The organism is Streptomyces boninensis, from assembly GCF_048572725.1.
Classification (GTDB): domain Bacteria; phylum Actinomycetota; class Actinomycetes; order Streptomycetales; family Streptomycetaceae; genus Streptomyces; species Streptomyces boninensis.
The window spans coordinates 4,332,570-4,782,211 of sequence record NZ_CP183837.1 but is presented as its reverse complement, the minus strand read 5'-3'; the positions used below and the strand labels follow the sequence as shown (position 1 = coordinate 4,782,211).

Below are 449,642 nucleotides of genomic sequence, written 5' to 3'. Positions count from 1 at the left end.
AGGGCGCGGAATGGGCGCGCTGGACCGGCATCTTCTTCGCCGCGCTCGGCCTGATCGCCCAGTTCATGTTCCTGCCGTACCAGCCGATCTGGTCCGTGATCATGATCGCCGTGTACGTCTTCGTGATCTGGGCGCTGGCCGCGTACCGGTCGCCGGACGGCCGCGCGGCAGCCTGAGCCGTACGCCTACGAGGGCTGGAACATCCGGGGGATGTTCCAGCCCTCTATTGCAGCCTGAGGGCGTCGACCGCGAGCCGGGCGGCGGTGCCGATGACGGCGTCGGCCTGGGGGAGGGTGGCGGCCGGGTTGGCGGCGCGGGTGAAGACCGCGACGGCGTAGCGGCCGCCGTCCGGGTATTCGACGACGCCGACCTCGCTGCGCGCGGTCGGCAGGGTGCCGGTCTTGCCGGCCACGTGCACGTCGTCGAAGGGGAAGCCGGAGGCCATGCGATGCGGCCAGACCTGCAGGCCGAGGAGGCGGCGGATGGCGGCGCAGTGCTCGGGGGTGCCGGCCTCGTCCCGCCAGATGGCGCGCAGCAGCCGGGTCAGGTCCCGGGGCGTGCTGTGGTTGGAGTGGCCGGGGTCCAGGGCCCGCAGCCGGGAGAGCACGTGCGGGTCGGTGAGTGCCTGGGCACCGAGCGGGCCCGTGTCCTCCTTCATCGTGGCGAGGAGGCCGGCGAAGGTGCGGGTCATGCGGGTGGCGGTGAGGCCGAGGCGGGCCGTGGTGGCGTTGACGGCGTCGAGGCCGACGCGGTCGAGGAGCAGGTCGGCGGCGGCGTTGTCGCTGACGGCGATCATCAGGTACGCCAGGTCCCGTACGGACATCCGGACCGGATCCAGCATGGCGGCCAGCCCCGTCGGGCCCGCGGTGCGACCCCCCGGCGGGCACTCCACCTGCTCGGTGAGGTCGAGCTGCCCGGCGGCGGCGCGCTCGTGCAGGGCGACGAGCAGGCACAGCTTGTGCACGCTGGCGGTGGCGACCACGCCCTTCCCGCCCGCGTCGAGCTCCGCGCCGGAGTCGATGTCGAGCGCGTGCAGCCGGCCGGTGACGCCGGCGTCCGTGAATGCCGCGCGGATGCGGCCGACGGCGCCCGTCACAGCCAGAACTCCGAGGCCGGACGCAGGTGCAGCGGCGGCGCCTCGGCGGCGGCCGGGGCGGCGTCCCGCAGCGCCCGCGCCGCCGCGTCCGCGAAGGCGCCGACGACGGTGTCGCCGCGGCCCTCCGGCCAGGCCACGGTGTGCCGCCGGGTCAGCGGCGCGCCGGCCAGCGGCCGCCAGACGACGGCGCCCTCCTCGTCCGTCGGCCGGGTGTCCTTCGGGCTGAAGGCGACGGCGTCGGCGGAGAGGATCAGCCCGCGGATGAAGCTGGCGCCCTGGCCGTGCCGGACGGTGGCCGGGGTGTAGCCGCCGCGGGCGCAGGTGGTCAGCACCTCGTCGTGCAGGGCGGGGGCGTCGGCGCGGGGGAAGAGGACCAGGCCGTGCCCGGCCAGCGCGGCCAGCGGCACCTCGTCGAGCGCGGCGGCCGCGGCTTTACGGGACAGCAGGACGCCCATCTCCCGGTGAAGTACGGGCCCGAGGCCGAGGCCGGTCACATCGCACGGGTGGTGGATCAGCCCCACGTCGAGATCGTGCGACGCGAACTCGGCGAGCTGCCGGGCGGTGGTCAGCTCGCGCAGCTCCAGCTCCACCCCGGCGCAGTGCCGCTGGAAGTCGGCCAGGATCGCGGCCACCGTCTCCCCGGCGATGTCCGGCGGCAGCGCGGCCCGCAGCAGCCCGCTCTCCCCGTCGCGGATCCGCCGGGCGGCCCCGCGCAGCGCCTCGGCGCGGGTCAGCAGCTCGCGGGCGTCGTCCAGGAGCAGCACACCTGCCTTGGTGATGGTGACCTGCCGGCTGGTCCGCTCGAAGAGCCGCACGCCGAGCTCGCTCTCCAGGCGCTTGATGCGCTGTGAGAGGGGCGGCTGGGCGATGCCAAGACGGGATGCGGCCCGACCGAAATGTGACTCTTCTGCAACAGCCACAAAGCACTCCAGGTGCCGGATCAGGTCCACAGCCAGCAATGATACTGGATCCTAATCAATTGACTATTGATAGTTAACTTGGACATGCCGGACTGGTCTGCTGTTCCCTCGCAGCCATGACCTCGATCTTCTTCGGCCCGAGCGGTACGTCGTGAACCGGCCCCTGCGGCGCATAGCCGTCTTCTGCGGGCTGCTGGTGCTGGCCCTCCTGGCGCGCGTCACCTGGGTGCAGTTCGCCCAGGGCGACGCCCTGGCGCGCGACCCCGACAACCGGCGGGTGAAGATCGCGGCGTTCGCCGAGCCGCGCGGCAACATCATCGTCGGCGGCGAGGCGATCACCGGCTCGGCGCCGACCCGCGGCTCCGACTTCACGTACAAGCGCACGTACCGGGACGGCCCCATGTACGCGCCGATAACCGGCTACTTCTCCCAGACCCAGGGCGCGACCCTGCTGGAGGGCGTATACGACGACCTGCTCGGCGGCACCGACGACCGGCTCACCACCAACCCGCTCAAGCTGCTGACCGGCGAGCGGCCGCGCGGCGGCGACGTCATCACCACCATCGACCCGGATGTGCAGCGGGCCGCGTACAAGGGCCTGACGGACCTGGACGCGAAGGGCGCCGTCGTCGCCCTCGACCCGCGCAACGGCAAGGTCCTGGCGATGGCGAGCACGCCCTCGTACGACCCGTCCGCCTTCGCGGGCGCCTCGATCGGCGAGGCGGAGAAGTTCACCGGACTGGACAAGGCCAAGAGCAAGCCGCTGAGCAACCGGGCGCTCCGCGAGGCCTATCCGCCCGGCTCCACGTTCAAGATCCTCACGGCGGCCGCCGCCCTGGAGCACGGCGTGGTCACCGACATCAACGCCCCCTCGAAGGCCCCGGCCCCGTACCGCCTGCCGCTCAGCAGGACCGAGATCGGCAACGTGGTCCCCAACTCCCTCTGCGACGACGCCTCCATGAAGACCGGCCTGCAGTGGTCCTGCAACAACGTCTTCCTCGACGCCGCCCTCAAGACCGGCAAGGACCGGATGCGGGAGACGGCGGAGAAGTTCGGCTTCAACGACGAGCAGTTCATCCCCGTACGGTCGGCGGCGAGCGGCTACCCGGAGAATCTGGACAAGCCGCAGACCGCGCTCACCGGCATGGGCCAGGGCAGCGTCACCACCACCCCGCTGCAGATGGCGATGGTGACGGCGGCCCTGGCGAACGACGGCACGATGATGCAGCCCCGCCTGGTGGACGAGCTGCGCGGCCCCGACCTGTCGACGATCGAGAAGACGGAACCCGAGGTCGCCGCCCGCCCCATCTCCTCCGGCACCGCGAAGAAGGTGCAGGAGATGATGGAGTACACGGTCACGGACGGCACCGGCGACAAGGTCCGCATCGACGGCGTCACGGTCGGCGGCAAGCCCGGCACCGCCCAGCACGGCGCGGACGTCCGCGACGAGCGCCCGTACGCCTGGTTCGTCGCGTACGCCAAGCAGCCGGACGGCTCTTCGCCCGTGGCCGTCGCCGTCTTCGTGGACCCCGAGGACATGAACATCTCCCGCGCCGACATCGCCGGCGGCCGCCTGGGCGCGCCGATCGCGAAGGCGGTCATCGAGGCGGTGCTGAAGCGGTGACGACCCGCGCCCTTCCCTGAGGGCCGGTCGCCCGGGAACTCCACGCCGATCCGCCCCGACTACCTGCCCGGGGGCCGGATTCCGCTCGGCGCCCGTGGATCCGGAAGGGCGGGAGTTGTTCGATGCGTGCTCGTGTGTGGTGCGGTGGGGCGGCCGTGCTGGCCCTGTTCGCGGCCGGCTGCGGTGGCGGTGATGGCGGCGAGGCGCGCGCCGCCGGGGGTTCGGAGGCCGGTGGCGGCTTTCCGGTGAAGGTCAGTGACTGCCGCGGCGACGAGACGACGTTCGACGCCGCGCCCAAGAAGATAGTCACCAGCAATGCCTCCAGCCTCGAACTGCTGCTGCGCCTCGGCGCCGGGGACAAGGTCATCGGCACCGGCTTCCCGCCCGGCAAGGGCACCCTGCCCGGCGCGCTCGGCACCCGGGCGCAGCAGGTCCCGGTGCTGAGCAAGGCCGTCATCCCCAAGGAGAAGCTGCTCGGCTCCGGCGCCGACCTGTACATCGACACCTTCGCGGCGATGAACATGGGCGGCATGGGCGATGCGCCCAAGGAGGAGGAGTTCAAGGCCGCCGGGATCAAGCACATCTACCTCAAGTCCACGGCCTGCGCGGCCATGAGCAAGAAGCCGCTGACCGACCTGTCCGCGGTGGAGGCGGACATCACCGCCCTGGGCGACGTCACCGGCACCGGCGACCGGGCGGCGGAACTCGTCGCCGGGATGCGTAAAAGGGTCGGCGCGGTGCACAAGGCCGTCGGCGGCACCGCGCAGAAGGACCGGCCCAGCTATTTCTTCTTCGACTACGACGCCGGCACCAAGCAGCCGATGGCCATCTGCAACAAGCAGATCGGCAACGCGGTGATCACCTCGGCCGGCGCCCGTAACGTCTTCGCGGGCTGCGACGGCGACTACCAGCCGGTCGGCTGGGAGGACGTGGTCGCGAAGAACCCCGACTGGATCCAGCTGGCCGTACGAAACCGGGGCAGTGCGGCCGAGACCCGCGCGGCGTACGACGAGGCGCAGCGCTGGCTGGAGCGCAATCCGGCGACGAAGGGCCTCGAGGCGGTGCGCAAGGGCCGCTTCCTGCGCATCGGTTCGGAGGCCACCACCATCGCGGGCGTGGCCAACGCCGACACCGTGCGGCGCATCGCGGCGACCCTGTACCCGGGCAAGGTCAAGGCGGGGCAGTAGATGCCGGTGCTTGCGGCGACCCGCGAGAGCCGGGCGGAGAAGCGCGCGACCGGTGGCGTACGGACCGTACGCCCGGCTCTCCTGGCCGCCGTCCTCGGCGCCGCGCTGCTGCTCGCGCTGACCGCCGCCGTGTCGTGGGGGTCCACGGCGATTCCGCCCGGTGAGGTGTGGACGGTCGTGGTGCGGCGGCTGTCCGGGGAGCCGCCGCGGCCCGGCACCGACGATCTGATCGTGTGGCAGCTGCGGGTGCCGCGGGCGCTGCTGGCGGCGGTCGTCGGCGCCGGGCTGGGGCTTGTCGGCACGGCGGTGCAGGCGCTGGTGCGCAATCCGCTGGCGGATCCGTATCTGCTGGGCATTTCCAGCGGGGCGTCGCTGGGTGCCGTGGCCGCGATCGTGCTGGGGGCCGGGGCGGGCGGGCTGCTCGGGCTCGGGCTGTCGGGGGCGGCGTTCGCGGGGGCGCTGGGGACGTTTGCGCTGGTGTGGGCCATTGCCCGGCGCGGGGGCGGGTTCTCGCCGCTGCGGCTGGTGCTGGCCGGGGTGGCGATCGGGCAGTTCCTGTCCGGGTTCACCAGCTATCTGGTGCTGCAGGCCGGGGACGAACAGCAGACGCAGAGCGTGCTGTTCTGGCTGATGGGCAGCCTGAGCGGGGCGACCTGGACGACGCTGGCGGTGCCCGCGGTCGCGGTGCCCGCCGGGCTGGCGCTGCTGCAGGCGCGGGCCCGGGCGCTGAACGCGGTGATGATGGGCGACGAGACCGCGGCCGGGTTGGGGGTGGATGCGGCGCGGCTGCGGCGGGAGCTGTTCGTGGTGGCGAGCGTGCTGACCGGGATTCTGGTGGCGGTGTCCGGGGCGATCGCCTTCGTCGGGCTGCTGGTGCCGCACCTGTGCCGACTGCTGCTGGGCGCCGACCACCGGCGGCTGCTGCCACTGTCGGCGCTCATGGGGGCGCTGCTGCTGGTGATCGTCGACACCGTGTGCCGGGTGGCGCTCAGCGAACAGGAGCTGCCGGTGGGCGTGGTGACCTCGCTGATCGGCGCGCCCGCGCTGCTGTATCTGCTCGACCGGCAGCTGAAGGACGGCAGATGAGAATCGACATCGAGGAGCTGCGGGTCGCGTACAGCGGCCGGACCGTGGTCGCCGGTGTGCGGCTGATCGCGGCCGAGGGCGAGATCGCGGGCCTGGTCGGGCCGAATGGGAGCGGCAAGTCGAGCGTGCTGCGCACCGCGTACCGGCATCTGCGGCCCGCGGCCGGGCGGGTGCTGGTCGGCGGCGACGACATCCGCGCGCTGTCGCCCGTACAGGCGGCGCGGCGGGTGGCCGCCCTGCCGCAGGAGCGGGGCGGGGATGTGGAGTTGTCGGTGTACGAGGTCGTCGCCATGGGCCGTACGCCGTACAAGCGGGCCTTCGCGGGCGAGGACGAGGCCGACCGGCAGATGGTGGCGCGGGCGCTGGCGCAGGTGGGGATGGCCGAGGCGGGCGGCCGGTCCTTCACGGCGCTCTCCGGCGGTGAGCGGCAGCGGGTGCTGCTGGCGCGGGCGCTCGCCCAGGAGCCCGATGTGCTGGTGCTGGACGAGCCGACCAATCACCTGGATGTGCTGCACCAGGTGGAGCTGCTCGCGCTGCTGCGGGCGCAGCGGCGCACCACGCTGGTGTCGCTGCACGACCTCAATGCGGCGGCCGCGGTGTGCGACCGGCTGCATGTGCTGCACGAGGGGCGGGTGGTGGCGTCGGGTACGCCGCGGGAGGTGCTGACGCCCGCGCTGCTGGCCGAGGTGTTCGGGGTGCGGGCGGCGGTCGTGGAACATCCGCTGACGGGCGACCCGTTGATCGCCTTCGACCACCGCGCTCCGGCCGACGCTCCGGCCGCGCTTCACCTGCCCGCGTCGTAGGCCTCGAAGTGGCTCGGCCGGCCATCCCGCAGCACGAGCCGCCCGAGCCGCTCGGCCTTGGCGCGCGGCATCAGCTCCCAGGCGCCGTCCGCGGAGCGCAGGGCCGCCGAGTGCCAGGGCGTCGTCCACACATCCCGGGCCGCCAGCAGCCGGATGCCGAATTTCGCCGCCCCTGCGGGCTGCGGGTGGATGGACAGCCGCAGCGCGCGCGGATGCCGTTCGGCGATCAGCTCGCCCCAGGCGCGGCTGCGCTGGATCACCCCGTACGCCCGCCGCCGGCACGCGCGCTGGAGGGCGGCGCGGCTGCCGGGGTATTCGGCGGCGTCCTCGACGAGGAAGCGGGTGATGCCGCGGTACAGCCGTAGCGCGTTGTCGTCGTGACGGAGCTCGGCGCGAAGGTCTTCGACGGTGGGTGCGTAGCGGTCGTGGACCAGGGTGCGCTTGGTGTCGTGCGGGCGGTCGCCGTAGACGTCGCGCAGGTCGTAGACGGTGAGCCGGTCCAGCCGTTGCCCGCGGATCATGGTGCGGAGGGCGTCGGCGTACGCGTCGATGTGCGCGTCAGGTACGTGGATGAGGTCGCCGAAGATGTGCCCGTCGGAGCAGATGACGAGCCGGGCGCCGGGGGCGTAGACCTCGGACACGCTGCGGCAGAGCTGGTCGAGGAAGCCGAGGGAGAGCCGTTCGCCCTGGTCGGGGAGGTGGCCGAGGACCTTGGCGGGGTTGGGCGACTTGCAGGGGAAGCCGGGGAGCGTGAGCTGGATGGGCTCGCCGTTCCGTACGAAGTCGGCCAGGCGCTGTAGTTGGCAGGGGAAGGCCGCGGCCGGTGGGGAGTCGGGGTCGGCGGCGCGGCGGTGCGGCAGCAGCAGGTTCAGGATGGCGACGCACGTGTCGGCGACAGGGCTCGTGGTGAGCGGCATCAGGTCTCCCGTCAGATCCGCCGGTCGTACGTCACCGGCAGCCGGCTCACGCCACGGGCCAGGACGGCGGGGATCCAGTCGAGGTCCGCGTCCGGCCCGGCGAGGCGCAGGCCGGGCAGCCGGGGCAGCAGCGTGCCGAGGGCGAGCTGGAGTTCGGCGCGGGCGAGGGCGGCGCCGGGGCAGAAGTGGATGCCGTGGCCGAAGGCCAGGTGCGGATTGGGGGTGCGGTCGAAGTCGAGGGTGTCGGGCGCGGGGAAGTGGGCGGGGTCGCGGTTGGCCGCGCACAGGGAGACGATCACGGAGTCGCCGGCCGGGATGCGGGTGCCGTGCAACTCGGTGTCCTCCGCGAAGAAGCGCCAGGTGGTGAGCTCGAAGGCGCTGTCGTAACGGAGGAGTTCCTCGACGGCCCGGGGCAGCAGCTGCGGCTCGGCGCGCAGCCGGTCGAGGTGGGCGGGGTGGCGGAGCAGGGCGATCAGGGCGGTGGTGAGCTGGTTGGTGACCGGCTCCTGTCCGGCGACCAGCAGCTGGAAGACGATGGAGTCGAGCTCGGCTTGGGTGAGTTCGCCGGTGTCGTACGCGGTGACGAGGCGGCTCAGCAGGTCGTCCTGCGCGTACCGCCGCTTGTGCGCGACGACGTCGGCGATATAGCCCTGCAGCCCGCGCAGCCGGGCCTCGTACCGCGGCCGCCCGGGGTCGGTGGGGCCGACCGGCTGGACGACCTTGCCCCAGTCGCGGTCGAAGCGGGCGGCGAGTTCGGCCGGGAGGCCGATGACCTCGGCGAGGACCTGGAAGGGGTAGTGGGCGGCGAAACCGGCGACGAGGTCGGCGGGGCCGTGCTCGGGGAGGGCGTCGATGAGGGTGTCGGCGAGCTTGCGGAGGCGCGGGCGGAGCTCCTCGACGCGGCGCGGGGCGAAGGCGTCGACGATGAGACGGCGCATCCGCGTGTGGTCCGGCGGGTCCTGGTGGAGGAGGTGGACCTGGAGCTGGGAGCGCTGCGGCTCGGGCATGATCGAGGCGCGGGCGCGCCAGCGGTCGTTGCCGCGGGCGTGGTTCTTGCCGAGGCGGTCGTCGTTGAGGGCGGCGTGGGCGGCCTCGTATCCGGTGATCAGCCAGGCGTGGACGCCGCTGGGGAAGACGACGGGGTGGACGGGGCCTGCGGTGCGCATGTGCTCGTACTGCGGGTAGGGGTCGCGTTTGTACGGGCAGCCGTACATGGGGACGGGGCCGGGCGCTGGCGTCGTCATAGGGAGATCTCCGGGCGGTAGTGGTCCAGCCACAGGGCGAGGTCGACGACGCGCTCCAGGCGCAGCCGGTGGCCCCACTCCAGGCGTTCGGGCGGGGTATCGAGGTGGGGCTTGATACGGGTCTCGTCGGCGAGGTCGCGCACCTGCGGGACGGCGAGGGCGTCGCGGGCCAGCGCCTGCAGGCCGCGGTTGTAGTCGGGGTGGTGGGTGGCCGGGTAGTGGTTCTTGGGCCGCCACAGCACGGACTCGGGGGCCAGGCCGGCGCCGGCCGCGCGCAGCAGGCTCTTCTCACGGCCGTCGAAACTCTTGTGCGCCCATGGGGTGTTGAAGGCGTACTCGACCAGGCGGTGATCGCAGTACGGCACCCGCACCTCCAGCCCCTGCGCCATGCTGAGCCGGTCCTTGCGGTGCAGCAGCTGCCGCAGCCAGCGGGTGAGCGACAGGTGCTGCAGCTCGCGCTGCCGGTGCTCGGCCGGGTCCTCGCCGTCGGCGTGCGGGACGGCGGCGAGCGCCGCGCGGTACGTGTCGTCGCGGAATTCGGCGATGCGCAGCACCGCCCCCAGCTCCGGATGCAGCGGCATCGCGGCCTCGTCGCCGGTGACCAGCAGCCACGGGAAGGTGGGCGCGGCCAGCGCCCTGGGGCTGTGGAACCAGGGGTAGCCGCCGAAGACCTCGTCGGCCGCCTCGCCCGACAGCGCGACGGTGGACTGCTTCCGTATCTCGCCGAAGAGCAGATAGAGCGAGGTGTCCATGTCGCCGACGCCGATCGGCGAGTCGCGGGCGGCGACGACGGCGCGGCGGTGGTCGAGGTCGAGGAGGGCGTGCGGGTCGAGGACGACGGTGTCGTGGTCGGTGCCGATGAAGGCGCCGGCTTCGGTGGCGTACGGGGTGTCGTGGCCGGTGCGCAGGACGTCGCCGGTGAAGGCGGCGGCCTGGTCGCTGTAGTCGACGGCGTAGGAGCGGATACGGGCCTCGGGGCCCTCGCGCAGCCGCAGTTCGTCGGCGAGGAGGGCGGTCAGGACGGTGGAGTCGATGCCGCCGGAGAGCAGGGAGCAGCGCGGCACGTCGGCTTCGAGCTGGGTGCGGGCGGCGTGGTCGAGGCGGGTGCGGATCTGCTCGACGGTGGTGGCCTGGTCGTCGTGGTGGGGGTGGGCGGCGAGCTGCCAGTAGCGGCTTTCGCGGATGCCGTGGTCGCGGTCGAGAAGGAGGGTGCCGCCAGGCTCGACCTCGCGGATGCCGGACCAGATGGTGGGGCCGGTGTTGAAGAGCAGGCTGTACGCCTCGCGGAGCCCGTCCGCGGTTACCCGGGGGCGGATCTCGGGGTGCGCGAAGAGCGCCTTGGGCTCGGAGGCGAAGGCCACGCCGCCGGTGATCCGCGCCCAGAAGAGCGGCTTGACGCCGAGCCGGTCCCGTACGAGAAGCAGCCGCTGCTCGCGCTCGTCCCAGACGGCGAAGGCGAACATGCCGTCGAGGCGCTCGGCGAGGCCGGTGCCCCACTCGGCGTAGGCGTGCAGCACGACTTCGGTGTCGCTGCGGGTGCGGAAGCGGTGGCCGTGGGCGCGGAGTTCGGCGCGGAGGTCGTGGTGGTTGTAGATCTCGCCGCTGAAGGTGAGGACGGTGCCGCGGTGTTCGTGGGCCATGGGCTGGACGCCGCCCTCGAGGTCGAGCACGGCCAGGCGGCGGTGGCCGACCGCGGCGTGGCGGGTGAGGTGGACGCCGGAGGCGTCGGGGCCGCGGGGGGTCAGGGCGGCGGTCATTGCTTCGAGGAGTGGGGCGTGGGGGCGGGCGTCTTGGGCGAAGGATGTCCAGCCGGTGATGCCGCACATTGGGGGCTCCTTGTCGGGTGGCGGAAGGGGGTCGGCGGTGGGCGGTCGGGGGCGGCCAGTCGGTGGTCGGCGGTCGGCGGTCGGCGGTCGGCGGTAGGCGGTCGGGGTCGGCGGAAGGCGGTCGGGGTCGGTGGTCGGGGTCGGGGTCGGCGGACGGGGGTAGGCGGTGGGCCGCGCGGGCAGCGGGCGGTGGGTCAGCCCTCGGCGGCGGGCGCCGCCGCGACCGTGGCGCCGGGTGACGTGCGTACGGGAGGCCGGTGGCGGGCCAGCAGGCCGACGGCGAGGGCGGCGGCCAGCGCGGCGAGCGCCAGCGCCCACCGGGCACCGGTGCCGTCACCGGCCCCCTCCGCGGCCCCTTCACCGGATCCGCCACCGGTGCCGTACGCAGCCAAGCCCCAGGTCGCCGCCGCGACAGCGGGCCCGAGGGCGAAGCCGAGGCTGCGGGCCGACTGCACCGCGGAGCCCGCGGTGGCGGCCGCCTCCGGCGGGGCGGCGCCCATCACCAGCGACTGGGTCGGACCGCCGTACAACCCCATCCCGCCGCCGGCCACCGCGAGCCGCCAGGCGACGTCGTACGCACCCCAGCCATCGCCGAACGGCACCAGCAGCCCAAGCCCGGCCGCCGTCATCGCGGCCCCGACGATGGCGGTGGGCCGCGCCCCCCAGCGGTCCGCCAGCCGCCCTCCCAGCGGCCCGGCAAGCCCCATGGCCAGCGGAAAGGCCAGCACGGTCAGCCCGGTTGCGGTGGCGCTGAACCCGTCGCCCTGCTGCAGCCGCAGCGCCACCGTGTACTGCATGGCAGCAAAGGCCGCGGCGAGCGCGAGCACCGCGGCGTGCACGCCGTACGTACCCGCCGCCCGCAGCACGCCGGTGACCTGCCGCCCGCCGGGCCCACGCAGCCACCACCACAGCGGCGGCAGCGCCGCGAGCCCCAGCAGCAGCCAGACGGGCGTATCCGGCGCGAGGGTCAGGGCCAGCAGCAGCGCCGTGAGCGCGGTCCCGGCGAGGGCGGCGTCGGCGACATGCCGCCGGTCGGGCGTGCGCAGCCGGCCGGCCAGGGGCAGGCAGCGGTACGCGACCGCCATCGCCGCCAGGCAGAAGGGAAGTTTCACGAGAAACACCGCATGCCAGCCGAACGCATCCAGCAGCACCCCGCCCACCGCGGGCCCGGTCACCGCCCCCAGCGGCCCGAGCGTCGCGGGCACGCTCATCGCCCGGCCACGCATCTCGGGCGGCACCGACCGGATGACCAGCACCGGCATCAGCACGAACAGCACCGCACCGAAGGCACCTTGGGCGATCCGCGCCACGACCAGCCACGCGACCCAGGGCGCGAGGGCGGCGAGGAGGCTGCACAGCGCGAATCCGCCGGTGGCGGCGAGCAGGGCAGGGCGCATGCCCCCGTACCCGACGCTGTCCAGCCAGCGCCCGGCGGGCAGCAGCAGAGCGACGACGGGGAGCTGATAGCCGAGCACGGCCCACTGGGCGGTGGCCGGGGCGACCTCGAAGCCGGCGGCGATATCGGCGAGGGCGACGTTGACGATGTTCATGTCGAGCATCGCGATGAACGACAGCGCTCCGGCCACGGCGACCAGCGCCCACCGCGGCCTGCCGTCGTCCGTATCCGGCACGGGTATTCGCCCCTGACCTGGGCCGACCTGCGGGCCGCGCGGCATCGCTGACTCCCCCTCACGGCCCTGGAGCGGCGGACGGGTTCCGCCAGGGGCCTCGCTTCAGTGGTCGGCCGCGGGCGGGAGGGAGTTCCCGCGGATACGGAAAGCCATGCCTCGGGGGAGGTGCCGACGGCGGCAGGAACCAGGGCCGGGCGGCGTCCGACTACCTGGTGGGCAGGTCGCTGCCCGGCACTCTTCCCGGAGGACTGGACGCATGACGACGGATGCATCGAGCGGCACGACGGCCGTACGGCGGTATGTGCCGCCGCCCGCGCTGGGCGGGTTTCTGGCGCTTCTCGTGGCGCTGTTCTGCGTCGCGTACGCCGTGGGGTCGGCGGCGGGGCCGGTCGCTCCGGGGCTCCATCCCGGGCGATCCGCGCCTACGGACGGCAGTGGCGGTGGCGGTGGCGGTGGCGAGATGGACGACATGGATGACATGGACGGAATGGAGGGCGGCCACTGATGACCACCGCGCCCCTGGCCGCCACCGTCACCACCGACCTCACCATCACCGGCATGACCTGCGCCGCCTGCGTGAACCGGGTCGAGAAGCGCCTCGCCCGGCTCGACGGCGTCACCGCGTCGGTGAACCTGGCCACCGGCCGCGCCCGCGTCACCCACCCGCCCGCGCTGAGCCCGGGGGAGCTCGTCGCGGCGGTGGAGCGGGCGGGGTACGGAGCGGATCCCGTACGGGAGGAGTCCTCGGCGCCGGCCGCCCGGGCCGCTGACGACCAGGCCGCTGACCACGAGGCCGCCGAACGCCACCGCCTGCTGGTCACCGCGCTCCTCGCCCTCCCGGTGCTGATCCTCTCCATGGCCCCGGCCCTGCAGTTCCGCAACTGGCAGTGGCTGTGCTTCGTGCTCGCCGCGCCGGTGGCGGTGTGGGGCGCCTGGCCGTTCCACACCCGGGCGCTGCGCGGGCTGCGGCACGCCACCGCGTCCATGGACACCCTTGTCTCGCTCGGCGTGACCGCGGCTTTCGGCTGGTCCGCGTACGCCCTCTTCCTCGGCGGCGCGGGTGAACCCGGGATGCGGATGCCGTTCAGCCTGCTGCCGACGGCCGAGGGCGGCACGGCACACGTCTATCTCGAAGCCGCCGTCGCCGTACCGCTGTTCGTCCTGGCGGGCCGCTATCTGGAGGCCCGCGCCCGGCACGGCACCGGCGCGGCGGTGCGTTCGCTGGCCGAGCTCGCGGCGAAGGATGTCGCGCTGTGGGAGGAGGCGGAGGGAGGTGAACGACGCATCCCCATCGAGCACTTGCGGCTCGGGCAGATCTTTGTCGTACGGCCGGGCGAGAAGGTCGCCACCGACGGCGAGGTGGTGGACGGCAGCTCGGCGCTCGACCTGTCGCTGGTCACCGGCGAGAGCGATCCGGCCGAGGTCGGTCCTGGCTCGAGCGCGGTGGGCGGCGCGGTGAATGCGGGCGGGCTGCTGCGCGTACGGGCCACGGCGGTCGGCGCCGACACGCAACTGGCCCGGATCACCCGCCTGGTCACCGAGGCGCAAGCGGGGAAGGCGCGGGCACAGCGGGTGGCGGACCGGGTGGCGGGGGTGTTCGTGCCCGTGGTGCTCGCCGTGGCGATCACTGTGCTCGGGTTCTGGCTGGGGGCGGGGGCGGATCCGCAGGTGGCGGTGACTGTGGCGGTGTCGGTCCTGGTGGTGGCCTGCCCGTGCGCACTGGGCTTGGCGACGCCTACGGCGCTGATGGCGGCTACGGGGAGGGGTGCTCAGTTGGGCGTGCTGATCACTGGTCCGGCGGCGTTGGAGGCACTGCGGGGCGTGGATACGGTCGTGCTCGACAAGACGGGGACTCTGACGACCGGGCATCCGCAGGTCACGCGGGTGACGGCGCTGCCGGGAGGGGGCAGTGGGACGGGCAGGGTCGACATTACGGACGGGACCGAAGCGACGGAGGGGACCGACACGACTGACGAGACCGCCGCCACCGCCCGCCTGCACGGCATCGGCGAGCAAGCCGCCCTGCGCCTCGCCGGCGCCGCCGAGCAGGGCTCCGAACATCCCCTCGGCCGCGCCATCGCCACCCACGCCCGCCGGGCCCTCCCCGAACGCCCCCTCCCCACCGCCACGGACTTCGCCGCCACCCCGGGCGTCGGCGTGACGGCCCGCGTCGACGGACACCGCGTGGAGGTACGCGCCCCGGGCGACGAGCCCCTGCCGGACACGCTGTCGGCCGCGATCACAGCCGCCGAAGCCGCCGCCCACACCCCCGTACTGCTCCTCATCGACGGCACCCCCCAAGCCATCCTCACCCTCGGCGACACCCTCCGCCCGGGCGCGTACCACGCCGTGGACCGCCTGCGCCGCCTAGGCCTCCGCCCCGTCCTGGCCACCGGCGACCGCGAGCCCACCGCCCGCGCCGTAGCCGCCGAACTCGGCCTCGCCCCCGCCGACGTCCACGCCCGCCGCACCCCGGAGGACAAGGCGGCACTCGTACGACAACTGCAGGCGGACGGCCGCCGGGTAGCCGTGATCGGCGACGGCGTGAACGACGCCGCCGCCCTCGCCACGGCCGACCTGGGCATCGCCATGGGCGGCGGCACCGATGCCGCGATCGGCGCGGCCGACGTGACGCTGGTACGGGAGGACATCGAGGCCGTCGCGGTGGCGGTACGGCTGGCCGGCCGCACCCTCGGCACGATCCGTACGAACCTCGTCTGGGCCTTCGGCTACAACGCCGTCACCGTGCCACTGGCCGCGACCGGCTGGCTGAACCCGATGATCGCAGCCGCCGCGATGTCGGCGAGCTCGGTGCTGGTCGTAGCCAACAGCCTCCGCCTGCGCGGCTGGCGCCCCGCACCCCCGGCCGCACGCCGCCGCCACCCGGCACGCCTCGCCGAGGCACCCGCATGAGCCGCCGCGATCCCGCTCCCGCGCCCGCTCCCGATCCCGCCCCCGCTGCGGTGACCTCACCGACAGGCCCCGTACGCCGCTGGGCCGACCGCGCCCTCCCGGCGCTCTGCGCCTGTGCCGCCGCCGCCCTGACCCTCGCCGGACTCACCGCATGGACAGCCACCGGAGCCGCAGGCCGACCCGCGCAACTGCACATCGAAAACGCCCGCTTGCTGCTGCCATTCGAGGGCAACCAGACCACCGCCGCCCTCTTCCACATCCGTAACACCGGCGACGCGGACGACCGCCTGACCGCCGTGACCTCACCGTCCACGGGCCGGGCGATGCTGGCCCGCGACTCCGGAACGGACGGCGGGGCGTCCGACGGGATGGAGATGGTGGCGTCGGCCGACGTGCCGGCCGGCGGCGAGCTGGTGATGTCGCCGTACGGTCTCGACGTGATGGTCGACCTCCGCTCAGGCCTCCGCTCCGGCCTCCGTGCCGGGCAAAGCATCCCGTTCGTCCTGCACTTCGAGGACAGCGGCCGGATCGAGACCGAGGCTGTCGTCGTACGCCCCGGTGCCTGGAGATCCGGCCGCTGAGCGGCGTCAGCCGGCGATGGCGAGAGGCCTCACCTCCTGCATCGCCTCTGCGGCCTCGGCCGCCTCGGCGGCGAGGAGAAGCGCGACGAGGCTCTCCCGAGCCCGCGCCACCCGGGACCGCACGGTCCCGATCGGACACCCGACCGCACTCGCAGCCTCCGCGTACGGCAAACCAAGTAGCTGGGTGAGCACAAAGGCCTCCCGCCGCGGCCCGTCCAGCGACCGCAGCAGGTCACCCAGCGCCACCCCCTCCTCGAATCCGGGCAGCCCACCCGGCTGGCTCCGCTCGGCCGCCGCCTGCCAGTCGGTCACCTCGGCGATCCGCGGCCGGGCGGCGGCCGCGCGATAGCGGTCGACAACCACCCGGCGGGCGATCGCCAGCAGCCAGGTGCGGGCGGACGACCGCCCCTCGAAGCGCGGCAGGGCGGTCAGTGTCCGCAGATACGTCTCCTGAGTGAGGTCGTCGGCGCCGTGCGCATCGGCGCAGAGATGGGTGACATAGCGCCAGACATCGGCGCGGGTAGCGCGGACGAAGCGCTCGTACGCCTCCCGGTCACCGTCGCGGGCGTCCAGCGCCCACCGGGTGACCTGCGCGTCATTGCGTACGGCGGGCCGCCGTTTCAGGGCATGGGTCATCGCAAACTGTCCTTCGCATGCGGACGGAACAGGCCGCACTGCAAGCGCGCACGCCATTCCGTCAGCGGGACTACGGGGTCATGGACCCGGCGCACGACGCAGGCGCGCGCATGCAGAAAGGCGCAGCCAACGGACGCCGGTAATCAGGCACTTCGATACGTCACCGGTCACCGGCTCAGGCCGGGACGGGTGGTGTCAGACGCAGCTCAGCCGTACCGGAGGACCCCGCCGGGACAGAACGTGCCGCAGCGGCCGACGGCGCAACCGCCGCAACTCGGGATCGGCCGCAGGCGCGGGCGCAACGGGCCGTTGCGCGCCCGCCGCCATGAACACCCGGCAGGCCAGCACCAACGGCGCAAAAAGAAATCCGGCCAACGCCCGCCCGAGCCGGAACGCGGCAACCTCCCCCCGCCCCAGCCAAAGCCCGCACAACAGCCCGGCCGCGACGTGCGCCAGCACCATGCCGACGGAGGCACCGTGCCCGGAGCCCGCATGCTGCATACCGGCCTGACTCCCCGCCGGCACCATGGCGCCCTGCTGCGCAGGCGCGTCAGCCAGCGCCTGAGCCGCACTGAAACCGGTATGCAACGCCAGCTGCGTAACCGCACTGGCCGCGGTCACAACGACCGCCCCCCGCTCCCGATCGGTCATCCACCAGGCAAGCGACATGACAAGCAAAAACCCATACCCAACAGCCCACCCAGGCGGCGACCCCCCAGCCATGAGCGCATGCCCAAGCCCGGTCATCGCCACGCACACCGCCGCAAACACCGCAGCCCGCGCAAGCCGAAACCCAGGCCCACTGGTCATGCACTCATCGTGCCACCACCCCCACACCGTCCCCGAGCACCCCACCCGGCAAGCCGGACGCCGGGACCACGACGAGGCCGCCGTCCGTGGACCAGACAGGAAACGTCGAAGGGCCCCACCGCGGACGGTGGGGCCCTTCGACGTTTAGTGCCCGGTGAGGCACTGGCGGAGGATACGAGATTCGAACTCGTGAGGGGTTGCCCCCAACACGCTTTCCAAGCGTGCGCCCTAGGCCACTAGGCGAATCCTCCGTGGAGAACATTACAAGACGCTGAGGGGTGCTCGCGAACTCGTTGCGAGCCCCGGGGATCAGGTACGCTGGGTCTTGCCTCTCACGCGGCGTTATCTCACTGAACTCCCCCAGGGCCGGAAGGCAGCAAGGGTAGGCGGGCTCTGGCGGGTGCGTGGGGGGCACCTTGCGTTCTGGGGGCCCCGCACGGGGGCGGTCAGGGGGCGGGTGCCCGGCCGCTGTGAGCGGGCGGTTTCTGTGGCCGAGCTCACTTGTCGGTGCGCACCGATATCGTCGGAGGCGTGTCGCAGCTCGCTCTTTACCGCCGTTATCGACCCGAGACCTTCGCCGAGGTCATCGGGCAGGACCACGTGACCGGTCCACTGCAGCAGGCGCTGCGGAACAACCGGGTCAATCACGCCTATCTCTTCAGTGGTCCGCGGGGGTGCGGCAAGACCACGAGCGCCCGCATCCTGGCCCGCTGTCTGAACTGCGAGCAGGGGCCCACCCCGACCCCCTGCGGCGAGTGCCAGTCGTGCCGGGACCTCGCCCGCGGCGGGCCCGGCTCGATCGACGTCATCGAGATCGACGCCGCCTCCCACGGTGGCGTGGACGATGCGCGGGACCTGCGCGAGAAGGCCTTCTTCGGCCCCGCCTCGAGTCGGTACAAGATCTACATCATCGACGAGGCCCACATGGTCACCTCGGCGGGCTTCAACGCCCTGCTGAAGGTCGTCGAAGAGCCGCCTGAGCACCTGAAGTTCATCTTCGCGACGACGGAGCCCGAGAAGGTCATCGGGACCATCCGCTCGCGTACGCATCACTACCCCTTCCGCCTCGTCCCGCCGGGCACCCTGCGCGACTATCTGGCCGAGGTCTGCGAGCGCGAGTCCATCCCCGTGGAGGACGGCGTGCTGCCCCTGGTCGTACGGGCCGGGGCCGGCTCTGTGCGTGACTCCATGTCCGTCATGGACCAGCTGCTCGCCGGAGCCGGCGAGCAGGGTGTGACATATGCCATGGCCACCGCCCTGCTCGGCTATACGGACGGCTCGCTGCTCGACGCCGTCGTGGACGCCTTCGCGGCGGGCGACGGCGCGGCCGCCTTCGGGGTCGTCGACCGCGTTATTGAGGGCGGGAATGACCCGCGCCGCTTCGTCGCCGACCTCCTGGAGCGGCTCCGTGACCTGGTCATCCTGGCCGCGGTCCCGGACGCGGGCGAGAAGGGCCTCATCGACGTCCCCGACGACGTCCTGGACCGCATGCGCACCCAGGCGTCGGTCTTCGGCGCCGCCGAACTGAGCCGCGCCGCCGACCTCGTCAACGAAGGCCTGACCGAGATGCGCGGCGCCACGTCCCCGCGCCTGCAGCTGGAGCTGATCTGCGCCCGCGTGCTGCTGCCCGCGGCGTACGGCGACGAGCGCTCGGTCGCGGCCAGGCTGGACCGCCTGGAGCGGACGGCGGGGGCGCCGGCACCGCTCGGGTACGTACCGGGGCCCGAGGGCCACACGCCGGGGCCCGCGGCGGCTCGGGCGGCGATCTCGTCGCGGGGCGGGCCGGTGCAGCCGCAGGGTGGGGCGCCGGGGGGCGGGGCGCCTGGCGGCGGTGCGGGTGCGCCTGGCGGCGCGGTGGCCGGCGGCGGGGCGGCCGGTGGCGCGGCTGGGCCGGCCGATGCGGCGGGCGGCGGCCCGAATGCGCCGGGAGCTGCCGAGGGCGGGGCCGCGGCGGCGGACGCTCCGCAGTACGGGACCGGCGCTGAGGCCGGGACAGCCCAGGGCGGCGGCTATGACGGAGGGCAAGGGCCCGCGCAGGGCGGCGGCACCTCACCCGCCGGGCCGCAGACCGGCACGGGCCAGGGCCCGCAGGCCGGACAGCGCCCCGGAGCCTGGCCCGCGGGCGCGTCGGCCGGCGGCGGGGTGACCGGCTCTCAGGCGGGCCCCGGCGAAGGCGGCCACTCCGCGATTCCCGGCACGGACGCCGGTGAGACCCAGGGTGGCCCCGGTGGCCCCGGTGGCCCCGGTGGCCCCGGTGGCGAGCCCGGCGGAGCCGGTGCGGCTGGGCGGCGGCCTGGTGCGTGGCCGACTGCCGTGGCGCCCGGTTCGCGGCCTGCGGGCGGCGGACCGGCTTCGGGGAGTACGGGCCCGGGCAACCCCGGTCCGCAGGGCGGCGGCCAGTCCGGCGGCCCCGGCGGTGCCCAGGGCGGCTCCGCACCTGCCGGGCCTGGCGGCCCCGCGCCTACTGGGCCGCAGGGCGGAGCGCCCGCGCCCGCGGGCGGCCACGCCGGCGATCCGCAGGCAGGCGGCTATGGCGGCAATCCCCAAGCCGGCGGCCAGCCGGGCAATCCCCAGGCGGGTGGCCCGGCCAGCGGCCCGCAAGCGGGCAGTGCTCCTGCTGGCGGTCAGGCGGGGAATCCTCAGGCGGGAGCCGCCTCCGTGCGGCAGATGTGGCCGGACATCCTTGAGGCCGTCAAGAACCGGCGCCGTTTCACGTGGATCCTGCTCAGCCAGAATGCCCAGGTCAGCGGCTTCGACGGCGGCACGCTCCAGCTCGGCTTCGCCAACCCCGGGGCCCGCGACAGCTTCGTGAACGGCGGCAGCGAGGACGTACTCCGCGAGGTGCTCGCGGAACGCTTCGGCGTGCAGTGGAAGGTCGAGTGCATCGTCGACCCGTCGGGCGGCGCAGGCGGGGCCGGTGGGCCCGGTGGCCCGGCGATGGGCGGCGGGCAGGGCTCCGGCCCCGGAGGCTTCGGTGGCGGCCAAGGTCCTGGCGGCTTCGGCGGTGGCCAAGGCCCCGGCTCCGGTGGATTCGGCGGCGGCCCGGCCGGCGGACCGGCGGCGAATGCGGGCGGCTTCTCCGGCCAGGGGACACCGGGCGGTCCGGGAGGCCCCGGCGGTCCGGGCGGACAGGGAGGCCCGGGTGGGCTGGGCGGCCCGGCCGGATCGTCCGGCTCCGGCCCGCTCGGATCGGCCGGCCCCGGAGGCCCCGGCGACCCGAGCGGCTACGGCGCAGGCCCAGGCGGTCCCGGCGGCTCCGGCGCCCCCGGCCGCCAAGGCGCCAACGCCGCCCGCCAGGCCATGCAGACGGCCCCGTCCCCCGTACCCCCGCAGCAGGCGTACGACCCCGACCCCGGCCCGCCACCCCCTCCCCTGGAGGAGGACATGCCGGCCGAGGACGACCCCGACCTGGTCGACTCCGCCCTCTCGGGCCACGACCTCATCGTTCGCGAACTCGGCGCCACGGTGATAGAGGAAATCCGCAACGAGCCCTAGCCCACCACCAGCACTCCGGCCCGGCAGGCCCCGAGTCCAGCCCCCACCGCGCGTACACCCCCCGGAGGGCCCGTGTCCTCCGTTCGGCGTAGAGCGCGCGGCCCGGGTAACACGTAGGCTCGCAGGAGCGAACCAGCGAAACAGCCAGACAGCGATATATGGCGCGTGCAGTCGACGAAGCAGGAGCAAGCAGTGATCCCCGGTGGTGGCCAGCCCGACATGCAGCAGCTGCTGCAGCAGGCCCAGAAGATGCAGCAGGATCTCGCCGCGGCGCAGCAGGAGCTGGCCGAGACCCCCGTCGAGGGCACGGCCGGCGGCGGCCTCGTCAAGGCCACGGTGACCGGCGGCGGTGAGCTCAAGGACCTCACCATCGACCCGAAGGCCGTAGACCCCGAAGACACCGAAACCCTCGCCGACTTGATCCTCGCGGCCGTACGCGACGCGAACGCCGCCGCTCAGCAGCTCCAGCAGGAGAAGCTCGGCCCGCTCGCCCAGGGCCTCGGCGGCATGCCGGGCATGCCTTTCTGAGCATGCTCTTCTAGGATCGAGAGCCCCACCGAAAGGCAATCCGCGTGTACGAAGGCGTAGTTCAGGATCTGATCGACGAGCTCGGGCGGCTGCCCGGCGTCGGTCCGAAGAGCGCGCAGCGGATCGCCTTCCACATCCTGCAGGCCGAGCCGGCCGACGTCCGCCGGCTCGCGCACGCCCTCACCGAGGTGAAGGCGAAGGTCCGGTTCTGCTCCGTGTGCGGCAATGTCGCGCAGGAGGAGCAGTGCCGGGTCTGCGTCGACCCGCGCCGCGACCCGTCGGTCATCTGCGTCGTCGAGGAGCCGAAGGACGTCGTGGCCATCGAGCGGACCCGCGAGTTCCGTGGCCGGTATCACGTCCTCGGCGGGGCGATCAGCCCGATCGAGGGGGTTGGCCCTGACGACTTGCGGATACGCGAACTGCTGGCCCGGCTCGCCGACGGCACCGTCACCGAGTTGATCCTGGCCACCGACCCGAATCTCGAAGGAGAGGCCACCGCCACCTACTTGGCCCGCATGGTCAAGGCCATGGGCCTGAAGGTGACGCGGCTGGCCAGCGGGCTCCCCGTCGGGGGAGACCTGGAATACGCGGACGAGGTCACGCTGGGGCGGGCCTTTGAAGGGAGGCGCTTGCTCGATGTCTGACGCCACACTCCACAACGCCACTCAGGACCCGGACAGCTTCGCGGTCCAGATCGCCGACCAGGTGGAGAGCTTCCTGGTCTCCGTCACCGAGCTGGCGAAGGGTGACGAGCCGGACAGCGCGGTGCCGTTCCTGCTGCTCGAGGTCTCGCAGCTGCTGCTGGCCGGCGGCCGGCTCGGCGCGCACGAGGACTTCGTGCCGGACGAGCGGTACGAGCCGGACACCGGCCCGGAGCCCGACGTGGACGAGCTGCGCCAGCGCTTCGCCACGATGCTCGACCCCGTCGACGTGTACTCCGAGGTTTTCGACCCGTACGAGCCGCGCAGCGCCCCCGTCGCCTGCCGGATCTCCGACGACATCGCCGACATCCTCACCGACCTCCGGCACGGCATGGCGCACTACAGCGCGGGCCGGGTCAGCGAGGCGCTGTGGTGGTGGCAGTTCTCGTACCTCTCCAACTGGGGCCCGACCGCCAGCGCCTGCCTGCGCGCGCTGCAGTCCCTCGTCGCGCACGTCCGCCTCGACAAGCCGCTGGACGAGCTGGACGGCCTGGACACCGACACGGACGCGGCGCTGGACGATGGCAGCCTCGAGGAGGAGGCCGGAAAGGTGATGGTCCAGGAGATCGCGGAGCCGCTGGGCCTGCGGTCGGTACGGACCTGAGCGCACCCCCGGCGCGCGCAACGTGCGCCGGGTCGTGCACCCACGCCGGGTGTGACCTGCCTTACGACCTCGCATGGACTGGCTCCTGCCGGGCAGGGTTCGCCGCTGAGCCGGTGAACCGGCTCGTTAGAATGAGCCGACCGAAATACCTTTGCGAGGAGCGCCAACCGTGGGCCTAGTCGTGCAGAAGTACGGCGGTTCGTCCGTAGCGGACGCCGACGGCATCAAGCGCGTCGCCAAGCGCATCGTCGAAGCCAAGAAGAGCGGCCACCAGGTGGTCGTCGTGGTCTCGGCGATGGGCGATACGACCGACGAGCTGATCGAGCTGGCCGAAGAGGTCTCGCCGATCCCGTCGGGCCGTGAGTTCGACATGCTGCTGACCGCCGGCGAGCGCATCTCCATGGCGCTGCTGGCCATGGCGATCAAGAAACTGGGCCACGAGGCGCTGTCCTTCACCGGCAGCCAGGCCGGCGTGATCACCGACTCCGTGCACAACAAGGCACGGATCATCGACGTCACCCCGGGCCGTATCCAGGAGGCCGTGAACAAGGGGGCGGTGGCGATCGTCGCCGGCTTCCAGGGCGTGTCCCAGTCCACGAAGGACATCACCACGCTCGGCCGCGGCGGCTCCGACACCACCGCGGTGGCGCTGGCCGTGGCGCTTGACGCCGAGGTGTGTGAGATCTACACCGATGTCGACGGGGTCTTCACGGCCGATCCGCGGGTGGTCAAGAAGGCCCGTAAGATCGACGAGATTCCGTACGAGGACATGCTCGAGCTGGCCACCAGCGGCTCGAAGGTGCTGCTGCACCGCTGTGTCGAGTACGCGCGTCGCTACAACATGCCCATCCATGTTCGTTCCTCGTTCTCGGGGCACACGGGTACGTGGGTGCGCACTCGGCCCGAGGGAGAACAAGGAGAAGGCATGGAGCAGGCGATCATCTCCGGGGTCGCTCACGACACGTCCGAGGCGAAGATCACAGTCGTCGGCGTGCCGGACAAGCCGGGCGAGGCTGCGATGATCTTCCGCTCGATCGCGGACGCGGAGATCAACATCGACATGGTGGTGCAGAACGTCTCCGCCGCCGCCACCGGCCTGACCGACATCTCCTTCACGCTGCCGAAGACCGACGGTCACCGCGCGATGGAGAAGCTGACCCGGGCGCAGCCGGACATCGGCTTCGAGTCGCTGCGCTACGACGACCAGATCGCCAAGATCTCGCTGGTCGGCGCGGGCATGCGCTCTAACCCCGGCGTGACCGCGACCTTCTTCGAGGCGCTGTCCAACGCCGGCGTGAACATCGAGCTGATCTCCACCTCGGAGATCCGGATCTCGGTGGTCACTCGTGAAGACGAGGTGAAGGACGCGGTGCGCGCGGTGCACACCGCCTTCGGGCTCGACAGCGAGACCGACGAGGCCGTGGTCTACGGGGGCACGGGGCGCTGACCTGCCCGCCGGGCCGGCTGCCGACGTGGCCGCTGACCTGCTGGCAGATGTGACCCAACCGTTGGTCCAGACTACTTGCTGTTGATCAGCAATCTGTTCGACTATTTCGTCCCCCGTCGGCTGCAACCGCAGCTCCGGCGGGGGACGTCTTGGTTTCGTGTGCCCGTGTCAAAGGCGACCGTCAAAATGGGGCATTCGTGGAAGAGTTGGGACGCATGGGTGCTAGGTGTGCAGATTCTGTAACACTGCCTCACGCGTACAACCCTGACGGGGGGCAGCGTGTCAAACAGACGTGGCAGAGGCACTCAGCATTGCGACCATCCCTTCCGTCGGTCCGTCGTTCCGCCCCAGCGGGCGGCCGGCGAGCGGCGGCATGCCGGTGATCGCCCCCTGGCCGGTTTCGCGGCCCTCCGGGGCGCCGTCCGCGACGGCGGACGCTGACGAAGCCATGGCTGAGGGCACCACCGTTGATCACCTCACCGAGACCTACCGGCTGCACTACCGGTCGCTGCTCGGCCTTGCCGCGCTGCTGCTGGACGACACCGCGTCGTGCGAGGACGTCGTCCAGGAGGCGTTCATCCGCGTGCACTCCGCGCGCAAGCGGGTCAAGGACCCGGAGAAGACGCTCGCCTATCTGCGCCAGACCGTAGTCAACCTGTCCCGCTCCGCGCTGCGCCGCCGCATCACCGGCATGAAGCTGCTGTCGAAGCCGATGCCGGACATGGCGAGCGCCGAGGAAGGCGCGTACGACCTGCTGGAGCGCGATCAGCTGATCAAGGCGATGCGCGGGCTGCAGCGGCGCCAGCGCGAGGTGCTCTCGCTGCGCTACTTCGCGGACATGACTGAGGCACAGGTGGCAGAGGTGCTGGGCATTTCACTCGGCTCCGTCAAGGCATACGGTTCGCGGGGCATCGCCGCATTGCGAACCGCCATGGGAGCGCCGGCATGAGCAACGACCACTTCGGAGCGGGGCTCCCGGGGCCGCGGGAGCCGCGGCGCCCCGATGACCCGCTGCATGGGCTCGGCGAGCAGCTGGGCGGCCTCGGTCTCGGCGAACCCGGTGGTGAGTCCGGCGGTGGGCCGGGCGGTGGGCCCGCGCCGACCGGCGAGGAGGCGGCGCTGCGCCGCATCCTGCACAGCGCGGTCGGCGAGCTGGAGCCGGCGCCTGATGCGCTGGAGCGGCTGCAGTACGCGGTGCCGGCCCGGCGGGCGCGGAAGCGGCAGCTCGCGGTCGGGGCGGTGGCCGTGGTGGTGCTGGCCGTCGCCGCGGTGCCGACGCTGATCGGCTCCGGGGTGATCGACGGCTCGTCCGGCGGCAAGCCGCAGGCGGGCGGCAGCCAGGATCCGGTCGGGAGCACGCCGGGACAGGGTGGCGGGAGCGAGCCGGGGGAACAGCCCGGCGGCGGGGGCGCGTCCAAGGGCGGGAGCGGCAAAGACGAGGAGTCGAAGAAGCCGGGGGAGCCCGGCGGCGGGAACGAGTCCGGTTCGTCGGGCGACACCACCGTGGCCGCGCCGTCGTGCGACGCCGGGCAGCTCGGGCAGCCCGCGGGGAACAGCGGGCAGCCGGACGCCAAGGGCCGGATAACCGGATCGTTCAAGATCAAAAACATCTCGCAGTCCTCCTGCGCGGTCAGCGACCCCGGCGCCGTCAACGTCGCCAGGACCAGCGACGTCAGCACCGCCAGCGTCATCGTCCAGGAGCACAGCCCCGGAGACGCCGCCGGCGACCTGCTGCCGCCGTCGTCCGGCGAGCCCGTGGTGCTGGCGGCCGGGGAGTCGTACGAGGTGCGCTTCGCCTTCGTCCCCGGCGGTGAACGCGACGCCGGCTGCTCGGCCAACTCCTCGCCCAGCCCCGCGGTGAGCGACGGGCCGAAGTCGACCTCCGAGGGTGCCCCGATGGCCGACCCGGACGGCGAGGGCGCCGCGGGCGAGACCGACGGCGGCTCGGACGGCTCGACCGGCTCCACGGGCGACGGCTCCACGGGCGGCAGCGGCGACGGTACGGAGGGCGGCGACCTGACGCTCACCAACACCCCGGAGCCGGGCGGCACCGCGACGGCCCAGACCACGGTGCCGGATGTGTGCGGCGGCACCGTGTACTACACGGGCGCGATGCCGGCGTCGTAGAGGGCTCCCGTACCGTAGAGGCGTGTACCGGTTCCTGCTGACCCCGCGCTGGTGGGGGATCAATGCCTTCCTGGCGCTCTCCATCCCGTTCTGCATCTTCATGGGCAGCTGGCAGCTCAGCCGCTTCGAGGACCGGATCGATACGCACGAGCAGCAGACCGAGCAGCGCGACGGCAAGTCGACAGGCGCCGACGCGGCACAGCCGCTCGCCGACCTGCTGCCCGTGGACAAGGCGACCTCGGGCAAGCCCGCCACCGCCACCGGGCGGTACGGCGACCAGCTCCTGGTCCCCGACCGGACCCTCGACGGCAAGGACGGCTTTTACGTCCTCACGATGCTGCGGCCGGCCGAGGGGGCGTCGGAGGCGAAGGGCGGTGGCGAGGCCGACCTCGGCGGCAAGGCGCTGCCGGTCGTCCGGGGCTGGCTGCCTGGGAAGGCCGACCCGGCGAAGGCGCCCGCCCCGCCGAAGGGCGAGGTGACCGTCACCGGCGACCTGCAGTCCTCCGAGTCGCAGGGCTCCCCGGGCGTGAACGCCGCCGGCGGCCTGCCCAAGGGACAGCTCGGCGTGATCAGCGCCGCCTCGCTGATCAACATGGTCGACTACCCCGTGCACAACGCCTGGATCACCCTGCCCAAGGCCGCCGACGGGATGACCCCGGTCCCGGCCACCGCCCCGCCGGACAGCGGCCTGGACCTCAAGGCCTTCCAGAACCTCGGCTACACCGGCGAGTGGTTCGTCTTCGCCGCCTTCGTGGTCTTCATGTGGTTCCGCCTCTTCCGCCGCGAGATCGAGCTCGCCCGGGATGCTGAGCTCGGCATCACCCCCGATGATCCGGAAGAGCCTGAAGACCCAGGTGCTTCAGCGCAAAGTCGAGCTCCAGCCTCAACTGCTTGATCCGCTCCTCCACCACCAGCGAGCCGTGCCCCGCGTCGTAGCGATACACCTCGTGCGGATGGCCGCGCTGCTGGAGCCGCTCCACATAGTTCTCCACCTGCCGGATCGGGCAGCGCGGGTCGTTCACCCCCGCGGAGATGTACACCGGCGCCTTGACCCGGTCCACGTACGTCAGCGGCGAGGAGGCCGCGAAGCGCTCCGGGACCTCTTCCGGGGTGCCCCCGAGCAGTGTGCGGTCCATGGCCTTCAGGGCTTCCATCTCGTCGTGGTACGCCGTGACATAGTCCGCGACCGGGACGGCGGCCAGGCCCAGCGTCCAGTCATCCGGCTGCACGCCGAGGCCCAGCAGCGTCAGATAGCCGCCCCAGGAGCCGCCGGACAGGACGAGCTTCTCCGGGTCGGCGAGCCCCGATTCGACGGCCCACTGCCGCACCGCCCCGATGTCCTCGAGCTCGATGAGGCCGACCCGGTGCTTCAGCGCATCCGTCCAATCGCGGCCGTATCCCGTGGAGCCGCGATAGTTGACCCGGACGACCGCGAAGCCGTGGTCCAGCCAGGCCGCGGGTCCGGCCGCGAAGGCGTCGCTGTCGTGCCAGGTGGGCCCGCCGTGGATCTCGAAGATCGTCGGGTAGGGGCCGTCGGCGGAGTCTCCGCCGGAGCCGTCTCCGGCTCCCGCGCTTGTGCCCGCGCTCGTCGGACGCTGCACCAGCGCGTGGATCTTGCCGCCGGGGCCGTCCACCCACACGTCCTCCACCGGCCGGGAGGCGGGCGGCTTCATGCCCGGCGGCTGCAGCACGACCTCCCCGCGGTCATTGCGCACCGCGGGCGGCTCGGCCGCCGACGACCAATGGAACTCCACCGAGCCGTCCGGCCGGGCCGTGGCCCCCGAGACCGTGCCCGGCGGGGTGTCGAGCCGGGTCAGGCCGCCGGAGGCGAGGTCATAGCGGTACAGCTCGCTACGGGCCTGGTAGGTGTGCGCGATCAGCAGCCCGGTGGCGTCCGGATACCACTGCGCGGACACGTCTCCCGGCAGGTCGAGGCGCAGGTCGGTGAACTCCCCTTCCACCGGATGCCAGATCGCCGGCTCCCAGCGCCCCCGCCGCTGGTGGCCGATGAGCAGCCTTGCGTCGCCGGCCGCGGGCGCGAAGCCCAGCACCTCGAGCCCCAGCTCCTTGGTGCCGCCCTCGGTGTCGTCGAGCTCGGCGACGACCTCGCCGGATGTGCCGCCCAGCACCGCGACCTTCAGGGCGGAGTGCATCGCGTCGCCGTGCTCGGTGTGCTCGATGGCGAGCAGGCCGCCGTCATACGAGACATCGCCGACGCCGGCGGACTCGCGATGCCGGTAGACCACCCACGGCTCGCCGCCGGGCGGGACGACATGAATGCTCGTGCCCTCGTCGTCCGTCGACCTGCCCACTACCGCCGTGCCGTCCCGGCCCAGGGCCAGACCCGCGGGATAGGAGGCCTCGAGGCCGGGTGTGGCCGGCTGGTCCTGCCCCGCCGTCGCGCCCGCGAACGGCTGCCGCAGCCACACGCCGAACTCGTCGCCGTCCGTGTCGGAGAACCACCAGATCCACTCGCCGTCGGGCGTGAGGGTGCCGTCCGTGGTGCCGTTCGGCCGGTCGGTGGCCTGCCGCTGCTCGCCCGTGGCACGGTCCCAGGCGTACAGCTCGAAGGTGCCCGTCACGTTCGACACGAAGAGGGACTTCTCCGGCGCGTCCTCCGCCCACTCGGGCAGTCCGACGCGCGGCGCCCGGAAGCGCTGCTCCCACTCGGGCATGCCGGTCTCGCCCGTCGGCGCCTCGCCGGTGGCTGCGTTGGTCTGTGCGTTCTCGTCCATGCCCCACATTCTGCTGGTCCCGTCCGACATCGTGCGAGCAGCGGCCCCCAGCCTGTGGATAACTCCATTGGAGTGGCCTCTGACCAGTCGAAAGCCGCAGCCGGAATGAAACCCCCGGCGGCCGCGCTGCACCGGGCATGAAGGCCATCGCACTGCAGCAGTTCGGCTCCGCCGACGACCTGACCACCGTTGAGCTCCCCGACCCGAAGGTCGCCCCCGGTGAGGTCCTGATCCAGGTCAGGGCGGCCGGGGTGAACCCGGTCGACTGGAAGCTCGCCGCCGGCGGGCTCGACCCCGTCATGGAGTCCGGCTTCCCCCTCATCCCCGGCTGGGACGTCTCCGGCGTCGTCGTCCGCACCGGCTTCGACGCCACCGAATACGCGCCCGGCGACGAGGTCGTCGGCTACGTACGAAAGGACTGGGCGCAGAACGGCACGTACGCCGAGCTCGTCTCCGCCCCCGTACGCACCCTCGCCCGCAAGCCCGCCGCGCTCAGCTGGGAGCAGGCGGCGGGGCTGCCGCTCGCCGGGCTGACCGCGTACCAGTCCCTGGACCGGGTCCGCGCGGCCGAAGGCGAGACCGTCCTCATCCACGCCGCCGCGGGCGGCGTCGGCTCCCTCGGTGTGCAGATCGCCGTGGCCAGGGGCGCGCGCGTCATCGGCACGGCGAGCGAGCGCAACCACGACTTCCTGCGCTCCCTCGGCGCCGAGCCGGTCGTCTACGGCGACGGTCTTGTCGACCGGGTACGCGCGCTCGCGCCCGAGGGCGTGGACGCGGCGCTCGACTTCGTCGGCGACGGGGCCGTCGACGTATCGAAGGAGCTGGTCAAGGACCCGTCCCGGATCGCCTCCATTGCCGACGGCGAGGCCGAGGCCAAGGGCGCGCACTACGTATGGGTGCGCCCGGTCGCGGCCGACCTGGCGGCGCTCTCGGAGCTCGCCGACGCCGGGAAGCTCACGGTCAATGTGGAGCACGCCCTCCCGCTCGACCAGGCCGCGGAGGCCTGGCGGCTCAACCAGGAGGGGCGGACCCGCGGGAAGATCGTGCTGACGGTGTAGGCACTCAGCGCGTCACCAGCTGCACCAGGGAGACAGCGCCGACCACCACGATCAGCACGCGCAGCGCCACCGGCGGCAGCCGGCGCCCGAAGGCGGCGCCGAGCTGCCCGCCGATCGCCGAGCCGGCGGCGAGCAGGGCGACGGCGGTCCAGTCGTATTCGGCGGCGAAGAGGAAGAAGCAGGCGGCGACGGCGTTGACGAGGGCGACCAGGACGTTCTTGACGGCGTTCAGGCGCAGCAGGCTGTCGTCCAGGGCGAGGCCCATCAGGGCTATGTAGATGATGCCTTGGGCGGCGGCGAAGTAGCCGCCGTAGACGCTGGCCAGCCCGATTCCCGCGATGAGCAGCGGGCCGCCGTCGGTGCGGGGCGCGGTGCCGTTCTCGTGGCGGCGGTCGCGGAGCCGGGCGCCGATCCAGGGCTGCAGCACGACCAGGACGAGGGCGAGGCCCACCAGTACGGGCACGATCCGCTCGAACGCCGACGCGGGGAGGGCGAGCAGCAGCATGGCGCCGGTGAAGCCGCCGACGGCCGCGCCGGCGCCGAGCTTCATGATCAGCCGGCCGCGTCCGCGCAGCTCCTTGCGATAGCCGATGGCACCGCTGATCGAACCGGGGATCAGGCCCAGGGAGTTGGAGACCGTCGCCGTGACCGGCGGCAGGCCGGTGGCGAGCAGCACGGGGAATGAGATCAGGGTGCCGGAGCCGACCACTGCGTTCACCGCGCCGGCCGCGATCCCCGCGCCGAACACGGCGAACAGGCTGTCCATGAGATCAGCCTAGAGAGCGGATGTTTCGGTGTTGAACGAACTGCTTGTTGTCCACAGGGGGTTGCGGAAACGGGTTGTCCACAAGCGCTTGTCGGCGCCTTCCGCGACTGCTTGACTCCCTGCGTCGCACGGAAATCCGACCCGGGGAGGCCGCAATGGAGATCACTCGCAGGCGCATGCTCTCGCTGCTCTCCGCCACCGGTCTGCTGGCGGTCCTGCCGTCGCTGCCCGCCGTGGCGGCAGGCAGCGCGGACTTCGCCAAGCTGATCGCCAACACCGTCGGGATCTTCGGTGGCACCGCGGAGTCCAACGCCCGCCCGGAGGCCGCCGCGAAGCTGAAGGCCATCGAGGACACCGCCCGCGCCAATCTCAAGGCGATGGCCGATGCGGCCGACGGCGAGCTCTTCAAGGGCCTCCCGCTGGGCACCAGCGATGTGAACCTCAATGCCTCCTACCTGAAGGTGTACGAGATCGCCCTTGCCACCCGCACCCCCGGCGGCGGCCTCGACGGCAGCGCCGAGACGCAGGCGAAGGCGGCCGATGCCCTGGAGTGGCTCCACGAGCGCTATTTGGGCGACCAGTCGAAGGGCTATTACGGAAACTGGCACAACTGGGAGATCGCCATCCCCGCCAGCGTCACCAAGACGTTCGCGCTGCTCTCGGGCCAGGGCGCGGCCGACCGCCCCGACCTGGTGCGCACGTACACCGCCTCCATGGACGCCTATCTCCGCTACGGCAAGGACGGCGACGTCGACCTCGACTCCCGCTTCCACACCGGCGCCAACCTCGCCGACATCACCACGAACCGCATCCTGCAGGGCGCCCTCCTCGGCGACGAGGCCCGCATCACCAAGGCCCTCGAAAACCAGCTGACGGTCTTCGCGACCATCGACCCGTACCAGCTGCAGCACAACGTCACGGACGGCTATTACGCCGACGGCTCCTTCATCCAGCACAGCTCGGTCGCCTACACCGGGTCGTACGGCAAGGTGCTGCTGACCCGCGTCGTCCAGACCCTGAAGATCCTCTACGGCACGCCCTTCGCCAATACGGACGAGCTGGCGCCCGTGGTGCAGGGCTGGGTGCGGAACGGCTTCGCCCCGTTGATCTTCGAGGGCTGGATGATGGAGGTGGTCAAGGGCCGCGCGGTCTCCCGGGCCACGGTCACGGGCTATGCGGACGTCGCGGTGGTCGTCGAGGCGGTCACCGACCTGTCGGACTACTCGGAGGGCGAGGCCGCCACTGCCCTCAAGGGCTATGTGAAGTACGTCGATTCGGCGTCCCCGATGCCGCTCGACCCGGCGAAGTTCGTCTCGCCGATGAGCGTGGTGCGCTATGCGGACATCCTCGCCGACGCCTCGGTCGAGCCGGCCGACCTGAACCCGCCGGCCCGCAGCGTCGCCTTCAATGCCATGGACAAGCACGTCCACCGCCGCCCCGGCTATGCCTTCGCGCTCGCCCGCAGCTCGGACCGGATCAGCAAGTACGAGTACATGAGCGGGGAAAACCTGCTGCCGTGGTTCCAGGGCGACGGCGCGCACTACCTCTATCTGGCGGGCCAGGACCAGACGCAGGCCTTCGGCGCGGATTACTACACGACCGTCTCCCCGTACGAACTCGCCGGGGTCACGGCGCCGGTCGAGGAGCGCAAGACCATCCCGCAGCTCTATGACGGCAAGCTCTGGTACGACAACCCCGGCCATCCGCTGAACTTCACCTCGTCGTCGGAGTCGCAGAACAAGTACGTCTACTTCCCGGTCGGCACGAACGACGTCTCCGGCGGCGCGGTCCTGGACACGTACGGTGCGGCCGCCATGACCCTCTCCAGCGACGTGGCGTACGCCGACCGCGCCAAGCTCCCCGACGACTTCGTGGTCTACCGCGCCGCCACGGCCACCAAGTCCTGGTTCATGCTCGACGACGAGATCGTGGTCCTGGCGGCGGGCATCGGCGACGAGGCGGGCCGCGCGGTGACCACCACCCTCGACGCCCGCACGGCGCTGCCGGCGGACGAGGTGACGGTGACGGGCGAGCTGAGCGACGGCTCGCGCCTGTCGGGCGCGGGGGAGGCGGAGGCCCGCTGGCTGCGCTGGTCGAACGCCACCAGAAAGGCGGCGGTCGGCTATGCCCTCCTGGACGCCCGCGCCCCGAAGCTGAAGATAGGCCTGGAGGAGGTCACGCGCAGCCGCCGCGCCGTGCGCCTCACCAACCCCGACACCTCTGCCAAGCTGCGCGTCTTCACGGCGGTCGCGGAGCAGCCGGCGGGGGCCAAGCCGGCCTCCCTGGCGTATGCGCTGGTCCCGGGCGCGAGCGAGGCGCAGTTGCGCTCGTACGGGAAGGGGAGCCCGCTGTCGGTGGTGGCCAACTCCCGGCGCCTGCAGGCGATACGTCACCGGGGCCTCGGCCTCACCGCCGCCAACTCCTTCACCCGCGGCAGGCACGAGGCCGCCGGGCTGAGCATCGACGGGCCGGCCTCCGTCCTGCTCCGCCGTACCCCGGACGGCCTGACGAAGATCGCCGCCTCGGATCCGACGATGGACCGGGACACGGTGCGGGTGCTGGTGCGGGGGCGCCGGCTGCGGAAGGTGTCGGCGGACGAGGGCGTCCGGGTGTCGCAGGTGGCGGGCGGCACGATAGTTGAATTCCGCACCCATCAGGCCTACGGCGACAGCCTGTCGGCGACGCTGCGCGGCTAGCGGCCTGAGCGCGCCGCCGTCGGGCGGATCAGGACGCGAGAATGCGGGCCTTCTCGGCGGCGAACTCTTCCTCGGTGAGCACCCCGCTCGCCCTGAGTTCGCCGAGCTCCCTGAGCTTGGCCATGCGGTCGTTCGCCGCCGGTGCCGCGGCAGGAGCGGCCTGGGCCGCTTGCGCCGCCTGCTGTGCCTGCTGCGCCGCCACCTGCGCCGCCGCCTGATCGGCCAGCGCCTGCTGCTGGGCCTGCGCTGCCGCATACTGATCGGCTTCGCGCTGCTCCGCGCCGCGCCGCATCCTTCCGGACACCGCGCTGGCGGTGCCCGTGATGACCGCGGTACGGGCCATGGCGCCCAGCAGCCCCGGACGTCCCACTCGTCGGCGGATCATGGCGGCTACTCCTCTTCGTCCAGTGCGGTGATGGCGCGTACGACATCGTCGTGCGGGACCCGCTCCATGAAGAGCACCCGCCCCTGCGAGTCGCGCACCCCCCGCGCCAGCCGGGCGGCCCAGGTGTTCTCCCAGGCCACCACCAGTGCCGACGACTCCAGTGGCAGCTGTTCGGCGGCGAGCTTGAGGTCCTCGTCGCTCAGCAGATCGAACTCGTCCTCGGTGACCTGCGCGAACGCCGCGGCAACCGCGGAGTCCGAGACCTCGACGGTCGACACGGCGCCTTCGCCGTCCTTGCTGACGAAGCTGAGGTCGAGGATCCGGACGGTGCCGTTGCCCTGCAGCTCGAGCAGAGCGGGCGCGATGTCACCGGTGAAGTGATTGCCCTCGAAGCCGATCACCGCGACGTCCACTGGGCCGACCGTGTCGGCCTGGAGCTTACTGGGCACGGAGCACCGCCTTTCAGATCACTTATCACCGTAAGACGGTCAAACGGAATGCGCCTCCCGGCGCCCCCGACCCCAAACCGACCCCAAACCGACCCCAAACCGACCCCAAACCGACCCCAAACCGACCCGACCCGAGCCCGAACCCTCCTCTACATGACCAAGACACAGCCCGCCCCTCCGCAGCCACGAAGGAGTGACCCGGATCCGCCGCCCGGCCGTATCTGACTGATGGCTCATCAGATCCGCGGCGTGGCCGCCCCTGCCGCCACAGCCGCCCGCCTACCTTCGCGGGGACCAGTTGCCTGAGAAATCCAGAAGGACCGTTCCCATGCTCAGACGTCGGTTCACCCGCATGCGCCTGCCGCTAGGAATCGTGGCGGCGCTCGCCCTGCTGTTAGGCGGTCAGGCAGCGGCCATGCAGGTGGCCGCGGCGCAGGATCCGATGAGCGCGGTCGGCATCACCAAGACCAATGACGCGGACGGTCCCCTGGAGCCCGGGGACACCTTCATCTACACGCTCCAGGGCCAGTGCTCGGGCCTCACCGTGGACTGCGTGGACTTCACCGTCACCGACACCCTCCCCGAGGGCCTCGACGTGACGGCCCTGCCGCAGGACACCAGCAACCGGGACGTGACCTACGACGAGTCCACCCGGCAGCTGACCGTCGTCTACAAGCAGCCGCTGCAGAACCCGGAGGGCAAGACCGGGCTCCGGGCGGGGCAGGCGGGCAGCATCGAGATCGGGATGCGCGTCCCGGCCGACACGCAGCTGGAGGACGGCGCCACCATCACGAACACGGCGCAGGTCGACGCCGAGAACGCCGACCCCAAGGACGCCGACTCCGACGTCACCGTGTCGATCCCCCGGGTGGTCAAGCCCGTCGCCACCAAGACCTGGGAGGACGGCTCGGCGATCGCGGGTACGGGCGAAGAGTCCACGATGACTCTCGGCGTGCGCAATAACTCCTCCTCATCAGCCGAGGTCACCGAGCTGTCGGTGTCCGACACCACCGAGGACACCTTCGAGAACTTCGACTACGAGAGCGCCACGGTCACCCGCTTCCCGGCCGGCGCCGACCGCGCACACCTCGTCGTCACCACCGCCGACGGCGACACCCACACCGGCGCCCCGATCAGCTCGCCCGGCGAACTCCCCCTCCCCAGAGGCGTATCCGCCGACGAGGTGACCGGCTTCGAAGTCGTCTTCACCAACAGCAGCGGCGATCCCCTCCCGTACGACGAGACCGGCGGCACCGTCGAGGTGAAGCTGACGCTGCGCGACACCAAGCGCTCCGACGGCTCCCCGCTGCGCCCCACCGACAAGGTGACGGTCAACAACTGCGCGACCCCGTCCGCCAAGGAGACCACCGACGGCGACGTCAACGGCGCCCAGGCCTGCGACACGTACGACATCATCCCGGACGTCCTCGTCCTCAACGGCACCAAGAGCTTCTTCCCCGACACCGACGGCGACTTCACCCAGGAGACCGGCGAGCACGCGGTGCTCGACGAGAACTCGCCGGTCAGCATGAAGGTCGACGTGAAGAACAACTCGCCGTTCCCGGTGAAGTCGGTGACGATCACCGAGCCCGACCCGGATACGACGAGCGAGTTCGACAAGGTCGACGTCGACCAGGTGCGGCTGCGCTTCCCGGACGGGGCGACCGAGGCGAAGCTCGTCGTCACCTACGACGACGGCACCAGCACCACGGATACGTACACCGAGAACACGACGGTCGACGTCGCCAAGCCGGGCGCCAAGGTAACCAAGGTCGAGGTCACCTACACCGGCGTCGACGGCGACGGGAACCCGGCCATCGCCGAGGGCTCCAGCGCCGGCCTCGACCTGCACGGCACCCTCACCGACGACGTCACCGCCGAGGACCTGCCGAGCGGCTCCAGCCCCGGCATCTCGAACTGCGCGGCGTTCAAGGGCGACGCGGGCCGCACCGACGGCAGCGGCACCGCCGCCGGCAGCGCCTGCAAGGACCTGGCCATCGAGGAGCCGAACACCTCGGGCGACGGCACCAAGACGGTCAGCCAGACCGACGTGCCGCCGGGCCAGCCGATCTCGATGACGCTGAAGCTCGTCAACAACGGCAACAAGCCCCTCATCGACCCCATCCTCACCGACCCGCCGGCCGGCCCCGACGGCAAGCCCACCGGGGAGAGCCCCTTCGACGTCCTCCAGATCGACTCGGCGTCCTTCTCGCCGGCCGACGCGCCCGCGGAGATCGAGCTGTGGGACCCGACGGCCGACGCCTGGGTTCCGTACGACGCGGACGACGCCGCGCTCCTGGAGCGCGCCAAGGGCATCCGCCTCGTCTACGACGGCGAGCTCGCCCCGCAGTCCACCGTCACCCTGAACCTCGTCACCGAGCGCCGCGAGGGCGTCGAGAACGACGTCAACTTCGCCAACTGCTACTCGATCAGCGCAGGGGGCGACTATGTAGAGGAAGACCCGGTCTGCGGGCCCGGCATGGACACCGGCCCCGCCGAGTCGTCCGCCTCCCTCAACAAGTCGATCAGCCCGGGTGAGCTCCCCGAGTACGTGCCGGGCCTGCCCAAGCAGTACGCAGACGCCACCCTCACCATCCGCAACACCGGCAACATGTCGGCCAAGTACCTCGAAATGACCGACCTGGACGAGGACTTCTTCGACGGCGTCGACCTGGTTTCGATCAAGTCCAACCAGATGCCGAAGGGCGCCAACCGCGTCCAGATCGACGCGTACGTGGACGGGGCCTGGGTCACCGGCACCCCGGCGTCCGACGCGGCCCTCCCCGCAGGGGTGAACGCCGCCGATGTCACCGGCCTGCGTGTCACGTACTCCTCCACCAGCACCACCAACGACGGCTACGTCATCTCGCCCTGCTCCGACACCAGCTGCTCGGGCGTGCTGACCTTCACCGTCAGCCCGCGGGAGAAGACGCGTAGCGGCGGCGACCCCGTGCCCGGCCACCTGGAGGACACGGTCAGCGGCGAGTTCCTCACCAAGGTCGAGGACGAGGACAAGCCCAAGAAGATCGACCCGGTCACGGCGACGCTGAACCTGGTCAAGGGCGACCCGGTCCTCGACGTCAGCAAGACCCCGGACACGGTGCTCGCGCCCGGCGAGGACGCCCCGTTCTACCTGAAGGTCACCAACACCGGCACCGCGAACATCCCGGATCTGGTGGTGAAGGACGCGCTGCCCGAGGGAATCCAGTTCGTCGACACCTTCCAGGGCGACGACGGCCAGCCCTTCAAGATCATCAACACCAAGGTGCCGGACGGCACCCCGCCGGTGCCCACGCCGGTCTTCGACCAGTCCACATCCGGTGGCCGGGTCGACCAGCTGAGCTGGAACTTCTCCAAGACCGCCGACGGCAAGGCGTGGAACTTCGCGCCCGGCGCCACCCTCACCATCGAGATCCACGTAAAGCTGGAGCCGGGCATCAACGCCGGTGACGTCGTCACCAACAAGATGGGCGCCACCTCCTCCGACCCCGACTTCGCCTGCGACGGCACCTCGGAGACGGACGACACCTTCGGCTCCGGCAAGTACTGCACCGCGACCGCGAAGCTGACCGCCAAGTCAGGGGCCGCCTTCACTGCCCGCAAGTGGGTGTCCGGCAATGACTCGCTCGGCTGGTACAACACCCGCACCGGCAAGACCGTCCCGGTCGGCGACTCCTCGTGCCTGTCGACGAAGGACGCCGCAGGCCGCAACTACACCGCCAACCCCTGCATCGCCCTGGTCAACCCGGGCGACCAGTACCACTACCTGATGCGCCTCCAGAACGCCGGCACCGAGGCCGGCACCGCGATGCGCATCGTCGACCGCTTCCCGGTCCAGGGCGACAAGGGCGTCATCCTCGACCAGGACCGCGGCACCGCCTGGGACCAGCGCCCGACGCTCGCCTCCGAGCCGAAGCTCGACGGCCCCGGCACCATGACCACGTCGTACGAGAACGACGAGCCGCTGTGCACCGACGACCTGGACATGGGCGGCGCGGGCTCCTCGGCCGACCAGTGCCCCTCCTCCGTCTGGGACGACGGGTACAGCGCCAAGGCGGTGGGCGCGCGGATGAACCTCGACTTCCCGACGCCGCTCGCCCCCGGCGGCACGGTCGACATCACGTACGCGATGGACACTCCGCTCAAGGTCACCAAGAACGGCGACCCGACCATCGCCTGGAACTCCTACGCCCACAACGAGACGACGGACCGGGCCGGCTCGCCGCGGGTCCTGCAGGCCAATGAGCCGATCCAGGTCGGGGTCGCCCTCGCCTACGGCGACCTGAAGCTGGTCAAGAAGATCGGCGACCACCCGGACGCGCTGGGCGGGGTGCTCGGCAAGCTGCCGTTCACGTACCACGTCAAGTGCGTCATCCACCCGCAGGGCGGCCGGCCGCGCACGGTCCTCGACAAGGACTACAAGGTCTCCGAGGACAAGCCGGTCACCGTCGAAGGCATCCCCGCGGGCGCCGAGTGCGAGGTGTGGGAGACCACGGGCCGCGGCGGCCAGGCCAACCACACCGAGGCCAACCCGGTCGAGGTCACCATCAAGCCGGGTGTGGGCACGCCGACCGTGGAGACGGCCCGGATCAGCAACACCTTCGCCTTCGGCGAGCTGACCCTCGCCAAGGAGCTGACCGGCGACGGCGCCGAGTACGCGGAGGACCGGGTCTTCGAGGTCGAGGTGTCCTGCGCGATGCCGAACGCCGCGGGCGACCCGACCGACCTGGTGCTGCACAAGACGTACGAGGTGAGCGCCGGCAACCCGGTGACCATCAAACCGCTGCCGGTCAACGCCCAGTGCTGGGCGGAGGAGGTCGACACGGGCGGTGCGTCGGAGGCGGTGGTCGACCACGGCTCGCCGGACAACCCGGCGGTGGTGACGGCCGACGGCTCGGCGTCCGCGTCCATCAAGGTCACCAACACCTTCCCGGCAGCCGAGCTCACGGTCAGGAAGACGGTCGTGAACGGCGGCCCCGGCCCGTACGACTTCACCGTCGCCTGCACCACGGACGAGGGCGACGTCCCCCTCGCCCCCGAGGACAGCTCCTTCAGCCTGAGCGGCGACGAGGAACGCACGATCACGGTCCCGGAGGGCGCGGACTGCACGGTGACGGAGGAGAACGTGCCGGCGGATGACACGGTCTCGTACGAGGACTCCGACGGCGGCACGGACGGTGAGGTCACGGTGGACGACGACACGTCGGTCGAGGTGACCAACACCTTCCCGGAGCCGCCCCCGGACCACCACGGCAAGCACCCCGGCCACCTGGCCGACACGGGGCCCTGGACCCGGACGGTGGTGGGCCTGCTGCTCACGGGCCTGGTCCTGGCGACGGGAGCGGCGGTGTACCTGTGGCGGAGAAGCCGCCTGAGCTGAGCCACAACCAGTAAGGGCCTGATCCGGCATCCGGATCAGGCCCTTACTCATGCCCTCAAGTCCCACCCCACCCATGCGCCCCGTATGCGGCGGCTGTGCGCGCCCGCATCTCCGCGCACCATCCCCGGTGAATTCCGCCGCAATTCCAGCTGTACGAACGCCCTGGAGGATATTTCCCAAGACGCAGCGAAGGAGGTGACACGAAATGGCCAAGGCTTACGAGGGGGATGTTCCGCTCATCGAGGAAATCGACGAGCAGGACTTCGACGGCATCGCTTACGGGGCGTGCACCACGAACACGTTCTCGCTCAGCGACTCGCTCGGCAACGACGGCGGCTGGTGCACGCTCACCAAGGAGTGCCAGAACAGCTGTAACTGACCAAATGACCGCAGCACAACACACGATTGAGGTCTGAAATGCACGACGAAACAGAGGACGTGCTGGCCCGCTACGACGAGCTCGAGCTGATCGAGCTGGGCGAGGCCGACGCGCACGGCGGCTCGACCTGGGCCTGCGCCATCGCCACCGCCGCGTCCGCGGTGGTGACCACGGAGCTGTGCCCGACCACGAAGTGCACCAGCAAGTGCTGAACCCGCGACCGCGGGTGAACGCGTAACACGGCAGGGCGGAATGGGGTCCAAGGGGCCGCTCTTTTGGATCCCATTCCGCCCGCATAAAAGCATCGGCAGTGACTCCATCCGCGCCGGCGCGGATGGACGGGGGGAATGGAGTACCGCGGCCGTGACGACTCAAGCGGCGTACTATCCGGAATTCGACAGCACCGAGGTGGCGCAGACGATCGCCCCGCTGGCGGCGTACGACCACGAGATCGCCGGGCTGCTGCGCGCGCCAGTCCACCGCATCCCCGGGCCCCGGCGCGACGGCCGCCGCACCGCGGTCGAGGCGTGGCTGGGCGCCCCCGAGAGCTATCCCTTTCAGCGCATCGTCAGGTCCGTCGCCGCTTCGGTGGCCGACGCCAATCCCTTCGCCGCGTACGGGGCGCGGTTCGGCGACCCCGAGGTGCTGCTGCCGCAGCTGCTCGACCACGTCGAGGCCCGGCTGCGCGAGATATACACCCGGCCGCTGGTCGCCGCCGTCAACCACGCCCGCGAGGCGGGGCTGCTCGCGGGGGACTCGCCGGCCGAGCGGTACACCGACTTCACCGACCGGTCGGCGGCCGCCTCCTTCGAGGAGGTGAGCGGCCTGGACTTCCCGGTGCTGCGCGAGCTCGCCCGGATCGTACGGGAGCACGCCACCGCCGCCGCCCGCGAACTGGCCGGCCGGCTGGCCGCCGACCGCGACGCCATCGAGGCCGCCTTCGGCATCGACGCCGCCGACCCGGTCGTCCACTGCGCCTTCTCCGAGGGCGACGCCCACCACCGGGGGCGCGGCGTGACGCTGCTCCGCTTCGCCTCCGGCCACCAGCTGGTCTACAAGCCGCGCGACGTCTCCTGCGAGGCCGCGTACGCCGCGCTGGCCGCCGAGCTCAACGACTGGCTCGGCACCTCCCTCGCCGCCACCGCCGTGCTCGACTGCGGCGGCTACGGCTACACCGCCTTCGTCGCGGCCGAGGACGTCTCCGCCACGGCGGCGGACTTCATGCACGCCAGCGGCGAACTCGCCGCGGTGTTCTACCTGCTCAACGCCCGCGACATGCACTTCGAGAACCTGGTGCCCACCCGCCGCGGCCCGGTCCCCGTCGACCTGGAGACCATCCTGCACCCCGCCCGGATCCACCGGGGCCCGGTGCCGGAGGCGGCCGACGGTGCGTACGAGGCGATGGGGCAGTCCGTCTACGGCATCGGCATCCTGCCGCTGGTGATGCAGGGCAAGGGCGCCGGGGCCGGGCATGTGGACCTCGGCTTTCTCGGCGGCAGCGGGCAGGGGAGCTCGCCGTTCAAGTCGCTGCGGTTCGCGGCTCCCTTCACCGACCGCATCCGGCTGCTGCTCGAACCGCCGCAGGCGCAGCCGCGGCAGACCGTGGTGCCCGCCCTCACCGAGGAAGAGACCCTGGCGCTCGGCGAGCGTATGGCCGCGGGATTCGCGCGTGTCTATCGCGCGGTGCTGGCCGAGCCCGACCGCTGGACCGCGCTGCTCGAAGCCGCCGTTGCGGGCGTGCGGGTGCGCTATGTGCACAACCCGACCGCCCTGTACGCCCAGACGCTGCGGATGGCCGCGAGCGCGGGCGCGCTGGCCGACGCCCCCACCTACCTGGCGCTGCTGAAGCGCATCGGCATCGCGAGCAAGACCTCCTCGCACCGCATCGCAGGCTCCGAGATGCGGCAGCTCGCGGTGCGCGACGTGCCGTACTTCACCGTGCCGGCCGACGGCGTCGCGCTGCACGACGGGGACGGTGCCGAGGTGGGGGCGTCATTCGACGTATCGCCGTTGGAGCGGGCACAGGCGAAGGCGGCCGGGCTCTCCGAGGCCGGGCTCGGGCAGCAGCTGGGGCTGATCCGCTCGGCCTTCGCCTCCCGCTTCCCCGACAATCACCTGCCGCCGGCCGCGCCCGCGTCGTCCGTAAAGCAGCGGACCACCGGCGGCTCCCTCACCGACCTGCTGCGCCGCCTGTGCGACGGCCTGGTCGCGACCTCGCTGCCGGACCGGTTCGCGCATCTGCCGCGGACCTGGATCGGCCCGCTCGCCTCGGCGCAGGCCGACCGGCCGTGGCCGCCGGGGGTGCTCGGGTACGACCTGTACACCGGGCGGGTCGGCCCGGCCCTCGCGCTGGCGGCCGCCGGGCGGGTGCTGGACGAGCCGGCCTACCGCGACCTGGCCGGGCAGGTCTTCACCGCCACCGCGGAGATCCTCGCGGACGAGAGGTACGAGCTGCGCAGCGTCCGCGCCGCCGGGTTCGCGGCGTACACCGGTCTGTCCGGCACCCTCTACGCACTCGCGGCGGCCGGGCGGCTGCTCGGGCGCGCGGACTGGGAGCGGGCCGCGCAGGGAGCGCTGCCGCTCGTCATCGACCAGGTGCGGGAGCTGCCCGCCGACGAGCTCCCGATGGATGTGATCGGCGGGGCCGCCGGGGTGCTGCCGTGCTCGGCCGCGATCGGCGGACCGCACGCGGACGCCGCCATCGCCCTGCTCACGTCGCGGATCACCGACGCCTGGGCCGCGGGTCAACTCGGTCCCGTACTCGGCCAGTCCGGGTTCGCGCACGGCATCAGCGGGCTCGTGCACGCGCTCGGCCGCGCCTACCCGCGGCTGCCGCGCGACCGCAAGGACACCGCCGCGGCCGTGCTCGCCGACCTGATCGGGCGCCTGGAGGACTTCTACGACCCGGCCGAGGCCGACTGGCGCTCCAACCTGGAAGGCCCGGCCTCCTTTGCCACCGGCTGGTGCCACGGCGCCACCGGCATCGCCCTGGCGCTCGCCGCCCACGCCCGCCTGGACCCCTCGGTGCTGCCGCTGCGGGACGGGGCGGTCGCCAACATCCTGCGCCGCGGCCTCGGCCGCAACCTCACCTGGTGCCACGGCGACCTCGGCAGCCACGACACCCTGACCACCGTCGCCGCGAAGGCCGAGCCCGCCCTGCGCGACGAACTGCGCGCACAACTCGCCGCCGTGGAACGCGACCGGCTCCCGGCCGACGTCCTCGCCGCCAAGATCACCGACCCGCGCAGCCGGTACGCGCACACCAACAGCCTCATGGTCGGCTCCGCCGGCCTCGCGCTGCACCTCGTCAACCGCATCGGGGACGGCGTCCGCGTCTCCCCGCTGACGTTCCACACGGAGGCCGACTGATGAGCATCCTCGGACGCCGCCGGGTGCCCGCCGTCACCCAGGTCACCCAGACCGAATGCGGCCTGTGCTGCTGTGTCGCCCTGCTCCGGCACTACGGGCGGGCGGAGGACGTGTCCTCCGTACGCACCGACCTGGACGCCGGCCGCGACGGCCTCGGCGCCGGGCAGCTGGCCCGCTTCCTGCGCACCCGCGGCATGAACGCCGAGCTGTACCGGGTGAAGAGCGTCGACGGGCTGCAGCAGTTCAGCGACCCAGTGATCATCTACTGGGAGGAGTACCACTTCGTCGTCCTTGAGCGGTTCGACGGCAACAGGGCGGTCGTCATGGACCCCGCCGTCGGCCGCCGCCGGCTGACCCGCGACGAGCTCGAGGCCGGCTTCAGCGGCATCGCACTGTCCGCGCGGCCGGGGCCCGACTTCAAGCGCTTCCGCCAGCGCCCGCTGCACGAGTGGCGCGGCACCCCGCTCTTCGCCAAGGGCGCCCGCTCCCGCATCGCCCTGGTGGCGCTGCTCTCACTCAGCGGATACGGGGCGGTGCTCGGCATCCCCATGCTCACCGAGTGGGCGGTCGACCGCTACGCCAAGTGGCAGGGCCTCGCCGACCTGGGAACGATCCTGGCGGTGATCTGTGCCGTGGCCGCTGGCCACTTCACGATCCAGCTGCTGCGCACCTATGTGCTCTCCACGGTGGTGGCGCTGCTCGGCAAGCATCTGATGACCTTCGTTTTCACGAAGCTGCTGTCGCTGCCGTACAAGTTCTTCACCACCCGCCAGCCCGGCGAGCTGCTGTTCCGGCTCAACAGCGTGAACGCCGTACGCGACCTGCTGTCCTCGCGCGTCGCCCAGGGGCTGCTCGACATCGGGACGCTGGTCTGCGTCACCGTGTACCTCTTCGTCGTCGAATGGCGCCTCGGCCTGGTCGCCTTCGTGCTGTTCGTGCTCAACGCGGCCTACCTCGGCAAGACCCGGCTGAAGGTGCTGGAGTCGGTCGACTCCGAGCTGAGCCAGCTCAGCAAGAGCCAGTCCACCCAGCTGGACGCGATCGTGTCGCTGCCCACCATCAGGATGGGCGGCTACGCGGACGAGTTCATCGCCAGCTGGGAGAAGGTGTACGGCTCCTCGCTGGAGGCGATGAAGCAGCGGATGCGGTTGCAGAACGGCTGGATAGCCGGCGTCACCGGCACCACCCAGATGTTCGGGCCCGTGGTGCTGCTGCTCTCCAGCCTGTACTTCGTCGGAAAGGGCGAGATCACCCTGGGCGCGGCCATCGCCGTGCAGGCCGTGACCGGCACCTACTTCGCGCTGTCGACCTCGGTGTTCCAGATGTACACCGAATTCACCGAGGCCTCCCGCTACATGTCGCGGCTGCACGACATCTCCTCCGTACCGGACGAGCCGCCGGGCGGCGGCCGGCAGCACCTGTCGTCCACCTCGATCCGGCTGAGCGCCGTCAGCTTCCGCTACACCAAGCACAGCGAGTACGCGCTCCGCGACATCTCGCTGGAGATCGAGCCGGGGCAGAAGGTCGCGATCGTCGGGGCGTCGGGCTCCGGCAAGTCCACCCTCGGCCGGATCATCTGCGGCCTGTACGAGCCCACCGCCGGGTGGGTGGAGTTCGGCGGCAACGACGTCTGCGCGTACGACCGCACCTGGCTGCGCCGGCAGATCGGCTACATCCCCCAGGAGGTGCACCTGCACAACCGCACCATCCTGGAGAACCTCACGCTCGGGCAGAACATCCCCGAGGAGCAGGTGCGCGAATACTGCGACAGCGTCGGCATCCTCGACTTCATCGACGACCTGCCGATGGGCCTGAAGACCCTGGTCTCGGAGATGGGCGGCAACTTCTCCGGCGGTCAGCGGCAGCGGCTCGCGATCGTACGGGCCCTGCTGCAGCGCCCGCCGATCCTGGTGCTCGACGAGGCCACCGCCTCGCTCGACACCGTCAACGAGCGCCGGGTCGCCAAGATCATGAAGGAGATCGGCTGCACTCAGGTGATCATCGCCCACCGCCTCGCGACCATCAAGGCGGCCGACCTCACCTACGTCCTCGACCACGGCCGCCTCGTCGAGGAGGGCCGCCACGACGAGCTGCTGAACGGCGGCTCCCACTACACCGAGCTCTACGCCGACGAGTCCGGCGGCCTGTACGTGGGCGGTGAGCCGGCATGAGCGCACCTGAGGTGTCGATCCCGGCCTTTCTGCCGTACTACCTGCATCTGGTGCCGCGGGCTCGTCTGGAAGCCGAACTGGCGCCGCTGATCCGGCCGGTGGCCGGGGAGGGGCGGGATGAGGCGCTGCTGGACACCGTGTGGACGGGCCTGACAGCCGTCGTGGAACTGCACTCCTTCCGCACGCTGATCGGCGCCTTTCACGCCTTTCGGGAGCGGCTGGGCCTGCCCGCGGCCAAGGACGGCGATGCCGCGCTGCTGAGCTTCACCGAGCACCTGGCGGAGCCCGCGCACTGCCGTGAACTCCTTGATCGCTACCCGGTGCTGCGCGACCGGCTGACGGTGCTTCTGGACAACTCCCTGGCCGCCTACGCCGACTTCTTCACCGCGTACGCCACCGACAGGGCCGAGCTGCGCGCCGCCGGACTGCTCCCGCAGGACGGCGGCGGGGACCTCCTCGACGGCTTCTTCCTGACCGGCTCCGACCTGCACAACGACAGCCGCCAGGTGATCGGCGTGCGGCTGTCGGGCGGTGGCCGGCTGGTCTTCAAGCCCCGCTCGCTGGCCACCGACGACTTCGTGCGCGACATCTACGCGGCGGCCGAGCCGTATCTCTGCCATCCGCTGCGCCGCTGTCTGCCCGCGTCGGTATCGCTCCGCTCGCACGGCTGGCAGCAGTTCACCGCGCCGGAGCCGATGACCGAGCCCGGGCAGGTGGACCGCTACTACTACCGGTTCGGCGCGCTGTGCGCCCTCTTCGGCGCCATCGGGGCGACCGACCTGCACGACGAGAACGTCCTCGCCTGCGGCGAGCACCCGTGCGTGATCGACACCGAGACGATGGTGCGTCCCGACCCCGGCCAGGACCCGGACGGGCTGCCCGGCGTGCTCACCGAGCACCTGAAGCACTCCATCGCCTCGACGATGCTCGTGCCGATGGTGAACCCCAAGTCGCCCATCGACGTGGTGATGGCCGGGGTCGGCGTGGCCGGCGACCAGCAGTCGAGCATGAACCGGCCGCGGGTACGGGACGCCGGTACGGACGCCATCGGCGTCGCCTGGGAGAAGGTCACGTATCGCCACGGCGGCAACGTGCCCCGCCTGGCCGACACCCCGCTGCACGCCGTCGACCACTTCCCCGCCGTCCGCGACGGCTACGCCGACGCGCTGCGCTGCATCCGCGACGGCCGCCTCGCGAAGGTCCTCGACGGCGCGCCGGACCTGCCGGTGCGGATCCTGCTGCGCTCGACGATGGTCTACGGCAAGTACGTCGACGCCTCGACCCACCCCGACTACCTGGCCCGGGCGGAGGAGGCCGAGCGGCTGCTGGGCCTCCTCGGCCGGCACTCCGAGCAGCTGACACCCGCGGCCGGGGACTTCGCCGTCGCGGCGGAGCGCCGGGCGATCAGCCGCGGCGACGTGCCGTACTTCCGCGCCAGGGCCGGCTCGACGGAGCTCGGCACGGCGCGCGAGGCGCACCCGGACGCGTACCGCATCAACGCCCTCGACTACGCGCGGCGGGGGATCGAGCTGAGCGCCGAACGCCCCGACGCCTACCACCACTTCCTGCTGGAGGAGTGCTTCGCGGAGCTGGCCGGCGAGGACCGGCCGGCGGGACTTTCGGCGGCCGGTCTGTTCGGCGGCACGCTCCGCGACGACCCGGGCTGGCCGGTCCAGCCCGGCGGCTGGTGGCCCGCGATCGCCCGGCTGATCGAGGACATCGGCGTGCCCTACGCCGGGCCGGGCGGGCGCGAGCTCGGCTGGGTGTGCGGTACGGGGCCCGGCAGTGAAGGCATGACCCTCACGCCAGGCGCCTACGTCGCCTTCCACGACAACGGCGGCATCGTGCCGTTCCTCCGCCGCGCGGCGGCGCTCGACCCGGCCGTGGGGCCCGCCCATGAGGCGGCCGATCGCGGGCTTTCCACGCTGCTCGTGGAGTACGACGAGGGGTTGCTGCGACACCCCGCGTCCATGTTCTCCGGGGCCGCCTCGGTGCTGCTCGTACGCCCGCAGGCCATCGGCGCCGAGCGGCTGCACGAACTGCTCGACCGCATCGAGGAGCAGGCGGCGGACGGCAGCCTCGATACGGACATGGCCAACGGGCCCGCGGGGCTGCTCATGGCGCTGTTGTCGGCGGACCTGGCGCCCGGGGCTCGGGACGGTATCGGCCGGCTGCACGACCTGGTGCTCGAGCACCTGCACGCCCCGCGGACCGCCCGCTGGTACGACCTCGCCCACGGCGAGCTGGGGCTGCGCTGGGCCTGCGCCCGCGTCGGCGCGCACACCGGCGACGCCCGGCTGGTGCGCGAGCAGGCCGACTGGCTGGCCGAACGGTACGAGGCCGAAGAGCAGCCGCCGTACGCAGGGTGGTGCAAGGGCTGGGCGGGCCTGCTGACGGCCGGGGCGGAGATCATGACCGCCGCCGGGCGCCCGGACTGGTTCGGCGGCGGGCGGCTCGACGAGCTGATCCGCAAGGCGACTTCACTGCCGCTCGACCGGTCCGTCGACCTGTCGGTGTGCCACGGCAGCAGCGGCGTCGTCCAGAGCCTGCTCGCCGCGGGGCGGCTGCTCGGCGAGGGGCGGCGGCTGACGGCGGCCGCCCGCGCGTATCAGGAGCGGGTCATCGCGACCGCCGGGGAGCACGGCTTCTGCACCGGCGCCCCGGGCCGCAGCTCGCTGCTCGGCTACATGCTCGGCTGGTCCGGCGTGGGCGACACCGACGCGCTGCTGCACGCCCATGAGGCCGACCCGGACGGGACCCCGGCCGCCTTTCCCGTGCCTGTCGCCCTGGACTGCGGCGGGCCGACTGCATCCGACGACCAAGGAGCGTAACCAAATGCAATACCGCAAGCAGCAGACCTTCGCCATCTCCTACGCGCCCGCCGCCCTGGTCGCCGCGGCCCTCTTCGCCACCGGCAACACCCCGGGCGCCCTCACCGTGGCCGCGTTCGGCCTGGTCTTCGCGGCGATCGCGGTCGGCACCACCGGCCGCCGCAGGAGTTGACGGGCATGCGCACCTCGATACTGCTGCCCATCGGGGCCACCCGCCCCGAACAGACCATCACCTTCGCAAACATGGTGAAGTGGACCGCCGCGGACCGGCTGTGGCAGGGGCAGGCCACGGTGCTCGACGGCCACCACCTGATCAGCTGGCTGGCCGGCGCCGGAATCCGGGTGCCGTGCGGCTTCGGCGTCTCGCTGATGCCGTTCCGCTCGCCGTTCCAGGCCGCGATGGAAGCCCGCTCGGTGGCGCTCGCCACCGGCGAGTCCGTCATCGCCGGCTTCGGTCCCGGGGCCACTTCGCTGCAGGCGGGCATGCTCGGCCGGCCGTACAAGAGTCAGCTCGGCGCCTGCCGCGAGTATCTGCGGGCCGTACGCGACCTGCTGAACGGCGACATGGCCGAGATCGACGGCGACGACTACTCCGTAACGGCGCGGCTGCCCGACTACCACCGCCCGCCGGTGTCCGTCGGCCTCGGCGTGCTGCGCGAGAAGGCCGCCGAACTCGCAGGGGAGCTTGCCGACGTGGCCATCACCTGGCTCGGCTCCGCCGAATACGTCGGCAAGACGCTGCTGCCCGCCATGCGCCGGGCGCCGCACCGGGTGCCCGACGAGCCGGTGCGGGTGACCGCCGTCGTGCCCGTAGCCCTGTCGGGTCCTGGCCGCGACGCACACGACCTGGCCACCGCGTCCTGCGGCATCCACCTCACCCAGCCGCACTACCAGGACACCCTGCGCGGCGCCGGGATCGAGCTGACCGGCGACGAGAAGAAGGACGCCGGGCTGCTGCTGGACGGCGGGGTGTTCCAGTACGGGACGCCTGCCGAGGTGGCCGCCGGGCTGCGGGAGTACGCGGCGATGGGGGTCGACGAGGTGGTGCTCAACACCACGGGCGTGGCCCGCCTGCTGGGCCCGCGGGCCGCGGCCCGCGACCTGCTCGCCGTACTGGAGGCGACCGAAAAGGAACAACAGGAGGACTCAGGATGATCGAGGTACAGCAACTCACCAAGCGCTACGGCGACACCCTCGCCGTCGACCAGCTGTCCTTCCGGGTCGAGCCGGGCCGGGTGACGGGCTTTCTCGGGCCGAATGGCGCCGGAAAGTCCACCACGCTGCGGGCGGTGCTGGGCCTGGACCGGCCCACCGCGGGACGAGCGCTGATCGACGGCCGCCCGTACCAGGACTGGCATTTTCCGCTGCGTAAAGCCGGCGCCGTCCTGGAGGCCGCGGCCCTGCACCCCGGCCGCACCGCCCGCGCCCACCTGCGCGGCCTGGCCCGCAGCAACCGCATCCCCGCGGAACGCGTCGACGACGTACTCCGCCAGGTCGGCCTCGAAGCCGCCGCGAACGGCCGCGCGAAGGCGTACTCCCTCGGCATGGCCCAGCGCCTCGGCATCGCCGCCGCGCTGCTCGGCGACCCCGAGGTGCTGCTCTTCGACGAGCCGCTCAACGGCCTCGACCCCGAGGGCATCCGCTGGATCCGCGACCTGCTGCGGCGGCTCGCCGCCGCGGGCCGCACGGTCTTCGTCTCCAGCCACCTGATGACCGAAATGGCGCAGACCGCCGACCACCTGATCGTGATCGGCCGCGGCCGGCTGCTCGCCGACGAGCCCACCGCGGACTTCATCGCCCGCAACTCCCGCTCGTACGTGGCCGTCCGCACCCCCGAGCCGGAGCGGCTGCTCGACCTGCTCGCCCGGTCCGGCATCCCGGCGGCGACCGGGCCCGACGGCACCATCGAGGCCGCCACGCCGAGCGCGGAGGACGTGGGGCGGATCGCCGCCGCGGGCCGGCTCCCGGTCTACGAGATCACTCCCAGGACGGCCTCGCTGGAGGAGGCCTTCATGCAGCTCACCGAGGACAAGGTGCAACACCGCGGCTTTCAGGAGGTGTACCGGTGATGGCGGACGTGACGGCGGCCACCGCCTTTGAATGGAGCAAACTCAGCTCACTGCGCTCCACCATGTGGAGCCTGGTGGCGTACGCGACGGTGAGCATCGCCGGGGCGGTAGCGCTCGGCGTGCTGATCGGGATGCGGTACGAGGAGATGACGGCCGCGGGCAAGGCGGACTTCGATCCGGTCTCGGCCGGGTTCAGCGCGCTGCGGCTCGGCATGATCGCGCTGGTCGTCTTCGGCGTACTCGCCGTGAGCAGCGAGTACGCGTCGGGCACGATCCGGTCCTCGCTGGCGGCGGTGCCGCGGCGCGGGGTCTTCTACGGCGCGAAGCTGCTGGCCGGCGGCGCGGCCGCCTTTGGCGTGTCGGCGGCCGTGGTGCTGGCGAGCTTCTTCGCCGCCCAGGCCGCGATGGGCTCGGGCGCGCCCAGCGTCTCGCTCACCGACGCGGGCGTGCCGCGGGCCGTGATCGGGGCGGTGCTGTACACGACACTGCTGTGCCTCTTCGCCATGGGACTGGCCGCACTGCTGCGCAGCGCGGCGCTGACGATGGGGATCCTGGTGCCGCTCTTCTTCGTGATCTCCGGCATCCTCAGCAGCGTGCCCGGGGTGCAGCAGGCGGCCCAGTTCCTGCCGGATGTGGCAGGCGGGTTGGTGCTGGTCCGTACGCCGCCGTCCGACACGGTGCTGAACGCGTGGACGGGCATGGGCGTGCTCGCCGGCTGGACCGCTTTGGCGTTGCTCGCCGGCTATACGGCCACGCGCAAGCGGGATGCCTGACACCATCGTGGGGATGGAACACCGCTCGTTGGGACACCGCTCGCTGGAACACCGCTCGCGCTCCTGGATCGGACGGCGGCTGAGGTCACTGGCGCTGCTGGAGCTGCTCAATATCCCGCTGCAGGCTGTCGTCTGGTTCGTGGTCCTGGACCTGCCGGTGACGGCGGCGAATGCCGTGGGCTTCGGGCTGTTCGCGCTGCTCCTGCTGGAGGGGGCGGCGTACTGGCGGGCGAAGAGATCCCAGCTCGAGGCCGCCGCCACCAGCACGGCCCGGCCCGGCAGCCCGCTGCCGGGCCTGCGCGGCTTCGCCGCCGCGCGGACGGGCAACGTGCCCGTCCTGCTCGGCGGCGTGGCCTTCACTGTGTGGTCGGTTGTGGACGACCCGGGCGCGGGGTCCGTACCCGGGCTGGCGTTTGCGCTGTTCTCCGTACTGGAGCACATCAACTACTTCCACTGGCAGCTGATGCACGACACGCGCGCGGACCTGGCGTACCTGCTGCGGAAGGGCTTCCGCCGCTCGCACCTGGCGCGGGATTTGGCGCAGGGACGAGCGCTCGAGCTCAGGCGGTCCGTCAGGCCGTCCGCTTCCGCTCAGCAAACCCCCCGGCCACCGCACCCACCGAACCAACGGCACGCGCCTCAACCAGACGCAACGCCTCATCGCGATCCCAATTGAGCGCGGCGTTACGCAGCTCCTCAATATTCGGCGGCAGATCGAGGCCGAGATCGCGGGAGAACATCCCCTGGCAGCGCTGTATGACGTCGAGCGCGCCGACGGCCTCACCCTCGACGCAGTGCACCGCCGCGAGCAGCTCCCAAAGCCGCTGCCGGTACGGCGCCTCGGCGAGCACGCTCTCGATGCGATACGAGAGCATGTCGGTGCGCCGCGCCAACAGATGGGCGGTAAATAGATCCTGGAAGGCATCGATGCGCGCGTCGTTGAGCCCGGCCGCATGCGCGTCGAACCACCGCGTCGGCGGCAGCTCACTCCCGAACGGCCCGCGCCACAGCTCCATAGCCTCCTCCAGCGCTCCGATAGCCGCCTCCAGCTCCCCGGCGAGCAGCAGACTGCGCCCGCGCCGGGCGGCACTGGTGAACCGCGTCAGATCCAGCTCGTCGGGCGCGACTTGGAGCCCGTACCCGCTCGGCACCCCGCGATAGGTGATGATCCGGCCGCTGAGCCCAGGCACAGCGGCATCGAGATCGCGCCGCAGCCCGGTGAGGTGACTGCGAATGTTGGCGGTGGCAGACGCAGGCGGCTCATCCCACAGCAACCCGGCAAGCTCCCCGGACGAGATCGGCCCGCGGGCCCGTAACAGAAACGCGATCAACATGGCCCGCCGCACGGGCGACCCAACACACTCCGCACCGCCTACCCGCAGAGGCCCGAGCATCTCAAAGATCATTCCCCCGACCCCTCGTCATATCGCCGTGCAGCCGACAAAGCGAACGCTGTGCATGTTTCCTCCTGCTCGGTCATGGCAGGGGGCGGACGTGCCGTCGTACCAGCGAAATATCCCCCGTAGATCCTTCACGCTCCCATTGCACCTGCAAGCCGTCAACGAACCCCCCGCTGCAACTCCGTTACGGATAACACGAGTTCGCAACACCCCCGGTCGCGGGGTCGCGCTCAACGAAGAGCGCCTCCCAATCCGCAAGTCAGGGCCTTGGCCTGGCATTCCTCGTCCGGTCGAGGAATGCCGCAGGATCCGCTGCGCCCTCGTCTTGTGAACACGCGGGCGATAAATTACTCATTCGAGTTAGTCTAATTTGACTTAGTCTAGCTCGGCTGCTGTCGTGGACCCATGACACGACCCGCGGACCTCTTCGACAGGATCACCGAGTGGGCCGACCTGGAGCGCTTCGTCGCCTCGCCCGCACCCGGCCTGCGTATCGGGATCCTCTACGGCCGCCGCCGCACCGGGAAGAGCTTTCTGCTGCGCCGCCTGTGCCGGGAGTACAAAGGGCAGTACCACATGGCCCAGGAGGAGGAGCCACTTCCGGCACTCCAACGATTCGCCGACGCGGTCGGGGCGGGGCGCGGACTCGCAGCGGGTCAGTTGCGCTTCCGGGACTGGGACGAGGGACTCCGCACCGCGCTGCGCCCACTCCCCACTGCCGGTGGCCAGGCCGCGACGCTCCTGGTACTCGATGAGCTTCCCTACCTGCTCGCGCATGCGCTCGGCGCCCAGATTCCTTCTGCACTCCAGGCCATGGTCGACGAGAGCAGAGACGCTCCGGAAGCGCGCCGCGGGCGGGTGATTCTGTGCGGATCCGCGCTCGCGGTGATGTCGGATCTGCTCTCCGGAGCCAGGGCCCTGCGAGGCCGTGCCGAACTCGATCTACTCCTCAAGCCCTTCGACTACCGCACCTCGGCCTCGTACTACGGGATCGAGGACACCGACACCGCTTTCCGTACGTACGCCTACTTCGGCGGCACCCCTGGCTACCGCGACCTGCTCGGCGGCGCCTCCCCGCAGACCCGTACCGAACTCGACGAACTGCTGCTCTCCACCGTCTTCAACCCCAGCCACGCGCTTTTCGGGGAGGCCGGGTACCTGCTGCGGGAGGACCCGCGGATCCAGGACCGGGCGCTGTACCTGTCGGTACTTGGTGCGGTCGCGGCCGGCGCGACCACCCCCTCCAAGGTCGCCGCCGCAATCGGCCGCGACCAGCGCAGCCTGCACCACGCGCTCGATGTCCTGATCACCTCGGGATTCCTGATCAAGGACGAGGACCTGCTGCTTCAGCGCCGCCCCGTACTGCGCCTCGCCGATCCGGTGGTACGCCTGCACCAACTGGTCACCGTGCCCCGTCTGGCCGCCTTCGAGGAACGCAAGGCAGCCCCGGCCTGGAAGGCCGCCGAGCACACTGTCAGCGCGCAGATCCTCGGCCCGTCCTTCGAACAACTGGCCCGAGAATGGACGGCCCGGCATGCCTCGGAGCATACGAGGGGAGGCCCGATCGGCGAGGTCGGCAGCACCGTGGTGAACGACAGCGCGGGCCGCGCACAGCACGAACTCGACGTTGTCGCCCTCGACGAGGGAGAGCGCCGACAGGCCGGTGCTCCCGTCGTCCGGGCGATTGGCGAGGCCAAGTCGTCGGACCGAGCTCGCACGCTGCCCGACCTCGAACGCCTCGACCGGATCAAGGGATTGCTGCTAGCCCGCGGCGTCCCGGCCGACGGGGCGAAACTCCTTCTCTTCGGCCGCTCAGGTTTCGACGTAAATCTGACCGAGACGGCGAGCCGACGTCCGGACGTGGAACTTGTGGATCTGGAGCGTGTCTGGCACGGGGAATGACGCGAGGGCCTGAGAGGAAGAACGACTCCGGAATCAAATCAGGCCCGGCACTGATCTCTCAGCGCCGGGCCTGACCTGCTATTTCACCGTCGGGGTGGCGGGATTTGAACCCACGACCTCTTCGTCCCGAACGAAGCGCGCTACCAAGCTGCGCCACACCCCGGTGGAACGAGGACTACTCTAGCCCACCTGCGGCCCTGGAAGAAAATCCGTTTCCGGGAGCGGGCTCCAGTGTGAGCAGCGTCGCTTCTGGGGGGCAGGCGAAGCGGACCGGGGTGTAGCGGTTGGTGCCGCAGCCTGCTGAGACGTGGAGCCAGGAGCGGTGGCCGCCTGCCTCGTGCTTGGAGACGCCCTTCACCCGGGCCGTGTCCAGGTCGCAGTTCGTGACCAGGGCGCCGTAGAAGGGGATGCAGAGCTGGCCGCCGTGGGTGTGGCCGGCGAGGATCAGGGGGTAGCCGTCCGCCGTGAAGGCGTCCAGGGCGCGTAGGTACGGGGCGTGGACCAAGCCGATCGAGAAGTCCGCCGAGCCGTCCGGGCCGCCCGCCACCTCCGGCGAGTCATAGCGGTCGCGCTTGATGTGCGGGTCGTCCAGGCCTGTGAGGCCCAGGGTCACCCCGCTGTGCGCCGGGCCCTCCAGCTTCAGTGCGCCGCGCGAGTTCGACAGGCCCACCCAGCCCGCCGCGTCGAAGGCGTCGCGCATGCCCTCCCACGGGTTGCGGGCGACGCCGATCGCCGGGTCGTTCTTGCCGTTCAGGCCGTGTACGCCGCGGATCTTCTCGCCCAGGTAGCGGCCGGGGTTGCGGAGCTTCGGGGCGTAGTAGTCGTTCGAGCCCATCACGTACGCGCCCTGGTACGCCATCAAAGGCCCCAGCGCGTCCAGGAGCTCCGGGACCGCCTCCGGGTCGGAGAGGTTGTCGCCCGTATTGATCACCAGGTCCGGGCGCAGGCCCGCCAGGGACTGCAGCCAGCGCTGCTTCTTCCGCTGGCCGCTGACCATGTGCACGTCCGAGATGTGCAGGATACGGAGCGGGGCCATGCCGGGCGGCAGCACCGGGACCGCCACCCGCCGCAGCCGGAAGGACCGCACCTCCACCCCCGCCGCATAGCCGACGCAGGCCGCGCCAAGGGCGGTGATGCCGAGAGGTACTCCGTATCGCGCTCGCATCTCTCCATCGTGGCAGACGCGGCAGAACCGCGGAATTCCGGTACGGCGGGCCCCCGCGACCGTGGCAGACTCAAGCCCATGACCACGCTGAAGGACAGGCTGCAGGACGACCTCACCGCCGCCATCAAGGGCCGCGACGAGCTGCGCTCGTCGACGCTCCGGATGACGCTCGCCGCGATCACGAAGGAGGAGGTCGCGGGCAAGGAGGCGCGGCAGCTCTCCGACGACGAGGTGCAGAAGGTGATCACCCGCGAGGCTAAGAAGCGGCGCGAGGCCGCCGAGGCCTTCGACAAGGGCGGTCGCGCCGAGTCCGCGGAGCGGGAGCGGGCGGAGCACGGCGTCCTCGACGAGTACCTGCCGAAGCAGCTCTCCGACGACGAGCTCAATGCCCTGGTGGCGGACGCCGTCGCCGAGGCCAAGGCCGCCGGGGCCGAGGGGCCCCGCGCCATGGGCCAGGTCATGAAGATCGTGAACCCGAAGGTCGCGGGCCGGGCCGAGGGCGGCCGGGTCGCCGCGGCGGTGAAGCGCGAGCTGGCGCAGTAGTAGGTAGTAGTACGCGAGCTGGCGCAGTAGTAGCAGTACCCAAACCGATGGGGGCGTCCTCGACCGAGAGGGCGCCCCCATTCGCGTTACAGCGGCAGCGGCACTGTCGGCCGGCTGCTGACTACCCGGCTAACCAGACTCCGGCCACCCCGTAGTCCCACCATCCATCGTCCCCCCGTCCACAGTCCCGCCATCCACCGTGCCCCCATCCACGGTCCCCCCGTTGTTCCCCCCACCGTTCCCGTTCCCGCCACCGTTGTTCCCGCCGATGATCCCGTCGGTGGTGCCGACATCCGCCCCGCCGATCGGCGACGGCAGCGTAGGCGTCGGACGCGGCTTGCCGTCGTCGCCGCCGCCCGTGTCCCACCAGCCGCCGTCGTCGTCGCCCTCGTCCTCATCCTCGTCGTGGTGCCGGTCCGGCGCCTTGGGGATCTTCACGGTGTTGAACTTCGGGGCTGGCTTGCCCTCCAGCGCGCCTGACATCGCTTCCCGCCAGATCGGGCCCGGGGTGTCCGCGCCGAAGACCTTCGCGTGGTACGTCGGGCCGATCTGGATGTTGACCATCGAGACCTTCTTGGCCGCCCCGCCGACCCACACCGCACCGGCGAGGTTCGGCGTGTAGCCGACGAACCAGGCGTTGGTCCGCTCATCCGTCGTACCGGTCTTGCCCGCGTTGTCCCGCCCGGTCAGCCCGGCCTGCTTGCCGGTGCCGTCCTCCACGACGCCCTTGAGCAGCGTGTTCATGCTGTCGGCGGTCTTCTCCGACATGACCCGCTTGCAGCTGCTCTTCGGTACGGGCAGCCGCTTGCCGTTCGCGTCGGTGATCGACTCGAGCGCGATCGGGGTGCAGTAGACGCCCCGGTTGGCGAAGGTGGCGTACGCATTCGCCATGGTCAGCGGCGCGATGGTGGCCGAGCCGAGGGTCACGGACGGGGTCTGCGGCAGCTCTCCGCCGTTGCCCATCTGGATGCCCATGTCCTTGGCCAGCGTGGTCACCGGGCAGATGCCGATGTCGCTGATCATCTGGACGAAGTAGGTGTTGACCGACTTCGCGAGCGCTTCCTTCAGGGCGTACGGGCCGACCTCTTCCTCGTTCTCGTTCTCGACCGGGACGCCCGACTCGTTCCAGTTGCCCTTGCAGGCCTTCACCGGGCTCGGGTAGTTCATCTTGTACGGGGCCGGGTAGCTCTTCCCGAGCGGCGTGCCCTGCTCCAGCGCCGCCGCCGCGGTGAACGGCTTGAAGGTGGAGCCGACCTGATAGCCGAAGTTCGACCCGCCCATGCTGTGCTCGGCGGAGAGGTTGATCTGGGTCTCGTTCTTCTTGACCGAGAAGCCGTACGGCCGCGACTGCCCCATCGCGCGGATCTTCCCCGTACCCGGCTCGACCATCGACACCGCGGTCGCCACCCGGTCCGACTGGTAGACGTGCTGGCGGATCGACTTGTTCGTCGCGTCCTGCGCCTGCGGGTCGAGGGTGGTCTTGATGGTCAGGCCGCCCTGCTTCCAGCGGGCCGCCCGTACCTTCTCGGTCTTGCCGAAGGCCTTGTCCTTGAGGAAGACCTCGCGGACGTAGTCGCAGAAGAAGCCGGCGCCCTTCACGGCGGTGATGCAGCCGTTGCGCGGCTGGCTGACCTTGAGGCCGAGGCCCTTCTTCTTGGCGGCGTCGGCCTCGTCCTGGCTGATGTACTTGTTGTTCGCCATCCGCTGCAGCACGAGGTTGCGGCGCTTCTTGGCCTCTTCCTCGTCGTTCACCGGGTCGTAGCGGCTCGGGGACTGCACGATGCCGGCGAGCATCGCGGACTCGGTCAGCGACAGCTCCTTGGCGGACTTGGAGTAGTAGCGCTGGGCGGCGGCCTCGACGCCGTAGGCCTGCTCGCCGAAGAAGGCGATGTTGAGGTAGTTCTTCAGGATCGTCTTCTTGCCAAGCTCTTCCTCGACCTGGATCGCGTACTTCAGCTCTTTGATCTTGCGCCCGATGGTCTGCCGGGTGGCCTCGGCGACCTTGGCCTTGCTGTCGCCGGCCTCCTCCACGAAGACGTTCTTCACGTACTGCTGGGTGAGGGTGGAGGCGCCCTCCTGGACGGTGCCGGCCTGGGCGTTGCTGTTGAGCGCGCGCAGGATGCCCTTGAGGTCGACGGCGCCGTGCTTGTAGAAGCGCTGGTCCTCGATGGCGACGATGGCCTGCTGCATCACCGGGGCGATGTCGTTCAGCTCGACGACCGTGCGGTTACGGGCGTACACGGACGCGATCTCATTGCCCTTGACGTCCAGGATGGTGGACTTCTGGCTCAGCGGCGGCTGCTTCATATTGACCGGCAGCTCGTCGAAGCCCTCGACCGTCTCCTTGGACATCAGACCCAGCGCACCGATGGCGGGCAGCGAGATGCCGGCCAGCACGGCTCCGGCCAGGACGCTCACACCTACGAACTTCGAGGCCTGCTGGAAGACCGTCAGGCCGCCTCCGGGGCGCTTGTATGCCATGCGGTCACCCTAACTTCAGAATCGCCGGACAGCCGCCCGTGTGTTCGCTTACTCTGTCCACGACTGCCTCACCGATGGGGTTCCGTCTCACCTCTTCCGTCACTCTAGTGAGTGATTAGACCTGCCCGAATTGCCGACCTCTGGTGGCAAGGGTCCGGATAGCGGCGGCGGAAGCTGGTCGGTTCTCAGCTGTTTTGCCTGGTTGGCCGGGCTTGCCCTCACCTCACTCCGGTGGGTGATCTGCCGCATACGCATAGTCCGTTCGGGCCATTCAAGATTGGGCCCGCAGGGGGTGTTGCGGCCTGCGCTCCTTCCGTAACGTCCTCAACTGGCAACGGTGAATATGCCGCTGCCGCCGTGGGGGAGCCTCAATTCGGGAGAGGACGGCGCCAGCATGGGCTGGGTTACCGACTGGAGTACACAGGCAGCGTGCCGCACCAGTGATCCGGACGAGCTGTTCGTCCAGGGGGCGGCGCAGAACAGGGCCAAGGCCGTATGCACCGGCTGTCCGGTGCGCACGGAGTGCCTGGCCGACGCCCTCGACAATCGTGTCGAGTTCGGTGTCTGGGGCGGTATGACCGAGCGGGAGCGGCGCGCGTTGCTGCGCCGCAGGCCGACGGTCACCTCTTGGCGCCGGCTGCTCGAGACGGCCAAGCATGAGTACGAGCGCAGTTCGGGCTTGCTGCCCGAGGAGGAGTACGCGGCAGCCGTCGGCTGACCCGGACCCCTCTCCGGCAAGGCGCGTAGCGCTCACTACGCGTCGGGCACGGACCGCGTACGTACAACGCCAGGTGTTACGCGGCCGAGCCGCCACCGGCACCTTCGCCGGTGGTGGATGCCGCGAGCCGCTCTGCGATGTCCCTGAGCCCTGCCAGGTCGTGGACATCGCCAGGGAGCGCTGCCACCTGCGCGACCGGCACCTCAGGGTGCAGCGCGGCGAAGCGATCACGCGTGCGCCGTTCGCGGGCCAGCAACTGCATCCGCTCGGCGTGCAGACGCAGCAGCGCGGCCGCGACCGGGGCTGAAGCGGCAGGCGGGTAGGCACGGTCACCTTCGGGGGAGGCGGTGCCACCGTGGTCCGTGGGGGCACGGTCTCCAGCCTGCCCGCCCGGCTGATCCACAATGCCCAGTTCGTCAAGATTTTCTGCGGCCGCCAGGGCCCGCTCGGCGCTCAGCTGATCGGCCCCGGAGCCGTGCACCCGATTGAGTACGAGCCCGGCCAGCGGCATCCCGTCGCCGGCCAGCCGCTCCACGAAGAACGCCGCCTCGCGCAGCGCGTCCCGCTCCGGGGCGGCGACCACCAGAAAGGCCGTGCCGGGCGCCTGCAGCAGCTTGTACGTGGCGTCGGCGCGGGTGCGGAAGCCGCCGAACATCGTGTCCATCGCGGCCACGAACGTCTGCACATCGCGCAGCAGTTGGGCGCCGAGTAGCTTCCCCAGCGTCCCGGTCATCATCGACATCCCGACGTTCAGGAACTTCATCCCAGCCCGGCCGCCGACCTTCGCCGGGGCCATCAGCATGCGGATGAACTTCCCGTCGAGGAAGGAGCCGAGCCGCTGCGGGGCGTCGAGGAAGTCGAGCGCGGAGCGGGACGGCGGCGTATCGACGATGATCAGGTCCCACTCGTCGCGGGCCCGCAGCTGCCCGAGCTTCTCCATCGCCATGTACTCCTGCGTGCCGGCGAAGCCCGCGGAGAGCGACTGGTAGAAGGGGTTGTCCAGGATGGCGCGGGCGCGGTCCCGGTCGGCGTGGGCCTCGACGATCTCGTCGAAGGTCCGCTTCATGTCGAGCATCATCGCGTGCAGCTCGCCATTGCCCGCCACGTCCTTGATACGGCGCGGGGTGTTGTCCAGCGAGGCGATGCCGAGGGACTGGGCGAGGCGCCTGGCCGGGTCGATGGTGAGCACGACGACGCGGCGGCCGCGCTCCGCCGCCCGTACGCCCAGAGCCGCGGCCGTGGTCGTCTTGCCGACGCCGCCGGAGCCGCAGCAGACCACGATGCGGGTCTGCGGGTCGTCCAGGAGGGCGTCGACGTCGAGGCGGGGCGCTTGGTCGAGGCTCATGCCTTCCACTGCTTCCTGAGCTCGGCGGCGAGGGTGTAGAGCCCGGCGAGGTCGACGCCTTCCGGGAGCAGTTCCAGCTCGTGGGTGGGCAGGTCCAGCGCCGCGATCTCCTCGCGCTCGGCCCGCTCCAGGCTCAGCCGGGCGGCGTGCTCGCGGGCCTGCTCCAGCAGCGGCCCGACGAGCCGCTCCGCCTTCGCGCCCCGGCTGGCGCCGCCGAGCCCGGCCTGGGACAGGGCGCGGGCGACGGCGGGCTTGTCGGCCTCGGCGCCGGCGAGGGCGGCCTCGCCGAGGAGGGCGGGGCGGACCATGTTGACGATGACGGCCCCGACCGGCAGCCCGGCGGCGCGCAGCTCGGCGACGCCGTCGACGGTTTCCTGTACGGGCATCTCCTCGAGCAGCGTGACCAGGTGCACGGCGGTCCAGGAGGACCGGAGCACGCGCATCACCGCCTGCGCCTGCTTGTGGATGGGCCCGACCTTGGCGAGCCCCGCGACCTCGGCATTGACCCCGAGGAACTTGGCGATCCGGCCGGTCGGCGGGGCATCCATGACGACGGCGTCGTACGCGGCGGTGCCGTCCTTGTTACGCCGCCGCACGGCCTCGCAGGCCTTGCCGGTGAGGAGTACGTCCCGTACCCCCGGGGCGATGGTGGTGGCGAAGTCGATCGCGCCGATCTTGCGCAGCGCCCGGCCCGCGCCGCCCAGCCGGTAGAACATCTGCAGATAGTCGAGGAGCGCCTGCTCGGCGTCGATGGCGAGGGCATGCACCTCGCCGCCCTGCCGGGAGACGGCGATCCGCCGCTCGTCGTACGGCAGCGCCTCGGTCTCGAAGAGCTGCGCGATGCCCTGCCGCCCCTCGACCTCCACCAGGAGGGTCTTCTTCCCCTCCTCGGCGAGGGCGAGCGCGAGGGCGGCGGCGACCGTGGTCTTCCCGGTCCCGCCCTTGCCGCTGACCACATGGAGCCTGCTCACGACCCCGAGGGTACTGCCGTAGGCTCGGGCCATGACGAAGTGGGAGTACGCGACGGTGCCGTTGTTGGTACACGCGACGAAGCAGATTCTGGACACCTGGGGCGAGGACGGCTGGGAGCTCGTCCAGGTCATTCCCGGTCCCGGTGGGGGCGAGCAGCTGGTGGCCTATCTGAAGCGGGAGAAGCCGTGAGCGGTCGGGTCGAGGCGCAGCTCGCGGAGCTGGGTCACACGCTGCCCGAGGTGGTGCCGCCGCTGGCGTCGTACCAGCCGGCGGTGCAGTCCGGGGTGTATGTGTACACCGCCGGGCAGCTGCCGATGGTCGAGGGCAAGCTGCCGGTGACCGGCAAGGTCGGCGCCGAGGTCACGCCGGAGGAGGCGACGGCGCTCGCGGAGCGGTGCGCGCTGAATGCGCTGGCCGCGGTGAAGTCGGTGGCCGGCGACCTGGACCGGGTCAAGCGGGTGGTCAAGGTCGTGGGCTTTGTCGCCTCGGCAACGGACTTCACCGGCCAGCCGTCCGTCCTGAACGGCGCCAGCGAGCTGCTGGGCGCGGCGCTGGGCGACCGCGGCGTGCACGCCCGCTCCGCGGTGGGTGTGGCGGTGCTGCCGATGGACTCGCCGGTCGAGGTCGAGATCCAGGTGGAGCTCGAGGGCTGAACGGCCGAAGGGCCCGGGGGTCTCCCGGGCCCTCAGCACTGCTCCGGCACCGCCGCCGGGCGGCGGCCCCGGCTCACTGAGCCGGGTCGAGCGCGGAGCCGGTGCCGTCGGCGGCGGGCGCTTCCTGCGCCGCCGCTGAGTCGTCCTTGTCGCGGCCCTTCATCAGCACCGTGGCCAGCGCCGCGGCCGCCAGCACACCCGCCGCGCCGGCCAGCATGCTCGTCGACATCGCGGAGGTGAAGGCGTCCCTGGCGGCGGCGATCAGGCCGCTCTCCTTGGTCTTCCCGGCCACCACGAGCGCATCTCCGAAGGACTTACGGGCCTGCTCGGGGGCGTCGTCCGGCATCTTCGAGGTGTACGTGGACGACAGCACCGCCCCCAGGATCGCGACGCCCAGCGCCGCGCCCGCCTGCTGGATGGTGTCGTTGAGGGCCGAGCCGACGCCCGCGTGCTCCTCCGGGACCGCGCCCATCAGGGCCGCGATCGCCGCGGGCATCGCGAGGCCCGCGCCGGCGCCCAGGACCACCATCGCGGTGGCCAGGGTGCCCCAGCCGTCGCCCTCGCCCATGCTGGCCAGGACGCCGAAGCCGGCGGCGATGACCAGGAGTCCGGTGGCGGTCACGGCGCGGGTGCCGACCTTGCCGATGAGGGCGGCGCCCATGGCCTGGAAGGCCAGCGAGGCCACGGCCAGCGGCGCGAAGGCGAGACCGGTCTCGGTGGGCGAGTAGCCGAGGACGAACTGCAGGTACTGGGTGAGGACCAGCATCAGGCCGCCGTTGGCGAAGGTCAGCAGCACGAGGGAGAAGCTGGCGCCGGTGAAGACCCTGTTGCGGAAGAGCGACAGCGGGACCATCGGGGCGTCGGACTTGACCTCCCAGATCGCGAAGACCGTCATCGTCACCAGGGCGATGCCCGCGCCGACCAGGGTGTTGGTGTGGGTCAGGCCCTTCGGGGCCTCGATGATCGCGTAGACGAGGGCGGTCATGCCGATGACCGACAGCACCATGCCGACCAGGTCGACCTTGCGCCAGGGGCCCTTGGACTCCGGCATCAGCACCAGCGCGGCGACGATGGCGAGCGCGGCGATCGGGATGTTGATGAGGAAGACCGCGCCCCACCAGAACTTCGAGATCAGCACGCCGCCCAGCACCGGCCCGCCGACCAGGCCGACCATCGCCACCGCGCTCCAGGCGGAGATCGCCTTCGGCCGCTCGGCGTCGTCGAAGACGGTGATCAGGATGGACAGCGTGGACGGCATCACCAGTGCACCGCCGATGCCCATCAGCACGCGGGCGAGGATGAGTTGCTCCGGGCTGCCGGCCCAGGTGGCGAGTATGGAGGCGCCGCCGAAGAGCACCAGCCCAATGATCATGGTGCGCCGGCGCCCGAACCGGTCGGAGAGGCTGCCCGCGGTGAGCAGCAGGCCGGCGAAGACCAGGATGTACGAGTCGATGATCCACTGAATGTCCTGGGCGCTCGCCCCCAGGTCCTCGGCGATCGGCGGCACCGCCACGGTGAGCACCATGTTGTCGATCACCAGGACCAGGGTGCTGAGGCACAGCACGATCAGGATCAGCCAGCGCTTCGGATTGCGCTTCTGCAGCGTCGTCGCATCCATCGTCTTCTTCCCTCTGCCGGAATCGCTGAGCGCACACTGTGCGCCTCGCCGCACACTGTACGGTCACCGCACAGTGTGCGCAAGCTCGTACGCCGTGCGGATTGTGGCTACGATGGGGACATGGCCACTGATCAGCCCGAACTCCCGACCGTCTGGGCCCGCCCGACCCGCAAGCGGCGCGAGCAGCCGTCGCTGAGCCGGGAGCAGATCGTGTCGGAGGCGATCCAGCTGCTGGACGCGGACGGCCTCGAGGCGCTGAGCATGCGCAAGCTGGGCGCGCGGCTGAACGCCGGCGCCACGTCGATGTACACGCATGTGCGCAACAAGGAGGAAATCGTCGAGCTGGTCGTCGACGAGATCTTCGGCGAGCTGGACATCCCCTCGGCCGCGGACGCCGCCGACTGGCGCGCCGCCGCCGCCCGCAGCACCCGCAGCGTGCGCGCGGCGATCCTGCGCCACCCCTGGTCCGCCCCGGTCCTCGGCGCGGCCGGGACGGCGTATCTGGGGCCGAACATGATGCGGCTCTCCGACGGCCTGCTCGCCCTCTTCGAGGCGGCCGGCTTCGCGGGCGAGGAGGCGGACCGCGCGATGGACACGCTCTTCGCGTACGCCATCGGCATGTCGATCAGCGAGGCGGCGATGGTGACGGCGATCGCCCGCAGCGGCATGAGCGAGCAGGAGTGGGCGGCGCAGCTGTGGCCGGCCGCGCGGCAGGCGGCGAAGGGCTATCCGCGTCTGGAGCGGCGGTACGCGGAGCAGTCCGCGCGGGGGCTCGGCGAGGGGACGGCGGACCAGTTCGACGCCGGGGTGGAGCGGATCCTGGACGGGCTCGAACGGCGGCTGTGATCAAGTGCGGCGCTTCGCGGGGTCGAACATGTCAGCGGCAGCGCATAGCATCCGGCCATGTCTGAGTCCGCGTCCGCGCCTGAGCCCGCGTCCCCCGGCAACGGCCAGTGGTATCCGCCCGAGTGGCCGGACCGCATCCGCGCCCTCGCCGCCGGCGAGCTGACGCCGACCGAGCCGCGGACCGCGGCCACCGTGCTGCTGCTACGGGACGGCCTCGATGTCTACATGCTCCGCCGCCGCGCCTCGATGGCCTTCGCCGGCGGCGCCTACGCCTACCCCGGCGGGTCGGTGGACCCGCGCGACGAGCGGCCGGTCGGATGGGCGGGCCCGCCCGTCGAGGAGTGGGCGGCGCGGCTCGGCGTGCCCGCACCCGCCGCGCAGGCCATCGTGTGCGCGGCCGTGCGCGAGACCTTCGAGGAGGCGGGCGTGCTGCTCGCCGGGCCGTCCCCTGACGAGGTGGTCGGGGACGTCTCCGGCGCCGACTGGGAGACGGACCGGGCCGCGCTGGTGGACCGGGAGCTGTCCTTCGCGGACTTCATGCAGCGGCGCGGGCTGGTGCTGCGCTCCGACCTTCTGCGGGCCTGGGCGCGCTGGATCACCCCGGAGTTCGAGAAGCGGCGTTACGACACGTGGTTCTTCGTCGCCGCCCTGCCGTCCGGGCAGCGGTCCCGTAACGCCTCCACCGAGGCCGACCGCACGGCCTGGGTCCGCCCGTCGGACGGGGCCGCGGGCTATGACCGCGGCGAGCTGCTGATGATGCCGCCGACCATCGCCACGCTGCGCGACCTGGTCGGGCTGCGTACCCCGGACGAGGCGCTGGCCGCCGCCGCGGAGCGGGATCTGACGCCGGTGCTGGCGCGGGCGCGGCTGGAGGAAGGGGAGCTCGTGCTGAGCTGGCCGGGACACGAAGAGTTCGAGAAGAGGATGCCCCGATGACGTACGCCGACGCCCTGCCCGGACAGCCGCGCGGCGGCGCCATCGCCGGTCCGGCGACGGAGCGCGCGGTGTGCGTGCTGGCTCCGAACGCCTCGCCGATGACGCTCGACGGCACGAATACGTGGATCGTCGCCGAGCCGGACTCCGACCTGGCGGTGGTCATCGACCCGGGCCCGCTGGACGACGTACATCTGCAGGCGGTCGTCGACCGCGCCGAGCAGATGGGCAAGCGGATCGCGCTGACGCTGCTCACGCACGGGCACCCGGACCACGCGGAGGGCGCGGGCCGCTTCGCCGAGCTGACCCGGACGAAGGTACGGGCGCTGGACCCGGCGCTCCGGCTGGGGGACGAGGGTCTCGGCGCCGGGGATGTGGTCACCACGGGCGGGATGGAGCTGCGGGTCGTGCCGACGCCGGGGCATACGGCGGACTCGCTGAGCTTCCACCTGCCGGCCGATGCGGCGGTGCTGACCGGCGATACGGTGCTCGGCCGCGGCACCACCGTGGTGGCGCACCCGGACGGGCGGCTCGGGGACTACCTGGACTCGCTGCGGCGGCTGCGGTCGCTGACCGTCGACGACGGGGTGTCGACCGTGCTGCCGGGGCATGGGCCGGTGCTGAATGACGCGCAGGGGGTCGTGGAGTTCTACCTGGCGCATCGGGCCAACCGGCTGGCGCAGGTGGAGACGGCCGTGGAGAACGGCTTCAAGACGGCGGCCGAGGTGGTCGCCCACGTCTACGCGGACGTGGACCGGTCGCTGTGGCCTGCGGCGGAGCTGTCCGTACGGGCGCAGCTCGAATATCTGGAGGAGCACGGGCTGATCTGATCAGCCCGTGCCCGTGTCAGCGGGTGCGGATCCGGGCCCGGGCCCGGATCAGCGCGAGCGCTTCGCCAGCCGCTCGACGTCGAGCAGGATCACCGCGCGGGCCTCCAGGCGGAGCCAGCCGCGGGAGGCGAAGTCGGCGAGGGCCTTGTTGACGGTTTCGCGGGAGGCGCCGACCAGCTGGGCCAGCTCCTCCTGGGTGAGGTCGTGGACCACGTGGATGCCTTCCTCCGCCTGCACGCCGAAGCGGCGGGAGAGGTCGAGCAGGGCGCGGGCGACGCGGCCCGGGACGTCCGAGAAGACCAGGTCGGACATCTGGTCGTTGGTGCGGCGCAGGCGGCGGGCGACGGCGCGCAGCAGGGCGGTGGCGACCTCGGGGCGGGCGTTCAGCCAGGGCTGCAGGTCGCCGTGGCCGAGGCCGAGCAGCTTGACCTCGGTCAGCGCGGAGGCCGTGGCCGTGCGCGGGCCCGGGTCGAAGAGCGACAGCTCGCCGATGAGCTCGCCGGGGCCGAGGACGGCGAGCATGTTCTCGCGGCCGTCGGGGGAGGTGCGGTGGAGCTTGACCTTGCCTTCGGTGACGACATACAGCCGGTCCCCGGGGTCGCCCTCGTGGAACAGCGAGTCACCGCGCGCAAGCGTCGTCTCCGTCATCGAAGCGCGCAGCTCGCTCGCCTGCTCGTCATCGAGCGCGGCGAAGAGGGGGGCGCGCCGCAGAACGTCGTCCACGAGTTCTCTCCTTGTCCACATGGGCTCCCGGCCAAAGCCGGACGTCTCCATGATGCCGGACGGTAAAACAGTGTGATCAGTCACAAGTTTGACGCATCCGCGGCGCGCTTCGTACGTCAGGGGGCCGATTGGGGGCAGGGGCCGCGCGCCGCTATGTCGCCAAAAGCCCGATGAGAGCGGAGAGTACGAGGGCCGAACGGGTGTCGGCGAGGGATGAGATTCTGCTGTGGGCGAACAGATTTCTTGGCTGCTCACCCATTCGGGGGAGTCAGGGGCTGTTGGGCCTCCGCTTCCGCGGGTGTCAGCGCTTCGCCCCGTTCGAAGGCCGTGGCGAAGGCTTCGGGGCCGAGTGCCCCACGGGCCGCGGCCGTAATCCGGTCGACGTCGCCGCGCTCCGCCGCGGGCAGGGGGGCGCCCGCACCGGCGCGGGCCGCGGCTGCGGCGCCCAGCAGGAGGGCCGCGTGCGCCGGGCGGCCGGCGAGGCGGTGGGCGCCCGCGAGGCCCTCGAGGGCGAGGGCTTGGGCGCGCGGGTCGCCGGTGGTGCGGGCGGTGTCGTAACCCTGTTTGTGCAGGTCAAGTGCTGTGTCGGCGGCGCCGCGCAGCTCCGCGGTGAAGCCGAGCTCGGCGAGGACGAAGGCGTTGGCGCCGTCGAGGCCGACGCGGCGGTGCCAGTCGAGGACGCCGTGCATGAGGCGCTCGGCCTCGTCCAGGCGGCCTTCGCGGCGGGCGATGAGGGCGAGGCCGAGCTCGGCGTTGACGGCGCCGGCCGCGAAGCCGTGCTCGACGGCGAGCTCGCGGGCCCGCTCGTGGAGCCTGCGGGCCTCGTTCATGTCGCGGGTGAGCAGGGCGATGCGGCCGATCCCGGCGAGCAGGTCGGCGGCCGAGATGGCCATGCCGAGCTTCTCCGCGGTGCCGAGGGCGTCGCGCTGCAGCCTTGCCGCCTCGTCGTAGTCGCCGCGGACCTCGGCGAGGGTGGCCAGGGGGTAGACGGTCCACAACCGCCCGTTGTCGTCCCCGAGCCGGGCGAAGAGCTCCGCGCCGCGGGTGCCGTAGCGGGCGGTGCCCGCGAGGTCGCCGGCGAGCAGCCGCTGCATCGAGCGATTGCTGAGCGCGGCGGCGGTGCCCCAGTCGTCACCGAGCGCGATGAAGTCGGCCAGCGCGGCTGTCGTCAGCGCCTCGCCCTCGGAGACGTCGCCGATGCCGCAGAGGCTGTGCGCCAGGAACCAGCGGGCGTGGGCCAGGCCGGGCGGGTCGTCGAGGGCGTCGTACGGGGCGAGGGCCCGGGCGATTGCGGCGGTTCGGTCGGCGCCGTCGCCGGTGAGGATGGTGATGCCGGTCCGCCAGACGGCTACGCGGGCGCGGAGGCGGGCGGCTTCGCCGGGGGAGTCGCCGGGTGCGGACGGGATGGGGGCGGAGGTGGGGCCGGAGGTGGGGCCGGAGGTGGGGCCGGAGGTGGGGACGGGGACGGGGATGGCCAGCGCCTCGTCGAGCGCCCGCAGGGCCTCCGCGAGGCGGCCGCGCAGCACCCAGAACCAGGCCAGGGCGTCGGCCATCCGCAGCGCCTGCCCCGCGAGCTCCGCGCGGGCGGCGGTGGCGAGAGCGGCGCGGAGGTTGGCCGCCTGTCGAGCCGGTCCAGCCACTCGGCCTGACCGGAGTCCCGAAGCCGCGGCGCGGCCCGCTCGGCGACCCCGGCGTAGTGATCGAGGTGCCGTTGGCGCACGAGCTCCAGCTCACCCGCGACCCGCAGCCGCTCGATGCCGTAGGCGGCGACGGACTCGAGGAGGCGATAGCGGGGCCCGTCGGGCGTGTGCGCGACGGCGACGAGGGAGCGATCGATGAGCCGGGCGAGGATCTCGGGGACATCTGCGGGGGTGGGGTCGGATCCCACGAGTCCGGACGCGCCGGCGTCCATTGCGCAGACCGCCTCCGCCGCCTCCAGCGAGCAGCCGTCCACATGCACCGCCAGCCGGCGCAGCACCGTCTGCTCGGCCGGGTCCAGGAGCTCCCAGCTCCAGTCGATCACCGCGCGCAGGGTCTGCTGCCGGGCGGGCGCTCCGCGGCGGGTCGCGGCCAGGAGGCGGAAGCGGTCGTCGAGGCCTTCGAGGACCCGGCGCACGCCCAGCGCGCGCACCCGGGTGGCCGCCAGCTCCAGCGCCAGGGGGACGCCGTCGAGACGGCGGCAGATGGCCCGTATCGCCTCCTCTGTGGCCGCGTCGCGGTCGAAGCCGGGGTCGGCGGCCGTCGCGCGCGCGGCGAAGAGTTCGGCGGCGGCGTCGGGCGCGAGCCCGGCCACCGGCCACAGCGTCTCGCCCGCCAGCGCCAGCGCCTGTTGGCTGGTCGCGAGGACCCGCAGCTCCGGGCAGGCGCGCAGCAGCACCTCCAGGAGGTCGGCGGCCTCGTCGGCGACGTGCTCGCAGTTGTCGAACACCAGTAGCAGGCCCCGCCCCCGGACCGCCGCGGCGAGCCGCTCCGCGGGCGCGGGCCGCTCCTCCTCCGGCAGCACGCCATACGCGCCGTCATCGCGGACCCCGAGCGCGGCGACGGCCGTCTCCGCGACCCCACCCCCCGTCGCACCCGCCAGCTCGACCAGCCACACCCCGCCGGGGAACTCCTCGGCGAGCCCACGCGCCGCCGCCACCGCCAGCCGGGTCTGCCGACCCCACCGGCCCCGGTGAGCGTCAGCAGCCGACGCGTACGTATCAGCGCGCGCACCTCCGCCACGGCGGCCTCGCGGCCGACCAGGTCGGTGAGGGGGGTGGGGAGGTTGCCGACAGCGGGGGCGGGCGCGGGTGGCGTACGGGAGGGGGACGGCTGCGCCGCGCCAGGACCCGGCCCCGCCTCCAACGCCGGATCCTGCGTCAGGATCTGCCGCTGCAGCGCGACCAGCTCAGGTCCCGGGTCCAGGCCCAGGTCATCGGCGAGTGCCGAGCGCAGCTCCTCGTACGCGGCGAGCGCCTCCGTCTGGCGCCCGGACCGGTACAGCGCCCGCAGCTGCACGGCCCGAAGCCGCTCGCGCAGCGGATTCCGGGCGACCAGGTCGCGCAACTCGGCGGTCAGCTCCCGGTGTTCGCCCAGCGCGAGCCGGACCTCGGCGAGCTCCTCGCGTACCGTCAGCCGCTCCTCCTCCAGCCGGTCGATCGCGGCCCGCGCGAACGGCTCCTTCTCGAAGCCGGCAAAGGCCGGTCCCCGCCACAGCCCGAGCGCCTCGGCAAAGAGCTCGGCCCGGACCCGTAGCTCCGCCGCGCCCCGCGCCCGGGCGGCCAGCGCGCCGAACACCCCGGCATCCACCGCCGTCTCGGCCGGCACGTCCAGCGCATACCCCGGATCCCGGGTGGCGACGAGATCCCGGCCACCGGGCTCGGCCTCGTCCAGGGCGCGGCGCAGCTGCGAGACCTTGGCCTGCAGCGCGCGGGAGGGCCGGCCGGGCGGCGCCTCGCCCCACAGGTCGTCGACGAGCCGATGCCCGGCGACCGGCCGCCCGGGGGCGACAAGCAGCGCGGCAAGCAACGTACGAACCTTGCGCTCGGGGACCACCACCGGCCGCCCTTCACCGGTCAGCACCTCCAGCTGGCCGAGCACCCCGAATCGCATTGGATCACGATAGCCCGGCCTTCGAACGCGACTTCGGGCTCCCGCCCACGGCGTCCCGCCGACCGCGTCCGGCCCACCGCCCGAGTCCGATCCGAACCGAACCCGAACCCGCCCTCGACATGCTCAAGTCCCCATATTTCAGGAGGAAGCATGTCGCACACCTTGCTCGTACTCGCCCACCACCGCCCCACCTCCCTCACCGCCCAGCTCGCCGCCGAGACGCGCCGCACGATCGAGGCCGCGGGCGGCACCGTCGACCTCCTCGACCTTTACGCCGAGGACTTCGACCCGCGCCTGTACGAGGCGGACGACCCCGACTGGGACGACCGCGAGAAGCGCTACTCGCCCGAGGTGCGGGCGCACATGCGGCGGATCGATGCCGCGGACGACATCGTCGTGGTGTTCCCGGTGTGGTGGTTCGGGCCGCCGGCGATCCTCAAGGGCTGGATCGACCGGGTGTGGAATTACGGCTTCGCGTACGGCCGCAGCACCCCGCGGCTGCGCGCCAAGCGGATGCTGTGGCTGGCACCGGCGGGCGGCACCAGGGCCGAGTTCGAGGCGAATGGCCTAGAGGCGTCGATGGACCGGCAATTGCGCGTCGGCATCTCCGAGTTCTGCGGCATCGGGGACGCGCGGGTGCGGCTGCTGTACGGAGCCGAGCTGTCCGGCGTCCCGGAGACGCTGCGCCAGGGGCGCGCCCGGGAGGTGCTCGCGGCGGGGGCGGCGGCGCTGGCGGAGTTCCGGGCGGCGCGACGGCGGCCGGGGGACGTAACCCTGGATACGGAGGGGGAGGCGGACGTCTCGGGGGAGACGGAGCCCGTGTCCGCCTGAGCCGGCTCACCGGGCCGCAGGGACAGCAGCCTCGCCTGCGGAAGCACCCTCAGCAGCCTCGCCGCCCTCAGCGACCATCTCTCCCTCCCCCGCCCCAATCGCCCCGATCCGCCGCAGGAGCACCACCGCGATCACCGCCGTAACCACCGCCAGCCCAGCACTCACCCAAGCCGTCGCATGGAATCCGGCCACAAACGCCTCCCGAGCCGAAGCCACCAGCCCCGCCCCCTGCCCCCCAGGCAGCTGCGCCGCCGCGGCCTCAGCCCCACCGACGCTGTCCCGTGCCGCGTGCGCCGCCTCCGCCGGGACACCGCCGACGTCGACCGAGCCGCGATAGACCGCCACCGCCACACTCCCCGTCACCGCAATACCGAGCGCCAGCCCCAGGTCGTACGCGGTCTGCCCGGTAGCCGCCGCGGCGCCCGCCTTCTCGGCGGGAGCCGCGCCCACCGCCAGCGTCGTGCCCAGCACACTGATCGGCGCCACCCCGAACATGATCACGGCGAGCCCGATCGCCGCCGCCCGCACGCCGCCGTCGCCCTGCCCGGCCGCCGCGGTGAGCACGAAGCCCGCCACCGATACGAGCACCCCGCCCGCGATCACATACGCGGGCCGGATCCGCTTGGAGAGCACCGGCGTCAGCTGCGAGCCCACGATCAGCCCGACCGCGCCCGGCAGCAGCCACAGCCCGGCGGCCAGCGGCGTCAGCCCGCCTACGGCGAGCAGATACTGCGGGACCAGGTACTCGACGCCGTTCAGCGCCATCATCCCCAGCAGCAGCGTCAGCAGCGCGCCCGTGAAGGCCCGCACCCGGAACAGCCGCATGTCGAGCAGCGGCGTCTCCAGCCGCCCCTGCCGCCGTACGAAGGCCACCGCGAAGAGGGCACCCGCCGCCATGACGCCGGCGTGCGTCAGCGGCGCCCCGCCCTCGGCGAGCTTCTTCACGCCGTACACGACCGGCAGCACGGCCAGCAGGAACAGCGCCACGCTCGCCGGGTCGAGCCGCCCGGCGGCCGGGTCGCGGTACTCGGGGAGCAGCACGGGGGTGGTGATCAGGGTGAGCAGCATGATCGGCACGCCCATCAGGAAGACCGAGCCCCACCAGAAGGAGTCCAGCAGCACGCCGCCGATCACCGGCCCGATCGCGATGCCGACGGAGAGCGCGGTGACCCACATGGCGATGGCGGTGGCGCGCTGCTTGGCGTCCTCGAACATGTTCCGGATCAGCGCCAGCGTCGAGGGCAGCACGGCGGCCCCGGCGAGGCCCAGCAGCGCGCGGGCGCCGATCAGCATCTCGGGACTGCTCGCGAAGGCGGCGATCACGGACGCGGCGGCGAAGCCGGCGGAGCCCGCCATCAGCAGCCGCCGCCGGCCGACCCGGTCGCCGAGGGTGCCCATGACGACGAGGAAGCCGGCGGTCATGAAGCCGTAGACGTCGGTGGTCCAGAGCAGCTCGCTGCTGGTGGGCCGGAGGTCGGCGGAGAGATACGGCGTGGCCAGCCACAGCACGCCGAGGTCGGCCGTCATGAGGGTGACGGGGAGTACGAGCATCGCCAGGCCGAGCCATTGCCTGGGGCCTGCCTTGTGGGGTGCGTTCAGTGGTGCGTTCAATGTCGTGGTCATGGCTGGACTGTGCGCCGCGGGGGTTCGGGTCCGGTTCGGAGTCGGTTACGGTCCCCGCCGCCACGGGAATCCCTGCTCGCTGTCGTACCGGGGTCGTACTCTTGCGGGCATGGCAGCGAAGAGTGGCGGGGCCGGCGAGCGGCCGGTGATCAGAAAGGCGAAGCCGGCGCCTACGCACACCGGCAAGGTGCGCCAGGCGCGGCGGATCTACCGCGAGCTGGAAGAGGTGTATCCGTACGCACATCCCGAGCTGGACTTCGAGAACCCCTTCCAGCTCCTGGTCGCCACCGTCCTCTCCGCGCAGACCACCGACCTGCGGGTGAATCAGACGACGCCCGCGCTCTTCGCGAAGTACCCGACGCCCGAGGACCTGGCGGCGGCGAATCCGGAGGAGGTCGAGGAGCTGATCCGGCCGACCGGATTCTTCCGCGCCAAGACCAAGTCGATCATGGGCCTCGCCAGGGGCCTCCGCGATGACTTCGGCGGCGAGGTGCCGGGCAAGCTGGCCGACATGGTCAAGCTCCCGGGCGTCGGCCGTAAGACCGCCAATGTGGTCCTCGGCAATGCCTTCGGCGTCCCGGGCATCACCGTCGACACCCACTTCCAGCGCCTCGTCCGCCGCTGGAAGTGGACCGAGCAGACCGATCCCGACAAGATCGAGGCGGAGGTCGGGTCCCTCTTCCCGAAGAAGGACTGGACGATGCTCTCCCACCTGGTGATCTTCCACGGCCGCCGCATCTGCCACGCCCGCAAGCCCGCCTGCGGCGCCTGCCCGATCGCCCCGCTCTGCCCGTCGTACGGCGAGGGCGAGCTGGATCCCGTAAAGGCGGAGAAGCTCCTGAAGTACGAAAAGGCCGGCCAGCCGGGCCAGCGCCTGAAGCCCCCCGCCGACTTCCCGGGGCCGCCGGCGCCGGCCTTGGAGGGCCGGTGACAGGGAATCAGCAGGCCGAGGGCGGCGCGCGAGTCGAAATCAAGCCTGCCCGGCGCTTGCGGGCGAGGGCCGCCAGGCCCGATAAAACCCGCACCGAGACCGCAGGGGGTGCCGTATGACGAGCGCCCGCGAAGCACGACCGGCGGTCGAGGTCACCGAGCGCGGGCTGCCCGAGTGGCTGCTCCCCGTCGCCGACGCGGCGCGCACCGTCGCGCCCGAGCAGCTCAGCAGCTTCCTGCCCCCCGACGAGGGCGGGCGGCCCTCCGCCGTGCTGGTGCTCCTCGGCGAAGGCGCCGACGGCCGGCCCGAGCTGCTGCTGATGGAGCGGGCCGGGCAGCTGCGGTCGCATGCCGGGCAGCCGTCCTTCCCGGGCGGCGCCCTGGACCCGGAGGACGGCGACCCGGCCGGCGACGGCCCGCTGCGCGCCGCACTGCGGGAGGCGGAGGAGGAGACCGGGCTCGACCCGGCGGGCGTGCAGATCTTCGCCACCCTCCCGCAGCTCTACATCCCGGTGAGCGGCTTCGTGGTCACTCCCGTCCTCGCCTGGTGGCGCCGGCCATCTCCCGTACGGGCCGTGGACGCCCGCGAGACCGCCCGGGTCTTCACGGTCCCGGTGGCGGATCTCACCGACCCGGCGAACCGCGCCATGGCGGTGCACCCCCGCGGCCACGCAGGCCCCGCCTTCACCGTGGGAGATGCCCTGGTCTGGGGTTTCACCGCCGGCGTCATTGACCGGATCCTGCACTATTCCGGCTGGGAAGAACCATGGGACCGTACCCGGCAGGTGCCCCTGGACTGGCACGCGTGAGACGGTGACCCGGTGAACGTGCTGGACATATTGCTAATCCTGGCGGCCGCGTGGTTCGCCGTCGTGGGCTACCGCCAGGGCTTCGTGGTCGGCATCCTCTCGGTCACGGGCTTCGTCGGCGGCGGCCTCGTCGCGATCTACCTGCTCCCGGTGATCTGGGACAAGGCGACGGACGGTGCCGCGCTCAGCCAGACGTCGGCGATCCTCGCCGTCGTCATCGTGATCATCTGCGCCTCGGTCGGCCAGGCGTTCACCACCCAGCTCGGCAACCGGCTGCGGCGCTACATCACCTGGTCCCCGGCCCGTTCGCTCGACGCCACCGGCGGCGCGCTGGTCAATGTCGCGGCGATGCTCCTGGTCGCCTGGCTGATCGGCTCCGCCCTCGGCGCCTCCACGCTGCCCACGCTGGGCAAGGAGGTCCGCGGCTCCAAGGTGCTCGGCGGCGTCGCCGAGGTGCTGCCGAAGAACGCCGACACCTGGTTCAGCGAGTTCAGCAATACGCTCTCGCAGAACGGCTTCCCGCAGGTCTTCTCGCCCTTCCAGGGCGAGAAGATCACCAATGTGCCCGCGCCCGACCCCAAGCTGGTGAACAGCCCGGTCGTGGCCCGCGCCAAGCAGTCGATCGTCAAGGTCGTCGGCCAGGCCCCGAGCTGCGGCAAGGTCCTGGAGGGCACCGGCTTCGTCATCGGCCCGCAGCGCGTGATGACCAACGCACACGTCGTCGGCGGCGTCGACGAGCCCACCGTGCAGATCGGCGGCGAGGGCCGGACGTACGACGCCGAGGTCGTGCTCTACGACTGGCGCCGCGACATCGCCGTCCTGGAGGTGCCCTCACTGCGCGCCCCGGCGCTGAAGTTCGCCGACGACGACGCCCGCACCTCCTCCGACGCGATCGTCGCCGGCTTCCCGGAGAACGGCGGCTTCGACGTCCGCGCCGCCCGCGTCCGCGACCGGATCAGCGCCAACGGCCCGGACATCTACCGCCGCGGCACGGTCAGCCGCGACGTCTACTCCCTCTACACCCTCGTCCGCCAGGGCAACTCCGGCGGCCCGCTGCTGACCCCGCAGGGCGAGGTCTACGGCGTGATCTTCGCCAAGTCCCTCGATGACAACGACACCGGCTACGCGCTCACCGCCGACGAGGTCCGCCCGGACGTGGAGCGGGGGCGTACGGCATCGCGGCAGGTGGACAGTCAGGGATGCGCGATGTGAGGTGCGGTCGCCGGGTCAGGCGCTGCGCGTGTGCCGCAGCCGTGCGCTGACCCAGCGCGCCCGGCGGCGCAAGATGTGCGGAATCCCGAGGCGCAGGTCACCCGCCGCGTGATCCGGGGCAAGCTGCTCGCGCGAGCTGCCGAGGTTTGCGGTGGCGCGGCGGTTGCGGCCTACGTCGTTGTAGTCATGCGTCCAGCCCATACCCACGAGACTGCCCCTGCCCCATGGTCGGTAATCGCCTCCGGTGCGGCCAATTGGCGTATGCGTCGAGCATGTGACTGAGGCTCGAACACAACCGCCCATCCGGAACTGTGCCTACCGGTCCGGTTCCGGATCCCGCAGCCAGTTGACCAGCTCCGCGGAGAACGCGGCGGGATCCTCCTCCTGCGGGAAGTGCCCGAGCCCTTCGAACAGCCGCCACCGGTACGGCGCTTCCACGAACTCCCCTGAGCCCGCCGCGGCGCGCGTATGCATCACCGGATCGAGTGAGCCGTGAAGGTGCAGCACGGGCACTCGCACGGGGCGCTTCATGCGCCGGTAGAACTGCACCCCGTCCGGCCGGGCAAGGGACCGGATCAGCCAGCGGTACGGCTCCACCGAGCAGTGCGCCGTGGACGGGATCAGCATCGCCTGCCGGTAGGTGTCCACGGTCTTGTCGTCCGGCTGGTGCGGCCCCGACCAGTCGCGGATCAGCTCGCCGACCTCGGCCGCGTCCTCGGCGACCAGCTGCCGCTCGGGCAGCCACGGCCGCTGCAGGCCCCATACGAACGAGTTCCCGCCGCCCTGCCGCAGATCCGCCAGCATCGCCGCCCGCCAGCGCCGCGGATGCGGCATCGATACGGGGACCAGGCGCCGTACCAGCTGCGGCCGCATCGCCGCCGCTGTCCAGGCCAGATAGCCGCCGAGGCCGTGCCCGACCAGGGCCGCGTCCGGCTCGCCGAGGGAGCGGATGACGCCGGTGACGTCGAGCGCCAGATTGCCGGGGTCGTAGCCCCGGGGCGTACGGTCGCTGCCGCCGATGCCGCGCAGGTCCATGGCGACGGCGCGGTAGCCGGCGTCGGCGAGCGCGGTCAGCTGCTCCCGCCAGGTCCACCAGAACTGCGGGAAGCCGTGCAGCATCAGCACCAGCGGGCCCTCACCGAGCTCCGCGATATGAAACCGGGCGCCGTTAGCGGCGACGTCCCGGTGCGTCCAGGGGCCCTCTAGGCGTACGGCCTGGGTATCGGCTGCGGGGAGCGTCATGAAGTCGAGCGTGCCACACCATCGGTGGGCTTACGTCCGCTCTGAGTCGTACGTCCCCCCGGACGCACCCCCGAGAAGACCTCGACGGTCTGGCGGGCGGAAGCGATGGTCTTTTCCGGCTTGTTGATGCGCTTCATCCAGGCGTAGCCGAAGGCGCCGATGATGGCGGCGAGCACGAAATGGACGCCGAAGACGATCAGGAAGGACCAGCCGAGGGCGAGGCCGAGGGCGTGCAGCCCGTACGCGGCGGCGAAGCTGAGCACCGGGATGCCGAAGAGGGCGAGCGCGGCGGCCACGATGAAGGAGCCGCTGCCGACGCCGGCCTTCTTGACGTCATTGCGCAGCTCGGCCTTGGCGAGCGCGATCTCGTCGTGCACCAGCGCGCTCATGTCGGCGGTCGCGGTGGCGACCAGCTGGCCGAGTGTGCGCTCCGTGTGCTGGTCCACGCCTGCGCTCATCGCGTCGCTCCCTCTCCCGTGGCATTGCTTGTGACCGGTCGGTCACATCATGCCGTGCCGCTGCCTGACTTGTTGCCGCGGGTGTGTGTTTCCACCCACCTGCGGTGCTCTTCGGCCTTCGCCTCGTAGATGGCGATCATGCGCTGGTGGTACTCGAGCTTGTCCTGCTCGTACATGTCGGGGATCCCGTCCCCGTCGTCGTCGCGGTTCTCCTCGGCGCTGATCCGCTTGTGTACGTGGTCGCGCCACTTCAGCAGCACGCAGGCGACGAGGGCGGCGCAGAGGGAGCCGATGAGCACGGCGGCCTTGGCCTCCTCGGTCAGCACGGGGTCGCTGCTGAAGGCCAGCTCGCTGATGAGCAGCGAGACGGTGAAGCCGATGCCGGCCAGTGAGGCGACGGCGAGGACGTCCGGCCACTCCAGGTCCTTGTTGAGCTCGGCCTTGGTGAAGCGGGCGGCGAGCCAGGCGCCGCCCGCGATGCCGACGATCTTGCCGAGGAAGAGGCCGAGGACGACGCCGAGCGGCTCCGGGCGGGTGAAGACGTCGGCGACGGCGCCGCCGGAGACGCTCACCCCCGCCGCGAAGAACGCGAAGGCGGGCACCGCCAGGCCTGCCGAGAGCGGCCGCACCTGGTGCTCGATGTGCTCGCCGGGGGAGTGCTCCTCGCCGGGGCGGGTGGTCACCCGCAGCATCAGGCCCATGGCGACGCCGGCGACGGTGGCGTGCACGCCGGACTCGTGCATCAGCGCCCAGATGACGACGGCCAGGGGGACGTAGATGTACCAGCCGCGTACGCCCTTGTGGTGCAGGAACCAGAAGACGACCAGGCCGAGCAGGGACAGCGCGAGGGCGCCGAAGTTGATGGTGGAGGTGTAGAAGACCGCGATGATCAGGATCGCGAAGAGGTCGTCGACGACGGCGAGGGTGAGGAGGAAGGCGCGCAGCGCGGACGGCAGCGAGCTGCCGATGACGGCGAGGACGGCGAGCGCGAAGGCGATGTCGGTGGCGGTGGGGATCGCCCAGCCCTTGAGGTTGCCGCCGGCGGAGGCGTTGACGATGACGTAGACGATCGCCGGGCACGCCATGCCGCAGATCGCGGCGACGACCGGGAGGGCGGCGGCCTTGGGGTCGCGCAGCTCGCCGGTGACCAGCTCACGCTTGAGCTCGACGCCGGCGACGAAGAAGAAGATGGCCAGCAGGCCGTCCTTGGCCCAGGTGGCCAGGGAGAGGTCGAGGTGCAGCGCCCCCGGGCCGATCTTGAAGTCCCTGGCGCTCTCGTACCAGCTCTGGGCGCCGGTGTTGGCGAGGATCAGAGCGACCACGGCGGCAAGGAGCAGCAGCACGCCGCCGACCGTTTCGGCACGGAGCGCGTCGGCTATGTACCGGCGCTCCTTCAGCGGCTGCGGTCCGAGAAATCCGGGCTGCTGCTCATGCGGCGGGGTCACAGGCTGGCCTCCAGGGCGCGATCGGCTGACGGCCGCACGCAATGCGTGCGTCTGTTGCCGACCAGACTTCCCGGCGCACCTATGGAGTACTGACTCCGTCTTTACGGATTCCGTACACCCTACAGGTCGCTCCGGTTGATCTTGCTGGCACCCACATTACGGACAGAAGGGGCACCCCCGCAGCGCGGGGGCGCCCCTTCAGGTGGTCCCGGAGACCTGAGCCGCTCAGTCCTCGGACGCGCCCGGCAGCTTGGCCTGGATCAGGTCCATGACCGTGGAGTCGGCGAGCGTCGTGACGTCACCCACCTGGCGGTTCTCCGCCACGTCCCGCAGCAGCCGCCGCATGATCTTGCCGGAGCGGGTCTTCGGCAGCTCCGCCACCGGCAGGATCCGCTTCGGCTTGGCGATCGGCCCGAGCGCCTTGGCCACGTGGTTACGGAGCTCCTCGACCAGACCGTCGTCTTCCGCCGCCCCGCCCCGCAGGATCACAAAGGCGCAGATCGCCTGCGTGGTCTGCGGGTCGGTGGCGCCGACGACCGCGGCCTCGGCGACCTTCGGGTGCGAGACCAGGGCGGACTCGACCTCGGTGGTCGAGATGTTGTGCCCCGACACGAGCATCACGTCGTCGACCCGGCCCAGCAGCCAGATGTCGCCGTCGTCGTCCTTCTTGGCGCCGTCACCCGCGAAGTACTTGCCCTCGAAGCGGGACCAGTACGTGTCCTTGTACCGCTGGTCGTCGCCCCAGATGGTGCGCAGCATCGACGGCCACGGCTCGGTCAGCACCAGATAACCGCCGCCGCCGTCCGGCACCTCCTGCGCCTCGTCGTCCACGACCGTGGCCGAGATGCCCGGCAGCGGGATCTGCGCCGAGCCCGGCTTGGTCTCCGTGACCCCGGGGAGCGGGCTGATCATGATGCCGCCGGTCTCGGTCTGCCACCACGTGTCGACGATGGGGGTGGTGTCCGCGCCGATGTGCTTCCGATACCACATCCAGGCCTCGGGGTTGATCGGCTCGCCCACCGAGCCGAGCACCCGCAGCGAGGACAGGTCGAACTTCGCCGGGATGTCGTCGCCCCACTTCATGCAGGCGCGGATCGCGGTCGGCGCGGTGTAGAAGATCGTCACGCCGTACTTCTGGATGACCTCCCACCACCGCCCCTGGTGCGGGGTGTCGGGCGTGCCCTCGTACAGCACCTGGGTCGCGCCATTGGAGAGCGGCCCGTACACGATGTACGAGTGGCCGGTCACCCAGCCGACGTCGGCCGTGCACCAGAAGACATCCGTCTCCGGCTTGAGGTCGAAGACGGCATGATGCGTGTACGACACCTGGGTCAGATAGCCGCCCGAGGTGTGCAGGATCCCCTTCGGCTTACCGGTGGTGCCCGACGTGTAGAGGATGAAGAGCGGGTGCTCGGCCTCATGCGCCTGCGGGGTGTGCGTCTCCGGCTGGCGGTCGACGACGTCGTGCCACCACACGTCGCGGCCCTCGGTCCATGCCACGTCCTGGCCCGTACGCCGCACGACCAGCACATTGCGCACGCTGTCCACCCGCGCCACCGCGTCGTCCACCGCGGGCTTCAGCGCACTCGGCTTGCCCCGCCGATAGCCGCCGTCGGAGGTGATGACCACCTTCGCGTCGGCGTCCTGGATGCGGGTGGCGAGGGCGTCGGCGGAGAAGCCGCCGAAGACCACCGAGTGCGGCGCGCCCAGCCGGGCGCAGGCCAGCATGGCGATCACGGTCTCCGGGATCATCGGCATGTAGATGGCGACCCGGTCGCCCTTCGCGACGCCCAGCTCGGTCAGCGCATTGGCCGCCTTGGAGACCTCGCGCTGCAGCTCGGCATAGGTGATCGAGCGGCTGTCGCCCGGCTCGCCCTCGAAGTGGATGGCGACGCGGTCGCCGAGGCCGGCCTCGACATGACGGTCGACGCAGTTGTACGCGACATTCAGCTCGCCGTCCTTGAACCACTTCGCGAACGGCGGGTTCGTCCAGTCCAGCGTTTCGGTGGGCTCCTTGGCCCAGCTGAGCCTCCGGGCCTGCGCCGCCCAGAAGCCCAGCCTGTCCGCCTTGGCCTGCTCGTACGCCGCCGCCGTCACGTTCGCATGGGCGGCGAGCTCGGCGGGCGGCGCGAACCGGCGCTCCTCCTTGAGCAGGTTGGCCAGGCTCTCGTTGCTCACGACATCTCCCAATCCAAGAGTGTCCGATGTGTCCCAGGGGCTAGCTCATCAGTCCCCGCGACCTGTGACAAGGGCCTGTGGAAAAAGTGGTTTAGACCTGTGCGGGCGCGCCGGGCCCCACGGCCGTGAAGTCACCGCCGTGACCGCTCAGCACATACGCCTGGGCCTCCCCCACATGGAAGTACATCCCGTGCAGGCTCAGCGAGCCCTCGTTCACCCGCCGCGCCACGCACTCGTGCGCCAGCAGGTGGTTCAGCTGCTGCGCCACGTTGGCGAGGCTCAGCAGCTCGGCGTCGTCCGCGTGCGTCCGCCCGGCGATCTTCGGCCCGGTCCGCCGTACGAGCTCCAGGCTCGGAGCACCGTGCCGCAGCCACCGTTGCAGCGGGGTTGCGGCGGGGCCCGCCAGCGCGGCCGGCTCGGAGTCGAGCAGCGCCTGCATCGCCCCACAGCCCGAGTGCCCGCATACGGTGATCGACTCAACTCGCAGCACCTCCACCGCGTACTCGATCGCCGCCGCCACCGAGTCGTCCGTGACCTCCCCGCCCGGGATGGGCACGAGATTGCCGACATTGCGGACGGTGAAGAGATCGCCGGGACCGCTGGACGTGATCATGCTGGTGACCAGCCGCGAGTCCGAGCAGGTCAGGAAGAGCTGGGTGGGCCGCTGCCCCTCCCTGGCGAGCCGGGCCAGCTCGTCCCGTACCAGCGGGGCGGTGGCGCGCTGGAAATTGCTGACGCCGCTGAGCAGCTGCTGCGTGGCCACAGGGGTGACGGCCGTCGGCTCGATCCCGTTGACGCACGCGTGGTTGTGCCACGGCGTCCACGGGCGGCAGTGGTGCGCGATGTCCGGCTCCGCGATCCGGCGGCCCAGCGACGAGGTCAGCCGGGCGCTGCCGCCGTGCCTGCCGTGCGCGGCCCGCCACTCCTTCAGCGTCTCGTACGCCGCGTGGTCCATGAACGAGCCGTCCAGCTCCACCACGGCGTCGGACCCCTGCGGCACCTGCGCGAGCGCCCGGCTCAGCCGCGGCACCGCGAGGAAGGTGAGCTGCCCGCGCACCTTCACCCGGTAGGTCCCGTCCGGCTCCTCCTCCTGCGTGATCCGGGTCCGGGCCAGCCGGTGCAGCGCGACCCCGATCGCCACCGCGATGCCGAACCCAACCCCTTCCAGCACCCCGAACAGCACCACCCCGGCCAGCGTCACCACGTACACCAGGCCCTCCCGGTGCCGCAGCACCGACCGGATGTGCGCGATCTTCACCAGCTGCACGCCGATCACCATCACCAGCGCCGCCAGTGCGGCCAGCGGGATCAGCTCCAGCGCCCCGCCGAGCAGCGCGGCGGCCGCCAGCATCCAGACCCCGTGCAGGACCGCCGAGTTACGGGAGACCGCCCCCGCCGCGACATTCGCGCCGCTGCGCACCGCGACGCCGGTCACCGGCAGCCCGCCGAGCAGGCCGGAGACCAGGTTCGACGTGCCCTGCCCGCGCAGCTCCTTGTCGAGGTTCGCGCGCGGCAGCCGGTGCCCGTCGGGCCTGGTGGCGGACAGCTTGTCCACCGCGACCGCGGACAGCAGCGACTCGACGCTCGCCACCAGGGTGATGGTCAGTACGGCGGTGAGCAGGCCGAGCACCGGGCCGTGCGGCACCTCGGGCAGCGCGTGGCTGCGCCAGGAGGGGATGTCCACCTTGGCCAGTGGCAGTTGCATGACCCAGGCGGCAAGGGACGCGAGGACGATCGCCACCAGCGCGGCGGGCGCCTTCTTCAGCACCGCCGCCCGCCCGTGCAGCCGCGGCCAGAGCAGCAGCACCAGCACGACGATGCCGCTGACCGAGAGCGCCGCCGGGTGCAGGTTCGCGAGCTGCTCGGGCAGGGCGAGGACATTGTCGACGGCAGAGGACTGAGGGCTGCCGCCGAGCACGATGTGCAGCTGGGCGACGGCGATGGTGACGCCGATGCCGGCCAGCATGCCGTGCACGATCGAGGGGCTGACGGCGAGCGCGTTGCGGGCGACCTTCAGCGAGGCGAGTGCGAGCTGGGCGAGCCCGGCGGCGGCGGTGATGGCGCAGGTCGTACGCCATCCGTAGACCTGAATGATGTCGGCGACGACCACGGTCAGGCCCGCGGCCGGACCGCTTACCTGAAGCGGAGAGCCACCCAATAAGCCGCCGACGATCCCGCCGACGGCGGCCGCGACGAGGCCCGCCTGGAGCGGGGCGCCGGTGGCCAGGGCGATGCCGAGCGACAGCGGCAGGGCGATGAGAAAGACGGTGACCGACGCGGAGAGATCGGCGGCGGCGATACGACGTGGGGCAAAGGCGGCGAAACGGCGTCCTGCAGACAAGGTGGCGTCTCCTCAGTTCGGCCCTGGGCTGGGTGAGGCGGCGTCGTGTCATCACTGTGAGTGACGGTCCGATGACCCTCAAGACACGGTAAATGAATCGTAATGCTTGGCAAAGTTTTGGGAATGCGGGCTCCGCTGCCCGGCGCAACTCAACCCTCCATCGAGTGATTGGAGCTCGTTTATCAGAATTTCTGGTTATCCCTCTTTCGTGTGCGAAGCCGGACTCCTCGCGCTCCTTTGGGCCATTTGAGTCGAACGTAAAGCGCGCCGTCGAAGACGACGCCGGAAAGAGGGTGGACCTTGATGAACACATGGCGGGCGGCAGTCGGTATGTGCGTAGTGGCGGCATTCGGGGCCACCGCGGTCGGCTGCTCGGCGGGCACCGCCCCTGACGTGAAGCACCCGGACGGCGACGCCAAGGCGGGCGCCGCGGGCAAGAACCGGCCGATGAAGCTCATCGGCGACGGCTCGACCGCCTACACGGGCGTGCAGCCGCACCAGCCCAAGGTCACCAAGCTCAAGCCGGGGCAGCGGCCACCGCAGTTCGTCGTCTACTCCTGGGACGGCGCCGGCGAGGACGGCAATGGACTCTTCTCCCACTTCAGGAAGCTGGGCAAGGAGTACGACGCCTCCATGACGTACTTCCTCAGCGGCCTGTACGTGCTGCCCGAGGGCAAGCGCAGCAAGTACGCCCCGCCGGGGCATCCGCGCGGCTCCTCGGACATCGAGTTCATGAATGACCAGCACGTGAAGGATACCCTCGACCAGGTGCGCGGCGCCTGGCTGGACGGCAACGAGATCGGCACCCACTACAACGGCCACTTCTGCGGCCCGACCGGCGTCGGCAGCTGGACCAAGAAGGAGTGGCTCAGCGAGACGGCGCAGGCCAAGCAGTTCGTCAAGGAGTGGAAGACGAACACCGGCGACAAGAAGTCCGACCCGCTGCCCTTCGACTACGAGCGCGAACTCATCGGCGGCCGCACCCCCTGCCTCGAGGGCCAGAAGAACGCCATGAAGGCGGCCAAGCAGCTCGGCTTCCGCTACGACTCGTCCGGCGTCAACAGCCAGGTCTGGCCGCGCAAGCGGCACGGCATCTGGGATCTGTCGCTGCAGAACCTGCCGTTCCCCGGGCGCGCCTTCGAAGTGCTCAGCATGGACTACAACTACATGGCCAACCAGTCGGGCACCTCGAACTCCCCGGGCGACCAGCACGAGGTCTTCGAGGACCAGATGCGGGAAAGCCTGCTGGCCGGCTTCCGGCGCGCGTACGACGGCAACCGGGCGCCGCTCATCATCGGCAACCACTTCGAGCAGTGGAACGGCGGCGCCTACATGCGGGCCGTCGAGGACTCCATCAAGGAGATCTGCCCGCAGAAGCAGGTCCGCTGCGTGTCCTTCCGGCAGCTCGTGGACTGGCTGGACGCCCAGGACCCGAAGACCCTGAAGAAGCTGCGCAAGCTCGACGTGGGCGAGAAGCCGGCGACCAGCTGGAACACGTATCTGACGTCGCCGCTCAAGGAGCCCAGGTCCTCGAAGTCCTCGAAGACGGACGCCAAGCCGGGCCGGCCTGCGGACAAGGCCAACCGCCGGCACGAGCACGCCGACCAGGAGGTGGGCAAGAACGGCGACGCACGGGACGCCGAACTCCCGCGCTCCGACGTACAGGCGAAGGCGCCGGTGGCCATGACGGCCGCGGCACACTCCTCCGCCTGGACGCACGACCAGGCGCTCAAGCAGGCTGCGCGCTGACTTCTTGCAACGTGAAGCCGGGGTCGATCTGGGAGACCAGGTCGGCCCCGGTCTTCGCATTGCCCCAACTCTCCGCGTTCTTGCGGTGGAAGTGCACCATCTGGCGCGTGTAGCGCTCCCAGTCGCGGTGGTCGTACGCGGCGTCGAGGACCTGCCGCATCGCCTCCAGGGCCGCGCGGTTGGCCGGCTCCAGCGACGCAAAGGGCGGCGGGGCGCCCTTCTCCAGGGCGCGCACCCAGTCGGAGTGGCCGACGGTGGTCAGCAGGTCGTCGCCGACCGCGGCGCGCAGGAAGCCGAGGTCGTCGGGGCCCTGCACCTTATTGCCGATCACGTGCAGCTTGATGTCGTAGTCACGGGCGTAGTTCTTGTACTGCCGGTAGACCGCGATGCCCTTGCGGGTGGGCTCGGCGACCAGGAAGGTCACGTCGAAGCGGGTGAACATCCCGGAGGCGAAGGAGTCGCTGCCGGCCGTCATGTCGACCACCGCGTACTCGTCGCGGCCGTCCACGAGGTGGTTCAGCAGCAGCTCCACCGCGCCGGTCTTGGAGTGATAGCACGCGACGCCCAGATCCGCCTCCGTGAACGGGCCCGTCACCATCAGCCGCGCCGAGGTGTCGGACCCGAGGTCTACGCTGCGGGCACAGGAGTCATAGACGCGATTGTCCTCCGCGATCCGCACCAGCCGGGAGCCGGCGCCGGGCGGCGTTGTCTTGATCATCTCCTCCGCGGACGGGATCCGCGGGTTCGTCCCCCGCAGATAGTCCTTGATCATCGGCAGCCTGGCGCCCATGGCGGGCAGCTCGGCGGCCACGTCCTCGTCGAGGCCGAGGGCGGCGCCGAGGTGCTGGTTGATGTCGGCGTCGATGGCCAGGACGGGGCGTCCGGTGGCGGCGAGATGGCGGATGAACAGGGAGGACAGCGTGGTCTTCCCGCTGCCGCCCTTCCCTACGAAAGCGATCTTCATGTTCACGAAGGGTAGTCGAGCGGTAGCGGTGCGTGCCCCACCCTGTGGATAACTTGACCGCTTTCGGGTTGCGTAGGCTCGTACGCATGAGTAACAGCACCGACCCTCTGGTCGCCCTTGCCGAGCTCGACGGTGTCCCCGACGCGGTCGCCGCCATGCGCAAGGCGGTGGACCGGGTCTACGGGCACCGGGTCATGCGGCGGCGCAGCGAGGCGGTCTCCGCCGAGGCCGCGCTGCGCGGCGCCCGCGGCTCCGCGGCGCTGGCCGGGGCGGACTGGGCGCTGGAGGAGCTGCGCCGGCGCAGCGACTTCGGCGGCGCGGGCGAGCCCCGTACGGTCGGCGCCGCGCTGCGGGTGAACGCGGAGGCCGGGCAGCTGCTCAGCGTCTGGCGGCAGTCGCCGCTGCGGGTGCTGGCGCGGCTGCACGTGGTCGCGGCCGGGGAGAACGACGAGCGGGTCGGGCGGCCGCGGCTGGCCGGGGAGCCGGTCGACGAGCCAGGGATCGCGCTGCCGCTGCCCGACGCGGACGAGATGGCGGGGCGGCTGGACGCGCTCGCCGGGCTCGTACTCGCGGAGAGCAGTGCGCCGGCGCTGGTGACAGCCGCCGTGGTGCACGGCGAGCTGCTGGCGCTGCGGCCGTTCGGCTCGTACAACGGCCTGGTGGCGCGGGCGGCGGAGCGGATCGTGCTGCTGGGCGGCGGGGTGGATCCGAAGGCGGTGTGCCCTGGTGAGGCCGGGCACGGTGAGCTCGGGGCGCGGGCCTACGGGGAGGCGCTGGCGGGGTATGCGACCGGGACGCCCGAGGGGGTCGCCGCGTGGATCGTGCACTGCGGGCGGGCCGTGGAGCTGGGGGCGCGGGAGTCGATGGCGGTGTGCGAGGCGCTGCAGCGCGGGGCCGCGTAAGCCTGGACCCTCTTGGAAAGGGTTGCGGCGGTACCCGGAGGCACCGCCGCTGTCATGTCCATCGGGGTACCAAGCGTGCCATCTATTACGCCCATCAGGTGGGAACTTCGTCCTGACCTGGTGCGGCAGGTCCCTAATCGAGGGATCAGCGTCGCGTGGGTTCCCGATTTTCATGTGTCGGTCCGTGTGGCCGTCTGACGGGAGATCCTTGCGGATGCCCTCCGGTCTCGCGGGCCGTAAATCCTTTGTACTCCTGTCCGGTGGGAAGCGGAACCCCGGAGCGCAGATCTTTACTTTCACGTGCAAATACGTATGAAACGGGCGGGGTGGCGGAACGTCTGGGGCGGCTGGGTCTGTGCAGGTCAGACGGTGCGCACTCGCCTCCGCTGCGCGTACCAGACAACGCCCGCGGCGGTGGCGGCGGCGACTCCCGCGGCGGCCGCCACGAGCACCGGGCGCGGCGGCATCGTCAGCGCGAACTGCGGCACCCGCTGCTTGAGCCGGACCGGGCGGGAGAAGGGCAGCACCGGCCAGTCGCGGGCGGCGGCCTCGCGGCGCAGGCCCTTGTCCGGGTTGACCGCGTGCGGGTGGCCGACTGCCTCCAGCATGGGGACGTCGGTGATCGAGTCGCTGTAGGCGTAGGACCTGGCCAGGTCATAGCCCTCGGCCTTGGCGAGCTCGCGGACCGCGTCGGCCTTGGCGGGGCCGTAGGCGTAATAGTCGATATCGCCCGTGTAGCGGCCGTCCTCGATCACCATGCGGGTGGCGATGCAGCGGTCCGCGCCCAGCAACTCGGCGATGGGTTCTACGACTTCCGCGCCCGAGGTGGACACGATGACGACGTCGCGGCCCGCGAGGTGGTGCTCCTCGATGAGGGAGGCGGCCTCGTCGTAGATGATCGGGTCGATCAGCTCGTGCAGGGTCTCGGCGACGAGCTCCTTGACCTGGGCGACGTCCCAGCCGCGGCACAGCGCGGAGAGGTACTCGCGCATGCGCTCCGTCTGTTCGTGGTCGGCGCCGCCGATGAGGTAGACGAACTGGGAGTAGGCGGTGCGCAGTACGGCCCGCCGGTTGATCAGCCCGCCGCGGTAGAACGACTTGCTGAAGGTCAGCGTGGACGACTTCGCAATGACCGTCTTGTCCAGGTCGAAGAAGGCGGCTGTCCGAGGCCCCGCAACTGGGAAGGAGTGGTTTTCCACGAGTGCGAGCATAGGGCGCCCACCAATTGGCGTACGCTGTGGCGCGTGGGTTTGCCTGAGAAGGCTCTCGGGTACACCATGGAAGTCACGGATCGTTCGCGACCGTGCTAACCCGGTCCGGCTCCTCCCCCCCCGAGTCGGCCGTGGGGACGACCCCCGCTCTCCCCCCCGGCGGGGGTCGTCGCATGTCCGGATGCATTCGTTTCGTTGTAGCACTGCGCATCGGACCCCACGTGCGCCGTATCGCCCCTTGCGCGGGCTTCTCGCGACCGTCGGCGCCTTCCTCGATGAGTCAGACGTGTCACCGTCCGTAATCGTTGCGCCGGAAGCCGGAACTCACTCGTGTGGGTGGCGGAGTTTTTCACAACTGACAAGTTCTCCACAGATTTGGGCCAAGATCCGCAGAATTTCCAGGATCCCTGGAGCGTGATTCCCGCCGCGTCACACCGCGGCACACCGAACGCCGGTGCCGGACGGCACGGGAGTGGCGTGCGAACGGGGAGGGATCACTGTGAGCGGATCGAGTACGGCCGCCGGGACCGCGGACGGAGGCGGGGGCGCGGCGTCGGTGGGGCCCGGCGAGCGGCTGCCGCTGATCGTCACCGAGGACGAGGGGCTGCTGGACGACCTGCTGCGGCTGTGCGCCGCGGCCGGCACCCGCGCGGAGGTCGCGCAGCGAGCGGTGCCCGGCGACTGGACGGCGGCGCCGCTGGTGCTGGTCGGCGACGACTGCGCGGGGCGGCTGCTGGAGGCGCCGCGGCGCGGCGGCGTGCTGCTCATCGGCGGGGATCTGGATGACGCGGCGGTGTGGCAGCGGGCGCTGACGCTCGGTGCGGAGCATGTGCTGTTCCTGCCCGACGCGGAGTCCTGGCTGGTGGACCGGATCGCCGACGCGGTGGAGGGTGCGGGCGCACAGGCGCTGACGGTGGGGGTGATCGGTGGCTGCGGCGGCGCCGGGGCGTCCACCCTGGCCTGCGCCCTGGCGGTGACCGCGGCGCGAACGGGGCGGCGGACCATGCTGGTTGACGGCGATCCGCTCGGCGGCGGCATCGATGTGCTGCTGGGCGGGGAGCGGGCCGGCGGGCTGCGCTGGCCGGCGTTCGCCGAGTCGCGGGGGCGGATCGGCGGCGGCGCCCTGGAGGAGGCGCTGCCGGAGCTCCATGAGCTGCGGGTGCTGAGCTGGGACCGGGGCGACGCGGTGGCGGTGCGGCCCGAGGCGATGCGGTCGGTGCTGGCCGCGGCGCGGCGCCGGGGCGGGGTGGTGGTCGTCGACCTGCCGCGGCGAGTGGACGAGACGGTGGTGGAGGCCCTCGCGCAGGTGGATGTGGGGCTGCTGGTGGTCCCGGCCCAGCTGCGGGCGGTTGCCGCCGCGCGGCGGGTGGCCGGAGCGGTGGGGATGGTGCTGGGCGATCTGCGGGTGGTGGTGCGCGGCCCCGGGGTGTCGGGCCTTGCGGACGAGGAGATCGCCGGCCTGCTGGGGTTGCCGCTCACCGGCGAACTCCTGGCGGAGCCCGGTCTGTTGCAGGAGCAGGACGCCGGCGTGCCGCCGGGCAGCAGGGCCGCGGGGCCGCTGGCGCGCTTCTGCGACGCCTTCTGGGCCCGGGCACTGCCGCCCGCGCCCGCAGGCGGCGGAGGTGTGGCCGCATGAAGGGCCCGGAGCTGCTGGAGGCGGTGCGGCTGCGGCTGGCCGAGAGCGGCGCGGAGCCGACCCCGGCGCGGGTGGCGGCGGCGCTGCGCGAGGAGGGGCGGCTGCTCGGGGACGCCGAAGTGCTGGGCGTGGTGGGCTCATTGCGCTCGGAGATGGTCGGCACGGGCCCGCTGGAGCCGCTGCTGGCGGAGCCGGAGGTCACGGATGTCCTGGTGACGGGCCCCGACGAGGTCTGGGTGGACAGGGGCCGGGGCGTAGAACGCACCGACATCCGCTTCCCGGACGCGGCCGCGATCCGCCGCCTGGCGCAGCGGCTCGCGGCAGTGGCGGGGCGCCGCCTGGACGACGCCCGCCCCTGGGTGGACGCGCGGCTCCCCGACGGCACGCGGCTGCACGCCGTGCTGCCCCCGGTCGCGGTCCGCTCGGCCTGCCTGTCGCTGCGGGTGGTGCGCCCGCGCGCCTTCAGCCTCGCGGAGCTGGCCGCGGCGGGCACGGTGCCGCCCGGCGGCGAGACGCTGCTGCGGCGCCTGGTGGCCGCCCGGCTCTCCTTCCTGATCAGCGGCGGCACGGGCACCGGCAAGACCACGCTGCTCAGCGCCCTCCTGAGCCTCGTCCCCGCGGACGAACGCATCGTGCTGGCCGAGGAATCCGCAGAGCTCCGCCCCGCCCACCCGCATGTCGTCGGCCTTGAGACGCGCCCCGCGAACCAGGAGGGCATCGGCCTGGTCACCCTCCAGGACCTGGTCAGACAGGCCCTGCGAATGCGCCCAGACCGCCTGGTGGTGGGAGAGGTCCGCGGCCCCGAGGTGCTGGACCTGCTGGCCGCCCTCAACACAGGCCATGAAGGCGGCTGCGGCACGGTCCACGCCAATGCCGCGGCGGACGTCCCGGCCCGGCTGGAGGCTCTGGGCGCGGTGGCAGGGCTCGGCCGGGCGGCGCTGCACAGCCAGTTGGCGGCGGCGCTGTCCGTGGTGCTGCATCTCGTACGGGACCGGGCCGGCCGGCGGCGGATCGCGGAGGTGCGGGTGCTCGACCGGACGGCGTCGGGGCTGGTGACGACGGAGCCGGCGGCGGTGTGGGGGCGCGGGGGCTGGGAGGCGGCGGCCGGGTGGGAGCGGCTGGGGGCGCTGTGTGCGCGGGATGGCGGGGTGGGGTCGTGAGGGGGCAGATGTCGGGAGCGTTGGCGGCCGGGGCGCCGTCGTGGCCTGCCGTTGGCGCTGTGGTGGCTCGGCTGCCGTCCTGGCCAGTCGCCGGGGTGGTGGCGTGCGCGCTGGCGGCGAGCTGGTTCGGCTGGCTCGGCTGGCGGGAGGGGCCGGCGGTGCGCAGGTGCCGGGAGATGTTCGGCGATGCCCGGGCGGCGGGTGCGGGGACGCCTGTCGCATGGGTGCTGCGTTGGGCGGGTGCGCTGCGGCGGCGGCCGGAGCTGTGGTGCCTGCCGGGTGGAGTGCTGCTGGGGCTGGCCGCCGATTCCTTGCTGCCGGTGATCGCGGCGGGGCCGGCGGCTTGGCTCGTAGGACGCCGGATCCGTGCGCGCCGCAGTGCGGCCGAGGAGGACCGGCGGGCGGCGGCGGTGATCGACCTGTGTGGGGCGGTGGTGGGCGGGCTGCGGGCCGGGCGGCAGCCGGGGGCGGCGTTGGTGGCGGCGGTGCGTGGAGATGTGGCCGGGGGTGGGCTTCGGACCGAGGTGCTGGCGGCGGCGCGTTTCGGGGGTGATGTGCCGGCGGCGTTGCGGCGGGCGGCTGCGGTGCCGGGTGCGGGCGGGCTGCGTGGCGTAGCGGCGTGCTGGCAGGTCGCGACCGACGGTGGTGCCGGACTGGCCGACGGGCTCGAGCGGGTGGCGGGGGCGCTGCGGGCCGAGCGGCGGCAACGGGATGAGTTGCGCGCGCAGTTAGCCGGACCGAGGTCTACGGCGGTGCTGCTGGCGCTGCTGCCGGTCTTCGGGCTGGTGCTGGGGAGCGCGATGGGCGCGGCGCCGCTGCGGGTGCTGCTGCATACGCCGTACGGGCTCGGGTGCCTCGCGGTGGGCGGGGCGCTGGAGTGGGCGGGGCTGGCGTGGACGGGGCGGATTGTGCGGGGTGGTGACCGCGATGTGGGGCGGGGGTGAGGGCGTGGTTGGAGTCGGGGGCATGGCCGGGGTTCAGGGCATGGCGGGAGTTCAGGGCATGGTCGGGGTAGAGGGCGTGGTCGGGGGCGGGATGGCGAGCGTGATCGCGAGTGTGGGATCGGGGGTCGGCGCGGCCGGAGCTTCGGTCGCGGGTGTCATGCCCGCCGCGATCAGTGTCCACAGCCTGTGGATGGCGATCACGTGCGCGGCGGCGGCGTACTGCACCGCGGACGCGGTGGCGGCTGCGTGGCGGGCGCGGCGGCTGCGGCGGAGGGCGGCGGTGCTGCTGGGCACGGCGGACGGGCCTGCTGGTGCGGCGGGCGAAGGGCGCGCGGGGCTGCGGGCGGCGAGCGGGCGGCTGGGGTTGCTGCGGCGGTGGCTCGGGGAGCCCGTGCGGTGGGCCCCGTATGTCTCGGGGGTTGCGGTGCTCATCCTGGCGGGTGGAGTCGCCGGTTGCGTGGCGGGACTCGCCGTGGCGTACGGAATACGGCGGTGGCTGCGGCGGCAGTTGGTGGCGGGAGCCGGGGGTGCGGGAGGAGCCGGTGGCGGTCGGGGCCGGGCCGGGGGAGCCGGGGCGGTCGGGGAGGGCGTCGCGGGCGGCCCGGTCTCGGGCGGAGTTGTGGTGGCGGAGTTGCCGTTGGCTGCGGAGTTGCTTGGGGCCTGTTTGGCGGCGGGGGCCGGGCCGCTGGAGGCCGCGGCTGCTGTGGGACGAAGCCTCGACGGTCCAGTGGCGGAGCGGCTGGCGCAGGGCGCCGGTGAGGTGCGGCTCGGGGGTGATCCCCGGGCGGCGTGGTCGCGGCTGGCGGCGATACCCGGGGCGGAGGGGCTCGCCGCGTGTCTGGAGCACGCGGGGGTCACCGGAGCACCGGTCGTGGACGCGGTCTCCCGCCTGGCCGCGGACGCCCGCGCCGAGCGGGGCCGGGCCGCCACCGCGCGGGCCCGGCGGGCGGCGGTGCTGGTGAGCGGGCCGTTGGGGCTGTGCTTTCTGCCGGCGTTCCTGGCGGTCGGGGTGGCGCCGGTGGTGATCGGGCTGACGGCGCGGTTGTTGCAGAGCACGTGAGTTGAGGATCGAGAGGGGATGCGAGATGTCGTTCAACGGGGGTGCGGGGGCCCGCGGAGCTGGCTGCGGCCGCGGATGGCGAGGGCTGGTGGCGAGAGCCACCGCGCTGGTGGGCGGGCGGACGTGCGTGCGTGGCGGGGACGCGGGGATGACCACGTCCGAGTACGCCGTCGGCACGATCGCGGCGGTGGGCTTCGCCGCCGTCTTGTACAAGGTGGTGACGTCCGGGGCGGTGAGTTCGGCGCTGCAGGGGATCGTGGAACGGGCGCTCCATGTCCCGTTCTGAGGTGGGGCAAGGCGAGTCCCGGCCGGACGCCGGGTTCGTGACGGCGGAGGCGGCGGTCGCGATTCCTGCGCTGGTGTTGGTCGCCATGGGGTTGCTGTGGGGGTTGGTGGCGGCCTGTGCGCAGATTCAATGTGTGGACGCCGCGCGGGCGGGTGCGCGGGCCGCCGCGCGGTCGGAGTCCGCCGGGGCGTCGACGGCTGCGGCGCGGGCGGCGGCGCCGCAGGGAGCGCGGGTGGAGCTGAGCCGGGAGGGCGAGCTGGTCCGGGTACGGGTGGCGGCCGCGGCGCCGGGGCCGTGGGGTCTCGGGCTGCGGCTGCGAGGGGAGGCGGTGGCTCTTGCGGAAGACACGGTGGGCTGACGGTGCCGCCTTGCGGCAGAGGGGCGTTGGCGGGACGGATCGGGGCTCCGCCACGGTGTGGACGGCGGTGGTGTGTGCTGCCCTGTGCGCGGTGTTTCTGGTGCTGCTCGGGGTGGGGCAGGCGGTGCTGGCGCGGCATCGGGCCGGGGCGGCAGCCGACTTGGCGGCGCTGGCAGCAGCGGACACCGCCCTGCGCGGCCCCGAGGCGGCGTGCACCGCGGCCAGGAGGGTGGCCGCCGCCCAGGGAGCCACGCTGGTGCGATGCGCCCTGACGGGCGAGGTGTCCGATGTGAGTGCCGCAGCACGAGCCGGCCCCTTCGAGCCGCAGGTCCGGTCCCGCGCGGGGCCCGCCAACGTCCAGCCAACCGGTCCGCGCTCGCCGCTGCCCTCACGGCAGCAGCGTGTCCAGCAGTCGCAAGGCGCCCGTCTTGCTCAAGGGGTCGTTGCCGTTGCCGCACTTCGGGGACTGGACGCAGGACGGGCAGCCTGAGTCGCATTCGCAGGCGCGGATGGCGTCGCGGGTGGCGCGGAGCCAGTCCCCGGCCACGTCGAAGGCGCGCTCCGCGAAGCCCGCGCCGCCGGCGTGGCCGTCGTAGACGAAAACCGTAGGAAGGAGGGTGTCGCCGTGGTGTGGCACCGAGACGCCGCCGACGTCCCAGCGGTCGCAGGTGGCGAAGAGCGGGAGCATGCCGATCGAGGCGTGTTCCGCGGCGTGCAGGGCGCCGGCCAGTTCCTCCTGCGGTATGCCCGCCGCGTCCAGTTGATCTTCCGTCACCGTCCACCACACGCCCCGGGTGCGCAGCGTGCGCGGCGGCAGGTCGAGCTTGGTCTCGCCCAGGATCTCGCCGGAGATCAGGCGGCGTTTCAGGTACGAGACGACCTGGTTGGTGACTTCCAGCGAGCCGAAGTGCAGCCGGGTGTCACCCCAGGCCATCTCGCGCTCGGTCTCCAGCACGGCCACGGACGTCGTGTCGCGGGCCGTCGTCGAGTACGGCGGGTCCGCGCGCTCGACGAGCGCCGCGTGGTCCTCCAGGTCCAGTTCGCGCACGCGGTAGGTGCGGCCCTGGTGCAGGTGCACCGCGCCCTCGTGCACGGTCGTGTGCGCCGAGGCCGCGTCCACCGTGCCCAGCAGCCGCCCCGTCTCCGCCTCCACCACATCGACCGGGCGGCCCCCGCCGCCGCGGATATCGGCGAGGTCCGCCGCGCGCTCCCGCCGGGTCCAGTGCCAGCCCGTGCTGCGCCGGCGCAGCATGCCGCGCCGCTCCAGTGCCGGGAGCAGTTCGGGGGCGGACGGGCCGAAGAGCGGCAAGTCCTCCTCCCGCAGGGGTATTTCCGCCGCGGCGGCGCACAGGTGCGGAGCGAGGACGTACGGGTTGTCCGGGTCCAGGACCGTCGACTCCACCGGCCGCCGGAAGATCGCCTCCGGGTGATGGACGAGGTACGTGTCCAGCGGATCGTCGCGGGCCACCAGCACCGCCACCGCCCCCTGCTGATCCCGGCCCGCCCGCCCGGCCTGCTGCCACAGCGACGCCCGGGTGCCCGGGTAGCCCGCGATCAGCACCGCGTCCAGGCCGGAGACGTCCACGCCCAGCTCCAGCGCCGTCGTCGCCGACAGGCCGAGCAGCTCGCCGGAGTGCAGGGCGCCCTCCAGCAGCCGCCGCTCCTCCGCGAGGTAGCCGCCGCGGTACGCCGCCACCCTCCCGGGAAGCGAGCGATCGACCTCTTCCAGGCGCTCCTGCGCGATCTTCGCGATCAGCTCCGCGCCGCGCCGGGACCGTACGAAGGCCACCGTCCTGACCCCGTCCACGGCCAGGTCCGTCAGCAGATCCGCCGTCTCCGCCACCGCCGTGCGCCGCACCGGCGCGCCGCGCTCGCCGTGCAGCTCCGTCAGCGGTGGCTCCCACAGCGCGAAGGCCAGCTCGCCCCGCGGCGAGCAGTCCTCCGTGATCTCGGCGACCTCCACCCCGGTCAGCCGCCCGGCGGCCTCCCCGGGCGCGGAAGCCGTCGCCGACGCCAGCAGGAAAACCGGCGAGGAGCCGTACTTCGCGCACAGCCGCCGCAGCCGCCGCACCACCTGCGCCACATGCGAGCCGAAGACCCCGCGATAGGTGTGGCACTCGTCGATGACCACGTACCGGAGCGTGCGCAGGAAGGACGACCAGCGCGGGTGGGCCGGGAGCAGGCCGCGGTGCAGCATGTCGGGGTTGGTCAGCACGACGTTCGCGTACAGCCGGACCCACTCGCGCTCCTCCACCGGCGTGTCGCCGTCGAAGACCGCGGCGCGCACCGACTTGCCCAGCGGCGCCGCCAGCTCCTTCACCGCCCGCAGCTGGTCCGCCGCGAGGGCCTTCGTGGGGGATACGTACAGGGCCGTGGCCCCCCGGCCGTTCGGCGCCTCGGAGCCCTCCAGCGCCGCGCTGAGCACCGGCGCCAGATAGGCCAGGGACTTCCCGGAGGCGGTGCCCGTGGACAGCACCACGGACTCGCCGGCGAGCGCCCGCTCGGCCGTACGGGCCTGGTGGGTCCACGGCGCCGCGATGCCCGCCGCCTCGATCGCGCCGACCACCTCGGGACGGATCCCTACCGGCCAGTCGGCATGGCTGCCGGTGCGCGGGGGCAAGTGCTCCGTATGAGTGATGCGCTTTGCGCGGTCCGCCCGGGCGGCGAGCCGCTCCAGGACCGTACGGGGGTCCCTGTGTCTGTCCATCGGCACCGAGTCTGTCACCGGAGTGACGGACAATGGCGTGAAGGCGTCGTGCTCGCCTGCCGGTAAGTGATTGAATGCCCTCGCGGATGCCGGTGAACTCCCCTGTCCCAGCGGCGGGGGCCCTGGATAGGCAGCCGCCCGCTGCAAGGTGCTGGAGGACCCGTGGATCTGTCCCTGTCGACTCGCAATGTGTCCGGCCCGTCAGGCGACCGCACGGTCGTCGAGGTCGGCGGCGAGATTGATGTGTACACCGCTCCCAAGCTGCGCGAGCAGCTGGTGGAGCTTGTCAACGACGGCAGTTACCACCTCGTGGTCGACATGGAGGGCGTCGACTTCCTCGACTCCACCGGCCTCGGGGTGCTCGTCGGCGGGCTGAAGCGGGTGCGCGCCCACGAGGGCTCGCTCCGCCTGGTCTGCAATCAGGAGCGCATTCTCAAGATCTTCCGGATTACCGGCCTGACCAAGGTGTTCCCGATTCACACCTCGGTCGAAGAGGCCGTCGCCGCCGAGGACTGAGAAGGCGGCGACAGCCGCACAGGACAGCGTCGGAGCGTGCCGGGCCTGCTGTGAAAGCAAGGGCCCGGCGCTCCCGACCGCCTGGCCTCGCCGCGCACCCGCCGAAATGGCCCGGTAGCGGCGGCCGGGCAGGCATGGACCCGAGGGGGATGGCATGGCCACCGTCGAATTGCGCTTCAGCGCCCTTCCCGAGCATGTGCGCACCGCGCGTCTGGTCGCGGCCGCCGTCGCCCGCCGGGCCGGCGTCGATGAGGCGGTGCTCGATGAGGTGCGCCTCGCCGTCGGCGAGGCCTGCTCGCGCGCCGTGGGGCTGCACCGCGCCGCCGGCATCGACTCCCCCGTGCGTGTGGTGCTGAACGAAGAGGAGAAGAAGTTCTCCATCGAGGTCGGCGACGAGGCACCCGAGACCCCGGCCGCCGGCGGCGTGCCCACGGCCCGTACCGGCGCCACGGCCCACCCCGACCCCGAGCGGCTGCCCGAAGAGCCCTCCGGCGAGGACGAGATGGGGCTCGCGGTGATCAGCGGGCTGGTCGATGACGTCGAGGTGACCAGCGACGATCAGGGTGGCGTGATCAGGATGAGCTGGCCCACCAATCCGGATATCGCGAGTTCTTGATCAATTCCCGCAAGTCCCCGGTAAGCCTCTGACGAGCCCCTTCCGAGATCATTTTCTGCTGACTCGTAGATCATTTCCGGTCATCACCGGTAGCTCGTTCGAGGGAATTGTGCTCGGCCTCCAGCCGCTCTGAAGACGGCGTAGTCCGAATTCCGCTTCACGCGCACTGTTTTGATCTAGTTCTCCTCCCTACAATCCGTCCACATCTTGCAGCTCAGGACGCCTGAGCGCTGCGGCCGCCCACCCCAGGTCAGAGCCGGGGATTGCCGCGCGCCCATGTGCCGTACGTCAAGGAGGACGAATGGCGGGGCTTTTCACCCCACTGCAACAGGACCTTCCCCTAGCCGCTGACCCGTCGCTGACCAGCGGCAACAGAGGGCTTGTGGTCGTCGTGGCCGTCGTGGCCCTGGCCGCGCTCGCACTTGCGGTGGTCCTGGTACGTCAAGTTCTCGCCGCGAGCGAGGGCACCGACAGCATGAAGAAGATCGCCGCTGCGGTGCAGGAAGGCGCGAACGCCTATCTGGCACGGCAGTTGCGGACCCTCGGCGTCTTCGCCGTGGCCGTCTTCTTCCTGCTCTTCCTGTTGCCCGCCGACGACTGGTCGGAGCGCATCGGGCGTTCGCTGTTCTTCCTGGTGGGCGCGGTCTTCTCGGCCGCCACCGGGTATATCGGCATGTGGCTCGCGGTGCGCAGCAATGTGCGCGTGGCCGCCGCCGCCCGGGAGGCGACTCCCGGCGAGGGCGAGTCCGCGAAGGACCTCACCGAGGTCTCGCACAAGGCGATGAAGATCGCGTTCCGTACGGGCGGCGTCGTCGGCATGTTCACCGTCGGCCTCGGCCTGTTCGGCGCCGCGGTGGTCGTGCTCGTGTACGCGGCCGACGCGCCCAAGGTGCTCGAGGGCTTCGGCCTCGGCGCCGCGCTGATCGCGATGTTCATGCGTGTCGGCGGCGGCATCTTCACCAAGGCCGCGGACGTCGGCGCCGACCTCGTAGGCAAGGTCGAGCAGGGCATCCCCGAGGACGACCCGCGCAATGCCGCGACCATCGCGGACAACGTCGGCGACAACGTCGGTGACTGCGCCGGCATGGCGGCCGACCTGTTCGAGTCGTACGCGGTGACCCTCGTCGCCGCGCTCATCCTCGGCAAGGTCGCCTTCGGCGACGCCGGGCTGGCCTTCCCGCTGATCGTTCCGGCGATCGGCGTCATCACTGCGATGGTCGGCATCTTCGCGGTCGCGCCGCGGCGGTCCGACCGGAGCGGGATGACGGCGATCAACCGCGGGTTCCTCATCTCCGCGGTGATCTCGCTGGTGCTGGTGGGCATCGCGGTCTTCACGTATCTGCCGTCGTCCTACAGCGACTTGGACGGCGTCGGCGACGCGATCGCCGGCCACGACGGCAACCCGCAGCTGCTCGCGCTCGTCGCCGTCGCCATCGGCATCGTGCTGGCGGCGCTCATCCAGCAGCTGACGGGCTACTTCACCGAGACCAACCGGCGCCCGGTCCGCGACATCGGCAAGACGTCGCTGACGGGCCCGGCCACGGTGGTCCTCTCCGGCATCTCCATCGGCCTGGAGTCCGCCGTCTACACGGCGCTGCTCATCGGCCTCGGCGTGTACGGCGCGTTCCTGCTCGGCGGTACGTCGATCATGCTGGCGCTCTTCGCGGTGGCCCTGGCCGGCACCGGCCTGCTGACCACCGTCGGCGTCATCGTCGCGATGGACACCTTCGGCCCGGTCTCCGACAACGCCCAGGGCATCGCCGAGATGTCCGGCGACGTCGAGGGCGAGGGCGCCCAGGTCCTCACCGACCTGGACGCGGTGGGCAACACCACCAAGGCCATCACCAAGGGCATCGCCATCGCCACGGCCGTGCTGGCCGCGGCGGCGCTCTTCGGCTCGTACCGCGATGCGATCGATACCGCGGCCACGAAGGCGGGCGAGGTGTTCGGCGAGAAGGACGGACCCATGGGGCTCGCGCTGGACATCTCCCAGCCGAACAACATGGTCGGCCTGATCCTCGGCGCGGCGGTCGTGTTCCTCTTCTCCGGGCTCGCGATCAACGCGGTCTCACGGTCGGCGGGCGCGGTCGTCTTCGAGGTCCGGCGGCAGTTCCGCGAGAAGCCCGGGATCATGGACTACACGGAGCAGCCGGAGTACGGCAAGGTCGTCGACATCTGCACGAAGGACGCGCTGCGCGAGCTGCGCACGCCCGGCCTGCTGGCTGTCATGGCACCGATCGCGGTCGGCTTCTCGCTCGGCGTGGGGGCGCTCGGTTCGTTCCTCGCCGGCGCGATCGGCTGCGGCACGCTGATGGCCGTCTTCCTGGCCAACTCGGGCGGCGCCTGGGACAACGCCAAGAAGCTCGTCGAGGACGGCCACCACGGCGGCAAGGGCAGCGAGGCCCACGCCGCGACGGTGATCGGCGACACGGTCGGCGACCCCTTCAAGGACACCGCAGGCCCGGCGATCAACCCGCTGCTCAAGGTGATGAACCTGGTGGCGCTGCTGATCGCGCCCGCGGTGGTGCAGTTCTCGTACGGGCCTGACGAGAGCGTCGGGGTGCGGGTCGCGATCGCCGCGGTGGCGATCGCGGTCGTCGTCGGCGCTGTGTACATGTCCAAGCGGCGCGGGATCGCCGTTTCCGACGAGGGAGAGGAGACCCCGGGTCGGGCTGCCACGTCCAAGACAGCCGACCCGGCTGTAAGCGCCGCCAACGGCTGAGTGACCCGATAACGGATCCGGGTGATCCGTAACACCCCGCGATGCCCCTTTTGCGCTGCAGGTTGGTGCGAAAGGGGCATCGTGCCGTGTGCGAGCTGCGGAATTCGTCATAAGAGGCGATGTCCGGTGTATCTTCCGGGGCTGATGAGCCATGGAAAGGACGCCCCGGTGCCGATCGGTAGATGTTTCAGCAAGAAGCTTTCCGCCCCGCTGGCCGCGGGAGCGGTCGTGGTCCTCGCGCTGACCGGCTGCGGCAAGGACAACGGCGACGACGCCAAGGCCAAGGACTGGGCCGGCACGGTCTGCGACAAGGTCCAGCCGCAGCTCAAGGCGATCCAGTCCGCCAACGCGGACATCACCAAGGCCGCGGAGGAGAAGGACCCGGCGAAGGTCCAGTCCGCCTACAAGACCTCCTTCGACAAGATCGCCAAGGCCTACGCGGCCATGGGCGACGCGGTCGAGGGGGCAGGCGCCCCGCCCATCGACGACGGCAAGAACACCCAGACCGGGGCGGTGAAGGAGCTCCGCGACACGGCGAAGGCGTACAACGCCGTCAAGACCACCGTCGAGAAGCTCGACACGAGCGACCAGGGCGACTTCGGCGAGGGCCTGAAGGACGTCGCGGGCGAGCTCGAGAAGCTCAACAAGACGGGCGACCACGCGCTGGGCAAGCTGCAGTCCGGGCGGCTCGGCCAGGCGATGTCGGAGCAGGCCGGGTGCCAGAAGCCGGAGTCCGTGCCTTCTAAGGCGGCGTAGACCGCTTCGGGCGGGGCGGCCCGTCACAATGGCGGCGTGAGTACGAACAGCGACGCCGCCGCCACCCCGCCCGTCCCCCTTCCCGCCCCCGAGCGGTGCGCCGCGCTGCGGGATGCGTTTCTTGCGCAGGGGTTCACCGCCGATGGGGTTCTGGAACTTCTCGGTGGCCCTGCCTACGCGGCGCTCGGCCGCGGCGAGACGGTGCCCGCGGAGCGCGCGACCCGGGAGCCGGGGCCGTTGGCCGCGCTCGTACGGCTCTTTCTGCTGCAGGGAGCCGTGCCACGGAGCGCCGTCGCGGACGTGCTGCCCGTCGAGGAGTGCCTGGCGGACGGATGGCTGCGCGCGGAGGGCGATCTCGTACGGGCCGCTGTGGATGTGCGGCCGTACGGCGGGCCAGACGGGCAGGACTGGTTTGTCGTATCCGACCTCGGGTGTGCGGTGGGGGGTGCCGCGGGGGCTCGGGGCGGGCCCGATGTTGTGCTCGGGGTCGGTGGGGCGTCCATGACGCTTGCCGGGATCACCGTGCGGGACAAGGGTGTGCGGGTGCTGGATCTGGGGGCCGGGTCCGGGATTCAGGCGTTGCACGCGGGGGTGCATGCTTCGTCGGTTACGGCCACGGACCTCAACCCGCGGGCGCTTGCCGCGACGCGGCTGACGCTTGGGCTGTCGGGGGCTGCGGAGGCGGAGCTGCACGAGGGGTCGCTCTTCGAGCCGGTGGCCGGGGAGAGCTTTGATCTCGTCGTTTCCAATCCACCCTTTGTGATCTCGCCCAGTCGACGGCTCACGTATCGGGATGGCGGGATGCGGGGGGACGAGCTGTGCCGGTCGTTGGTCGAGCAGGCGGGGGCGTACCTCTCTGAGGGCGGCTATTGCCAGCTGCTCGCCAATTGGGAGCACACCGGCGAGGGCGACTGGCGCGAGCGCGTCGCGCGGTGGGTGCCCGCCGGATGCGATGCGTGGATCGTGCAGCGGGAGGTGCAGGACGTCGCGGAGTACGCGGAGCTGTGGCTGCGGGATGCGGGGGATCGGCCGGGGGCCGACGCGTATGCGGAGCGGTACGACGCGTGGCTGGAGGAGTTCGCGTCGCGGGGAACGCGGGCCGTCGGGTTCGGGTGGATCACGTTGCGGAAGTCCGCGGCGGCGGTGGCCGGTGGTGCGTCGCTGACCGTGGAGGAGTGGCCGCATGCGGTCGAGCAGCCGCTGGGGGACGAGGTGCGGGGGCATTTCGCGCGGCAGGACTTCCTGCGGGGAGTGAGGGATGACTCGCTGCTGGCCACCAAGTTCGTGATGGCCGGGGACGTGGTGCAGGAGCAGGTGGGGAGGCCCGGCGAGGAGGACCCGGAACATGTCGTGTTGCGGCGCGGGCGAGGCATGCGCCGCGCCCTGCGGGCCGACACCGTCGGCGCCGGCTTCGTCGGCGCCTGTGACGGGTCGTTGAGTGCGGGGCGGATTCTCGATGCGATCGCCCAACTGGTGGGCGAGGACTCGGGTGCGCTGCGGGAGGCTACGCCCCGGGTGATCCGGGAGATGGTGGCCGAGGGGTTTCTCGAGCCGGTCGCGGCGGCTGAGCGTGGGGCGTCGATGAGGGCGCCTTCCCGGCGGCCGTAGCAACCCTCTCCCGCGCATCGCGGCTTGCCGATGGGCGTACGAGAAGAAGCACGGCCACTCCCGCCGCCAGGGCCACGGAGCCTGCCACCACATTGGCCGTATTCAGGCCCGCCGCGAAGGCGGACCGGAGGACCGGCTCCGGCAGGTGCAGGCCGGCTGCCCCGCCACCCGCCAGGGCGTGGGACGCCGCGTCCGGGTCGGGGGCCTTGCCCGTCAGGGCCGATGCCATCCGGTTCGTGGTCAGCGTGCCGAAGATCGCCACGCCGAAGGCATATCCCAGCTGACGGAAGGTGTTCACCGCTCCTGAGGCCATGCCGGCCTGTTGCGGGGGGACTGCTGCCAGGGCGGCACCGGCCACCGAGGGGTTGACCATTCCTACGCCTATGCCGGTGAGGATCAGGCCGGTCGTCAGGGCGGGCCACCCCGATGTGCCGGACAGGGTTGCCTGGGCCAGGGCGCCTGTGCCGATCAGCAGGAGGCCGCCGCCGATGACCCAGCGCTGGGGAAGCCGGTCCAGGGCCCGGGAGCCGGCGGCCGCGGTCACGAAGGCCGCGGCAGCCAGGGGGATCAGCACCAGGCCGCCGCGTACGGGGCTCAGGCCGAGAAGGGTCTGCAGCCAGATCGAGGTGTACGGGAGGACGCCGAAGGCCGCGGCATTGAGGGCCAGAGCGCCGAGCATGAAGCCCACGAAGGCAGGGCGACGGAAGAGGGCCAGGTCCAGCATGGGATGGGGCGCGCGGCGCTCGATCAGGATGAAGGCGAGCAGCGCAGCCGCCGCCAGCACGGCAGCCGTCCGCGGCTCCGCCGAGGTCCAGCCCAGGGCGCCGGCGCGCAGCACCGCATACGCCGTCGCCGAGGCGAAGACCGCGAAGGTGGCCGTGCCCGGCCAGTCGATGCGGCGGCCGGTGCCCTTGTTCTCGCGGACTGCCAGCAGGGTCAGGGCTATTGCCGCCGCGCTCAGGGGGAGGTTGACGTAGAAGATCCAGCGCCAGCCGATGCCCTGCGTCAGGAGGCCGCCGAGGATGGGGCCGAGGGCGGCCGCGGCGCCGCTTACCGCGCCCCAGGTGCCGAGGGCGATGGAGCGGTCGCGGCCGGAGTAGGTGGCGCCGAGGAGGGAGAGGGTCGTCGCGAACATCGCGCCGGCGCCGATGCCCTGGATGCCTCGGGCCGCCACCAGCATGGCGGGATTCGTGGCCAGGCCGCAGGCGAGTGAGGCGAGGGAGAAGAGGGCGGTGCCGAGGAGGTACATCTTGCGGCGGCCGACCACGTCGGCCATGGCGCCCGCGCCCATGAGGACCGCGGCCAGGGCCAGGGCGTAGATGTCGATGACCCACTGGAGGTCCGAGAGCGAGGCGCCCAGGGCGTGGCCCATGTCCGGCAGGGCGACCACGACGATCGTGATGTCCAGCAGGAGCATGAAGGTTCCGAGACAGACCGCGAGCAGCGGTCGCCATTTGGTCATGGTGGTTTCCCTTCGGGAGTTGGTTCGCTCCGAAGGCTGCGCGCGGGGTGGTGGATACTCGTACGCAGAAGACAGTTATCGGTGGAATCCGACACTAAGAGGGAAGTACACGGTGCAATTCGACGATGTCGATCGCAAGCTGCTGCATGCTCTCGAGGTCGACGGCCGGGTGCCGTTCCGTCGGGTCGGTGAGGTGATCGGGGTGTCCGATCAGACCGTGGCGCGGCGGTATCGGCGGCTCTGTGAGCGGGCCGGGCTGCGGGTGGTGGGGGTGCGGGACGGGGTTCGGCTGGGGCAGGACCAGTGGATGCTGTCGTTGCGGTGTGCGCCTGATGGGGCTGATGCGATTGCCCGGGCGTTGGCGCGGCGGGGGGATACGGCCTGGATCGGTCTTGCGTCCGGGGGGACCGAGGTGATTGTGAGCACGCGGGTGCGGTCCCGGGGAGAGCACGAGGAGCTGCTGCTCAGCAAGCTGCCGCGGACGCCGTCGATCGTCGAGATTCATGCGCATCAGATCCTGCACCGCTTTTACGGGGGGCCGGAGGGATGGCTGCACAAGTCCGATGCGCTGGGGGCCGAGGAGGTCGACGCGCTCAGTCCCGTCCGTGGGACGAATGGAGCCGCGGCGATCGGGGCTGAGGACGAGGCGCTGGTCGTTGCCCTGGAGGGGGACGGGCGGGCGACCCTTCCCGAATTGCGGCGGGCCACCGGGCAGTCCGAGTCGGCGGTGCGGCGGCGGCTGGAGCGGCTGCTGGGGACCGGCGCCGTCTATATCGATGTCGAGTACGACACGGAGCCCGTGGGCTATCGCCACCGTGCCGTGCTGTGGATCACGGCCTCGCCCGCGCTGCTCGACCAGGTCGGCGCCACCATGGCGACGCATCCCGAGGTCGCCTTTGCCGCCGCGGTCGCCGGCCGGTGCAATCTTGTCGCGGTCGTTGTCGTACGGGACGTACCCGATCTGTACCGGTATCTCAGCGGGCCGCTCGGCCGGCTCGAAGGGGTCGAGCGGATCGATACGTCCTCCGTCCTCCGGCAGATCAAGCAGCTCAGGTACGAGGAGGGGCGGCGGTGAGGTGATCCGCGACACGCCCGGGGGCGCTTGTCGACCTACCAGGTTTAAAGGGGTGTGCGGCAGGAAGACCGGTAGTCGGGTTACCGTTCGAGTGACGCCCTGGGCTTTTGCCGCTTGACACGGGGGCGGGATGTACCGTCACACTCCGCAGCAATGCCGCACGGCAGAGCCACCGGCCCAGGACCGCAGCAAAGACGACCGGAGAAGAGAGCGAAGTTGTCCGCCACCAGCCAGACCCGCCGACTCGTCATCGTGGAGTCGCCCGCCAAGGCGAAGACGATCAAGGGCTACCTTGGCCCCGGCTACGAGGTCGAATCGAGCGTCGGGCACATTCGCGATCTTCCGAACGGTGCCGCCGAGGTTCCGGCCAAATACAAGGGAGAGCCGTGGGCGCGGCTGGGCGTGAATGTCGACGCCGACTTCCAGCCCTTGTATGTCGTAAACAGTGACAAAAAACAGCAGGTCAGCAAGCTGAAGCAGCTCCTGGCCGAGTCCGATGAACTCTTTCTCGCGACGGATGAGGACCGCGAGGGCGAGGCCATTGCCTGGCACCTTCTCGAGGTGCTGAAGCCCAAGGTCCCGGTCAAGCGGATGGTCTTCCACGAGATCACCAAGGACGCCATCCAGCAGGCCGTCAATAATCCGCGCGATCTGAATCAGAAGCTTGTCGACGCCCAGGAGACGCGACGGATCCTCGACCGGCTGTACGGGTATGAGGTCTCGCCCGTGCTCTGGAAGAAGGTCATGCCGCGGCTGTCGGCCGGGCGTGTGCAGTCGGTGGCCACCCGGCTGGTCGTGGAGCGGGAACGGGAGCGGATTGCCTTCCGGTCCGCGGAGTACTGGGACCTGACGGGCACCTTCGCGACGGGCCGGGCCGGAGACGCGTCCGACCCGTCGTCCTTCGGCGCCCGGCTGAGCGCGGTCGACGGGAAGCGGATCGCACAGGGCCGCGACTTCGGCCCCGACGGCCAGCTGAAGACCGACTCCGTCCTGCACCTCAACGAGGAGAACGCCCGGGCGCTCGCCGCCGCCCTGGAGAACACCCACTTCTCCGTCCGCAGCGTCGAGTCCAAGCCGTACCGGCGCTCGCCCTACGCCCCGTTCCGTACGACCACGCTGCAGCAGGAGGCCTCGCGAAAGCTGGGCTTCGGCGCGAAGTCGACCATGCAGGTCGCCCAGCGGCTGTACGAGAACGGCTTCATCACTTACATGCGTACGGACTCCACCACGCTCTCCGACACGGCCGTGGCGGCCGCGCGGGCGCAGGTGACGCAGCTGTACGGCAGCGACTACCTGCCGGACAAGCCGCGGATGTACGCCTCGAAGGTCAAGAACGCCCAGGAGGCGCACGAGGCCATCCGCCCGTCGGGTGATCGTTTCCGCACGCCGGCCGAGACCGGCCTGAGCGGCGATCAGTTCCGCCTCTACGAGCTGATCTGGAAGCGCACAGTCGCATCGCAGATGAAGGATGCGACCGGGCAGTCGGTGACCGTGAAGGTGGCGGGAACGTCAGCTGACGGCCGGGACGCCGAGTTCACGGCCTCCGGCAAGATCATCACGTTCCACGGCTTCATGAAGGCGTACGTCGAGGGCGCCGACGACCCCAACGCCGAGCTGGACTCCGCCGAGCGCCGGCTCCCGCAGGTAGCCGAGGGCGACGGCCTGACGGCGGAGGAACTGGCCGTCGACGGCCACGCGACGAAGCCGCCGGCCCGCTACACCGAGGCGACGCTGGTCAAGGAGCTGGAAGAGCGGGAGATCGGGCGCCCTTCGACGTACGCCTCGATCATCGGGACGATCCTGGACCGGGGATATGTCTTCAAGAAGGGGACGGCGCTCGTGCCGTCGTTCCTTTCCTTCGCCGTGACCCGGCTGCTGGAGCAGCACTTCGGGCGGCTCGTCGACTACGACTTCACCGCGAAGATGGAGGGCGATCTCGACGCGATCGCCCGCGGCGAGGCACAGGCGGTGCCGTGGCTGCGGCGCTTCTACTTCGGCAGCGATGGCGTCGAGACGCCGGTGGATTCCCGTAACGGCTCCGGCGAGGACCACCTCGCCGGGCTGAAGGAGCTGGTGACCGACCTGGGCGCGATCGACGCCCGCGAGGTGTCGTCCTTCCCGGTCGGGAACGGAATCGTGCTGCGGGTCGGGCGCTACGGCCCGTACGTCGAGAAGCCCTCGGAGGTCGAGGGCGAGACCGGCCAGCGCGCCGATGTGCCGGACGACATGGCGCCGGACGAGCTGACGGTCGAGTACGCGGAAGAACTGCTCGCCAAGCCGAGCGGCGACTTCGAGCTGGGCGCGGACCCGGAGACCGGGCGCCAGATCGTGGCGAAGGACGGCCGTTACGGCCCGTACGTCACGGAGGTCCTCCCGGAGGGCACACCCAAGACGGGCAAGAACGCGGTGAAGCCGCGGACGGCTTCGCTGCTCAAGTCGATGTCGCTGGACACGGTCACGCTGGCGGACGCGCTGAAGCTGCTGTCGCTGCCGCGGGTGGTGGGCGCGGACGCCGAGGGCGTCGAGATCACCGCGCAGAACGGGCGCTTCGGCCCGTACCTGAAGAAGGGGACGGACTCGCGCTCGCTGCAGACCGAGGACCAGATCTTCGACATCACGCTGGAAGAGGCGCTGGCGATCTACGCCCAGCCGAAGCAGCGGGGCCGGGCCGCGGCCAAGCCGCCGCTGAAGGAGCTGGGCACGGACCCGGTGTCGGAGAAGCCGGTGGTCGTGAAGGACGGGCGGTTTGGGCCGTACGTCACTGATGGCGAGACGAATGCCACGCTGCGGCGGGATGACGACGTCGAGACGATCACGCCGGAGCGCGGGTATGAGCTGCTGGCGGAGAAGCGGGCCAAGGGGCCGGCGAAGAAGAAGGCAGTGAAGAAGGCGCCGGCTAAGAAGGCACCGGCGAAGAAGGCTGCCGCCAAGAAGACCGCTGCGAAGAAGACCACGGCCAAGAAGACGACGGCCAAGAAGACGGCGGCGGCTAAGAAGTCGACGGCTAAGAAGACGGCGTCGGCTCGTACGGACGACTGACCGGCTTACTGGCCCACCCACCCGCCCGTTGCTCTCGCTCCGCGAGGGTGGCGGGCGGGTTTGGTGTTGGTGGTGGGTGAGTTGGTGTCGATGGTGGATGGGTGAGTTGGTGTCGGTGGTGGATGGGTGGGTGGGTGTCGGCGGTGGGTGGGTTGGTATGGGCGGTGGGTGGGCTGATGTCGTTGGCGGGTGGGTTGGTATCGGATGGTGACGGGCGCGCTGCCGGGGTGCTTTGGGGTTCGGTGCGAGTGGGGTGGCTGGCTGCGGGGGAGTGGGGGCGGGGGCTGGGTTGGGGTGGCCGGGTAGCGGTTGGGGGGGCGGACGAGGGGGGAGCTGGGGTGGCCCAGTTGGTTGGGCGTGCTGGCGCTGGGCCTTGGGCTGGTGGACGTGGTGGCAGGGGCGCTGTGCCGGCGGAGGGAGGAGCCGAGGGGTTGCCGGGGCGCTGCGCCGGCGGCGGGAGGAGTCGGCGGCGGGAGGAGCCGGGGGCGTCGAGTGCGCGGGAGGAGTCGGCGGCGGGAGGAGTCGGGGGGCGTCGAGTGCGCGGGGGGGGGCGAGTACGCCGGGGGGTGTCGAGTACGCGGGGACGGCTCGGGTGTTTGTTGGGCTTGGGGTGGATTCGGTGGGCCTGCTCCGGGGACTTCTTCAGCAGGCCGCAGGTATCGCGCGGTGGGGGGTTGCGGTGCGGGGTTGGCCACGAGTGAGGGGCGGTGCCTGGGTCGACCTAACCTTGTCCGGGAGGAGGGTCGAGTGGAGCGACGCTGCCGAAGAAAACCCCGGAATCTGCCCAGGCCGGCCACAGAGGTTTTCTTCGGTAGTGTCGCGGAACTCGGCCCGGCCCACCCACTATGAGCCTGTCCGGCGTTTGAGGACTCCGTGGCGGAGCCACAGGATGCCCGCGCCGCCAGGCGCGAAGAGAAGAACCGGGCAACCGTTCGGACACGGCCGTGAAGCGGAGCCCCGCGCCCCGCTAGTCTTGGCGGAATGGTGACCGCAGCCGACGACCACAACGCCCTAGCCGCCGACTCGCGCGAACGCGCACTGCGCGCGCTCCTGCGCTACCCCCCGCTGCGCCGCCTCTGGGGCGCCCAGCTGGTCGGCGGCATCGGCGACGCGCTGTCCGTCCTGGTGCTCGTCCTGCTCGGCCTCCAGGCCGCCGTATCAGCCGAGAGCTTCGGCGGCGGATACCGAGGCGCCGCCATCGCCATCGCCGTCGTCTTCGGCGTACGCATCCTCGCCACCCTCCTCTTCGGCGCCGTCCTCCTCGGCCCCGTATCCGCCCTCCTCGCCGGAGGCGACCGCGACCGCGGCAGCGGCACCCGAGCCCCCCTCGACCGCCGCTGGACCATGATCACCACCGACGCCCTCCGAGCAGCCGCGCTGCTCATCGCGCCGCTGTGGATCGACTGGACCCCGGACAAGGCCCTCGGCTGGATCCTGGTCACCGCCTTCGTCACCGGCGTCGCCGAGCGCCTGTGGACCGTGGCCAAGGACAGCGCCGCCCCCGCCCTGCTCCCCGCCCCGCCCGCCGAAGGCGCCGCGATAAGGCCACTGCCCGACAGCCTCGACGCACTGCGCCGCCTCTCCCTCCGCACCGCCTACCTGAGCCTGCCGATCGCCGCCGCCGGCCTCGTCGTCGTCACCCTGATCAGCAATCTCCTCGGCTCCGGCTTCGACTGGTTCACCACCCACCAGGCCGCCTTCGGCAGCTATCTCGCCGCCGGCCTCTTCGCCGCCTCCATCTCGGTCCTCTACTTCGTAGAGCTCCCCGACAGCAGCGGCACCCGCCCCCGCTCCCCCCTGGAAGGCCTGCGCCGCCCGAAGCGCAACGGCGCGCCCGACAAGGGCCGTACGAGCGCCATCCCGCTGCTCGTCCTCGCCGGCGCCGCGGTCGCCGCGGCCATCGCCGCGTCCGTCTCGCTCGCCGTGCTGCAGGCCTACGACCTCGGCGGCGGCCCCGTCGCGTACGGGCTCCTCGTCCTCGCCTTCACCGGCGGCCCGGTGATCGGCATCCGGTACGCGAGCCGCATCCTGCCCGCACTCTCCCGCCGCCGGCTGCTGGCGACCGCGACCGCCGTCACCGGCATCGCGCTGCTCGCCGTCGGCCTCGTCGGCGACGCGACCACCGGGCTGCTCCTCGCCCTCCTCGCGGGCATCGCGGCCGGCACCACCGCCGCCACCGCCCACGACCTGCTCGACCAGGAGACCGAGGACCCGCGCCGCCAGCGGCTCACCGACCACCTGCACGCGGCGGTACGTATCGCCATCGCGCTCGCCGCCATCGGCGCCCCGCTGCTCGCCGCCGTGATCGGGCAGCACCGGGTGGAGAGCGGCGACTTCGTCTTCGCGCACGGGGGCGCGGCCTTCGCGTTCATGCTGATCGGCGCGCTGCTGCTGCCGGTCGCCGCCTTCGCGCTCGTACGGACCGACGACCGGCAGGGCGTCTCGCTCCGCCGCGACCTGCGCGACGCGCTCTTCCGCGGCGCGGAGCCGGCGCAGGCGCCGTCGGCGAAGGGCTTCTTCATCGCCCTGGAGGGCGGCGACGGCGCGGGCAAGTCCACGCAGGTGGAGGCGCTTGCGCAGTGGATCCGCGACAAGGGCCACGACGTCGTCGTGACCCGCGAGCCGGGCGCCACCTCGATCGGGCAGCGGCTGCGGTCAATCCTGCTCGACGTAAGCAGCGAAGGCATCTCCCACCGCGCCGAAGCACTGCTCTACGCCGCCGACCGCGCGGAGCACGTGGACAGCGTCGTACGGCCCGCACTCGAGCGCGGCGCCGTCGTCATCTCCGACCGCTACATCGACTCCTCCGTCGCCTACCAGGGCGCCGGCCGCGACCTGTCCCCCACCGAGGTCGCGCGGATCTCGCGGTGGGCGACGGACGGTCTCGTACCGCACCTCACCGTCCTCCTCGACATCGCGCCCGAGGCGGCGCGGGAGCGGTTCACCGAGGCGCCGGACCGGCTGGAGTCGGAGCCGGCGGAGTTCCATGAGCGGGTGCGGTCCGGGTTCCTGGCGCTGGCTGCCGCCGATCCGGCGCGCTATCTGGTGGTGGAGGCCGCGCAGGAGGCCGAGGCGATCACCACGGTCGTACGGCACCGGCTCGACCAGATGCTGCCGCTGTCCGACGCCGAGGTGCAGGCGCAGGAGGAGGCCCGTAAGCGCGCCGAGGAGGAGCGCAAGCGGCGGGAGGCCGAGGAGGCCGCCCGTAAGGCCGAGGAAGAGCGCCTCGAACAGGAGCGGCAGGCCACCCTCGCCCGGCTGCGCGCCGAGGAAGAGGAGCGCAAGCGCCGCGAGATCGAGGAGGCCAAGCAGCGCGAGGCCGAGCGCGAGGCGGAGATCGCCCGGCAGCGGGCGGAGGAAGCCCGGCTGATGGCCGAGGAGGAGCGCAAGCGGCGCGAGGCCGAGGAGGCTGCGCGCCGGCAGGAGGAGGAGCGGAAGCGCCGGCAGGCCGAGGAGGAGGCGCGGCTGCGCGCCGAGGCCGAGGAGCGGCGGCGCGAGAAGCAGCGGCGGGCGGAAGAGGCGCTGCTGCGGGCCGAGGAGGCGCGGCGGGCGGCGGAGGGAGCGGCGACAGCGGCCGGCGCTGCCGACGCCGCTGATTCCACCGGCGCGGAGAGCCCGGCCGAGGTGACGCAGGAGCTGCCGCAGGCAGCGCCCGCGGATGCCGCTCCGGAGGACGCGCCCTCGCAGGCCACCACGCAGCAGCTCCCGCAGCCCGGCGCCCCCGCCGACTCCGAGTCCGCGACCACGCAGAAGCTGCCGCAGTCGACCCCGGAACCGGACGCGGAGGAGACGCGGGTCATCCCGCAGGTCCCCGATCCGGACGCTGCGGAGACCCGGGTGATTCCGCAGGTCGAGGAGCCCGGGGCAGGCGAGCGCGCGCAGCGCGAGCGCCCCGACTGGGCGGTGGAAACGCCGCTCGACGACCTCCCCACGCTCGCGGACGAACTCCTCGGCCCGCACGATGAGGAAGAGGAGCAGCGGCGCCGCCGCTGACGCAGGACCTTGGGCCTGGCCCGGGCGAGGCGTTCACGGCATACGATCAGACGATGGCTGACATGACCGACACCTCGCCCGGCTGGCTTGCTCCCGAATCGCTGGAGCAGGCGCGTGCCCAGATGCCGATCCTCTACGTCGATGCCGTACCGGTCCGCGTGGACGACCGCGGCGAGGTCATCGCGGTCGGCCTGCTGCTGCGCATCGGCCCCGACGGGACCGTGAGCCGCGCCGTGGTCTCCGGGCGGGTGCTGCACCACGAGCGGGTGCGGGACGCGCTGCTGCGGCATCTGGAGAAGGATCTCGGGCCGATGGCGTTCCCGAAGATCCCGGCGTCGCCGCAGCCGTTCACCATCGCGGAGTACTTCCCGACGCAGGGCATCACGCCGTACCACGACCCGCGCCAGCACGCCGTCTCCCTCGCCTACGTCGTCCCCGTGACGGGCGAGGCGGCGCCGCGGCAGGATGCGCTGGACTTCGTCTGGTTCACGCCGCAGGAGGCCGCGTCGGACGCGGTGCAGCGGGAGACGACCGGTGGGCACGGGCTGCTGATCAAGCAGGCGCTGGCGCATCTGGGCTGCTCGTTCTGAGGCGTCGCGCTCGTCCTGAGGTGTAGTCCGCTCCACCTCGGCTTGCCTGCCTGCACCATCGCCCGGCGGGCGGGGGATTTCTAGCGTTGACGTCATGTTCAGACGGCAGCGCGGCGGTACGGCCGTACGCACTCAGGATCATCCCCTCGCCCTCAGCTTCGAGGGCGTCTCGCGTACGTACGGCGGCGACCGCCGCGCCCTGGACGACGTCACCCTGGCCGTCCGGCCGGGCCGCTTCGTGGCGGTGCTGGGGCGGTCCGGGTCCGGCAAGTCCACGCTGCTGCAGTGTGCTGCCGGTCTCGACCGGCCGACGTCCGGGGTGGTCCGCGTCGGCGGTACGGAGCTGGCGGCGCTGAACGAGTCCGCGCTGACCCGGCTCCGCCGGGAGCGGCTCGGCTTCGTCTTCCAGTCGCTGAATCTCGTCGAGTCGCTGACCGTCGCGGAGAACGTGGCCCTTCCGCTGATCCTGGGCGGCGTCGTCACGGACGCCGCTCGCGCGCTGCCCGCACTGGAGGCCGTGGGCCTCGCCGACCGGGCGGGTGACATGCCGGCCGACCTCTCGGGCGGCCAGCGGCAGCGGGTCGCGATCGCGCGGGCGCTGCTCACCGAGCCGGAACTCGTCTTCGCCGATGAGCCGACGGGGGCGCTCGATCCGGTGTCCGCGGGGGTGGTGCTGGGGCTGCTGCGCAAGGCCGTCGATGCCGACGGGCGGACGGTGGTGATGGTCACGCATGATCCGGTGGCGGCGGAGTGGGCGGATGAGGCGGTGTTCCTGGAGGACGGGAGGGTCGTCGGGCGGCTGGATGAGCCGGATGCGGCGGCCGTACGGGGCGCCTTCGGCGCGATTGCCGGGGGTGGGTGGTGAGGCGCGCGTGGGGGCGGCAATCGCCTGCGGCGAACGCGCCAACGGGCTCGGCGCAGGCGTCGCGTCCCGGGGACGGCGGGGCGCCGGCCCCGTCCCGTACGGGCACAACTGCTGCCCGGCTGCTCGCCGCTCGGTCGCTGCGGGTTCATCGGCGGGCCTGGGCCGCTGTCTTCGCCGCCCTCGTCCTTACCTCCTTCGTCCTCGGGGGCTTCGCCCTCGCCATCGGGTCCGCCGCGCTCGGGCATGCGCGGGTGGAGCGTTACGCGGCCGCGCCGCTCGTGGTCGCGGGCGACCAGAGCACGCGCTTTACGGCCAAGCCCTGGGGGAGCGAGCCGAATACGGAGGAGGTCGCGCTGACTGAGCGGGTTCGGCTGCCGCGGGCTGCGGTGGGTGTGGTCGCGGGGGTGGAGGGCGTACGGAAGGCGGTGCCCGACGACTCGGTCCCGGTCGGGGTCGCGGTCGCGGGCGGCGCGACCCGGGACGGCGGGGGCAGGGAGACTGTCGCCGCCACCGGGCGCCCCTGGCCTGCCGCTGCCCTCGCTCCGTACGAGCTACGCGAGGGGCGCGCGCCGCGGGCGGCGGGTGAGGTGGTTGTGGGCGGTGGGCTCGCGCGTGCGGCGGGAGAGTTGGCATCGGATGGTGACGGCAGCGTCGCCGTCCCGCGTTCGGGCTCGGTGCGGGAAACGGAAGGCTGGCTGCGGAAGGGGGGCGGGGCCCCCGCGCGTGCGAGCGGTACGGGCAGTCTGAGCCTCGCTGGTGAGGCATCCTCCGCTCGACGACCGGGCGCAAAGGTCACCGTGAGCGTCGACGGGCAGCGGCGGACCTACGACGTCGTCGGCATTGCGAGCGGGCCCGAGGCGGTCTACTTCACCGCCGCCCATGCCCGTACGCTCACCGGCCGCCCCGGCTCCGTAGCCACCATTGGTGTCCTGCCCGAGCCGGGTGTCGGCAGCGCTGTCCTCCACGACCGCATCCGCCGTGCCCTCGATGCCGCGGATGTACGGGACTCCGCCGCCTCCCATCGTGCCAAGGACGACCGCACCGCCCCGCGCATCCTCACCGGCGATGGCCGTGGTGCGGCTGAGCATCTCGATGCCGCACCCGCGCGCAGCGGGCTGCTCGAGCTGCTCGGGGCCGTGGCGGCCACGCTCGTCATGGTGAGCCTGCTTGTCGTCGGTTCGCTGATCGCACAGGCGCTGCACCAGCGCCGCCCTGAGCTCGCTCTCCTACGTGCCGTCGGCGCCACCCCGCGGCAGCTCCGCGCTGCCGTTGGCCGGGAGGTCGGGTACGTGGCCGCCCGCGCGGCTCTGCTCGGCAGCGTCGCCTCCGTGCCTGCCTTCCTGGCGGCCTGGCAGCCGCTCCCCACTCCCGAAGGGCTTCAACTCCCCACCCCACCCTGGCTCTTCGTCGCCCCCCTCCTCACCGCCGCCCTCACCCTCGGGCTCGCCCGCCTCGTCGCGCTCCTCGCCACCCCGCGCTCCGACCGCCACGACCGGCGGCCGTCCCGGGCCCGGCAGCGCGCCGGGGTCGGGCTGTTGCTCATCGGCACCGCCTCCGCGGGCACCGCGGCCGCGCAAAGCGGTGAGACGGCGGCGGCTGCCGCCGGGGCCGCCGCCGTGACGATGACCGCCGCCTGCGCGCTGCTCGGGCCTTGGATTGCGGCCGCCGCCATGCGGCTGCTCGACAAGCCGCTGCGGCGGCGCGGGCCAGGTGGCTTTCTCGCCGCCGCCGAGTGTGCCGCCAACTCCCGCCGCCTCGGCGCCGCGATCACCCCGATCGTGCTGGTCACCGCCTTCGCCACCGTCCAGCTCGGCGCCGACGCGACGCAGCGCCACGCGGGCGCCGAGCAGGCCGCCGCCGCTCTCCGCGCCGATACGGAGGTGGCCGCCCCCGGCGGCGTCGACCTCGACCGGCTCCGGGCCCGTACGGGCGTCAAAGCCGCGACCGAAGTGCTGCCCACCACCGTCGTCCTCGCCCGCCGCGAGGCCGGGGAGCCGCGCCTCGACCGGCTGCCCGCGCTGGGCGTCACCCCGTCGGCGCTGCCTGACACCCTCGACCCGAAGGTCAGCTCCGGCCACCTTGCCGGGCTGGACAAGCCCGGCACCGTGGCGGTCGGCCGCGACCGCGCGCGCTCGATGGGCCTCGACCCCGGCGATACGTTCACGCTCCGCCTCGGCGACGGCCAGGAGCGCAAGCTGCGGGTCGCCGCCGTCTACGAACGATCCCTCGCCCTCGGCGACTTCCTCTTCGCGGCCGATCAGCTGCGGCCGTACGTATCGGAGCCGCCGACCCGTGCGCTGCTGGCGACCGATACGCGACCGGCGAAGGCTCCCGCCCCCGTCCACCTCCGCCCACCCGACGCGTCCCTCACCACCGCCGTGGCTGGCACCGCCGTCGCCGCAATCGCCGCCCTCACCCTCATCTCCGTCCTCAGCACCCTCGCCCTCATCACCACCGGCCGCCGCCCCCAACTCGCCCTCCTCCACCGCGCCGGCGCCTCCCGCCACCACCTCCGCGCCCTCCTCCGCACCGAGGCGGCCCTCATCGCCGCCACCGGACTCGCCCTCGGCGCCGCCGTCGCCCTGCTCCCCCTGGCGGCGTTCAGCTTCGCCACCGCCCGCGCGCTGCCGTACGTATCGCCGGCACAGGCCGCGCTGACCGTGGCGGTCGTGGGGCTGGTCACGTACGCCGGGATCATGCCGCGGGCCCGCACCCATGGCTTGGGTGCGGGCCCGTAGGAGCGGTGGATCGGTCGAGCTCAGTCCTCGATCGTCCGCCGGCGGCGCATCCACCACGTCAGCCCGCCGCCGACGGCGGCAAGCGCGGCCGCGATGCCGGCGATCAGGCCGATCGGGGTGTTGGAGCCGGTGTCGCCGAGTTCGCCGTCAGCATCGCCGTCGCCGGGCTTGCCGGGCGGCTGGTGCGTGGCCGGGGGCGAGCTGTTCCCCCCGCCCGGCTGCGACGGGGAAGGCGTCGGGTCGCCCGGCGTGGGGTCGCCGGGGCCCGGGTCGTCGGCGCCGTCTCCCGGAGCGGCGCGGCCGGAGCCGCCGCCGCCCAGGTAGGCGGTGTCCGTGTTGCGGTAGGCCGTCTCCGACTTCACCGACGTCTTGGTGGTCTCGTCCAGGCGCGGCTTTTCCAGGTTGAACTGGACGCGGCTGACGTTCCTCCTCGGAGACTTGGAGAAGTCCACGCCGCCCACCGTGTAGGTGTAGATCTGGCCGCCGTTCTCCCACTCGTAGGTGTACTCGCCCTCGAGGAACGACTTCCGCGCCTGCTCCCACACCGTGCGCTTGTCCCAGTTCTGGTGCGGGGCGCGCAGCGGCCAGCGCTTCAGGTTGTTGCTGTTGATGATCTTCCGGAAGTCGGTGGCCTGCTGGGCGTCCTGGCGGCGTACGAACTCCGCCGCCACGCGCGACCGGTAGACCGTCCGCAGGTCCTTGTACTTCGGGTCGTTGTTGACCTTCTTCTTCACCTCGGGGGTGATCAGCCGCCGCATCAGGTCGACGGTGTACTGCTTCTGCTGCTCCGTCAGCTTCTTGCTGCAGTGGTCGGCGGGGACGGCGTCGAAGTCCATCTTCGCCGTGTTGACCTTCAGCGGGGCGTCCAGGATGTAGATCCCACCGTCCTGCTGGCGTACCTTCGCGCGCTCCGGGACGATCCAGTTGCGGATCGGGGAGAAACACGGCACGCCGTCGACCTTCGGCACGGCGTTCATGTACTCGCGGCCCGGGGACTGCTTCGGGTTCAGGGTGCGCGCCCAGTCCCGCTTCATCTCCATGTCCGCTTCCAGCAGGACGCGGCCGGCGTCGGTCTTGGCGAACTTCGCGTCCATGATCTTGTCCGGCTGGTCCGGGTTGAGGTTCACCCACATCCGGTCCGGGGTGAGCGCCAGCCAGGTGAAGAAGGCGTCCGAGGAGAGGCTGAGGGCCTTTTCGCCGCCGTAGCCGGGCGCGGTGTCCTCATTCGGTACGTAATCGGCCTTGAAGGAGTAGTCGATTCCCTTGCCCTTGACCGCATTTCCGACGTAATTCAGCTCCAGGGTGGAGAAGTCGACGCCGCCGGGGCGGCCGAAGCCGCCGCGGGTGTTCGCGCCCTGGTACATCTTCTGCAGTTCCTTGGCCATGGCCCGGTCCTGGCCCTGGCGGTACGCGGCCTCGGACAGCGGGCCGCCGGTGCCGACCCGGTTCACGGACGGATTGAAGTTCGGGTCGTACTTGGTGTACTGGTTCGGCTTCCACCGGGGGATCGCGTTCGAGCGCTGCTCGCGGATCGTCACTCCGTTGGAGCGGCCGGTCTCCCGCTGGATCTGCGCGTTGAGTTTCTTGTACGCCTCGCGGGTGTTCTGGGTGACCCGCTCGCCCATCACCATCCGCAGGCTGTGGTCACGGAAGCCGGGCGAACGCAGCACATGCCGGTCCCACTTCAGCTGCTTGGGAATGTGCTTGCCGTTGGACTTGAACTCGCCGAGCTCCTTCGTCTTCTTGTTGTAGAAGTCGTAGATGCGCACGGCCTGCTTCTTGGTCTTCGGGTCGATGACCGGCTTGCCGTTCTTGTCGGTCACCTTGACCCGGACCTCGCACAGCCAGTCGGGGCCGACCAGCTTGAACTTCTGCACCATGTGGCGGCCGAAGCCGTGGCCCTTGGTCCGGTTGAGCTCGTTGCCGGAGATCCGCACGTCCACGTAGCGGGTGAAGTCGCGGATCGTGTACCGGTTGTTCTTGCGGATGTTGTTCCCGTACCGGGCGTAGATCTCCAGCACCCGGTACTTGGTGTTCCCGGTCTGCTCGTACTTCTTCTTCCACTTCTGGATGGCCGCGTCGGTCCGCCCGGCCAGCTTCTGCTGGGCCGCGTTCGGGGCCTTGAGACCGTCGAAGGCGTGGGACGGATTGTCGGCGAAGTACGCGGTCCGGTCGCCCTCCGGGTTCGTACTGAACTGCTGGTTCTTCCCCTGGACCCCGGAACCGGCCACCGGTGCGCCGTAATTCCGGTTCAGGTACATCTGGTCGCATCGTTTGCCGGTCAGACCCGGCGCCGCGGCGGCGCTCCCGACAAGAGCCGGCAAGCCGGAGAAAAGCACGCCGATCAAGGTGAACAACGCCACCGCTGTACCCCTGCGGCGGCGAGCGCGCGCAGGTATGAGTTTCCTCACAGAAGGCATCCCTGGTCATGGGGGCGCGTGGAAACAGAGCACGGCGGCGCGCGCCCCCGTCTCGTGCGCCGCCCGGCCGACACACAATAGATCGGCTCAACGGGCGGGCCGGAATGCTTTATTGCGTAATCTTCACAGCAACAGCGCTTTCTTCACACGGAGTTGCCGGATGGCCCGATTCCCCGGTGCGCGGCTGCTCTAAGGTGAGGCGCTATGCACGAGTTTCCGCAGCCCACGCTCGCCCCCGATCTGCCCGCCTGGCTGGCGGAGCGCTCCCGGCAGTTCGACGGTTGGTGCCGGGCCACCGGGGCCCCCGAGGGCACCTGGGACTTCTCCCCCGCCTCGCTCGACGCTCTGGAGGAGCTCGTGCGCGCCCGCTATGGCAGCGAGGAGCAGATCGACGACGATCGCATGGGTCTCTTTCTGCAGGGTGCTTGCTGGTACGTGGGTGAGGTGGCCGTGCGGCAGCGGGGATATCGGTGGCACTTCTGGCCGTTCGCGGTCGCGGGGGCTGCGCTGCCCACCCCCTTCAGCTCCGGGGAGCCCGGCGTGATCGACTCGCCCAGCGTGGGCGCGGCCAGCGCGCGGGAGGGGCAGGGGACCGATCCGATGGGGCTGATCCTGACCCTGTTCTGGACGGTTGACGACGTCGATGAGCCGGTCGAGGCGCATCTGACCGACATCCTTGAGGGCTAGGGGCGTTACGCCGCCTCCAGATACGCCAGCACCGCCCGTACCCGCCGATGGCCCGCATCGCTCGCCGGCAGGTCCAGCTTCGCGAAGACGTTGCCGATGTGCTTGTGGACGGCGCGCTCCGTCACCACCAGGCGGGTCGCGATCGTCGTGTTGTCCAGGCCTTCGGCCATGAGCGCCAGCACCTCGCGCTCGCGCGGCGTCAGCGCGGATAGGGGGTCGTCCTTGCGGCGGGCCATCAGCTCCGTGACGACCTCGGGGTCGAGGGCCGTGCCGCCGCCCGCGACCCGCTCCAGCGCGTCCAGGAACTCGTCCACCCGGCCGACCCGGTCCTTCAGCAGATAGCCGACGCCGCGGGCCCCGGCGCCGAGCAGCTCCGTCGCGTACGTCTCCTCCACGTACTGCGACAGCACCAGCACCGGCAGCTCGGGCAGCTCCTTGCGCGCGGCCAGGGCGGCTCGCAGGCCCTCGTCGCGGAAGTCCGGCGGCAGCCGCACGTCGAGCACCGCCACATCCGGCCGCTCACCCAGCAGCAGCGGCAGCACCTCGGGGCCTGCGGCGGCCACGCCCGCGACCTCGTGTCCCGCGGAGGTGAGGAGGAGGACGAGGCCCTCGCGCAGCAGGGCGTTGTCCTCGGCGATCACCACGCGCACGGCAGCTCCACTTCGATCACGGTGGGCCCGCCCGCAGGGCTGTCGACCGCCACCCGCCCGTCCAGTGCGGCCACCCTACGGCGGATGCCGACCAGGCCGCTGCCGCCCGACTCGTCCACGCCGCCGCGCCCTTCGTCCCGTACGACGACGCGCAGCACTCCAGGCCCCCGGGCCAGCCGGACGTCCGCAGCGTCCGCGCCGCTGTGTTTGGCGGCGTTCGTCAGCGCCTCCGCGACGGCGAAGTACGCGGCCGCCTCCACGGCGGCGGGCGGCCTGGTGGCGTCCTCGACGCCGTCGTCCGCCACCGTCACGTCGAGTCCGCTGCCCGCCGCCAGGGCCCGTACGGCACCGGTGAGGCCGCGGTCGGTCAGCACCGGCGGGTGGATGCCGCGGACCACCTGGCGCAGCTCCGCGAGGGCCTCCTCGGCCTGGTCCTGCGCCTGGTCGAGGAGGTCGCGGCCGCGCTGGGGGTCGTTGGCGTACGCCCGCCGCGCCAGCCCGATCCGCATCGACAGCGACACCAGGTGCGCCTGGGTGCCGTCGTGCAAGTCGCGTTCGATGCGGCGCAGTTCGGCGCCGTGGGCGGCGACCGCGTCTGCGCGGGTCGTGGTCAGCCGCTCGATCCGGTCGGCCAGCTCCGCCGTCGCCGGGGACGGCAGCAGCAGGGCGCGGGCGATGGCCGCCTCGGTGTCGGCGAGGCGGGTGACCAGCGGGAGCAGCACGGGGCGGCGGCGCAGCAGGCCGTGCCAGAAGCCGTCGACCAGCAGCGCCAGGACGAAGACCAGCAGTGCGGCGTACATCAGCACCAGGCCGTAGATCAGATGCGCCACGTACCAGCGCAGATCGCGGTACGTGCCGGGGTCGGTGACGGCGATCTGCACGCGCTGCCGGAGCGGGCCGGTGAGCGGCAGATACGCCTCCGGGACCGGCTCCCCCGACCACGCGGCGGTGCGGCGGCGCTCGAAGCCGGTGAGGCGGCGCATCAGCACGACCGTCTCGGGGAGGACGCCGGCGCCGACGACGATCACGGTCATGACGGCGGTGAAGAGCAGCAGGCCGAACATCACGTAGCAGAGGAGGCTGAGAGCGGCGCCGACCAGCAGGTGGACCATGGCCTGGCCTGCCCGGCGGATGTCATCGCTCATGCAGGTCAGGCTATGTGAGGGGGTGGGGCGGCGGCGGTGTAGCGTGCTACACCATCGATCCGGCAGCGGGCTCCATGGGCGCGGGCGGCGTTCTCCGGGAGTGTGAACACGTACCCAGCAAGGGCCCGTCAGGGCCTCTCCGGAAAGGCTCCGCCATGAAGTCCCTCCTCTGGTTCGCCCTCTTCGCGTCCCTCGTCGTCAATGTCTTCGTCAGCCTCGCGATGCCGGACAGCGCGCTGCGGCTGCTGTGCAACATCGTCAGCGGTGTCGTGGTCATCGGCTCCGGCGTCGGGCTGTGGATGCTGCGCGGGTCGCGTACGGGACGGACCGCGTAATCGATGTCAGTGCCGTACCCCACAATGGGGGCATGACGGTGTGGGACGACCTCGTGGGGCAGGAGCGGGTCAGCGAGCAGCTGATCGCGGCCGCGCGCGACGGGGATGCGCAGGTCACCTCGGGCGAGGCTCCGGCCGGGTCCCGGATGACCCATGCCTGGCTGTTCACCGGGCCGCCCGGCTCCGGGCGCTCCACGGCCGCGCGCGCCTTCGCGGCCGCGCTGCAGTGCGTCAGCCCCGACCGGGCGCTGGAGTCCGGCGTCCCCGGCTGCGGGTTCTGCGACGGCTGCCACACCACGATGGTGGGCACCCATGCCGACATCACGATCCTCACCACCGAGCTGCTCTCCATCGGCGTCAAGGAGACCCGCGAGCTGGTCCGCAGCGCGGGCCTGGCGCCCGCGGTCGGCCGCTGGCAGGTGATCGTCGTCGAGGACGCCGACCGGCTGACCGAGGGCGCGGCGAATGTGCTGCTCAAGGCGATCGAGGAGCCCGCGCCCCGGACCGTATGGCTGCTGTGCGCGCCCTCGCTGGAGGATGTGCTGCCGACGATCCGCTCCCGCTGCCGGCACCTCACGTTGCGTACGCCCCCGATCGACGCCGTCGCCGACATCCTCGTCCGCCGCGATGGCATCGAGCCCGCGGCCGCCGCGGCCGCGGCGCGCGCCGCGCAGGGGCACATCGGCCGGGCGCGGCGCCTTGCCACGGACGAGCGGGCGCGTACGCGCAGGGCCACCGTCCTGAAGCTGCCGCTCGCCGTCGATGACATCGGCGGCTGTCTGCGCGGCGCGCAGGAGCTGGTCGACGCGGCCGCGGAGGCGGCGAAGGAGCAGGCCGAGGAGGTGGACGCGCAGGAGACCGAGGACCTGCGCACCGCGCTCGGCGCGGCTCCCGGCGGGGCCGGCCGGATGCCGCGGGGCACCGCGGGCGCGATGAAGGAGCTGCAGGACAAGCAGAAGCGCCGCTCGACCCGGACCCAGCGGGACAGCCTTGACCTGGCGCTGATCGACCTGGCGGGCTTCTATCGCGATGTGCTGGCGCTGCAGCTGGGCTCGGGGGGCGCGCTGTCCAATGACGACATGCGCGACGCCCTCGACCGCCTCGCGAGCTCCTCGCCCCCCGAGGCCACGCTCCGCCGCATCGAGGCGGTGCTCGCCTGCCGCGAGGCCCTGGACCGGAACGTGGCACCGCTGCTGGCGGTGGAGTCGATGACGATGGCGCTGCGGGCGGGGTGACGGCGGCGGGGTGACGGCCGCCCGCGCGTTGCCGTACACCTGACGCCCCCTCACTCATACGGGCCGCCCCCGCGGGGCACGCGAAGCGCCGACCGTGCCCACGCGGTTACTCTCGGTGCATGCACCCAAGCCGCCTCATCGGCACCGCCGCGGCCGTCCTCGCGTCCGCGCTGCTCGCCTCGGCCTGCTCGTCCGGCTCCGACACGCCCGCCGGGGCCGACCCCGGCTCCCGCCCCGACGCCGGGCATGTGAGCAAGACCCTGGCGGCGCTGCCCGCCGCCGTCCCGGCGGACCTGAAGCCGTACTACGACCAGAAGCTGCGCTGGAGCGCCTGCGAGACCGCCCCCGGCTTCGAGTGCTCGACGCTGCGCGTACCGCTGGACTATGCGAAGCCTGGCGAGGGCGACGACGTCAAGCTCTCCGTCGCCCGCCAGAAGGCCTCCGGGCCGGCGGACCGGCGCATCGGCTCGCTCCAGTTCAACCCGGGCGGCCCGGGCGCCTCCGCCGTCGACTTCCTCACCGACTACGTCGGCGCCGCCTACCCGGAGCGCATCCGGGCCCGCTACGACCTCGTCGCCGCCGACCCGCGCGGCGTCGGCCACAGCGAGCCGGTGCGCTGCCTGAGCGACAAGCAGATGGACCGGCACACGCAGACGGACGCGACGCCCGACGACGCGGCCGAGGTCAAGGAGCTGACCGCGGCCTTCGACATCTTCGCGCAGGGCTGCAAGAAGCGCGCCGGCGAGCTCCTCGGCCATGTCTCGACCACCGAGGCGGCCCGCGACATGGACGTGCTGCGGGCGGCGCTCGGCGACAAGAAGCTGCACTACGTGGGGGCGTCGTACGGCACCATGCTCGGCGCCACATACGCGGGCCTCTACCCCTCCCGTGCAGGCCGTCTGGTCCTGGACGGCGCCATGGACCCGTCCCTGACCTCGCTCCAGCTCAACCGCGAGCAGAACTCCGGCTTCACCATCGCCTTCGACGCCTTCGCGAAGGACTGCGTCGAGCGCAAGGACTGCCCGCTGGGCACGAAGAGCCCGGAGGAAGCGACCAAGCGCCTGAACACTTTCCTCGCGGGCCTCGACAAGAAGCCGCTGCCCACGGGCGAGCCGCGCAAGCTGAATGAGTCGCTGGCCACCATGGGCGTGCTGCAGTCGATGTACATGAAGGAGTCCTGGCCGCCGCTGCGGGACGCGCTCGCGGACGCCATGGGCAAGAAGAAGGACGGCAGCGCGCTGCTGGGCATGGCCGACACGTATTACGAGCGGGAGCCGGACGGCTCGTACGGCGACATGATGTACGCCTTCACGGCGGTCAGCTGCCTGGACCAGCCGGCGGCCTTCGACGACCCGGACGAGGTGGAGAAGAAGGAGAAGGCCTTCGAAAAGGACTCCCCGGTCTTCGGCCGCGACTTCGCCTGGGCGGCCCTGAACTGCGGCGACTGGCCGGTGAAGGCCACGGGCGAGGCCAACCGCATCGAGGCCAAGGGCGCCGGCCCGATCCTGGTCGTCGGCACGACGCGGGACCCGGCGACCCCGTACATCTGGGCAAAGTCCCTGGCGTCCCAGCTCTCCAGCGGCGTCCTGCTCACGTACGACGCGGACGGCCACACGGCGTACGGCCGCGGCAGCCGCTGCATCGACAGCGCGGTGGACCGCTACCTGCTGACGGGGAAGGCGCCGGAGGACGGGACGAGCTGCGACTGACCTGCCACTGACCTGCGGCTGACCTGCTGCGCAGCCCTCGTAACCACCCCGTTCTGAGCACCCTGCGAAACTGTGTAGACTTGTCGCCGTTGCGCCTGCCACGCTGGCAGCGCAGCATGCCGCCTTAGCTCAGTCGGCCAGAGCGATTCACTCGTAATGAATAGGTCAAGGGTTCGATTCCCTTAGGCGGCTCAACAGAAACCCCAGGTCAGGCACTCCCTGACCTGGGGTTTTGTCGTGGTGTCTGCCCTCTGTCAGCGGCTCAGTTGTGCTCCTCGTCGATGGTGTCGGCGGTGCCGTTGTCGAGCTTGACGATGACCCGTACGCCGCCCTTCTTGGCCGCGGCTTCGAGCTCACCTTCGGTGCAGCGCTTGTTGGGCTCGTCCCCGGCCTCGCCGCCGCAGATCCAGCCGTTGCCGTTGATGGTGGTGGCGGTGGCGCTGAAGAACGAGATCTCCTTGCCGTCGCTGCCCTTGAGCGTGTACTTGCCCGGGGCCAGGTAGCCGAGCTCGCCGGAGCGGGTGCCGGTCGGCTTGCCGGTGCCCGGGTTGTCGCCGCCGCCGCTGCTGGAGTGGTCCTCGACGATGCTGACCGCTATGCCATTCTTGATCTTGACGGTGGCGGAGACACCCTTCTTGGAGGCGGCCTCCAGCTGCGTCTCGGTGCACTTGGTCGCGGCCTGGCCCTCGGCGTCACCGCAGATCTCGCCGGCGCCCTGGATGTCGGTGTCGGCCGAGGTGAAGAACGCCTGCTCAACGCCCTTCATGTCGGAGACGGTGTACTTGCCGGGCGCCAGGTAGGAGACGTTGCCGAACCAGGTCCCCGACACGCCCTTGCCGCCCGACTTGCCCCCGCCCGAGCCACCCGAACCGCTGCCCGTCTTCGCCCCGGCACCGTCGGCGCCGCCCGAACCCCCGCCATCACCCTTGCCCTTCGCGTCAGAGCCCGAGTCCGAGGCCGACGACTCGGCGCCGCTCGCCTTGCCGCCGTCGTCCGAGTCCCCCTGACAGGACGTGAGCAGCGCGGTCGTGGCCATCAGAGCGGCGGCGGTGAGGACGGCCTTGCGGCGGTGGTTGCGGAGCATCATGTGGTTCCCCCCATAGCTGTACGGATGTGTCGGCCCGGCCGATCGGCCGGCAGCGCAGTGCGCTTGGTCGATCTTGAGCCTGCACGATCCGGAGCACTCAGGGGAAGATCAGTTACGAGGTGATGACGTACTCGGCGTGCCCCCGAGACGCACGGGCACCCACTCGGGCACGCCCCGCCGCAACGGGCACACTTCCCACCCGATCCCCGCCACTTCGGGCACGGCGTGCCCTGCCCGTACGCTTCAGACGCGTTGGATCACGTACATCCATGCCTGCCGGAGCGGGAAAATTTCGCCATGACGATTCGGGTGCTGGTCGCCGATGACCAGGAGATGGTGCGGCGAGGGCTGCGCCGGGTGCTGGAGAGCCAGGACGACTTCGAGGTCGTCGGGGAGGCGGCCGACGGGGTGGCGGCGGTGGCGCTGGCGCGGGAGCTGCGGCCGGATGTCGCGCTTGTCGACATCCGGATGCCGGGGCTTGACGGGCTTGAAGTCACGCGGCGGCTGGCGGGGGGTCCGGAAGGGGTGCGGGTCGTGGTCGTGACGACCTTTGACCTGGATGAGTATGTGTATCCGGCGCTGCGGCACGGGGCGTCGGGATTTCTGCTGAAGCGGTCGGGGCCTGCGCTGCTGGTCGAGGCGGTGCGGGCGGCGGTGGCGGGGGATCAGCTGGTGAGTCCGTCGATTACGGTGCGGCTGCTGAAGGAGGTCGGGGGCGGGCGGAGCCGGCCGGCGGTGGCGGCGCCTGCGGAGCCGTTGACCGAGCGGGAGCGGGAGATCGCCGGGCAGGTGGCGCTGGGGAAGACCAATGCGGATATCGGGCGGGAGCTGTTCATTTCGCCGGGGACGGTGAAGACCCATGTGGCCGCTATTCAGCGGAAGCTGGGGGCGCGTAATCGGGTGGGGGTGGCGGTCTACGCGTGGGACGCGGGGCTCGCGGCCGACGTCGATGACCGGGCCGGAGGCGCGAGGTGAGCTCGGGGACGGGCGGAGGGACCCCGGCCGAGGGATCGCGCGAGGTCGTCCCGCCCGGGGCCTCCCCGGGGGCGGTTCCGGCGGGCGTGGTCGCCCTGCCCGAGGTCTCCCCGGGGCCCTCGGGTGCGGCTGACGTCGCCGCACCCGAGGCCCGCCGCCTGGCCGTCGCCGCGGCGGTCGCCGCGCTGCTCCTGCTGCCTGCCGTCCTCGGCACCCCCGCCGCCCTCATCGTCGCCGTCCCGGCCGCCCTGGCCGCCTTCGTCCTGTGCCTGCGCCGCCCCTGGCGTACGACCCTCGGCATCCCCGCCGCACCGCTGACCGCTGCCTGCGCGGCCACCCTCGCCGCCGACTTCGCCTTCCGCGGGCCTCAGGGCTATGCCCTGCTCTGGGCGATGGCGGAGTACCCGCTGCTGCTGCTCCTGCTGCGGCGCACAGCCCGCCGGGCCCCCGAGCGCGTGGTGCTCGCGCTGGCCCCGCTGCTCGCCCTCGCCGCGGCGCTGCTGCCGCTGCGCTTCCTCTTCTCCGAGCCGGCAGCCAGCGGCCCGGCGGTCGCGTTCGCCTGCGTGGTGGCGGTCTTCCCGGCCGGGGCGGCCGCGGCGGTGGGGGTGTATTTCCGTACGGTCGAGAGCCGGGGCGCCCGCGCGCTCACCGTGGCGCTCGACCGGCAGCGGCTGCACGTGGCCGCCGACCTGCACGACTTCGTCGCGCACGAGCTGACCGGCATCGTGGTCGAGGCGCAGTCCGCGCAGTGGACGGGCGACCTCGGCGCCGAGGAGACGAAGGAGCTGCTGGCGCGGGTGGAGGCCGCCGGGGTGCGCGCCTTGGAGTCCATGGACCGTACGGTGCAGTCGCTGCGCGCCGACGCGCCGCCCACGCAGGCGTACGGGCTGGCGGACCTGCCCCGGCTCGTCGAGCAGTACGCGGCGCCAGGACCAGACGCGCGCGTCGAGCTGCGGCCGGCGCCGGGACTGGAAGGCACCCTGCCGCGCCTGACCGACGACGCCGCCTACCGGGTCGTGGTGGAGGCGCTGACGAACATCCGCCGGCACGCGACCGGCGTGACCCGGGTGACCGTCGATGTCGTACGGGCCGTGGGCCCCGGCGGCGCCCCGGCGATCGAGGTCACCGTCGCCAACGACGGCGCCCCCACGACCGCCCCTCGCCCCGGCGGCGGGACCGGCCTCCCGGGGCTGGGCCTGCGCGTACAGGCCCTCGGCGGCGAGCTGAGCTGGGGTCCGTACGGGAACGGCTGGCGCGTGCGGGCGCTGCTGCCCGCCTGACGACGTAACGCAGGATCTCTGCCGAACGGCAGATGTGCGCGCCCCGGCCCTGCCGGACCCTCGAGGGAGCCGATCACCGAACCCTCCAGGAGGACCGCGTGCGCTCCCTCGCCCTGGCCGCCGCGCTGCTCGCCGTCGGAGCGCTGAGCGCCTGCTCCGTCGACGCGAAGAACGCCGCGCCGCAGCACAAGACCTTCCCCTTGCCCGGCGAAGCCCTCGACGTGCAGGCGCACGGGACGCCCACCGACCTCGTCGCCGCCGACCGTAAAGACATCAAGGTCACCCGCTGGTTCGACGCCAAGGCGGGCAGCAAGAAGGAGCTGCGGTGGCGGCTCGACGGGCGCACCCTCGACCTGGAGGCGGGCTGCACCGGGCTCGCCCTGTGCGACGCGCGCTTCCGCGTCGAGGTGCCCCGCGAGCTGGCCGTGCTCCGCGACGGCCGCCGCACCGAGCTGCGCGGGGAGCGCTGATGCTGGAGCTCATCGACATCGCCAAGACCTACCGCGGCGGCAAGCGCGCCGTCGACGGCATCACCCTCCGCCTGGAGCCCGGCATGCTGGGCCTGCTCGGCCCCAACGGCGCCGGCAAGTCCTCGCTGATGCGCATCGCCGCCACGATCACCCGCCCCACCGCAGGGCAGGTCAGGTGGCACGGCACCGACGCCGTCGCCCGCCCGAATCCGCTGCGTACGCAACTCGGCTACCTCCCGCAGGACTTCGGCGTCTACCCGAACCTCTCCGCCCCCGAGTTCCTCCGCTACCTCGCCGCCGCCAAAGGCCTCTCCGCCCGCACCGCCCGCGCCCGCACCGAAGAACTGCTGCATCTGGTCAACCTGGCCGAGGCCGGGAGGCGCCCGCTCAAGGCCTACTCCGGCGGCATGCTCCGCCGCGTCGGCATCGCCCAGGCGCTGCTCGCCGACCCCGCGGTGCTCATCGTCGACGAACCCACCGCCGGGCTCGACCCGGAGGAACGGGTCCGCTTCCGCAACCTCCTCAGCGACCTCGCCGCCGACAAGATCGTGCTGCTGTCCACGCACATCGTCTCCGACGTGGAGTCCGTCGCCCGCGACATCGCGGTGGTCGCGGGCGGACGGCTGCTGTTCCGCGGCACGCCGGAGGAGCTGCTGCGGCGGACCGACGGCCAGGTGTGGGAGTTGGTCGTACGGCAGGAGGAGCTGGCGGCCGTACGGGCGCAGCATGCGGTGAGCCGGATGGTGCGCACCCCCGAGGACGTACGGGTCCGGCTGCTGTCCGTCGAGCCGCCCGCCCCGCACGCGCTGGCCGCCGAACCCGACCTGGAGGACGCCTACTTGGCGACCGTCGGCGCCACGGCCCGGCAGGCTGCCGCATGATGCCCGCGACCGCCGCCCGCCCGATGCCCGCGGCCGCACCTCGGCCGGGGCCCGCGGCCGCGCTGCGCCCGGTCCTCGGCGTCGCCCTGGCGGACGTCCGCGACCGCATCCGCCGCCCCGCCTACGCCGCCATCCTGCTCGCCGCGATCGCCCTCGGCTGGCTGGCCGTGCCGGCCGCCGGCGCCCATTGGGTGATCCTGCAGATCGGCGACCACCGCGGCACGTACAACAGCGCCTACGTCGGCCTGGCCACCGCGCTCGCGGGCGCGCTGTGGCTGGCGCTCGGCGGCTTCTACGTCGTCCGCGGGGTGGCGGCCAGGGACGAGGCGAGCGGGGTGGGGCGGCTGCTGGCGGCGACGCCGCTGCGTACCACCGCCTACTTCGCGGGGAAGTTCCTCAGCAACGTCCTGGTGCTGGCCTCGATGCTCGTGGCGCTGGCGGTGACCGCACTGGTGATGCAGCTGGTGCGCGGCGAGGACCGGGCGGTCGACCCGGTCGCGCTGCTGCTGCCCTTCGCGGTCGTCGCGCTGCCGCTGATGGTGGTGACCGCGGCTGCGGCCCTGCTGACCGATGCGGTGCCGGGGCTGCGGGGCGGGCTCGGGAATGTGGTGTGGTTCTTCGTGTGGCTGGCGCTCGCGATGGGCGGGCAGGGGGCGGGGGCGCCGCTGGGCGGCATCGGGGTCTACGACGCGGTGCGGTCCATGGACGAACAGCTGCGGGAGCAGGCGCCGGAGGCGCGCGGGGAGTTCAGCCTCGGGTTTACGTACACCGAGCATCCGCTGCACACCTTCACGTGGAGCGGATTCACGCCGGACGGCGGGTACGTGCTCAGCCGGGTCGCGGTCGTGCTGCTGGCGGTGGTGGTGGCGCTGCTGCCCGCGCTGTGGTTCGCGCGCTTCGACCCGGCGCGGGTCCGCGCCGCCAAGGCGGTCCCGGTGCCTGTGAAGCCCGTCGCCGCGGTGTGGACGGCTGCACGCCCCGGCCCTCTCACCCCGGCCAGGGGCGGCGGCTGGCCTTTCTTCCGCCTGTACGCAGCCGAGTTGCGCATCCTGCTGCAGGGCACCCGCTGGTGGTGGTGGGCCACCGTGGCGCTGCTCACCCTCACCGCTTTCGCGGCGACCGGCCAAGGCGCCACCCGCATCATCCTGCCCGCCCTGTGGATCTGGCCCGTACTCCTCTGGTCCCGCCTGGGCACCCAGGCGGCCGAGCAGCGCGTCGACACCCTCATCGGCGCCATCCCGCGCCCGGCCCGGCGGCTGGTGGCGGAGTGGGCCGCGGGTACGACGCTCACCGTTCTCACGGGGCTTGGCCCGGCGGCGGTGCTCGTACGGGATGGCGACCCGGGTGGCCTGGTCGCGTGGCTGGCCGCCGCGCTCATCATCCCCACCCTGGCGTTGGCCCTCGGCGCCGTCAGCCGCACCCACCGCCTCTTCCAGGCCGTCTACCTGCCCCTTTGGTACGCGGCGGCCAATGGCATGCCGCTCGTCAGCGCACCCTTCCTCGGCTGACTACGGCGTCAGCTCTTGCCGCGCAGCGCCGACCAGGTCAGCGGGCCCACCTGGCCGTCGTCGTCCAGGCCCTTGGCGTTCTGGAACTTCTTCACCGCGGCCACCGTGTCCTTGCCGAACTCGCCGTCGACGCCCGCGGAGCCGACGCTGTAGCCGCGCCTGGTGAGCATGCACTGGGCCTGGACGACGCGCTTGCCGGAGTCGCCGTAGTCGGTGAGTTCGGTGCCCGAGTAGTAGGTGCACTGGGAGATCCAGGGCGGGGTGGGGGGTTTGGTGGGGGAGGGTGTCGGGTCGCTGCCGTCGTCGCCGCCGCCGCTGCCCGAGCCCTCGCCGGTCGTGGTGCCCTCGCTGTCCTGGGCGCCGGAGGAGCCGTCGGAGCCGGCGGCAGCGCCAGAGGTGGCGTTCTTGTCGGCGTCGTCCTGGCTCGGGGATGGGCTGGCGGTGTCCTTGTTCTTGTCCTTGGGAGGGAGGCTGGGCAGGGGTTGTTCCGCGTCGCGGCCGGCGGAGGCGCCGGCGGATGTGGTCGGGGACTTGGACGCTGCGGCGTTGCCGCCCGTGTCCGTATCCGAGCGGGTCATGAAGAAGGCACCGGCCGCCACCGCGCACACGGCGACACCGGCGACGGCTGCGAGCCACGGGCCGCGACGCCGCTCGCGGGCGCGGCGGGTGCCGGTGTCCTCGGCTGCGGCTGCCTGAGGGGCGGCGGCGAAGGGCGGGACCGGGGCGCCGGCGCCGTATGGGCCGGGCACGGGCGAGGCCGGTCCGTACGATCCGGGCGGCGTCGAAGACGCCCCGTATCCACCGGGTGCCGCCGGACCGAAGCCCGCCTGTCGCTGCGTCGGCGCCCGTAAGTGCCCGGTCTGCTGGGCCGAGGCCCCCGCCAGCACCGCGCCACCCGTCCGCCGCTCTCGCAGCATCCCGGCCAGCGGCTCCTGCCACGGCTCCGCGCCGCGCTCTCCAGCGGCAGCCGCCGCCTCCCCCAGCCCGGCCGGAGTAGGCCGCACCTCCGGCGACTTGGCCAGGCACCCGGCCAGCAGCGCCGCCAAACCCGGATCCAGCGCCGCCAGCTCCGCCATCACCTCCGCTTTCGGCTCCTCGAAGGCGACCCGGTGCATGACATCCACGCCCGTACCGTCACCGAACGGCGCGTATCCGGTAGCCGCATAGATCACGGTCCCCGCAAGCGAGAAGACATCGGACCGCGTATCGCACCGCGCCTCGCGCAGATATTCCGGCGCCATATACGCGGGCGTCCCCACCCGCGACCCCGTCGTCGTCATCGCGCTGCTGTCGGCGGCCTGCGAGATGCCGAAGTCGATGACGTACGCGCCGTCCAGCGAAAGGATCACATTCGACGGCTTGAGATCCCGGTGCACCACCCCGGCGGCGGACAGGTCGCCCAACGCCCGCCCCAGCGCCCCCACCAGCCGCCACACCCCGGCCGCCGACAGCACGCCGCACTCCCGCACCGCCTGCGCGAGGTCGAGCCCCGCCACGTACTCGGTCGCCATCCACAGCAGCGAATCGTCGAAGCCGTTGCCGAGCAGCCGTGGTGCATGCGGCGTCGTCACCCGCGCGTGCACCGCCGCCTCGCGCTCGAAGCGGCGCCGGAAGTCCGGGTTCTCCGCGTACTCCGGCCTGATCACCTTCACCGCCGCGAGCCCCGGGCCGTCGTCGGCGGGCCGCGCCAGATACACCCGCCCCATGCCGCCGCTGCCCAGCACCCCCAGCGGGACGTACGGGCCGATGCGCGGCGGGTCGTCGCGCTGCAGCGGGGTCGCGCCCGTCTGCCGTAACGCGGTGTCGCCCGCCGCGGGCGTGTACGGGGCCGATGGGTCCGGCCGGTGATCCGTCATGTGCTCCCCCGAATGCTCCCTCGCCGCCGTGCCGCTCCCGCCTCAACCGCCCCCGGCGCCGCGTCACTTCGCGAGATCCTAGCGCGCGGAGGGAACCGTTTCGGGGTGGGGTGTGTCATTTTTGGGTGGGGTAATGGCCGCTGTTCGGCCCGATCTGGGGGGATCGTTTCTGGTGTGGGGGATTGCCGCGTCAACGCTCGCTGAGCTGCGCGAAAGCGAGCTCGGGGCGTGGCGCGAGATGCGGCGGGAGCACGCCGGGGCGGCGAATCCGTTCCTGGGCCCGGAGTTCGCGCTCGCCGTCGAGCGGCGGCGGCCGGGCGTACGGGTCGCGGTGCTGCGCGAGGCGGGCGGCGAGCCGGCCGGGTTTCTGCCCTATCAGCGGGGGCCGCTCGGCGCCGGGCTCGCGGTCGGGGCCGGAGTCTCCGACTGCCAGGGCCTGGTGCACCGGCCCGGGGTCGGCTGGGAGCCGGAGCGGCTGCTGCGCGCATGCGGGCTCTCGGTGCTGGAGTTCGACCACCTCGTGGAGGGCGGGCAGGAGCCCTTTGAGCCGTACGTGACCGAGCGGTTCGCCTCGCCCGTCATGGACGTGTCCAAGGGGTACGAGGCGTACGAGAACTGGCTGCGCGGCGAATCCCCGAAGTTCCTCAAGACCACCCTCGCCAAGGAGCGGCGGCTCGGGCGGCAGCGCGGCGGGGTGCGCTTCGTCTTCGACGAGCGGGACCCGCGGGCGCTGCGGGCGCTGATGGAGTGGAAGTCCGCGCAGTACCGGCGCACCGGGCGGCGCGACCGCTTCGCGCAGCCGTGGATCGCCGGGCTCGTGGACGATCTCGCGGCGACCAGGACCGACGGTCTCACCGGCACCCTCAGCGTCCTGTACGCGGACGACGACCGGCCCATCGCCGCGCACTTCGGGCTGCGGTCGGAGAGCGTGCTGGCCTGCTGGTTTCCCGCGTACGACGTGGAGTTCGCGAAGTACTCACCGGGGCTGATCCTGCATCTGCGGATGGCGGCGGCCGCGGCCGCCGAGGGGCTCGGCCTGCTCGATCTCGGGCGGGGCGACGCCGAGTACAAGGACGACCTCAAGACCGGCGAGCTGACGGTCTCCGAGGCGCGGGTGCTGCGGCCGAGCGTGGGCGCGGCGCTGCACCGGCTGCGGCACGATCCGGTGCGGCGGGCGCATGCGTTCGTACGGGAGCGGCCGGGGCTGGCCGCGTTCGCGCGGAAGGCGCTGAACCAGGCGGGGAGGCTGCGGCGCGCATGACGGAACGTACGACGGAACCCATCCGGGTGGGCGTGCTGGAGCTCGAACCCACCCCTGAACTGCACACCGCACCGCACGGACTCCCGGTCGGCGCCGGCGAGGTGCAGATCCTGCTGCGCCGCCACGGCGTCCCGGCCGGGCTGCTGCGGACCCGTATCCCCGAGGACGCCGACCCGCTCGGCCACCTCGCGGCCATGGCGCCCGACGCCCCCGCCCCGGCACCCGCCCCACCTGCAGACCCGGCGGCCCGCGTCAGCGTCATCGTCGCCACCCGCGACCGCGCCGACAAACTCGACCGCGCCCTCGCCTCCCTCCTCGAACTCGACCACCCCGACTACGAGATCGTGGTCGTCGACAACAACCCGGCGACCAGCGCCACTCAGGACCTGATCGCGAAAAAGTACGCCGAGGCGGGTGTCCGCCACGTCACCGAACCCGTCCCGGGCCTTGCCGCCGCGCACAACCGCGGCATCGCCGAGGCCAAGGGCGCCATCCTCGCCTTCACCGACGACGACGTGGTCGCCGACCCGCAGTGGCTGCGCGCCCTCACCGCCGCCTTCGCGGACGACCCGCACGTCGGCTGCGTGACCGGGCTCATCGTCCCGGCCCGCCTGGAGACGGACGCGCAGATCCAGCTCGAACGGCTCGGCGGCTTCGGCAAGGGCTTCGCCCGCAAGGTGTACGACATCCACCGGCCGCCCGCCGACGAGCCGCTGTTCCCGTTCACCGCGGGCAGCTACGGCTCCGGCGCCAACATGGCCTTCCGCGCCGAAGTCCTCCGCGAGATCGGCGGCTTCGACCCGGCTACCGGCACCGGCACCCTCGCCCGCGGCGGCGACGACCTGTACTCCTTCGTCCGTACCCTCGCCGCAGGCCACCGCCTCGTCTACGAGCCGCGGGCGCTGATCTGGCACTACCACCGCGAGCGGGTCGAGGACCTCACCTCGCAGGCCTTCAACTACGGCGCGGGCGTCACCGCGTACCTCACCGCGATCGTCGCCCGCCGGCCCGGGCTGCTGCCCGCGTTCCTCAAGCGCGTGCCGGGCGGCCTGCGGCACGCCCGCGCCTTGGCGAGCGCCCGCGACCGCCACGCCGCGGCGGCCGAGCTCGACGCCTGGCCGCGGCGGCTGGCGCGGATGGAGCGGCGCGGGATGTTGTACGGGCCCATCGGCTACGTGCGCGCCCGCAGAAGGGTGCGCGGGCTCGCGCGGCCCTGGGAGGTTGTGGATAACTGTGGGGGGTGTGGGCGGTGAGCGATAGCCTGGAAGGGGCGTGGCCCCCGGGAGGGCGGGGACTCTCTGTGGGGAAGGGCGCTCAGGAGGGTAAGCCGTGACCGCCGATGCCATCCCGGTGCTGCTGTACCACGCGGTGATGGCGGACCCGCCCGACTGGATCGCCGAATTCACCATGTCGCCGCGGCAGTTCGCCGAACACCTCGACGCCATCGCGGACAGCGGGCGCACCCCCATCACCGCGGCCCGGCTGATCGAGGGCGGCCCCGGGCTGCCCGCCCGGCCGGTGCTGATCACCTTCGACGACGGCTTCGCCGACCTGCCGGGCCCGACCGCGGAGGCGGTGGCCGGGCGCGGCATGACGGCCACCGCGTACCTGACCACCGGCGCGATCGGCGCCGCGCCCGGCGGCAGCCTGCTGCCGCCCGCGCCGATGATGAAACTCGGCGAGGCGGCGCGGCTGGAGGACGACTACGGATTCGAGGTCGGCAGCCACACCGTCACCCACGCCCAGCTCGACACGCTGCCGGCGGCCGCCATCCGGCACGAGCTGACCGAGTCCAAGTCCGTACTGGAGGACGCCCTCGGCCACGGCCTCGACGCCCTCGCGTACCCGCACGGCTACAACGACCGGCGGGTGCGGCGCATCGCGGAGGCGGCGGGCTATACGTCCGCCATGGCCGTACGGCATGCGCTCAGCCACTCCACGGATGAGCCGTACCGGCTGGCCCGGCTGATCGTGCGGCAGAGCCACACGGCGGCGGATGTGCGGGACTGGATGGCGGGCGAGGGGGCGCGGCAGGCGCCGTACCGGGATGGGGCGAAGACGGTCGGGTGGCGGTATTACCGGCGGGCGAGGCGGATGGTGAAGGGCCCGGAGTTCGCCGGCTGAGGTCCGCTGCGGCAGCGGCTGTTATGGCACCGGCTGTTACGGCACCGGCTGCCTGAAGTACGTATCCTGACCTGCCTTCTTGAGCGCCGCCACCGCCTCCCCGTTCTGCAGCGACAGGTCGCAATGCGGCCCCGGATCCCGCGAGTTCCACTGCAGCGCGGCCTTCACCTGAGGCATCCGCTTCATCACCTCGGGCACGTCCGCGTACCAGTCCGCCTGCCGCCCCGGATCCCGGGTGTCCTGCGCCGACCCGTACTCGGACAGCATCAGCGGCTTCTTGTCGGAGATGTTCTCCGTGATCCACCGGTACACCGGCAGCTGCAGGTCCGCGAAGGATTCCCAGCCGGTCTTGTGGCAGCGGTAGTAGTTGTACTTGTTGTAGCCGACCCAATCCACGAACTGGTGGCCCGGGTAGAGCTCCGTGAAGCGGTCGGCGTGCTCCAGATAGCCGGTGATGATCCAGGTCCAGATGACGTTGTCGGCGCCGGCCGCCTCGAAGCGCTGGTAGATGTGCTGCCAGGCGTCGCGGAATTCCTTCGCCGACCCGTTCTTCATCCGGGTGTCCATCTCCAGGTCGAAGGAGAGGAAGATCTTCTTGCCGGTGCGCTCGCCGTACTCGGCGACCCGCTTCGCCTGCGGATCGATCACCGTCCGGTCCAGCTTGCCCGCGGCGATGTCGCGCCACTTGATCCACTTGTGCTTCTTGCCGCCGTTGGCGCCCCAGTCCTTGCTCTCCCAGGACAGCAGCAGCATCCGGTCCTCGCCGACCTGCTGCTCCTGCTCGGTGAGCAGCTGTCCTTCGAGGTCACGGGTGGACATGTCGTGGTACGTGTACACGATGTCGAGGCGGCGCCCCATGTCCTTCTCGTACGCCGCCACCTTCTCCGCAAGGTCGGTCTTGGCATGCGGCACGAACGCGCCGAACCACGCCCCGCACGGCGGCGCGAGCAGCTTCGTCGGGCGGCACTCGGCGCTGGTGGGCTGCGGGCCGCGGTCGTCGTCGGAGCCGTCGTCGCCGCCGGCGAGGAGCGCCAGCAGGGCGGGCACCACGAGGAGGAGCACGGCGGCGATGAGCACCAGCCGCGTGCGCAGCGAGGGGAAAGTCAACGTGCTTCACCTTCCGGCTCGGTGAATTCGGCCTCGGGCTCGGGCTCGGCTTCACCGGGCGGTCGTACGGGCAGCGGCGGGAACAGCGCGGCCGACGAGGTCAGCGAGGCCAGTACGCCGATGATCTGCAGCGCGGCGAACTGATTGCCCAGCAGCAGGCCCGTACACACCAGCCCGTCCACGGCCAGGCTGAGCCCGACCGCGAGCAGCAGCCACTCGCACCAGTCGGAGACGGTGTGGTCGCGGGGCGTCGCCCCGGCCGGGGCCGCCGCCGGGCGGGCGCGGAGGGCAGGGCCGCAGATGCCGAGGATGGCCATGCCGGGGCCGAGCAGCAGATACGTGGCGACGAGGACGATCAGCACCGGGTGCCGGTCGGGCAGCAGCGCCACGGCCGCGAAGCTGAGCCAGCCGAGCACCGCGGCCGGGACGCGCTCGAAGAAGCGGAAGTCGGTCAACGGCCCGCTCCCTTCAGTTCGTACACCCGGGCGTGATCATTGCCCCAGCGCTTGGTGAACAGCTTCGAGTCGGCCACGCTCTTCTCGATCTTGCGCAGCCGCTTCTCGCTCATCTGGCCGTTCATGGCGGCGTTGGAGTACATGCCGTCGCTGAAGACGAGATAGGCCCGGGCCGGCTTCTCCACCTCGGAGAGGTCCCTGGCGAGCGTCTTGGCGGGCTGCGCCTCGATCTTGCGGACGTGCGTGAGGGGCTCGTCCAGGAACCAGTACCCCGGCTCGAACTTCCAGTAATTGTCGAAGGCGTACGGGAAGTTGCGGTTCGGCGCGGCGATCAGGGAGCCCTTGGGGGCGGTGTCGTAGACCTTCTTCACGAGGTCCGCTTCCGCGGGCGGGAAGTAGCTGAGCTTGTCCTTGCCCGCGTACGCCGGGACGAAGGTGCACGTCAGCGCCAGCACCACGCCGGCGGCGACGGCCCACCGCAGCCGGCCGAGGGCGACCGGCCAGCGGCGGGCGCGGGCCGGGTAGACGGGGGGCTCGGTGATGGCGGCGGGCAGCAGCGCGGCCGCCGCGAAGAACGCGGCCCAGGGCAGCATGAACAGCACGACCCGGAACAGCATTTCGCTGCCGTAGCCATTGGCCACCACCATCGGGGCCGGGGCGAGGCCGAGCAGCACCAGCGGCCAGGCCTGCTTGCGCAGGGCGGGTCTGCGCCACACTCCGTATGCGGCGAGGAGGAAGACGGCGGCGGTGAGGATTCTGGACATCCAGGAGACGAAGACCGGGCCGGTGCCGGTGGGGGTGGCGCCGACGCCGGTCTCGACGTTCCCCTTCACATTTCCGATGCCCTCGATGAGGGCGGGGATCTGCTCGCGGAGGAAGATCTGGGCGGCGGAGACGTTCCAGGCGCCGACCACCTCGATCACGAAGACGAGGATCATCCAGTTGCGGTAGCGGCGGGTGAGGCAGAGCGCCAGCAGGCCCGCCATCAGCATGGGTGGAGTGAGCTGGTGGGAGGCGGCGAGCAGCGCCACGAGCGGGAGCAGGGCGAGGGTCCACAGGACGCGCTGCGGTGTCGACCGCCGCTCGTCCGGATTCTCCGGGCGCTGGAAGCGGCGCAGCACGATGGCGAGGATCGCGAGCCAGAAGAGATACGCCACGGACTGCGGCGAGAAGTAGTCCTGGCCGACCCAGTTGGCGGCGGAGAAGACCCAGACGCCGGTCCAGACCAGCCGCTGGTCGCGGGTGAAGACGCGGAAGGCGAGCAGCAGCGCCGGGATGAGCAGCAGGTTGGAGATCAGCGGCCACCACGCCATGAACTGCAGCGTGTGCTCGACCCCGGTCATGCGCAGGAATCCGGCTTGGACGGCGAAGAATCCCGGCCATTCGTTGTACGCGTCCATCAGGCCGAGCTCGGGCCGTGGGCGGGCGACGTCGTGGGTCAGGAAGTAGTCGACGACGGCGTCGTGCTTCCACGCCCAGGCATAGAGCGGGGTGGGATAGAGGATCGCCTGGGTGGCACGCTCGACGACGACGAGCCCGACGACGTACACGGCGGGCCAGGGCCCCGGCCGCGGGCCGCCTCTGAGCGAGGCGAAGAAGCCGGCGGTGAGGAGGGCGAGCGCAATCCAGTAGGTGAAGTGCAACGCGCCTGCGAGGCCGAAGCCGCCGAGTGCCGAGACCTCGGTCTGGGCGAGGGAGAAGCGCCAGAGGCCGAGTGAGGTGAGGAGAGTGAGAGCGAGGGCGGCGGTGGCCTTCTTGCCGGGGCGGGCCCAGGTGGGTGGGCGGGTGTGGGCTTTGCCGGGGGGCGCGGCCTCGGTGGCGTGCGGTGGCGCGGGCGCCTGGGCGGCGGGCGGCAGCGGAGGCGCCTGGGGAGCGTGCGCGTTGCCGGTGGGTGCCTGGGCGGGCGTCTGGGCGGCGGGCGTCTGGGTCGCGTGCGGCAGCGCGGGTGCTCCAGCGGCGCTGGGCGCGCTCGCGGCGTTCGCCGCGTTCGCCGCGGGCGGCCTAAGGGGCGTCCGGGCGGGCGCCGGCGGCTGTTCCTCGCGCGGCCTGATGACACCGGGCGGCGCCGGACTCCGCACGTCTGCCTCCGGCCACGGGATGCGAGGCCAGGCGTCCTTGGGCTTGGGCGGCGGCTCGACACCGAGCGAGTCGAGCGCGGCGTCGAGATCGGCCGCGCGGCGCGCTGCGGCTGCGCCGGGCCGCTCCGAGGGTTCGGGGAACTGCAGATCCGCGTCCGGCTCCGTCGCCGGGTGCGGTCCGGCTCCCGGCGGGACGGCAGCCGCCCCTCGGGCGCCCCGCCCGCCCTCAGCCTCGGCGGCGTGGGCAGCGGCATCGGCGACTGCGTCGCCCGCGGCTCCGTCGGTGGTACCGGGCGGCGCGGCGTCGGTGACTGCGTCGCCTGCGGTCTGGTCAGCGATGTGGTGCGGCGTGGCGTCCGCGACTGCGTCGCCCGCGCCCTGGTCGGTGGTGCCGGGCGGGGCCTCCGCAGCGGCGTCTGTGGGGCTCGCGGCCGTGTCGGTGGTGCCGGGGGCGGCGTGCGGCGCGGCGTCGGCGACTGCGTCGCCTGGGGGCTCGTCGGTGGTGCGGTGCGGCGCGACATCCGCGACTGCGTCGCCCGCTGCCTCGTCGGTGGTGCCCGGCGCGGCCTGGGCCGCCGCGTCTGAGGGGCTCGCGGGTTCATGGCCGGTGCCGGGTGTTGCCTCGCCTGCGGTCTCTGCCGCGCTGCGGCCTGCCAGATCCGCGGGCTGGACGCCCCGTATCTTCTCCGTGGCAGCCTTGGACGGGGCCGGCCCCGGCCACTCCACCCGGGACAGTGCGGGCCACTCGATCCGAGGCGGTGTCCGGCGGGCGTCCTCGGGTTCCGGGGTGCTCGCCCCCGCGGGCTCCGCCGTCCGCTCGTGGTCCGGAGCCGCCGCCGGCCCGGTAATCTCCGCGCCCCGCGCATGGTCCGTAACCGGTCGGCCGGTCTCCGCGCCCGGCTCGTGATCTGCCGCCGGCTCGCCGGCCTCCGCGCCCCGCGCCTGGCCCGCCGGCTCGCCGACCTCCGCGCCCCGCGCCTGGCCCGCCGCCCCGGCGGCCTCCGCGGCCTCCGCGGCCTCCGCGGACGCCGCCGGCCCGCTGGCATCCGCATCGCCGGCCTCCTCCGGCACCGCCGCCGTGACCTGCACCCCCCGCGCCCCCTCCGCGGCAGCGACCCGCATCGCAGGCCGCTGTCCCGAGATCTCGCGTTCCTCCTCCTCGTCCTCCGCGATCGTCCGGTAGTACGCGGCCCGCCGCGCCCACCCCGTCCCGTAGTCATCCGCCGTCCCCGCCGCGACCTCGCTCCACGGGCTCCGCAGCGTCAGCGTCATCGTGGAGTCGTACGTCGGCTCAACAGGCTTGGGAGTGGGCGGTGCCTTGTGGGCCTCCCGTACGACCGCGATCATGCCCGGCGCGGCCAGCAGGGCCGAGATGACCTGGCCGATCAGCACTGCCCAGCCGGCGCCCGCAATGCCCACCATGGGCAGCAGCACCAACGAACCGCCCAGCGTCAGCGTGCACATGATGCCCTGCTGCACGGCGAGCTGAGTCGTCCGCCCCTGCACCCGCAGCACGCCGAAGTACAGCTCCACGATCACCCGCGGGAACGCCGCGATCGCGAACAGCCGCAGCACCGTCGCGCCGCCCTCGGCGTACCCGCTCCCGAAGACCGCCAGCAGCTTGTCGGCGCCGGCGACCAGCACCAGCCCGACCGGCATCAGCAGAATGCCCATCCGCACCAGCGACCCGCGGATGCCGTCCGCCAGCCGCCGCGGATCGTACGACGCCTCCGCCGTCAGCGACGACGCCATATTGATCGCGAGGAACTCGATCGTGCCGCCGATGGTCAGCGCCACGTAGAAGTACGCGTTCTGCTCCCCGTCGAACTGCATCGCCACGATCACCGGCAGCAGATTGATCATCGCGAGGCTGAACATCGACCCGGTGCAGTCACCGAGCAGGAACCGCCCGATCTCCCGCCGCTCCGGCGGCTTCCGGGCCCGCGTCCGGCGCATCTGCCGCGGCGCGAGCCGCGCGAGCACCAGCCACCCCAGCGGGATCACCGACAGCGTGATGGCGAGGCTCCACGAGGTGAAGATGCCGAGCACCGGCATGCTCGCGGCCAGCACCACCAGCAGGCCGAGCTTGCCGATGGAGAAGACGAGGTTGCCCAGCGGCACCCACACCGCCTCGCGCAGCCCGGTGAGCACGCCCTCCTGCAGCGACAGCACGGTCCACCCGAGGGTGGCGACCGTGAAGCCGATGCCGACCCAAAGGCCGGCGAGGGGAGCGAAGTTCGGCCCCCACAGGTCCAGCGTCAGCAGGAAGACCGCGCAGCCGAAGCCCACCACCAGGCAGCTGATCCCGTACGTCTGCAGGATCAGCCGCCGCGTCTGCAACCCGCCACGCGGGATGAAGCGCACCACTGCGCCGATCAGCGTCGTGGCCGCGAGCCCCGCGATGAAGCGCATCGCGGCGACGGCCGCCGAGCCCTCGCCGACCGCTTCCGTGGAGTAATAGCGGGCGGCGACCACCCAGTAGCCCATGCCGAGGACCGCGGAGACCACGGTGTTGAGCATCAGCATGTAGGCGTTACGGAACAGCGAGCCGGCGCCGTCCACGCCGATACGCAGCTGCATGGTGGGATGGTCGTGGCGCTGCTTGGCCTGGCGCCGCACGGGCGGCTTGCGGGGTGGTGCTGTCACGCCGCGCTCCCTATGGATCCGTTGGGACGCGGAAAGGCGGGCGCGGCCGCGGCGCCGCCCGCGGTGAGCAGCCGGTGCGCGGCGCGGGCGCCCAGGGGGTCGACGGGCAGCACGTGCCGCGCGAACCAGCGCGCGGGCTCCGGGTCGGGAGAGGGCTCCGCGAACTCCGGGCCCGCATAGTCGTCGAGGGGTGCGTCGTAGAGATAGCCGGTGGCGATGTCGTGCCGGTCGAGCACGTCCACCCAGCGGTCGCGGTCCGTCACCAGCAGGGGTACGCGGAAGAGCGCGGGCGGCCCGTCGGGGCCTTCGAGCGCTTCGCCTACGCCCTCGGCCGCGAGGCCCGTGCTCGCCAGCAACCGGGCGGCGGCGATGCGCTGTTCGCGCCGCTCGTCCACCCGGCGGACCCGGGCGTCCACGGCCCGCAGCCGCAGCCTCCCCTGCCGCCGCCGCCAGTCGTGCAGGTCGACGCGCAGCCAGGCGTCGAAGTGGTCGAGCCCCGGGCCGCGGGCGATGGCGGCCCGCAGCCGGTCGGGGTGCAGCTTCATCCGGTACGAGCCCGGGGGGCGCTCCGCGCGGCCGAGCGCGGCGTGCACCTGGCGGGCGGCGCGGGTCATGTGGATGCGGCGCAGGAGGCGTTCGGCGCGCGGCCGCAGCTGGTAGTCGAGCTCGGCGGCGAGGCGGCCGGGGGCCAGCAGCTCGTCCCGTAACGCCTCAAGAGCCAGCCGGTCGGCGCGCCCCGCACAGGCGAGCACGCCGCCGGTGCGGGCGCCGGCGTGCTTGGCGAGGCTGAAGACGGCCGCCTGCCCGAAGGTGCCGACCGGGCGGCCGCCGACGGTGATCCCCAGCGCGTGGGCGGCGTCCTCGATGAGCGGGATGCCGTGGCGGTCGCAGCGGGCCTTGAGCTGCTCGACGCGGTCGGGCAGCCCGTACAGATTGGTGGTCATGACGCCGGCGAGGCCGCGCCAGGTGGCCTCGGGCACGGCTTCGGGCGCGATATTGCCGTCCCGCGGGTCGACCGGGGCCATCACCGGGCGCAGCCCGGCGGCGTGCACGAGGAAGAGCAGCACATCGTCGTCGAGCGGCGACATCAGGAGGCGTCCGCCCGGCGGGCACCATTGCCGTAACGCCAGGTAGAGGCCGAAGCGTCCGGACGGCACGTAGACGCACTCCCGGTCGAGCCGCTGCTGCACTTGCGCGGCGATGCGGGCGCTCTGGACACGCCCGCGACCGCGGAAAGTCGATCGCACAATCCCCCCAAGACGGTGCCCCCGTCCGCCCCTCCCCAAGGCGGACAACCGTCGCTTCAAATGTGGTGCATTCGGGGCGCACCAGTCAACAGGACAAGAACGACATCCTCCGGTACGCGACCGGTACGCCCCCTGCACCCCTTCAGACCAGCAGGTGGCCAAGGAAGATGTACGCCAGTCCGAAGTAGATGAAGACGCCCAGCAGATCCATGATCGAGGTGATCATCGGGGCGCTGAGCGTGGCCGGGTCGGTGCCCAGCCGGCGGGCGAGGAAGGGCAGCAGGCCGCCGATGATGCCGCCGAGTGCGGTGCAGGCGAGCATGCTGAGGCCGACGACCGTGAGCACGGCGGGGTCGAGGCCGCTCTTGCTGAAGTGCGCGAGCACGACCTCGAGTACGGCTACGCACACGCCGAGCGCGAGCGCCACCCCGGCCTCCCGGCGGATGACGAACCAGACGTCCTTCCACTGCATCCGCAGCTGGCCGAGCGCCATCGAGCGGATGACCAGGGTGGCGGCCTGGCTGCCGGTGTTGCCGCCCATGTCGACGATGGGGGCGATGAACGCGGCCAGCACGATCACCTCGGCGAGCATGTCCTCCTGCTTCGCGACGAAGGTGGAGGTGATCATGCCGAAGACGGTGAGGATCACCAGCCACAGCAGCCGGGTGCCGAAGATCCGCTTGAGCGGCGACTGGCGCAGGTCGAGGTCGGGGCCGCCGCCGAGGGCCACGGTGCCGCCGTAGCGGGCCAGTTGGGTGGCGTCCTGCTCCTTCTCCAAGTCCATGGCGTCGTCGACGGTGACGATGCCGATCATGTGGTCCTCCTCGTTGACCACGGGGACGGCGAGGAGGTCGTAGCGGCGGATGCTCGCCACCGCCTTCTCGTCGGGGTCGTCGGCCAGGACCTTGACCGGCTTGTGCACCACCAGGGTGGTGAGCGCGGCCCGCTCGTCGGCCAGCACCAGGTCGCGGAGGGAGAGCGTGCCGGTCAGCTTGCCGTCACGGTCGATGACGTAGATGACATAGATCGTCTCCTTGTCCGGCGCGGTGCCGCGGATGACGCGGAGCGCCTCGCCCGCGGTCAGGCCGGCGTCGATGGTGGCGTACTGCGAGGTGGCGGCCGAACCGGCGGTGCCCTCGGGGTAGTTGGAAAGCCGCAGGATGTCGTCGCGCTCGGCCTGGGAGAGCGACGGCAGCAGGCGGCGCTGGGCGTCCCGGTCCAGCCGGTTGTAGAGGTCGGCGCGCTCGTCGGCGGGCATCGCGGAGACCAGCCCGGTGACGGTGGCAGGGCGCAGTTCGGCCAGGACGGCGTCCTGCTGCTCGTCCGGCAGCGCGGTGAACAGCTTGGCCTGATCCTTCGCCGGGGCCGGCTGCAGCAGGTCGGCGATGTGCTCCGGGGCGCTGTCGCGCAGCGTGTCCGCCACGTCGGCCACCCGCGCATGGGCGAGCAGCCGGGTCAGCGCGGCGCCGTCAGGAGTGGAGAGAAGGGTACGGGTGTGAAAGGTGATGTCCTCGCGGATCATGGCAATACCTGAATTCTGCAAATGGGCATGCCTGGGTAAGGCATGGAGAAAAGCGTGAACTTCGGGATTCGGCGGAACTGCCGGAACTGCCACTCATGAACATCACCTCCTGCGGTCCGGGGCGCACGGGGGCGCCAGGGCATCACATGCGCAGGAGCGGAAAAGGCACCTCTCTCGACAGAGCTTTGGCACTGCACGGCGTAACCGTCGAGGCGGCAGCCACTTGGGCTCAACCCTTAGTCCGGGAGGAGCTGTCCTGACCCGGGGCGTCTTTCGACGTTTGGGGTCAGTGGCCTGTGTCCGTGCAGACGCCTCACCTAGCGAGGTGCATGCGGTATCCGACTTTAAGTGGATATCGCGAAACCCGTCAAATGCGGACGGTATGAATTCAGGGCGTACGGCGGCGCGGCGCCGGTCAGCGGCGCCGCCACCGCCGCCGGGCGCGGCTGAAGAACCAGCCGGCCGGGGGCTCGTCGGCGCGCCACGGCTGCGGCTCGGGGGCGTCGCGGCGCCAGCGGGCGGCGAGCATGCGGCTGCGGGCGGAGGACTCGGTGGTGGCCGCGGAGCGGACGAAGTCCTCGTCGAGTACGAGCTGGGCGAAGGGGTCGTTGTCCTTGTCGGCCCCTTCGCCACGGGGTTCCTTGATCATGATGCCGGTACCTCCTGTTCGGGTTGAACGCCTGATATGCCCGAGTGCGTTCCCGGCCGGTGCGCGCTGAGCGGTTTTCTCAGGCGTTTCTCACCTACGGGAGCCCGGCTTCGGCAGCGGGCGGGGGCGGGGGAGCGAGCGCGGCATCGGGGCGCGCTGCGGACGGTTCCGGTGCTGGTGCGGTACTCGCATGCTGTTTCCTCCTGGCTGCGACTGATGTACTCTCGGTGCAGTGGTTAGAACGTAGTACTGCACTCGCAGTGGTGTCAACACCCTTCCTAGGAGAATCCGAAAGATGCGCCAGAACCCCGCCCGCCGCACCGCGCTGCTCGACGCCGCCATCGAGGTGCTCGCCCGCGACGGCTCCCGCGGCCTCACCCTGCGCGCCGTGGACAAGGAGGCCGGCGTCCCCATCGGCACCACCACCAACTACTTCGCCAACCGCGCCGACCTCCTCCGCCAGGTCATGACCCGCACCGGCGAACGCCTCGCCCCCGACCCCGAAGCGCTCGCCGAGACGATGAAGGCGCCGCCGACCAAGGAGCTGGTCGCCGTCCTGCTGCGCCAGCTGGTCGACCGGATGCGTACGGACAAGGCCAGCCACCTCGCCATGCTGGAACTGCGCCTGGAGGCCACCCGCCGCCCCGAGCTGCAGGCCGACCTCACCAAGATCTTCGCGGCGATGCTCGAGGACAACATCCGCTGGCACCTCGACGCGGGCGGTCTCCCCGGCGACCACGACACGGTGCTGCTCCTCTACACCGCCATGCTCGGCGTGATCGTCGACGACCTGACGGTGCCGGGCCTGCTGGAGCCGTACGGCATCGACAACATCATCAAGGTCCTGGTGGACCGCACCGCCCCGGAAGCCGGGCGCTAGGGACCGCTAGGCTCGGGCCACATGAGTACAGACGAGAATGTGGCCCAGCTGCTGGTGCGCTGCCTCGAAGCCGAGGGAGTCGAGTACGTCTTCGGCATCCCCGGCGAGGAGAACATCCGCTTCGTCGACGCCCTCCACGCCTCCGACTCCATCTCGTACGTGCTCACCCGGCACGAGCAAGGCGCCTCCTTCATGGCCGAGATGTACGGCCGGATCACCGGCCGCGCCGGCGTCTGCTCCGCCACCCTCGGCCCCGGCGCCATCAACCTCCTCCTCGGCACCGCTGACGCCCAGACCAACTCCACGCCGGTCGTCGCCCTCGCCGCGCAGGGCGGCCTCGACCGGATACACAAGGAGTCGCACCAGGTCATCGACCTGCCCGCGATGTTCGACCCGGTCACCCACTGGTCGCAGGAGGTGCGCAGCGCCGGCGCCGTACCGGAAATGGTCCGGCAGGCCTTCAAGACCGCGCAGCGCGAACGCCCCGGCGCCGTCTTCCTCGCCCTCCCCGAGGACATCGAGGGCCAGGTCCCCGAGCCGCCCCTGCAGCCGCTGCCGATCAGCCACGTCTACCCGGAGGCCCCGTCCCCGACGCAGCTGGAGCGCGCCGCGCAGGTGCTGGCCGCCGCGCAGCGCCCGGTGCTGCTCGCGGGCCACGGCGCCGCGCGCTCGCACGCGGGTGCCGCGCTGATCCGCTTCGCCGAGAAGCTCAACGTGCCGGTGGCGACCACCTTCAATGCCAAGGGCGTCTTCCCCGACGACCACCCCAAGGCGCTGGGTGCGGTCGGCTTCATGCGCCATGACTACGCCAACTTCGGCTTCGACGAGGCCGACGTGCTGATCTGCGTCGGTTACGAGCTGCAGGAGTTCGACCCGGTCAAGATCAACCCGAAAGCCGACAAGAAGATCCTGCACCTCCACCACTTCCCCGCCGAGGTCGACGCCCGCTACCCGGTCTCCGTCGGCGTCCTCGGCGACCCCTCCGCCTCCCTCGACGCCCTCGCCGCGGCGGTGGACCGCCCGTACGAAACCGACTGCGACGACATCGCCATCCGCGGCCTGCTCACCAAGGAGCTCGACCGCGGCCGCGCGGACGGCAGCTTCCCGCTGCTGCCGCAGCGCGTCGTCGCCGACGTCCGCGAGGCGCTGGGCCGCGAGGACCTGGCCCTGGTCGACACCGGGGCCGGGAAGATGTGGATGGCCCGGCTCTATCCGACGTACGAGCCCAACACCTGCCTGATCTCCAACGGCCTGTCCACGATGGGCTTCGCCGTGCCGGGCGCGATCGGCGCGCACCTGGCGGTGGGCGGGGAGCGCAAGGTGCTGGCCGTGACGGGCGACGGCGCCTTCCTCATGAACTCCCAGGAGATCGAGACAGCGGTGCGCGAGCGCATCCCGATGACGGTCCTGGTGCTGGTCGACGACGAATACGGCCTGATCACCTGGAAGATGGAGCTGGAGATGGGCCGCCACTCCCACACCCGCTTCGACAACCCCGACCTCGTCGCGTACGCGGAGAGCTTCGGCGCCCGCGGCCACGCGATCAAGTCCGCGGACCAGCTGCTGCCGACGCTGCGCGAGGCCCTCGACCACGACGGCGTGGACGTCATCGCCTGCCCGGTCGACTACGCGGAGAACCTCGCCCTCACCAAGCGCCTGGGCGAGCTCGAGGAGCCGATCTGACGTGACCGGCGCGCCTCCCGTGATCGACGTCGTACGCGTCTTCTGCGCCCCCGACGGCGGGCACGGCAACGCGCTCGGCGTCGTACGGGAGGGCGCTGCGGTCCCCGGCGAGGCGGCGCGTCAGACGCTGGCCGGGAAGCTCGGCTACAGCGAGACGGTCTTCGTCGACGACCCCGAGCGCGGCGAGATCGACATCTATACGCCGACGCTGCGGCTGCCCTTCGCCGGGCATCCGTGCGTCGGTGCAGGCTGGCTGCTGGACGTGCCGGAGCTGGTGACGGCCGCCGGGGTCGTCGGGGTGCGCGTGGACGGCGAGTTCACGTGGATCGAGGCGCGCGCCGACTGGGCGCCGCGGCGGACGCTGCGGCGGTACGGGTCCGTGGCGGAGGTCGAGGCCCTTGAGGTGCCGCCGCCCGGCGAGTGGATCTACGCCTGGGCGTGGGCGGACGAGGCCGCGGGCCGCGTGCGGGCGCGCGCCTTCCCGGGGCGCGACGACGGCATCGACGAGGACGAGGCGACGGGCGCCGCGGCGATCATGCTGGCGCATGAGCTGGGCCGGGCGCTGAACATCACCCAGGGCCGCGGCTCCCAGCTGGTGGCCGCTCCCGGCCCGGGCGGGCTGGTGGAGCTGGGCGGTCGGGTGCGGTTGTCCGGCCCGGCGGGCATCTGAGTCCGGGAGCCCGGTGGGCGCCCGGTCTTCTTGAGCCCGGTGGCCCGGTGGCCCGGTGGCCCGGTGGGCGCTTGAGCCCGGCGCCCGGCCGCCCGCCGCGTTTGCCTCCACCCCCGGCTCACCGGGCCGCAGGCCCGATTGCTCGCAGCTGTGCCCGGTCCGACTCCCGCGTACGGATCTCCACCGGCAGCACCTCGTGCCGCGGGGTGGCGTACGGATCTTCGCTGCCGATGCGGCCGATGAGCACCTCCGCCGCCCGCGCGCCTATCTCCCGCCACGGCGGCACCGCCGCCACCCCGGCGAGGGGCAGCAGCTCGAACGGGCCCGCGTCCTCGGCCCCGGCGAGGTCCACGTCGTCGGGGATCCGCTTGCCGAGGGCCAGCAGGTCGTGCGCCGCGGTCGCGAGCACCGGGCCGTTGGCGCAGAGCAGCACGGTCGGCGGCTCCGGGCGCTCCAGCATCGTGGCCAGGAACGACCGCCGTTCCGCGTCGTCCATGTCCAGGTACGCCCGCAGCGCCATCAGGTCGGGCCGCACCGGGATGCGGTGGTCGCGCAGCGCCTGCAGGCAGCCCACTGACCGCTCGTGCACGCTGGTGCAGTCGTACTCCCCGTAGAGCGTGGCGATGTGGCGGTGGCCCCGCTTGATCAGCTCCTCGGTGAGGCGGTAGCCGGTGTCGTAGTGGTCGGGGTGCACCAAGTCGGCGGGGAAGCCCGGCAGATACCGGTCGAGCAGCACCGCGGGCACCCGGTGCCGGCGCAGCTCGCCGAGCGCGGCCAGCGGCCCGGGGCCCTGCCGCGGGTAGAGCAGCACCCCGCCCGCCCCCGCCTGAAGCGCCTGCCGCAGCGCGCGGTCCTCGTGCCCGGGGGAGGCGGTGGTGTCGGAGACGAAGAGCCGGTAGCCGAGCTCGTCGCAGGCCGCCCCCGCGCCCTTGAGGGTCTCCGACTGGTGCGGCCCCTCGCCGTGCATGACCAGCGCGATCGTGCGGTCGTCCGCCGCCCGCGGCAGCGCCTGCGGCTCGGGGCGCTGCGCCGCCTCGGCGACGAATGTGCCGCGCCCCCGCTGCCGTACGAGCACGCCCTCCTGCACCAGCTCGTTCAGCGCGCGCACGGCCGTGCCCATGCTGACCTCGAACCGGTCGCAGATCTCCCGCTGGGTGGTGAAGGGCGTGTCATGCCGGTACTCGCCACGCGCGATCATCGCCCGCAGCTCCTGCATGATGCGCTGGTACGCGGGGGTGGACGGGTCCTGGTCCATGACCACCTGAGCTCCCTACTAATACGCCGCTAATAGCGGCAGCATGCCATCTGGATGACTGGTTAACCAGTCGCTCGGCTCACCCCTTCAGCGCTCCGCTCTGCCCGGCCGCCCGCAGGAACTGCCGCTGGAAGAGCAGGAACAGCACCATCGGAATGATCACCGACATGAACAGCCCGGCCATCAGCAGGCTCAGCTCCGCCGTCTCCGACAGCCGCGGCAGCGCCACCGACAGCGGCTGCTTCTCCGCGTCCGGCAGCACCAGCATCGGCCACAGGAACTCCTTCCACCCGGTGACGAACGTCAGCAGCGCCGCCACCCCGACCACCGGCTTCGACATGGGCAGCACAATGTGCCAGAGGATCCGGTACGGGCCCGCCCCGTCCACCTTCGCCACCTCGAAGAGCTCGCGCGGCAGCTGGTCGAAGAAGCGCTTGACGACCAGGACGATGAAGGAGTTCGCGGCGGCCGGCAGCCACACCGCCCAGTAGCTGTTCAGCAGGTTGGTGCCGAGCAGCGGCACGTCGAGGACGGTGAGGTAGAGCGGCACGAGCACGACCACCGTCGGCACGAACAGGGTGGCCAGCACGGCGGCGTTGAGCACAGCCGCGTACCGCGGGCGCAGCACCGACAGCGCGTAGGCGCCGGTCAGCGCCACGACGAGCGTCAGCAGGCTGGAACCGCCCGCCACCCAGAAGGTGTTGGCGAGATACTTCCCGATCCGTACCGTCGACCACGCCTCGCCGAGGTTCGACCACGCCACCCCGCTCGGCCACAGCGCGAACGGCTCCCGCAGCGTGTCCTTCGTCGTCGACACCGCCGCCTTGCCCAGCCACAGCACCGGCCCGACGCAGGCGGTGAGCAGGGCGAGCAGCACGATGACGCGGCCGGCGCCCAGCGTGCCGCGGACCCCGGGCCGGTTCAGGTCGTGGGTGGACAGCACGCCCCGCTCGGTGCGGTCGGTCGTCATGTCGTACTCCAGCTCTTCGTGACCCGCAGATAGCCCGCGGACAGCAGGGACAGGACGGCGGCCAGCAGCAGGCTGAGGGCGGCCGCCGCGCCGAAGTCCCCCGATCGGAAGGCGTAGTTGTAGATCAGCAGCAGCAGGGTGGTGGTCGAGTTCTCCGGACCGCCGCCCGTCATCAGGAACGGCTCCGTGAACAGCTGGAAGGTCCCCACGATCTGCAGGAGCAGCAGCACCAGGATGACCCCGCGCAGCTGCGGCAGCGTGATGTGCCACACCCGCCGCCACGCCGAAGCCCCGTCCAGCTCGGCCGCCTCGTAGAGCTCGGTGCGCACCGACGCCAGCGCCGCGAGATAGATGATCGTCGCCGTCCCGAACTGCGCCCACGTCACATGCAGCACGATGCTGGGCATCGCCCAGTCCTGGTCCTGCAGCCAGGGGTACGGGCCGAGACCGGCCCAGCCCGCCACGGTGTTTAAGAGGCCGTCGGCGCCGGGCCCGTAGAAGAGCCGCCACAGCAGGATCGCCACCACCGGCGGCAGGATCACCGGCAGATACGCGAGCATGCTGAAGAGCGTCCGGCCGCGCTTCAGCTCCCCGATGAAGACGGCGAGCAGCAGCGGCAGCGGAAAGCCGATGACCAGCGCGAGCAGCACGAACCACGCGGTGTTGCCCGCCGCCGTCCACAGCAGCGGGTCGTTCAGCACGCGGTCGAAGTTGTCGAGGCCGACCCACTGGGCGGCGCCGGTGAAGTTGGTCTTCTGGAAGCTGAGGATCAGGCCGCGGACCACCGGCCACCACGCGAAGACCCCGAAGACGATCAGCAGCGGCGCCAGCAGCACCAGCGCGGCCGGGCCCTCGCCGCCGCGCAGCCAGGCGGCGGCGCGGCGGCGGGGGGACAGTGCGGGAGCGCTCATCCTCAGCCCGCCTGCAGCAGCTGATCGATCTTCGACTGGGCGTCGCCGAGCAGGGCGTCGACGTCGGCGTCCTTGCGGGTCAGCACGGCCTGCACCACCGTGTCGAGGGCCGCGTAGGTCTCCTGCGCCTTGTCGGCCGGCTCGGGGAGTACGGGCAGCTTGTCGACGCGGGAGAGGTACGGCTTGAACTGCTCGCGTGGGGCGTTGGCGTACGGCGCGATCCAGGCCTGGTACGTCGCGTCCTGCGCGCTGTCCACGACCGGCAGCTTCGGGCCGCCGACCGCGAGGCCGTCCGCCTTCGCCGCCTTGGCCTCGGCGACGGCCCGGTCCTTGTCCAGCCACTTCTGGAAGTGGCGGTACTCGACCCACTTCAGCGCGGCCAGCCGCTGCTCGGGGCTGGCGTCAGGACGGGCCACCGCCACCGCGCCGCCGCCGAGGGTGCCGTGCTCGCCGCCGTCCTGGGGGAGCGAGGTGACGCCGAAGGTCTTCGGGTCGAGGTCGAGGTTGGCGAACATCGGGTTGTACGCGTCGCCGCCGTCCATGTACATCCCGACCCGGCCGGCCGCGAACTTCTCCTGAATCCCCGCCTGGTTGAGCAGCACATCGCCGCCCATGCTCTGGTCCTGCCAGCGCATCTTCCGCAGCAGTTGCAGCGCCTTCTTCGCGGGCGCACCGTCGACGGCCGCCTTCTTGTCCTTGCCGCGGCCCACCTGGACCTTGCCGCCGAAGGCGTACGTCATGCCGGAGAACATCCAGCCGCCGGTGTTGTCGTTCGTCATCTGCAGATAGCCCGCCGCGTCGGTCTTCTCGCCGATCGTCTTCGCGGCCGTACGGACCTCATCCCAGGTGCGCGGCGGCCGGTCCGGATCGAGCCCGGCCTCCTCGAACAGCTCCCGGTTGTAGATCAGGCCCAGGCTGTAGGCCTCGACCGGGATGCCGAAGGTGCGGCCCTCGTCGTTCTGGGCGTTCTTCAGCAGGTTGCCGCGGATCGACCGGAAGGTCTTGATCTTCTTGACCTCGGCGCTGAGGTCGGCGACCTGGCCGCGGGCGATGAGGCTCTGCGGCTCGGTGTACGGGACCTCCATCGTCGTCGGCATCGTGCCGCCGGCCAGCATCGCGCTGAAGGTCTCCTGCTGCCAGACGGTCTCCTTCGGCTGCACCTTGATGTTGGGGTTGGCCTTCTGGAACGACTTGACCTGCGTCAGGAACTCCTTGCGCTTCTCCTTCTGGTCGGTCGGCGGCAGGTTGCCGACCGTGATCGTCACCTTCGCGTCCGGGTCGGCGGTGCCGCCCGTGCCGCCGCCGTCGCTGCACGCGGCCGCGCTGGTGAGGGCGAGCGCGCACAGCAGGGGCACGGCTCTGGTACGGCGCGGGCGCCGGGGTCGGTTCATGGTCGTCGTTCTCCGTTCGGGCGGACGGGTTCGATGACGCCAGAACCTAGAAATGACTAGTTAGCAAGTCAATACATCGAACAAAAACTGCAGTTGGCCTTGCTCATCTCGCGACTCCACCTCTAGCTTAACCAGTCATTGTCGACGAGATGAGGGGCAACGCATGCACGACGACCGCGAGTTGACCGAGCAGCGACTGGCCCGGGTGCTGCGCGAACGGCTGCGGCCTGCCATCCACCCGCACGCGTTGCCGCTGACGGTCGCGGCCTGGCACCCGGCCGGCGAGCCGGTGCCGCCGTCCGCCGCCCTTGCCGCGGCGTACGAGCCCTTCGCGCCGGGTGCGGCCTGGGGTCCGCCGTGGGGCACCTCATGGTTCCGGATGTCCGCGACCGTCCCGGCGGAGTGGGCCGGCCGGCCCGTCGAGGCGGTCGTCGACCTCGGCTTCGGCGACACGGTGCCGGGCTTCTCCGCCGAGGGCCTGGTGCACCGCCCCGACGGCACCCCGGTCAAGGGCATCCACCCGCGCAACCGCTGGATACCGGTCGCCGATCCGGCGTCCGGCGGCGAGGAGTTCCTGGTCTACGTGGAGGCCGCGGCCAACCCGCTCATCGAGGGCCCGGTCACGGCGCTCGGCGACAGCGAAACGGCGGGCGACCGCCCCCTCTACCGCCTCCGCCAGGCCGAGCTGGCCGTACGGGACGCGACCGTCTGGGAGCTGGTCCAGGACCTCGAAGTCCTCGACGGCCTGATGCGCGAGCTGCCCCGCGAGGAGCCCCGCCGCTGGGAGCTGCTCCGCGCCATCGGCCGCGCGCTGGACGCACTCGACCTGAAGGACATCGGCGGCTCGGCGGCAGCCGCCCGTACCGAACTGGCCCCCGCCCTCGCCGCCCCCGCGCACCACTCCGCGCACCGCGTCACCGCCGTCGGCCACGCCCACATCGACTCGGCCTGGCTGTGGCCGCTGCGCGAGACCGTCCGCAAGGTCGCCCGTACCACCGCCAACACCCTGGCGCTGATGGACGACCACCCCGAATACGTCTTCGCCATGTCGCAGGCCCAGCAGTACGCCTGGCTCAAGGAGCACCGGCCGCAGCTGTACGAGCGGGTCAAGAAGAAGGTCGCGGCCGGGCAGTTCGTCCCCGTCGGCGGGATGTGGGTGGAGTCGGACGTCAATCTGCCGGGCGGCGAGGCGCTGGCCCGGCAGCTCATCCACGGCAAGCGCTTCTTCCTGGAGGAGTTCGGGGTGGAGTGCGAGGAGGTGTGGCTGCCGGACTCCTTCGGCTACTCGGCGGCGCTGCCGCAGCTGATCGCGCTCGCCGGCGCCCGCTGGTTCCTCACCCAGAAGATCTCCTGGAACCAGACCAACCCCTTCCCGCACCACACCTTCCGCTGGGAGGGCCTGGACGGCACCCGGATCTTCAGCCACTTCCCGAGCGTCGACACGTACAACAGCGAGCTCTCCGGCGCCGAAATGGCGCACGCCGTCCGCGTCTTCCGCGACAAGGGCCCGGCGAGCCGCTCCCTCGCCCCCTTCGGCTACGGCGACGGGGGCGGCGGCGCCACCCGCGAGATGCTGGCGCGGGCGGCGCGGCTGCGCGACCTGGAGGGCTCGCCGCGGGTGGCGGTCGAGCCGCCGGCCCGCTTCTTCGCGGCGGCCGAGCGGGAGTATCCGGACGCGCCGGTCTGGGTCGGCGAGCTGTACTTCGAGCTGCACCGCGGCACCTACACCTCGCAGGCGGCGATGAAGCAGGGCAACCGGCGCTGCGAGCACCTGCTCCGCGAGGCCGAGCTGTGGGCGGCGACGGCGGCGGTAAGGACCGGCCACCCGTATCCGTACGAGCAGCTGGAACGGCTGTGGCGCACGGTGCTGCTGCACCAGTTCCACGACATCCTGCCCGGCTCCTCCATCGCCTGGGTGCACCGCGAGGCCCGGCAGACCTACGCCGACACCGCCGCCGAACTGACCGCGCTGGCCGGCGCGGCGCGCCGCGCCCTGACCGGCGCCGGAGACCGGCGGGTGGTGTTCAACGCGGCGCCGCACGCCCGCGGCGGCATCCCCGCCGGCGGGGCCGAGGTCGCCGCCGCCCCTGACAGCGGCGGCGACCCGGTCACCGCGACGGCGGCCGACGGCGGCTGGGTCCTGGACAACGGCCTGCTGCGGGTGACGGTCGACGGCCGCGGCCTGGTCTCATCCGTACGGCACCTGGCAAGCGGCCGCGAGGCGGTGGCCCCGGGGGCGGCGGCGAACCTCCTCCAGAGCCACCCCGACCTCCCCAACCGCTGGGACGCCTGGGACGTCGACGCCTTCTACCGCAACACCCGCACGGACCTGACCGACTTGGAGGGCCTCGACCTCGACGCCGGCCCCGACGCCGCGACCGTGCGCGTCGAGCGCCGCTTCGGGGCGGCCTCCGCGGTCATCCAGACGATCACCCTCGCCGCGGGCTCCGCGGTCGTCGACTTCACCGCCGAGGTCGACTGGCACGAGTCCGAGACCTTCCTCAAGGCCGCGTTCCCGCTGGACATCCGGGCCGCCGACTCGGCGGCCGAGACCCAGTTCGGGCATGTACGGCGGGCCACGCACACCAACACCACCTGGGAGGCAGCCAAGTTCGAGATCTGCGCCCACCGCTTCCTGCACCTGAGCGAGCCGGGCTGGGGCGCCGCGCTCGTCAACGACTCCACGTACGGCCACGACGTCACCCGCACCGTCCGCGAGACGGACGGCGGCACGACCACCACGGCCCGGCTGTCGCTGCTGCGCGCACCCCGCTTCCCGGACCCGGCCACCGACCAGGGCCGGCACACCTTCCGCTACGCCCTCGCCCCCGGCGCCGAGATCACCGACGCCGTGCGCGAGGGCTACCGGATCAACCTCCCGGAGCGGCACCTCACCGGCGCCGGTCCGGTATCCCCCCTGGTCACATCCTCCAACGACCAGGTCGTCATCGAGGCCGTCAAGCTCGCCGAGGACCGCTCCGGCGACGTCGTCGTCCGCCTCTACGAGTCGGCCGGCGGCCGCGCCACCACCCGGCTGACGACGAGCTTCACTCCGGCCTCGGCCGCCCGTACGGACCTCCTGGAGCGCCCGCAGGGCCCCGCCGACCTGGCCGAACTGACCCTCCGCCCCTTCGAGATCGTCACCCTGCGCCTGGCACGTCCCTGACCTTTCCGCGAGCCGCTACGAGAAAGGCACATCCATGCAAAGGACGAGACGCACCACCCCAGCCCTGATCGCCTTGCTGGCGGTCCTGCTGACCCTCCTCACCGCGAGTCCGCCCGCCACCGCCGCGCCCCTGCTGTCCTCGACCTTCCCCGACTGGACCCGCCAGACGAGCGGCAGCGTCGACGCGGACTTCGCCGCGGACACCGGCACCAAGCACGACGGCGAGGCCGCGCTGAAGATCGTCAACAACACGGCCAGGAAGCCGGACACCTTCGCCTTCCTCGCCCAGAAGGTGCCGGTCAAGCCGGACACCACCTACGAGTTCAGCGCCTGGACCAAGTCCGAGGGGATGCCGGACCTGGGCCTCCAGATCACCCTCAGCCCCGACTGGTCGCAGCGCCACACCTTCCCCGCGGGCACGTACGACTGGACGAAACGCACCTGGACGTACACCACCAAGGCCGACCAGACGACCCTCGACTACCGGCTCCTCAGCCAGGACAAGACGACCGGCTTCTGGCTCGACGGCCTGACCATGGCGGAGCAGGGCACCACGGCCAACCTCCTGAAGAACCCCGGCTTCGAGCAGCACGCCCCGCCGAACCTGATCACCTCGCCGTCGCTGGTCTTCACCACGGGTCAGGCAAAGGTGCAGCTCAAGTCGGCCCCGGACATCGCGGGCCCGGCCACCTGGACCGTACGGGACGAGCAGCAGCGGTCGGTCGACACCGGCAGCGTCCGCTATACGAACGGCGCCGCCACCCTCGACCTAACGGACCTCGGCCCCGGCTACTACCACCTGGAGGTCAGCCTCGACGCCGGCTCGGAGCCTTCGGTCACCAGGACCGACTTCGCCGTCCTGGCCCCGGCCCCGTCCAGCACCATCAGCCCGTCCTCCCCCTTCGGCGTCGCCGTCCACCTCGGCGACGGCAACGCGATGAACGCCAAGCTCGCCGACCTCGCCCAGCAGGCGGGCATCTCGCACGCCCGCAGCGACGTCTACTGGGACAAGGTCGAGAAGACCAAGGGCCAGTACACCTTCCCGGCCGGCTGGGACACCGACTTCAAGCGCTTCAAGGACCGGGGCATCACCCCGCTCCCGATCTCCACCTACCGCAACCCGCTCTACGACAGCGGCAAGACGCCGTCGACCCCCGAGGGCCTGGCCGCGTACGCCGCGTACACCAGCGCGCTCGCCGACCACTACAAGGACCTGACGAAGTCGGTCGAGGTCTACAACGAGTTCAACATCAACTTCAACGACGGCGCCTGCGGCCGCACCCCCGCCTGCTACTACGACATGCTCCGCACCACCGCGGAGAAGGTGAAGGCCGCCAACCCGGACACCAAGGTCGCCGGACCCGCCACCGCGGGCCTCGCCCTCGACTGGGTGGACGAGCTGCTGCGCCTCGGCGGCACCAAGCACCTCGACGCGGTGTCGGTGCACCCGTACCGCTACCCGAACACCCCCGAGGGCATCGACGACGAGATGACGGCGCTGCGGAACGTGATCCGCAGCCACAACGACGGCAAGGACAAGCCGATCTGGCTCACCGAGCTCGGCTGGCCGACGAACGAGGGCGGCGGCACCTCCCGCCTCCAGCAGGCCGACTACCTGGTCCGCGCGCAGGCGCAGGCGCTGAGCCACGGCGCGGAGCGCTTCTTCTGGTACGAGCTGATGGAGAGCGGCACCGACCCGGCAGAGAAGGAGCACCACTTCGGTCTGCTGCAGTGGCCGGGCGGCGGCGTCACCGAGGCGCTGGCGCCGAAGGAGGCGTTTGTGACGCAGGCGGTCATGACGCGGCAGCTGGCGGGGAAGAAGTTCGCCGCCAAGGACGACATCGCCGAGCCCGCGTACTCGTACCGCTTCGGCGACGGCGCGGACGCGACCCGGGTGATGTGGGCCGCGCCCGACCGGCGCGCGGTCACGCTGCGCACCGACAGCCCGCTGAAGGTGACGGACGCGTACGGCCGCGCCAAGACGCTCACGCCGAACGCCGGCACCGTCCGCCTCGACCTGGACCAGCAGCCGGTCTTCGTCACCGGCCCGGTGCGGAGCGTCGGCGCGGCGGAGGCGCCCGCGCTGAAGCTCAGCGCCCCGAAGAAGGCCGCGACCGGCGACACCGTGCCGGTGAAGCTGACCGTGGACCGCACCGGGGCCGCGGGCGCCGGCCTGCCGCAAAGTCTCGATGTGCAGGTGGAAGGCGAGAAGAAGCGGGTGAAGGCGCCCAAGGGCAAGGTCACCACCGCCACTTTCGAGGCCCCGGCCGGCAGCAGGCTCCAGGACCGGCACTTCGTCGCCGACGTCGCCCGCGGCAAGCGCCCGCTGGCCCGGCTGACCGCGTCCACCACCGTCGCCCGCCCGGTCGAGCTCTCCGCCGACCCGGTGGTCACCGCGGCCGACCCGGCCGCCGGAAAGGTGGAGATCACCCTCGCCAACAACCATCTGGACAAGTCCCTCCCGGTCGACGACGTGGCGTGGAAGATCGGCGATACGGAGGGCGAGAAGGGCGACATCGCGGATATCCCGGCATCCTCGTCCCGTACGGTCACGGTGCCGCTCGCGTCGGTGCGGCCCTGGGATCCGTACGAGCAGAAGATCACCGCCCGGCTTCCGGGCCATGACCCGCTGACCGTCTCCGGCACCACCGGCTTCAACCCGGCGCAGCGCGAGGGTGCGAGCGGGGCGTCGGCGATCGATCTGGGGAAGCAGGGCGAGTGGTCGAAGTACACGGAAGACTGGGGCGGCGCCGATGATCTGTCGGGGCCGGTCAAGGTGGCGCACACGGACGACGAGCTGGTGCTGACCGCGGATGTCTCCGACGACGCCTTCGCGCAGGACAATCCGGCGTCGACGATGTACAACGGCGACTCGATCCAGTTCGCGCTGAGCCCGCAACTGCCCGGCCGCTCCGCGCAGATGACGGAGATCGGCCTGGCGAAGCTGAAGTCCGGCGCCACGGCGTACACCTACATGGCGGCCGGTGCGGCGCAGACGGGCCCGACCGAGGGTGCGAAGACGGAGGTCACGCGAGAAGGCACGGTCACCTCGTACAAGGTCCGCATCCCCTGGAAGTCGCTCGGCCTCGACGCCCGGCCGGACCGCCCGGTCGCGCTGTCGATGATCGTGAACGACAACGACGGGAAGGGGCGGCGCGGCTTCCTCGAGTGGGGTTCGGGGGTCGGCCGTACGAAGGACACGGCGCTGTTCCGGCCGCTGCAGTTCATGGAGTGACGGCGGGATGCCGGGGGCGGACGCGCGGGCCGGCGGGGCCCGCGCCTCCGCCGCGCCTGCAGGCCAGGTGCCGATAGGATCCCGCCGTGCCCCATTTCGTGGCGGTCCTGGCGCCCGACGGCGCCGGCGCCTTTGAACTCGGCGTCTCGCGCCGCGTCTTCGGCATGCGGCCGGTGGAGCGAATAGCGGGTTAGGGCCCGATGGCCTCGAGAGACCACGCAGGCCGCGCACGCCTATTGACCCCCGTTCAAACCCGCGAGTAACTTCACGACAGCGTCGCTGAAATGCCCCTGTCAACAACGCTGTTGTCCTTGGGAGTAACCAGATGCCGTTCCACACCCGCATGCGTGGCCGCCTCGTGGCGGTCGGCGCCACCCTCGCCGCCACCGCCGCTCTCGGCGCACCGGCGGCGCAAGCCGCCACCGCCTCCGACGACCTCGACTACGTCGCCCTCGGCGACAGCTACAGCGCCGGCTCCGCGATCCTGCCGCTGGACCCGACGGCCCCGCTGCTCTGCGCCCGCTCGCTGCTCAACTACCCCCACGTCATCGCCAAGAAGACCGGCGCCGACTTCAAGGACGTCACCTGCGGCGGCGCCCAGTCCCCGCACTTCACCACGGCCCAGTACCCGGGCGTGGCCCCGCAGGTCGACGCGCTCAGCGACGACACCGACCTGGTGACGATGACGATGGGCGGCAACGACAACGGCACCTTCATCGGCGCGATCACGGCCTGCGCGACGGCCGGCATCGGCTCCGGCGGCAAGGGCAGCCCGTGCAAGGACAAGAACGGCTCGACCTTCGCGGACGCCGTCGACCAGAAGACGTACCCGGCCCTGAAGGCAGGCTTCGCCGAGGTGGCGAAGAATGCCCCGAACGCAAAGTTCGCCGTCCTCGGCTACCCGTGGATCCTGCCCGCGGCCAAGGGCTGCTTCCCCACCCTCCCGGTCGCCGAAGGCGACGTCCCGTACCTCCGCGACCTCCAGACCCACCTCAACTCGGCGGTGGAGCGGGCCGCCAAGGATAACGGCATGACCTTCGTCGACTTCGCCAAGGTCTCCGAGGGCCACGACGCCTGCAAGCCCCTCGGCACCCGCTGGATCGACCCAGTCCTCTCCACCTCGCCGGTGCACCCGAACATGCTCGGCGAGGCAAAGATGGCCGAGCAGACCATGAAGGTCATGGGCCTGAGCTGATCAACTTCCCGCCGGCGGTGTGAGGTCCACCGCCGGCGGGTTGAGCCGGGCGAAGCCCTCCTGGCGCTGGTACGGGAAGTGGGGGTACGGGAGGTCGCGGGCGCTTGCGGCGTCCAGCTTTGCGGTCTGGTCTGCGGTCAGGGACCAGCCGACCGCGCCCAGGTTCTGGCGGAGTTGCTCCTCATTGCGGGCGCCGATGATGACCGAGGAGACGGTCGGGCGCTGGAGGAGCCAGTTCAGGGCGATTTGGGGGACCGTCTTGCCTGTCTCCTCCGCGATCTCGTCGAGGGCGTCCACCACCCGGTACAGCAGCTCGTCCGGTACGGGCGGGCCGAAGGACGCCGTGTCGTGCAGGCGGCTGGCGGACGGGAGGGGTGTGCCGCGGCGGATCTTGCCGGTCAGGCGGCCCCAGCCCAGCGGGGACCACACCACCGCGCCGACGCCCTCCTCCTGGGCGAGCGGCATCAGGTCCCACTCGTAGTCGCGGCCGACGAGGGAGTAGTAGACCTGGTGGGCGGCGTAGCGCGGCCAGCCGTGGGTGTCGGCCGCGGACAGGGACTTCATCAGCTGCCAGCCGGGGTAGTTGGAGACGCCCGGGTAGCGGATCTTCCCCGCCCTTACCAGCTGGTCGAGGGTCGACAGGACCTCCTCGGCCGGGGTCGAGGCGTCGTACGCGTGCAACTGGAAGAGGTCGATGCGGTCCGTGTCCAGGCGGCGCAGGGCGTCCTCGACGGACTTGATCAGGCGGGTGCGGGAGGTGCCCGCGTCGCCGGGGCCCTCGCCCATCGGCAGGCCCGCCTTGGTCGAGATGAGCACCTCGTCGCGGCGGCCCTTGATGGCCGCGCCCAGCACCTCCTCGGACGCGCCGTCGGAGTAGACGTCCGCGGTGTCGAACATCGTGATCCCCGCGTCCAGCGCGACATCCACCATGCGGCGGGCCTCGTCGACATCCGTCGTGCCCCACGCCCCGAAGAGCGGCCCGCGGCCGCCGAAGGTGCCGGTGCCGAAGCTGAGAGCGGGGACCTTGAGGCCGGAGCGGCCCAACTGGCGGTATTCCATGATGGCGGCCCTTCTAATGGGTTTGGGGTTCCGTTAGTGCAATCAAGCTAGCACGGCACTCTTGCGTAATGGAACCCCAGACCCTTTACGGGTCCGTGCCCCGCAACCCGTGGAGTAAGTTGCCCGCGTGGCCAACACGCGAGAAGCAGGGGCGAGTCGAAGATCGGCCGTCGCGTTCGCCGGGGTCGTCGGGGGGCTGGCAGGGGCCGCCCTCGCCGGGCACCGGGGGCGGCGCGCGGGGGTGTGCGGGGCGGTGGCCGGCGGCGTCGCCCTCGCGGCGGCGGAGGCCGTGGCGCGCAAGCGGCAGCGGCCCGGGGAGCTGCCCCCGCTGTGGCAGCGGATCGCGATGAGCGGCGCCCTCACGGCACCCGTGGCGTGGGTGGCCGGGCGGCTCACCGGCGCCCGCCCGGTCCCGGTCGGGACGGTCGCGGGAGCGGCCGCGGGCGCCATGGGCGTACGGCCGCACAAGGTGGCGCTCGGCCCGGTCGTGGGCGCGGCCGTCGGCGCCGCATACGCCAGGCGCGACCGCCCCGCCCCCGCCGCGCTCGTGGCGAGCAGCGCCGTCGTCGGCTTCCGGGTGCTGTCGGCGCTCGTGTTCCGCGATCCGCAGGTCAGCCTGCTCGCGGAGCGCGTGCCGCGGGAGCAGCTGCCCTTCGTGGTGCCGCTGGAGGCGCGCTCCCGGTACGTAGGCACGGGTTACGTGAAGGAGCTGGCCGCGGCCGTCGGCGGCGACTACCGGGCCGACACCCCCGACGTCGGCATTGTCCACTCCCTCGACGAGCTCGCCGGGCCCGGCTTCGACCCGGCCGCCGTCGACCCGCTGGTGCGGGAGTTCTACGAGCACACCGCCCGCTTCACGCTCGACATCACCCCGGAGTGGCGGCACTGGGTCCGCCCCGGCTACCTGCTCTACCGCCACCTCCTCGCCCGTCCGCTCGGCCAGGCGAACGTGCCCATGAACCAGCGCGAGACCCAGCGCGGGATGCGCAGCCGCATCGACACGATCACGGGCGGCGGCGAGGTCACGGTGCGCGGCTGGATCCGCTCGTACGCCGACACCGACGAGCCCATCTATGTCGGCATCTATACGACATACCGGCACGAGGGCCAGGGCTACGTCAGCGTCGGCTTCCCGCTCCCCGGCGCCGGGTTCACCGCCACGCTGCGGCCGGAGGCCCGCGACGGCGGCGGGCTCATACTCAGCAGCCAGAGCCGCGGCGAGGGCGATCACCCCGGGCACTACCTGACCTTCTCCGACCAGGAGACCGGCGAGCTCACCTCCCTCGCCGTGCACGGCTTCGGCGAGCGGCTCGACGTGTACGTGGGCGAGGACGGGCTGCGCGCCGAGCATGCCTTCTCGGTGTTCGGGCTGCCGTTCCTGGTACTGCACTACCGCATGACGCGCAAGCACGGCTGACGCACCACCGGATACTCCACCGGGAGTAGAACGCCCCACACCGCCTCCGACCTGGGAGGGCCGCTTCCGCTTGACCCGCGCCCGTAGGGTCGAGCGCATGGATCTGCGACTACCCCGGCGCGTCAGCGCCCTGCGCGGCCCGCGCCGATGGATCGCCGCCGCCGCGGCGCTCATCGTGCTCGCCGGGCTCGGCACCTGGACCGCGACCGCCGCCACCGGCGACGACGGCACCCGGGTGCAGCGCTCCGACCGGACGATGGCGATGCCGGGGGCGCGGATCGACACCTCGTACTTCACCGCGGGGGACCAGAGCGGCCGCCGCCCCGCCGTCCTGCTCGGGCACGGCTTCGGCGGCAGCAAGGACGACAACCGGGCGCAGGCCGAGAAGCTGGCCAAGCAGGGTTACGCCGTCCTGACCTGGTCCGCCCGCGGCTTCGGCGACTCCACCGGGAAGATCGGGCTGAACGACCCGAAGCACGAGGTCAAGGACGTCGGCCGGCTCATCGACTGGCTGGCGAAGCGACCCGAGGTGCAGCTCGACAAGGACGGCGACCCCCGGGTGGGCATGGCCGGGGCGTCGTACGGCGGCGCCATCTCGCTGCTCGCCGCCGGATACGACAACCGGGTCGACGCCATCGCCCCGCAGATCACGTACTGGAACCTGGCCGACGCCCTCTTCCCCAACGGCGTCTTCAAGAAGCTGTGGGCCGGGCTCTTCTTCACCACCGCCTCCGTCGACCTGACCGGCAGCCCGCAGCCCGGCGGTGGCGGCGGCAAGCCCGGCTGCGGGCGCTTCGCCGCGGACCTGTGCGAGATGTACGAGCGGGTCGCCGTCAGCGGCAAGCCCGACGACGCCGCCCGCAAGCTCCTGGAGCAGCGCAGCCCGTCCGCCGTCGGCGACCGCATCGACGTCCCCGCGCTGATCACCCAGGGCCAGTCCGACTCGCTCTTCCCGCTCGGCCACGCCGACGCCATGGCGAAGCAGATCAAGAAGAACGGCGCCCCGGTCGCCGTCGACTGGATCCCGGGCGGCCACGACGGCGGCGACACGGAGCTGGGCCGGATCCAGGCCCGTACCGCCGCCTGGTTCGACCGCTATCTCAAGGACGACAAGGGCGCCGACACCGGACCCGCCTTCCGCGTCACCCGCACCGGCGGCGTGGACTCAGCCGACGGCGCGGCCCAGACCCGCGGCGCCGACAGCGACCACTACCCGGGCCTGGAGGCGGGCGACCGCACCGTCTCCCTCTCCGGCCGCGAGCAGTCCTTCGCCAACCCGCCGGGCGCCAGCCCGCCCGGCATCTCCGCCCTCCCGGGCGCGGGCGCGCTCGGCCAGCTGCCGTCGTCGCTGGGCGTCGGCCTCTCGCTCGACGTGCCCGGGCAGCACGCCCGCTTCGACTCCGCACCGCTGCGCAAGCAGGCGCAGATCACGGGCGAGCCGACGGTACGGGTCAAGGTCAAGGCCGACGCGAAGGACGCCGTCCTCTTCGGCAAGCTCTACGACGTCAGCGCGAACGGGCAGCAGCAGGTGCTGCCCAGCCAGCTCGTCAGCCCGGTGCGGGTGTCCGGCGCCGACAAGGGCCGTACGGTCGAGCTGAAGCTCCCCGCCGTCGACCACAAGGTCGCCGCGGGCCACCGCCTGCGCCTGGTCCTGGCCGCCACCGACCTCGGCTATGCCTCGCCCAACGACCCCGCCACCTACACCGTCTCGCTCGCCGGCGGTGGCGTGCACGTCCCCACCGCCCCCGAGGTGGACACCCAGCCCGCCGGGGTCCCCGCCTGGGTGTGGGCGCTGCCGGTCGCGGGCCTGGCGATCGCGGGCGGCCTGGTCTTCAGCAGCCGCCGCCGCGCGTCGGCCGCCCCCGACCCGGAGCTGGCGGGCGTACCGCTGCAGATCACCGGCCTGACGAAGCGCTACGGCAAGTCCGGCGACCGCTACGCCGTCCGCGACCTGTCCTTCCGCGTCGAACAGGGCCAGGTCCTCGGCCTCCTCGGGCCGAACGGGGCCGGGAAGACGACGACTCTGCGGATGCTGATGGGCCTGATCACCCCGGACGCGGGCGAGATCCGCGTCTTCGGCCACCAGATCACCCCCGGCGCCCCGGTCCTCTCCCGTACGGGCTCCTTCGTCGAGGGCGCGGGCTTCCTGCCGCACCTCACCGGGCGGCAGAACCTGGAGCTCTACTGGCACGCCACCGGCCGCCCGGCGGAGGACGCACACCTGGAAGAGGCCCTGGAGATCGCGGGCTTGGGCGACGCGCTGGAGCGGGCGGTACGGACGTACTCGCAAGGCATGCGCCAGCGCCTCGCCATCGCCCAGGCCATGCTCGGCCTCCCGGACCTGCTCATCCTCGACGAGCCGACCAACGGCCTCGACCCGCCCCAGATCCGCGAGATGCGCGAGGTCATGATCCGTTACGCGGAGGGCGGCAGGACCGTGATCGTCTCCAGCCACCTCCTCGCCGAGGTCGAGCAGTCCTGCACCCACCTGGTCGTGATGGACCGCGGGCAGCTGGTGCAGGCGGGCCCGGTCGCGGAGATCACCGGCGACGGGGACGGGCTGCTGGTCGGCCACGAAGGTGGGCCGCTCAGCGACGCGCTCCTGGAGAAGGTGCGGGCGCTGCCCGGCGTCGCCGCGGCCGCCAACGGCCCCGACGGCCTGCTCCTCCGCCTCGACCCCGGCGCCACAACCCCCGCCCGGCTGCTCCCCGAGCTGCTCGAACTCGGCGTCGAGGTGTCGTCGTACGGGACGGAACACCGCCTGGAGGACGCCTTCCTGACCCTGATCGGAGGGGACCGATGACCGCCCCGACCCTCATCGAGACCGCCCCCGGCTACCGTCCCGGGAAGACCCTCCCGCTCCGCGTCGAGCTGGTGCGCCAGCTGCGCCGCCGCCGGACGATGCTGATGTTCGGGGTGCTCGCGGTCCTGCCGTTTGTGCTGGTGGCGGCCTTCGCGCTGGCCGGTGGCCCGCAGGGCCGCGGCAACGACGAGGCCTCGCTGATGGACGCCGCCACCGCCTCCGGCGGCAACTTCACCGCCATGGCGCTCTTCGCCTCCGCCGGCTTCCTGCTGGTCGTGCCGGTGGCGCTGTTCTGCGGCGACACGGTCGCCTCCGAGGCGGGCTGGTCCTCGCTGCGCTACCTGCTCGCGGCGCCCGTGCCCAGGGCCAGGCTGCTGGCGAGCAAGCTGCTGGTCGCGCTGGGGCTGAGCGCGGCGGCGTTCCTGCTGCTGCCGCTGGTCGCGCTCGCCGTGGGCACGGTGGCGTACGGATGGGGGCCGCTGGAGCTGCCGACGGGCGGCGCGCTGCCGGCCGGGGACGTGCTGCCGCGGCTCGCGATGGTGGTCGCGTACCTCTTCGTCTCCCAACTGGTCACCGCTGCCCTGGCCTTCTGGCTCTCCACCCGTACGGACGCGCCGCTGGGCGCGGTCGGCGGCGCGGTCGGGCTGACCATCCTCGGCAACGTCCTCGACGCCGTCACCGCGCTCGGCGGCTGGCGGGATGTGCTGCCCGCGCACTGGGCGTACGCGTGGGTCGACGCGCTGCAGCCGCAGCTGGAGTGGGGCGGGATGGTGAAGGGGGCGGCGGTGTCGGTGAGTTATGCGCTGGTGCTGTTCGGCTTCGCCTTCAGGGGCTTTGCGCGGAAGGACATCGTGTCGTAGCGGGGAGCCTTTACAACGTTGGAACCCACCTCTATGTTGTCGGCCCATGACGCGCCGACTCCCCACCGTCCTCGCCCTGTTGCTCGCGCTCGTGGCCGCTCTGCTCGCCGCGCAGGCAGTCACGACGCCCGAGGCCTCCGCCGCCACCGGCACCAAACTCCGCGACGGCACCGGCCTCTACCCCCGCGCCATCCGCCTGGAACACAGCGGCGGCGCCAACGGCCGCGTGCTGGCGTCGGTGGTCACCTTCGACGGCAACAACGGCCTGGGCGCGATCTACGAATCCACCGACGGCGGCGGCAGCTTCGGCCAGGTCGGCACGGTCGCCGACCCGGAGGCGGCGGGCGGCCAGGGCCTGTGCTGCGCGACGCTGTACGAGCTGCCTCGGCAGGTGGGCGACCTGCCCGCCGGGACGCTGCTGTGGGCGGCGTCGGTGGGCCAGGACGAGGCCAACCGCCGCATGACGCTACGCGTCTTCAAGAGCACGGACACCGGCCGCTCCTGGTCGTACCTCTCCACGATCGCCACCGCCCCGAACGACAAGGGCCTGTGGGAGCCGGAGTTCTCGGTCGACGCAACCGGCGCCCTGGTGGCCCACTACTCCGACGAGACGGACGGCACCCACAGCCAGAAGCTGGTCGCCGCCCGGACCACCGACGGCGTCAACTGGACCGGCCACCACGACACGATCGCCAGCACCCTCGGCTCCGACCGCCCCGGCATGGCGGTGGTGCGGAAGCTGCCGAACGGCACCTACTTCATGTCGTACGAGATCTGCGCGGCGGCCGGGCAGTACATCTGCGTCGTCCACTTCCGCACGTCCGCGGACGGCTGGGACTGGGGCGACCCGAAGCACCTGGGCTATCGCCCGGAGACGGCCGACGGCAAGTACTTCAAGCACGCCCCGAACCTGGCCTGGAGCCCGGAGCCGGGCAACCCCAACGGGCGGCTGTATCTCGTCGGCCAGGTGCTGAAGAACAAGGACGACTCGACGGCTGCGGGCAGCGGCCGCACCGTATGGACCAACCCCGACAACGGCAACGGGCCCTGGAAGGAGATCCCGGCCCCGGTCGCGGTCGAGTCGACGAAGGTCGACTTCTGCCCCAACTACAGCTCCGCGCTGCTGCCTTCGCCCGACGGCAGCAAACTGCTGGAGATCGCCACCGACTGGGACGGCGACACCTGCAAGCCGTACTACGCCACCGGCGCCGCGAGCTGAGTCAGCGGCCGGGCGCCGGTGGCAGCACTCATCGCACCGGCGCCCCCGGACCCAACGGGATCCCGAGCGCCCACCACGCCAGGAACAGCAGCGTCCACGCCACCGTCATCGCGACCGCGAGCGGCAGCGTGTACGAGGCGAGGGTGCCGATGCCCGCCGACTTGCGGTAGCGCTGCAGGAAGCCCAGGGCCATCACGAAGTACGGGCTCATCGGCGTGATCGCGGTCGAGCCCGAGTCGGCGATGCGGAAGAGCGCCTGGGTCGTCTCGGCGGGCACGTCGACCAGCATCAGCATCGGCACCAGCACCGGGGCGGCCAGGGCCCACATCGCCGAGCCGCTGGTCACCATGATGTTGACCAGCGTCAGCAGCAGCAGGATCAGCAGGAAGACCACCACGATCGGCAGCCCGCTGCCCTTCAGCGCCTCCGCCGCATTGACCGACAGCACCTCGCCGATCTTCGACCACTCGAAGTACGCCAGGAACTGCGCGATGGCGAAGAAGAGGACGAGAACCGGCGCCATCTGCTTCACGCCCTCGGCCATCAGCTTCGGCACGTCGGCGGCCTTCTTGATGGTCCCGGCTCGGGTCCCGTACACGACGCCGGTGAGCAGGAAGAGGAAGGCGACGAACGCCGCGATGCCGTCCATCAGCGGCGACTCGGCGATGGCCCCGCCGTCGCCCCGCAGCGGCGACGAGCCGGGCAGCACCACGGCGGTGAGCGCGACGAGGCCGGCGGCCAGGGCGGCGATGGCGCGGCGCAGCGCGGAGCGCTCGCGGTCGCTGAGCTGGAGGGCGCCGATGTCCTCCAGGTCCGCGTCGGGGTCAGGGTCGAGGTCGGTGCGCTTGCTCAGCACCAGCCGGGTGATCAGGGTGATCACGGCGGCGAGGAGGAGCGAGGAGGCGATGTTGAAGAACCAGTTGCTGAGCGGGGAGACGTACGCGTCGTCGCCCCCGGCGATCTTCGCGGCGGCCGTCGTAATGCCCGCGAAGATCGCGTCGTTGGGCGTCGGCACCGGGCTGGCGTCGTACCCGGAGGCGATCGACGTATACGCGACGACGATGCCGAGGATCGGCGACCGGCCCACGGCCCGGAAGGCGAGCCCGCCGAGCGGGACCAGGATGATGTACGCCGCGGCCGAGGCCACATGCGCGACCGTGCCCGCGAAGGCGACCGCGAAGACCACCCAGGAGGCGGGCACGCGGGAGACGCCGCGCTTCATCAAGGCGGCGAGGAAGCCGGAGCGTTCGGCGACCGCGACGCCCATGATGACCACGACGATGGTGGCCATCGGCGGGAAGGCCGCGAAGTTCTCGATCATCGTCGAGGCGGCCATGGCGAGGCCGTCGCCGCTGAGCAGGTTCTGCACGACGACCGTCTTGCCGTCCTCGGGGGAGACGACGGAGACGTCGAGGGCGGCGAGCAGGGCGCTGACGGCGGCGAGGACCGCGGAGAGGATCCAGAAGAGCCAGAAGGGGTGCGGGAGGGCGTTGCCGGCGCGTTCGATGACGGCCATGGCGCGGAGGATGCGGGGGAGCTTCTCGGGGGGAGCGGAGACAGCCATGTCAACTCCAGGACAGAGGCGCGGGGATCAGCGGGTTCGGCTGGAGAGTCGGTAGTCGCGGACGAAGTCCCACAGCACCTCATGGGCCTCGATCGACTGGGTCACGTAGCCGCCGCCGCTGTAGCTGTCGGCGCCCGGCCAGGTGTGCCCGCCGTCCGTCACCGCGACGTGCCGCACCTCGGCGCCACGGTCGCAGTCCGTCCAGCCGGCGACGGTGATGTCCGGCGCGGTCGTACGGTCCGGGATCCGGCTCTCGCACCCATTGCGCGCCGCCCAGCCCGCGGCCCAGTCGCGGACCGCGGGCAGCCCGCGGTCGGCATCGCCGCCGTACGGGATCGTGGCGTCGCCCGTGCCGTGGAACTCCAGGACCGGGACGGGTCGGGAGGGGGCGCAGTCCTGACCCGTCCCGGGGTAGAAGGCGCCGGCCACCGGCGCGATCGCGGTGATGCGGTCGGCCATGCGGCAGGCGAGGAGGCCGGTGAGGCCGGCCCCGTTGGACTTGCCGGTGGCGTAGACGCGGCGCTCGTCCGTGCACAGCGTGGCCTGCAGCGCGTCGAGGAGATCGCCGGTGAAGGCGACGTCGTCCACGCCCGGGACGGAGTACGGGGCGCCCTGCCAGGCCTGCTTGCCTTCGTCGTCCACGACGCCCTCGGGGTAGGCGACGATCGCGGGGAGGGTGGAGAGCTTGGAGAACTCCTCGGTGGTGGCGGCGGCGTTGCCGCGCCCGTGGAAGGCGAGGACGACCGGCCAGTCCTTCTTGGCGGCGTAGTCCGCCGGCAGGTGCAGCCGGTAGCCGCGCTCGCGGCCGCCGCTGGTGAGGGTGTGGTCGGCGCTGGTGCCGGGGGTTTGCGGCGGCTGGGTGGCGCAGGCCGACGAGGCTGGCGCGCCGGATCCGGCGGGCGCGGCCTGAGCGGGGGCCGCCGGCGCCGAGGCGGCGGTGCCCGCGAGGGCGAGCGCGGTGGCGGCGAGGACCGTACGCAGAGGTGCTGAAGTGACCTTCAAGGCAAGCTCCTTCCGCCCGACCGCGTCGTTGCGGCAGGCTGGGTCATCAGGGCAGGTCTGACCTACGCGCGGCCCGGCGGGCCACCCGGAATGCGGCGGTGCTTGGGGGCGGGGGGTGCGGGGCGGCGAAGCCCCCGGATTCATTTGTCGGCGGACCGCGGCGGAGCCGCTATGTGGCCAGCCACTCCTTCGCGAAGCCGGTGATACGGGTGACGACCGCGGCCACGATGGCCGCACCGTCCTCGGGTGTTGCCGTGCGCGGGTCGCCGAGCACGCCGTTGGCGGCGAGCCGGTCGTACGGGACGGTCAGCGACGGGTGTCCCGGCCGTCGCGCGACCTTGGCGAGCGGGTCGAGTTGGGCGGTGGCGGTGGTGCCCGCGGCGAGGCGATCGCGGTGGACGAGCCCGGGGGCGAGGTGCAGCATCTGCGCCGTCTCGGCCTCGCCGCTGTGCCCGTGCACCTCGCTGACGCCCATGTCCGCGACCACCTCGGACGCGAGCGCGGTGACCGGCGTCCAGGCGAACCCGACGTCCGGGTGCGAGGTCAGCAGGTCCTGGGCGACGGTGGTGAGGGTGGCGTTGTTGCCGCCGTGCCCGGTGATCACGAGAAACTTCCGCCAGCCGTGCCGCCGCAGGCTGCCGACGTACTCGCGGACGAGTGCGGCGAGCGTGCCGGTGGTGAGCGTGACCGTGCCGGCGAAGGCGAGGTGATGCGGCGAGACGCCGACCGGCAGGGACGGGCCGATCACCGCCGAGCCGCCCAACTCCGCGGCCACCCGCTCGGCGACGGCCTCTGCGCGCAGGGTGTCGGTGGCGATCGGCATGCCCGGGCCGTGCTGCTCGTACGCGCCGGCGGGGAGGATGACGAGTGGGCTGGTACGGACCGCGGCGGCGGCCTCGACGGTGGTCATCTCGGCGAGCTTGAAGGTCATCGCCCGGCCGCCTTCCCATCGGCGTCGCCGGCCTCCGCCCCGCCGAAGTCGGCCGCGGCGACGGCGTCGCGGATGGCCGCCAGATGGTCCCGCGTCAGCCGCTCCGCGGCGGCCGCGTCGCCGTCCCGTACCGCCTCGAAGATCTGCACATGCTCCGCATGGTCGCGGTCCCGGTCGTTGTACCGGAAGCGGATCTCCACCTGCTCGCGGGCGCGGACGTGCAGCAGCGCCTCGATCGTCTCGCGGAGCAGCGGGTTGCGGCTGGCGTCGGCGAGGGCGACGTGGAAGTGCACGGACTGGCGCAGCGACTCCTCGGGCGGGAGCAGCGCATTGCGGGAGGCGGTCTCAAGCTGCCGTACGGCCTCGGGCTCCCGCAGCCGCGCCGCCGCGGCGGCGATGGCGGGCTCGACGACGAGGCGCGCCTCGACCAGTTCGAGCACCGACTCGCGGCTGCTGCGCGGGAGATGCGGATTGGCGAGCAGGCGGCGGTGGAGGCCGGGTCCGACGTACGTGCCGGAGCCGTGCCGGAATTCCACGACCCCGGTGGCCTCCAGGCGGCGCAGCGCCTCGCGCACGGTCGGGGTGGTCACCTCGAACCGCTTGGCCAGCTCGCGGGAGGACGCGATCGCGTCCCCGGGCGCGAGCCGCTCGGCTCGGATGATCTCGACTATGTCGTCCGCCAGGCGGGCGGAGAGCGACTGCTCGCCGTAACTCATGAAGTGACTAAATCAATTGATGAGTTCGGGCGTCAATGGTCGTGCGCGGCCGGATTCCGGCGGGCTCAAAGGTGCTCGGACACCAGCACCGCCGAGGTGCCGGGCTCCAGGGCCTCGAAGATGTGCGGGGCGTCGCCCGGATACGACACGTAGTCGCCTGGCGACAGCTCCACGGGCTCGTCCATGGGGCCGACCAGGGCGCGGCCCGAGCCCAGGATCACGTGCTCGACGACGCCGGGGTTGTGCGGGTCGGAACGCCGGGCGCTGCCGGGCTCCGCGGCGATGTGGTACAGGTCCCGGCGGGTGCGCGGAGGGCTGACGGCGAGGATGGTGGCCACGTAGTCGGCGTGTTCCGAGGAGAAGGACGGGCCCTCGCCGGCGCGGATCACCTGGACGTGGGGGCGGGGCGGCTCCAGTAGCTGGGCGAAGGGGATCTCCAGGGTCGTGCTGAGCGCCCAGAGCGTCTCCACGCTCGGATTGCCGCCGCCCGACTCCAGCTGGGAGAGCGTCGACTTGGCGATGCCCGCGCGCCGGGCGACCTCGGCGAGGGAGAGGCCGGTGCGGGCGCGTTCGCGGCGGAGGGAGGCGGCGATGACGTCGAGCGGGGCGCCGGCGGGGGCTGGCCTTCCGGCTGATTTGTCCTGGTCAGCGGCCATGGGTTCGCTCCAGCGGTCGGATCGTTCGACTTGACGAACGGGACGGTGGTGTTCTACATATAGTGCCATGCGTTCGATATGGCGAACCCTGGGGCGGGATCTGGCCCGCGACATCGCGCTGGTCTGCGCGGCCGACGCGATAGTCGGCGCCTCCTTCGGGGCCATCGCGGTCAGTGCCGGGCTGCCGCTGTGGCTGCCGATGCTGCTGTCCGTGGTGGTCTTCGCCGGGGCGTCGCAGTTCATCTTCGTCGGCCTGCTGGCGGCGGGCGGCAACCCGATCGCGGCCGTGGCCGCCGGGCTGCTGGTCAACGCCCGCCACCTCCCGTTCGGCTTCACCGTCGGGGACGTGCTCGGGAAGGGCTGGATGCGGCGCCTCGTCGGCAGCCACATCATGATCGACGAGAACGTCGCCTTCACCCTCGCCCAGCGCGACCCGCAGCGCCGCCGGGCGGCGTACTGGGTCTGCGGCCTCGCCCTCTTCGTCTGCTGGAACGTCGGCGTGCTGCTCGGCGCCCTCGCCGGCACCGCCATCAGCGATACGGACGCCTTCGGCCTGGACGCCGCGTTCCCCGCGGTGCTGCTGGCCCTCGTGCTCCCGTCGCTGCGCGAGGCCGGGACGCGGAAGGCCGCGCTCGCGGGCGTCGTGATCGCCCTGGCCGCGTCGCCGTTCCTGCCCGCCGGGCTGCCGGTGCTGCTGGCGTTGGCCGGGGTGGCGCTGGCGGGGGTGGGGTCGTCCGGGACGTCCGGGACGTCCGGCACTTCCAGGCCCCAGGAGAAGGAGCCGGCCCAGTGAATACCTCGTCATTCGCCCTGCTCGTGGGCACATTGGTGCTCGGCGCCGGCACCTTCGCCTTCCGCTTCGCCGGGCCCGTACTGAAGTCGCGGATGTCGCTGTCGCCGCGGGTGGAGCGGCTCTTCGGCGTGGCCACGGTGGTGCTGCTCGCCGCGCTGGTGGCCACGAACACCTTCCTCGACAGCGAGGGCGCGTTCAGCGGCGTCGCCCGTACGGCCGGGGTGCTGGTCGCGGGCGTACTCGCCTGGAAGAAGGCGCCGTTCGTGGTCATCGTGGTGGTTGCTGCAGGAGTGGCCGCCGGGCTGCGGCTGGCGGGAGTGAGTTAACGTAACCGCCGTGACGAGCGGCGGACACGAGACACTCACGTACGAGCGGTTCGGCACAGCCGTCCGCGAACTGGCGCAGACCATCGCGGACGACGGCTTCGTACCGGACGTCATCCTCTCCATCGCCCGCGGCGGGGTCTTCCTCGCCGGCGGCCTGGGATACGCGCTGGACTGCAAGAACCTGCACCTGATGAACGTCGAGTTCTATACGGGCGAGGGCACCACGCTCGACATGCCGGTGATGCTCCCGCCGGTGCCGAACGCGGTGGACTTCTCCCGCAAGCGCATCCTCGTGGCGGACGACGTCGCCGATACGGGCCGCACCTTGAAGCTGGTCCACGACTTCGTCGCCGACCACGTGGCGGAGGTCCGCAGCGCGGTCATCTACGAGAAGCCGCAGTCGCTGGTGAAGTGCGAGTACGTGTGGAAGAGCACGGATCGGTGGATCGACTTTCCGTGGTCGTCGGAGGCGCCGGTGACGGCGGGGTAATCCGGGCTCAGCGGGGGGTGCGTCCCGTACGAGATCCTCGTCCGGCTCCCAGGCCGCGTCCACGGTGACGGCCACATCCCAGGCGTGCACGACGAGGTCCACCAGGTGCAGCTGATCGGGGCGGACGCCGGCGACGGCGGCGAGTTGCTGCGTCAGTCGTTGGGCGGGGTGGCGTCGAATGAGGCGAAGTAGCCGGCTGCCATGTCCTCGTCGCCGTGGCCCTGCCGGGAGGCGCGCTCGAAGCGTTCCTTCGCGGCGGCGGTGAGGTCGAGGCGTACGCCTGCGCGGGCGGCTGCTTCCAGGGCGAGGCGGGCGTCCTTTGCGGCGTTGTCGACCGAGAAGCTGGTGTCGTAGTTGTTGGAGAGGATCAGGGCGGACTTGGCCTGGAGATAGCCGCTGTCCAGCGGGCCGCCGGTGACCAGGTCGAGGAACTGGCGGGGGTCCAGGCCGAGCTTCTCGGTCAGGGCGATGGCCTCGCCGACGCCGTGGGTGAGGGTGATCACCCAGGTGTTCAGGGCCAGCTTCAGGCGGCTTGCCGCGCCGGGCTCCTCGGCGAGCCACACCGTGCGGGCGCCGATCACGTCGAAGAGCGGCTGCACGGCGGGGCGTACGGACTCCGCGGCGGCGGCGATGACGGTCAGCTTGCCCAGCTCGGCGGGCTGCTTGGTGCCCGCGACGGGGGCGTCGACGAAGGCGAGTCCGGCCTTGGCGGCGTGCGCGGCGAGCTCGTCGACGTACTCGCCGACCGTGCTGATCTGCACCCATACGGTGCCCGCCGCCGGGCTCGCGGCCTGGATGACCTCCAGGGCGTGCGGGCCGTCGCTGAGGATCGTCAGGACGATGTCGGCGCCCGCGGCGGCCTCGGCGGGGGTGGCAGCGGCCGTCACGCCGTCGGGGGTGAGCGCCTCGGCCTTGCTCGCCGTCCGGTTCCAGGCCCGGACGGGAAAGCCGGCGCGGGCGAGGTTGCGGGTGATGGGGGCGCCGATGGTGCCGGTGCCGAGGACGGCGATGACGGGCTGGGCCGTGGGGGTGGCGGTCGAGGGGGCCGAGGACATGGGGGCTCCTAGTACCAGAGCGAACGGTTCAGAGTTCAAATTCTACGTTCGCCAATGCGAGTGAAATTCCGTCGCCCGTTCGTGTCGGGCGCTGGGACGGTGCTTGCAACCCGGGCTTTCCTGGAGGGGAGCACCTGGGAGTACATATGGGCAAGCACCGCAGCACATGGGGCGTAACCCCTGCTTCGGCGCGCCCTTTTGCGGTGTATGCGACGTTACTGGTCGCGGTGGCGGCACTGCTGCACGCGATGCTCGCTCCCGCGCAGGCGGCGGCACTTCCCCTGCAGCCTGATTACGGGACGCATCAGGCGGAGTCGCCGGCTGGGGCCCGGTCGCCGGTCGCGTCGTCTGTCGCCCGGTCTGACGATGGTGCGTCCGGGCAGCATGGGCAGCACGGGCATGGCAAGGCGCACGCCGTGGTCACCGGCGCCTCGGGCAAGGCCCGCGCGGGTGGGCCCGCGCCGCTGCCGCCGGTGCTGGCTGTGGCGGCGCCGCAGCTTGCTCCCGTGCCCGGGCGGTGCGGGGTGCGGGCCGGTGCGGTGGCGGGGGTGCCCGACTGGTCGTCGCCGCGCACGGTTGTGTTGCGCTGCTGAGGTGTGCCGCCCGGCCCGGTCGTCTCTCTTCCCCCTTCCTCACGATCGCGCGTGTCGCGCTGCTTCGCGGACCCTCCCCGAGCGGGCTCCCCGGCAGTCCCACGCTGCCGCGTGACTGGGGGTCCGGGCCTGGCGCAGTGGGCTCCCGCACGCGCCTCCTCCTTCGGCGCCACCGGGCACGACTGCGCACGCAACGCACCCATCGCACACACGCACCGCGCCATCGCGGTTTCACGCGCAGGAGTTTCACCATGCCTGTAGACGTCTACGCAGCCTTGAACGCCATGGTCCGAGCAGAGGCGGAGGCGGCCGTCAGGGCGGCCGCCGCGCAGTCCGCCGTCCGGAAGCCGCCCGCGGAGGGTGAGGCAGAAGCCCACCCGGCCGACACGGAAGCGGAGGCCGCCCGCGAGCACCCGTCCCAGCTGGAGTCCTGAGCCGGGGCCGGCGGGCCCGGCGTCGTACGCTCATTCCCCACCCACCCGTTGCTCGGCTTCGCATCCTCCGGCAGGTGGCCTGCGAAGCTGGGCAACGGGTGGGCGGCTGGGAACAAGCCCGGAGCCGACCACCGCCGCACAGGACCCGCATGACGCCAAGCCCCGACCCCGCCCAAGCCGCGCCGCGAACTCGCACCATTGCCGAGCTCGATGACCGGCTCACCCACTGCCGTGCCTGTCCGCGCCTTGTCGAGTGGCGTGAGCACATCGCTGCGACCAAGCGCCGCGCCTTCGCGGACTGGGACTACTGGGGCCGCCCCGTCCCCGGCTTCGGCCCCGCCGACGCCGCGATCGCCGTCGTCGGCCTCGCCCCCGCCGCGCACGGCGCGAATCGCACCGGGCGGATGTTCACCGGCGACCGCTCCGGTGACGTCCTTTACGCCGCCCTCCACGCCGTAGGCCTCGCAAACCAGCCCGCCGCCACCAGCATCGACGACGGCCTCACCCTCCACGGCGTCCGCATCACCTCCCCCGTGCACTGCGCCCCGCCCGCCAACAAACCCACCCCCACCGAACGCGACACCTGCCGCCCCTGGCTGGCGCAGGAGCTGCGGCTACTCCAGCCCACCCTGCGCGCCGTCGTGGTGCTCGGCGGCTTCGGCTGGCAGGCGCTGCTGCCCGTGCTGGAGGCTGCCGGGTGGGCTGTGCCGCGACCGCGGCCCGCATTCGGGCACGGCGTGGATGTCACGCTCAAGCACCGGGAGGAGCAGGATGAGTTGCACCTCTTCGGCTGCTACCACGTCAGCCAGCAGAACACCTTCACCGGCCGACTCACCCCGGCGATGATCGAGGACGTCCTCGGTCGGGCCAAGGCCGCCGCCGGGATGGAGACCGGGTGACGTAACGACCGGAGGTCGGCCTCAGCCCGGTGCGTCCCTGGCCCGCAGCGCTATCGCCCCGAGTATCAGCGCCCCTCCTGCGTACGCCGCCAGCACTCCCACTCCCGGCCACGGCGCGATCGCCAGCCGGTCGAGATGCCGCGTCGACTGGATGGACAGGGCTGCGGGCATGGGAGCCCAGCGGTCCAGCCGGTGTATCCAGCGGTCGTCGGATATCAGCGTCCTGAAGACGGGTGCCAGGTAGAGCACGCCCAGGGTGGCCGTCAGCGCCCCGGCCGTGTCCCGGAGCAGAGCAGCAAGGCCGAGGCCCAGCAGCGCGGCCAGGATCAGCACCAGGACGGTCCCGGCCGCGGCCCGCAGGGTGGGGCCGTCGGCGAGCGAGGCAGGTGGATAGCCGGCCGCCGCGGTGAATCCCTTTCCGGGCAGGACGAGCCGTCCGATCAGCAGAGACGCCGACACCGCGACGGCGCCCGCGCCGGCCAGCATCCCCGTCAGCACCGCCGCCTTGGCGCCGAGCACCCCCCAGCGGCGCGGCGTCGCGGCGAAGGTGGCGAGGATGGTGCCCGTCCCGTACTCCGTGCTCAGCGCGAGCACGCCGAGCACCGCGGCCACCGCCAGGGTCGGCCAGATCCCGGTCAGGCTCAGCTTGACCGTGTCCTCTTGGCAGGCGGTGGCGGACTCGCACTGGTCCGTGGACACCGCTGACAGCGAGCCCGCACCCACGGCCACTATCAGCGTCACTGCTGTGCCGATCAGCCACCAGCTGCCGGGGACCGTACGGAACTTGGTCCACTCCGCGTGCAGCTGCCGGGCCGCCGCCGTGGCCAAGGTCGGCGTCGCAGGGCGTAGAACGGCCGGGGTCGGCCGCCCGACGGCTTGCGCTGTCATGCGTCCCTCCTGCGCAGTCGCCAGATGGCAAGCACCAGCACTATCGCCGCCCATGCCGCCAGCACCCCCAGGCCGCCGTACGACGGCAGGGGATAGCAGGAGTTCTCCGGCATGCAGGGGCGGGATAGTTGGTCGTAGTGCGGCAGGCCCTGCTGTACCGAGAACGCGGCCGTGGGAGTGAGCCGGAAGACCCACTGGATCAGGTCGAGCGGCAGGGCGCTGCCGAGGATCAGCGGGAGCAGCATCAGGACGATGACTCCGGTGATGGCGCCCGCGCTGTGCCGCAGCAGCGCTCCCGCCGCCATGGCCAGCACGGCGACGAGGGCCAGCAGGGCGGCGGTGCCCAGCACCGCCCGCAGGCCCGGCCCTTCGGTGAGCGAGAAGTGCGGATACACCGGTGGTGCCCAGCCCTTGTCGCGCATCCGCGACTGTGCCAAGGAGAAGCCGATCGCGGTGGCCGGCAGAGCGACGGCGAACGACACTCCGCCGACGACCGCCGCCTTGGCCAGCAGCACCCGCCCGCGGCGCGGACTGGCCGTCAGCGTGGTACGGATCATGCCCCGCCGGTACTCGCTGGTGACGAACAGCGCGCCCAGCGCGGCGAACGCCATCAGCGCCACCCATGAACCGGCCAGGCTCTGCCCGAGGTTGTCCCCGCCCCCGAACGTGTCGGGCGCGACATCGCCGGAGCCGGTGATGGTGATCCGGCCGCCGGACTGGCTGTTGCTGCCCGCGAGTTCCGTCATCTCCTTTGCGGCGGCCCGCTCCCGGTCGTCCGATCCGGGGCCGGTGGGCACCGGGGCGGTGGGGGGCTTGCCGACGAGGCCGCCCGACCAGCTGCCGGGTGACGGGGCCGCGCCGTTGACCGTGACCTGGTCGAAGACGCCGGTGGCCCGGCTCGGGCTCATGCCCTCGGAGACCGAGCCGAAGGCACGCTTCAGCGAGTAGCGATCGGGGGAGGCGACGAAGAGACCGAGCTGCGCCGTGCGCGGCAGGCCGGGCACGGTGATCTGCCCGACCCGCTGCCAGGACCGGCCGTCGGCCGACTCGTAGCCGGTCAGGGTGGTGCTCTTGCGCACCAGCTTGAGCCATCTACCGCCGGCGGCGGAGCTGCTGCCCGCCCGGTCCTCGGTGAAGTCCCACTGCAGTCGGACGCCGTGGTCGTGAGTGGCCATCAGCGCCGCATAGGAGGAGCCGGGCTTGGTGCCGTCTTTGATCATTACGCCGGCCTTGGCCCAGCTCACCGTGGTGGGTTCGTCCTCTTCCGGGCGCGAGGGACCCTTCCCCTTCAGCGACACCACGCGCGCGACGATCTCTCCGTCGCCGGTCAGCGGCTGATGCACAAAACGGAACCGGTCGACCACCGCGCCGCCGCGGGGGCCGGTCTCGGCGACGTCCGCGATGTTGTTGCCCGGGCCCGAGTTGGACACCAGCAGCGACAGCGCGACGGAGACCACGGCCGCCGCCAGCAGGACGATCAGCCAGCGCCGCACCGAGTGCAGCTTCGTGAACTCCGCGCGCAGCAGCCGGAAGAAGCTGTCCCGGCCGGGCGGCAGACTCGAACGATATGCAGGGGACCTGGAGGTCATGTCGATCGCCATCACGCCTCCTCGGCAGCTGCGGGCTCGGCCACGGACTCGGCGGCAGGTCCGGCAGCGGCCTCGGCGGCGGCGACCGCCTGGAACTCCACCGAATCCCTGGTCAGGTCCATATAGGCCTCCTCGAGCGTGGCCCGATGCGCCCGCACCTCCGAGAACGGGATCCCGGCCGCGCCCAGCAGCGCCGTGATCCGCTCGGCCTGCAGGCCCGTCACCGTCAGCGACTCCCGGCCGTCCGCCGCGACCTTCGCGCCCTCCTTTGCGAGCAGCGACATCGCCTGCGTACGGGAAGAGGTGCGCAACGCGACCCGGTCGCCGGAGGCGGCTGCCAGCAGCCGGGCCACGCTGGTGTCGGCGACCAGCCGGCCGCGGCCGATCACCACCAGATGGTCGGCGCTGTCCTCGAGCTCGCTCATGAGATGGCTGGAGACCAGCACCGCCCGGCCCTCCGCCGCGAGCGCGCGGAGAAAGCCGCGGATCCAGCGGATCCCCTCCGTATCAAGCCCGTTGACCGGTTCGTCGAACATCAGCACCGGTGGGTCGCCGAGCATCGCCGCGGCAATGCCGAGGCGCTGCCGCATGCCGAGCGAATAGCCACCCGCCCGGCGCCGCGCGGCGGGACCGAGACCGACCTGCTCGATCACCGCATCGACCCGGCGCCGCGGAATGCCATGCGAATGCGCCAGCCACAGCAGATGGTCCCGGCCGCGCCGGCCCGGATGCAGGGCGGCGGCGTCCAGCAGCGCGCCCACCTCGTACAACGGTGTGCGCAGCTCGGCATAGCGCCGGCCGCCGATCAGCGCCTCGCCCGCGTCCGGCGCGTCCAGCCCGAGGACGGCGCGCATGGTCGTGGACTTGCCCGCCCCATTGGGCCCCACGAAGCCGGTGACCTGCCCCGGCTCCACGGTGAACGTCAGCCCGTCCACCGCCACGGTCTGTCCGAACTGCTTGCGCAGCCCGCGCACTTCGATCGTTGCGTCCATGCGCCAGACATTAGGCAGCCGGACCCGCCCGGGTCGTCACGCTCCGGAGCCGTCTTCAGTACCCCTGACACGAGCTACGAACCGGCGCCGCCGTCCCTCGTACGAGCTACACACAGACTGCTGACCAGGGGGACGCGCCGGGCGGCTCCCGCCCGCGAGAATAAGCGCATGAACGAGCAGCGCAGCTTCGGGCCTTGGACGGCCCTTCGTCGGCTGGCCGCCCGCCCCGAGGGGCCGGCGGTCGGTGCGGCGCTGCTCGCGCTCGTCGCGATGGCCGAGTCCCTCCCGCGCAGCGAAAACCCGGATGACTCCCTTATCTATGCCGTGCTGCTGCGGCTGGGCACCACGCTGCCGGTGGCGCTGCTGCGCTCCCACCTCGCGATCGCGGCGCTGACTGTCACGGCCGCGGGCGTGCTCTCGCTGCAGGACCCGCTCGTGCTCTCGGCCGCCGGCACCGCCGCGCAGCTGCTGGTGCTGTACGAGCTGGGCAGACGCAGGTCGCGGCTGCTGTCCCCGCTGCTGGTGCTGCCGTATCTGGTCGTGGCCCTCGCCGGGCCCACCGAAGCGAGCCGGGCGTATGCCGTGCTGCTGGCGGTGGCCGGCGCCGCCCTCGCCGCCCACGGCAGCGCGCGCCGGGCCCGTACGGACGCGCTGGCGCTCACCGCCACGGAACGGGTCGTGGCCGAGTCGCTGATGGAGCATGCGGCGCGCGGCGAACGAGCCAAGATCGCACGGGAGTTGCACGACGTCGTCGCCCACCACATCTCGATGATCGCCGTGCAGGCCGAGACAGCCCGGCTTACCACCCCCGGCATGCCGGAGGCGGGCGCCAAGCGGCTCCTCGGCATCGGCGACACCGCCAGATCGGCGCTCACCGAGATGCGCCGCCTGCTCGGCGTGCTCAGGGAGGACTCCGGCACCATCGCGCCGCAGCGCAAGCCCCAGCCGGGCCTCACCCAGCTTAATCAGCTGCTCGACGAGGCCCGCGACGCCACCGGCGCCCACACCCGCCTGATCGTCAGCGGCCGGGTCAGGCCCCTCGACCCCGGCATCGAGCTCACCGCGTATCGCATCGTCCAGGAGGCCCTGACCAACGCCCGACGGCACGCCCCCGGCGCGGCGGTCGACGTAGAGCTGCACTACGCGGAGGACACCCTGGAGCTGCGAATCCGCGACAACGGCCCGGGGCCGACGACCGCCCCCGACGACCCCGGACATGGAGTGCTCGGCATGCAGGAGCGCGCGCTGACCGTCGGCGGCCGCCTGCATACGGGACCGGCCGCCGGAGGCGGCTATCTGGTCGAGGCATGGCTGCCGGTGAGCCAGGAGGCGGTCGCATGACCAGCACAGGGTCCGTCACAACGCCCGCCGCGGCGGCGCCCGTACGGATCGTCATCGCCGACGATCACGAGGTCGTACGGGCCGGCTTCGCCGGACTGCTGGACACCCAGCCGGACTTCACCGTCGTGGGGGTGGCATGCGATGGCGCCGAGGCGCTGCGAGTGTGCGCGCGGCAGCGGCCGGATGTGGTGCTGATGGACGTGCGGATGCCGGAGATGGACGGCATTGCGGCCACGGCGGAGTTGGTCGGCGCGGACGATGGCAGTCCGGGCGGTCCGAGCGGTCGCCCGCGCATCCTCATCCTCACCACCTTCGACCTGGACGAGCACGTCTACGACGCGCTTGCTGCGGGGGCGAGTGGCTTTCTGCTGAAGGACGTTACGGCGGAGAAGCTGTTCGAGGCGGTGCGGGTTGTGGCCGCCGGGCAGGCGTTGCTGGCGCCGACGGTGACGCAGCGGCTGGTTGCCGAGTTCGCCAGGCAGCGGCGGCGTGCCCACGCGCGGCAGCCGGCCGGGTTGCCCGTGCTGACCGCACGGGAGACGGAGGTCATCAAGCAGGTGGCGCAGGGTCTGTCCAATCCGGAGATCGCCACCCGGCTGTATGTGAGCGAGGAGACGGTGAAGACGCACATCAGCCGGATCCTCGCCAAGCTCGGACTGCGGGACCGGACCCAGGCGGTGGTGGCGGCGTACGAGTCGGGGCTGGTGGTACCGGGAGCGGGAGGCGGAGCGGGAGAGGGGGAAACCTGATGTCGTTTTTCTGCCAGCTTTGGGGGCGCTGATGGCGGACCGTTGAAGACATGAAGCTCTACACGACCATCGACAGCCCACTGGGCGAGCTGCTCCTGGTGGGGACCTCCGACAACGAGGGCGGCGTCGCGCTCACGGCGCTGTCCATGCCCGGGAAGCACACGCCCGTATCCGATGCGTGGCGCCGCGACGACGCCGCGTTCGCCGAGCCGGCGGCGCAGCTGCGCGCGTACTTCGCCGGTGACCGGCGCACCTTCGACCTGGCGCTCGCCCCGGAAGGGACGGACTTCCAGCAGAAGGTCTGGCGCGCGCTGGACACCATCCCGTACGGCACGACCACCACCTACGGCGAGCTGGCCACCAGCCTGGACGTGCCGCGCGAGGGCCTGCGCGGCCTGGGCGCGGCGATCGGCGCAAATCCGCTGCTGCTGATCCGCCCCTGCCATCGCGTCATCGGCGCCGACGGCGGGATGCGGGGATACGCCGCGGGCGTGGAGCAGAAGCAGGCGCTGCTCACGCACGAGGGCGCGCTCCAGCCCATGCTCGGATGATGGATACGGACGGCGGGACCATGGACTGGACGCAGGAGTTGGACACGTACGGCTGCGGCATGCTCCCCGAGCAGTTGCTGACGCCTGCCGAGTGCCGGGAGATCGCGAAGCTGTACGACGAGCCGGAGCTGTTCCGGTCGACGGTCGACATGGAGCGGCATCGCTTCGGCTCCGGGCAGTACCGGTACTTCGGCTATCCGTTGCCGGAGCCGCTGCAGCGGCTGCGGGAGGAGCTCTACCCGCGGCTGCTGCCGGTCGCCCGCGACTGGGCCGCTCGTCTGGGGCGCGAGGCGCCGTGGCCGGACTCGCTCGCCGAGTGGCTCGACATGTGCCACGCGGCGGGCCAGACCCGGCCGACGGCGATCCTGCTGCGCTACGGGGAGGGCGACTGGAACGCCCTCCACCGCGACCTGTACGGCGACCTGGTCTTCCCGCTGCAGGTGGTGATCGGCCTGGACACGTACGGGCAGGACTACACCGGCGGCGAGTTCCTGCTGGTCGAGCAGCGGCCGCGGGCGCAGTCGCGCGGCACGGCCACGGTGCTCGAGCAGGGCCGCGGGCTGGTCTTCACGACCCGGGACCGCCCGGTGCGTACGACCAGGGGCTGGTCGGCAGGTCCCGTACGACACGGGGTGAGCGCGGTGCGATCGGGACACCGCCACACCCTCGGCCTCGTCCTCCACGACGCGGCCTGAGCGGGGGCGGGGACGGGACCCTCACCGCCTGAGCGGGGGCGGGGACGGGACCCTCAGGGCCGGGACCCTCACCCCTGCTTCCGCAGGAACGCCTCAAGTCCCGCCAGGTCATCCGTATTCAAGAAGTCCACATCCGACTTCACCAACTGCCCCCACACGGCATCCCGCGCCGCCCCCGGCAGGTCGGGCGTGGCCCAGAAGCGGATCGTCTGGTCCTGAGCATGCGCCGTCCGCACGATCAGGTTGAGCCAGCCGAGCTCCTGCTCCGGCATCGGGCCGATGCCCTGCCAGGTGAAGCTGCTTGTCCAGTTTCCGCTGATCAGCGGGATGAAAGAGGCGGGGACACCCGTATTCAGATCCTCATGCCTCCCGTCGTAAAAGGCATAGCGCACCTTCTCCTGCTCCATCGGCGCCCGCGCGCCCCGGTCGCCCGAGATCACCGCCGTCACCGCGCGCCGGTGCACCCGGCCGCCGACGCCGCCCACCGCGTAGCTGAAGAGGCCCCGGTAGCGCCGCTGCCGCAGGACCTCCGACAGCGCCCGGTACGTCGCATCGCCCGGCGTCTTCAGGTCGATCAGCAGCTGCAGCGTCAGCGGCCAGCCCTTGTACACGCGCCCGCCATTGCGTCGCACCCGCGCCGCCAGCGGATCCAGGTACAGCTTCTGCAGTGTCCGCTGCGGGTCCAGCTGAGCCTCGTCGTGCGCGACCAGTAACTGCCCGTCGACCAGCCAGATGTCCGCCTCGACGCTGCCGAAGTGGTGGTCCAGGGCGTCAAGGAGCGGCCGCGGATGCAGATAGTCGTTGTGCGCGTGGGCGCGGCGCAGCGGGGACGGGCCGCGGCGTTTCGGGGCGGCCTGGGCGTAGGACGGCACGGCGAGTGAGGCGGCCACGGCGCCTGCTCCAAGGCCCAGGGCGCGGCGGCGGGTGACTGCGGGCATGTAAGGGCTCCCCTCCCGAACGGTGCTGCTGGCCCGTCGAGTATTGACGCCGCACCCCCGCTTGCACAGGGCGCACGCGCTTAACAGCCGGTGACAGGCGCGGAATTACGCCCGCGGGAGTACGGAAAGTGCCTTCCTGAGCCTGACGACCAGGCCCTACCTCTTTTGCGATGTTGGCAGGGTCCGAGCAATAGGTCCCAGGCAACAGGCCCCAGGCAACGGGCCCCAGCCCCACGGAGGAGCCCCCATGCGCATCAGCATCAGCGTCACGAGCTACTCATGGCCCGCCAAAGCCATCGCAGGCGAGCTCGACCGCATCGTACGCACCGCGGACGACGCCGGCGCCGACACCGTATGGGTCGCCGACCACCTCCTTCAGGCCGACCCCACCGCGACGCCCGAGGAGCCCATGCTCGAGGCGTACACGACACTCGGCTACCTCGCCGCGCGCACCGAGCGGGTGCGGCTCGGCACGATGGTCAGCGCCGTTACGTACCGCCCCGCCGCCCTCCTCATCAAGGCCGTGACCAGCCTCGACGTCCTGTCCGGAGGGCGCGCCTGGCTGGGCGTCGGGGCCGGTTACCAGGAGGTCGAGGCCGCCGCCATGGGCCTTGAACTGCCGCCCAACGCGGAGCGGTTCGAGCGGCTGGAGGAGACGTTGCGGCTGGCCGAGCACATGTGGGCGGGCGGCGACGGCCCCTTCCACGGCCGCCGGCTGCGCCTCGACCGCCCCCTCGGCAGCCCGCTGCCGCTGCACCGGCCGCCGGTGCTCATCGGTGGCGCGGGGGAGCGCAAGACGTTGCCGCTGGTGGCGCGGTACGCGGATGCCTGCAACCTCTTCGACGTACCCGACGGCGGCGCGACGATCCGGCGCAAGCTCGCCGTCCTCGCGCGGCACTGCGAGGCGGCGGGACGGCCGTACGAGGAGATCGCGAAGACGGCGAGCACCCGCCTGGAGCCGGGCGCGGACGGGGAGGAGCTCGCCGAGCGCTGCGAGGGCCTCGCGGAGCTGGGCATCGAGCACGCCGTACTGATCCACGCGGGCCCGTGGACCGACGAGTCGCTGGCCGCGGTCGCCGAGGCCGTGCCGGTGGTCGAGCGCATCAAGCCGAACCACGACGCAGCGCAGTAAGCCTCCACGAGCCCGCCGCCCCCGCCCGCAGCCCTCCCGCAACCCCCAGCAACCCTTGGCCTCCACCCCCCTCCGCAGTGCGATACCCCCACGCACCAGTAAAGGCGAGGAGGCCCCATGCACGACAAAGCGCTGCTCAGGGCATACCGCACCATGCGCACCATCCGCGAATTCGAGGAACGGCTGCACCGCGAGTTCGCCACCGGCGACATCCCCGGCTTCGTCCACCTCTACGCCGGCGAGGAAGCCTCCGCCACCGGCGTCTGCGCGCACCTCGACGACCACCGCGACACCATCGCCTCCACCCACCGCGGCCACGGCCACTGCATCGCCAAGAACGTCGACGTCAAAGCCATGATGGCGGAGATCTACGGCCGCACCACCGGCTCCTGCCACGGCAAGGGCGGCTCCATGCACATCGCCGATCTCTCCAAAGGCATGCTCGGCGCCAACGGCATCGTCGGCGGCGGCCCCCCGCTGATCTGCGGGGCAGCCCTCGCCGCCAAGCTGCGCGGCGAAGGCGGCGTCGCGGTCGCCTTCTTCGGCGACGGCGGCTCCAACCAGGGCACCACCCTCGAGTCGCTCAACCTCGCCACCGTCTGGCACCTCCCCGCGATCTTCATCGCCGAGAACAACGGCTACGCCGAGGCCACCGCCGCCACCTGGTCCGTGGGCGGCGGCTCCATCGCCGCCCGCGCGGCGGCCTTCGGGATGCCGGGCAGGACGGTCGACGGCTTCGACTTCTTCGCCGTCCACGAGGCCGCGGCCGAGGCCGTCGAGCGGGCCAGGAACGGCGGCGGCCCCACCCTCATCGAGGTCCAGCTCACCCGCTATTACGGCCACTTCGAGGGCGATCAGCAGACGTACCGGGCGAGCGAGGTGGACGTGGCCCGTAACGAACTCGACTGCCTCAAGCGCTTCCGCGCCCGCGTCACCGGCGACGGCACCCTCACCGCCGCCCAGCTCGACCAGATCGACGCCGAGGTGGCCCGGCTCATCGACGAGGCGGTGGCCGAGGCGAAGGCGGCGCCGCTCCCGACCAGGGCGGATCTCGAGACCGACGTCTACATCGACTACTGAGGAGAGCCGCTGACATGGCACGCACCATCAGCTATCGCGAGGCGATCAACGAGGCGCTGGCCCAGGAGATGGAGCGCGATCCCGCAGTCGTCGTCCTCGGCGAGGACAACGCGGGCGGCGCGGGCGCGCCCGGCGACGACGACGCGTGGGGCGGCGTCCTCGGCGTGACGAAGGGGCTCTACCACCGCTTCCCCGACCGGGTGCTGGACACCCCGATCTCGGAGTCGGCCTTCATCGGCGCGGCGATCGGGGCGGCGACGCGGGGGCTCAGGCCGGTAGCAGAGTTGATGTTCATCGACTTCATGGGCGTCTGCTTCGACCAGATCTTCAATCAGGCGGCGAAGTTCCGCTACATGTTCGGCGGCAAGGCGGTCACGCCGGTCGTCATCCGCGCCATGTACGGGGCCGGGCTGCGGGCCGCGGCGCAGCATTCGCAGGCGCTGTACCCGGTGTTCACGGCCGTGCCGGGCCTCAAGGTCGTCCTTCCCTCCTCCCCGTACGAGGCCAAAGGGCTGATGATCCAGGCGATCCGCGACGACGATCCCGTCATCTTCTGCGAGCACAAGGCGATGTACGACGTCACCGGCGAAGTCCCCCAGGAGAGCTACACCATCCCCTTCGGGGAGGCCAATGTCGTACGGGACGGCGGGGACGCGACGATCGTGGCGCTCGGCCGGATGGTGGCCGTCGCCCAGGAGGCGGCCGCGGAGCTGGCGCAGACGGGCGTGCAGTGCGAGATCGTCGACCCGCGGACGACCAGCCCGCTGGACGCGGACACGATCCTGGAGAGCGTGGAGCACACCGGGCGGCTGGTGGTCGTGGACGAGGCCGGACCGCGCTGCGGCCTGGCGGCGGACATCTCGGCGCTGGTCGCGCGCGAGGCCTTCGGGGCGCTGCAGGCGCCGATCGAGACGGTGACCGCGCCGCATACGCCGGTGCCGTTCAGCCCGACCCTGGAGGACCTGTACATACCGGACGCGCAGCAGGTGGTCACGGCGGTCAAGTCGGTCGTGGATTGGAAGCGTTGATGAGCGCGGAGGACCGCATCGGGCGGGTCGTGATGCCCAAGTGGGGCCTGTCCATGAAGACCGGCAAGATCACCGAGTGGATCGCGGCCGAGGGCGACGAGGTCGAGGAGGGCGACGACCTCGCGGAGATCGACACGGACAAGATCGCGGGGACCCTGGAGGCGGACGCGCCGGGGGTCCTGCGCCGTATCGTCGCGGCGGCGGGGACGGACGCGCCGGTCGGCTGCACCATCGCGGTCGTCGCGCCCGCCGAGGTCCCGGACGAGGCGATCGAGGCGGTGGCGGCCGAGGCGCGGGAGCAGCTCGCCCGCGGCGTACCGGCCGATGAGGAGGGGCCGCGCGCGGAGACGGCCGAGGTCGGTGGGAGAGCGATCTCGTACGTCTCCATGGGCGAGGAGGCGGCCGATTCCGGCGACGTCGTCGTCCTGGTGCACGGTTACGGCGGCGACAAGAACTCCTGGCTCTTCGTCCAGGAGCCGCTCGCGGCAGGCCGTACGGTGCACGCCCTGGACCTCCCCGGCCACGGCGACTCGGCCAAGGACGTGGGCGACGGAAGCCTGGAGACGCTCGCCGATACGGTGCTGGGCTTCCTCGACGCGGTCGGCGCCCGGCACGCCCACCTCGTCGGCCACTCCCTCGGCGGCGCGGTCGCCACGGCCGCCGCGGCGCGCGCGCCCGGGCGCATCCGCTCGATCACGCTCGTATCGCCCGCGGGTTACGGACCGTCGGTGGACGCCGCGTACCTGCGCGGCTTTGCGACGGCCGGGACCCGCCGCGAGCTCAAGCCGCACCTGCTGAAGCTCTTCGCGGACGAGAGCCAGGTGAACCGGCAGCTGGTGGACGACCTGCTGAAGTACAAGCGCCTGGACGGCGTCGATACGGCCCTGGCGGCGCTGCTGCGGACGCTGTTGGACGAGGACGACAGGCCGGCGCTGGACGTGACCGGACTGGCCGCCCACCTGGGGGAGATCCCCGTCGCCGCCGTATGGGGCGCCCAGGACCGGATCATCCCGCCGTCGAATGCCGCGTCGCTACGGGCCGCGGGGGCCGTGGTGCGCGTGGTCGACGGCGCGGGCCACATGGCGCACATGGAGGCGCCGGCCGCGGTGGTGGCAGTGGTGGAGGAGGTGCTGAAGGGGTCGTAGGGGAGCGGGAGTCGGCACGGCCGGGGTCGCCCGGCCGTGCTGACGCCTGGACTTCACAGGACCGTCCGGCGGACGGAAGATGAACGGACGGCCGCCGCCCCCCACGGCGGCACGCAAGAGCAACTCCCCAGAGCCGGACACCGGGAGCACGGCGTGCGCAGCAACCCTCCGCTCGACAGCGCCAGACCGCCCGCGGGCACCGACCCGCGCACCTATGCGCGCCTGCTCGCGGGCGTACACGACGCCGTGCTGGAAGGCGCGAAGCCGGCCGCCGATCCGCGGCCGGTGATCGCCGAATCCTGGCACCGGCTGATGAGCCACGGCCTCAACCCCGACGTGGGCGCGGCCGCCGGGCTGCTGCCGGTGGACGAGGTGGAGCGGGAGCGGCAGTCGTCCGGGCTCTCCGCCGTCCTCGACACGCTGCGCGAAGGCCTGCTCGGGATCGCTGACGCCGCCCTGCAGATCATGATCGTCACCGACCCGCACGGGCATGTGCTGTGGCGCGGCGGCAGCCGGGCGGTGCTCAACAAGGCGTACGGCCTCGGCTTTGTCGAGGGCGCCAACTGGTCGGAGGACCACGTCGGCACAAACGCCATAGGCACCACTCTGGTCACCGGCCGCCCCACACAGGTGCACTCGGCGGAGCACTTCGTGCGCACGCACCACTCCTGGACCTGCGCGGGCGCCCCCGTGCACGCCGCGCGCGACGGGCGGCTGCTCGGCGTGGTCGACGTCAGCGGCCCGGCCGCCACCGTGCACCCCAGCACCCTCGGCCTGGTCAGCGCGGTCGCCAAGCTCGCCGAGTCCGAGCTGCGCACGGAGCACGCGCAGGAGCTGGACCGGCTCCGCGCCATCGCGGCGCCGCTGCTCGCGCGGATCGCGGGCCGCGCGGTGGTGACGGATCCGTACGGCTGGGTGGCCGCGGTCTCCGGAATGCCGCCGGCGGACCGGATCCTGCTGCCCGCGAGGGTGGGCGAGCACGGCAACTGGCTGCCCGGCCTCGGCCAGTGCACCTTCGAACCGCTGCCCGGCGGCTGGCTGATCCGCCCGGCCGCGACGGAGACCTCGGGCCCGACCCGGGTCCTGCTGGACGTCCGCCGCCCGCGCAACGCCTCCGTGACGGTCACCGGCGCCAGCGGCACCTGGACCCACGAATTGAGCCCGCGGCACGCGGAACTGCTCCTCTTACTGGCCGCGCACCCGGACGGCCGCAGCGCGGCGGGCCTGGCCGCCGACCTCTTCGGCGACCGGGAGCGGACGGTGACGGTACGGGCCGAGGTCTCCCGGCTGCGGCGGCGGCTCGGCGGGGTGCTGCAGCACCGGCCGTACCGCTTCGCGGACGGCCTGGAGGTGGAGGTGGCGTGGCCGGAGGAGCCGGCGGAGCTGCTGCCGCATTCGTCCGCGCCGGCGGTGGTGCGGATGCGGTGGGGTTCGCGGTCGGGGTGAGTTGTCAGTGGCGGCTGCAAGACTCTGGGCATGGGTGACGAGAAGGTAGAACTGCGGGATGTGGTCGAGGCCGACCTGGAGATCTTCCTCCGGCATGAGCAGGACCCGGAGAATGTGAAGCGCTCCCATTTCCCGCCGCGGGACCGCGAGCGCTTCATGACGCATTGGCATACGAACGTGCTGGGCGGCCGCCCGGACAACTTCGTCCAGGCGGTGCTGGTCGACGGTGCGGTCGCGGGCAGCGTGGTGGCGTGGACGCAGGACGGCCGGCGCTTCCTCGGCTATGTCTTCGGCCGCGAATTCTGGGGCCGCGGGATCGGGTCGCGGGCGGTGCGACTTTTCCTGGGGCGGGAGAAGGAGCGGCCGCTGTACGCGGATCCGTACGTGGGCAATACGGGCTCGTGGAAGCTGCTGGAGAAGCTGGGCTTTGAGCGGGATGAGACGCAGGAGGTGCGCTACGGGGAGGACGGGCATGTGATGTACGTGCTGCGGTGAGGGGGCTGGAGGCCAGCGGGCTTCACAGGGCGATGCCGTAAGCCCGCATCTTCCGATAGATGGTGGTACGCGAAATCCCCAACTCCTGCGCGGCGAGAAGCTTGTTGCCGTTGGCCGCGCGCAGCGCCTGGACGAGGGTGTCCCGCTCGGCCGCCTCCCACCCGGTGAGGCTGCGGCGGCCGTCGGAGTGCGCCGCGGGCGGCAGATCGCGGGCCTCAATCCGATACGTACGCCTGCCGGCAGCAGCCGCCCGCAACACCGCTTCGAGCTCGGCGACATTCCCGGGCCAGGCCCGGCGCCGCAACATCGGCAGCACATCCGGGGCACAGTCGACGTCGGCACCGGTGCGCCGAAGGAGACAGGCGGTGACCGCGGGGAGATCGCCAAGCCGCTGCCGCAGCGGCGGCACACCGACGGCCTCGGTAAAGCACCGCAGGAGCGGGTCGGGCGCCTGGGCGCCTTGCGCGAGGGTGGCGACCACCCAGGTGCCGCGAAGGGCGGCGGCGTCGAGGGCGCGGGCCACGGAGGCGGCGTGCTCGCCTGACACGGCCTCCAGGTGCCGGAGCACGAGGGAGCGACCGGGGCCGGCGGGGGCGGAGCGGATGGCTTGGACCAGCCCGAATGCCTCCCGTGGGCCCGTGGCTTCGTCCGGGCCGGGGCCTGGGCCTGGGCCCGTGCCTTCGTCCGAGCCTGGGCCTGGGCCTGGGCCTGCGCCTTCGTCCGAGCCTGGGCCTGGGCCTGCGCCTTCGTCCGAGCCTGGGCCTGGGCCTGCGCCTTCGTCCGAGCCTGGGCCTGGGCCTGCGCCTTCGTCCGAGCCTGGGCCTGGGCCTGCGCCTTCGTCCGAGCCTGGGCCTGGGCCTGCGCCTTCGTCCGAGCCTGGGCCTGCGCACGTGCCCTCGCCGGCTCGCGGGCCTATGTCCGTGTCTGCTGGAGCCGCGTTCCTGCGGCGCGAGGGCCCACTTTCAAGCCCGTCCGGCGTTTGAGGACGAGCGCCGCCAGGCGCGATGGCCACGGCGGGACTGGCGGCGTCCAGGATTACTGGAGCCCACGCGGACCCGCCGAGCTCATGCGCCGCTCGCGCCAGCGCCGTCCGCCCGGTACCCGCCTCGCCCTCGACCAGGAGCGGCACCCGCTCCCCCGCACACCGCGAAGCGGTCCGCGCGGCGCGACTCCACGCCGGTTCCGTACCGGCAAGCCCGGGCAACGGCCACGGCCGGTCCACCGCCACGCCCGAGCCGCCGGCGACGCCACCCGCGCCGCCGCGGCGCATCTCGGCCGCCCACCTCCCGGACCCCACCGCGCGCAGCGCGCCACCCTCTGGCCCGGGGCCATCTGAAGTCTCACCGACCGCGCCCGCGCGCCCCGCACCCGCGCCGGTGCCCGCACCCGGACCCCCGCCCGCGCCGGTGCCCGCACCCGGACCCCCGCCCGCGTCGGTGCCCGCACCCGGACTCACGCCCGCGCCGGTGCCTGCCCCGGGACCCGCGCCCGCCTCGGCCCTCGCACCCGCTGCCGCACCCGCGGCCCCCGCGGCCCACGCACCCCCCACAGCCGCCGCCCCCGCACCCCCCACCGCATCAAAGCCCAACTCCAGCAGATACCCAGCAACATCCCCCGCCCCACGCACCGCGCGACAGCGCACCCGCACCGACCTCCCCCCGGTCAACCGCACCCGCCGCCCCCGCGGCCCGCGCGGCCCGCGCGCCCCCGCACCCCCCAACTCCACCGCCACCTCATACAACAACCCATGATCCTCACCAGAAAGCCACTGCGCAGCAGCAGAGTTGGCAAGCACCAGATCCTGCCCAACCCCCAGACACACCACCGGCCGATCCCCGTAATGCGTCGCCTGCCGAAACGCCTCCAGCAGCGCCCGCTCCGACGACGTCGACAGCTCGTACAGCACCCGCTCCACATCCCAGGCCGCCTGCTGAGCCAACGCCGCCATCAGCGCATTGGATGGACCGTTCCAGCAGGTGAGATTCATCGCGCCAGCGACCCGGCCCGTGATCGGATGCCGAATCGGAGACGCCGCACACGACACCCCCTGCAGCCGCTCGCTGAAGTGCTCCGTCGCCAGCACCACCGACGGCCGGCGCTCCTCCAGCGCCACCCCAATCCCATTCGTGCCGACGAACTGCTCCGCATAGCTGAAACCAGGCGCCAGATGCACCCGGTCCAGATGCGCCGACAACTTGTCCTCGCCGACCCGCCGATCGCGCACCCACCCCCGCCGATCGGTCACGATCAGGCACGCATCCGACCCGGCGAGGCTCTCCTCCAGCCGGTCCAGCACCGGCCCCGCCGCCCGCACCAGGCGGCTCTCGCGGTCGTAATCGGGCTGGTAGGGGGCCTGCACCTCGTCGATGCCGATGCCCAGGTGCAGGGAGCGCTGCCAGGAGTTGCGGATGCGCTCCGGCACCACGGCAGCAGCCGCCGCCTCACCTTCCAGGAACTTCAGCCGCGCCTGCGCGATGCTATGCGCGCGCGCCTCGCCGTCGATGAGCATGCCACCTCCGCCAGGCGGTGTTTCAGCCATATTACGAACGGCACGGCCACCCGGCCATGGCTGCGGCAGCCCCGTCCCCCGCCGTGTTCCACATTGAAAAACTCGACACCGCGCCCCGGCCCCACGCTGATGCCCAAGCAACCCCGAAGCCAGCCTCAGCAGGGAGCCGCAATGACCACCCAGCCAAGCGCCAGCGCCCCCCGCACCGCCATAGTCACCGGCGCCGCCCGCGGCATCGGCCGCGGCATCGCCGAGCGCCTCGCCGCCGACGGCCTCGACGTCGCCGTCTCCGACCTCCCCGCCATGCGCGCCGAGCTCGACGAGGTCGCCGCTGCCATCGAGAAGACCGGCCGCCGCGCCCTCGCCGTCACCGCCGATGTGACCAGCAAGGACGACACCGACGCCCTGATCCAGGCCGCCGCCGGACACTTCGGCAAGGTCGACGTCTACGTCGCCAACGCCGGCATCGCCCGCGTGACATCACTCCTCGACACCAGCCCCGAGGAGTTCGACCAGATCATGGACGTCAACCTGCGCGGCGTCTTCCTCTCCTACACGGCCGCCGCCCGCCAGATGATCGCCCAGGGCACCGGCGGCAAGATCATCGGCGCCGCGTCCATCGTCGCGTACCGCCCCTTCGCCCTCCTCGGCCCGTACTCCGCCTCCAAGTGGGGTGTCCGCGGCCTCACTCAGGCCGCCGCCATGGAGTGGGCGCAGCACGGCATCACCGTCAACGCCTACTGCCCGGGCATCGTCGGCACCGCCATGTGGGAGCTCATTGACGAGAAGCTCGCCCAGGCGGAAGGTCTGCACAAGGGCCAGGCCATCAAGAAGTACGCGGAGGGCATCGCCCTCGGCCGGGTCGAGGAGCCCGCGGACGTCGCCGCCTTCGTCTCCTACCTGGCCTCGCCCGACTCCGACTACATGACCGGGCAGTCGGTCATGATCGACGGCGGCATCCAGTTCTCCTGACCTGCCCGTATGCGAAGGAACAAGGAGGAGGGACCGCCCGCATGAAAGCCATCAGACTGCACGCATACGACCGCCACCCCACCGTCGAAGAGGTCCCCGAGCCCGTCCTCTCCAGCCCCCTCGACGTGATCGTCGAGATCGGCGGCGCCGGCCTCTGCCGCACCGACCTGCACATCATCGAGGGCCAGTGGGAGCAGAAGTCCGGCGTCAAACTGCCGTACACCCTCGGCCACGAGAACGCCGGCTGGGTACGGGAGACCGGCTCCGGCGTCACCCACGTCAGGCCCGGCGACCCGGTCATCCTGCACCCGCTCGCCACCTGCGGCCTGTGCCGCCCCTGCCGGTCGGGCGACGACGTGCACTGCGCCAACTCCGCGTTCCCCGGAATCGATTCGGATGGCGGCATGGCGGAGCTGCTGCTCACCAAGGCCCGCTCGGTGGTCAAGCTCGACCCCAGCCTGCAGCCCGCCGATGTGGCGGCGCTCGCGGATGCGGGCCTCACGGCGTACCACGCGGTCCGCAAGGCGGTGCCGCTGCTCTACCCCGGCACCGTCGCGGTGGTCATCGGCGCCGGCGGCCTCGGCCACATCGGCATCCAGTGCCTCAAGGCGCTCACCGCCGCGGAGGTCGTGGTGGTGGACCGCTCGGAGCAGGCCCTCGCCCTCGCCGCCGAGCTGGGCGCCGACCACACCATCCAGGCCGACGGCCGCCAGGTCGAGGCGGTCAAGGACCGCACCGACGGGCAAGGCGCCCACGTCGTCCTCGATTTCGTCGGCGAGCGCGGCACCGAGGCCGAGGGCGTGGCGATGGTGCGCCGGGCGGGCTCGTACTACGTCATCGGCTACGGGGGCGAGGTCCGGGTCCCGACCATCGACATCATCTCCAGCGAGATCAACGTCATCGGCAACCTCGTCGGCAGCTACAACGACCTCGACGAGCTGATGACCCTGGCGGCCCAGGACAAGGTCCGCCTGCACACCCGCACTTACCCCCTCGACGCGGTCGCCGACGCCATGGCCGACCTCGACGCGGGCCGGCTGCAGGGGCGGGGCATCCTCGTACCCGCGAAGGAGCGATGAGTCAGACATGTACGAGAAGGATGGCGAGCGGTACTTCGTGGTCGACGGCCACATCCACTTCTGGGACGGCAGCCCGGCCAACCAGGCGAACCGTTACGGCAAGGGCTTCATCGAGTGCTTCTACGACTACCACCGCAACCTCTCCCCGAAGGAGTGGCTGTGGCCGCTGGAGAAGTTCGCGAAGCCGACCGAGGACGACCTGCTGCACGACCTCTTCGAGACGGGGTACGTGGACAAGGCGATCTTCCAGCCCACCTATCTGACGGACTTCTACATCAACGGCTTCAACACCACCGAGCAGGACGGTGAGGTGGCCGAGCGGCACCCCGGCAAGTTCATCGTCAACGGCTCCTTCGACCCGCGCGACGAGAAAGCGGGCCTCGACCGGCTCGCCGAGCTGGCCGACCGCTGGCAGCTCCAGGGCGTCAAGCTCTACACCGCCGAGTGGCGCGGCGACTCCAAGGGCTGGAAGCTCTCCGACCCGTGGGCGTACCGCTACCTGGAGAAGTGCCAGGAGCTCGGCATCCGCAACATCCACGTCCACAAGGGCCCGACGATCTACCCGCTCAACCGCGACGCCTTCGACGTGGCGGACGTCGACGACGCGGCGACGGCCTTCCCCGACCTGCGCTTCATCGTGGAACATGTCGGCCTGCCCCGGCTGGAGGACTTCTGCTGGATCGCCACGCAGGAGCCGAACGTCTACGGCGGCCTGGCGGTGGCGATGCCCTTCATCCACACCCGCCCGCGCTACTTCGCGCAGATCATCGGCGAGCTGCTGTACTGGCTGGACGAGGACCGGCTCCTCTTCTCCAGCGACTATGCGATCTGGCAGCCGAAGTGGCTGGTGGAGCAGTTCGTGGACTTCCAGATCCCGGAGGATATGCAGGCGGAGTACGGGATCCTCACCCCCGACATCAAGCGCAAGATCCTCGGCCTCAACGCGGCGCGGCTGTACGACATCGAGGTGCCGGCCGAGGTGCCCGCGGCGCGGGCGGCGGCATGACCGGCGCGATGGGCGGGACGACGGGCGGCCTGACCGGCGCGACCCTGGCGGCGCTCAACACCGTCCACGACCCGGAGCTCGATGAACCCATCACCACCCTCGGATTCGTCACGGAGGTGGCCTGCACCGGCACCCACGTGCTGGTCAGGCTCCGCCTGCCGACGTACTTCTGCGCGCCGAACTTCGCGTACCTGATGGCGGCGGACGCGCACGACGCCGTACGACAGGTGCCGGGCGTCGCCTCGCTGGAGATTCGCCTCGAGGACCATTTCGCGGCGACGGAGATCAACGCCGGGGTGGCGGCGCAGTCCGGCTTCGCCGGCGCCTTCCCCGGCCTGGCGACCGACGAGCTGGCACAGCTCCGCGACACTTTCCGCCGCAAGGCCTACCTGGCCGCACTGGAACGCCTCTGCCGCACGCTCCCGCAAACGGCACCCGACCTGGCGACTCTCACCCTGGCGGACATACCCCCATCCCCCCAGCACACGGCCCTGCTCCACCGCCGCAAGGCACTGGGCCTCACGACAGCACCCCACTCACCCCTCCTCCTGGACGAGCACGGCGCCCCGCTGCCCCCTGACCGCCTCCGCTTCGCCCAGGCGGTCAGGGTCAGCATCGACGGCAACGCGGGCCTCTGCCGCGGCCTGCTGACCACCCGCTACGGCGTGGCGGAACCGGCGGCGACCGGCCCCTAGCCGAAGCCCCTAACTCGCCTTCTGCCCCTTCACGACCAGGTGGTCGAGCAGCTCATCCGTGGCCGCGGCGATCTGCTCGACCGCCTTGTCGAAGGCAGCCGCATTGTGTGGTGCGGGCTGCCGGAATCCGGAGATCTTGCGTACGTACTGCAGCGCGGCCGCGTGCGTGTCGTCCTCGGTGACGTCTTCGGCGTACGGCGGGCGCAGCGTCTTGATCGATCGGCACATGCGTACGACGGTACGCCCCGCCACTGACAACGCCCACCGCTGCCGCCGCCCCGAACCGGAAATTGCATATCTCTAGCCATATTCCAAGCCCGTTATGCCTACTCTTTTGAGCGATTGTCGGCCCATCTCCAAGGCTCTAGTTTCGCTGCCATGACGACCTCCCTGGAAGAAGCTCTGTCGCCCACCGCTGAGCAGAACTCCCAGCGCAGCCTCGCCACCGCGGCCGCCCGTAATCTCGCCACCACCACCAAAACGCCTCCGCAGATGCAGGGCATTTCCTCCCGCTGGCTGCTGAAGGTGCTGCCGTGGACCGAAGTGAAGGGCGGCGCGTACCGCGTCAACCGGCGGCTGACCCACACCCTCGGGGACGGCCACGTCGAATTCACGTCAACAGCAGGTGAAATCCGCGTCATCCCCCAGGAGCTCCGCGAGCTGCCCCCGCTGCGCACCGTCGAGGCAGAGCCGGAGGCGCTGGACGCCCTCGCCGGCCGCTTCCGCCAACGCGAGCTGGCCCGCGGCGACGTGCTGGTTACACAAGGCGCCCCCGCCGACCGCGTCGTCCTGATCGCGCACGGCCGCTTTGAGCAGCTCGGCACCGGCAAGTACGGCGACGAGACCGTGCTCGGCGTCCTCGCCGACGGCAGCCACCTCGGCAGCGAGCTCCTCTACGGCGCCGAGGCCGAGTGGCCGTACACGGTGCGCGCCCAGACCTCCGCCACCGTCCTGGAGCTCGACCGCGCCGACCTGCAGGCCTTCCTGGAGAACGCCCCTGCCCTCCGCGCCCATGTGGACGCCTTCCGCGCCATCCCGCAGCAGCGCCAGAACAAGTCGGGCGAGGCCGAGATCGCCCTGACCTCGGGCCACTCCGGCGAGACCGACCTGTCCGGCACCTTCGTCGACTACGAGCTGACGCCCCGGGAGTACGAGCTCAGCGTCGCCCAGACCGTCCTGCGCGTGCACAGCCGGGTCGCCGACCTCTACAACGACCCGATGAACCAGACCGAGGAGCAGCTGCGCCTGACGGTCGAGGCGCTGCGCGAGCGCCAGGAGCACGAGCTGGTCAACAACAAGGACTTCGGCCTCCTCCACAACGCCGACCTCAAGCAGCGCATCCACCCGCGCTCGGGCCCGCCCACCCCCGACGACCTCGACGAACTCATCTCCCGCCGCCGCTCCACCCGCCTCCTGCTCGCCCACCCGCGCACCATCGCCGCCATCGGCCGCGAGTGGAACAGCCGCGGCATCTACCCGGCGATGAGCGAGATCGACGGCCGTACGGTCCCCGCCTGGCGCGGAATCCCCATTCTCCCCTGCAACAAAATCCCGATTTCCCCGCAGCGCACCAGCTCCATCATTGCGATGCGTACGGGAGAGGCCGAACAAGGCGTCGTAGGACTGCACCAGACGGGAATTCCCGACGAAATTCAGCCAGGCTTGAACGCGCGCTTCATGGGCATTGACGAAAAGGCGATCATCTCGTATCTGGTAAGCGCCTACTTCTCCGTCGCGGTGCTCGTACCCGACGCCCTCGGAATTCTTGAGGACGTGGAGATCGGCCACTGATGACCGAGCCGGGCAAGCCGAAAGAGCAGCCCTTCACGCTCCCGGAGCCCTATCGTCCGTATCCCGCGCGGCTGAATCCGCACGTGGAATCGGCCCGGGCCCACTCCCGCGAGTGGGCCCGGTCGCTGGGCATGCTCGAGGGCTCCGGGGTGTGGACGACGGCCGACTTCGACGCGCACGACTATGCGCTGCTGTGCGCGTACACCCACCCCGACGCCACCGCCGACGACCTGGCGCTGGTGACGGACTGGTACGTGTGGGTCTTCTTCTTCGACGACCACTTCTGGGAGCGCTACAAGCGCACCCCGGACCGCGAGGCGGCGACGGCCCACCTGGAGCCGCTGCCGGCGTTCATGCCGGTGGCGGACGGCGCCGCCATCCCGGAGCCGTCGAACCCGGTCGAGGCAGGCCTGGCCGACCTGTGGACGCGCACCGTCCCGCGCATGTCCCCGTCCTGGCGCGCCCGCTTCGCCGCGTCCACCCGCAATCTCCTCAACGAGTCGCTGTGGGAGCTCGCCAACATCGGCGCGGGCCGGATCGCGAACCCGGTCGAGTACATCGAGATGCGCCGCAAGGTCGGCGGCGCACCCTGGTCGGCCGGCCTGGTGGAGGTCTCGGAGCAGGCGGAACTCCCGGCCGAGATCGCCTCGACCCGCCCGGTCCGCGTCCTCACCGACGCCTTCGCGGACGCCGTCCACCTCCGCAATGACCTCTTCTCGTACGTCCGGGAGGTCGAGGAGGAGGGCGAGCTGAGCAATGGCGTGCTGGTCCTGCAGACCTTCTTCGACTGCACGACCCAGGAGGCCGCGGACGCCGTCGGCGACCTGATCACATCCCGGCTGCACCAGTTCGACCACACGGCTCTCACTGAACTACCGGCGGTATGTGCGGAGTCGGGCCTGTCCCCGGAGCAATCGGCTGCGGCGGCGAAGTACGTCAAGGGCCTCCAGGACTGGCAGGCAGGCGGCCTGGAGTGGCACCTGCGCTCCAGCCGCTACAGCTACGAGCGGAGCAACGAGCCGGTCCTGGCGCTGCCGGGCCCCCTGAACGCGGCCACCACCCTGCGCGCGGAGAAGGCACGAGCGCGCAGTTTCAGCCATCTCCCGTACCGCCGCACAGGCCCGTACCAACTCCCGCCCATGGACATGCCCTTCCCGCTCACCCTGAGCCCGCACCTGGCCGGCGCCCGCCGCCGCCTCGTCGCCTGGGCCCACCGCATGGGCATCCTCAAGCCGCAGCCCGGCATCCCCCACTCCCACGTCTGGGACGAGGCCCGCCTCCGCGACACCGACCTGCCGCTCTGCGCCGCCGGCATCCACCCCGACGCCACCCCCGACGACCTCGACCTGACCGCGGGCTGGCTCGCCTGGGGCACGTACGCCGACGACTACTACCCCGCCGTCTACGGCCGCCCCCGCGACCTGGCGGGCGCGCGGGCCGCCACGGAGCGGCTGCCCGCCTTCATGCCACTCGACGACCCGGCGGCCACACCTCCGCCCCGCAGTGCGCTGGAGCGCGGCCTCGCGGACCTGTGGACCCGCACGGCGACGCCGCTGCCGCCGTCCGCCCGCGCCCTGCTGCGCACCTCCGTCGAGGACATGCTGCACAGCTGGCTCTGGGAGCTGGACAACCAGGCGGCGAACCGGGTCCCCGACCCGGTGGACTACCTGGAGATGCGCCGGGCCACCTTCGGCGCGGACCTCACCAAGGTGCTGTGCCGGCTGCGGCGGACGGAGGACATCCCCGGGGAGGTGTACGGGGCCGGGCCCGTGCAGTCGCTGGAGAACGCGGCCATCGACTACGCCTGCCTCCTCAACGACGTCTTCTCGTACCAGAAGGAGATCGAGTACGAGGGGGAGGTGCACAACTGTGTGCTGGTGGTGCAGGACTTCTTCGGCTGCGACTATCCGACGGGCGTGGCGATCACCGGGGATCTGATGCAGGGGCGGATGGACCAGTTCCGGCACGTGGCGGAGGCGGAGCTGCCGGTGCTCTGCGACGACCTGGGGCTGGACGAGGCGGCGCGGGGTGGGCTGGACGCGTACGTCCGTGACCTGCAGAACTGGATCGCGGGGATCCTGAACTGGCACCGGCATGTCCGCCGCTACGGGGAGGCCGACCTGCGGCGGCATGCGGGTGGGCCAGGTGCGGCGCTGCCGGTGCCGTCGGGGCGGGGGACGGCGGCGGCGCGGCTGGCGTCGGAGGTGGCGCTGAGCGGGCTGGGGCCCGCGGGTCCTTAGTTCGTACCCATATGGCGGACGGGTGCTTCCCCCGTCCGCCCCTATTCGCTGCGCGACACTGACGGCGTGTTGACGGCAAGTGCGATGGCGAACGGTGCGCAAGGGGCGCACGGCGATCCCATGGCGATCTCGATCTCGGTGGTGCTGCTGCTCCTGGTCCTCGCGATCGTCTTCCTCCGCAGCGGCTCCCTGAAGGTGACGCACGCGGTGGTGTGCGTGCTCCTCGGCTTCTACCTGGCGAGCACGGCCATGGCACCGACGATTCAGACGGGGCTGGATGCTACGGCGAATGTGGTGAGCAATATCCGGCCGTAGGGCCGGGCGTCCCGTCTCTCGGGGGCAGGCGTCCCGCTGGGCGGGACGGGTGGGCCCGGACGTTTCCGGCGCCCGCCGATGCGACGGGCACCGTTGTCAGACCCACGCGCTAGCGTTCGAGACATGCGGTGGGCACTGGCTGAGGAGGCTGACGGGAGGGTGCGCACCCGCCCGCTCGCGGCTGACGGCTCCCCCGCGGGCCCCGTGACCGACCACGCCGACCTGCCCTCGGCCGTACGGTCCGCGCCGGAGGCGATGCGCTGGGTCTGGCCGGCGACCGCGGCCGTCTACCCGCGGCTGCTCGCCGCAGGCGTCCGCGTCGACCGCTGCTATGACGCGGAGGCGGCGGAGACCCTGCTCCTCGCCCACGAGGGCATGAGCGGCCTCCCCCGCTCCCTCCCCGCCGCGTACGCACGGGTCCGCGGCCTGCCCGTACCGGAGGACCCGCCCCCACGCGACCCCTCCGCCCCACCCTCGCTCTTCGACCCGGCCCCACCCCCGCTGCCCCCGGCCACATCCGCCCTCGACGCCCTCCAGCAGGTCTACGCCGACCAGCTCACCCGCACGCAGGCCACCCCGCACCCCGACCGCATGACCCTCCTCATCGCGGCTGAGTCCGCCGGCTGGCTGGTGGCCGCCGAGATGCACCGCGCGGGCCTCCCCTGGCGCGCCGACATCCACGACGCCCTGCTCACGGAGCTGCTCGGCGGCCGCTACCCCGGCGGCCTCGAACCCCCGCGGCTGGCCGAGCTGGCGGCGGAGGTCTCGGCAGCGCTGGGCGTACGGATCCGCCCCGACCTGCCCGCGGACGTCCTCCGCGGCTTCGCGAAGGCGGGCGTGAAGCTCCGCTCCACCCGCAAGTGGGAGCTGATGGAGATCGACCATCCGGCGGTGGCTCCGCTGCTTGAGTACAAGCGGCTGTATCGCCTGCACACTGCGCATGGCTGGTCGTGGCTGCGGCAGTGGGTGGATCCGGATGGGCGTTTCCGGCCTGAGTACGTGCCTGGTGGGACGGTGTCGGGACGGTGGACGACCAATGGTGGTGGGGCGCTGCAGATTCCGAAGGTGATCCGGCGGGCGGTGGTTGCGGATCCGGGGTGGCGGTTGGTCGTCGCGGACGCCGCGCAGATGGAGCCGCGGGTGCTGGCGGCGATCTCCCGGGATCCGGGGCTGATGCAGGCGGCGTCCACGGACCGCGATCTGTACGGGCAGCTGCCCGGCGGCCGTGATGAGGCGAAGCTGGCGCTGCTGGGGGCGATTTACGGGCAGACGTCGGGGGATGCGCTGAAGCACATGGCGGTGCTGCGGCGGCGGTATCCGGCGGCGATCGCGTACGTCGACGATGCGGCGCGGGCAGGCGAGGAGGACCGGCTGGTCCGCACGCACCTCGGCCGCACGTGTCCGCCTTCGGCGGCGGCTGAGTCGGTGGCGGGGGAGGCGGGGCTTCCGCAGGAGCAGGCTGGGGAGGCGGCGGATGGAGGGCCTCCGCAGAGCAGTGCGACGGCGCGGGCTCGGGGGCGGTTCACGCGGAACTTTGTGGTGCAGGGGAGTGCGGCGGACTGGGCGGTGTGTGTGCTTGCTCAGCTGCGGGGGTTGTTGGCGGGGTGGGAGGCTGAGCTGGTGTTTTTCCAGCATGACGAGGTGATTGTGCACTGTCCGGTGGGGGAGGTGGGGGGTGTGGTGGAGGCGATTGGGGAGGCGGCGCGGGGGGCTGCGATGGTCGCCTTTGGCGATACGCCGGTGGCGTTTCCGTTTACGACGGTGGCTTGCGGTGCGTATGCGGAGGCTAAGTAGGGGGTTGTGCCCACCCGCCCGCCCGTTGCTGTGTGCGGCAGGGCGCGCCCTGGTTTGGGTGGGTGGGCCGGGGCCGGGGTTCCACGACACCACCGAAAAAACGTGGTGGTCGGTTCGCTGCTCGGTGCTGGGTTTTTTCGGCGGCGTCGTTCCACCCCGGCCCCTCCCTGGGTGGGGCGGCCTGCGGTCAGCCGGGTGGGTGGGGTGCGGGTGGCTTGGCATCGGATGGTGGCGGCGGCGTCGCCGGGTTGCGGTGGGGTGCGGTGCGAGTGGGGTTGGCGGGCCGCGGAGGGGTGGGGGCGGCTGGTCCCCCCGGGCGGCCGGGCGGCGGTGAGGGGGTGGGGAGGATGCGACCCGGGGGCGGGTGTGGGGGCGGGGCGGCCGGGCGGCCGGGCGGCGGTGCGGAGGATCCGCCCCGGAGGCGGGGGCAGGGGGTGCGACCCGCAGGGGTCGGGGTGAGGTTGGGGTGGTCCGGCGGTCGCCGGCGCTGCGGAGGGTGTGGCCCGGAGGGGCTGCGGGAGCGTGGCCCGGCACCGGGACTAGGGCAACCAACGTCTAGCGGAGCAGCCCCTCCGGGCCGCACCCGGAACCACAGACCCGACCACCGCGTAGCCCCCCGCGCCAGCCGCACCCGGAACCACCAAGCCGACCCCGCGCACCACCCCCCCAAACCGCACCAGGCCGCGCGGCAAGCACACACGCACAATCAAGCCCGCCCGGCGCTTGAGGGCGAGCGCCGCCAGGCGCGATTGCCCAGGGCGCAGCAACCGCCGTCCGCCGGGCCGGACCACGCGCAAATCAAGCCCGTCCGGCGTTTGAGGACTCCGTGCGGAGCACAGGATGCCCGCCGCAGGCGGATTGTGCATGCGAGCGGCTCCATTGCCGCCGTCGCGCCCCGGTGTCAACCGGTCTGGCATGATTTGGAGCATTAGTCCCAAGGAGTCGAGAGGAAGGCGCAAGCCATGCGCATTGCCCTGGCGCAGACCGATTGCATCCTCGGCGACGTCGAGGGCAACCTCGACGTCCATCGTGAGCAGATCGCCCAGGCTGCCGCCCAGAGTGCCGATCTCGTCGTCTTTCCCGAGCTCAGTCTGAATGGCTATCACCTCGGGGCGCTCCGCCAGGACACCTCCCTCGAGCTCAAGGATCCGCGCCTGCTCGAGCTCGGCGCGCAGGGGCCGGGCGTGCTGGCCGGGTTTCACGAGCACACGAGCCTGCGGGCGTACAACACCTCCGCCTATTACGCCGAAGGCGATGTCGTGCATGCGCACCGCAAGCTCTACCTGCCGAACTATCTCGCCTGGGAAGAGCGCAAGCACGTCAGCCCGGGCCAGAGCATGCGCGCCTTCGATCTGCCCACCGTCGCCGGCGGCCGCGCCGCCACGCTGATCTGCAATGACGCCTGGCAGCCCGTGATCCCCTGGACCGCTGTCCAGGACGGCGCCGAGGTGCTCTTCATCCCGGTGAACAGCGCCGCCAGCCTGGACCCGGAGTCCATGGACACCGAGCGCTACTGGGACACCCTGCTCTCGTACACCGCGATCATGCTCCAGTGCTGGGTCGTCATGGTGAATCGGGTGGGAAACGAGCACGGGGCGTCCTTCTGGGGCGGGTCCCGGGTCATCGATCCGCGCGGGAATGTCGTCGCGCAGGCGCCGAAGTGGGAGCCGGCGTTGGTGACCGTAGACATCGACGTGCATGAGGCACGACGGAACCGACGCAGCGTCCCGCTCGTCGCAGAGGCACGGCTCGGGCTGGTCGCACGTGAGGTACGCCGCCTGATTGACGAGGGCGGCGACAGCTGAGCAGCGGCTCAACTCGCCGGCCCGTTTAGTCACATTCGCACAATCGCAGCACTCCGGGAACACAGCGGAATCACACGTTCACCACGCGTGCACGTGCATTTGCCCGTGCAGACGCACGTCAACACGGCTATGATCCACGACAGTTGACCCCGGCAACGAGCTTGGAGAGACCGTGATCCACGCATACAACGGCATGGCGGCCAGGGATCTCCGGGGCGCCGTGTGGCAGAAGAGCAGGCACAGCAACTCCCAGGGCACCTGCGTGGAGTTCGCCAAGCTGCCGGGCGGCCAGGTGGCCGTGCGCAACTCCCGCTTCCCGGACAGCCCCGCCCTCGTCTACACCCCAGCGGAGATAGAGGCGATGCTGCTCGGCATCAAGGACGGCGAGTTCGACCACCTGATCGACAACTGAGCGGATTGCGGAGCGGACCGAAAAACGGCGGACCTACGCGGGCTCCGGCCCGCCAGGCAGCGAGAACAGCGCCCACACCACCTTCCCCCGCAGCGACCCGGCCAGCGGATGCCAGCCCCAGCTGTCGCTGAAGGAGTCCACGAGAAAGAGACCGCGCCCGGACTCGGCGGAGAAGTCCGCCTCCCCGGCCACCGGGCTGTCGGCGCTCGGGTCGCGCACAGCGCACACCAGCCGCGACGCCCAGCGCATCAGATGCAGGCGTACGGGTGGCGCGTCGGAGTCCGCGGGGGCCGCTTCCTCGGCGGAACGCGCCCCCTCGGGCGCATCGTGCGGCAGCGCGTGCCGCAGCGCGTTCGTCACCAGCTCGGACACCACCAGCGCGACATCGTCGCTCAGCCCGTCCAGCTCCCAAGTGTGCAGCGTGTCGCGCGTAAACTCGCGGGCGCCGCCCACCGCTTCGTACGCCGCAGGCAGGGCACAGGAAGCCGCGCCGGACACGGCGCCAGGGTCGATCGGCGGCAGACCCTGCCATAAGGGGTCGAGCATGATCGATGCTTCGGTCCCCATGGCCTTCATGCGAGGCACTCCCAGGTCGCGGCTGACGTCACCCTTCACATGCTGTGCGGTGGCCCATCGTTCCGAATGCGTACGACAGATGCAAGGGCAGATGCACGTGCACCCGACGTAATGCGTACCCCTGTCCACATCTGGGAGTCATGCCTGGCGCAAGGGAGTCCACTTGCGTAATCATTCGGGCACGCAATGGAGCGTAAACATGGCACACTTGGCCGATGGCTTCGGGGGAGCCAACTGGGAAGGGGCCTAGTCGACGAGGCAGTGGGAGGGCTCTGAGATGGCCATGGACTCATCGAGCGGTTCGGTGGTGCGCCGGATTCTGCTTGGGTCCCAGCTCAGACGGCTGCGCGAGGAGCGCGGGATTACGCGGGATGCCGCCGGCTATGCGATCCGGGCATCCGAATCCAAGATCAGCAGGATGGAGCTGGGGAGGGTGAGCTTCAAGACTCGCGACGTGGAGGACCTGCTGACGCTCTACGGAGTCACCAACGAGCGGGAGCGCGAGGCCCTGGTCGGCCTCGTCCGGCAGGCCAATGTCGCGGGCTGGTGGCACAGCTACAGCGACGTGCTGCCCGGCTGGTTCCCCACGTATGTGGGCCTGGAGTCGGCGGCCACGGGCATCGACGCCTATGAGGTGCAGTTCGTGCACGGCCTGCTGCAGACGGAGGAGTACGCGCACGCGGTGATCACCGCAGGCCAGCCCGACGCCCCGCGCGCCGAGCTCGAGCGCCGGGTGGGGGTCCGGCTCGAGCGGCAGAAGCGCCTGGTCGCCGAGGATGCGCCGGAGTTCACGGTGGTGCTCGACGAGGCCTCCATCGCCCGGCCGTACGGCGGCCGCGAGGTGATGCGGCGCCAGCTGAGGCACCTCATCGACCTGTCCCACATGCCCAATGTCACCGTGCTGCTGGTGCCGTTCTCGTACGGCGGCCATGCCGCGGAGTCGGGCGCCTTCACCGTGCTCGGCTTCTCCGAGAGCGACCTGCCGGATGTGGCGTACGTCGAGCATCTGACGAGCGCGCTCTATCTCGACAAGCCAGAAGATGTCGGAAAGTATCGCGCGGCGATCGGCCGACTGCAGCGAGTTGCTCAAAACCCGGAAGAAACAAGGCAGTTGCTGGCCGGAATCGCTCAACAGCTCTAGACCAGTCAGTAGCATGTCGTCTCATCGGGGGTCGTGATTCAACGACGAGCACGGAGATGGCATGTCGGGTGGGAATGGGGCCTACTTCGCGGAGCTGGCCTGCCAGTACATCGACGGCAAGTGGCGTCCCGGCGCCGGCTCCTGGGATCTCATCGACGTCAACCCCTACACCGGTGAGCAGCTCGCGGCGCTGACGGTGGCCACGGCCGCCGAGGTCGACCAGGCCTATCGCGCCGCCGAGCGCACCCAGCGCGAGTGGGCGGCGGCGTCCGCGTACGCCCGCAGGCAGGTGCTGGAGCGGGCGCTGAAGGTGGTCGAGGAGCGCGAGGCCGAGATCGCCGCGGCCATCACCGCCGAGCTCGGCGGCACCCAGCTGACCGCGGGCTTCGAGCTGGCGCTGACCAAGGACGCGCTCAGAGAATCGATCCGGCTGGCGCTGCGGCCGGAGGGCGAGGTGCTGCCGTCCCCGCAGGCCGGCAAGGAGAACCGGGTCTACCGCGTCCCGGTCGGCGTCGTAGGCGTCATCACCGCGCACAACTTCCCGCTCTTCCTCGCCATGAAGTCCGTCGCCCCGGCGCTCGCGCTCGGCAACGGCGTGGTCCTCAAGCCGCACCAGCAGGCCCCCATCACCGGCGGCACCCTGCTCGCCAAGATCTTCGACGAGGCCGGGCTGCCGCCCGGGCTGCTGAACGTCATCGTCTCCGACATCGCCGAGATCGGCGACGCCTTCCTCGAGCACCCGGTGCCGAAGGTGCTCTCCTTCACCGGCTCCGGCGAGGTCGGCAAGCATGTCGCGGGCGTCGCCGCGCAGCACTTCAAGCGCACCGTGCTGCAGCTCGGCGGCAACAGCGCGCTGATCGTCCTCGACGACGCGGACGTCGACTACGCCGTCGACGCCGCCGTCTTCAGCCGCTTCGCCCACCAGGGCCAGGTCTGCATGGCGGCGAACCGGCTGCTGGTGGACCGCACGGTCCAGGAGCAGTTCACGGAGAAGTTCGCCGCCAAGGTCCGCACCCTCACCGTCGGCGACCCCGCCGACCCGGCGACCCGGATCGGACCTCTGATCAGCACCCGGCAGGCGGGCGCACTGGCCGGCCAGGTCGAGCGGGCGCTCGCCGAGGGCGCGACCGCGGTGGTACGGGGCGCCACGACCGACGCGCTGGTCGAGCCGACCGTGCTCACGGACGTACCGAAGGATGCCGCGATCCGGCGGCGGGAGCTCTTCGGCCCGGTGGTGATGATCCTGCCGTTCGACGGCGAGGACGAGGCGGTGGCCGCGGCCAATGACAGCCCCTTCGGGCTCAGCGGCGCCGTGCACACCGCGGATGTCGAGCGCGGGGTGCGGGTGGCGCAGCGGATCGAGACCGGGATGTTCCACGTCAACGACGGCACGATCCACGACGAGGCCGTGGTGCCCTTCGGCGGGGAGAAGGCCTCCGGGCTCGGGCGGCTCGGCGGGGAGGCGACGGTGGACGCCTTTACGACGCTGAAGTGGATCTCGATCCAGCACGGCAGGACGCACTTCCCGTTCTGATCTTCACTCGCGCGGCGGCGGGCAGCTCGCCGCAGGCTGCCGGGGCGCTCAGCATGGCGAGGAAGGCTGCCCGACGCCCCGAGGGAGACCGCCGATGACCGCCCCGACCGCCACCACCGCCCGCGAGCTGATGAACCCGGGCGTCGAATGCGTCCAGGACACCGACTCCGTCGCCGACGCCGCCCGCCGGATGCGCGCGCTGGACGTCGGCTGCATGCCCGTCGCCGGACCGGACGGGCAGCTCACCGGCATCATCACGGACCGCGACATCGTGGTCCAGTGCGTCGCCGAGGGGAAGGACCTCACCACGGTCACGGCCGCCGACCTGGTCCAGGGCCCGCCGTTCCACGTGGATGTGAACGCCACCAAGGAAGAGGTGCTGTCCGTGATGGGCGAGCACCAGGTCCGCCGGCTGCCGGTGGTCGAGAACGGGCAGCTGGTCGGCATGATCAGCGAATGCGACTTGGTCCGCGGCCTCGGCCGGGACGACGTGGCCTCGTTCTGCAACGCGGTGTACGGCGTCTGACCCGATACGGCGAACGGCCGGGCCCCGTGACGGGTGCCCGGCCGTTCGCCGTAAGGGGCTGTGTCAGCCCTTGTCCTTGTCCGGCGGCGCCACCGGCACGTGTACCGGCGGCGTGCTGGTGTTGTTGTCCGGGTTCGGGTCCTTGGGCTTCTCGGCCTTTACGGTGACCTGGTTGCCGAGGTCGCTGCCGTCGCCCTTGTAGTCCGGGTCCAGGCGGACGATCATCGTCCAGGTCTTCTCCTTGCCCTTCCCCAGCCTGACCACCGTCCCGCAGGTGACGTCCTGGCCGTTGGCGCTGCAGCCGTCGCCGGACTGGAAGATCAGCCCGTCCGGGAGGGTGTCGGTCGCGGTGACGTTGGTGGCGAAGTCGGGGCCCTCGTTGGCCGCGGTCAGCCGGTACCGGAAGGCGCCGCCCGGGGACACCGGGCCGTCCGTGACGACCTCCTTGGCGGCGGTGATGTCCGCCTCCGGCTCGGTCGGCGGCGCCGGCTCGGCGGCGCAGCTCGGGTCGGTGCTGCCCTCGGCGCAGTTGACGACGTCGGCGATGTCCGGGTCCTCGACCAGCACGTTGTCGCGCAGCCGGTTGTCGCCGGTCGGCGGGTCGTTGACGGTCACCGAGTAGGTGACGGTGGCCTTCTCGCCCGCGCCCAGGTCGCCCTGCCAGCGCACCCGCGGCTCGTCGTACGTCACCGTGCCGGTGCTGGCGTCGGCGTCGGCGTTGTACTTCGCCTGGTCGAGGTTGTCCGACAGGTCGTCGCTGAACTGGGCGTTCGGGTACTCGGTGTCGCTGTCGTTCTGCACCTCGACCGTGTACGTGACCGTGTCGCCCGGCCGGACCGTCGTCGGCTCCGCCGTCTTCGTGTACTTCAGGTCCGGGATCGGCGTCGACAGCGCCACCTGGAACGGCACATAGGTGTCGCCCTTGGTGGAGAAGGTCAGGTCGGCGCAGGTGTCGCCCTGCTTGATGGCGCCGGCCGGGACCTCGAAGGCCTTGGCGTCCATGCCGAGCGAGTTGTCGTAGTCGGGGTCGAGGGCGTGGTCCACCGTGGAGTCGAAGAAGTTGTTCTTGTCTCCGCGGGAGTTGGCCACCGCCTCGCCGTTGACCAGGAACTTGTCGCCGCGCACCCCGCGGTCGCCCTCCAGGGCGGAGGTGGAGGCGTGCGGCGGCCGGCTGCCGGACTTGTAGAAGTCGCAGACCTGGACGGTGGTCGGCGCGTCCTTGGAGCCCTGCTTCACGTGTCCGTAGTAGAGGTCCACCGCGCGGCGCTGCGGGGCGTGCTCCGCGTTCGCCTCGTCGTAGGCGTAGACGATGGTCAGCGACCAGCCGCCGACACAGCCCTGGCCGTCGGGCGCCCAGACGTCGCCGACGTCGACGCGGAACGGCGACCCGTCGGGGGCGTCGCTGAAGAAGTCGGTGACGTCGCTGCGGGCCGAGTAGTAGTGCGGACCGTTCCCGGTGTCCCTGGTGAAGTCGTCGATCGAGACCGCGTTCTCGTCGCCGCCGTTCACGCGGAGGATCGGGGCCGCGCCGTCCGGGCCGGGGGCGGCCGGCAGCTCGGCGGTGTTGCCGCGGCCGATGTCGCACAGGATCCGGTTGTTGCTGCCGTACGTGCCGGCGTTGCCGCCCCACATCAGCTCGGCGTGCACGATCTTGGAGCCGGGCGGGATCTCGTACTGGCCGCTGCTGGAGTTGTAGGTGGCCGTCGCCAGGTCACCGCGCTCCAGACCCTTCATGTAGAGGGTGTTGTTGTTCGTGGTGTCCGAGCCGGTAGCGGCGTTGCACGCGGCCTCGTCCGGGGAGCCGTCGCAGCCGAGCACCGTGTTGCCGCCGGTGATGAAGTCACCGTAGACGGTGTCGTCGTAGACCCTTTCGAAGGGTTTGGTCACCTCGGCGGCGGCCGGGGGCGCCGAGAAGGTGAGCCCGGCGGCCGCCGCCGCCGTGGCGATCAGGGCCGTATGGGCAGCCCTGCGGAGGGTTGAAGGGAGTGCCATGGTCGAAAAAATACGGCAATTCCGGCATTTCGCTTCTGAATCGCTGGCCCGGGCGCGTGTCGGGGCCAGTCGGCTGACGTATGGTCAAAGTTGACTAGAGGGTGATCCTCGGATCCGTACGCAAGGAGGCGGAATGTCGGCCACACGGCTGCTGGTCCTGGGCGCGGTGCGGCTGCACGGGCGGGCGCATGGCTATCAGGTGCGCAATGACCTGCAGTACTGGGGCGCCGACGACTGGTCGAACGTCAAGCCGGGCTCGATCTACCACGCCCTGAAGCAGATGGCCAAGCAGGGCCTGCTGCTCGCCCACGACGTCGCCCCCTCCACCGCGGGCGGCCCGCCGCGCACCGAGTACGAGCTGACCGAGGCCGGCGAGGAGACGTACCTCGCGCTGCTGCGGGAAGCGCTGCGCAGCCGCGACCAGAAGATCGACTCGCTCGCCGCCGGGGTCGGCTTCATGGTCGACCTGCCCCGCGCCGAGGCCGTCGCGCTGCTCAAGGAGCGGCTCGCGGAGATGGAGGAGTGGCGGGCCGCCGTGCTGCAGCACTACTCGCCTCAGGAGGGTGAGGACTTCGGGCACATCGGGGAGATCATGCGGCTGTGGCTGCACACCGCCGAGTCCGGCATGGACTGGACCCGCGGCCTGGTGGAGCGGCTGGAGCAGGGGGCCTTTGTGATGGCGGGCGAGGGCGACCCGTGGGGGGCCGGCGGGTACATCGCCGAGGAGGATCCGCGGCAGGGTGCCGCGGACGACTGTTAATCAAGTTTGACTAATGGAGGGCCCGGGGGCTACCTTCGATCGAGTGGTCAAGTTTGACTACTGATCGAGAGGGAGGCACATGTCCGCCATCGTGGTCGAAGGACTGCGCAAGAACTACGGAGCCAAAGCGGCCCTCGACGGCCTCGACCTGACCGTCCCGCAGGGCGCCGTGCACGGCGTGCTCGGCCCGAACGGAGCCGGCAAGTCCACGCTCGTACGGATCCTGTCGACGCTGCTCCGCCCGGACGCGGGCCGCGCCGAGGTGGCCGGATACGACGTGACGGCCGCCCCTGATGAGGTCCGCTTCCGCATCGGCCTGCTCGGCCAGCACGCCGCGGTGGACGAGCAGCTCAGCGGCCGGCAGAACCTGGAGATGTTCGGCCGCCTCTACCACCTGGGCGGCAAGGCGGCCCGCGCCCGCGCGGCCGAGCTGCTGGAGCGGTTCGAGCTGGCGGAGACCGGAAACAAGGCCATCTCTCAGTACAGCGGCGGCATGCGGCGGCGCCTCGACCTCGCCGCCAGCCTGATCATGGCGCCGAAGATCCTCTTCCTGGACGAGCCGACGACCGGGCTCGACCCCCGCGGCCGTACGGAGGTGTGGCAGGCGGTCCGCTCGCTGGTCGACGGCGGCACGACGGTGCTGCTGACGACGCAGTACCTGGAGGAGGCCGACCAGCTCGCGGACCGTATCTCGGTCATCGACCACGGCCGGGTGATCGCCGACGGCACGGCGACCGAGCTCAAGGCGCGGCTGGGCGGGGACCGTATCGACGTGGTCGTGCACGACGCGGCGCGGCTCGACGCCGCGGCCGCGGTGGTGGGCAAGGCCGCGCGGGCTGCCGAGTACGAGATCGAGACCGACCTGGACGCGCGCCGGGTCGGCGCCCCGGTGGCCGACCGCATCGCGGCCCTCACGGAAACCGTGCAGGGGCTGGCCGCGGCCGGCATCGAGGCGGAGGACATCGCGCTGCGGCGGCCGACCCTCGACGAGGTCTTCCTCCACCTCACCGGCAAGAAGGACTCGGACCAGCAGCAGGAGGCCGCCGTATGACCACCACCGCACTCAAATGGGCCGTTGCCGACGGCTGGACCATGACCCGGCGCGGCTTTTCGCACTGGGCGCGGCAGCCGGGTGCGCAGATCGCCGGGCTGGCGTTCTCCGTCATGCTGCTGGTGGTCTTCTACTACCTTTTCGGCGGTGGCATGACCATCGAGGGCGGCGGGGACTACAAGGAGTTCCTGATCCCCGGGATGCTCGCGCTGACCATGGCCTTCGGCCTGGAGACGACCCTGACCGAGCTCACCCACGATCTCAACAAGGGCGTCATCGACCGCTTCCGCTCGATGCCGATGGCGCGTTCGGCGGTGCTGGTGGGCCGGTGTTTTACGGACATGGCGCAGTCGGTGGTGACGCTGCTCGTGCTGCTGGCCGCCGGGCTGGCCATGGGCTGGCGCTGGCACGGCTCGTTCGGCGCGGCCCTCGCGGCCGTCGGGCTGCTGCTCCTGCTGCGGTTCGCGATGCTGTGGATGGGGATCTACCTCGGCCTGGTCGCGGGTAAGCCGGAGATGGTGATGACCGTCCAGATCCTGGTGTGGCCGATCGGCTTCCTGTCGTCCGCGATCACCTCGCCCGCCTTCATGCCCGGCTGGCTCGGCGCCATCGCCGAGTGGAACCCGATGTCGGCGACGGCCACCGCCGCCCGCGACCTGTTCGGCAATGACGGCGGCGCGACCGGCGGCTCCTGGCCGGTCGAGCACGCGGTGCTGCTGGCCGGGGTCTGGCCGCTGCTGCTGACCGCGGTGTTCTTCACCCTCGCCGTACGGAAGTACCAGCGGCTCAGCCGGTGAAGTACCAGCGGCTCAGCCGCTGAGGCCCGCCTTCACCGCCTTGGTGACCTTCACGACCCGTGCCGCCTGCACCCGTGCGGCGGCGCGGGCCGTGTCGTCCACCGGGATCGAGCCCTGGCCGTCCACATGCGAGGTGCCGTACGGATTGCCGTCCTGGAACTTCTCCGGATCCGTATAACCGGGCGCCACAAGGATGCCGCCGAAGTGGTGCACCGTGTTGTACAGCGCCAGCAGCGTCGACTCCTGCCCGCCGTGCTTCGTGGCCGAGGACGTGAAGCCGCTGTAGACCTTGTCCGCCAGCAGCCCCTGCGCCCACAGCCCGCCCAGGGTGTCGATGAACTGCTTCAGCTGCGCGGTCACGTTCCCGAACCGGGTCGGCGACCCGAAGATCACCGCATCCGCCCACTCCATGTCCTCCGGCGAGGCCTCCTCGATATGCGCGGTGGCCTCCGCGTTCGCCTTCCAGGCGGGATTGGAGTCGATCGCCGCCTGCGGCGCCAGCTCGGCGGCGCGGCGCAGCCGGACCTCCGCGCCCTCGGCCTCGGCGGTCTTGGCGATCTCCTGGGCGACAGCGGCGTTGGTGCCGGTCGACGAGTAGTAGATGACGGCGACGCGTACGGACGTCTCAGCGGCTGTGCTCATACCCGCAGATTAAGGACGATCAGCCCGCACTGCTCATCGAGAGCTTCGCCGCGAAGCCCAGGAAGGCCGTCCCCGCGGCCGCCGACGCCCCCGCGGTCAGCCGCTTGCGGCGGCGGAAGATCGACGCGAGCCGGGTCCCGCTGAAGATCAGGATCGACAGGTACGTAATGGAGAACAGCTGCGCCCAGGCCGCCAGCACGCCGAACGAGACCGCCGGGTGGGCGTACGACGGATCCACGAACTGCACGAAGAAGGAGATGAAGAAGAGGATCGCCTTCGGGTTGAGCAGCGAGACCACGAAAGCGCGGCGGTACGGCCGCTCGGGTGCCCCCCGCGACTCCGCCGCATCCGCCTCCGCCTGCTCGGCGACGGCCTCCTGCGCCCCGCCCTTACGGCGCCACAGCGCCACCGCGCCGCGCAGCATCCCGACCGCCAGCCAGGTCAGATAGCCGGCCCCGGCGAACTTCACCACGGCGAAGGCGGCGGGCGACGCCTGCAGCAGCGAGGCGACGCCGCCCGCGGACAGCGCCATCAGCACCATGTCGCCGCACATCACGCCGCCGGCCGCCTTGTAGGCGGGCCGCACACCGCGGCGGGCGGCGACGGAAACGACGTACAGCGAATTGGGCCCGGGCAGCAGAATGATCAGGGCGAGCCCGGCGAGATACGTCGACAGATCGGTGACTCCAAACACCGGATCAGGTTCACACGGCGGCTCGGCCCGGGGCCAACGAGTTCCGCCCTGCGGACAGTGAGACTCCTCACCCCTGCTGCGCGGCCGCGACGCCCCAGTGACGGGAGCGGCTCGGTGGGCACAGAGTAGGAGGGGTGGCGACCTGCGGAAGAGGCGGTGTGATGACCGTCAACTTATGCTTCGCCTTGAGTGGACCCGTACCCGAGTGTTGGGGGTGAAGTGGGCGTGGCTTGGGAGGCCATACGGGCTGGTGCCGAGCCGGAGGACGGCGAGGACGGCAAGCCGGACTGGGAGGACGTGCACAGCGCGTTCACCCCGCCGCACGGCGTGCCGGTGCCGCCGCCGCCCGAGGACGAGCATCCGACCTCGGAGTTCGCGATCCCCGAGGGCCTGCGCGACCTTCCCGAGGCGGAGCCGGAGGCCTCGGCCTTCATGCCGCCGGGCGCGACCGCCGTCTCCGCCCTGTCCCAGTCGGATCCCGCCACCGGCCCGCTGGCGAAGGCGGCGCTGCCCTGGCAGGACCGGATGCGGGTGATGCTGCGCACCCCGACGGTGGAGCGGGTGACGCCGGAACGGGCGTACATCACCGACGAGGTGCCGCTGCCGGTGCCGCGGATCCTCGACCTCACGCTCCGCATCGGCGAGCTGCTGCTGGCCGGCGGCGAGGGCGCGGAGGACGTCGAGGCGGCGATGTACGCGGTGGCGCACGCCTTCGGCCTGGACCGGTGCGAGACGACGGTGACGTTCACCCTGCTGTCATGCACCTACCAGCCGTCGCTGGTCGACGACCCGGTTACGGTCAATCGCACCGTCCGCCGCCGCGGCACCGACTACACCCGGCTCTCCGCCGTCTACCGCCTGGTCGACGACATCGCGGAGCCGGACATCGACGTCACGCTGGAGGAGGCGTACCGGCGCCTCGCCGAGATACGCCGCAACCGGCACCCGTACCCCACCTGGGTCCTCACCGGCGCCAGCGGCCTGCTCGCCGGCTCCGCGTCCGTGCTGGTCGGTGGCAATGTCGCGGTCTTCTTCGCGGCGGCCATCGGCGCGATGCTCGGCGACCGGCTGGCGTGGCTGGCGTCGGGGCGGGGGATGCCGGAGTTCTACCAGTTCGTCTTCGCGGCGATGCCGCCGGCGGCGATCGGGGTGGTGCTGAACCTGGCGGACACGGAGCTGGGGGCGTCCGCGGTGATCACCGGTGGGCTCTTCGCGCTGATCCCCGGGCGGGCACTGGTGGCGTCCGTACACGACGGCCTGACCGGCTATTACATGACGGCCGCGGCCCGGCTGCTGGAGATGGTGTATCTCTTCGTCGGCATCGTCATCGGCGTGCTGCTGGTGCTGTACGCGGGCGAGGAGCTGGGGGCGAACCTCAACCCGGAGGGCGGCCTCAGCCGGGCCGAATACCCGGTGGTGGCGCTGCTCGCCTCGATGGGGATGACAGTGGCCTTCGCGCTGCTGCTGCAGCAGGAGCGGTCGACGGTGCTCGCGGTGACCCTGAACGGCGGGGTGGCCTGGCTGATCTTCGGCTCGATGAACCATGTGGGCGGCCTGTCGCCGGTCTTCTCGACGGCGGTCGCGGCGGGCCTGGTCGGCCTCTTCGGCCAGCTCTTCTCCCGCTACCGGTACGCCTCCGCGCTGCCGTACGTCACGGCGGCCATCGGCCCGCTGCTCCCCGGCTCAGCCACGTACTTCGGCCTCCTCGGCCTGACGAAGGGCCAGGTCACGCACGGCATCGGCTCACTGCTGACGGCGGTGGCGCTGGCCCTCGCGATCGCGGTGGGGGTCAACCTGGGCGGCGAGCTGGCCCGCCTCTTCATCAAGCGTCCGGGCCTGGAAACAGCGGCCCCGGAGCGGAAGGGCGCGAAGCGCACTCGCGGCTTCTGACGCGCTTCCGGCTCCAGGGCCGTACGGTCCGTATCGCTCAGTGCCCGCCGCCGGACGCCTGCAGGCGCTTGTACGAGGCCTCGACCTCGAGCTCGGCGTCGACGCGGCCGACCCAGTTGGCGCCCTCGACGGACTTGCCGGGCTCCAGGTCCTTGTAGACCTCGAATTGGTACCGGCTCCCGGGGCGCCAAGGCGCCCCGCTGTCTGCGCTGGAAACGCGACGGGTGAGAGGGCGGTCAATGGTGGTCGTTGGCGATCTGCGGCGGTGCCTTGACGGCCCAGAGACGGCCCGTACCCGGGGCTTCATGCCCGCGTACCGGATGGGGCGAAGACTAGCAATCCGACTCGCCACTGAGACGCCCAAAGAGATCATCCAAGTCACGATCAGAGTCGCGATCATGGGCATCAAGGGCGTCAAACAGACTGGCCTGTCGAGGCCCATCCTCCCGATATCTATCAGGGTCCCCTTGTCTGGTCTCCACAGCGTCATCGAGCTGATCCACAAGGTCGTCCAGCTGAAATTCTGCGGCCCAATACCGAAGCTCCTCCAGGTCAGACACGTAGTCGGGAATCTCGCCGCTGTCGATAGCCTCTTCGAATTCTCGGGCTAGCCGCCATTCCGTGGTCAAATCGACGTTGTCATCTCGCGTGAGGTGTGTAAGGAACTTATCCCAGTCGTCGGCGCCGTCTCGGTCTTCCTTGAGCCAGGTGTGGAGAGCGTCGTGCAATTCTTCAGCGAAGGCGCGTGTGAACGATGCTGCTTTCATCTTCTGATACAAGGACAAAGCGGCGCCCTTGTCGCCAACGTGATCCCACCAGTTAGTTGCAAGATCTTGCATTCTAGACTGGATGAAGGCGTCATCGATGCTCCATCTTTCTCCTGCTTGAATGTAGAAGCGCAGTCGGTCCTCGAAGACGCCCGGGGGGTCGCTGCTGTATACCGCCCCGTGCTCAAATATATACTGCTGTGTTGGTGATGCAGAGTTGAATACTCTCGGCATGGCCTGAACGAATGATTCGCTTTCGTCGTCCAGGGACTTCATTAGCTGCGGGTAGGCTTTGGATGCACCGCGAGGAGCGCTCATGGCGTAATCGAATAGCTTGGATAGTTGCTCGAAATGCTGCGCCGAGTCAATTATCGCTCTGAGTAGCACCCGGTCTTCGGCAATCCGATTCAATGAGAATTCAGTCACCGATGGGTTGAGGTGCTCGATGTGCAAGCGACTCTGCCGGTCCTTATTGATTGCGATAAACGTTCCTTCGAGCACCTTGAGACAGTGCCGGAAAGAGGCATCTGTGCTCAACACGCTGAACACGGAGCATAGGGATGAGTGAGCCCCACGGAGTAGGTCTATTCGAACCGTTCGAGGCAAACTGCATAGAATCAAGACGAGGAGCCGTTGCTCCAGCGTCAAATGCTCTTCAAATGCAACACGCCAGATCCTCTCGGGATTATCGAGGGCTTCTTTCACTCTGGCGGGATAGCCGGTCGTCGTCGTGTCGAATGATGGCCCAGTGCAATATTCTATTAGGCGCGGACTGTAGGAAGTGTGGCCAATGATCGATTTATAGCCCCCGCTAGCAATCTCGCGCAAGCAGGAAGGCGAAACACTTGAATGCCACAGGTGGTTGTACAGGATCTCGGCGCGTTCGAGCCTTGTGTAGTCGTCCAATTCAAGTACGAGCTGGAGGCGTTGATCCAGATCGTCGAGTCTCTCGTAGCTGCGTTTAGCATCCCTGAGAATGTACTCTCTCGTGGTCAGGATCAGCTTGGTCTGCGGGCTTTCTGAAATCCATTCAACGATCTCGGAGAGGCGTTTGTCTTCGTTTTTTGCGAGACGCTCAGAGAACGTGATCTGGCCAAGGAAGTCATCGTAAAGAAAGATCTGGGGGTTTGTGTGAGAAAGCGCGGACCACGCCTCGTTGATGTCGCGTGAGACCTCGACCGGCTCATAGCCTAGCGAGACGTATTCAGCAAGGAGCATCTGCGCAAGACTGGTTTTGCCAATCCCGGGAGGGCCGGAAATCAGGCATACGTTATGCGCATCGAGGATGTGACGAGCTTTGGTGTACCCGGAGCTCGCGATGACGTACTTTGGAAGGGTCTTCTCGATCCGCCGCCGTAGCGCCTCCGAGCGATTGGCGATGTCGGCGTGATGCGACCAAAACAACTGCATACCCGACGAGACCCATAGCTTGGGGTGTTGGCGTTCTATTTGAGAGTATTTATTCAGTAGTGCAGTGACCTCGCCGCCGCCCAGCACGTCATCTACATTTGTCATCCAGCGCTCAAATAGCTCGTATATGGCACGTTTCTGCCCAGTCGCCAGGTCAAAGGAAGTGATGAATTTGTAGCTGTCGAGATTTAGGGCCTCGACTTTTACTACTTCCTTCTTTGCGGCGCTCATAAGCTGCGAGAAGGTTGAACGCTGGTAGTGCTTGCATTGCGCGATTACAGTCTTGTTCGAAATCCTCCAACGGAGATCGATGCCGCCATCCCGTCCGGCTGCGAACCGTTCGACCAGCACTCCCGTCTGTGCGCCTATGAGGTCACCGACGAGCGCCTCGAACTCCACGTCGGACAGTACGGAGAAATCGCGCATGGGTAGCAGTATGCTACGGATCGTCGTCAGGCGGATTGGCATTGACAGGGTTCGTGCTATCGCCTGCAACTGCCGTGACCACCGCGATGACCATGCTCAGGTCGCTGACGGACGCCATCGGGCGCGCGTACCGTAGGACCGAGCGTTACCAAGTGCCGGAGGCGCGAACCGTGAGCGACCGTACGTGGACCATCGAATCCATCTGTGACGCGCTGGGCAACCCCGCGCTCAGCAAGAAGTTCCTCAGCGAGATCAACCGCGCACCCGCTCACGAGCTGCTGACGGTCTTCGCTAAGTGGCAGAGCATCGCTGCCGGCATGTCCGCTGCGGCGGAGCGAGGCCGCTCCCTGGCTGAGGCTGAGGCCGCCACGGGGGAGATCCCCGGTGAGTGGGTTGATGTGACCGACCGCGTCCGCGCGGAGGCCGCCGCCGCCCGCAGCCGCGGCGCGGCCTGATGGCCTACCGGCTCAAGTACGACCGTGCAGCGGAGGCCGTGCACGATGCACTGCCCCAGGGGGCGAGCGAGCAACTGTCCCTTGCCCTCGCTGCAGCTTGCGATGACCCGATCATTGCCACGCAGCCGTACGGCGAAGACGACGGCGTTGTACGGATGCTTGTCACCGAGCATGTGATCGCAGTGCTCATGGTCGGCAGCGCCACGAAGACCCTGACGGTTCTGCAACTGAACTTCATGGGCTGAGGGCCGGGACCGGCGGCCCTGGCGCCTCACGCGGGTTCGAGGAGGCGCTTCCCGTCGTGGGAGCGGACATGGGGCGTCCCCGGAGCGTCGAGCGCGTCCAGCACGCGGACGGCGTAGACCTCGCCCATGCGCTGCTTCACCTCGTCAGGACTCAGCCACTCCACTGCTGAGGATTCGTCAGAGGTGCGTTCCTCGCCATCGATCGGCCGGCAGCGAAAGACGAGGGCCACGATGCCCCGGGCCATGTTCTTGTAGACGCCGGTCAGGCACTCGACTGAGGCGCGGACGCCGGTCTCTTCGAGCACCTCGCGTACGGCGCCGTCCTCGGGGCGCTCGTCCAGTTCGAGCACGCCGCCTGGGGGCTCCCATGCGCCGTTGTCCGCGCGGCGGATCGCCAGAACCCGGCCATCATCACGTACGACCACACCAGCGACCGAGACGGAGTGAAGCGGCATGTCATGGCCTCCGGGTAGCGTTACTTATGTACAGGAGCTGAGGAGGAACAGAAGGACATGGTAGCTGCATCATCGCAGGACACCGGGAAGCCGAAGTATCTGCAGATGGCAGACGACCTGGCGCAGCAGATCGAGGAAGGAGTGCTGGAAGCCGGAGCGCAGGTGCCCAGTGAAGCGGATCTGCTGAAGCGGTACGCGCCCACGTCGCCAGGAACAATCCGCAAGGCTATGGCTGAGCTACGCGCTGCCGGCCTGATTGAGACCAGGCACGGCAAGGGCTCGTACGTGAAGCGGCGCCCGCCCGTGCGACGGAAGTCGTCCGACCGGTTCCGCCGCTCGCACCGGATGGCCGGCAAGGCCGCGTACCTCGCCGAGGCCGAGCAGGCGGGCAGCACGCCGAGCGTGAGCGTGCTGTACGTCGGGCCCACCGAGGCTCCCGCCGAGGTCGCCGAGCGGCTAGGAGTGCCAGTGGGGGAGAAGGTGCTTGCACGCCGTCGCCGCTACTTCAGCGACGGCATCCCCACGGAAGAGGCCACGTCCTACCTGCCATGGGACGTAGCGAAGGACATCCCCGAGCTGTTCGAGGAGAACCCGGGAGGCGGCGGCATCTATGCCCGCTTGGAGGAGCACGGGCACACGCTGAAGGAGCTGTCCGAGACGATCCGAGTCCGGCTGGCCACGAAGCAGGAGGTAGCAGCGCTGAGCCTGAGCCCCGGTTCGCCAATCATCCGCCTGACTCGCAACGCGGAGTCCGAGGCGGGGCGCGTGGTCGAGGTGTGCGACACGATCATGGCGGCTGACCAGTTCGTTCTCGACTACCGCATCCCAGCAAGCGACTAGCCAGCCCAACTCCTGGGCCACGTTCTTCGCGGGAATCTCACAGAAGGGCTTGACTCATGTATAGGAGTTGGGCACTCTTCTACCTGTAACTCATATACATGAGTGCATGTGTGTATGAGTGAGCGGTCGCCGGAAGGCGGCAAGGGGCCCGGGGCAGAGCGGGCCGAGGCGTCCCGGCGCCTGGTCATTAACCGGAGGGCTGAGACCGAAAGGTCATGTCTCCGCACGCCTTCGCCAGGACAAGGCGGCGCTACCTGATACGGGCGCCGTCGCTCCTGAAGGAGACACCTGCACGACTCGTCCGCCGCTCTGCGGCGGCCGGGTGCCTCCTCCGTCCGTCTCGTACGGGCGGGGCTGAGGGGAGCCGGAATCCGCCACCCCTTCTCGTCTGCCGGGAGTTCCCATGAGCGCTGCCGTTGAGATCGTTTCGTTCGGTTACCTGCACGCACAGCCGCCGCTGGCGGATCTGACTATCGACCTGCGTCACCACTTCCGCGACCCGCACATCAATCCGCGGCTGCGGCACATGACCGCGTACGACGCGGAGGCCCGCGACACGGTGCTGAACACGTCCGGCGTCGCCGACCTCATCGACGCCACCGCCAACGCGGTCGCCGCGTTCGCGTCCGGCCCGAGCGCCAAGACGGTGCGCGTCGCGGACGGCTGCGCGGGCGGGCGGCACCGTGCGCCGACCTTCGCCATGGCCCTCGCCGACCGGCTCACTGCCCGCGGCTTCGAGGTGCAGGTCGCGCACCGCGACCTCGGCAAGCCCGTCGTCAATCGCTGACCGGAAGGGCTTGCCATGAACTTCATCGAGTACGCCCGCCAGGCCGACGAACTGCTGCAAGAGGCACACCGGATCGGCCGGCAGTCCAGCGACTCCGCCCGACCCCGTGCCGCGCAGCTCATCGCGGCGGCCGAGGTCTACGCCCGGCTCGCCGACGCTGCCACCCGCAATGCCGCTCCCCGCCCGCGGGGAGTCCGAGTCCGCACCACCCGCCGCGTACGCGGCGTGATGCCGCGACGGCCGCTCTCTCGCCAGTGACCGAGGCCGCCCCGGTTCTTCCCTGCTCCAGCCAATTCCAGGAGAGATCACCATGCGTTCGTACGTCAACGGCCATCAGGCCGTCACCGAAGAGGACTTCGCCGAACTAGGCCTGGGCACCTCGCTGGCCCTGTGGCTCGGGGAGCCGGGCGAGAGCCCGGAGGAGCGCGCGGCTCGCGAGGATGCCGGTCGCGACATCCTCGCTGACGACCCCGAGTTGCCCGACCGGCTCGATCGCCTTGCTGTCGAGGTGATCGAGGCCCGCGCGCCGCAGCTGGCGGAGGTCATCGCTATGCCGCGCGTCGCCGCCGCCCGTTCGCGCTCCCGGAAGGGAGCGGCAGCATGAGCAACCAGACGACGCGCCGGTCGCTGACCGGCGCGCAGAAGCTCGTGATGGTCGCGGCGTTCGTGCCGATGTTGGCCACCGGCATTGCCGGGGGCGTGGGCACGTTCTCCAACATCTCCCGCACTTACGGGCAGGGGACCGCCTTGGGTGCGGTCGCCGCGGGTGAGGGTGCCACCGTGGTGCTCGCGCTGGTGCTGCTGGGGCTGACCATGCTGGGTCAGTCTTCACCGTGGCCGGTACGGGCCGGGCTATGGGCGCTGCCCGCGGCGGCGTCGGTGATGGCCGCGATGGCCGGCACCGACGCGGGCCGCACCGTCATCTACGCGGTGACGCCGATGGGCATGTGCGTGGCGGCGGAGGGCATGGCCTTCCTGGCTCGCCGGATCGTGGTGCACACCGACGGCCGCGACGCCGAGGCCGAGCGCCGCGCAGTGACGGTGGTGCAGGCCCTGGCCTATCACCAAGCCCGTGCCGCCAACCACCCCGAGGCCAAGGTGCGCGACGCCTCTGCCCGCAAGTCCTGGCGCCTGGCCCGCAAGGTCGGCATCGGCGATATCGCGCTGGGGGAGCGGCTGCTCGACATCCAGCGCGAGCGGATCACCGCGGGCGCGGATGCCGCGCTGGCCGGCCCCGGAGTCCTAGCCCGGACACCAGGGAGCAAGTAACCCGCCAGTAGGTCTCAGGGGAATCTGGTCACCCGCCGAGGGCGTTCACGCGGTTCGCGTACTCGCGGCGGGCCTTGCGCTGCGCCGGGATCGCTGCGGCGTTGCCGAGCGGCTGGCAGTGGTCGAGGAGCTGGCGGTGTACCGCCGGGATGGCGCTGACGCGCAAGGTGTAGCCCTGGCCGCGTCGTACGGTCACGCCCACGTCGAGCGCCGCCCGCTCAGCGGGCTCCAGGTCGGCCGCGCGGAGAAAGTCGGCGACCTTGCCCGGCATGTCGAGGAGGACCGGCAGCTCCGGAGCCGGGGCGTCCTGGTCAGCGACCGTGTATTCGGGCAGGAGATCGGCGACGGCGGTACGGATGGCGCCGCGGCTGACGTCGTGGTCGCGGGCCAGGGCGGCGATGGACCGACCCTCCAGGTACGCGGCACGCACGTCGTCCGTCTTGTCGGCAGGGACGGCGGGGCGGCGTCCGCCCTTGTTGCCCTTGGCCTCGGCGGCCCGCAGTCCGTCGTACGTCAGCTCGCGCTGGAGGTCGCGCTGGAGTTCGCCGGCGGCGGCGAGGGTCTGCACCATGAACTTCACGGTGGACAGCAGTTCTCCGGTGCGCGGGTGGCGTGCGGTGAGGTCCATGCCGGAGAACGCGCCGTCGTGGATACGCAGGGCGAGGCGGTCGCGGTGCAGGACGTCGAGCACGTCGAGGATGTGCCCGGTGCCGCGCACGAGGCGGAACATCTCAGAGATGTGCACCGTGTCGCCCGGCCGCGCGTACGTGAGCAGTTCGCTGAACTTTGGGCGCTGGAGCGGGTGGAGGCGGCTGGAGGTGCCAGCCTCCTCCTCGAAGACGACGGGGTCCTCGATCCCGGCCTCGTCCAGGACGAGGTTCTGCCGGGCGGTCGACTGCTGGTCGGTCGACACCCGCTTGTAGAGGAGATTGGCCACGCTGGTTCCCCGCTCCTGTCGGCGCATCGGACCTCGGGTGTCATCTAACCCTGTCGCTAACCGTCATCGGATCTCATTGGATCGGAGCCGTCGTCAGACCCCGGTAACTACTGGGTTCATTGGACGCGCGCCGCGCCTGTCGTCATTCGATTGTTTGACGACAGGGAGGATGTCCGGGGGCGGGTGTGGCTATTCGGGCAGCGGTCTGTCCTGGACCACATTCTTCATGACAAGGGTCGAAGTCAGGCGTTGGACGCCGGGGAGCCGGGCGAGCTGCTGGTCGTAGAGCTGCTGGAACGCGGCGAGGTCGGCGGTGGCGACCCGCAGGAGGTAGTCGGGCTCGCCGAACAGGCGCTGTGCCTGCAGCACGTGCGGGACGGCGGCCACGGCCTCTTCGAAGGCGGTGACGGTGTCGGGGGTCTCCCAGCGCAGCGTGGCGAAGACGAAGGCCTCAAAGTTCAGGCCGACGGCCGCCGGGTCGACCACGGCCCGGTAGCCGCGGATGGCGCCCTCGCGTTCGAGGTCGCGCAGGCGGCGGTGGCATGGCGAGACGCTGAGCTGCACGCGGGCGGCCAGCTCGGTGACCGTCAGGCGACCGTCAAGCTGCAGCTCGGTAAGAATCTTCCGGTCCATGGCATCCATGGAGAAGATTCTCCCCCACTTCTCGCGATCGTGGGGTAAAGAAGCAAACACTTTCGGGCATATCCGGCCTAGTCTTCCCTCCATAGCACGACATGTGAGAGGGAACGATCGATGGACACGACGACGCTGGCGGCCTTCCTGGCTGTGGACCTGCTGCTGGTGTTCACTCCGGGCGCGGACTGGGCCTACGCGATCTCCGCCGGAGTGCGGGGACGCTCGGTCGTCCCGGCCGTCACCGGGCTGATCGCCGGACATGCGGCCTATGCGCTCGTGGCCGTCGCGGGGCTGGCGGTGATCGTGGCGAGCTCCCCGGCCGCGCTCACCGCCCTGACCGTGGCGGGGGCCGGCTACCTGCTGTGGCTGGGCTGGGGCGTCCTGCGGAAGCCGGCCGTTCCGGCGGCCGCAGGACAGAGCGCGGACACCTCCCGGCTGCAGGTACTGCTCAAGGGGGCCGGGATCAGCGGCCTGAACCCCAAGGCACTGCTGCTGTACTTCTCGCTGTTCCCGCAGTTCATCGACCCGGCCACGGGCTGGCCGGTCGCCGCGCAGACCGGTCTGCTCAGCACGATGCACCTGACCGCGTGCGCCGTCGTCTACCTGGCCGTCGGCGTCCTGGCCCGCACGGTCCTGAGCACCCGGCCCTCGGCCGCCCGGGTCGTCACCCGCGTCAGCGGTGCCATGATGATCGCCATCGGCGCCTTCCTGCTGGTGGAACGCCTGGCCGGCTGAGGAAGCCGTCCCGCTCCACCCGACCCGCACCCGAAGGAGAGCACGCACGTGGAAGACCAGACGCGGCAGGAACAGGCGAGCCCCGCGGTGCAGAAGCGCATCCAGGACAGCTTCGACCTACAGGGCCTGATGTCGCACCTTGGCGCGCGAGTCGCTCGCATCGGGCCCGGCCGGGTCCACATCGTGCTCCCGGCCCGCCCCGAGGTGACCCAGCAGCACGGCTATGTCCACGCAGGCGCCACCAGCGCCATCGCCGACAGCGCCGGCGGCTATGCCGCGCTCACGCTGTTCGACGAGGACTCCGAGGTCCTCACCGTCGAGTACAAGATCAACCTCCTCGCGCCCGCCGCCGGCGACCACCTCGAAGCGATCGGCACCGTCCTTAAGCCCGGACGCACCCTGACCGTCTGCCAGCTGGAGGTCTACGGCGTCCAGGCCGACGGCGCCCGGAAGCTCGTCGCCAACGGCCAGCAGACCCTGATCCGCGTCAACAGGCCCGCCGAATGAGCCCCCAGCGGTCCGCTCCCGCCCTGCCGTCGTGGCTGACGTGGTGGCAGCGCCCCTTCCCCGACGCCAACACCCTCCTTCTGCCCGGACGGCACCCGGCCCTGATCGACACCGGCTTCGTCGGCCACGCCGACGAGACCGCCGCCTGGGCCCACGCACACGCCGGGAACGTCGAACTGGTCGTCAACACCCACTGGCACTCCGACCACGTCGGCGGCAACGCTCTCCTCCAGGCCCAAGGCGCCGCCATCGCCGGCGGAACCCCGGAGGCCGAGGCGATCACCCGCCGAGATCCCGGCTGCTGTGCGGCCGAGTACCTCGACCAGCCCGTCGCCCCGTACACAGTTGACATCCCGCTCGACGACGGGCAGATCCTCCGCCTCGGCGACGCCGACTGGGAGGTCGTCCGCACCCCCGGCCACACGCCCGGCCACCTGGCCCTGTGGCAGCCGGAGGAACAACTCCTCGTCGTCGGGGACGCGCTGTCGGACTACGACGTCGGCTGGGTCAACCTCGCCCTCGACGGCCTCGACGGCCTCGACGCGGCCGCCGCCGCGCTCGCCTCCCTCAAGCGGATGGCCGACCTCGCCCCGCGAGTGATCCTGCCCTCGCACGGGCCGGTCCCGGCCGACCCCGCCGCGGCGTTCGCCGCCGCCCTGCGCCGTGCCCAGCGGCTCGTAGACGACCCTGACGGGGCGGTCTGGTACGGCGCCCGCCGGATCTTCGCATTCGCCTTGATGATCCGTGGCGGCATCCCGGCTGACAAGGTCGAACCGTACCTCCACGCCCGGGCCTGGCTGACCGACGCCGCCCGGCTCCTGGACGTCACGCCCGAGGACCTCGCAGACGAGCTGGTCACGACGGTGGTCGCCGGCGGCGCCATAGTCCTACGCGACGGCCGCCTCCACGCTGCCGCGCCCCACACTCCGGTGGCGGCCGGGTCGTTGCGCGTTCCCTACCCGCGCGCCTGGCCCTCGGCGGAATCTGCGGGAACCGCTCACGCACACTGACGGAGCGGGCAGGGACAGGCGGAGCCGCCAGTGCGCTCACCGCCCGTCCCCACCCCGGCGGCTCGTTCTGAACAGGTCACAGGGTGATGGTGCCGCGGATACAGCTGGTGGCAGCGCCGCCGACCCAGACGGTACCGTCCTCGTCGGCGGTGATCTCGACGGTTCCGGCCCTGCCCACGCGCGCGCCCTGGGAGACCCGATAGGTGGAGGGCGCGGCACCGGTCGAGGTGAGCCACTGCCCCACGGAGGCGTTCATGCTGCCGCACACGGGGTCCTCGACCACACCGACGCCGGGGGCGAAGGTGCGCATCTCGAAGGCGTGCTCGGACCCCTCGGGGTAGGCGCCGATCGCTCCGACCATCGCGGTCGGGATGAGGGAGAGGTCGGGCTCGAGAGAGAGAACCTCCTCGGCTGTGGGCAGTTGGACCACGGCCCAGCCGGGTCCGTTGTCGACCCACTGGTGGGCGAGGACACGGTCACGCTTGATGCTGAAGGCGGCGACGATCTGGTCGAGGTACTCCTCGTCGAGGGCGCCGTCGCGGATGACCGGCGGGGCGGCGAAGGACAGGGTGCCATCACCGCGGCGCACGCTGACCAGGCCGGCGGCGCACTCCTGCACGACCCGGTCGGAGTGCTGCGGAGTGCCGCCGTTGTCCAGCCACGCGCGGGCGGACCCGAGAGTGGGGTGCCCGGCGAAGGGCAGTTCGCCTCCCGGGGTGAAGATCCGCAGCCGGTAGTCCGCCTCCGTAGTCGCGGGAGGAAGGACGAACGTGGTCTCGGACAGATTCGTCCAGCGCGCCAGACGCTGCATCTCCTCGTCGCTCAGCTCCGTCCCGTCCAGGACGACGGCGACAGGGTTGCCGAGATAGAGGCTGGTGGAGAAGACATCTACCTGCGCGAACGTGCGTGAGCGCGGCACAGTCATCAAGGGGCCTTTCGGTAGCGGTGGAAGCCGTTCTCGCACGCCCGTGGGGTGCGGAAACGTGTTCATCACAGTGGATGCACGTCCGGCGGAACATGGCCAATCGTGACAAAGTGGATCGATCCGCCTGGACCTGGAAAGCCGGCTAGAAGGCGCGCTCCGGCGCGGGGAACGTCCCCGCCGCCACATCGGCAGCGAAGTTCTCGGTCGCGCCCATCAGTACGCCGTGGACATCGGCGTACTGCTTCACAAAGCGCGGCAGCCGCCCCGTCCGCAGCCCGGCCATGTCCTGCCGGACCAGCACCTGCGCGTCACAGCCGCTGCCCGCTCCGATGCCGACGGTGGGCACCGCCACGCTCCGTGTGATCTCCGCGCCGACCTCCTCGGGCACCATCTCGATCAGCACGGCGAACGCGCCGGCCGTCTCCAGCGCCTTCGCCGCGGACACCAGCTGCTGCGCATCCTCACCCCGGCCCTGCACCCGGTAGCCGCCGAGGCCGTGTTCGGACTGCGGGGTGAACCCGATGTGCGCCATCGCGGGGATCCCGGACCGGGTCAGCAACTCCACCTGCCCCACCATCTCCGCGCCGCCCTCCAGCTTCACCGCGTGCGCGCCGGCCTCCTTCATGAATCGCACCGCTGTGTGGAAGCACTGCTCCGCGGACGCCTCGTACGAGCCGAACGGCAGGTCCGCGATCACCAGCGCCCGCCGGGCGGCCCCGGACACAGCCCGCACGAGCGGGATCAGCTCGTCCACGGTCACCGGCAACGACGTCTTGTTCCCGAAGACGTTGTTCGACGCCGAGTCGCCGACCAGCAGCACCGGGATGCCGGCCTCGTCGAAGGTCGCCGCAGTGTACATGTCGTACGCCGTCAGCATCGCCCACTTCTCCCCACGCTCCTTCATCTCACGCAGGTGGTGGACCCGTACCCGCTTCGGGGCCGGGGCGGTGGCGGTCGCTGTGCTGCCGCAGTACGGCGCGGGCTGCTCGCTCATGGAAGTCCTCCGGACGTGCTTCTCGAGGCTCCCTGCCGGAGTCCCCGGATTCACCAGGAGACGCTAGGCGACTTCGGCCCGAAGGTGTTGCTGGTCTGTGCCCGCCGACCCGTAAACCGGAGGAAATTCTTCTGCCGATGCCTCATCGACTGGAAGAATCTTGCCGAGCCTTCGTTGGGGAGGACTTGACGAAGGCGGCGGTGCCGGTGGCGCTGATCCAGCGTCCGTACTGTTCAGCGGGCATGGCGGGACTCCAGCACTGGTTGGCCGGCGGTGCTGGCTGGTGTCCGGGGATGGGGCACGGTGGGTAGGGCGAAGTTGAGCCGCTTGTCCATCTCCAGCCGGAACGTGCCGTACGGGTTGATGTTCGACCAGAAGAGCGCGGTCAGCCCGCGCCGGTCCTGGTCCGAGAGCTTCTTCGCCCACGGGGGTTCGGCAAGAACGCGTTGAAGCAGCAGGGTGTTGATGTGGACCAGGCTGGACTGGAGAAGGTGGAGCGCGAGCATGGAGGTCTCGGCGTGTTCCTTGTCCGGGCCGGTGAGTGCGCCGTCCTTGCCGTAGTGCAGCACGGTGTTCGCCGAGTTCCAGTTCTCCACGACCTGGAGCCCGCCGTGGATCTCGCGGCGCAGGTCCGGGCTGGCGAGATAGTCGCAGGCGAAGATGGTGCGCACCGCGCGGCCGAGTTCTTCGAGCGCGGCGTAGGTGGGGTGTTTGGGGCCGCCGCGGGTGAAGCGGCGCAGGACCTGTTCCGCCTCGGTGGTGCCCAGGCGCAGGGCGGTGGCGTACTTGACCATCTGGTCGTACTGCTGCTCGATCAGGTCCCAGCGGATCGGCCGGGTCAGCGAGCCGCCGAGCGCTGGCCAGCCGGGCGGGGTGTCGTCCGGGCGGTACAGGCGGATGCTGCCGATGTTCTTCAGCCTCGGCAGCAGGCGGAAGTTGAGCAGCTCGGTGAAAGCGAACCCGACCACGCTCGCACCATGAGTGTCGACGTAGTTCGACTCGATCTCGGTGTCCGTGCAGTGCCTCAGCAGGCCCTCGATCATCGCCGCGACCTCGGACGACGAACAGCTCTTGAGCTGGGAGTAGATGCAGACGTTCTTCCGCTCGACGTGCCAGTAGATCATCACGCCGTTGCCGCCGTAGCGGGCGTGGTATTCGGTCATGAAGTTCGAGGACCAGGACCCGAACTTCTTCGAGTCCGACGCGCACGCGGTGCCCTGGCCCCACCACGCGGTGTCCCGGGCGGCGAAGGTGGCGTTGACCAGCTTGCGTACGGAGGCCCGCAGGTTGTCGACGGTGATGAAGTGCCGGCGTACGTGCCGCAGCGCCGCCTCACTCTCGCCGTGCTCGCCGGTCGCCACGATGGCGCGGATGCCCATGTTCGTACCGAGGGCGAACAGGGCCAACAGGAGGCGTCGTTGGAGGGCGGCGCGGTCGATGCGCTCGTACGCGGCGACCGAGGCGAACTCGTCGGTGAAGCCGGTGTCGAAGTCGGCGTTCTTGAGCACGTCCAGGAGGTCGAGCACACCCCAGCGGCGTACCACCTCGTCCTTGAGCGCCTGGAGGCCGGTGGGCTCGTCCAGCTTCTCCAGCTTCGGCACGCTGATCCACGGCTCGCCGTGCCGGGTGGTCACCTTGACCCCGCCCGCCGAGTCGTCCGCGAGCGCGGCCGTGAGCCGGTCCAGACCGTTCGTCATCCGCTGCTTCAGATCCGTGATGAACTCCGCCGCGTCCAGCGGCTGGCGGATCGCGGCGTAGTGCACGGTGCGGGTGGCCTCGAAGTCGCCGGGCAGGTCGTCCTCCGGGTCGCCCCACCGCCTCCCGCCCTCGACGTAGATCTCCCGGCGCCGGATCGCGTCCCGCAGCGCGACCAGGACGCACAGCTCGTACGGGATGCGCTCGATCTTGCCCTTGTCGTCGACGACGGCCTCCCGCCAGTCCTTGCGTACGACGCCGTCCATCGGCACCGCGTCCGCGGCGTCGTAGAAGCGGGTCTTCCCGTCGACCCCGGCGTACTTCTCCAGCAGCGCGAGCGCGTCCATCACCGGCCGGTAGGCGGTGTTGTTGCACTTGAAGCCCAGCGTCCGCAGCAGCGGCGGCAGCATCTGCCGGTAGTACGAGCTGTACGAGGAGCGCAGCGTAGTGCGGACCTTGGCCTTGAAGACCTTCTCGTTCGCCTTCGCCTCGGCCACCAGGTCGCGCAGCGTCTTCTCCCCGACCACCGGATACAGGGCTGTGCGTACGGTCTTGTCGGGCTGGCCGATCGCCGCGTCGGCGAGCCGGAAGAGGATGCCCTCCTTGCCGCGGACCTTCTTCAACTCGGCCGTGAGCTGCCTCTCCACCCGCCGTTCGGCGCGAGCGTTGATCTTCTGCACCAGAGCGATCAGCAGGTCTCCCAGGGCGTCGGTGATCTCCGCCTGCCGGGAGGAGCACAGCGCCGCGAGCAGCGTGATCCGTACGCCCTCGGCGGTGTCGCGGAAGTCCGAGGGGTACATCTTGATCGCCCGCGCCCGCCATGCGGCCACCAGCTTCTCCGAGCAGTCCGCGAACAGCCCCTCGGGCAGCCCGAGGGCGCGCACGTCGTTCAGCTTGTTGACCTCGGTCAGCAGGGAGTCCAGGCCGACCGCGCCCGGGTCACGCTTGAGCAGTGCCAGCAGTGCGGCGCCATCCTCGTTGCCCTCCGCCACCAGCGCCAGCAGCCGGGCCACCCCGACCTCACCCAGGCGCTCGATGACCCGCGCGCAGAACACCCGCTCCCACCGGTTGCGGGCCGCGACCAGCACCTTCTCAATCCGGGTCCGGCCCTGCGGTTCGATACTGCGCGCCCGGCACTCGACCAGCAGGGCCTCCCGCTGCCGGTCCTCCACCAGCTCGACCGGGCACACCTCCGTGGCCAGCCACGCGGTGAGCTGTTCCTCGTCCTCCAGCGTCGCTGGCCGGAACCCCAGGGCCTCACGGATCTGCTTGCGGTGACGCTTCGCGCCCGCCAGGTCGTAATTGGCAAGCTCGGCAGCCGGTACCTTCACCAGACCCGCGACGTACTCCACGGCGGGCTGCGGGAACTCCTCGATGAACTCCGGGAACCGGGCCTCGATCTCGAAGAACTTCAGCATCAGGCAGAAGCCGAGCCTCGTCACCCCGGTCTTGTTGGCCACGAGCTTCCAGTCGCCTTCCACCAGCGTCCAGCTCGCCAACAGTTCTTCCGGCGACCACTCTTGTCGCACACCCGCCCCTTGTCGTCGGCCCTCCGGGCATTCACCCGGACAGCCCAACGAGGCGCCTCGGCACCGGGAAACGGCAGAGAAGCGACCCCCGCAACCTACTGACGGGTTACTTGTTCCCTGGTGTCCGGGCTAGGACTCCGGGGCCTGGCCGCGATGTTCTCCGGGCCGCTCCCCGCGAATGCGGAGGAATCTACCGAGAGCGTCGGAAACCGGTCTACGGCTGGCCTGCCGGAATCGATCCCGGAGCAGGTCACGCTTACGCGGCTGCGCGGACTCGATTCGGTCGGGGTCGACTGCGTGAAGTCGACCCCGACGCTCAAGCCGATGCCCTCGATCGCCCCGCCGGTCGAGTCGGCACCGACCGAGGCGCCCCAGCAGCGCACCGTAGCGGCCGAAGCGCGCCGTCCGCGGCGGGCAACCGGCCGGGTACCGGAGGCGGCCCGCTCCTCTCGCCCGAAGCGCACGCCGGAGCAGCTGCTCGAGCAGGCCCGTACGGCGACCGCTGACTGGCCGGACACGCACATCACCGCCGAAGGTATCCGCCGCACGGTACGCACCTCCCCGGCCAACGCCCGGATGCTGCGCGACACGTTGCTGGCCGAACGCGGCATCGAGGGTGGCCCGTCCGAGGGGGCGGCGTGATGTCGCCGACGTTCGGCAAGTGCTACGACCCGCACGGCGCCTGGTACGGGGTGCCCACCTACCCGTGGAAGTACGCCCCCGATGGGCTGGCCACGCGCCGGCAATTACGGGCCCACGGCCTACGGCCGGGCGGGCAGCAGATAGCGGCGCAGGTCATGCGCCGCAACCGGCATGCGGGTGGGGTGCAGGTCGCCTACCTCTACCGCGTCGATCGCGCCAAGCCGGTGCGGCCGATGACCTCACGCAAGTGGGGTGCCCTGGCGCTGGCGATGCTGGCCCGCCGCACCTGCCCTCAGTGCGGCCTGGATGCCGGGTATTGCATCCCCACTTCGCTCGGGGCGTGCCTTAGCTGCGCGTATGCCGAGGCTGCGGCCGCGTGATCCGGCGGTCAGCCGCCGAGGATGCCGCCGATGGTGACCGCGACGTTCGAGCCGTAGCTCTTCCAGCGGTGGGTCATCCGGCAGTACTTCCGCACCCGCTTCCGCCCGTGCTGCGGGATCAGCACGTCGCACCACTTGCACGGCAGGTCGCCGTAGTACCTGCCGTCTTCCCCCAGTCGAGCCCGCCCCATGAGTCAGCACCTTAGCGGGCCACCAGCGAATCCATCCCGGGCCCGGCCGCCCACCTTCCACAGCACGCGGCCGGGCCCTTCCTCGCGTCAGAACTCGACTCAAGGAGTCGCCAGAATGCCTGACAACGTCGTACAACTCTTCAAGCCCCCGCCCACGTCCCCGGAGACGCAGCCGGTTGCGGTAAAGCCGCAGGCCACCCTGGCGTGGTGGGCGCGCTCCGCGCAGTCCGTCCGGGCCTTCTTCGCCGACGACCGCACCCGCATCGTGGGCTGCCTGCTGGTCCGGCACGGCGCGTACGTGGTCGGCGGCATCCGGATCGCGGCCCGCCGGATGTGGGACGGGCGCACCGCCGCCCGCTACGAGCGGATGCTCCGCACCGCCGAAGCGGCCGGGAACCTGGATGAGATCAAGGAGTGGGAGCAGCGACTTGCGATCTACCGCAAGCAGCGCAGCAAGCGGCGCGTTGAGCTGGTCACCACCCTGATCAACCTGCCCAAAGCGACCGCCGCGACGGCCGGTACCGCCGTCGGTGTGCTGCTGGTCCTGGGCATCGTCCTGGCCTGGGCCAACTCCGACCCAGGGCAGATCATCGCCCCGATCAAGGCCACCATCGAACTGATCGGCCTGATCGTATTCATAGCCTCCGTGATCTGGGGGCCGCTGCTCGTGACGCTGCCCTTCCTCGCCTTGGCTTCCGCCTGGGGCCTCGGCAAGCGCCGGCAGGCCGCGCCGTATTGGGCGCTGCCGCACAAGTCGAGCGGTGAGGGTGAGCCGATCACCCCCTCGATCGTGGTGCGGTCGATGCGCGACCTGGGCATTGCCCCGCTGCGCAACGCCATCAAGGACATGGAAGACGGCGGGGCCTCGATGCTCGGCCCGATCACCATCGCGGGGTGCGGTGTCGAGGTCGACGTCACCTTGCCGTCCGGCGTCTCCACGGACGAGGTGCAGCGCCGTCGGCGCAAGCTCGCGGAGAACCTCACCCGGCATGAACACGAGCTGTTCATCACCATCCCGCCGGCCGCCCGCACGGTGCGGCTGTGGATCGCCGACTCCGGGGCGCTGGACGAGCCGATCGGCCCGTCCCCGCTGGTCACGGACGAGACCATCACAGCCAACTACAAGACCGGCAAGGCCCCCTGGGGGCAGGACCTGCGCGGCGACGCCGCGTGCCTGAGCGTCTACCAGCGCCACCTGCTCATTACCGGCCTGTCCAACCAGGGCAAGACCGCCGCGCTGCGGTCGCTCGCGCTGTGGCTGGCACTGGATCGCACCGTGGAGCTGCGCATCGCCGACCTCAAGGGCGTCGGGGACTGGGACATGTTCGACGGGCTTGCGTCCGTGCTCATCCAGGGGCCGACCGATGACCACGTCATCGAGGCGACCGAGATGGTTGAGGACCTGGTCGCGGAGATGCAGCGGCGCCTGCAGGCGCCCAGGGGCACCGAGTTCCCGCCGCTGGTCGGCATCGTCGATGAGGCGCAGAAGGCGTTCATGTGCCCGGCCATCGACGGCCAGAAGCGGCCGTACGGTGGCTCCAAGGCCACCTCGCGGTACTTCATGGCCGTGCGTGAGATCCACAACCAGGGCCGGGCGGTGAACGTGACCTTGTGGGAGGGCACCCAGGACCCGACAGACCAGAACCTTCCCAAGCTGGTCCGCGAGGGCGCCCACACCCGCGCCTCGCTGGTGCTGGGCACCGAGTCGCAGGCCCGCATGGCGCTGGGAGACAAGGCCGTCGACGGCGGCGCCGCCCCACACATGCTCCGCCAGGGCCTGGACAAGGGCACCCTGGTCGTCGCTAGCGACGGCATCGACATCCCCGCCGGCCAGGCCTCAATCACGGTGCGCACCCACTTCGTCGACGACGACGAGGCCGAGGTCATCGCCGGGCGAGCCAAGGCGCTGCGCGACGGCGTGACCACCCTGCACGCCATCGAGCGCGGCGAGGAGCGCGATGCGCTCGCCGACATCGCAGCCGTGGTCGGGGACACGGCGCGGGTGCTCACCCAGGACGTCCTCAAGCGGCTCGCCGCGCTCAGCGAGGACGCCTACGGCATCTGGTCGTTCATCGACCTCAAGCGGGTGCTGGAGGGCACCGGCGCGGAGCCGTACAAGTCGCACGGCCGCATGGTCGTCGACCGCGAGCGCCTCGCCCGCGCCCTCGCCAACCGCCCGGATGCGGATTCCGCTTCCGGCGACGAGTAGGGGGAGGCGGCACCCGTGCGGGCCGGGGAGGCGGGGAGAACTCCCCAACCGCCTCCCCGCCCCGCCTCCCCCGTGCTGATCAGCGCAGATACCGGTTCGGGGAGGCGGGGAGGCGCCCAGCTCAGCGGGCCTGAAACCCCCTCCACACGCACCCGGAGAGGGGGGTGCCTCTCCCTCCCCGCCTCACGTCATGAAGGGATTCCGCATGTTGCCCGATGAGCTCTCACGCGTGTCCGCAGAGCGGGCGCTGACCCTGTACGAGCCCACCCCGCCCGCCCCGTACGACGGCGGCCCGTCGGCGGCGGTGGAGCCGTCCGGGGAGCGGGTGGCGGTGGTGTGGGTGCCCGACGCCTACGGGCGGATGGTGCCCATGCCCAAGCACCTCGCCCCACCCCCCATGGAGCGCCAGCCGCCGCGGGACCTGGCCCCGCTGCCGCTGCTCGATCCCATCGCGCAGCGCTTCATCGGCGCCGGCATCGGCGGTGGCGCGCTGTCCGCCGGGGTCGGCTGGGGCGTCGGCGAAGTCGTCAACGCGATCGCCGGATTCAGCTCCGGAGCTGCCATGTGGATCGCCCTGGCGATCCTCGCCTGGCGCCTGCCTGCCCGCGCTCTGACCGGCGGGCGCGGCAGCACGGTCAACATCCGCAAGGCCGTGTTCAAGCACAGCCACTTCCACGCCTAGTTACGCCCGGGGCGGTCGCTCTCTCGCCAAAGACCGCGACCGCCCCGGCTCTACCTGCTCCAGCAGAACAGGAGAACTCCAGCATGACCGACCACCCTGCTATGCCGCCGGAGGGCGGCAACATCAGCCTGTGCACCGGCTCCGGCGCACTCGATCTCGCTGTGGAGGCTGTCACCGGCCTACCCACCCTCGCCGTGGGTGAGAAGGACCCGGCTGCCTCCCGGCTTCTCGCGGCCCGGCTGCCGCATGCCGCGAACCTCGGCGACATCACCGCCGTCGACTTCGCCGCGCTGGCCGCATCGTGGCCGCGTCCGGCGGCGCTGACGGCTGGCTTCCCGTGCCAGGACATCTCCAACGCCGGACCTCGGGGAGGAATCGCCGGTGACCGCTCAGGACTGTGGAAAACCATCGCCCAGGCTGTTCGCCACCTTCGACCCCGGCACGTGTTCCTGGAGAACGTCGCCGCCCTCCGATCCCGCGGCCTCGACGTCGTCGCCGGTGACCTGGCCGCGATCGGGTACGACGCGCGGTGGATGTGCCTACGCGCTGGAGATCCCGAGATCGGGGCCTGCCACCGCCGGGACCGCTGGTTCGCCGTCGCGTATCCCGCTGCTGAAGACCCCCACCTCGCAGTTGGGCCGCAACGGCGGCCCGCAGCACCCGGACAAGCGAAAGGCGGGTGGGCACGGGCCGACGCTGGAGGACGAAGTGGTGTTCTTGCTGCCCCCGACCGCTCGTTGAGGCTGCTGCCTACCCCCGCGGCGGCCGACGGCACCGGCGGCCCCGGGATCTCGCCCAAGCGCAAGGGCGGCATGAACCTGCGCACCGCCGTCACCCTGCTGCCCACGCCGACGGCCCAACGCTATGGGCGCAACCGGTCCGCCTCAGCGGGTGCGAGCTCGCGCCCCTCGCTCGAATATCTGGTCCGCGATCTGCTGCCCACCCCCAAGGCGTCGGACGGCCCGCACGGCGGACCGAACCAGCGCGATGCGGCGGGCAACTACTACCTGCCCGGACAGGCCGTACGCCTCATCGACGCGTGGGTGGCCACCAACGGCACCGACTATGGCCCAGCCATACACCGCTGGGAGCACGTCCTGGGGCGCATGGCTCCGGAGCCGACCGAACCCGGGGTCAAGGGCAACCGGCGGCTGTCGCCGGCGTTCGTGGAATGGATGATGGGCGCCGATCCCGGCTGGGTCACCGACCCCGAGCTGGGCCTGTCCCGCTCCGACCAGCTGAAGATCCTCGGCAACGGCGTCGTCATCCACCAGGCCGCTCTGGCCTACCGCACGCTGCTGGCCGCCCTCGCGGCCCACGTCGCAGAGCCCGCTGCCGCGCAGCTCGCCCTGGACATCGCCTAACGATGCGCCCGGGGCGGTCGCTCTCTCGCCAAAGACCGCGACCGCCCCGGCTCTACCTGCTCCAGCAGAACAGGAGAAGACCAGCATGCCCCAATCCACCGAGACCGACACCCGGCGAGAGAGCAGCGTGAGCGCGCATCTGCGCACCGCCGTGGACCTGGCCGCATCCAACGTCCCCGTGTTGCCTCTGCGGGCGGGGAAGGTGCCGTTCGGCAACTGCTACCGGTGCGCGGGCAACGCGTGCGGCGGCCGGCCGAACATGAAGACCGCCGGCCCCTGCCGCTGCCCGGCCCCGTGCCATGCATGGGCGGCCGCCACCTGCGACCTGGAAGTCATCACCTCGGACCTCTGGCGGCGCGCCTGGGCGCAGACTGCGGCCGTCGCCTACCACCCCGGCGGAGCCGGGCTGACGGTCGTCGACCTCGACGACACCGGCGCCGTGGCATGGGCGCGCGAGCACCTGCCCGCGACCCAGACCGTGCCCACTACCCGGGGTGAGCACTGGCTTTACCTGGGGGAGATGCGCTCAGTCAATGCCGTACGGCCTGGCGTGGACATCAAGTCCACGATGGCCTACGCCCGCTGGCTTGGCCCGGGCACCGGCACCCCCACGGCGCTCCCGGAGAGCGTGCGCGCACTCGCCGCGCAGGTATCCGAGGCACCCGCACCGGCAGCCGTGTCCGCCGCTGCACCGGCCGGGGGCGGGGAGTGCCGGCACCGCACGCCAGCGTTCCTGGAGCGGGGCATCGCGATGGCGGAGGAGCGCATCACCCAGGCCACCAGCGGCGTGCACGCCACGGTCTACGGCACCTTCCTGGCCGTGCTGGCCACGCACGGGCGGTGCGGCTGCCTGACCGAGGACCACATCGCGCGCCTGTTCACCGCGGCGCAGGCCAAGGGCGAATCGCCCCGGCACTGCACCGAGGCGTGGACCAACGCCCGCACCAGGTTGGGACTGTGACCATGGCAGAGGACGACAAGATCCCGGCCCGCGAAGTCATCGCCGACTACGCGCAAACCCACTTCCGCTACTTCCGCACCGCCGACGGCACCGTATACGCGCAGCGCAACGGCCACCCGGTGGCCCGTCCGATCCGCTCGCAGGGCACCACCGGCAGCCACCGCCAGGAACTCATGGTGGGGCTGTTTCGGGACGGCATCGGCGTGTTCAACGGCACCGCGCTCAAAGAGGCGTTGGACCTGATCGAGGCTCTGGCGCTGACGGAGGAGGTGCAGCCCGTGCACCTCCGGGTGGCTCCCGGGTTCGACGGTGCGACCTGGCTGGACCTGGGCCGCAACGACGGCCTGTCGGTCCGTATCCACGCGACCGGATGGGACGTCCTCACGCCGGATCCGGTAGAGGTGTGCTGGCGGCGCACGCAGCTCACTGGCGAGCTCCCCTTGCCCGTGCAGGACACCGACGGCAAGGGCGTGGACCTGCTGCTGAGGCTGTGCAACTTCGCGACCGCGGAGACCGAGTGCCTGGCCATCGCCTGGCTGATCGGCTGTTTGGGTCCGTCCGTGCCCGTCCCTGCGCCGTTCCTCACCGGGCCGCAGGGAGCGGGCAAGTCCACCGGCGGGCGCATGCTCGTGCGGGTCATCGAGGGCATGAGCGGCGACCTGCGCCGCGCCCCCAAGGACGAGGAGAACCTGACGGCCGCGGTGGCGGCCGGATGGGTCACCGCGCTGGACAACCTCTCCCATTTGACGCCGGATCTGTCCGATGCGATGTGCTGCATCGTCACCGGGGCGGAGAACGTCAAGCGGGCCCTGTACACCGACGGGGACGTAGTCCGCTCCCGCTATCGGCGCCCCATGCTCCTGACCGGCATCGACGTCGGCGTCATCCGGCCCGACCTGGCCGAACGGCTGCTGCCGCTGCGCTTGGAGAGGCCCGGGGTCCGGCGGACCGAGGCGGAGCTGTGGGCGGAGTACGAAGAGATCCTGCCCGTCGTGCTGGGCTCTCTGCTCGACCTCACGGTCAAGGTCCGTGCGGCCGATGCCGAGATCCCCACAGACCTGCGGATGGCGGACTTCGCGCACCTGTGCGCGCAGCTCGACGCGGCCACAGGCCTCGGAGCGCTTGCCGCGTACCGGCAGAGCCTGGACGATCTCAACGACGACGTCATTGAGGGTGACCTGCTCGCGCAGACCGTGTTGCAGCACGCGGGCGGCATGGAGCAGGGCAGCGAGCAGCGGATGGCCTCCGCCGAGTGGCTGCACTGCCTCACCCGCCTCTATGTCGGGGAGGACTGCCGTCCCCTGCCGAAGGGGTGGCCCACCACCGGAAAGGTGCTCTCCGACCGGCTCAAGCGCCTTCAGCCGACTCTTGCCGCACGCGGGGTGTTCATCGACTGGGGGCGCACCAGCGCGGCCCGTTACATCGAGCTGAGTCGCCCGCCGGCCCCGGTGCCTGAGCAGGAGCAGGCGTTTTGACCTGCGGCGATGAGCGGCCGTCCCTGGCGAGCAAGAAGAGCACGCCGCGCCGGATGTGCTCCTCTTGTTGTTCGGCGGCTTGCCGCCGCCCAAGGGTCGCGCCGCGAAGCGGCTCCTTCTCCGCTCTTCGCTCTTGAAAGGGCGCACCACAAACAGACACCCCCTCTTTTGTCTCAAGAGGAGAGACCCTGCGTCACCTGCGTCACCATGGGCCCTGAAACGGCCTCTGACCTGCTGCTACAGCGGTGACGCAGACGGCCGACCCCTGCGTCATCCTGCGTCACCCGCGTCACCGGTAGAGAGAGCCGCTGCGTCACCGGTGACGGAGCCCTACCCCTCTGCGTCACCCAAAACCAGCAGGTCAGGGCCCATAGGTGACGCAGGTGACGCGGTGACGCAGAAATCCCAACCTCGGACACACAACCCGCACCGCTCCAACCCCAGCACGCCTTCGCAGACTCAAATCTCTCGCCAGGAGGACCCAATGACCGCCGCGCCGATCCCCGAGGCCGTGAACACGCTGCGGGCCGGACTGCCGGACCGCTACCTGACGCCGGAGGACATCTCCGTCACCTTCGTTGTCCCCGTAGAGACCGTCTATTACTGGCGCAAGCGGCGCATCGGCCCGCCCGGGTTCCGGGTGGGCAAGCACCTCCGCTACGACCCCGTCGCCGTGCGGGCATGGGCGCGCGAGCAAGAGGGACGCGACATGGACGAAGCGGCCTGACCGCGGCGGGGGTGAGGTGACGCCTCACCCCCGCCCCTGAACCTCGACCGATTCCCCGTGGCGGGGCGACCTCGACGCCTCCGCCCCGCCACCCTGCGCGAAAGGCTTCAGACCCATGGCCGGGCACATCCAAGACCGCTGGTACAAGACCGTCACCGACGAAGACGGCAAGCCCCGTAAGACCAAGACCGACCGGTACGGGAAGGGCAGCCGCTACCGCGCTCGCTACATCGGGCCGGACGGCACCGAGAAGTCCAAGAGCTTCGCCGATGGGCAGAAGCGACTGGCAGAGAAGTGGCTCAACAAGATCGAGGCAGACATGGCCGACGGCACGTATATCGCCCCGTCAGCCAGCCGCGTCACGTTCGGGCAGTACGCGGAACAGTGGCTTGAATCACAGGGCGGCGAAGTGACGACACGTTCGTCCGCGGCCACCTGTGTGCGGCGGCACGCCGTCCCCTACCTGGGCTCAAGGCCGCTCACCTCATTTCGCCCGGAGCACATCCGTACGTGGCTCTCCGAGCTGGAACAGAACGTGGTCTCCGCCTCGTACCGGTCGGCCATCTTCCGGATCACTTCGACCGTGCTCAGCGCGGCCGTGGACGACGGCTACCTGAAGACCAACCCGTGCCGCGCCCGCAGCGTGCGCCCACCGAAGGCGATCAGCACTCGGGTACGCCCGTGGCTGCCGGAGACGGCCCGCGCCGTACGCGAGGCGCTGCCCGAGCGGTACCAGGCCATGGTGGACGCCGCAGGCGGCTGCGGCCTGCGGCAGGGGGAGGTGTTCGCCCTGGCGGTCGACAGCATCGACACCGAGGCCGGATGGCTGCACGTGACGTGCTCGGTGAAGCAGGTTGGGCGACACCTGATGTTCGGTCTGCCCAAGGGCGGCAAAGAGCGCGATGTGCCCCTGGCGCCGGCAGTCGCGGAACGGCTGGCCGCGCACATGGCGCAGTTCCCTCCCCAGTCGGTCACCCTGCCGTGGCAGACCCCGGACGGACCGCCGGTGACCCGGGAGCTGCTGTTCCTCCGGGAGGGCAAGGCCCTGGCCGTACACCGCAACGTCTTCAACAAGGACGTGTGGAAGCGGGCCCTCGCCAAGGCCGACGTCATCCCGAACGAGGTCAAGGAAGGCCGGTACGCCGCGGCGCGCGAGCACGGGATGCATGCGCTGCGCCACATGTACGCCTCGGTCCTGCTGGACGCGGGCGAGAACATCAAGGCGCTCAGCCAGTACCTCGGACACCACGATCCGGCGCTCACCCTGCGGGTGTACGCGCACCTGATGCCGAGCAGCGAAGGCCGCGTCCGCAAGGCCGTGGACCGCACTCTGTACGGCTCTGACGGCCCAGAGACGGCCCAAGCCGCCTGATCGGCCTACGCGGCCACGACAGGCATGGGCCCGCCGCCGTACCCGATCACGGGACGGCTGCGGGCCCAGCCTTCAGCGTGTCACCCCGAAATGGAGGCAAAACCGCAGGTCAGGGTCAGTGACCGCCCGACGCCTGGAGTCGCTTGTAGGACGCTTCCACCTCAAGTTCAGCGTCGACCCGGCCGACCCAGTTGGCGCCCTCGACGGACTTGCCGGGCTCCAGGTCCTTGTAGACCTCGAAGAAGTGCTGGATCTCCAGGCGGTCGAACTCGGAAACGTGGTGGATGTCCCGAAGGTGCTCCACCCGGGGGTCGGACGCCGGCACACAGAGCACCTTGTCGTCGCCGCCGGCCTCGTCGGTCATACGGAACATGCCGATCGCGCGGCACTTGATGAGGCATCCGGGGAAGGTGGGCTCGTCCAGAAGGACCAGCGCGTCCAGCGGGTCGCCGTCCTCGCCGAGCGTGTCCTCGATGAAGCCGTAGTCTGCCGGGTAGCTGGTTGATGTGAAGAGTCGACGGTCCAGGCGGATCCGACCGGTCTCGTGATCCACCTCGTATTTGTTCCGCGAACCCTTCGGGATCTCGATGGTGACGTCGAACTCCACGGGTGGCTCCTCCATGATCAGCACATACTTCGGGTGATTAAGTGTCCCCCACGAGAGTGTGTGGTGGCGAAAGGGGCTGGTCCGCGTTGATCGGCAGGCAGCGGCAGCGCCTCACGGCGTGGTGGGCGGCGCAGGACCGGCAGGGGCAGCGCACCTTGCAGGTCACAGCGGGCTCAGCCGCGCTCGGCCTCGTCATCGCGGCCGGGGCGGCCGCGATGGCCGGCCCGTGGGACAACGGCCAGCGTACGGCCGAGCGGGACCAGGCGTACGCCCGGGACCACACGGGTGACGGGCGTCACGGCCGTCCGGGTGTTCGTGATCTTCCCGACGCCCCGCAGGCCCCCGGCGTGCTGACGGCGCTCGGCCCCGGGTCAGGCGCCCCCGCGGGCGCCGCCGACGGCGCGCGGCACGGCGCCCCGGCGCCGACGGCCGGGGGACTTAAGAGCGCGCTGGAGCCGCTGCTGAAGGACAAGGCGCTGGGCCCGGTCCGTACCGCCGCGGTGTGGGACGTCACGACCGGCCGGGAGCTCTTCGGCCAGAAGGCCGGCAAGACGGCCGTCCCCGCCTCCACCGTGAAGCTGGCGACGGGTGCGGCGGCGCTGTCCGCGCTCGGGCCCGCGCACCGCATCGAGACCGAGGTGACGGGCACCGGCCGCGACGTGTGGCTGGTGGGCGGCGGCGACCCGGTGCTCAGCAAGGACCGGATCCGCGACCTGGCCGAGGACGCCGCGGGGGACCTCAAGGGCGAGAAGAAGCCGATCCGCGTCCGGTACGACACCGGCGCCTACTCGGGCCCCGACCTGCACCCCTCGCTCGGCCGCAATGACAACCTCGCCCCCGTCGTCCCCCTGATGATCAACGAGGGCCGCCTCGACGGCAGTGGCCACGGACCCGCCCCCCGCGCCATGGACCCGGCGAAGGACACCGCCGCGGCCTTCGCCGACGCGCTGCGCAAGGCGGGGGTGCGCGTCGAGGACGGCGCCCCAAAGGAGAAGGGCGCGCCCGACGACGCCGACCGGCTCGCGGTGACCAGCTCGCCGCGGATCTCCGACCTGGTCGAGCGGATGCTGGTGCACAGCGACAACGACATCGCCGAGCACCTGGCCCGCCAGGTCGCCCTGAAGGCGGGCAAGCCCGCGAGCTTCAAGGGCGGCGAGGACGCGGTCACGGCGGCGCTGAAGAAGCTGAAGCTGCCGGTCGGCGGCGCCCGCTTCGCCGACGGCAGCGGCATCGACCGCGCGGACAAGGTGTCGGCGGAGCTGCTGACGCAGCTGCTGGTGCTGGCCTCCTCACCGAAGGAAACCGAGCTGCGCCCGCTGCTGACCGGGCTGCCGGTGGCGGGCTTCAACGGCACGCTGAAGAACCGCTACGACGGCGCGGGCGCGAAGGCGGGGACCGGTCTGGTACGGGCCAAGACCGGCACGCTCACGGGGGTCAACTCCCTCGCCGGGACGGTGGTGGACGCCGACGGGCGGCTGCTGGCCTTTGCCTTCATGACCAACGGGACGAAGGACCGGGGCGGGGCGCAGTCGGCGCTGGACGCGATGGCGGCGGCGGTCGCCAACTGCGGGTGCCGGTAGCAGGTTTATCCAAAACCCCCGGGTTATCCACACGTACTGTAAATCGCTACCTCCGCGTGGCAGCATCCCCAACTGGAACGCAGTTACGGGATCTTTCGACCGGAGGTCACATGCGTGGGGGAAGCGTCGCCGTCAGTACCGCCCTGGTCATCGCGCTGGCCGGCGGGTGGGCCGTGCCCAGCGCGCTGGCCGAGCCGAGACCTGACCCGACGCCTGCGCAGCCGGCTTCCCTGGAGGAAGTCCACACCAAGGTCACCGAGTTGTACGAGAAGGCCGAGGCCGCCACCGAGGCGTACAACGCGGCGGAGGAGCAGGCCAAGAAGCAGTCGGCGGCGGTGGTGAAGCTGGCCAGGGCGGCGGCCAAGGCGCAGGGCAAGCTGGACCGGCTGCAGAAGAAGGCGGGCGCGGCGGCCCGCGCGCAGTATCGCGGCGGCGGCCTGCCCGCGGAGGCCCAGCTCCTGCTCAGCCGCAATCCGGAGAACTTCGTCAATGACCTCCAGCTGGCCCGCAAGGGCCAGGCAGGTGCGAGCCGCCTGATGAACGAACTGACCACGACAAAGAGCCAGTTGGAGGGCTATACGGCGGACGCCGCCGACCGCTGGGAGCGTTACGAGAGCAAGCGCAAGGCCAGGCAGAAGGCCAAAAAGGAGATCAAGTCGAAGCTGGCCGCCGCAAAGAAGCTGGAGCAGCGGCTGGCCGCCGAGGAGCGCGCCCGGCTGAAGCAGCTGGAGGAGGACAAGGCGCAGGCCGCGCAGGCCAAATGGCTGGACTCCGGGATATTGGACGAGATCAACGGCAAGGCCAGCAAGGCCGGGAAAAAGGCGGTGAAATACGCCACCGCCCAGCTCGGCAAGGACTATGTGTGGGGCGCCGAGGGCCCCGAGACCTTCGACTGCTCGGGCCTGACCCTGCGCGCCTGGCAGGCCGCGGGCCAGACGATCCCGCGCACCTCGCAGGAGCAGGACCGCCAGCTGCAGCACATCAACATCAAGGAAATGCGCCCCGGCGACCTCATCATCTACAAGGGTGACGCTTCTCACGTCGGCATATATGTGGGCAAGGGCGCCATGATCCACGCCCCCCGCCCGGGCCGCCAGGTCACGGTCGCGGGCGCCGGATCCCTGCCGATCAAGTCGGTGGTGCGACCAGACGCGTAGCGGCCATGGAATCAACCCCGAAGCCCCCGCTTGCGTCCGAAATGGCGTGAGGAATGTCATGGCCAGGGGCAAAACCCCGCCAGATACCGGCATATGACAATGGCGAATTGCCGTCAGGCGTTCCGTACCGGTGTGCGAAACCGCTAGGGTCCACCCTGGCGGTCTGCCGTACGGCGGCCGTCGGCCCTCGGGGGGAGGGAAGGAAGACCGCAATGCCCGTTACCGGGCGGCCCTCTGTGCTGCCGAGGCAGCGCACCGCGGCCGGTCGAGCGCAGCTCGCGACCGGGCCGCTCACCGTGCTGCTCATCGAGAACGACCCCGAAGGCGGCATCAGCGTCCCCCGGATGCTGGAGCAGGCCGGCGGGGTGCGCCGCGATGACAGCATCCGCATCCGTACCGCCCGCAACCTCACCGAGGCCGCGCGGCTGCTCACCCATGACGTGCACTGCATCCTGCTCGACCTGGACCTGACCGGCGTCGTGAGCGCTCCGGGGGAGGGGCAGCCGGGGGCCGGCGCTGGCGCCGGTGCCGCTGCCGCGCTGGCCGGCTCGGGAGCCGCTGCCGCTGCTGCCGCTGCCGGTTCCGCCACCGCGGGAGCCGCCGCCGACGGCGCTGCCGGGCGCGCCGCCGACGACGACCAGCTCGACACGCTCCGCGCCGTGCTGCGCATGGCCCCCGGGCACGCCGTGCTCGCCCTCACCGGCGAGACCGACGCCGAGCGCGGCGCCGAGGCGGTACGGGTCGGCGCCCAGGACTTCCTGTACCGCGACGAGCTCGACGGGCGCCTCCTCGGCCGCGCCATCCGGTACGCGGTCGAGCGCAAGCGCGCCGACCTCGCCCAGCGCCAGCTCACCGCCACCCGGCTGCGCGCCCAGGAGAACGCCCGCCTCGAGCGCGGCCTCCTCCCCACCCCGCTGCTGGACGGCTCCGGGCTGCGCTTCGCCGCCCGCTACCGCCCGGGCCGCAGCCGCGCCCTCCTCGGCGGCGACTTCTACGACACGGTGCGTACCGCCGACGGCTCGGTGCACGTGATGATCGGCGACGTCTGCGGCCACGGCCCCGACGAGGCGGCCCTCGGCGTCGAGCTGCGCATCGCCTGGCGGGCGCTCACCTTCGCCGGGCTCTGCGGCGACGAGCTGCTCTCCACCCTCCAGCAGGTGCTGGAGAACGAGCGCTCCGACGACGAGATCTTCGCCACCCTGTGCACCGTCGACATCGCCCCCGACGGCCGCCGCGCCGGGCTGTGCCTGGCCGGCCACCCGGCCCCGCTGCTCTCCCGCCCCGGCGGGCCCGCACAGCTGCTCCCGTACGACAAGGGCGGCCCGGCGCTCGGCCTGCTCCCGAACGCCCGCTGGCCGCGCCAGCAGGTGGAGCTCGGCGGCGCCTGGAGCCTGATGATGTACACCGACGGCCTGATCGAGGGCCGCATCGGCAAAGGCAAGCAGCGCCTCGGCCAGGAAGGCATGGTCGACATGATCGAGGCCCTCCGGGAGGAGGGCCTCGGTGGTGAAGCGCTGCTGGATGCGGCGGTACGTCAGGTGCGCGAGCTCAATGGCGGGGAGCTGACGGATGACCTCGCGGTCCTGCTGCTGGACCGGGAGAGCCGCTGAGTGGCCCCGGGCCGCTCGCCCCGCAGCACCACCAGGGCCACCAGGAAGGCCACGGCCATCAAACCCGCGCCCACCCCGAACGCCAGGTGATAGCCGCTGGTCAGCGCCGCGGCTTCGCTGCTCCCGGCCGCCGCCCGGCCCTCCGTACGCGACGCCGCCAGCGTCGTCAGCACCGCCACGCCCGCGGCGCTGCCGATCTGCTGCGTGGTGTTGAACAGGCCCGACGCCAGCCCGGCGTCGCGCTCCGAGGCGCCTGACATGCCCAGCGCCGTCAGCGCCGGGAGCGCAAGGCCGAAGCCGGCCGCCAGCAGCATGACCGGCAGCAGGTCGGTGGCGTAACTCGCCCGCACCGGCAGCCGGGTGAGCAGCCCGAGCAGCACGGTCAGCAGCGCAAGCCCGGTCAGGAGCACGGCCCGCTCCCCGAAGCGGCCGATCAGCCGCGCGGAGACGCCCAGCGACACCACGCCGATGATCACCGCGGCCGGCAGCATCGCGAGCCCGGTCTCGGCGGCCCCGTAACCGAGCACCTTCTGCAGATACAGCGCGACCAGCACCTGGAAGGAGAACAGCGCGGCGACCATGAGCGCCTGGACCGCGTTGGCGCCGGAGACATTCCGCGAGCGGAAGATGCGCAGCGGCATCAGCGGAGTCGCCGCGCGCGCCTGCCGCAGCACGAACCCGGCCAGCAGCACCGCCGCGAGACCGCCGAAGCCCAGCGTGTGCGCCGAAGTCCAGCCGTACGCCTCGACCTTGACGACGCTGTAGATGCCGGTCATCAGCCCGGCGGTGACCAGTACGGCACCGGCGACATCGGCTCCGGCGGCGAGGCCGAGCCCGCGGTCGGCGGGCAGGGCGCGGACGGCGAGGGCGAGGGCGGCGACGCCGATCGGGAGGTTGATGAAGAAGATCCAGTGCCAGCTCAGCGCGTCGGTGAGGACGCCGCCGAGGACCTGCCCTATGGAGGCCCCGGCCGCGCCGGTGAAGCTGAACACGGCGATGGCCTTGGCGCGTTCGGCGGGCTTGGTGAAGAGCGTGATCAGGATGCCGAGGCTGACCGCCGACGACATCGCGCTGCCGATCCCCTGCAGGAACCTCCCGGCGATCAGCACCGCCGGCGACGTGGCCGCGCCGGCCAGCAGCGAGGCGGCGGTGAACACCCCGACACCCGCCAGGAACATCCGCTTGCGGCCGATCAGATCGCCGAGCCGGCCGGCGAGCAACAGGGTGCTGCCGAAGGCGATCAGGTACGAGTTGACGACCCAGCTCAGCCCGGCGGGCGTGAAGCCGAGGTCGCTCTGCATGGCCGGCATGGCCACGGTGACGATGCTGCCATCGAGGATGGTCATCAGCATCCCGGTCGATAGGACAGCCAGTGCGAGCCAGCGAGACATGAGCGATCTCTCCTGTCGGGAGTGGAGCAAGCAGTAGCGAGGGCGACAGGAAAGACCGTAGCAGATAGTTCCGTTGCAGACTATCTATTTGGGCATTACTTCTCGCGCTGCCGTGCCCGGCGGGCCGGGCGAGGAGATTCGGCGGGTGCGGCGAGATGTCCGCCGACCAGCAGCTTCAGGCCGTCGAGCAGGGCATTGCGCGAACCCGCGGAGAGGGAGTCGAGCGCCTCCTGGTGCACCCGGTCGACGACGTCCTGGCTGCGCTCGGCCATCCGCGCACCGTCCTCGGTGACCGCGATGATGCGCGCGCGCCGGTCCGTACTGGACGGGCGCCGCTCGGCGAGGCCGGCCTTCTCCAGGGCGTCGACCGTGACCACCATCGTGGTCTTGTCCATGTCGCCGATCTCGGCGAGCTGGGCCTGGGTGCGTTCCTCACCGATGGCGTGGACCAGCACGCAGTGCATGCGCGCGGTCAGGCCGAGCTCGGCGAGCGCGGCGGACATGCGGGTGCGCAGGACGTGGCTGGTGTGGTCCAGCAGGAAGGAGAGGTCGGGCTGGGTGCGATTGGGCGCCATGGCGGTCATGGCGCCCAGTGTAGTTCCGTAACAGATAGTCCGGTACGGGCTATAAGCGTCGGCGGCGCTACCGCCCGCCGTTGTACGGCCCGTACGGCCCGTCCGAGCTGGAGCCGCGGCGCCCGCCGCCCTTGCCGGAGACCTGCCGCAGCGCCGGCCGCACATCGACCATGAAGACGATGGCCGCGATCACGGCGATGATCTGCAGGAACATCATCGGCACCAGCAGCATGATCGCAAAGGCGACGCCCAGGATGATCAGCCAGAACTGCTTGGTGTTCTTGCTCGCGGCCCGGTAGGCGTCCTCGCGGGCGATCGCCGCCATCACGAGCGCCACGCCCGAGAAAACGGTGAGGGCCAGGAAGATCCAGCCGATCACCGAGTAGAAGCCGTTCACCAGCACCCGAACCACCGCCAAAAAATTGAAGGCCTCAACTTAGGAAACCGTACCCGTACAACGGGCCGGACACAGGGTATGTGCCCGGCCCGCGTGGGGTACGGCGCTCAGCTTCTCGCTCAGCTCTCGTTCTTCTTCGCCGCCGTCGTCTTCTTGGCGGTCGTCTTCTTCGCCGCCGGAGCCGTCTTCTTCGCGGCGGTCTTCTTCGCCGCGGGCTTGGCGGCGGCCGCGGCCGGCTTCGGCTCGTCGGCGGCCTTGGGCTCGGCCTTCGGCTCAGCCTTGGCGTCGGCCTTCGGCTCCGGCTCCGCCGCGACCGCGGGCTCCGGCTCCGGACGCACGATCTCGGTGGTCACCTCGATCGCGTCGGCGGCCTCGCCGCGCCACTCCTTGACGGCCTTCTGCCCGCGCTCGGCCAGCTCGTCGTACGTCTCCCGCGCCTTGACCGCGTACTCGGCGGCCCGGCCGACACCCTGCAGCGCCAGGTCCTGGGCGGACTCGCGCAGCTTCTTGATGTCGGTGTCCAGGTTGCCGAGCGCCTCGGTCAGCTTGGTCTGCGCCTCCTTGGCCCGCTCGGTCGCGCGGTCCTGCACGGCCTTCGGGTCGGTCTCGCGCAGCTTCTCGATACGCTCCGGAGCCTGCTCGCGGAGCTTCTCGACGAGCGCGGGCACCTCCTGGAGCTTTTCCCGTACGAGGTCGGCGGTGCCGGCGACGGCGTAGAGCGGGGTGGGGTCGGTGAGCGTCTTGCGGACGTCGTCCTGGATGGTCATGAGGGTTCCCTCCCTGAGGATGGGCCAGAGGAGCCGGCGGGACCGGAATCGCCGGCCGGATCGGCTGCGTACTCGTTCTCCTTGCGGAAGGAGTCGTAGATCTGCAGCAGCGCCTGCTTCTGCCGCTCGCTGATCGACGGGTCGACGAGGACGGCGTGCCGCACGGCGGCGCCCGCGGCCGTCTCGCCCGCTCCCTCCCGCTCGGCCTCGAGGATCCCGGCCTGCACATACAGCGTCTCCGCCGAGATCCGCAGCGCCTTGGCGAGCTGCTGCAGAATCTCCGCGCTCGGCTTGCGCAGCCCGCGCTCGATCTGGCTGAGATACGGATTGGACACCCCGGCCGCATCGGCGAGCTGCCGCAGGCTCAGCCGCGCATTGCGCCGCTGCTCCCGCAGGAACTCTCCGATGCCACCGGGGTTGAGTGAAGCCATGCCTCCAGGCTGCCGCGCCGTGCTAACTATTGCAAGCACTCGCTAGCTACTGTGTCGCACGACACATATCGCGACTGTATCGCGTTACGCGTCGCCGCCGCGCTCGCTGAACAGCTGCACCAGCGCGTCCTTCTCGAACATCCTCGCCGTATCAACGGCCGACGGCGTCCCGGCGCCCGGATCAGCCCCATGCTCGACCAGAACCCGCACCACGTCATCCGCCCCCTTGAAGACGGCCCCCGCCAGCGGCGTCTGCCCCCGGTCATTCACCTGATCGGCATCCGCCCCGCGCTCCAGCAGCACCCGCACGGCATCGGCATGCCCGTGATAGGCGGCGAGCATCACGAGCGTGTCGCCCTTGTCATTGGTCAGCGTCGCCGGCACCCCGGCATCCACGTACGCCGCAAGGGTGTCCGCCTCCCCCTGCCGCGCCAGGTCGAACACCTTCCCGGCCAGCTCGAGCACCTCGGGATCATGCGCATGCTCGGTGTTGTCGGGCGACTCGGACTGGCTGCGGCCGGGCATTGCATCGCTCATGCCTTCACCTTAGACACCGGCTCCTACGCACGCAGCAAGGCCACCAGCACGGCGAGTTCGGCCACCACGTGGCGTACGCCCCGGACCGCCCCGAGCAGCCGGCGCTTGCCGGAGTCGTGGTGACAGCCGAGGAAGGGCATGCCGGCCGCGGCCGCGGCCTCGGCGTCCGCAAGCGAGTCGCCGATGAGCAGGCAGCGGCCGGGAGCGGCGCCCAGCCCCTCCAGCGCGCGCCGGACGGGCGCCGGGTCGGGCTTCATGAGGGCGGAGTCGTCGTCGCGCCCGATGACCGGGCCGGTGAAGTAGTGGGCCAGGTCCGCGCGGTCCAGGTAGGCGCGCACCGCGGCCTCGCAATTGTTGGACACGACCGCCAGCGGCTTCCTCAAACCGGACAGCAGCCGCAGCAGCTCAGCCGCCCCCGGGGCGGGCTCCGCGGTCCCGGCCGCCGCGATCTCCAGCTCGTCCAGGCGCTTGCGCATGCCCGTAACGCGGTGGTCCTCCGGCTGGCCGGGGCGGCGCAGCGCCCGGGACGTGCGGCGGTAGACCTCGTGCGGGTCGTCGATCGTCGCGACGCTGTCGAGCAGTTGGCCGGTCAGCGGCCGGCGCAGCTCGGCGGCGATGCCGGCGGCGCCCGGGGGCCCCGCGAACAGCCGGCACAGCGGCCCGTCGAAGTCGAAGAGAACGCAGTCGGCGTCGGTGAGCAGCCGTGCCGCGGCGTCGGCGGAGGTGGTGGACGGCATCGTTCCGGGGTGGCTCGGGGGCGGTTGGGTACGCGAGCAGGCCGGGGCTCACATCTCGCGGGCGGCCTGGAGCACGGGAGAGAGGCTGGAGGTCATCGTCTGCGTGCCCACGCTCTGCAGCTTTGCCGCGCCCTCCGGGCCGGTGGCAAAGCCGAGGAACGGCACGCCCGCGCTGTCGGCGGCGCGGAAGTCCTTCGTGGTGTCGCCTATGAGCAGGGCTTCCTTCGGCGGCACACCGGCGGTCTTCAGCGCCTGCTGCACGCAGAACGGATTGGGCTTCAGGGAGTCGGCGGCGGGGGTGCGGCCATGTATCCCCGCGTCGAAATAGTCGCGCAGGCCGCGTGAGGTCAGGTATTCGTGGACTGCGGTGGGCGAGTTGTTCGTGGTCACCGCAAGCTTCCTGTCCTTCCCGGCGAGAGTCTTTATCAGCTCGGCCGCGTCCCGGGTGTCGCGTGCTCCGCGCACCGCTTCGATCTCCTCCTCTTCGAGGAATCGCTCGGCCGCCGTCACCACCCGCTTCTCCATGACCCCTTTGTCACGGGCCGTACGCGCCAGATGGTCCAGGATCGCGTAGGCGTCGTGCGAGGTGCGCAACTGCTGCGTGAGCAGGTCGATGTGATCGGTCTCGAGCAGCCACCGGCGCAGCCGCACGGCCACCAGCACCGCGTCCGGGCCGGGAAAAAGCTGGCAGACCGGTCCGTCGAAGTCGAAGAGTATGCACTTGGCCGGTGCAAGCAGTTGATGGATGTTCGCCACACTGCTCCTACGCCATCCAGCCCAGCAGATCCGCCGCGAGTGTGCGACATGCGGAGGGTACCAGCGCGCGAGCTCCGCCAGCAGTTGCGCCCCGGCCGCCCGCGCTCGGCGTCACGCAGATCGCGGATCAGGCATTCGGCATAGCGGTGGTGCTGGTGTGCCAGTTGAGCAATGCGGCGGCCGCGTCTTCTTCGGTGGGCGGTGCCTGTTGACCGGTGGCGGGCGAACCGGAACGCAGCGCTCGGCACACGAGGCCGGCCGCCGTGGTCAGCGCCGGATCGTCGATGGCGTCGACCTCGCGCGGCAAAGTAAGCGCGGCCCGCATGGTGTCCGCATAGATGGACTGCGATCGCTCGAACGCGATATACGTTTTGAGATCCTCGTCGAAGCCGTTCAGCATCCGCGGATCCTGCTCCGCCATCCGGTCGTGCCACAACTCCGTCATCAGCTTGCGCTGGTCATCGTCGTAGCCCATACGGACCAGATGAGTTGCCAGCTCATGCAAGGGGTCGCCGAACAGCGCCAGCTCCCAGTCGAGGACCATGAGGTTGGGGGTGCCGTCGCCGTGCCGGAGCAGCACGAAATTGTCGCGGTGGAGATCGGTGTGTACCAGGCAGAGCGGTCGCGGCTTCAGCTGATCGGCGAGGCCCCGGAAGCGTGATACGGCATGACCCGTGATGCCCAGATCGCTGAAGAGGCCCGCAAAGTACGAGCGGTACCGCTCGTAGACCTGGATCTCGGAATGGTCGATCAGCCGCGACAGGAATCCCGTCGTGTCATCGTCCGACGGCCAGTGCGCCGGCCGGTCAGGCAGGTCTTCGGGCGGCACACCGGCAATGGCGGTGAGCGTATCGGCCAGGCAACTGATCACGTCTTCACTGACCGGTTCCCCGTGCGGGAACTCCTGCGAAAGCGTTTCGCCGTCCCGGAATTCGAGGAGGGAGCTGTTCCCGAACGACCGGAGGTGTCGCGGCACCTGTAGCCGCGGATTGTTCAGTATGGCCTGGAGGATCTGGCCCTCATTGCGCCAGAGCCGCGGCACCACGTGCAGGGTGTCAATGCGGGTACGGAACATTCCGAGCGTGCCGGGATCGACGCGCATCATCCAGGCAAGTGGATTGTGCAGCCGTAATACGTAGTTGTGGTTGTGGTACCCGCTCAGTAGCTGCCCACCCGGAAGGCGGCGGTACGACTCCAGGAGCAGGCGCATGAACCAGCCTTCATCAGGACGGCGGCTGGGGCGGGGAGCGAAGAGAATCATCGGCGAAGGATTGGTCGAAGGGTGGCTGCTGGGCGGACGGCTGCGCGGCTGGTCAGCGGGTGCACTGACAGTAGCGCAGCAGATGTCGGGGCTGAGGGCCGGTCGGGTCCCCATGCCCGTCTGGTAGCCGGGCGGCGGAAGGAGGTGGGCGTCCGCGCCTGGCATCAGATTAAACAGATGCGAGTGGGCTGCTCGCATGACGTGACCGGGTTTCGGTGTTCATTGGCCACTGGGGTCGTATTCCTGGGCGATGGTGTCCCACCACGAGTCGAACCATGATTGGGACTCCTGAACGAATGCGGGATCCTGACTGCCGGCCAGCAGCTCATCCGTTCGGGAACGGAAGAGCTTGGTGGTGTGGCCCATGAAGTCGTAGATCTCCATGTGGCTGCCAGGAGCTGTGTCGTCGGGCACCACGTTCTTGAATACGGGGTAGTACCCCATCAGTGCCTCGGTGCTGTTGAGCAGGTAGAGCTTGAAAGAGGGCGTTACCGGCACGGTCTTGATCGTGAAATCCACGTTTTCGGGCCGGGCGAGCGAGGTGACGTTGTGCTCGAAGAGGCTGAGCTGGGTGAGCATCAGCTTCTGCAGGCGGCGCAGCGGCCGGGGATCGTCGAGGTCGTCGACGAGCTTCGGCAGCGCGAGCCGGGTGTCCGGGGTGGGCACCATGAGCCGCACCTTGAGGGAGTCCGGCGGGTCGATCTCCCGCCTGATGATGGCGGAGTGCGTGGTCTGCAGCGCCGCGTTGAGGGTCTCGGTGGTGAGGGAGAAGGCGTCGAGGACCACATGCTGCTGCCGGAAGGCGCCGAGGATCCGGTCCAGCAGCGCGGTGATGGCGGGCTGCGGGTCGTCCGCCTCGGCAGCGGGCCGCTCGGCCACCTTCGGCGGTGAGCCCCGCCCCACGTTCGTCAGCAGGTTCTCCGCCTTGAGCCGCTCCAGCGCCTGGCGCACCGTGCCGCGCTCGACGCCGAACTGCTCGGCGAGCTTCTTCTGGGTGGGCAGGGTGGCGCCCGGCCGCAGCTCACCCGAGCGGATGCTGTCTCGGAGCGCGTCCGCGACGTCCTCGGGTGAAGCGGATCCGTTCACTGACCTGTTGGTGCCCACGCACCAACCTTATAACTACCAACCAAGTCTCGTCAGTTGAATGAAACTTGTTTGGACATAGCCGCCAACATGGCCGGAAGTTGGTTGTAGACGTACGCCAACAGCTACAGGCAAGGCCTGCCTGGCAGGGCGTTCGTGGGCCCCAGGTGGCTCGAACCGCGACTGGACACCCGCTGGATCGCGACTGGAACGCTGCCAACCCCACCGGTTCCAGCCAATCGGCCTGAGTTGTTGGGAAGTTGTTTTAAGGTCGTTACCAACTGGGCACGAATCTAGTGGAGTTGGTACCAACTTAACCATCTGAACCAGGTTGGGTAGGCGGACCGGCCGACTCCATGATCTCCCCGCCCGTTCAACGGCGCATGGGCGGCACCCGCAGTGCACGTGGCCAGACGGTGGAAGGGGGGGGAGCACCATGCCAGCTTATGCATTGGCCGTGGCGGCCCTCGTCGTCGGGTTCGAGTGGTTTGTTCAGACGTCGTTCGGTCCTGCTGGGGCGGTGGCGCTCGCGCTGCTCGCCGTGGGGGTGAAGGCGAAGCACGTCCCTTGCAGTTGCGTCGGCGCGGCCATGCTGGCCGTGCTGGTGTCGCAAGGGATCTGAGAGACGTGTCGAGAGGACAGGGATGAGGAGGCCGATCACATGCTCTTTGCCATCTTTCTGCTCGTCCTTGTCCTCCTGGTCCTCGATGAGGACTTCGGGGGCGGGTGTCTGATCCTGCTGATGGCGGGGGTGGTGGCGCTGGTGGTCGTCGGTTACGTCAGCTGAGAAGGGACCTAGAAGATGTCGGGACACCAAGGACGCAGCGACGTCCGCAGCAGCGCATCAGCCTGCGCCGCCGCTCCCGCGCGCTCCTCCGTGACCCGGCCGAGCGCGGCGAGCCGTACCGCGGACTCGTCGCCCAGGCTCAGCGCCGCCAACTCGGCGGCGCCGAGGGAGAGGTCGGCGGTCCTGGTGGTCGCGGTGCAGGTGGCCCGCGCCGCGCCCGCCGGGCCGTCGGCCTCCAGGAGAAAGCGGCCGTTCGCCAGGCCTGCCTTGTCGTGCAGGTCGAGGACGAGCGCGCCGGGGGTGCCGTAGGTACGGGACTCCAGCAGCCTCGGCACGTCCAGTGGACGCGTCCACAGGGTGTCGGCGTGCAGGGTCATCCGGGCCGCCCGGGGATCTCCCAGGTAGGAGGGGAGGAGATCGTCGGGCGCCCGGTGGCCCGTCACGACCTCGGTCACCCAGTCGACCGAGAAGAGATAGAGCCATAGGGCCCGGTCCGCCTCCGGCGTGGTGCCGAGGTGCATCAGCACCTCCGCCCTGCCGGTGGGCTGCAGCCCCGTCGTCTCCCACTTCACGTCCACCTTGTACGCCAGCAGGCCCTCCACCTCGCCGGAGGCGGTCCGGTAGACCGCGTAGAACGGCTCCGTCCACGGCCCCTGGCTCGCCCCCCACACCTCGCCGGTGTTCCAGCTCCACCAGTGCGGCTGCCGGGAGACCACGCCCGCCCGGCCGGCGCGGAAGCGCTCATGCAGACCCGGGCCCAACTCCCGTACGGCCGCCGCGTCCACCAGCTCGACCGAGCCTCCGGCGGGAGCCGCGGCGCGGCCGTCCAGGGCGGCGCGGGTGACGTCGATGGTCCACTCCGCGGCGTGCGTCGTCGGTCCGTAGCCGAAGCGGCCGTAGATCTGGTACTCGGCGGGGATCAGCGTGGAGACCACATCCCCCCGCTCCTTCGCCGCCGCCAGGTCCTCGGTGACCACCTGGCTGAGCAGCCCGCGGCGGCGGTGGGTGGCGGAGACGGTCACGGCCGAGACCGCGTTGGCGGAGACGAAGGCGCCGCCCGGCATCGTGAGCTCCTGGTCGAAGCTGCGGTACGTGCCGACACAGGCGGAGCCGTCGAACGCGCCGTACACCCGGTCCCGGCCGAATGCCTTCCGGCGCGAGGCGATCTCGTCCTCGTCGATCTTCGGCGGGCGCAGAAAGCCCACGGCCACGGCGCGCATCCACGCCGGGTACTCGTCGTCGGTGATCGGGCGGAAGACAGCAGCGTCTCGGCTCATGGTGCTCACGCTAGGCCGGGCCCGCTCAGAAAGTCGCGCGGATTTCCCCCACCCGCTCCCCGCCGCCCTGCAGCGGCGCCGCGCCGATCCGGTTCACGACGGGCCCGGACACGCCGAGCCGGTCCAGCGCCCGCGCCAGTACGGGCCCCAGCGCCCGCAGCCCGCCGTCGTCGACCTTGAAGGCCAGCGCCCGGCCGTCCGGCAGCGCCACCGCCTGCACCGCCTCCGCGCCCATCTTCGACAGTGCGCCCGGCACCCCCTGCATCAGCCATGTGTCCGCCCGCCGGGTCCCCGCCACGTACTCGGGATGCGCCCGCATCGCATCCGCCACCCGCCGCTCCGGCGTGCCCTCGCCGGCCAGCACGAAGGCGCGGAAGGCGCGGGCCAGGCCGGTCAGGGATATCGCCATCAGCGGTGCGCCGCAGCCGTCCGTGCCGACCGCAGCCACCTCCTCGCCGCTCGCCTCCTCCACCACGTCGTGGACGAGGCGCTGCAGCGGGTGCTCGGCGGCGAGATAGCTCTCCAGCGGCCAGCCGTTCAGCTTGCAGGCGGCCAGCATCGCGGCGTGCTTGCCGGAGCAGTTCATGGTGACGCGGGACCGGGAGCGGCCCGCGGCCAGGTAGGTCTCCTTCTCGGCGGGGTCGAGAGGGAGGTCAGGCGGGCACCGCAGGTCGGATTCGCTCAGCCCGTGCTCGGCGAGCATCTTCTGTACGAGGTCGAGGTGGAAGCCCTCCCCGGAGTGGCTCGCCGCGGCCAGCGCCAGCCGCTCGCCGGAGAGGTCGAGGCCGGCCCGTAGCACCGCGGCGGCCTGCATCGGCTTATTGGACGAGCGGGGAAATATCGGCGCCGTGACCTCGCCCAGCGACTCCAGCACGCTGCCGTCGGCGGCGAGCAGCACCAGCGAGCCCCGATGGCGCCCCTCGGTGAAGCCGGAGCGGACGACCTCGGCCAGAACGGGGGGCGCGGCTATCGGGGCGTTGTCGTGCATGGTGGCGGTGGCCTTTCCGGTACGTGCTAGGGCAGCAGGTCGTCGACCTGTGCTTCCCCTTCACGGTACCGGCGGGCGATCTCCGCGCTGCACTCGTCCGCCGTCCGCTGCAGCTGCTGGCGGCGGCGGGAGACCTGCTGCTCGTAGCGGGCGAGGCGGCGCAGACCCTCGTGCAGCTCCTCCTCCGTACGGGCGACGAGGTCCGAAAGACCCACCTCGTCGAGCATCCGCTCGGCCAGCTCCCGGTACTCCTCACGCAGGGGAGTGCCGAGCGTGACATGGCGGGCCGAGGACCGTACCGGCGAGGGGGCGTCGGTGAGGATCTCCGGCAGCCGGTCGAGCACGGGCGTCTGCGGGTCGGTGCGGCGGGCCAGCTCGGCGCGCAGGATGTCGATGCGGCCGTGCAGCAGCCGGCGGACGTAGGAGAGGTCGGCTTCCTCCTGCTGCGAGGTGCGGCGCAGCTCGCGCAGCTCCGGCAGGCTGAGGCCGCCCAGGCGGGGGGCCGGGGTGCCGCTCTGCGGCAGGCGCGGCGCGGGTGTGCGCAGGTGGTTCGCGGCGCCTTCGGCGCGGGCGGTGGGCACCGGCCCGCTGGGTGAACTCATGCGTACTTTCCGTCCCCTTCGTCCGGACGCGTATGCGCCATCGTGCCACTACGGAGCGTGCGGCCGCAGCCACCTGCGCCCGAATGGGCACGGCCCTGGCATGCCCAGGCATGATGGGCGGCATGCGAGCAGTAGTGCAGAGGGTGGACGGCGCGGCGGTCACGGTCGAGGGCGAGACGACCGGGGAGGTGGTCGGCGAGGGGCTGTGTGTGCTGGTGGGGGTCACGCACGACGACACCGCCGCCAAGGCGGCGCAGCTGGCGCGGAAGCTCTGGACGCTGCGGATTCTCCAGGGCGAGAAGTCCTGTTCGGATACGGGCGCACCTTTGCTCGTCGTCAGCCAGTTCACGCTTTACGGTGACGCGCGCAAGGGCCGCCGCCCCACGTGGAACGCCGCCGCGCCCGGGGAGGTGGCCGAGCCGCTGGTGGACGAGGTGGTCAGGCAGCTCCGCGAGCTGGGCGCGGAGGTGCACACCGGCCGCTTCGGCGCGTCAATGCGCGTGAGTCTGACGAACGACGGGCCGTTCACGGTGCTGCTGGAGGTGTAGGAGGCCTGGCGGCGGCTCCTACGGCTCGACCACGACCTCCTGCGCCGCCGGCGTGCCGGCCGCCAGCAGCGGGGCATCTGCCGGAACGTTCCGCTTCACCAGCGCCAGCGCGATCGGACCCAGCTCATGATGGCGCGCCGACGTCGTGATGAAGCCCAGCTGGCGGCCCTCCTCGCCGTCCGCGGCGAGCCGGACCGGGGCGCCGTGGCCCGGCAGGGTCACCTCGCTGCCGTCCAGGTGGAGGAAGACCAGGCGGCGCGGGGGCTTCCCCAGGTTGTGGACGCGGGCGACCGTCTCCTGGCCGCGATAGCAGCCCTTCTGCAGGTGCACCGCGGAGCCGATCCAGCCGACCTCGTGCGGAATCGTGCGGTGATCCGTCTCCCGGCCGAGCCGCGGCCGGTGCCCCTCGACGCGCAGCGCCTCGTACGCCAGCACGCCCGCCGGCGGGCCGGCCTCCGCGGCGAAGGACTTCAGCTCCGTACGGGGGAGGAAGACGTCGCGGCCGTACGACATCTCCCGTACCGCCGCATCCCCCGGGACCGGCGCGATCGAGCCCGCGGGCAGGTGCACCACCGCGTACTCATCGGTGCGGTCGGTGACCTCCACCCGGTAGAAGAACTTCATGCTCTCCAGATAGGCGATCAGCGCCTCCGCCGTGCCCGGCTCCACATGGGCCCACGTGGTGGTGCCGTCGTCGACCAGGTACAGCGCGTGCTCGATGTGGCCGTTGGCGGAGAGGATCAGCGACTCCGTGGCGACGCCGGGCTGGAGCTGCTCGACATGCTGGGTGAGCAGCAGGTGCAGCCAGGAGAGGCGGTCGTCGCCGGTGATCGTGACGACGCCGCGGTGCGAGAGGTCGACGAAGCCGTCGCCGGCCGCCAGCGCGCGCTGCTCACGGAAGAGGTCGCCGTAGTGCGCCGCGACGCCCTCGTCCGGGGCCTCGCCGGCCACGGCGCCGGGGAGGGACAGCAGCGGTGAGCCTGTCGATGTCGGAGTATCACCCATACGACCAGCCTACGACTCGGCTACGACTCCTTGGCAGCGCACTTCCCACACCGGCCGTAGATCGCGAAATGCTTCAGGTCCGTCTCGAAGCCGAACGTCTCCCGGAGCGTCGCCGCAAAGGGCGCGGCGATCCCGGCGTCGGCCTCCAGGACCTCGTCGCAGCCGCGGCAGACCAGGTGGAGGTGGTTGTGCCGGGAGGCGATGTGGTACGTCGGTGCGCCATGGCTGATGTGGGCGTGGCTGACCAGGCCGAGCTCCTGGAGCAGGTCCAGGGTGCGGTAGACCGTGGAGATATTGACCGAAGCCGCCGTCTTACGGACCTCGCCGAGGATGTCCTCGGGAGTCGCGTGCTCCAGCGCGTCGACGGCCTCCAGCACCAGCTGCCGCTGCGGCGTCAGCCGATAGCCCCGCTCACGCAGGTCGGTCTTCCAGTCCTTGGTCTCCACAGGGCCCAGTGTATGGACTGGCGGAAACTAGTGGCGACTAGCGGAAAAAGGCGATGCCGTCGTCCGGCAGGTCCTTGATGTCCTTCGCCCACTCGCTCGGGTCGACGACCTTCTTCAGATGCGCCGACATGTACGGCCGGAGCGGAACCTCGGGCGTCGCCTTCTCGCCGACCCACATCAGATCGCTCTTCACGTACCCGTAAAGCCGCTTCCCGCCCGTGTACGGCTCCGAAGCCGCCGTCCGCGCCACCGCGTCCGTCGCCAGGTCGATCTGCGGCTTGCCCTCCGCCATCTCACCGGCCCAGACCTCGGCCACGCCGCCGTCGCGGATCATCACGACATCGACCTTGCGGTCCTTGTCGATCCGCCAGTAGCCGGACTCGCTCTCCAGCGGCCTGACCTTCTTGCCCTCGTCGTCCAGGACCCAGGTGTGGGACGTGTACTCGAGGAAGTCGCGGCCGTCGTGGGTGAAGGTGACTTCCTGGCCGAAGTTGCACTTCTCGCCGCCGGGGAAGTCGGACACGCCCGCGCCTTCCCAGTTGCCGAGGAGGAAAGCGAGGGGGACCAGGTCGGGGTGCAGGTCTGAGGGGATCTCGATCATGTCAGCGCTGGCCCTGGTACAGCTTCTTCACCGTGAGTCCCGCGAATGCGAGTGTGGCCACGGCGACCAGTACGAGCAGGATTTCGAAGAAGAGGATCACGGACCTGTTCCCTCGGGCGTTGCGGTGGATGAACCGCCGCCGAGTCTAACCGGCTGGGGCCGTCCGCTCTCGCGGAGGTGGGCCGGGCGGGGGCTGCGCGGGACTCGGGCCGGTCAGCCAAGCAGTTGCTGCTGCAGCACCAGCGCCTGCCGGAACGGCAGCCGGGGAGCCTCCCCCTTCCGGGACTGGACGACGATGCCGATCGTGTCCCCGGCGTAGATGTACGCCTGCCGGACGTGCTCGGCGCCGCGTGGCTTGGCATCGTCGTAGACGTTCAGCTGGAGGTTGTCCAGCTCGTACGCGTCCCGCCAGCCGTCGTCGACCTCGGCCGTCGGCGCCCCGACCAGCCGGCTCGCCGGCTCCATGGTGCCGTTGAAGCACCGCCGGTCGAAGTGCACGGCGATCGGGCCCCTGTTGAACTGCAGCAGGTAGATGCGGGTGCGGGTGCCGTCCGGGGTGGTCCAGCCGGTGGCGGCGATGTGCCGGACGGCGTTGTCCGAGAGCTCTTGCAGCAGCTCGTCGCGGTCGTCCTTCGCGTACGCCTTCGCGTAGGCGGCGTTCGACAGCCAGCCGTCCTTGCCGGGCAGGCCGGGGTCCGGCTCGGCGCCCGCGGGGGCGGGGAGGAGCAGGTCCCTGAGGTCGGCGTGGTGGACATTGCCGGTGTTGGCCGCCGCGAAGGGGCCCGGGGTGCCCGCCGGGAGCGCGGGGAGCTTCAGCTCCGGGTAGTCCCAGCGGCCGTCGCCCTTCGTGGCCAGGGCCGGGAGGTCGCCGCGGTCGGCCTCGGTGGTGGCGTAGTAGCCGCCGCCGGCCGCGAGGGCGAAGGCGAGCAGGGCGGCGGCAGCACGGAGCCAGGGGCCCTTGCGGCGGCGGGGTGACGGGGCGGGGGCGGCCGGGGGCATGTATGCGGGCATGTACGGGGGCATGGCCGGCATGGGAGGCGGCAAGGGCGCATCCGGTGGGAAGGACGGGGACGCGGGCTGCTGACCCGCGGCGGACGAGGGCTCGCCCGTGCCGTACGCGGACTGCGGGTACTCGCTCACACCGGCTCACCCGGCCCCTCGACACGGTCGAGCTGCCGCCGCAGCAGAGTCACGGCCTCGGAGTGCAACTTTCCGTGCTTTCCGTACGCCGTCATGGTCACCAGCAGCTCCCCGTCCGTGGCCGTGCAGTACATGCTGTTGATCGGCGTGTCCATCGTCGTCGGCATGACGAAGCAGGAGGCGCTGCGGTGGCCATCGATCTTCGGGCCCTTGCGGAAGCCGCGCAGTGAGCGGCCGAGTTCCGCGCGGTAGGCGGCGATCCCGGCCGCGGCCTGCTTGTTCGCCATCTGCGCCAGCTGCACCTCGGCGACGAGCGTGGAGTCCTGGCCTGGGAAACCCTTGTCCTCGAGCATGTACGAACGCATGCCAAGGCCCTTGAGCCGCAGTTTCGCCACCGCCGCGCTGTGCGCCCTGCGCTGCGCGGGCGGCAGGTCGCGGCCGCCCTCCTTGAACACGGCGGTGGCCTGCCGGCTGGTGAGCACGGTGTCGTTGCCGTACTCCTGGATGTCCGGGCCGAGGCGGTAGTCGGCCGGCACCGGCAGCAGCTTCTTCGCCAGCGGGTGCACCGGCGCCGGCGCCTTGGGCGGGCGGTGCTCGGTGGTCCGCCACAGCTTCGTCGATACGGTCCGGTCCGCGTTCTTGACCTGCAGTGACGTGAAGCCGACCACGGCGGCCACGGCGGCGAGGACGAGAACGGCGCTGAGGGCGGTCACGAGCCGCCTGCGCGCGTTCACAGCCGCTCCAGCTGCTTCTTGGCGAGCCTCATCGCGTACGCGTCGCTGATCCGCCGGGAGTCGATGATGAGGATCTGCATCACGATGTCACCGCGCCGGGCGACGGAGATGGCCTGGTGGAGCGGTACCGGCCCGCTGTCGGTGACCGCCGGCAGATCGGAATAGACGCGGCCGTTGCCGGAACCGGGGATCGTGGCGCCCACGCCGCCTTCCTTCAGGGCCAGCCGCTCGTCCTGCAGGAAGTCGTCCGACCCGAGGTCCGCGTCATCGTGGAACTGATACAGCCGCACCAGAACCACCCGCCTCGCCGCGAGCGGGCCTTCCGCCCACGCGGCCTGCGCGGTGCGCCGGAAGCCCGTGGAGACAAGCCACTCGAAGCCGTTCATGGGCTTCTCGAAATCCGCCGCCAGTTCATCGACTGCCGCCCACCCGTCGGTCCCCGGGAAGGCGTCCTCGGCGGTCTCCCGGTCCGCGCCCGCGGGGGCGTCGATGAGCAGCTTCCGCAGATCCCCGTCCGTACGCACCCGCCGGTCGTCCTTGGCCGGCACGGGGTCCTCCGCGCCCGGGGCAAGCCGCTTCTCCGGGTAGCGCAGGTCGGGCTGTGAGAGCGGCGGCAGGGGCGTGGGCGGTGAGTCGGCCTGCTTTACGTATCCGGCGCAGACCCCACCGACGAGGCCGAGCAGCACGGCGCCGGCCAGGAGCAGGGCGGTGGCCCGGCGGCGTGGGCGTGCTCGCGGTGGCGCCGTATCATCACCATCTGCACTCGCACATCGCTCGAACGCCGTAAATCGTCCCCGCACTCCCGGCCTAGAGTGGTCCGCATGGCGAAGAAGCTCGTGATCAAGGTGACGGCCGGGGCGGACGCCCCCGAGCGGTGCTCGCAGGCGTTCACCGTGGCGTCCGTGGCGGTGGCCAGTGGGGTTGAGGTGTCGCTGTGGCTGACCGGGGAGGCGTCGTGGTTCGCGCTGCCGGGGCGGGCGGCGGAGTTCGAGCTGCCGCATGCGGCGCCGCTGCCGGATCTGATCGAGGCGATCGGGGCGGGCGGGCAGATCACGCTGTGTACGCAGTGTGCGGCGCGGCGGGAGATCACGGAGAAGGACGTGATCGAGGGGGTGCGGATCGCCGGGGCGCAGGTCTTCGTCAGCGAGGTGATGGGGGACGGCGTGCAGGCGCTCGTCTACTAGGGCGGGCGTAACGTGGAGGTATGAGGGGCTTCGACCTCGACCCGCGGGTGCCGCGCAGCCAGTACCGCCGGCGGCGGCGCTATTTCGTCATGATGGGGACGGCCGTGGGGCTGTTCGCCTTCGCGGGGTTCGTCGTGTACCGCTGGTCGCTCTGGCTCGCGGTCGCGATGTGTGTCGTGGCAGCACTGATCCCACCCCTTGCCGCCATCACCGGGAACCGGTGGGAGAAGGACGACAAGTGGTGGGATGAGCTCTGAGGCGCTCAGACTGCGATCGCGACCTCCGCCAGGCCGCCCTGCTGCGCGACCACCGTACGGTCAGCCGTGCCGCCCGGCACCAGCGCCCGCAGCGTCCACGTGCCCTCGGCCGCGTAGAAGCGGAACTGGCCGGTCGCCGAGGTCGGCACCTCGGCGGTGAACTCGCCGGTGGAGTCGAGGAGCCGGACGTAACCCGTGATGGGCTCGCCGTCCTTGGTCACCGATCCCTGGATCGTGGTCTCGCCGGGCTTGATGGTCGATGCGTCAGGGCCGCCTGCCTGGGCTCCACACATAAGTTGTCCGTCCTTTGGTCGTGAAGTCTTGAGGGGTGGGGAGTAGGGCTTACGTGCCTTACTTGCCGGTGCCGACCTCGATCGGCACGCCGACCAGCGAGCCGTACTCGGTCCACGAGCCGTCGTAGTTCTTGACGTTGGTCTGGCCGAGCAGCTCGTGCAGCACGAACCAGGTGTGCGCCGAGCGCTCGCCGATGCGGCAGTAGGCGATGGTGTCCTTGCTAAGGTCCACGCCCTCGCCCTCGTACAGGTCCTTCAGCTCGTCGTCGGAGCGGAAGGTGCCGTCGTCGTTGGCCGACTTCGACCACGGGATGTTCGCCGCGCTCGGCACGTGGCCCGGGCGCTGCGACTGCTCCTGCGGCAGGTGGGCCGGGGCGAGCAGCTTGCCGCTGAACTCGTCGGGGGACCGGACGTCGACCAGGTTCTTGACGCCGATGGCGTCGACGACCTCGTCGCGGAAGGCGCGGATCGAGGTGTCCTGGGCCTTCGCCGTGTACGTGGTCGCCGGGCGGGTCTTCACCTCGGTGACCAGGTCGCGGGAGTCCAGCTCCCACTTCTTGCGGCCGCCGTCGAGGAGCTTGACGGCGTCGTGGCCGTAGAGCTTGAAGTACCAGTAGGCGTACGCGGCGAACCAGTTGTTGTTGCCGCCGTACAGCACCACCGTGTCGTCATTGCCGATGCCGCGCTCGCTCAGCAGCGCCTCGAACTGCTCCTGATTGACGAAGTCGCGGCGGACCGGGTCCTGCAGGTCGCGCTTCCAGTCGATCCGGATCGCGTTCTTGATGTGGTTCTTCTCGTACGCGGCCGTGTCCTCGTCCACCTCGACGACGACGACGTTGGGGCTGTCGAGGTTGGCCTCGACCCAGTCGGCGTCTACCAGGACGTCGCTGCGGCTCATGATGTTTCTCCTCCGGGGCAGTTGCGGCGGTTCGGTGCGCAGGCGCGCGCAGCGCGCGATCCAGCGCGAATACGGGCGGGGGTGCCGGGACGGGCGGCGGGAGGGCGCGGCGCGAACTGCTGCGCCCGCAGGTCGCTGCGGCCGGCTCAGGCGGCGCGACAGAGCATGGCGGAAACGCGGCACAGGTCGACTGCCCGCCGCTTCGTGAGATCCGCCTGTCGCTGCTTCATGCGCCCGATCGTACGGAGGCGTGGGCGGCCGTGTCACCGGCGTGTCGTATTCTGAGATGAGATCGTCCGTAATGCGGGACGAGATGGTGGTGAATGGGGGCGGAGGCGGGTCTGCGGGGGCGCTTCGCGGCGGCTATCTACCTGCTGGACGCCCCGGTCTCACGCTTCGGTACGCCCGGCGGTACGGCTCCTGGTTCGGCTCTGTCAGCCCGCGAGCCGCACGTTCGTGCCGGTCAGCTTGACGCTGATGCCGTCCACCGTGGCCGTGACCGCGCCCAGCTTGATGCCCTCGGGCAGGCCGTCGACCTGCCGGGTCACGTCCACGGAGCGGCGCACCCGCTGCTCGCCGCCGGGCAGCCGGGCCGCCTCCGGCGGGACCTCGTCGGCGCGGACCCGTACGGTGTCGCCGCCGGTGGTGGTGACGGTGGACAGGACGGTGCCCTCGCGGCCGGTGCCGAGGGTGTCGCCATCCGCGGTGACCTTCACCTTGCCCCCGCCGCCGTACGAGATCTTGACGCCCTGCTTGCCGGTCGCGGCGGTCAGCGCGTCGTAGCCGATGAGCGCGGTGCCGTCGGTGCTCTCCGCGGTGGCGCTGGCGTAGTCGCTGCCGACCTCGACGCCGGTGAACTTCGCGTTCAGCTCGGAGATGGTGATCTGGTCACCGCTGCCGCCGGAGGCCGCCGCCTCCACGCCTGTCATGTGGACGTCGATGTGATCGAGGCGCTTCTGCACGACCTGGGTGAGGAAGGGGAAGCCCTTGATGAGCACATCGGTGTCCCCGGAGAGCCCGTGCAGCGACTGGATCTTCTCGGCCGCCTTGTCCTCGGCGATCTTCACCGTAATGCGGTCGGCGGCGACGAAGATCAGGCTGAAGACGGCGAAGAGGACGAGAAGTATTCGCAGTGCGCGCATGGTGGTGCAGGACCCCCCGGTCGAGTGGAACGGTGGCCTGGGAGCCTAGCGCGGCGTATCGGACAGGTCGACGTCGGTCCCGCCGCCGCTGATGTCGATGCCGTTCTTGTCGATGTTCACGGACTCCAGGGTGATGCCGGGTGGGAGGTCGGTGATCTGCCACTCCCAGTTGAGGTTCTTGCGTACGAACGCGGGCAGGCCGCTGGTGTTGGTGGCGCGCATCCGGATGGTGTCGCCGCCGTGCACGCTGATGGTGCCGGTCGCGGACTGCTCGCCCAGGATCGGGACCTCGACGCTGGCCTTGACCTGCTGGTTGCCCGCGGCGTCGGCGCCGCCGTAGCCGACCTGGACGACGCCGCCCGGTATGGCGGCGGAGACATCGTCGTAGTCGAGGTGGACGCGGCCCTCGGCGCGCTTGGCGCGGGCGCGGTCCCAGTTGTTGCCGATGACGCGGACGTCGCGGAGGTCCGCGACGGCCTTCGAGAGCTTCAGGGGGGCGCCGCCGCCGGTGCCGCTGGTGGCCTCTATGCCGCTCATGTCGATGGTGACCTCGCCGAATTCCTTCGCGAGGACCTGGGTGAGGAAGGGAAACCCCTTGATATCGATCTTGGGCTTCTCGGTGAGCCCGTACTCGCGCTGCACGTCCGAAGCGGCGCGGTCCTCGGCGCGGCCGAGGGCAATGCGGTCGCCGGCGACCGCCAGGGCGGCGAGGAGCACCAGGGCGATGAGGGCGTACCGGAGCGCGCGCATGCGGCCGAGCGTACGTGGTCGTCCGGTGCGACTGTGTGATGTGGGGGCGCTTCAGGGAGGCGCCCCGGAAGGCGCTTCCCGGGGGACGCTTCCCGCGCGTCGCGCGTTTCGCCCTGCCGCGGAGCGGCAAGCCGCCTGTCAATGGCTGCAACCACCGCTCATCGATACGCAACCCTCGATGGAATCCGCGTCTTCTACCGCGAGGCGGGTCCGCCCGACGCCCCCGTGGTGCTGCTCCCGCACGGCTACCCGAGCTCGTCCTTCCAGTACCGCGGCCTCATGCCCCAGCTGGCCGACCGCTGGCGACTGCTCGCCCCCGACTACCCGGGCTTCGGCTACAGCGACACCCCGGACCCGGCGGCTTTCCGCTACGACTTCGACGGTTACGCCGGCTTCCTCAAGCAGTTCACCCAGGCCCTCGGCGTCCGGCGCTACGCCCTCTACCTGCACGACTACGGATCGCAGATCGGGCTGCGGCTGGCCATGCGGGCCCCGGAGCGGGTGGCGGCGCTGATCATCCAGAACGGGGACATCTACGAGGACCAGCTAGGACCCAAGTACAAGACGCTCAGGGACTACTGGGACCGGCCCACCACCGAAGGGCGGCGCCAACTGCTGGACGCCGTCACGGAGGACGCCCTCCGCGCGGAGTTCATCGGCGAGGTCGACGACCGGCTCGTCGAACGGATCACCCCCGACCTGTGGAAGCTGTCCTGGCCACTGCTCTCCTCCCCCGAGCGGCGGGAGGTCATGGTCGGGCTGATGGAGGGCCTGCGGGAGAACCTGGAGTGGTTTCCGAGATATCAGGCGTATCTGCGGGAGCACCGGCCGCCGACCCTTATCGCCTGGGGCCCGCAGGACGGCTACATGCCGGAGGGCGCCGCCCGGGCGTATCTGCGGGACCTGCCCGACGCGGAGCTGCACCTGCTCGACGGCGGGCACTGGCTGCTGGAGACCCACCTGGCCGAGGTGACTGCCCTGGTGCGGGACTTCCTGGGGCGGGTGCACGTCTGACGGGTGTCGGCCTGCGCCCGGCGCAGCTCGCCTTTCGCTTACGCCAGTGCCCGGCCCAGCAGGTAGATCGCCGGGGTGGCCAGGGCCAGTGGGAGGGTGACACCCGCCGTCATGTGGACGAAGCGCGATGGGAAGTCGTAGCTGGCCGTACGCAGGCCGATCAGCGCCGAGCAGCCGGCCGCGAGGCCGAGCAGCGCGCCGCCGGAGCCCAGGTCCGTCAGCTCGCCCGCCGCGAAGCCCGCTGCCGCGGCGGCCAGTGCGGCGACGACCGGTCCCGCGACCGGGGGCAGCGGTATGGCCCGTACCAGCGCGGCGATCGCGACTGCGGTGGCGCCGGTGATCACGGCGTCGGGCTCGGCTGCCAGGTAGCCGGAGGCCAGTACGGCGAAGAGGGTGGCGCCGACGGTTGCGGTGAGGGAGTTCAGGCGGTCGTCGGACGGGGTGGTGTTGCGCAGCTGGACGATGATGATCACCAGGGACCAGGCGCCCAGCGCGCCGAGCGCGACCGCGGGGCCCTGCGCGCGCTCGAAGGCGAGCATGGCGGCAGTCGCGGTGATCCCGCCGGCGGCGGCGAGCGCGATGCCCTGGCGGGCAGGCCACATCCCGTTCAACCGGAACCACCCCGCGGCGGTGACGACCTGCAGCGCGGCTACGACCCCGGCCAGGCCTGGCCGGGTATCGAATGCGGCAGCGAGGAGCAGCAGCAGCCCGATACCCGCGGTGATCGCGGCGGGCTGCCCGCCTGGGGAGATGACGGGCGAGGAGCCTTCGGCGCGGAGCTCTGCGGGCGGGGGCGCGGGGCGGCGGCGGGTGGGGGCGCCGTGGAGGGTGGGTGGGCCCATCTCGTCGTTGGGGAGGGGGCCACCGGGGGCGCCGGGGGCGCCGGGGCTGCCGGGGCTGGCAGGGGCGGCAGGGTGGCCGGGTCGCGTGCCGGTTGGGGCGCCGGGATGGCCCGGTCCTGCGCCGGCTGGGGCGCCGGGGTGGCCGGGTCCTGCGCCGGTCGGGGCGCCGGGATGGCCGGGGGGCGGAGTCGCGGCTCGGCCGGGGGGCGGGGTGTCGTCGGTGATCGGCGGCAGATACGCGGTGGCGGCGACATCCGCCGCGGGTGCGTCGTCCGTGATCGGCGGGAGGTACGCGGTCTCTGCCATGTCCGGCGCGGCGGCCGGGTGGCTGTGGGGCGACGGGCCAGTTGGCGGCTGGTTGTGGCGTGGCTGGCCGAGGGGCGACTGGCCGTGGGGCGACTGGCCGTGGGGTGACTGGCCAGCTGGTGACTGGCCAGCTGGTGACTGGCCGTGGGATGGCTGGCCGTGGGGCGACTGGCCGTGGGGCGACTGACCGTGGGGCGGCTGGCCGTGAGGTGACGGGCCAGCTGGTGGCTGGCCGTGGGGTGACTGGCCGTGGGATGGCTGGCCGTGAGGTGACTGGCCGGTCGGCGACGGACCGGGGGCCGGTTGCCCGTCCGGCGACGGGCGCCTGCGGCGGCCGGTCGGGGCGGCGGCGGGGGCGTCGGCGGTGACCGGGGGCAAGTACGCGGTCTCGACCGCGTCCTCGGCAGCCTGCTCGCCGCCCGGCACCCGTCTGCGGCGCCCGGTCGGCGCCGAGCCGGGGGCATCCGGAAGCGAGGCACCGATCTCGGTCTGCGGCCCATCGCCCAACTGCGCGGGCCGCTCCCAGCCCGCGGGCCATGCGGGCGAGTCCGCGCCGAGCGAGTCCGCGCCGAGCTGGTCCCTGCCGGGTGAGTCCGCGCCGAGCGGGTCGGCGGGGAGTGGGTCCGCGCCGAGCTGGTCCCTGCCGGGTGAGTCTGTGCCGAGCGGGTCCCCGGCGAACGGGTCCGCGCCGAGCCGGTCCGTGCCGGGCTGGGCTGGGCCGAATAGGGCCGGGGCGGTCGGGCCCGTGGGCTGCTGGGCGGCGGCGCTGCTGTCCTGCGGCGGGAGCTGTGGCTGGTAGGGCGGCTCTGCCGAGGAGCTGCTGGCGTCCAAGCGCTGGTGCGGCTGTGCGGCCGCGGTGTCCTGTTGCGGCGGGTACGTCGATCCCGCGAAGGGGTCCGCGGCGACCGCGTCCGCCTGCTGGCGGTGCTGTGCGGCTGCATCGTCCGCCGACGCGGGCGGCAGGTACGCCGTCTCCGCGAAGCCCTCCGGCGCGTAGCCCGCGCTCTCGCTCGGCTGCGGGCCGCCCTGCTCGGGGACCGGCGACAGGTATGCCGTCTCCGGGGCGCCCGGTGCGACGTGCGCCTCCGGGCCCGCCGCCTCCGCCGCGCCCGGGGTCTGCGCCGAGCCCGTGTCCCAGCCCGGCTGGCCCTCCAGGCCGACGACGTACGACCCGGAGTCGGCATGCGGCTCCGGCGCCGCCGCGTACGGGTCCTGGCTGCCGCCCGCGGCGTAGCCGTCGCCCGGTGCCGCAGGCATCACGTGCGGGTGCAGATGCTGCTGCTCGTACGGGACCTGCTCCCCGTACGGTGCCTGCTCCCCGTACGGAAGCGGTGTCTCATATCCGTACTGCGGCTGCTGCTGCTCGCCGCCGTACGGCGGATCGTGGGGTTCGTTGCTCATCGCGCCCTAGCCTCCCGCGAAGGGCGGCAGAACCTCAACCGTCCCCCCGTCCACCAGCCGCACCGCGGCGTGGTCGCGGGTCCCGACGGGGTCGCCGTCGACTAGGAACGAGCAGCGCAGCAGCACGCGCGCGAACTCGGGCCGGTCCGCGTGCGCGGCGCGCGCAGCGGCGAGCGCGTCGGCGAGCGTGGCCGCGGCGTACGGCTCCTCACCCGTGCCGGCGGCGGATTTCGCTGCCGCCCAGTACCGGATCGTGCCGGTCGCTGTGGCCGTCATGGCGGGTCCTTCCTGGCGATGGGCCCCTGCGGGGCGCCCTCCATGATGCGCTATGCCGCTGCCACCGGTGCGTGCTGCCTCCCCCGCGCGCCATCACCCGGAAGGCCCATCGCCCCCACCCCGCCCAAAACCTGGTAAAGCCTCCGCCCAAAGCCCCCAAACCCCCGTACAACAACCGGAAAGCGGTTGTTACCCAGGGCAACCGCAGCCGTAGGCTGCAGCCGTGCTGGTCCGACTCTTTCGCGTGTTTCTGCGCCCTTATCGCCTCGACATAGCCAAGCTCGTCGCCCTGCAGCTCATCGCCACCATCGGCACGCTCTACCTGCCCACCCTCAACGCCGACATCATCGACGACGGCGTGATCAAGGGAGACACGGGCTACATCCTCCGCCTCGGCGGCGTCATGCTCGCCGTCACCGTCCTGCAGATCCTCTGCCAGGCCGCCGCCGTGTACTTCAGCGCCCGCACCGCGATGGCCCTCGGCCGTGACCTGCGCGCCGCCGTCTTCGACCGCGTGCAGTCCTTCTCCGCGCGCGAGGTCGGGCACTTCGGGGCGCCGTCGCTGATCACTCGGACCACCAACGATGTGCAGCAGGTGCAGATGCTGTGCCTGATGGCGTTCACGCTGGTCGTCGCCGCGCCGATCATGTGCGTCGGCGGCATCGTCATGGCGCTCAACCAGGATGTGCCGCTCTCCGGGCTGCTGCTGCTCGTCCTCCCGGCCCTCGCCATCGTCGTCACGCTGATCGTCCGCCGCATGCGCCCGCTCTTCCGCTCGATGCAGGAGCGCATCGACGGCGTCAACCGCATCCTTCGCGAGCAGATCACCGGCATCCGCGTCATCCGTGCCTTCGTACGGGACGAGCACGAGCGGCAGCGCTTCGGTGCCGCCAACGACGACCTCCGCGACGTCGCCATCAAGGCCGGGAAGCTGATGGCGCTGATGTTCCCGCTGGTCATGTTCGTCGTGAACATCTCCAGCGTCGCCGTCGTCTGGTTCGCAGCCCACCGCATCGACTCGGGCGACATGGAGATCGGCGCCCTCACCGCCTTTCTCGCCTATCTCATGTACATCCTCATGAGCGTCATGATGGCCACCTTCATGTTCATGATGATGCCGCGTGCCGAGGTCTGTGCCGAGCGGATCGATGAGGTGCTGAGCACCGAGACCTCGGTAGTTCCCCCCAAAGCCCCCGTCACCGAGCTGCGCGGCCGGGGGCACCTGCAGCTGCGCGACGTCGAGTTCCGCTATCCCGGCGCCGAGGAGCCCGTACTCCTCGACATCGACCTCGCCGCCGAGCCCGGCCGTACCACCGCCGTCATCGGCTCCACCGGCAGCGGCAAGTCCACCCTCCTCGGCCTGGTCCCGCGGCTCTTCGACGTCACCGGCGGGCAGGTCCTGGTCGACGGCGTCGATGTGCGCGAGCTCGACCCCGACACGCTGGCCGGGACCATTGGGTACGTACCCCAGAAGCCGTATCTCTTCGCCGGCACCGTCGCCTCCAACCTCCGCTACGGCGACCCCGACGCCACCGACGACGACCTCTGGCATGCACTCCATATCGCACAGGCCAAGGACTTCGTCGAGCAGATGGACGGCGGCCTGGAGGCGTCCATCGCCCAGGGCGGGTCCAATGTCTCCGGCGGGCAGCGGCAGCGGCTCGCCATTGCCCGCGCGCTGGTCCGCAGGCCCGAGATCTATCTCTTCGACGACTCCTTCTCGGCCCTCGATTACGCCACCGACGCCCGGCTGCGCGCCGCGCTGGCCCGCGAGACCGGCGAGTCGACCGTCCTGATCGTCGCCCAGCGCGTCTCCACCATCCGCGACGCCGACCGCATCGTCGTACTCGACGAGGGCCGGGTCGTCGGCGACGGCACCCACCACGAGCTGATGGATACGAACCCGACCTACCGCGAGATCGTCCTCTCCCAGCTCACCGCGGAGGAGGCCGCGTGAGCGACGAGAACACCACCAAGCCCGCACCCGCCCCCGAACGCCGCGGCCCCACCCCCGCCGTCGGCCCGGCGCGCTTCATGGGCGGGCAGCCGACCGAGAAGGCGATGGAGTTCCGGCGCTCCAGCGTGCGGCTGCTGCGCATGCTGCGGCCCGAGCGGTCGATCGCGTATCTGGCCGTCGTGCTGGTCACCGTGCAGATGGTGCTGGTCGTCATCGGTCCGAAGCTGCTCGGCAAGGCCACCGACCACATCGTGGCCGGTCTCGTCGGCCGCAGTCTGCCGGCCGGTGTCAGCGCCGCCGAGGCCGCCGAGGGGCTGCGCCGGCAGGGCAATGACACGCTCGCCGACATGATCGGCAAGCTCGACGTCGTGCCCGGCCAGGGCGTCGACTTCGGCGCGGTCGGCACGGTCCTGATGTGGGCGGCGCTCGCCTACTCCGTCGCCGCGCTGTGCGGCCTCGCGCAGGCCCGGCTCGCGACCGTGCTCGTGCAGCGCGCGGTGCACCGGATGCGCCGCGAGGTCGAGGAGAAGCTCGGCCGGCTGCCGCTGTCGTACTTCGACAAGCAGTCGCGCGGCGAGGTCCTCTCCCGTACGACCAACGACATCGACAACATCGGCCAGACCCTGCAGCAGACCCTCAGCCAGATCGCGATGTCGCTGCTGACGATCGTCGGCGTGCTGGCGATGATGTTCTGGATCTCGCCGCTGCTGGCGCTGGTCGCGCTGGTGACCGTGCCGCTGTCGATCGTGGTCGCCACCCGCATCGGGAAGCGCGCCCAGCCGCAGTTCATCGCCCAGTGGAAGACGACGGGCAAGCTCAACGCGCACATCGAGGAGATGTACACCGGCCACTCGCTGGTGAAGGTCTTCGGGCGGCAGCGCGAGTCCGCGGAGATCTTCCGCAAGGAGAATGAGGAGCTTTACGGGTCCTCGTTCAAGGCGCAGTTCATTTCCGGGCTGATCCAGCCCGCGATGATGTTCATCGGCAACCTCAACTATGTGATGGTCGCCGTCGTCGGCGGGCTGCGGGTGGCGAGCGGCGCGCTGTCGATCGGCGATGTGCAGGCGTTCATCCAGTACTCGCGGCAGTTCAGCCAGCCGCTCAGCCAGGTCGCCTCGATGGCGAATCTCGTGCAGAGCGGCGTCGCCTCGGCGGAGCGCGTCTTCGAGCTCCTCGACGCCGACGAGCAGACCCCCGACCCGCAGCACCCCGAGCGCCCGGAGCACGTCCGCGGCCAGGTCGACTTCGACGACGTCTCCTTCTCGTACGACCCGGAGAAGCCGCTCATCGAGAACCTGTCGCTGAGCGTGCGCCCCGGCGAGACGGTCGCGATCGTCGGCCCGACGGGTGCGGGCAAGACGACGCTGGTCAATCTGCTGATGCGCTTCTACGAGGTGGACCGCGGGCGCATCCTCCTCGACGGCGCCGAGATCGCGAGGATGGAGCGCGAGACGCTGCGCGCCAACATCGGCATGGTGCTGCAGGACACCTGGCTCTTCGGCGGCACGATCGCGGAGAACATCGCGTACGGGGCGCCGTCCGGCACCTCCATGGACAAGATCGTGGCGGCCGCGAAGGCCACCCACGTCGACCGTTTCGTACGGACCCTGCCCGACGGCTACGACACCGTGCTCGACGACGAGGGCACGGGCGTCTCGGCGGGCGAGAAGCAGCTGATCACCATCGCGCGTGCCTTCCTCGCGGAGCCGTCGATCATGGTGCTGGACGAGGCGACGTCCTCGGTGGACACGAGGACGGAGGTCCTGATCCAGCACGCGATGGCGGAGCTGCGTACGGGGCGGACGTCCTTCGTGATCGCCCACCGGCTGTCCACGATCCGCGACGCGGACGTGATCCTGGTGATGGAGCACGGCCAGATCGTGGAGCAGGGCAACCACGAGACGCTGCTGGCGGCTGGGGGCGCGTATGCGCGGCTGTACGAGGCCCAGTTCGCGGCACCGGTGGCGGAGGAGGCGTAACGCGGATTACGGCTGCTGCGCCGCCCACTCCGCGATCCGCTGCAGCAGCTCCTCCGAGGCGGCGTTCTCCGCATGCCCCATGCCCTCCTCGATCCACAGCTCCGCCTCCGGGGCCGCCTCGGCCAGGGAGCGGGGGTGGTCCAGGGGGAAGTAGCCGTCGCGGTCGCCGTGGACGATCAGGATCGGGGTCGGTGGGATCAGGGGCATCGACTGCACCGGGGAGAGCGGGATCGGGTCCCAGCGCTCCGGATGGATGCGGGTCTTCAGGCCCAGTCGCGAGACCACCCGGCCGAGGCGGCGCTCCACCACCCAGTGGAGGCGTCGCATCGGGGCCGTACCGCGATAGAACCACCGCGCCGGAGCGCTGACCGCCGCCATCACATCGGGTGATGCATCCGTGCGCCCTCTGCGCGCCTCCGCCGCGTGCCGGATCACCACCGAGCCGCCCATGGAGAAGCCGACGGTGGCTACGCGGGAGTGGCCCAGGGAGCGGGCCCATGCCACCGCCGCGTCGAGGTCGAGGACCTCTTTGTCGCCGACCGTCGACCGGCCACCGGACCCGCCATGCCCCCGGAACGAGAACGTGACCACGCCCGCACGCTGCGCGAACACCTCCGCCGTCCGCCGGATCGCGGGCCGCCCCAGCGACCCGGTGAAGCCGTGTGCCACGACGATCACGAGCTCGGATCCGGGCGGGCCCGGGTCGTAGGCGGCCTCGATCCGTACGCCGTCCGAGGCGTGCAGAGTCGCGGAGCGCGCCGCCTCCTGTGATGGTGATGTGACGCGCGGTACATAACTGTGATCGGAAGCGGCCTCCGGTACGGAACTCATGTGGGGTATTCTCGCTCGCTAAGGATCCGGGCAGAGTAGCCCCCGGGTCCTTTCGTGCTTTCAGGGACCTGGACAGGGCCCCTCGGGAGTCGCGAGCAGCAAGCCGTAAGAAGCAGTGCCGCAGACGTCCTCGCGGACAACGAGGAGGAGCCACCGCCATGGGCAAGCGCAGTGACCGACCGGACAGCACGGCCACCATCACGGTCGCGGGGGGTGGCCGGCGATGAGTTCTCTCCTGCTGCTGACCAATGCGCTCCAGCCGTCCACCGAGGTGCTCCCCGCTCTGGGGCTGCTGCTCCACAACGTGCGGGTGGCCCCCGCCGAGGGCCCGGCCCTCATCGATACGCCCGGCGCCGACGTCATCCTCATCGACGGCCGCCGCGACCTGCCGCAGGTGCGCAGCCTGTGTCAGCTGCTCCGCTCCACGGGCCCGGGCTGCCCGCTGGTCCTGGTCGTGACGGAGGGCGGGCTCGCCGCCGTCACCGCGGACTGGGGCATTGACGACGTGCTGCTGGACACCGCGGGCCCGGCCGAGGTCGAGGCGCGACTGCGGCTGGCGCTCGGCCGGCAGCAGATCCCTACGGACGACAGCCCGACCGAGATCAAGAACGGCGACCTGACGGTCGACGAGGCCACCTACAGCGCCAAGCTCAAGGGCCGGGTCCTGGACCTGACCTTCAAGGAGTTCGAGCTGCTCAAGTACCTCGCGCAGCACCCCGGCCGGGTCTTCACCCGGGCGCAGCTGCTGCAGGAGGTCTGGGGCTACGACTACTTCGGCGGCACGCGGACCGTGGACGTGCACGTACGACGGCTGCGGGCCAAGCTCGGGCCGGAGCACGAGTCGCTGATCGGGACCGTACGGAACGTGGGCTATCGCTTCGTCGCGCCGGAGAAGGTCGAGCGGGAGGCGGCGGAGTCAGCTGCCGCGGAGGCCGAGAAGGTGACGAAGAGCGCGGCCCAGGAGTCCGGCCGGAAGGCATAGCTCTTCCGTTATACACAGGCCAGGTCAGGATGGGTCATCCCGCGTAGACTGCCCTCGTGGCCAAGGTGACGCGAGACGATGTCGCACGGCTCGCGGGCACGTCCACCGCGGTCGTCAGCTATGTCATCAACAACGGACCTCGCCCGGTGGCGCCTGCCACCCGCGAGCGGGTGCTGGCGGCGATCGCGGAGCTGGGCTACCGCCCGGACCGCGTCGCGCAGGCGATGGCCTCGCGGCGTACGGACCTTATAGGCATGATCGTGCCGGACGCCCGCCAGCCGTTCTTCGCGGAGATGGCGCATGCGGTCGAGCAGGCCGCCAACGACCGCGGAAAGATGGTCCTGGTCGGCAATTCCGACTACCGGGATGACCGGGAAGTCCACTATCTGCGGGCCTTCCTCGGCATGCAGGTGTCCGGGCTGATCCTGGTCACGCAGGGGCCGAGCGATGTCGCGGCGGCCGAGATAGACGCCTGGGACGCGCGGGTCGTGCTGCTGCACGAGCGGCGCGAGTCGCCGGACGACTTCGTCGTTGTCACGGATGACGTGGGCGGCGCGCAGCTGGCCACCCGGCATCTGCTGGAGCACGGGCATCCGTATGTCGCCTGTCTGGGTGGCGTGGAGGGCACGCCGATCATCGGCGACCCGGTCACCGACCACATCGAGGGCTGGCGGCGGGCGATGGCCGAGGCCGGGATCGGCGCGGAGGGCCGGCTGTTCGAGGCGCCCTTCGACCGGTACGGGGCGTACGAGGTCGGGCTGCGGCTGCTCAGCGGACCGGACCGGCCGCCGGCCGTCTTCTGCTCGACGGACGACCAGGCGATCGGGCTGCTGCGGGCGGCGCGGGAGCTGCGCATCGACGTACCGGGCGAGCTGGCGGTCGCGGGCTTCGATGATGTGAAGGAAGCCGCGCTCACGGATCCGCCGCTGACGACGGTGGCCTCGGACCGCGAGGCCATGGCGCGGGCCGCGGTGGAGCTGGTGCTCGACGACGAGGAGCCGCGGGACGCGCCGCGGCGGTCGCGGATCAAGCAGTTCCCGTCGCGGCTGGTGGTGCGGCAGTCCTGCGGGTGTGGGTGACCTCACCCCGCGGCGGTCTTTATATCGGGCATACAGGTTTCTGTCGGACCTCTTAACCCGTCCTCAGGCGGCTCTCAGAAAGCGGCGGGATCGTCATTGTCATGAGCGATGACAGGTACCGCAGCAGTGACCAGCAGGAGCCTTACTCCGCCGGGGACGGCGTCACCGTGTGGCCCGGAGCCCCGCAGCCGCAGGCCGGCGGCGCCGGGATGGTGCCGCCCGCGCCTCCGGCGCCCCCCGCACCCCCGGTGCCGCCGCCCACGCAGCCCCCGTACGCCGGCTTCGGCGAGGGCGGCCTGCCCGCGGCCCCGGGCCCCGGACCCGAGGCCGCGCCCAAGGCGCGGCACCGCGCCCGCCGCCCCCTCGCCCTCTTCGCCGCCGTGGCGATCGTCGCCGGCGCCGTCGGCGGCGGCAGCGCCATCCTGGCGAACGAGCTCACCGGCAACTCCGCCTCCGCCAGCGGCAGCGGCATCGTGAACGGCTCCAACGTCTCCAGCGGCAGCAGCGGCGTCTCCGCCGTCGCCGCGGCCGTCAGCCCGAGCGTCGTAGAGATAGAGGCCGCCACCAGCGCCGGAAAGTCCATCGGCTCCGGCGTCGTCATCACCAAGGACGGCGAGATCCTCACCAACAACCACGTCATCTCCGGTGCCCAGAGCATCAAGGTGAAGTTCAGCGACGGCTCCAGCGCCAACGCCGAGGTCGTCGGGACCGACGCCGACCACGACATGGCGCTGATCAAGGCGCAGGGCAAGAGCGACCTGAAGCCCGCCACGCTCGGCGACTCCGACGACCTCAAGGTCGGCGACGAGGTCGTCGCCATCGGCTCCCCCGAGGGCCTGTCCGGCTCCGTGACCAGCGGCATCGTCTCCGCGCTCGACCGCGATGTGACCGTACAGAAGGACCAGGACCCGCAGCAGGAGCAGCAGGCCCCGCAGGGCCAGGGCCAGGAGTGGCCGTTCGGCTTCGGCGGCCAGGAGTACAACGGCAAGGTCGGCGGCGACACCACCACGTACAAGGCCATCCAGACCGACGCCTCCATCAACCACGGAAACTCCGGCGGCGCGCTGGTCAACATGAAGGGCGAGATCATCGGCATCAACTCCGCCATGTACTCGTCCTCGAATGCGAGCGGCGGCGACTCGGGCAGCATGGGACTCGGATTCTCGATCCCGATCAACGACGTGAAGAAGAACCTCGACGACCTGCGGAACAATTGACCCTGTGAGTGAAGCCACGCACCAGCCCCGGATCCTGGTCGTCGACGACGAGCCCGCCGTACGCGAAGCCCTTCAGCGCAGCCTGGGCTTCGAGGGATACGCGACGGAGCTGGCCGTCGACGGCCTCGATGCCGTGGAGAAGGCCGATGCGTACCGGCCCGACCTGATCGTCCTCGACGTGCTGATGCCGCGCATGGACGGCCTGACGGCCGCCCGGCGGCTGCGGGCGACCGGGGTCACGACGCCGATCCTGATGCTGACGGCGAGGGATACGGTCGGTGACCGGGTCACCGGCCTGGATGCCGGGGCCGACGACTATCTGGTCAAGCCCTTCGAGCTCGACGAGCTCTTCGCCCGGATCCGCGCGCTGCTGCGGCGCAGCTCGTACGCGCAGGAGAGCGGGGCGGTCGACGACGACTCGCAGGTGCTCGCCCTCGGCGACCTGCGGATGGACCTCGCGACGCGCGAGGTCACGCGGGGCGGGCGGGCGATCGAGCTGACGCGGACGGAGTTCACGCTGCTGGAGATGTTCCTGGCGCATCCGCGGCAGGTGCTGACGCGGGAGCAGATCCTGAAGGCGGTGTGGGGGTTCGACTTCGAGCCGAGCTCGAATTCGCTGGATGTGTATGTGATGTATCTGCGGCGGAAGACGGAGGCCGGGGGCGCGTCGCGGGTGGTTCATACGGTGCGGGGGGTCGGGTACGTGCTGCGCAACGACGCGGGCGGGCCTGGCGGGCCGGGGAGCGCCGAGCGTTGATCGCACGGCTCAACCGGTTGCCGCTGAGATCGCGGCTCGCCCTGCTGGTGGCGGCCGCGGTGGCGGTGGCGGTGGCTGTGGTGGCCATGGCGAGCTGGCTCATCACCCGGGATCAGCTGATGAATGAGCTGGACCGGTCGCTGCGGCATGCCGAGGTGCCCAACACGCTTAACGTGCTCGAAGAGATCGGCTGCCAGAAGGAGAAGCCGGAGCGACTCCGGCAAGTAGGGCTCAACCCGGAGGGCACGGCCGCGCAGCTGGTCACGCCTGACGGCAGCACCTGCTGGGTGAGCGGCGAGCACACCTTCCCGGCGACGGACGAGGACAAACAGACCGCCGCCGCGACGGAGACGCCGGGGCCGGGAAGGGGCCCGGCCGCCTACGCGCTGCACACCATCACGGTGGACGGCACTGATTGGCGGGTCTTCACCCGGCCTTACGGCGGGGCGACCTATAACGACCAGCCGACCGCCCTCTCCATCGCCAAACCCATGAGCGAAGTCACCGGCCCCCTCTCCACCCTCACCTGGGTTCTCGCCCTCGTCGCCGGCGCCGGCGTCATCGGCTCCGGCATCGCCGGCGTCACCCTCGCCCGCGCCGGGCTTCGCCCGGTGGAGCGCCTCACCGGCACCGTCGAGCACGTAGCCGCCACCGAGGACCTGAGCGTCCGCATCCCCGTCGAAGGCGACGACGAGATCGCCCGCCTCTCCCGCTCCTTCAACGCCATGACCGAGGCCCTGGCCTCGAGCCGCGAGCGCCAGCAGCAGCTCATCGCCGACGCCGGACACGAGCTGCGCACGCCCCTGACCTCGCTCCGTACGAACATCGAACTCCTCGCCCGCAGCGAAGAGTCCGGGCGCCCCCTCCCACCCGAGGACAAGAAGGAGCTCCTGACCTCCGTCAAGGCGCAGATGACCGAGCTCGGCGCGCTGATCGGGGATCTGCAGGAGCTGGCCCGCCCGGACACCGTGCCGGGGGCGCGGCCGCCGCAGGTCGTCGGGCTGCATGACATCGCGCAGAAGGCTGTCTCCCGCGCCCGGTTGCGGGCCGCCGACCGGGTCGGCGTCGTCGCCGAGCTGGCACCTTGGTACGTACGTGCCGAGCCGGCCGCTCTCGAACGGGCGGTGGTGAATCTCCTCGACAACGCCGTGAAGTTCTCCCCGGACGGCGCTGAGGTGGAGGTCCGGATCCACCCCGATACCGGCGAGCTGACCGTACGCGATCACGGTCCCGGCATTCCGCCGGACGACCTGCCGCATGTCTTCGAGCGCTTCTGGCGCTCGCCCGCCCACCGCGGGCTGCCCGGCAGCGGGCTCGGGCTGTCCATCGCGGCCCGTACGGTCCAGCAGGCCGGTGGCGCGATAGAGCTGAGCGAAGCCGACGGCGGCGGCACCCTCGCCTCCGTCCGCATCCCGGGCGCGCCCGAGGAGCCGCCCGCCCCGCCGCCCACCGATGCGCCTAACGGCATGCCTCGTACGGGTGAGGGTCCGGCGGAGGACTGACCGGATCGGCTTTCCTTGCGCGCATGAGTCTCTCCCGTCGCGGCATGCGCGCCGCGCTCGCCCTGTCCTTCGCCGCCGCTCTCGCCCAGGCCGCCCCCGCGGCCGTCGCGGCCGACCACGCCGGCGCCCAGCCGGACGCCGGCAGCCACCTGATTCTCGCGGTGCAGAGCGTCGCCGACCCGGACAAGACCCAGCTCGCCTACCTCACCTGCGACCCGGCGGGCGGCAACCACCCCGGCGCGGAGGCCGCCTGTGCGGCGATCGGCGAGGTGGACGGCGACTTCGGCGACCTGGAGGAGACGCAGGGGATGTGCACGATGGAGTACGCCCCGGTCACGGTCCGGGCGTACGGGCACTGGGACGACGACATCGTCCACTGGTCGTCCGAGGAGTACCCGAACGCCTGCGCCGCCGACCTCGCCACCGGCGGCCAGATCTTCAACTACACCGCCGCGGCCCCGGTCCTCCGCTGACCACCCTCACTTGACCGTGTCCAGATAGTGCATGCCGCCGTCGGCGAGGTTCTTCACCTGCGTCTCGACGTCCTTCGCCGACAGGCCGGCCTTGCCGTTGAAGTACATCCAGTCGACCTGCATGTCCCAGGCCCGCTCGCCCTGGAACGGCAGGTCGACGAACCACGTGTTGAGGTGGATGGACATGTCGGAGCGCGGGGCGTAGGCCTTGCCGTTGACGTAGACCTTGCGGCCGTCGACGCGGTACGTGACCGAGCTGTCCGTCACGGTCATGGTCATCGTGCGCCAGCCCGCCAGGCTCCGCTCCACCTTGCTGGTGACCCGGTCGCCCTTGTCCGCGTGCCGCCAGCTGGTGGTGTCGAGCTTGGGGCCCGGGGCGCCCCAGCCGCCGTTCGGCATGTACTCGTTGTCGAGCTCGCTGTAGGCGTCGCCCTTGCCGCCCAGGGTGTAGAAGCTCTGGTTGACGTGGTCGCCATTGCGGCCCGTGGTCGGCTTGTCGCTGAAGCGGACGCGGGCTGCGTACGTGCCGGTGCGGAACTTCTGCTTCAGGGTGCCGACGCTGGACTGCTTGGTGCCCGCCTTGGTGCCGTCGGTGCTGGCGCGCAGCTGGATCGCCTGGCCGCCGGTGTCGGCGGGGCCGGCCGGGAAGGAGACGTTGCCCGGCGTCCACGTGTTCTCGATGCCGGGTCCGCCCTTGCTCGTACGGACCAGCCAGCCGTGCTTGAAGAGCGCCCGGTCCTTCGGGCCGCGGTAGTTGAAGTCGTCGAAGAGGACGCCTGACGGGGTCTGCGGGGCCATCTCCGGCGCGGCTTCGGCGTCGTCGGGGGCCTTGCTGATGCCCTCCGGCTCCTTGCCCCAGGCGAGGTCGCCCTTCAGGTGCGCGGTGACCTGCTCGGACTCCTTGAAGCTGGTCTTGTCGGCGTCGAAGGAGCGGTCGTTGGACTGCTGCATCTTCTTCTGGTCGACGCGGTAGAGCTGCAGCTCGATGCCCTTGCTGTTCTCGCCGGGCCGCAGGCTGCCCGCGGCCTCGGTGAAGGCGAGCTCGAGGACGTGGTCGGCGGTGTCGTCCGAACTGCCCGACTCCCGGATCCGGCCGGATATGTTCGAGCAGCCGACCACCGCCTGGATGCAGTTGAACGAGTAGCCGGAGGCCGCGTCGTCCGCGGAGAAGTGGTAGCGGAGCCGCACGTCCGCGAGCTTCACCGGCTTGTCGGAGGTGTTGAAGACCTCCAGCCAGGGCTTGGCCGTGGCGGCCGTCGCCGGGGTGTCGGTCCGGTACCTGACCTTGAGGTCGGTCGGGTCCGGGTTCGCCTTCTTGTACAGCGGATACAGCGCGGTTCCGCCCGCCGCCAGGACGCCTACGAGCAGCAGCAGTCTGATCGTGGGCCACACGCGGCGACGTGGTTTGCGGCGCGAAGAAGTCGCCACGGGAGTTCCTCCTGATGTTCGGGGCTTGCATGGGCTGCGACGCATGAGGCGGACGGATGGTTGTACGCATCTTTGCGTGAGAAGCGGCACCTGGTAAACCAACGACGGGCGGTAAAGCGGTTGTTAGTATCTGGTCTCAATTTGATCGATTGGTGGGGGCCACGCGTTATGGATCTCGTTGTTGTCGGGCTTGGATACGTAGGGCTGCCGCTCGCGCGTTCCGCCGCGGGCGCCGGCCTGAAAGTCGTCGGGCTGGACAGAAACGCGCAGGTCGTCGCGGGCCTGAATTCCGGCAGGTCGCATGTCGATGACATCTCGGATCCCGAGATTCGTACCATGCTCGACCAGGGCTTCACGGCGGTGGACAACCCCGAGGTGATCGCCGGCGCGGGCGCGGTCGTCATCTGCGTACCGACGCCGCTCACCGGGCACGGGGCGCCCGACCTCGCCGCGGTGCACGCCGCGGTCGACGACGTCGCCGCCCACCTGACGCCCGGCACGCTGGTGGTGCTGGAGTCGACCACATACCCGGGCACCACCGACGAGGTCGTACGACCGCGCCTGGAGGCCGGCGGGCTGCGCGTCGGCGAGGACTTCCACCTGGCCTTCTCCCCTGAGCGCATCGACCCGGGCAACCCCGTCTACGGCCTGGAGAACACTCCCAAGGTGGTCGGCGGCGTCACCGCGGACTGCACCAAGGCCGCGCGCGGGCTGTACGAGCGGTTCGTCGGGCAGGTCGTGGAGGCGAAGGGCACCCGCGAGGCCGAGATGGCCAAGCTGCTGGAGAACACCTACCGGCATGTGAACATCGCGCTGGTCAACGAGATGTCGATGTTCTGCCGCGAGATCGGCGTCGACCTGTGGGACGCGATCAGCCTCGCCGCCACCAAGCCGTTCGGCTTCCAGGCCTTCTACCCGGGCCCGGGCGTCGGCGGGCACTGCATACCCATCGACCCCAACTACCTGTCCTTCAAGGTCCGCTCCCTCGGCATCCCCTTCCGCTTCGTCGAGCTGGCCCAGGAGATCAACAACCGGATGCCCGGATACGTGGTCAGCCGGGCGGCCGAGCTGCTCAACGAGCACGGCAAGGCGCTCCGCGGCTCCCGCGTGCTGCTGCTCGGCGTCACGTACAAGCCGGACATCTCCGACCAGCGGGAGAGCCCTGCTCTCACCGTCGCCGAGGACCTGCGCGCCCGCGGCGCCGTGCTGTCCTACTTCGACCCGCGGGTCGAGGACTGGACGGTCGGCGGCGAGCCGGTGGCCCGCGTCGACGACTACCTGGCAGAGGCCGAGACCGCCGACCTCACCGTGCTGCTGCAGCCGCACCGCGAGCTCGATCTGCCCGCGCTCGCCGACCGGGCGCAGGCCCTGTTCGACACCCGCGGCAAGACCGAGGACCATCCCCGGGTGGTCAAGCTGTGAGTCAGCAGGACCCGTACATACCCGGAGCCGCCGAGGCCGGCGGGCGGCGAGGGCATCGCAGACGCCGCCACCTGCGCGTCTCCTACCTCGTCTTCCTGGGCCTCGCGGCCCTCGTCGCCACCCGTCTCGACGCCGGTTCGCTGCACCTGTACGCGATCGGCGCCATGGGGCTGCTGTCGCTGAAGATGCTCGGCGCGCTCTTCTACCGGCCCGCGAAGGCGGGCCGGGACGAGCTGATGTACCTGGACAACTGCTGGGTCACCGCCGTCATCCCGATCTACAACGAGGACCCGGCGATGTTCGAGCAGGGGCTGCGCAGCCTCCTCGCGCAGAGCCGGCTGCCCGACGAGATCCACATCATCGACGACGCCAGCGCCGACCCCGGCGGCATCAAGGTCGCCAAGCGGATGGGCCGGGAATTCCGCGCGCACGGCGTGAAATACACGGTGAGCGTGCAGCCGAAGAACGCCGGAAAGCGCGAGGCGCTGGCCCGCGGATTCCAGGCGGCGCCGTACACCGATATTTTCCTGTGTGTGGACTCGGACACCATCCTTTCCCGGGATACGGTCCGTGAGTTGCTGATCCCGATGGCGGACGAGCGCATCATGGCGTCCACCGGCATGGTGCTGGCGCTGAATCACGACAGCAATCTCTTTACCCGGCTGCAGGATCTCCGCTACGGAAATTCCTTTCTCTTCGAGCGGGCCGCGTACTCCCGGCTGAAGTCGGTGCTCTGCTGCTGCGGCGCGCTGTCCGCGTACCGCGGCACCCTGGTCCGCCGCTATCTCCCGGACTTCCTCAACCAGCAGTTCCTCGGCAAGCCCGCCGTCTTCGGCGACGACCGCCGGATGACCAACTACGCCCTGATCGAGGGCCGGGTGGTCTTCCAGGAGACCGCCGTCGGCTACACCGCCGTCCCGGAGAAGCTCCCGCACTTCCTGCGCCAGCAGGTGCGCTGGAACAAGTCCTTCTTCCGCGAGTCCCAGTGGGCCTTCCGCAAGCAGCCGAAGTGGCGGCCGGCGTTCTGGCTGACCACCATGGAGCTGGCGCTGTGGCTGGTGTTCGGCTCGGCCATGTTCTACTCGATGGTCATCCTGCCGATACTGCGCCCCGAGCAGTTCCTCAACCACATCGGCGACTACCTCATCTTCATGGTGCTGATGGGCTACCTGCGCAATGTGCGCTATCTCGACTTCCCGCGCCGCGGGATGGGCTTCATCAAGCGCTTCGGCATGTTCCTGCTCGCCCCGCTGTACGGGGTCATCCAGCTGACGCTGCTCACGCCCCTGCGCTTCTACGCCCTGCTGACCCTGAGCAAGGGCAGCTGGGGCACCCGCCAGTCCGGCGTCGAGGTGACGGTCGGCGGCCACGAGGCGGAGGTCGCGGCGGTGTGGGAGGAGGAGGACCCGTACTCGGACCCGTCGGTCACGAGCACGCTCCAGACGATGCGCCTGGAGGGCGTGCAGCTGCGGCATACGCACACGGTGACGCCGATCCCGGCCGCGATGGCGGCGGAGCCGGGGCCCGCCCAGCAGCAGGCGGTGTCGTGGGGCACGCAGGCGGCTGCGCCGCAGCAGCAGCATTATCAGGACGCGTACTACCAGCCGTATTCGTACGAGCCGTACGCGTACGAGGGGCACCCGGCCCCGGCCTATGAGCAGGAGCAGGTCCCGCTCTGGCCGGGCGCCGAACAGCAGCCGCAACAAGAACAGGCGCGCAACGACTGGTTCTACCGGTAGTACGTCATCGCCTCTTCGACCGTCACCACCGGCATCCCCCGGTCGTCGATCTCCTTCATCAGCGCGGCAAGACCCTCCCGGCTGATCTCGGTGCTCGACTTCGGGGGGCCGTCGGTGATGCGGTGCAGGCACAGGATCAGCCAGTCGCCGTTCTTCGCGCACCGGTCCAGCCGCCCGCCGACGCCCGTCAGCTGGTCGAGCTGGGTGCCGCCGACGCCCTCGCCGTCGGTGATGCCGGTCAGCGACTTCAGCCGGTACGGCATCGCGGGCGCGAAGGACTCGATCGTCTCGGAGATGATCGAGCGCGCCGTGGTGAAGTGCCGGCTCGCAAGGAGGTCCACCGGCACGCCGTCGGTGGTCTTCTGGAAGGAGCCGTGCGGATACGCGAAGTGCTCGCTGGTGAAGCCGTTGGACACCAGCCACTCGCGCAGCTTCCGCAGGTCGTCGTCGACCTGCTCGGCGCTGAGCTTCTCGTAGCTCGCCGTGTGGGCGTCGTTGGCGTACGCGTGCCCGGCCATCTCCCAGCCGGAGAAGTTCTGCATCGACCGCATCTGGTCGATGGTGAGGAAGCCGTTCGTGCCGATGGCGTCGGCGATGTTGTAGATCGTCCCCGGGAAGCCGTAGGCGTCCATCGTGGGCCTGCCCAGGCCGTGCACCGAGTGGTGGGAGTCGTCGAAGGTGATCGACACGACGCCCTTCGGGAAGACGGCCGAGGTGTCCGGGACGGCCTCGATGGCCTGGAGGTTGTACGTGACCGGGCCGCCGCCGCTGTCGTACGCGGCGAACGACATGTCGGTGAAGCCGGTCGTCGTGGACGGCACCCCGTCCCGCGAGACCGAGAAGGCCCCGGCGGCGCCGCGCACGTCCGACCACTGCAGGTGCACGGTGACCCACTCGCCGGACTGCACGTAGTTCGCGGCCTTGGCCGAGTGGATGTGGTACTGCCACACGAAGTTGTTCGCGAGGCCCTGGCTGCCGAGGTAGAAGACCAGCTTGGACAGCTTCGCCGTGTCGTCGACGCGGAAGATCAGCCGGATCATCTTGCCCGTCAGGTTCTGCGGGTCGAGCCCGGTCTTCCTGACGTACGACTGCTTGCCGTTCCCGGCCGTCGTGACGCGCAGCGACTGCGTGCCGCGGATGAAGCGCTCGGTGTCGTACCGCTCGGAAGAGGCGGTGCCGGAGCCGCCGATCGACCAGCCGTGCTTGCCCTGGAACTGCTCGGACCAGGTCGCCCTGCGGTACTTCGGGCGGCGCCCGGAGGGCGGTATGGACGGCACCGTCAGGTCCGCGGCCGTCTTGCCGCCGGCGAAGTTGAGGTCGGCGACCGCGGCGGCGTTGGCCATGTCCCCGCCACCGCCGAAGGTCCGCTCGGCGTACGCCCCCAGCGCACCGCCGCCCGCGGCGAGCAGCCCGCCGGTGCCGGCGAGGCGCAGCGCGGAGCGCCGCCCGATCTTCCCGTCGTCCTTCTTCCTGGACGGGGTGGGCGCTCTGTGGCTGGCTATGGGCCTCTCGTAGCTCAAGGCGACTTCTCCTCAGGTAGTGCAACCGGACGCAGGACCTGTGCCAGGCCCTGCGTGCTCCGGCCGACGCTGTGGGGAACGCCGGGAATTGGTCGCGGACGAGTATACGAATCCGCCCCGACCCGGATGTGCCCGGGCGGGGCGGACGCGCTTGACCTGCTTGTTCCCGGCTTGCCCTACTTGATGACCTTGATCCGGTCGGCCTTCGGCGGGGCGATCGGCTCCGCCGCGGAGGACTTCGCGAGGAAGTCGCCGAGCGCGGCCAGGTCGTCGCCGCCGACGAGGGGGTTCTTGCCCTGGCCGAGGGTCTTGAAGCCGTCCCCGCCGCCGGCGAGGAAGGAGTTCATCGCGACCCGGTAGGTCTTGGCGGGGTCGATGGCGTCGCCGTTCAGCTTGATGCTGTCGGCGACCACCCGGGCCGCGCCCGCCTTGGTCATGTCCAGGGTGTACGTCAGCCCGTCGGAGATCTGCAGGATCTTCGGCGAGGCCTCATTCGCGCCGCTGACCTGCTCCTGCAGCGCCTTGACGAGCTGCTCGCCGGTGAGGTCGACGAGGTTGACCGTATTGCTGAAGGGCTGGACGGTGAACGCCTCCCCGAACGTCACGACCCCGTCGCCCTCGGACCCCGACGCCTTGTGCGTCAGATCGGCGCGGATGCCGCCGGGGTTCATCAGCGCGAGGACCGCCTTGTCGTCCTTCGTCTTGGCGTGCGCCAGCTGCGCGTCCGCGATGAGGTCGCCGAGCGGCGACTCGGGGGTGACCGAGCCGGGGATGTCGCCGGAGATGTAGCCGAGCGGCTTGCTGGCGATGGGGGCGGCCAGGTCGCCCCAGTACTTGATCAGCTTCGTCATGTCCGCGGCCTTGGGCTGCTCGCGGTCCACGACGTGGTTCGCCGACTTCACGCTGGTACGGACGATGTCGCCGCGGGCGCGGTCGTACGTCAGCGTGGTGTCGGTGTAGAGGCGGCCGAAGGAGGCCGCGGAGGTCACCATGCGCGGCTTGCCGGACGGGTCCGGGACGGTGCACACGTACGCCTGGTGGGTGTGGCCGGTGACCAGGCTGTCGACGCCCGCGTCGGTCTTCTTCGCGATGTCCGCGATCGGGCCCGAGATGCCGGAGCCCGGGCCGTCCGCGTCGCAGTCGTAGTTGTACGAGGTGGAGGCGGGCATGCCGCCCTCGTGGATCAGGGCGACGACCGCCTTCACGCCCTTCTTCCGCAGCTCCTTCGTGTACTTGTTGATCGTCTCGGCCTCGTCGAGGAACTTCAGGCCCTTCACGCCCTCGGCGGAGACGATGTCGGGCGTGCCCTCCAGGGTCACCCCGATGAAGCCGATCTTGACGCCCTTCTTCTTCCAGACGGTGTACGGCTTCAGGATCGGCTTGTTCGTCTTCTCGTCGACCACATTCGCCGCGAGATACGGGAAGTCGGCGCCCTCGAACTTCCGGCCGTCGTCGTAACAGCCGTCCTTCGGGTGGCAGCCGCCGTTCTGTATACGCTGCAGCTCGGTGCGGCCCTCGTCGAACTCGTGGTTGCCGACGCCGCCGACGTCGAGGCCGAGCTTGTTCATCGCCTCGATGGACGGCTCGTCGTGGAAGAGCCCGGAGACCAGCGGGCTGGCGCCGATGAGGTCGCCGGCCGCGGCGGTGACGGAGAGGTCGTTGCCTTTACGGGCGGTGCGCAGCGAGTTGGCGAGATACTCGACGCCGCCGGCCTTGATGGTCTTCTTCGTACCGTCCGGCTGGTCCTCGGTGACCTGCCCGGAGGAGCCGGCCGGCGGCTCCAGATTGCCGTGGAAGTCGTTGAACGACAGCAGCTGCACGTCGACCTTGCCGCCCTTGCCGCCCTTGGCGGCCGACGGTCCGTCGCCGCTGTCGGCCCCGGCCGGCACCGCGAACGCCGCTGCCGCGAGCGCGCCCGCCGCCAGCAGGACACCGGCCCTCCGGGCCCCCGCCCGGCTCATTGTCACCATGACGCTCCGCTTCCCATAGTTCTGGCCTGAGGAGCGCAGCCTAAGGTCAACGCGCGTAGCGCAACAGGGTCATGCGGTTAAGAAGAGGTTGCGCGTCGAGGTACCTTGGCCCGTACCCTCTGACCCATGAGTGACTCAGGGGCCGCAGTACCGCAGGGCGCGCAGGGCGTACATGAAGGCGCGGAAATCGCCGTGCCGACCGGGGCCGGACGCATCGTCGTCACCGACGAGCTGACCTCGCAGCAGGTCCACGACGTGCTCGGCATCCTGGACGCCGCGGCCGCCGCCGACGGCCGGCAAGCCGTATCGGAGCAGGGCCGGCTGCAGCTGCGCGGCGGCCGGCGCCCGGGTGTGCAGCACCTGCTGCTGTCCGCGGGCGGCGTGCTCGCCGGGTACGGGCAGCTGGAGGGCACGGATCCGGTGGAGGCTCCGGCGGCCGAGTTCGTCGTCCATCCGGAGCAGCGGCGCAATGGCTATGGGCGGGCCCTTGGCGACGCACTGCTCGCCGAGTCCGGGCATCGGCTGCGGGTGTGGGCGCATGGCGGGCATCCGGCGGCGCGGCATCTGGCGCGGCTGCTGGGGCTGGCGCTCTTCCGCGAGCTGCGCCAGCTGCGCATGCCCCTGACCGGGGCCGACCTCCCGAATCCGCAGCTCCCGGCCGGAGTCACCGTCCGCACCTTCCGGCCCGGCGAGGACGACGCCGCTTGGCTCGCGCTGAATGCCGCCGCCTTTGCGCACCACCCGGAGCAGGGCTCCCTCACTCAGCGTGATCTGGAGGATCGCAAGTCGGAGCCGTGGTTCGATCCGCACGGGTTCTTCCTCGCGGAGCGGGGTGGGGAGCTGGTCGGCTTTCACTGGACGAAGGTGCACAGCGCGGAGCAGGTGGGTGAGGTGTACGTGCTGGGCGTGGCGCCCAGTGAGCAGGGGGCGGGGCTGGGGAAGGCGTTGACTTCGCTGGGGCTGCGGTATCTGGCGTACGACCGGTCCATGCCGACGGCGATGTTGTACGTGGACGCGGACAATGTCGCGGCGGTGACGGTCTATGAGCGGCTGGGTTTCCGTACGCACGAGACGGATTTGATGTACCGGACCGAAGGCTGAAGCCGCTGCGGGCCGAGTGACGGCTGGGCCGCGGAGCGAGGGGACGCCTCCTGAGCGCCACCTCGCCGTTACCCTCGGTTCAACCACGCTTGCGAGCATCAGTGAATGCAGCGCACCCCCCAGTCCCTGGCCGTAGTGCCCGATGCCGCCCCGGCACGGGACAATGGGGGCATGGAAGAACCGACCGCCGCATCCGGTGTCTCACCTGCGCAGTCGCCGCCGCAGGCGGCTCCGCAGCCCTCCGTCGGCTCCCTCGCCGCCCACCGGCCGCACGCGGTCGCCACCCCGCGGACGAACGTCGACGGCTCCGACCTGGCCCCGGACCTCGACGCGGACCCCGATGACTACGTCGGCTCCCCCGAGGACGAAGAGCTGCCGCACGGCCGCTTCCTGGACCGCGAGCGCAGCTGGCTCGCCTTCAACGAGCGGGTGCTCGAACTGGCCGAGGACCCGGCCACGCCACTCCTCGAACGGGCGAACTTCCTCGCCATCTTCGCGTCGAACCTCGACGAGTTCTTCATGGTCCGGGTGGCCGGCCTCAAGCGCCGCATCGCCACCGGCGTCGCCACCCGTTCGGCCTCAGGGCTGCAGCCCCGCGAGGTCCTCGACCAGATCTGGACCCGCTCCCGCGAGCTGATGGCCCGGCACGCCGCCTGCTACCAGCAGGACGTCGCCCCCGAGCTCGCCGACGAGGACATCCACCTGATCCGCTGGGACGACCTCACGGAGAAGGAGCAGGCGCGCCTCTTCACCCTCTTCCGCCAGCAGATCTTCCCCGTGCTGACCCCGCTGGCCGTCGACCCGGCCCACCCCTTCCCGTACATATCCGGGCTCTCCCTCAACCTCGCCGTGGTCGTCCGCAACCCGGTCACCGGCCACCGCCACTTCGCCCGCGTCAAGGTGCCGCCGTCCCTCTCCCGCTTCCTGGAGGCCTCGCCGCGGCGCTTCGTGCCGCTGGAGGACGTCATCGCGGCGCATCTGGAGGAGCTCTTCCCGGGGATGGAGGTGCTGGCGCACCACATGTTCCGGGTGACGCGCAATGAGGACCTCGAGGTCGAGGAGGACGACGCCGAGAACCTCCTCCAGGCCCTGGAGAAGGAGCTCATGCGCCGCCGCTTCGGCCCGCCGGTGCGGCTCGAGGTCGAGGAGTCCATCGACCCGTACGTCCTCGACCTGCTGGTCCGCGAGCTGAAGATCTCCGACTCGGAGGTCTATCCGCTGCCGGGGCCGCTGGACCTGACCGGTCTCTTCGGCATCGCGCGGCAGGACCGGCCGGAGCTGAAGTACCCGAAGTTCGTGGCGGGCACGCACCGCGACCTGGCGGAGGTGGAGTCGGCGTCGCCGCCGGACATCTTCGCGGCGCTGCGCGACCGGGATGTGCTGCTGCACCACCCGTACGACTCCTTCTCCACGTCGGTGCAGGCCTTCCTGGAGCAGGCGGCGGGCGATCCGGACGTGCTGGCCATCAAGCAGACGCTGTACCGGACTTCGGGCGACTCACCGATCGTGGACGCGCTCATCGACGCCGCGGAGAGCGGCAAGCAGGTCCTGGTGCTGGTCGAGATCAAGGCGCGCTTCGACGAGCAGGCGAACATCAAGTGGGCGCGCAAGCTGGAGGAGGCGGGCTGCCATGTCGTGTACGGGCTGGTGGGCCTGAAGACGCACTGCAAGCTGTCGCTGGTGGTGCGGCAGGAGGGCGAGAACCTGCGCCGCTACAGCCACGTCGGCACGGGCAACTACCACCCGAAGACGGCGCGGCTGTACGAGGACTTGGGGCTGCTGACCGCCGACCCGCAGGTCGGCGCGGACCTGTCGGACCTCTTCAACCGGCTGTCCGGCTACTCGCGCCGGGAGACGTACCGCCGGCTGCTGGTCGCACCGACGTCGCTGCGCGACGGCCTCGTCCAGCGCATCCAGAAGGAGACGGCCGCGGCGCGGGCGGGGGAGCCGGCGTACGTGAAATTCAAGGTGAACTCGCTCGTCGACGAGACGGTGATCGACGCGTTGTACCGCGCCTCGCAAGCGGGCGTGCAGGTGGACATCTGGGTGCGCGGCATCTGCGCCGTACGCCCCGGGGTCCCCGGCCTGTCCGAGAACATCCGGGTCCGCTCGGTCCTCGGCCGCTTCCTGGAGCACTCCCGGATCTTCGCCTTCGCGGCAGGCGGCGAGGACGAGGTCTGGATCGGCAGCGCGGACATGATGCACCGCAATCTCGACCGCCGCATCGAGGCCTTGGTGCGGGTGACGGACCCCGCCCACCGAGCGGCGCTGACGCGCCTACTGGAGACCGGCATGTCCGACGCGGTCGCCTCCTGGCACCTGGGCCCGGACGGCGAGTGGACGAGGCACAGCCTGGACCCGGAAGGACAGCAACTGCCGAATGTCCAGGAGCTACTCATCGACGCCCGGAGGCGCAGGCGTGGGGGTGGGTGAGATCTCGCAAGTCCGGGGGCAGGCGTCCCGCACGGCGGGACGGGTGGGCCCGGACGTACCGCAGGGCGCGTGCGTGACCGGCGCCGGGGTCGACGGGTGCGAGGTGATCGCGTGACACCAGCCCCGAAGCCCTCACCCGCTGCCCCGGCGACCGGCGCCACCGCCGGCCTCGTGCTCGCCACGTACCTCAACGAGCAGGCCACCGCCGTCCTGCGCGGCCTCCGCCTCTACGAGGAAGGAGGCGCCGACGGCGCCAGCGGAACGGCCGACGCCACCCACCAGGTGGCCCGCGCCGCCGAGCGCATCCGCGCGGCCCTGCACGCCTTCCGCCCCCTCACCGACCCCGCCTGGTCCGACCACACCCGCGCCGAACTCGCCTGGCTCGCCGCCCTCCTGGCCGGCGAACACGCCTACGCCGCCCGCCTCGACCGCCTCCTAGGCGCATTGCACCGCCTCGCCGGCGCCGGCGCCCTCCCCGCCCAACCCGGCACCCCACCGGCCCGCGGCCTCGGCGCCGCCCGCGCCGCCGCGCTGCTGCAGCGCCGCCTCGGCCTCGCCCGCAGCAAGGCCCACACCGCCGCGCTGCAGGCCGTCGGCTCCGCCCGCTACCACGCCGTGGCCGACGCCGTCGCCGTACTCGCCTCGGAAACCCCGCTGTCGCCGGCCGCCGACGCCCCGGCGGAAGCGCTGCTCCCGCTCGCCGAGACCTCCCGTCGCCACCTTGTCGAGGCCACGGCGGCGCTGCCGCTGGCGCGGGCCAGCCGCCCGTACAACGCGGAGGCGCTGGCGCGCGGGCTGTCCGCTACGGCGCCTGGGCTGCAGGAGGGGGCGGGGGCCGCGGGGGCCGCGGGCGCGGCGGAGCAGGCGGTGAGTGAGTGGCAGGACGCGCCGTGGCGCCGGGTGCGAGGGCTGCTGCGCCAGGCCCGGTACGTACAGGAGGTCCTGCAGACCCGCCCACCGGGCGCGGAGGCGGAGCCGAACGGAGCGCGCCCGACATCGCAGAGCGGGTTGCGCCCCCCAGCCGCCGACGGCCCGCACTCGCCGGCCGGCGTCGGTCCGCATGCGTCGGCGGGCGACGGCCCGCACTCGCCGACCGGCAATGGCCCGCACTCGCCGACCGGCGTCGGCCCGCACCCGTCGGCGGGCAATGGCCCGCACTCGCCCGCGGTCAACGGACCCCACCAGCCGGCCGGCAACGGCCCGTACTCGCCGGCCCCCAGCCTCCCGCCCGCCTCCCTCCACCGTTCCGCCGCCCGCCTCCTCGACCGGCACCGCGACGCCGCCGAGGCGGCTGCCGCCGCTGCCGCCGCCGCGCAGACGCCGCGTATCGCCCCTGCCACCGCCTATGCCCTCGGCGTCCTCCACGCCGACCAGCGCCACGAAGTGGAGGCCGCACGTTTTGCCTTCGGCCGGCTCTGGACCCCGGGCGGTCCCGGGGAGGAAGAGCCCGAGAGGAGATGACCGACGTGGCAGACAGCATCGAGAACGCCCCCGGCAGGGGCCCGATCCGCGCGGCCGGCTGCGTCCTGTGGCGCTCTTCGCCGCGGGACGGGACGGTCGAGATCGCGCTCGTCCACCGCCCGAAGTACGACGACTGGTCGCACCCCAAGGGCAAACTCAAGCGCGGCGAGACCGCGCTCGCGGGGGCGGTCCGCGAGGTCGAGGAGGAGACGGGTTACGCCTGCTCGCCCGGCGTCCGGCTGCCGTCGCTGCGCTACGAGGTCGCGGGCCGCGAGAAGACGGTCGCGTACTGGGAGGCGGAGGCCCTCACGGGCACCTTCCAGCCGAACAGCGAGGTCGACCACCTCATCTGGCTACCGCCACCGATGGCCCGCCACCGGTTGTCGTACGCCCACGACCGCGAGGTCCTGGACGCGATGCTGAGCGCGGTGCAAGCGGCGTAGGGCAACTCCGGGGGAGGGCGTCCCGCAAGGCGGGACGGGCTGGCCCGGGACGTTTCGCGCAGCCGCCCTCCCAACCCGCACCGAGACCGAGCCTGTGCGTATCAGTGCCTAGGCGCGAGGGCGTTCCACTCCACGGTGACCTCCCCCTGCCGCCAGCGCCCGGGCCGGTCCACAACCGGCCACTCCGTGGCCATCGCGGCCACCGCCCGTACCCACCTCTGCCGCGCCCCCAGCGCCGCATACGGCGCGGCAGCCGCCCACGCCCGGTCGAAGTCGCGGAGGAAGGCATGCACGGGCTCACCCGGCACATTCCGGTGAATGAGCGCCTTAGGCAGCCGCTCAGCCAGATCGGACGGGGTCGCCAGCGACCCCAGGCGCGCCGCGAAGGTCACCGTGCGCGGGCCCTCGGGGCCCAGCGCGACCCACACCTGCCGCCGGCCCACCTCATCGCACGTCCCCTCCACCAGCAGCCCGCCCGGCGCCAGCCGCCCGCACAGCCGCGACCACGCCGCCGCGACCTGCTCCTCGTCGTACTGGCGCAGCACATTCGCGGCCCTGATCAGCCCGATCTCCCCGGCCACCGGGACCTCGAACCCGCCCCGTACGAACCGCAGCCCCTCCCGCGCATACTCCTGCGCCCCCGCCACCCGCTCCGGCTCGATCTCCACCCCGACGACCGACACCCGCGGCGCCGCCACCCGCAGCCGCTCCAGCAACTCGACCGCCGTCCAGGGCGCGGCCCCGTAACCGAGATCCACCGCCACCGGTGCCGCCATCCGCCGCAGCGCGGGCCCCTGCACCGCCGCGATCCAGCGGTCCATGCGCCGCAGCCGGTTCGGGTTGGTGGTGCCGCGCGTCACCGCTCCTACGGGACGCGAGGTGGGGGCCATGACATCAGAGCCTACGAGGCCCGCGCCGCCCCGGCGCCGAGGGCGGGCGCGAGGACGTCCGCGCACCACTGGCGGAAGGTGGTCGGGGACGGCGCCGCGGTCGCGGCGTAGCGCTCGCGGTCGTACAGGTCGCGCCCCACCACTTCCGTCATCATGTCGGCGAGGCCCTGCGCCGCCGCCTCGGAGGCGCCGTGCGCCAGCATCCCCGCCCGGTACGCCTCCACGGACACCGCCTCGGCCCGTATCTCCCGCCCCAGCACCTCGCTCATCACCGCCGCCATCTCCCGCGGCGACAGATCCTCGGGCCCGAGCACCGGCACGTCCTCCTGCCCGTTCCAGGAGCCGTCGAGCAGCAGCCGGGCCGCTACGGCGGCGATGTCGCGGGTGGCGCAGGTGGGCAGGCGGTGGTCGAGGGGGACCGGGGTGCGGAAGCAGCTCTCGGCGGTGATGGCGGGGGCCTGGGGGAGCAGGTTCTCCATGAAGCCGGGCATGCACAGGGCTCGGTAGGGGACGCCGGTGCGCTCGATCAGCTCGTCCATGGCGAGGGCTGCGGTGATGTGCCCGGCGCGCTTCGCGACCCCGCGGCCGAGGGTGGAGACGCCGACGACGCGGCCGACCGCGTGCCGCTCGATCGCGGCGCAGGTGGGGAGGGTGAAGTCGCGGAAGTGCGGCTCCAGTTCGGGGGCGGTGAGCGGCGGGGGTGTCAGCCAGAGCACGGCGTCGGCACCGTCGTATGCGGTGTCGAGGACGTCCGGGTCGGCGTGTGAGCCCTGCACCACTTCCACGCGTTCGCGTACGCGCGCGGGGAGCCGGGCCGGGTCGCGGGCGATGACGCGTACGGCCGGGGCGGCGCCGGGCTCGGCGAGGAGGCGGTCGAGGGTCTGGCTGCCGATCTGCCCGGTGGGGGTGGTGATAACTATCATGAATGCCTTCGCAGTTGAGTTCGAGGATGTTTCGAGGTGCTGAGGATGTTCAGCCCCTCGACCATGCGGCGCCCGGCTCCACCACGGAAGGATCGCTTCGCTCCGGGCTATTACCCTGTGGGTAATGGAATCCCGACCGCTGCGCTATTTCGTCGCCGTAGCCGAGGAACTCAACTTCGCCCGCGCCGCCGAACGCCTCGGCATCTCCGCCCCACCGCTCTCCCGCGCCATCCGCGCCCTGGAGGCGGACCTCGGCGCCACCCTCTTCGAGCGCACCACCCACCACGTGGCCCTCACCCCCGCCGGCGAGGTCCTCCTCGCCGAGGCCCGCATCGCCCTCGACGCGCTGCAGGCGGCGGGCCGTCGGGCTCAACGGGCGGCGAACACCGAGCCGAAGCTGGTCCTGGCCGCGAAAGCGGACGGCGACGCGGGTCTGCTGGAGCCGATCCTGGAGCGGTACGCGGCCGAGTCGGCGTCGGCGGCCCTCCCGATCGAGGTCCGCCTCTGCGGCATGGGCGAACAGCCGCTGCTGCTCCGCCGCGGCGAGGCGGACGCGGCGCTGGCCATCGAGCCGTACGACCGCACCGGCCTCGACGCCGAGCCGCTGCACACGGAGCCGCGCTTGGCGGCCCTCCCGGCTGCGGATCCGCGCGTTTCGCTTTCTGAACTCACCCTTGCCGACCTCGGCTTGCCCCCGCAATCGGCGGGCAAGCCGCCGGAGCCGGACGGCATCCGGGACCTGCCGCAGCTGCTCACCCGGGTCGCGCTCGGCGAGACGGTCGCGCTGCTGCCGCGCTCCGTGTGCCGGCGTTACGAGCGGCCGGGGCTCGCGTACCGGCCGGTCGCGGACGCGGCGCCCGCGGTCCTCACCATCGCGTGGCCGCAGCAGTCGCGGTCGATGGCGACGGCGGCGCTGGTACGGGCGGCGGTGGCGGCGGCTGCTGTGGCCTCCGGCCGGGGTCGCTAGAGCTGCTGCCCACCTCCCGCGAAGCACACCTGCACGCAGCACTCACCCGGTCGCGGGTCCAGCTCCGCGCTCAGCGTGATGATCCGCATCCCGTCGAGATAGCCGCTGAGAAAGGCCTTGTTGAGGCCGCAGACCAGCTCGGGTGCCCGCTCGGCGAAGGGATGGAAGGGGCAGTTGCGCTGCCGTATGCGATCCGGCCCCTCCCGTACGGGCTCGAAGCCATGCTCGTACAGCATCCGCTCGCAGATCGTCAGCGCCCGCTCGGGCCCGAGCCGCCCCGGCCGCCACGCCTCGCGCTGCGCCTCCCCCAACCGCCGCCCGCGCCGACGCGCGAGCCGCAGCGCCGCGGCGGCCGCGTCCTCGCCGCCCGGCCGGTCCTCGGCGACGGCGTCGAGCAGCAGGCTCGCGAGCAGCTCGTGGCGGCGCTCCGGAATGCTCACGTGCAGCCGCACGCTGGTCGGCCGATACGCCTTGGGCCGCCGCCCCACCCGCTTCACGGACCCCGGCGCCGCCGGGCCGACGTCCAACAGCCCCGCCGCGACCAGCTTGTCGAGATGAAAGGCCGCGAGCTTACGGGAGACCCCGACATGCTCGGCCGCCTCGTCACGGGTGACGGGCCGCCCGGCGCGCCGGATAAAGGTGTACATCCGGCGCCGCGACTCCTCTGCGAGGACGCTGACGGCTGCGAGGTCGGCATCGGCGGACATGCCAACCACCATATGTCCAACGTGAGTTGGCGGAAATCATCCGGTGTCAAGCAACTTCGGAGTTTTCTTGACGGTGATCAGTCATAACTCCAATACTTCTTGGTGAAACGGCACCTAGCCTCCCGGGGGACCCCACCCATGCAGATGGATGTAGCCGCGCTGATCTCCTGGTCAGCGACCGCCTTCGGCGGCCTCTACCTGCTGGGCGTGTGGCTGGCCCACGGCGGCATCCACCAGCAGGACCACCACCAGGGCCACAATGGCGGCAGCCACCTCCCGTCCCCGCTGATCTTCGGCCACATGGCCATGGCGGCGCTGGGGCTGCTGATCTGGGCGGTCTACGTTGCAACGGACAACCGCGTCCTCGCCTGGTCGGCAATCGGCGTCCTGGCGCCGGTCGTCCTGATGGGCTTCACGATGCTGGTCACGTGGATCCCGACGCGCAGGGCACGTCCCGTGCCATCGGAGGATCCGCCGGCGGAGCGTCATTTCCCGTTGGTGGTGGTGCTGTTGCATGGATTGCTGGCGGTGCTGACGCTGACGCTGGTGGTGCTGTCGACGCTTGAGGTGGGCACCTGAGGCGTGTTCGGGGTGACGCCTCCGATACGGACGGCTTGGCATCGGATGGTGACGGCCGCGATGCCGGGTCCGTATCGGAGCGGTGCGAGAAACGGATGGCCTCCTGGGTGGGGAGTGGGGAGGCGGGGCGCCTTTGGTCTGCCGGCGGCGGCAGGGCGGTCCTTCCCGGCCCGGGGGGGGGTGGGGGTCTTCTGGTCTGCCGGGCGGCGGCGGGGGCGTTGTCCCTGGCCACAGGGAGGGGGGCGACGGGGGGCGTGTTCGTACGGGCGCGGCGCGCGTGATGCTCTGCCGCGCGCCCTTTTTCATGTGGGTGTGTCGGGGGGGCGGGCGGCCCCCGATCGTGCCCTCACCGCCTCACCGCCTCACCGCCTCACCGCCTCACCGCCTAGCCGGAGGCTCGCCCGCCGCCCGCCGGAACGCCGCCCCCCGACACACCCACATGAAAAAGGGCGCACGCCAACCCCAAGGGCGCCCCATCCGAGCCAAAAGCGCCCCCTCCCGGACAGGCACATCCCCAGCCCAAGCCCCGGTCCCAGCCCAAGCCCCGGTCCCAGCCCAAGCCCCGGTCCCAGCCCAAGCCCCGGTCCCAGCCCAAGCCCCGGTCCCAGCCCAAGCCCCGGTCCCAGCCCAAGCCCCGGTCCCAGCCCAAGCCCGGCCCCACCTCCCGAACCGCCGCCCGGCAGCCCAAAGGCCCCCGCCTCCCCCTCCCTCCCGCAGGAGGCCATCCGTTTCCTGCACCGGGCCGGGCTGGACCCGGCATCGCGGCCGTCACCATCCGATGCCAAGCCATCCGCATCTCATCTCCTCCTCCGCACGACTCCCCCCTCCGCACGACTCCTCCTCCGCACGACCAACACACCCCCCTCACCACCCCCGGGAATGCCCGCCCCGCGCCAGCGGTTGCACCACGAGGGGAAATGAGCGATCACTGAGAGTGAGCATCGCAGACCGCGAGCGAGGAGGCCCCCAGAGTGAGCAGCCGCAAGCGCCTTCCGCTCAAGGCGCGGCTTCGCCGCAGGCCGGCGCGGGTGGCCATGTTGTCTGTGCACACCTCGCCGCTGCATCAGCCGGGGACCGGCGATGCAGGCGGCATGAATGTGTACATCGTCGAGCTGTCGCGCCGCCTCGCGGCGCAGGGCATTCGCGTAGAGATCTTTACGCGCGCGACCACCGCCACCCTCCCCCCGACCGTCGAGCTCACCCCCGGTGTCCTCGTACGGCACATCGACGCCGGCCCGTACGAAGGCCTCGCAAAGGAAGAGCTCCCAGCCCAGCTCTGTGCCTTCACCCATGGCGTGATGCAGGCGTGGGCCCAGCACCGCCCCGGCTATTACGACCTGGTGCACTCCCATTACTGGCTCTCAGGACACGTCGGCTGGCTGGCCGCCGAGCGCTGGGGCGTCCCCCTCGTACACGCCATGCACACCATGGCGAAGGTCAAGAACGCCGCTCTGGCTGAAGGCGACACCCCAGAGCCCGCCGCCCGCGTCATCGGCGAGACGCAGATCGTGCGCGCCGCCGACCGCCTCATCGCGAACACCGCCGACGAGGCAAACGACCTCATCCACCACTACGAGGCGGACCCGGCCAAGGTCGCGATAGTCCACCCGGGCGTGAACCTGGACCGCTTCCGCCCAGCCCCAACAGGCATCGACGCAGGCCGCCAGGCCGCCCGCGGTGCCCTCGGACTGCCGCCCAACGCCTTCGTCCCGCTCTTCGCCGGCCGCATCCAGCCCCTCAAGGCCCCGGACGTCCTCCTCCACGCCACCGCCCTCCTCCTGGAGCGCGACCCGAGTCTCCGCCACAACATGGTCGTTCCCATCGTCGGCGGCCCCAGCGGCAGCGGCCTCGCCAAGCCGGAGGCGCTGCAGAAGCTGGCCGCGCGGCTCGGCATCTCCGACGTCGTACGGTTCGTGCCGCCGGTCGGCCAGGACCGCCTCGCCGAGTGGTTCCGGGCCGCATCCGTCCTCGTCATGCCGTCGTACAGCGAGTCCTTCGGACTCGTCGCCGTGGAGGCGGAGGCGTGCGGCACGCCGGTCGTCGCGGCCGCGGTGGGCGGCCTGCCCGTGGCCGTACGGGACGGGGTCACCGGCTATCTGGTCGACGGACACGACCCCGCCGACTACGCCCGCGTCCTGCACCGCCTCGCCGCGGAGCCGGCTCGCGTCGCCGACCTCGGCAAGGCCGCCGCGCGGCACGCGCAGAGCTTCGGCTGGGACAGCGCCGCGGCGGCGACGGCCGATGTGTATGCGGGCGCGATGCTGGACCACCACCCCCGTCGCCTACGATCGGCCTATGTCTGACGCAAGGGCCGTCATCGAGAGCACGCTCTCCGAGTCCGGCATCGAGTGGGAGAACCCGAAGGACGGCACGTACGTCGTCACCCTCCCGGGCACCCGCAAGCTCGCCACTACCTGCTCGCTGGTCGTCGGCCGGCACTCCCTGTCGGTGAACGCCTTCGTCGTCCGCCACCCGGACGAGAACCAGGAGGGTGTCCACCGCTGGCTGCTGGAGCGCAACACGCGCCTGTACGGGGTCGCGTACGCGATCGACAAGCTCGGCGACATCTATCTGGTCGGTCGCCTTCCGCTGGCCGCGGTCACCCCGGACGAGCTCGACCGCATCCTCGGCACGGTCCTGGAGAACGCCGACGGCGCCTTCAACACGCTGCTGGAGATGGGCTTCGCGACCGCCATCCGGCGCGAGTACGCGTGGCGCACGTCGCGCGGGGAGTCCACGCGCAATCTCGAGGCCTTCAGCCACCTGACGCGCGACCAGGACTGAATTTCAGCCTGCGGCGGCAGGTGCCGACGCCGGAGCAGGCCCCTGCTCGGCCTCGATGTCGTCGTTGCCGGAAGGCAGGCCCCGCATGAGCGCCCAATAGCCAAGCGCGGCGATCGTCCCCACCACCCCACACGCCCCCCAAAGCCACTCCGCCCCGAACCGGTCGATGATCTGCCCGCCCGCCAGCGGCGCGATCAGCGCCGCCACCGCCCACGACATCGTGTACATCCCCTGATACCGCCCCCGGCCCGCGACCGGCGACAGCCGCACCACCAGCGACGTCTGCGTAGGCGCGTTCACGATCTCCGCCAGCGTCCACACCACCACCGTCAGCGCGTACACGAGCACCGATCCGGCAAAGGCCGTCAGCGCAAATCCCCACCCCGCCAGCAGCGACGACACGATGAGCAGCTGCCGCGGATCCCGCCGCTCGATGAACCGGGTCACCGGTATCTGCAGCGCCACGATCAGCACCCCGTTCACGGCGATCGCCACGCCGAAGTCGGAGCTGGAGAACCCGTCCGCGCCCATGGCCACCGGCAGCGACACGTACGCCTGCTGGAACAGCAGCGCGATCAAGAAGGACAGGCCGACGACACCCATGAAGCGCCCGTCCCGCGCCACCGTACGGAGGCTGACCGCACCGGAGGTCTCCCCCGAGCCGACGGCGCCCACAGCACCGACCACCTCCGGCCGCGACTCCGGCAGCTTCAGGAACACCAGCACCGCACACGCCATCGTCAGCACGGCCTCGATCAGGAACCCGGCCCGGTAGCTGTACTCGGCGATGAAGCCCGCCCCCGCCGTCGAGATGGCGAAGCCGAGGTTGATCGCCCAGTAGTTCAGGGCAAAGGCGCGGACCCGGTCCTTGGGCGGCACGATGTCCGCCATCATCGCCTGCACCGCAGGGCGCGAGGCATTGCTGGCCATGCCCACCAGGAAGGCCACCCCGGCGATCGCCACCGGATGCTCCATGAACCCGAGCACCGCGACCGAAACCGCCGTGGAGCTCTGCGCCAGCATCAGCGTCGGCCGCCGCCCGAGCCGGTCGGTGAGCACCCCGCCGCCGAGCGAGGAGACGACGCCGCCGAGGCCGTGGAGGGCGGCGACGAGACCGGCGTACGAGGCGGAGTAGCCGCGCTCCAGCGTCAGGTACAGCGCCATGAAGGTGGCGACGAAGGCGCCCAGCCGGTTGACCAGCGTGGACGTCCACAGCCACCAGAAGTCGCGGGGGAGCCCGGCGACCGACTCGCGGGCGGCGATTCTCAGGCGTGCGACAGACATGGCGGTGGCGTCCCCCGGGCGAAAGATGTAAGTGGCTCAGCAGGTATCCGTAACTTACGCACGGCCACTGACATCGCAGCAAGCGAATTGACGCCCACCGTCAATCGACGGCGACTGGACCCCTGCCCACACTCACGCCCGCACCCCCACCCACACCCCCGGCGGAGCCGCTGCGCGGGCCGATAGGCCACTAGGTAGGCTCAAAGACATGGCCGACGCACCGTACAAGCTGATCCTCCTCCGCCACGGCGAGAGCGAGTGGAACGCAAAGAACCTGTTCACCGGCTGGGTGGACGTGAACCTCACCGAGAAGGGCGAGAAGGAGGCGGTCCGCGGCGGCGAGCTGCTCAAGGACGCCGGGCTGCTCCCGGACGTCCTGCACACCTCCCTCCAGAAGCGCGCGATCCGCACCGCGAACCTCGCCCTCGACGCCGCCGACCGCGGCTGGATCCCGGTCCACCGCTCGTGGCGCCTGAACGAGCGCCACTACGGCGCCCTGCAGGGCAAGAACAAGGCGGAGACGCTCGCCGAGTTCGGCGAAGAGCAGTTCATGACCTGGCGCCGCTCGTACGACACCCCGCCGCCGGAGCTCGCGGACGGCAGCGAGTTCTCGCAGAGCGACGACCCGCGCTACGCGCACATCCCGAGCGAGCTGCGGCCGCGCACGGAGTGCCTGAAGGACGTCGTGCACCGGATGCTGCCGTACTGGTACGACTCGATTGTCCCGGACCTCGCCGAGGGCCACACCGTCCTGGTCGCCGCCCACGGCAACAGCCTGCGCGCCCTGGTCAAGCACCTCGACGGCATCTCCGACGCGGACATCACCGGCCTGAACATCCCCACCGGCATCCCGCTCTCCTACGAGCTCGACGCCGACTACAACCCGGTCACCAAGGGCGGCACCTACCTCGACCCGGAGGCCGCGAAGACGGCGATCCAGGCCGTGGCGAACCAGGGGAAGAAGTAGCCGCGCACTGCAGTTCGCCGGGCAATGCTTCTGCGCGCCGTTGATGCGCCCGATTTCGTGGGCATCAATGGTGGGGAAAGCCGAGCGCACCTCCGAGGAGGATGAACGATGGCCGACGCCCCCGCCCCCACCGCCCGCGAATCTCCCGCGCCCGACGACGCGCCCCGCCGCCTCCCGCTGCTGGGCGCCTGCGGCTGCGGCTCCGGCTGCGGCTGCGGCTGCCAGTCCGGCGGCTCCTGCCAGTGCGGCGGGAACTGCTGCCACTGACGACGACACACACACCAACGGGCCCGGCTCCACTCCAGGAGCCGGGCCCGTTGCGTATGCGTACGGCGCGTATGCCTACTGCGCGTATGCCTACTGCTGCGTGGCCTCCACCGAGGCCGTGTCGAGCTCGTCCGCATGCTCGCCGGTGACCAGGTACACCACGCGATTGGCGCAAGAGACCGCATGGTCCGCGAAGCGCTCGTAATAGCGGCCGCACAGCGTCACATCCACCGCCGTCTCGATGCCGTCCTGCCAGCGGTCGTCCATCAGCGACTGGAAGAGCTTGCGGTGCAGCGAATCCATCGCATCGTCGTCGGTGTCCAGCTCGAGGGCCAGGTCGACGTCCTTCGTGGAGATGACATCCGCGCACTTCGCCATCAGCCGCTGCGCCAGCTGCCCCATCTCAAGAATCGTGGCGTGCAGATGCCCCGGCACCGCCGACTGCGGATACCGCAGCCGGGCCAGCTTGGCCACATGCTTCGCAAGATCGCCGGACCGCTCCAGGTCGGCCGACATCCGCAGGCTGGTTACGACAATGCGCAGGTCCGTGGCGACCGGCTGCTGCCTGGCGAGCAGCTGGATCGCCCGGTTCTCCAGGTCGCGCTGCAGGTCGTCCACCTTCTCGTCGCCCTCGATCACGCTCTCCGCGAGCTTCAGATCGGCGTCGAGCAGCGCCGTCGTGGCGCGTCCCATGGCGGAGCCGACGAGCCGGGCCATCTCGACCAGGCTCTCGCCGATCGAGTCCAGCTCCTCGTGGTATGTGTCCCGCATCGCAGTCCTTCCATCCGATTTCTGCAGCATCCACCATGCCGTGGGGATCGCGCCACCGTAATGAACCCGAGCCGTCGCCAGGGTGAACTCTTGGCGACTCCTGTTCGAGGGGACACTCGGATGGCTGTGGATGGCCCCCGCCACCCGCTTAACCTGGAGCCATGGACGTGAACGCGGCGCTGGCCGCAGCGGCGGCGATCGGCGGTCTGTGCACCGGCGTCATCGCCATGCTGGCGTTCCGCTGGAGCGAGCGCGAGCAGACCAAGCCGACCCGCACGTCCCTGCACACGGAGGCGGTGCTGCCGCCCGGCGTCGACACCGTGCTGTCCGTGCTCCGCTCCTCGGCCGTGGTCCTCAATGAGGAAGACGCCGTGGTGAAGGCCAGCTCCGCCGCGTACGCCCTCGGCCTGGTCCGCGGCGGCCGGCTCGCCGTGGAGCCGATGCTCGCCATGGCCAGGCAGACCCGCCGGGACGGCGAGATCCGCCAGGTCGAGCTGGACCTGCCGCGGCGGTCCGGCCGCGGCGAGGCCCTCGCCGTCTCCGCCCGCGTGGCGCCGCTGGGCTCCCGGCTCGTACTGCTCCTGGTCGAGGACCTCACCGAGGCCCGCCGCATCGAGGCCGTCCGCCGCGACTTCGTCGCCAACGTCAGCCACGAGCTGAAGACCCCGGTCGGCGCCCTCTCCCTCCTCTCCGAGGCGGTCATGGACGCCTCCGACGACCCCGAGGCGGTGAATCGCTTCGCCGGCCGCATGCAGCTGGAGGCCACCCGCCTCACCAACCTGGTCCAGGAGCTCATCGACCTCTCCCGGGTGCAGAACGACGACCCGCTGGAGGACGCCGAGTCCGTACGGATCGACGAGCTGGTGGGGGAGGCCGTCGACCGCTGCCGGCACCAGGCGTCCACCAAGCAGATCACCATGGCCCCGGGCGGTACGGAAGGCCTCAAGGTGTGGGGCAACCGCGGCCAGCTCGCGGCCGCGCTCGGCAACCTCGTCGAGAACGCCGTGAACTACAGCCCCGCCCGCACCCGCGTCGGCATCGCCGCCCGTCGCATCACCGCCCCCGGCGGCCCGCTCATCGAGATCGCCGTGACCGACCAGGGCATCGGCATCTCGGAGAAGGACCGAGAGCGGATCTTCGAGCGCTTCTACCGCGTCGACCCGGCCCGCTCCCGGGCCACCGGTGGTACGGGCCTCGGCCTGGCCATCGTCAAGCACGTCGCCGCCTCGCACGGCGGCGAGGTCGGCGTCTGGAGCGCCGAGGGCCAGGGCTCCACCTTCACCCTCCGCCTCCCCGAGGCGGCCCGCAAAACCTCCCGAAGCGCCGACTCCCGCAGCGGCGCCCTGATCGAGCCGGACGACCTCAACGGCGAGGACCGACTGGCCGAAGACCAGCCAGAGAACAACCCTGCCCCGGAGGTCATCCCGTGACCCGAGTGTTGGTCGTTGAGGACGAGGAGTCCTTCAGCGACGCACTGTCGTACATGCTCCGCAAGGAGGGCTTCGAGGTCGCGATCGCGCCCACGGGTCCCGAGGCGCTGGACGACTTCGACCGCAACGGCGCCGACCTGGTGCTGCTCGACCTGATGCTGCCCGGCCTGCCGGGCACGGAGGTCTGCCGCCAGCTCCGCAACAAGTCCAATGTCCCCGTGATCATGGTGACCGCGAAGGACAGCGAGATCGACAAGGTCGTAGGCCTCGAAATAGGAGCCGACGACTACGTGACCAAGCCCTTCTCCTCGCGGGAGCTGGTCGCCCGCATCCGCGCGGTGCTCCGCCGCCGCGGCGAACCCGAGGAGCAGGCGCCGGCGGCCCTGGAGGTCGGCCCGGTGCGGATGGACGTGGACCGGCACGTGGTCACCGTCTCCGGCGACAAGGTGGACCTCCCGCTGAAGGAGTTCGACCTGCTGGAGATGCTGCTGCGCAACGCCGGCCGGGTGCTGACCCGGATGCAGCTCATCGACCGCGTGTGGGGCGCGGACTACGTGGGGGACACCAAGACCCTTGACGTCCACGTGAAGCGCCTGCGCGCGAAGATCGAGCCGGACCCGGGGGCTCCGCGGTTCCTGGTGACGGTGCGGGGCCTGGGCTACAAGTTCGAGCCGTAGGCCGGCTGCCGCCGCCGTACAACGCGAAAACCGCCCGTGATCATCACGGGCGGTTTTCGCGTTGTAGTCGTACGAGGGTCAGTGACCGGCCGCGTGCCCGCCGGCATCCTGCGATGCCCCGGTTCCGGTTCCGGTTCCGGTCGCGGGCGACTGGCTGCTGCTGTTCGACGGGGCCACGGAGCCCGCGCCCTGCTCGGCCGCGCCGGAGGGCGACTGCGACGGGTTCCCGGACTGCCCGGCGCCGGCGGACTCGTCCGCACCCGCGGACGGCGATCCGGAGGCGCGGCCGCCCCCGGGGTTACGGCCTTCGGCGGTGGCCGCGGCCGGGCTCGGCCCGAAGGTCTTGTACTGGCCCGTCGCCGGCACCACCAGCGTGCCGATCTTCACCGCGCCGGTCTTGCTGAGCTGGAAGACCAGCTGCTTCGCCTTGCCGTCGGTGACGTTCTTGCGGCCGCCCTCGATGGTCGCCGAGGCGTTGCCCTTGCCACCGATCATCAGCGAGCCCTCGGCCGGGATGGTGAGGGTGTCGCCGCCCTTCGGGCCGCTCAGCTTCACCGTGGTGTTGGTCTCGGGGATCGTCAGGCTGGTCAGCCGCTCCGGCGAGCTGCCGTTGTTGAAGATCCGCGCGGAGACGGAGGCGGCGCCTTCGCTCTCCCGCTCGGGGGTGATCACGACGGCGTTCTGGATCTCGATATCGCCCACGGCGGCCCGGGCGTTGTCCGGGTTGATCTGGCCGGTCTCGGCATTGTGGCCGGCACCGCAGGCGGTAAGGGCGGCAAACGAGATCACTACGGCGGTCGCGGCGAGGGCGCCGCGTCCGAGGCTGCGGCTCACGGGGGCGCAACTCCTTGGACGTTCGGGTCAGCCAGACAGGCGGACTGGGGGCGATCATCGATCAGGGAGAACAGTACCGACCGCCCCCGCACCACCCGCAGCCGACCCGCCCCTTGGGCCGCGACCGGCCCTCCTAATGGACCGTCAAGTCCCGGCAAAAGAAATTGCTGATTTCCGCTCATCGCCGGGAAAGATCAATTCCGGATTTCCCTGGTGGGCGATCGCGATCGGCCGAACGGAGCACGCGGGGTTCACCGTTCAGACTCCGGCAAATCGGGACGTTTGCCCCTTCGCAGGGGGTCTCCGCGGGCTGTAACGCCGACGTTTCAGCCCGTGTGCAGAACCGTCCCGACCTGCGGATATCCCCTTGACGGTCGCCCGTGAAGCACGATACGGCCGCGCTTGTCAAGCCCCGAGATGCGGCCTGACCTGCGAAAACGCCATTCAGAACGAGCCCTTCACGTGTTACTCTGGATAGCCACGGAAGGGGTACCTGTCACATGACGTTCAAGGTTGGCGACACCGTGGTCTATCCCCATCACGGGGCCGCGCTGATCGAGGCCATCGAAACTCGCCAGATCAAAGGTGTGGACAAGACCTACTTGGTGCTGAAGGTCGCTCAGGGCGATCTCACGGTGCGTGTTCCCGCAGACAATGCGGAGTTCGTGGGTGTGCGCGACGTAGTTGGCCAGGATGGGCTGGAGCGTGTGTTCGAGGTGCTGCGCGCCCCGTATGCCGAGGAGCCCACGAACTGGTCGCGGCGGTACAAGGCAAACCTGGAGAAGCTGGCCTCCGGCGATGTCATCAAGGTCGCGGAGGTTGTCCGGGACCTGTGGCGCCGCGAGCGGGAGCGTGGTCTGTCGGCGGGCGAGAAGCGGATGCTCGCCAAGGCCCGGCAGATCCTGGTCAGTGAGCTCGCGCTGTGCGAGTCCACCAATGAGGACAAGGCCGAGGCCCTGCTCGACGAGGTACTCGCGTCCTGAAAGCAACACCTCTGAAGATCGAATTCACGCGTCGATCAATCTGAGACGCGTGTGAATGCCGTGGTGCCCGAGCGGACCCGCCCAGTGCGGATTCGCGCCGGGCGCTGCGGCATTTTGCGGCGGCGTACCCGGACGGGAAACGCCGCCGAAACGGTGTGCCGGGGCCTGGCTGCCGCCGGAATGCAACGTCACGGAAGGGGTCCGGCGGCCTCGCGCTGCGCCCCCGGTAAGCGGAAGCGTGGCGCCCGGCACGCTGTGGCCATACCCAAGCCTTCGTAGGTCCAAAACCTGAAGTGGCCCGGAACTGACAATGTCTGCAACAAACACTGAGCCAGGCGGCCGCACCGCCGCCGTCATCCCCGCTGCCGGGCGGGGCGTGCGCCTCGGCCCCGGCGCCCCCAAGGCGCTCCGTGCGCTCGGCGGCACCCCGATGCTCGTCCATGCGGTACGGGCGATGGCGCAGGCCCGCGCCGTCTCGCTGGTCGTCGTCGTGGCCCCGCCCGACACCGCGGCCGTCGCCGAGGTGCAGCAGCTGCTGGCCGACTCCGACGCCATCGCCGAGGCCGCCGAGATCACCGTCGTCCCCGGCGGCGAGACCCGCCAGGAGTCCGTACGGGCCGGCCTGGACGCGCTGCCCGCCGACGTCGGCGTGGTCCTCGTCCACGACGCCGCCCGCCCGCTGGTGCCGGTCGACACCGTCGACGCGGTCGCCGCGGCGGTACGGGCCGGGGCCCCGGCCGTGGTGCCCGCGCTCCCGGTGACCGACACCGTCAAGGAGGTCGAGCCGGGCGGCGCCCCCGGGACGCCGGAGCCCGTCCTCGGCACCGTCGACCGCGCTCGGCTGCGCGCCGTACAGACCCCGCAGGGCTTCGACCGGGCCACGCTCATCGCCGCGCACGACAAGACCGCCCTGGAGGGCGACGGCGCCACCGACGACGCCGGGATGGTGGAGCGGCAGGGGCACACGGTCGTGCTGGTGCCCGGGCACGAGGAGGCGTTCAAGGTGACGCGGCCGCTGGACCTGGTCCTGGCCGAGGCCGTGCTGGCGCGGAGGAGGGCGAACAGTGGCTTCTGACGTATCGGCTGCCGGCGCAGCGCCGGGACCGGTCATCCCGCAGGTCGGCATCGGCACCGACATCCACGCCTTCGCCGCCGACACCGGCCGCGAGCTGTGGCTGGCGGGCCTGCGCTGGGACGGCGAGGGCCCCGGCCTCGACGGCCACTCCGACGCCGACGTGGTCTGCCACGCCGCCGCCAACGCCCTCTTCTCCGCCGCCGGCCTCGGCGACCTCGGCGCCCACTTCGGCACCGGGCGTCCCGAGTGGGCCGGCGCCCCCGGGCTGAAGCTGCTGGCGGAGGCGGCGCGGATCGTACGGGCCGCGGGCTTCGGGATCGGCAATGTGGCCGTGCAGGTTGTCGGCGTGCGGCCCAAGGTCGGCAAGCGGCGCGAAGAAGCGCAGCAGGTGCTCTCCGAGGCGGTGGGCGCCCCCGTGTCCGTATCGGCGGCGACGACGGACGGGCTCGGCTTCCCGGGGCGCGGGGAGGGACTCGCCGGGATCGCGACAGCGCTGGTTTACCGGCGCCCGGAATAGCCTTTTCCCCATGCTCACCGAAGAACTCAAGAAGCTCCTCGACTCCCCCGTCTTCGTCACCATCGCCACCGTGCAGCCCGACGGCAGCCCGCAGCTGTCGCCGGTGTGGGTGAAGCGGGACGGCGACGACCTGCTCATCTCCACCACCCGCGAGCGCCGCAAGGAGCTGAACCTCCGCCGCGACCCCCGCGTCTCGGTGATGCTGCAGCCCTTCGACGCCCCGTACACGTACGCGGAGATCCGCGGCACCGCGACGATGACCGAAGACGGAGGTCAGGAGCTCATCGACGAGCTCGCGGAGAAGTACACCGGGAAGTCGTACGTGGAGTGGAACCCCGGCTCCGTGGACGAGGCGCCGCGCGTCGTTGTCCGTATCACGCCGCGCAAGGTCGTCGGCCGTATCTGAACCGGGACAAGAGGCCCGCACGGGCAGTCCCGCAGCGCCGCTACCCTTGTCTGCGTGACTATTCGGCTGTACGACACCAGCGCCAGGCAGATCCGTGACTTCACCCCGGTCGTACCGGGTTGCGTCTCGATCTACCTGTGTGGGCTGACCGTGCAGGCCGCACCCCACATCGGCCATGTCAGGGGCGCGCTGAACTTCGACGTCATGCGCCGCTGGCTCGCCTACCGCGGCTACGAGGTCACCCTGGTCCGCAACGTCACCGACATCGACGACAAGATCATCGCCAAGCAGGGCGAGCTCGGCCGCCCCTGGTGGGCGATCGGGTACGAGAACGAGCGCAGCGTCAACGCCGGCTATGACGCGCTCGGCGTCATCCCGCCGACGTACGAGCCGCGCGCCACCGGCCACGTACCCGAGATGATCGAGATGATGCGGGCGCTGATCGAGCGCGGCCATGCGTACGAGTCCGAGGGCAACGTCTACTTCGACGTGCGCTCGTACCCGGACTATCTGTCGCTGTCGAACCAGGACCTGGACGACCTCCGCCAGCCCGAGGGCGAGGGCGAGACCGGCAAGCGGGACCCGCGGGACTTCGCCATGTGGAAGGCCGCCAAGCCCGGCGAGCCCTCCTGGGAGACGCCCTGGGGCCGCGGCCGCCCGGGCTGGCACCTGGAGTGCTCCGCCATGGCGCACAAGTACCTCGGCGAGGTCTTCGACATCCACGGCGGCGGCCGCGACCTGATCTTCCCGCACCATGAGAACGAGATCGCCCAGTCGAAGTGCTACGGCGACGAGTTCGCCCGCTACTGGCTGCACAACGGCTGGGTGACCATGAGCGGCGAGAAGATGAGCAAGTCGCTCGGCAATTCGGTGCTGGTCAGCGAGATGCTCCAGCGCTGGCGCCCGATCGTGCTGCGCTACTACCTCGCCGGGCCGCACTACCGCTCCACCATCGAGTACAGCGAGGACTCGCTGCGCGAGGCCGAGTCGGCGTTCGCGCGGATCGAGGGGTTCGTGCAGCGCGTCGTGGAAAAGGCGGGCGGGGTCGTCGACCCCGCCGAGACCGTCCCGCCGGCCTTCGCCGACGCGATGGACGACGACCTGGGCGTCCCGCAGGCGCTCGCCGTCGTGCACACGGCGGTGAAGCAGGGCAATTCCGCGCTGGCCGCCGACGACAAGGAGGCGGCGGTCGCCCGGCTCGCCGAGGTCCGCGCGATGCTCGGGGTGCTCGGACTCGACCCGCTGGACGCGCAGTGGTCGGGCGGTGGCAATGACCGCAGCGAGGAGCTGCACGGCGCCGTCGACACCTTGGTCCGCCTCGTCCTGGAGCAGCGGCAGGCGGCCCGGGCCCGTAAGGACTACGCCACCGCCGACGCCATCCGCGACCAGCTGCAGCAGTCGGGCCTGGTCATCGAGGACACCCCGGACGGGGCGCGCTGGACGCTGGGCTGATCCGGAAACCGCATACCGATGTGCCGCCCGGACCCCCGGGCGGCACACTCATGAATACGTACGCCACAAACGAGACAAGGTGACACCCCATGGCCGGCAAGAAGGGCCCGTCGAAGGGCACCGGCGGCAAGAACCGCCGCAGCCTGGAGGGCAAGGGTCCGACCCCGCCCGCCGAAGCGCGCAAGGGCCACGCCAAGCAGCGCGCCGCTCAGGCGCGCGCCCGGCAGGCGACCAAGCGCCCGGCGCCGCGCCGGGGCGGCGCCAAGGGCACCAGCGAGCTGGTGGTCGGCCGTAACTCGGTCTACGAGGCGCTGCGCGACGGCGTGCCGGCGAACACGCTGTATGTGCAGCAGTTCATCGACAACGACGACCGGGTGCGGGCCGCGCTGCAGCTCGCCACCGAGAGCGGCACCGTCAATCTGATGGAGGCGCCGCGCCCCGAGCTCGACCGGATGACGAACGGCCTGAACCACCAGGGCCTCGTCCTCCAGGTCCCGCCGTACGACTACGCGCACCCCGACGACCTGATCGCCGCCGCCCACGACGACGGCTCCGACCCGCTGATCGTCGCCCTCGACGGCGTGACGGACCCGCGCAACCTCGGCGCCGTCGTCCGCTCCGTCTCCGCCTTCGGCGGCCACGGCGTGGTGGTGCCCGAGCGGCGCGCGGCGGGCATGACGGCGGGCGCGTGGAAGACCTCGGCGGGCACCGCCGCCCGTACGCCGGTGGCGCGGGCGACGAACCTGACCCGGGCGCTGGAGCAGTACCAGAAGGCGGGCCTGATCGTCGTCGGCCTGGCCGCGGACGGCGACACCGAGGTGCAGGACCTCGAGGCGCTGGACGGGCCGGTCTGCATCGTCATCGGCTCGGAGGGCAAGGGCCTCTCCCGCCTGGTCGGCGAGACCTGCGATGTGCGCGTACGGATCCCGATGCCGGGCGGGGCGGAGTCGCTCAACGCGGGTGTCGCGGCGGGCATCGTGCTCTACGAGGCGGCGCGCAGGCGGTCGTAGTCCGTCCCTTGACGGGTCTCGGACAGATACCTGCGCGGGAGGCAGTGTCCAAAAGGCGCGTCACTCGGTTAGATGAGCGTGGACACCAGAACACCGCCCACTCCCAGGGGTGGCCGCGCGCAGGGCTACGACGAAACCGACGTGCTGAACTCGGTGAAGGTGCCGAGCGATCCGGCGCAGGTCTCCCTCAACAACGCCAGCTTCCGGGTGCAACTCGGCCCCAGCTCAGGCCACTTCGGCCCGCTGGGGCGCCGCCGCCCGGCGGGGCGGCGGCAGGTCACGGTCGCCGCCGGTGCGGCCACGGTGGCGATGCCCGCCGTATCGCTGGCCGGGCCGGATTCGGCGGCCGACGAGACCAGGGAGATGCCGGCCGTGCGCCGGCGTGCGCCGGTGGTGTGGAGCGGGCGGTCCACGCCGGGCGACCCGGCGGCGGGACAGCTGCTGCAGGCCGTACGGCAGTCGTCGCGCCCGGCCCCCGGCGACCCGGATGTGACCGAGACGCAGGTGCTGCCGCGGCTGGAGTCCACGGTGGTCGGGCAGCGCAGCTCCGGCGAGGACACGCAGCTGATGCCGCCGATCGACCCCAGCCAGTGGGGCGGCCGGGGGCACCCGGGCGACGACGGCCAGGACGGCTACGACGACGGCGAGTACGAGTCCGCCGCGGCCAAGCGCCGCCAGCGCTTCGGCGCCGACCCGGTGCGGCATGCGTACTACCCCGGCCGCCGCATGAACCTCGGGGTGGTGCTGCTCCCGTTGCGCATCTTCCTCGGCCTCATCTCGATCTACGCCGGCTTCGGCAAGCTCTCCGACCCGGCCTACTTCGACGGCGGCGAGCGCGGCTCGCTCACCAAGTGGCTGGGCACGCTGGAGCCGTGGGCCGTCGCCCGCCCGCTCTACGATCTGGCGCTGGTGCATCCCGTCGGCGCCGGGCTCACCGTGGCCTTCCTCCAGGTGATCGTCGGCGTGCTGACGATCTGCGGCCTCTGGCAGCGGATCGCCGCCGCCTTCGGCGTGCTGCTCTCGGCCGCCCTGATCGTGACGGTCAGCTGGGGCGCCGCGCCGGTCTACGACGCGCCGGACATCATCTACCTCGCCGCCTGGTCCCCGCTGGTCATCGCGGGCGCCCCGGTCTATTCGATGGACGCCCGCCTGGCCGGCCAGGCCTGGCGCCGCCTCGGCCCGCGCTCCGAGCTGTGGCAGCTGCGGCGGTACGTACTGCGCCGCGGCATCGTCCTCGCCACCTTCGTCATCGGCGCCACCCTGCTCCTCGGCGCGATGCTCGGCGGCGCGGTCCGCTCGTCCAGGACGGTCGACGTGCCGGAGCCCGGCGAGGCCCCCCGTAACGAGCTCCCCGGCTCCGCTCTCCCGGAGACCCCGGGCGGCGACGGCCGCGGCGGCCCCGCGGGCTCCACGCAGCCGTCCGAGCGCCCGTCGCGGCAGGCCTCGCCGTCGCCGTCGTCCTCCCCGTCCGCGGGCCGCGACGCCTCGCAGCCGGGCAATGTCGGCGGGCAGCCGTCGGCGCCGGCCGAACAGCAGCAGCAGCCGCCCGCGCAGCAGGAGCAGCCGTCGCAGGAGCAGCCGCCCGCGGAGGGCGGCGGCTCGACGGGTGGCGGTGGCGGGTCGCAGGACCCTGGTGACAAGGAGTCGCCGGGGCTGGTGGGTGGCTTGCTGGGGTGATGGGGGTCTGGGGTCCGGGGGCGATGCCCCCGGACCCTCCTTACTCCTCCTGCTTGCCGCCGAGCGCCAGCTCCTTCGCGGCCTCCGTCAGGTCCTTCGCCGTGTCGATGGCCCGCCAGTACGCTCCCTGCGGGATCTGCCAGCCCGCCAGCCGCCGCTCCCGCGCCAGCCGCGGGAAGGTGGTGCGCTCGTGGTCGCCGCGGTCCGGCAGCATCTTCGTAAAGGCGGCGGAGAAGACGTAGACGCCCGCGTTGATCAGATACGGGGACGGCGGCGCCTCGATGAAGTCCAGGACGTGGCCGAAGCGGTCCGTCTCCACGGCGCCCCAGGGGATCCGGGGCCGGGCCAGCGCGAGGGTGGCGTCCGCGTCCCGCTCGTGGTGGAAGTCGGCCATCTCGCGGAGGCTGAAGCGGGTCCAGATGTCTCCGTTGGTGGCGTACCAGGGCTCGTCGTCGCGGGGCAGCGACGCCGCCGCGTACTTGAGGCCGCCGCCGCGGCCCAGCGGCTCGGTCTCCACGACCGTGGTGACCGTCAGCGGCAGCTCGGTGGCGTCCAGCCACTCCTGCAGCACCTCGGCGAGATGGCCGCAGGACACCACGGCGTCCGTGACGCCCTCGGCGGCCAGCCAGGCCAGCTGATGGCCGATGATCGGGGTGCCGGTGCCGGGGATCTCGACCATCGGCTTCGGACGGTCGTCGGTGTACGGGCGGAGCCGCGAGCCCTGGCCGCCTGCCAGGACGACGGCCTGTGTCGGGCGCGCTGCGGGATGGGCGGTCATGGACGGCACCTTATCCGCGGAGCGTACGACTCCGCCCCGTCCGGTTTATGGCGTGCTTACCGGGCGGGGCGGGGGAGCAGATGTACGTGGGCTGGGAGAGGGCCCAGGCGGGCGCAGGGCGGGGCTTCAGTGCCCCGCTGCGACCCCGGAGGCGAAGGCCGTATCGCAGACCGGGCGGGAGAACTTCTGCGCCTGCACGGGCCCGTATTTCGCGACCGCGGCCCGGCCCAGCGAGCGGGCGATGCTCGCGCAGTGCTTCGCCAGTGAAGGCCGCGCGGTGGTGGCGCGCTGCAGCTCGGTGAGGGCCGCGGCCGGGTCCTGCTGCTGCAGCTCGGCGAGCAGCCGGTCGCGCAGGATGTCCTGCGGGGCGCGGGAGCCGGCCTTGCTGGAGGCCTTCTCCGCGGAGGCGAGAAGCTGTGAGTCGCTGTGTGACGACTCGGTCCACGGCACGGTGGCCACGGCCAGGGTCCCCGAGAGGACGAGGACGACGGGGAGTACGAACGCGAGAGTTCTGCCGATGCGGCGGGCTGCCTGATTCACGCAGGCGATCGTAGCGACCGGTAGTGATATGGCGACATTCGGTCACCCTGATGAGTGGCCATTTTCCGGGGTTTTCGAATTCGGTGTTGACGCTGTGCGACACCTACGGGGGATTTGTCGACAGAATGACGTTCCCGCCCACCCGGAAACGCGGGCGGCGCCGCACCCCCCGAGGGTGCGGCGCCGCCGTCTGCGGTTGCTGTGCCTCAGCCGAGGCGCTCGCCGGACGAGGTGGAGAAGACGTGCGTCTCGCCACCGCGCGGGACGACGTTCAGCGTCTCGCCCTTCATCGGCACGTTACGGCCGCTGACGCGGACCACCAGGTCCTTGTCCTCGCCGCCGACCTTGGCGGTGCCGTAGACGTACGCGTCGGCGCCGAGCTCCTCGACGACGTTCACGGACACGGGGAGACCGGCCGGCTCGTCCTTCGAGAGGGCGGCCCCGTCGCCGTTGGCGATGTCGAAGTGCTCGGGACGGACGCCCACGGTGACGGTGGTGTCGCCCTTGTCGGAGGCGGTGGAGAGGGCGTCGCGGTCGACGGGCACCACACTGTTGCCGAACTTGACGCCGCCGTCGGTGATCGGGACCTCGACCAGGTTCATGGCGGGGGAGCCGATGAAGCCGGCGACGAAGAGGTTGGCGGGGTGGTCGTACATGGCGCGCGGGGTGTCGACCTGCTGCAGCAGACCGTCCTTGAGCACGGCCACGCGGTCGCCCATGGTCATGGCCTCGACCTGGTCGTGGGTGACGTACACGGTGGTGATGCCGAGGCGGCGCTGCAGCCCGGCGATCTGCGTACGGGTCTGGACACGCAGCTTCGCGTCCAGGTTGGACAGCGGCTCGTCCATGAGGAAGACCTGCGGCTCACGGACGATGGCGCGACCCATGGCGACACGCTGCCGCTGACCGCCGGAGAGCGCCTTCGGCTTACGGGCGAGGTAGTCGGTGAGGTCCAGGATCTTGGCCGCGTCCTCGACCTTCTGCCGGATCTCCGCCTTCGGCACGCCGGCGATCTTGAGCGCGAAGCCCATGTTGTCGGCGACGGACATGTGCGGGTACAGCGCGTAGTTCTGGAACACCATCGCGATGTCCCGGTCCTTCGGCGGCAGGTGCGTCACGTCGCGGTCGCCGATCCGGATGGTGCCGCTGTTGACGTCCTCGAGCCCGGCGAGCATGCGCAGGGAGGTGGACTTTCCACAGCCGGAGGGGCCGACGAGGACGAGAAACTCGCCGTCCTCGATGTCGATGTCGAGCCCGTCGACGGCGGGGGTGTCGGACCCGGGGTATATGCGGGTCGCCTTTTCGAAGCTGACCGTAGCCATGCTGTTGTCTCCTTCACCGGCAGGAACGTGCCGGACGATCCGAGTAAAGGGTGATGTGGTGTAGTCCACTCCCGCGGACTCCCGTGACGGTAACCCGGCGGGTACGCGCTTGTCAGTACCCCGGAGGGAGAGAAATCCCCTGGCCCGGCCAACCACACCGCCCGTTAGACTGGCCCCACCCGCCTCGTTAGCTCAGCTGGCCAGAGCAACGCACTTGTAATGCGTAGGTCATCGGTTCGACTCCGATACGAGGCTCGTCAACCCCAGGTCAAGACCTTCCGACCTGGGGTTTTGCATATTCCGAGCCGGTGCGCGGCGGTGTGAAGGGCGGGCTCGCGGGGTCAGCTCTGCGGGGGCTTCGGTGGGGGGCGCGGCAGGCGCAGGTGGAAGCCGGCGTCCGGTCGTGTCCGGGGTTCGTACCAGGCGTCGCCGCCGCCCGCGCGGGCGAGGGCGCGGACGATCCACAGGCCCAGGCCGGTGCCCTGGCGTGCGGGCGACGCACCGGGGGTGCGGCTGAAGCGGGTGAAGAGGTGCGGCAGGAGGTCGTCCGGTACGCCGGGGCCGGCGTCCTGGACGCGGATGTCGATGTGGTGTGCGGACGTGGTGACGCGGATGCGGACCGGCGGGCTGCCGTGGGTGAAGGCGTTTTCGAGGTAGTTGAGCAGCATTTCCGACAGGTCGCCGCGGTCCGCGTACGCCACCACGTCCAGGGCGCAGGACACCTCCACCTCCGGGGCGTCCTCGTGCAGCGCACCGAGCTGTTCCAGGATGAACTCCAGGACGGGGACGGGCTGCGGGGTGGTGGCCGGTGTGGCCTCGGCGTCGATCCGGGCCGCCGTCAGGTGCCTGCGTACGAGGCTCTGCAGCCGCGCGGTGCAGTCGATGATGCGGTTCGTGAGGTCCAAGCGCCGTTCGTCGGTCAGGCTCCCGTCCGCGTCCCGCAGGGTGTGGGCGAGCACGCCGATCGTGGCCAGCGGGTGCCGCAGTTCGTGTGCGGTGACCGCGATCACCATGTCTTGCCGGGACAGGACTGTCTCCAGGTCCCGCTGCGCCCGGCGCCGCTCCGTGACGTCCCGCAGCGTCGCGATGTGGAGGCGTTCACCGGACGCGCGGGTGGCCGTGACCCGCATCTCGACCACGCGTCCCGAGCCCGACGGCACCACCAGGTCGATCTCGGCAGGACCGTCGGCCGTGACCGGGAAGCCGAAGGGCAGGCCGACGAGTTCGCCCGGCGTCCGGCCGAACAGTACGGCGGCGGCCGGGTTGCAGAGCCGGATGATCCCGTCCTCGCCGACCGCGACGATGCCGTCGGGCGCCGCCGCGACGACGGCCGCGCTCGGGTAGCCGGACGGCTCACTCGGCTCATTCAGCCCGTATCGCCCGGTCATCGTGGTCAGTCGTCTCGGCCGGCGTCGGGGTCCGGAACAGGCCACCGGCTCTGGGGTGCTTCGCCTGACGACGCGCCGCTGGACTCCGGGTAAGCGGAGCCGAGGATGCTGGAGAGGCTGCGCATCGGGTCGCCGATGTGCATGCCGGTGTCGTCGATCGCGTACTGGCGGATGGCGTGGTCGTGGGCGGAGCCGCGGGTCTGCAGGACGGCGATGCCGCGCTGGATCTCGCCCTGTGCCTCCACGTAGCGCAGCAGGATCGTCACATCCGTCAGGCTGGCGACCTCCATCGCGATGGCCGGTGTGACGGTGGGGGTGACTCGCCCGGTGGGCGCCGAGGTGAGCAGCGTCGTGATCTCGTGGTGGCGCAGCACTGCGCCCAGGGAGATGACGAAGTCCAGCAGCGCGCGTGGGCTCACCACGCGTTCGAGCGCGGAGAGCGTGTCGATCACCACGCGGGTGGGGTGGAATTCCTCGATGAGGCGCCGTACGCGCAGGAACTGCTCCTCGGGCGAGGCCACTTCGGGGTACTCGGACACGACGCGCAGCAGGCCGGAAGCCTCCATGGCGGCGAGGTCGAGTCCCCAGCCGGCGGCGTTGCGGCCGAGCTGTTCGCGGGTCTCGTCGAAGCTCTGCAGCAGACAGCGCTCACCGGCGGCCACCGCGTTGGCCGCGAAGAACAGGCTGGTCAGCGTCTTGCCGGTGCCGGTCGGGCCGGTGAGCAGCACGACCGAGTCCCGGAAGAAGCCGCCGCCGCACATCGCGTCCAGGCCGGGGTTGCCCGAGGAGACACGTTCGGTCGACGCGCGCTCGCGCGGCTGCAGGAAGGCGAGCGGCATGACGACGATGCCTTCGCTCGGGCCGATGGTGAAGAGCCATTCGCCGGTACGGTGCGTGGTGCCCCGGAACTTGACGATCTCGATGGTCCGGCGGCGCCGCTCCATGCGCAGGACGTTGCGCAGGATGATGACGTTGTCCAGGACGAACTCCTCGACGCCGAAGCGCGACACGCTGTTGTACTCCGCGCCGCGCTCCGCGGTGACCACGATGGTCACACCGAGCGGTTCCAGGACCGAGACGATCCGGTACAGCTCATGGCGTACGACCCCGATGCCGGTGAAGTGGGTGAGGACCGCGCCGATCGAGTCGAGTGCGACGCGCCGGGCGCCGACCTTCCGGACGGCGTGCGCGATCCGCGCGGCCAGGGCGCCCAGGTCGTAGTCCCCGACCGTCGGCGCGTCCTGGAGGATGCTCGCCGAGGCGTCGACGAACGCCCACCTGCTGCTCTCCTCCCACTCCGCGATCGGAAAGCCGAGGGAAGCGACGTTGGTCCGGATGTCCTCGGGGCGCTCCTCGAAGGTGACGAATACCCCGGGCTCGCCGTGGCTTTCCACTCCGCGCGCGAGGAACTCCATGGCGAACAGGGTCTTCCCGCTGCCGGTCGAGCCGGCCACCAGCGTGGCACGTCCGGCGGGCAGTCCGCCGATCGCGATCTGGTCGAATCCGCTGATACCGGTGGGGAGTCTTGGGATGCCGTCGATGGCAGTCATCGTCCCTGCCCCTTCTGCTGGGACTTCTCGCCCGGTTCCGGCAATCCCGGTTCCGGTAACCCGAGCGCGAGTGCGGCGCGGCGCTGGTCGGACAGGTCACCGATAACGCGCCGCGACGGGAGCGGAGCGCGCCTGATGACCGTGGGCGTCGCCAGGATGTGGTGGTCCTCGGCGAGTTCGGGCTGTTCCGTGACGTCGATTACGGTGATCTCGTAACCGCCCGGGAGGAGGGACGCGCACAGCGCTCTCAGGTTCGACCGCGCGGCGTCGGAGCGCTCCGTGGCCCCGGCCACGAAGAGGGTGAAGGCGTACGTGGCCGGTTCGCGGTGCGGATACGGGTGCGGGTCGTCGTCGGCGCTGTCCATCGCGAAGCCTCCGCCGTATGGCTGCCTCACGTCTCAGCTTACGGAGCGCCGGTGGCACCGGCCAGAGCCGGATGGGGCCCTCATGGGCGACAAGAGGCTACTCTCGGGCAAGAGGCCGCTGTTCGGGGCTTCGGCAGGGGTTTGCCATGATCCGGGTGCTTGTGGTCGAGGACGAGAGAACGCTGGCGGACGCGCTGGAGATCGCGATCGGGGCGCAGCCCGATCTCGAATGCGCCGGCGCGGTGGCGACCGTCGAGGAGGCCCTGCCGCTTGTCGCCGAGCGCAACCCCGATGTGGTGCTGATGGACATCCATCTGCCGGGCGCCGACGGCATCGAGGGCACCCGGCGGATCAGGGCAGCGCACTCCCCCCGCATCCGGGTACTCCTGCTCACCGCGGATACCGACCCCCGCCGGCTGGTGGCCGGGGCTGCGGCGGGGGCGGCCGGATTCCTCGCCAATGACAGCGCGTTTGCCACTGTGCTCGCGGCCATCCGGGCCCCCGCGGACGGGCCGATGTATATCGGGGAGTCGACGCTCGGCCTCCTTGTCGCGGCGCTCGGCCCGGCACCGGGCGAGGCGCCGCCGCGGCCGGGTTACGGCCGCGGCGAGCTCACCGCTCGGGAGCGGGAGGTCCTGCGGCTGATGGCCCGCGGGCTCGGCCCGCGGGCGATAGCCGGGCTGCTGGTGGTCAGCCCGCACACCGCGCGTGGCCATGTGAAGCGGGTCATGGCGAAGCTGGGCGCGCACAGCCAGTTGGAGGCGGTCGTCATCGCCGCCAGGTCCGGGCTGCTGCGGGCACCCGTCCCGTAACCACGGGGGGAATCAGCCCATTTGGAGCATGCGGGCGCCCAGGTCCCCGCCCTAGCCTTGCGGTGCGGCCGGCGTCCGCCTTCAACTCATCCCGCGCCGACAAGGACGCCGGCCGCCCGCCGGTCACCCACCTGGGAAGCGACCTGATGTCCGCCATGCCCCGCGAGGAGCGGCTTGCCGCCGCATTCATCGATCTCGCCGACACCCTGGTCGGTGACTTCGACGTCATCGCCTTTCTGCACTCCCTCACCGAGCACGTGACGGAGCTGCTCGACGTCTGCGCCGCCGGCGTGGTCCTCGCCGCCCCCGGTGGCGTACTGCTGGAAGCCGCCGCCTCCGACGAGCGCACCCACAGGCTGGAACTGGACTCCATCGACTGGGCCGAAGGCCCCTGCCGTGACTGCTACCGCTCCGGCAAGCCCGTCCCGGGCCGCGCTCTCGACGATCCGCGGGCGGACGTCAGCTGGCCCCGCTTCGCCCCGGACGCCCGCGCGCTGGGCTTCGCCTCCGTCGCCGCTACGCCGCTGCGGCTGCGCGCCGAGGTCATCGGCGCGCTCTCGCTCTTCCGCGACCGTCCCGAACCACTGGACGCCGCCCAACTGCGGCTGGCACAGGCCCTGGCCGACACCGCCACCATCGGCATCCTGCAGCAGCGCGCCGTCCACGAACAGACGGATGTCGCCACCCACCTGCAGGCCGCGTTGAACTCCCGGATCATCATCGAGCAGGCCAAGGGCGCCCTCGCGGCACGCCACCGGATCGGCATCGAGGAAGCCTTCCACCGCCTGCGCCGTTACGCCCGCCACCACCGGCGCCGGCTGGCCGACATCGCCCGCGCGGTCGTCCTCGACGGCCTCGACCCCGCCAGGGCGCCGGAAACCGGCTAGCGCCATGTCCATCAGCCCGCACATGGCCCACCACCTGCGCCGGCTCGCCGCACCCACCCGACCCAGCGGCCTCATCCCCGCCGGGACCCTGACCGCCTGCGCCACCGCCCGGCCTCGACGGTCTCGCGGTGTCCGTCAACCGCGGCAACGGCACCACCGAACTCCTCCGCCACACCACCGGCATCGCCGCCGAACTCGACGACCTGCAGTTCGCCCAGGGCCAGGGCCCCGCCCAGGACGCCGCCCGCACCCACCAGCCGGTCCTCGAGCCCGACCTCACCGTCTCGCCCGACGGCCGCTGGCCCGACCTGCTGCCGGGCCTGCATAAGCTCGGCGTCCGAGCCGTCTTCGCCTTCCCGCTCAGCCTCGGGCTGATCCACCTCGGCGCCGTCACCGGCCATCGCACCACCCCCGGCCTCCTCACCCCGCAGCAGACCACCGACGCCGTCGCCCTGAGCCTGACCCTCACCCACCTGCTCGCCGACCTGGCCACCCGGCCGGACGGCGCCGCCCCGCTCACCGACGTCAGCCATCTGCACCGCGCGGTGGTGCACCAGGCCACCGGCATGCTCGCCGTCCAACTCGACCTTCCACCCGCCGACGCCCTCATCCGAATCCGCGCCCACGCCTACCGCCACAGCAGGCCCATCCTCGACACCGCCCGCGACATCCTCACCGGCGACCTCACCCTGGGCGACGGCCGCTCCGGGATCAGCCGGCCCGGCAGCTGACCCGCGGCGCCGTACTCGGGAAGCACCCGGACCGCGGTGACAACGGGACGAGCATGCCGGCACCGCTCTTCCAGTAGCCTGTGGGCGATGGGTGTTCAGGCACGGGAGGCGGCATGTCACCGGAACCGCTCAATGCACCGGGTGACGGCCTCCCGGAGTTCCTGAGCTGGGAGGAACTCCAAAGATTCCCCGAGGGCATCGCGGCCGAGATCGAGCTCTGGGACCGGAGGGTGATCTGGAACCGGCGCGGCCCCGTGGAGCACCAGCGCTTTGCCCGGCGCATGTGCAACGCCCTTGAAGCCGGCGCCCGGCAGGCCATGCGGGGTGACGCGCCTGACGGCGGGCAGCGCTGCTGGCAGGTCGAGGTGGAGACCAACGTGTTCTTCAACCCCGACAAGTCCAGCTTCCTCACCCCGGACTTCCTCATCCGCCGCTGCCTGCCCCGCGGCGCTGACACGTTCGTGGGCGATGTCGTCCTGGCGGGAGAAGTCCTGTCGGGCTCGGACACTCCCAAGCGCCGCGCCTGGAAGATGGCTCGGTACGCTGACGGCGGCATCCCCTGGTACTGGGAGGTCGAACTCGATTCGTCCGGGACCTGGGACATCACCGCGGTACGTGCTTACGAGCTGGCGAAGGCACCCGTCGCCGGGCTTGCCGTCAAGCCGCTGCGTCCGGCCCTGTACATCCCGGTGGGGGAGTGGGAACCGGAAGGTCTGGGAATCGTCTTCCCCGAGCCCTTCAGCCTTGACATCACCTGGGCTGACCTCGCGTTCTGACGGTGGTACGGCGCCACCGCCCGCCGTCGGGCCCAGCACGCGACAGGCGGTGACATGGTCCGGCATGTGGGCGCCGGGTGCGCGGTCAGGCGGGTGGGCCTGGGATGCGGTCCAGTGCTGCCGTCAGGTTGGTGGTGGTGGGGAGTGTGCCGAAGGTCAGGCCCTGGTTGCCGGCGAGGCGGGAGGTGCAGAAGGCGTCGGCGAGGGGGTGGGGGGCGTGGCGTACGAGGAGGGAGGCCTGGAGGGTCAGGGCCATGCGTTCCACCAGGTGGCGGGCTCGTAGCTGGGCGTCTTCCGGGCGGGAGAGTTCGGTCAGGACCTCGCGCCATGCCGTGTCGAGGCGCGGGTCGGCGCCTGCGGCGGTCTCCACTTCGGTGCGGAAGGCGTCCAGGGACTCCGGCTCGCGGGTCAAGGCGCGCAGGACGTCGAGGGCGTTGACGTTGCCCGAGCCTTCCCAGATGCCGTTGAGCGGGGCCTCGCGGTAGCGGCGGGGCATGCCGGAGGCTTCGTCGTAGCCGTTGCCGCCGAGGCATTCGAGGGCTTCGGCGACGACGGCGGGCTGGCGCTTGCAGACCCAGTACTTGCCGACGGCGGTGGCCAGCCGCAGGAAGGCCCGCTCGCCCGCGTCGCCGCGGTGGGCGCGGTCGCCGGCGCCGGCGATGCGCAGCGCCAGGGTGGTGGCGGCCTCGGACTCGAGCGACAGGTCGGCGAGGACATTGCGCATCAGCGGCTGGTCGATGAGCTTGGCGCCGAAGACCGAGCGGTGCCGGGTGTGGTGGGCGGCATGGGTCAGCGCGGAGCGCATTCCGGCCGCAGAGCCCAGGATGCAGTCGTGCCGGGTCATCGTGACCATCTCGATGATCGTGCGTACGCCCTGGCCCTCCGCGCCGACCAGCCAGGCCACGGTGTCGTCGAACTCCGGCTCCGACGACGCATTGGAGCGGTTGCCGAGCTTGTCCTTCAGCCGCTGGATACGGAAGGTGTTGCGGCTGCCGTCGGGCAGGACCCGCGGGACCAGGAAGCAGGACAGCCCGCCGGGAGCCTGGGCCAGGACCAGGAAGAGGTCGTTCATCGGGGCGCTGGTGAACCACTTGTGGCCGCGCAGCCGGTACGTGCCGTCGGGCTGCTCGACCGCGGCCGTCGTGTTCGCGCGGACGTCGGTGCCGCCCTGCTTCTCCGTCATGCCCATCCCGGCCAGCAGGCCGCGCTTGCCGGCCGGCGCCGTCAGGCCGGGCTCGTACACCCGGCTGGTGAGCAGCGGCTCGTACACCTTCGCCAGCTCGGGCGCGGCGCGCAGCGCGGGCACGACGGCGTACGTCATCGAGACCGGGCAGCTGTGGCCCGCGTCGGTGGTGCTCCACACCATGAAGCCCGCCGCGCGGGCGACATGGGCGCCGGGGCGGTCGTCGGCCCAGGCGGCGCCGGCCAGGCCTTCGCTCACCGCCACGTCCAGGAGGTGGTGGTACGAGGGGTGGAAGTCGACCTCGTCGATGCGGTTGCCGTAGCGGTCGTGGGTGCGCAGCTCCGGCTCGTGGCGGTTGGCCTCGTCGCCCCAGCGCTGCGCCTCCTCGCTGCCCGCGCGGCGGCCTATGCGGTGCAGGTCGTCGAGGTGCCAGGCGGCGCCCTCCCGGCGTACGCCCTCCAGCAGCACGGCGTCGTCGGCGACGTCGTGGCCGGTCAGGGGCGGGGGCTGGTTGGTGACCTCGTGGGTACGGGAGGCGGGGTTGCTGCGGGGTGAGGTGTCTGCGGTGAGGGGCATCGGAGTCCTCCGGGTCAGCTGGTGGTGGCGCCTGCGCAGCGCAGGGCCAGCGCGGTGAGTTCGGTGAGGAGTTCGCCGGCGGAATCCGCCTCCGGCGCGGCCAGGGGGTCCACCAGGACCTCGCCGATGGCGCCGGTCAGGGCGGCGGCGGTGACCCCGGCGTCCTGTACGGGCAGTTGGCCGGCGGCCACGCCCTCGCGGACCACCTCGGCGAACAGCTCGCGGTAGCGGCGGCGGAACTCCAGCCGCTCGGCGCCGACGGCGGGTTCGGCGGGGGCGGCCAGCAGGGCGTACGCGAGGCCGCGGCGCTCCATGGCGCGGCGGGCGAAGACCTGCACGCCGCGGGCCAGCCGCTGCGCGGGGTCGCCCCCGTCCCCGAGCACCTCGGCGAGCACCTCGACCTCGCGGCCCGCGGCCCGCCGGAAGACCTCGACGGCGAGGGCGGACTTGGAGGCGAAGTGCTGGTACACGGACCCGGCGGACATCCCGGCGGCCCGCGCCACGGTGCTCACGGACGCCTGCGCCCAGCCGATGTCGGCGACGACGGTGGTGGCCTCGCGGATCAGCCGCTCGCGGGCGGATTGCAGGCGCTGCAGCTCGGCGGGGGTCTTGCGGTAGGCCATGCGAAGAAGTGAACCACTGTTCAGATCATCGCGCCAGGGTCGCCAGGGTCGCCAGCGTCGCCAGGGTCCCCGCCCGGCCGCAGGGCCCCGGGCCGTATGGTCAAGGGCATGCCGGAGCAGCAGGTGCGGAGTGGGGCCCGAGGGCCCGGGCGTCCTCGCGAGGAGCGGGTCACCCGCGCCGTGCTGGATGCCGTCGTCGCCATCGTCGCCGAGAGCGGCATGAGCGCCGTCACCATGGACGCCGTCGCCGCCCGCGCGGGCGTCAGCAAGCCGGCGATGTACCGGCGCTGGTCCACCAAGCAGGACCTCGTCATCGCCGCCGCCGAGTCCCGTATCGGCCCCCTTGAGGTCCCGGATCTCGGGGACTTCCGCGAAGAGCTGCGCACCGTGCTCACCGCCCGCATGGAGGCCTACCGGCAGCCCGGCATCGACCGGCTGCTGGCCGGCGTGATCGGCGTAGCGGCCGAGGCGGGGGCGCAGCGCGGGGCGTTCGGCGCGTATGCCGGGCGGGTCATGGCCGAGACCCGGCGGATTCTGGAACGCGGCGTGGACCGCGGCGAGTTGCGCCCGGACACCGACGTCGGCGCCGCGGCGACCCTCGTGGCGGCTGCGCTGGTGTTCCGGATGGTCGGTGAGCAGCGGCAGCCGGACGCGGCGCTGGTGGACGCCGTGGTCGATCTGGTGGGCCGGGCGGTGCTCGCGGCCCCCTGACGGAGCCACGCGTTCCGGCGGCAGAAATCTCGATGGCCTCACCCCCTTGCCCCGGCCTGCCTCAATATCGATACTGCCGGTAACGAATTTGGCAGAGCCGCCGGAGGAAGCCATGACCACCGCTGCACCTAAGCCGATCCTCGACAAGCCCCTGATGCACTACGGCACCCGCGTGCTGGACCGCACGGCGCCGGGCACCCCGCAGGCCACGTACAAGATCCTCGACGTCACCCCGCTCACCCCGCACATCGGCGCGGTGCTCAGCGGCGCCGACCTCACCCGGCCGATCGGCGCGGACCTCGCCGAGGAGCTGCGGCAGGCGCTGCTGGAGTGGAAGGTGGTCTTCTTCCGCGGCCAGACCGGCTTCACCGCCGAGCACCAGCTGGCCCTCGCCGGCGTCTGGGGCCCGCCGGAGGCCAACCCGTTCTTCCCGAAGACCGAGCACGCCGGCGTCTCCCGGCTGGCCAAGGACGCCAAGGCGTCCGGCAACAAGAACATCTGGCACAGCGACCACTCCTTCATGACCAACCCGGCCCTCGGCTCCGTGCTCCGGGCCGTCGAGGTGCCGGCCGCCGGCGGCGACACGATGTGGGTGGACATGGCCGCCGCCTACGACAACCTCCCCGACGACCTGAAGGAGCGGATCGCGGAGCTCGTCGCCGTCCACGACTGGGAGGCCAGCTGGGGCGCGCTGATGAACGACGAGCAGAAGGCCGCGTTCCGCAAGAACTGGCCGCAGGTCGAGCACCCGGTCGTGGTGCGCCACCCGCGCAGCGGCCGGAAGACGCTGTACGTCAACGAGCCCTTCACCCGCTACCTCAAGGGCCTGCCGGAGGCGGAGAACCGCGAGCTCCTCGACATCCTGGTGCTGCAGGCCCGGATCCCCGAGTACCAGGTCCGCTTCCACTGGGAGCCCGACTCGATCGCCATCTGGGACAACATCGCCACCCAGCACTACGCGATCAATGACTACTTCCCGCAGCGGCGCGTGATGGAGCGCATCGCCATCGCGGGCGTCCCGCTCGCATGACGACGGGCACTACCCTCCGCGAGTCGGCCGCGGGCGCGGTCCAGGCGACAGGCCGCGCCTGGACCGTGACCGCGCTGCTGGTCGTCTTCATGATGGTCAACTTCGCGGACAAGGCGGTCCTCGGCCTCTCCGCCGACGATATACGCGCCGATCTCGACGTGTCCGCCACCGAGTTCGGCCTCGCCAACAGCGCCTTCTTCCTGCTTTTCTCGGTCGCCGGGGCCGTCGTCGGGCTGCTGGCCGACCGGATCCGGCCGATGTGGCTGCTGCTGGTGATGGCCGGGCTCTGGTCCGTGGCCCAGGTGCCGGTGGCCGTCGGTGGCGGGCTCGCCGTCCTCGTCGCCTCGCGGGTGGTGCTCGGCGCGTCCGAGGGGCCCGCGTTCCCGGTCGCGCAGCAGGCGGCGCTGTCGTGGTTCCCCAACCACCGGCGGAACCTTCCCGGAGCCCTCATCACCCTCGGCGTCACCTTCGGCGTGATCACCGCGGCCCCCGCGCTGACCTGGGTCACCGACCATCACGGCTGGCGGGCCTCGCTGTGGGTGCTGGCCGCCGTCGGCCTGGTGTGGGCGGTGCTGTGGGCGCTGCTCGGCGGCGACGGCCCGTACCGCCTGGAGAAGCCGGCGGCGGACGCCACGGAGCAGGCGGCGGACACCGAGGCGAAGCCCGTCCCGTACCGCCGGATCTTCGGCACCCGCACCTGGATCGGCGTCACCGTCGCATACTTCACCAGCTACTGGACCGTGGCCCTGATGCTGGCCTGGCTGCCGTCCTATCTGCGCAACGGCCTCGGCTACACCTCGGCGGAGGCCGGCACCCTGGTCGTGCTCCCGTGGGCCGTCGGCGCCTTGGCGCTCATCGGCCAGGCGATGGTCACCGGCCGGCTGATGGACCGCGGCGTGCCCAGCCGGATCGCCCGCGGCCGGGTCGGCGCCGCGCTGCTGCTGACCGGCGCCGCCGGGTGCCTGGCCGTGCCGCTGGTCGACGGTTCCGGTACGAAGCTGGCGCTGCTGGTCGTCGGGTTCGGCTTCGGCGGCTCGTTCGCCACCGTGGCGGCCACCACCGTCGCCGAGCTGGCGCCCGGGCCCCGCCGCGGCGGGGCGCTCGGCACCATGAACGCCGCCGTCACCACCGCCGGGCTGCTCGCCCCTGCCGTCGTCGGCGCGCTGGTCGACCGCCAGGGGGACGGCGGCTATCAGAGCGCCGTCGTGCTGTCCGCCGTCCTGCTGCTGGCCGGAGCGCTGGCCGCGTACGCCCTGATCGACCCGGAGCGCGACGCGCTGCGGCTGCCGTCCTGAACCCCCGCCGATACACCCGCCCGTACAACCGAGGAGCAACCCTCATGCCCGCCGTGCCCGCCGCCCTCGACACCGAGCCCCTCGACCGGGCGCTCGACGACCTCTCCGCCCGCGCCGAGTCCTGGACGCAGACCCCGCTCTCCGAGCGGATCGCGCTGCTCGAAGGCCTGCTGCCGCGGATCGTGGCCGGCGCCGAGGCGATGGCCGCCGACGCCGCCCGCGCCAAGGGTTACGGCCCCGACTCGCCCTGGGCCGCGGAGGACTGGATCGGGGCGCCCTGGGCGCTCGCCCAGACCACCCGTGCCTATCTGCACGTCCTGCACCGTCTCGCCGCGGGCCGGGAGCCGGTCGACGCCGCCGCCGTACACGAGCGGGACGGGCGCGCCGTCGTCGACGTCTTCCCCGCCACCGGATGGGACGGCCTGCTCCTCAACGGCTTCCGGGCCGAGGTGTGGATGCGCCCGGGCAGCACCGCCGCGCAGGTGCGCGAGCGGGCGGCAGGCGAGTACCGCGGCCGGCCCGGCACCCCGGCCGTCGCCCTGGTGCTCGGCGCAGGGAACGTCGCCGCCATCACGCCGCTCGACATCCTGCACAAGCTGTACGTCGAGGGCCAGGTCGTCATCGCCAAGATGAACCCGGTCAACGCCTATCTGCGGCCGCACTTCGAGCGCGTCTTCCAGGAGTTCATCGACGGCGGCTGGGTGCGCTTCGTCGACGGCGGCGGCGCCGCGGGCGCGTACCTGACCACCCACGCGGCCGTCGACACCCTGCACATTACGGGCAGCGAGCGCACCCACGACGCCATCGTCTGGGGCACCGACGACCGGGCCGCCGAGCGCCGCCGCGCCGACACCCCGCTCGTCGACAAGCCGTTCAGCAGCGAGTTGGGCGGCATCAGCCCCTGCATCGTGACGCCGGGACCCTGGAGCGCCGCCGACTTCCGCTTCCAGGCCGAGCACATCGTCACCAGCAAGCTCAACAACTCCGGCCACAACTGCGTCGCCAGCCAGATCCTCGTCGTACCCGAGGCCTGGGACGGCACCAAGCGGCTGCTCGCCGAGATCCGCAAGGTGCTGCGCGAACTGCCCCCGCGCAGCGACTACTACCCCGGCGCGGAAGGCCGGCTGGCCGCCGTCGCCGAGGCCCACCCGAGCGCCGACGGGGAGGGCAGCTGCCGGATCCTCGTACCGGACATCGAGGGCCGGGAGGACATCCTGCTCTCCGACGAGGTCTTCGCCAGCGCCCTCGGCGTCGTCCGCCTCCCCGGCGACACCCCCGCCGAATTCCTGCGCCAGGCCGTGGACTTCGCCAACGACACCCTCCCCGGCACCCTCGGCGCCACCCTCCTCGTCCACCCGAAGACCGAGAAGGCGCACCGCGACGCCGTCGCCGCGGCCGTCGCCGGGCTGCGGTACGGCACCCTGGGCGTCAACTGCTGGTCCGCCATCGGCTTCCTGCTCGGCTACACCCCGTGGGGCGCCTACCCCGGGCACACCCGCCAGGACATCGGCAGCGGCACCGGCCTGGTGCACAACGCGTTCATGCTGGAGGACGTCGAGAAGACGGTGCTGCGCGCGCCCTTCGCGCCCACGCCCCGCGGCCTGTTCACCGGCTCGCCCTCGCTGTCGCCGCGCCCCCCGTACTTCGTCACCAACCGCACCGCCACGACGACCATCGCGCGCGTCACCCGCTTCACCGCCGCACCGGGACTCGCCAAGCTGCCGGGCATCTTCGCCTCAGCGCTGCGTGGCTGACCCCCGTACCCGCCCCCGTAGACACGAAAGAGGCTCAACGGTGAACCTCGCCGAACTGCTCCACCGCACCGCCACCACCCACGGCCCCCGCACCGCCGTCGAACTCGGCGACCAGGCCCTCACCTACACCGAACTCGACACCCTCGCCGGCCGGGTGGCGGCCCGGCTCACCGCCACCGGCGTACGCGCGGGCGACCGGGTCGGCCTGATGCTGCCGAACCTGCTGGAGTTCCCGGCCCTCTACTACGGCGTGGCCCGCGCCGGCGCCGTCGTCGTCCCCATGAACCCGCTGCTGAAGAAGCGCGAGATCGCGCACTACCTCAGCGACTCCGGCGCCGTGCTGCTCTTCGCGTACGAGCCGAGCGCCGCCGAGGCCGCCGCGGGCGCCGAAGGCACGGCCGCCACCGTCGTCCCCGTCGCGCCGGGCGCGCTCACCACCCTGCTGGCCGACCACCCGGACCCGGCCCCCGTACGGGAGCGCGCGGACGACGACACGGCGGTCATCCTCTACACGTCAGGCACCACAGGCGCGCCCAAGGGCGCCGAGCTGACCCACGCCAACCTCGCCCGGAACGCGGAGATCTGCGCCCAGTCGCTCTTCCACCTCACCCCCGACGACACCATCCTCGGCTGCCTGCCGCTGTTCCACGCCTTCGGCCAGACCTGCGGCCTGCACACCGCGGTCTCCGTGGGCGCCCGCCTCACCCTGGTGCCGCGCTTCGACCCGGAGGACGTGCTGCGCACCATCCAGGGGCGGGCGGCGACGGTCTTCCAGGGCGTGCCCACCATGTACGCGGCCCTGCTCGCCGCGCATGAGCGGCAGCCGGGCGCGTACGACACCGGCACCCTGCGGCTGTGCGCCTCCGGCGGCGCCTCGCTGCCCGTCGAAGTGCTGCACGGCTTCGAGAAGGCCTTCGACTGCGCGGTGCTGGAGGGTTACGGCCTGTCCGAGACCTCGCCCGTGGCGACCTTCAACCACCCCGGCCTGCCACGCAAGGCGGGCTCCATCGGCACCCCGGTCGAGGGCGTCGAGGTGCGGCTCGCGGACGTACGCGAGGGCGTGGGCGAGCTGTGCGTGCGCGGGCACAACGTCATGAAGGGCTACTGGGGCCGCCCGGACGCCACCGCCGCGGCGGTCCGCGACGGCTGGCTGCACACCGGCGACCTCGCCCGCGTCGACGAGGACGGCTACTACGCCATCGTCGACCGCAAGAAGGACCTGGTCATCCGCGGCGGCTACAACGTCTACCCGCGGGAGGTCGAGGAGGTGCTGTACGAGCACCCGGCCGTCGCCGAGGCCGCGGTCGTCGGCGTCCCGCACCCGGAGCTCGGCGAGGAGGTCGCGGCCGCTGTCGCCCTGCGGCCCGGGGTGGAGGCCACGGAAGCCGGGATCCGGGAGTTCGTGCGCGAGCGGGTGGCCGCGTACAAGTACCCGCGCATCGTCCGGCTCGTCGAGGCGCTGCCCAAGGGCGCCACGGGCAAGATCCTCAAGCGCGAGCTGGACCTCACGTGAGCCCCACCGGGCCCATCCCGCTGCCGCTGATTCCATGTGTGTGAAAATAGATACATGTCGAATGTGGAGCCGTGCTGTGCGCCGCTGACGGAGCGGCCGCTGACCGCCGATGAGTCGGAGCGGACCGCGGTGATGTTCAAGGCGCTCGGGGATCCGGTGCGGCTGCGGCTGTTTTCGCTGGTCGCCTCGCATGAGGGGGGCGAGGCGTGCGTGTGCGACATCTCTGATGTCGGGGTTTCGCAGCCGACCGTTTCCCATCATTTGAAAAAGCTCAAGGAGGCGGGGCTGCTCAGCTCCGAGCGGCGGGGGACGTGGGTGTATTACCGGGTCGAGCCCGGTGTGCTGGCCGCGATGGGGCGGACGCTTGCGGGAGTCGTCGGCTGACTGCCGTTCCACGAGGCGTACGGAACGACCGCGGGCCCGGCTGTGGCAGCCGGGCCCGCGGTCGTGTTCGTGCGGTGCGCTAGTACTGGCGGCGCATCAGGCGGAAGGCCGTCACCGCGCCTGCCAGGGCGAGGGCGAGGATGCCACCGCCGATGACGTACTCACGGGTGTCGAAGCCTGTGTCGGCCAGGTGGGGCGGGTCCTTGGGGGCGGGGGTGCTGCCGGGGTCGGAGGGAGTCTCGTCCTTGGGGGCGGGGGGTGCTGCCGGCTTGTCCTTCGGGGGGTTGTTGGGCTTGGGGTGCTCGGCGGGCGGGTTGCCCGGGGCGGGCTCGGCTGGCTCGTTGGGAGTGGGCTCGCCGGGGTCCTGCTGGCCGGGCTCGTCGGGCTCGGCCGGGGTGGGCTCGTCCGGGGTGTCCGGGCCCGGCGCGTCCGGCTCCTCCTGGCCCGGCTCCTCCTGGCCCGGCTCCTCCTGGCCCGGCTCGTCCGGGGTCGGCTCGTCCGGCGTCGGCTCCTCCGGCGTCGGCTCTTCCGGGACTTCCTGGGTCGGCGGGTCCTCTTCCTCCGGCGGGTTCGCCGGGCTGTCGATCTGGTCCCCCGTCCCGTTCCCCTCGTCGATCACCCGCACCGTCGCGTCCCCCGACTGCACCGGCAGCGCAAGGCCGCTCGCCCGCGCCCCGGTCCGGTTCGTGTAGACGTCGCCGTCCACATTGCCCTTCGGCTGCAGCACCAGGTCGTACATGTGCGTCTCATTCGGCGCCAGCGGCCCCGGGTCCGTGATCCTGAAGCCGGTCACCTCCGCCAGGCCGGCCGGGCAGCCCGAGGAGCCGAGCTGGGCCTTGGTGCACCAGCGCGTGTCGCCGCCGGATGCGTTGGACTCGTCGTCCGGGTCGAGGCTGATCGAGGCCGGGTCGGCGCTGGTGTAGAAGACCGTGCCGTCCTCGAGCGGGCCCGGCTCCTCGGCGAGGCCGACCGTGCCGCGGAAGTCCGTGGCCGGCCGGCGGTCGTCGCCGTTGTGCGGCAGGGCGTCGATGAGGTCGATGTTGGTCAGGGGGCGCGGACTGCGGTTGGCCAGCGTCATCGTGTACTTGAGGTTGTCGCCGACCTTCTCGACCGGCACCGGCGCCTCCTTCTCGATCGCCATCGCCGCGCCGTGTGCGATCTGCAGCGCGTGCGTCGCCTCGCGCTGCGACTCGGGGCTGCTGTCGGCCGGCGTGGAGACCTCGGCCTCGTTGACGGCCGTGGTCTCGGGCGCCAGCGAGCTCGCCCGTACGTCGAAGGTGATCGGGTCGATCGGCTGGTTGGGCGTGCGGTCCTTCAGGACCCAGGTGACCGTGGTCGTGCCGTCCTCGTTGGGCTCCACCTTCGCCGGCTCGACGGAGGCGTTGCCCGCGTACGACACCCACTTGGGCAGGGTGTCGACGACCGTCACGTCGTGGGTGCCGGTCCCGTTGGCCTTCGAGGTGAGGGTCGGGTAGAGGGCGTACGTGGCCGTGCGGCCCGCGGTGACCTGGTAGCTCGGCCGGTCCGGGGCGGTCTCCGGGGTCGAGCCCGGCGGCACCACGCGCTTGTTCACGCGGGTCAGCACCGAGGTCACGGTGAGCCGGTCGGCCGCGCGGCCCAGCGACTCGTCCGGGTCGCTGGTGTCGTGGACCCACTTCTGGCGGGCCCTGGTCATGCCGAAGTTGCGCAGCCTGGTGTCGTCGTCGACGCCGTCCGCGACCTGCAGGTTGGTGTAGTAGTAGCCCATCGTCAGGCCCTTCAGGGGGCCGACGAAGCGGACCTTGCCGACCGCCTTGATGCCGCCGGGGACCTTGGCCGGGTCGTCGTACCAGGGACCGTCCTCGTCGTTGCAGTCCGCCTGCTGCATCTCGCGCGGGCTGCCCCAGTCGGCGGCCGCGTACTCGATCTTCACGCCGCTGACGTTCTTGGTGAGCGCGTAGGCGCCGTCGGCGTCCGTGGTCAGCGTCTGGACCTTGTTGTCGAAGGTGTCGCAGGCGTACAGCGGGTCGTACGCCGCCACGCCGGAGTTGGTGACGCGGACGCGGCTGCGGAACTTGTCGCCGGGGGTGACATAGCCGTCGCCGGTCTCGTAGTCCGTGGCGGTGCCGGCGGGGGTGCCGTCCAGGTCCTCGTACCACTTGCGCAGCAGCAGCCGGCCGTTGACCACCAGGCTGGACTCGTTGCTGTTGTTGGCCAGCGGCTCCAGCCCGGAGCCGTAATTGTCCTGGCCGGACACCGACTTGGGGTCGAACCCGGTGAAGGTGTCCTTGATCTTCACGGCGCCGCCGGGGTTGCCCTCCGCCGCCTTGTTGATCTCGTCCTGCGGGATCCAGATCTTGATGTAGCCGGAGACCACCAGCGCCTCGTCGGCGGGCACCGCCTTGCCGCTGGTCGTCTGGGTCGGTACGTGGTCGGCGCTGGTGTCCGCGCCGGTGATGGTGACGTCGATGTTCGCGCCCGCGCCGGACTGCGCGCAGTCGAAGGTGCCGCTCTCGGTCACGCCCCTGGCGCCGCCGCCGCTGCCCGCCGGCTGGCTGCCCGCCTTGCTCGCCGGGTACGGGGCGCAGGCCGGCAGTGAGGTCCAGTCGAAGAGCCGGGCGCCGCCCGCGGACTTTCCGTCGAGGAGCTGCGAAATGTCGTCGGTGAAGGTGAACGGCGAGGCCAGCGGCTCGGAGCCCAGCTTCGGCGAGTGCTTCGGGTCGTCCTGCGGCTTCGCGCCCACCACGATCGGGAATTCGTAGACGACTCCCGCCTCGCCATTCGGGCCCGCGGCCTCTTGCTTGGCAATGCCGCCGTCCCGCTTGTTCAGGTCGAATTTCGGTGCCGCCGATACGGTGACGGGGTCGGCGTGCACCTCCTTGCCCGGTGCGTTGTCGGCGGTCACCCCGGCGGACACCGGCACGTTGTCGCCATTGTGCATATCGCCGGTCACGCGGAGCAGCACCGGGATGCTGCGGCTGGCATTGGTGAGATCGCCGAGATTGCAGATGAGTCGCTGCCCGTCGATTTTCGAACCGGGCCCGGTGCAGGTGCCAGGGAGCTGCTCCCATTCGGTGCCGACCGGGGCTTCGAGGGTGAAGGTCTCGTTGTTGGCGGTGCCGCCGGTGACATTGACATCCACCTTGTACTGGATGGTGTCGTGGGTTCGCACGATGCCGTTGCTGTCGCCGGAATCCAGCCCGGGGCCGTCCGCGGACGTGAAGTTCCCGCCGCCGTCCTTGGCCACCGAGACCGCGATGTCGATGACCGGGGCCGCCCCCGAGGATGACGCGCCCATGACCGCCGGTGCGGTGGTCGTCGCCAGAATTCCCGCTGTCAGCGCGACCCCTACCGGATGCCGCTTTCGCCAATTCATGGTATGACCTCCTTTTCGCTTCATCCCTTGTAGACGATTGCGGGTGGCGGCCTCTGGAAGCGGGTCGCGCCCTCTTTGCGGGTGACCGGGAACTTCACTCGACCGGCGGGGCGCGCGCAGGCTGATTTGCTTCAATTCCGAACACGCCATATTTGGTCCGTATGAACGGCCGGGCGCTGATGCATGCTCTTGCTCCGGCGAACTCAGGAAGTCAGGTGCTATGGCGGTGAGCCCTGAGCAGCAAACCCCTCGCGGCCGCCGCAGGGAGCTGCCGCTCCTCGGCGGGGTGCGTTTGCCCATCGCCCTGCTCGCGGTGCTGCTGCTCGGGGTATGCGGAATTACGGCGGCCACGGTCGGCGAGGCCGACGACGGGCCCGTATCCCAAGCGGTGCTGGATGCACAGCAGTTCATCGCCGAGGACGGGGCGGGGACGGTCGGCTCGGCGCTCGGGCAGCATCTGCAGGATCTGCCGCGGGCGGCGCGGTTGTACGGGGCGGGGCCGGGGCCGGTCGAGTCGCCGCGGCGGGCGGTCGAGGCGATCGCCGGGTCGTATCAGAAGTGGCGTGGGCTGGCGCTTGTCGAGCCGGCCACCGGGCGGCGGGTGGCTGTTGCGGGTGAGCGGGTGCCGGTGGGTGGGCCGCTGATGCCGGTGCCGCGGGCGCGGATCACGCCGCTGGCCGATGGGGAGGCGCGGCTTGTCACGTATGCGGCCTTCGGGCGGGCGGGGGAGCCGGCGCGGGTGCTGGTGGCGTCCGGGGCGCTGCGGCTGCCGCCGGACGGCAAGGGGCGGACGACGTTTGTGACCGGGCCCGGGGGGCGGGTGCTGGCGGCGTCGGGGGAGCGGTGGGCGGATCCGGGGCTGCGGAAGCTGGTGGCGGGGGCGGTGGCGGGGGCCGGGGTGGGGAAGCGGGCCGTGGCGCGGGTGGATGGGGCGGGGCGGCATGTGGTGCTGGGGAGCGCGCGGGTTGGGGAGGGCGCGGAGGGCGGGGAAGGCGGGGAAGGCGGGGAGGTGGCGGGCTTTGGGCTCACCGTGACTACTGCGGTGGATCTGCCACCTGGGACTGGTGCGGTGGGGCGGGTGCGGCTGGCCGTGATGGCTGCGCTGAGTCTGCTGGTCGTTGCGGTGGCCGTCACGCTGTTGCTGCTGTGGGGGGTGCAGTTGCCGGTGCTGCGGCTGCAGGCGGAGTCGCGGCGGCTGGTGCGGGGGGAGAGGGAAGCGCCGGTGCGGGTGCGGGGGTGGGGGGAGCCGGGGCGGATGGGGGTGGCGTTGGAGGGGGTGCGGAGGGAGTTGCGGGGGGAGGCGCGGGAGGAGGCGCGGGGCGAGGCGCGTGGTGGTGAACTCCCTGTGCATGGACGGCAGATGCGGCTCACCCGTATCAGCAGTGTGCGCGCTGCGGCCGTGCTCAGCGCGGCGCTCGTCGCCGGGTGGGCGGTGGCGCTGCCGCTGCTCAATCACGCCGACGCGGACGATCGGGTCCGCGAGCTGGCGGCGCGCGAGCAGCTCGCCCGCGATCAGGCGTATCGCACCCACACCACCGCGGAGCGGGTGCGGCGGCTGGTGCTGGAGGCGAGCGCCGATCTGTCGTCGCTGGCGCCGTCCGTGCGGACGTCCTCGTACGAGGCGGGCGAGCTGCTGGAGGAGGCTGTCGCGGGTGGGGGACCGTGGCGGTCGTTGTACGTGCTCGACCGTGGTGGGCGGGTGCTGGCGCGGGCGGGGCATGCGCCGACTGCGTATCGGTGGCCTGCGGTGCTGCCGAGGCAGGCCGCGGTGCTGCAGCTCAATCACTCGGGAAAGGTGCCTGCGACTGCGGCGGTGGCGCCGCTGGGTGGTGGGCCGGTGCTCGTTGGTGAGCTGCGGCCTTCCGTGCTGAGTGCGCCGCTGGAGCGGCAGGGCATTGGGCGGGCGTGGCTGGTCGATGCCCGGGAGCGGGTCATTGGGGGGAATCGCGGGTTTACGGCGTTTGAGCCGCTGCCGGGGCGGGGGCTGTTCAGTGCGTTTACGGAGTGGTCGACCGACAGCTCGCTGGGGGATCTGCTGCGGGGCGCGGATGCGCCGGTGCTTGCGGCTGACGGTCCGCTGACCGGGCCCGGGCCCGTGGCGGAGCTCGGGTGGCGGGTGGTGACGGAGAAGCCGCTGTCGTGGGCGGCGTTGGCCGCGTACGAGAGGGAGCGGGGGTGTCAGGTGGTGGGGCTGCTGGCGCTGACCGCGGCGCTGCTTTGTACGGGGTGGCTGCATCTGGTGGTGCTGCGGCCGCTGCGGGCGGCGGAGGCGGCGGCGAGTGCGCTGGCGGAGGGGGAGCGGGCGGAGGTTCTTTATCCCCGGCATGAAGATGAGGTGGGGGCGATCATGCGCAATCTGGAGCTGCTCCGGCGGGAGTTGAAGAACCCGCCCCTAGAACAGTCCCCGCCCTCCCGGGGGCCACGCCCCTTCCAGGCTATCGACTCCCCCCGCCAACCCCCCGACTTTTCCACAGCCAAGACCAACCCCCCAGGTCATCCCACCCAGCCACCCGAGCCCGCCCACCCCACCTCATAGCGGAACCCCCACCATGTACTTCCTCTACTGGACCCTCCTCCTATCCGCCCTAGCCCTAACCACCGCCGGCATCGTCGAACAACGCCGCCACTTCGCCAACCTCGACCGCATCAACCACCGCGTCCTCGTCAACGGCATCCGCGGCAAGTCCTCCATCACCCGCCTCTGCGCCGGCGCCCTCCGCGGTGGCGGCCTCGTCACCGTCGCCAAGACCACCGGCACCGCCGCCCGGTTCATCCACCCGGACGCCTCCGAGGAGCCCGTCTACCGCAAGTTCAACATCGCCAACATCATCGAGCAGATCGGCATCGTCCGCCGCGCAGCCGCATACGCCCCCGACGCCCTGGTCGTGGAATGCATGGCCGTCATGCCCGACCTCCAGGAGATCAACCAGGAGAAGCTGATCCGCTCCTCCATCGGCGTCCTCTGCAACGTACGCGAGGACCACCTCGAGGAAATGGGCCCCACCCTCGACGACGTAGCCCGCTCGCTCTCCCGCTCCATGCCGGTCGGCGGCGTCTGCGTTACGGCCGAGCGCGAGCGCCTCGACATCCTCCGCGAGGAGGCCGCCACCCGCGACTGCCGCCTCGTCGCCGTCGACGCGGAGTCGGTGACCGACGAGGAGATGCGCGGCTTCCAGTGGTTCACCTTCAAGGAAAACGTCGCCATCGCCATCGCCGTAGCCGAACTCCTCGGCATCAGCCGCGCCGACGCCCTCGCCGGCATGTACGCCGCGCCCCCCGACCCCGGCGTGATGACCGTGCAGAGCTTCCGTACCCCCAACGGCAACACCCTCCGCTTCGCCAACATCTTCGCCGCCAACGACCCCGAGTCGACGCTGCTCAACATCGACCAGCTCCTCGGCCTCGACGCCATCCGCCGCCCCCTCCACGTCCTGGTCAACTGCCGCCCCGACCGGGTCGAACGCAACGTCCAGATGGGCCGGCTGATCCCCGACATCGCCCCGGACGCCGTCTACTTGATCGGCCACCCCACCAAGAGCGCCCGCGACGGCCTCCCCCGCCAGTGGCAGGGCAAGGTCGTCGACCTCGGCGGCAACTCCCGCAGCCCCGCCGAGATCGTCGAGTCGGTGCTGACCCACGTGGACGAGGCAGCCGCGGCAGCCGAGGCCGGGGAGGCGGTCTCGCTCGTCGCCATCGGCAACATCCACGGCCAGGGCGAGCTGCTCCTGCACGACCTCGACCGGCTGCCCCGGCTGCCCCGCCCGTCCACAGCCGCCCTGCCCGCCGGACTCTGAGGAGGCCCCGCCCGATGCCCGTAGTCCTCGCGCCCGAAACCGCCGCCGTCGGCATCGCGGTCGGGCTGCTGCTGTCCCTCGTCTGCTACCTGGCCACGAACCTGTCCCCCGGCGGCATGATCACTCCGGGCTGGCTGGCCCTCACCATGGACCAGGACCTGCGGATGGCGCTGATGGTCGCCGGGGTGACGGTCCTGACGTACGGCACCTCCAAGGTGCTGCAGCAGCTCGCGATCCTTTACGGCAAGCGCCTGTTCGCGGCGGTGGTGCTGTGCGGCGTGGTGCTGCAGACGTCGCTCTATCTGCTGATGCGGCAGCAGTACCCGATGTTCTTCGCCGACCAGACGCTCGGCTACATCGTCCCCGGCCTCATCGCGTACCAGCTGATCAGGCAGCCGCCGAAGGCCACGCTGCTGACCACGGGGATCGTCACGTTCAGCGCGTACGGGGTGATCACGGTCGGCAGCCTCCTGGGCGCCCTGCCCAGCGCGTAGCGCCTCCGGCGCGGTGCGGCGGAAAAGAAATTCCGGGGGCTTCGCCCCCAGACCCCCAGACCCCCAGCCCCCCGGGTCCTGATCACCCCGGCGCATGCAGCGCCTCCCCCGCCGTCTCCGCCACCGCCTCCGCCACCCGCGCCAGCGCCGGCACGTCCAGCTTCCACTGCTGCCAGTAAAGGGGTACGTCCAGCCACTTCCCCGGCGCCAGATCGACCAGCTCCCCCGACCGCAGCAGCGGCTCCGCCTGCATATCCGGCACCAGCCCCCACCCCAGCCCGGCGACGATCGCCTGACAGAAGACCGTCGACGTCGGTACGTAATGCCGCAGCGCACTCGCCCCCGCCCTGCCGCGGGTCAGGGTCCGTACGAAACGGTCCTGCAGCTCATCCCGCCGGTCGAAGACGATCACCGGCGCCGCCGGCAGCAGCCGCGAGAGCGGCCCCGCGGGCAGGTGCCGCGCCTTGAACTCCGGGCTCGCCACCGGCAGATACCGCTCCCGCCCCAGCGGCCGCACCGTGCACCCTGCCACCGGCTCCGCCGACGACGTCACCGCCGCCATCACCCGCCCCTCGCGCAGCAGCGCCGCCGAGTGGCCCTCGTCCTCGCGGACCAGCTCGAAGCAGACCGGCGGGTCCTGCGGCACCCGGGTCAGGGCGGACAGGAACCAGGTGGAGAGGGAGTCCGCGTTCACCACGATGGGCAGCCGAGCCGCCGCCGCGCCGTCCGCGTCACCTGGAGCGATCCCCAGCTCCAGCTGCGCCTCCTGCTCCAGCGCGGCCAGCGCCCGCGCGAAGCGCACCACCACCTCGCCGGACTCGGTCGGCCGGACCGGCTTCGTACGCATCAGCAGCACCCGCCCGGTGCGCTGCTCCAGCGCCTTCACGCGCTGGCTGACCGCGGACGGGGTCAGGTGCAGGGCCGTCGCGGCGGCGTCGAAGGTGCCCTCGTCGACGGCGGCGAGGAGGGTGCGGACCAGTTCCGGAGGCAGATCTCTCATCACGAGCGCTAATGTTACGTAAGGAAGTTTAGCTGTACTGATGGCGCGGTGATCCATACGGTCGAAGGCATGAACAGCGCACTCCTCCCGGCGGCCGCCGCCGGCTTCGGCACCGGACTCTCCCTGATCGTCGCCATCGGCGCACAGAACGCCTTCGTCCTGCGCCAGGGCGTACGCAAGCAGGCCGTCCTCGCCGTCGTGGGCATCTGCGCGCTCTCCGACGCCGTCCTCATCGCGCTCGGGGTGGCCGGGCTCGGCGCCGTGGTCACGGCGTATCCATCCGCGATGACCGTGATCGGCCTGGCGGGCGGCGCCTTCCTGATCGGGTACGGGGCGCTGGCCGCGCGGCGGGCGTGGCGGCCCGCGGCCGGGCAGGGGCTGAAGGCGGAGGGCGCGGCTACGGGCTCCGTCCGCACCGCTGTGCTCACCTGCCTGGCGCTGACCTGGCTCAACCCGCACGTCTACCTCGACACGGTGCTGCTGCTCGGCTCGGTCGCCTCGGAGCGGGGCGACATGCGGTGGGTGTTCGGGGCCGGGGCGATGCTGGGCAGCCTGGTCTGGTTCGCGGCCATCGGCTACGGCGGGCGGATGCTCAGCGGGGTGCTGGCCCGACCGGTGGCCTGGCGGGTGATGGACCTCGCGGTCGCGGCGACGATGCTGACGCTCGGCGGGATGCTGCTGGCCCGCACCCTGTGAGGGCGCGGGCCGGTCCCGCCGGGGGCGGTCAGTCCTCGCGCGTCTCCGCCAGCACGTCGCCGGAGGCGGCGTCCACGACGACCTCGTACTCGGCGCCGCTCTCGCCCTGCAGCTCCAGGTCCCAGCTGAGCCGCTGCCTGTTGTTGTAGTCGTCGTCCAGGTCGGCGCCGGTCACGGCGGCGCCGCTGACCTTCTTCTCCGCGGCGTCGGCGGCCTCGACCAGCGTCACCTCGGCCTTTTTCGCCTGCTCGGCGTCCGCGGCGTCGTCGTCATCGGCGGACTTGGTGCGGGTACGGAGCACCTTGCCGCTGTTCGCGTCGACCACCACCTCGTGCCAGGTGTCGTCATCGGCCAGCACGTCGAAGTCCCAGACGTAGCCGTCCCGCCCGCTGTCCAGGTCGGCGGCGGTGGCGATCCCCGCCTGCTCCTTCAGCGCGGTCGCGACGGCGTCCTGCAGCCGTACGTCGGGGGCCTGGGCGGCCGCGGCCTGCCGGGGTGCGGCCTGGGACGCTGCCGGGCGCTCCGGGGCGGCCGCGGACCGCTCGCTCGCGGCGCCCGCCGCATAGCCGCCGAAGCCCGCCGCGCCGGTGAGGACCACGGCGCCCAGCACGGCGACGGTGACGCGGCCGGCGCCCGTACGACCTGAAGAAGTGTGTGAATTCATGGAATCCACGGTGCGGCCCTGCTGTCCGGACCGCGCGCCGGAGGCCCGGCTCAGTAGGCCGAACGGTGCCCGGGCCCATGCACCCGTACCGGATCGAGGACGACCAGCGCGGCGGTCGGCTCCAGCACGTCCTCGATGCTGTCGAGGAAGGCGCGCAGCCGCCGCTCGTCATCGACGATCAGGACGGCATACGGGCCTTTGCGACCGCCGCCCGGCTGTCCGTCGGCGCCGAAGCCGAGCGTTCCGTGCAGCACGGTGGCGCCCGCGAGGCCGTCGCGGTGGGCGCGGTGGACGATCTCGGCGTAGGCGGGGCGGTGGTGGTAGAGGGTGGTGCCGTCCAGGTAGAGGGTGAGGCGGGCGGCGGCTGGGCCTGGGTGGGGCATGCGGTCCGCTTCCCGGGAGGGGTGGGGGGTGGCGCCGGTCACCGTAGCGGTGCGAGGGCCGGGCCGCCAGGAGTGGGGCAGGGCTGCCCGCCAGGAGCGCCGCGGCAGGGTGGGCCGTAGCCTGCGGGCATGACGATCAGTGCCGTCCTGTGGGACGTGGATGACACGCTCTTCGACCACTCCGGCGCGGAGCGGCGGGGGGCGCTCGAATTCCTCGCCGGGGAGGGGCTGCTGGCGCGGTACGCCTCGCCGGAGGCCGCCGCCGCGCACTGGCATGCGGTGTCGGAGGAGTGGGTGGACCGCTATCTGGCCGGGGAGCTGGGCTTCCAGGCGCAGCGCAGGGAGCGGGCGCGGGTGCTGGCCGACCGGGCCGGGATGACGGACGCGGAGGCGGACGCCTGGTTCGCGGGGTACCTGGCCGCGTACCAGCGGCACTGGCGCGCCTTCCCCGACGTACGGCCCGCGCTGGACGTGCTGCGCGGCGGCTTCCGGCACGGCGTGCTGTCCAACAGCGCCGCGTTCCAGCAGGACCACAAGCTGCGCGTCGTCGGCCTCCGCGACCGTTTCGAGGTGCTGGCCTGCTCCGAGGAACTCGGCGTCGCCAAGCCCGCCGCGGGCGCCTTCCACGCGGCGTGCGCGGAGCTGGGGCTGCCGCCGGAGGAGGTGGCGTACGTCGGCGACCGGTGGGATGTGGACGCGGCGGGGGCGGACGCGGCCGGGCTGATGGGGGTGTGGCTGGACCGGGACGGCGTCTGGCTGGACCGGGACGGCGGGCAGCCGGAGCGGGAAGGGGCGGCCGAGCCGCGGGAGTTGCGGCGGATCGGCGGGCTGGAGGAGCTGGCGGGGCTGCTGCCGGGACCGCGCCCGCGGTAGCGGTGGCGGGGCGCGGTCCTGGCTGATCAAGTGGCAGCAGGTCAGGGGATCAGGACGACCTTCCCGATCGTCCCGCGGTTCACCAGCGCCTTGTGCGCGGCGGCCGCGTCCTTGAGCGGGAAGCGCTGCACCTGCGGTACGAGCCGGCCGGATGCAGCCTCCTCCAGGGACGCGGTCTCCATCCGGCGGAGCGGGTTCTCGCCGCCGATCTTGTCGAGCCAGCCGGGGCCGAGGACGTTGAGCGTGGTGATGCCGCGCTCGGCGAGCTCCGCCTCGGTGAACTCCAGCGGCGCGCCCGACGACCAGCCGAGCACCAGGTGCCGGCCGCCGCGGCCGAGGAGGTCCGCGGCGCTGCGGGCGGCGTCGCCGCCGACGGTGTCGAGGAGGACGGTGGCGGGGCTGCCGCCCAGCGCCTCGCGTACGTCGTCCGCCCACCCCTCGGCGCGGTAGTCGGCGGCGATGTCGGCGCCCAGCTCCCGTACCAGCGCGACCTTCTCCGGGCCGCCGGCCAGGCCGATGACCCGCGCGCCGAGGTTCTTCGCGTACTGCACGAGCAGCGCGCCGATGCCGCCCGCGGCCGCGGTGACGATGACCGTGTCGTCCGGCTTCAGGCCGGCGAAGTGCAGGAACGCCATCGCGGTGCGGCCGGTGCCGACCATCGCGACGGCCTCGGGCGCGCCGACGGAGTCGGGGATCTCGTGCAGCCGGTCGGCCTCGGTGGCGACGAGCTCGGCGTATCCGCCGGGCCGCATGCCGATGTGGGCGACGACGCGGCGGCCGAGCCAGTCGCTGTCCACGCCCTCGCCGACGGCGTCGACGGTGCCGGCGATCTCGCGGCCCGGGATGGTGGGCAGTTCGGGGAGCGGGTACGGGCTCTCCTTGCCGTCGCGGATCGCGGTGTCGAGGAGGTGCACGCCGGAGGCCTCGACCTTGATGAGCACCTGGCCGGGGGCGGGTGCCGGGTCCGCCGTCTCCTCGTAGACGAGGTTCTCGGCGGGGCCGAAGGCGTGCAGTTGGATCGCGTGCATGGTGGTCTCCTCCTCGGTTCGTACGGCCATCGTTGAACCTCAACCAAGGTGGAGGTCAAGGTGATGCCGGAGATCGAGGAGGGGAATTGTCAGACCCCTGGTCCAGGATGGGCGCATGGCTGCATCGAGGACGCGGAACGACCAGCTCAAGCCGCCGCGGCGGGCCCGGGTGACTTTGCCCGACCTGCGCGCTTTCACGGAATCCGGGCTGGAGCCCGACGGGGACTATGACGGGCTGCGGCTCGCGGACCTCGATCTGACGGGCTCCGACGGCGGCGGGGCGCGGTTCATGGACTGCGGGCTTTTCCGCTGCGGCCTCGATGAGGCGCGGCTGTCGTCGGCGCGCTTCATCGACAGCCTGCTGGAGGAGGTGCGCGGTGTCGGCACGGACTTCTCGGGCGCGACGCTGCGTGACTGCGAGGTGGTGGACGCGCGGCTCGGCGGGGTGCAGCTGCACGGGGCGGTGCTGGAGCGGGTGGTGGTGCGGGGCGGGAAGATCGACTTCCTCAACCTGCGGGCCGCGCAGCTCACGGATGTCCTCTTCGAGGACTGCGTGCTGGTGGAGCCCGACTTCCAGGGCGCGAAGCTGACCCGGGTGACCTTCGACGGCTGCACGATCTCCGGTGCGGACCTCTCCGCGGCGGCGCTCAAGGACGTCGACCTGCGGCGGGCGGCGGAGCTCGGCATCGCGCGCGGCGTGGACCGCCTGTCCGGCGCGGTGATCAGCCCCGAGCAACTGCTGTCGCTGGCGCCGGCCTTTGCGGCGCAGGTGGGGGTGGCGGTCAGGCCTGTGTGAAGCGGGTCTGGAGATCCCAGACGACGGGGTTATCGGCGAGCCCGTCGTGCAGGTCGGTGAGATCGGCGATGAGATCGTGCAGAAAGTCCCGCGCCTCGCGCCGCAGCTCCTCGTGCCGTACGAGCAGGGGCCTCTCGGTTACGTCCTGCCAGTCGGCGCTGATCTCCACGCTCCCGAAGCGGCGCTCGAAACGGAGCCGGTCGGTGGACTCGGTGAAGTCCAGCTCGGCCCGCTGCGGCTTCGCGGCGCGGCTGCCGAGTGGATCGCGGTCGAGCCGCTCGGCGATGTCGCACAGCGCCCACGCAAAGTCCAGCACGGGCACCCAGCCCCACCGGGGGGTCGCGATCTCGTCATCGGTGATGGTGTCGGCGAGATAGACATCCCCGCAGAAGAGGTCATGCCGCAGCGCCCGGACGTCCGCGGAGCGGTAGTCGGTCTGCGGCGGATCGGGATGCCGGCGGGAGAGGGAGTAGCCGATGTCGAGCACGCACCGATGGTGGCACATCGGGATCTGACCTGCAGAAACGCCTCTGCACACTCGTTCGGGTGAGCGATGGGCTGATCCGCGGCGGCGCTCGCGAATGCCCTGGAAGCGTCGCTTCCTGCGAAGGAGGTCACTCATGGCACTGGCAATCCCGGAGCGCGAGGTGCGCGTGGCAGCAAACGACCCGGTCGAGGACGCGGAACCGAAGGACCGTGTCATTCCTGACTTGGTGCTGGCCCCGCGCCGGAGTTTCCAGGACGAACTGGAGTGGCACGACCCCGCACCCGTGCTGCTCGCCGCCGAAGTGACCGCCAGAACGACTGTCCGTGTGGACCGGGTGAAGAAGCTCGCGGGATATGCCCGCGCCGCCATCCCTGTCTATCTCCTGATTGATCGCGAAGCCGGCGCCGTCTGGATCTACAGCGAGCCGGAGGGGGGCAAATACACCCGAGCTACCCGGGCGGAGTTGTCGAAGCCGATAGTCCTGCCGGAGCCTTTCGACTTCGAGCTGGACACCAGCGAGTTCTGATTGCGGTCAGGCTTGGTATCGGATGGTGACGGCCGCGTTGCCGTCTTTCGCCTCGGCCGGTGCCGTAAACGGAGGCTGGCTGCGGAGGAGTGGGGTGGCGGGGGGAGCTTGGCGCTGCCGGGTGGTGGTTTGGGGGTGGGGCGCAGGCGGTTAGAAGGGGGCGCATTCGTCTTCTCTGCGCGCCCTTTTTCGTGGGGGTGTGTTGGGGGGCTGGGCACCTTGGTACCGGGCGGCCAGACACCCTCACAAGAAAAAGAGCGCACGGATATCCTCCGCGCGCCCCCACCATGGGCAATGCGCCCTCGCCTCTGCCTCCCCCTCCGGCTCCTCCGCCTCTCCCAGAGCCGCACCCGGCAGACCGACCCGCCCCGCCTCCCCGCTCCCTCCGCAGCCAGCCTCCGTTTACGGCACCGAGCTAAGGCGGAAGACGGCGGTGCGGCCGTCACCATCCGATGCCAACCCGTCCGTCCCAGCTGCCAGCCCAGCCCAGCCGGGTCAGTCCCAGCCCAGCCGGGTCAGTCCCAGCCCCTCCCGCTCCGCCCCCGCTTCGTCTCGCTCCGCTGCTTCTTCTCCCGGAGCCGGCGCTCCTTCGCGCCCCGCGACACCCGCGTCTTCTTACGAGGCTTCGGCGGGGGTGATGTCGCCTCGCCCAGGAGCGCGGCCAGGCGGACCAGGGCCGTCTCCCGGTTGCGCCACTGCGAGCGGTGCTCGCTGGCTCGTACCGAGAGGACGCCGTCCGTCAAGCGCGGCGCGAGGCGTTCCAGTGCGCGCTCCTTCCACACTTCTGGGAGCGCCTGGGTGGCCGCTAGGTCGAAGCGGACTTCGGCGGCGGTGTCGGACGTGTTTACGTGCTGGCCGCCCGGGCCTGAGGATCTGGAGAAACGCCACGTCAGCTCGGCCTCCGGTACGGAGACCGAGCCGCGGATGACGTAGGGCCCGGACATGACATCTATGATCGCGCGCTTGCCCGTTTCCCGTCACCCGGGTTTCTCCATGCTCATGGAACCGGATGCCCCCATACCCGCGTTGGGCCGGGTGAGGGTAGCGTCTGCTGCTCAGTTCACACTTCAACCTGAGGGGGACCTCCCGATGGCCGTAAGCCTGCAAAAGGGCGGCAATGTCTCGCTGACCAAGGAGGCGCCGGGCCTGACCGCTGTCACCGTGGGCCTGGGCTGGGACGTGCGGACGACCACTGGTCAGGACTTCGACCTCGACGCGAGCGCCATTGCGGTGAACACGGCGGGCAAGGTCTACTCCGACCAGCACTTCGTCTTCTTCAACAACCGGCAGTCGCCGGACCAGGCGATCGTTCACACCGGCGACAACGTCACCGGCGCCGGCGAGGGCGACGACGAGCAGATCAACGTGAACCTGGCGGGCATGCCCGCCGACGTCGACAAGATCGTCTTCCCGGTGTCGATCTACGACGCCGAGAACCGCAGCCAGAACTTCGGCCAGGTCCGCAACGCCTTCATCCGCGTCGTGAACCAGGCCGGCGGCCAGGAGATCGCCCGCTACGACCTGAGCGAGGACGCCGCCACCGAGACCGCGATGGTCTTCGGCGAGCTGTACCGCAATGGCGCGGAGTGGAAGTTCCGCGCGGTCGGCCAGGGCTACGCGTCCGGCCTCGCGGGCATCGCGCAGGACTTCGGTGTGAATCTCTGACACCCACCGCGACAAGCAGCTCGCAGCTGAGGCGGGCGGTTCCCCCGGGAGCCGCCCGCCTCAGGCGTCTCCGACCAACTCCGCCGTCAGCGGCGCCGCGAAGCGGGCGACCAGCGCATGCTCCGCCAGCCACGCATTGAGCCGCGCGCCCTCGGCCTCCACCGCCGCCCGCGCCTCCGCGCCCCGGTCGGCGAGCAGCCGCCACACCACCTCGCCGTCGCGGCGCTGCGCCCAGGCGCCGATGATCTCGCCGCGCCACCAGACGGTGGGCCCGGCGTTGCCCGCCGTATCGAAGAGCAGCGGCTTCAGCGCGGGATCCAGGTAGAAGTCGCGGTGCTTCCACCCCATCGTGGCCGGGTCGAGGGAGGGCAGGAAGGCCGCCCACGGGCCGGGGTCGGGTTCCGCGGCCGCCGCGGCGCCGTCCGCAAGCAGCGCCGCGTCCTCCGCCAGCAGCCAGCCGTCCGCCCCCTCTACTGCCCCTTCCACGGCCTCGATACGGGCCAGCGCCCGACGCGTGTCCCCGAGCGACCAGCCGGTCCACCACTTGAGGTCGTCGGTACTCGCGGGTCCGTACGTCCGCAGCCACCGCCGCGCCACCTCCGCCTGCGCCTCGGCGGGGTCCAAGTCGGCCATCGGCGGCGCGATCTCGTAACGGAACTGCCCCGCCGCCCACCCGCCCAGCGGCCGCGCCCGCCGGATCCGCCCGTCCATGGCGAGCACCCGGAGCACGGAGCCGCCGACGCGCAGCTTCGCTTCGTACGGCTTGCCGGGGGAGGTCACGATCGTCTCCTGCAGCACCGGCACCCGCTCGATGACCTCCGCCGTCCCGGCGCCCCCGGCACCTGCCTCGCGTACGGCCGAGAGCGCGGCCTCCTCGGCGGCGGCCAGCCAGGCCGCGTCCCGGGCGGTGCCGGTGGCGGCGAGGTGCTTGAGCAGCGTGGCCCGTTCGCGGCGGGCGACGGTGCGGGTGGTGGAGTGGTGGAAGACGGGGACGAGATCGGCGGGTACGGCCCACAGCGTGCGCCGCATGGCGTGCATCCGTACCAGCGTGCGGTCCTCGTACAGCGCCCGGTCGACGTCCGCGGGCGTCGGCTCGCGCAGCCGCGCGCGGGCGGAGAGCATCACGGTCGCGGCCTCGGTGGCATGCAGCCCGACGAGCGCCTCGGCCACGTCCTCGGTGCGAGCGGCGCGGGCGGCCGGGGTCAGGAGCTGGCGGTGCGCCAGGCGAGCCCGGCGCTGAGCGGCGGCAATCACGCGCTCACCCTAAGCAAGGCGGCGCCGCCGCCGTCACCCCAGCGTCCGATACCTCCCCCGGAAATACATCAGCGGCCCACCCTCCGCACTAGGCACCCCCGCCGTAAGCACCCGCCCGATCACCAGCGTGTGATCCCCGGCCGGCACACGCTGCTCCGTACGGCACTCCAGCACCGCCAGCGCGCCCCGCACCAGCGGCGCGTCCGTGACCTCGCCCCGGGCGTACGGGATGTCCTCGAAGAGGAGGCGGTCGCTGATCCGGCCCTTCATCGCGAAGCGCCCCGCGATGTGCCGCTGCGACTCGGACAGGACCGACACCGCCCACTCGGGCTGTTCGGCCAGGAGGTCGTCCATCCGGGAGCCGTTGCGCAGGCTCACCATCACCAGGGGCGGGTCCAGGGATACGGACATGAAGGCCGTGGCCGTCATGCCCACGTCCTCAAGGTCATCCTCACGCGCGGTCACCAGCACCACGCCCCCCGCCAGCCGCGACATGGCGGCGCGGAACTCGTCCTCGCTCACCCCAACAGGATGGGTCACCTCAGCGGTCTTCTGCAGCACGTCATGAACGGTAATCCCGCCGGATCCGCCGCCACATCGGGCCTTCGGCGGAGGGAGGTCCTAGGACCCGTTGATCTCTGTGACTTGAGTCACAGACAGCTGTTATATGTTGACCCTGAGTACCGGGTGGGCAGCTCGCTGTGATTCAGTGGCCGTGGCACTTGCGACGGGGGCGTTGCACAGGGGGAGGGGAGATGGAGACGGACCAGGAGCCTTACGTCCGCCTGGCCAGCCTCAAACGACTGCACCAAGTGCTCGCGGATCTGAATACGGCGCGCAGCCTGGCCGACACGCTGCAGACCGTGTCCGACGGGCTGGTGGCCGCTCTCGGTTACGAGCAGGTCGCCGTCAATCTCGTCCGCCAGGACGGCGATCTCGTCGTCGCCGCCTGCTCCGGCAGCCCCGCCACCGAGGCCCTGATGGCCGGCCGGATCGGCTCCCGCGCCTCCTGGGAGCGGCGGCTGTCGATGGGTGAGCGGTGGGGCGAGCTGCGTTATATACCGCACACCGAGGGCTGGGTCCTCGACTCCGACGACGTACCGAAGGTGCACGCCGACCTCCCGCCGCCGGTCTCGCCGGGCGACTGGGCCACCGGCGACCGCCTCTTCGCCCCGATGTACGACTCCGGCAGCGAGCTGCTCGGCGTCCTGAGCGTCGACGCCCCGTCGAACGGCCGGATCCCGGGCCCGTGGGGCCGCGAGGCGCTGCAGCTGTTCGCCTCCCAGGCCGCCATCGCCATCTCCAATGCCCGGCTGCGCGCCAATATGCAGCGCGCCCTGGTCCGCCTGGAGCGCGAGCAGCAGGCGCTGCGGGCCAGCGAGGAGTCCTTCCGGCAGGCCTTCGAGTACGCGCCCAGCGGCATGGCCGTCGCCGAGCTCGGCGGCGACCAGCACGGCCGCCTGATCCGCGTCAACGACGCCCTGTGCCGGCTGCTGGGCCGCTCGCCCGCCCAGCTGCGCCGGCTGTCCTTCTCCGACCTGGTGCACCCCGAGGACGTCGGCCTGCTGCTGCGCACCTTCGCCGAGGGCGGCCGCGCCGAGCTGCGGCTGACCCGCCGCGACGCCACGTATCTCTGGGTCCACCTGCGCAATTCCGTCGTCGCCGACGCCGCCGACGGGCCGCAGTACCTGCTCACGCACGTCGAGGACATCGAGGAACGCAAGCGGCATGAGCAGCACCTCGCCCACCGCGCCTCCCACGACGCCCTGACCGGCCTGCCCAACGGCGCCGAGCTGCGCGCCCGCCTCGCCGCCCGGCTGTGCGAGGCCGCCCCGGAGCCCGAGATCTCCACCCGCCTGGTCACCCGCCCGCCGGCCGCCCGCGCCCGCGGCCTGGTCGGCTCGCCCGTCGAGGCCGACAGCAATGGCCACAGCCGCGGTCCCGACGGCGCCGAGATGGACGACTGGATGGGCTCGGGCCCGTACGACCACCCGGCCAATGGGATCGGCCACCATGCGCACGCCGTCGCCCCCGCGGGTGAGGGAGATCACCACACCAAGGGGCTCGCGGTGCTCTTCTGCGACCTCGACGGCTTCAAGTCGATCAACGACCGCTTCGGGCACAACACCGGCGACGCCGTCCTCATCGAGGTCGCCCGCCGCCTCACCGGTGTCGTACGGGACGGGGATACGGTCGCGCGGCTCGGCGGCGACGAGTTCGTGGTGCTCGCCGACGGGCTCGGGCACGCCGAGGCGGCGGACCTGTCCGTACGGCTGCGGAACGCCATCGTGCCGCCGATCCGGATCGACGGCCGGGCGGTGCGGGTGGGGGCCTCCATCGGCATCGGCTGGGCGGTCTGCGGGATGACGGGTGAGGAGATTCTCAGCTCCGCTGACCAGCGGATGTACCGGGAGAAGCGGTCCCGGTCGCGGTCCGCGCAGAAGGCCCAGCACCGCCGCGTCGGGTGACATCCCGGGCGCCAGGAGTTCACCTGCCGGCCGTCCACAGGTGTTCTCGGGTGTTGACCCGAAAGGGGTAGGCTGCGCCGTGGCCGGTGGACTGCCGGTCATTGCTTTAGGACAAAAGCACCCGCCCAGCAGGGAGTGAGAAGGAGATGACCGCCGGTCACGACGGCGCGAACACGCCGCCCGCAGACGACGACCCGTTCGCGCATCTGTACCGCCCGGAGGGCGGCGCGGCTGCGGCCCCGGGCGCCGGGCAGGTGGATGGTGCCGCGCCGCCCATGCCGACAGCCGGCGTCCCCCGCACCTCGTACACCCAGGTGCGCCCCGTGGGCGAGCGCACCTTCGGCGGCGGCATGCCGCAGCAGGGCTACGGCTACCCGAACGGCAACGCCCACTACGCCGCGCCCGAGACCTACGGCGGCCCCCCGCAGGGCCCCCCGCCCGGCTATGACGACTACGACGACCGGCCCCGCCGCGGCGGCCACGGCGGCGGGCGCAACGGCGTGGTGCTCGGCGCGATCGCCATCGTGGTGACGGTCGCGGTGGCGATCGGCGCCGCGATGTACTTCGGCGGCGACGACGACAAGGGCGACGACAAGGCGGGCGGCCAGTCGCCGTCGGCGCAGGAGTCCAAGGGTGGCGGCGGCAAGCCGAAGACGCCGGGCGCGCTGCCGAAGGCGGACGCCGAGAAGCTCCAGCTCGCGGGCTCCGCCGCGCTGGCGGGCGACGTCAAGGGCGCGCCGTCGAAGAGCGGCCAGTACGTCGCCGGGATCAACCAGGCCGGCTCCTCCGCCGGCTGGACGGTGCAGGTTCCCAAGGCCGGGCAGTACTACTTCTACGCCGACTACGGCGTGCCGGGTAAGGACCAGGAGCTCGCCCTGAGCGTCAACGGCGAGGCGCAGACCCGGCCGATGAACATGGAGAACTTCGCCGGCGGCCCGGAAGGCGACTGGGAGAAGGGCTGGACCTACACGTACTCCATGGTCCAGCTGAAGAAGGGCTCCAACGAGCTCAAGCTGTCCTGCGAGGACGCGAGCAAGTGCGAGGTCAACATCGCCGCGTACGAGATCAGGAAGAACAAGCGGCCGTAGGGGTCGTTGGGGCCTGACCGGGGTCTTGGCCGGAATCGGTTGTTCGTGCGGTCGATAGCTGGAATGATCTTCCCCGACCATGATCCATCGGGGAATCAGGAGCAAGACCCTTGAGGAAGAAGCTGATCGCACTCGGCGGCACCGCGCTCATCGCCACGCTGCCGCTGCTGGCCACCGAATCCGCCTCGGCCGCCGAGAAGTGCCGTGAGGGCTCGGTCTGTACGTGGTCGAAGAACAACTTCGGCGGCACGAAGAAGACCAGCGGAAAGAACCCCTCCGCGGGCTGCAAGACCTCGTGGGGCGGCAAGACCGTCTCCAACCAGACCAGTCGGACGATCAAGGTCTACAGCGGCAACTCGTGCAACGGCCAGATGGAAATACTCAAGCCGAACCACTGGGGCCAGACGGAGTCCGGGCAGACGATCCACTCCATCCGGGTCCTCTGACCGCCTGCGCCTAAGAGCTCAGCACCCGCAGAAAACGAGACACGGTCCCGGCCATCGCTTCACGGCCCGGGGCCGTGTACTTTCGCGGGTCCACCGCCGCCGGATTGGCGGCCAGCCACTCCCGTACGGCGCCGGTGAACGCGGTGTTGAGGGCCGTACCGACATTGATCTTCCGCATGCCGGCGGCGACGGCTCGCGCGATCTCCTCATCCGGGACCCCCGAGGAGCCGTGCAGGACGAGGGGGACCGGGACCGCGTCGCGGAGGCGGGCGATCAGGTCGTGGTCGAGCGCGGCGGTGCGCTCGGTCATCGCGTGCGAGGAGCCGACCGCCACGGCGAGGGCGTCGACGCCGGTCTCGGCGACGTACGCGGCGGCTTCCGAAGGGTCGGTACGGACGCCGGGCGCATGCGCGTCGAGGGGCTTCTCGCCCTCCTTGCCGCCGACCTTCCCGAGCTCCGCCTCGACGTATATGCCGCGCTCGTGGCCCCAGCGGACGGCGGCTGCCGTCGCCTTGACGTTGTCGCCGTAACTCAGCTTCGAGGCATCGAACATCACCGAGCTGAAGCCCTCCGGGTGCGCGGCGCGCAGCAGTTCCTCCGACACGACGTGGTCGAGGTGGAGGGCGAGCGATGCCGACGAGACGCGGGCGACGGCGGCCGCGGCGGCGGCGATGGGGGCGAGGCTGCCGCCGTGGAACTTCACGGCGTTCTCGGAGATCTGGAGAATCGCGGGCGCGCCGGCCTCCTCGGCTCCCGCGGCGATCGCCTCGGCGTGCTCCAGGGTGATCACGTTGAACGCGCCGACGGCCCGGCCGGAGGCCTGGGCATCGGATATCAGTTCGGCGGTGGTGACGAGGGGCATGGTGGCTCTTTCTCGTGTGCTTGCTGCTGACGCCTACGCCGCGTGTGGCTGCGGGGCTACCTCGACCCGGTCGAGCACGGAGGCGTACGTGGATGGGTCGAACTCGCCCGCCGCGGGGGCGGCGACCGTCGCCGCGGAGAGGGCTACGGCGCGGGAGAGGCGCTGCGGCCAGTCGAGGCCGTCTGCCAGTCCGGAGAGGAGGCCGGCCACGGCGGAGTCGCCGGCGCCGGTCGGGTTGCCGTCGATGGCCTGCGGCGGGGCGGCGCGCCAGGCGCCGTCGGCGGTGGCGGCCAGCAGGCCCTCGGCGCCGAGGGAGGCGACGACGGCGGCGGCCCCGCGGCGGCGGGCGTCGCGGGCGGCGCGCAGCGGGACGGTGACGCCGGTGAGCTGGGCGAGCTCCTCGCCGTTGGGCTTGACCAGGTCGGGGCGGGCGGCGATGCCACGGCGCAGCGCTTCGCCGCTGGTGTCGAGGAGCACGGGGACGCCTGCGGCGCGGGCCGTACGAACGAGGTCGGCGTAGGCGCCGACGGGGACGCCGGGCGGGAGGCTGCCGCACAGGGCGACTGCCGTCGCGCGGGGGAGCAGGTCGGCGTAGGCGGCGGTGAAGGCCTGCCATTCGGCCGGGGAGATGGCTGGGCCCGGCTCGTTGAGCTGGGTGGTGTCGCCGGTGGCGGCGTCGACTATGGCTACGGTGCGGCGGGTGGTGCCCGATATGGGCACGAAGGCGTCGGTGAGGCGCCGTGGGTCGGCCTCGGCGAGGAGCTCGCGCAGGGTGTTGCCGGTGGCGCCGCCGGAGAATCCGGTGACGGTCACGTCCTTGCCGAGGGCGGCGAGCACGCGGGCGACGTTGACGCCCTTGCCGCCGGGTCGCTCGTCGACGTCCTGCACGCGATGTGTCGCGTGGGCGCGCAGCCTTGGCACTCGGTAGGTGATGTCGAGTGCGGCGTTCAGGGTGACGGTGAGGAACATGGCGCTCGCGATCTTGCCATTCGGCGGGCGTGCTTGCTACCCCCCAAACCGCCATGATTTGCCCACCCGCCCGCCCGTTGCTCCGCTCGACTGGGCGGGGGCAGTGGTTCCGTTGGGCAGGGGTGCGATGTTGTTGCTGCGCCCTGGGCGATCGCGCCTGGCGGCGCTCGCCCTCAAGCGCCGGGCGGGCTTGAGCGGGTCGGCCGCCGCCGGGGGCCGGGTGCGGGGTGGGGGCACGTCCTCACGCGGCACCGACACCTTCGGCCGGCACGTGCTGCTCATCCCCGCGCTGCGGGCGCACCCCCACCCCGCACCCTCGTCGCGCTGCCGGGCGCCGGTCCCGTTGCCAGTGTGGCGCCTCGCGCCTGGTACGACCCCGGGATGCCCACCCCTGTCGCACACAGCAACGGGTGGGCGGGTGGGAATCAGCCGCGCGCAGCGCAACCGCATGCTCGTCGCGCTGCCGGGCGCCGGTCCCGTTGCCAGTGTGGCGCCTCGCGCCTGGTACGACCCCGGGATGCCCACCCCTGTCGCACACAGCAACGGGTGGGCGGGTGGGCACAGTCGCGCGGGGCGCGAAGGCGCGCTCGTGGTTACGGTGCCGCCACCCACTCGCCCTTCCGCATCACCGCGGTCACTGCAAAGTCCTCGCCCAGGACGACCAAGTCCGCGTCCTTCCCCTCCTCCAGCGAGCCCACGCGATCCTCGACCCCCAGCAGCCGCGCCGGGTTCGCCGACAGCGCCCGGACGGCGTCCGGCACCGTCACGCCGTCAATCGTCACCGCCCGCCGGAAGGCCGTGTCCAGCGTCAGCGTCGACCCGGCGATCGAACCCGCCGTCGGCCCTTCCGCGATACGCGCGACACCATCCGCGACCTCGACCGCCATCGGCCCGAGCATGTACCGGCCGTCACCCATCCCCGCCGCCCCCATCGCATCCGTGATGAAGGCGACCCGCCCAGCCCCCGCCGCCCCAAAGGCCAGCTCCAGCACGGCCGGATGCAGGTGCACCCCGTCGTTGATCAGCTCGACGGTCACCCGCTCGTCCTCGAGCAGCGCAGCCACCGGCCCAGGTGCGCGGTGGCCGAGCACCGGCATCGCGTTGAACAAGTGCGTGGCCACCGTCGCGCCGGCCTCGATGGCCTCCAGCGTCGCGTCGTAGGCGGCGTCCGTGTGGCCCACCGCCGCGATCACTCCCGCGTCCGCGAGGAGCCGCACCGAGTCGAGCCCGCCCGGCAGTTCGGGGGCGAGCGTCAGCATCTTTGCCGTGCCCTTGGCTGCGTCGAGCAGCTTGCGTACGTCCGCGGGCGCCGGGTCGCGGAGCAGTTCCGGCTGGTGGGCGCCGCAGCGGTGCGGGGAGATGAAGGGGCCCTCGAAGTGGACCCCCGCGAGCTCGCCGTCCTCGACCAGCTCCGCCAGCACCGACGCCTGGCGGGACAGGTCGTCGAGGTCGCCGGTGACGGTGGAGGCGAGCATCGTCGTGGTGCCGTGCGCGCGGTGCGCGCCCGCGACCGTCAGCGCCGCCTCGGCCGTACCGTCGGAGAAGGACGCGCCGCCGCCGCCGTGCACGTGCATGTCGACGAAGCCGGGGACGATCCAGTGGCCGCTGAAGTCGTGGCGCGCGGCCGGGGCGTCGGCAGGTGCGGGTGCCGCGATGCGGCCGTCCTCGACCGTGACGGTGCCGTTCTCGACGGTGCCCGTCGGCAGCACCACGCGGGCGCCGGTGAGCTGAATGCGGTCCCGCATCAGGCGGATGCCTCCTGTGTCTGGCTGTCTGGCTGGCTGGGTGTCTGGCTGGTGGCGAGCAGGTCCCAGGCGAGCAGCCCCGCGCCCAGGCAGCCGGCGGTGTCCCCGAGCTCCGCCGGAATGATCTGTGGGAGATTCTGGAAGGTCACCCGCTCCGCGAGGGCCTTCCGCAGCGGTACGAAGAGCGTGTCGCCGGCCTCGGCCAGGCCGCCGCCGAGCACGATCACCGCCGGGTCGAGCAGCCGCGTGCCGATCAGCAGCCCGGCCGCGAGCGCGTCGATCGCGTCCGCCCAGACCGCCTCCGCCGCCGGGTCCCCGCCCGCGACCGCCCGCGCGCAGTGCGCCGCCGTCGCCTCCGGATCGCCGGACGCCGCGGCCCACGCGGCGCCGACCGCCGACGCGGACGCGACCCGCTCCAGGCAGCCGCGCAGCCCGCAGCCGCACGGCGGGCCATCGGGGCGTACGACGATGTGGCCGAGCTCGCCGGCCGCGCCGTTCGCGCCGGGCTCGATCCGGCCCTCGATGCCGATGCCGGCGGCGATGCCCGTACCGAGGGCGATGAAGAGGAAGCGCTCGATGCCGCGGCCCGCGCCCAGCCGGCCTTCGGCGAGCGCGCCCGTGCGCATGTCGTGGCCGACCGATACCGGGATGCCCAGCTGGTCCGCCAGCAGCGTGCGGATCGGGATGTCCTGCCAGCCCGCGACGTTCGCCGCGAAGACCCCGATGCCGTCGCGCTCGTTGACCACCCCCAGCAGCGCCACGCCCGCGGCGGCCGGGGGCTCGCCGAAGCGGGTCTCGCCCTCGGCGTAGAGGTGCGCGGCGAAGTCGAGGATGGCGGCGATCACCGCCGCGGCGCCGTCGTCGCGCGGCGTGGGGCGACGGGACTCGTGGAGCAGCGTGCCGTCCGTCCCGACGAGGGCGGCCTTCATGCCGGTGCCGCCCACATCAAGGGCGATGACGTGTCTCACGGAGACAGTCTCGCGTGTAAAGCGCCGACAGGTCTAGTCCAGTGGGCCCGTCTGCCCGGTCCGCGGCGTGGAATCAGCCGTTCAGGATGACGCTGCGGGACAGGTTCTTGGGCCGGTCCGGGTCCAGGCCCTTTGCCTCCGCGATCGTCACGGCGAGCCGCTGGACCCGTACGAGATCGGCCATCGGGTCGAGGCCGACGGGCGTCGAGTCGGCGCGGAAGTGGCCCCCGACCTGCTCGACATCCGCCGCGAGCCCCTCCGGCAGCACGCCGAAGAGCCATGCCACCCGGCCGGGGCCGGTGATCGAGATCGGGCCGTGCCGGTATTCCATCGCGGGGTACGACTCGGTCCACGCCTGCGCCGCCTCGCGCATTTTCAGCGCGGCCTCCTGCGCGAGCCCGTACGTCCAGCCGCGGCCGAGGAAGGTCCACTGCATGGCGGCGAGCGCCTGCTGCGGCAGCGGCTGGGTGAGCGCCAGCTCGGCGTCGACGGCGGCGTCCGTGACGGATTTCACACCCTCGGGGAGCGGGCCCGCGGCCTCAAGACCCGCCCGCAGGAAGGCGAGCGCGGTCGTGGCGAAACGGGTCTGGACCACTGACTGCTCGTCGGCGAAGTCCAGCACCGTGACGGCGTCGGCGGCGTCCACGACGGGGGTCGACGGGTCGGCGGTGATGGCCGTCGTGGCCGTGCCCTGGCCGGCGGTACGTATCGCCGCCAGCAGCTCCAGCACCTCGGTCGTGGTGCCGGACCGGGTGATCGCCACCACCCGGTCGTACTCCCGCCCGGCCGGGAACTCCGAGGCGGCGAAGGCGTCGGTGAGCCCCTGGCCGGCGGCCTCGCGCAGCTGCGCGTACGCCTGCGCCATGAACCACGACGTGCCGCAGCCGGTCACCGCGACCCGCTCGCCGGGCCGCGGCAGCCCGTCCGCTCTCGCGGCCGTGACGGCGGCGCGGCGCCAGCAGTCAGGCTGGGTGGCGGTCTCGGCGGCGGTACGGGACTGATGGGCGGCGGCCATGGTGCGGATGGCTCCTCGGGGGTCCGGGCAGGAAAGCGCTTCGATACGAATCGCGCTACTGCTTAGCAGTCGCCCCCTGATCCGGGCAATGGTTGCCGGGGGTGACGAGGCTCCTTTGGCCATGGCCCTACCGGAGAGTTGGGGAGGCCGTTGCCGGGCCGTCACCCAAGTGGTGTAGACCTAGTGAGGCGGACGACTGTCTTCCGCGGGGCAATTCAGACTCTTTCATCACAAGGTGGGTACAGCAGTGGAGCGGCGACGGTTCCTCGGGATGGCAGCGACCGGAGTCGCTGCCGCGTCGACCATGTCCCTCGCGTCCTGCGGCAGCGGCGGCCCGGGGGGCGACGACGAGGTCACCCTCAAGCTGGTGGCCGCCGAATACGGCGCCCAGGGCAAGCCGAACAGCTCCAAGCACTACTGGGACAAGCTCGCCCGCGCCTTCGAGAAGAAGAACCCCGGCATCAAGATCGACGTCCAGACGTACCTGTGGGACCACGTCGACGCCAAGGTCGCCGAGATGGTCAAGCAGGGCGAGGCGCCCGACCTGGCGCAGATCGGCGCCTACGCCGTCTACGCCGCCCGCGACCAGCTCTACAGCGCCGACCAGCTGCTCACCATCTCCGCGCAGGCCAACTTCGTCCCCGCGATCGCCCAGCCCGGCGAGTACCGCAGGGTCCAGTACGGCCTGCCCTTCGTCTCCAGCTCCCGGCTGCTCTTCTACAACAAGGACCTCTTCGAGCAGGCGGGCCTCGACCCGGACGAGGCCCCCGGTTCGTGGGCCGAGATCAAGGCGGCCGCGAAGGCGCTCAAGGCGGCCGGCGTGAAGATCCCGTACGGCCTTCCGCTCGGCCGCGAGGAGCCGCAGGCCGAGGCGCTGCTGTGGATGCTCGGCAACGGCGGCGGCTACACCGACAAGGTCGGCTCGTACACGATCGACTCCGACCAGAACGTGGCGACCTTCGACTGGATACGCAAGAACCTCACCGGCGCGGGCCTCACCAACAACGCCCCCGGCGAGACCAACCGCCGCGAGATCGCGAAGGCCTTCAACGAGGGCAAGGCGGGCATGATCTTCGGCCACCCGACCTTCATGCGGGAGGCCCGCGAGAAGGGCATCGAGCTCGGCATCTCCAAGCGGCTGCCGGGCCGCTCGGGCCCGATGGAGGCGACGATGGGCGTCGTCGACTGGATGATGGCCTTCAAGCAGAACGGCCGCCGCAAGGAGATCGGCACCTTCCTCGACTTCGTCTTCGAGGACGACAACGTGCTGGAGTTCACCTCCCAGTACGACCTGCTGCCGACCACCACGTCCGCGGTGCAGAAGATGAACTCGCTGCCGCGGCACACCGAGCTGAAGCCCTTCCTCGACCAGCTGCAGTCCGCGGAGTTCTATCCGGCGGGCAAGACGTCGTGGGCGGCGGTCAACCAGGCCGTGAAGGAGAACATCGGCAAGGCGGCGGATCCGGGCGGCGACCCGGAGCAGGTCCTCGGCAAGATCCAGAATGAGGCGCAGAAGGCGTCGAGCATGGAGTGAGGCCGGGGCCGGGGCCCGGGAGACCGCAGTCGAGTCTCACCGCCGCTCCCTGCGGGCCTCCCGCAATCGGCGCAGGCGATTGACCGTGACCGGGTCCTGCGCGAGCGCGCGCGGGTCGTCGAGCAGCGCGTTGAGCAGCTGGTAGTAACGCGTGGGCGACATCCCCAGCTCCTCCCGTATCGCCCGCTCCTTCGTCCCGGGGCCGTCCCAGGGGCGCCGCTCCAGCGCCAGCACGGCGAGATCCCGCTCCGTCAGCGCCTCACTGCTCATGGCCGCGACGATACCGCTCGGGTACGACACCGATAGGCTCCAGGCATGGGCAGCCACCGACTCCCCGTACCCGCCACCGAGGCAGGCCGCGCCGGCCTCGACGCGCTTCTCACTCATCCCGAACAGGCCCTGCTCGCCCTCGACTTCGACGGCACGCTGGCCCCCATCGTCGCCGACCCGGACTCCGCCCGGGCGCACCCCGGCGCGGTCGCCGCGCTCGGCCGCCTCGCCCCCCGTCTCGGCTCGGTCGCCATCATCACCGGCCGCCCGGCCGCGGTCGCCGTCCGCTACGGCGCCTTCGCCGGGGCTCCCGGCCTCGACCGCCTTGTCGTCCTCGGCCACTACGGCGCGGAGCGCTGGGACGCCGCCACCGGACTGGTGCGCGCCCCCGCCCCGCATCCGGGGGTGGCGGCGGTACGGGCCGAGCTGCCCGGCGTGCTCGACAAGGCGGGGGCCTGGCGCGGCACCTGGATCGAGGACAAGGGCCGCGCCGTCGCCGTGCACACGCGGCGGGCCGAGGACCCGCAGGCCGCGGTGGAGCTGCTCCGCGAGCCGCTGACCGCGCTGGCCGCCGACCACGGGCTGGTGGTGGAGCCGGGCCGGTTCGTGCTGGAGCTGCGCTCACCCGGCATGGACAAGGGCGTAGCCCTAGCCGACTACGCCCGCGAGCGCGGCGCCCGAACCGCCGTCTACGGCGGCGACGACCTGGGCGACCTGGCCGCCTTCGACGCGGTGGACGCACTGCGCGGGGAGGGCCTGACCGGCCTCACGGTGTGCAGCGGCAGCGCGGAGGTGGTGGCGCTGGCCGAACGAGCGGATCTCGTCGTGGACGGTCCCGACGGGATGGTGGGGCTGTTGGACGCGCTGGCAGAGGCGATGGGCGCGGCTGAGCGGGGCGGCGGCGGATAACTCGGCGGCGCCGGGGTCAGTCCGGCTTCCCCGGCCCCTCCCGTAGCGCGTCCAGCTGCTCCATGAACCACGCCGCGGGCGGCAGCGTGGTCGCCGTCGCGGCCAGGCGCTTGGTGCGTTCCGCGCGCTCCTCGGGCTCCATGACGAGCCCCTCGTGCAGGGCGCGGGCGGTCTGCTCGACGTCGTACGGATTCACCGTCAGGGCGTCCTCGCCCAGCTCGGCGTACGCGCCCGCCTCCCGCGACAGCACCAGGGCGCAGCCGTCGTCGGAGACCACCGGGATCTCCTTGGCGACCAGGTTCATGCCGTCCCTGATGGGGTTCACCAGCGCCACGTCGGCGATCCGGTAGGCGGCGAGGGAGCGGGCGAAGTCGTCCTTGACGTGCAGTACGACCGGGCGCCAGCCCGGGGTCCCGTACCGGGAGTTGATCTCCTCGGCGACCCGCTCGACCTCGGCGGTGTAGTCCCGGTAGACGGCCAGGTCCTGCCGGGACGGATAGGCGAACGCCAGGTGCACCACCCGCTCGCGGTGCTCGGGGTGGTCGCGCAGCAGCGCCTCGTAGGCGCGCAGCCCGCGGACGATGTTCTTCGACAGCTCGGTCCTGTCCACCCGTACGACCGTCCTGCGGCCCTCGCCGCCGATCTCCGCCCGCAGCGCGGCCATCCGCTCGGCCACGTCGGCGCGCTGCGAACGGGCGCGCAGGAAGTCCGCGTCGGCTCCGAGCGCGTGCACGCCGAGCCACGTCCCCTGGGTGTCCCCGAACCGCTCCTCGCAGCAGCGGGCGAACGCCTCCGCCCACCGCTCGGTGAGGAAGGCGGCGCGGTCGGCGCCGAGGATGCCCTGCAGGAGCTGCTCGGCGATGTCGTCGGGGAGGATCCGGAAGTAGTCCGGCGGGGCCCACGGGGTGTGCGAGAAGTGCCCGATGCGCAGGTCGGGGCGGCGCTCGCGGAGCAGCCCGGGGACGAGGCACAGGTGGTAGTCCTGCACGACGACCGCGGCGCCCTCCGCCGCCTCCTCGGCGATGGCGGCGGCGAAGGCTTCGTTGTACGCCTCGTACGCCGCCCACTTCCGCCGGAAGGCGGCGTCGAAGACGGGTTCCAGCGGGGTCTGGTAGAGCTGGTGGTGGATGAACCACAGCACCGAGTTGGCGATGTCGTTGTAGGCCGCGTGGAAGGTCTCCGCCGGGATGTCCAGCATCCGCACGGCCTGCCCGCCGGTGTCCTCCTCGGCCAGCCGCGCCCCGCCGCGCCGCGCGGCCTCCCGGTCGTCGTCGCTCAGCGCCGCGCACACCCACAGTGCCCCGGCGTCCGGCCCGATGGCGCTCAGCCCGGACACCAGCCCGCCGCCGCCGCGCTTGGCCTCGCGGCCGGCGTACGAGACGGGCCCGCGGTTCGAGGCGACGACTACCTGCGCTCCGTGCGTAGCGACCATGCGACGAGCCTAGCCGGGCGGCGGATCGCGCAAACGTTCGCGCCTGCGGTGCGCGCGGTCCCGTGCAAGTTTCTTTGGATTATTTGCGCTGCTCAGCGCCATGATCTCGCGCGAATCATTGACGTAACGCTAAACGCTCTCTAGATTCGCGCCACTCTCTTCGACGTGAACAGGAGCGTTCATGCGCGCACTACGCCGCACCGTGCTTTCGGTGGTCGCGGTGGTGCTGGGCAGCACCCTGCTGGCGCCCGGGGCCGCGGAGGCCGGAACGCAGGCTTCCGCGAAGCCCTCCCCACCGGACTCCTCGTGCTTCTGGACCGGGCCCTTCACCCCGGACCAGGAGCGCTTCAACTTCGCCTACCTGGACACCAAGGCGCTGTACTGGTCCACCCACTACACCCTCCCCGAGGGCGCCCGGCTCACCCTGGACGGCCGCTACGCGCACGCCAGATACCAGTCGCTCAACAGCTACTCCGCGACCACCGCGGTACCGCTGACCGCGCTCAACGACCAGCAGATCGCCCCGGACCGCGGCTCCCGCAACCCCTTCCTGACCGGCGCCGACCGCACCTTCCCCAAGCGCGACTGGACCGTCGGCGTATCCCCGAAGACTCCGCCGTCCGACCCCGCGCAGGCCGCGCAGAACACCCTGTACGCCGGGCAGCCGGGCACCACCGCGCAGTCCCTCATCTACCGCGTGTACGTCCCGGACCGGGGCCGCGACGGCACCGGCGGCGTCGGGCTGCCGGAGCCGGTGCTCACGCTCGCCGACGGGGCGAAGCTGCGCGGCCGGGCGCTGTGCGACGCGGTCAGCCCGGACCACGATTCGCTCGGCCCGCGGGTCCGGCCGATCGAGGAGTACCGCGTCGACTACGAGCAGCCGGGCAAGCCGGCCGGCTTCCCCGCCGAGAAGCGGGTGGAGTGGCATTCCTCGTACACCCCGGAGTGGATCCGGCAGTGCGAGTACTACGACCGCTGCGCGCCGGCGCCGCCGCGGGGCGTCGGGCAGTACTCCAACCTCGACAACTCCTACGTGTCCGCGCGGCTGAACCGGAAGCTGGGCCCGGTTGTGGTGCTGCGCGGCAGGATGCCGAGCACCCCGGCCACGTACGACGGCGGGCACCGCATGACGGCCGGGCAGCTGCGCTACTGGTCGATGTGCACGTACGAGGCCTGGAGCACGAAGGTCGACGGCCCGCAGAGCTGCGCCTATGACGAGCAGATCCACCCGGACCGGCGCGGCCGGTTCACCGTCGTCGTATCGCGGCCCGAGGACCGGCCGCGCAATGCCAGGGCGGCGTGCGGCGTGAAGTGGCTCGCCTGGCCGGAGCGGGGCGACGGCGCGGGGCACCTGGATGACGCGTTCGTGATGATGCGCAACATGCTGCCGGCCGACGGCTTCACGCAGACCCCGGCGCAGACCCGCACCGGGGACGACGAAGCCGCGGTGATGGGGCCGTATCTGCCGCGCGGCGTGCACATGAGCACCCAGCGGGCCGAGGGGATGGGCTGCGGTTAGGGCCCGTCCGGCCCGTCCAGCGAGGTGCAGAGCTGCTCCAGCAGCCGCTCGAAGCGCGCGTCCAGCTCCCGTACCGGGATGTCGAATTCCTTGGCGAGCTGGGCGCGCGTGAGCACATAGCCGTAGTTCACCGACTTCAGGAAGGTGTGCAATGCGACCGGGTCGGCGTCCGGCACGACCCGGCCGCTCGCGATGTCCTCCCGCAGCCGCTCCTGGGTCAGGTCGCGGTGCGGCATCAGCTGCAGGCCGGGGTCCTTCTCCTGCAGCAGGAGCAGCTTCAGCCGGATCGACGGCAGGTGGCGCAGGCAGCCGCGCAGCGAGCGCACCACCCGGGCGCCGAAGCGGGCGGGGCCCTTCTTGATCAGCAGCTCGGCGTGGCGGTCGGCGGCGCCCCGAGTGAGCGCGGAGCGCAGCAGGTCACGCCGGGAGCCGAAGTAGTGGTAGACGAGGCCGCGGTTCACGCCGGCGCGGTCGGCGACCTCCCGCAGGTTCAGGCCCGCCAGCACGCCGTCGCGCTCGATCAGCTCCAGCGCGGCCTGCTCCAGCAGCCGGCTCGTGGCCTCGGCGTCCATCGCCGCCTTGCTCTGCCCGCCCACTCGTGTCTCCCGTTCGCCGCCGACGGCTGCCACGACCGTACGCGACCTGCGGCGGCGGGGGCACGGGCGCGGCCGCGGCGTCAGGCGGCCCGCCGCTCCGCGTACTCCGGGATCTCGGCCATCGGCGGGCGTTCCTCGGTGTCGACCGCGTGGGTACGGGGCACGAAGCCACCGTCGTCGCCGCGGTCGAATTGCGTCAGCCGGGGGCGTACGAGATGGCCGCGGGTCAGGCGGAGCTGGGCGGTGCGGTAGATGGCGGCGGCCATGCGGCCGAGGGCCTGGCTGTCCTGGTGGCGGTGGTGGCGGGTGCCTACGTCGACCTGGGCCAGGGCGTCCAGGCCCGCCAGGTGGAGGGCGTCGATCAGGAGGCCCAGCTCGACGCCGTAGCCGACCGGGAAGGGCAGGCGCTCCAGCAGCGACCGCCGCGCCGCGTATTCGCCGCCCAGCGGCTGGACGAAGCCCGCCAGCTGCGGCCAGTGGAGGTTCAGGAGGGGGCGGGCGACCAGCTCGGTCACCCGGCCGCCCTGACCGGGGGTGCCGTCCAGAGGGCGGTCGTACACCGCCTTCACGAAGGACACGTCCGGCTCCGTCAGGAGCGGGCCGACGATGCCCGACACGAACGTCGTATCGAAATCCCGCAGGTCAGCGTCCACGAAGCAGACGATTTCGCCCGTCGTCGCCAGCAGCGAGCGCCACAGCACCTCGCCCTTCCCCGGCACCGCCGGGATCCGCGGGAGCACCTCGTCCCGGTGCACCACCCGCGCCCCCGCCGCCTGAGCCACCTTCGCGGTGGCGTCCGCGGAGCCGGAGTCCAGCACCACCAGCTCGTCGACCAGCGGCACCGCCGTCATCAGCTCCGCGCGGATCGCCGCGACGATCGCGCCGACCGTCGCCTCCTCGTTCAGCGCGGGGAGGACCACGCTGACCGTGCCCGCCCGGCCCAGGGCCTGTTTCGCGGCCAGAAGCGTGGACAGCGGCCGGTCGGCCGCCGACCAGGAACGGCGGCCGATCCAGCGCTCCACCTCGGCAAGCACGTGCGAGCCTCCCCTTGTGTGATGCGTCTCGCGGTTCGGACGACTATCTCAACTGTCACTGGCTTCGGTTACAGTCTTGAACAGCGTGTGTGATCGCCGCATGTCGGGGTGGTCAGTCGCGCGGACACACTCTTGAATAACAACCGCATAGCGCTCATCCAGAGGGACAGAGGGAACGGCCCGTTGAAGTCCCGGCAACCCTCCGACCGGCCTCAATGCAGAGGTCCACGGCGGAGATGGTGCCAATTCCGTCCTGCGGCGAGGTCCGTCGCGGGGAAGATGAGGAGAGAGGCCTCTGCTTCATGGCTGTACAGACGTTTGCCCCCGCCACCGAGACCGACCTCGGCCCCGCCGCGGCCCTGTCCTGTCGCGAATGCGGCCACCGCGTGCCACTCGGCCCGGTTTTCGCCTGCGAGGAGTGTTTCGGCCCCCTCGAAATCGCCTACGACCTGCCGACCGGTGACCCGGAGGCGCTGCGCCAGCAGATCGCCGCGGGCCCGAAGAGCATCTGGCGGTACGCGCCCCTGCTCCCCGTCCCGGCCGATGTCGCGGACAAGCCGAATCTGAACCCGGGCTTCACCAAGCTGATCGAGGCCGACCGCCTCGCCGCCGAGCTGGGCGTCGAGGCCGGGAAGCTGTTCGTCAAGGACGACTCCGGCAATCCGACCCACTCCTTCAAGGACCGGGTTGTCGCGATCGCCGTCGAGGCCGCCCGCGCCTTCGGCTTCACCACGCTCTCCTGCTCCTCCACCGGCAATCTCGCCGGTGCCGTCGGCGCCGCCGCCGCCCGGGCGGGCCTGCGCTCCTGCGTCTTCATCCCGTACGACCTGGAGCAGGGCAAGGTCCTGATGGCCGCGGTCTACGGCGGCGAGGTCGTCGGCATCGAGGGCACGTACGACGACGTGAACCGCTTCTGCTCCGAGCTGATCGGCGACCCGATCGGCGAGGGCTGGGGCTTCACCAACGTCAACCTGCGGCCGTACTACGCGGAGGGGTCGAAGACCCTCGCGTACGAGATCTGCGAGCAGCTCGGCTGGCGCCTGCCGGACAACATCATCGTCCCCGTCGCCTCCGGCTCCCAGCTCACGAAGATCGAGAAGGGGCTCAAGGAGCTCATCAAGCTCGGCCTCGTCGAGGACAAGCCCTTCAAGATCTTCGGGGCCCAGGCCGAGGGCTGCTCGCCGGTGTCGCGGGCGTACAAGGACGGGCACGACGTGGTCCGCCCGGTCCGGCCCGACACCATCGCCAAGTCCCTGGCCATCGGCAACCCCGCCGACGGTCCTTACGTCCTCGACATCACCCGCCGTACGGGTGGCGCCGTGGAGGACGTGAATGACGACCAGGTCGTCGACGCCATCAAGCAGCTGGCCCGCACCGAGGGCGTCTTCGCGGAGACCGCCGGCGGCGTGACCTTCGGCGTACTGAAGAAGCTGGTCGAGGACGGCCGCATCAGCCCCTCCGAGACCACCGTCGCGATCAACACCGGCGACGGCCTCAAGACCCTCGACGCGGTCGCCCCCACCACCGGGCCGACCGCCACCATCCGCCCGAACCTCGACTCCTTCCGAGAGGCTGGTCTCGCCTAATGAGCGTGAACGTCCGAATCCCGACCATCCTGCGCACCTACACGGGCGGCCAGGCGGAGGTCGCCGCCGAGGGCGCGACCCTCGCCGACGTCCTCGCCGACCTGGAGAAGAACCACACCGGCATCGGCGCCCGGGTCCTCGACGACCAGGGCAAGTTGCGCCGCTTTGTGAACGTCTACGTCAACGATGATGATGTTCGCTTCGCCTCCGGCCTGGAGACTCCCACGCCTGATGGGGCCGGGGTTTCCATCATCCCGGCCGTCGCGGGCGGTTGCTGAGCCCGTACGCCCCGTCACAGCCCCGCCGCGCGGCCTCGCGCGGCGGGGCTTTGCTGTGATGTACGGGACACCGGCGCGCGTCCGGTGCGGTGCGTAACGGGTGCGGCGGCGCGATAGGGTTGAGTTGATCCCAGCGCAGACCATGCCCAACGCATATGAGAACGCGACAACTTATGCCCGCATCGGGTGTACGAATTGTCGCGATGGCGGGTTATGCCCGGCCCGAATTGCCCTGGAGCGCGGGGAGTTGAGCCGAAAAATACCGATCGGCTGTGCCCAGAATTCTCGTCCGATTGACCTGTTGCAGACGGCACTCGTGCAGATACATTCAGCCGCGGTCGACGCGTTCCGGCGCACGCCCCCGGCACGGGCGGGGGGTGAGGTCTGACCCGGGTCCGCGGAGCGCGGGCCTGTGTAGGGCCAGTAATAGGGGAGTTAGGAATGGCTCAGGGCACCGTCAAGTGGTTCAACGCGGAGAAGGGGTACGGCTTCATCGCGGTCGACGGTGGTGCGGATGTTTTCGTCCACTACAGCGCGATCCAGATGGACGGTTACCGCACCCTCGAGGAAGGCCAGCGGGTCGAGTTTGAGATCTCGCAGGGCCAGAAGGGGCCGCAGGCAGACATGGTCCGGGTCGCAGCCGGCTAGTCGTCCCGCACAAAGGCTTCTCCAGGGGCCGTCCCGCTGCTCAGGCAGCGGGGCGGCCCCTGGTCATGCCTGAGGCGTCATCCCCGCGGCGTCTTGTCGGCGGGCCCGCCCCGTACGAGCCGGCCGACCTCGGCCCGGAGCCGTACGAACTCGGGATCCTGGCGGGTCTTGATCTGGTCCCGGTCCGCTGGCAGGTCCACCGGAAGCTCGGCCAGCACCCGGCCCGGCGCCCCGGTGAGCACCACGACCCGGTCGCCCAAGTAGACGCTCTCGTCGATGTCATGGGTGACCAGCATGACCGTCACCGGCGTCCTGGCGCGCAGCGCGAGCAGCAGGTCCTCCAGGTCCTCCCGGGTCTGCGCGTCCACCGACCCGAAGGGCTCGTCCATCAGCAGCAGCTTCGGCCCGTACGCGAGGGCGCGGGCGATCGCCACCCGCTGCTGCATGCCGCCGGAGAGCTGCCCGGGGTGCTTGCCCGCGGCGTCGGCCAGGCCCACCTCGGCCAGCGCCTCCAGGGCCGCGGTCCGGCGCTCGCGGCGGGTGCCGTAGCGGTGGCGGAGGACCAGGGCGACGTTGTCCCGTACGGACAGCCAGGGCAGCAGTGAGCGGCCGTAGCTCTGGAAGACCATGGCGAGGCTGTCCGGGACGTCCCGGATCTCGCCGCCGCCCAGCAGCACCCGGCCGCCGGTGGGCCGCTGCAGGCCCGCGACGCAGCGCAGCAGCGTGGACTTGCCGCAGCCGGACGGGCCGACGACGGTGACGAGTTCGCCGGCCTCGACGGCCAAGGAGAGGTCCTCAAGCGCGGTGTGGCCGCCGGGGTAGGCGTGGGTGAGGGCGTCGATGGTGAGCATGCGGATCAGTTCTCCCGGTGCCATCGCAGCAGGCGGTTTTCCACGAGCAGGAAGGCCGCGTTGAGCAGCCAGCCGGTGAGGCCGAGCAGGGCGATGCCGGCCCACATCGAGGGGATGTCGAAGGTGCGCTGGGCGTTGACGAGGCGGGCGCCGATGCCCGAGGTGGTGCCGACGAGTTCGGAGAGCACCATCAGGATGAGCCCGAAGCCGAGCGCGATCCGCAGCCCGGCGGCGATCTGCGGCGCCGCCGAGGGCAGCACCACCCGCCACAGCCGCTCGGCCCGCCCGACCCCGTGCACCCGCGCCGAGTCGAGCAGCACCGGGTCCACGGCCCGTACGCCCGCGAGGGTGTTGAGGAGGACCGGCCAGACGGCGCCGAAGGCGATGGTGACCACGTACATCGACGTGTTCAGCTGGAAGACGACCACGAAGAAGGGGATCAGCGCGGGCGGCGGCACCGAGCGGCAGAGCTGCACCAGCGGCTGCGTGTAGTCGTACGCCCGCTGGGAGCGGCCCAGCAGCAGCCCCAGCGCGATGCCCGCGACCGCGGCGATCGCCCAGCCGCTGAGCAGATGCCCGAAGCTGACGGGGAAGTCGGCGCGGGCCTGTTCGGTGAGGAAGAGGTCGCTCGCCGGGCCCGAGAACCACACCCGGTGCAGGGCGCGGACGATCACCGACGGAGGCGGGAAGTAGCTGCCGGGCCCGTCGTCGGCCACCAGCTGCCAGATGCCGATGAGCAGCGCGGCGAGCCACAGCCGGGCGACGAGGCTCAGCGGCAGCCGCAGCGCCCGCGCGCCGCGTCCTTCGACTCGGGGCCCGCTCACGCCGCCCCCTCCCGCCCGCTCACCGGCCACCAGCGGGCCGCGCGGCGCTCGGCGGTGGTCAGCACGCCGTTGATGAGCAGCCCGAGCACGCCCGCCCACAGCGCCCCGGCGAGCATCTGGTCCGTCTGCCCGCCGGCGCTCTGGGTCTGCGCGAGATACGTGCCGATGCCGGTGTCGCCGACCGCGAGCAGTTCGGTGGAGATCGCCACGATGAGTGCGACCGAGGCCGAGACGCGTACGCCGGTGAGGATGAACGGCACCGACGACGGCAGTGATACGAACCAGGCCCTGGCCGCGGCCCCGAAGCCGAAGACCTTGAGGGTGTCCAGCTGCACCCGGTCCACCTGGCGCAGCGCGTAAAGGGTGTTGAGGAGGATCGGCCACACCGACGCGTAGACGACGAGAGAGGTCTTCATCCGGTCGGGCGCCGGGAAGACCAGGATGGCGAGCGGGATCAGCGCCACGGACGGGATCGGGCGGAGAAACTCGACCAGCGCCTGGCAGGCGGTCCCCAGCACCCGTATCGACGACAGCAGGAAGCCGGCCGGGACGGCGACGCCGACGGCGATCAGCATGCCGTACGCCCAGACGCGCAGCGTCGCGCCGACCGCGTCGGTGAACTCCCCGTCCGTCAGCTGGTCCGCGGCCGCCGCCATCACCTCAGTGGGCGGCGGCAGGGAGTCGCCGAAGCCGCCCGCGGCCCGTACCAGCGCCTCGGCGGCGGCCACGGCGGCGAGGGTGCCGAGCAGGCCGCGGAGGGCGGCGCGGCCGGTCATTCCTTGACCAGGAGGGGGTCGATGGCGAGGGGCTGCTTGAGGTAGCCCTGGCGCAGCATCATGTCGTTCATGGGCTTGAGGCGGGCCGCGTCCAGGTCCGTGGGGAAGACGCCGTAGGTCAGCTTGGGCACCATCGCGGCCGGGATCTCGGTGTACTTGGGGATGATGTCCTTGCGGACGGCCGGCTTCGCCAGGAGCTTCTGGGCTTTATTGATCGCGCGCTGGAAGGCGGCGACGGTCTTCGGGTTCTCGGCCGCGAAGCCGGCGGTGGCGGCATAGCCCGCGATCGGGGCGGTCGCGGTCGGGCCCTTGCCGAAGTCGACGACGGGGCGGGCGCCGATGTTCTTCGCGGCCTGGGAGATGAAGGGCTCCGGCATGAAGGCGGCGTCGACGCTGCCGTTCTTCAGCGCGGCCTCCATCTGCGGGTACGGCACCTCGACCGTGTTCTTCTCCTCGTTCACCTCGACGCCGTGCGGGGCGAGGGCGGTGCGGGTGAGGAGGCTGGCCAGGTTGCGCTTGACGTTGACCGCGATCTTCTTGCCCGCCAGGTCCTTGGGGCTCTTGACCGGGGAGTTCTTCGGTACGGCGAGGACGAGGACGCCGGGGCGCATGGAGTACGAGTCGGCGACGATCTTCAGGTCCATCACCTTCTGCGACTGCGCCGCGAACCAGGTGGTATAGCCGCCGAAGGACAGGTCGAGCGCGCCGCCCTTCAGCGCCGGGACGGCCTCGGCGCCGCCCTTCACCATCCGCGTCTTCACGGTGAGGCCCTCGGCCTTGAACAGGCCGCGGTCGATGGCGAGCTGCACTCCCGCGTCGTCGACGATCGGCATGGTGCCGACGTTGAGCGTGGTCTTCTCCAGCCCCTTGGCCGACTTGGGGTCGCCGGAGTCGTCGTCGCCGCAGCCGGCGGCGGTCAGCGCCAGCAGCAGAAGGGCGGCGGGCAAGGCGGTGGCATGGCGGAAGATGATGGCCCCCCGAGGGTGCGCGCATGCTTGATCGGACGCCTGTGACTGTCGTGCGCCCGCGGAGCGCACCACAAGATGATCCGGCTGTCCCGGACGGGTCCGGGACAGCCGTCCGGTCAGCTCTTGACCAGGAGCGGTTCGATGTCGAGCGGCTTCTTGAGGTAGCCGATGTCCCGCATGATGCGGGTGACCTTCTCCAGCTTCGCGACGTCCGGGGTGGCGGGATAGTCGCCGAACTTCAGCTCCGGGACGAGCGCGGGCGGGATCTTCGTGTACTTCGGGATGATCTCCTTGCGGACGGCCGGATCGGCCAGCAGCTTCTGCGCCTTGGCGATCGCGCGCTGGAAGGCGGCGACCGTCTTCGGGTTCTCGGCGGCGAACCCCGAGGTAGCGGCGTAACTGCCGATCGGCATGTCCGCGGTGGGGCCCTTGCCGCAGTCCAGGACGACCTTGGCGCCGATGTTCTTCGCCGTCTGGGTGGGGAAGGGCTCGGCGAAGATGGCGGCGTCCACGCTGCCGTTCTTCAGCGCGGCCTCCATCTGCGGGAAGGGCATCTCGACGGTGTTCTTCTCCTCGTCGAGCTTGACGCCGTGCGGCTTCAGCCCGGCGTGCAGCAGCAGCGTCACCATGTTGTGGCGGGCGTTGACGGCGATCTTCTTGCCGGCGAGGTCCTTCGCGCTCTTGATGTCCGAGCCCTTGGGCACGGAGACGGTGAGCGCGCCGGGGCGCATGCTGTACGCGTCCGAGACCACCTTCAGGTCGATGACCTTCTTCTCCTGGGCCTGGAACCAGGAGGGGTAGGCGCCGTACGAGATGTCCAGGCTGCCGCCCTTCAGGGCGGGGATGGCGTCGGCGCCGGTCTGGATCATCCGGGTCCGTACGGTGAGGCCTTCGGCCTTGAACAGCCCTCTGTCGATGGCGAGCTGGAGCTGGGCGTCGTCGATGATGGGCATCTGGCCCACGGTGATGGTGCTCTTCTCCAGCCCCTTGGCCTTGCCGGATGTCGCGCCGGAGTCGCTGTCTCCGCAGCCGGTGGCGATGAGGGCGGAGAGGGTGAGTAACGCCGCGAGCGCCGCGCGGCGGCGGGCGCGGATGCGTGGGTGGCGGATGATGGTGTCCCCCTGAGAACGGGCGGGCTTGATCGGTTGCCCATGACTGTCAGCAGCGTGCGGGCCCACCACAACCCGGGGCGAGTGTCCCGGACGCTTCCCGGACAGGCCCCCGCCCCTCCAGCGCTCAGGCCGGGGTGCGCGCCGGTAGCAGCACCGTGGGCGCCTGGTTGGCCGTGGTGAGCTCGCGGGCGTACAGGCGGACCAGGGGCGGCAGGCGGTAGTGCGGGCCGATGGCGGCCAGCAGGCGGGAGTCGGTGAGCTCCTCCAGCAGGTCCTCCGCCTCGTCCGTGTCGGCGACGAGCAGGGTGGCGGCCTGCCAGACGGTGAAGCGGGGCGGTGCCTTCAGGCCCAGGATGTGCAGCGCGGTTACGGCGGCGGCGCTGAGGCCGCGGCAGTCCTTGGCCAGGGCGTCGCGTACGGACAGGTCGCTGTAGGTCAGCCCGTCCAGCCGGTGCCGCTCGTCGGCGAGGTGGTCCAGCAGCCGCTCCACGCTCCAGTGCGGTCGCGTACGCAGCCGGGCCCCGGCAATCCGCAGCGCCAGCGGCAGCCGCCCGCACTGCTCCACGAGCCGCCGCGCGGCGGCGGGCGACGCGGCGACCGGGCCCGGCCCGGCGGTGGCGGCCAGCAGCCGCACTCCTGCCGCGAGCCCCAGCTCCCCGAGGTCGACGGCGTGCGCGCCCTCCAGCGCGAGCCGGCGGCGGCTGGTCACGAGGGCCGCGCAGCCGGGGCCGGCGGGGAGGAGGGGGCGCAGCCGGGCGGTGGCCTGCGCGATTGCCTGCGCGGCGGCGGAGGGGGCAGCGGCCACGGAGAGGGTGGTGGTGTTGGCGTGGGCGGTGGCACCCGCGTGGGCGGTGGCACTGGTGGGGGCGGTGGCGCCCACCCCGGCATCGGCGGCAGCGCCGACCCCGGGCCCGGCGGTGGCGCCCGCGCTCGCCTCCGCCCCACCCCCGTCCGCGGGTGCCGCGGCATCCGCGTTGTCGAGGACGACCAGCACCCGGCGGGTGGCCGTCAGGGTGCGGTAGAGCTCCAGGCGCTCGGACTCGTCCGGTGGGAGTTCGGTGCCCGTCACGCCGAGGCCGCGTAAGAGCCCGGCGAGGAGCGGGCCAGTGCCCGTGCCCGACCCGGCGCCGGACCCGCTCAGGTCGGCGTACAGCCGCCCGTCCGGGAAGGACGGGCCGAGCAGATGCGCGCAGTGCACCGCCAGCGCCGACTTCCCGGTCCCCGCAGGGCCGCTCACCGCGACCACCGCCGGGCCCGGCGACTGCGGGCCGCCCTCGGCCATGAGCTGCCGCCGGATGACGGTCACCTCGTCCTGCCGTCCGGTGAAGTCGGCTGTCGCGGGGGGCAGTTGGGTGCGCCCGGCCGAACCGAGCGCACCGGCGGCCGATCCCGGCAGCCCCGCGCGGCCCGCGCGCCCTGCCCGCCCCGCGAGCCGTTGATGGGCCCGTAACCAGGCCGCGACCTCCTCAGGACCGCCGCCGCAGGCCCGTACCAGCGCCGCCACCGGCTCCCCGCGCGGCAGCCGGGCGCTGCCCAGCAGCCCGGCGAGCGTGGAGCGCGGCAGCACGTCGCCCGCCCGCTCGGCGCGGGCCGCGAGCTCCCGGTAGGTCAGGCCCGAGAAGTCCTTCAGGTCTCTGAGCAGCGCCACGTACTCCTGTGCCGTCGTCACACGCCCCGGATCTGGCGCCCCTTCGCGCTTCGGCATGGGTTCAGTGCCCCCTTGTCCCGCGGCTGTCCCCGTAGCACCCCCGTGTCCCGGAGGTGTCCCGGACATCCCTTCCCACCTTGTCGCCGGGTACAGCCCGGTACAAGAGAGCCGCTTGCACTCGATGGGGTCGAGTGCTAATCATTGGCGTTAGCACTCTCCGAGTGAGAGTGACAACGTAGGACCGGTTCGGTGAGGTCCGTACAGGGGGCGGGGCAAGGAACCGCCAGCTGCACAGGCCGTCCGTCGCGGGCGCCGATGGTCCGGAGAAATCCACCCCAGTCCGGGAGGACCACTTCACATGGCCAAGATCATCGCGTTCGACGAGGAGGCGCGGCGCGGCCTCGAGCGCGGGATGAACCAGCTCGCAGACGCCGTCCGCGTGACCCTCGGCCCCAAGGGCCGCAACGTCGTGCTGGAGAAGAAGTGGGGCGCCCCCACGATCACCAACGACGGCGTCTCCATCGCCAAGGAGATCGAGCTCGAGGACTCCTACGAGAAGATCGGCGCCGAGCTGGTCAAGGAGGTCGCCAAGAAGACGGACGACGTCGCCGGTGACGGCACGACGACCGCGACCGTCCTGGCCCAGGCGCTCGTCAAGGAGGGCCTGCGCAACGTCGCCGCGGGCGCCAACCCGATGGCCCTCAAGCGCGGCATCGAGAAGGCCACCGAGGCCGTCTCCGCCGCCCTGCTCGAGCAGGCCAAGGACGTGGAGACCAAGGAGCAGATCGCCTCCACCGCCTCCATCTCCGCCTCCGACACCCAGATCGGCGAGCTCATCGCCGAGGCGATGGACAAGGTCGGCAAGGAAGGCGTCATCACCGTCGAGGAGTCGCAGACCTTCGGGCTTGAGCTTGAGCTCACCGAGGGCATGCGCTTCGACAAGGGCTACATCTCGGCGTACTTCGCGACCGACATGGAGCGCATGGAGGCCGAGCTCGAGGACCCGTACATCCTCATCGTCAACTCCAAGATCTCCGCGGTGAAGGACCTCCTTCCGCTGCTGGAGAAGGTCATGCAGTCGGGCAAGCCGCTGCTGATCATCGCGGAGGACGTCGAGGGCGAGGCCCTGTCCACCCTCGTGGTGAACAAGATCCGCGGCACCTTCAAGTCCGTCGCCGTCAAGGCCCCGGGCTTCGGCGACCGCCGCAAGGCCATGCTCGCCGACATCGCCATCCTCACCGGCGGCCAGGTCATCTCCGAGGAGGTCGGCCTCAAGCTCGAGAACGCGACCGTCGACCTGCTGGGCCGCGCCCGCAAGGTCGTCATCACCAAGGACGAGACCACCATCGTCGACGGTGCCGGCGAGTCCGAGCAGGTCCAGGGCCGGGTCAACCAGATCCGCGCCGAGATCGAGGCCTCCGACTCCGACTACGACCGCGAGAAGCTCCAGGAGCGCCTGGCGAAGCTCGCGGGCGGCGTCGCCGTCATCAAGGCCGGTGCCGCGACCGAGGTCGAGCTCAAGGAGCGCAAGCACCGCATCGAGGACGCCGTTCGCAACGCGAAGGCGGCCGTCGAGGAGGGCATCGTCGCCGGCGGCGGCGTGGCCCTGCTGCAGGCCGGCACGGTCTTCGAGAAGCTCGAGCTCCAGGGCGACGAGGCCACCGGCGCGGAGATCGTCCGCAAGGCCCTCGCGGCCCCGCTGACCCAGATCGCCGTCAACGCCGGCCTCGAGGGCGGCGTCGTCGTGGAGAAGGTCCGCAACCTCACCATCGGCCACGGCCTCAACGCCGCGACCGGTGAGTACGTGGACATGATCGCCGAGGGCATCCTCGACCCGGCGAAGGTCACGCGCTCCGCGCTGCAGAACGCCGCCTCCATCGCGGCGCTCTTCCTCACCACCGAGGCCGTCATCGCCGACAAGCCGGAGAAGGCCGCCGCGCCGGCCGGCGGCGGCATGCCGGGCGGTGACATGGACTTCTGAGCCTGACGGCTCGGTAAGACCAGTCTGGGAACACCCAGCGTACGGAGGCGGCTCCCCTGCCGGGGGGCCGCCTTCGGCGTTTTTGCCCTTATCTGACATAGCGTGACGTAATGGACTGGCTCGACTCCTTCGTCATCGATGTCAACGACGTCTTCTGGACCTGGCTCCTGATCCCCGTCGTCATCCTGGCGGGGCTGTACTTCACCGTCCGCTCGGGAGTCGTGCAGCTGCGGCTGCTGCCGGAGATGTTCCGGGTGCTCTTCGGCCGGGTCGAGCCGGCCGCGGACGGGAAGAAGCCGGTGTCGTCCTTCGGCGCCTTCACGATCTCGGCTGCCGCCCGTGTCGGTACGGGCAATATCGCGGGAGTCGCGACGGCGATCACCCTGGGCGGGCCCGGTGCCGTCTTCTGGATGTGGGTGATGGCGATCGTCGGGTCGGCGTCCGCCTTTGTGGAGTCGACGCTGGCGCAGCTGTACAAGGTGCGCGACCGGCAGCCCGGGACGTATCGCGGTGGGCCCGCGTACTACATGGAGCGGGGGCTGAAGCAGCGGTGGATGGGCGTGCTCTTCGCCGTCGTCATTACCGTGACCTTCGGCTTCGTCTTCAATGCCGTGCAGGCCAACACCATCATTTCCACCAGCCATGCCACGGTGAAGGGGAGTGAGGGCGGGTGGTTCGAGCCGGCGCTCGGGGTGCTGCTCGCGGTGCTGCTGGCGGCGGTCATCTTCGGTGGGGTGCGGCGGATTGCGCGGGTCACCGAGGTGCTGGTGCCGGCGATGGCGGTGCTTTATGTGCTGCTGGGCATTGCTGTGGTGCTGCTGAATCTCGGTGATCTGCCGCGGGTGCTCGCCGACATCTTCGGCGGCGCCTTCGGCTTCCGGGAGGTGGCAGGGGGCTCGTTGGGGGCGGCGCTGCAGCAGGGGATCCGGCGCGGGATGTTCTCCAACGAGGCGGGTCTCGGCTCCTCGCCGAACGCGGGCGCGACGGCCGAGGTCAGCCACCCGGTGAAGCAGGGGCTGGTGCAGGCGCTGGGCGTCTTCTTCGACACACTGCTGATCTGCTCGATCACCGCGTTCATCATCCTGACGGTGAACCCCGAGCTGAACGGGCGGCAGGGGGCGGATCTGACACAGAGCGCGCTGCAGTCGTCGCTGGGGAGTTGGGCCGGCCACGTACTGACGGTCGTGGTCTTCATGCTCGCCTTCAGCTCCATGATCGGGAACTACTACTACGGCGAGTCCAACATCGAGTTCCTGCAGGGCAGCAAGGCGGTGCTGAACGGCTATCGCGCGCTCGTGCTGCTGACCGTGTTCCTCGGCGCGATGGGCTCGGTGAGCCTGGTGTGGAATCTGGCGGATGTGTTCATGGGGATGATGGCGCTGGTGAATCTGGCGGCGATCATTCCGTTGGGGACGATTGCGTTTCGGCTGCTGGACGACTATCGGCGGCAGCGGAGGGCGGGGCGGGATCCTGAGTTCGTACGGGATTCGCTGCCGGATGCCAGTGGGGTGGAGTGCTGGGAGCCCACCCACCCACCCGTTGCTCCGCGGGGCGGCGTCGCTGCGCCCTAGGCGAGCGCGCCTGACGGGTCCGGCCGGGTAGGCCTTCGGTACGGCTGTGACGCTCGTCGCTCGTCGGCTGCGTATAGGGCAGGTTGCCCACCCGCCCGTTCCTGTCGGTGACAGCAACGGGCGGGTGGGTGGGGGTCAAAGTTGCAGTGCAGCCTGCAAGGCAAGCCGCAGATGTCCCTGGCTCTCCGCCAGCAGCCGCGCGGCAGCGCTCGCGTCCACACCCCCCGCGATCACCAGAATCGCGTCCTTCACCTCGCCACCCGTCGACGCCAGCGCCGCCTCGATCTCCGCGTCCGCGGCCCCCGTTGCCAGCGCGACGATGCGCCGCGAGCGCGCCCGCAGCTTGTCGTTCGAGGCGCGCACGTCGACCATCAGGTTGCCGTACGTCTTCCCCAGCCGGATCATCGTGATCGTCGAGATCATGTTGAGCACCAGCTTCTGCGCCGTGCCCGCCTTCAGCCGCGTGGAGCCCGCGATCAGCTCAGGCCCCACCACCACCTCGATCCCGTGGTCCGCGGCGGCCGCCAGCGCCGAGCCGCCGTTGCAGGACAGGCCCACCGTCAGCGCACCCCGCGCCCGCGCATGCTCGACCGCGGCGATCGCGTACGGAGTGCGGCCCGAGGCCGAAATCGCGACCACCGTGTCGTCGGGCGTCAGCCCGATCGCGTCGAGCTCCGCCGCCGCCCGCTCGCGGCTGTCCTCCGCGCCCTCGACGGACGTACGGATCGCGCCGTCGCCGCCCGCGATCACGCCGATGACCTGCCCGGGCGCGGTGTTGAACGTCGGCGGGCACTCGCTCGCGTCCACCACCCCGAGCCGCCCGGCCGTGCCGGCGCCGATGTAGATCAGCCGGCCGCCGCGCGCCATCCGCGCCGCGGCGGCGTCGATGGCCGCGGCGATCACCGGCAGCTGGGTGGCGACGGCGCCGGGCACCGTGGCGTCCTCGCCGTTCATGATCTGGGCGATCTCGACCGTCGGCAGGCGGTCGATCTCCGACAGCTCCGGCCGGAAGGCCTCGGTGGTCATGGACTCCAGCTGACGCCGGAGGTCGGCAGTTTCAGGCACCTTCGCCTCGCATGATCCGATCCGGGCACGCCGGCTGGCCTGTCTTTTCGGCTGAGGGCCCGGGAGTTACCCCCCGGGGGAACGCAGTTGCGGTCGAGGGCATGTTGGAGCGGCTCTTTCGATGCGGGTGCAGGGGAGGTCGGCGGTGGTGCAAGGCGAAAGGCCCTTGTCGGCTCGTGGTCCGCGGCGGCTCAGCCGCGCGTCGGGCGCGGGCTGTGCCGGTGGGCCAGGGCCTCGTACGAGGCGGAGAGCGCGGGCGCGGCCGTCTCGTAAGTGCGCTGGGCGACGCCTATGAAGAGACAGTCCACCACGAGCAATTGGCCCGTACGGGACGACATGGCCGCGGGCCGCAGCTCGCTCTCCCGGCCGGTGGAGGTGGTCAGCACGTGGTCGGCGTACTGCGAGATCGGGCCGTCGGGCCGGCCGGTGATGGCGATGGTGGTGGCGCCATGGTCGAAGGCGACGCGCAGCGGCTCGATGACGTCGACCGTGCGGCCCGAGTGGGTGATGGCGATGGCTACGTCGCCGGCGCGGAGCTGGACGGCGTTGGTGACGGCGAGGTGCGGGTCGACGGGGGCGTGCGCGAGGGCGCCGATGCGCAGCAGCTTCTGGACCAGATCCTGGCCGACGAGGTTGGAGGCGCCGATGCCGTACACATCGATGCGGCGGGCCGCGGCCATGGCCGCGACGGCGGCCTCCAGCTGCACCGGGTCGATGCCGGCGGCGGTGTCCGCGAGCGCCTGCTGCTCGTCTCTCGCCAGCTTGACGATCACGTCGGCGACCGGGTCGTCGACGGCGATGTCGGCGGTGACGGAGGGGGCCCGCCCCGCCTCCTGTTGGGCGGCGGCCGCGGCGAGTGCGAGCCGCAGGTCCCGGTACCCCGGATAGCCGAGCAGCCTGGCGGTCCGTACGACGGTCGCCTCACTGGTGCCCGTGCGCTCCGCGAGCCCCGTGACGGTGAGCGCGGCACATCCGGCCGGGTCGCCGGCGACGGCTTCTGCGACCCGCTGCATGGAGCGGGTCATGGAGGGCGCCACCGTGCGCACCTTGGCCGCGAGGGCGGCAGGGGCGGGCGGCGCGACGGCGCTGCCGCTGGAGGTGCCGCCAGAGGCAGAGGCAGTGAAAGTTTCCTTCACGCTGTAGCTCACAAGTGAAAGGTATTTTCACGTGCGTGCCATAGTCAACCCCATGGACAATGGAGGCATGGAGATCGAGCAGGCGCTGCACGTGGCCAGGGCGCTGGTCCTCGCGGATCTTACGTCCGGAGACATCGCAGGACCCGACGTCGTCTCCCTCCTGGAGGACTCCGTCAGCCACCGCCGCTGGTGGGCCGAGCAGTGGCCGGAGGGCGTCACCTTCGTGGCCGGGCTGGTGGCGCAGGACGTACAGGATTCGCTTCTGGAGCGGTACGGGCGCTGGCCGCTGTGCCCCGTATGCGCGGATACGGACGAGGGCGGGCCGCACGCGCTGGTCGTCGAGCCGGAGATGGGGCCCGATCCGCACTGGGTGTGCGGCACGACGGGCACCACGGTGGCGGCGGTGGGCCGACTGCCGATGATCAAGCCGGGCCCTGAGTGATCTACATTGACCCGCCCTCCTGGCCGGGGCACGGGCGGATGTGGTCCCACCTGGTCAGCGATGTGTCGTACGACGAGCTGCATGACTTCGCGGAGCGGCTGGGGGTGCCGCGGCGGGGGTTCGACGGTGATCACTACGACGTGCCGTCGCGGCTGTACGACGATGCGGTGGCGCTGGGCGCGCAGGCGGTGGGGAGCAAGGAGCTGGTGGCGCGGATTACGGAGGCGGGGCTGCGGAGGCGCAAGAGGGACCGTCGCTGACGCGCCGTCACGCACTGTCACGCGTCGACCAGCTGCCGCCACTCCCGTACCGCTGCCGCCGACACCGGCGCGCCCCACCCGTCCGGGCGGACTGCGCCGCCGATGTGGAAGGCGTCCACGCCCGCTGCCCGCAGCGGCGCCACGTGCTCCCGGGCCAGGCCGCCGCCGGCCAGGATGCGGGGAGCGTAGCCGGGGTCGCCGGCTGCGCGGTGGGCCGCTTCTGCCGCCAGAACCGGGAGGCCGGTCGCGACGCCGGCGGCGGACCCCGCGGTCAAGTACGTGTCCAGGCCGGGGAGTTCCGCCAGCTGCTTGCGCAGCACCTCGCGGTCCGCGGCGCGGTCGATCGCGCGGTGGAAGGTCCAGTGGCAGCCGTCGAGGGCGGCGGCCAGCTCGGTGACGGCACCCACGTCGGCGTGCCCGTCCGCATCCAGGAAACCCAGCACGAACTCGTCGGCCCCGGCCGCACGCAGCTCTTCCGCGGCCGCGGTCAGCGCGGACACGTCCCCCGCCGCAAAGCCGTCCTCCGCCCGGAGCATCACCCGTACCGGAATGTTCACGGCCGCCCGCACCGCCGTGAAGGTCGCCACCGACGGCGTCAGGCCGTCCGCGGCCATGTCGCTGACCAGCTCGAGGCGGTCGGCGCCGCCGGCCTCCGCGGCGGCCGCGTCCGCGGCATCCAGGGCGATGACTTCGAGCAGAATTGGTCTAGACATGGTGCTCAGAATGTCACATCCCGGAGAATGCCGTCCATGAGCGACGCCGCGCACACCCCCCTCCTCACCCGCTGGAGCGCACTCGGCCTCCCGTCCCCGTACGGCCAGAAGCTCCTGGACCGCTGGGCCGAGCCGCACCGCCGCTACCACGACACCGCACACCTCACCGCCGTCCTCGACCGCATCGACGAGCTGGCGGGGCATGCGGCGGACGCCGATGTCGTACGGCTGGCCGCCTGGTTCCACGACGCCGTCTACCGGCCGGACCGCAGCGAGAACGAGGAGCGCAGCGCGCGCCTGGCCGAGATCTCGCTGTCCGAAGCCGGCCTGTCCGCGGACGACGTCGCCGAGGTCGCCCGGCTGGTACGGCTGACCGTCACTCACGACCCGGCGCCCGGCGACCGCAACGGCGAGGTCCTCTGCGACGCCGACCTCGCGGTGCTCGCGGGGGCGCCCGAGCCGTACGCGGCTTACGCCGCTGCCGTCCGCGAGGAGTACGGCTTCGTACCGGACGACGCCTTCCGGGACGGACGGGCTGGGGTGCTGCGCCAACTGCTCGCGCTGCCGCGGCTGTTCCGCACGCCGTACGGCCAGCGGGAGTGGGAACAGCGCGCCCGCCACAACCTCACCACTGAGCTGAGGCTGCTCACGTCGGCATGAGTGGGGGGCTGGGCGGGTGAGGTTGGGGTGGGGTTCGGGTGGCTTGGCATCGGATGGTGACGGCCGCGCCGCCGGGTCCGTATCGGAGCGGTGCCGGAAACGGATGGCCTCCTGGAGGAGGAGCGGGGAGGCGGGGGCGCCTTGGGCCTGCCGGGCGGCGGTGGGGCTGGCTGCTTGGCCGCTGGCAGCGGTCCGTGCCTGATGGTCTGCTGGGCGGTGGTTCGGGGGTGAGGTCGGAGGGGCGTTCCTGGGCCTGGAAGGCGGCGTGCCTGGTCTGGAGGGCGGCGTGCTTTGGCTGGAGGTGGGGCGTGTTTGCTTTGGAGGGGGCGCGTTTGGGGTTGGTGTGCGCTCTTTTTCTTAGGGGTGTGTCGGGGGCGAGGTACCCAGGGGGCGGGCTGGCTGACGGCGGGTCGCTGTCGGCGAAGCGGCGAGACCGTCCCCGTGCCGCCCGCCGCCCGACACACCCCTACCGAAAAGGGCGCGCGGCCAGGGCGTGCCCGCCACCTGGGTACCTCGCCGCCCGACACACCCCTAAGAAAAAGAGCGCACGGAAGGGGAGCGCGCGCCCCCACCCATACGGACACGCCCCCTCACCTGCCAGACGACTCACTCGCCATCTCCTCGCCTCGCCGCTGCCAGAGGTCAAGCGGCCAGCCCCACCGCCGCCCGGCAGGCCCAAGGCGCCCCCGCCTCCCCGCTCCTCCTCCAGGAGGCCATCCGTTTCCGGCACCGCTCCGATACGGACCCGGCGGCGCGGCCGTCACCATCCGATGCCAAGCCACCCGAACTCCGGTCCGGTCGCAGGCGCACCACGCCCTCACTCCCCCAAGTAGGCCGCCACTCCATCCAGCGCGCGCTGGAGGCCGAAGGCGAAGTCGTCGAACTCTTCGGCCTCGCCCGCCAGGTCCTCGTCCATGTCGTCGAAGGTGCCGGCCGCCACCGCCGCACCCAGCGCCGGCAGCCGGCCGTCCCCGGTCACGCGGGCGAGGAACTTGCCGTATCCCGCGAGCCGCTGCGCCGTGCCGGCCGGGTCCTGCTGCATCAGCGCCACGAGTGACAGCTCGCTCCGCACCAGGCCGCTGACCAGCAGGGAGACCGCGACCTTTTCGCCGTAGTCGAGGCGGGTGTCCGCGAGCGACTGAAGGGACTGGTCCAGCCAGGCCAGCTGGTTCGGCGTGACCGGCGGGCCGTGCGCCGCCACCAGGTGGACCGCCCACAGGTGTGTGAGCAGCGACTCGCGCATCGCCGTCGCCCAGTGTTCAAGCCCCGCCCGCCAGCCGGTGGCGCCGTCCGGCAGCGGCAGGGGCGGGCCGATCGCGGCGTCCACCATCAGCACGACGAGCTCGTCCTTGGTCGCCACGTAGCGATACAGCGCCATCGTCGAGGCGCCGAGCTCCTTGGCCACCCGGCTCATGGACACCGCTTCGATGCCTTCGGCATCGGCCACCGCGATCGCCGCCGTGACGATGCCGTCGAGGGTGAGGCCGCGCTTGGGGCCCTTGTGCGGCCGGTCGCGCAGGCCCCAGACGACTTCGAGGCTGGCGGGGAAGGGGGCGGGGGGATCGCTCTCCATGGCGACAGTTTATGGCATACGCAGTACCGTGTATGCTCTACGCAGTAGCGCGTATGGCATACGCAGAAGGGGGTCCGTCGCTCATGACACCCACACCCACATCGACATCGACATCGACATCGACATCGACAGTCAAACCCACGCCCACACCTGCCATCGAGGCCAGTGGCCTCAACAAGGCCTACGGGGACGTCGCCGTCCTGCGCGGTATCGACCTCTCCGTCGCGCCGGGCACCGTCTTCGCTCTGCTCGGGCCGAACGGCGCCGGGAAGACCACCACCGTCCGCATCCTCGCCACGCTCCTCGACGCCGATGCCGGTACGGCCCGTATCGGCGGGCGCGATGTCGTCGGCGAGCGGTCGGCGGTGCGCCGGGCGATCAGTGTCACCGGGCAGTACGCCGCGCTGGACGAGGAGCTCACCGGCGCCGAGAACCTGCGCATGATGGGCCGCCTCGCAGGGCTCTCCCGCGCCGCCGCCCGGACCCGCGCCGACGAACTGCTGGCCCGCTTCCGGCTCTCCGACGCCGGGGGCCGGCGCGTGGGGACGTACTCCGGTGGCATGCGCCGCCGTCTCGACCTCGCCGCCTCGCTGGTCGGGGAGCCTGCTGTGATCTTCCTCGATGAGCCGACCACCGGGCTCGACCCGCGCAGCCGGCAGGAGGTGTGGGAGCTGGTGGCGGGGCTGGCGCAGGCCGGTGTGACGGTCTTCCTCACCACCCAGTATCTGGAGGAGGCCGATCGGCTGGCCGACCGGATCGCGCTCATCGACGGCGGGGTGCTCGTCGCCGAGGGGACCGCCGCGGAGCTGAAGCGGCGGGTGTCGGGGGAGCGGCTGGATCTGACGTGTGCCGGGCGGGCGGCGTATGAGGAGGTGGAGCGGCTGCTGGGGGATCTGGTCGTACGCCGCGAGCCGGACGAGCTGCGGCTCGGGGTGGCGACCAGCGGACGGGCGGAGCGCGTGCGCGAACTGCTCGACGCCGTCGACCCCGACCGCCGCCTCGTCGAGCGTTTCGCGGTCCACGAGGCGAGCCTCGATGACGTCTTCCTCGCTCTCACCGACAAGGAGCCCGTCCATGTCTGACGCCCTGACCATGACCGGGCGGTCCGTCCGGCTCAGCGCCCGCACGCCCGACGCGCTCATCACCGCGCTGGTGATGCCGATGATGCTGATGCTCGTCTTCGTCTATTTCTTCGGTGGGGCGATCGAGACCGGTGGGGAGTACGTGCAGTACGTGGTGCCTGGTGTGCTGGTGCTGTGCGCGGGCTTCGGTGCCGGGAACACCGCCATGAGCGTCGCCCACGACATGGAGAGTGGGATCATCGACCGCTTCCGGGCCATGGACGTCAGCGGCAGGTCGGTCCTCGCCGGGCATGTCGCGGCGTCGCTGGCCCGTAATCTCGCCGCCACGACGGTGGTGTTCGGTGTGGCGATGGCGATCGGCTTCCGGCCGCGGGCGTCGGCGGCCGGGTGGCTCGTGGCGATCGGGGTGCTGGTCTGCTACATCGTCGCGCTGTCGTGGCTGTCGGCGGCGGTGGGGCTGGTGGCGAAGTCGCCGGAGGCGGCCGGCGGTTTCACCTTCTTCATCGCCTTTCTGCCGTATCCGTCCAGCGGCTTCGTGCCGATCGACACCATGCCGTCCTGGCTGCGCGGCTTCGCCGAGCACCAGCCGCTGACGCCGGTGATCGAGTCGATGCGTGGGCTGTTGCTGGATCGGTCGGTGGGGGGTGATCCGTGGCTGGCGGTGGCGTGGTGCGCGGGGATCACGGCGGTGGCGGTGGCGGGGGCAGGGGTGCTGTTCCGGCGGCGGACGGGGTAGAGCGGGTGCGGCCGTCCTGTGCACGCGCGGCAGTCCCGACGACCGGGCGACGATCTCGGTCGAGGATCACCAACATCGTGCTGACCCAGAAATCGCCCGACGTCGTCCACAGCATCCGTCGCGGCTCCGACGGCTGGCGCGTCGCGCACCGCGTGGTGACCGAGCCCTCCGGAAAGCCGCAGCAGTGAGGCTCAGTCGCGCACCGTCGCCGCGGCGGCCTCCGCTGCCGGCTCCGACCGCGCCACCAGGCGCGTTTCGCTCCGTGCCGTGCGCGACGCCATCGCCACCGCGGCCACCGCGAGCGCAGCGAGCACCGCGCCCGTCCAGGCCGTGGCGCGGTAGCCGAGGCCCGCGTTGATCACCAGGCCGCCGAGCCACGGGCCGACCGTGTTGCCGACGTTGAAGGAGGACGTCGCCGTTGCGCCCGCCAGGGTCGGGGCGCCGTTGGCGATGTTGAAGACGCGGGCGTTGAGGGCGGGGGCGGTGGTGAAGGCGGCGAGGCCGAGGAGGCCGGAGAGGATCACCATCGCCGCCGGGTAGTCCGCTAGGAAGGTGGCCAGGATCAGCACCACGACCGTCGCCGACAGGCCCGTGTACAGCGTCCCGAAGAGGTGGTCGTCCGCGACCCGGCCGCCGATCGTCGTACCGATGAAGGCGCCGACGCCGAAGAGCGCGAGCACCATCGGCACCCAGCCCTCGCTCAGCCCGGAGACGTCCTCCAGCAGCGGCGCGAGGTAGGAGAAGAAGGAGAAGACGGCGGCCGCGAAGAGCGCCACCGTGCCCATCGCCAGCCACACCTGCGGGTCGCGGTAGACGCGGAGCTCGGCCTTGAGCCGGGGCGGCTCCTCGCCGGGCTTCCGGTCCGTCTTCGGTACGAGCGTGACCACGCCGACCAGCGCGACCAGCGTCATCACGGTCACCGCCCAGAACGCCGACCGCCAGCCGAGGTGCTGGCCGAGGAAGGCGCCGCCGGGGACGCCGGCCACGTTGGCGACGCTCAGGCCGCCGACGATGATGCCCATCGCGCGGGCGCGGGCGTCGAACGGGACCATGGAGATCGCCACCGCCGCGCCCACGGCCCAGAAGCCGGCGCAGGCGAGGGCGCTGATGACGCGGGTGGCGAAGAGCACGCCGTACGAGGTGGCCACGGCGCCGACCACATGCCCGGCCGCGAAGATGATCAGCAGCCCGATGAGGGTCGTACGCCGCGGCAGCCGTATCGTCCCGGCCGCCAGCAGCGGCGCCCCGACCACCATGCCGATCGCGAAGGCGGAGATCAGCAGCCCGGCGTCCGGGATGGACACCCCGAGGTCGTCCGCGATCGGCGGCAGCAGGCCGGAGAGCATGAACTCGGACGTGCCGAGCGCGAAGACGGCGAGGCCGAGGACGTAGACGGCGACGGGGAGGGTGCGCTTCGCGGACAGGGTCGCGTTTGCGGGCATGGCTGAGTCAGGCGCGGCGGCGGAGTCGGGCATGTCAGAGGAACAAGCACCCCCCGGCCGATCATTCCCGGCCGATCCCCGCCGATCATTCCCTGCCGTGCAGTCGCGCGTGCAGCCCGCGGATCTCGTCGGTGAGCTCGGGGCAGGGGCCTGCGGTCTCGATGCCCGGCGCGACGTCCTGGACGGGCAGCGGCGCGACGGGGCCGGGGGCGATGCCCCACTCGCTCAGCCACCCGACGAGCTGCTCGGTGCTCGCCGCGTACACAATCCGCCCGAGCCCGACCCAGCCATGCGCGGCACTGCACATCGGACAGTGCTCCCCGGACGTATACACGACACTCTCCCGCCGCTCCTCCGGCGCGAGATGCGCGGCGGCCCACCGGGCGATCTCGAACTCGGGGTGGCGAGTGGCATCCCCGCCCTTGACGCGATTGCGATCGCTGAAGCGGACCTCCCCCTGCGCGTCGACGAGCACCGACCCAAACGGCTCGTCCCCATCGTCAAGCGCTTCCCGCGCAAGCGCGACGCAGCGGCGGAGGTGGTGGATGTCGGTGGGAGCGAGGGGCATCGAGTGAGCGCTGTCCGGCATGCCGTGAGGTTATCCCCGGCGGCACCGTCAACGGCATGCGCCACCATCGTCGCCCTTTCGAGGGAGGACGACCGATTACGCGCCGCTCTGGCCTTCAGTACGTAAGTGTTCTAGAATGGCTAAGTACTGCAGGGTGGGGTGTCATGGTCTGGCACCTTGAAATGGCAGGAGAGGTTCGCGCCTGGCTCCATGCTCTTCGGAGGACGGACCGCAGCACGGCTCGGCTTGTGGGCGGAGCGGTGCAGGCGCTTGTCGAGGAAGGGCCTGACCTGGGGCGCCCCCTGGTCGATCGGATCAGAGGCGCTGCCGTGCACAACCTCAAAGAACTGAGACCTGGTTCGAGCGGGAGCAGTGAGATCCGCATTCTGTTCGCGTTCGACCCGGCGCGCAGCGTGGTGCTGCTTGTGGCGGGCGACAAGTCAGGTGAATGGAGCGCTTGGTACCGCCGGGCAATCCCTCTGGCAGAGTCGCGTTACGCGGAGTGGCTGGAAGAGCTCGAGCGGCGGCAGAAGGAGGACCTGCAATGACGGCCTTTCACTCATGGGACGAGGTCAAGTCCGAGGTCTTCGATGAAGAGGATCTCCAGGCGGTGAAGGCGGCCGCTCAGCGCATGGTGGCGGAGGCCCGCGCGCACCGGCTGGCGGAGATGCGCAAGCAGCTGGGGCTCACACAGAGCGATGTCGCTTCGCGCATGCATGTCCGCCAGGAGCGCGTATCCGCCATCGAGCGAGGCAAGACCACGTCCGCGGAGGTCGGAACCATCGCTGCTTACGTAGCCGCACTTGGCGGCAAACTGGAGATCGTTGCTGAGTTCAACGGCATCCGGGTGGTCGTGGCGTGAGGGCCGAGGGCACCGTCATCGTCGTCACCCGGACCCACGAGGATCTGGAGGACGCCCTCGCTATCGCGGAGTACGCACGGCGCCAGGCGGCGGGGACGCCCGGTGACGGCATGTCGCACGAGGAGGTGGGACGCATGCTGGGAATCCGGTGTGCCCACGCTGACGAAATGGCCGCGACGCGCGCGGAGAACAGCTAGAGCGCCGACCGCTGCCCCGGCCCCGAAGTCGACTCCCTGACCTGCAGTGCCGTCCGCAGGACCACCGTCTGGAGCGGCCTGTCCGTGCCCGCGATCCGGTCCTGGAGCAGGCCCGCGGCCGTCCAGCCCAGGTCGTACGACGGGAGCTGGACCGTCGACAGGGGTGGGCGGACCAGGGATGCCCAGGGGACGTCGCCGAAGGACAGGACGCCGAAGGCCGGGGGCTCCACCCCCGCCTCCCGCAGGGCCTGCAGTGCACCCACCGTCATCAGGTTGTTCGCGACGAAGACCGCGTCCGGCGGCTCCGGCAGCGCCAGCAGCTCCGCCATCGCCGTACGGCCGCCCTCGACCCGGAAGTCGCCGTGGCGTACGTACTCGCGCGGCGGCTCGCCGCCCACGCCCTCCTCGCGGAGGTGGTCGCGCATCACCGAGCGGTAGCCGGCCAGCCGCTCCTCCGACGTAGACGCGCCCTCGGGGCCGGCGATGCAGGCGATACGGCGGTAGCCGCTGCGCAGCAGATGCGCCGTCGCCTCCTCGCCGCCGTGCTGGTTGTCGACCATGACCGCGTCCACCGACGCGCCGCGCGGGCGGCGGTCCACCGCGACCACCGGCATCTTCCGGTTCGCCATCAGTGACAGGTCGGTGCGGTTGCGGGACGCGGCCGCGACGATGACGCCCGCCATCTGCTCGGCCGCCGCGATCTCCAGGTAGCGGCGCTCCTTGTCGACGTCCTCGTCGGAATTGCACAGCACCACCGACAGGTTGGTCTGCTGCGCCGCGTCCTCGACCCCGCGGGCGAGCGACGTGAAGAACGGGTTCTCGATGTCCGGGATGATCAGTCCTATGACGCTCGCCCGCTGCTTGCGCAGGGAGCGGGCCACCCGGTTCGGGGCGAAGCCCATTTCGGCCGCGGTTTTACGGACGCGCTCCGCGCGCTCCGCGGTGACCCGGCCGCCGTTGAAGACACGGGAGACCGTCGCAGGGGAGACCCCGGCCGCGCGGGCCACATCGTTGATCGTCGTCACGGTTTCCGTACCCGAACCCCTCCATCAGGCGCGGGTGACCGCGCGCTGGGTGTCGTCCGCCCATTCTCCGCCGAACCTCGCGGCGGCGGGGCAGGCGGGGCGGGTCATGCGGCGGGCCATCCCGACCCCTTGACACCGTCTGGCCTGAACTTTACGTTCACGTGAAATGGATTTCAAGGGATCCTCCGAGGGGCCGCCTCGCAGGGGGATTCCCGCCCCAGGTACCCCGCTCCACCTCACGTACTTCCTAGGCAGAGCCTTGTCGGCTGCGTAAAGAAATCGATTTCAGGAGACCCGGCGTATGAGCACCACCTTCGGCCTCGACGACCTCGCCCGCCGCAGCAGCGCGGTGACCCGCTCCATCAGCGCAGAAAACTTCACCGGTGCCAAGGGCGCGGGCGGAATGGCGACGGAGGGCACCGGCGCGCAGGCGGCGAGCCGGCTCGGCCGCGGCTGGAAGGTCTCGCCCAGCATCGACATCGCGGCGGGCGAGACGGTGGAGCTCGCGGCCATCGACGGGCCCGGCACCATCAAGCACATCTGGTGCACGACGGCCCCGCACGCCGCCTGGCGGCAGACCCTGCTGCGCTTCTACTGGGAGGGCGAGGAGACGCCGGCGGTCGAGGTGCCGCTCGGCGACTTCTTCTGCAACGGCTGGAATCGCTTCAGCCAGGTGTCGTCCATCCCGGTCGCGGCCAACCCCAACGGCGGCTTCAACTGCTACTGGCCGATGCCCTTCCGGCGCAAGGCCAGGATCACGCTCGAAAACCTCGCCGCCGAGCAGATGACGCTGTACTACCAGGTCGACTACGAACTCGGCGAAGTCGCCGACGACGCCTCGTACTTCCACGCCCAGTGGCGGCGCAGCAACCCCGTCGCGGACGGTATCCACACCCTTGTGGACGGGGTCGAGGGCGCCGGGCAGTACGTCGGCACGTACTTCGCGTGGGCCGTCAACAGCCCCGGCTGGTGGGGCGAGGGCGAGCTCAAGTTCTTCCTCGACGGCGACGACGAGTGGCCGACCATCTGCGGTACGGGGACTGAGGACTACTTCGGCGGGGCCTGGAACTTCGACGTGCCCGGGCAGGGCTACACCGCGTTTACGACCCCGTATCTCGGCATGAACCAGGTGCTCAAGCCGGACGGCCTCTACGACTCCCAGCAGCGTTTCGGGATGTACCGCTGGCACGTCGTCGACCCGATCCGCTTCGCCGAGGACCTGAAGGTCACCGTCCAGTGCCTCGGCATCGGCCGCGGCCAGGGCAACGGCCTGCAGCACCGCTACCGGATCAACCACGACGACATCGCGTCGACCTCGCTCTTCTATCTGGACCGGCCGTCCAGCGGCGCCTCCCTCCCGGCCACGCCGGGGCTGCTGGATCTTGAGGCCGATACGCACATGTGACACCAACTCACCTTCACTACACAGAGACGGGAGCAAGGCAATGCTCCAGCACGGCAAGGGCGCCGGCGTCGGTGTCGCCGCCGCGTCGTCGCCGCCGAGCCGCCGCCGCTTCATCGGGGGAGCGGCGGGGGTGGCGGCGGCGGCCGCGGCGGTCCCGCTGCTCAGCGGCTGCGGCGGGTCGGCGAATGCGAGTGGCAAGAAGCTGACCTTCTGGAACTTCTACGCGCCGCAGAAGTCGCCGGACCCGGCGGTCAACGCGCAGGCGAAGTGGGTCACCGACCTGGTCAAGGAGTGGAACGACACCCACGAGGTGAAGATCGAGCTGATCTTCGTCCCGGGCCAGGAGTACAACGCCGGCTACAAGCTGCCGTCGTCCTTCGCCGCCGGCAACGGCCCCGACATCTGGCTGCTGAGCCCCGGCGACTTCCTCCGCTACCACAACGGCGGCGTGCTGCAGGACCTCACCCCGCACCTGGACAAGGGCGTCATCGAGGACTACGGCGACAACCTCAACAGCCGCATGGTCGACGGCAAGGTCTACGCGCTCCCGATGGAGGTCGAGCCGCTGGCGATCTTCTTCGACGAGGCCGGCTGGGAGAAGGCGGGCTTGTCCGAGGGCGATATCCCCAAGACATGGGACGAGTTGCTCGACATCGGCGACAAGCTGACCACCAAGACGCGTGCGGGGCTGGCCTTCGAGACCGACCCCGGCTACTACCAGAACTTCACCTGGTACCCGTGGCTGTGGCAGGGCGGCGGCAATGTCATCGACGGTGACGGCAACGCCGCCTTCGACTCCAAGGCCGCCCGGCAGGCGCTTGCGCTGTGGCAGGACGCGGTACGGCACGGCATCGCCCCGCGGAACAACCCGGCGGCGGGCGATGTCATCAGCGCCTTCAAGGGCGGGAACGTCGGCATGTGGATGCACGGCATCTGGAATGTGTCGTCTTTCAAGGCGTACGCCCCGAAGTACAAGTACGGGTTCTTCAAGCTGCCCATTCCTCCCGGCGGCAAGTACACGACGGCCCTGGGTGGCTGGTCGTTCTGCGCCAACGCCAAGGGCAACAACCCCGAGCAGGCGGCCGAGTTCTGCGCCTGGGCGCTCGGGAAGATGGACGACAAGTGCATCGACCGGATGGTCAAGTGGTGCACCGGCGTGAAGTCCGACGTCGCCCCGCGGAAGACCGTCCTCGACCGGGCCACGCAAAAGGGCGGCTACGACTCCTGGGCCATGAAGAAGTTCAAGGACGAGATCGCCCCCGGCGCCCGGGCCGAGCCGCGCTATCCGCCGGTGGTCTACAAGGCCGTCTCCGATGCCATTCAGGGCACGATGCTCGCCGGCAAGGGCGTGGACAGCGAAGTGGAACGGGCGGCCCAGTCGCTCGAGGCGTACATGAAGAGCTACAAGGGGGCGAGTCTGATATGACCAGCGTCGCCGCACCGGGCCGTACGGCTGATTCCCAGGCCGCCACACCTGCGCAGCCGGCCAGGAAAGGCCTCAGCCGCAAGCACCGCGAATGGCTGGCCGCCGCACTGTTCATCCTCCCCGACGGGCTCGGGCTGCTGGTCTTCGTCGGCATTCCGATGGTGCTCTCGGTCGTGCTGAGCCTGTTCCAGGTCAGTGGGTTCGGTACGTACGAATGGGTCGGACTCGCCAACTACGAGCGGATGTTCCAGGACCCGATGTTCTGGGAATCCATGCGGATCACCGGCATTTACGTGGTGACCCTCGTCCCCGTGCTGTTCTGCGTGAGCCTCGGCCTCGGGCTGCTGATGAAGCAGAAGCTGCCCGGCACCGGCTTCTACCGCACGGCGCTCTTCATGCCGTACATGATCAGTCTTGCCGTCGTCGGCCTGCTCTGGAAATTCATGCTCGACGAGCAACTGGGCGTGGTGAACAAGACGCTGCGCACGGTCGGCATGGACGGCGAGGCGTGGCTGGGAAAGCCGGGGCTGGCCCTGATGACCGTGATCGGGATCATGGTCTGGGTCATGATGGGCTACTACATGATCATTTTCCTGGCGGGGCTCCAGGAAATCCCGAACGAGTACTACGAGGCCGCGAAGATCGACGGCGCCGGCCCGTGGATGCAGTTCCGGTCCATCACCTGGCCGCTGCTCAAGCCCACCAGCTTCTTCGTGCTGATCATGTCCACCGTGGCCGCCATCACCGGCGGCCTGGACCTGATCTTCACCATGACGCAGGGCGGTCCGGCGAACGGGACGTCGCTGGCCATCTACTACATCTACACGCAGGCCTTCGGATTCGGTGAGTACGGCTACGCGTCGGCCATGGGTTCGTTCCTCGTGCTGATCATGGTCCTTTTCGCCGGGCTGATCTTCAAGGTCACGAACAGCGGGAGGTTCGACGATGGCGGCCAGTGAGAATGTGACCGCGATACGCAAATACCGCGCGGGCCGCGGCGGCCTCATCGCCCTCGCGATCCTCATGTCGGTGATAACGCTCTTCCCGTTCCTGTGGATGATCTCCTCGTCGTTCAAGACGCGGGCCACGGTGAATGACGGCAAGCTGATTCCCACGGACTTCACCTGGGACAACTTCGTCTTCGTCTTCACCGAGGTGGATTTCGGCCGCTACCTGTGGAACAGCTTTATCGTATCCGCGCTGATCACGGTGATCGCGCTGTTCTTCCACTCGATGGCGGCGTACGCGCTCGCCCGGCTGAAATTCCCCGGCCGGGAGAAGATCTTCAGCCTGATCTTCGCGACGCTGCTCATCACCGCACCCGTCGTGCTGATCCCGCTGTTCATGGTCGTACGCGAACTGGGCATCCTGAACAGCTATGCGGGTCTGATCATCCCGGCCATCTTCAACGCCTTCGGCATCTTCCTGCTCCGCCAGTTCTACCTCGGCTTCCCGAGGGAGCTGGAGGAGGCGGCGATCGTCGATGGCTGCGGCCACTGGCGGGTCTACTGGAACATTGTGCTGCCGATGTCCCGGCCGGTCCTCTCGGCGCTCGCGATCTTCTTCTTCCTGGCCAACTGGAATGCCTTTGTCTGGCCACTGGTCGTCGCGACCGACCCAGATCTCCAGGTGATTCAGACGGCGCTCGCGTCCTTCGCCTCGCAGACCTCGTCGAACTACAACTACATCCTCGCCGGCACCATGATCGCCGCGATCCCCATGATCGCCATCTTCGTCACCTTCCAACGCCAGATCGTCGAATCCATCAAGACGTCCGGCATCAAGTAACACCCTCTCTCCCCTGGAGGAATGAAACATGGCACGCATCGGTCTGCTCTCCATCTCCGACGGCCGCGACTACGTGCAGCGCGATGTCCGCGAGCACGTCACCCGCGCCGGCCAGGAGCTGGCCGGGATGCTGGCCGAGGCCGGGCATGAGGTGATCATCGCGCCCGAGCACGTGGAGTCCAACGTGCTCGCGACCTCGCAGGCCCGCTTCCTCGCCGACCAGCACGTGGATCTGACGATCTTCCACCACTCGGTGTGGACCTTCCCGCACTTCACCATGCTCGCGGCCGAGGCCACGCCGGGCCCGATCCTGATGGTCTCCAACATCGACCCGCAGTACCCCGGCATGGTCGGCATGCTCGCCGGCGCCGGCGGCCTCGACCAGATAGGCCGCGTCCACGCCCGCGCCTGGGGCGATCTGAACGACCCGGACACCAAGGCGCGGATCCTCTCGAATGTACGGGCCGGGGCCGCCGTTCAGGGCCTGCGCGGCTCCACCTTCGGGCGGATCGGCGGGCGCCCGATGGGGATGTACACGGCCACCGCCAACACCGACCAGTGGATGAAGACCTTCGGCGTCGACGTCGAGGAGATCGACCAGTGGGAGATCGTCCGGCGCTCCGAGAACGCCGACGCGTCGCTGGTGAAGCAGGGTCGGCTGTGGCTGGAGAAGTACGCCGCCGGCGTGCACTACGACGGCGACCGGCTCACGCCTGAGCTGCTGGAGCGGCAGATCCGCTCGTACTACGCGATGAAGGAGCTCATCGCGGAGTGGAATCTGGACTTCTCCGGGATCAAGGGCCAGCCGGAGCTGACGGCGAACTTCGCGACGATGGATGTCGCCGAGGCCTTCCTCAACGACCCGTACGACTGGGAGGGGCCGAAGGAGACCCATGTGACCTCGACGGAGGCCGACATGGACGGCGCGCTGACGATGCAGATCTTCAAGCTGCTGAGCGGGAAGCCGGTGCTCTTCGCCGACATCCGGCATTACCACCAGGACAAGGACGTCTGGGATCTGTGCAACAGCGGGCAGCATGCGACGTGGTACGCGGCCAGGTCCGATGACCCTGCCGAGAACCTCGGCAAGGTGAACTTCTATCCGGAGGTCTTCTACTTCCCGGCGGGCGGGGCGAGCGTCCAGCACCTTGCGGCGCCCGGCGACCTCACCTTCGCGCGGCTGACGCGGGAGAGCGGGGAGTACCGGATGCATGTGATGCGCGGGTCGCTGGAGACGTACGACTCCGAGACGAATGAGCGGATGATGCGCGCCTCCACGTGGGAGTGGCCGCATGCCTTCGCGCGGCTCAACGCCTCTGCCGAGGAGTTCCTGTCGAAGTTCGGCAGCAACCACATTCACGCCGTGCCCGGCGACTATGTCGCGGATCTGCGGAATGTGTGCGCGCAGTTGGGGATCCGGTACGACGGCTTCGGCGACGCGGCTTGAGATTCGGCGTTTATCGCGCTGCGCGCTCGTCCTCAAGCGCCGGACGGGCTTGATAGCCCGTCCGGCGCGAGCCGGGCCGCATCAAGCTCGGCGCGAGCCGAGCCAAATCAAGCCCGTCCGGCGATTGAGGACACCGCGCGACAGCGCGGCCCACGAGACCAAACGCAAGGACAACGACCATGCCAAGCGAAGCGCCACCGCTGCTCGCGATGCGCGACATCGCCAAGTCCTTCCCCGGCGTACGCGCGCTCAAAGGCGTGCATCTCACCGTGCACGCCGGCGAAGTCGTCGCCCTGCTCGGCGAGAACGGGGCCGGCAAGTCCACGCTCATGAACGTCCTCGCCGGCGTGCACACCGACTACGAAGGGGTCATCGAGCGCGACGGCACCCCAGCCCGTATCCACTCACCCAAGGACGCCCAGCGCCACGGGATCGGGATGATCCACCAGGAGCTCTACCTGGTCCCCGAGCTCTCCGTAGCCGAGAACATCTTCCTGGGGCGCGAGCCCAAAACCCCGCGCGGCACCGTAGACCGCAAGGCCATGGACCGCCGCGCCCGCGAGCTCCTCGCCGGGCTCGGCCTCGACACCCCGCCCCGCCGTCTAGTCAAAGACTGCCGCATCGCCGAGCAGCAGCTCATCGAGGTCGCCAAGGCGCTCAACCTCAACGTGAAGCTGCTTGTCATGGACGAGCCGACCTCCGCCCTCGCCGACGCTGAAGTACGCCGTCTCTTCACCGTCATCCGCGACCTCACCTCCCAGGGCGTCGGCGTCGTCTACATCTCGCACCGGCTCGAAGAGCTGGAGGAGATCGCCGACACCGTCACCGTGCTACGGGACGGGGCGTACGTCGGACACCGGGCCATGGCCGAGACCACCCGCGCCGAACTGATCCAGCTGATGGTCGGCCGCCCGCTGGGCGAGCTCTTCCCGCGGCGGCCGGGCCAGCACAGCGGCGGCGAGGTGCGGCTGGAGGCGAAAGGCCTCACCTACGCCGACCCCGACGGCGGCCCCTCCCTCCGCGGCATCGACCTCACCGTCCGCGCCGGCGAGATCGTCGGCCTCGCCGGGCTGATGGGCGCGGGCCGCAGCGAAGTCCTCCAGGCGCTCTTCGGGCATTACGGGCCGCGGGCGTACGGGGAGATCAGCGTCGACGGCGAGCCGTACCGGCCCCGTACCCCCGGATACGCGATCCGCCGCGGCCTCGCGCTCGTCGCCGAGGACCGGAAGGCGCAGAGTCTCGTCCTCGCCAACACCGTCCGCTTCAACGGCTCCCTCGCCGCGCTCTCCCGCTACCGCAACCCCTGGCGGACCGTGAACAAGCGGCGCGAGCGCATCGCCGTAGCCGAGCAGGTCGAGTCGCTGAAGGTGAAGACACCCAGCCTCGAGGCGAACGTCGGGAACCTCTCCGGCGGCAACCAGCAGAAGGTCGTCCTCGCCAAGTGCCTGCTCACCAAGCCGTCCGTGCTCCTCATGGACGAGCCGACCCGCGGCATCGACGTCGGCGCGAAGGCCGAGATCCACGCGCTCATGGACGAGCTGGCCGCGCAGGGGACCGCCATCGTCGCGGTCTCATCCGAGCTGCCCGAGCTGATCGGGATGTGCGATCGGGTGCTGGTGCTCTGCGAGGGGCGGCTGACCGGTGAGTTCCACCGGGATCCGGCCCGCGGACCGCAGGCCGAGCAGGAAGCCATCCTCACCGCGGCAATGGAACGCGAAACCGTCACCGTCAACGGAACCCATGGGAACGACACATGACCGAGACCCTCCCCGACCTGGCGAAAGACGGCGGCAACGGGGCCGGCACCCTCACCCGCGCCAAAAGGATCCTGCCCTGGCTCGGCTCGCTGCAGAGCTATATCGGCCTCATCCTCATCGTCGCCATCGGCATCGCCACCAAGGGCGACACCTTCCTCGACCAGACCAACCTCACCAACGCCATCGGCGCCTTCGCCTCCCGCGGCATCCTCGCCGTCGGCGTCACGCTGGTGATCCTCACCGCCGGCATTGACCTGTCCGTCGGCTCGCTGATGGGCTTCGCGTCGATGGCGTCGGCGATGATGCTCGCCGACCACGACATGCCGGTGTGGCAGATCGTGCCGCTGTGCATGCTGATCGGCGCGGCATTCGGGCTGGTCAACGGCATCGGCACGTCCGTACTGAAAATTCAGTCATTCGTCATGACGCTGGCGATGCTGTCGATCGCCCGCGGCCTGGACAGACAGATGTCGGACAACCAGTCGGTCGGGACGACGGTCTCAGGCCCCGACGGCAAACTCACCGAGAACGCAGAGCAGTTCCAGTCCCTCGGTACACCAGGGCACAACGTCGGCGTCGGCATCCTCGGCCCCGACGGCATCTACTACCCCGTCCTCGCCTTCGTCGGCGTCTGCATCGTCTTCCACCTGATCCTGTCCCGTACGACCTTCGGGCGGCACATCTACGCGGTCGGCGGCAACCCGACGGCGGCCCGCCTGTCCGGCATCAACGTCACGCTCGTCATCATCGCCGTCTTCACGCTCTCCGGGATGCTGGCGGGCTTTGCGGGGCCCATCGACGCCGCGTACTCCGTCTCCGCCGACCCGCAGGCCGGCAATACGTACGAGCTCGACGCCATCGCCGCGGCCGTCATCGGCGGCGCCTCACTGGCGGGCGGCAAGGGCACCATCATCGGCACCTTCGTCGGCGCCCTGATCCTCACGCTCCTCGACAACGTCCTCGGCCTCAACGCCGTCAGCGACAACTGGCAGTTGGTCATCAAGGGCCTGATCGTGGTCATCGCGGTCGTCCTCCAGCGCCCGGACCTGCTGCGCAGCATCAAGAACCGCCTCACTCCGGCCCGTAAGGAGACACCCGCATGAGTACGTTCCGTACAAAGAGAGTCCTCGCGGCAGGCACGGCCGCGACCGCCGCGCTCGCCCTCGCCGCCGGCTGTGCCTCCAAGACCGAGGACGCCTCCGACGCGGGCGACAAGAACAAGAAGGTCTTCACGGTCGGCTACTCACAGGCCAACAACGCCGAGCCGTACCGCGCCCAGCTCAACAAGCAGCTGGAGTACTTCGCGAAGAAGTACGACAACCTCAAGCTGCTGCCCATCGCCGACGCCAAGCAGGACAACGCCCGGCAGGTCAGCCAGGTGCAGAACTTCATCACGCAGAAGGTCGACGTCCTGATCGTCTCGCCCAACGAGCCCGACCCGCTCACCCCGGCCGTCGAGCAGGCCTGCCAGGCCAAGATCCCGGTCATCATCCTCGACCGCGACGTCAAGACGAAGTGCTACAGCTCCTTCATCGGCGGCGACAACTACGAGATCGGCAAGAAGGCCGGCGAGGCCGCGGTCAAGGCGCTCCCCGACGGCGGCAGCATCGGCGAGATCCGCGGCCTGCTCTCCACCGACCCGCAGAAGCAGCGCCACCAGGGCTTCATGGACGCCCTGAAGGGCCACGACGACATCAAGGTCGTCGAGCAGCGCGAGGGCAAGTGGCTGCAGCCCGAGGGCACGAAGATCATGCAGCAGTGGCTGGCGCGCGGGACGAAGATCGACCTTGTGTACGCGCACAACGACCCGATGGCGATCGGCGCCCAGTCGGCGGCGGCGGGCGCGGGGGCGAAGGGCAAGGACATCAAGTTCATCGGGATCGACGGCCTCGCGATCCCCGACGGCGGCATCCGCGCGGTCCAGCAGGGCAAGCTGATCGGCACCTACCTCTACCCGACCGGCGCAGAGGAGGCCGCGAAGACGGCGTCCGAGCTGGCGGCCGGGAAGAAGGTGCAGAAGAAGCAGACCCTCGACACGGTGGAGATCACCAAGGACAACGCCGAGGACGTCTACAAGCAGTACGACATGAGCCAGAAGGTCGGGTAACGCCGTATGAGTCTTCTCCTGGGCATCGACATCGGGACGTCCTCGTCGAAGGGCGTCCTCACCCGCCCCGACGGCACGCTCGTCACCCAGTCCGTACGCGAACATGCCACCTCCACGCCGCGGCCCGGCTGGGTGGAGCATTCCGCTGAGGACGTCTGGTGGGCGGACTTCCTGGCCCTGGCCCGGGAGTTGACGGCGGCGGCCGCGGCGGCGGGCGAGACCGTCGCCGCGGTCGGCATCAGCGGCATCGGCCCGTGTCTGCTGCCGGTGGACGCGGCGGGGGAGCCGCTGCGGCCGGCGATCCTCTACGGCGTCGATACGAGGGCGGGCGACCAGATCGCCGCCCAGACGGCGCGCTACGGCGAGGACGCGATCATGCGGCGCTGCGGCTCGACGCTGACCAGCCAGGCGATCGGCCCGAAGCTGGAGTGGCTGCGGGAGACGGAGCCGGAGGTGTACGGGCGTACGCGCCGGTGGTACATGGCGAGTTCGTGGCTGGCGTACCGCCTCACGGGCGCTTACGTGCTGGACCACCACTCGGCGTCGCAGTGCACGCCGCTGTACGACCTGCGGCGCAACGCCTGGATCGAGGACTGGCGCGAGGAGATCGCCCCGGGGCTCGAGTGGCCGGAGCTGGTGTGGCCGTCGGACGTCGTCGGCGAGGTGACGTCGGACGCGGCCGAGCTGACCGGCATCCCGGCGGGCACGCCGGTGGTGGCGGGCACGGTCGACGCGTGGGCGGAGGCGACGGCGGTCGGCGCGATGGCGCCGGGCGATCTGATGCTGATGTACGGCACGACGATGTTCCTGGTCAACTTCGTGGGTGCGCCGGTGGCGAGCAAGAAGCTGTGGGGCACGGCGGGCGCCTTCTCGGGCACGTACTGCCTGGCCGGCGGCATGGCGACGTCGGGTGCGGTGACGGGCTGGCTGCGGGACCTGACGGGCTCCGACTACGGCACGCTGGTGGCGGAGGCGGCGCAAGTGCCCCCGGGCGCCGAGGGCTTGCTGATGCTCCCGTACTTCGCGGGCGAACGCTCCCCGATCTTCGACCCGGACGCGCGAGGGCTGGTGCACGGGCTGACGCTGCGGCACGGCCGGGGACACCTGTATCGCGCGGCGCTGGAGGGCACGGCTTTCGGCGTACGGCACAACCTGGCGGCGATGACCTCGGCGGGCGGCGACGTGCGCCGGCTGATCGCGGTCGGCGGCGGCGCGCGCGAGCTGTGGACACAGATCGTCTCGGACGTCACCGGCAAGCCACAGGAGATCCCGCGCCACACGATCGGGGCGGCATACGGCGACACCTTCCTGGCGGCGGTGGGCGCGGGGATCGCTCGTCCGGGCGACATCGGATCGTGGAATCCGGTGGAGTCGGTGGTCGAGCCGGACCCGGCGCGCGGGAAGGTCTACGAGGAGCTGTACGACCTGTACCTGGGCCTCTACCCGGCGACGCGTAAGGCCGCGCACGCGCTGGCGGCACGCCAGCACGCGGACGCCGGCTGACCCGCAGGGACCGCACCCGCGGCGCTACCAGGGGAGGTCGGCGTCGCGGGTGCTCCTGCGTCTCACGGGCGTGCAGGTCTGTGACCCTGTGGTTACTCAGTCCGCATCGACCCCGTCAGGTCACTCCGGTACCGTCGTTCGGGCACGACGGGGGTTGCGTGCGAGCGCGCCTCCGGAACACGACGGAGGGACTTTTCGCACCATGATGGGGCGTATCGCAACGGTGGCCGCGGTGGCTGCTGCCGCTGGTCTGCTGCTGGCCGGCTGTGGTGGTGACGACGGTGGCGATGGCAAGGCGTCCGGCGAGATCAAGGGTGCCGGTAAGTCCTCCACTCCGTCGAAGAGCGAGTCGGTGGCGCCCGGGGCGCCGGAATTCGATCTCCCGTCGGACGTGAAGGTCGAGGTCTCGGCGGACGAGACGGGCGACAAGGCGAAGGACGCGGTCCTCAAGGACCACGAGTATGCGCTGATGGCCTCCCAGGAGTCCTTCGCCAAGGCCGAGCCGACGGCCAACTTCAAGCGGTTCTGGACCGGCCAGGCGGCCGCCCAGTACGAGGCCAGCTTCAAGGCGTACAAAAAGGACGGAGCCACCGTCACCGGCAGCGATCGCTTCTACTTCCGCGAGGTCACGTCCCTGAAGGGCAAGCGGGCCACGGTCGCGTTCTGCGAGGACCAGAGCAAGTTCTTCGACAAGATCGTCAAGAGCGGCAAGGTCGAGCGCAACAAGCCGAGCCTGAAGAGCTTCGTGGACCGGCGAGTGGTGCTCGAGAAGTCGGGTGACGGACACTGGCGGGTCGTCGAGGCCCAGGGATCCCGGGGGAGCAAGGAATGCCAGCAGAAGGCCTGACGCGGGGTACGGCGGCCGTGGCCGCGGCGCTGCTCCTGACCAGTGGGCTCGGCCTGGTGACGGCCGGCCCGGCCGCGGCCGATACGGGCGACAGGGACGGCACCGCGGACTCCACCCCGACCCCGGACAGCGGCGGCGACACGGTCAGCACGCAGATCAAGTACGAGGTCAGCGACACCGGCAGCAGCGGCACACCCATGACCTCCGCCAAGGTCGACTGGTCCCCACCGCCGTGCTGGTTCGAGCCCAAGTACACCAACAAGACCCTCGACGAGCACAACGAGAAGCTGCACGAGGACCCGATGTCCGGGGTCAACGGCGAGGTGCTGGAGCGGCGCAAGCAGGAGACCGCCGCGCACAAGGGCGAGAAGGGCTACTGGTACGAGCGCACGCCCGTGATGTCGCCGCGCTCATGCGAGATCGGCGAGCTGTGGGTCTGGGTGCCGGAGGGCGACCCTGACCCGCCGGCGGACGTCGTCGACCCGGAGATCCTCGCCGGCCTCGCGTACAAGCAGATCAAGCTGCCCAAGCCGCCCGTCGAGCTGAGCCCGAGCGGCGACAAGCAGAAGGTCAACCTCGAGACGCAGGTGAAGTTCGGCAAGAACCTCGACCGGGCCTGGGCGACGGCGACGCTCGACAACGACGACGCCAATGTGCACATCGCCGCCACCACGGTCGCGGAGCCGTACCAGCTGAAGATCGACGCCGGTACGGACAGCGCCGCGCCGCGCACCTGCACGTACAAGCTGGACAAGGGCGACGGCGGGTACAAGGTCAACTCCGCGAACGAGGACTGCAATGTGACCTACCAGCGCTCCTCCCGCGGCGGCACGTACCCGCTGTCCGCGCAGCTCGTCTGGAAGGTCACCTGGAACCAGACGGACGGTCCGGACGGGCCGGCCGAGGCGGCGCCGGAGCTGCCGAACGGCGTCTCCGTCTACGAGCAGGACGTCACGGTGAAGGAAGTCCAGACCGTCACGCGGTGAGGACCTACGCGGCGGCCAGCTGCTCCGGCAGCGCCGCCGCGTGCACCACCGCGAGTCCCGACACCGCTCGCGTCAGGCACACGTACAGCCGCCGCAGGCCCGTCCGCTCGTCCGGCTCGCCGTCCACGATCGCCGACGGGTCGTCCAGGACGACGTAGTCGTACTCCAGGCCCTTCGCCAGCGACGCCGGGACCAGGGTGAGGCGCGAGTCCTGCGTGGTCTCCTCCCCGGGGGAGAGGTACGGGAGGCCCGCCGACTCCAAGGCCTTCGCGATGGCCGGCAGCCGCGCGTCCGCCGCGATCAGGCCGATCGAGCCCTCCTTCTCCAGCGCCGCCCCACCGCGCGGTACTGCATCGGCGACAGGTCCTGCGCCTCGTCGAGGACGACGTGACCGAGGGACGGCGTCCGCTGGACGAGGTCCGTGGCCTCGTCGATCAGGACGGCGTCCGCGGCCGACCACTTCGCCGACTTCACGCTCCGGGCCGGCTTCTGCCAGAGCAGCAGCTTCTGCTCCTCGGGGGTGAGGATCCCGTCCGCCTGCGCGGCCAGAAAGTCCGCGTCCGACAGCAGCCGCAGCACCAGCTTTGCCGGGTCGACGGCCGGCCAGCACGCCTTGACCGCGGCTTTCACGGCGGCGTTACGGGCCACCGAGCGCTCCTTGCTTATCCGCTGTACGAACCCCTCAGGACTCAGCCCCGAAGTCCCCCAGCCCGGCGATGAGCCGCCCACGAGCAGCCTCCAGCTCATCCCCGTAAGAAGCGCTGAAGATCGCCGCCAACTTGGTCTCCAGAGTGCCGCTGATCGTCAGCAGCGGCGACCAGACCGCCCGGTCGTCGACGACGTCGCTGAACTCCTTGCGGTGCATCACCCGATCCAGCCAGTCGGACAGCACAAGCGCCTCGTCATCACTCAGTTCGATCTGCATTTCCGCTCCTCGGAGTGCTCACAGGACGCCGCGTTCCAGGCGTCCAGTCGACTGATCATCTCTGGGCTACCACCCGGCGTAATCACCCAAGGCTCCGCTTATGGATTCCTGTCCAGGATTTTCTCAAGCGCCTGGTCGCCGGTCTCCGCCAGAAGATGCGCCTCGTCCATTCCTTCGTATACGCTGCCGGTCGGCGTCATGCCAAGATAGGAATTACGGTTGTAGATCATCCCCAGTGGGTAAAGTGCGGCTCCCGCTTGCCTGCTCAGCGTATCGAAGATTTCCTGATCCCATTGGGCCAGCGTGGGGTCTATACTGACCTCGGACCGAATTGGCTTGATGCTGTCTGTGAGTACCAGCGTCACGCTTAGCCCGCCGAATTCCTCCAAGAAATGCTGCGCGGCAGGATTGATCTCAAACTCATCGTGTTCCTGCAGTGCGCGTTGCCACTCCGCTGTGGGCACCGATCGTCCCGGGTACCAGCCCATCTCACGTAGCCGTCGCTCGGTCTCTGCCGACCATCTCTGCCCGGGTCCACTCTTTTGCATCATGGAATATCGCCCAGTAGTCCTGTCGGCCATGCACTGCTCGGTTCTAGCCAGTATGTCCAGCGCCGAGCTTCCCGCGAAGGGATTCGCTCACCGGATACGCTGTCTCGACCGGCAACATCTGCATTGCCAGATCCACTTGGCCGTGCGTTTCCGCATCATGGACTCGGTACGCGAGGGAAGTGACATCCTCGATGGATACGATCCACTCGCCAACGTATTTATCCACAGCTTCGCCACTGAGGCCGATTTGAATGGCCCTGTTGGGTTGCGGCTCCAAGTGGATGTCTCGCTCCGGATCCCATTGGATACGTACTGGGCTCTGTTTAAGGAGCGACTGCCATTCGTCCCGGCTCGCGTATACCGAAGAATCGAAGCTGCTCAAGCAAGAGTGCGCAAGGGCCCATTCGAATCCTTGTCGTGTAATGGTGATGGCGAGGATGCGCTCTTGGTTTACCTTCGTTGCCCAACCGGATCGATACATCATCCACAGGAAAGATGGTTTGATCCAGGTCATCCTGCCCATTCGGAACGGCGGTACGAACGTGCCTGCACGGAGCGCGGGGTCCGCGATCTCGGCCGGGTATGCCTGGTAGACGACGACCGAGTCCTGGGTGTACTGGGCCCTGATCTCGCGGCTCAACTGGGTGCCTGTTCCGACGGAATGGTCGACTGGTCCAGCCAGCCATCGGATTTCACCAGGGCATACTCGGAAACCGAACGCGCACCAGCCGTGCACAATAGCCAGCGAATATCCTGACTCCCGATGAATGATTCACCCCAGGTGTCAACCCAGACGCACACCTGGTCAGCGGAAGTCTGCGTCATGTCCCACCACGCCCAGCCTCGCGCGGACTCTTCGGGCTCGAACTGGTAGAGCCAGCCCTGCAAGCTCCAGACGGCGTCGCCGTGATCCCTGAGGTAGACATCGCGACCTTGTGCGGCAAAAGGTGGGACGGCCTCAGAGCCGTCCTGGCTGACCTGCGCGAACCAGGATGGGATCCCAGTCGTCGGTAGTGGGCTCTCATCGAAATCTGTCGTTTCGGCGATCTTGTATGCGGCATCCAGGACACTCCTCGCCCTGGCGCCGTACACGGCAGGGTTGGTGTCGACCTGCACGATGAAGGTGCCCAGTACCGGGGGCACCTGGTCGACAGCCGGACGGGCGTGGAGCCGGCGTCGTTCTGCGATGATGTCCTGAACCTCATGAAACATTTCTTATTCTCCGCTAGCCGCTTTCGACAACTCTACCGGACCCTGGGATGATTGCATCGCGCAGCTCGGGGAGCATGCTCCTCGGGATGCCGTACAGGTCGTCACCCTTTGTGGGGTCCGATATTTCGGGGCTTATTTTCTTCATCTGCCGCCACTCGTCATCGGTGAACCCGAGCCCTGGCGGGTTCTGTTGCGGGACGGCGGTGCGCCTGATCTGATCCACATACGATTTGGGCACGTCGAATGCCACGATCTCCTGATATCCCTCTTCTGCAGAGCGGAAATCGCGGGTGTGGCGGATGTCGCCGCTCATGTTCACATACAGGTGGCCTTTGCCTGTGATGGAAACCTCTCCGTTCGGACCGATCTTTACCCGCTGGCTGAGCGGATGGTCGCTTTGCTTTCTGTACACCGTGACAGTACAGGGCGCCAGGCCGAGCGGATCCGCCCACAGGTGCGGATTGTGCACGTAGGCCATTGGGTTAAGGGCCGGCTCCAGCCCGAGAGGGTCCGGCGACGCATATCGCCCTGTAGCAGGGTCGTAGTGACGGTGCAGGTTGTAGTGGAGGCCGGTTTCCGGGTCGTTGTACTGCCCCGGGAAGCGGAGCGGGGTGTATGCGGTGCTGTGCCGTGACCACGTGGTCGAGCCCCACAGGGTGGCGCGGGTGTGCCAGGCGAGCTCCCCGCTCTCGTCGATCAGCTCGGTAGGAGTACCGGCCAGGTCGGTGGCTATCGCGAAGAACCGGGCATCGATCTCCTCCTGTGTCGCCACGTCAAGGCGACGCTCCGTCTGTGCGATCGGGTGGAGATCGGCGTATTCCCAGGTGGTGATGACCGGGTGGGGGAGGACTCCGGGCGCGGTGGTGGTCTGCTCGATGAGGGTCGAGCCGTCCCAGGTGAAGGTGGTCTGCTCGGCGACCGTGGTGCCGTCCGCCGCCATCCGGAGCTTTGCTGTGCGGCGGCCCATCGGGTCGTAGGTGTAGCGCCAGTGGGTGCCGTCGGGAGTCGTGACCTGGGTGAGCCGGTCTTCCGCATCCCAGGTATAGCGCCAGGTGTCCGGCTTGCTGGAGAGGCGGGTCTTCTGCCGCAAGGCGAGACGACCTGCCGCGTCGTGCTCATAGCGGATGCTGCCGGCGGAGGTGATTCGGGTGCCGTTGTAGGTCCGCTCGCCGCGTGCTTCGGCCTCGGGGTGGGCGTCCGGCCAGGTCGCGGCCGTCTGATTGCCGGCGGAGTCATACGCGTAGGTCTCCGACCAGTCGCGAGCGGTGACAGCGGTGACTCGGCCGGCTGGATCCAGGCGGTAGCGGCGGGGGCCATCGCGGCTGTCCTCCTGAGCCGCGAGGTACCCGTCGTCGCGGTACACGAAGGCGCGGGTGCGCAGAGCGGCATCGCGGTTCGCCAAGGCTGTTTCGGTGAGCCGCCCGGCTTCGTCCCAGGCGTACGCGAGAGTGAGGGCGCCGCTGTCCAGTGTCCGCAGGAGCTCGCGGCCGATGCCGTCGTGGGCGGAAGTGAGGGTGTGCCCGCCGGTGGTGACCGTAGTGCGGTTTCCGGCTGCGTCGTAGGCGTATGCCGTCGTCGTGCCCGTCGGGGTGACGCGCTTGGTGCGTCGGCCCAGGGCGTCGTAGTCGTGCCGGACTGTGCGGCCGTCGGTTGTCTCTTGCACCAAGCGGCCTGCTTGGTCGTAAGCCATTGTCAGCTCGTGGTCGCTGCCGGCGGCACGGCGCAGTCGCCCTGCGGAGTCGTATGCGTAACGGGTGATGAGACCCGCGGACTCCTTCTCAGTTATCCGGCCCAGCGGGTCGTGGGTGAACCGGATGGTGTCGCCGAGGGGCGTGGTGCGCGTGATGGTACGACCGGCGTCGTCCCGACCGTAGGCGATGGTGCGGTCGTCGAAGTCGGTCTCCGCTGCCAATCGGCCGGCCGGGTCATAAACGTAGTCCCAGGTCAGCCCCTGCGGGTTGGTGACCTTGGTGAGACGCAGTTCGCGGTCGTGGCTGAAGGTGTGGCGGGTGCCGTCGGGGTCGGTGCGGGCAGTGAGCAGGTCGAAGTGGAGGTATTCGAAGCTGGTCGTCTGGCCAAGGGCATCGGTATGGGCCGTGCAGTTGCCCTCGCCGTCGTACGTCCATGACTCCACCGCCCCGTCCGGCCGCTGCTGCCTCGCGGGCCGTCCTTCGACCGTCCACTCAAGACTCGTCACCCCTTCGTTGGGGTCGATAACGCTTCTTGGGCGACCGAAGGCGTCGCGGGCATAGCGCGTGGTTGCGCCCAGGGGGTCGGTGACCTGCACCGGAAGGCCGGCTGGACTGCATTCCACGTGAGTGGTGTTACCCAGCGCGTCGGTGACTGCGCTCAGGTGGCCGCCAGATGTGTAGGTGTAGCCGGTGGTGGCGCCGGCGGGGTCGGTAAGGGCGGTCAGGTTGCCGTGGCTGTCGTATTCGCGGCTCCAGACCGCACCGTTCGCATCGACGGTCCGGCGGGGCAGGCCGTGGTCGTCGTAGGCGACCTCGGTGGCGCTGCCGTCTGCGCGGGTGATGCGCGAGATGTTGCCGCCGGTGTCATAGGTGTAGCTGGTCGTGTGGCCGAGGGCGTCGCTGTGGGACAGCAGACGGTTGTCGCTGTCCCATTCATTGGTGACCGACTTGCCGAGTGCGTTGGTGGTGGAAACCAGCTGAAGCAGCTCGTTGTACCGGTACGTGACTGTGCTACCGAGGGAGTTCGTGTAGCGGGTGGTGTTGCTGTCGGTGTCGTATCTGATGGTGCAGCTGAGGATACCGTCGCTGCCTTCACCGGCGATGCAGCGGTCTTCGGCGTCGTAGGTGAAGCGATACCAGGAGCCGTTGCGGTCGGTCCAGGAGGTTATGCGGCTGTCGTCGTCGTAGGTGAGCTGGAGAGGGCGGCCCGAGGAGTTGTAGATCTCGGCGAGACTTTCGCCGTCGTAGGAGTAGCGCAGAAGCTGGGTGCCGTCGGGGCCATCATCAGTGTTGAGCAGGCGTAGTCCGGTGACGCGGTTGTCAGTGGTGTCGACAGCGATCCGGTAGCCGCCGCTGTGCTGTACGGCGGCGGGCATGCCGGCCTCGTCGTACGCGAAGGTGATCTCATTGCCGTTGCGATCGGTAATCGACTGAAGGAGCAGAGTCACCTGTCCCTCCGCATCGAAATGACCGTCTTCTTCGGCTACGGCCGGGGGCGCTGCGAAGCGGCGGGTGAGGCCAGAGCCGGGATCGAGAATGGTGACCGCGTCACCCGGGGTGCCGTCCCATTCCAGCGGCCAGCGTGGGCCGGCCACGGGCATGACCGGACGACCGGGTTCGGGGGTGGGATAAGACAGCAGCATGCCGTCCTCGGTGGCGAAGACGGCGCCCTCGGCATCTAGTTCAACACGCTGATCAAGGGTAGATGCCCAGGACGGGCCGAAGCTGCGACCCCATCGGTAGCTGGAGATGTGGATGCGCTCGATGACCAGCGGCAGCACACCCGGCAATGCGACGTCGGTGCCCTCCATGATCATTTCGCCGGACACCATGTCGATCGGGTCGCCGTTCTTGCATCGGCCCAGCGCCGGCTTGGACTTCTTCAGCAGATTCATGCCCCCGCGCAGGGCGCCGCGGAGCCCGCCGGAACGCAGAGCTGCCGCTGCGCCTTTGAGGCCTTTGGCGGCGCCGGCGAGGGTGGTGAGGCCTTTGAGGCCGGGGATGCAGTCGAGGGCGGCGAAGCCGACGTCCCAGAGGGTGGCCTGTCCGTTGGCGTATTTGGTGAGGGTGTCGGCGAGGACGATGATGGCGGCGACGACGACGATGGCGGCGAGGATGGGGCCGCCGACGATCATGGCGATGATGCCGACGACGGCGACGATGACTTTGCAGACGGTGACGATGGCGTCCCAGTTGTCGGAGACGAAGTCGAGGCCTTCCTCCCACCAGGAGCGGTTTTGGATGCCGGCGTCGGAGGCGTCCTCCAGTTTGTCCTTGCAGATCCTCGCTGCTTCTTCGCGGATCTCTTTGGCCTCTTGGGCCATGGCTTTGGCGGCGTCGAGGGCGTTTTGTGCGGTGTCGACGGCGCCTTGGGCGTTGTTGCGGGCGGTGGTGGCGTCGTGGGCCTTGCGGGTGGCGGCCCGGACCTGGGCCTCGTCGGGTTTGTCGGCGCCCTTGGCGGTGTCGTACTTCTCGGTTTTGGCGGTGGCGGTCTTCACCCAGTCCTGGGCGGTGTCGAGGCGGCCCTGGGCGGCGGTCAGGTCCTGCCTCGCCTCGCGGCCCTTGGCCAGGGCCTTGTTGGACAGGGTCTGGGCGCGTTCGAGTTTCGGCCAGTAGGCGGCGATGGCGTCGCCGGCCAGGTCGTAGGAGGTGCGCAGTTTTTTGAGGTTGCCGGGGACGCCGTCGAACTGTTCCTTGAACTTCTTCGCCGACTTCCCGGACCATTTTTGCACCGCGTCCTCGGACGCCATGTTCTTGATCTGGCGCAGTGCGGTGCCGACGTCCTCTGCGAAGTCGTGCAGTTCCCGGGCGAGTTTCTTCACCCGCTCCGGGTCACCCGGCACCGGGTCCTTGTCGAGATCCAGCACATGCCAGTCCGTCGGCCGATGGCCCGCCACGTCAACCCCCCGAAACGCACTCGACGATCGTCACCCTCAAGCCCAGGAGAAACAGTAGCCGCCGTAGCTCAAGGGAGTGAAGGCAGTCTTGTGGTGACCACCCGGTGGTCACAGGGAGGCATGGTTCCTGCCGGTTTGACCCGGTGCCGCAGGCCGTACCGGCTTGTGACTCTGTGGTTACTCAGTCCGCATCGACCCCGTCAGGTCACTCCGGTACCGTCGTTCGGGCACGACGGGGGTTGCGTGCGAGCGCGCCTCCGGACGACGACGGAGGGACACCTCGCACCATGATGGGGCGTATCGCTACGACTGCGGCGGCGACGGCCGCGGCGGCTCTGCTGTTGGCCGGGTGTGGCGGCGGTGGGGACGACGGCAAAGCGTCGGACGAGATCAAAGGCACGGACAAGAGCCCGTCCCCTTCGAAGAGTGCGTCGGCTGAGGCCGGAGCGCCGAAGTTCGATCTGCCGTCGGATGTCAAGGTCGAGGTGTCGGACGACGTGACCGGGGACAAGACGAAGGACGCGATCCTTCGGGATCACGGGTTCGCGCTGATGGCAATGCAGGAGTCACTGGCCAAGGCAGAGGCGACCGAGAATTTCAAGCAGTACTGGTCGTCGCAGGCCAATGCGAAGCTGAACCAGTCCTTCAAGGAATACAAGAAGGCAGGGGACACCATTACGGGCGTCGATCGCTTCTACGCGCGCAAGGTCACCTCCGTCAAGGGGAACCGTGCTGCGGTGGCGTATTGCGAGGATCAGAGCAAGGCGTTCGACAAGCATGTGAGCACGGGCAAGGTGTACCGGAACGCGCCCAGCCTGAAGGGCTTCATCGAAGTGCTGACGACGATGGAGAAGGCGGGTGGCCAGTGGAAGGTCGTCGAGTACGTGGGGCGTGAAGGGAGCAAGGAATGCCAGCAGCTCGCCTGAGGCGCCGCGCCGCTTCCATCGCACTGGTGCTGACGGTTTCCGTTGCCTTGCCCCTCGCCGCGGGTGGCGGCGCTGAGGCCGTGCGGAACAAGGACAAGGAAGGGCCGAATGATTCGGAGCCGAGCAGCGGCGGCGACGGCATCGGCTCAAAGGTTTCAAAGATCAAGTACTCGGTGAGCTCGACCGGGACCAGCGGCACCTCCATGGCCAGTGCCGACGCCAACTGGGACCCGCCGAAGTGCTGGTTTGAGCCCCGGTACACCAACGAGGAGCTCGAAAAGCAGAACAAGAAATGGGAGGAAGACGGCGAGTTCTGGGGCGATGATTCGGTTGCAGAGAATCGCAAGAATATGACGGACGCGCGCAAGGGCAAGAAGGGCATGTGGTACGAGCGGACTCCCATGATGGAGACCGACTGCCCCCACACCGCGACGCTGTGGGTCTGGGTGGCCGAGGGTGACCCCGACCCACCCGAGGGCACCGTCGACCCGGAGATCCTCGCCGGACTCGCGTACAAGCACATCAAGCTGCCCAAGCCGCCCGTGCGGCTCAGCCCTTCCGGCGACAAGCAGAAGGTGAACCTTCCGACGCAAGTGAAGTTCGGCAAGGAGCTGGACCGGGCCTGGGCGACTGCGTCGCTCAACATCCCCGAGGCCGGGATCGATATGGCCGCCACCACCGTCGCCGAGCCGTACCAGCTGAAGATCGATGCCGGCACCGACAGCGCCGCGCCGCGCAGCTGCACGTACGACCTTGAGAAGGGCGGCGGCGGTTACCAGGTCAACTCCGCCGACGAGGAGTGCAACGTCACCTACCAGCGCTCCTCCAGAGATGGCACCTACCCGCTGTCCGCGCAGCTCATCTGGAAGGTGACCTGGAACCAGACGGACGGCCCGGACGGCCCGCCCGAGGACGACCCCGCCCTGCCGAATGGCACCACTGTCTACGAGCAGGACGTCACGGTGAAGGAAGTCCAGACCGTCACGCGGTGAGGACCTACGCGGCGGCCAGCCGCTCCGGCAGCCCCGCCGCGTGCACCACCGCGAGTCCCGACACCGCTCGCGTCAGGCACACGTACAGCCGCCGCAGGCCCGTCCGCTCGTCCGGCTCGCCGTCCACGATCGCCGACGGGTCGTCCAGGACGACGTAGTCGTACTCCAGGCCCTTCGCCAGCGACGCCGGGACCAGGGTGAGCCGCGACTCCTGCGTGGTCTCCTCGCCGGGCGAGAGGTACGGGAGGCCCGCCGCCTCCAGGGACTTCGCGATCGCGGGCAGCCGCGCGTCCGCCGCGATCAGGCCGATCGAGCCCTCCTTCTCCAGCGCCGCCAGGCACGCCAGTGCCAGGGCCTCGTCCAGCTCGCCCGGCGCCACCCGCTCGATCGTCAGGTCGCCCGCCGACTCCCGGATGGATGTGGCCTCGGCCAGCCCGGGCGCGATCGTGGGCAGCAGCCTTGATGCGTACGCGATGACCTGGCGCGGGACGCGGAAGCCCTGGGTGAGCTCCTCGACCTGGGAGCCGGGCTTGCCCAGGTGGGCGAGGGCCTCGTCCCAGCTGGCCGTGGCCCACGGGGTGGTGCCCTGCGCGATGTCGCCGAGCACGGTCGCGGAGCCGGTGGAGCAGCGCCGCCCCACCGCGCGGTACTGCATCGGCGACAGGTCCTGCGCCTCGTCGAGGACGACGTGACCGAGGGACGGCGTCCGCTGGACGAGGTCCGTGGCCTCGTCGATCAGGACGGCGTCCGCGGCCGACCACTTCGCCGACTTCACGCTCCGCGCCGGCTTCTGCCAGAGCAGCAGCTTCTGCTCCTCGGGCGTGAGGATCCCGTCCGCCTGCGCGGCCAGAAAGTCCGCGTCCGACAGCAGCCGCAGCACCAGCTTCGCCGGGTCGACGGCCGGCCAGCACGCCTTGACCGCGGCCTTCACGGCGGCGTTACGGGCCACCGAGTCCTGCACGCGGTCGTCCGGGGCCTCGCCGGCCTGCTCCATCCGTACGAGCACGGCGTGCGCGATGCGCTGCGGCAGCGCGTCGCGGGCGGCGCCGTAACGGATGTCGCGGTCGAGGAGCTCCTGCACCAGCTCCTCGAGCTCGTACGCCGGGATCCGCCAGCGCCGCGAGCCGCGGACGACCACGACCGGCTCGGTGGGCATGGCCACGCCCGAGCGGACGGCGCGGCGCAGCACCTCGGCCATCCGCGCGTCGCCCTTGAGGGCGGCGGTGGCGGCGAAGTCGGTGCCGCGGAGCTCGACCTGGGCGGCCTTCTCCATGAGGCCGCCGACCGTGGCCTGCTTGACCGCCAGCTCGCCGAGGGCCGGGAGGACCTGCTCGATGTAGCGGAGGAAGGAGTCGTTCGGGCCGATGACGAGGGTGCCGGTGCGGGCGAGGCGGTCGCGGTGGGCGTAGAGGAGAAACGCGACGCGGTGCAGACCGACGGCGGTCTTGCCGGTGCCGGGCGCGCCCTGCACGCAGACCGTGCCGCCGATGTCCTGGCGGACGAGGGCGTCCTGCTCGGGCTGGATGGTGGCGACGATGTCGCGCATGGGGCCGACGCGCGGCTTCTCGATCTCGCGCTGGAGCAGCTGGGAGGACTTGGCGGCCTCGGTGGGGTCGGAGAGGTGCTCGTCCTCGTACGCCGTGATCTCGCCGCGGTCGTAGCCGAAGCGGCGGCGGAGGGCTACGTCGAGGGGGTCGGTCTTGGAGGCGCGATAGAAGGGCTGCGATACGGGCGCACGCCAGTCGATCACCATCGGGTCGCCGTCGGCGTCGTGGACGTGGCGGCGCCCGATGTAGAAGCTCTCGCCCGCCGTGCCCTCCGCCTGCTCGGCGCCGACGGTGTGGAGATAGTCGAGGCGGCCGAAGAAGAGCGGGGTGTCGGACAGGTCGGCGAGGGCCTTGATGCGCTCGTCGATCTGCGACTGCAGGACCTCGGCGTTGACCCAGTTCGCGGTGACGTCGGCGATGTCGAGCGCCTCGACGTCGGCGCGCATGGCGCGCAGGGCGGTGCGGGATTGCGCGAGGTGGGCGCGCTCGCGTTCGAGGGGATCAGCGGGGTCGGCGGCGGGTCTGGACATGCGTGAGTGCCTCCGGCGGTGGGAGAAGGGGGGGTCTTGTGGTTCTCTCCCGACCGGTTTCCGTCCGGCCGGCGGCACCCCCGGCTACGGCGACCGGGGAGCGGGGCAGACGCGCGATCTTACGGGGCGGCGGGGGTGGGGTCCAACGAATTAGCGGTGAGTACCTGTGTGGTCCATGACTGAGTACCCGCACCCATGGCAGCGGCCGCCCACCGCGCTTGGCTGGGGCCATGACGACGACCTCGTACGCCACGCAGACCGCGCCCACCGCGCCCACCGGCACCGCCGCTTCCGTCGACCTGCCGCACGAGCGCTGGTGGGTCGGGCCGCTCGCGACGACGATCGGCTGCGCTCCTTTCCTGCTGTACATCAGCCAGATCTTCGGAAGCATCGGGCTGCTGCTGCCGGTCGCCCTGCTGCTCCTCGCCTGGGTGCTGCCGCCTCGCCGCAGCCACCGGCCGGTGCGGATCGGGCTGTGTGCGGCGGCGGCTGCCCTGGTCGTGGCGCAGGTGGGGTACGTCGCGCTGATCATGGTGATATGGATGTCCGCGACGTGATGTGGATGTCCGCGACGTGACGTGGATGTCCGCGGACCCGAGTCGGCCGCGCCGCCGTCGTGCTGGTCTCAGGGGTGGCCCCCTCCTCCCGTAGGGGGTCCGGTGCGCCCTGGGTCGTAGGCCGGGGACCGGGCGATTCCGCCCCGGGACCGACGTTTTCAGCCCAGCTCAGACGCACTCTTGAAGCATGAGTACAGCGACAGTCACCCAGCCCGCGGCGGCCGTCTCCGACAGCCCGCCGATCACCACCGTCGCCGCCCGCGCGACCCGCCACCACACCGCCGTCGCCTTCCGCGCCATCCGCGTCTTCGCGGGTGCGGCGGTGAGTGTGGTGCTGCTCGGCGAGTACGGGGAACACGAGGGCAATCACGCCAGGCGGGTCTGAGTACCCGTACCAGCCCGAGGTGAGCGCGCGGACGCTGTCCGCGCCGCCCCGGCCCGCGGTGTGCTGGAGGCATGAAGAGGACCGGCATATCTGAGGACTCGGTACCTGACGACGACGCCCTCGACGACGACGAGCTCGACGCCCTCTACGACGGCCCCCCACCGCCCATCCAGCCCTGGTTCGCCCCGCTGATGGGCACCCTCGTCTTCCTACCGCTGTGGTGCGTCGCCTTCTACCTCGCCGCACTGACCGTCTTCGCCACAGACCCGTGCAACCCGGCCCCCTGCACCGAGCTCTACGCCGCCATCGACCGCCTGTGGTGGGCCTGGCGGCTCGCACCGGCGCCGCTCGTCCTGGCCTGGCTCCTGACCCCCTGGCGCCGCGCCCACGCCGTCCGGATCCTGCTGTCCTTCCTTGCCCCGGCGGCCCTCGTCACCGCCTACGCCCTGCTGATCGACCTGCCTCCGGCGGTGTGAGCGGCGTCAGCGGGTGGCATTCAGGTCGATATCGATGTCGTACGGGACGCTGAGCTTGAGGCGGTCGTGGTGGACGCCCGTGGTCACGTAGGTCTTCGTGGCCGGGTCCAGTTCGAAGACGAAGACCGCGGGCTTGCCACGCACGTTCTCCACCCGCCAGAAGTGCTGAATCCCCGCCTTTGCGTACTTCAACGGCTTGGTTTCCCTGTCCCTGTCCTCGGAGTCCGCAGAGACAACCTCGACGGCCAGCACAACGCCATCGGCCGGGTACTTGGTCACCTCGGGCCCGGTGACTGTATCGGCGCGGATCACGATCAGATCCGGCTCTGGTCGCTGTTTGGGGTCGATCAGGATGGTCATTTCCCGGCGAACATCGAGATCGTCAGGGATGGTGCGCAGCAGTCCGCGCTCCAGAATGCGCATCGCCAGCTGGTGAAACTCGGTCTGCGGGCTCACGAAGACGAGACTCCCGTCGATTAGCTCCGTATGCGGAGGCAAGTCGGGGAGCGTGTCCAGGTCGTCGGCCGTCCAACCCTCTGGGGGTGGAGTCGGCCAGATCCGCTTTGGCTGCGGAGGCTCTGCGTGCTCCGGGGCAACGCTCATTGCTAGTGCTCCCATACGACGGAGTCTCGCCAATAGGGCAAGGCTACCCAGAGTGAACGCCCAATTCGCCACTCGAACCGGCGACCGAGCCGTTCGCGTTGACGCCTGCGCCTGCGCCTACGCCTCCTCCCCCGCCAGCAAGTCATCCGCATCCACGATCCGATACGCATACCCCTGCTCCGCCAGGAACCGCTGCCGATGCGCCGCAAAATCCTGGTCGATCGTGTCGCGCGCCACCACCGAGTAGAAGCGTGCCTCGTGGCCGTCCTCCTTCGGCCGCAGCACCCGGCCGAGGCGCTGGGCTTCCTCCTGGCGGGAGCCGAAGGTGCCGGAGACCTGGATGGCGACCGTGGCTTCTGGGAGGTCGATGGAGAAGTTGGCGACCTTGGACACCACCAGGACGCTGATCTCGCCTTCCCGGAAGGCGTTGAAGAGCTTTTCGCGGACGGCGTTGGTCGTCTCGCCCTTGATCACCGGGGCGTCCAGGTGCTCGCCCAGCTCGTCGAGCTGGTCGATGTACTGGCCGATGACGAGGGTCTGCTCGCCCTTGTGCTTGGCGACCAGGGCCTCGGCGACCTTCTGCTTCGTCGCCGTCGTCGCGCAGAAGCGGTACTTCTCCTCGGTCTCCGCCGTCGCGTACGCCAGCCGCTCCGAGTCCGTCAGATTGACCCGTACCTCCACGCAGTCCGCCGGCGCGATATACCCCTGCGCCTCGATCTCCTTCCACGGCGCGTCGAAGCGCTTGGGGCCGATCAGCGAGAAGACGTCCGACTCGCGGCCGTCCTCCCGGACCAGCGTCGCCGTCAGGCCGAGGCGCCGGCGCGCCTGCAGGTCCGCCGTGAACTTGAACACCGGGGCCGGGAGCAGGTGCACCTCGTCGTAGACGATCAGGCCCCAGTCGCGGGAGTCGAAGAGCTCCAGGTGCGGGAAGATGCCCTTCCGCTTCGTCGTCACCACCTGGTACGTGGCGATGGTGACCGGGCGGATCTCCTTCTTCTGCCCGCTGTACTCGCCGATCTCGTCCGCGGTGAGCGACGTCCGCTTGATCAGCTCGCTCTTCCACTGGCGGGCGGAGACGGTGTTGGTGACGAGGATGAGGGTGGTGGCCTTGGCCTCCGCCATCGCCCCGGCGCCGACCAGCGTCTTGCCCGCGCCGCAGGGCAGGACCACGACGCCGGAGCCGCCGTGCCAGAAGCCCTCGACCGCCTGCTTCTGGTACGGGCGCAGCGACCAGGTGCTCTCGTCCAGCTCGATCGGGTGCGCCTCGCCGTCCACGTAACCGGCGAGGTCCTCGGCCGGCCAGCCCAGCTTCAGCAGCGTCTGCTTGATCTGGCCGCGCTCGGACGGGTGCACGGCGACGGTGTCGGGGTCGAGGCGGGCGCCGACCAGCGGCTGGATGCGCTTGGAGCGGAGGATCTCCTCGAGGACCGGACGGTCGGTGGTGCTGAGGACAAGACCGTGGGTCGGGTGCTTGGTGAGGGTCAGGCGGCCGTAGCGCGCCATCGTCTCGGCCACGTCGATGAGGAGGGCGTGCGGGACGGGATAGCGGCTGTACTGGACGAGGGCGTCCACCACCTGCTCGGCGTCGTGCCCGGCGGCGCGGGCGTTCCACAGACCGAGCGGCGTGACGCGATACGTGTGGATGTGCTCGGGCGCGCGCTCCAGCTCGGCGAAGGGCGCGATGGCGCGACGGCAGTCGTCGGCGAGCTCATGGTCGACTTCGAGCAGGAGCGTCTTGTCGCTCTGGACGATGAGTGGTCCGTTCACACTGCACCCTTCCCTGACGGGCGGCCGGACCCTCCCCTGGCGGAGCCGGTCATCACGGCCAAACGTCCAGTGTGCCGCATGCGCGGTGGCGCGGGCGGGTGATCAGGCCTCGTCCAGCTCTGCCACGCCGGTGATCCGGTGCAGCGGATACGTCCGGACCTCGTCCGCCGTGTGGTCGTACGCCGTGACGAAGCCGCCCTCGACCTTTATGGGGGCGATGACGCGTTGGCTGGCGGCGCCGTCGGCGTTGACGTAGCCGATCCATAGGGCCTCGCCTGAGAGGACCGCGGACTGCATGGTGGCGAGGGTGTCGGCTGCGGTGCCGCGGGGGAGGGAGCCGTTCGCGGACGCCGATGCCGAGGCTGATGACGATGCCGGTACGGGCTCCGGCTTGCGGTGTGGCGCCGTGGCCGCGTGGTCGCCTGCGCGGATGGCGCGGACTGCCGCTGTGAGGAGGGTGCCGTCCGGGGGTGGGGGGCCGTCCGGGACCGGGGACGGGGCGGTGCGGGGTGGGGTGCGGTGGGCGGTGGTGCGGGCGATCAGGACGTCGCCTTCCGCGGACTCGGCGGCGGGGGCGTAACCCATCTCGCGCAGGCGCTCCAGGAGGATGTCCGGGGCTGTTTGCGAGACCAGGATCGCCGGGGCCAGGCGGCGCAGGCGGAGGCCTGATGAGCGGCGGTCGGCGAGGATCTCGGACAGGAGGGTGTCGTCGTCGCAGCGGACGTATGAGGAGGCCGCGCCGATGCGCAGCTGGCCGTGTTTGCGGGCCACGTCGTCGATCAGGTACGTGAGGGGCTGCGGGACCGGGGTGCGGGAGTGGGCCGCGAGGAAATCGTGCAGCTCCGCGGCCGCCTTGCCCGCGTCCAGGGCGCGGCGGACCGAGGCGGGGGTGAAGCGGTAGACCGTGGCGCCGCCCTTGGACTCGATGTCCGCCAGGACGCCGAGCGTCTCGGCGAGGGGGCGCTGGAGGGGGCCGGGGGCCACGGCGGTCAGGTCTGCCTGGAGGAGGACGTGGTCGAGGGGCTCGGGGAGGAGAGGGGCGAGGGTGCGGGCCGCCGCCTCGGTGGCGGTGGCCAGCTCGGTGGAGGTGAGGGTGGGGCTCGGCGTACCCGGCCCGCCCAGGACGGCGCGGCCCGGTGACGAGAGGGCGCCGCGGGCCGTAACGCCGAGCAACTCCGCCTCGGTCAGCGCCCATTGGGCCAGCCTCGTACGAAGGTCTTGGTGGTCGTCGTCCGTCGGGTCGCCATGGCGGAGGGGGCGCTCCCAGCGGAGGCGGGCCAGCAGCGCCGTGTGGTCCGCGGCCGTGCCCTCGGGGAGGTCGGTGAGGAGGGTGAGGACGCGGCGGCGGACCTCCGGTGCGGCGCCGCGGTCGAGGCCGTCGCCGAGGGCCGACAGGGCGCGGCCCTTCGTGTCGCGGCCGCCGATCAGGCCGGGGACGCGGGTGGCGGTCAGCCAGGCGGCGGCGAGCGAGGCCCAGCGGCGCTCGGCGGGGAGGCGCTGCCAGTCGTCGTACGCGGGGGTGGGCGCATAGCGCTCGTCGGCCTCGCCGTCGGAGGCCACCAGGCCCGCGGCGAAGGCGAGTTCGACCCAGAAGGCGGCGGTCGGCTCGGCGCAGTCCAGCGAGACCGCGGTGCGCTTCAGGTCGCGTACGGCCAGGCCGCCGGCGCGGAGTACGGATGGGGGCTGGGACGCCCAGGTGGTGAGCAGGTCGTTTATGGCGTCCAGGGCCAGGAGGGCCTGGCCCGCGGCCGTGGCGTCGACTGTGGCCGGCTTGTGTTCGTACGCGGCCGTGACCTGGGGCGGGAGCGGGTCCACCGTGCGGTGGGCGCGGCCGCCGCGGAGGTGGAGGGCTGCCTCGCGGGGCAGTACGACGTGGCCGGGGGCGGTGGGGAGGAGCAGGCCCCGGTCGAGGAGCCAGCGGACCGGGTGGGCGGGCGAGGCGGAGACGGTGCCGTACGGCGGGCCCCAGACGAGGCGGTCGAGGAGCTCTGCCGATTCGGGCGGGGCGGAGGCGAGCAGGGCCTCCATGCGGGGGCGGTCGCTGAAGAGGGCGGCCAGGGCGGTGGCTGCCGAGACGCCGTCGTGGGTGGGCGGGAGGCCGGTGGACTCCAGGAGCTGCTGGAGGCGGATGGGGGACATGCCGGCGGCTGCGTCGGTGACTGGAGGGCCCAGGCCGGTGGGGGGTGGAGGGCCGCCTGAGGGTGGGGAGAGGAGTTCGCGGGCGGTGCGGACCAGGTGCAGTACGCCGGACTCTTCCGGGCCCCAGACGAGGGCGCGAGCGCGGAGGCGCCTTACGGCGCCGGGGAGCGCGTCCGACACGTCGGGCGCCTTGTCCTCGCCTGCCATGAGGGCGTCGAGGGTTTCGTACGGGCAGGGGTCCTGGGCCACCGCCAGGGCCTCGGCGGTCTGGAGGGCGAAGCGGTCGAGGCGTTCGACGGCGCGGAGGACGGAGGCGCGGGTTCCTGCGCGGGTGGCGAGCTGGGTGATGTCGTTCGGGACCGGGGAGAGCAGGTCGGGGCGCAGGTGGAGGAGGTCCGCGAGGGCGTCGTCGGGGCGAGCGCGGAGGTCCTCGGCGAGGGTTCGGGGGGCGCCGGTGGTCATTCTGCCTACCGTACCGGGGCGCGGCGTGGTGGCCGCGGGCATCCTGTGGCTTCGCCACGGATGTCCTCAAGCGCCGGACGGGCTTGATTGGTGGGTGGGCCGGGCAGAGTTCCTCCTCCCGGGGGGATGGATCAAGCTTGGTGGGCTCTCGCTCCGGTACGGTCGACGCGTAAGCCAACAGCGTGCTGCTGCAGGGGTATCGGGTGGGTATCGAGAGCGATCAGCTCGTTTACGACTATCTGAGCAAGGTGGGTGACATCGCGCAGCAGCGCGCGCTGTCGTCGGCGCAGCGGATGCGGCTGGTGACGGAGTTGCGGGCGAATATTGATCGGGTGCGGGCCGCGGAGGGGGCGCAGAGCGCGGATCAGGTCAAGCGGATCCTGAAGCGGTTCGGCAGTCCTGGGTCGGTGGTGGATGCCATTGCCGAGGATCCGTCCGTCGGTGTGCCGGATGTGGCGGCTCAGCCGCAGCCCTCGGGGCGCGGCTTCTCCGTGAAGATGCCCAAGGTGCCTCGGCCGTGCAGGTCCGACGCGCGGCCCGCGGAGCCGCCCCGTAGCACCGCCGCCTCGCCGCCTCATCTGGCCGGGGAGGACGAACTCGACCACGGGGACGCCGGGCCCGACTGGTGGCGGGTCGAGGCCGGGCCGCTGGATGCGATGCCGGGGCAGGGGGTCGGCGATACGGTCCCGGGGTTCACCGGTGGCATCACGGTGCCCGAGATTCTGCGGCCGCCGCCGAAGGAGGGTGACGAGCCCGTCAAGCTGCGGAAGCAGCGGGCCGCGGAGGAGGACGACGACGAAGAGGGCGACGAGGAAGAGGAATACGAGGAGGCGGAGGACTACGGGGGGCGTGCTCGTCCTGTCGTACAGATTCTCCGGAGTGTCGGGCCGCTCGAACTCCTTGCCATCCTCTGCCTGCTGGCCGGCACCGTCACCGGGGTGTGGGTGGTGTTGGTGATCGGCTGGCTGCTGGTTTACGCGTCGCGGCGGTTGTCGCGGGGCGAGGTGAAGGTCGTTGTCTTCGGGGTGCCGGGGACGGTTGCCGTGGGGATGCTGGTGTGGCTGTGGGGGCGGGCCGATGGGCGGTGGGGGGAGCCGTTGGCCGAGGAGCGGTTCAATGCCGCGCTGATGGACTCGCTGCCGTGGGCGGTGCGGGTGGCGGCTGTCGCCTCGGCCGCGTTGTTGTTCTGGCGGGCGAGGCGACAGCTGCGGTGATTACGCCAGGTCCTTCTGCATTTCGTCGAGGATCTTGGCGGCGGCGGTGTAGCCGATGCCCTGCATCCAGAGTTCGTCGTTGACGTGGAAGGCCTTGTTGTCCTTGACGGCCTTCATGTTCTTCCAGAGCGGGCTTTTGAGGGCCTTGGCCTCGCCGGACTTCGCGGTGGAGCCGTACGAGGTGTAGAAGATGGCGTCCGCGTCGGCCTTGTCGAGCTGTTCGGGGCTGACCTCGACGGTGAAGCCGGGGCGTTCGCCCTTGTCGGCCTCCTTGATGATGGCGGCCGGGCGGCCTACGCCGACGTCCTGGAGGATGGTGCCGATGTAGTTCTTGTCGGCGTAGATCCGGGTGTCCATGCCCTCCATGAAGCGGAGGACGTTGACCGTGGTGTCCTTGGCCTTGGCCGGGCCGCCGAGGGCCTTGGTGACCTGGCCCACGTGCTTGTCGTAGTCGGCTACGACCGTCTTGGCCTCGTCCTCCTTGCCGAGCGCCTTGGCGTGCAGGTCGAAGTTCTCCTTCCACGGGGCGCCGACCTCCTCGGCGAACACCGTGGGGGCGATCTCCTTGAGCTGGTCGTAGCGCTGGCCGTCGCGGAACTTGCTCGACAGGATCAGGTCGGGCTTGAGCCCGGCGATGGTCTCCAGGTTGGGGTTGCCGATGGTGCCGACGTCCTTGATGCCCTCGACCTGGTCCTTCGGCAGGTAGTTGAGGAACTTCGACTCGACGTCGGCGCGGACGGCGCCCACCGGCTTCACGCCGAGGGTGATGGCCGAGTCCAGCTCCGGGGTGTCGAGGACGACTACGCGCTGCGGGTCGGTGGGGACCTTCACGTCGCCCATCGCGGTCTTGATGGTGTGGGTGGCGGAGTCCGCCTTCTCGGAACCGGAGTCCGAGTCGGAGCCGCAGGCCGCGAGGGTGACGGCGGCGGTGGTGGCGAGGGCGGCCGCGGTAAGGCTGCGGCGGCGGGCGGGGGTGCGGAGCATCGGGTGCGGGCCTTTCCGAGGGGACGGGGAATTACTGGGCGTGCCAGGGGCGGCCGGGGACGACCAGCGGGCCGCCGGTGACGGGGTCGTCCACGATGACGGCGTCGAGGCCGAAGACCTCGCGCATCAGGTCGGGCGTGACGACCTTGCTGGGCGGGCCCTCGGCGACGATCCGGCCGGACTTCATCGCAACAAGGTGATCGGCATAGCGGGCGGCCTGGTTGAGGTCGTGGAGGACGGCGACGACCGTACGGCCGTGCGGGCGGCGCTCGCCGGGGACGGCGAGCTGCCGGACCAGGTCGAGGACCTCGACCTGGTGGGAGATGTCGAGATAGGTCGTCGGCTCGTCGAGCAGGAGCAGGTCGGTGTCCTGGGCGAGGGCCATGGCGATCCAGACGCGCTGGCGCTGGCCGCCGGAGAGCTCGTCCACGGGGCGCTCGGCGAGGTCGGTGATGTCCGTATGCGCCATGGCCTCCCCGACCGCGCGCTCGTCCGCCTCCGACCACTGCTGCCACCAGCTCTGGTGCGGCTGGCGGCCGCGGGCCACCAGGTCGGCGACGGTGATGGCCTCGGGGGCGGTCGGGGACTGCGGGAGGAGGCCGACGGTGCGGGCGATCTGCTTGGTGGGGAGGGCGGCAAGCTCGCGGCCGTCGAGGAGCACGGAGCCGCCGCGCGGCTTCAGGAGGCGACCGAGGGCGCGCAGCAGGGTGGACTTGCCGCAGCCGTTCGGGCCGACGACCACGGTGACCCTGCCGTCCGGGATGTCGAGGTCCAGGTCCTCGACCACGACCCGTTCGTCGTACGCGAGGGTGAGGCCGCGGGCGGCCAGGCGGGTGTCGGTCGCAGAAGAGGGCGTCATGCCTTGCCTCCGGTACGGCTCCTGACGATGAGCCACATCAGGTACGGCGCCCCGATCGCCGCCGTCAGCACGCCGACGGGCAGTTCTGTGGGGGCGAAGAGCTTGCGCGCGAGGATGTCGGCCGGCGTGACGATCAGCGCCCCCATCAGCGCCGATGACAGCAGCGGGATCTGCGCGGTGCGGGTGAGGCGGCGGGCGATCTGGGGTGCTAGGAGCGCGACGAAGTCCACCGGGCCGGCGGCGCCGGTGGCGACCGAAGCGAGCACGACGCCGAGCAGGATGAGGCCGAGGCGGGTGCGGTTCAGGCGGACGCCGAGGGCGGTCGCGGTGTCGTCGTCGAGCGTGACCGTGCGCTGTGCGCGGGCCGCCCAGAGGAGGAAGGGGAGCGCGATCAGCAGCGTCCAGAGGAGCGGGCGGGAGGCGTCCCAGCCGCGGCCGTTGAGCGAGCCGGTCAGCCACACCTTGGCCTGCTGGGCCATCAGTGCGTCGCCCTTGGTGAGGAAGAGCTGGGTGACGGACTTCAGCGCGACGGCGAAGCCGATGCCGATGAGCACGAAGCGGGCGGCGTGCAGGCCGCCGCGCCAGGCGAAGACGTACACGAGCGCGGCGGCGACCAGGCCGCCGGTGACGGAGAGCCAGGGGAGGACGGCGTACGAGCCGATGCCGTACGTCATCGCGCCCACGGTGAGGGCGCTCGCGCCCTGGGAGACGCCGATGATGTCCGGGCTGGCGAGGGGGTTGCGGGCGACGGTCTGGATGAGCGCGCCGGCGAGGCCGAAGGCCAGGCCGACGAGGAGGCCGGTGACCAGGCGGGGGAGGCGGAGGGTGCCGACGACGAGTTCGTTGGGGTTGTCCTGGCCGAGGACGACCTGGAGGACGTCGCCCGGGGCGACCCAGGTCTCGCCGACGGAGAGGGAGATGACGGCGGCGGTGGCGGTGAGGAGGGCGAGGGCGAGCGCGACTGCCGTGGCGCGGCGGTGGATGAGGAACGAGGCGCGGTTGCGGCGGAGCAGGCCGTAGCCGGCGGGGCGGGTGGCCGGCCGCGCGGCGGCGGCGACGGGGGCACCGGTCACGACGACGACCCCCTCACCTGTGCGCGAAGACAGCAACGGGCGGGCGGGTGGGAAGAGCTGCCGGTCATGCGGCCACCGCCTTCCGCCGTACCAGGGCCACCAGGAACGGGACGCCGATCAGGGCCGTCATGACGCCGGCCGGGACCTCCGAGGGCGGGAAGAGGATGCGGCCGATGACGTCGGAGATCAGGAGGACCACGGGGCCGAGGAGCGCGGCCATGGGCAGCAGCCAGCGGTGGGCCGTGCCCACCATCGCGCGGGCGAGGTGCGGCACCGCCAAGCCCACGAAGGCGATCGGCCCAGCGGCAGCGACCCCCGCGCCCACCAGCACCGTCGCGCCCAGGCCGCCGATGATCCGGATCGCGGGCACGTTCTGGCCGAGGCCCGTCGCCACGTCGTCGCCCAGGGCCAGCGCGTCCAGGCCGCGGGCCACCGCCAGCACCATCACGAGGCCGACGACCAGGAACGGCCAGACCTGCCCGGCGATCTCCGCATCCCGGCCCTGCAGCGAGCCGACCTGCCAGAAGCGGAACTCGTCCAGCGCCGCCGACTTCGTCGTCAGCACGGCCGCGACCACCGCCGTCAGCAGCGCGTTGATCGCCGCACCGCCCAGTGCGAGCTTCACCGGCGACGCCCCGTCGCGCCCGCTCGCCGCGATCGCGTACGCCGCCACCGACGCCGCCGCGGCGCCCACGAAGGCGAACCACACGTACCCGGAGAGGGAGTGCACATCGGCGTACGCGATCGCCATCACCACGCCCACGGACGCGCCCTGGCTGACGCCGAGGATGCCCGGCTCGGCGATCGGGTTACGGGTGAGGCCCTGCAGCACGCAGCCGGCCAGGCCGAGCGCCGCGCCGACCATGATCCCGACCAGCGTCCGCGGCAGCCGCATCGTCCGTACGATCTGCGCCGCCTCACTCCCGCCCCCGTGCAGCAGCGCGTCCCACACCGCGCTCGGCGCGATCGCCCGGCTGCCCACCGCGAGGCTCAGCAGCGCCGCGAAGACGACGGCCGCGGTGCCGGCGAGGAGCCAGCCGATGCGGCGGGCGCGCAGGGTGCGCATTCCGTACGTCCTTCACGAACTGGGCTGATGAGGCGGGTGGGCGGGCTAGGTAAGGCTTGGCTAAGCAGTCTAAGCGCTCTTGGTTGGCACAATGGCCGGGTGGCGATACACCCCCTGACGGTCGGCTTCGACCTCGACATGACCCTGATCGACTCCCGGCCCGGCATCAAAGCCGCCTACGAGGCGCTGTCCGCGGCGACCGGCACGTACATCGACGCGGACCTGGCGATCACCCGCCTCGGGCCGCCGCTCGACGAGGAGCTCGCGCACTGGTTCCCGCAGGAGCTGATCCCGGAGATGGGAGAGCGCTACCGGGAGATCTATCCCACGTACGCCATCGAGCCGACGCTCGCCATGCCGGGCGCCCCCGAGGCGATCACCGCCGTGCAGCAAGCGGGCGGCCGGGCCATCGTCGTCACGGCGAAGCACCAGCCGAACGCGAAGCTGCACCTGAGCCACCTCGGCATCGCCCCCGACGCCGTCATCGGCTGGCTGTGGGCCGAGGCGAAGGGGGAGGCGCTGCGTGAGCACGGGGCCTCCGTCTACGTCGGCGACCACCTGGGCGACGTCCGCGGGGCCCGTACGGCCGGCGCGCTGTCCGTCGCCGTGCCGACCGGGCCGTGTTCGGCGGTGGAGCTGGCGGCCGAGGGCGCGGACGTCGTGCTCGACGACCTGACCGCGTTCCCGGGGTGGCTGGACGGCTACCTGGCCGAGCGCGCCTGACGCCGTCCCGCCGCGGCCTGCCGGAGCAGCCCGGCGAGGGCGAGCGCAAAGCCGACGCCCATGAGCATCGATACCAGGTAAGCCGCGGTGGGCAGCGGCTTCTCGTCGAGGAAGAAGGGCACGAAAGTGCCCACCGTGGCCAGCGCGCCGATCAGGAAGACGATCGCGCCCGCGCGCACCAGTCCGTCGCCGGCCCGGGAAATCTCATTGCTCACGCCACCAGGGTAGAGGCAGGGTGTGGCGGGGATAGGAGCAGTGTGACGGAGACCGTATCGGAGACGGTCAGGAAGCGCCCGGCGACATCTTGTCACCGGCCAACAGGCCGTTAGCCTTGAGGTGGCGGGTCCAGCGGCCCGCCGTACTGCTCTTCACGCACCCCCGTACGAGGACGAGGAAGGCGACACGTGCCCACCGGCAAGGTCAAGTGGTTCAACAGCGAGAAGGGCTTCGGCTTCCTCTCCCGCGACGATGGCGGTGACGTCTTCGTGCACTCGTCCGTTCTGCCTGCCGGAGTGGAGACGCTCAAGCCCGGCCAGCGCGTGGAGTTCGGCGTCGTCGCCGGTCAGCGCGGTGACCAGGCGCTTTCCGTCACCGTCCTCGACCCCGCCCCCTCGGTCGCGGCCGCGCAGCGGCGCAAGCCGGACGAGCTGGCGTCGATCGTGCAGGATCTGACGACGCTGCTGGACGGCGTCTCGCAGCAGCTGGAGCGCGGGCGGTATCCGGACAAGGCGAATGGGCGGAAGATCGCCGGGATGCTGCGGGCGGTGGCCGATCAGCTGGACGTCTAGCGGACGGCCGGCGGACGTCTGCCTCTACGCCGGGTCGAGGGCGTGCGGGCCGATGGGCGGCACCAGACCCTCGGCCGCGGCGCGGGTGAGCAGGCCGCGGATGGCGGCATAGCCGTCTTCGCCCAGGTCAGCGGTGAACTCATTCACGTAAAGCCCGATGTGCTGGTCGGCCACGGCCGGGTCCATCTCCTGCGCGTGCTCCATCACGTACGCGCGCGAGGCCTCCGGGTCGTCCCACGCCATGCGCACGGACGCGCGCGCGGCCTCGGCCAGCTGCCGCAGCCGCTCCGCGCCGAGCGAGCGCTTCGCGATGATCGCGCCGAGCGGGATGGGGAGGCCGGTGGTGGCCTCCCAGTGCTCACCCATATCAGCGAGGCAGTGCAGCCCGTAATCCTGATAGGTGAAGCGCGCTTCGTGGATGACGAGCCCCGCGTCGACCTTGCCGTCGCGGACGGCGGGCATGATCTCGTGGAAGGGCAGGACCTTGACCTCGCCGATGCCGCCGGGCACCTCGGCGGCTGCCCAGAGGCGGAAGAGCAGGTAGGCGGTCGAGCGCTCGCTGGGCACGGCGATCACCTTGCCGGTGAGGTCCTTCGGCTGCTGCTCGGTCTGCGTCAGTACGAGCGGGCCGCAGCCGCGGCCGAGGGCGCCGCCGGCGGGGAGCAGGGCGTAGTCGTCGAGGACCCAGGGGAGGACCGCGTACGACACCTTCATGATGTCGAGGTCTTCGGTGCGCTGCTCCGCGAGGCCGTTGGTGACGTCGATGTCCGCGAAGGTGACGTCGAGGGGCGGGGCGTCGGGGACGCGGCCGTGGGCCCAGGCGTGGAAGACGAAGGTGTCGTTGGGGCAGGGGGAGTACGCAATCCGCATACTGCGAGGTTACGTCGGTGGGGGTCGGCCGTTCCGCGGTGGGTCGCGGGTTTGAATGTGGTGCCGCTAGGCGCGGAGAGCCGCCGGCAGCGCTTCGAAGGCGCTCGTCAGTGCTGTCAGCGCGTCCTTGATGCGCCACGCCTCGCGGTCTCTCGGGCCGACCGGGTTCGAGATCGCGCGGAGTTCCAGGACCGGGACGCCTGCGCGGGCCGCGGCCTCTGCCACGCCGAAACCCTCCATCGCCTCCGCGGCGGCCCGCGGATGGGCCTCCCGCAGCGCCTCCGCCCGGGCCGCGGTGCCCGTGACCGTCGAGACGGTCAGGATCGTGCCGAGGGTGCCGTCCGTCGCCCGCGCCACCCCGGCCGCCAGCTGACGCGGCGGCTCATGGCGTACGGTCCCGAAGCCCAGCTCGGTCACCGGGACGAAGCCGTCCGGGGTTTCCGCGCCGAGGTCGGCGGCCACGATCTCGTCGGCCACGACGAGCGAGCCGACCGGCGCGATCCCGGCGAAGCCGCCGCCGATGCCGGCGGAGATGATCAGGTCGTACGGGCCGGAGGCGAGGGCAGCCGCCGTGGCCGCGGCAGCAGCCGCCGGGCCGACGCCGCCGGCGAGCACGTGCAATGCACCGTCGCCGGCCCCGAGGCGTACCGCCTCAGCCTCCGCCTCAACGGCCGTGACGACCAGCGTGCGCGGCAGCGCGACCGCCTCCGCCACCGCTGCTACTTCTTCTTCAGATCGAAGCTCCACACGCCCTTGGAGCTGCCCTCGTCGACCTCGACGATGGCGACCTTGGCCTGCTTCACCTGCTGGGGCTGGCCGTTGGCGCCCTGGGCGCCCTGGAAGAAGGCGTCGCCCTGGAAGGAGATGTACGTGCGGTCGCTGGGCTCGGTGATGGCGGGCTGGCCGTTGACGAACATGACCCAGCCGGTCTCGGCGATCTTCGGGTCGACGCCGATGCGCAGCTTGTCGCCGGCGCCGAGTGAGACCGACTTGCCGCCGCTCTTCTCCAGGCACTTGGCCAGCTCGTTCTGGGGGATGACCTCGCCCTTCTTGTAGCACTCCGCCTCGGTGGTCACCGTGTCGGAGCCGACCGTGAGGGTGGCCAGAGGCGTCGGCTTCTCGCAGGCGGCGAGGGCGGCGATGGAGACGGCGGCGGCACCGATTGCGGCGGCGGCGCGCCGGCGCCGGCCCGGAGAGAACGCGATGGTCATGCGTCGCAGGCTACCTGTCGGCCGAAGTCAGGCCACGCGCGGGTGCGGCGTGCCGCGCCGGGCCGCGCCGAGCAGCCCCCGGACAGCGGTCAGCGCGCCGATCAGCACCAGCGCGGCGGCGGTCGCCATGCCGAGGACGGGGTTGAGCGGGAGCAGGATGCCGATGGCGCCGCCGAGCACCCACGACATCTGCATGGCCGTCTCGGAGCGGGCGAAGGCGGAGGTGCGTACCTCCTCGGGCACGTCCCGCTGGATCAGCGCGTCCAGCGACAGCTTGGCGAGAGAGAGGGAGATGCCGGCCGTCGCGGCGACCGCGGCCGCGAGCGGGAAGACGTAGAAGACGGCCGCCACCACGTCCACGGCCAGCGCGATGGCCAGCACCACGACGATGATCCGCTCCGGGCCGCGGGTGCGCAGCCAGGAGCCGATGATCGAGCCGCAGGCGTTGCCGACGCCTGCCGCCACCGCCACGATGCCGAGGGCCAGCTCGGGGCGGATGCCGGCGGGCGCGTGATCGCGGAGCAGGAAGGCGAGGAAGAAGGTGAGGAAGCCGGAGACGGCGCGGAGTGCGGCGTTCGCCTGCAGCGCGTGCAGTACGGAGGGGCCGACGCTGCGCAGGCCCTGGCGGCGGCGTGGGCGCAGCAGCGCGGCCTTGTCCTCGCTCCGGTCGGAGTCGACGGCGGGCGGCAGCGAGAAGCTGAGGAACAGGCCGGCGATGAAGATGACGAAGGCGCCGTAGAGCGGCCAGGCCGGGCCGATCAGGTGCAGCGCGCCGCCGATGGGCGCGGCGAGACCGGTGGCCAGGAGGCCGGCGAGGGTGACGCGCGAGTTGGCCTTGACCAGCGAGATCCGTCTGGGCAGCAGCCGCGGCACGACCGCCGAGCGCACCACCCCGTACGCCTTCGACGCCACCAGCACACCGAGCGCCGCCGGATAGAGCTCCAGATCCCCGCTGGCGACCGCCCCCGCGATGATCAGCGCCAGCAGCGCCCGCGCCAGCATCGTGGCCGCCATCGCCGCCCGGCGGCCATGCGGTATCCGGTCGAGGAGCGGGCCGATCACCGGCGCGAGCAGCGCGAAGGGCGCCATGGTGATGAGCAGATAGAGCGCGACCCGCCCGCGGGCCTGGTCGGTCGGCACGGAAAAGAACACGGTGGAGGCGAGCGCGATAGTGACCATCATGTCGCCCGCGCCGTTCACCGCATGCAGCTCGATCAGCCTGCCGAGCCCCGTCTCACCCGCACCTTCCGCATGCGTGGCCTTACGGATCCGGCGCGCGGTGCCGAAGATCGGCCGCCCTGCGGCGTGCCCGATGGAGCGGCCCACCTGGCGCAGGGGGCCGACATCCGCAGACTTATCGGCTACCACCCCGCCATAGTGCCGCACCTCCGGGGGCCCGCGGAGCGCCCGCGACGTCAGGAACGGGGCGCGGGGCTGCCACGAGCGCGCCGGTCGCCCGGTAGGGTGAAAGATGCGCCCCGGCTTCCGGCGGCGCGGCGACGTCGACGCGGTCCCTGGCTTCCGCTCCGTTGCTGCGTCATCGGGAGCCTGGCCCCTCCCGTACGAGAGAATCGATTCTTGTGAGTGCTGCGATGCGAAGCCGTACCCCTGACCGCCAGTGCGCCGACGCGCTGGAGCTGGCGCGGGCCGCGGCCGAGGAGACCGCGGGTGCCGACCTGGTCGGCGACCACCTCGGAGTGGTGGCCGACGGCGACCGGGTCGTGACCCACCTCTTCGACTGCAAGCTGGCCGGCTATCGCGGCTGGCGCTGGGCGGTGACCGTCGCCCGCGCCTCCCGCGCCCGCACGGTCACCCTCGACGAGACCGTCCTCCTCCCCGGCCCCGACGCGGTGCTCCCCCCGGAGTGGGTGCCGTGGAGCGAGCGGCTGCGCCCCGGCGACCTCGGCCCCGGCGACCTGCTGCCCACGGAGGCCGAGGACCTGCGCCTGGAGCAGGGCTACGAGCCCGAGCCCGACGAGGCCGAAGAGCTCACCCAGCCCGACGAGCCGCGCCCCGCGGAGATCGGCGCGGTAGCCGACGAGATCGGCATGCGCCGCGCCCGGGTGCTGTCGCGCTACGGCCTGCACAGCGCGGCGGACCGCTGGGAAGAGCACTACGGCGCCAAGGCCCCCATGGCCCAGTCCGCCCCAGCGTCCTGCATGAGCTGCGGCTTCCTGGTGCCGATCGCGGGCTCGCTGCGGCAGGCCTTCGGGGTGTGCGCGAACGAGTTCTCCCCGGCGGACGGTCGCATGGTCTCGCTCTCGTACGGCTGCGGCGGCCACTCGGAGGCGGCCGTCATGCCCAAGCCGGCCCGCCCGGCCCCACCGGTGCTCGACGAGATGGGCGCGGATTCGGTCGAGGTAGAGCCGGAGGGCTCTGCCAACTAGCTGTACCGACCACATTTCGAGACGGCCTTGCAAGAGGCCATCCACAGAGCGTTGCATCGCCCGGTGCAGACCGAACAGACGCTCGTACCTGAGCCCGCCCAGAGCCGCGCCGCCAAGCGCGCGGTGACGGTCTTCCCGATCCTCGTGCTCGCCGCCGGCGCCCTGGGCCTGGCCACCCCGTCCACGTTCTCCGGCTGGTCGGAGAGCGTGCCGTACCTCCTCGGCGTGGTCATGTTCTGCATGGGCCTGACCATGACCCCGCTCGACTTCAAGGGCGTCGCACAACGCCCCTGGGCAGTGGCCCTAGGCCTGGTGGCGCACTACGTGATCATGCCGGGCCTCGGCTGGCTCATCGCCCACGCCCTCGACCTCCCCCCACAGCTCGCGGCCGGCGTCATCCTGGTCGGCTGCGCCCCGAGCGGCACGGCGTCGAACGTCGTGACCTACCTGGCCCGCGGCGACGTAGCCCTCTCCGTCTCGGTGGCGACGGTATCCACGGTCCTGGCCCCCCTGATCACGCCACCCCTGACCCTCCTCCTGGCGGGCGAGTACCTGCCGGTGGAGGCCGGCTCCATGGTCTGGGACATCGTGAAGACGGTCCTCCTCCCGGTGGCCGCAGGCCTGGCCGTACGCCTGGCCTTCGGCCGCTGGGTGGACCGCGCCCAACCCGCGCTGCCCTGGCTGTCGGCGGCGACAATCGCGGTGATCGTGGCTGTGGTGGTCGCGGCGAGCGCAGACGCGATCAAGTCAGCAGCTGCGCTGGTCTTCCTGGCGGTCGTGCTGCACAACGGCCTGGGCCTGGCCCTCGGCTACGGCGCCGGCCGCCTGGCCCGCCTGGGCCAACCCGGCTCACGAGCAATGGCCTTCGAGGTCGGCATGCAGAACTCAGGCCTGGCAGCCTCCCTGGCCTCCGCCCACTTCAGCCCGCTGGCCGCCCTACCGGCGGCGGTCTTCTCGGTCTGGCACAACGTGTCGGGCGCGCTCGTGGCGGCGTGGATGGCCCGGGGCAACGAGCGACAGGCGGCGCTCAAGTCGACCTAACCCCTCCGGGAGGAGGGCCGAGTGGAGCGACGCTGCCGAAGAAAACCCCGGAACGTACCCAGGCCGACCACAGAGGTTTTCTTCGGTAGTGTCGCGGAACTCGGCCCGGCCCACCCACTATCAGCCCGTCCGGCGCTTGAGGACTCCGTGGCGAAGCCACAGGATGCCCGCGGCCGCAGGCCGCGACGCACCAGCGAGGTACCGTAGCGGGCCGCCAGCAACCGAAGGAGCCCCGGTGGACGACCTCCGCACGGAGTCATTGCGTCGCACCACCCTCACCGCCTGGGCAGCAGCCCCAGCGCGATTCCGGGAAGACGCCAACGCCGAGGAGGACCTCGCCCTCGGGGGCTACCGCGACCGCCTGGTCGTCGAACTCGCACAGAACGCCGCGGACGCCGCCGCCCGCGCCGGCGCCCCAGGGCGCATCCTCTTCCGCCTGAGCGACGAGGACGACGACGGCGGCGAAGGCACCCTCACCGCCGCCAACACCGGCACCCCCCTCGACAACGCCGGCGTCGAGTCCCTCTCCACCCTCCGCGCCTCCGCTAAGCGCGACGAGGCCGACCAGTCCGCCGTAGGCCGCTTCGGCGTCGGCTTCTCGGCGGTACGGGCCGTCAGCGACGCGCCCGCCGTCATCCGCGCCGACGGCACGGGCGTGCGCTGGTCCCTGATGGAGACCCGCCGCCTCACCGAAGAGGCCGCGGCCCAGAGCCCGGGCCTCGCCGACGAAATGGCCCGCCGCGACGGCCACCTCCCGGTGCTGCGACTCCCGCTGCCCGCACAGGGCGCCGTCCCGGAGGGCTACGACACCGCGGTAGTCCTGCCGTTCCGCGACACCACCGCCCGCGACCTCGCGGTCCGTCTGCTGGACGGCATCGACGACGCACTGCTACTCGCGCTCCCCGGCGTATCCGAGGTCGTCGTCGAGTCACCACGCGGCCGCAGGGTCCTGACCAGGACAGAGGACAGGGTGGGCCTCGAAGGCGCGGAGGGCACCGAGGCCGCCCCGTACATCGTGATCCACGACACCACCGCCCCCACCCCCACCCGCTGGCGCACCGCCACCGCCTCCGGCCACCTCGCCCCCGCGCTGCTCGCCGACCGCCCGATAGAGGAACGCCTCCGCCCCACCTGGTCCGTGACCTGGGCCGTCCCCGTAGACGACCACGGCGCCCCCGCGGCGCCCCGCACAGCCCCGGTCGTGCACGCCCCCACCCCCACCGACGAACCGCTCGGCCTGCCCGCCCTGCTCATCGCCTCATTCCCGCTGGAACCCACCCGGCGGCACGCGGCGCCGGGCCCGCTCGCGGACTTCGTCGTACGGCAGGCCGCGGAGGCGTACGCCCGGCTGCTCCGCGACTGGCGCCCGCTGGACCCCGCCGTCCTCGACCTCGTCCCCGGCCCGCTGGGCCAGAGCGAACTGGACGCCGCGCTCCGCACCCAGATCCTGGACCTCCTCCCGGAGACCCCGTTCCTGCCGCCCGCCGCGCCCGGCCCCACCGCGCCGGACCTCGCCGCGCCCGGCCCCGCCCCGTCCGAGCAGGCCGCGCCCGCCCCCGCGGCGCCGCAGGCGCTACGCCCCCGCGACGCGATCCTCCTCGAAGGCGCCTCCGCAGCCACCGTCGCCGCCCTGGCCGACGTCTACCCGAACCTCCTCCCCGCCGGCCAGGAGCGCCGCCAGGCGCTGCGCACGCTTGCCGTCCAGCGCCTCCCGCTCGCCGAGGCGATCGAGTCGCTGGCCGGCACCGAGCGGCCACCTGCGTGGTGGCACCGGCTCTACGACTCGCTCGCGGGCACCGACCCCGAGGCCCTCGGCGGCCTCCCCGTGCCGCTCGCGGACGGCCGTACGGTCACGGGCCCCCGCCAAGTCCTGCTCCCCCTCCCGGACTCCGACTCCGCCCGCATCGCCCGCCTAGGGCTCCGCGTCGCGCACCCGGAAGCCGCCCACCCGCTGCTGGAAAAGCTCGGCGCCACCCCCGCGACCCCGCGCGCTGTCCTCACCACGCCACAGGTGCGCGCCGCCGTCGCCGCCTCCCTCGACGAGGACGAGGCCTGGCACGAGGACGAGGACCAGCAGACGCTCACCCCGGACGAGCTCGCCGACACCGTCCTGGCCCTGGCCCGCGACGCCCACCTCGCCCCCGGCGACGAGCCCTGGCTCGCCGCCCTCGCCCTCCCCGACGAGGACGGCGAACTCGCCCCCGCAGGCGAACTCGTCTACCCCGGCAGCCCCTTCGAGCAGGTCATCCGCGAGGGCGAACTGGCCGCCTGCGACGCGGAGCTCGCAAACCGCTGGGGCGAGCAGCCGCTCACCGCCGTCGGCGTGCAGGCGACCTTCGCGCTGGTACGCGCGGCCGACGTGGTCCTCGACCCCGACGAGCTGGAGCCGCGCGACAGCGACTACCCCGAGCCCGACGACCCCGGCCTCCTCGACGCCGTCGACGTCTGGTGCGAGGACGTCCTCGACCGCCTCGACGAGGAGCCCCCCGTCCCGCCGGTGATCACCGAGCTGATCGGCGTACGGGACCTCGACCTGGTCGCGGACGACGCCTGGCCGCAGGCCCTCGCCATGCTCGCCCAGCCCCCGCTGCGCGACGCGCTGACCCAGCCCGCCCGGATCCTGCTGCCCGACGGCGGCACCCAGCAGGTCCGTCCGTACACGGCCTGGTGGCTGCGCGGCAATCCCGTCCTCGACGGCCGCCGCCCGGCAGGGCTGCGCGCGGCCGGCGGCGACCCGCTGCTGGCCGGGCTCTACGAGCCCGCCGACACTGCGACCGTCCAGGACGACCAGGTGCTGCGAGCGCTGGGCGTACGCACCTCGGCCGCCGCACTTCTCGACGAGCCGGGCGGCGCCGCGGAGCTGCTGAGCCGCCTCGCCGACCCGGACCTCCCGGTCACCGCACCCCAACTCCACGCCCTCTACGGCCTGCTGGCCGCCCTCGACCCGGAACAGGTCACCCTCCCCGACGACCTCCGCGCGGTCGTGGACGGCGACGTACGCGTGGTGGACGCCGGCGAGGCGCTCGTCGCCGACGCCCCCGACCTCGTCCCGTTGGCCGCCGGCCGCCCCCTGCTGCCCGTACGCCCGGCCGCCGCCGCGGACCTCGCGGAGCTGCTGCAGGTGTCGCGGCTCAGCGAGGCGTACGAGGCACCGGTCAGCGGCCCGTCCGGTGAGCGTCGCGACGTCCCGGAGCCCGTCCGTACCCTCCTCGGCCCGGCAACCCCGGTGTCGTACGAGGAACACGACGAGCTGATCGTGAACGGCGTCGAACTCGACTGGCGCCGCACCCCCGACGGCACCCTGCACGCCGCCACCCTTGAAGGCGTCGCCGCAGGTCTCGCCTGGGCGGCGGGCCAGTGGCCCCGCCGCTTCGAGGCCGCGGCGCTGCTGGAGGATCTTTCCCGGGCGGAGGAGCTGGCGCAGGACCGCTGGTTCGACTGACGGGCGGCTCGGCTCGGCTCGGCCGACGGGATTCGCCATCTCTTTGCCATCGGCCGTACAACCTTTTCGCGTTGTGTCGAACATCACTGGACGTCTCGGGTTTCTGGGCCAAGTGTCCGGATTTTTCCGATGTGAATTCACGGTAGGGACGCTTAATATCCCCTCACCATTCACACCCTGCCGGGGGGGACGTTCGGCAGGTTTCCATTCAGTGGGGACTTCATGCGTAAATTCGCTATTGGTGCCGGTATGGCCGCAGTCCTGGCCGCGGGCGCCCTTGCGCTCCCGGCGGCGCAGGCCGAGCCGGACGACAGCCTGCAGCACAAGCAGAACAGCGCCGGCTTCCACCCCGGCAAGGCGGGTGCCAAGACGCTCGCCGCGGAGGACAGCGACACCCAGATCACCGATGTTTCCGTCAACGGCGGCAAGTACATCCCGGTCGGCACCACCAAGACCGTCACCGTGACGGCCAGCGTCACGGCCACGAACCCGAACGGCATCGCCGACGGCATCGTCTACCTCTGGCACGGCTCGGACTTCGACAACGACCTGGATCAGTCGTTCGGCCCGACCACGGAGCACGGCACCTGCACCGCGGTGAACGCGACCACCTCGACCTGCAAGGTCTCGATCAAGATCACGCCGCACGACGACACGTACGCGTACCTGTGGAACGAGCTCGCGGGCACCTGGCACGTGGGGGCCGTCGCGGTGGGCAACGGCGAAGAGGGCGGTGTGTACGACGACTTCCTCGGCACCACCCGCGTCCAGCGCTACTCGAAGATGACGGTCAACGCCGCCCCCGAGCCGGTCAAGAAGGGCAAGACCGTCACCATCACGGGCAAGCTGACCCGGGCCAACTGGGACTACTTCGACTACCGCGGCTACACGAAGCAGCCGGTGGCGCTCCAGTTCAAGCCGAAGACCAGCAGCAGCTACAGCACGCTCAAGACCCCCAGCACCAGCTCCACCGGGTCGCTGAAGACCACCTCCACCGCCAAGGTGGACGGCTACTGGCGCTGGAACTTCACCCCGAAGGCGACGACCACCCCCGCGGTGAAGACGTACGGCGACTTCGTCGACGTCAAGTAGCACCCGCTCCACGGCACAGCGCTCCACGGCACAGCAGTGAGCAGTACGGGCCGCCGGTCACCGCGACCGGCGGCCCGTACGACTGAGACGCGGCTATTCGGCGGGCGAAAAGCCGGCCGTGTCCAGGTCGCAGTCGAAGGGCGCCGGCACCCGCAGCTTCTCGCCGAACGGCACCGTCAGCCGGGCGGCATACCCCTCGTCCGTCGGCTGCCAGAAAAGTGTGGTCGCCGACTCCTGCATGTCGAGCAGCAGATACACCGGGACACCGGCCCGCCCGTACGCGGGCACCTTGTCGCCCCAGTCCGCGTCTCGCGTGGACGAGGAGGTCAGCTCGGCGACCAGGGAGAGTGCCTCGCCGTCGAGATGCCGCCGCTCGGTCCGGAACGCCGCCGCGTCGGCGACCCACACGTCCGGGCCGTATGCGCGCTCGACGCCCGGGAATGTGAAGAGAAACGGCGAGGAGTCGACGATCTGTCCCTCGGGCAGGTGTGGCTCGAGCTGGTTGCGCAGGGAGTGCATAGCGAGCCCGTAATAGCCCTTTGACCATGGCGACATGACGACGTTCCCCCCGATGATCTCCGTCCGATAGCCATCGGGCACGTGCTCATCCAGCTCCAGGAGCGCGCTCAGCAGCGCCCGGAACCGCGGCGTGCCCTCGGGGGCCTCTATCGTCATCGGATGCTCAACCATCACTGCCATCATGCGCCTCCCCGGGCCGGGTGAACCAGCCAACACACACAGCGTAACCGGGGTCACTGACAGTCGTCAGGCGCGCGGATCAGTCCGGGAAGCGGCGGCCCACCACGCGCCACACCCACTCCAGCACCGCCGCCGATGCCGCGGCGATCGCCACCGCCGTCCACGGCATCGTGGCGCCCACCAGCTTCAGGGCGAAGAAGTCCTGCAGCCACGGGGTGACCATGACGATCACGAAGCCGAGCGCCATCGCCGCCACCAGCCCGATCCGCCACCACGAGTACGGCCGGGCGATGATCGCCAGCACCCACATCGCGATCAGGAAGAGGCACAGCGTCGCCGAGGACGTCTCCGCGGCCAGTGCGCCAGGCCCGCTGTAGTAGCTGCGGGCGATCATGTACGTCACGAAGGTGGCGGCCCCGGCGATGACGCCCGCCGGGATCGAGTACTTCATCACCCGGTGCACGAAGTGCGGCTTCGCCCGCTCCTTGTTGGGCGCGAGGGCGAGGAAGAAGGCCGGGACGCCGATCGTCAGGGTCGACAGCAGGGTCAGGTGCCGGGGGAGGAAGGGGTACGGGACCTGGCTGATGACCACCAGCAGGGCCAGCAGCACCGAGTAGACCGTCTTCGTAAGGAAGAGGGTCGCCACCCGCTCGATGTTGCCGATGACCCGGCGGCCCTCCGCGACCACCGAAGGCAGCGTCGCGAAGCTGTTGTTGAGCAGGACGATCTGGGCAACCGCCTTTGTCGCCTCCGAGCCAGAGCCCATCGAGACGCCGATGTCCGCGTCCTTGAGGGCGAGGACGTCGTTCACGCCGTCGCCCGTCATCGCCACGTCGTGGCCGTGCGACTGCAGGGCCGCCACCATGTCGCGCTTCTGCTGCGGGGAGACCCGGCCGAAGACGGTGTTCTCGTCGAGGACCTTCGCCATCGCCTCTTTGTCGGTGGGGAGCTCGCGGGCGTCGATGGTGCGGTCCGCGCCCTGCAGGCCGAGCTTGGCGGCTACGGCGCCCACCGAGACGGCGTTGTCGCCGGAGATGATCTTTGTCTGGACGTTCTCGCGGGCGAAGTACTTGAGGGTCTCGGCGGCATCCGGGCGCAGCCGCTGCTCGATCGAGACGAGGGCGACCGCGGTGACGTTCTGGGTGACCTCGGGGTCGTCCAGTTCGACGGCCGCCTTGGCCAGGAGCAGCACCCGCAGGCCCTGCGCGTTGAGCTCGTCGACCTCGCCGAGCACCGGATGGCCGGCCGGCAGCAGCACGTCGGGGGCGCCCAGCAGCCAGGTGGAGGACTCGCCGTCGGCGTCGTTGAAGGAGGCACCGCTGTATTTACGGGCCGAGGAGAAGGGCAGCGACTCGGTGCAGCGCAGCTCCTCCGTGTCGGGGTAGGCCTCGATGATCGCCTTGAGGCTGGCGTTGGGGCGCGGATCGGACTCGCCCAGCGCGCCGAGGACCTTCTTCACCTCGGCCTCGTCGCAGTCCGTATCGGCGAGGGTCTTGAGCCCGGTGACGTCCATGCCGCCCTCGGTGAGGGTGCCGGTCTTGTCGAGGCAGACGACGTCGACGCGGGCCAGGCCCTCGATGGCGGGCAGTTCCTGGACGAGGCACTGCTTGCGGCCGAGGCGGATGACGCCGATCGCGAAGGCGACGGAGGTGAGGAGGACGAGGCCCTCGGGGACCATCGGGACGATGCCGGCGACGGTGCGGCGGATCGCCTCGGAGGAGTCGCGCTCCTCGCGGAGGAGGGAGGAGAGGATCAGGCCGATCGCGGCCGGGACCATCATCCATGTGACGTACTTGAGGATCGTGCTGATGCCGCTGCGCAGCTCCGAGTGGACGAGCGTGAAGCGCGAGGCCTCCTCGGCGAGCTGGGCGGCGTAGGCCTCGCGGCCGACCTTGGTGGCGGTGAAGGCGCCGCCGCCGGCGACGACGAAGGAGCCGGAGAGAATGCGGTCGCCCGGGTGCTTCAGCACCGGGTCGGCCTCGCCGGTGAGGAGCGACTCGTCGACCTCCAGGTTGTCGGCCTCGACCACCTCGCCGTCGACGACGGCCTTGTCGCCGGAGCCGAGCTCCACGAGGTCGCCGAGGACGATTTCGGAGGTCGGGATCTCGGCGGACTCGCCATTGCGGCGCACCTTGGGCTTCGCCTCGCCGACCACGGCCAGGCTGTCCAGGGTCTTCTTCGCGCGCAGCTCCTGGATGATGCCGATCGCCGTGTTGGCCAGGATGACGAAGCCGAAGAGGCCGTCCTGGATCGGGCCGACGACGAGGATGACCAGGAAGAGGACGCCGATGATGGCGTTGAAGCGGGTGAAGACGTTGGCGCGGACGATGTCGGAGGTGGAGCGGCTGCTGCGTACGGGGACGTCGTTGATCTCGCCGCGGGCGATCCGCTCCGCCACCTCGGCCGAGGTCAGGCCGTCATGGCGGGTGTCTCTTGGGCGTGTGCCGCCCCCCGCTTCGCCGATCGCCGCCGCCCCGTCGTCGGTGTCCACCCGCTGCTCCGCCATGGCATTGAGGTTATGCGGTCGGGTTCGCGTTTGCGCGCGCGGCATCCTGCTGGGCGTGGGGCGGAAAAACCTCGCAGGTAAGGTGGGCCGCATGCAGAAGTGGACGCCCCGGCACGAGGCCCCCGAGCCGCTCGAGGGGAATGTCGTCGCCGTCACGGTCGGCGGGACGATCATCTGGGCCGTTCTCTTCCTCGTCCAGCTGCCGTTCTACGGCTGGTTCGACGACCACGGGCACACCTGGTGGGTGTGGACCTGCCTCGCCGGGGCCGGGCTCGGGCTGTTCGGGATCTGGTTCGTACGGCGGCGCGAGGCCGCCATCGCGCGGGACCGGGCGGCGAAGGCCGCGGCGCACGACGGCGACGCCTGAGGCCGGGGTCGTCTCAGCCGGGGTCGCGCGCGCCGTCCTGCTACCGGGCGGTTAACCTGACGGGGCCCTCCCATTGCTCCCGTAAGGCCCCGTATGTCTGCCCCTGTCGATGTGAAGCCGCCGCGCACCGCGCTTGACCGCCATTTCAAGATCTCCGAGCGGGGATCCTCCGTCGTCCAGGAGGTGCGGGGCGGGCTGGCGACCTTCTTCGCCATGGCGTACATCCTGGTGCTCAACCCGATCATTCTCGGGTCCGGCACCGACAAGTTCGGGCATCAGCTGGACGGCGGGCAGCTCGTCACCGCCACCGCGCTGGTCGCCGGGCTGACCACGCTGCTGATGGGCGTCATCGGCAATGTGCCCATCGCCATGGCCGCGGGCCTCGGCATCAACGCCGTCGTATCGCTGCAGCTCGCGCCCAAGATGAGCTGGGCCGACGCCATGGGCATGGTGGTGCTGGCCGGCATCATCATCATGATCCTGGTGGCGACCGGGCTGCGGGAGCGGGTCATGAACGCCATCCCGGGCGGGCTGCGCAAGGCCATCGCGATCGGCATCGGCCTGTTCATCGCGCTCATCGGGCTCGTCGACTCGGGCTTCATCACCCGTAATCCCGACGCCGCGCACACCACCGTGCCGCTCGGGCTCGGGACCGGGGGGCACCTCGCGGGCTGGCCGGTGCTGATCTTCGTGGTGGGTCTGGCGCTGACCTTTGCCCTGGTCGTACGGCGCACGCCCGGGGCGATCCTGATCAGCATCGTCGTGATGACGCTGGTGGCGATCCTCATCAACACGCTGGCCGACATCCCGGACGCCAAGTGGGGTCTGACGGTGCCGGAGTTCCCGGGCTCGTTCGTGTCCACGCCGGACTTCGGGCTCGTCGGGCACTTCTCTCTCTTCGGCGGCTTCCGGGAGGCGGGGCTGCTGACCGGGTGTCTGTTCGTCTTCACCGTGCTGCTGTCGGGCTTCTTCGACGCGATGGGCACGATCATGGGCGTCAGCGAGGAGGCCGGGCTCACCGACGAGAACGGCAAGCTGCCGAACATGGGCCAGGTGCTGATGGTGGACGGCTTCTCGGTCGCCGCGGGCGGCGCCGGGTCGGCGTCTGCGTCGACCGCCTTCGTGGAGTCCACGGCGGGCGTCGGCGAGGGGGCCCGTACCGGATTCGCCAACCTGGTCACCGGCGGGCTCTTCCTGCTCGCGCTCTTCCTCACACCGCTGGCCACGATCGTGCCGTCGCAGGCGGCGACGCCGGCGCTGATCGTCGTGGGCTTCCTGATCATGGCCTCGAACATCACGGACATCGACTGGAAGGACCTGACGATCGCGGTCCCGGCCTTCCTGACGATGGTGATGATGCCGTTCACCTACAGCATCACGAACGGGATCGGGTTCGGTGTGCTCGCGTACATGCTGCTGAAGGCGGTCACGGGACGCTTCCGGGAGGTCCCGTGGCCGCTCGCGATCGTCGGTGCGTTCTTCCTGGTGTACTTCCTGCTGGACCCGATCGAGCAGCTCACTGGGACCAAGTAGCACTCAGTCGTTCGGTCTCGTCGATCGACACCTTGAAGCGCTCGTCGAAGTCCTCCCGTATGAGCGTCTGCACGATGTAGTCCTGCACGTTCATGCCGCGTCGGTCCGCATGCCTGCGCAGGCTCTCGTACAGCTCCGTGTCTATGCGCAGGCTCAGCACGTGTGTCCCCATGTCCGCCAGGCTGGCCGGTGGGCCGCGGGGTGTGCGTCAGTTTCCCGGACAGGCTCACCCGTTCGGGTGGAATCCGGCGGCTGCCCGTTGCCTCGCCGGCAGGGCGTTCATTTCAAGTTTACTTAGCTTGGGTAATGAGCTACCCTAATTAAATGCCCGATCTGACCTCAGGCGCCGCTGAGTCCTCGAACGATGCCGCCGCCGTGAACGCGCTGCGCTCCGCCATCATGCGGCTCTCCCGCAGGATGCGGCACCAGCGAGCTCCCTCGGTGAGCGGCGAGTCGCTCAGCCCGACCGAGATGTCGGTGCTCGGCACCCTGGCCCGCTGCGGCGCGGCCACGCCCAGCGAGCTCGCCCGCAAGGAGCATGTGCAGCCGCCGTCGATGACCCGCATCGTCGCGATGCTGCAGGACAAGGGGCTCGTACGGCTGCAGCCGCACCCGGACGACCGGCGCCAGAAGGTCGTCGAGCAGACCGAGCAGGCAGTGGCGATGCTGGAAGACGCGCGCCGCAAGCGCAACGCGTATCTCGCGGAGCTCACCGGCCAGCTCACCGACGAGGAGTGGGCCACGCTGCGCGCTGCCGCGCCGGTGCTGGAGAAGCTCGCGCATTTGTAAGCCACAGGAGAAGGAGGGGGACACCCTTTGAGTACGGGACACGGAGCAGACTCCGCACCCGCACCGACCGCCACTACTACATCCACCAAGAAAGCGGGCACCTTCAGCTCGCTGAAGATCCGTAACTACCGCCTCTTCGCCACCGGCCAGATGGTGTCGAACACCGGCACCTGGATGCAGCGCATCGCCCAGGACTGGCTGGTGCTGAGCCTGACCGGCTCGTCCACGGCGGTGGGCATCACGACCGCGCTGCAGTTCCTGCCGATGCTGCTCTTCGGTCTCTACGGCGGCGTCATCGCCGACCGCTACAACAAGCGCAAGCTGCTGCTGATCACCCAGTCCGGCATGGGCCTGACCGGCCTCGCGCTGGCCGCGCTGACGCTGGGCGGGGTCGTCCAGGTCTGGCACGTATATCTGATGGCCTTCCTGCTCGGCATGGTGACGGTGGTGGACAACCCCACCCGCCAGGTCTTCGTCTCGGAGATGGTCGGCAAGGACCAGATGCGCAATGCGGTGTCCCTGAACGCCGCCAACTTCCAGTCCGCCCGGCTGATCGGCCCCGCGGTGGCGGGCGTGCTGATCACTGCCGTGGGCAGCGGCTGGGCGTTCCTGCTGAACGGGCTGTCCTTTGTCGCCCCGCTGGCGGGGCTGCTGATGATGCGCACGTCCGAGCTGCACCCGGTGGAGCGGGCGCCGCGCGGTAAGGGCCAGCTGCGGGAGGGGCTGCGGTACGTGGCCGGCCGCCCGGATCTGATCTGGCCGATCGTGCTGGTGGGCTTCATCGGTACGTTCGGCTTCAACTTCCCGATCTGGCTGACGGCCTTCGTCGACGACGTCTTCGAGGGCGGCGCCGGTACGTACGGCATGCTCAACACGCTCATGGCGGTCGGTTCGCTGATCGGCGCGCTGCTGGCGGCGCGGCGCGGGGCCAGCCGGATGCGGCTGACGGTCTTCGCGGCGCTGGCCTTCGGGCTGCTGGAGATCACGGCTGCGCTGTCGCCGTCGCTGTGGGTCTTCGCGGCGCTGATGGTGCCGCTGGGGATCTTCGGGCTGAGCTTCAACGTGACCGCGAATGCCAATGTGCAGACGGCGGTGGACGAGACGATGCGCGGGCGGGTGATGAGCCTCTTCGTGATGGTCTTCGTCGGCGGCACGCCGATCGGCGGCCCGCTGGTCGGCTGGGTCACGGACACCTTCGGTGCGCGGATCGGCTTCCTGAGCTGCGGTGTGATCTCGGCGGCGGCTGCGATTGCGGTGGGCCTGATCTTGGCGCGGGTGGGGAATCTGCGCCTGCGGGTCGACTTGCGTCGCGGCCACCAGCACGTGGTCTTCGTCCCGCGCGAACGCCTGGCCACCGCCGCATAGCGGGCCCACCCGCTGCTGTGTGCGGCAGAGGGCTGGGGTCCAGCGGCGTGGGAAGCTCGGGGGGTGAGGCTCTTTGCTGCGGTTGTGCCGCCCGGTGGGGTGGTGGGGGAGATTCGCGACACCGTCGCTGAGTTGCGTGCGTTGCCCGGGGCCGGGGAGCTGCGGTGGGCGGAGGCTGCGTCTTGGCACTTCACCGTGGCTTTTTACGGGGAGGTTGATGAGCAGCGCGTCGCCGGGCTGCGGGAGCGGCTTGAGCGGGCTGCTGGGCGGCGGGACGCCTTTGCGTTGTGCGTCCACGGTGGTGGGCGGTTCGGGGATCGTGTGCTCTGGGCCGGGGTCGACG

At 71.3% G+C, this 449,642-nt stretch carries 404 protein-coding genes, 4 tRNA genes, 1 other RNA gene, 4 pseudogenes and 2 riboswitches (2 of these 415 cut by a window edge); of the genes and pseudogenes, 241 read left to right on the top strand and 172 right to left on the bottom strand.

The features are described 5' to 3' along the window. A protein-coding gene (locus tag ACNNMR_RS21655) for a DUF7144 family membrane protein (protein ID WP_419996311.1) crosses the window boundary here: on the top strand, positions 1-176 show its end. The gene continues 349 nt to the left of window position 1, outside the view; 176 of the gene's 525 nt are visible here — the last part of the coding sequence; its start codon lies beyond the left edge, outside the window; the stop codon is at positions 174-176. Positions 177-223: 47 nt separating this feature from the next. Here the strand turns inward: ACNNMR_RS21655 and ACNNMR_RS21650 are convergent, their stop codons facing one another. Both ACNNMR_RS21650 and ACNNMR_RS21645 read right to left on the bottom strand, forming a co-directional pair. Further along, positions 224-1,096, bottom strand: a complete 873-nt coding sequence (locus tag ACNNMR_RS21650; RefSeq protein WP_419996310.1) for a serine hydrolase — start codon at positions 1,094-1,096, stop codon at positions 224-226. Beyond that, positions 1,093-2,016: a LysR family transcriptional regulator gene (locus ACNNMR_RS21645; protein ID WP_419996309.1), complete on the bottom strand. Its 924-nt coding sequence runs from the start codon at positions 2,014-2,016 to the stop codon at positions 1,093-1,095. Before ACNNMR_RS21645 ends, ACNNMR_RS21650 begins: the two co-directional genes overlap by 4 nt. 151 nt (positions 2,017-2,167) lie before the next feature. Between ACNNMR_RS21645 and ACNNMR_RS21640 the strand changes: the two genes are divergently transcribed. The 4 genes from ACNNMR_RS21640 to ACNNMR_RS21625 all read left to right on the top strand — a co-directional run bounded on the left by ACNNMR_RS21640 (position 2,168) and on the right by ACNNMR_RS21625 (position 6,716). Beyond that, positions 2,168-3,640: a peptidoglycan D,D-transpeptidase FtsI family protein gene (locus ACNNMR_RS21640; RefSeq protein ID WP_419996308.1), complete on the top strand. Its 1,473-nt coding sequence runs from the start codon at positions 2,168-2,170 to the stop codon at positions 3,638-3,640. 122 nt (positions 3,641-3,762) lie between these two features. Further along, a complete protein-coding gene (locus ACNNMR_RS21635) occupies positions 3,763-4,827 on the top strand; it encodes an ABC transporter substrate-binding protein (protein ID WP_419996307.1) in 1,065 nt (354 codons plus the stop codon). After that, the gene (locus tag ACNNMR_RS21630; protein WP_419996306.1) at positions 4,828-5,913 is read left to right on the top strand and encodes a FecCD family ABC transporter permease; all 1,086 of its coding nucleotides are present in this window, start codon (positions 4,828-4,830) and stop codon (positions 5,911-5,913) included. Further along, a complete protein-coding gene (locus tag ACNNMR_RS21625; RefSeq protein ID WP_419996305.1) occupies positions 5,910-6,716 on the top strand; it encodes an ABC transporter ATP-binding protein in 807 nt (268 codons plus the stop codon). The genes ACNNMR_RS21630 and ACNNMR_RS21625 overlap by 4 nt, the downstream gene beginning before the upstream one ends. Here ACNNMR_RS21625 and ACNNMR_RS21620 read toward each other — a convergent pair. The 4 genes from ACNNMR_RS21620 to ACNNMR_RS21605 all read right to left on the bottom strand — a co-directional run bounded on the left by ACNNMR_RS21620 (position 6,698) and on the right by ACNNMR_RS21605 (position 12,379). Next, the gene (locus ACNNMR_RS21620; RefSeq protein WP_419996304.1) at positions 6,698-7,633 is read right to left on the bottom strand and encodes an L-tyrosine/L-tryptophan isonitrile synthase family protein; all 936 of its coding nucleotides are present in this window, start codon (positions 7,631-7,633) and stop codon (positions 6,698-6,700) included. The genes ACNNMR_RS21625 and ACNNMR_RS21620 overlap by 19 nt on opposite strands. Positions 7,634-7,644: 11 nt before the next feature. After that, positions 7,645-8,877 carry a cytochrome P450 family protein gene (locus ACNNMR_RS21615; protein WP_419996303.1) on the bottom strand — a complete coding sequence of 411 codons (1,233 nt, stop codon included), beginning with the start codon at positions 8,875-8,877 and terminating at the stop codon, positions 7,645-7,647. Then, the gene (gene asnB / locus ACNNMR_RS21610) at positions 8,874-10,703 is read right to left on the bottom strand and encodes an asparagine synthase (glutamine-hydrolyzing) (protein WP_419996302.1); all 1,830 of its coding nucleotides are present in this window, start codon (positions 10,701-10,703) and stop codon (positions 8,874-8,876) included. Before asnB ends, ACNNMR_RS21615 begins: the two co-directional genes overlap by 4 nt. Before the next feature lie 194 nt (positions 10,704-10,897). Further along, the gene (locus ACNNMR_RS21605) at positions 10,898-12,379 is read right to left on the bottom strand and encodes an MFS transporter (protein ID WP_419996301.1); all 1,482 of its coding nucleotides are present in this window, start codon (positions 12,377-12,379) and stop codon (positions 10,898-10,900) included. Between the two features lie 211 nt (positions 12,380-12,590). Here ACNNMR_RS21605 and ACNNMR_RS21600 point away from each other — a divergent pair, with 211 nt between their 5' ends. Genes ACNNMR_RS21600 through ACNNMR_RS21590 form a run of 3 tightly spaced genes read left to right on the top strand, consistent with a single transcriptional unit; the run spans position 12,591 to position 15,828 of the window. Continuing rightward, positions 12,591-12,839: a hypothetical protein gene (locus tag ACNNMR_RS21600; RefSeq protein ID WP_419996300.1), complete on the top strand. Its 249-nt coding sequence runs from the start codon at positions 12,591-12,593 to the stop codon at positions 12,837-12,839. Then, complete coding sequence (locus tag ACNNMR_RS21595) at positions 12,839-15,247, top strand: heavy metal translocating P-type ATPase (protein WP_419996299.1); 2,409 nt, start codon at positions 12,839-12,841, stop codon at positions 15,245-15,247. Before ACNNMR_RS21600 ends, ACNNMR_RS21595 begins: the two co-directional genes overlap by 1 nt. Positions 15,248-15,297: 50 nt before the next feature. Further along, positions 15,298-15,828: a copper chaperone PCu(A)C gene (locus ACNNMR_RS21590; protein ID WP_419996298.1), complete on the top strand. Its 531-nt coding sequence runs from the start codon at positions 15,298-15,300 to the stop codon at positions 15,826-15,828. Positions 15,829-15,834: 6 nt separating this feature from the next. Here ACNNMR_RS21590 and ACNNMR_RS21585 read toward each other — a convergent pair whose 3' ends face one another. From ACNNMR_RS21585 to ACNNMR_RS21575, 3 genes are all read right to left on the bottom strand, one after another. Then, positions 15,835-16,464, bottom strand: a complete 630-nt coding sequence (locus ACNNMR_RS21585) for a sigma-70 family RNA polymerase sigma factor (RefSeq protein ID WP_419996297.1) — start codon at positions 16,462-16,464, stop codon at positions 15,835-15,837. A 195-nt stretch (positions 16,465-16,659) separates the two neighbouring features. After that, positions 16,660-17,133 carry a hypothetical protein gene (locus tag ACNNMR_RS21580; RefSeq protein WP_419996296.1) on the bottom strand — a complete coding sequence of 158 codons (474 nt, stop codon included), beginning with the start codon at positions 17,131-17,133 and terminating at the stop codon, positions 16,660-16,662. Between the two features lie 304 nt (positions 17,134-17,437). Next, positions 17,438-17,525, bottom strand: a tRNA-Ser gene (locus tag ACNNMR_RS21575). Positions 17,526-17,597: 72 nt separating this feature from the next. Here ACNNMR_RS21575 and ffs point away from each other — a divergent pair. From ffs to ACNNMR_RS21530, 9 genes are all read left to right on the top strand, one after another. Continuing rightward, positions 17,598-17,694: signal recognition particle sRNA small type (gene ffs / locus ACNNMR_RS21570), an RNA gene on the top strand. A gap of 111 nt (positions 17,695-17,805) precedes the next feature. After that, positions 17,806-20,769, top strand: a complete 2,964-nt coding sequence (locus ACNNMR_RS21565; protein WP_419996295.1) for a DNA polymerase III subunit gamma and tau — start codon at positions 17,806-17,808, stop codon at positions 20,767-20,769. A gap of 192 nt (positions 20,770-20,961) precedes the next feature. Then, on the top strand, positions 20,962-21,297 hold the full coding sequence (locus ACNNMR_RS21560; protein WP_420000432.1) for a YbaB/EbfC family nucleoid-associated protein: 336 nt from the start codon (positions 20,962-20,964) through the stop codon (positions 21,295-21,297). A 44-nt stretch (positions 21,298-21,341) separates the two neighbouring features. Beyond that, a complete protein-coding gene (gene recR, locus ACNNMR_RS21555; RefSeq protein ID WP_165240535.1) occupies positions 21,342-21,941 on the top strand; it encodes a recombination mediator RecR in 600 nt (199 codons plus the stop codon). After that, positions 21,934-22,602, top strand: a complete 669-nt coding sequence (locus ACNNMR_RS21550; RefSeq protein ID WP_419996294.1) for a DUF5063 domain-containing protein — start codon at positions 21,934-21,936, stop codon at positions 22,600-22,602. Before recR ends, ACNNMR_RS21550 begins: the two co-directional genes overlap by 8 nt. Positions 22,603-22,771: 169 nt before the next feature. After that, a complete protein-coding gene (locus tag ACNNMR_RS21545; protein WP_419996293.1) occupies positions 22,772-24,049 on the top strand; it encodes an aspartate kinase in 1,278 nt (425 codons plus the stop codon). 292 nt (positions 24,050-24,341) lie between these two features. Next, complete coding sequence (locus tag ACNNMR_RS21540; RefSeq protein WP_419996292.1) at positions 24,342-24,998, top strand: SigE family RNA polymerase sigma factor; 657 nt, start codon at positions 24,342-24,344, stop codon at positions 24,996-24,998. Next, on the top strand, positions 24,995-26,176 hold the full coding sequence (locus ACNNMR_RS21535) for a hypothetical protein (RefSeq protein ID WP_419996291.1): 1,182 nt from the start codon (positions 24,995-24,997) through the stop codon (positions 26,174-26,176). The genes ACNNMR_RS21540 and ACNNMR_RS21535 overlap by 4 nt, the downstream gene beginning before the upstream one ends. A 22-nt stretch (positions 26,177-26,198) precedes the next feature. Further along, positions 26,199-27,071: an SURF1 family protein gene (locus tag ACNNMR_RS21530; protein WP_419996290.1), complete on the top strand. Its 873-nt coding sequence runs from the start codon at positions 26,199-26,201 to the stop codon at positions 27,069-27,071. Here ACNNMR_RS21530 and ACNNMR_RS21525 read toward each other — a convergent pair. Beyond that, entirely contained in the window at positions 26,995-28,911 is a 1,917-nt protein-coding gene (locus tag ACNNMR_RS21525; RefSeq protein WP_419996289.1) for a S9 family peptidase, read from the bottom strand. The two genes, ACNNMR_RS21530 and ACNNMR_RS21525, sit on opposite strands and share 77 nt — an antisense overlap. Positions 28,912-29,048: 137 nt before the next feature. On the opposite strand from ACNNMR_RS21525, the gene ACNNMR_RS21520 reads away from it, so the two are divergent. Next, positions 29,049-29,969: an NADP-dependent oxidoreductase gene (locus ACNNMR_RS21520; protein WP_419996288.1), complete on the top strand. Its 921-nt coding sequence runs from the start codon at positions 29,049-29,051 to the stop codon at positions 29,967-29,969. A 4-nt stretch (positions 29,970-29,973) separates the two neighbouring features. Here the strand turns inward: ACNNMR_RS21520 and ACNNMR_RS21515 are convergent, their stop codons facing one another. After that, positions 29,974-30,735 carry a sulfite exporter TauE/SafE family protein gene (locus ACNNMR_RS21515; protein WP_419996287.1) on the bottom strand — a complete coding sequence of 254 codons (762 nt, stop codon included), beginning with the start codon at positions 30,733-30,735 and terminating at the stop codon, positions 29,974-29,976. Positions 30,736-30,890: 155 nt separating this feature from the next. Here ACNNMR_RS21515 and ACNNMR_RS21510 point away from each other — a divergent pair, with 155 nt between their 5' ends. Then, entirely contained in the window at positions 30,891-33,431 is a 2,541-nt protein-coding gene (locus tag ACNNMR_RS21510; RefSeq protein ID WP_419996286.1) for a polysaccharide lyase family 8 super-sandwich domain-containing protein, read from the top strand. 28 nt (positions 33,432-33,459) lie between these two features. Here ACNNMR_RS21510 and ACNNMR_RS21505 read toward each other — a convergent pair whose 3' ends face one another. Continuing rightward, a complete protein-coding gene (locus ACNNMR_RS21505; RefSeq protein ID WP_419996285.1) occupies positions 33,460-33,816 on the bottom strand; it encodes an SHOCT domain-containing protein in 357 nt (118 codons plus the stop codon). Positions 33,817-33,821: 5 nt separating this feature from the next. Then, positions 33,822-34,265 (bottom strand): DUF6325 family protein, encoded by a 444-nt coding sequence (locus ACNNMR_RS21500; protein ID WP_419996284.1) that lies wholly within the window; start codon positions 34,263-34,265, stop codon positions 33,822-33,824. 328 nt (positions 34,266-34,593) lie between these two features. On the opposite strand from ACNNMR_RS21500, the gene ACNNMR_RS21495 reads away from it, so the two are divergent. From ACNNMR_RS21495 to ACNNMR_RS21445, 11 genes are all read left to right on the top strand, one after another. Further along, positions 34,594-39,645 (top strand): DUF5979 domain-containing protein, encoded by a 5,052-nt coding sequence (locus ACNNMR_RS21495; RefSeq protein ID WP_419996283.1) that lies wholly within the window; start codon positions 34,594-34,596, stop codon positions 39,643-39,645. A 205-nt stretch (positions 39,646-39,850) separates the two neighbouring features. Beyond that, complete coding sequence (locus tag ACNNMR_RS21490) at positions 39,851-40,024, top strand: plantaricin C family lantibiotic (protein WP_419996282.1); 174 nt, start codon at positions 39,851-39,853, stop codon at positions 40,022-40,024. A gap of 38 nt (positions 40,025-40,062) precedes the next feature. Next, complete coding sequence (locus ACNNMR_RS21485; protein ID WP_419996281.1) at positions 40,063-40,236, top strand: class II lanthipeptide, LchA2/BrtA2 family; 174 nt, start codon at positions 40,063-40,065, stop codon at positions 40,234-40,236. Between the two features lie 151 nt (positions 40,237-40,387). Next, positions 40,388-43,393: a type 2 lanthipeptide synthetase LanM family protein gene (locus tag ACNNMR_RS21480; RefSeq protein ID WP_419996280.1), complete on the top strand. Its 3,006-nt coding sequence runs from the start codon at positions 40,388-40,390 to the stop codon at positions 43,391-43,393. Then, positions 43,393-45,564, top strand: coding sequence for a peptidase domain-containing ABC transporter (locus ACNNMR_RS21475; RefSeq protein WP_419996279.1), 2,172 nt, complete (start codon positions 43,393-43,395; stop codon positions 45,562-45,564). The genes ACNNMR_RS21480 and ACNNMR_RS21475 overlap by 1 nt, the downstream gene beginning before the upstream one ends. Next, positions 45,561-48,395 carry a DUF4135 domain-containing protein gene (locus tag ACNNMR_RS21470; protein WP_419996278.1) on the top strand — a complete coding sequence of 945 codons (2,835 nt, stop codon included), beginning with the start codon at positions 45,561-45,563 and terminating at the stop codon, positions 48,393-48,395. The genes ACNNMR_RS21475 and ACNNMR_RS21470 overlap by 4 nt, the downstream gene beginning before the upstream one ends. 4 nt (positions 48,396-48,399) lie before the next feature. Further along, entirely contained in the window at positions 48,400-48,567 is a 168-nt protein-coding gene (locus ACNNMR_RS21465) for a hypothetical protein (protein ID WP_419996277.1), read from the top strand. Between the two features lie 5 nt (positions 48,568-48,572). Further along, positions 48,573-49,550, top strand: a complete 978-nt coding sequence (locus tag ACNNMR_RS21460; RefSeq protein ID WP_419996276.1) for an LLM class flavin-dependent oxidoreductase — start codon at positions 48,573-48,575, stop codon at positions 49,548-49,550. Further along, on the top strand, positions 49,547-50,464 hold the full coding sequence (locus tag ACNNMR_RS21455) for an ABC transporter ATP-binding protein (protein WP_419996275.1): 918 nt from the start codon (positions 49,547-49,549) through the stop codon (positions 50,462-50,464). The genes ACNNMR_RS21460 and ACNNMR_RS21455 overlap by 4 nt, the downstream gene beginning before the upstream one ends. Further along, positions 50,464-51,237: an ABC transporter permease subunit gene (locus ACNNMR_RS21450; protein WP_419996274.1), complete on the top strand. Its 774-nt coding sequence runs from the start codon at positions 50,464-50,466 to the stop codon at positions 51,235-51,237. The genes ACNNMR_RS21455 and ACNNMR_RS21450 overlap by 1 nt, the downstream gene beginning before the upstream one ends. A gap of 13 nt (positions 51,238-51,250) precedes the next feature. Beyond that, positions 51,251-51,913 carry a multidrug transporter gene (locus ACNNMR_RS21445; protein WP_419996273.1) on the top strand — a complete coding sequence of 221 codons (663 nt, stop codon included), beginning with the start codon at positions 51,251-51,253 and terminating at the stop codon, positions 51,911-51,913. On the opposite strand, the gene ACNNMR_RS21440 is transcribed toward ACNNMR_RS21445, so the two are convergent. After that, on the bottom strand, positions 51,810-52,643 hold the full coding sequence (locus ACNNMR_RS21440; RefSeq protein WP_419996272.1) for an AfsR/SARP family transcriptional regulator: 834 nt from the start codon (positions 52,641-52,643) through the stop codon (positions 51,810-51,812). The two genes, ACNNMR_RS21445 and ACNNMR_RS21440, sit on opposite strands and share 104 nt — an antisense overlap. 399 nt (positions 52,644-53,042) lie before the next feature. Between ACNNMR_RS21440 and ACNNMR_RS21435 the strand changes: the two genes are divergently transcribed. Then, positions 53,043-54,539, top strand: coding sequence for an AAA family ATPase (locus ACNNMR_RS21435; RefSeq protein WP_419996271.1), 1,497 nt, complete (start codon positions 53,043-53,045; stop codon positions 54,537-54,539). Between the two features lie 89 nt (positions 54,540-54,628). Here ACNNMR_RS21435 and ACNNMR_RS21430 read toward each other — a convergent pair. Beyond that, a tRNA-Pro gene (locus ACNNMR_RS21430) sits at positions 54,629-54,702 on the bottom strand. Positions 54,703-54,714: 12 nt separating this feature from the next. Continuing rightward, positions 54,715-55,704 (bottom strand): metallophosphoesterase, encoded by a 990-nt coding sequence (locus tag ACNNMR_RS21425; protein ID WP_419996270.1) that lies wholly within the window; start codon positions 55,702-55,704, stop codon positions 54,715-54,717. Between the two features lie 78 nt (positions 55,705-55,782). Between ACNNMR_RS21425 and ACNNMR_RS21420 the strand changes: the two genes are divergently transcribed. Continuing rightward, positions 55,783-56,247: a GatB/YqeY domain-containing protein gene (locus ACNNMR_RS21420; protein WP_419996269.1), complete on the top strand. Its 465-nt coding sequence runs from the start codon at positions 55,783-55,785 to the stop codon at positions 56,245-56,247. A 129-nt stretch (positions 56,248-56,376) separates the two neighbouring features. Here the strand turns inward: ACNNMR_RS21420 and ACNNMR_RS21415 are convergent, their stop codons facing one another. Continuing rightward, entirely contained in the window at positions 56,377-58,728 is a 2,352-nt protein-coding gene (locus ACNNMR_RS21415) for a transglycosylase domain-containing protein (RefSeq protein ID WP_419996268.1), read from the bottom strand. Between the two features lie 394 nt (positions 58,729-59,122). Between ACNNMR_RS21415 and ACNNMR_RS21410 the strand changes: the two genes are divergently transcribed. Next, entirely contained in the window at positions 59,123-59,446 is a 324-nt protein-coding gene (locus ACNNMR_RS21410) for a WhiB family transcriptional regulator (protein WP_420000431.1), read from the top strand. Between the two features lie 76 nt (positions 59,447-59,522). On the opposite strand, the gene ACNNMR_RS21405 is transcribed toward ACNNMR_RS21410, so the two are convergent. Both ACNNMR_RS21405 and ACNNMR_RS21400 read right to left on the bottom strand, forming a co-directional pair. Next, entirely contained in the window at positions 59,523-60,791 is a 1,269-nt protein-coding gene (locus ACNNMR_RS21405; protein WP_419996267.1) for an ArsA family ATPase, read from the bottom strand. Then, complete coding sequence (locus tag ACNNMR_RS21400; RefSeq protein WP_419996266.1) at positions 60,788-61,762, bottom strand: ArsA family ATPase; 975 nt, start codon at positions 61,760-61,762, stop codon at positions 60,788-60,790. Before ACNNMR_RS21400 ends, ACNNMR_RS21405 begins: the two co-directional genes overlap by 4 nt. 31 nt (positions 61,763-61,793) lie before the next feature. On the opposite strand from ACNNMR_RS21400, the gene ACNNMR_RS21395 reads away from it, so the two are divergent. Together ACNNMR_RS21395 and ACNNMR_RS21390 are read left to right on the top strand one after the other, a co-directional pair. After that, positions 61,794-61,952, top strand: coding sequence for a DUF4177 domain-containing protein (locus ACNNMR_RS21395; RefSeq protein ID WP_419996265.1), 159 nt, complete (start codon positions 61,794-61,796; stop codon positions 61,950-61,952). Beyond that, positions 61,949-62,416 (top strand): RidA family protein, encoded by a 468-nt coding sequence (locus tag ACNNMR_RS21390; protein WP_419996264.1) that lies wholly within the window; start codon positions 61,949-61,951, stop codon positions 62,414-62,416. Before ACNNMR_RS21395 ends, ACNNMR_RS21390 begins: the two co-directional genes overlap by 4 nt. Before the next feature lie 73 nt (positions 62,417-62,489). Here the strand turns inward: ACNNMR_RS21390 and ACNNMR_RS21385 are convergent, their stop codons facing one another. Continuing rightward, positions 62,490-64,034: an MFS transporter gene (locus tag ACNNMR_RS21385; protein WP_419996263.1), complete on the bottom strand. Its 1,545-nt coding sequence runs from the start codon at positions 64,032-64,034 to the stop codon at positions 62,490-62,492. Between the two features lie 120 nt (positions 64,035-64,154). On the opposite strand from ACNNMR_RS21385, the gene ACNNMR_RS21380 reads away from it, so the two are divergent. Genes ACNNMR_RS21380 through ACNNMR_RS21370 form a run of 3 tightly spaced genes read left to right on the top strand, consistent with a single transcriptional unit; the run spans position 64,155 to position 66,643 of the window. Beyond that, positions 64,155-64,880, top strand: coding sequence for a TetR/AcrR family transcriptional regulator (locus ACNNMR_RS21380; RefSeq protein WP_419996262.1), 726 nt, complete (start codon positions 64,155-64,157; stop codon positions 64,878-64,880). A 57-nt stretch (positions 64,881-64,937) separates the two neighbouring features. Continuing rightward, positions 64,938-65,816: an NUDIX hydrolase gene (locus tag ACNNMR_RS21375; protein ID WP_419996261.1), complete on the top strand. Its 879-nt coding sequence runs from the start codon at positions 64,938-64,940 to the stop codon at positions 65,814-65,816. Continuing rightward, the gene (locus ACNNMR_RS21370) at positions 65,813-66,643 is read left to right on the top strand and encodes an MBL fold metallo-hydrolase (protein WP_419996260.1); all 831 of its coding nucleotides are present in this window, start codon (positions 65,813-65,815) and stop codon (positions 66,641-66,643) included. Before ACNNMR_RS21375 ends, ACNNMR_RS21370 begins: the two co-directional genes overlap by 4 nt. Before the next feature lie 48 nt (positions 66,644-66,691). On the opposite strand, the gene ACNNMR_RS21365 is transcribed toward ACNNMR_RS21370, so the two are convergent. Together ACNNMR_RS21365 and ACNNMR_RS21360 are read right to left on the bottom strand one after the other, a co-directional pair. Beyond that, positions 66,692-67,366 (bottom strand): cyclic nucleotide-binding domain-containing protein, encoded by a 675-nt coding sequence (locus tag ACNNMR_RS21365; protein WP_165240854.1) that lies wholly within the window; start codon positions 67,364-67,366, stop codon positions 66,692-66,694. Positions 67,367-67,617: 251 nt separating this feature from the next. Next, positions 67,618-70,957: pseudogene (locus ACNNMR_RS21360) on the bottom strand (AfsR/SARP family transcriptional regulator). A gap of 150 nt (positions 70,958-71,107) precedes the next feature. On the opposite strand from ACNNMR_RS21360, the gene ACNNMR_RS21355 reads away from it, so the two are divergent. Further along, positions 71,108-71,788 carry an NAD(P)H oxidoreductase gene (locus tag ACNNMR_RS21355; RefSeq protein WP_419996259.1) on the top strand — a complete coding sequence of 227 codons (681 nt, stop codon included), beginning with the start codon at positions 71,108-71,110 and terminating at the stop codon, positions 71,786-71,788. A gap of 6 nt (positions 71,789-71,794) precedes the next feature. Here the strand turns inward: ACNNMR_RS21355 and ACNNMR_RS21350 are convergent, their stop codons facing one another. Further along, positions 71,795-73,411, bottom strand: coding sequence for an MFS transporter (locus ACNNMR_RS21350; protein WP_419996258.1), 1,617 nt, complete (start codon positions 73,409-73,411; stop codon positions 71,795-71,797). 109 nt (positions 73,412-73,520) lie between these two features. On the opposite strand from ACNNMR_RS21350, the gene nth reads away from it, so the two are divergent. The 3 genes from nth to ACNNMR_RS21335 all read left to right on the top strand — a co-directional run bounded on the left by nth (position 73,521) and on the right by ACNNMR_RS21335 (position 76,362). After that, positions 73,521-74,342 carry an endonuclease III gene (gene nth / locus ACNNMR_RS21345; protein WP_419996257.1) on the top strand — a complete coding sequence of 274 codons (822 nt, stop codon included), beginning with the start codon at positions 73,521-73,523 and terminating at the stop codon, positions 74,340-74,342. 115 nt (positions 74,343-74,457) lie between these two features. Further along, positions 74,458-75,150 (top strand): NUDIX hydrolase, encoded by a 693-nt coding sequence (locus tag ACNNMR_RS21340; RefSeq protein ID WP_419996256.1) that lies wholly within the window; start codon positions 74,458-74,460, stop codon positions 75,148-75,150. Positions 75,151-75,162: 12 nt separating this feature from the next. After that, positions 75,163-76,362 (top strand): MarP family serine protease, encoded by a 1,200-nt coding sequence (locus tag ACNNMR_RS21335; protein ID WP_419996255.1) that lies wholly within the window; start codon positions 75,163-75,165, stop codon positions 76,360-76,362. A gap of 15 nt (positions 76,363-76,377) precedes the next feature. On the opposite strand, the gene ACNNMR_RS21330 is transcribed toward ACNNMR_RS21335, so the two are convergent. The 6 genes from ACNNMR_RS21330 to ACNNMR_RS21305 form a co-directional block, all read right to left on the bottom strand. Further along, entirely contained in the window at positions 76,378-76,563 is a 186-nt protein-coding gene (locus ACNNMR_RS21330) for a hypothetical protein (RefSeq protein WP_419996254.1), read from the bottom strand. 114 nt (positions 76,564-76,677) lie between these two features. Beyond that, complete coding sequence (locus tag ACNNMR_RS21325; RefSeq protein WP_419996253.1) at positions 76,678-77,604, bottom strand: alpha/beta fold hydrolase; 927 nt, start codon at positions 77,602-77,604, stop codon at positions 76,678-76,680. Beyond that, a complete protein-coding gene (locus ACNNMR_RS21320) occupies positions 77,601-78,062 on the bottom strand; it encodes a phage holin family protein (protein ID WP_419996252.1) in 462 nt (153 codons plus the stop codon). The genes ACNNMR_RS21325 and ACNNMR_RS21320 overlap by 4 nt, the downstream gene beginning before the upstream one ends. Before the next feature lie 47 nt (positions 78,063-78,109). Beyond that, entirely contained in the window at positions 78,110-79,507 is a 1,398-nt protein-coding gene (nhaA, locus tag ACNNMR_RS21315; protein WP_419996251.1) for a Na+/H+ antiporter NhaA, read from the bottom strand. A 225-nt stretch (positions 79,508-79,732) separates the two neighbouring features. Then, positions 79,733-81,685: an acetate--CoA ligase gene (gene acs / locus ACNNMR_RS21310; protein ID WP_419996250.1), complete on the bottom strand. Its 1,953-nt coding sequence runs from the start codon at positions 81,683-81,685 to the stop codon at positions 79,733-79,735. Between the two features lie 91 nt (positions 81,686-81,776). Then, positions 81,777-84,026, bottom strand: a complete 2,250-nt coding sequence (locus tag ACNNMR_RS21305; protein WP_419996249.1) for a solute carrier family 23 protein — start codon at positions 84,024-84,026, stop codon at positions 81,777-81,779. Between the two features lie 300 nt (positions 84,027-84,326). Here ACNNMR_RS21305 and ACNNMR_RS21300 point away from each other — a divergent pair, with 300 nt between their 5' ends. Continuing rightward, positions 84,327-85,775 carry a hypothetical protein gene (locus tag ACNNMR_RS21300; protein WP_419996248.1) on the top strand — a complete coding sequence of 483 codons (1,449 nt, stop codon included), beginning with the start codon at positions 84,327-84,329 and terminating at the stop codon, positions 85,773-85,775. Here ACNNMR_RS21300 and ACNNMR_RS21295 read toward each other — a convergent pair. Next, positions 85,756-86,739, bottom strand: coding sequence for an ATP-binding protein (locus ACNNMR_RS21295; RefSeq protein WP_419996247.1), 984 nt, complete (start codon positions 86,737-86,739; stop codon positions 85,756-85,758). The genes ACNNMR_RS21300 and ACNNMR_RS21295 overlap by 20 nt on opposite strands. 86 nt (positions 86,740-86,825) lie before the next feature. Between ACNNMR_RS21295 and ACNNMR_RS21290 the strand changes: the two genes are divergently transcribed. Beyond that, positions 86,826-87,641, top strand: a complete 816-nt coding sequence (locus tag ACNNMR_RS21290) for an oxidoreductase (RefSeq protein ID WP_419996246.1) — start codon at positions 86,826-86,828, stop codon at positions 87,639-87,641. 362 nt (positions 87,642-88,003) lie between these two features. Here ACNNMR_RS21290 and ACNNMR_RS21285 read toward each other — a convergent pair whose 3' ends face one another. After that, positions 88,004-88,852, bottom strand: a complete 849-nt coding sequence (locus tag ACNNMR_RS21285; RefSeq protein WP_419996245.1) for an HAD family hydrolase — start codon at positions 88,850-88,852, stop codon at positions 88,004-88,006. Between the two features lie 556 nt (positions 88,853-89,408). On the opposite strand from ACNNMR_RS21285, the gene ssd reads away from it, so the two are divergent. The 7 genes from ssd (at position 89,409) to ACNNMR_RS21250 (ending at position 94,786) form a co-directional block, all read left to right on the top strand. Then, positions 89,409-90,488: a septum site-determining protein Ssd gene (ssd, locus tag ACNNMR_RS21280; protein ID WP_420000430.1), complete on the top strand. Its 1,080-nt coding sequence runs from the start codon at positions 89,409-89,411 to the stop codon at positions 90,486-90,488. Then, positions 90,485-91,648 (top strand): TadA family conjugal transfer-associated ATPase, encoded by a 1,164-nt coding sequence (locus ACNNMR_RS21275; RefSeq protein ID WP_419996244.1) that lies wholly within the window; start codon positions 90,485-90,487, stop codon positions 91,646-91,648. The genes ssd and ACNNMR_RS21275 overlap by 4 nt, the downstream gene beginning before the upstream one ends. A 59-nt stretch (positions 91,649-91,707) precedes the next feature. Next, the gene (locus tag ACNNMR_RS21270) at positions 91,708-92,592 is read left to right on the top strand and encodes a type II secretion system F family protein (protein WP_419996243.1); all 885 of its coding nucleotides are present in this window, start codon (positions 91,708-91,710) and stop codon (positions 92,590-92,592) included. Between the two features lie 190 nt (positions 92,593-92,782). Then, complete coding sequence (locus ACNNMR_RS21265; protein ID WP_420000429.1) at positions 92,783-93,652, top strand: type II secretion system F family protein; 870 nt, start codon at positions 92,783-92,785, stop codon at positions 93,650-93,652. Between the two features lie 25 nt (positions 93,653-93,677). After that, complete coding sequence (locus tag ACNNMR_RS21260; protein WP_419996242.1) at positions 93,678-93,938, top strand: DUF4244 domain-containing protein; 261 nt, start codon at positions 93,678-93,680, stop codon at positions 93,936-93,938. Beyond that, positions 93,925-94,296 carry a TadE family type IV pilus minor pilin gene (locus tag ACNNMR_RS21255; RefSeq protein WP_419996241.1) on the top strand — a complete coding sequence of 124 codons (372 nt, stop codon included), beginning with the start codon at positions 93,925-93,927 and terminating at the stop codon, positions 94,294-94,296. The genes ACNNMR_RS21260 and ACNNMR_RS21255 overlap by 14 nt, the downstream gene beginning before the upstream one ends. Beyond that, entirely contained in the window at positions 94,274-94,786 is a 513-nt protein-coding gene (locus ACNNMR_RS21250) for an Rv3654c family TadE-like protein (RefSeq protein WP_419996240.1), read from the top strand. Before ACNNMR_RS21255 ends, ACNNMR_RS21250 begins: the two co-directional genes overlap by 23 nt. Here the strand turns inward: ACNNMR_RS21250 and ACNNMR_RS21245 are convergent. Further along, entirely contained in the window at positions 94,685-97,003 is a 2,319-nt protein-coding gene (locus ACNNMR_RS21245; protein WP_419996239.1) for a DEAD/DEAH box helicase, read from the bottom strand. The genes ACNNMR_RS21250 and ACNNMR_RS21245 overlap by 102 nt on opposite strands. 162 nt (positions 97,004-97,165) lie before the next feature. On the opposite strand from ACNNMR_RS21245, the gene bldG reads away from it, so the two are divergent. From bldG to ACNNMR_RS21220, 5 genes are all read left to right on the top strand, one after another. Continuing rightward, positions 97,166-97,519, top strand: a complete 354-nt coding sequence (gene bldG, locus ACNNMR_RS21240; RefSeq protein WP_165243852.1) for an anti-sigma factor antagonist BldG — start codon at positions 97,166-97,168, stop codon at positions 97,517-97,519. A 154-nt stretch (positions 97,520-97,673) separates the two neighbouring features. Beyond that, a complete protein-coding gene (locus ACNNMR_RS21235; RefSeq protein WP_419996238.1) occupies positions 97,674-98,135 on the top strand; it encodes an ATP-binding protein in 462 nt (153 codons plus the stop codon). A 301-nt stretch (positions 98,136-98,436) separates the two neighbouring features. Then, positions 98,437-100,857 (top strand): sodium-translocating pyrophosphatase, encoded by a 2,421-nt coding sequence (locus ACNNMR_RS21230; protein WP_419996237.1) that lies wholly within the window; start codon positions 98,437-98,439, stop codon positions 100,855-100,857. A gap of 144 nt (positions 100,858-101,001) precedes the next feature. Then, positions 101,002-101,613: a small secreted protein gene (locus ACNNMR_RS21225; RefSeq protein WP_419996236.1), complete on the top strand. Its 612-nt coding sequence runs from the start codon at positions 101,002-101,004 to the stop codon at positions 101,611-101,613. 36 nt (positions 101,614-101,649) lie between these two features. Beyond that, on the top strand, positions 101,650-103,221 hold the full coding sequence (locus tag ACNNMR_RS21220) for a DUF7059 domain-containing protein (RefSeq protein WP_419996235.1): 1,572 nt from the start codon (positions 101,650-101,652) through the stop codon (positions 103,219-103,221). Here the strand turns inward: ACNNMR_RS21220 and ACNNMR_RS21215 are convergent. After that, positions 103,118-104,683 carry an MFS transporter gene (locus tag ACNNMR_RS21215; protein ID WP_419996234.1) on the bottom strand — a complete coding sequence of 522 codons (1,566 nt, stop codon included), beginning with the start codon at positions 104,681-104,683 and terminating at the stop codon, positions 103,118-103,120. The genes ACNNMR_RS21220 and ACNNMR_RS21215 overlap by 104 nt on opposite strands. A 112-nt stretch (positions 104,684-104,795) precedes the next feature. On the opposite strand from ACNNMR_RS21215, the gene ACNNMR_RS21210 reads away from it, so the two are divergent. From ACNNMR_RS21210 to ACNNMR_RS21185, 6 genes are all read left to right on the top strand, one after another. Continuing rightward, positions 104,796-105,758, top strand: a complete 963-nt coding sequence (locus ACNNMR_RS21210; RefSeq protein ID WP_419996233.1) for an Lrp/AsnC family transcriptional regulator — start codon at positions 104,796-104,798, stop codon at positions 105,756-105,758. Between the two features lie 216 nt (positions 105,759-105,974). Continuing rightward, a complete protein-coding gene (gene topA / locus ACNNMR_RS21205; RefSeq protein WP_419996232.1) occupies positions 105,975-108,797 on the top strand; it encodes a type I DNA topoisomerase in 2,823 nt (940 codons plus the stop codon). Between the two features lie 981 nt (positions 108,798-109,778). Beyond that, complete coding sequence (tmk, locus tag ACNNMR_RS21200; RefSeq protein WP_419996231.1) at positions 109,779-112,790, top strand: dTMP kinase; 3,012 nt, start codon at positions 109,779-109,781, stop codon at positions 112,788-112,790. 62 nt (positions 112,791-112,852) lie between these two features. After that, entirely contained in the window at positions 112,853-113,380 is a 528-nt protein-coding gene (locus ACNNMR_RS21195; protein WP_420000428.1) for an NUDIX hydrolase family protein, read from the top strand. 94 nt (positions 113,381-113,474) lie between these two features. Further along, positions 113,475-114,245: an ABC transporter ATP-binding protein gene (locus ACNNMR_RS21190; RefSeq protein WP_419996230.1), complete on the top strand. Its 771-nt coding sequence runs from the start codon at positions 113,475-113,477 to the stop codon at positions 114,243-114,245. Continuing rightward, positions 114,242-116,983, top strand: a complete 2,742-nt coding sequence (locus ACNNMR_RS21185; RefSeq protein WP_419996229.1) for an FtsX-like permease family protein — start codon at positions 114,242-114,244, stop codon at positions 116,981-116,983. The genes ACNNMR_RS21190 and ACNNMR_RS21185 overlap by 4 nt, the downstream gene beginning before the upstream one ends. 20 nt (positions 116,984-117,003) lie before the next feature. Here the strand turns inward: ACNNMR_RS21185 and ACNNMR_RS21180 are convergent, their stop codons facing one another. Beyond that, the gene (locus ACNNMR_RS21180) at positions 117,004-119,244 is read right to left on the bottom strand and encodes a hypothetical protein (RefSeq protein WP_419996228.1); all 2,241 of its coding nucleotides are present in this window, start codon (positions 119,242-119,244) and stop codon (positions 117,004-117,006) included. Between the two features lie 363 nt (positions 119,245-119,607). Between ACNNMR_RS21180 and ACNNMR_RS21175 the strand changes: the two genes are divergently transcribed. Beyond that, complete coding sequence (locus ACNNMR_RS21175; RefSeq protein WP_419996227.1) at positions 119,608-120,090, top strand: hypothetical protein; 483 nt, start codon at positions 119,608-119,610, stop codon at positions 120,088-120,090. A gap of 5 nt (positions 120,091-120,095) precedes the next feature. Here the strand turns inward: ACNNMR_RS21175 and ACNNMR_RS21170 are convergent, their stop codons facing one another. Together ACNNMR_RS21170 and ACNNMR_RS21165 are read right to left on the bottom strand one after the other, a co-directional pair. Then, positions 120,096-120,740 carry a LuxR C-terminal-related transcriptional regulator gene (locus tag ACNNMR_RS21170; protein ID WP_419996226.1) on the bottom strand — a complete coding sequence of 215 codons (645 nt, stop codon included), beginning with the start codon at positions 120,738-120,740 and terminating at the stop codon, positions 120,096-120,098. Then, a complete protein-coding gene (locus ACNNMR_RS21165; RefSeq protein WP_419996225.1) occupies positions 120,728-121,885 on the bottom strand; it encodes a sensor histidine kinase in 1,158 nt (385 codons plus the stop codon). Before ACNNMR_RS21165 ends, ACNNMR_RS21170 begins: the two co-directional genes overlap by 13 nt. A 155-nt stretch (positions 121,886-122,040) precedes the next feature. On the opposite strand from ACNNMR_RS21165, the gene ACNNMR_RS21160 reads away from it, so the two are divergent. The 4 genes from ACNNMR_RS21160 to ACNNMR_RS21145 all read left to right on the top strand — a co-directional run bounded on the left by ACNNMR_RS21160 (position 122,041) and on the right by ACNNMR_RS21145 (position 125,356). Next, a complete protein-coding gene (locus tag ACNNMR_RS21160; protein WP_419996224.1) occupies positions 122,041-122,220 on the top strand; it encodes a hypothetical protein in 180 nt (59 codons plus the stop codon). Positions 122,221-122,252: 32 nt separating this feature from the next. Continuing rightward, entirely contained in the window at positions 122,253-123,455 is a 1,203-nt protein-coding gene (locus ACNNMR_RS21155; RefSeq protein WP_419996223.1) for a DNA polymerase III subunit delta', read from the top strand. A gap of 119 nt (positions 123,456-123,574) precedes the next feature. Next, positions 123,575-125,164 carry an alpha/beta hydrolase gene (locus ACNNMR_RS21150; protein ID WP_419996222.1) on the top strand — a complete coding sequence of 530 codons (1,590 nt, stop codon included), beginning with the start codon at positions 123,575-123,577 and terminating at the stop codon, positions 125,162-125,164. A 118-nt stretch (positions 125,165-125,282) separates the two neighbouring features. Beyond that, a tRNA-Thr gene (locus ACNNMR_RS21145) sits at positions 125,283-125,356 on the top strand. Between the two features lie 70 nt (positions 125,357-125,426). Here the strand turns inward: ACNNMR_RS21145 and ACNNMR_RS21140 are convergent. Then, positions 125,427-126,251: a hypothetical protein gene (locus tag ACNNMR_RS21140; RefSeq protein WP_419996221.1), complete on the bottom strand. Its 825-nt coding sequence runs from the start codon at positions 126,249-126,251 to the stop codon at positions 125,427-125,429. 297 nt (positions 126,252-126,548) lie between these two features. Between ACNNMR_RS21140 and ACNNMR_RS21135 the strand changes: the two genes are divergently transcribed. The 5 genes from ACNNMR_RS21135 to ACNNMR_RS21115 all read left to right on the top strand — a co-directional run bounded on the left by ACNNMR_RS21135 (position 126,549) and on the right by ACNNMR_RS21115 (position 131,365). Then, complete coding sequence (locus tag ACNNMR_RS21135; RefSeq protein ID WP_419996220.1) at positions 126,549-127,226, top strand: response regulator; 678 nt, start codon at positions 126,549-126,551, stop codon at positions 127,224-127,226. After that, on the top strand, positions 127,223-128,506 hold the full coding sequence (locus ACNNMR_RS21130; protein ID WP_419996219.1) for a sensor histidine kinase: 1,284 nt from the start codon (positions 127,223-127,225) through the stop codon (positions 128,504-128,506). Before ACNNMR_RS21135 ends, ACNNMR_RS21130 begins: the two co-directional genes overlap by 4 nt. Positions 128,507-128,604: 98 nt before the next feature. Beyond that, on the top strand, positions 128,605-128,976 hold the full coding sequence (locus ACNNMR_RS21125) for a hypothetical protein (RefSeq protein WP_419996218.1): 372 nt from the start codon (positions 128,605-128,607) through the stop codon (positions 128,974-128,976). Continuing rightward, positions 128,976-129,857, top strand: coding sequence for an ABC transporter ATP-binding protein (locus tag ACNNMR_RS21120; protein WP_419996217.1), 882 nt, complete (start codon positions 128,976-128,978; stop codon positions 129,855-129,857). The genes ACNNMR_RS21125 and ACNNMR_RS21120 overlap by 1 nt, the downstream gene beginning before the upstream one ends. Then, complete coding sequence (locus ACNNMR_RS21115; RefSeq protein WP_419996216.1) at positions 129,854-131,365, top strand: hypothetical protein; 1,512 nt, start codon at positions 129,854-129,856, stop codon at positions 131,363-131,365. Before ACNNMR_RS21120 ends, ACNNMR_RS21115 begins: the two co-directional genes overlap by 4 nt. A gap of 8 nt (positions 131,366-131,373) precedes the next feature. Here the strand turns inward: ACNNMR_RS21115 and ACNNMR_RS21110 are convergent, their stop codons facing one another. After that, positions 131,374-133,221: a protein kinase domain-containing protein gene (locus tag ACNNMR_RS21110; RefSeq protein WP_419996215.1), complete on the bottom strand. Its 1,848-nt coding sequence runs from the start codon at positions 133,219-133,221 to the stop codon at positions 131,374-131,376. A 238-nt stretch (positions 133,222-133,459) separates the two neighbouring features. Here ACNNMR_RS21110 and ACNNMR_RS21105 point away from each other — a divergent pair, with 238 nt between their 5' ends. From ACNNMR_RS21105 to ACNNMR_RS21095, 3 genes are all read left to right on the top strand, one after another. Continuing rightward, on the top strand, positions 133,460-134,482 hold the full coding sequence (locus ACNNMR_RS21105) for a GNAT family N-acetyltransferase (protein WP_420000427.1): 1,023 nt from the start codon (positions 133,460-133,462) through the stop codon (positions 134,480-134,482). Next, positions 134,479-135,735, top strand: a complete 1,257-nt coding sequence (locus ACNNMR_RS21100) for a glycosyltransferase (RefSeq protein WP_419996214.1) — start codon at positions 134,479-134,481, stop codon at positions 135,733-135,735. The genes ACNNMR_RS21105 and ACNNMR_RS21100 overlap by 4 nt, the downstream gene beginning before the upstream one ends. A gap of 118 nt (positions 135,736-135,853) precedes the next feature. Then, positions 135,854-136,606 carry a polysaccharide deacetylase family protein gene (locus tag ACNNMR_RS21095; protein WP_420000426.1) on the top strand — a complete coding sequence of 251 codons (753 nt, stop codon included), beginning with the start codon at positions 135,854-135,856 and terminating at the stop codon, positions 136,604-136,606. Between the two features lie 36 nt (positions 136,607-136,642). Here ACNNMR_RS21095 and ACNNMR_RS21090 read toward each other — a convergent pair whose 3' ends face one another. The 6 genes from ACNNMR_RS21090 to ACNNMR_RS21065 form a co-directional block, all read right to left on the bottom strand. Next, complete coding sequence (locus ACNNMR_RS21090; protein ID WP_419996213.1) at positions 136,643-137,713, bottom strand: glycosyl hydrolase; 1,071 nt, start codon at positions 137,711-137,713, stop codon at positions 136,643-136,645. After that, entirely contained in the window at positions 137,710-138,168 is a 459-nt protein-coding gene (locus ACNNMR_RS21085) for a hypothetical protein (protein WP_419996212.1), read from the bottom strand. Before ACNNMR_RS21085 ends, ACNNMR_RS21090 begins: the two co-directional genes overlap by 4 nt. Next, positions 138,165-142,892 (bottom strand): hypothetical protein, encoded by a 4,728-nt coding sequence (locus ACNNMR_RS21080; protein ID WP_419996211.1) that lies wholly within the window; start codon positions 142,890-142,892, stop codon positions 138,165-138,167. Before ACNNMR_RS21080 ends, ACNNMR_RS21085 begins: the two co-directional genes overlap by 4 nt. Beyond that, a complete protein-coding gene (locus ACNNMR_RS21075) occupies positions 142,889-144,082 on the bottom strand; it encodes a DegT/DnrJ/EryC1/StrS family aminotransferase (protein WP_419996210.1) in 1,194 nt (397 codons plus the stop codon). The genes ACNNMR_RS21080 and ACNNMR_RS21075 overlap by 4 nt, the downstream gene beginning before the upstream one ends. Before the next feature lie 199 nt (positions 144,083-144,281). Further along, positions 144,282-145,661, bottom strand: a complete 1,380-nt coding sequence (mgtE, locus tag ACNNMR_RS21070; RefSeq protein WP_419996209.1) for a magnesium transporter — start codon at positions 145,659-145,661, stop codon at positions 144,282-144,284. Between the two features lie 162 nt (positions 145,662-145,823). Continuing rightward, positions 145,824-145,993: riboswitch (M-box (ykoK) riboswitch) on the bottom strand. 83 nt (positions 145,994-146,076) lie between these two features. Continuing rightward, positions 146,077-146,310, bottom strand: a complete 234-nt coding sequence (locus ACNNMR_RS21065) for a hypothetical protein (RefSeq protein WP_419996208.1) — start codon at positions 146,308-146,310, stop codon at positions 146,077-146,079. Positions 146,311-146,605: 295 nt separating this feature from the next. Between ACNNMR_RS21065 and ACNNMR_RS21060 the strand changes: the two genes are divergently transcribed. Genes ACNNMR_RS21060 through ACNNMR_RS21050 form a run of 3 tightly spaced genes read left to right on the top strand, consistent with a single transcriptional unit; the run spans position 146,606 to position 149,543 of the window. Next, a complete protein-coding gene (locus tag ACNNMR_RS21060; protein ID WP_419996207.1) occupies positions 146,606-147,190 on the top strand; it encodes a TetR/AcrR family transcriptional regulator in 585 nt (194 codons plus the stop codon). A gap of 21 nt (positions 147,191-147,211) precedes the next feature. Next, the gene (locus ACNNMR_RS21055; protein ID WP_419996206.1) at positions 147,212-148,873 is read left to right on the top strand and encodes an acetolactate synthase large subunit; all 1,662 of its coding nucleotides are present in this window, start codon (positions 147,212-147,214) and stop codon (positions 148,871-148,873) included. A gap of 1 nt (position 148,874) precedes the next feature. Next, complete coding sequence (locus tag ACNNMR_RS21050; protein WP_419996205.1) at positions 148,875-149,543, top strand: PhzF family phenazine biosynthesis protein; 669 nt, start codon at positions 148,875-148,877, stop codon at positions 149,541-149,543. Positions 149,544-149,661: 118 nt separating this feature from the next. Here the strand turns inward: ACNNMR_RS21050 and ACNNMR_RS21045 are convergent, their stop codons facing one another. From ACNNMR_RS21045 to ACNNMR_RS21030, 4 genes are all read right to left on the bottom strand, one after another. Beyond that, entirely contained in the window at positions 149,662-150,798 is a 1,137-nt protein-coding gene (locus ACNNMR_RS21045; protein ID WP_419996204.1) for a LacI family DNA-binding transcriptional regulator, read from the bottom strand. Positions 150,799-150,877: 79 nt separating this feature from the next. Beyond that, positions 150,878-151,768, bottom strand: coding sequence for a carbohydrate ABC transporter permease (locus ACNNMR_RS21040; protein ID WP_419996203.1), 891 nt, complete (start codon positions 151,766-151,768; stop codon positions 150,878-150,880). Continuing rightward, positions 151,765-152,679, bottom strand: a complete 915-nt coding sequence (locus tag ACNNMR_RS21035) for a carbohydrate ABC transporter permease (RefSeq protein WP_419996202.1) — start codon at positions 152,677-152,679, stop codon at positions 151,765-151,767. Before ACNNMR_RS21035 ends, ACNNMR_RS21040 begins: the two co-directional genes overlap by 4 nt. A 2-nt stretch (positions 152,680-152,681) precedes the next feature. Next, the gene (locus tag ACNNMR_RS21030) at positions 152,682-154,070 is read right to left on the bottom strand and encodes an ABC transporter substrate-binding protein (protein WP_419996201.1); all 1,389 of its coding nucleotides are present in this window, start codon (positions 154,068-154,070) and stop codon (positions 152,682-152,684) included. A 163-nt stretch (positions 154,071-154,233) separates the two neighbouring features. Here ACNNMR_RS21030 and ACNNMR_RS21025 point away from each other — a divergent pair, with 163 nt between their 5' ends. The 3 genes from ACNNMR_RS21025 to ACNNMR_RS21015 all read left to right on the top strand — a co-directional run bounded on the left by ACNNMR_RS21025 (position 154,234) and on the right by ACNNMR_RS21015 (position 161,666). Continuing rightward, positions 154,234-157,236, top strand: a complete 3,003-nt coding sequence (locus ACNNMR_RS21025) for an alpha-mannosidase (protein ID WP_419996200.1) — start codon at positions 154,234-154,236, stop codon at positions 157,234-157,236. A 34-nt stretch (positions 157,237-157,270) separates the two neighbouring features. Next, positions 157,271-160,471 (top strand): sugar-binding protein, encoded by a 3,201-nt coding sequence (locus tag ACNNMR_RS21020; RefSeq protein ID WP_419996199.1) that lies wholly within the window; start codon positions 157,271-157,273, stop codon positions 160,469-160,471. A gap of 325 nt (positions 160,472-160,796) precedes the next feature. After that, complete coding sequence (locus ACNNMR_RS21015; RefSeq protein ID WP_419996198.1) at positions 160,797-161,666, top strand: SGNH/GDSL hydrolase family protein; 870 nt, start codon at positions 160,797-160,799, stop codon at positions 161,664-161,666. Here ACNNMR_RS21015 and ACNNMR_RS21010 read toward each other — a convergent pair whose 3' ends face one another. Next, positions 161,667-162,725 carry an aldo/keto reductase gene (locus ACNNMR_RS21010; RefSeq protein ID WP_419996197.1) on the bottom strand — a complete coding sequence of 353 codons (1,059 nt, stop codon included), beginning with the start codon at positions 162,723-162,725 and terminating at the stop codon, positions 161,667-161,669. A 127-nt stretch (positions 162,726-162,852) separates the two neighbouring features. Between ACNNMR_RS21010 and ACNNMR_RS21005 the strand changes: the two genes are divergently transcribed. The 4 genes from ACNNMR_RS21005 (at position 162,853) to ACNNMR_RS20990 (ending at position 169,024) form a co-directional block, all read left to right on the top strand. Continuing rightward, positions 162,853-164,142, top strand: coding sequence for a hypothetical protein (locus ACNNMR_RS21005; protein ID WP_419996196.1), 1,290 nt, complete (start codon positions 162,853-162,855; stop codon positions 164,140-164,142). 97 nt (positions 164,143-164,239) lie between these two features. Then, on the top strand, positions 164,240-166,945 hold the full coding sequence (locus ACNNMR_RS21000; RefSeq protein WP_419996195.1) for an alpha/beta fold hydrolase: 2,706 nt from the start codon (positions 164,240-164,242) through the stop codon (positions 166,943-166,945). Further along, entirely contained in the window at positions 166,942-167,805 is an 864-nt protein-coding gene (locus ACNNMR_RS20995; RefSeq protein ID WP_419996194.1) for an ABC transporter permease, read from the top strand. Before ACNNMR_RS21000 ends, ACNNMR_RS20995 begins: the two co-directional genes overlap by 4 nt. Before the next feature lie 46 nt (positions 167,806-167,851). Then, a complete protein-coding gene (locus ACNNMR_RS20990; RefSeq protein ID WP_419996193.1) occupies positions 167,852-169,024 on the top strand; it encodes a sialidase family protein in 1,173 nt (390 codons plus the stop codon). A gap of 28 nt (positions 169,025-169,052) precedes the next feature. On the opposite strand, the gene ACNNMR_RS20985 is transcribed toward ACNNMR_RS20990, so the two are convergent. The 5 genes from ACNNMR_RS20985 to ACNNMR_RS20965 all read right to left on the bottom strand — a co-directional run bounded on the left by ACNNMR_RS20985 (position 169,053) and on the right by ACNNMR_RS20965 (position 173,893). Next, the gene (locus ACNNMR_RS20985) at positions 169,053-170,588 is read right to left on the bottom strand and encodes an AbgT family transporter (protein WP_419996192.1); all 1,536 of its coding nucleotides are present in this window, start codon (positions 170,586-170,588) and stop codon (positions 169,053-169,055) included. A 27-nt stretch (positions 170,589-170,615) separates the two neighbouring features. Then, entirely contained in the window at positions 170,616-171,590 is a 975-nt protein-coding gene (locus ACNNMR_RS20980; protein WP_419996191.1) for an alpha/beta hydrolase family esterase, read from the bottom strand. A 169-nt stretch (positions 171,591-171,759) separates the two neighbouring features. Continuing rightward, a complete protein-coding gene (locus ACNNMR_RS20975; RefSeq protein ID WP_419996190.1) occupies positions 171,760-172,521 on the bottom strand; it encodes a creatininase family protein in 762 nt (253 codons plus the stop codon). Beyond that, positions 172,518-173,237, bottom strand: a complete 720-nt coding sequence (locus ACNNMR_RS20970; RefSeq protein ID WP_419996189.1) for a FadR/GntR family transcriptional regulator — start codon at positions 173,235-173,237, stop codon at positions 172,518-172,520. The genes ACNNMR_RS20975 and ACNNMR_RS20970 overlap by 4 nt, the downstream gene beginning before the upstream one ends. 65 nt (positions 173,238-173,302) lie before the next feature. Then, the gene (locus ACNNMR_RS20965; protein WP_419996188.1) at positions 173,303-173,893 is read right to left on the bottom strand and encodes a helix-turn-helix domain-containing protein; all 591 of its coding nucleotides are present in this window, start codon (positions 173,891-173,893) and stop codon (positions 173,303-173,305) included. A gap of 67 nt (positions 173,894-173,960) precedes the next feature. Here ACNNMR_RS20965 and ACNNMR_RS20960 point away from each other — a divergent pair, with 67 nt between their 5' ends. Genes ACNNMR_RS20960 through ACNNMR_RS20950 form a run of 3 tightly spaced genes read left to right on the top strand, consistent with a single transcriptional unit; the run spans position 173,961 to position 175,502 of the window. Continuing rightward, positions 173,961-174,686, top strand: a complete 726-nt coding sequence (locus ACNNMR_RS20960; RefSeq protein ID WP_419996187.1) for an AzlC family ABC transporter permease — start codon at positions 173,961-173,963, stop codon at positions 174,684-174,686. Next, positions 174,683-175,012 (top strand): AzlD domain-containing protein, encoded by a 330-nt coding sequence (locus ACNNMR_RS20955; RefSeq protein ID WP_419996186.1) that lies wholly within the window; start codon positions 174,683-174,685, stop codon positions 175,010-175,012. Before ACNNMR_RS20960 ends, ACNNMR_RS20955 begins: the two co-directional genes overlap by 4 nt. A 10-nt stretch (positions 175,013-175,022) precedes the next feature. Beyond that, positions 175,023-175,502 (top strand): phosphoribosyltransferase, encoded by a 480-nt coding sequence (locus ACNNMR_RS20950; RefSeq protein WP_419996185.1) that lies wholly within the window; start codon positions 175,023-175,025, stop codon positions 175,500-175,502. 152 nt (positions 175,503-175,654) lie between these two features. Here ACNNMR_RS20950 and ACNNMR_RS20945 read toward each other — a convergent pair whose 3' ends face one another. Further along, on the bottom strand, positions 175,655-176,557 hold the full coding sequence (locus tag ACNNMR_RS20945; protein ID WP_419996184.1) for an NAD(P)-dependent oxidoreductase: 903 nt from the start codon (positions 176,555-176,557) through the stop codon (positions 175,655-175,657). Positions 176,558-176,760: 203 nt separating this feature from the next. Between ACNNMR_RS20945 and ACNNMR_RS20940 the strand changes: the two genes are divergently transcribed. The 3 genes from ACNNMR_RS20940 (at position 176,761) to ACNNMR_RS20930 (ending at position 178,483) form a co-directional block, all read left to right on the top strand. Further along, positions 176,761-177,150 (top strand): hypothetical protein, encoded by a 390-nt coding sequence (locus ACNNMR_RS20940; RefSeq protein WP_419996183.1) that lies wholly within the window; start codon positions 176,761-176,763, stop codon positions 177,148-177,150. Positions 177,151-177,401: 251 nt separating this feature from the next. Continuing rightward, positions 177,402-177,584, top strand: a complete 183-nt coding sequence (locus ACNNMR_RS20935; protein WP_419996182.1) for a hypothetical protein — start codon at positions 177,402-177,404, stop codon at positions 177,582-177,584. 149 nt (positions 177,585-177,733) lie between these two features. Beyond that, positions 177,734-178,483, top strand: coding sequence for a uracil-DNA glycosylase (locus ACNNMR_RS20930; RefSeq protein ID WP_419996181.1), 750 nt, complete (start codon positions 177,734-177,736; stop codon positions 178,481-178,483). A 21-nt stretch (positions 178,484-178,504) separates the two neighbouring features. Here the strand turns inward: ACNNMR_RS20930 and ACNNMR_RS20925 are convergent, their stop codons facing one another. From ACNNMR_RS20925 to ACNNMR_RS20915, 3 genes are read right to left on the bottom strand one after another with little or no spacing between them, the layout of a single operon-like run. Continuing rightward, positions 178,505-179,371: an ABC transporter permease subunit gene (locus ACNNMR_RS20925; RefSeq protein WP_419996180.1), complete on the bottom strand. Its 867-nt coding sequence runs from the start codon at positions 179,369-179,371 to the stop codon at positions 178,505-178,507. Continuing rightward, a complete protein-coding gene (locus ACNNMR_RS20920; RefSeq protein WP_419996179.1) occupies positions 179,368-180,972 on the bottom strand; it encodes an ABC transporter permease in 1,605 nt (534 codons plus the stop codon). Before ACNNMR_RS20920 ends, ACNNMR_RS20925 begins: the two co-directional genes overlap by 4 nt. Continuing rightward, on the bottom strand, positions 180,972-181,952 hold the full coding sequence (locus tag ACNNMR_RS20915; protein WP_419996178.1) for an ABC transporter ATP-binding protein: 981 nt from the start codon (positions 181,950-181,952) through the stop codon (positions 180,972-180,974). Before ACNNMR_RS20915 ends, ACNNMR_RS20920 begins: the two co-directional genes overlap by 1 nt. 168 nt (positions 181,953-182,120) lie before the next feature. Here ACNNMR_RS20915 and ACNNMR_RS20910 point away from each other — a divergent pair, with 168 nt between their 5' ends. The 4 genes from ACNNMR_RS20910 to ACNNMR_RS20895 are packed head-to-tail and all read left to right on the top strand — an operon-like array spanning position 182,121 to position 185,288. Continuing rightward, on the top strand, positions 182,121-183,293 hold the full coding sequence (locus tag ACNNMR_RS20910; RefSeq protein ID WP_419996177.1) for a sensor histidine kinase: 1,173 nt from the start codon (positions 182,121-182,123) through the stop codon (positions 183,291-183,293). Then, entirely contained in the window at positions 183,290-184,042 is a 753-nt protein-coding gene (locus ACNNMR_RS20905) for a response regulator (RefSeq protein ID WP_419996176.1), read from the top strand. Before ACNNMR_RS20910 ends, ACNNMR_RS20905 begins: the two co-directional genes overlap by 4 nt. Before the next feature lie 50 nt (positions 184,043-184,092). Then, positions 184,093-184,593, top strand: coding sequence for a methylated-DNA--[protein]-cysteine S-methyltransferase (locus ACNNMR_RS20900; protein ID WP_419996175.1), 501 nt, complete (start codon positions 184,093-184,095; stop codon positions 184,591-184,593). Continuing rightward, positions 184,593-185,288 carry a 2OG-Fe(II) oxygenase gene (locus ACNNMR_RS20895; protein WP_419996174.1) on the top strand — a complete coding sequence of 232 codons (696 nt, stop codon included), beginning with the start codon at positions 184,593-184,595 and terminating at the stop codon, positions 185,286-185,288. Before ACNNMR_RS20900 ends, ACNNMR_RS20895 begins: the two co-directional genes overlap by 1 nt. 68 nt (positions 185,289-185,356) lie before the next feature. Here the strand turns inward: ACNNMR_RS20895 and ACNNMR_RS20890 are convergent, their stop codons facing one another. Beyond that, positions 185,357-186,226, bottom strand: a complete 870-nt coding sequence (locus ACNNMR_RS20890) for a phosphatidylinositol-specific phospholipase C/glycerophosphodiester phosphodiesterase family protein (RefSeq protein WP_419996173.1) — start codon at positions 186,224-186,226, stop codon at positions 185,357-185,359. 247 nt (positions 186,227-186,473) lie between these two features. Between ACNNMR_RS20890 and ACNNMR_RS20885 the strand changes: the two genes are divergently transcribed. From ACNNMR_RS20885 to ACNNMR_RS20860, 6 genes are all read left to right on the top strand, one after another. Next, the gene (locus ACNNMR_RS20885; protein WP_419996172.1) at positions 186,474-187,358 is read left to right on the top strand and encodes a TIGR03560 family F420-dependent LLM class oxidoreductase; all 885 of its coding nucleotides are present in this window, start codon (positions 186,474-186,476) and stop codon (positions 187,356-187,358) included. A 117-nt stretch (positions 187,359-187,475) separates the two neighbouring features. Then, positions 187,476-188,438, top strand: coding sequence for a thiamine pyrophosphate-dependent dehydrogenase E1 component subunit alpha (locus ACNNMR_RS20880; RefSeq protein ID WP_419996171.1), 963 nt, complete (start codon positions 187,476-187,478; stop codon positions 188,436-188,438). 14 nt (positions 188,439-188,452) lie between these two features. Continuing rightward, complete coding sequence (locus ACNNMR_RS20875; RefSeq protein WP_419996170.1) at positions 188,453-189,466, top strand: alpha-ketoacid dehydrogenase subunit beta; 1,014 nt, start codon at positions 188,453-188,455, stop codon at positions 189,464-189,466. Then, entirely contained in the window at positions 189,466-190,611 is a 1,146-nt protein-coding gene (locus tag ACNNMR_RS20870) for an acetoin dehydrogenase dihydrolipoyllysine-residue acetyltransferase subunit (RefSeq protein ID WP_419996169.1), read from the top strand. Before ACNNMR_RS20875 ends, ACNNMR_RS20870 begins: the two co-directional genes overlap by 1 nt. 153 nt (positions 190,612-190,764) lie before the next feature. Beyond that, positions 190,765-192,057: a GAF domain-containing protein gene (locus tag ACNNMR_RS20865; RefSeq protein WP_419996168.1), complete on the top strand. Its 1,293-nt coding sequence runs from the start codon at positions 190,765-190,767 to the stop codon at positions 192,055-192,057. 30 nt (positions 192,058-192,087) lie between these two features. Continuing rightward, positions 192,088-192,552, top strand: a complete 465-nt coding sequence (locus ACNNMR_RS20860) for a GNAT family N-acetyltransferase (RefSeq protein WP_419996167.1) — start codon at positions 192,088-192,090, stop codon at positions 192,550-192,552. 22 nt (positions 192,553-192,574) lie between these two features. Here ACNNMR_RS20860 and ACNNMR_RS20855 read toward each other — a convergent pair whose 3' ends face one another. Further along, entirely contained in the window at positions 192,575-195,061 is a 2,487-nt protein-coding gene (locus tag ACNNMR_RS20855) for a helix-turn-helix domain-containing protein (RefSeq protein ID WP_419996166.1), read from the bottom strand. 171 nt (positions 195,062-195,232) lie between these two features. On the opposite strand from ACNNMR_RS20855, the gene ACNNMR_RS20850 reads away from it, so the two are divergent. From ACNNMR_RS20850 to ACNNMR_RS20835, 4 genes are read left to right on the top strand one after another with little or no spacing between them, the layout of a single operon-like run. Then, positions 195,233-196,033: an acetoin reductase gene (locus ACNNMR_RS20850; RefSeq protein ID WP_419996165.1), complete on the top strand. Its 801-nt coding sequence runs from the start codon at positions 195,233-195,235 to the stop codon at positions 196,031-196,033. A 41-nt stretch (positions 196,034-196,074) separates the two neighbouring features. Then, the gene (locus ACNNMR_RS20845; protein WP_419996164.1) at positions 196,075-197,112 is read left to right on the top strand and encodes an NAD(P)-dependent alcohol dehydrogenase; all 1,038 of its coding nucleotides are present in this window, start codon (positions 196,075-196,077) and stop codon (positions 197,110-197,112) included. Positions 197,113-197,119: 7 nt separating this feature from the next. Beyond that, on the top strand, positions 197,120-198,118 hold the full coding sequence (locus ACNNMR_RS20840) for an amidohydrolase family protein (RefSeq protein WP_419996163.1): 999 nt from the start codon (positions 197,120-197,122) through the stop codon (positions 198,116-198,118). Then, positions 198,115-198,813: an iron-sulfur cluster assembly protein gene (locus tag ACNNMR_RS20835; RefSeq protein WP_419996162.1), complete on the top strand. Its 699-nt coding sequence runs from the start codon at positions 198,115-198,117 to the stop codon at positions 198,811-198,813. Before ACNNMR_RS20840 ends, ACNNMR_RS20835 begins: the two co-directional genes overlap by 4 nt. A gap of 9 nt (positions 198,814-198,822) precedes the next feature. Here the strand turns inward: ACNNMR_RS20835 and ACNNMR_RS20830 are convergent, their stop codons facing one another. Beyond that, positions 198,823-199,041, bottom strand: a complete 219-nt coding sequence (locus ACNNMR_RS20830) for a DUF2277 domain-containing protein (protein WP_419996161.1) — start codon at positions 199,039-199,041, stop codon at positions 198,823-198,825. Positions 199,042-199,191: 150 nt separating this feature from the next. Here ACNNMR_RS20830 and ACNNMR_RS20825 point away from each other — a divergent pair, with 150 nt between their 5' ends. The 6 genes from ACNNMR_RS20825 (at position 199,192) to ACNNMR_RS20800 (ending at position 207,170) form a co-directional block, all read left to right on the top strand. Then, positions 199,192-200,604 (top strand): family 2B encapsulin nanocompartment shell protein, encoded by a 1,413-nt coding sequence (locus tag ACNNMR_RS20825; RefSeq protein WP_419996160.1) that lies wholly within the window; start codon positions 199,192-199,194, stop codon positions 200,602-200,604. Then, positions 200,604-202,844 carry a terpene synthase family protein gene (locus ACNNMR_RS20820; RefSeq protein ID WP_419996159.1) on the top strand — a complete coding sequence of 747 codons (2,241 nt, stop codon included), beginning with the start codon at positions 200,604-200,606 and terminating at the stop codon, positions 202,842-202,844. Before ACNNMR_RS20825 ends, ACNNMR_RS20820 begins: the two co-directional genes overlap by 1 nt. Before the next feature lie 120 nt (positions 202,845-202,964). Next, positions 202,965-203,159: a hypothetical protein gene (locus tag ACNNMR_RS20815; RefSeq protein ID WP_419996158.1), complete on the top strand. Its 195-nt coding sequence runs from the start codon at positions 202,965-202,967 to the stop codon at positions 203,157-203,159. 123 nt (positions 203,160-203,282) lie between these two features. Beyond that, positions 203,283-204,953 carry a bifunctional 3'-5' exonuclease/DNA polymerase gene (locus tag ACNNMR_RS20810; protein WP_419996157.1) on the top strand — a complete coding sequence of 557 codons (1,671 nt, stop codon included), beginning with the start codon at positions 203,283-203,285 and terminating at the stop codon, positions 204,951-204,953. A 962-nt stretch (positions 204,954-205,915) separates the two neighbouring features. Beyond that, on the top strand, positions 205,916-206,758 hold the full coding sequence (locus tag ACNNMR_RS20805) for a nitrilase-related carbon-nitrogen hydrolase (RefSeq protein ID WP_419996156.1): 843 nt from the start codon (positions 205,916-205,918) through the stop codon (positions 206,756-206,758). 172 nt (positions 206,759-206,930) lie between these two features. Next, on the top strand, positions 206,931-207,170 hold the full coding sequence (locus tag ACNNMR_RS20800; protein ID WP_419996155.1) for a DUF397 domain-containing protein: 240 nt from the start codon (positions 206,931-206,933) through the stop codon (positions 207,168-207,170). A 33-nt stretch (positions 207,171-207,203) separates the two neighbouring features. On the opposite strand, the gene ACNNMR_RS20795 is transcribed toward ACNNMR_RS20800, so the two are convergent. Beyond that, positions 207,204-207,737 (bottom strand): ATP-binding protein, encoded by a 534-nt coding sequence (locus ACNNMR_RS20795; RefSeq protein WP_419996154.1) that lies wholly within the window; start codon positions 207,735-207,737, stop codon positions 207,204-207,206. Between the two features lie 286 nt (positions 207,738-208,023). On the opposite strand from ACNNMR_RS20795, the gene ACNNMR_RS20790 reads away from it, so the two are divergent. The 3 genes from ACNNMR_RS20790 (at position 208,024) to ACNNMR_RS20780 (ending at position 210,947) form a co-directional block, all read left to right on the top strand. Continuing rightward, complete coding sequence (locus ACNNMR_RS20790; RefSeq protein WP_419996153.1) at positions 208,024-208,887, top strand: Scr1 family TA system antitoxin-like transcriptional regulator; 864 nt, start codon at positions 208,024-208,026, stop codon at positions 208,885-208,887. 61 nt (positions 208,888-208,948) lie between these two features. After that, on the top strand, positions 208,949-210,421 hold the full coding sequence (locus ACNNMR_RS20785) for an aldehyde dehydrogenase family protein (protein ID WP_419996152.1): 1,473 nt from the start codon (positions 208,949-208,951) through the stop codon (positions 210,419-210,421). 94 nt (positions 210,422-210,515) lie between these two features. Continuing rightward, positions 210,516-210,947, top strand: a complete 432-nt coding sequence (locus ACNNMR_RS20780) for a CBS domain-containing protein (protein ID WP_419996151.1) — start codon at positions 210,516-210,518, stop codon at positions 210,945-210,947. A gap of 63 nt (positions 210,948-211,010) precedes the next feature. Here the strand turns inward: ACNNMR_RS20780 and ACNNMR_RS20775 are convergent, their stop codons facing one another. Further along, complete coding sequence (locus ACNNMR_RS20775; protein WP_419996150.1) at positions 211,011-212,939, bottom strand: hypothetical protein; 1,929 nt, start codon at positions 212,937-212,939, stop codon at positions 211,011-211,013. Positions 212,940-213,072: 133 nt separating this feature from the next. Between ACNNMR_RS20775 and ACNNMR_RS20770 the strand changes: the two genes are divergently transcribed. The 3 genes from ACNNMR_RS20770 (at position 213,073) to ACNNMR_RS20760 (ending at position 215,547) form a co-directional block, all read left to right on the top strand. Next, positions 213,073-213,699: a PadR family transcriptional regulator gene (locus ACNNMR_RS20770; protein ID WP_419996149.1), complete on the top strand. Its 627-nt coding sequence runs from the start codon at positions 213,073-213,075 to the stop codon at positions 213,697-213,699. A 79-nt stretch (positions 213,700-213,778) separates the two neighbouring features. Continuing rightward, positions 213,779-214,750, top strand: a complete 972-nt coding sequence (locus ACNNMR_RS20765) for an ATP-binding cassette domain-containing protein (protein ID WP_419996148.1) — start codon at positions 213,779-213,781, stop codon at positions 214,748-214,750. Next, positions 214,747-215,547, top strand: a complete 801-nt coding sequence (locus tag ACNNMR_RS20760) for an ABC transporter permease (protein ID WP_419996147.1) — start codon at positions 214,747-214,749, stop codon at positions 215,545-215,547. Before ACNNMR_RS20765 ends, ACNNMR_RS20760 begins: the two co-directional genes overlap by 4 nt. 12 nt (positions 215,548-215,559) lie before the next feature. Here ACNNMR_RS20760 and wrbA read toward each other — a convergent pair whose 3' ends face one another. After that, the gene (wrbA, locus tag ACNNMR_RS20755; RefSeq protein ID WP_419996146.1) at positions 215,560-216,189 is read right to left on the bottom strand and encodes an NAD(P)H:quinone oxidoreductase; all 630 of its coding nucleotides are present in this window, start codon (positions 216,187-216,189) and stop codon (positions 215,560-215,562) included. A gap of 19 nt (positions 216,190-216,208) precedes the next feature. After that, a complete protein-coding gene (leuE, locus tag ACNNMR_RS20750; RefSeq protein WP_419996145.1) occupies positions 216,209-216,883 on the bottom strand; it encodes a leucine efflux protein LeuE in 675 nt (224 codons plus the stop codon). Positions 216,884-217,108: 225 nt separating this feature from the next. On the opposite strand from leuE, the gene ACNNMR_RS20745 reads away from it, so the two are divergent. After that, positions 217,109-218,773 carry a threonine/serine ThrE exporter family protein gene (locus ACNNMR_RS20745; protein WP_419996144.1) on the top strand — a complete coding sequence of 555 codons (1,665 nt, stop codon included), beginning with the start codon at positions 217,109-217,111 and terminating at the stop codon, positions 218,771-218,773. A 37-nt stretch (positions 218,774-218,810) separates the two neighbouring features. Here the strand turns inward: ACNNMR_RS20745 and ACNNMR_RS20740 are convergent. Both ACNNMR_RS20740 and ACNNMR_RS20735 read right to left on the bottom strand, forming a co-directional pair. Beyond that, positions 218,811-218,939, bottom strand: a pseudogene (locus tag ACNNMR_RS20740) (inorganic pyrophosphatase); the annotation flags it as partial. Between the two features lie 166 nt (positions 218,940-219,105). Then, a complete protein-coding gene (locus tag ACNNMR_RS20735) occupies positions 219,106-221,376 on the bottom strand; it encodes a restriction endonuclease (protein ID WP_419996143.1) in 2,271 nt (756 codons plus the stop codon). 170 nt (positions 221,377-221,546) lie between these two features. Here ACNNMR_RS20735 and ACNNMR_RS20730 point away from each other — a divergent pair, with 170 nt between their 5' ends. Continuing rightward, the gene (locus ACNNMR_RS20730) at positions 221,547-221,831 is read left to right on the top strand and encodes a hypothetical protein (RefSeq protein ID WP_419996142.1); all 285 of its coding nucleotides are present in this window, start codon (positions 221,547-221,549) and stop codon (positions 221,829-221,831) included. After that, positions 221,831-222,076, top strand: coding sequence for a hypothetical protein (locus ACNNMR_RS20725; protein ID WP_419996141.1), 246 nt, complete (start codon positions 221,831-221,833; stop codon positions 222,074-222,076). Before ACNNMR_RS20730 ends, ACNNMR_RS20725 begins: the two co-directional genes overlap by 1 nt. A gap of 26 nt (positions 222,077-222,102) precedes the next feature. Here the strand turns inward: ACNNMR_RS20725 and ACNNMR_RS20720 are convergent, their stop codons facing one another. Further along, positions 222,103-222,531: an NUDIX domain-containing protein gene (locus tag ACNNMR_RS20720; protein ID WP_419996140.1), complete on the bottom strand. Its 429-nt coding sequence runs from the start codon at positions 222,529-222,531 to the stop codon at positions 222,103-222,105. A 57-nt stretch (positions 222,532-222,588) separates the two neighbouring features. On the opposite strand from ACNNMR_RS20720, the gene ACNNMR_RS20715 reads away from it, so the two are divergent. From ACNNMR_RS20715 to ACNNMR_RS20695, 5 genes and pseudogenes are all read left to right on the top strand, one after another. Next, positions 222,589-223,371, top strand: coding sequence for a GntR family transcriptional regulator (locus ACNNMR_RS20715; RefSeq protein WP_419996139.1), 783 nt, complete (start codon positions 222,589-222,591; stop codon positions 223,369-223,371). A 403-nt stretch (positions 223,372-223,774) separates the two neighbouring features. Next, entirely contained in the window at positions 223,775-224,158 is a 384-nt protein-coding gene (locus ACNNMR_RS20710; protein WP_419996138.1) for a RapZ C-terminal domain-containing protein, read from the top strand. 15 nt (positions 224,159-224,173) lie between these two features. Further along, entirely contained in the window at positions 224,174-224,416 is a 243-nt protein-coding gene (locus ACNNMR_RS20705) for a hypothetical protein (protein ID WP_419996137.1), read from the top strand. Positions 224,417-224,468: 52 nt separating this feature from the next. Beyond that, positions 224,469-224,762, top strand: a complete 294-nt coding sequence (locus ACNNMR_RS20700; RefSeq protein WP_419996136.1) for a hypothetical protein — start codon at positions 224,469-224,471, stop codon at positions 224,760-224,762. Further along, positions 224,759-225,388, top strand: a pseudogene (locus ACNNMR_RS20695) (conjugal transfer protein); the annotation flags it as partial. The gene ACNNMR_RS20700 and the pseudogene ACNNMR_RS20695, both read left to right, overlap by 4 nt. Positions 225,389-225,455: 67 nt before the next feature. On the opposite strand, the gene ACNNMR_RS20690 reads toward ACNNMR_RS20695, so the two are convergent. Continuing rightward, a complete protein-coding gene (locus ACNNMR_RS20690; RefSeq protein ID WP_419996135.1) occupies positions 225,456-226,364 on the bottom strand; it encodes a recombinase family protein in 909 nt (302 codons plus the stop codon). Positions 226,365-226,553: 189 nt separating this feature from the next. Continuing rightward, on the bottom strand, positions 226,554-227,006 hold the full coding sequence (locus ACNNMR_RS20685) for an Lrp/AsnC family transcriptional regulator (RefSeq protein WP_419996134.1): 453 nt from the start codon (positions 227,004-227,006) through the stop codon (positions 226,554-226,556). A gap of 111 nt (positions 227,007-227,117) precedes the next feature. Here ACNNMR_RS20685 and ACNNMR_RS20680 point away from each other — a divergent pair, with 111 nt between their 5' ends. Genes ACNNMR_RS20680 through ACNNMR_RS20670 form a run of 3 tightly spaced genes read left to right on the top strand, consistent with a single transcriptional unit; the run spans position 227,118 to position 229,252 of the window. Beyond that, complete coding sequence (locus ACNNMR_RS20680; RefSeq protein ID WP_419996133.1) at positions 227,118-227,735, top strand: LysE family translocator; 618 nt, start codon at positions 227,118-227,120, stop codon at positions 227,733-227,735. Between the two features lie 48 nt (positions 227,736-227,783). Continuing rightward, complete coding sequence (locus tag ACNNMR_RS20675; protein WP_419996132.1) at positions 227,784-228,242, top strand: PaaI family thioesterase; 459 nt, start codon at positions 227,784-227,786, stop codon at positions 228,240-228,242. Beyond that, positions 228,239-229,252 carry an MBL fold metallo-hydrolase gene (locus tag ACNNMR_RS20670; protein WP_419996131.1) on the top strand — a complete coding sequence of 338 codons (1,014 nt, stop codon included), beginning with the start codon at positions 228,239-228,241 and terminating at the stop codon, positions 229,250-229,252. The genes ACNNMR_RS20675 and ACNNMR_RS20670 overlap by 4 nt, the downstream gene beginning before the upstream one ends. Positions 229,253-229,328: 76 nt before the next feature. Here ACNNMR_RS20670 and ACNNMR_RS20665 read toward each other — a convergent pair whose 3' ends face one another. The 3 genes from ACNNMR_RS20665 to ACNNMR_RS20655 form a co-directional block, all read right to left on the bottom strand. Continuing rightward, positions 229,329-230,177 carry a PhzF family phenazine biosynthesis protein gene (locus ACNNMR_RS20665; RefSeq protein ID WP_419996130.1) on the bottom strand — a complete coding sequence of 283 codons (849 nt, stop codon included), beginning with the start codon at positions 230,175-230,177 and terminating at the stop codon, positions 229,329-229,331. A 142-nt stretch (positions 230,178-230,319) separates the two neighbouring features. After that, positions 230,320-231,171, bottom strand: a complete 852-nt coding sequence (panB, locus tag ACNNMR_RS20660) for a 3-methyl-2-oxobutanoate hydroxymethyltransferase (RefSeq protein ID WP_419996129.1) — start codon at positions 231,169-231,171, stop codon at positions 230,320-230,322. Between the two features lie 233 nt (positions 231,172-231,404). After that, positions 231,405-234,395, bottom strand: a complete 2,991-nt coding sequence (locus tag ACNNMR_RS20655; protein ID WP_419996128.1) for a Tn3 family transposase — start codon at positions 234,393-234,395, stop codon at positions 231,405-231,407. Between the two features lie 297 nt (positions 234,396-234,692). Here ACNNMR_RS20655 and ACNNMR_RS20650 point away from each other — a divergent pair, with 297 nt between their 5' ends. Further along, positions 234,693-235,037 carry a hypothetical protein gene (locus ACNNMR_RS20650; RefSeq protein ID WP_419996127.1) on the top strand — a complete coding sequence of 115 codons (345 nt, stop codon included), beginning with the start codon at positions 234,693-234,695 and terminating at the stop codon, positions 235,035-235,037. Then, positions 235,037-235,417 (top strand): RRQRL motif-containing zinc-binding protein, encoded by a 381-nt coding sequence (locus tag ACNNMR_RS20645; protein WP_419996126.1) that lies wholly within the window; start codon positions 235,037-235,039, stop codon positions 235,415-235,417. Before ACNNMR_RS20650 ends, ACNNMR_RS20645 begins: the two co-directional genes overlap by 1 nt. Positions 235,418-235,425: 8 nt before the next feature. Here the strand turns inward: ACNNMR_RS20645 and ACNNMR_RS20640 are convergent, their stop codons facing one another. After that, positions 235,426-235,608 (bottom strand): hypothetical protein, encoded by a 183-nt coding sequence (locus ACNNMR_RS20640; RefSeq protein ID WP_419996125.1) that lies wholly within the window; start codon positions 235,606-235,608, stop codon positions 235,426-235,428. A gap of 115 nt (positions 235,609-235,723) precedes the next feature. Here ACNNMR_RS20640 and ACNNMR_RS20635 point away from each other — a divergent pair, with 115 nt between their 5' ends. From ACNNMR_RS20635 to ACNNMR_RS20605, 7 genes are all read left to right on the top strand, one after another. Next, positions 235,724-237,817 (top strand): FtsK/SpoIIIE domain-containing protein, encoded by a 2,094-nt coding sequence (locus ACNNMR_RS20635; protein ID WP_419996124.1) that lies wholly within the window; start codon positions 235,724-235,726, stop codon positions 237,815-237,817. A gap of 229 nt (positions 237,818-238,046) precedes the next feature. After that, complete coding sequence (locus ACNNMR_RS20630; RefSeq protein ID WP_419996123.1) at positions 238,047-238,499, top strand: hypothetical protein; 453 nt, start codon at positions 238,047-238,049, stop codon at positions 238,497-238,499. Between the two features lie 83 nt (positions 238,500-238,582). Next, positions 238,583-239,863 (top strand): DNA cytosine methyltransferase, encoded by a 1,281-nt coding sequence (locus ACNNMR_RS20625; RefSeq protein ID WP_419996122.1) that lies wholly within the window; start codon positions 238,583-238,585, stop codon positions 239,861-239,863. 85 nt (positions 239,864-239,948) lie between these two features. Further along, positions 239,949-240,824 carry a bifunctional DNA primase/polymerase gene (locus ACNNMR_RS20620; RefSeq protein ID WP_419996121.1) on the top strand — a complete coding sequence of 292 codons (876 nt, stop codon included), beginning with the start codon at positions 239,949-239,951 and terminating at the stop codon, positions 240,822-240,824. Between the two features lie 2 nt (positions 240,825-240,826). Beyond that, positions 240,827-242,299: an ATP-binding protein gene (locus tag ACNNMR_RS20615; RefSeq protein WP_420000425.1), complete on the top strand. Its 1,473-nt coding sequence runs from the start codon at positions 240,827-240,829 to the stop codon at positions 242,297-242,299. 484 nt (positions 242,300-242,783) lie between these two features. Continuing rightward, the gene (locus tag ACNNMR_RS20610; protein WP_419996120.1) at positions 242,784-243,026 is read left to right on the top strand and encodes a helix-turn-helix domain-containing protein; all 243 of its coding nucleotides are present in this window, start codon (positions 242,784-242,786) and stop codon (positions 243,024-243,026) included. Positions 243,027-243,141: 115 nt separating this feature from the next. Beyond that, on the top strand, positions 243,142-244,398 hold the full coding sequence (locus ACNNMR_RS20605) for a tyrosine-type recombinase/integrase (RefSeq protein WP_419996119.1): 1,257 nt from the start codon (positions 243,142-243,144) through the stop codon (positions 244,396-244,398). A 115-nt stretch (positions 244,399-244,513) separates the two neighbouring features. Here the strand turns inward: ACNNMR_RS20605 and ACNNMR_RS20600 are convergent, their stop codons facing one another. Next, complete coding sequence (locus ACNNMR_RS20600) at positions 244,514-245,005, bottom strand: inorganic diphosphatase (RefSeq protein ID WP_165234872.1); 492 nt, start codon at positions 245,003-245,005, stop codon at positions 244,514-244,516. 86 nt (positions 245,006-245,091) lie between these two features. Between ACNNMR_RS20600 and dacB the strand changes: the two genes are divergently transcribed. The 3 genes from dacB (at position 245,092) to ACNNMR_RS20585 (ending at position 249,352) form a co-directional block, all read left to right on the top strand. Further along, positions 245,092-246,585: a D-alanyl-D-alanine carboxypeptidase/D-alanyl-D-alanine-endopeptidase gene (gene dacB, locus ACNNMR_RS20595; protein ID WP_419996118.1), complete on the top strand. Its 1,494-nt coding sequence runs from the start codon at positions 245,092-245,094 to the stop codon at positions 246,583-246,585. Positions 246,586-246,695: 110 nt separating this feature from the next. Further along, complete coding sequence (locus ACNNMR_RS20590; protein ID WP_419996117.1) at positions 246,696-247,742, top strand: NlpC/P60 family protein; 1,047 nt, start codon at positions 246,696-246,698, stop codon at positions 247,740-247,742. Between the two features lie 212 nt (positions 247,743-247,954). Beyond that, entirely contained in the window at positions 247,955-249,352 is a 1,398-nt protein-coding gene (locus ACNNMR_RS20585; protein ID WP_419996116.1) for a PP2C family protein-serine/threonine phosphatase, read from the top strand. Here ACNNMR_RS20585 and ACNNMR_RS20580 read toward each other — a convergent pair. The 10 genes from ACNNMR_RS20580 to ACNNMR_RS20535 all read right to left on the bottom strand — a co-directional run bounded on the left by ACNNMR_RS20580 (position 249,277) and on the right by ACNNMR_RS20535 (position 257,290). Further along, entirely contained in the window at positions 249,277-250,743 is a 1,467-nt protein-coding gene (locus ACNNMR_RS20580) for a DHA2 family efflux MFS transporter permease subunit (RefSeq protein WP_419996115.1), read from the bottom strand. The two genes, ACNNMR_RS20585 and ACNNMR_RS20580, sit on opposite strands and share 76 nt — an antisense overlap. Positions 250,744-250,838: 95 nt before the next feature. Next, positions 250,839-251,327, bottom strand: coding sequence for a MarR family winged helix-turn-helix transcriptional regulator (locus ACNNMR_RS20575; RefSeq protein WP_419996114.1), 489 nt, complete (start codon positions 251,325-251,327; stop codon positions 250,839-250,841). Positions 251,328-251,385: 58 nt separating this feature from the next. Further along, positions 251,386-251,721: a DUF2516 family protein gene (locus tag ACNNMR_RS20570; RefSeq protein ID WP_420000424.1), complete on the bottom strand. Its 336-nt coding sequence runs from the start codon at positions 251,719-251,721 to the stop codon at positions 251,386-251,388. 113 nt (positions 251,722-251,834) lie between these two features. Further along, the gene (locus ACNNMR_RS20565) at positions 251,835-252,482 is read right to left on the bottom strand and encodes a hypothetical protein (protein WP_419996113.1); all 648 of its coding nucleotides are present in this window, start codon (positions 252,480-252,482) and stop codon (positions 251,835-251,837) included. Next, complete coding sequence (locus tag ACNNMR_RS20560) at positions 252,479-252,913, bottom strand: helix-turn-helix domain-containing protein (RefSeq protein WP_419996112.1); 435 nt, start codon at positions 252,911-252,913, stop codon at positions 252,479-252,481. Before ACNNMR_RS20560 ends, ACNNMR_RS20565 begins: the two co-directional genes overlap by 4 nt. A gap of 84 nt (positions 252,914-252,997) precedes the next feature. Then, on the bottom strand, positions 252,998-253,450 hold the full coding sequence (locus ACNNMR_RS20555; protein WP_419996111.1) for an ankyrin repeat domain-containing protein: 453 nt from the start codon (positions 253,448-253,450) through the stop codon (positions 252,998-253,000). 23 nt (positions 253,451-253,473) lie between these two features. Continuing rightward, on the bottom strand, positions 253,474-254,187 hold the full coding sequence (locus ACNNMR_RS20550; RefSeq protein ID WP_419996110.1) for an HAD family hydrolase: 714 nt from the start codon (positions 254,185-254,187) through the stop codon (positions 253,474-253,476). Positions 254,188-254,235: 48 nt separating this feature from the next. Next, positions 254,236-254,943, bottom strand: coding sequence for an HAD family hydrolase (locus tag ACNNMR_RS20545; RefSeq protein ID WP_419996109.1), 708 nt, complete (start codon positions 254,941-254,943; stop codon positions 254,236-254,238). Positions 254,944-255,070: 127 nt separating this feature from the next. Next, positions 255,071-256,204: a phosphotransferase family protein gene (locus ACNNMR_RS20540; RefSeq protein WP_419996108.1), complete on the bottom strand. Its 1,134-nt coding sequence runs from the start codon at positions 256,202-256,204 to the stop codon at positions 255,071-255,073. Between the two features lie 219 nt (positions 256,205-256,423). Then, positions 256,424-257,290 (bottom strand): GntR family transcriptional regulator, encoded by an 867-nt coding sequence (locus ACNNMR_RS20535; protein WP_419996107.1) that lies wholly within the window; start codon positions 257,288-257,290, stop codon positions 256,424-256,426. A gap of 433 nt (positions 257,291-257,723) precedes the next feature. On the opposite strand from ACNNMR_RS20535, the gene ACNNMR_RS20530 reads away from it, so the two are divergent. Together ACNNMR_RS20530 and ACNNMR_RS20525 are read left to right on the top strand one after the other, a co-directional pair. Beyond that, a complete protein-coding gene (locus tag ACNNMR_RS20530; RefSeq protein ID WP_419996106.1) occupies positions 257,724-257,909 on the top strand; it encodes a hypothetical protein in 186 nt (61 codons plus the stop codon). A 39-nt stretch (positions 257,910-257,948) separates the two neighbouring features. After that, positions 257,949-258,074, top strand: coding sequence for a hypothetical protein (locus tag ACNNMR_RS20525; protein ID WP_419996105.1), 126 nt, complete (start codon positions 257,949-257,951; stop codon positions 258,072-258,074). Between the two features lie 8 nt (positions 258,075-258,082). Here the strand turns inward: ACNNMR_RS20525 and ACNNMR_RS20520 are convergent, their stop codons facing one another. From ACNNMR_RS20520 to ACNNMR_RS20510, 3 genes are read right to left on the bottom strand one after another with little or no spacing between them, the layout of a single operon-like run. Further along, on the bottom strand, positions 258,083-259,351 hold the full coding sequence (locus ACNNMR_RS20520; protein WP_419996104.1) for a GNAT family N-acetyltransferase: 1,269 nt from the start codon (positions 259,349-259,351) through the stop codon (positions 258,083-258,085). A gap of 25 nt (positions 259,352-259,376) precedes the next feature. Beyond that, the gene (locus ACNNMR_RS20515; protein WP_419996103.1) at positions 259,377-260,339 is read right to left on the bottom strand and encodes an asparaginase; all 963 of its coding nucleotides are present in this window, start codon (positions 260,337-260,339) and stop codon (positions 259,377-259,379) included. Positions 260,340-260,365: 26 nt separating this feature from the next. Further along, a complete protein-coding gene (locus tag ACNNMR_RS20510; RefSeq protein ID WP_419996102.1) occupies positions 260,366-260,941 on the bottom strand; it encodes an ABC transporter substrate-binding protein in 576 nt (191 codons plus the stop codon). Between the two features lie 122 nt (positions 260,942-261,063). On the opposite strand from ACNNMR_RS20510, the gene dtd reads away from it, so the two are divergent. Then, positions 261,064-261,489, top strand: a complete 426-nt coding sequence (dtd, locus tag ACNNMR_RS20505) for a D-aminoacyl-tRNA deacylase (protein WP_419996101.1) — start codon at positions 261,064-261,066, stop codon at positions 261,487-261,489. Between the two features lie 18 nt (positions 261,490-261,507). Here dtd and ACNNMR_RS20500 read toward each other — a convergent pair whose 3' ends face one another. The 6 genes from ACNNMR_RS20500 to ACNNMR_RS20475 form a co-directional block, all read right to left on the bottom strand. Beyond that, a complete protein-coding gene (locus ACNNMR_RS20500) occupies positions 261,508-262,494 on the bottom strand; it encodes a YgfZ/GcvT domain-containing protein (RefSeq protein ID WP_419996100.1) in 987 nt (328 codons plus the stop codon). Positions 262,495-262,514: 20 nt separating this feature from the next. Beyond that, on the bottom strand, positions 262,515-262,940 hold the full coding sequence (locus ACNNMR_RS20495) for a Fur family transcriptional regulator (protein ID WP_419996099.1): 426 nt from the start codon (positions 262,938-262,940) through the stop codon (positions 262,515-262,517). A 37-nt stretch (positions 262,941-262,977) separates the two neighbouring features. After that, positions 262,978-263,541: an FABP family protein gene (locus ACNNMR_RS20490; protein ID WP_419996098.1), complete on the bottom strand. Its 564-nt coding sequence runs from the start codon at positions 263,539-263,541 to the stop codon at positions 262,978-262,980. A gap of 213 nt (positions 263,542-263,754) precedes the next feature. Next, positions 263,755-264,552, bottom strand: a complete 798-nt coding sequence (locus ACNNMR_RS20485) for a hypothetical protein (RefSeq protein ID WP_419996097.1) — start codon at positions 264,550-264,552, stop codon at positions 263,755-263,757. Between the two features lie 125 nt (positions 264,553-264,677). After that, on the bottom strand, positions 264,678-265,415 hold the full coding sequence (locus ACNNMR_RS20480; protein WP_419996096.1) for a hypothetical protein: 738 nt from the start codon (positions 265,413-265,415) through the stop codon (positions 264,678-264,680). After that, positions 265,412-266,101: a hypothetical protein gene (locus tag ACNNMR_RS20475; RefSeq protein ID WP_419996095.1), complete on the bottom strand. Its 690-nt coding sequence runs from the start codon at positions 266,099-266,101 to the stop codon at positions 265,412-265,414. Before ACNNMR_RS20475 ends, ACNNMR_RS20480 begins: the two co-directional genes overlap by 4 nt. Before the next feature lie 135 nt (positions 266,102-266,236). Here ACNNMR_RS20475 and ACNNMR_RS20470 point away from each other — a divergent pair, with 135 nt between their 5' ends. Then, entirely contained in the window at positions 266,237-266,599 is a 363-nt protein-coding gene (locus ACNNMR_RS20470; RefSeq protein ID WP_419996094.1) for a DsrE family protein, read from the top strand. A 20-nt stretch (positions 266,600-266,619) separates the two neighbouring features. After that, on the top strand, positions 266,620-266,856 hold the full coding sequence (locus tag ACNNMR_RS20465; RefSeq protein WP_419996093.1) for a DUF3099 domain-containing protein: 237 nt from the start codon (positions 266,620-266,622) through the stop codon (positions 266,854-266,856). Between the two features lie 5 nt (positions 266,857-266,861). Here ACNNMR_RS20465 and ACNNMR_RS20460 read toward each other — a convergent pair whose 3' ends face one another. The 5 genes from ACNNMR_RS20460 to ACNNMR_RS20440 form a co-directional block, all read right to left on the bottom strand. Next, positions 266,862-267,149 (bottom strand): DUF1416 domain-containing protein, encoded by a 288-nt coding sequence (locus ACNNMR_RS20460; protein WP_419996092.1) that lies wholly within the window; start codon positions 267,147-267,149, stop codon positions 266,862-266,864. Positions 267,150-267,207: 58 nt separating this feature from the next. After that, positions 267,208-268,047, bottom strand: coding sequence for a sulfurtransferase (locus ACNNMR_RS20455; RefSeq protein WP_419996091.1), 840 nt, complete (start codon positions 268,045-268,047; stop codon positions 267,208-267,210). Between the two features lie 146 nt (positions 268,048-268,193). Continuing rightward, positions 268,194-268,277, bottom strand: coding sequence for a putative leader peptide (locus ACNNMR_RS20450; RefSeq protein ID WP_420000423.1), 84 nt, complete (start codon positions 268,275-268,277; stop codon positions 268,194-268,196). 204 nt (positions 268,278-268,481) lie between these two features. After that, the gene (locus ACNNMR_RS20445) at positions 268,482-269,189 is read right to left on the bottom strand and encodes a DUF2993 domain-containing protein (RefSeq protein ID WP_419996090.1); all 708 of its coding nucleotides are present in this window, start codon (positions 269,187-269,189) and stop codon (positions 268,482-268,484) included. Between the two features lie 45 nt (positions 269,190-269,234). Beyond that, positions 269,235-269,939 carry a DUF2993 domain-containing protein gene (locus ACNNMR_RS20440; RefSeq protein WP_419996089.1) on the bottom strand — a complete coding sequence of 235 codons (705 nt, stop codon included), beginning with the start codon at positions 269,937-269,939 and terminating at the stop codon, positions 269,235-269,237. 141 nt (positions 269,940-270,080) lie between these two features. Between ACNNMR_RS20440 and ACNNMR_RS20435 the strand changes: the two genes are divergently transcribed. Then, positions 270,081-270,953 (top strand): alpha/beta fold hydrolase, encoded by an 873-nt coding sequence (locus ACNNMR_RS20435; protein ID WP_419996088.1) that lies wholly within the window; start codon positions 270,081-270,083, stop codon positions 270,951-270,953. Between the two features lie 38 nt (positions 270,954-270,991). Here ACNNMR_RS20435 and ACNNMR_RS20430 read toward each other — a convergent pair whose 3' ends face one another. Both ACNNMR_RS20430 and ACNNMR_RS20425 read right to left on the bottom strand, forming a co-directional pair. After that, positions 270,992-273,502, bottom strand: a complete 2,511-nt coding sequence (locus tag ACNNMR_RS20430; protein ID WP_419996087.1) for a hypothetical protein — start codon at positions 273,500-273,502, stop codon at positions 270,992-270,994. 6 nt (positions 273,503-273,508) lie between these two features. Beyond that, the gene (locus ACNNMR_RS20425) at positions 273,509-273,778 is read right to left on the bottom strand and encodes a MoaD/ThiS family protein (protein ID WP_419996086.1); all 270 of its coding nucleotides are present in this window, start codon (positions 273,776-273,778) and stop codon (positions 273,509-273,511) included. Between the two features lie 223 nt (positions 273,779-274,001). Here ACNNMR_RS20425 and ACNNMR_RS20420 point away from each other — a divergent pair, with 223 nt between their 5' ends. Further along, positions 274,002-275,735, top strand: coding sequence for an ABC transporter ATP-binding protein (locus tag ACNNMR_RS20420; RefSeq protein ID WP_419996085.1), 1,734 nt, complete (start codon positions 274,002-274,004; stop codon positions 275,733-275,735). Positions 275,736-275,812: 77 nt separating this feature from the next. Then, on the top strand, positions 275,813-277,714 hold the full coding sequence (locus ACNNMR_RS20415; RefSeq protein ID WP_420000422.1) for an ABC transporter ATP-binding protein: 1,902 nt from the start codon (positions 275,813-275,815) through the stop codon (positions 277,712-277,714). 6 nt (positions 277,715-277,720) lie between these two features. On the opposite strand, the gene ACNNMR_RS20410 is transcribed toward ACNNMR_RS20415, so the two are convergent. Further along, a complete protein-coding gene (locus tag ACNNMR_RS20410) occupies positions 277,721-278,545 on the bottom strand; it encodes an alpha/beta hydrolase family protein (RefSeq protein WP_419996084.1) in 825 nt (274 codons plus the stop codon). Between the two features lie 223 nt (positions 278,546-278,768). On the opposite strand from ACNNMR_RS20410, the gene ACNNMR_RS20405 reads away from it, so the two are divergent. From ACNNMR_RS20405 to ACNNMR_RS20380, 6 genes are all read left to right on the top strand, one after another. Then, complete coding sequence (locus ACNNMR_RS20405) at positions 278,769-279,527, top strand: response regulator transcription factor (RefSeq protein ID WP_419996083.1); 759 nt, start codon at positions 278,769-278,771, stop codon at positions 279,525-279,527. Between the two features lie 56 nt (positions 279,528-279,583). After that, positions 279,584-280,606 (top strand): LacI family DNA-binding transcriptional regulator, encoded by a 1,023-nt coding sequence (locus ACNNMR_RS20400; RefSeq protein WP_419996082.1) that lies wholly within the window; start codon positions 279,584-279,586, stop codon positions 280,604-280,606. A gap of 101 nt (positions 280,607-280,707) precedes the next feature. Further along, on the top strand, positions 280,708-281,823 hold the full coding sequence (locus ACNNMR_RS20395) for a S1C family serine protease (RefSeq protein ID WP_419996081.1): 1,116 nt from the start codon (positions 280,708-280,710) through the stop codon (positions 281,821-281,823). Further along, on the top strand, positions 281,819-282,580 hold the full coding sequence (locus tag ACNNMR_RS20390) for a response regulator transcription factor (protein WP_420000421.1): 762 nt from the start codon (positions 281,819-281,821) through the stop codon (positions 282,578-282,580). Before ACNNMR_RS20395 ends, ACNNMR_RS20390 begins: the two co-directional genes overlap by 5 nt. Next, positions 282,577-284,082 (top strand): HAMP domain-containing sensor histidine kinase, encoded by a 1,506-nt coding sequence (locus ACNNMR_RS20385; protein ID WP_419996080.1) that lies wholly within the window; start codon positions 282,577-282,579, stop codon positions 284,080-284,082. The genes ACNNMR_RS20390 and ACNNMR_RS20385 overlap by 4 nt, the downstream gene beginning before the upstream one ends. 23 nt (positions 284,083-284,105) lie before the next feature. Further along, positions 284,106-284,555, top strand: a complete 450-nt coding sequence (locus ACNNMR_RS20380; protein WP_419996079.1) for an SSI family serine proteinase inhibitor — start codon at positions 284,106-284,108, stop codon at positions 284,553-284,555. Positions 284,556-284,561: 6 nt separating this feature from the next. On the opposite strand, the gene ACNNMR_RS20375 is transcribed toward ACNNMR_RS20380, so the two are convergent. Then, a complete protein-coding gene (locus ACNNMR_RS20375; protein ID WP_419996078.1) occupies positions 284,562-285,983 on the bottom strand; it encodes a cellulose binding domain-containing protein in 1,422 nt (473 codons plus the stop codon). Positions 285,984-286,151: 168 nt separating this feature from the next. On the opposite strand from ACNNMR_RS20375, the gene ACNNMR_RS20370 reads away from it, so the two are divergent. After that, positions 286,152-287,405 (top strand): nucleotide sugar dehydrogenase, encoded by a 1,254-nt coding sequence (locus tag ACNNMR_RS20370; RefSeq protein WP_419996077.1) that lies wholly within the window; start codon positions 286,152-286,154, stop codon positions 287,403-287,405. Beyond that, a complete protein-coding gene (locus tag ACNNMR_RS20365) occupies positions 287,402-289,144 on the top strand; it encodes a glycosyltransferase (protein WP_419996076.1) in 1,743 nt (580 codons plus the stop codon). The genes ACNNMR_RS20370 and ACNNMR_RS20365 overlap by 4 nt, the downstream gene beginning before the upstream one ends. Here the strand turns inward: ACNNMR_RS20365 and ACNNMR_RS20360 are convergent. Together ACNNMR_RS20360 and ACNNMR_RS20355 are read right to left on the bottom strand one after the other, a co-directional pair. Next, on the bottom strand, positions 289,135-290,664 hold the full coding sequence (locus tag ACNNMR_RS20360) for a polysaccharide deacetylase family protein (protein ID WP_419996075.1): 1,530 nt from the start codon (positions 290,662-290,664) through the stop codon (positions 289,135-289,137). The genes ACNNMR_RS20365 and ACNNMR_RS20360 overlap by 10 nt on opposite strands. 176 nt (positions 290,665-290,840) lie before the next feature. Further along, the gene (locus tag ACNNMR_RS20355; protein WP_420000420.1) at positions 290,841-292,625 is read right to left on the bottom strand and encodes a bifunctional metallophosphatase/5'-nucleotidase; all 1,785 of its coding nucleotides are present in this window, start codon (positions 292,623-292,625) and stop codon (positions 290,841-290,843) included. 135 nt (positions 292,626-292,760) lie between these two features. Here ACNNMR_RS20355 and mshD point away from each other — a divergent pair, with 135 nt between their 5' ends. The 4 genes from mshD to ACNNMR_RS20335 all read left to right on the top strand — a co-directional run bounded on the left by mshD (position 292,761) and on the right by ACNNMR_RS20335 (position 298,072). Further along, positions 292,761-293,735, top strand: coding sequence for a mycothiol synthase (gene mshD / locus ACNNMR_RS20350; RefSeq protein ID WP_419996074.1), 975 nt, complete (start codon positions 292,761-292,763; stop codon positions 293,733-293,735). Positions 293,736-293,906: 171 nt separating this feature from the next. Beyond that, entirely contained in the window at positions 293,907-296,168 is a 2,262-nt protein-coding gene (locus ACNNMR_RS20345; protein ID WP_419996073.1) for an RNA degradosome polyphosphate kinase, read from the top strand. 111 nt (positions 296,169-296,279) lie between these two features. Beyond that, positions 296,280-297,629 carry a CHAD domain-containing protein gene (locus tag ACNNMR_RS20340; RefSeq protein WP_419996072.1) on the top strand — a complete coding sequence of 450 codons (1,350 nt, stop codon included), beginning with the start codon at positions 296,280-296,282 and terminating at the stop codon, positions 297,627-297,629. After that, positions 297,626-298,072, top strand: coding sequence for an NUDIX hydrolase (locus tag ACNNMR_RS20335; protein WP_419996071.1), 447 nt, complete (start codon positions 297,626-297,628; stop codon positions 298,070-298,072). Before ACNNMR_RS20340 ends, ACNNMR_RS20335 begins: the two co-directional genes overlap by 4 nt. A gap of 101 nt (positions 298,073-298,173) precedes the next feature. Here ACNNMR_RS20335 and ACNNMR_RS20330 read toward each other — a convergent pair whose 3' ends face one another. Next, positions 298,174-298,962, bottom strand: a complete 789-nt coding sequence (locus tag ACNNMR_RS20330) for a class I SAM-dependent methyltransferase (RefSeq protein WP_419996070.1) — start codon at positions 298,960-298,962, stop codon at positions 298,174-298,176. A gap of 11 nt (positions 298,963-298,973) precedes the next feature. After that, positions 298,974-299,885 carry an NAD(P)H-binding protein gene (locus ACNNMR_RS20325; RefSeq protein WP_419996069.1) on the bottom strand — a complete coding sequence of 304 codons (912 nt, stop codon included), beginning with the start codon at positions 299,883-299,885 and terminating at the stop codon, positions 298,974-298,976. 124 nt (positions 299,886-300,009) lie between these two features. Between ACNNMR_RS20325 and ACNNMR_RS20320 the strand changes: the two genes are divergently transcribed. Then, positions 300,010-300,852 (top strand): LysR family transcriptional regulator, encoded by an 843-nt coding sequence (locus tag ACNNMR_RS20320; RefSeq protein ID WP_419996068.1) that lies wholly within the window; start codon positions 300,010-300,012, stop codon positions 300,850-300,852. On the opposite strand, the gene ACNNMR_RS20315 is transcribed toward ACNNMR_RS20320, so the two are convergent. Next, positions 300,849-301,559 carry a helix-turn-helix transcriptional regulator gene (locus tag ACNNMR_RS20315; protein ID WP_419996067.1) on the bottom strand — a complete coding sequence of 237 codons (711 nt, stop codon included), beginning with the start codon at positions 301,557-301,559 and terminating at the stop codon, positions 300,849-300,851. The genes ACNNMR_RS20320 and ACNNMR_RS20315 overlap by 4 nt on opposite strands. Positions 301,560-301,697: 138 nt before the next feature. On the opposite strand from ACNNMR_RS20315, the gene ACNNMR_RS20310 reads away from it, so the two are divergent. From ACNNMR_RS20310 to ACNNMR_RS20300, 3 genes are all read left to right on the top strand, one after another. Continuing rightward, a complete protein-coding gene (locus ACNNMR_RS20310) occupies positions 301,698-302,138 on the top strand; it encodes a hypothetical protein (RefSeq protein WP_419996066.1) in 441 nt (146 codons plus the stop codon). 971 nt (positions 302,139-303,109) lie between these two features. After that, a complete protein-coding gene (mshA, locus tag ACNNMR_RS20305; protein ID WP_419996065.1) occupies positions 303,110-304,441 on the top strand; it encodes a D-inositol-3-phosphate glycosyltransferase in 1,332 nt (443 codons plus the stop codon). After that, entirely contained in the window at positions 304,434-304,922 is a 489-nt protein-coding gene (locus tag ACNNMR_RS20300; RefSeq protein WP_419996064.1) for a YbjN domain-containing protein, read from the top strand. Before mshA ends, ACNNMR_RS20300 begins: the two co-directional genes overlap by 8 nt. 3 nt (positions 304,923-304,925) lie before the next feature. Here the strand turns inward: ACNNMR_RS20300 and ACNNMR_RS20295 are convergent, their stop codons facing one another. After that, positions 304,926-306,206 (bottom strand): MDR family MFS transporter, encoded by a 1,281-nt coding sequence (locus ACNNMR_RS20295; protein ID WP_419996063.1) that lies wholly within the window; start codon positions 306,204-306,206, stop codon positions 304,926-304,928. A gap of 208 nt (positions 306,207-306,414) precedes the next feature. Between ACNNMR_RS20295 and ACNNMR_RS20290 the strand changes: the two genes are divergently transcribed. Continuing rightward, on the top strand, positions 306,415-307,173 hold the full coding sequence (locus ACNNMR_RS20290; RefSeq protein WP_419996062.1) for a phosphoglyceromutase: 759 nt from the start codon (positions 306,415-306,417) through the stop codon (positions 307,171-307,173). Between the two features lie 108 nt (positions 307,174-307,281). After that, complete coding sequence (locus tag ACNNMR_RS20285; RefSeq protein WP_419996061.1) at positions 307,282-307,440, top strand: hypothetical protein; 159 nt, start codon at positions 307,282-307,284, stop codon at positions 307,438-307,440. 90 nt (positions 307,441-307,530) lie between these two features. Here the strand turns inward: ACNNMR_RS20285 and phoU are convergent, their stop codons facing one another. Continuing rightward, positions 307,531-308,211 (bottom strand): phosphate signaling complex protein PhoU, encoded by a 681-nt coding sequence (phoU, locus tag ACNNMR_RS20280; RefSeq protein WP_419996060.1) that lies wholly within the window; start codon positions 308,209-308,211, stop codon positions 307,531-307,533. A gap of 161 nt (positions 308,212-308,372) precedes the next feature. On the opposite strand from phoU, the gene ACNNMR_RS20275 reads away from it, so the two are divergent. Together ACNNMR_RS20275 and ACNNMR_RS20270 are read left to right on the top strand one after the other, a co-directional pair. Next, positions 308,373-309,641: a sensor histidine kinase gene (locus ACNNMR_RS20275; RefSeq protein ID WP_419996059.1), complete on the top strand. Its 1,269-nt coding sequence runs from the start codon at positions 308,373-308,375 to the stop codon at positions 309,639-309,641. After that, positions 309,638-310,318, top strand: coding sequence for a response regulator (locus ACNNMR_RS20270; RefSeq protein ID WP_419996058.1), 681 nt, complete (start codon positions 309,638-309,640; stop codon positions 310,316-310,318). Before ACNNMR_RS20275 ends, ACNNMR_RS20270 begins: the two co-directional genes overlap by 4 nt. A gap of 78 nt (positions 310,319-310,396) precedes the next feature. Here ACNNMR_RS20270 and ACNNMR_RS20265 read toward each other — a convergent pair whose 3' ends face one another. Then, positions 310,397-311,152 carry a DUF461 domain-containing protein gene (locus ACNNMR_RS20265; RefSeq protein WP_419996057.1) on the bottom strand — a complete coding sequence of 252 codons (756 nt, stop codon included), beginning with the start codon at positions 311,150-311,152 and terminating at the stop codon, positions 310,397-310,399. A 500-nt stretch (positions 311,153-311,652) separates the two neighbouring features. Here ACNNMR_RS20265 and ACNNMR_RS20260 point away from each other — a divergent pair, with 500 nt between their 5' ends. From ACNNMR_RS20260 to ACNNMR_RS20230, 7 genes are all read left to right on the top strand, one after another. Beyond that, positions 311,653-312,135 (top strand): CarD family transcriptional regulator, encoded by a 483-nt coding sequence (locus ACNNMR_RS20260; RefSeq protein ID WP_165238457.1) that lies wholly within the window; start codon positions 311,653-311,655, stop codon positions 312,133-312,135. Between the two features lie 310 nt (positions 312,136-312,445). Beyond that, a complete protein-coding gene (ispD, locus tag ACNNMR_RS20255; protein ID WP_419996056.1) occupies positions 312,446-313,210 on the top strand; it encodes a 2-C-methyl-D-erythritol 4-phosphate cytidylyltransferase in 765 nt (254 codons plus the stop codon). After that, on the top strand, positions 313,200-313,727 hold the full coding sequence (gene ispF / locus ACNNMR_RS20250) for a 2-C-methyl-D-erythritol 2,4-cyclodiphosphate synthase (RefSeq protein WP_419996055.1): 528 nt from the start codon (positions 313,200-313,202) through the stop codon (positions 313,725-313,727). Before ispD ends, ispF begins: the two co-directional genes overlap by 11 nt. A gap of 10 nt (positions 313,728-313,737) precedes the next feature. Next, the gene (locus tag ACNNMR_RS20245; RefSeq protein ID WP_419996054.1) at positions 313,738-314,133 is read left to right on the top strand and encodes a PPOX class F420-dependent oxidoreductase; all 396 of its coding nucleotides are present in this window, start codon (positions 313,738-313,740) and stop codon (positions 314,131-314,133) included. A 54-nt stretch (positions 314,134-314,187) separates the two neighbouring features. Further along, positions 314,188-315,585, top strand: a complete 1,398-nt coding sequence (cysS, locus tag ACNNMR_RS20240; protein ID WP_419996053.1) for a cysteine--tRNA ligase — start codon at positions 314,188-314,190, stop codon at positions 315,583-315,585. An 89-nt stretch (positions 315,586-315,674) separates the two neighbouring features. Continuing rightward, positions 315,675-316,595 carry a 23S rRNA (guanosine(2251)-2'-O)-methyltransferase RlmB gene (gene rlmB, locus ACNNMR_RS20235; RefSeq protein ID WP_419996052.1) on the top strand — a complete coding sequence of 307 codons (921 nt, stop codon included), beginning with the start codon at positions 315,675-315,677 and terminating at the stop codon, positions 316,593-316,595. Positions 316,596-316,667: 72 nt separating this feature from the next. Next, positions 316,668-318,272 (top strand): DoxX family protein, encoded by a 1,605-nt coding sequence (locus ACNNMR_RS20230; RefSeq protein WP_419996051.1) that lies wholly within the window; start codon positions 316,668-316,670, stop codon positions 318,270-318,272. A gap of 40 nt (positions 318,273-318,312) precedes the next feature. Here ACNNMR_RS20230 and ACNNMR_RS20225 read toward each other — a convergent pair whose 3' ends face one another. From ACNNMR_RS20225 to ACNNMR_RS20215, 3 genes are all read right to left on the bottom strand, one after another. Next, positions 318,313-319,050 carry a nucleotidyltransferase family protein gene (locus ACNNMR_RS20225; protein WP_419996050.1) on the bottom strand — a complete coding sequence of 246 codons (738 nt, stop codon included), beginning with the start codon at positions 319,048-319,050 and terminating at the stop codon, positions 318,313-318,315. A gap of 126 nt (positions 319,051-319,176) precedes the next feature. After that, a complete protein-coding gene (locus ACNNMR_RS20220; protein ID WP_419996049.1) occupies positions 319,177-319,590 on the bottom strand; it encodes a hypothetical protein in 414 nt (137 codons plus the stop codon). A gap of 206 nt (positions 319,591-319,796) precedes the next feature. Then, entirely contained in the window at positions 319,797-320,912 is a 1,116-nt protein-coding gene (locus tag ACNNMR_RS20215; RefSeq protein WP_419996048.1) for an ABC transporter ATP-binding protein, read from the bottom strand. 181 nt (positions 320,913-321,093) lie between these two features. On the opposite strand from ACNNMR_RS20215, the gene ACNNMR_RS20210 reads away from it, so the two are divergent. After that, positions 321,094-321,167: transfer RNA gene (locus tag ACNNMR_RS20210), tRNA-Thr, on the top strand. 86 nt (positions 321,168-321,253) lie between these two features. Here ACNNMR_RS20210 and ACNNMR_RS20205 read toward each other — a convergent pair. Genes ACNNMR_RS20205 through ACNNMR_RS20195 form a run of 3 tightly spaced genes read right to left on the bottom strand, consistent with a single transcriptional unit; the run spans position 321,254 to position 324,215 of the window. Continuing rightward, the gene (locus tag ACNNMR_RS20205) at positions 321,254-322,300 is read right to left on the bottom strand and encodes a PAS domain-containing sensor histidine kinase (protein ID WP_419996047.1); all 1,047 of its coding nucleotides are present in this window, start codon (positions 322,298-322,300) and stop codon (positions 321,254-321,256) included. 5 nt (positions 322,301-322,305) lie between these two features. Continuing rightward, positions 322,306-323,850, bottom strand: coding sequence for a circadian clock protein KaiC (gene kaiC, locus ACNNMR_RS20200; protein WP_419996046.1), 1,545 nt, complete (start codon positions 323,848-323,850; stop codon positions 322,306-322,308). Continuing rightward, positions 323,847-324,215: a circadian clock KaiB family protein gene (locus ACNNMR_RS20195; RefSeq protein ID WP_419996045.1), complete on the bottom strand. Its 369-nt coding sequence runs from the start codon at positions 324,213-324,215 to the stop codon at positions 323,847-323,849. The genes kaiC and ACNNMR_RS20195 overlap by 4 nt, the downstream gene beginning before the upstream one ends. A 146-nt stretch (positions 324,216-324,361) precedes the next feature. Here ACNNMR_RS20195 and ACNNMR_RS20190 point away from each other — a divergent pair, with 146 nt between their 5' ends. The 4 genes from ACNNMR_RS20190 (at position 324,362) to ACNNMR_RS20175 (ending at position 327,421) form a co-directional block, all read left to right on the top strand. Next, the gene (locus tag ACNNMR_RS20190) at positions 324,362-325,027 is read left to right on the top strand and encodes a response regulator transcription factor (RefSeq protein WP_419996044.1); all 666 of its coding nucleotides are present in this window, start codon (positions 324,362-324,364) and stop codon (positions 325,025-325,027) included. A gap of 62 nt (positions 325,028-325,089) precedes the next feature. Then, positions 325,090-325,914, top strand: coding sequence for a GAF and ANTAR domain-containing protein (locus ACNNMR_RS20185; RefSeq protein ID WP_419996043.1), 825 nt, complete (start codon positions 325,090-325,092; stop codon positions 325,912-325,914). Between the two features lie 128 nt (positions 325,915-326,042). Beyond that, a complete protein-coding gene (locus ACNNMR_RS20180) occupies positions 326,043-326,645 on the top strand; it encodes an ANTAR domain-containing protein (RefSeq protein ID WP_419996042.1) in 603 nt (200 codons plus the stop codon). A gap of 113 nt (positions 326,646-326,758) precedes the next feature. Next, complete coding sequence (locus ACNNMR_RS20175) at positions 326,759-327,421, top strand: Uma2 family endonuclease (RefSeq protein WP_419996041.1); 663 nt, start codon at positions 326,759-326,761, stop codon at positions 327,419-327,421. Between the two features lie 85 nt (positions 327,422-327,506). On the opposite strand, the gene ACNNMR_RS20170 is transcribed toward ACNNMR_RS20175, so the two are convergent. Together ACNNMR_RS20170 and ACNNMR_RS20165 are read right to left on the bottom strand one after the other, a co-directional pair. Next, the gene (locus tag ACNNMR_RS20170) at positions 327,507-329,180 is read right to left on the bottom strand and encodes an acyl-CoA dehydrogenase family protein (protein WP_419996040.1); all 1,674 of its coding nucleotides are present in this window, start codon (positions 329,178-329,180) and stop codon (positions 327,507-327,509) included. A 14-nt stretch (positions 329,181-329,194) separates the two neighbouring features. Next, positions 329,195-329,803, bottom strand: coding sequence for a TetR family transcriptional regulator (locus tag ACNNMR_RS20165; RefSeq protein ID WP_419996039.1), 609 nt, complete (start codon positions 329,801-329,803; stop codon positions 329,195-329,197). Positions 329,804-329,911: 108 nt separating this feature from the next. Between ACNNMR_RS20165 and ACNNMR_RS20160 the strand changes: the two genes are divergently transcribed. The 6 genes from ACNNMR_RS20160 to ACNNMR_RS20135 all read left to right on the top strand — a co-directional run bounded on the left by ACNNMR_RS20160 (position 329,912) and on the right by ACNNMR_RS20135 (position 336,490). After that, positions 329,912-330,514 carry a TetR/AcrR family transcriptional regulator gene (locus ACNNMR_RS20160; protein ID WP_419996038.1) on the top strand — a complete coding sequence of 201 codons (603 nt, stop codon included), beginning with the start codon at positions 329,912-329,914 and terminating at the stop codon, positions 330,512-330,514. A gap of 112 nt (positions 330,515-330,626) precedes the next feature. Continuing rightward, entirely contained in the window at positions 330,627-331,544 is a 918-nt protein-coding gene (locus ACNNMR_RS20155; RefSeq protein ID WP_419996037.1) for a TauD/TfdA dioxygenase family protein, read from the top strand. Further along, complete coding sequence (locus ACNNMR_RS20150; RefSeq protein WP_419996036.1) at positions 331,541-332,839, top strand: MFS transporter; 1,299 nt, start codon at positions 331,541-331,543, stop codon at positions 332,837-332,839. The genes ACNNMR_RS20155 and ACNNMR_RS20150 overlap by 4 nt, the downstream gene beginning before the upstream one ends. 44 nt (positions 332,840-332,883) lie before the next feature. After that, positions 332,884-334,593, top strand: a complete 1,710-nt coding sequence (locus tag ACNNMR_RS20145; RefSeq protein ID WP_419996035.1) for an aldehyde dehydrogenase family protein — start codon at positions 332,884-332,886, stop codon at positions 334,591-334,593. Between the two features lie 40 nt (positions 334,594-334,633). Next, on the top strand, positions 334,634-336,106 hold the full coding sequence (locus ACNNMR_RS20140) for a long-chain-fatty-acid--CoA ligase (RefSeq protein ID WP_419996034.1): 1,473 nt from the start codon (positions 334,634-334,636) through the stop codon (positions 336,104-336,106). A 54-nt stretch (positions 336,107-336,160) separates the two neighbouring features. Next, entirely contained in the window at positions 336,161-336,490 is a 330-nt protein-coding gene (locus tag ACNNMR_RS20135) for an ArsR/SmtB family transcription factor (protein WP_419996033.1), read from the top strand. A gap of 79 nt (positions 336,491-336,569) precedes the next feature. On the opposite strand, the gene ACNNMR_RS20130 is transcribed toward ACNNMR_RS20135, so the two are convergent. Next, complete coding sequence (locus ACNNMR_RS20130) at positions 336,570-339,845, bottom strand: hypothetical protein (RefSeq protein ID WP_419996032.1); 3,276 nt, start codon at positions 339,843-339,845, stop codon at positions 336,570-336,572. 220 nt (positions 339,846-340,065) lie between these two features. Between ACNNMR_RS20130 and ACNNMR_RS20125 the strand changes: the two genes are divergently transcribed. From ACNNMR_RS20125 to ACNNMR_RS20115, 3 genes are read left to right on the top strand one after another with little or no spacing between them, the layout of a single operon-like run. Continuing rightward, complete coding sequence (locus ACNNMR_RS20125; protein WP_419996031.1) at positions 340,066-342,381, top strand: HAMP domain-containing protein; 2,316 nt, start codon at positions 340,066-340,068, stop codon at positions 342,379-342,381. Between the two features lie 13 nt (positions 342,382-342,394). Then, on the top strand, positions 342,395-343,639 hold the full coding sequence (pgsB, locus tag ACNNMR_RS20120) for a poly-gamma-glutamate synthase PgsB (protein ID WP_419996030.1): 1,245 nt from the start codon (positions 342,395-342,397) through the stop codon (positions 343,637-343,639). 14 nt (positions 343,640-343,653) lie between these two features. Further along, on the top strand, positions 343,654-344,133 hold the full coding sequence (locus tag ACNNMR_RS20115) for a poly-gamma-glutamate biosynthesis protein PgsC/CapC (protein ID WP_419996029.1): 480 nt from the start codon (positions 343,654-343,656) through the stop codon (positions 344,131-344,133). Between the two features lie 82 nt (positions 344,134-344,215). On the opposite strand, the gene ACNNMR_RS20110 is transcribed toward ACNNMR_RS20115, so the two are convergent. Next, a complete protein-coding gene (locus ACNNMR_RS20110) occupies positions 344,216-345,133 on the bottom strand; it encodes a LysR family transcriptional regulator ArgP (protein WP_420000419.1) in 918 nt (305 codons plus the stop codon). 69 nt (positions 345,134-345,202) lie between these two features. Here ACNNMR_RS20110 and ACNNMR_RS20105 point away from each other — a divergent pair, with 69 nt between their 5' ends. Then, on the top strand, positions 345,203-345,829 hold the full coding sequence (locus tag ACNNMR_RS20105; protein WP_419996028.1) for a LysE/ArgO family amino acid transporter: 627 nt from the start codon (positions 345,203-345,205) through the stop codon (positions 345,827-345,829). A 28-nt stretch (positions 345,830-345,857) separates the two neighbouring features. On the opposite strand, the gene ACNNMR_RS20100 is transcribed toward ACNNMR_RS20105, so the two are convergent. Both ACNNMR_RS20100 and ACNNMR_RS20095 read right to left on the bottom strand, forming a co-directional pair. Then, positions 345,858-346,493 carry a PepSY domain-containing protein gene (locus ACNNMR_RS20100; protein WP_419996027.1) on the bottom strand — a complete coding sequence of 212 codons (636 nt, stop codon included), beginning with the start codon at positions 346,491-346,493 and terminating at the stop codon, positions 345,858-345,860. A gap of 50 nt (positions 346,494-346,543) precedes the next feature. Continuing rightward, positions 346,544-346,876, bottom strand: a complete 333-nt coding sequence (locus ACNNMR_RS20095; protein ID WP_419996026.1) for a DUF190 domain-containing protein — start codon at positions 346,874-346,876, stop codon at positions 346,544-346,546. 129 nt (positions 346,877-347,005) lie between these two features. On the opposite strand from ACNNMR_RS20095, the gene ACNNMR_RS20090 reads away from it, so the two are divergent. Continuing rightward, positions 347,006-347,749: an HAD family hydrolase gene (locus ACNNMR_RS20090; RefSeq protein WP_419996025.1), complete on the top strand. Its 744-nt coding sequence runs from the start codon at positions 347,006-347,008 to the stop codon at positions 347,747-347,749. 41 nt (positions 347,750-347,790) lie between these two features. On the opposite strand, the gene ACNNMR_RS20085 is transcribed toward ACNNMR_RS20090, so the two are convergent. Continuing rightward, complete coding sequence (locus tag ACNNMR_RS20085; RefSeq protein WP_420000418.1) at positions 347,791-348,777, bottom strand: zinc-binding dehydrogenase; 987 nt, start codon at positions 348,775-348,777, stop codon at positions 347,791-347,793. Between the two features lie 115 nt (positions 348,778-348,892). Between ACNNMR_RS20085 and ACNNMR_RS20080 the strand changes: the two genes are divergently transcribed. Then, the gene (locus tag ACNNMR_RS20080; protein ID WP_419996024.1) at positions 348,893-349,573 is read left to right on the top strand and encodes a pentapeptide repeat-containing protein; all 681 of its coding nucleotides are present in this window, start codon (positions 348,893-348,895) and stop codon (positions 349,571-349,573) included. Here ACNNMR_RS20080 and ACNNMR_RS20075 read toward each other — a convergent pair. Beyond that, positions 349,560-350,060: a hypothetical protein gene (locus ACNNMR_RS20075; protein ID WP_419996023.1), complete on the bottom strand. Its 501-nt coding sequence runs from the start codon at positions 350,058-350,060 to the stop codon at positions 349,560-349,562. The genes ACNNMR_RS20080 and ACNNMR_RS20075 overlap by 14 nt on opposite strands. Positions 350,061-350,193: 133 nt before the next feature. On the opposite strand from ACNNMR_RS20075, the gene ACNNMR_RS20070 reads away from it, so the two are divergent. Next, positions 350,194-350,586 carry a Uma2 family endonuclease gene (locus ACNNMR_RS20070; protein WP_419996022.1) on the top strand — a complete coding sequence of 131 codons (393 nt, stop codon included), beginning with the start codon at positions 350,194-350,196 and terminating at the stop codon, positions 350,584-350,586. A 515-nt stretch (positions 350,587-351,101) separates the two neighbouring features. Here the strand turns inward: ACNNMR_RS20070 and arfB are convergent. Continuing rightward, positions 351,102-351,539 (bottom strand): alternative ribosome rescue aminoacyl-tRNA hydrolase ArfB, encoded by a 438-nt coding sequence (arfB, locus tag ACNNMR_RS20065; RefSeq protein ID WP_420000417.1) that lies wholly within the window; start codon positions 351,537-351,539, stop codon positions 351,102-351,104. A 136-nt stretch (positions 351,540-351,675) separates the two neighbouring features. Here arfB and ACNNMR_RS20060 point away from each other — a divergent pair, with 136 nt between their 5' ends. After that, positions 351,676-352,251 carry a TerD family protein gene (locus tag ACNNMR_RS20060; protein WP_419996021.1) on the top strand — a complete coding sequence of 192 codons (576 nt, stop codon included), beginning with the start codon at positions 351,676-351,678 and terminating at the stop codon, positions 352,249-352,251. A gap of 60 nt (positions 352,252-352,311) precedes the next feature. Here ACNNMR_RS20060 and ACNNMR_RS20055 read toward each other — a convergent pair whose 3' ends face one another. Both ACNNMR_RS20055 and ACNNMR_RS20050 read right to left on the bottom strand, forming a co-directional pair. Continuing rightward, positions 352,312-353,505 (bottom strand): winged helix DNA-binding domain-containing protein, encoded by a 1,194-nt coding sequence (locus ACNNMR_RS20055; protein WP_419996020.1) that lies wholly within the window; start codon positions 353,503-353,505, stop codon positions 352,312-352,314. A gap of 33 nt (positions 353,506-353,538) precedes the next feature. Further along, positions 353,539-354,066 carry a flavin reductase family protein gene (locus ACNNMR_RS20050; RefSeq protein ID WP_419996019.1) on the bottom strand — a complete coding sequence of 176 codons (528 nt, stop codon included), beginning with the start codon at positions 354,064-354,066 and terminating at the stop codon, positions 353,539-353,541. 194 nt (positions 354,067-354,260) lie between these two features. Here ACNNMR_RS20050 and cdgB point away from each other — a divergent pair, with 194 nt between their 5' ends. The 3 genes from cdgB to ACNNMR_RS20035 all read left to right on the top strand — a co-directional run bounded on the left by cdgB (position 354,261) and on the right by ACNNMR_RS20035 (position 357,507). After that, a complete protein-coding gene (cdgB, locus tag ACNNMR_RS20045; protein WP_419996018.1) occupies positions 354,261-355,973 on the top strand; it encodes a diguanylate cyclase CdgB in 1,713 nt (570 codons plus the stop codon). A gap of 146 nt (positions 355,974-356,119) precedes the next feature. Then, positions 356,120-357,061, top strand: a complete 942-nt coding sequence (locus ACNNMR_RS20040) for a hypothetical protein (RefSeq protein ID WP_419996017.1) — start codon at positions 356,120-356,122, stop codon at positions 357,059-357,061. Positions 357,062-357,171: 110 nt separating this feature from the next. Continuing rightward, positions 357,172-357,507, top strand: coding sequence for a peptidase inhibitor family I36 protein (locus tag ACNNMR_RS20035; RefSeq protein ID WP_419996016.1), 336 nt, complete (start codon positions 357,172-357,174; stop codon positions 357,505-357,507). A gap of 10 nt (positions 357,508-357,517) precedes the next feature. Here ACNNMR_RS20035 and ACNNMR_RS20030 read toward each other — a convergent pair whose 3' ends face one another. From ACNNMR_RS20030 to ACNNMR_RS20010, 5 genes are all read right to left on the bottom strand, one after another. Further along, positions 357,518-358,369 carry a class II fructose-bisphosphate aldolase gene (locus ACNNMR_RS20030; RefSeq protein ID WP_419996015.1) on the bottom strand — a complete coding sequence of 284 codons (852 nt, stop codon included), beginning with the start codon at positions 358,367-358,369 and terminating at the stop codon, positions 357,518-357,520. A gap of 33 nt (positions 358,370-358,402) precedes the next feature. Next, positions 358,403-359,338 carry a 1-phosphofructokinase family hexose kinase gene (locus ACNNMR_RS20025; RefSeq protein WP_419996014.1) on the bottom strand — a complete coding sequence of 312 codons (936 nt, stop codon included), beginning with the start codon at positions 359,336-359,338 and terminating at the stop codon, positions 358,403-358,405. A gap of 593 nt (positions 359,339-359,931) precedes the next feature. Further along, positions 359,932-361,083: an N-acetylglucosamine-6-phosphate deacetylase gene (nagA, locus tag ACNNMR_RS20020; RefSeq protein ID WP_419996013.1), complete on the bottom strand. Its 1,152-nt coding sequence runs from the start codon at positions 361,081-361,083 to the stop codon at positions 359,932-359,934. After that, positions 361,083-362,051 (bottom strand): ROK family protein, encoded by a 969-nt coding sequence (locus ACNNMR_RS20015; protein ID WP_419996012.1) that lies wholly within the window; start codon positions 362,049-362,051, stop codon positions 361,083-361,085. Before ACNNMR_RS20015 ends, nagA begins: the two co-directional genes overlap by 1 nt. A gap of 73 nt (positions 362,052-362,124) precedes the next feature. Next, positions 362,125-363,066: an SIS domain-containing protein gene (locus ACNNMR_RS20010; protein ID WP_419996011.1), complete on the bottom strand. Its 942-nt coding sequence runs from the start codon at positions 363,064-363,066 to the stop codon at positions 362,125-362,127. 271 nt (positions 363,067-363,337) lie between these two features. On the opposite strand from ACNNMR_RS20010, the gene ACNNMR_RS20005 reads away from it, so the two are divergent. After that, positions 363,338-364,600, top strand: a complete 1,263-nt coding sequence (locus ACNNMR_RS20005) for an extracellular solute-binding protein (protein WP_419996010.1) — start codon at positions 363,338-363,340, stop codon at positions 364,598-364,600. A gap of 36 nt (positions 364,601-364,636) precedes the next feature. Here the strand turns inward: ACNNMR_RS20005 and ACNNMR_RS20000 are convergent, their stop codons facing one another. Next, the gene (locus ACNNMR_RS20000) at positions 364,637-364,870 is read right to left on the bottom strand and encodes a DUF3263 domain-containing protein (protein WP_419996009.1); all 234 of its coding nucleotides are present in this window, start codon (positions 364,868-364,870) and stop codon (positions 364,637-364,639) included. Between the two features lie 45 nt (positions 364,871-364,915). Between ACNNMR_RS20000 and otsB the strand changes: the two genes are divergently transcribed. After that, the gene (gene otsB, locus ACNNMR_RS19995; RefSeq protein WP_419996008.1) at positions 364,916-365,779 is read left to right on the top strand and encodes a trehalose-phosphatase; all 864 of its coding nucleotides are present in this window, start codon (positions 364,916-364,918) and stop codon (positions 365,777-365,779) included. Between the two features lie 16 nt (positions 365,780-365,795). On the opposite strand, the gene ACNNMR_RS19990 is transcribed toward otsB, so the two are convergent. Next, the gene (locus ACNNMR_RS19990; protein ID WP_419996007.1) at positions 365,796-367,211 is read right to left on the bottom strand and encodes an alpha,alpha-trehalose-phosphate synthase (UDP-forming); all 1,416 of its coding nucleotides are present in this window, start codon (positions 367,209-367,211) and stop codon (positions 365,796-365,798) included. Positions 367,212-367,392: 181 nt separating this feature from the next. On the opposite strand from ACNNMR_RS19990, the gene ACNNMR_RS19985 reads away from it, so the two are divergent. Continuing rightward, a complete protein-coding gene (locus ACNNMR_RS19985) occupies positions 367,393-368,730 on the top strand; it encodes a hypothetical protein (protein ID WP_419996006.1) in 1,338 nt (445 codons plus the stop codon). Here ACNNMR_RS19985 and ACNNMR_RS19980 read toward each other — a convergent pair. Continuing rightward, positions 368,727-369,359: a TetR/AcrR family transcriptional regulator gene (locus tag ACNNMR_RS19980; RefSeq protein WP_419996005.1), complete on the bottom strand. Its 633-nt coding sequence runs from the start codon at positions 369,357-369,359 to the stop codon at positions 368,727-368,729. The genes ACNNMR_RS19985 and ACNNMR_RS19980 overlap by 4 nt on opposite strands. A 47-nt stretch (positions 369,360-369,406) precedes the next feature. Then, entirely contained in the window at positions 369,407-370,360 is a 954-nt protein-coding gene (locus ACNNMR_RS19975) for a glucosyl-3-phosphoglycerate synthase (RefSeq protein ID WP_419996004.1), read from the bottom strand. Between the two features lie 151 nt (positions 370,361-370,511). Continuing rightward, positions 370,512-370,646: riboswitch (SAM riboswitch) on the top strand. A 16-nt stretch (positions 370,647-370,662) separates the two neighbouring features. Here ACNNMR_RS19975 and thrC point away from each other — a divergent pair. The 3 genes from thrC to ACNNMR_RS19960 all read left to right on the top strand — a co-directional run bounded on the left by thrC (position 370,663) and on the right by ACNNMR_RS19960 (position 372,872). Further along, complete coding sequence (gene thrC, locus ACNNMR_RS19970; RefSeq protein WP_419996003.1) at positions 370,663-371,946, top strand: threonine synthase; 1,284 nt, start codon at positions 370,663-370,665, stop codon at positions 371,944-371,946. Beyond that, positions 371,946-372,224, top strand: coding sequence for a MoaD/ThiS family protein (locus tag ACNNMR_RS19965; RefSeq protein WP_419996002.1), 279 nt, complete (start codon positions 371,946-371,948; stop codon positions 372,222-372,224). Before thrC ends, ACNNMR_RS19965 begins: the two co-directional genes overlap by 1 nt. A 441-nt stretch (positions 372,225-372,665) precedes the next feature. Continuing rightward, the gene (locus ACNNMR_RS19960) at positions 372,666-372,872 is read left to right on the top strand and encodes a cold-shock protein (protein WP_030576453.1); all 207 of its coding nucleotides are present in this window, start codon (positions 372,666-372,668) and stop codon (positions 372,870-372,872) included. A 77-nt stretch (positions 372,873-372,949) separates the two neighbouring features. On the opposite strand, the gene ACNNMR_RS19955 is transcribed toward ACNNMR_RS19960, so the two are convergent. From ACNNMR_RS19955 to ACNNMR_RS19930, 6 genes are all read right to left on the bottom strand, one after another. After that, entirely contained in the window at positions 372,950-373,723 is a 774-nt protein-coding gene (locus ACNNMR_RS19955; protein WP_420000416.1) for an ABC transporter ATP-binding protein, read from the bottom strand. A gap of 5 nt (positions 373,724-373,728) precedes the next feature. Next, entirely contained in the window at positions 373,729-374,547 is an 819-nt protein-coding gene (locus ACNNMR_RS19950) for an ABC transporter permease (protein ID WP_419996001.1), read from the bottom strand. Continuing rightward, positions 374,544-375,323, bottom strand: coding sequence for an ABC transporter permease (locus ACNNMR_RS19945; RefSeq protein ID WP_419996000.1), 780 nt, complete (start codon positions 375,321-375,323; stop codon positions 374,544-374,546). The genes ACNNMR_RS19950 and ACNNMR_RS19945 overlap by 4 nt, the downstream gene beginning before the upstream one ends. Next, positions 375,320-376,270, bottom strand: a complete 951-nt coding sequence (locus tag ACNNMR_RS19940; protein WP_419995999.1) for an ABC transporter substrate-binding protein — start codon at positions 376,268-376,270, stop codon at positions 375,320-375,322. The genes ACNNMR_RS19945 and ACNNMR_RS19940 overlap by 4 nt, the downstream gene beginning before the upstream one ends. Positions 376,271-376,407: 137 nt before the next feature. Beyond that, complete coding sequence (locus ACNNMR_RS19935; protein WP_419995998.1) at positions 376,408-377,469, bottom strand: ABC transporter substrate-binding protein; 1,062 nt, start codon at positions 377,467-377,469, stop codon at positions 376,408-376,410. A gap of 58 nt (positions 377,470-377,527) precedes the next feature. After that, positions 377,528-379,072 carry a hypothetical protein gene (locus ACNNMR_RS19930; RefSeq protein ID WP_419995997.1) on the bottom strand — a complete coding sequence of 515 codons (1,545 nt, stop codon included), beginning with the start codon at positions 379,070-379,072 and terminating at the stop codon, positions 377,528-377,530. A 337-nt stretch (positions 379,073-379,409) separates the two neighbouring features. Here ACNNMR_RS19930 and groL point away from each other — a divergent pair, with 337 nt between their 5' ends. Both groL and ACNNMR_RS19920 read left to right on the top strand, forming a co-directional pair. Next, positions 379,410-381,032 (top strand): chaperonin GroEL, encoded by a 1,623-nt coding sequence (gene groL / locus ACNNMR_RS19925; protein ID WP_419995996.1) that lies wholly within the window; start codon positions 379,410-379,412, stop codon positions 381,030-381,032. Between the two features lie 110 nt (positions 381,033-381,142). Then, positions 381,143-382,603 carry an alanine/glycine:cation symporter family protein gene (locus ACNNMR_RS19920; protein ID WP_419995995.1) on the top strand — a complete coding sequence of 487 codons (1,461 nt, stop codon included), beginning with the start codon at positions 381,143-381,145 and terminating at the stop codon, positions 382,601-382,603. A 135-nt stretch (positions 382,604-382,738) separates the two neighbouring features. Here ACNNMR_RS19920 and murQ read toward each other — a convergent pair whose 3' ends face one another. Together murQ and ACNNMR_RS19910 are read right to left on the bottom strand one after the other, a co-directional pair. After that, positions 382,739-383,629: an N-acetylmuramic acid 6-phosphate etherase gene (gene murQ / locus ACNNMR_RS19915; RefSeq protein ID WP_419995994.1), complete on the bottom strand. Its 891-nt coding sequence runs from the start codon at positions 383,627-383,629 to the stop codon at positions 382,739-382,741. Between the two features lie 230 nt (positions 383,630-383,859). Continuing rightward, entirely contained in the window at positions 383,860-384,816 is a 957-nt protein-coding gene (locus ACNNMR_RS19910) for a MurR/RpiR family transcriptional regulator (protein ID WP_419995993.1), read from the bottom strand. Positions 384,817-384,871: 55 nt separating this feature from the next. Here ACNNMR_RS19910 and ACNNMR_RS19905 point away from each other — a divergent pair, with 55 nt between their 5' ends. Both ACNNMR_RS19905 and ACNNMR_RS19900 read left to right on the top strand, forming a co-directional pair. Beyond that, entirely contained in the window at positions 384,872-385,246 is a 375-nt protein-coding gene (locus ACNNMR_RS19905; RefSeq protein WP_420000415.1) for a hypothetical protein, read from the top strand. Then, positions 385,243-385,506, top strand: a complete 264-nt coding sequence (locus ACNNMR_RS19900) for a DUF4031 domain-containing protein (protein WP_419995992.1) — start codon at positions 385,243-385,245, stop codon at positions 385,504-385,506. Before ACNNMR_RS19905 ends, ACNNMR_RS19900 begins: the two co-directional genes overlap by 4 nt. 17 nt (positions 385,507-385,523) lie before the next feature. On the opposite strand, the gene ACNNMR_RS19895 is transcribed toward ACNNMR_RS19900, so the two are convergent. Continuing rightward, positions 385,524-386,219, bottom strand: coding sequence for a copper homeostasis protein CutC (locus ACNNMR_RS19895; protein WP_419995991.1), 696 nt, complete (start codon positions 386,217-386,219; stop codon positions 385,524-385,526). Positions 386,220-386,255: 36 nt separating this feature from the next. Here ACNNMR_RS19895 and ACNNMR_RS19890 point away from each other — a divergent pair, with 36 nt between their 5' ends. Further along, entirely contained in the window at positions 386,256-386,879 is a 624-nt protein-coding gene (locus ACNNMR_RS19890) for a hypothetical protein (protein ID WP_419995990.1), read from the top strand. Between the two features lie 817 nt (positions 386,880-387,696). Here the strand turns inward: ACNNMR_RS19890 and ACNNMR_RS19885 are convergent. Continuing rightward, positions 387,697-388,452 carry a TetR/AcrR family transcriptional regulator gene (locus tag ACNNMR_RS19885; protein ID WP_419995989.1) on the bottom strand — a complete coding sequence of 252 codons (756 nt, stop codon included), beginning with the start codon at positions 388,450-388,452 and terminating at the stop codon, positions 387,697-387,699. A gap of 83 nt (positions 388,453-388,535) precedes the next feature. Here ACNNMR_RS19885 and ACNNMR_RS19880 point away from each other — a divergent pair, with 83 nt between their 5' ends. Continuing rightward, complete coding sequence (locus tag ACNNMR_RS19880) at positions 388,536-389,534, top strand: ATP-binding cassette domain-containing protein (protein WP_419995988.1); 999 nt, start codon at positions 388,536-388,538, stop codon at positions 389,532-389,534. Then, a complete protein-coding gene (locus ACNNMR_RS19875) occupies positions 389,527-390,270 on the top strand; it encodes an ABC transporter permease (protein WP_419995987.1) in 744 nt (247 codons plus the stop codon). The genes ACNNMR_RS19880 and ACNNMR_RS19875 overlap by 8 nt, the downstream gene beginning before the upstream one ends. Before the next feature lie 191 nt (positions 390,271-390,461). On the opposite strand, the gene ACNNMR_RS19870 is transcribed toward ACNNMR_RS19875, so the two are convergent. Together ACNNMR_RS19870 and ACNNMR_RS19865 are read right to left on the bottom strand one after the other, a co-directional pair. Beyond that, complete coding sequence (locus ACNNMR_RS19870) at positions 390,462-391,712, bottom strand: Cmx/CmrA family chloramphenicol efflux MFS transporter (RefSeq protein WP_419995986.1); 1,251 nt, start codon at positions 391,710-391,712, stop codon at positions 390,462-390,464. A gap of 85 nt (positions 391,713-391,797) precedes the next feature. Continuing rightward, positions 391,798-392,280: a nucleoside deaminase gene (locus ACNNMR_RS19865; RefSeq protein WP_420000414.1), complete on the bottom strand. Its 483-nt coding sequence runs from the start codon at positions 392,278-392,280 to the stop codon at positions 391,798-391,800. A 164-nt stretch (positions 392,281-392,444) separates the two neighbouring features. Here ACNNMR_RS19865 and ACNNMR_RS19860 point away from each other — a divergent pair, with 164 nt between their 5' ends. The 3 genes from ACNNMR_RS19860 to ACNNMR_RS19850 are packed head-to-tail and all read left to right on the top strand — an operon-like array spanning position 392,445 to position 393,339. Then, positions 392,445-392,828: a type II toxin-antitoxin system RelE/ParE family toxin gene (locus tag ACNNMR_RS19860; RefSeq protein ID WP_419995985.1), complete on the top strand. Its 384-nt coding sequence runs from the start codon at positions 392,445-392,447 to the stop codon at positions 392,826-392,828. After that, positions 392,825-393,142, top strand: a complete 318-nt coding sequence (locus tag ACNNMR_RS19855) for a helix-turn-helix domain-containing protein (RefSeq protein ID WP_419995984.1) — start codon at positions 392,825-392,827, stop codon at positions 393,140-393,142. Before ACNNMR_RS19860 ends, ACNNMR_RS19855 begins: the two co-directional genes overlap by 4 nt. After that, positions 393,139-393,339 carry a hypothetical protein gene (locus ACNNMR_RS19850; protein WP_419995983.1) on the top strand — a complete coding sequence of 67 codons (201 nt, stop codon included), beginning with the start codon at positions 393,139-393,141 and terminating at the stop codon, positions 393,337-393,339. Before ACNNMR_RS19855 ends, ACNNMR_RS19850 begins: the two co-directional genes overlap by 4 nt. Here ACNNMR_RS19850 and ACNNMR_RS19845 read toward each other — a convergent pair. Beyond that, entirely contained in the window at positions 393,336-394,364 is a 1,029-nt protein-coding gene (locus ACNNMR_RS19845; protein WP_419995982.1) for a LacI family DNA-binding transcriptional regulator, read from the bottom strand. The genes ACNNMR_RS19850 and ACNNMR_RS19845 overlap by 4 nt on opposite strands. A gap of 301 nt (positions 394,365-394,665) precedes the next feature. Between ACNNMR_RS19845 and ACNNMR_RS19840 the strand changes: the two genes are divergently transcribed. The 11 genes from ACNNMR_RS19840 to ACNNMR_RS19790 all read left to right on the top strand — a co-directional run bounded on the left by ACNNMR_RS19840 (position 394,666) and on the right by ACNNMR_RS19790 (position 407,630). Further along, complete coding sequence (locus ACNNMR_RS19840; RefSeq protein ID WP_419995981.1) at positions 394,666-395,769, top strand: glycoside hydrolase family 172 protein; 1,104 nt, start codon at positions 394,666-394,668, stop codon at positions 395,767-395,769. Positions 395,770-395,809: 40 nt separating this feature from the next. After that, entirely contained in the window at positions 395,810-397,195 is a 1,386-nt protein-coding gene (locus ACNNMR_RS19835) for an ABC transporter substrate-binding protein (protein ID WP_419995980.1), read from the top strand. Further along, a complete protein-coding gene (locus tag ACNNMR_RS19830) occupies positions 397,192-398,154 on the top strand; it encodes a carbohydrate ABC transporter permease (RefSeq protein WP_419995979.1) in 963 nt (320 codons plus the stop codon). The genes ACNNMR_RS19835 and ACNNMR_RS19830 overlap by 4 nt, the downstream gene beginning before the upstream one ends. After that, positions 398,141-398,983 carry a carbohydrate ABC transporter permease gene (locus ACNNMR_RS19825; protein ID WP_419995978.1) on the top strand — a complete coding sequence of 281 codons (843 nt, stop codon included), beginning with the start codon at positions 398,141-398,143 and terminating at the stop codon, positions 398,981-398,983. Before ACNNMR_RS19830 ends, ACNNMR_RS19825 begins: the two co-directional genes overlap by 14 nt. 28 nt (positions 398,984-399,011) lie before the next feature. Continuing rightward, positions 399,012-400,430, top strand: a complete 1,419-nt coding sequence (locus ACNNMR_RS19820; RefSeq protein ID WP_419995977.1) for an L-fucose/L-arabinose isomerase family protein — start codon at positions 399,012-399,014, stop codon at positions 400,428-400,430. Between the two features lie 179 nt (positions 400,431-400,609). Continuing rightward, a complete protein-coding gene (locus ACNNMR_RS19815) occupies positions 400,610-402,187 on the top strand; it encodes a sugar ABC transporter ATP-binding protein (protein WP_419995976.1) in 1,578 nt (525 codons plus the stop codon). After that, positions 402,184-403,290, top strand: coding sequence for an ABC transporter permease (locus tag ACNNMR_RS19810; RefSeq protein ID WP_419995975.1), 1,107 nt, complete (start codon positions 402,184-402,186; stop codon positions 403,288-403,290). Before ACNNMR_RS19815 ends, ACNNMR_RS19810 begins: the two co-directional genes overlap by 4 nt. Further along, the gene (locus ACNNMR_RS19805) at positions 403,287-404,294 is read left to right on the top strand and encodes a substrate-binding domain-containing protein (RefSeq protein ID WP_419995974.1); all 1,008 of its coding nucleotides are present in this window, start codon (positions 403,287-403,289) and stop codon (positions 404,292-404,294) included. Before ACNNMR_RS19810 ends, ACNNMR_RS19805 begins: the two co-directional genes overlap by 4 nt. A gap of 6 nt (positions 404,295-404,300) precedes the next feature. Next, the gene (locus tag ACNNMR_RS19800) at positions 404,301-405,797 is read left to right on the top strand and encodes an FGGY-family carbohydrate kinase (protein ID WP_419995973.1); all 1,497 of its coding nucleotides are present in this window, start codon (positions 404,301-404,303) and stop codon (positions 405,795-405,797) included. 202 nt (positions 405,798-405,999) lie between these two features. Next, positions 406,000-406,644 carry a hypothetical protein gene (locus ACNNMR_RS19795; protein WP_419995972.1) on the top strand — a complete coding sequence of 215 codons (645 nt, stop codon included), beginning with the start codon at positions 406,000-406,002 and terminating at the stop codon, positions 406,642-406,644. Then, the gene (locus ACNNMR_RS19790; RefSeq protein WP_419995971.1) at positions 406,626-407,630 is read left to right on the top strand and encodes a hypothetical protein; all 1,005 of its coding nucleotides are present in this window, start codon (positions 406,626-406,628) and stop codon (positions 407,628-407,630) included. The genes ACNNMR_RS19795 and ACNNMR_RS19790 overlap by 19 nt, the downstream gene beginning before the upstream one ends. A 4-nt stretch (positions 407,631-407,634) precedes the next feature. On the opposite strand, the pseudogene ACNNMR_RS19785 reads toward ACNNMR_RS19790, so the two are convergent. From ACNNMR_RS19785 to ACNNMR_RS19760, 6 genes and pseudogenes are all read right to left on the bottom strand, one after another. Then, positions 407,635-408,329: pseudogene (locus ACNNMR_RS19785) on the bottom strand (ATP-binding domain-containing protein); the annotation flags it as partial. Further along, the gene (locus ACNNMR_RS19780) at positions 408,313-408,555 is read right to left on the bottom strand and encodes a hypothetical protein (RefSeq protein ID WP_419995970.1); all 243 of its coding nucleotides are present in this window, start codon (positions 408,553-408,555) and stop codon (positions 408,313-408,315) included. The gene ACNNMR_RS19780 and the pseudogene ACNNMR_RS19785, both read right to left, overlap by 17 nt. Positions 408,556-408,653: 98 nt before the next feature. Further along, positions 408,654-409,103 carry an SUKH-3 domain-containing protein gene (locus tag ACNNMR_RS19775; RefSeq protein WP_420000413.1) on the bottom strand — a complete coding sequence of 150 codons (450 nt, stop codon included), beginning with the start codon at positions 409,101-409,103 and terminating at the stop codon, positions 408,654-408,656. 46 nt (positions 409,104-409,149) lie between these two features. Further along, a complete protein-coding gene (locus tag ACNNMR_RS19770) occupies positions 409,150-409,746 on the bottom strand; it encodes a DUF4291 domain-containing protein (protein WP_419995969.1) in 597 nt (198 codons plus the stop codon). Further along, complete coding sequence (locus tag ACNNMR_RS19765; protein WP_419995968.1) at positions 409,743-410,318, bottom strand: hypothetical protein; 576 nt, start codon at positions 410,316-410,318, stop codon at positions 409,743-409,745. Before ACNNMR_RS19765 ends, ACNNMR_RS19770 begins: the two co-directional genes overlap by 4 nt. 13 nt (positions 410,319-410,331) lie before the next feature. Further along, complete coding sequence (locus ACNNMR_RS19760; protein ID WP_419995967.1) at positions 410,332-414,876, bottom strand: RHS repeat-associated core domain-containing protein; 4,545 nt, start codon at positions 414,874-414,876, stop codon at positions 410,332-410,334. 317 nt (positions 414,877-415,193) lie between these two features. Here ACNNMR_RS19760 and ACNNMR_RS19755 point away from each other — a divergent pair, with 317 nt between their 5' ends. Continuing rightward, positions 415,194-415,832 (top strand): hypothetical protein, encoded by a 639-nt coding sequence (locus ACNNMR_RS19755; RefSeq protein WP_419995966.1) that lies wholly within the window; start codon positions 415,194-415,196, stop codon positions 415,830-415,832. Continuing rightward, positions 415,814-416,824, top strand: a complete 1,011-nt coding sequence (locus ACNNMR_RS19750) for a hypothetical protein (protein ID WP_419995965.1) — start codon at positions 415,814-415,816, stop codon at positions 416,822-416,824. The genes ACNNMR_RS19755 and ACNNMR_RS19750 overlap by 19 nt, the downstream gene beginning before the upstream one ends. Positions 416,825-416,828: 4 nt before the next feature. Here the strand turns inward: ACNNMR_RS19750 and ACNNMR_RS19745 are convergent, their stop codons facing one another. After that, positions 416,829-418,901: a HelD family protein gene (locus ACNNMR_RS19745; protein WP_419995964.1), complete on the bottom strand. Its 2,073-nt coding sequence runs from the start codon at positions 418,899-418,901 to the stop codon at positions 416,829-416,831. A gap of 230 nt (positions 418,902-419,131) precedes the next feature. On the opposite strand from ACNNMR_RS19745, the gene ACNNMR_RS19740 reads away from it, so the two are divergent. From ACNNMR_RS19740 to ACNNMR_RS19730, 3 genes are all read left to right on the top strand, one after another. Next, positions 419,132-419,458 carry a hypothetical protein gene (locus tag ACNNMR_RS19740; RefSeq protein WP_419995963.1) on the top strand — a complete coding sequence of 109 codons (327 nt, stop codon included), beginning with the start codon at positions 419,132-419,134 and terminating at the stop codon, positions 419,456-419,458. Between the two features lie 187 nt (positions 419,459-419,645). Further along, complete coding sequence (locus ACNNMR_RS19735; RefSeq protein WP_419995962.1) at positions 419,646-419,843, top strand: hypothetical protein; 198 nt, start codon at positions 419,646-419,648, stop codon at positions 419,841-419,843. A 71-nt stretch (positions 419,844-419,914) separates the two neighbouring features. Then, positions 419,915-420,319 carry a hypothetical protein gene (locus ACNNMR_RS19730; RefSeq protein WP_419995961.1) on the top strand — a complete coding sequence of 135 codons (405 nt, stop codon included), beginning with the start codon at positions 419,915-419,917 and terminating at the stop codon, positions 420,317-420,319. Positions 420,320-420,325: 6 nt separating this feature from the next. On the opposite strand, the gene ACNNMR_RS19725 is transcribed toward ACNNMR_RS19730, so the two are convergent. The 3 genes from ACNNMR_RS19725 to ACNNMR_RS19715 all read right to left on the bottom strand — a co-directional run bounded on the left by ACNNMR_RS19725 (position 420,326) and on the right by ACNNMR_RS19715 (position 425,290). After that, positions 420,326-420,922 carry a Uma2 family endonuclease gene (locus ACNNMR_RS19725; RefSeq protein WP_419995960.1) on the bottom strand — a complete coding sequence of 199 codons (597 nt, stop codon included), beginning with the start codon at positions 420,920-420,922 and terminating at the stop codon, positions 420,326-420,328. A 117-nt stretch (positions 420,923-421,039) separates the two neighbouring features. Beyond that, positions 421,040-422,689: a DNA repair helicase XPB gene (locus ACNNMR_RS19720; RefSeq protein ID WP_419995959.1), complete on the bottom strand. Its 1,650-nt coding sequence runs from the start codon at positions 422,687-422,689 to the stop codon at positions 421,040-421,042. A 102-nt stretch (positions 422,690-422,791) separates the two neighbouring features. After that, a complete protein-coding gene (locus ACNNMR_RS19715; protein WP_419995958.1) occupies positions 422,792-425,290 on the bottom strand; it encodes a helicase C-terminal domain-containing protein in 2,499 nt (832 codons plus the stop codon). 182 nt (positions 425,291-425,472) lie between these two features. On the opposite strand from ACNNMR_RS19715, the gene ACNNMR_RS19710 reads away from it, so the two are divergent. Beyond that, positions 425,473-426,504 (top strand): hypothetical protein, encoded by a 1,032-nt coding sequence (locus tag ACNNMR_RS19710; protein WP_419995957.1) that lies wholly within the window; start codon positions 425,473-425,475, stop codon positions 426,502-426,504. Here ACNNMR_RS19710 and ACNNMR_RS19705 read toward each other — a convergent pair whose 3' ends face one another. The 4 genes from ACNNMR_RS19705 to ACNNMR_RS19690 all read right to left on the bottom strand — a co-directional run bounded on the left by ACNNMR_RS19705 (position 426,505) and on the right by ACNNMR_RS19690 (position 430,486). Then, the gene (locus ACNNMR_RS19705) at positions 426,505-427,488 is read right to left on the bottom strand and encodes an ABC transporter substrate-binding protein (protein ID WP_419995956.1); all 984 of its coding nucleotides are present in this window, start codon (positions 427,486-427,488) and stop codon (positions 426,505-426,507) included. 31 nt (positions 427,489-427,519) lie between these two features. Continuing rightward, positions 427,520-428,347: an ABC transporter ATP-binding protein gene (locus ACNNMR_RS19700; RefSeq protein ID WP_419995955.1), complete on the bottom strand. Its 828-nt coding sequence runs from the start codon at positions 428,345-428,347 to the stop codon at positions 427,520-427,522. Then, a complete protein-coding gene (locus tag ACNNMR_RS19695; protein WP_419995954.1) occupies positions 428,344-429,420 on the bottom strand; it encodes a FecCD family ABC transporter permease in 1,077 nt (358 codons plus the stop codon). Before ACNNMR_RS19695 ends, ACNNMR_RS19700 begins: the two co-directional genes overlap by 4 nt. 64 nt (positions 429,421-429,484) lie before the next feature. Beyond that, the gene (locus ACNNMR_RS19690) at positions 429,485-430,486 is read right to left on the bottom strand and encodes a FecCD family ABC transporter permease (RefSeq protein ID WP_419995953.1); all 1,002 of its coding nucleotides are present in this window, start codon (positions 430,484-430,486) and stop codon (positions 429,485-429,487) included. A gap of 99 nt (positions 430,487-430,585) precedes the next feature. On the opposite strand from ACNNMR_RS19690, the gene ACNNMR_RS19685 reads away from it, so the two are divergent. Next, the gene (locus tag ACNNMR_RS19685; RefSeq protein WP_419995952.1) at positions 430,586-431,209 is read left to right on the top strand and encodes an HAD family hydrolase; all 624 of its coding nucleotides are present in this window, start codon (positions 430,586-430,588) and stop codon (positions 431,207-431,209) included. Here the strand turns inward: ACNNMR_RS19685 and ACNNMR_RS19680 are convergent. Beyond that, positions 431,188-431,424, bottom strand: a complete 237-nt coding sequence (locus ACNNMR_RS19680) for a hypothetical protein (protein ID WP_419995951.1) — start codon at positions 431,422-431,424, stop codon at positions 431,188-431,190. The two genes, ACNNMR_RS19685 and ACNNMR_RS19680, sit on opposite strands and share 22 nt — an antisense overlap. 189 nt (positions 431,425-431,613) lie before the next feature. On the opposite strand from ACNNMR_RS19680, the gene ACNNMR_RS19675 reads away from it, so the two are divergent. Then, positions 431,614-431,997 (top strand): cold-shock protein, encoded by a 384-nt coding sequence (locus ACNNMR_RS19675; RefSeq protein ID WP_419995950.1) that lies wholly within the window; start codon positions 431,614-431,616, stop codon positions 431,995-431,997. A gap of 24 nt (positions 431,998-432,021) precedes the next feature. On the opposite strand, the gene ACNNMR_RS19670 is transcribed toward ACNNMR_RS19675, so the two are convergent. The 4 genes from ACNNMR_RS19670 to ACNNMR_RS19655 all read right to left on the bottom strand — a co-directional run bounded on the left by ACNNMR_RS19670 (position 432,022) and on the right by ACNNMR_RS19655 (position 435,446). Beyond that, entirely contained in the window at positions 432,022-432,867 is an 846-nt protein-coding gene (locus tag ACNNMR_RS19670) for a 1,4-dihydroxy-6-naphthoate synthase (RefSeq protein ID WP_419995949.1), read from the bottom strand. A gap of 66 nt (positions 432,868-432,933) precedes the next feature. Then, entirely contained in the window at positions 432,934-433,581 is a 648-nt protein-coding gene (locus ACNNMR_RS19665) for a futalosine hydrolase (protein ID WP_419995948.1), read from the bottom strand. A gap of 5 nt (positions 433,582-433,586) precedes the next feature. Continuing rightward, the gene (locus tag ACNNMR_RS19660) at positions 433,587-434,078 is read right to left on the bottom strand and encodes a DUF2771 domain-containing protein (protein WP_419995947.1); all 492 of its coding nucleotides are present in this window, start codon (positions 434,076-434,078) and stop codon (positions 433,587-433,589) included. A 27-nt stretch (positions 434,079-434,105) separates the two neighbouring features. After that, positions 434,106-435,446: an MFS transporter gene (locus tag ACNNMR_RS19655; RefSeq protein ID WP_419995946.1), complete on the bottom strand. Its 1,341-nt coding sequence runs from the start codon at positions 435,444-435,446 to the stop codon at positions 434,106-434,108. A 224-nt stretch (positions 435,447-435,670) separates the two neighbouring features. On the opposite strand from ACNNMR_RS19655, the gene ACNNMR_RS19650 reads away from it, so the two are divergent. The 4 genes from ACNNMR_RS19650 (at position 435,671) to ACNNMR_RS19635 (ending at position 442,040) form a co-directional block, all read left to right on the top strand. Next, entirely contained in the window at positions 435,671-436,465 is a 795-nt protein-coding gene (locus ACNNMR_RS19650) for a DUF3027 domain-containing protein (protein WP_419995945.1), read from the top strand. A gap of 63 nt (positions 436,466-436,528) precedes the next feature. After that, entirely contained in the window at positions 436,529-437,506 is a 978-nt protein-coding gene (locus ACNNMR_RS19645; protein ID WP_419995944.1) for a bile acid:sodium symporter family protein, read from the top strand. Between the two features lie 163 nt (positions 437,507-437,669). Next, positions 437,670-440,948: a sacsin N-terminal ATP-binding-like domain-containing protein gene (locus ACNNMR_RS19640; RefSeq protein WP_419995943.1), complete on the top strand. Its 3,279-nt coding sequence runs from the start codon at positions 437,670-437,672 to the stop codon at positions 440,946-440,948. Between the two features lie 249 nt (positions 440,949-441,197). Then, on the top strand, positions 441,198-442,040 hold the full coding sequence (locus ACNNMR_RS19635; protein WP_419995942.1) for a calcium-binding protein: 843 nt from the start codon (positions 441,198-441,200) through the stop codon (positions 442,038-442,040). 93 nt (positions 442,041-442,133) lie between these two features. On the opposite strand, the gene ACNNMR_RS19630 is transcribed toward ACNNMR_RS19635, so the two are convergent. Further along, positions 442,134-442,730 carry a Uma2 family endonuclease gene (locus ACNNMR_RS19630; RefSeq protein WP_419995941.1) on the bottom strand — a complete coding sequence of 199 codons (597 nt, stop codon included), beginning with the start codon at positions 442,728-442,730 and terminating at the stop codon, positions 442,134-442,136. An 88-nt stretch (positions 442,731-442,818) separates the two neighbouring features. Beyond that, complete coding sequence (locus ACNNMR_RS19625) at positions 442,819-445,245, bottom strand: HAD-IC family P-type ATPase (protein ID WP_419995940.1); 2,427 nt, start codon at positions 445,243-445,245, stop codon at positions 442,819-442,821. Positions 445,246-445,336: 91 nt separating this feature from the next. Here ACNNMR_RS19625 and ACNNMR_RS19620 point away from each other — a divergent pair, with 91 nt between their 5' ends. Further along, positions 445,337-445,612: a DUF2530 domain-containing protein gene (locus ACNNMR_RS19620; RefSeq protein WP_419995939.1), complete on the top strand. Its 276-nt coding sequence runs from the start codon at positions 445,337-445,339 to the stop codon at positions 445,610-445,612. A gap of 93 nt (positions 445,613-445,705) precedes the next feature. Continuing rightward, on the top strand, positions 445,706-447,145 hold the full coding sequence (locus ACNNMR_RS19615; protein ID WP_419995938.1) for an NCS2 family permease: 1,440 nt from the start codon (positions 445,706-445,708) through the stop codon (positions 447,143-447,145). Here the strand turns inward: ACNNMR_RS19615 and ACNNMR_RS19610 are convergent. Continuing rightward, the gene (locus tag ACNNMR_RS19610) at positions 447,129-447,317 is read right to left on the bottom strand and encodes a ribbon-helix-helix protein, CopG family (RefSeq protein WP_419995937.1); all 189 of its coding nucleotides are present in this window, start codon (positions 447,315-447,317) and stop codon (positions 447,129-447,131) included. The two genes, ACNNMR_RS19615 and ACNNMR_RS19610, sit on opposite strands and share 17 nt — an antisense overlap. A 152-nt stretch (positions 447,318-447,469) precedes the next feature. Here ACNNMR_RS19610 and ACNNMR_RS19605 point away from each other — a divergent pair, with 152 nt between their 5' ends. The 3 genes from ACNNMR_RS19605 to thpR all read left to right on the top strand — a co-directional run. Further along, positions 447,470-447,934 (top strand): MarR family winged helix-turn-helix transcriptional regulator, encoded by a 465-nt coding sequence (locus ACNNMR_RS19605; protein WP_419995936.1) that lies wholly within the window; start codon positions 447,470-447,472, stop codon positions 447,932-447,934. A gap of 27 nt (positions 447,935-447,961) precedes the next feature. Next, complete coding sequence (locus ACNNMR_RS19600) at positions 447,962-449,299, top strand: MFS transporter (protein ID WP_419995935.1); 1,338 nt, start codon at positions 447,962-447,964, stop codon at positions 449,297-449,299. 63 nt (positions 449,300-449,362) lie between these two features. Continuing rightward, positions 449,363-449,642, top strand: the 5' portion of a protein-coding gene (gene thpR, locus ACNNMR_RS19595) for an RNA 2',3'-cyclic phosphodiesterase (protein ID WP_419995934.1). 293 nt of this gene lie beyond the right edge of the window; 280 of the gene's 573 nt are visible here — the first part of the coding sequence; the start codon lies at positions 449,363-449,365; its stop codon lies beyond the right edge, outside the window.

Bases quoted from the DNA above. Each gene is read 5' to 3' on its own strand.
- ACNNMR_RS21100 (WP_419996214.1), top strand. From the start codon at position 134,479: ATGACGGAACGTACGACGGAACCCATCCGGGTGGGCGTGCTGGAGCTC.
- ACNNMR_RS19620 (WP_419995939.1), top strand. From the start codon at position 445,337: ATGCAGAAGTGGACGCCCCGGCACGAGGCCCCCGAGCCGCTCGAGGGG.
- ACNNMR_RS21460 (WP_419996276.1), top strand. From the start codon at position 48,573: ATGCGCACCTCGATACTGCTGCCCATCGGGGCCACCCGCCCCGAACAG.
- ACNNMR_RS19955 (WP_420000416.1), bottom strand. From the start codon at position 373,723: ATGCTCACCATCGACGCCCTCACCCACGCCTACCCCGGCGGCCACACC.
- ACNNMR_RS21330 (WP_419996254.1), bottom strand. From the start codon at position 76,563: ATGGGCTGGACGCATGACTACAACGACGTAGGCCGCAACCGCCGCGCC.
- ACNNMR_RS21605 (WP_419996301.1), bottom strand. From the start codon at position 12,379: ATGCCGCGCGGCCCGCAGGTCGGCCCAGGTCAGGGGCGAATACCCGTG.
- ACNNMR_RS20620 (WP_419996121.1), top strand. From the start codon at position 239,949: ATGCCCCAATCCACCGAGACCGACACCCGGCGAGAGAGCAGCGTGAGC.
- ACNNMR_RS19635 (WP_419995942.1), top strand. From the start codon at position 441,198: ATGGCCGCAGTCCTGGCCGCGGGCGCCCTTGCGCTCCCGGCGGCGCAG.
- ACNNMR_RS19865 (WP_420000414.1), bottom strand. From the start codon at position 392,280: ATGCCCCTCGCTCCCACCGACATCCACCACCTCCGCCGCTGCGTCGCG.
- ACNNMR_RS21140 (WP_419996221.1), bottom strand. From the start codon at position 126,251: ATGATGCTCCGCAACCACCGCCGCAAGGCCGTCCTCACCGCCGCCGCT.
- ACNNMR_RS20165 (WP_419996039.1), bottom strand. From the start codon at position 329,803: ATGGCCTACCGCAAGACCCCCGCCGAGCTGCAGCGCCTGCAATCCGCC.
- ACNNMR_RS19870 (WP_419995986.1), bottom strand. From the start codon at position 391,712: ATGCCCGCAAACGCGACCCTGTCCGCGAAGCGCACCCTCCCCGTCGCC.
- ACNNMR_RS21410 (WP_420000431.1), top strand. From the start codon at position 59,123: ATGGGCTGGGTTACCGACTGGAGTACACAGGCAGCGTGCCGCACCAGT.
- ACNNMR_RS20925 (WP_419996180.1), bottom strand. From the start codon at position 179,371: ATGACAGCGCAAGCCGTCGGGCGGCCGACCCCGGCCGTTCTACGCCCT.
- ACNNMR_RS21265 (WP_420000429.1), top strand. From the start codon at position 92,783: ATGGCGATCACGTGCGCGGCGGCGGCGTACTGCACCGCGGACGCGGTG.
- ACNNMR_RS19700 (WP_419995955.1), bottom strand. From the start codon at position 428,347: ATGACGCCCTCTTCTGCGACCGACACCCGCCTGGCCGCCCGCGGCCTC.
- ACNNMR_RS20760 (WP_419996147.1), top strand. From the start codon at position 214,747: ATGACCACCACCGCACTCAAATGGGCCGTTGCCGACGGCTGGACCATG.
- ACNNMR_RS21525 (WP_419996289.1), bottom strand. From the start codon at position 28,911: ATGGACGAGAACGCACAGACCAACGCAGCCACCGGCGAGGCGCCGACG.
- ACNNMR_RS21485 (WP_419996281.1), top strand. From the start codon at position 40,063: ATGCACGACGAAACAGAGGACGTGCTGGCCCGCTACGACGAGCTCGAG.
- ACNNMR_RS21155 (WP_419996223.1), top strand. From the start codon at position 122,253: ATGACGGTGTGGGACGACCTCGTGGGGCAGGAGCGGGTCAGCGAGCAG.
- ACNNMR_RS20990 (WP_419996193.1), top strand. From the start codon at position 167,852: ATGACGCGCCGACTCCCCACCGTCCTCGCCCTGTTGCTCGCGCTCGTG.
- ACNNMR_RS20895 (WP_419996174.1), top strand. From the start codon at position 184,593: ATGGATACGGACGGCGGGACCATGGACTGGACGCAGGAGTTGGACACG.
- ACNNMR_RS20195 (WP_419996045.1), bottom strand. From the start codon at position 324,215: ATGGACAGCGCCGACGACGACCCGCACCCGTATCCGCACCGCGAACCG.
- ACNNMR_RS21025 (WP_419996200.1), top strand. From the start codon at position 154,234: ATGCACGACGACCGCGAGTTGACCGAGCAGCGACTGGCCCGGGTGCTG.
- ACNNMR_RS20155 (WP_419996037.1), top strand. From the start codon at position 330,627: ATGACCACCGCTGCACCTAAGCCGATCCTCGACAAGCCCCTGATGCAC.
- ACNNMR_RS20565 (WP_419996113.1), bottom strand. From the start codon at position 252,482: ATGACCATCCAGGACGACGTCCGCAAGACGCTCACCGACCCCACCCCG.
- ACNNMR_RS20445 (WP_419996090.1), bottom strand. From the start codon at position 269,189: ATGCGCGCACTGCGAATACTTCTCGTCCTCTTCGCCGTCTTCAGCCTG.
- ACNNMR_RS21215 (WP_419996234.1), bottom strand. From the start codon at position 104,683: ATGACCAAATGGCGACCGCTGCTCGCGGTCTGTCTCGGAACCTTCATG.
- ACNNMR_RS20870 (WP_419996169.1), top strand. From the start codon at position 189,466: ATGAGCGCGGAGGACCGCATCGGGCGGGTCGTGATGCCCAAGTGGGGC.
- ACNNMR_RS20325 (WP_419996069.1), bottom strand. From the start codon at position 299,885: ATGATAGTTATCACCACCCCCACCGGGCAGATCGGCAGCCAGACCCTC.
- ACNNMR_RS21535 (WP_419996291.1), top strand. From the start codon at position 24,995: ATGAGCAACGACCACTTCGGAGCGGGGCTCCCGGGGCCGCGGGAGCCG.
- ACNNMR_RS20125 (WP_419996031.1), top strand. From the start codon at position 340,066: ATGGCGGTGAGCCCTGAGCAGCAAACCCCTCGCGGCCGCCGCAGGGAG.
- ACNNMR_RS20820 (WP_419996159.1), top strand. From the start codon at position 200,604: ATGACCGAGCCGGGCAAGCCGAAAGAGCAGCCCTTCACGCTCCCGGAG.
- ACNNMR_RS20670 (WP_419996131.1), top strand. From the start codon at position 228,239: ATGAGCCCCCAGCGGTCCGCTCCCGCCCTGCCGTCGTGGCTGACGTGG.
- ACNNMR_RS20440 (WP_419996089.1), bottom strand. From the start codon at position 269,939: ATGCGCGCGCTCCGGTACGCCCTCATCGCCCTGGTGCTCCTCGCCGCC.
- ACNNMR_RS21375 (WP_419996261.1), top strand. From the start codon at position 64,938: ATGTCTGAGTCCGCGTCCGCGCCTGAGCCCGCGTCCCCCGGCAACGGC.
- nth (WP_419996257.1), top strand. From the start codon at position 73,521: ATGGCAGCGAAGAGTGGCGGGGCCGGCGAGCGGCCGGTGATCAGAAAG.
- ACNNMR_RS21350 (WP_419996258.1), bottom strand. From the start codon at position 73,411: ATGACCACGACATTGAACGCACCACTGAACGCACCCCACAAGGCAGGC.
- ACNNMR_RS21415 (WP_419996268.1), bottom strand. From the start codon at position 58,728: ATGGCATACAAGCGCCCCGGAGGCGGCCTGACGGTCTTCCAGCAGGCC.
- ACNNMR_RS21495 (WP_419996283.1), top strand. From the start codon at position 34,594: ATGCTCAGACGTCGGTTCACCCGCATGCGCCTGCCGCTAGGAATCGTG.
- thrC (WP_419996003.1), top strand. From the start codon at position 370,663: ATGGCTGTACAGACGTTTGCCCCCGCCACCGAGACCGACCTCGGCCCC.
- ACNNMR_RS19860 (WP_419995985.1), top strand. From the start codon at position 392,445: ATGGTCTGGCACCTTGAAATGGCAGGAGAGGTTCGCGCCTGGCTCCAT.
- ACNNMR_RS20885 (WP_419996172.1), top strand. From the start codon at position 186,474: ATGCGCATCAGCATCAGCGTCACGAGCTACTCATGGCCCGCCAAAGCC.
- ACNNMR_RS21455 (WP_419996275.1), top strand. From the start codon at position 49,547: ATGATCGAGGTACAGCAACTCACCAAGCGCTACGGCGACACCCTCGCC.
- ACNNMR_RS20290 (WP_419996062.1), top strand. From the start codon at position 306,415: ATGGCCGACGCACCGTACAAGCTGATCCTCCTCCGCCACGGCGAGAGC.
- ACNNMR_RS21395 (WP_419996265.1), top strand. From the start codon at position 61,794: ATGACGAAGTGGGAGTACGCGACGGTGCCGTTGTTGGTACACGCGACG.
- ACNNMR_RS20150 (WP_419996036.1), top strand. From the start codon at position 331,541: ATGACGACGGGCACTACCCTCCGCGAGTCGGCCGCGGGCGCGGTCCAG.
- ACNNMR_RS21095 (WP_420000426.1), top strand. From the start codon at position 135,854: ATGGCGGACCCGCCCGACTGGATCGCCGAATTCACCATGTCGCCGCGG.
- ACNNMR_RS20530 (WP_419996106.1), top strand. From the start codon at position 257,724: ATGCCAGCTTATGCATTGGCCGTGGCGGCCCTCGTCGTCGGGTTCGAG.
- ACNNMR_RS21115 (WP_419996216.1), top strand. From the start codon at position 129,854: ATGATGCCCGCGACCGCCGCCCGCCCGATGCCCGCGGCCGCACCTCGG.
- ACNNMR_RS21445 (WP_419996273.1), top strand. From the start codon at position 51,251: ATGGAACACCGCTCGTTGGGACACCGCTCGCTGGAACACCGCTCGCGC.
- ACNNMR_RS20060 (WP_419996021.1), top strand. From the start codon at position 351,676: ATGGCCGTAAGCCTGCAAAAGGGCGGCAATGTCTCGCTGACCAAGGAG.
- ACNNMR_RS21620 (WP_419996304.1), bottom strand. From the start codon at position 7,633: ATGCCGCTCACCACGAGCCCTGTCGCCGACACGTGCGTCGCCATCCTG.
- ACNNMR_RS21245 (WP_419996239.1), bottom strand. From the start codon at position 97,003: ATGGACAGACACAGGGACCCCCGTACGGTCCTGGAGCGGCTCGCCGCC.
- ACNNMR_RS20855 (WP_419996166.1), bottom strand. From the start codon at position 195,061: ATGCTCATCGACGGCGAGGCGCGCGCGCATAGCATCGCGCAGGCGCGG.
- ACNNMR_RS20830 (WP_419996161.1), bottom strand. From the start codon at position 199,041: ATGTGCCGATCGATCAAGACGCTGCGCCCGCCGTACGCCGAAGACGTC.
- ACNNMR_RS21340 (WP_419996256.1), top strand. From the start codon at position 74,458: ATGACGAGCGCCCGCGAAGCACGACCGGCGGTCGAGGTCACCGAGCGC.
- ACNNMR_RS20380 (WP_419996079.1), top strand. From the start codon at position 284,106: ATGAGTCTCTCCCGTCGCGGCATGCGCGCCGCGCTCGCCCTGTCCTTC.
- ACNNMR_RS21385 (WP_419996263.1), bottom strand. From the start codon at position 64,034: ATGGATGCGACGACGCTGCAGAAGCGCAATCCGAAGCGCTGGCTGATC.
- ACNNMR_RS21465 (WP_419996277.1), top strand. From the start codon at position 48,400: ATGCAATACCGCAAGCAGCAGACCTTCGCCATCTCCTACGCGCCCGCC.
- ACNNMR_RS20315 (WP_419996067.1), bottom strand. From the start codon at position 301,559: ATGTCCGCCGATGCCGACCTCGCAGCCGTCAGCGTCCTCGCAGAGGAG.
- ACNNMR_RS19960 (WP_030576453.1), top strand. From the start codon at position 372,666: ATGGCTCAGGGCACCGTCAAGTGGTTCAACGCGGAGAAGGGGTACGGC.
- tmk (WP_419996231.1), top strand. From the start codon at position 109,779: ATGGTGACCGCAGCCGACGACCACAACGCCCTAGCCGCCGACTCGCGC.
- ACNNMR_RS21275 (WP_419996244.1), top strand. From the start codon at position 90,485: ATGAAGGGCCCGGAGCTGCTGGAGGCGGTGCGGCTGCGGCTGGCCGAG.
- mshD (WP_419996074.1), top strand. From the start codon at position 292,761: ATGAGTGACTCAGGGGCCGCAGTACCGCAGGGCGCGCAGGGCGTACAT.
- ACNNMR_RS20490 (WP_419996098.1), bottom strand. From the start codon at position 263,541: ATGATCGAGATCCCCTCAGACCTGCACCCCGACCTGGTCCCCCTCGCT.
- ACNNMR_RS20320 (WP_419996068.1), top strand. From the start codon at position 300,010: ATGGAATCCCGACCGCTGCGCTATTTCGTCGCCGTAGCCGAGGAACTC.
- ACNNMR_RS20635 (WP_419996124.1), top strand. From the start codon at position 235,724: ATGCCTGACAACGTCGTACAACTCTTCAAGCCCCCGCCCACGTCCCCG.
- ACNNMR_RS20715 (WP_419996139.1), top strand. From the start codon at position 222,589: ATGGTAGCTGCATCATCGCAGGACACCGGGAAGCCGAAGTATCTGCAG.
- ACNNMR_RS19985 (WP_419996006.1), top strand. From the start codon at position 367,393: ATGCGCGCACTACGCCGCACCGTGCTTTCGGTGGTCGCGGTGGTGCTG.
- murQ (WP_419995994.1), bottom strand. From the start codon at position 383,629: ATGACCACCGAGGCCTTCCGGCCGGAGCTGTCGGAGATCGACCGCCTG.
- ACNNMR_RS20520 (WP_419996104.1), bottom strand. From the start codon at position 259,351: ATGAGCCGAGACGCTGCTGTCTTCCGCCCGATCACCGACGACGAGTAC.
- ACNNMR_RS19895 (WP_419995991.1), bottom strand. From the start codon at position 386,219: ATGTCTAGACCAATTCTGCTCGAAGTCATCGCCCTGGATGCCGCGGAC.
- ACNNMR_RS19805 (WP_419995974.1), top strand. From the start codon at position 403,287: ATGAGTACGTTCCGTACAAAGAGAGTCCTCGCGGCAGGCACGGCCGCG.
- ACNNMR_RS21285 (WP_419996245.1), bottom strand. From the start codon at position 88,852: ATGCTCGCACTCGTGGAAAACCACTCCTTCCCAGTTGCGGGGCCTCGG.
- ACNNMR_RS20680 (WP_419996133.1), top strand. From the start codon at position 227,118: ATGGACACGACGACGCTGGCGGCCTTCCTGGCTGTGGACCTGCTGCTG.
- ACNNMR_RS20005 (WP_419996010.1), top strand. From the start codon at position 363,338: ATGGCAGCGACCGGAGTCGCTGCCGCGTCGACCATGTCCCTCGCGTCC.
- ACNNMR_RS19650 (WP_419995945.1), top strand. From the start codon at position 435,671: ATGCGAAGCCGTACCCCTGACCGCCAGTGCGCCGACGCGCTGGAGCTG.
- ACNNMR_RS21045 (WP_419996204.1), bottom strand. From the start codon at position 150,798: ATGGACCAGGACCCGTCCACCCCCGCGTACCAGCGCATCATGCAGGAG.
- ACNNMR_RS19745 (WP_419995964.1), bottom strand. From the start codon at position 418,901: ATGTCCAGACCCGCCGCCGACCCCGCTGATCCCCTCGAACGCGAGCGC.
- ACNNMR_RS20775 (WP_419996150.1), bottom strand. From the start codon at position 212,939: ATGGCACTCCCTTCAACCCTCCGCAGGGCTGCCCATACGGCCCTGATC.
- ACNNMR_RS20395 (WP_419996081.1), top strand. From the start codon at position 280,708: ATGAGCGATGACAGGTACCGCAGCAGTGACCAGCAGGAGCCTTACTCC.
- ACNNMR_RS20430 (WP_419996087.1), bottom strand. From the start codon at position 273,502: ATGAGCAACGAACCCCACGATCCGCCGTACGGCGGCGAGCAGCAGCAG.
- ACNNMR_RS21010 (WP_419996197.1), bottom strand. From the start codon at position 162,725: ATGGAATACCGCCAGTTGGGCCGCTCCGGCCTCAAGGTCCCCGCTCTC.
- ACNNMR_RS21230 (WP_419996237.1), top strand. From the start codon at position 98,437: ATGGCGGGGCTTTTCACCCCACTGCAACAGGACCTTCCCCTAGCCGCT.
- ACNNMR_RS20300 (WP_419996064.1), top strand. From the start codon at position 304,434: ATGTCTGACGCAAGGGCCGTCATCGAGAGCACGCTCTCCGAGTCCGGC.
- ACNNMR_RS20960 (WP_419996187.1), top strand. From the start codon at position 173,961: ATGCGTTCGATATGGCGAACCCTGGGGCGGGATCTGGCCCGCGACATC.
- ACNNMR_RS19800 (WP_419995973.1), top strand. From the start codon at position 404,301: ATGAGTCTTCTCCTGGGCATCGACATCGGGACGTCCTCGTCGAAGGGC.
- ACNNMR_RS19775 (WP_420000413.1), bottom strand. From the start codon at position 409,103: ATGCAAAAGAGTGGACCCGGGCAGAGATGGTCGGCAGAGACCGAGCGA.
- ACNNMR_RS21015 (WP_419996198.1), top strand. From the start codon at position 160,797: ATGCCGTTCCACACCCGCATGCGTGGCCGCCTCGTGGCGGTCGGCGCC.
- ACNNMR_RS20580 (WP_419996115.1), bottom strand. From the start codon at position 250,743: ATGTCTCGCTGGCTCGCACTGGCTGTCCTATCGACCGGGATGCTGATG.
- ACNNMR_RS19615 (WP_419995938.1), top strand. From the start codon at position 445,706: ATGTCTGCCCCTGTCGATGTGAAGCCGCCGCGCACCGCGCTTGACCGC.
- kaiC (WP_419996046.1), bottom strand. From the start codon at position 323,850: ATGACTGCCATCGACGGCATCCCAAGACTCCCCACCGGTATCAGCGGA.
- ACNNMR_RS20770 (WP_419996149.1), top strand. From the start codon at position 213,073: ATGTCGGCCACACGGCTGCTGGTCCTGGGCGCGGTGCGGCTGCACGGG.
- ispD (WP_419996056.1), top strand. From the start codon at position 312,446: ATGTCTGCAACAAACACTGAGCCAGGCGGCCGCACCGCCGCCGTCATC.
- ACNNMR_RS21195 (WP_420000428.1), top strand. From the start codon at position 112,853: ATGACCGACACCTCGCCCGGCTGGCTTGCTCCCGAATCGCTGGAGCAG.
- ACNNMR_RS19890 (WP_419995990.1), top strand. From the start codon at position 386,256: ATGAGCGACGCCGCGCACACCCCCCTCCTCACCCGCTGGAGCGCACTC.
- ACNNMR_RS20090 (WP_419996025.1), top strand. From the start codon at position 347,006: ATGACGATCAGTGCCGTCCTGTGGGACGTGGATGACACGCTCTTCGAC.
- ACNNMR_RS19765 (WP_419995968.1), bottom strand. From the start codon at position 410,318: ATGTTTCATGAGGTTCAGGACATCATCGCAGAACGACGCCGGCTCCAC.
- ACNNMR_RS21490 (WP_419996282.1), top strand. From the start codon at position 39,851: ATGGCCAAGGCTTACGAGGGGGATGTTCCGCTCATCGAGGAAATCGAC.
- ACNNMR_RS20115 (WP_419996029.1), top strand. From the start codon at position 343,654: ATGCCCGTAGTCCTCGCGCCCGAAACCGCCGCCGTCGGCATCGCGGTC.
- ACNNMR_RS20590 (WP_419996117.1), top strand. From the start codon at position 246,696: ATGCGTGGGGGAAGCGTCGCCGTCAGTACCGCCCTGGTCATCGCGCTG.
- ACNNMR_RS20485 (WP_419996097.1), bottom strand. From the start codon at position 264,552: ATGCCCGCATACATGCCCCCGGCCGCCCCCGCCCCGTCACCCCGCCGC.
- ACNNMR_RS20010 (WP_419996011.1), bottom strand. From the start codon at position 363,066: ATGGCCGCCGCCCATCAGTCCCGTACCGCCGCCGAGACCGCCACCCAG.
- ACNNMR_RS19725 (WP_419995960.1), bottom strand. From the start codon at position 420,922: ATGAGCGTTGCCCCGGAGCACGCAGAGCCTCCGCAGCCAAAGCGGATC.
- ACNNMR_RS21040 (WP_419996203.1), bottom strand. From the start codon at position 151,768: ATGACGACCGACCGCACCGAGCGGGGCGTGCTGTCCACCCACGACCTG.
- ACNNMR_RS21060 (WP_419996207.1), top strand. From the start codon at position 146,606: ATGCGCCAGAACCCCGCCCGCCGCACCGCGCTGCTCGACGCCGCCATC.
- ACNNMR_RS19605 (WP_419995936.1), top strand. From the start codon at position 447,470: ATGCCCGATCTGACCTCAGGCGCCGCTGAGTCCTCGAACGATGCCGCC.
- ACNNMR_RS20610 (WP_419996120.1), top strand. From the start codon at position 242,784: ATGACCGCCGCGCCGATCCCCGAGGCCGTGAACACGCTGCGGGCCGGA.
- ACNNMR_RS21180 (WP_419996228.1), bottom strand. From the start codon at position 119,244: ATGTACCTGAACCGGAATTACGGCGCACCGGTGGCCGGTTCCGGGGTC.
- ACNNMR_RS21065 (WP_419996208.1), bottom strand. From the start codon at position 146,310: ATGATCAAGGAACCCCGTGGCGAAGGGGCCGACAAGGACAACGACCCC.
- nagA (WP_419996013.1), bottom strand. From the start codon at position 361,083: ATGCGGGACCGCATTCAGCTCACCGGCGCCCGCGTGGTGCTGCCGACG.
- ACNNMR_RS21175 (WP_419996227.1), top strand. From the start codon at position 119,608: ATGCACGAGTTTCCGCAGCCCACGCTCGCCCCCGATCTGCCCGCCTGG.
- ACNNMR_RS20230 (WP_419996051.1), top strand. From the start codon at position 316,668: ATGAGCGTGGACACCAGAACACCGCCCACTCCCAGGGGTGGCCGCGCG.
- ACNNMR_RS20785 (WP_419996152.1), top strand. From the start codon at position 208,949: ATGTCGGGTGGGAATGGGGCCTACTTCGCGGAGCTGGCCTGCCAGTAC.
- ACNNMR_RS20920 (WP_419996179.1), bottom strand. From the start codon at position 180,972: ATGGCGATCGACATGACCTCCAGGTCCCCTGCATATCGTTCGAGTCTG.
- ACNNMR_RS19965 (WP_419996002.1), top strand. From the start codon at position 371,946: ATGAGCGTGAACGTCCGAATCCCGACCATCCTGCGCACCTACACGGGC.
- ACNNMR_RS20880 (WP_419996171.1), top strand. From the start codon at position 187,476: ATGCACGACAAAGCGCTGCTCAGGGCATACCGCACCATGCGCACCATC.
- ACNNMR_RS20560 (WP_419996112.1), bottom strand. From the start codon at position 252,913: ATGGCTTCACTCAACCCCGGTGGCATCGGAGAGTTCCTGCGGGAGCAG.
- ACNNMR_RS21435 (WP_419996271.1), top strand. From the start codon at position 53,043: ATGACACGACCCGCGGACCTCTTCGACAGGATCACCGAGTGGGCCGAC.
- ACNNMR_RS20100 (WP_419996027.1), bottom strand. From the start codon at position 346,493: ATGAATTCACACACTTCTTCAGGTCGTACGGGCGCCGGCCGCGTCACC.
- ACNNMR_RS21325 (WP_419996253.1), bottom strand. From the start codon at position 77,604: ATGACGCTCCCCGCAGCCGATACCCAGGCCGTACGCCTAGAGGGCCCC.
- ACNNMR_RS20705 (WP_419996137.1), top strand. From the start codon at position 224,174: ATGAACTTCATCGAGTACGCCCGCCAGGCCGACGAACTGCTGCAAGAG.
- ACNNMR_RS20205 (WP_419996047.1), bottom strand. From the start codon at position 322,300: ATGACCGGGCGATACGGGCTGAATGAGCCGAGTGAGCCGTCCGGCTAC.
- ACNNMR_RS19750 (WP_419995965.1), top strand. From the start codon at position 415,814: ATGCCAGCAGCTCGCCTGAGGCGCCGCGCCGCTTCCATCGCACTGGTG.
- ACNNMR_RS20465 (WP_419996093.1), top strand. From the start codon at position 266,620: ATGAGGGGCTTCGACCTCGACCCGCGGGTGCCGCGCAGCCAGTACCGC.
- ACNNMR_RS20030 (WP_419996015.1), bottom strand. From the start codon at position 358,369: ATGCCCCTCGTCACCACCGCCGAACTGATATCCGATGCCCAGGCCTCC.
- ACNNMR_RS21110 (WP_419996215.1), bottom strand. From the start codon at position 133,221: ATGACGGATCACCGGCCGGACCCATCGGCCCCGTACACGCCCGCGGCG.
- ACNNMR_RS20130 (WP_419996032.1), bottom strand. From the start codon at position 339,845: ATGAATTGGCGAAAGCGGCATCCGGTAGGGGTCGCGCTGACAGCGGGA.
- ACNNMR_RS20995 (WP_419996194.1), top strand. From the start codon at position 166,942: ATGACCGCCCCGACCCTCATCGAGACCGCCCCCGGCTACCGTCCCGGG.
- ACNNMR_RS20850 (WP_419996165.1), top strand. From the start codon at position 195,233: ATGACCACCCAGCCAAGCGCCAGCGCCCCCCGCACCGCCATAGTCACC.
- ACNNMR_RS19660 (WP_419995947.1), bottom strand. From the start codon at position 434,078: ATGACCATCGCGTTCTCTCCGGGCCGGCGCCGGCGCGCCGCCGCCGCA.
- ACNNMR_RS21370 (WP_419996260.1), top strand. From the start codon at position 65,813: ATGACGTACGCCGACGCCCTGCCCGGACAGCCGCGCGGCGGCGCCATC.
- groL (WP_419995996.1), top strand. From the start codon at position 379,410: ATGGCCAAGATCATCGCGTTCGACGAGGAGGCGCGGCGCGGCCTCGAG.
- ACNNMR_RS21470 (WP_419996278.1), top strand. From the start codon at position 45,561: ATGAGCGCACCTGAGGTGTCGATCCCGGCCTTTCTGCCGTACTACCTG.
- mgtE (WP_419996209.1), bottom strand. From the start codon at position 145,661: ATGATCCGCGAGGACATCACCTTTCACACCCGTACCCTTCTCTCCACT.
- ACNNMR_RS20685 (WP_419996134.1), bottom strand. From the start codon at position 227,006: ATGGATGCCATGGACCGGAAGATTCTTACCGAGCTGCAGCTTGACGGT.
- wrbA (WP_419996146.1), bottom strand. From the start codon at position 216,189: ATGAGCACAGCCGCTGAGACGTCCGTACGCGTCGCCGTCATCTACTAC.
- ACNNMR_RS20710 (WP_419996138.1), top strand. From the start codon at position 223,775: ATGAGCGCTGCCGTTGAGATCGTTTCGTTCGGTTACCTGCACGCACAG.
- ACNNMR_RS20085 (WP_420000418.1), bottom strand. From the start codon at position 348,777: ATGCACGCGATCCAACTGCACGCCTTCGGCCCCGCCGAGAACCTCGTC.
- ACNNMR_RS21035 (WP_419996202.1), bottom strand. From the start codon at position 152,679: ATGAGCGCTCCCGCACTGTCCCCCCGCCGCCGCGCCGCCGCCTGGCTG.
- ACNNMR_RS20000 (WP_419996009.1), bottom strand. From the start codon at position 364,870: ATGAGCAGTGAGGCGCTGACGGAGCGGGATCTCGCCGTGCTGGCGCTG.
- ACNNMR_RS20540 (WP_419996108.1), bottom strand. From the start codon at position 256,204: ATGATTCTCTTCGCTCCCCGCCCCAGCCGCCGTCCTGATGAAGGCTGG.
- phoU (WP_419996060.1), bottom strand. From the start codon at position 308,211: ATGCGGGACACATACCACGAGGAGCTGGACTCGATCGGCGAGAGCCTG.
- ACNNMR_RS19740 (WP_419995963.1), top strand. From the start codon at position 419,132: ATGACGACGACCTCGTACGCCACGCAGACCGCGCCCACCGCGCCCACC.
- ACNNMR_RS21450 (WP_419996274.1), top strand. From the start codon at position 50,464: ATGGCGGACGTGACGGCGGCCACCGCCTTTGAATGGAGCAAACTCAGC.
- ACNNMR_RS20970 (WP_419996189.1), bottom strand. From the start codon at position 173,237: ATGAGTTACGGCGAGCAGTCGCTCTCCGCCCGCCTGGCGGACGACATA.
- rlmB (WP_419996052.1), top strand. From the start codon at position 315,675: ATGGCCGGCAAGAAGGGCCCGTCGAAGGGCACCGGCGGCAAGAACCGC.
- ACNNMR_RS20145 (WP_419996035.1), top strand. From the start codon at position 332,884: ATGCCCGCCGTGCCCGCCGCCCTCGACACCGAGCCCCTCGACCGGGCG.
- ACNNMR_RS19790 (WP_419995971.1), top strand. From the start codon at position 406,626: ATGCCAGCAGAAGGCCTGACGCGGGGTACGGCGGCCGTGGCCGCGGCG.
- ACNNMR_RS20585 (WP_419996116.1), top strand. From the start codon at position 247,955: ATGCCCGTTACCGGGCGGCCCTCTGTGCTGCCGAGGCAGCGCACCGCG.
- ACNNMR_RS20510 (WP_419996102.1), bottom strand. From the start codon at position 260,941: ATGAGTTCACCCAGCGGGCCGGTGCCCACCGCCCGCGCCGAAGGCGCC.
- ACNNMR_RS20555 (WP_419996111.1), bottom strand. From the start codon at position 253,450: ATGAGCGATGCAATGCCCGGCCGCAGCCAGTCCGAGTCGCCCGACAAC.
- ACNNMR_RS20095 (WP_419996026.1), bottom strand. From the start codon at position 346,876: ATGCCCCACCCAGGCCCAGCCGCCGCCCGCCTCACCCTCTACCTGGAC.
- ACNNMR_RS21160 (WP_419996224.1), top strand. From the start codon at position 122,041: ATGAAGTCCCTCCTCTGGTTCGCCCTCTTCGCGTCCCTCGTCGTCAAT.
- ACNNMR_RS20665 (WP_419996130.1), bottom strand. From the start codon at position 230,177: ATGACTGTGCCGCGCTCACGCACGTTCGCGCAGGTAGATGTCTTCTCC.
- ACNNMR_RS20575 (WP_419996114.1), bottom strand. From the start codon at position 251,327: ATGACCGCCATGGCGCCCAATCGCACCCAGCCCGACCTCTCCTTCCTG.
- ACNNMR_RS20780 (WP_419996151.1), top strand. From the start codon at position 210,516: ATGACCGCCCCGACCGCCACCACCGCCCGCGAGCTGATGAACCCGGGC.
- ACNNMR_RS20720 (WP_419996140.1), bottom strand. From the start codon at position 222,531: ATGCCGCTTCACTCCGTCTCGGTCGCTGGTGTGGTCGTACGTGATGAT.
- ACNNMR_RS20915 (WP_419996178.1), bottom strand. From the start codon at position 181,952: ATGGACGCAACGATCGAAGTGCGCGGGCTGCGCAAGCAGTTCGGACAG.
- ACNNMR_RS19875 (WP_419995987.1), top strand. From the start codon at position 389,527: ATGTCTGACGCCCTGACCATGACCGGGCGGTCCGTCCGGCTCAGCGCC.
- ACNNMR_RS21425 (WP_419996270.1), bottom strand. From the start codon at position 55,704: ATGCGAGCGCGATACGGAGTACCTCTCGGCATCACCGCCCTTGGCGCG.
- ACNNMR_RS19795 (WP_419995972.1), top strand. From the start codon at position 406,000: ATGATGGGGCGTATCGCAACGGTGGCCGCGGTGGCTGCTGCCGCTGGT.
- ACNNMR_RS19625 (WP_419995940.1), bottom strand. From the start codon at position 445,245: ATGGCGGAGCAGCGGGTGGACACCGACGACGGGGCGGCGGCGATCGGC.
- ACNNMR_RS21520 (WP_419996288.1), top strand. From the start codon at position 29,049: ATGAAGGCCATCGCACTGCAGCAGTTCGGCTCCGCCGACGACCTGACC.
- ACNNMR_RS20875 (WP_419996170.1), top strand. From the start codon at position 188,453: ATGGCACGCACCATCAGCTATCGCGAGGCGATCAACGAGGCGCTGGCC.
- ACNNMR_RS20135 (WP_419996033.1), top strand. From the start codon at position 336,161: ATGTCGAATGTGGAGCCGTGCTGTGCGCCGCTGACGGAGCGGCCGCTG.
- ACNNMR_RS19880 (WP_419995988.1), top strand. From the start codon at position 388,536: ATGACACCCACACCCACATCGACATCGACATCGACATCGACATCGACA.
- ACNNMR_RS20260 (WP_165238457.1), top strand. From the start codon at position 311,653: ATGACGTTCAAGGTTGGCGACACCGTGGTCTATCCCCATCACGGGGCC.
- ACNNMR_RS21580 (WP_419996296.1), bottom strand. From the start codon at position 17,133: ATGTCGCTTGCCTGGTGGATGACCGATCGGGAGCGGGGGGCGGTCGTT.
- ACNNMR_RS20735 (WP_419996143.1), bottom strand. From the start codon at position 221,376: ATGCGCGATTTCTCCGTACTGTCCGACGTGGAGTTCGAGGCGCTCGTC.
- ACNNMR_RS20905 (WP_419996176.1), top strand. From the start codon at position 183,290: ATGACCAGCACAGGGTCCGTCACAACGCCCGCCGCGGCGGCGCCCGTA.
- ACNNMR_RS20080 (WP_419996024.1), top strand. From the start codon at position 348,893: ATGGCTGCATCGAGGACGCGGAACGACCAGCTCAAGCCGCCGCGGCGG.
- ACNNMR_RS19820 (WP_419995977.1), top strand. From the start codon at position 399,012: ATGGCACGCATCGGTCTGCTCTCCATCTCCGACGGCCGCGACTACGTG.
- cdgB (WP_419996018.1), top strand. From the start codon at position 354,261: ATGGAGACGGACCAGGAGCCTTACGTCCGCCTGGCCAGCCTCAAACGA.
- ACNNMR_RS21625 (WP_419996305.1), top strand. From the start codon at position 5,910: ATGAGAATCGACATCGAGGAGCTGCGGGTCGCGTACAGCGGCCGGACC.
- ACNNMR_RS20245 (WP_419996054.1), top strand. From the start codon at position 313,738: ATGCTCACCGAAGAACTCAAGAAGCTCCTCGACTCCCCCGTCTTCGTC.
- ACNNMR_RS20370 (WP_419996077.1), top strand. From the start codon at position 286,152: ATGGATCTCGTTGTTGTCGGGCTTGGATACGTAGGGCTGCCGCTCGCG.
- ACNNMR_RS20725 (WP_419996141.1), top strand. From the start codon at position 221,831: ATGGCCTACCGGCTCAAGTACGACCGTGCAGCGGAGGCCGTGCACGAT.
- ACNNMR_RS20460 (WP_419996092.1), bottom strand. From the start codon at position 267,149: ATGTGTGGAGCCCAGGCAGGCGGCCCTGACGCATCGACCATCAAGCCC.
- ACNNMR_RS21290 (WP_419996246.1), top strand. From the start codon at position 86,826: ATGAGTAACAGCACCGACCCTCTGGTCGCCCTTGCCGAGCTCGACGGT.
- ACNNMR_RS20455 (WP_419996091.1), bottom strand. From the start codon at position 268,047: ATGAGCCGCAGCGACGTCCTGGTAGACGCCGACTGGGTCGAGGCCAAC.
- ACNNMR_RS20285 (WP_419996061.1), top strand. From the start codon at position 307,282: ATGGCCGACGCCCCCGCCCCCACCGCCCGCGAATCTCCCGCGCCCGAC.
- ACNNMR_RS20105 (WP_419996028.1), top strand. From the start codon at position 345,203: ATGAACAGCGCACTCCTCCCGGCGGCCGCCGCCGGCTTCGGCACCGGA.
- ACNNMR_RS21550 (WP_419996294.1), top strand. From the start codon at position 21,934: ATGTCTGACGCCACACTCCACAACGCCACTCAGGACCCGGACAGCTTC.
- ACNNMR_RS20840 (WP_419996163.1), top strand. From the start codon at position 197,120: ATGTACGAGAAGGATGGCGAGCGGTACTTCGTGGTCGACGGCCACATC.
- ACNNMR_RS20985 (WP_419996192.1), bottom strand. From the start codon at position 170,588: ATGGCTGTCTCCGCTCCCCCCGAGAAGCTCCCCCGCATCCTCCGCGCC.
- ACNNMR_RS20845 (WP_419996164.1), top strand. From the start codon at position 196,075: ATGAAAGCCATCAGACTGCACGCATACGACCGCCACCCCACCGTCGAA.
- ACNNMR_RS19735 (WP_419995962.1), top strand. From the start codon at position 419,646: ATGAGTACAGCGACAGTCACCCAGCCCGCGGCGGCCGTCTCCGACAGC.
- ACNNMR_RS21190 (WP_419996230.1), top strand. From the start codon at position 113,475: ATGTTCAGACGGCAGCGCGGCGGTACGGCCGTACGCACTCAGGATCAT.
- ACNNMR_RS20450 (WP_420000423.1), bottom strand. From the start codon at position 268,277: ATGAAGCAGCGACAGGCGGATCTCACGAAGCGGCGGGCAGTCGACCTG.
- ACNNMR_RS20335 (WP_419996071.1), top strand. From the start codon at position 297,626: ATGACCGACGTGGCAGACAGCATCGAGAACGCCCCCGGCAGGGGCCCG.
- ACNNMR_RS20295 (WP_419996063.1), bottom strand. From the start codon at position 306,206: ATGTCTGTCGCACGCCTGAGAATCGCCGCCCGCGAGTCGGTCGCCGGG.
- ACNNMR_RS21165 (WP_419996225.1), bottom strand. From the start codon at position 121,885: ATGAGCGATGACATCCGCCGGGCAGGCCAGGCCATGGTCCACCTGCTG.
- ACNNMR_RS19990 (WP_419996007.1), bottom strand. From the start codon at position 367,211: ATGGTCGCTACGCACGGAGCGCAGGTAGTCGTCGCCTCGAACCGCGGG.
- ACNNMR_RS20160 (WP_419996038.1), top strand. From the start codon at position 329,912: ATGCCGGAGCAGCAGGTGCGGAGTGGGGCCCGAGGGCCCGGGCGTCCT.
- ACNNMR_RS19705 (WP_419995956.1), bottom strand. From the start codon at position 427,488: ATGCTCCGCACCCCCGCCCGCCGCCGCAGCCTTACCGCGGCCGCCCTC.
- ACNNMR_RS20975 (WP_419996190.1), bottom strand. From the start codon at position 172,521: ATGACCTTCAAGCTCGCCGAGATGACCACCGTCGAGGCCGCCGCCGCG.
- ACNNMR_RS21030 (WP_419996201.1), bottom strand. From the start codon at position 154,070: ATGAACCGACCCCGGCGCCCGCGCCGTACCAGAGCCGTGCCCCTGCTG.
- ACNNMR_RS21615 (WP_419996303.1), bottom strand. From the start codon at position 8,877: ATGACGACGCCAGCGCCCGGCCCCGTCCCCATGTACGGCTGCCCGTAC.
- ACNNMR_RS19830 (WP_419995979.1), top strand. From the start codon at position 397,192: ATGACCAGCGTCGCCGCACCGGGCCGTACGGCTGATTCCCAGGCCGCC.
- ACNNMR_RS21630 (WP_419996306.1), top strand. From the start codon at position 4,828: ATGCCGGTGCTTGCGGCGACCCGCGAGAGCCGGGCGGAGAAGCGCGCG.
- ACNNMR_RS21255 (WP_419996241.1), top strand. From the start codon at position 93,925: ATGTCCCGTTCTGAGGTGGGGCAAGGCGAGTCCCGGCCGGACGCCGGG.
- ACNNMR_RS20170 (WP_419996040.1), bottom strand. From the start codon at position 329,180: ATGCCCCTCACCGCAGACACCTCACCCCGCAGCAACCCCGCCTCCCGT.
- ACNNMR_RS20965 (WP_419996188.1), bottom strand. From the start codon at position 173,893: ATGGCCGCTGACCAGGACAAATCAGCCGGAAGGCCAGCCCCCGCCGGC.
- ACNNMR_RS19815 (WP_419995976.1), top strand. From the start codon at position 400,610: ATGCCAAGCGAAGCGCCACCGCTGCTCGCGATGCGCGACATCGCCAAG.
- ACNNMR_RS20405 (WP_419996083.1), top strand. From the start codon at position 278,769: ATGAGTTCTCTCCTGCTGCTGACCAATGCGCTCCAGCCGTCCACCGAG.
- ACNNMR_RS20810 (WP_419996157.1), top strand. From the start codon at position 203,283: ATGCGGTGGGCACTGGCTGAGGAGGCTGACGGGAGGGTGCGCACCCGC.
- ACNNMR_RS20765 (WP_419996148.1), top strand. From the start codon at position 213,779: ATGTCCGCCATCGTGGTCGAAGGACTGCGCAAGAACTACGGAGCCAAA.
- ACNNMR_RS21135 (WP_419996220.1), top strand. From the start codon at position 126,549: ATGACGATTCGGGTGCTGGTCGCCGATGACCAGGAGATGGTGCGGCGA.
- ACNNMR_RS21475 (WP_419996279.1), top strand. From the start codon at position 43,393: ATGAGCATCCTCGGACGCCGCCGGGTGCCCGCCGTCACCCAGGTCACC.
- ACNNMR_RS19755 (WP_419995966.1), top strand. From the start codon at position 415,194: ATGATGGGGCGTATCGCTACGACTGCGGCGGCGACGGCCGCGGCGGCT.
- ACNNMR_RS19945 (WP_419996000.1), bottom strand. From the start codon at position 375,323: ATGACCGGCCGCGCCGCCCTCCGCGGCCTGCTCGGCACCCTCGCCGCC.
- ACNNMR_RS21320 (WP_419996252.1), bottom strand. From the start codon at position 78,062: ATGAGCGCAGGCGTGGACCAGCACACGGAGCGCACACTCGGCCAGCTG.
- ACNNMR_RS20425 (WP_419996086.1), bottom strand. From the start codon at position 273,778: ATGACGGCCACAGCGACCGGCACGATCCGGTACTGGGCGGCAGCGAAA.
- ACNNMR_RS20275 (WP_419996059.1), top strand. From the start codon at position 308,373: ATGGACGTGAACGCGGCGCTGGCCGCAGCGGCGGCGATCGGCGGTCTG.
- ACNNMR_RS20525 (WP_419996105.1), top strand. From the start codon at position 257,949: ATGCTCTTTGCCATCTTTCTGCTCGTCCTTGTCCTCCTGGTCCTCGAT.
- asnB (WP_419996302.1), bottom strand. From the start codon at position 10,703: ATGTGCGGCATCACCGGCTGGACATCCTTCGCCCAAGACGCCCGCCCC.
- pgsB (WP_419996030.1), top strand. From the start codon at position 342,395: ATGTACTTCCTCTACTGGACCCTCCTCCTATCCGCCCTAGCCCTAACC.
- ACNNMR_RS20700 (WP_419996136.1), top strand. From the start codon at position 224,469: ATGCGTTCGTACGTCAACGGCCATCAGGCCGTCACCGAAGAGGACTTC.
- ACNNMR_RS21585 (WP_419996297.1), bottom strand. From the start codon at position 16,464: ATGACCCATGCCCTGAAACGGCGGCCCGCCGTACGCAATGACGCGCAG.
- ACNNMR_RS20825 (WP_419996160.1), top strand. From the start codon at position 199,192: ATGACGACCTCCCTGGAAGAAGCTCTGTCGCCCACCGCTGAGCAGAAC.
- ACNNMR_RS20355 (WP_420000420.1), bottom strand. From the start codon at position 292,625: ATGAGCCGGGCGGGGGCCCGGAGGGCCGGTGTCCTGCTGGCGGCGGGC.
- ACNNMR_RS19905 (WP_420000415.1), top strand. From the start codon at position 384,872: ATGGAGATCGAGCAGGCGCTGCACGTGGCCAGGGCGCTGGTCCTCGCG.
- ACNNMR_RS21510 (WP_419996286.1), top strand. From the start codon at position 30,891: ATGGAGATCACTCGCAGGCGCATGCTCTCGCTGCTCTCCGCCACCGGT.
- ACNNMR_RS21515 (WP_419996287.1), bottom strand. From the start codon at position 30,735: ATGGACAGCCTGTTCGCCGTGTTCGGCGCGGGGATCGCGGCCGGCGCG.
- ACNNMR_RS20890 (WP_419996173.1), bottom strand. From the start codon at position 186,226: ATGCCCGCAGTCACCCGCCGCCGCGCCCTGGGCCTTGGAGCAGGCGCC.
- ACNNMR_RS21440 (WP_419996272.1), bottom strand. From the start codon at position 52,643: ATGATCTTTGAGATGCTCGGGCCTCTGCGGGTAGGCGGTGCGGAGTGT.
- ACNNMR_RS20330 (WP_419996070.1), bottom strand. From the start codon at position 298,962: ATGGCCCCCACCTCGCGTCCCGTAGGAGCGGTGACGCGCGGCACCACC.
- ACNNMR_RS20900 (WP_419996175.1), top strand. From the start codon at position 184,093: ATGAAGCTCTACACGACCATCGACAGCCCACTGGGCGAGCTGCTCCTG.
- ACNNMR_RS20175 (WP_419996041.1), top strand. From the start codon at position 326,759: ATGTCACCGGAACCGCTCAATGCACCGGGTGACGGCCTCCCGGAGTTC.
- ACNNMR_RS20815 (WP_419996158.1), top strand. From the start codon at position 202,965: ATGGCGATCTCGATCTCGGTGGTGCTGCTGCTCCTGGTCCTCGCGATC.
- ACNNMR_RS20605 (WP_419996119.1), top strand. From the start codon at position 243,142: ATGGCCGGGCACATCCAAGACCGCTGGTACAAGACCGTCACCGACGAA.
- ACNNMR_RS20835 (WP_419996162.1), top strand. From the start codon at position 198,115: ATGACCGGCGCGATGGGCGGGACGACGGGCGGCCTGACCGGCGCGACC.
- ACNNMR_RS19730 (WP_419995961.1), top strand. From the start codon at position 419,915: ATGAAGAGGACCGGCATATCTGAGGACTCGGTACCTGACGACGACGCC.
- ACNNMR_RS21235 (WP_419996238.1), top strand. From the start codon at position 97,674: ATGGCCACCGTCGAATTGCGCTTCAGCGCCCTTCCCGAGCATGTGCGC.
- ACNNMR_RS20860 (WP_419996167.1), top strand. From the start codon at position 192,088: ATGGGTGACGAGAAGGTAGAACTGCGGGATGTGGTCGAGGCCGACCTG.
- ACNNMR_RS19855 (WP_419995984.1), top strand. From the start codon at position 392,825: ATGACGGCCTTTCACTCATGGGACGAGGTCAAGTCCGAGGTCTTCGAT.
- ACNNMR_RS21635 (WP_419996307.1), top strand. From the start codon at position 3,763: ATGCGTGCTCGTGTGTGGTGCGGTGGGGCGGCCGTGCTGGCCCTGTTC.
- ACNNMR_RS20025 (WP_419996014.1), bottom strand. From the start codon at position 359,338: ATGTTCCTCACCGTCACCCTGAACGCCGCACTCGACATCACCTACCGA.
- ACNNMR_RS20625 (WP_419996122.1), top strand. From the start codon at position 238,583: ATGACCGACCACCCTGCTATGCCGCCGGAGGGCGGCAACATCAGCCTG.
- ACNNMR_RS21595 (WP_419996299.1), top strand. From the start codon at position 12,839: ATGACCACCGCGCCCCTGGCCGCCACCGTCACCACCGACCTCACCATC.
- ACNNMR_RS19810 (WP_419995975.1), top strand. From the start codon at position 402,184: ATGACCGAGACCCTCCCCGACCTGGCGAAAGACGGCGGCAACGGGGCC.
- ACNNMR_RS20515 (WP_419996103.1), bottom strand. From the start codon at position 260,339: ATGCACGACAACGCCCCGATAGCCGCGCCCCCCGTTCTGGCCGAGGTC.
- ACNNMR_RS19885 (WP_419995989.1), bottom strand. From the start codon at position 388,452: ATGGAGAGCGATCCCCCCGCCCCCTTCCCCGCCAGCCTCGAAGTCGTC.
- ACNNMR_RS19630 (WP_419995941.1), bottom strand. From the start codon at position 442,730: ATGGTTGAGCATCCGATGACGATAGAGGCCCCCGAGGGCACGCCGCGG.
- ACNNMR_RS20645 (WP_419996126.1), top strand. From the start codon at position 235,037: ATGTCGCCGACGTTCGGCAAGTGCTACGACCCGCACGGCGCCTGGTAC.
- ACNNMR_RS20615 (WP_420000425.1), top strand. From the start codon at position 240,827: ATGGCAGAGGACGACAAGATCCCGGCCCGCGAAGTCATCGCCGACTAC.
- ACNNMR_RS19780 (WP_419995970.1), bottom strand. From the start codon at position 408,555: ATGCAGATCGAACTGAGTGATGACGAGGCGCTTGTGCTGTCCGACTGG.
- ACNNMR_RS20225 (WP_419996050.1), bottom strand. From the start codon at position 319,050: ATGACCGCCCATCCCGCAGCGCGCCCGACACAGGCCGTCGTCCTGGCA.
- panB (WP_419996129.1), bottom strand. From the start codon at position 231,171: ATGAGCGAGCAGCCCGCGCCGTACTGCGGCAGCACAGCGACCGCCACC.
- ACNNMR_RS21150 (WP_419996222.1), top strand. From the start codon at position 123,575: ATGCACCCAAGCCGCCTCATCGGCACCGCCGCGGCCGTCCTCGCGTCC.
- ACNNMR_RS20310 (WP_419996066.1), top strand. From the start codon at position 301,698: ATGCAGATGGATGTAGCCGCGCTGATCTCCTGGTCAGCGACCGCCTTC.
- ACNNMR_RS20640 (WP_419996125.1), bottom strand. From the start codon at position 235,608: ATGGGGCGGGCTCGACTGGGGGAAGACGGCAGGTACTACGGCGACCTG.
- ACNNMR_RS20935 (WP_419996182.1), top strand. From the start codon at position 177,402: ATGCCTGTAGACGTCTACGCAGCCTTGAACGCCATGGTCCGAGCAGAG.
- ACNNMR_RS21020 (WP_419996199.1), top strand. From the start codon at position 157,271: ATGCAAAGGACGAGACGCACCACCCCAGCCCTGATCGCCTTGCTGGCG.
- ACNNMR_RS19690 (WP_419995953.1), bottom strand. From the start codon at position 430,486: ATGCGCACCCTGCGCGCCCGCCGCATCGGCTGGCTCCTCGCCGGCACC.
- ACNNMR_RS20345 (WP_419996073.1), top strand. From the start codon at position 293,907: ATGGAAGAACCGACCGCCGCATCCGGTGTCTCACCTGCGCAGTCGCCG.
- ACNNMR_RS20215 (WP_419996048.1), bottom strand. From the start codon at position 320,912: ATGGCTACGGTCAGCTTCGAAAAGGCGACCCGCATATACCCCGGGTCC.
- ACNNMR_RS20500 (WP_419996100.1), bottom strand. From the start codon at position 262,494: ATGGGTGATACTCCGACATCGACAGGCTCACCGCTGCTGTCCCTCCCC.
- ACNNMR_RS19920 (WP_419995995.1), top strand. From the start codon at position 381,143: ATGGACTGGCTCGACTCCTTCGTCATCGATGTCAACGACGTCTTCTGG.
- ACNNMR_RS21505 (WP_419996285.1), bottom strand. From the start codon at position 33,816: ATGATCCGCCGACGAGTGGGACGTCCGGGGCTGCTGGGCGCCATGGCC.
- dtd (WP_419996101.1), top strand. From the start codon at position 261,064: ATGCGAGCAGTAGTGCAGAGGGTGGACGGCGCGGCGGTCACGGTCGAG.
- ACNNMR_RS19840 (WP_419995981.1), top strand. From the start codon at position 394,666: ATGAGCACCACCTTCGGCCTCGACGACCTCGCCCGCCGCAGCAGCGCG.
- ACNNMR_RS20470 (WP_419996094.1), top strand. From the start codon at position 266,237: ATGGCGAAGAAGCTCGTGATCAAGGTGACGGCCGGGGCGGACGCCCCC.
- ACNNMR_RS21000 (WP_419996195.1), top strand. From the start codon at position 164,240: ATGGATCTGCGACTACCCCGGCGCGTCAGCGCCCTGCGCGGCCCGCGC.
- ACNNMR_RS20410 (WP_419996084.1), bottom strand. From the start codon at position 278,545: ATGAGTTCCGTACCGGAGGCCGCTTCCGATCACAGTTATGTACCGCGC.
- ACNNMR_RS20070 (WP_419996022.1), top strand. From the start codon at position 350,194: ATGGCACTGGCAATCCCGGAGCGCGAGGTGCGCGTGGCAGCAAACGAC.
- ACNNMR_RS19715 (WP_419995958.1), bottom strand. From the start codon at position 425,290: ATGACCACCGGCGCCCCCCGAACCCTCGCCGAGGACCTCCGCGCTCGC.
- ACNNMR_RS20110 (WP_420000419.1), bottom strand. From the start codon at position 345,133: ATGAGAGATCTGCCTCCGGAACTGGTCCGCACCCTCCTCGCCGCCGTC.
- ACNNMR_RS19835 (WP_419995980.1), top strand. From the start codon at position 395,810: ATGCTCCAGCACGGCAAGGGCGCCGGCGTCGGTGTCGCCGCCGCGTCG.
- ACNNMR_RS20190 (WP_419996044.1), top strand. From the start codon at position 324,362: ATGATCCGGGTGCTTGTGGTCGAGGACGAGAGAACGCTGGCGGACGCG.
- ACNNMR_RS21260 (WP_419996242.1), top strand. From the start codon at position 93,678: ATGTCGTTCAACGGGGGTGCGGGGGCCCGCGGAGCTGGCTGCGGCCGC.
- ACNNMR_RS21380 (WP_419996262.1), top strand. From the start codon at position 64,155: ATGGCCACTGATCAGCCCGAACTCCCGACCGTCTGGGCCCGCCCGACC.
- ACNNMR_RS19640 (WP_419995943.1), top strand. From the start codon at position 437,670: ATGCCCGCGGCCGCAGGCCGCGACGCACCAGCGAGGTACCGTAGCGGG.
- ACNNMR_RS20415 (WP_420000422.1), top strand. From the start codon at position 275,813: ATGGGCGGGCAGCCGACCGAGAAGGCGATGGAGTTCCGGCGCTCCAGC.
- ACNNMR_RS19825 (WP_419995978.1), top strand. From the start codon at position 398,141: ATGGCGGCCAGTGAGAATGTGACCGCGATACGCAAATACCGCGCGGGC.
- ACNNMR_RS21420 (WP_419996269.1), top strand. From the start codon at position 55,783: ATGACCACGCTGAAGGACAGGCTGCAGGACGACCTCACCGCCGCCATC.
- ACNNMR_RS19610 (WP_419995937.1), bottom strand. From the start codon at position 447,317: ATGGGGACACACGTGCTGAGCCTGCGCATAGACACGGAGCTGTACGAG.
- ACNNMR_RS21355 (WP_419996259.1), top strand. From the start codon at position 71,108: ATGTCGCACACCTTGCTCGTACTCGCCCACCACCGCCCCACCTCCCTC.
- ACNNMR_RS21105 (WP_420000427.1), top strand. From the start codon at position 133,460: ATGCGGCGGGAGCACGCCGGGGCGGCGAATCCGTTCCTGGGCCCGGAG.
- ACNNMR_RS21055 (WP_419996206.1), top strand. From the start codon at position 147,212: ATGAGTACAGACGAGAATGTGGCCCAGCTGCTGGTGCGCTGCCTCGAA.
- ACNNMR_RS20945 (WP_419996184.1), bottom strand. From the start codon at position 176,557: ATGTCCTCGGCCCCCTCGACCGCCACCCCCACGGCCCAGCCCGTCATC.
- ACNNMR_RS20040 (WP_419996017.1), top strand. From the start codon at position 356,120: ATGACCGCCGGTCACGACGGCGCGAACACGCCGCCCGCAGACGACGAC.
- ACNNMR_RS20910 (WP_419996177.1), top strand. From the start codon at position 182,121: ATGAACGAGCAGCGCAGCTTCGGGCCTTGGACGGCCCTTCGTCGGCTG.
- ACNNMR_RS21600 (WP_419996300.1), top strand. From the start codon at position 12,591: ATGACGACGGATGCATCGAGCGGCACGACGGCCGTACGGCGGTATGTG.
- ACNNMR_RS21295 (WP_419996247.1), bottom strand. From the start codon at position 86,739: ATGAAGATCGCTTTCGTAGGGAAGGGCGGCAGCGGGAAGACCACGCTG.
- ACNNMR_RS21225 (WP_419996236.1), top strand. From the start codon at position 101,002: ATGAGCCATGGAAAGGACGCCCCGGTGCCGATCGGTAGATGTTTCAGC.
- ACNNMR_RS21120 (WP_419996217.1), top strand. From the start codon at position 128,976: ATGCTGGAGCTCATCGACATCGCCAAGACCTACCGCGGCGGCAAGCGC.
- ACNNMR_RS20790 (WP_419996153.1), top strand. From the start codon at position 208,024: ATGGCCATGGACTCATCGAGCGGTTCGGTGGTGCGCCGGATTCTGCTT.
- ACNNMR_RS21405 (WP_419996267.1), bottom strand. From the start codon at position 60,791: ATGAGCCTCGACCAAGCGCCCCGCCTCGACGTCGACGCCCTCCTGGAC.
- ACNNMR_RS20805 (WP_419996156.1), top strand. From the start codon at position 205,916: ATGCGCATTGCCCTGGCGCAGACCGATTGCATCCTCGGCGACGTCGAG.
- ACNNMR_RS20550 (WP_419996110.1), bottom strand. From the start codon at position 254,187: ATGCCGTCCACCACCTCCGCCGACGCCGCGGCACGGCTGCTCACCGAC.
- ACNNMR_RS20435 (WP_419996088.1), top strand. From the start codon at position 270,081: ATGGCTGCAACCACCGCTCATCGATACGCAACCCTCGATGGAATCCGC.
- otsB (WP_419996008.1), top strand. From the start codon at position 364,916: ATGGGCAGCCACCGACTCCCCGTACCCGCCACCGAGGCAGGCCGCGCC.
- ACNNMR_RS19670 (WP_419995949.1), bottom strand. From the start codon at position 432,867: ATGCGGATTGCGTACTCCCCCTGCCCCAACGACACCTTCGTCTTCCAC.
- ACNNMR_RS20930 (WP_419996181.1), top strand. From the start codon at position 177,734: ATGACGCCAAGCCCCGACCCCGCCCAAGCCGCGCCGCGAACTCGCACC.
- ACNNMR_RS20795 (WP_419996154.1), bottom strand. From the start codon at position 207,737: ATGGGGACCGAAGCATCGATCATGCTCGACCCCTTATGGCAGGGTCTG.